The sequence below is a fragment of the Bacteroides xylanisolvens genome (genome assembly GCF_018289135.1).
GTDB lineage: Bacteria > Bacteroidota > Bacteroidia > Bacteroidales > Bacteroidaceae > Bacteroides > Bacteroides xylanisolvens.
This window is the reverse complement of sequence record NZ_CP072216.1, coordinates 2,825,896-3,287,268: the sequence shown is the minus strand read 5'-3', so window position 1 is coordinate 3,287,268 and position 461,373 is coordinate 2,825,896. Positions and strand designations below refer to the sequence as shown.

378 protein-coding genes, 3 tRNA genes, 3 rRNA genes, 16 pseudogenes and 4 riboswitches (2 of these 404 cut by a window edge) are annotated in these 461,373 nt (G+C 43.4%); of the genes and pseudogenes, 213 read left to right on the top strand and 187 right to left on the bottom strand.

Features of this window, described 5'->3' with window-relative positions; translation table 11 throughout:
- From INE92_RS14040 to INE92_RS14025, 4 genes are all read left to right on the top strand, one after another.
- Positions 1-1,004, top strand: partial view of a glycoside hydrolase family 76 protein gene (locus tag INE92_RS14040; protein WP_195436355.1) — the 3' portion only. The gene continues 223 nt to the left of window position 1, outside the view; the window shows 1,004 of its 1,227 coding nt (coding positions 224-1,227); the start codon falls outside the window, past its left edge; the stop codon is at positions 1,002-1,004.
- Positions 1,005-1,007: 3 nt separating this feature from the next.
- Positions 1,008-2,204 carry a glycoside hydrolase family 76 protein gene (locus INE92_RS14035; RefSeq protein ID WP_195436356.1) on the top strand — a complete coding sequence of 399 codons (1,197 nt, stop codon included), beginning with the start codon at positions 1,008-1,010 and terminating at the stop codon, positions 2,202-2,204.
- A complete protein-coding gene (locus INE92_RS14030) occupies positions 2,205-4,580 on the top strand; it encodes a GH92 family glycosyl hydrolase (protein WP_195436357.1) in 2,376 nt (791 codons plus the stop codon). It abuts the gene before it with no gap.
- A gap of 79 nt (positions 4,581-4,659) precedes the next feature.
- Positions 4,660-5,829, top strand: coding sequence for an MFS transporter (locus INE92_RS14025; protein WP_008641094.1), 1,170 nt, complete (start codon positions 4,660-4,662; stop codon positions 5,827-5,829).
- A gap of 103 nt (positions 5,830-5,932) precedes the next feature.
- Here INE92_RS14025 and INE92_RS14020 read toward each other — a convergent pair whose 3' ends face one another.
- From INE92_RS14020 to INE92_RS14010, 3 genes are read right to left on the bottom strand one after another with little or no spacing between them, the layout of a single operon-like run.
- Entirely contained in the window at positions 5,933-6,688 is a 756-nt protein-coding gene (locus INE92_RS14020; RefSeq protein WP_008641095.1) for an ABC transporter ATP-binding protein, read from the bottom strand.
- Positions 6,685-7,701 carry a FecCD family ABC transporter permease gene (locus INE92_RS14015; protein WP_008641096.1) on the bottom strand — a complete coding sequence of 339 codons (1,017 nt, stop codon included), beginning with the start codon at positions 7,699-7,701 and terminating at the stop codon, positions 6,685-6,687. The genes INE92_RS14020 and INE92_RS14015 overlap by 4 nt, the downstream gene beginning before the upstream one ends.
- On the bottom strand, positions 7,698-8,831 hold the full coding sequence (locus tag INE92_RS14010) for an ABC transporter substrate-binding protein (protein ID WP_008641097.1): 1,134 nt from the start codon (positions 8,829-8,831) through the stop codon (positions 7,698-7,700). The genes INE92_RS14015 and INE92_RS14010 overlap by 4 nt, the downstream gene beginning before the upstream one ends.
- A 125-nt stretch (positions 8,832-8,956) precedes the next feature.
- Positions 8,957-9,167, top strand: a riboswitch (cobalamin riboswitch).
- A 211-nt stretch (positions 9,168-9,378) separates the two neighbouring features.
- Between INE92_RS14010 and INE92_RS14005 the strand changes: the two are divergent.
- The 6 genes and pseudogenes from INE92_RS14005 (at position 9,379) to INE92_RS13980 (ending at position 18,907) form a co-directional block, all read left to right on the top strand.
- A pseudogene (locus tag INE92_RS14005) lies at positions 9,379-11,387 on the top strand (TonB-dependent receptor).
- Positions 11,384-12,544 (top strand): DUF5074 domain-containing protein, encoded by a 1,161-nt coding sequence (locus INE92_RS14000; RefSeq protein WP_004313552.1) that lies wholly within the window; start codon positions 11,384-11,386, stop codon positions 12,542-12,544. The pseudogene INE92_RS14005 and the gene INE92_RS14000 overlap by 4 nt, the downstream one beginning before the upstream one ends.
- Positions 12,545-12,564: 20 nt before the next feature.
- Positions 12,565-13,881, top strand: a complete 1,317-nt coding sequence (locus INE92_RS13995; protein WP_008641102.1) for a PKD-like domain-containing protein — start codon at positions 12,565-12,567, stop codon at positions 13,879-13,881.
- A gap of 30 nt (positions 13,882-13,911) precedes the next feature.
- Entirely contained in the window at positions 13,912-15,213 is a 1,302-nt protein-coding gene (locus INE92_RS13990) for a DUF5074 domain-containing protein (RefSeq protein WP_211421163.1), read from the top strand.
- Between the two features lie 252 nt (positions 15,214-15,465).
- The gene (locus tag INE92_RS13985) at positions 15,466-18,222 is read left to right on the top strand and encodes an outer membrane beta-barrel protein (protein WP_134993205.1); all 2,757 of its coding nucleotides are present in this window, start codon (positions 15,466-15,468) and stop codon (positions 18,220-18,222) included.
- Between the two features lie 52 nt (positions 18,223-18,274).
- Positions 18,275-18,907: a cytidylate kinase-like family protein gene (locus INE92_RS13980; RefSeq protein WP_015531416.1), complete on the top strand. Its 633-nt coding sequence runs from the start codon at positions 18,275-18,277 to the stop codon at positions 18,905-18,907.
- Between the two features lie 94 nt (positions 18,908-19,001).
- Here INE92_RS13980 and INE92_RS13975 read toward each other — a convergent pair whose 3' ends face one another.
- Positions 19,002-20,666: a putative transporter gene (locus INE92_RS13975; protein ID WP_015531417.1), complete on the bottom strand. Its 1,665-nt coding sequence runs from the start codon at positions 20,664-20,666 to the stop codon at positions 19,002-19,004.
- 269 nt (positions 20,667-20,935) lie between these two features.
- Here INE92_RS13975 and mutA point away from each other — a divergent pair, with 269 nt between their 5' ends.
- The 11 genes from mutA to INE92_RS13920 all read left to right on the top strand — a co-directional run bounded on the left by mutA (position 20,936) and on the right by INE92_RS13920 (position 38,865).
- A complete protein-coding gene (gene mutA / locus INE92_RS13970; RefSeq protein ID WP_015531418.1) occupies positions 20,936-22,837 on the top strand; it encodes a methylmalonyl-CoA mutase small subunit in 1,902 nt (633 codons plus the stop codon).
- 1 nt (position 22,838) lies between these two features.
- Positions 22,839-24,986, top strand: a complete 2,148-nt coding sequence (gene scpA / locus INE92_RS13965) for a methylmalonyl-CoA mutase (protein ID WP_008641116.1) — start codon at positions 22,839-22,841, stop codon at positions 24,984-24,986.
- Between the two features lie 147 nt (positions 24,987-25,133).
- Positions 25,134-25,685 carry an RNA polymerase sigma-70 factor gene (locus tag INE92_RS13960; protein ID WP_008641117.1) on the top strand — a complete coding sequence of 184 codons (552 nt, stop codon included), beginning with the start codon at positions 25,134-25,136 and terminating at the stop codon, positions 25,683-25,685.
- 63 nt (positions 25,686-25,748) lie between these two features.
- A complete protein-coding gene (locus tag INE92_RS13955; protein ID WP_008641120.1) occupies positions 25,749-26,765 on the top strand; it encodes a FecR family protein in 1,017 nt (338 codons plus the stop codon).
- Positions 26,766-26,942: 177 nt separating this feature from the next.
- Positions 26,943-30,305: a TonB-dependent receptor gene (locus INE92_RS13950; RefSeq protein ID WP_015531419.1), complete on the top strand. Its 3,363-nt coding sequence runs from the start codon at positions 26,943-26,945 to the stop codon at positions 30,303-30,305.
- A gap of 5 nt (positions 30,306-30,310) precedes the next feature.
- Positions 30,311-31,951 carry a SusD/RagB family nutrient-binding outer membrane lipoprotein gene (locus tag INE92_RS13945; protein WP_015531420.1) on the top strand — a complete coding sequence of 547 codons (1,641 nt, stop codon included), beginning with the start codon at positions 30,311-30,313 and terminating at the stop codon, positions 31,949-31,951.
- Between the two features lie 25 nt (positions 31,952-31,976).
- Complete coding sequence (locus tag INE92_RS13940) at positions 31,977-32,879, top strand: glycoside hydrolase family 18 (protein ID WP_015531421.1); 903 nt, start codon at positions 31,977-31,979, stop codon at positions 32,877-32,879.
- 12 nt (positions 32,880-32,891) lie between these two features.
- The gene (locus tag INE92_RS13935; protein ID WP_015531422.1) at positions 32,892-34,187 is read left to right on the top strand and encodes a DUF1735 and LamG domain-containing protein; all 1,296 of its coding nucleotides are present in this window, start codon (positions 32,892-32,894) and stop codon (positions 34,185-34,187) included.
- A 29-nt stretch (positions 34,188-34,216) separates the two neighbouring features.
- Positions 34,217-35,773 carry a glycoside hydrolase family 18 protein gene (locus tag INE92_RS13930; protein ID WP_195436359.1) on the top strand — a complete coding sequence of 519 codons (1,557 nt, stop codon included), beginning with the start codon at positions 34,217-34,219 and terminating at the stop codon, positions 35,771-35,773.
- 248 nt (positions 35,774-36,021) lie between these two features.
- Entirely contained in the window at positions 36,022-36,789 is a 768-nt protein-coding gene (locus INE92_RS13925; protein WP_015531424.1) for a DNA-binding domain-containing protein, read from the top strand.
- Positions 36,790-37,146: 357 nt separating this feature from the next.
- A complete protein-coding gene (locus INE92_RS13920) occupies positions 37,147-38,865 on the top strand; it encodes an ATP-binding protein (RefSeq protein ID WP_008015586.1) in 1,719 nt (572 codons plus the stop codon).
- A 47-nt stretch (positions 38,866-38,912) separates the two neighbouring features.
- Here INE92_RS13920 and INE92_RS13915 read toward each other — a convergent pair whose 3' ends face one another.
- On the bottom strand, positions 38,913-40,475 hold the full coding sequence (locus tag INE92_RS13915; RefSeq protein ID WP_004313570.1) for an ATP-binding protein: 1,563 nt from the start codon (positions 40,473-40,475) through the stop codon (positions 38,913-38,915).
- A 123-nt stretch (positions 40,476-40,598) separates the two neighbouring features.
- On the opposite strand from INE92_RS13915, the gene INE92_RS13910 reads away from it, so the two are divergent.
- Positions 40,599-42,776 carry a DNA topoisomerase 3 gene (locus INE92_RS13910; RefSeq protein WP_004313571.1) on the top strand — a complete coding sequence of 726 codons (2,178 nt, stop codon included), beginning with the start codon at positions 40,599-40,601 and terminating at the stop codon, positions 42,774-42,776.
- A 109-nt stretch (positions 42,777-42,885) separates the two neighbouring features.
- Positions 42,886-44,922 carry a hypothetical protein gene (locus tag INE92_RS13905; RefSeq protein ID WP_004313572.1) on the top strand — a complete coding sequence of 679 codons (2,037 nt, stop codon included), beginning with the start codon at positions 42,886-42,888 and terminating at the stop codon, positions 44,920-44,922.
- A 27-nt stretch (positions 44,923-44,949) separates the two neighbouring features.
- On the opposite strand, the pseudogene INE92_RS27115 reads toward INE92_RS13905, so the two are convergent.
- Positions 44,950-45,093 (bottom strand): annotated as a pseudogene (locus INE92_RS27115) (formylglycine-generating enzyme family protein); the annotation flags it as partial.
- Positions 45,094-45,274: 181 nt separating this feature from the next.
- Here INE92_RS27115 and INE92_RS13895 point away from each other — a divergent pair.
- Positions 45,275-46,333 (top strand): linear amide C-N hydrolase, encoded by a 1,059-nt coding sequence (locus tag INE92_RS13895; protein ID WP_008024815.1) that lies wholly within the window; start codon positions 45,275-45,277, stop codon positions 46,331-46,333.
- A 113-nt stretch (positions 46,334-46,446) separates the two neighbouring features.
- Here INE92_RS13895 and INE92_RS13890 read toward each other — a convergent pair whose 3' ends face one another.
- Positions 46,447-47,811, bottom strand: coding sequence for a dipeptidase (locus INE92_RS13890; RefSeq protein ID WP_004313575.1), 1,365 nt, complete (start codon positions 47,809-47,811; stop codon positions 46,447-46,449).
- Positions 47,811-48,887 (bottom strand): chorismate synthase, encoded by a 1,077-nt coding sequence (aroC, locus tag INE92_RS13885; protein WP_004313576.1) that lies wholly within the window; start codon positions 48,885-48,887, stop codon positions 47,811-47,813. Before aroC ends, INE92_RS13890 begins: the two co-directional genes overlap by 1 nt.
- A 162-nt stretch (positions 48,888-49,049) precedes the next feature.
- On the opposite strand from aroC, the gene INE92_RS13880 reads away from it, so the two are divergent.
- The gene (locus tag INE92_RS13880; protein ID WP_008024812.1) at positions 49,050-49,616 is read left to right on the top strand and encodes a calycin-like domain-containing protein; all 567 of its coding nucleotides are present in this window, start codon (positions 49,050-49,052) and stop codon (positions 49,614-49,616) included.
- A 94-nt stretch (positions 49,617-49,710) separates the two neighbouring features.
- Here INE92_RS13880 and INE92_RS13875 read toward each other — a convergent pair whose 3' ends face one another.
- Together INE92_RS13875 and INE92_RS13870 are read right to left on the bottom strand one after the other, a co-directional pair.
- Positions 49,711-50,499, bottom strand: coding sequence for a porin family protein (locus tag INE92_RS13875; RefSeq protein WP_015531431.1), 789 nt, complete (start codon positions 50,497-50,499; stop codon positions 49,711-49,713).
- A gap of 119 nt (positions 50,500-50,618) precedes the next feature.
- Positions 50,619-51,704: a PCMD domain-containing protein gene (locus tag INE92_RS13870; RefSeq protein ID WP_015531432.1), complete on the bottom strand. Its 1,086-nt coding sequence runs from the start codon at positions 51,702-51,704 to the stop codon at positions 50,619-50,621.
- 133 nt (positions 51,705-51,837) lie between these two features.
- On the opposite strand from INE92_RS13870, the gene INE92_RS13865 reads away from it, so the two are divergent.
- Positions 51,838-53,124 (top strand): L-cysteine desulfidase family protein, encoded by a 1,287-nt coding sequence (locus INE92_RS13865; protein WP_015531433.1) that lies wholly within the window; start codon positions 51,838-51,840, stop codon positions 53,122-53,124.
- A gap of 135 nt (positions 53,125-53,259) precedes the next feature.
- Positions 53,260-54,567, top strand: coding sequence for an IS5 family transposase (locus tag INE92_RS13860; RefSeq protein WP_211421162.1), 1,308 nt, complete (start codon positions 53,260-53,262; stop codon positions 54,565-54,567).
- Between the two features lie 111 nt (positions 54,568-54,678).
- Here the strand turns inward: INE92_RS13860 and INE92_RS13855 are convergent, their stop codons facing one another.
- Complete coding sequence (locus tag INE92_RS13855) at positions 54,679-55,257, bottom strand: FKBP-type peptidyl-prolyl cis-trans isomerase (protein ID WP_004313581.1); 579 nt, start codon at positions 55,255-55,257, stop codon at positions 54,679-54,681.
- A gap of 481 nt (positions 55,258-55,738) precedes the next feature.
- Between INE92_RS13855 and ilvD the strand changes: the two genes are divergently transcribed.
- The 6 genes from ilvD (at position 55,739) to INE92_RS13825 (ending at position 63,974) form a co-directional block, all read left to right on the top strand.
- Positions 55,739-57,538 (top strand): dihydroxy-acid dehydratase, encoded by a 1,800-nt coding sequence (ilvD, locus tag INE92_RS13850; RefSeq protein WP_015531434.1) that lies wholly within the window; start codon positions 55,739-55,741, stop codon positions 57,536-57,538.
- A gap of 114 nt (positions 57,539-57,652) precedes the next feature.
- On the top strand, positions 57,653-59,347 hold the full coding sequence (gene ilvB / locus INE92_RS13845) for a biosynthetic-type acetolactate synthase large subunit (RefSeq protein WP_015531435.1): 1,695 nt from the start codon (positions 57,653-57,655) through the stop codon (positions 59,345-59,347).
- A 57-nt stretch (positions 59,348-59,404) separates the two neighbouring features.
- Positions 59,405-59,962: an acetolactate synthase small subunit gene (gene ilvN, locus INE92_RS13840; RefSeq protein WP_004299476.1), complete on the top strand. Its 558-nt coding sequence runs from the start codon at positions 59,405-59,407 to the stop codon at positions 59,960-59,962.
- A 5-nt stretch (positions 59,963-59,967) separates the two neighbouring features.
- Positions 59,968-60,711: an acyl-[acyl-carrier-protein] thioesterase gene (locus INE92_RS13835; RefSeq protein WP_004299477.1), complete on the top strand. Its 744-nt coding sequence runs from the start codon at positions 59,968-59,970 to the stop codon at positions 60,709-60,711.
- A 67-nt stretch (positions 60,712-60,778) separates the two neighbouring features.
- Complete coding sequence (gene ilvC / locus INE92_RS13830) at positions 60,779-61,822, top strand: ketol-acid reductoisomerase (RefSeq protein ID WP_004321861.1); 1,044 nt, start codon at positions 60,779-60,781, stop codon at positions 61,820-61,822.
- Between the two features lie 190 nt (positions 61,823-62,012).
- Positions 62,013-63,974 (top strand): LruC domain-containing protein, encoded by a 1,962-nt coding sequence (locus INE92_RS13825; RefSeq protein WP_195436760.1) that lies wholly within the window; start codon positions 62,013-62,015, stop codon positions 63,972-63,974.
- 143 nt (positions 63,975-64,117) lie between these two features.
- Here the strand turns inward: INE92_RS13825 and INE92_RS13820 are convergent, their stop codons facing one another.
- Positions 64,118-66,055 (bottom strand): AAA domain-containing protein, encoded by a 1,938-nt coding sequence (locus INE92_RS13820; RefSeq protein ID WP_229097086.1) that lies wholly within the window; start codon positions 66,053-66,055, stop codon positions 64,118-64,120.
- 66 nt (positions 66,056-66,121) lie between these two features.
- Between INE92_RS13820 and INE92_RS13815 the strand changes: the two genes are divergently transcribed.
- The 6 genes from INE92_RS13815 (at position 66,122) to INE92_RS13790 (ending at position 74,007) form a co-directional block, all read left to right on the top strand.
- Positions 66,122-68,365: an aconitate hydratase gene (locus INE92_RS13815; protein WP_015531438.1), complete on the top strand. Its 2,244-nt coding sequence runs from the start codon at positions 66,122-66,124 to the stop codon at positions 68,363-68,365.
- A gap of 3 nt (positions 68,366-68,368) precedes the next feature.
- Complete coding sequence (gene icd, locus INE92_RS13810) at positions 68,369-69,565, top strand: NADP-dependent isocitrate dehydrogenase (RefSeq protein ID WP_008776293.1); 1,197 nt, start codon at positions 68,369-68,371, stop codon at positions 69,563-69,565.
- A 20-nt stretch (positions 69,566-69,585) separates the two neighbouring features.
- Positions 69,586-70,929, top strand: a complete 1,344-nt coding sequence (locus tag INE92_RS13805) for a citrate/2-methylcitrate synthase (protein ID WP_004299485.1) — start codon at positions 69,586-69,588, stop codon at positions 70,927-70,929.
- A 193-nt stretch (positions 70,930-71,122) separates the two neighbouring features.
- Entirely contained in the window at positions 71,123-71,884 is a 762-nt protein-coding gene (locus INE92_RS13800) for a DUF1295 domain-containing protein (RefSeq protein WP_009038754.1), read from the top strand.
- 51 nt (positions 71,885-71,935) lie between these two features.
- Entirely contained in the window at positions 71,936-73,159 is a 1,224-nt protein-coding gene (locus INE92_RS13795; RefSeq protein WP_004315786.1) for an NADH:flavin oxidoreductase, read from the top strand.
- The gene (locus INE92_RS13790) at positions 73,156-74,007 is read left to right on the top strand and encodes an SDR family oxidoreductase (RefSeq protein ID WP_015531439.1); all 852 of its coding nucleotides are present in this window, start codon (positions 73,156-73,158) and stop codon (positions 74,005-74,007) included. Before INE92_RS13795 ends, INE92_RS13790 begins: the two co-directional genes overlap by 4 nt.
- 202 nt (positions 74,008-74,209) lie before the next feature.
- Here INE92_RS13790 and INE92_RS13785 read toward each other — a convergent pair whose 3' ends face one another.
- Entirely contained in the window at positions 74,210-75,865 is a 1,656-nt protein-coding gene (locus tag INE92_RS13785; RefSeq protein ID WP_004312012.1) for an IS1182 family transposase, read from the bottom strand.
- Between the two features lie 140 nt (positions 75,866-76,005).
- Between INE92_RS13785 and INE92_RS13780 the strand changes: the two genes are divergently transcribed.
- The 7 genes from INE92_RS13780 to INE92_RS13750 all read left to right on the top strand — a co-directional run bounded on the left by INE92_RS13780 (position 76,006) and on the right by INE92_RS13750 (position 86,471).
- Complete coding sequence (locus INE92_RS13780; RefSeq protein ID WP_117809990.1) at positions 76,006-78,420, top strand: TonB-dependent receptor; 2,415 nt, start codon at positions 76,006-76,008, stop codon at positions 78,418-78,420.
- A gap of 40 nt (positions 78,421-78,460) precedes the next feature.
- The gene (locus tag INE92_RS13775; protein WP_004315782.1) at positions 78,461-79,849 is read left to right on the top strand and encodes a DUF4374 domain-containing protein; all 1,389 of its coding nucleotides are present in this window, start codon (positions 78,461-78,463) and stop codon (positions 79,847-79,849) included.
- 89 nt (positions 79,850-79,938) lie between these two features.
- Positions 79,939-81,147 (top strand): PepSY-associated TM helix domain-containing protein, encoded by a 1,209-nt coding sequence (locus tag INE92_RS13770; RefSeq protein WP_195436758.1) that lies wholly within the window; start codon positions 79,939-79,941, stop codon positions 81,145-81,147.
- A 162-nt stretch (positions 81,148-81,309) separates the two neighbouring features.
- Positions 81,310-82,977, top strand: coding sequence for an ISL3 family transposase (locus INE92_RS13765; RefSeq protein WP_074911576.1), 1,668 nt, complete (start codon positions 81,310-81,312; stop codon positions 82,975-82,977).
- 301 nt (positions 82,978-83,278) lie between these two features.
- Positions 83,279-83,659 carry a hypothetical protein gene (locus tag INE92_RS13760; protein ID WP_015532999.1) on the top strand — a complete coding sequence of 127 codons (381 nt, stop codon included), beginning with the start codon at positions 83,279-83,281 and terminating at the stop codon, positions 83,657-83,659.
- 35 nt (positions 83,660-83,694) lie between these two features.
- Complete coding sequence (locus INE92_RS13755; RefSeq protein ID WP_015533000.1) at positions 83,695-84,552, top strand: IS3 family transposase; 858 nt, start codon at positions 83,695-83,697, stop codon at positions 84,550-84,552.
- 611 nt (positions 84,553-85,163) lie between these two features.
- Positions 85,164-86,471 (top strand): IS5 family transposase, encoded by a 1,308-nt coding sequence (locus INE92_RS13750; RefSeq protein ID WP_008771523.1) that lies wholly within the window; start codon positions 85,164-85,166, stop codon positions 86,469-86,471.
- Positions 86,472-86,746: 275 nt separating this feature from the next.
- On the opposite strand, the gene pfkA is transcribed toward INE92_RS13750, so the two are convergent.
- The 3 genes from pfkA to cmk form a co-directional block, all read right to left on the bottom strand.
- Entirely contained in the window at positions 86,747-87,727 is a 981-nt protein-coding gene (gene pfkA, locus INE92_RS13745; protein WP_004297914.1) for a 6-phosphofructokinase, read from the bottom strand.
- Between the two features lie 200 nt (positions 87,728-87,927).
- Positions 87,928-88,797 (bottom strand): 4-hydroxy-3-methylbut-2-enyl diphosphate reductase, encoded by an 870-nt coding sequence (locus tag INE92_RS13740; protein WP_004315780.1) that lies wholly within the window; start codon positions 88,795-88,797, stop codon positions 87,928-87,930.
- 8 nt (positions 88,798-88,805) lie between these two features.
- A complete protein-coding gene (gene cmk, locus INE92_RS13735) occupies positions 88,806-89,639 on the bottom strand; it encodes a (d)CMP kinase (protein WP_182425116.1) in 834 nt (277 codons plus the stop codon).
- A gap of 70 nt (positions 89,640-89,709) precedes the next feature.
- Between cmk and INE92_RS13730 the strand changes: the two genes are divergently transcribed.
- The 9 genes from INE92_RS13730 to INE92_RS13690 all read left to right on the top strand — a co-directional run bounded on the left by INE92_RS13730 (position 89,710) and on the right by INE92_RS13690 (position 95,618).
- Entirely contained in the window at positions 89,710-90,393 is a 684-nt protein-coding gene (locus INE92_RS13730) for an energy transducer TonB (RefSeq protein WP_004321840.1), read from the top strand.
- 69 nt (positions 90,394-90,462) lie between these two features.
- Complete coding sequence (locus tag INE92_RS13725; protein WP_055236359.1) at positions 90,463-91,437, top strand: polyprenyl synthetase family protein; 975 nt, start codon at positions 90,463-90,465, stop codon at positions 91,435-91,437.
- A 15-nt stretch (positions 91,438-91,452) separates the two neighbouring features.
- Positions 91,453-92,169 carry a hypothetical protein gene (locus INE92_RS13720; RefSeq protein ID WP_008024785.1) on the top strand — a complete coding sequence of 239 codons (717 nt, stop codon included), beginning with the start codon at positions 91,453-91,455 and terminating at the stop codon, positions 92,167-92,169.
- A complete protein-coding gene (locus tag INE92_RS13715) occupies positions 92,163-92,939 on the top strand; it encodes a TatD family hydrolase (RefSeq protein ID WP_008024783.1) in 777 nt (258 codons plus the stop codon). The genes INE92_RS13720 and INE92_RS13715 overlap by 7 nt, the downstream gene beginning before the upstream one ends.
- A gap of 120 nt (positions 92,940-93,059) precedes the next feature.
- Positions 93,060-93,147, top strand: a tRNA-Ser gene (locus INE92_RS13710).
- A 74-nt stretch (positions 93,148-93,221) separates the two neighbouring features.
- The gene (locus INE92_RS13705) at positions 93,222-94,022 is read left to right on the top strand and encodes a MotA/TolQ/ExbB proton channel family protein (protein WP_004315775.1); all 801 of its coding nucleotides are present in this window, start codon (positions 93,222-93,224) and stop codon (positions 94,020-94,022) included.
- Between the two features lie 6 nt (positions 94,023-94,028).
- Positions 94,029-94,514, top strand: coding sequence for a hypothetical protein (locus INE92_RS13700; RefSeq protein ID WP_008019454.1), 486 nt, complete (start codon positions 94,029-94,031; stop codon positions 94,512-94,514).
- Positions 94,515-94,550: 36 nt separating this feature from the next.
- Positions 94,551-95,144 (top strand): ExbD/TolR family protein, encoded by a 594-nt coding sequence (locus INE92_RS13695; protein WP_212702051.1) that lies wholly within the window; start codon positions 94,551-94,553, stop codon positions 95,142-95,144.
- A gap of 3 nt (positions 95,145-95,147) precedes the next feature.
- Positions 95,148-95,618 carry an ExbD/TolR family protein gene (locus INE92_RS13690; protein ID WP_004315772.1) on the top strand — a complete coding sequence of 157 codons (471 nt, stop codon included), beginning with the start codon at positions 95,148-95,150 and terminating at the stop codon, positions 95,616-95,618.
- Between the two features lie 111 nt (positions 95,619-95,729).
- Here INE92_RS13690 and INE92_RS13685 read toward each other — a convergent pair whose 3' ends face one another.
- Positions 95,730-96,269 carry a GNAT family N-acetyltransferase gene (locus INE92_RS13685; protein ID WP_008024780.1) on the bottom strand — a complete coding sequence of 180 codons (540 nt, stop codon included), beginning with the start codon at positions 96,267-96,269 and terminating at the stop codon, positions 95,730-95,732.
- Between the two features lie 98 nt (positions 96,270-96,367).
- On the bottom strand, positions 96,368-97,645 hold the full coding sequence (locus tag INE92_RS13680) for an IgA Peptidase M64 (RefSeq protein WP_055236358.1): 1,278 nt from the start codon (positions 97,643-97,645) through the stop codon (positions 96,368-96,370).
- A gap of 152 nt (positions 97,646-97,797) precedes the next feature.
- Here INE92_RS13680 and INE92_RS13675 point away from each other — a divergent pair, with 152 nt between their 5' ends.
- On the top strand, positions 97,798-98,277 hold the full coding sequence (locus INE92_RS13675; RefSeq protein WP_004315769.1) for an Lrp/AsnC family transcriptional regulator: 480 nt from the start codon (positions 97,798-97,800) through the stop codon (positions 98,275-98,277).
- Positions 98,278-98,322: 45 nt separating this feature from the next.
- Here INE92_RS13675 and INE92_RS13670 read toward each other — a convergent pair whose 3' ends face one another.
- From INE92_RS13670 to INE92_RS13645, 6 genes are all read right to left on the bottom strand, one after another.
- Positions 98,323-98,817 carry a dihydrofolate reductase gene (locus INE92_RS13670; RefSeq protein ID WP_008024774.1) on the bottom strand — a complete coding sequence of 165 codons (495 nt, stop codon included), beginning with the start codon at positions 98,815-98,817 and terminating at the stop codon, positions 98,323-98,325.
- Between the two features lie 5 nt (positions 98,818-98,822).
- Complete coding sequence (locus INE92_RS13665) at positions 98,823-99,617, bottom strand: thymidylate synthase (RefSeq protein ID WP_055236357.1); 795 nt, start codon at positions 99,615-99,617, stop codon at positions 98,823-98,825.
- Positions 99,618-99,656: 39 nt separating this feature from the next.
- Positions 99,657-100,928 carry a cardiolipin synthase gene (cls, locus tag INE92_RS13660; protein ID WP_004314130.1) on the bottom strand — a complete coding sequence of 424 codons (1,272 nt, stop codon included), beginning with the start codon at positions 100,926-100,928 and terminating at the stop codon, positions 99,657-99,659.
- A 186-nt stretch (positions 100,929-101,114) separates the two neighbouring features.
- Positions 101,115-101,444 carry a DUF5056 domain-containing protein gene (locus INE92_RS13655; RefSeq protein WP_009038740.1) on the bottom strand — a complete coding sequence of 110 codons (330 nt, stop codon included), beginning with the start codon at positions 101,442-101,444 and terminating at the stop codon, positions 101,115-101,117.
- Positions 101,425-101,976 carry an RNA polymerase sigma factor gene (locus INE92_RS13650; RefSeq protein ID WP_004314132.1) on the bottom strand — a complete coding sequence of 184 codons (552 nt, stop codon included), beginning with the start codon at positions 101,974-101,976 and terminating at the stop codon, positions 101,425-101,427. The genes INE92_RS13655 and INE92_RS13650 overlap by 20 nt, the downstream gene beginning before the upstream one ends.
- Positions 101,973-102,758, bottom strand: coding sequence for a DUF6249 domain-containing protein (locus INE92_RS13645; protein WP_008024767.1), 786 nt, complete (start codon positions 102,756-102,758; stop codon positions 101,973-101,975). Before INE92_RS13645 ends, INE92_RS13650 begins: the two co-directional genes overlap by 4 nt.
- Before the next feature lie 108 nt (positions 102,759-102,866).
- On the opposite strand from INE92_RS13645, the gene INE92_RS13640 reads away from it, so the two are divergent.
- Positions 102,867-104,399 carry a methyltransferase RsmF C-terminal domain-like protein gene (locus tag INE92_RS13640; RefSeq protein WP_055236356.1) on the top strand — a complete coding sequence of 511 codons (1,533 nt, stop codon included), beginning with the start codon at positions 102,867-102,869 and terminating at the stop codon, positions 104,397-104,399.
- A gap of 15 nt (positions 104,400-104,414) precedes the next feature.
- On the opposite strand, the gene INE92_RS13635 is transcribed toward INE92_RS13640, so the two are convergent.
- From INE92_RS13635 to INE92_RS13600, 8 genes are all read right to left on the bottom strand, one after another.
- Positions 104,415-105,242, bottom strand: a complete 828-nt coding sequence (locus INE92_RS13635; RefSeq protein ID WP_055236355.1) for a hypothetical protein — start codon at positions 105,240-105,242, stop codon at positions 104,415-104,417.
- Between the two features lie 273 nt (positions 105,243-105,515).
- Positions 105,516-106,700: a TolC family protein gene (locus INE92_RS13630; protein WP_008641181.1), complete on the bottom strand. Its 1,185-nt coding sequence runs from the start codon at positions 106,698-106,700 to the stop codon at positions 105,516-105,518.
- 157 nt (positions 106,701-106,857) lie between these two features.
- Positions 106,858-109,956, bottom strand: coding sequence for an efflux RND transporter permease subunit (locus tag INE92_RS13625; protein WP_044134013.1), 3,099 nt, complete (start codon positions 109,954-109,956; stop codon positions 106,858-106,860).
- Positions 109,957-110,099: 143 nt separating this feature from the next.
- Positions 110,100-111,335 carry an efflux RND transporter periplasmic adaptor subunit gene (locus INE92_RS13620; RefSeq protein ID WP_055236354.1) on the bottom strand — a complete coding sequence of 412 codons (1,236 nt, stop codon included), beginning with the start codon at positions 111,333-111,335 and terminating at the stop codon, positions 110,100-110,102.
- Positions 111,336-111,420: 85 nt separating this feature from the next.
- Positions 111,421-111,831 carry a DUF6769 family protein gene (locus INE92_RS13615; protein ID WP_008024755.1) on the bottom strand — a complete coding sequence of 137 codons (411 nt, stop codon included), beginning with the start codon at positions 111,829-111,831 and terminating at the stop codon, positions 111,421-111,423.
- A gap of 17 nt (positions 111,832-111,848) precedes the next feature.
- Positions 111,849-112,049 carry a hypothetical protein gene (locus tag INE92_RS13610; RefSeq protein ID WP_004314140.1) on the bottom strand — a complete coding sequence of 67 codons (201 nt, stop codon included), beginning with the start codon at positions 112,047-112,049 and terminating at the stop codon, positions 111,849-111,851.
- Positions 112,039-112,620, bottom strand: a complete 582-nt coding sequence (locus INE92_RS13605) for a zeta toxin family protein (RefSeq protein WP_004314141.1) — start codon at positions 112,618-112,620, stop codon at positions 112,039-112,041. The genes INE92_RS13610 and INE92_RS13605 overlap by 11 nt, the downstream gene beginning before the upstream one ends.
- Before the next feature lie 88 nt (positions 112,621-112,708).
- Positions 112,709-114,346, bottom strand: coding sequence for an ABC-F family ATP-binding cassette domain-containing protein (locus tag INE92_RS13600; protein ID WP_015531460.1), 1,638 nt, complete (start codon positions 114,344-114,346; stop codon positions 112,709-112,711).
- Positions 114,347-114,464: 118 nt separating this feature from the next.
- Here INE92_RS13600 and INE92_RS13595 point away from each other — a divergent pair, with 118 nt between their 5' ends.
- On the top strand, positions 114,465-114,863 hold the full coding sequence (locus INE92_RS13595) for a response regulator (RefSeq protein WP_004314143.1): 399 nt from the start codon (positions 114,465-114,467) through the stop codon (positions 114,861-114,863).
- 282 nt (positions 114,864-115,145) lie between these two features.
- Here the strand turns inward: INE92_RS13595 and INE92_RS13590 are convergent, their stop codons facing one another.
- On the bottom strand, positions 115,146-116,762 hold the full coding sequence (locus tag INE92_RS13590) for a SusD/RagB family nutrient-binding outer membrane lipoprotein (protein ID WP_055236353.1): 1,617 nt from the start codon (positions 116,760-116,762) through the stop codon (positions 115,146-115,148).
- Positions 116,763-116,773: 11 nt separating this feature from the next.
- A pseudogene (locus INE92_RS13585) lies at positions 116,774-119,743 on the bottom strand (SusC/RagA family TonB-linked outer membrane protein); the annotation flags it as partial.
- A gap of 342 nt (positions 119,744-120,085) precedes the next feature.
- Here INE92_RS13585 and INE92_RS13580 point away from each other — a divergent pair.
- Positions 120,086-120,307, top strand: a complete 222-nt coding sequence (locus tag INE92_RS13580) for a carboxypeptidase-like regulatory domain-containing protein (protein ID WP_008024747.1) — start codon at positions 120,086-120,088, stop codon at positions 120,305-120,307.
- Positions 120,308-120,851: 544 nt separating this feature from the next.
- Here INE92_RS13580 and rpiA read toward each other — a convergent pair.
- From rpiA to INE92_RS13565, 3 genes are all read right to left on the bottom strand, one after another.
- On the bottom strand, positions 120,852-121,553 hold the full coding sequence (gene rpiA / locus INE92_RS13575) for a ribose 5-phosphate isomerase A (RefSeq protein ID WP_044131081.1): 702 nt from the start codon (positions 121,551-121,553) through the stop codon (positions 120,852-120,854).
- 534 nt (positions 121,554-122,087) lie between these two features.
- On the bottom strand, positions 122,088-122,738 hold the full coding sequence (gene trhA / locus INE92_RS13570) for a PAQR family membrane homeostasis protein TrhA (RefSeq protein ID WP_074707791.1): 651 nt from the start codon (positions 122,736-122,738) through the stop codon (positions 122,088-122,090).
- 299 nt (positions 122,739-123,037) lie between these two features.
- Positions 123,038-123,937, bottom strand: coding sequence for a diaminopimelate dehydrogenase (locus INE92_RS13565; protein WP_055236482.1), 900 nt, complete (start codon positions 123,935-123,937; stop codon positions 123,038-123,040).
- Between the two features lie 218 nt (positions 123,938-124,155).
- On the opposite strand from INE92_RS13565, the gene ruvA reads away from it, so the two are divergent.
- Positions 124,156-124,758: a Holliday junction branch migration protein RuvA gene (ruvA, locus tag INE92_RS13560; protein WP_015531464.1), complete on the top strand. Its 603-nt coding sequence runs from the start codon at positions 124,156-124,158 to the stop codon at positions 124,756-124,758.
- 1 nt (position 124,759) lies between these two features.
- Positions 124,760-125,752 (top strand): DUF3843 family protein, encoded by a 993-nt coding sequence (locus INE92_RS13555; RefSeq protein WP_015531465.1) that lies wholly within the window; start codon positions 124,760-124,762, stop codon positions 125,750-125,752.
- Positions 125,753-126,351: 599 nt separating this feature from the next.
- On the opposite strand, the gene INE92_RS13550 is transcribed toward INE92_RS13555, so the two are convergent.
- A complete protein-coding gene (locus INE92_RS13550) occupies positions 126,352-127,188 on the bottom strand; it encodes an outer membrane protein assembly factor BamD (protein WP_008024733.1) in 837 nt (278 codons plus the stop codon).
- Positions 127,189-127,351: 163 nt separating this feature from the next.
- Here INE92_RS13550 and INE92_RS13545 point away from each other — a divergent pair, with 163 nt between their 5' ends.
- The gene (locus tag INE92_RS13545; RefSeq protein WP_055236484.1) at positions 127,352-128,785 is read left to right on the top strand and encodes a CCA tRNA nucleotidyltransferase; all 1,434 of its coding nucleotides are present in this window, start codon (positions 127,352-127,354) and stop codon (positions 128,783-128,785) included.
- A gap of 467 nt (positions 128,786-129,252) precedes the next feature.
- Entirely contained in the window at positions 129,253-130,920 is a 1,668-nt protein-coding gene (locus tag INE92_RS13540) for an ISL3 family transposase (protein WP_203462761.1), read from the top strand.
- 203 nt (positions 130,921-131,123) lie between these two features.
- On the opposite strand, the gene INE92_RS13535 is transcribed toward INE92_RS13540, so the two are convergent.
- The 5 genes from INE92_RS13535 to INE92_RS13515 all read right to left on the bottom strand — a co-directional run bounded on the left by INE92_RS13535 (position 131,124) and on the right by INE92_RS13515 (position 139,476).
- Positions 131,124-132,482, bottom strand: a complete 1,359-nt coding sequence (locus tag INE92_RS13535; RefSeq protein ID WP_172725346.1) for a transposase — start codon at positions 132,480-132,482, stop codon at positions 131,124-131,126.
- Between the two features lie 302 nt (positions 132,483-132,784).
- Positions 132,785-134,332 (bottom strand): arylsulfatase, encoded by a 1,548-nt coding sequence (locus tag INE92_RS13530; RefSeq protein WP_118196000.1) that lies wholly within the window; start codon positions 134,330-134,332, stop codon positions 132,785-132,787.
- An 82-nt stretch (positions 134,333-134,414) separates the two neighbouring features.
- On the bottom strand, positions 134,415-135,578 hold the full coding sequence (locus INE92_RS13525) for a M24 family metallopeptidase (RefSeq protein WP_015531469.1): 1,164 nt from the start codon (positions 135,576-135,578) through the stop codon (positions 134,415-134,417).
- A 232-nt stretch (positions 135,579-135,810) separates the two neighbouring features.
- Positions 135,811-137,148, bottom strand: coding sequence for an NADP-specific glutamate dehydrogenase (gdhA, locus tag INE92_RS13520; protein WP_004317267.1), 1,338 nt, complete (start codon positions 137,146-137,148; stop codon positions 135,811-135,813).
- Between the two features lie 216 nt (positions 137,149-137,364).
- On the bottom strand, positions 137,365-139,476 hold the full coding sequence (locus INE92_RS13515; RefSeq protein ID WP_032812043.1) for a prolyl oligopeptidase family serine peptidase: 2,112 nt from the start codon (positions 139,474-139,476) through the stop codon (positions 137,365-137,367).
- 146 nt (positions 139,477-139,622) lie between these two features.
- Here INE92_RS13515 and INE92_RS13510 point away from each other — a divergent pair, with 146 nt between their 5' ends.
- The 5 genes from INE92_RS13510 (at position 139,623) to INE92_RS13490 (ending at position 147,291) form a co-directional block, all read left to right on the top strand.
- Positions 139,623-140,858, top strand: coding sequence for an AAA family ATPase (locus INE92_RS13510; protein WP_008641200.1), 1,236 nt, complete (start codon positions 139,623-139,625; stop codon positions 140,856-140,858).
- A gap of 5 nt (positions 140,859-140,863) precedes the next feature.
- The gene (locus tag INE92_RS13505) at positions 140,864-141,505 is read left to right on the top strand and encodes an HNH endonuclease (protein WP_008641201.1); all 642 of its coding nucleotides are present in this window, start codon (positions 140,864-140,866) and stop codon (positions 141,503-141,505) included.
- A gap of 4 nt (positions 141,506-141,509) precedes the next feature.
- Entirely contained in the window at positions 141,510-144,479 is a 2,970-nt protein-coding gene (locus INE92_RS13500) for a PEP/pyruvate-binding domain-containing protein (protein ID WP_015531471.1), read from the top strand.
- A 412-nt stretch (positions 144,480-144,891) separates the two neighbouring features.
- Entirely contained in the window at positions 144,892-145,881 is a 990-nt protein-coding gene (locus tag INE92_RS13495; RefSeq protein ID WP_229096982.1) for a DUF4925 domain-containing protein, read from the top strand.
- Positions 145,882-146,085: 204 nt separating this feature from the next.
- Positions 146,086-147,291 carry a DUF4925 domain-containing protein gene (locus tag INE92_RS13490; RefSeq protein WP_004317271.1) on the top strand — a complete coding sequence of 402 codons (1,206 nt, stop codon included), beginning with the start codon at positions 146,086-146,088 and terminating at the stop codon, positions 147,289-147,291.
- A gap of 108 nt (positions 147,292-147,399) precedes the next feature.
- Here the strand turns inward: INE92_RS13490 and INE92_RS13485 are convergent, their stop codons facing one another.
- Both INE92_RS13485 and INE92_RS13480 read right to left on the bottom strand, forming a co-directional pair.
- Positions 147,400-148,185 (bottom strand): porin family protein, encoded by a 786-nt coding sequence (locus tag INE92_RS13485; RefSeq protein ID WP_004317272.1) that lies wholly within the window; start codon positions 148,183-148,185, stop codon positions 147,400-147,402.
- Positions 148,186-148,202: 17 nt separating this feature from the next.
- The gene (locus INE92_RS13480; RefSeq protein ID WP_004317273.1) at positions 148,203-149,342 is read right to left on the bottom strand and encodes a PCMD domain-containing protein; all 1,140 of its coding nucleotides are present in this window, start codon (positions 149,340-149,342) and stop codon (positions 148,203-148,205) included.
- An 855-nt stretch (positions 149,343-150,197) separates the two neighbouring features.
- Between INE92_RS13480 and INE92_RS13475 the strand changes: the two genes are divergently transcribed.
- The gene (locus tag INE92_RS13475) at positions 150,198-151,505 is read left to right on the top strand and encodes an IS5 family transposase (RefSeq protein WP_008771523.1); all 1,308 of its coding nucleotides are present in this window, start codon (positions 150,198-150,200) and stop codon (positions 151,503-151,505) included.
- A 121-nt stretch (positions 151,506-151,626) separates the two neighbouring features.
- Here the strand turns inward: INE92_RS13475 and INE92_RS13470 are convergent, their stop codons facing one another.
- The 3 genes from INE92_RS13470 to INE92_RS13460 form a co-directional block, all read right to left on the bottom strand.
- A complete protein-coding gene (locus tag INE92_RS13470) occupies positions 151,627-152,961 on the bottom strand; it encodes an NADP-specific glutamate dehydrogenase (RefSeq protein WP_004317274.1) in 1,335 nt (444 codons plus the stop codon).
- A gap of 247 nt (positions 152,962-153,208) precedes the next feature.
- A complete protein-coding gene (locus tag INE92_RS13465) occupies positions 153,209-153,385 on the bottom strand; it encodes a hypothetical protein (protein ID WP_004317275.1) in 177 nt (58 codons plus the stop codon).
- Positions 153,382-155,673, bottom strand: a complete 2,292-nt coding sequence (locus INE92_RS13460) for an NADP-dependent malic enzyme (RefSeq protein WP_004317276.1) — start codon at positions 155,671-155,673, stop codon at positions 153,382-153,384. Before INE92_RS13460 ends, INE92_RS13465 begins: the two co-directional genes overlap by 4 nt.
- 269 nt (positions 155,674-155,942) lie before the next feature.
- Between INE92_RS13460 and INE92_RS13455 the strand changes: the two genes are divergently transcribed.
- The 9 genes from INE92_RS13455 to INE92_RS13415 all read left to right on the top strand — a co-directional run bounded on the left by INE92_RS13455 (position 155,943) and on the right by INE92_RS13415 (position 170,746).
- The gene (locus INE92_RS13455; RefSeq protein ID WP_008997775.1) at positions 155,943-156,509 is read left to right on the top strand and encodes an RNA polymerase sigma factor; all 567 of its coding nucleotides are present in this window, start codon (positions 155,943-155,945) and stop codon (positions 156,507-156,509) included.
- Positions 156,510-156,606: 97 nt separating this feature from the next.
- Positions 156,607-157,602: a FecR family protein gene (locus INE92_RS13450; RefSeq protein WP_004317279.1), complete on the top strand. Its 996-nt coding sequence runs from the start codon at positions 156,607-156,609 to the stop codon at positions 157,600-157,602.
- A 337-nt stretch (positions 157,603-157,939) separates the two neighbouring features.
- Positions 157,940-159,247, top strand: a complete 1,308-nt coding sequence (locus tag INE92_RS13445; RefSeq protein WP_211421162.1) for an IS5 family transposase — start codon at positions 157,940-157,942, stop codon at positions 159,245-159,247.
- Positions 159,248-159,264: 17 nt separating this feature from the next.
- On the top strand, positions 159,265-162,507 hold the full coding sequence (locus INE92_RS13440; protein ID WP_008997776.1) for a TonB-dependent receptor: 3,243 nt from the start codon (positions 159,265-159,267) through the stop codon (positions 162,505-162,507).
- Between the two features lie 11 nt (positions 162,508-162,518).
- On the top strand, positions 162,519-163,994 hold the full coding sequence (locus INE92_RS13435; protein WP_004317283.1) for a RagB/SusD family nutrient uptake outer membrane protein: 1,476 nt from the start codon (positions 162,519-162,521) through the stop codon (positions 163,992-163,994).
- Between the two features lie 33 nt (positions 163,995-164,027).
- Positions 164,028-165,410: a DUF5016 domain-containing protein gene (locus tag INE92_RS13430; protein ID WP_008019510.1), complete on the top strand. Its 1,383-nt coding sequence runs from the start codon at positions 164,028-164,030 to the stop codon at positions 165,408-165,410.
- 38 nt (positions 165,411-165,448) lie between these two features.
- Positions 165,449-167,959 carry a family 20 glycosylhydrolase gene (locus INE92_RS13425; protein WP_004317285.1) on the top strand — a complete coding sequence of 837 codons (2,511 nt, stop codon included), beginning with the start codon at positions 165,449-165,451 and terminating at the stop codon, positions 167,957-167,959.
- A 21-nt stretch (positions 167,960-167,980) separates the two neighbouring features.
- Positions 167,981-169,609 carry a beta-N-acetylhexosaminidase gene (locus tag INE92_RS13420; protein ID WP_004317287.1) on the top strand — a complete coding sequence of 543 codons (1,629 nt, stop codon included), beginning with the start codon at positions 167,981-167,983 and terminating at the stop codon, positions 169,607-169,609.
- Positions 169,610-169,630: 21 nt separating this feature from the next.
- Positions 169,631-170,746, top strand: coding sequence for an acyltransferase family protein (locus tag INE92_RS13415; RefSeq protein WP_008641250.1), 1,116 nt, complete (start codon positions 169,631-169,633; stop codon positions 170,744-170,746).
- Between the two features lie 138 nt (positions 170,747-170,884).
- Here INE92_RS13415 and INE92_RS13410 read toward each other — a convergent pair whose 3' ends face one another.
- The 3 genes and pseudogenes from INE92_RS13410 to INE92_RS13400 all read right to left on the bottom strand — a co-directional run bounded on the left by INE92_RS13410 (position 170,885) and on the right by INE92_RS13400 (position 174,374).
- Positions 170,885-172,321, bottom strand: coding sequence for a calcineurin-like phosphoesterase C-terminal domain-containing protein (locus INE92_RS13410; protein ID WP_009038713.1), 1,437 nt, complete (start codon positions 172,319-172,321; stop codon positions 170,885-170,887).
- Between the two features lie 3 nt (positions 172,322-172,324).
- Positions 172,325-172,507, bottom strand: a pseudogene (locus INE92_RS27160) (hypothetical protein); the annotation flags it as partial.
- 157 nt (positions 172,508-172,664) lie between these two features.
- A complete protein-coding gene (locus INE92_RS13400; RefSeq protein WP_008641252.1) occupies positions 172,665-174,374 on the bottom strand; it encodes a hypothetical protein in 1,710 nt (569 codons plus the stop codon).
- 481 nt (positions 174,375-174,855) lie between these two features.
- Between INE92_RS13400 and INE92_RS13395 the strand changes: the two genes are divergently transcribed.
- On the top strand, positions 174,856-175,938 hold the full coding sequence (locus INE92_RS13395) for a PDDEXK nuclease domain-containing protein (protein ID WP_008641253.1): 1,083 nt from the start codon (positions 174,856-174,858) through the stop codon (positions 175,936-175,938).
- A 66-nt stretch (positions 175,939-176,004) separates the two neighbouring features.
- On the opposite strand, the gene INE92_RS13390 is transcribed toward INE92_RS13395, so the two are convergent.
- Positions 176,005-176,853, bottom strand: a complete 849-nt coding sequence (locus INE92_RS13390; protein WP_009038711.1) for a helix-turn-helix domain-containing protein — start codon at positions 176,851-176,853, stop codon at positions 176,005-176,007.
- A 157-nt stretch (positions 176,854-177,010) separates the two neighbouring features.
- Between INE92_RS13390 and INE92_RS13385 the strand changes: the two genes are divergently transcribed.
- The 3 genes from INE92_RS13385 (at position 177,011) to INE92_RS13375 (ending at position 183,261) form a co-directional block, all read left to right on the top strand.
- Entirely contained in the window at positions 177,011-178,294 is a 1,284-nt protein-coding gene (locus INE92_RS13385) for an efflux RND transporter periplasmic adaptor subunit (protein ID WP_134993518.1), read from the top strand.
- An 18-nt stretch (positions 178,295-178,312) separates the two neighbouring features.
- Positions 178,313-181,510: an efflux RND transporter permease subunit gene (locus tag INE92_RS13380; protein ID WP_134993517.1), complete on the top strand. Its 3,198-nt coding sequence runs from the start codon at positions 178,313-178,315 to the stop codon at positions 181,508-181,510.
- Between the two features lie 386 nt (positions 181,511-181,896).
- Positions 181,897-183,261: a TolC family protein gene (locus INE92_RS13375; protein ID WP_009038708.1), complete on the top strand. Its 1,365-nt coding sequence runs from the start codon at positions 181,897-181,899 to the stop codon at positions 183,259-183,261.
- 126 nt (positions 183,262-183,387) lie between these two features.
- On the opposite strand, the gene INE92_RS13370 is transcribed toward INE92_RS13375, so the two are convergent.
- From INE92_RS13370 to INE92_RS13330, 9 genes and pseudogenes are all read right to left on the bottom strand, one after another.
- Entirely contained in the window at positions 183,388-183,927 is a 540-nt protein-coding gene (locus INE92_RS13370; RefSeq protein ID WP_229096981.1) for a hypothetical protein, read from the bottom strand.
- A gap of 26 nt (positions 183,928-183,953) precedes the next feature.
- Complete coding sequence (locus INE92_RS13365) at positions 183,954-184,148, bottom strand: hypothetical protein (protein ID WP_004317307.1); 195 nt, start codon at positions 184,146-184,148, stop codon at positions 183,954-183,956.
- A 148-nt stretch (positions 184,149-184,296) separates the two neighbouring features.
- Positions 184,297-184,572: pseudogene (locus tag INE92_RS13360) on the bottom strand (hypothetical protein); the annotation flags it as partial.
- Positions 184,573-184,591: 19 nt separating this feature from the next.
- On the bottom strand, positions 184,592-185,215 hold the full coding sequence (locus INE92_RS13355) for an NYN domain-containing protein (RefSeq protein WP_195436416.1): 624 nt from the start codon (positions 185,213-185,215) through the stop codon (positions 184,592-184,594).
- Between the two features lie 317 nt (positions 185,216-185,532).
- Positions 185,533-186,582: a DUF4373 domain-containing protein gene (locus INE92_RS13350; protein ID WP_015531487.1), complete on the bottom strand. Its 1,050-nt coding sequence runs from the start codon at positions 186,580-186,582 to the stop codon at positions 185,533-185,535.
- 47 nt (positions 186,583-186,629) lie between these two features.
- Positions 186,630-187,073 (bottom strand): N-acetylmuramoyl-L-alanine amidase, encoded by a 444-nt coding sequence (locus tag INE92_RS13345; protein WP_009038703.1) that lies wholly within the window; start codon positions 187,071-187,073, stop codon positions 186,630-186,632.
- Positions 187,070-187,825 carry an HNH endonuclease gene (locus INE92_RS13340; protein WP_015531488.1) on the bottom strand — a complete coding sequence of 252 codons (756 nt, stop codon included), beginning with the start codon at positions 187,823-187,825 and terminating at the stop codon, positions 187,070-187,072. Before INE92_RS13340 ends, INE92_RS13345 begins: the two co-directional genes overlap by 4 nt.
- A 108-nt stretch (positions 187,826-187,933) precedes the next feature.
- Complete coding sequence (locus tag INE92_RS13335; protein ID WP_015531489.1) at positions 187,934-188,158, bottom strand: hypothetical protein; 225 nt, start codon at positions 188,156-188,158, stop codon at positions 187,934-187,936.
- Positions 188,155-188,499 carry an SH3 beta-barrel fold-containing protein gene (locus tag INE92_RS13330; RefSeq protein ID WP_008770759.1) on the bottom strand — a complete coding sequence of 115 codons (345 nt, stop codon included), beginning with the start codon at positions 188,497-188,499 and terminating at the stop codon, positions 188,155-188,157. Before INE92_RS13330 ends, INE92_RS13335 begins: the two co-directional genes overlap by 4 nt.
- Positions 188,500-188,794: 295 nt before the next feature.
- Here INE92_RS13330 and INE92_RS13325 point away from each other — a divergent pair, with 295 nt between their 5' ends.
- Positions 188,795-189,262, top strand: coding sequence for a hypothetical protein (locus INE92_RS13325; protein ID WP_008770760.1), 468 nt, complete (start codon positions 188,795-188,797; stop codon positions 189,260-189,262).
- Positions 189,263-189,304: 42 nt separating this feature from the next.
- Here the strand turns inward: INE92_RS13325 and INE92_RS13320 are convergent, their stop codons facing one another.
- Positions 189,305-189,529 (bottom strand): carboxypeptidase-like regulatory domain-containing protein, encoded by a 225-nt coding sequence (locus INE92_RS13320; RefSeq protein WP_134993515.1) that lies wholly within the window; start codon positions 189,527-189,529, stop codon positions 189,305-189,307.
- Between the two features lie 584 nt (positions 189,530-190,113).
- On the opposite strand from INE92_RS13320, the gene INE92_RS13315 reads away from it, so the two are divergent.
- The 8 genes from INE92_RS13315 to INE92_RS13280 all read left to right on the top strand — a co-directional run bounded on the left by INE92_RS13315 (position 190,114) and on the right by INE92_RS13280 (position 202,182).
- Entirely contained in the window at positions 190,114-193,251 is a 3,138-nt protein-coding gene (locus INE92_RS13315; protein WP_195436415.1) for a SusC/RagA family TonB-linked outer membrane protein, read from the top strand.
- A 38-nt stretch (positions 193,252-193,289) separates the two neighbouring features.
- Positions 193,290-194,843: a RagB/SusD family nutrient uptake outer membrane protein gene (locus tag INE92_RS13310; RefSeq protein WP_015531491.1), complete on the top strand. Its 1,554-nt coding sequence runs from the start codon at positions 193,290-193,292 to the stop codon at positions 194,841-194,843.
- Positions 194,844-194,863: 20 nt separating this feature from the next.
- A complete protein-coding gene (locus INE92_RS13305; RefSeq protein WP_015531492.1) occupies positions 194,864-195,775 on the top strand; it encodes a zinc-binding metallopeptidase in 912 nt (303 codons plus the stop codon).
- A 28-nt stretch (positions 195,776-195,803) separates the two neighbouring features.
- A complete protein-coding gene (locus tag INE92_RS13300; protein ID WP_015531493.1) occupies positions 195,804-197,111 on the top strand; it encodes a DUF4302 domain-containing protein in 1,308 nt (435 codons plus the stop codon).
- Between the two features lies 1 nt (position 197,112).
- Positions 197,113-198,288: a BACON domain-containing protein gene (locus INE92_RS13295; protein WP_015531494.1), complete on the top strand. Its 1,176-nt coding sequence runs from the start codon at positions 197,113-197,115 to the stop codon at positions 198,286-198,288.
- Between the two features lie 259 nt (positions 198,289-198,547).
- Positions 198,548-199,744 carry a hypothetical protein gene (locus INE92_RS13290; protein WP_015531495.1) on the top strand — a complete coding sequence of 399 codons (1,197 nt, stop codon included), beginning with the start codon at positions 198,548-198,550 and terminating at the stop codon, positions 199,742-199,744.
- A gap of 99 nt (positions 199,745-199,843) precedes the next feature.
- The gene (locus tag INE92_RS13285) at positions 199,844-201,643 is read left to right on the top strand and encodes a hypothetical protein (RefSeq protein ID WP_117684048.1); all 1,800 of its coding nucleotides are present in this window, start codon (positions 199,844-199,846) and stop codon (positions 201,641-201,643) included.
- A gap of 20 nt (positions 201,644-201,663) precedes the next feature.
- Positions 201,664-202,182, top strand: coding sequence for a hypothetical protein (locus INE92_RS13280; RefSeq protein WP_004314026.1), 519 nt, complete (start codon positions 201,664-201,666; stop codon positions 202,180-202,182).
- Positions 202,183-202,400: 218 nt separating this feature from the next.
- Here the strand turns inward: INE92_RS13280 and INE92_RS13275 are convergent, their stop codons facing one another.
- The gene (locus INE92_RS13275; RefSeq protein WP_015531497.1) at positions 202,401-202,673 is read right to left on the bottom strand and encodes a DUF4248 domain-containing protein; all 273 of its coding nucleotides are present in this window, start codon (positions 202,671-202,673) and stop codon (positions 202,401-202,403) included.
- A gap of 351 nt (positions 202,674-203,024) precedes the next feature.
- On the opposite strand from INE92_RS13275, the gene INE92_RS13270 reads away from it, so the two are divergent.
- From INE92_RS13270 to INE92_RS13245, 6 genes are all read left to right on the top strand, one after another.
- A complete protein-coding gene (locus INE92_RS13270; RefSeq protein WP_008018168.1) occupies positions 203,025-203,537 on the top strand; it encodes an HU family DNA-binding protein in 513 nt (170 codons plus the stop codon).
- Positions 203,538-204,113: 576 nt separating this feature from the next.
- Positions 204,114-204,974 (top strand): Rpn family recombination-promoting nuclease/putative transposase, encoded by an 861-nt coding sequence (locus tag INE92_RS13265; RefSeq protein WP_015531499.1) that lies wholly within the window; start codon positions 204,114-204,116, stop codon positions 204,972-204,974.
- A gap of 308 nt (positions 204,975-205,282) precedes the next feature.
- Positions 205,283-205,471, top strand: a riboswitch (cobalamin riboswitch).
- 32 nt (positions 205,472-205,503) lie between these two features.
- Positions 205,504-207,897, top strand: a complete 2,394-nt coding sequence (locus INE92_RS13260) for an anaerobic ribonucleoside triphosphate reductase (RefSeq protein ID WP_004313429.1) — start codon at positions 205,504-205,506, stop codon at positions 207,895-207,897.
- Positions 207,898-208,091: 194 nt separating this feature from the next.
- Positions 208,092-208,550, top strand: coding sequence for an anaerobic ribonucleoside-triphosphate reductase activating protein (gene nrdG / locus INE92_RS13255; RefSeq protein ID WP_008641262.1), 459 nt, complete (start codon positions 208,092-208,094; stop codon positions 208,548-208,550).
- A 235-nt stretch (positions 208,551-208,785) separates the two neighbouring features.
- On the top strand, positions 208,786-210,189 hold the full coding sequence (locus INE92_RS13250) for an MFS transporter (protein WP_118195984.1): 1,404 nt from the start codon (positions 208,786-208,788) through the stop codon (positions 210,187-210,189).
- Between the two features lie 21 nt (positions 210,190-210,210).
- Positions 210,211-210,381, top strand: coding sequence for a hypothetical protein (locus INE92_RS13245; protein ID WP_153882593.1), 171 nt, complete (start codon positions 210,211-210,213; stop codon positions 210,379-210,381).
- Between the two features lie 108 nt (positions 210,382-210,489).
- On the opposite strand, the gene rseP is transcribed toward INE92_RS13245, so the two are convergent.
- The 7 genes from rseP to tsaB all read right to left on the bottom strand — a co-directional run bounded on the left by rseP (position 210,490) and on the right by tsaB (position 217,503).
- Positions 210,490-211,845: an RIP metalloprotease RseP gene (gene rseP / locus INE92_RS13240; protein ID WP_015531503.1), complete on the bottom strand. Its 1,356-nt coding sequence runs from the start codon at positions 211,843-211,845 to the stop codon at positions 210,490-210,492.
- Between the two features lie 124 nt (positions 211,846-211,969).
- Positions 211,970-213,139 (bottom strand): 1-deoxy-D-xylulose-5-phosphate reductoisomerase, encoded by a 1,170-nt coding sequence (locus INE92_RS13235; RefSeq protein WP_004317002.1) that lies wholly within the window; start codon positions 213,137-213,139, stop codon positions 211,970-211,972.
- A gap of 97 nt (positions 213,140-213,236) precedes the next feature.
- The gene (locus INE92_RS13230; RefSeq protein ID WP_004317001.1) at positions 213,237-214,097 is read right to left on the bottom strand and encodes a M23 family metallopeptidase; all 861 of its coding nucleotides are present in this window, start codon (positions 214,095-214,097) and stop codon (positions 213,237-213,239) included.
- 74 nt (positions 214,098-214,171) lie between these two features.
- Entirely contained in the window at positions 214,172-214,711 is a 540-nt protein-coding gene (gene rimM / locus INE92_RS13225; RefSeq protein ID WP_008641267.1) for a ribosome maturation factor RimM, read from the bottom strand.
- On the bottom strand, positions 214,708-216,012 hold the full coding sequence (gene murA / locus INE92_RS13220) for a UDP-N-acetylglucosamine 1-carboxyvinyltransferase (protein WP_015531504.1): 1,305 nt from the start codon (positions 216,010-216,012) through the stop codon (positions 214,708-214,710). The genes rimM and murA overlap by 4 nt, the downstream gene beginning before the upstream one ends.
- A gap of 160 nt (positions 216,013-216,172) precedes the next feature.
- Entirely contained in the window at positions 216,173-216,784 is a 612-nt protein-coding gene (locus tag INE92_RS13215; RefSeq protein WP_004316998.1) for a DUF4290 domain-containing protein, read from the bottom strand.
- A gap of 29 nt (positions 216,785-216,813) precedes the next feature.
- A complete protein-coding gene (gene tsaB / locus INE92_RS13210; protein ID WP_004316997.1) occupies positions 216,814-217,503 on the bottom strand; it encodes a tRNA (adenosine(37)-N6)-threonylcarbamoyltransferase complex dimerization subunit type 1 TsaB in 690 nt (229 codons plus the stop codon).
- Between the two features lie 89 nt (positions 217,504-217,592).
- On the opposite strand from tsaB, the gene INE92_RS13205 reads away from it, so the two are divergent.
- The 3 genes from INE92_RS13205 to nadD all read left to right on the top strand — a co-directional run bounded on the left by INE92_RS13205 (position 217,593) and on the right by nadD (position 220,012).
- The gene (locus INE92_RS13205) at positions 217,593-218,471 is read left to right on the top strand and encodes a YicC/YloC family endoribonuclease (RefSeq protein ID WP_008641269.1); all 879 of its coding nucleotides are present in this window, start codon (positions 217,593-217,595) and stop codon (positions 218,469-218,471) included.
- 172 nt (positions 218,472-218,643) lie between these two features.
- On the top strand, positions 218,644-219,213 hold the full coding sequence (gmk, locus tag INE92_RS13200; protein WP_008641270.1) for a guanylate kinase: 570 nt from the start codon (positions 218,644-218,646) through the stop codon (positions 219,211-219,213).
- Between the two features lie 208 nt (positions 219,214-219,421).
- Positions 219,422-220,012, top strand: coding sequence for a nicotinate (nicotinamide) nucleotide adenylyltransferase (gene nadD / locus INE92_RS13195; protein ID WP_015531507.1), 591 nt, complete (start codon positions 219,422-219,424; stop codon positions 220,010-220,012).
- 5 nt (positions 220,013-220,017) lie between these two features.
- Here nadD and INE92_RS13190 read toward each other — a convergent pair whose 3' ends face one another.
- Both INE92_RS13190 and INE92_RS13185 read right to left on the bottom strand, forming a co-directional pair.
- Complete coding sequence (locus INE92_RS13190; protein ID WP_004316992.1) at positions 220,018-221,307, bottom strand: ATP-binding protein; 1,290 nt, start codon at positions 221,305-221,307, stop codon at positions 220,018-220,020.
- Positions 221,308-221,504: 197 nt separating this feature from the next.
- Positions 221,505-222,584, bottom strand: coding sequence for a metallophosphoesterase (locus INE92_RS13185; protein WP_134993114.1), 1,080 nt, complete (start codon positions 222,582-222,584; stop codon positions 221,505-221,507).
- A gap of 556 nt (positions 222,585-223,140) precedes the next feature.
- Here INE92_RS13185 and INE92_RS13180 point away from each other — a divergent pair.
- Both INE92_RS13180 and INE92_RS13175 read left to right on the top strand, forming a co-directional pair.
- Complete coding sequence (locus tag INE92_RS13180; protein WP_008777757.1) at positions 223,141-224,364, top strand: site-specific integrase; 1,224 nt, start codon at positions 223,141-223,143, stop codon at positions 224,362-224,364.
- A gap of 22 nt (positions 224,365-224,386) precedes the next feature.
- Positions 224,387-225,688, top strand: coding sequence for a site-specific integrase (locus INE92_RS13175; RefSeq protein ID WP_008777758.1), 1,302 nt, complete (start codon positions 224,387-224,389; stop codon positions 225,686-225,688).
- 68 nt (positions 225,689-225,756) lie between these two features.
- Here INE92_RS13175 and INE92_RS13170 read toward each other — a convergent pair whose 3' ends face one another.
- The 30 genes from INE92_RS13170 to INE92_RS13025 all read right to left on the bottom strand — a co-directional run bounded on the left by INE92_RS13170 (position 225,757) and on the right by INE92_RS13025 (position 255,361).
- On the bottom strand, positions 225,757-226,068 hold the full coding sequence (locus INE92_RS13170; RefSeq protein ID WP_005644200.1) for a helix-turn-helix domain-containing protein: 312 nt from the start codon (positions 226,066-226,068) through the stop codon (positions 225,757-225,759).
- Positions 226,065-226,361 carry a helix-turn-helix domain-containing protein gene (locus INE92_RS13165; protein ID WP_008777759.1) on the bottom strand — a complete coding sequence of 99 codons (297 nt, stop codon included), beginning with the start codon at positions 226,359-226,361 and terminating at the stop codon, positions 226,065-226,067. Before INE92_RS13165 ends, INE92_RS13170 begins: the two co-directional genes overlap by 4 nt.
- Positions 226,362-226,376: 15 nt before the next feature.
- Positions 226,377-226,694: a helix-turn-helix domain-containing protein gene (locus INE92_RS13160; RefSeq protein WP_008777760.1), complete on the bottom strand. Its 318-nt coding sequence runs from the start codon at positions 226,692-226,694 to the stop codon at positions 226,377-226,379.
- Between the two features lie 215 nt (positions 226,695-226,909).
- Positions 226,910-227,503 (bottom strand): hypothetical protein, encoded by a 594-nt coding sequence (locus INE92_RS13155; protein ID WP_034530096.1) that lies wholly within the window; start codon positions 227,501-227,503, stop codon positions 226,910-226,912.
- 129 nt (positions 227,504-227,632) lie between these two features.
- Positions 227,633-228,943, bottom strand: coding sequence for a sigma-54-dependent transcriptional regulator (locus INE92_RS13150; protein ID WP_008777762.1), 1,311 nt, complete (start codon positions 228,941-228,943; stop codon positions 227,633-227,635).
- Positions 228,918-231,230, bottom strand: a complete 2,313-nt coding sequence (locus tag INE92_RS13145) for an ATP-binding response regulator (RefSeq protein WP_077154672.1) — start codon at positions 231,228-231,230, stop codon at positions 228,918-228,920. Before INE92_RS13145 ends, INE92_RS13150 begins: the two co-directional genes overlap by 26 nt.
- A gap of 226 nt (positions 231,231-231,456) precedes the next feature.
- On the bottom strand, positions 231,457-233,730 hold the full coding sequence (locus tag INE92_RS13140; RefSeq protein ID WP_077154671.1) for a Helicase associated domain protein: 2,274 nt from the start codon (positions 233,728-233,730) through the stop codon (positions 231,457-231,459).
- Positions 233,731-234,054: 324 nt separating this feature from the next.
- Positions 234,055-235,401 (bottom strand): sugar phosphate nucleotidyltransferase, encoded by a 1,347-nt coding sequence (locus INE92_RS13135; protein WP_008777765.1) that lies wholly within the window; start codon positions 235,399-235,401, stop codon positions 234,055-234,057.
- 18 nt (positions 235,402-235,419) lie between these two features.
- Positions 235,420-236,364 (bottom strand): GDP-L-fucose synthase family protein, encoded by a 945-nt coding sequence (locus INE92_RS13130; RefSeq protein WP_008777766.1) that lies wholly within the window; start codon positions 236,362-236,364, stop codon positions 235,420-235,422.
- Positions 236,361-237,449, bottom strand: a complete 1,089-nt coding sequence (gene gmd / locus INE92_RS13125; RefSeq protein ID WP_008777767.1) for a GDP-mannose 4,6-dehydratase — start codon at positions 237,447-237,449, stop codon at positions 236,361-236,363. The genes INE92_RS13130 and gmd overlap by 4 nt, the downstream gene beginning before the upstream one ends.
- Positions 237,446-238,216, bottom strand: coding sequence for a glycosyltransferase family 2 protein (locus INE92_RS13120; protein ID WP_008777768.1), 771 nt, complete (start codon positions 238,214-238,216; stop codon positions 237,446-237,448). Before INE92_RS13120 ends, gmd begins: the two co-directional genes overlap by 4 nt.
- A gap of 242 nt (positions 238,217-238,458) precedes the next feature.
- The gene (locus tag INE92_RS13115) at positions 238,459-239,376 is read right to left on the bottom strand and encodes a glycosyltransferase family 2 protein (RefSeq protein ID WP_229035879.1); all 918 of its coding nucleotides are present in this window, start codon (positions 239,374-239,376) and stop codon (positions 238,459-238,461) included.
- A gap of 15 nt (positions 239,377-239,391) precedes the next feature.
- Complete coding sequence (locus INE92_RS13110; RefSeq protein WP_008777770.1) at positions 239,392-240,030, bottom strand: immunoglobulin domain-containing family protein; 639 nt, start codon at positions 240,028-240,030, stop codon at positions 239,392-239,394.
- On the bottom strand, positions 240,023-241,189 hold the full coding sequence (locus tag INE92_RS13105) for a glycosyltransferase family 4 protein (RefSeq protein ID WP_008777771.1): 1,167 nt from the start codon (positions 241,187-241,189) through the stop codon (positions 240,023-240,025). Before INE92_RS13105 ends, INE92_RS13110 begins: the two co-directional genes overlap by 8 nt.
- Positions 241,186-241,686, bottom strand: coding sequence for an acyltransferase (locus INE92_RS13100; RefSeq protein ID WP_008777772.1), 501 nt, complete (start codon positions 241,684-241,686; stop codon positions 241,186-241,188). Before INE92_RS13100 ends, INE92_RS13105 begins: the two co-directional genes overlap by 4 nt.
- Before the next feature lie 27 nt (positions 241,687-241,713).
- On the bottom strand, positions 241,714-242,838 hold the full coding sequence (locus INE92_RS13095) for a glycosyltransferase (RefSeq protein ID WP_008777773.1): 1,125 nt from the start codon (positions 242,836-242,838) through the stop codon (positions 241,714-241,716).
- Positions 242,835-243,506, bottom strand: coding sequence for a hypothetical protein (locus INE92_RS13090; RefSeq protein ID WP_034530101.1), 672 nt, complete (start codon positions 243,504-243,506; stop codon positions 242,835-242,837). Before INE92_RS13090 ends, INE92_RS13095 begins: the two co-directional genes overlap by 4 nt.
- A gap of 16 nt (positions 243,507-243,522) precedes the next feature.
- The gene (locus INE92_RS13085) at positions 243,523-243,759 is read right to left on the bottom strand and encodes a hypothetical protein (RefSeq protein WP_129585816.1); all 237 of its coding nucleotides are present in this window, start codon (positions 243,757-243,759) and stop codon (positions 243,523-243,525) included.
- 103 nt (positions 243,760-243,862) lie between these two features.
- Positions 243,863-244,552, bottom strand: a complete 690-nt coding sequence (locus tag INE92_RS13080; RefSeq protein ID WP_262899025.1) for an acyltransferase family protein — start codon at positions 244,550-244,552, stop codon at positions 243,863-243,865.
- Between the two features lie 12 nt (positions 244,553-244,564).
- Positions 244,565-245,614, bottom strand: coding sequence for a glycosyltransferase family 4 protein (locus INE92_RS13075; protein WP_008777775.1), 1,050 nt, complete (start codon positions 245,612-245,614; stop codon positions 244,565-244,567).
- Positions 245,614-246,573, bottom strand: a complete 960-nt coding sequence (locus tag INE92_RS13070; RefSeq protein WP_008777776.1) for a glycosyltransferase family 2 protein — start codon at positions 246,571-246,573, stop codon at positions 245,614-245,616. Before INE92_RS13070 ends, INE92_RS13075 begins: the two co-directional genes overlap by 1 nt.
- 1 nt (position 246,574) lies before the next feature.
- Positions 246,575-247,483 (bottom strand): hypothetical protein, encoded by a 909-nt coding sequence (locus INE92_RS13065; RefSeq protein ID WP_008777777.1) that lies wholly within the window; start codon positions 247,481-247,483, stop codon positions 246,575-246,577.
- 296 nt (positions 247,484-247,779) lie between these two features.
- Positions 247,780-248,409, bottom strand: coding sequence for an acyltransferase family protein (locus tag INE92_RS13060; protein WP_122334753.1), 630 nt, complete (start codon positions 248,407-248,409; stop codon positions 247,780-247,782).
- Positions 248,409-249,236, bottom strand: a complete 828-nt coding sequence (locus INE92_RS13055) for an acyltransferase family protein (protein WP_077154668.1) — start codon at positions 249,234-249,236, stop codon at positions 248,409-248,411. Before INE92_RS13055 ends, INE92_RS13060 begins: the two co-directional genes overlap by 1 nt.
- A gap of 123 nt (positions 249,237-249,359) precedes the next feature.
- Positions 249,360-250,067, bottom strand: coding sequence for an acyltransferase (locus tag INE92_RS13050; RefSeq protein WP_008777780.1), 708 nt, complete (start codon positions 250,065-250,067; stop codon positions 249,360-249,362).
- A 3-nt stretch (positions 250,068-250,070) separates the two neighbouring features.
- Positions 250,071-251,129 (bottom strand): alpha-1,2-fucosyltransferase, encoded by a 1,059-nt coding sequence (locus tag INE92_RS13045; protein WP_227201772.1) that lies wholly within the window; start codon positions 251,127-251,129, stop codon positions 250,071-250,073.
- 8 nt (positions 251,130-251,137) lie between these two features.
- The gene (locus INE92_RS13040; protein WP_008777782.1) at positions 251,138-252,469 is read right to left on the bottom strand and encodes a hypothetical protein; all 1,332 of its coding nucleotides are present in this window, start codon (positions 252,467-252,469) and stop codon (positions 251,138-251,140) included.
- Between the two features lie 2 nt (positions 252,470-252,471).
- On the bottom strand, positions 252,472-253,908 hold the full coding sequence (locus INE92_RS13035; protein ID WP_008777783.1) for a lipopolysaccharide biosynthesis protein: 1,437 nt from the start codon (positions 253,906-253,908) through the stop codon (positions 252,472-252,474).
- A gap of 22 nt (positions 253,909-253,930) precedes the next feature.
- Positions 253,931-254,704, bottom strand: coding sequence for an LbetaH domain-containing protein (locus INE92_RS13030; RefSeq protein WP_008777784.1), 774 nt, complete (start codon positions 254,702-254,704; stop codon positions 253,931-253,933).
- A 51-nt stretch (positions 254,705-254,755) separates the two neighbouring features.
- A complete protein-coding gene (locus INE92_RS13025; protein ID WP_034530103.1) occupies positions 254,756-255,361 on the bottom strand; it encodes a hypothetical protein in 606 nt (201 codons plus the stop codon).
- 199 nt (positions 255,362-255,560) lie between these two features.
- Between INE92_RS13025 and INE92_RS13020 the strand changes: the two genes are divergently transcribed.
- Positions 255,561-255,713 (top strand): hypothetical protein, encoded by a 153-nt coding sequence (locus INE92_RS13020; protein ID WP_200800551.1) that lies wholly within the window; start codon positions 255,561-255,563, stop codon positions 255,711-255,713.
- Positions 255,714-256,102: 389 nt separating this feature from the next.
- Here INE92_RS13020 and INE92_RS13015 read toward each other — a convergent pair whose 3' ends face one another.
- The 18 genes from INE92_RS13015 to INE92_RS12935 form a co-directional block, all read right to left on the bottom strand.
- On the bottom strand, positions 256,103-256,642 hold the full coding sequence (locus INE92_RS13015; RefSeq protein ID WP_008777786.1) for a hypothetical protein: 540 nt from the start codon (positions 256,640-256,642) through the stop codon (positions 256,103-256,105).
- A 117-nt stretch (positions 256,643-256,759) separates the two neighbouring features.
- A complete protein-coding gene (locus INE92_RS13010; protein ID WP_008777787.1) occupies positions 256,760-257,476 on the bottom strand; it encodes a tyrosine-protein phosphatase in 717 nt (238 codons plus the stop codon).
- 2 nt (positions 257,477-257,478) lie between these two features.
- Positions 257,479-259,875 carry a GumC family protein gene (locus INE92_RS13005; RefSeq protein ID WP_008777788.1) on the bottom strand — a complete coding sequence of 799 codons (2,397 nt, stop codon included), beginning with the start codon at positions 259,873-259,875 and terminating at the stop codon, positions 257,479-257,481.
- Positions 259,876-259,884: 9 nt separating this feature from the next.
- Positions 259,885-260,682 (bottom strand): polysaccharide biosynthesis/export family protein, encoded by a 798-nt coding sequence (locus INE92_RS13000; RefSeq protein ID WP_008777789.1) that lies wholly within the window; start codon positions 260,680-260,682, stop codon positions 259,885-259,887.
- 12 nt (positions 260,683-260,694) lie between these two features.
- A complete protein-coding gene (locus INE92_RS12995; protein ID WP_008777790.1) occupies positions 260,695-261,840 on the bottom strand; it encodes an MraY family glycosyltransferase in 1,146 nt (381 codons plus the stop codon).
- A gap of 10 nt (positions 261,841-261,850) precedes the next feature.
- Positions 261,851-262,387 (bottom strand): UpxY family transcription antiterminator, encoded by a 537-nt coding sequence (locus INE92_RS12990; RefSeq protein WP_008777791.1) that lies wholly within the window; start codon positions 262,385-262,387, stop codon positions 261,851-261,853.
- Positions 262,388-262,846: 459 nt separating this feature from the next.
- A complete protein-coding gene (locus INE92_RS12985; RefSeq protein ID WP_212702047.1) occupies positions 262,847-264,055 on the bottom strand; it encodes a tyrosine-type recombinase/integrase in 1,209 nt (402 codons plus the stop codon).
- A 327-nt stretch (positions 264,056-264,382) separates the two neighbouring features.
- Positions 264,383-265,171, bottom strand: coding sequence for a PRTRC system ThiF family protein (locus tag INE92_RS12980; RefSeq protein WP_008777793.1), 789 nt, complete (start codon positions 265,169-265,171; stop codon positions 264,383-264,385).
- Positions 265,168-265,869: a prokaryotic E2 ligase family D protein gene (locus INE92_RS12975; protein WP_034530108.1), complete on the bottom strand. Its 702-nt coding sequence runs from the start codon at positions 265,867-265,869 to the stop codon at positions 265,168-265,170. Before INE92_RS12975 ends, INE92_RS12980 begins: the two co-directional genes overlap by 4 nt.
- 5 nt (positions 265,870-265,874) lie before the next feature.
- Entirely contained in the window at positions 265,875-266,957 is a 1,083-nt protein-coding gene (locus INE92_RS12970) for a hypothetical protein (RefSeq protein ID WP_008777795.1), read from the bottom strand.
- Positions 266,958-266,994: 37 nt separating this feature from the next.
- Positions 266,995-267,216, bottom strand: a complete 222-nt coding sequence (locus INE92_RS12965) for a PRTRC system protein C (RefSeq protein WP_212702065.1) — start codon at positions 267,214-267,216, stop codon at positions 266,995-266,997.
- A 4-nt stretch (positions 267,217-267,220) separates the two neighbouring features.
- Entirely contained in the window at positions 267,221-268,168 is a 948-nt protein-coding gene (locus INE92_RS12960; protein ID WP_008777803.1) for a PRTRC system protein E, read from the bottom strand.
- Between the two features lie 37 nt (positions 268,169-268,205).
- Positions 268,206-268,424 carry a hypothetical protein gene (locus tag INE92_RS26920; protein ID WP_034530139.1) on the bottom strand — a complete coding sequence of 73 codons (219 nt, stop codon included), beginning with the start codon at positions 268,422-268,424 and terminating at the stop codon, positions 268,206-268,208.
- Complete coding sequence (locus tag INE92_RS12955; protein WP_008777805.1) at positions 268,421-268,783, bottom strand: hypothetical protein; 363 nt, start codon at positions 268,781-268,783, stop codon at positions 268,421-268,423. Before INE92_RS12955 ends, INE92_RS26920 begins: the two co-directional genes overlap by 4 nt.
- A 24-nt stretch (positions 268,784-268,807) precedes the next feature.
- Positions 268,808-269,044 (bottom strand): hypothetical protein, encoded by a 237-nt coding sequence (locus tag INE92_RS12950; RefSeq protein WP_172718843.1) that lies wholly within the window; start codon positions 269,042-269,044, stop codon positions 268,808-268,810.
- 197 nt (positions 269,045-269,241) lie between these two features.
- Positions 269,242-271,338, bottom strand: coding sequence for a type IA DNA topoisomerase (locus INE92_RS12945; protein WP_212702044.1), 2,097 nt, complete (start codon positions 271,336-271,338; stop codon positions 269,242-269,244).
- A 98-nt stretch (positions 271,339-271,436) separates the two neighbouring features.
- Entirely contained in the window at positions 271,437-271,703 is a 267-nt protein-coding gene (locus INE92_RS12940; protein ID WP_008777807.1) for a DUF4099 domain-containing protein, read from the bottom strand.
- A gap of 42 nt (positions 271,704-271,745) precedes the next feature.
- Complete coding sequence (locus tag INE92_RS12935) at positions 271,746-273,506, bottom strand: DUF3945 domain-containing protein (RefSeq protein ID WP_008777808.1); 1,761 nt, start codon at positions 273,504-273,506, stop codon at positions 271,746-271,748.
- 174 nt (positions 273,507-273,680) lie between these two features.
- On the opposite strand from INE92_RS12935, the gene INE92_RS27110 reads away from it, so the two are divergent.
- Together INE92_RS27110 and INE92_RS12925 are read left to right on the top strand one after the other, a co-directional pair.
- On the top strand, positions 273,681-273,806 hold the full coding sequence (locus INE92_RS27110) for a hypothetical protein (RefSeq protein ID WP_256317531.1): 126 nt from the start codon (positions 273,681-273,683) through the stop codon (positions 273,804-273,806).
- Positions 273,807-274,452: 646 nt separating this feature from the next.
- Positions 274,453-275,709 (top strand): ATP-binding protein, encoded by a 1,257-nt coding sequence (locus INE92_RS12925; RefSeq protein WP_005644277.1) that lies wholly within the window; start codon positions 274,453-274,455, stop codon positions 275,707-275,709.
- Positions 275,710-275,895: 186 nt separating this feature from the next.
- On the opposite strand, the gene INE92_RS12920 is transcribed toward INE92_RS12925, so the two are convergent.
- The 8 genes from INE92_RS12920 to mobA form a co-directional block, all read right to left on the bottom strand.
- Positions 275,896-276,186, bottom strand: coding sequence for a DUF4120 family protein (locus tag INE92_RS12920; RefSeq protein ID WP_005644280.1), 291 nt, complete (start codon positions 276,184-276,186; stop codon positions 275,896-275,898).
- An 11-nt stretch (positions 276,187-276,197) separates the two neighbouring features.
- Positions 276,198-276,695 (bottom strand): hypothetical protein, encoded by a 498-nt coding sequence (locus INE92_RS12915; protein WP_008777810.1) that lies wholly within the window; start codon positions 276,693-276,695, stop codon positions 276,198-276,200.
- A gap of 11 nt (positions 276,696-276,706) precedes the next feature.
- Positions 276,707-276,961, bottom strand: a complete 255-nt coding sequence (locus INE92_RS12910; protein ID WP_008777811.1) for a DUF6926 domain-containing protein — start codon at positions 276,959-276,961, stop codon at positions 276,707-276,709.
- 10 nt (positions 276,962-276,971) lie between these two features.
- On the bottom strand, positions 276,972-277,238 hold the full coding sequence (locus tag INE92_RS12905; protein ID WP_008777812.1) for a hypothetical protein: 267 nt from the start codon (positions 277,236-277,238) through the stop codon (positions 276,972-276,974).
- 24 nt (positions 277,239-277,262) lie between these two features.
- Positions 277,263-277,799, bottom strand: a complete 537-nt coding sequence (locus INE92_RS12900; protein ID WP_008777813.1) for a DUF4326 domain-containing protein — start codon at positions 277,797-277,799, stop codon at positions 277,263-277,265.
- A 223-nt stretch (positions 277,800-278,022) separates the two neighbouring features.
- Positions 278,023-280,050: a conjugal transfer protein MobC gene (mobC, locus tag INE92_RS12895; protein WP_008777814.1), complete on the bottom strand. Its 2,028-nt coding sequence runs from the start codon at positions 280,048-280,050 to the stop codon at positions 278,023-278,025.
- Positions 280,051-280,084: 34 nt separating this feature from the next.
- A complete protein-coding gene (gene mobB, locus INE92_RS12890; protein WP_008777815.1) occupies positions 280,085-281,338 on the bottom strand; it encodes a conjugal transfer protein MobB in 1,254 nt (417 codons plus the stop codon).
- Position 281,339: 1 nt separating this feature from the next.
- Entirely contained in the window at positions 281,340-281,798 is a 459-nt protein-coding gene (gene mobA / locus INE92_RS12885; RefSeq protein ID WP_005644301.1) for a conjugal transfer protein MobA, read from the bottom strand.
- Positions 281,799-282,406: 608 nt separating this feature from the next.
- Here mobA and INE92_RS12880 point away from each other — a divergent pair.
- From INE92_RS12880 to INE92_RS12860, 5 genes are all read left to right on the top strand, one after another.
- Positions 282,407-283,159: a ParA family protein gene (locus tag INE92_RS12880; RefSeq protein ID WP_005644302.1), complete on the top strand. Its 753-nt coding sequence runs from the start codon at positions 282,407-282,409 to the stop codon at positions 283,157-283,159.
- A gap of 7 nt (positions 283,160-283,166) precedes the next feature.
- Complete coding sequence (locus INE92_RS12875) at positions 283,167-283,586, top strand: DUF3408 domain-containing protein (protein WP_008777817.1); 420 nt, start codon at positions 283,167-283,169, stop codon at positions 283,584-283,586.
- Positions 283,587-283,588: 2 nt separating this feature from the next.
- The gene (locus INE92_RS12870; protein ID WP_008777818.1) at positions 283,589-284,377 is read left to right on the top strand and encodes a DUF4122 family protein; all 789 of its coding nucleotides are present in this window, start codon (positions 283,589-283,591) and stop codon (positions 284,375-284,377) included.
- Positions 284,378-284,509: 132 nt separating this feature from the next.
- Positions 284,510-284,644 (top strand): hypothetical protein, encoded by a 135-nt coding sequence (locus INE92_RS27105; RefSeq protein WP_256163387.1) that lies wholly within the window; start codon positions 284,510-284,512, stop codon positions 284,642-284,644.
- 229 nt (positions 284,645-284,873) lie between these two features.
- Positions 284,874-285,200, top strand: a complete 327-nt coding sequence (locus INE92_RS12860) for a hypothetical protein (protein WP_008777820.1) — start codon at positions 284,874-284,876, stop codon at positions 285,198-285,200.
- A gap of 116 nt (positions 285,201-285,316) precedes the next feature.
- Here INE92_RS12860 and INE92_RS12855 read toward each other — a convergent pair whose 3' ends face one another.
- Together INE92_RS12855 and INE92_RS12850 are read right to left on the bottom strand one after the other, a co-directional pair.
- Positions 285,317-285,820 carry a hypothetical protein gene (locus tag INE92_RS12855; protein WP_008777821.1) on the bottom strand — a complete coding sequence of 168 codons (504 nt, stop codon included), beginning with the start codon at positions 285,818-285,820 and terminating at the stop codon, positions 285,317-285,319.
- Between the two features lie 253 nt (positions 285,821-286,073).
- A complete protein-coding gene (locus INE92_RS12850; protein ID WP_008777822.1) occupies positions 286,074-286,589 on the bottom strand; it encodes an SLOG family protein in 516 nt (171 codons plus the stop codon).
- A gap of 411 nt (positions 286,590-287,000) precedes the next feature.
- Between INE92_RS12850 and INE92_RS12845 the strand changes: the two are divergent.
- Positions 287,001-287,195, top strand: a pseudogene (locus INE92_RS12845) (DUF4134 family protein); the annotation flags it as partial.
- A gap of 41 nt (positions 287,196-287,236) precedes the next feature.
- Here the strand turns inward: INE92_RS12845 and INE92_RS12840 are convergent.
- Positions 287,237-287,458 (bottom strand): hypothetical protein, encoded by a 222-nt coding sequence (locus tag INE92_RS12840; RefSeq protein ID WP_227201767.1) that lies wholly within the window; start codon positions 287,456-287,458, stop codon positions 287,237-287,239.
- 368 nt (positions 287,459-287,826) lie between these two features.
- Between INE92_RS12840 and ltrA (INE92_RS12835) the strand changes: the two genes are divergently transcribed.
- From ltrA (INE92_RS12835) to INE92_RS12755, 18 genes and pseudogenes are all read left to right on the top strand, one after another.
- On the top strand, positions 287,827-289,494 hold the full coding sequence (ltrA, locus tag INE92_RS12835) for a group II intron reverse transcriptase/maturase (protein ID WP_008777825.1): 1,668 nt from the start codon (positions 287,827-287,829) through the stop codon (positions 289,492-289,494).
- A complete protein-coding gene (locus tag INE92_RS12830) occupies positions 289,491-289,712 on the top strand; it encodes a DUF4134 family protein (RefSeq protein ID WP_050776220.1) in 222 nt (73 codons plus the stop codon). Before ltrA (INE92_RS12835) ends, INE92_RS12830 begins: the two co-directional genes overlap by 4 nt.
- A gap of 1 nt (position 289,713) precedes the next feature.
- Positions 289,714-290,046 (top strand): DUF4133 domain-containing protein, encoded by a 333-nt coding sequence (locus INE92_RS12825; protein WP_008777826.1) that lies wholly within the window; start codon positions 289,714-289,716, stop codon positions 290,044-290,046.
- Positions 290,043-292,067: pseudogene (locus tag INE92_RS12820) on the top strand (TraG family conjugative transposon ATPase); the annotation flags it as partial. The gene INE92_RS12825 and the pseudogene INE92_RS12820, both read left to right, overlap by 4 nt.
- A gap of 417 nt (positions 292,068-292,484) precedes the next feature.
- Entirely contained in the window at positions 292,485-292,610 is a 126-nt protein-coding gene (locus tag INE92_RS27100) for a hypothetical protein (protein WP_262899024.1), read from the top strand.
- An 87-nt stretch (positions 292,611-292,697) separates the two neighbouring features.
- On the top strand, positions 292,698-294,353 hold the full coding sequence (gene ltrA / locus INE92_RS12815; RefSeq protein WP_008777829.1) for a group II intron reverse transcriptase/maturase: 1,656 nt from the start codon (positions 292,698-292,700) through the stop codon (positions 294,351-294,353).
- A gap of 20 nt (positions 294,354-294,373) precedes the next feature.
- Positions 294,374-294,964: pseudogene (locus INE92_RS12810) on the top strand (TraG family conjugative transposon ATPase); the annotation flags it as partial.
- Positions 294,961-296,013 carry a hypothetical protein gene (locus INE92_RS12805; RefSeq protein ID WP_008777831.1) on the top strand — a complete coding sequence of 351 codons (1,053 nt, stop codon included), beginning with the start codon at positions 294,961-294,963 and terminating at the stop codon, positions 296,011-296,013. The pseudogene INE92_RS12810 and the gene INE92_RS12805, both read left to right, overlap by 4 nt.
- 39 nt (positions 296,014-296,052) lie before the next feature.
- Positions 296,053-296,682 (top strand): DUF4141 domain-containing protein, encoded by a 630-nt coding sequence (locus tag INE92_RS12800; protein ID WP_008777832.1) that lies wholly within the window; start codon positions 296,053-296,055, stop codon positions 296,680-296,682.
- Between the two features lie 19 nt (positions 296,683-296,701).
- Positions 296,702-297,706: a conjugative transposon protein TraJ gene (gene traJ, locus INE92_RS12795; RefSeq protein WP_008777833.1), complete on the top strand. Its 1,005-nt coding sequence runs from the start codon at positions 296,702-296,704 to the stop codon at positions 297,704-297,706.
- A gap of 23 nt (positions 297,707-297,729) precedes the next feature.
- Positions 297,730-298,353, top strand: coding sequence for a conjugative transposon protein TraK (traK, locus tag INE92_RS12790; protein ID WP_008777834.1), 624 nt, complete (start codon positions 297,730-297,732; stop codon positions 298,351-298,353).
- A gap of 12 nt (positions 298,354-298,365) precedes the next feature.
- Positions 298,366-298,671 carry a TraL conjugative transposon family protein gene (locus INE92_RS12785; protein ID WP_005644331.1) on the top strand — a complete coding sequence of 102 codons (306 nt, stop codon included), beginning with the start codon at positions 298,366-298,368 and terminating at the stop codon, positions 298,669-298,671.
- The gene (traM, locus tag INE92_RS12780) at positions 298,664-299,932 is read left to right on the top strand and encodes a conjugative transposon protein TraM (RefSeq protein WP_008777835.1); all 1,269 of its coding nucleotides are present in this window, start codon (positions 298,664-298,666) and stop codon (positions 299,930-299,932) included. The genes INE92_RS12785 and traM overlap by 8 nt, the downstream gene beginning before the upstream one ends.
- A 23-nt stretch (positions 299,933-299,955) precedes the next feature.
- Positions 299,956-300,939 carry a conjugative transposon protein TraN gene (gene traN, locus INE92_RS12775; RefSeq protein WP_008777836.1) on the top strand — a complete coding sequence of 328 codons (984 nt, stop codon included), beginning with the start codon at positions 299,956-299,958 and terminating at the stop codon, positions 300,937-300,939.
- A 2-nt stretch (positions 300,940-300,941) separates the two neighbouring features.
- Positions 300,942-301,514, top strand: coding sequence for a conjugal transfer protein TraO (locus INE92_RS12770; protein ID WP_005644336.1), 573 nt, complete (start codon positions 300,942-300,944; stop codon positions 301,512-301,514).
- Between the two features lie 12 nt (positions 301,515-301,526).
- Positions 301,527-302,393 carry a toprim domain-containing protein gene (locus INE92_RS12765; RefSeq protein ID WP_005644340.1) on the top strand — a complete coding sequence of 289 codons (867 nt, stop codon included), beginning with the start codon at positions 301,527-301,529 and terminating at the stop codon, positions 302,391-302,393.
- A gap of 39 nt (positions 302,394-302,432) precedes the next feature.
- Positions 302,433-302,939 carry a DUF3872 domain-containing protein gene (locus tag INE92_RS12760; RefSeq protein ID WP_005644341.1) on the top strand — a complete coding sequence of 169 codons (507 nt, stop codon included), beginning with the start codon at positions 302,433-302,435 and terminating at the stop codon, positions 302,937-302,939.
- 13 nt (positions 302,940-302,952) lie between these two features.
- The gene (locus tag INE92_RS12755; protein ID WP_008779475.1) at positions 302,953-303,468 is read left to right on the top strand and encodes a glycoside hydrolase family protein; all 516 of its coding nucleotides are present in this window, start codon (positions 302,953-302,955) and stop codon (positions 303,466-303,468) included.
- Between the two features lie 76 nt (positions 303,469-303,544).
- Here INE92_RS12755 and INE92_RS12750 read toward each other — a convergent pair whose 3' ends face one another.
- Both INE92_RS12750 and INE92_RS12745 read right to left on the bottom strand, forming a co-directional pair.
- Complete coding sequence (locus tag INE92_RS12750) at positions 303,545-304,471, bottom strand: hypothetical protein (RefSeq protein WP_008777839.1); 927 nt, start codon at positions 304,469-304,471, stop codon at positions 303,545-303,547.
- Positions 304,472-304,515: 44 nt separating this feature from the next.
- Complete coding sequence (locus INE92_RS12745; RefSeq protein ID WP_005647125.1) at positions 304,516-304,806, bottom strand: DUF4120 family protein; 291 nt, start codon at positions 304,804-304,806, stop codon at positions 304,516-304,518.
- A 322-nt stretch (positions 304,807-305,128) separates the two neighbouring features.
- Here INE92_RS12745 and INE92_RS12740 point away from each other — a divergent pair, with 322 nt between their 5' ends.
- Positions 305,129-305,473, top strand: coding sequence for a hypothetical protein (locus INE92_RS12740; protein WP_005647127.1), 345 nt, complete (start codon positions 305,129-305,131; stop codon positions 305,471-305,473).
- A gap of 60 nt (positions 305,474-305,533) precedes the next feature.
- Here the strand turns inward: INE92_RS12740 and INE92_RS12735 are convergent, their stop codons facing one another.
- From INE92_RS12735 to INE92_RS12665, 15 genes are all read right to left on the bottom strand, one after another.
- Positions 305,534-306,244 carry a hypothetical protein gene (locus INE92_RS12735; protein ID WP_005647129.1) on the bottom strand — a complete coding sequence of 237 codons (711 nt, stop codon included), beginning with the start codon at positions 306,242-306,244 and terminating at the stop codon, positions 305,534-305,536.
- A gap of 2 nt (positions 306,245-306,246) precedes the next feature.
- Positions 306,247-306,612, bottom strand: coding sequence for a hypothetical protein (locus INE92_RS12730; protein WP_005647131.1), 366 nt, complete (start codon positions 306,610-306,612; stop codon positions 306,247-306,249).
- 10 nt (positions 306,613-306,622) lie between these two features.
- On the bottom strand, positions 306,623-307,645 hold the full coding sequence (locus INE92_RS12725) for an LPD29 domain-containing protein (RefSeq protein ID WP_005647133.1): 1,023 nt from the start codon (positions 307,643-307,645) through the stop codon (positions 306,623-306,625).
- A gap of 12 nt (positions 307,646-307,657) precedes the next feature.
- Positions 307,658-307,867 (bottom strand): hypothetical protein, encoded by a 210-nt coding sequence (locus INE92_RS12720; RefSeq protein WP_005647134.1) that lies wholly within the window; start codon positions 307,865-307,867, stop codon positions 307,658-307,660.
- Position 307,868: 1 nt separating this feature from the next.
- A complete protein-coding gene (locus tag INE92_RS12715; protein ID WP_005647136.1) occupies positions 307,869-308,501 on the bottom strand; it encodes a hypothetical protein in 633 nt (210 codons plus the stop codon).
- The gene (locus INE92_RS12710; protein ID WP_005647137.1) at positions 308,498-309,085 is read right to left on the bottom strand and encodes a hypothetical protein; all 588 of its coding nucleotides are present in this window, start codon (positions 309,083-309,085) and stop codon (positions 308,498-308,500) included. Before INE92_RS12710 ends, INE92_RS12715 begins: the two co-directional genes overlap by 4 nt.
- A 37-nt stretch (positions 309,086-309,122) precedes the next feature.
- Entirely contained in the window at positions 309,123-310,052 is a 930-nt protein-coding gene (locus INE92_RS12705) for a hypothetical protein (protein WP_005647139.1), read from the bottom strand.
- A 90-nt stretch (positions 310,053-310,142) separates the two neighbouring features.
- Entirely contained in the window at positions 310,143-310,430 is a 288-nt protein-coding gene (locus INE92_RS12700; protein WP_005647140.1) for a hypothetical protein, read from the bottom strand.
- A gap of 20 nt (positions 310,431-310,450) precedes the next feature.
- Positions 310,451-310,819 carry a hypothetical protein gene (locus INE92_RS12695; protein WP_005647142.1) on the bottom strand — a complete coding sequence of 123 codons (369 nt, stop codon included), beginning with the start codon at positions 310,817-310,819 and terminating at the stop codon, positions 310,451-310,453.
- Between the two features lie 12 nt (positions 310,820-310,831).
- On the bottom strand, positions 310,832-311,146 hold the full coding sequence (locus tag INE92_RS12690; RefSeq protein WP_005647143.1) for a hypothetical protein: 315 nt from the start codon (positions 311,144-311,146) through the stop codon (positions 310,832-310,834).
- A 20-nt stretch (positions 311,147-311,166) separates the two neighbouring features.
- The gene (locus INE92_RS12685; protein ID WP_005647144.1) at positions 311,167-311,664 is read right to left on the bottom strand and encodes a hypothetical protein; all 498 of its coding nucleotides are present in this window, start codon (positions 311,662-311,664) and stop codon (positions 311,167-311,169) included.
- 11 nt (positions 311,665-311,675) lie between these two features.
- Positions 311,676-311,876 carry a hypothetical protein gene (locus INE92_RS12680; protein ID WP_034530148.1) on the bottom strand — a complete coding sequence of 67 codons (201 nt, stop codon included), beginning with the start codon at positions 311,874-311,876 and terminating at the stop codon, positions 311,676-311,678.
- A gap of 15 nt (positions 311,877-311,891) precedes the next feature.
- Positions 311,892-314,894: an N-6 DNA methylase gene (locus tag INE92_RS12675; RefSeq protein ID WP_005647147.1), complete on the bottom strand. Its 3,003-nt coding sequence runs from the start codon at positions 314,892-314,894 to the stop codon at positions 311,892-311,894.
- 79 nt (positions 314,895-314,973) lie between these two features.
- Positions 314,974-315,915, bottom strand: a complete 942-nt coding sequence (locus tag INE92_RS12670; RefSeq protein WP_008777842.1) for a hypothetical protein — start codon at positions 315,913-315,915, stop codon at positions 314,974-314,976.
- Positions 315,916-315,933: 18 nt separating this feature from the next.
- Complete coding sequence (locus tag INE92_RS12665) at positions 315,934-316,761, bottom strand: DUF4121 family protein (RefSeq protein WP_005647149.1); 828 nt, start codon at positions 316,759-316,761, stop codon at positions 315,934-315,936.
- Positions 316,762-317,269: 508 nt separating this feature from the next.
- On the opposite strand from INE92_RS12665, the gene INE92_RS12660 reads away from it, so the two are divergent.
- Positions 317,270-318,163 (top strand): 1,4-dihydroxy-2-naphthoate polyprenyltransferase, encoded by an 894-nt coding sequence (locus INE92_RS12660; protein WP_004316990.1) that lies wholly within the window; start codon positions 317,270-317,272, stop codon positions 318,161-318,163.
- A gap of 3 nt (positions 318,164-318,166) precedes the next feature.
- Here the strand turns inward: INE92_RS12660 and rfbB are convergent, their stop codons facing one another.
- The 3 genes from rfbB to INE92_RS12645 all read right to left on the bottom strand — a co-directional run bounded on the left by rfbB (position 318,167) and on the right by INE92_RS12645 (position 320,789).
- Entirely contained in the window at positions 318,167-319,303 is a 1,137-nt protein-coding gene (rfbB, locus tag INE92_RS12655) for a dTDP-glucose 4,6-dehydratase (RefSeq protein ID WP_008641275.1), read from the bottom strand.
- A gap of 22 nt (positions 319,304-319,325) precedes the next feature.
- Complete coding sequence (gene rfbA, locus INE92_RS12650) at positions 319,326-320,195, bottom strand: glucose-1-phosphate thymidylyltransferase RfbA (protein WP_004316988.1); 870 nt, start codon at positions 320,193-320,195, stop codon at positions 319,326-319,328.
- 99 nt (positions 320,196-320,294) lie between these two features.
- Positions 320,295-320,789 (bottom strand): metallophosphoesterase family protein, encoded by a 495-nt coding sequence (locus INE92_RS12645; RefSeq protein ID WP_004316987.1) that lies wholly within the window; start codon positions 320,787-320,789, stop codon positions 320,295-320,297.
- Positions 320,790-320,844: 55 nt separating this feature from the next.
- On the opposite strand from INE92_RS12645, the gene ppk1 reads away from it, so the two are divergent.
- The 17 genes and pseudogenes from ppk1 to INE92_RS12565 all read left to right on the top strand — a co-directional run bounded on the left by ppk1 (position 320,845) and on the right by INE92_RS12565 (position 342,264).
- A complete protein-coding gene (ppk1, locus tag INE92_RS12640; protein WP_015531510.1) occupies positions 320,845-323,028 on the top strand; it encodes a polyphosphate kinase 1 in 2,184 nt (727 codons plus the stop codon).
- A 44-nt stretch (positions 323,029-323,072) separates the two neighbouring features.
- Positions 323,073-323,207 (top strand): pentapeptide repeat-containing protein, encoded by a 135-nt coding sequence (locus INE92_RS27265; RefSeq protein ID WP_134993110.1) that lies wholly within the window; start codon positions 323,073-323,075, stop codon positions 323,205-323,207.
- A gap of 285 nt (positions 323,208-323,492) precedes the next feature.
- The gene (locus tag INE92_RS12630; RefSeq protein ID WP_134993111.1) at positions 323,493-325,742 is read left to right on the top strand and encodes an inorganic phosphate transporter; all 2,250 of its coding nucleotides are present in this window, start codon (positions 323,493-323,495) and stop codon (positions 325,740-325,742) included.
- 235 nt (positions 325,743-325,977) lie between these two features.
- Complete coding sequence (gene imm9, locus INE92_RS12625; protein ID WP_008641277.1) at positions 325,978-326,484, top strand: Imm9 family immunity protein; 507 nt, start codon at positions 325,978-325,980, stop codon at positions 326,482-326,484.
- A gap of 283 nt (positions 326,485-326,767) precedes the next feature.
- A complete protein-coding gene (locus INE92_RS12620) occupies positions 326,768-327,394 on the top strand; it encodes an HU family DNA-binding protein (protein ID WP_004314900.1) in 627 nt (208 codons plus the stop codon).
- A gap of 116 nt (positions 327,395-327,510) precedes the next feature.
- Positions 327,511-328,269, top strand: a pseudogene (locus INE92_RS12615) (tyrosine-type recombinase/integrase); the annotation flags it as partial.
- 447 nt (positions 328,270-328,716) lie between these two features.
- The gene (locus INE92_RS12610; protein ID WP_004289225.1) at positions 328,717-329,610 is read left to right on the top strand and encodes a phage integrase SAM-like domain-containing protein; all 894 of its coding nucleotides are present in this window, start codon (positions 328,717-328,719) and stop codon (positions 329,608-329,610) included.
- A 46-nt stretch (positions 329,611-329,656) separates the two neighbouring features.
- Positions 329,657-329,986: a site-specific integrase gene (locus tag INE92_RS26915; protein WP_004289226.1), complete on the top strand. Its 330-nt coding sequence runs from the start codon at positions 329,657-329,659 to the stop codon at positions 329,984-329,986.
- Positions 329,987-330,372: 386 nt separating this feature from the next.
- Positions 330,373-330,564, top strand: a riboswitch (cobalamin riboswitch).
- 155 nt (positions 330,565-330,719) lie between these two features.
- Positions 330,720-331,637, top strand: coding sequence for a DUF4465 domain-containing protein (locus INE92_RS12605; RefSeq protein WP_004289228.1), 918 nt, complete (start codon positions 330,720-330,722; stop codon positions 331,635-331,637).
- 64 nt (positions 331,638-331,701) lie between these two features.
- Positions 331,702-333,483, top strand: a complete 1,782-nt coding sequence (locus tag INE92_RS12600; RefSeq protein ID WP_004293827.1) for a PKD-like domain-containing protein — start codon at positions 331,702-331,704, stop codon at positions 333,481-333,483.
- 14 nt (positions 333,484-333,497) lie between these two features.
- Entirely contained in the window at positions 333,498-335,588 is a 2,091-nt protein-coding gene (locus INE92_RS12595) for a receptor L domain-containing protein (RefSeq protein WP_004311297.1), read from the top strand.
- A 28-nt stretch (positions 335,589-335,616) separates the two neighbouring features.
- Positions 335,617-336,717, top strand: a complete 1,101-nt coding sequence (locus INE92_RS12590) for a YncE family protein (protein ID WP_004293828.1) — start codon at positions 335,617-335,619, stop codon at positions 336,715-336,717.
- Positions 336,718-336,735: 18 nt separating this feature from the next.
- Positions 336,736-338,814 (top strand): TonB-dependent receptor plug domain-containing protein, encoded by a 2,079-nt coding sequence (locus tag INE92_RS12585; RefSeq protein WP_004289232.1) that lies wholly within the window; start codon positions 336,736-336,738, stop codon positions 338,812-338,814.
- 11 nt (positions 338,815-338,825) lie between these two features.
- Positions 338,826-339,965, top strand: a complete 1,140-nt coding sequence (locus INE92_RS12580; RefSeq protein ID WP_015531516.1) for an ABC transporter substrate-binding protein — start codon at positions 338,826-338,828, stop codon at positions 339,963-339,965.
- Complete coding sequence (locus INE92_RS12575; RefSeq protein ID WP_004289234.1) at positions 339,966-340,946, top strand: FecCD family ABC transporter permease; 981 nt, start codon at positions 339,966-339,968, stop codon at positions 340,944-340,946.
- Positions 340,943-341,701 (top strand): ABC transporter ATP-binding protein, encoded by a 759-nt coding sequence (locus INE92_RS12570; RefSeq protein ID WP_004289235.1) that lies wholly within the window; start codon positions 340,943-340,945, stop codon positions 341,699-341,701. The genes INE92_RS12575 and INE92_RS12570 overlap by 4 nt, the downstream gene beginning before the upstream one ends.
- Complete coding sequence (locus INE92_RS12565) at positions 341,698-342,264, top strand: DUF2284 domain-containing protein (RefSeq protein WP_004289236.1); 567 nt, start codon at positions 341,698-341,700, stop codon at positions 342,262-342,264. The genes INE92_RS12570 and INE92_RS12565 overlap by 4 nt, the downstream gene beginning before the upstream one ends.
- Before the next feature lie 583 nt (positions 342,265-342,847).
- Here INE92_RS12565 and INE92_RS12560 read toward each other — a convergent pair.
- On the bottom strand, positions 342,848-343,102 hold the full coding sequence (locus INE92_RS12560; RefSeq protein WP_008650625.1) for a hypothetical protein: 255 nt from the start codon (positions 343,100-343,102) through the stop codon (positions 342,848-342,850).
- A 76-nt stretch (positions 343,103-343,178) separates the two neighbouring features.
- Here INE92_RS12560 and INE92_RS12555 point away from each other — a divergent pair, with 76 nt between their 5' ends.
- From INE92_RS12555 to INE92_RS12545, 3 genes are all read left to right on the top strand, one after another.
- Positions 343,179-343,595: a DUF3408 domain-containing protein gene (locus INE92_RS12555; protein WP_004327094.1), complete on the top strand. Its 417-nt coding sequence runs from the start codon at positions 343,179-343,181 to the stop codon at positions 343,593-343,595.
- Positions 343,596-343,624: 29 nt separating this feature from the next.
- A complete protein-coding gene (locus INE92_RS12550; RefSeq protein ID WP_004315818.1) occupies positions 343,625-344,029 on the top strand; it encodes a DUF3408 domain-containing protein in 405 nt (134 codons plus the stop codon).
- 75 nt (positions 344,030-344,104) lie between these two features.
- The gene (locus tag INE92_RS12545; protein ID WP_004311277.1) at positions 344,105-344,893 is read left to right on the top strand and encodes a ParA family protein; all 789 of its coding nucleotides are present in this window, start codon (positions 344,105-344,107) and stop codon (positions 344,891-344,893) included.
- Positions 344,894-345,001: 108 nt separating this feature from the next.
- Here INE92_RS12545 and INE92_RS12540 read toward each other — a convergent pair whose 3' ends face one another.
- Positions 345,002-345,163, bottom strand: coding sequence for a hypothetical protein (locus tag INE92_RS12540; RefSeq protein ID WP_153862836.1), 162 nt, complete (start codon positions 345,161-345,163; stop codon positions 345,002-345,004).
- 987 nt (positions 345,164-346,150) lie between these two features.
- On the opposite strand from INE92_RS12540, the gene INE92_RS12535 reads away from it, so the two are divergent.
- The 3 genes and pseudogenes from INE92_RS12535 to INE92_RS12525 all read left to right on the top strand — a co-directional run.
- A complete protein-coding gene (locus INE92_RS12535; RefSeq protein WP_004327093.1) occupies positions 346,151-348,031 on the top strand; it encodes a carboxypeptidase-like regulatory domain-containing protein in 1,881 nt (626 codons plus the stop codon).
- Positions 348,032-348,941: 910 nt separating this feature from the next.
- Complete coding sequence (locus INE92_RS12530; RefSeq protein ID WP_004311273.1) at positions 348,942-351,812, top strand: TonB-dependent receptor; 2,871 nt, start codon at positions 348,942-348,944, stop codon at positions 351,810-351,812.
- A 13-nt stretch (positions 351,813-351,825) separates the two neighbouring features.
- Positions 351,826-352,578, top strand: a pseudogene (locus tag INE92_RS12525) (DUF4876 domain-containing protein); the annotation flags it as partial.
- A 32-nt stretch (positions 352,579-352,610) separates the two neighbouring features.
- Here INE92_RS12525 and INE92_RS12520 read toward each other — a convergent pair.
- Entirely contained in the window at positions 352,611-354,278 is a 1,668-nt protein-coding gene (locus INE92_RS12520; RefSeq protein ID WP_203462761.1) for an ISL3 family transposase, read from the bottom strand.
- A gap of 136 nt (positions 354,279-354,414) precedes the next feature.
- Here INE92_RS12520 and INE92_RS12515 point away from each other — a divergent pair.
- The 5 genes and pseudogenes from INE92_RS12515 to INE92_RS12495 form a co-directional block, all read left to right on the top strand.
- Positions 354,415-354,939: pseudogene (locus INE92_RS12515) on the top strand (DUF4876 domain-containing protein); the annotation flags it as partial.
- Between the two features lie 23 nt (positions 354,940-354,962).
- A complete protein-coding gene (locus INE92_RS12510) occupies positions 354,963-356,525 on the top strand; it encodes a DUF6850 family outer membrane beta-barrel protein (protein ID WP_004327091.1) in 1,563 nt (520 codons plus the stop codon).
- Between the two features lie 30 nt (positions 356,526-356,555).
- On the top strand, positions 356,556-358,730 hold the full coding sequence (locus tag INE92_RS12505; RefSeq protein WP_005651733.1) for a HEAT repeat domain-containing protein: 2,175 nt from the start codon (positions 356,556-356,558) through the stop codon (positions 358,728-358,730).
- A gap of 6 nt (positions 358,731-358,736) precedes the next feature.
- Complete coding sequence (locus tag INE92_RS12500) at positions 358,737-360,938, top strand: HEAT repeat domain-containing protein (protein WP_004311266.1); 2,202 nt, start codon at positions 358,737-358,739, stop codon at positions 360,936-360,938.
- A gap of 2 nt (positions 360,939-360,940) precedes the next feature.
- The gene (locus tag INE92_RS12495) at positions 360,941-363,133 is read left to right on the top strand and encodes a hypothetical protein (RefSeq protein WP_004311265.1); all 2,193 of its coding nucleotides are present in this window, start codon (positions 360,941-360,943) and stop codon (positions 363,131-363,133) included.
- A 3-nt stretch (positions 363,134-363,136) separates the two neighbouring features.
- On the opposite strand, the pseudogene INE92_RS12490 reads toward INE92_RS12495, so the two are convergent.
- Positions 363,137-363,310: pseudogene (locus INE92_RS12490) on the bottom strand (transposase); the annotation flags it as partial.
- 232 nt (positions 363,311-363,542) lie between these two features.
- Here INE92_RS12490 and INE92_RS12485 point away from each other — a divergent pair.
- Positions 363,543-364,229 (top strand): annotated as a pseudogene (locus INE92_RS12485) (transposase); the annotation flags it as partial.
- On the opposite strand, the gene INE92_RS12480 reads toward INE92_RS12485, so the two are convergent.
- Both INE92_RS12480 and INE92_RS12475 read right to left on the bottom strand, forming a co-directional pair.
- Positions 364,201-367,749: a type IIG restriction enzyme/methyltransferase gene (locus INE92_RS12480; RefSeq protein WP_004311263.1), complete on the bottom strand. Its 3,549-nt coding sequence runs from the start codon at positions 367,747-367,749 to the stop codon at positions 364,201-364,203. The pseudogene INE92_RS12485 and the gene INE92_RS12480 sit on opposite strands and share 29 nt — an antisense overlap.
- A 195-nt stretch (positions 367,750-367,944) precedes the next feature.
- Positions 367,945-368,112 carry a hypothetical protein gene (locus tag INE92_RS12475; protein ID WP_004311262.1) on the bottom strand — a complete coding sequence of 56 codons (168 nt, stop codon included), beginning with the start codon at positions 368,110-368,112 and terminating at the stop codon, positions 367,945-367,947.
- A gap of 298 nt (positions 368,113-368,410) precedes the next feature.
- Between INE92_RS12475 and INE92_RS12470 the strand changes: the two genes are divergently transcribed.
- Entirely contained in the window at positions 368,411-368,614 is a 204-nt protein-coding gene (locus tag INE92_RS12470; protein ID WP_032849094.1) for a helix-turn-helix domain-containing protein, read from the top strand.
- 12 nt (positions 368,615-368,626) lie between these two features.
- Positions 368,627-368,920, top strand: a complete 294-nt coding sequence (locus INE92_RS12465; RefSeq protein ID WP_004311261.1) for a helix-turn-helix domain-containing protein — start codon at positions 368,627-368,629, stop codon at positions 368,918-368,920.
- A gap of 64 nt (positions 368,921-368,984) precedes the next feature.
- On the opposite strand, the gene INE92_RS12460 is transcribed toward INE92_RS12465, so the two are convergent.
- Positions 368,985-370,196: a site-specific integrase gene (locus INE92_RS12460; protein ID WP_015531521.1), complete on the bottom strand. Its 1,212-nt coding sequence runs from the start codon at positions 370,194-370,196 to the stop codon at positions 368,985-368,987.
- Between the two features lie 19 nt (positions 370,197-370,215).
- A pseudogene (locus tag INE92_RS12455) lies at positions 370,216-371,446 on the bottom strand (tyrosine-type recombinase/integrase).
- Positions 371,447-371,760: 314 nt separating this feature from the next.
- On the opposite strand from INE92_RS12455, the gene INE92_RS26910 reads away from it, so the two are divergent.
- The 5 genes from INE92_RS26910 (at position 371,761) to INE92_RS12430 (ending at position 377,716) form a co-directional block, all read left to right on the top strand.
- Complete coding sequence (locus INE92_RS26910) at positions 371,761-371,928, top strand: hypothetical protein (RefSeq protein ID WP_275952353.1); 168 nt, start codon at positions 371,761-371,763, stop codon at positions 371,926-371,928.
- A gap of 403 nt (positions 371,929-372,331) precedes the next feature.
- Entirely contained in the window at positions 372,332-374,935 is a 2,604-nt protein-coding gene (locus tag INE92_RS12445) for a hypothetical protein (protein WP_008641279.1), read from the top strand.
- Positions 374,936-374,961: 26 nt separating this feature from the next.
- Positions 374,962-375,828: a BT1926 family outer membrane beta-barrel protein gene (locus INE92_RS12440; protein ID WP_009038683.1), complete on the top strand. Its 867-nt coding sequence runs from the start codon at positions 374,962-374,964 to the stop codon at positions 375,826-375,828.
- An 84-nt stretch (positions 375,829-375,912) separates the two neighbouring features.
- Complete coding sequence (locus tag INE92_RS12435; RefSeq protein ID WP_008641281.1) at positions 375,913-376,455, top strand: DUF4369 domain-containing protein; 543 nt, start codon at positions 375,913-375,915, stop codon at positions 376,453-376,455.
- Positions 376,456-376,795: 340 nt separating this feature from the next.
- Positions 376,796-377,716: a hypothetical protein gene (locus INE92_RS12430; protein WP_149942545.1), complete on the top strand. Its 921-nt coding sequence runs from the start codon at positions 376,796-376,798 to the stop codon at positions 377,714-377,716.
- Between the two features lie 206 nt (positions 377,717-377,922).
- On the opposite strand, the gene INE92_RS12425 is transcribed toward INE92_RS12430, so the two are convergent.
- Positions 377,923-378,819 carry an MBL fold metallo-hydrolase gene (locus tag INE92_RS12425; protein WP_195436709.1) on the bottom strand — a complete coding sequence of 299 codons (897 nt, stop codon included), beginning with the start codon at positions 378,817-378,819 and terminating at the stop codon, positions 377,923-377,925.
- Positions 378,820-378,860: 41 nt separating this feature from the next.
- A complete protein-coding gene (locus INE92_RS12420; RefSeq protein WP_004306892.1) occupies positions 378,861-380,141 on the bottom strand; it encodes an O-acetylhomoserine aminocarboxypropyltransferase/cysteine synthase family protein in 1,281 nt (426 codons plus the stop codon).
- 130 nt (positions 380,142-380,271) lie between these two features.
- Here INE92_RS12420 and INE92_RS12415 point away from each other — a divergent pair, with 130 nt between their 5' ends.
- Positions 380,272-381,366, top strand: a complete 1,095-nt coding sequence (locus INE92_RS12415; protein WP_055235902.1) for an N-acetylmuramoyl-L-alanine amidase family protein — start codon at positions 380,272-380,274, stop codon at positions 381,364-381,366.
- Between the two features lie 607 nt (positions 381,367-381,973).
- Here the strand turns inward: INE92_RS12415 and INE92_RS12410 are convergent.
- From INE92_RS12410 to accC, 3 genes are read right to left on the bottom strand one after another with little or no spacing between them, the layout of a single operon-like run.
- On the bottom strand, positions 381,974-383,509 hold the full coding sequence (locus INE92_RS12410; RefSeq protein ID WP_212702042.1) for an acyl-CoA carboxylase subunit beta: 1,536 nt from the start codon (positions 383,507-383,509) through the stop codon (positions 381,974-381,976).
- A gap of 19 nt (positions 383,510-383,528) precedes the next feature.
- The gene (locus INE92_RS12405) at positions 383,529-384,038 is read right to left on the bottom strand and encodes an acyl-CoA carboxylase biotin carboxyl carrier protein subunit (RefSeq protein WP_004316076.1); all 510 of its coding nucleotides are present in this window, start codon (positions 384,036-384,038) and stop codon (positions 383,529-383,531) included.
- Positions 384,039-384,061: 23 nt separating this feature from the next.
- Positions 384,062-385,576, bottom strand: a complete 1,515-nt coding sequence (gene accC, locus INE92_RS12400; protein ID WP_004308984.1) for an acetyl-CoA carboxylase biotin carboxylase subunit — start codon at positions 385,574-385,576, stop codon at positions 384,062-384,064.
- 132 nt (positions 385,577-385,708) lie between these two features.
- A riboswitch (cobalamin riboswitch) is annotated at positions 385,709-385,912 on the bottom strand.
- Positions 385,913-386,188: 276 nt separating this feature from the next.
- On the opposite strand from accC, the gene INE92_RS12395 reads away from it, so the two are divergent.
- The 3 genes from INE92_RS12395 to INE92_RS12385 all read left to right on the top strand — a co-directional run bounded on the left by INE92_RS12395 (position 386,189) and on the right by INE92_RS12385 (position 387,390).
- A complete protein-coding gene (locus INE92_RS12395; RefSeq protein ID WP_022199079.1) occupies positions 386,189-386,512 on the top strand; it encodes a thioredoxin family protein in 324 nt (107 codons plus the stop codon).
- A 238-nt stretch (positions 386,513-386,750) separates the two neighbouring features.
- Entirely contained in the window at positions 386,751-387,068 is a 318-nt protein-coding gene (locus INE92_RS12390) for a type II toxin-antitoxin system RelE/ParE family toxin (RefSeq protein WP_004308987.1), read from the top strand.
- Positions 387,069-387,075: 7 nt separating this feature from the next.
- Entirely contained in the window at positions 387,076-387,390 is a 315-nt protein-coding gene (locus tag INE92_RS12385) for a HigA family addiction module antitoxin (protein ID WP_004308988.1), read from the top strand.
- 1 nt (position 387,391) lies between these two features.
- On the opposite strand, the gene pncB is transcribed toward INE92_RS12385, so the two are convergent.
- On the bottom strand, positions 387,392-388,558 hold the full coding sequence (gene pncB, locus INE92_RS12380) for a nicotinate phosphoribosyltransferase (RefSeq protein WP_004308989.1): 1,167 nt from the start codon (positions 388,556-388,558) through the stop codon (positions 387,392-387,394).
- Positions 388,559-388,724: 166 nt separating this feature from the next.
- Here pncB and INE92_RS12375 point away from each other — a divergent pair, with 166 nt between their 5' ends.
- Complete coding sequence (locus tag INE92_RS12375) at positions 388,725-390,614, top strand: toxin-antitoxin system YwqK family antitoxin (protein WP_195436707.1); 1,890 nt, start codon at positions 388,725-388,727, stop codon at positions 390,612-390,614.
- Between the two features lie 170 nt (positions 390,615-390,784).
- Here INE92_RS12375 and hdhA read toward each other — a convergent pair whose 3' ends face one another.
- Together hdhA and INE92_RS12365 are read right to left on the bottom strand one after the other, a co-directional pair.
- Positions 390,785-391,564: a 7alpha-hydroxysteroid dehydrogenase gene (gene hdhA / locus INE92_RS12370; RefSeq protein WP_004308991.1), complete on the bottom strand. Its 780-nt coding sequence runs from the start codon at positions 391,562-391,564 to the stop codon at positions 390,785-390,787.
- A 372-nt stretch (positions 391,565-391,936) separates the two neighbouring features.
- Positions 391,937-392,179, bottom strand: a pseudogene (locus INE92_RS12365) (DUF1848 family protein); the annotation flags it as partial.
- A 47-nt stretch (positions 392,180-392,226) separates the two neighbouring features.
- Between INE92_RS12365 and INE92_RS12360 the strand changes: the two are divergent.
- Both INE92_RS12360 and INE92_RS12355 read left to right on the top strand, forming a co-directional pair.
- The gene (locus INE92_RS12360; RefSeq protein ID WP_008640050.1) at positions 392,227-392,598 is read left to right on the top strand and encodes an ISAon1 family transposase N-terminal region protein; all 372 of its coding nucleotides are present in this window, start codon (positions 392,227-392,229) and stop codon (positions 392,596-392,598) included.
- 40 nt (positions 392,599-392,638) lie between these two features.
- A pseudogene (locus INE92_RS12355) lies at positions 392,639-393,511 on the top strand (ISAon1 family transposase); the annotation flags it as partial.
- On the opposite strand, the gene INE92_RS12350 reads toward INE92_RS12355, so the two are convergent.
- Positions 393,424-394,326, bottom strand: a complete 903-nt coding sequence (locus INE92_RS12350; RefSeq protein WP_338022576.1) for a DUF1848 domain-containing protein — start codon at positions 394,324-394,326, stop codon at positions 393,424-393,426. The pseudogene INE92_RS12355 and the gene INE92_RS12350 sit on opposite strands and share 88 nt — an antisense overlap.
- Before the next feature lie 437 nt (positions 394,327-394,763).
- On the opposite strand from INE92_RS12350, the gene INE92_RS12345 reads away from it, so the two are divergent.
- The 3 genes from INE92_RS12345 to INE92_RS12335 all read left to right on the top strand — a co-directional run bounded on the left by INE92_RS12345 (position 394,764) and on the right by INE92_RS12335 (position 397,169).
- Complete coding sequence (locus INE92_RS12345) at positions 394,764-395,633, top strand: DUF6845 domain-containing protein (protein WP_120070936.1); 870 nt, start codon at positions 394,764-394,766, stop codon at positions 395,631-395,633.
- 266 nt (positions 395,634-395,899) lie between these two features.
- Positions 395,900-396,703 carry an AraC family transcriptional regulator gene (locus INE92_RS12340; protein WP_004308994.1) on the top strand — a complete coding sequence of 268 codons (804 nt, stop codon included), beginning with the start codon at positions 395,900-395,902 and terminating at the stop codon, positions 396,701-396,703.
- Positions 396,704-396,797: 94 nt separating this feature from the next.
- Positions 396,798-397,169 (top strand): VOC family protein, encoded by a 372-nt coding sequence (locus INE92_RS12335; protein WP_004317320.1) that lies wholly within the window; start codon positions 396,798-396,800, stop codon positions 397,167-397,169.
- Positions 397,170-397,387: 218 nt separating this feature from the next.
- Here INE92_RS12335 and INE92_RS12330 read toward each other — a convergent pair whose 3' ends face one another.
- Positions 397,388-398,245: an AraC family transcriptional regulator gene (locus INE92_RS12330; RefSeq protein ID WP_195436705.1), complete on the bottom strand. Its 858-nt coding sequence runs from the start codon at positions 398,243-398,245 to the stop codon at positions 397,388-397,390.
- A 311-nt stretch (positions 398,246-398,556) separates the two neighbouring features.
- On the opposite strand from INE92_RS12330, the gene INE92_RS12325 reads away from it, so the two are divergent.
- On the top strand, positions 398,557-398,781 hold the full coding sequence (locus tag INE92_RS12325; RefSeq protein ID WP_004308997.1) for a winged helix-turn-helix domain-containing protein: 225 nt from the start codon (positions 398,557-398,559) through the stop codon (positions 398,779-398,781).
- Between the two features lie 262 nt (positions 398,782-399,043).
- Here INE92_RS12325 and INE92_RS12320 read toward each other — a convergent pair whose 3' ends face one another.
- The 3 genes from INE92_RS12320 to INE92_RS12310 all read right to left on the bottom strand — a co-directional run bounded on the left by INE92_RS12320 (position 399,044) and on the right by INE92_RS12310 (position 404,044).
- On the bottom strand, positions 399,044-400,147 hold the full coding sequence (locus INE92_RS12320) for an AAA family ATPase (RefSeq protein WP_074708867.1): 1,104 nt from the start codon (positions 400,145-400,147) through the stop codon (positions 399,044-399,046).
- 706 nt (positions 400,148-400,853) lie between these two features.
- Positions 400,854-402,005 carry an ISAs1 family transposase gene (locus tag INE92_RS12315; RefSeq protein WP_008018700.1) on the bottom strand — a complete coding sequence of 384 codons (1,152 nt, stop codon included), beginning with the start codon at positions 402,003-402,005 and terminating at the stop codon, positions 400,854-400,856.
- 965 nt (positions 402,006-402,970) lie between these two features.
- A complete protein-coding gene (locus INE92_RS12310) occupies positions 402,971-404,044 on the bottom strand; it encodes an IS110 family RNA-guided transposase (protein WP_008645115.1) in 1,074 nt (357 codons plus the stop codon).
- A 360-nt stretch (positions 404,045-404,404) separates the two neighbouring features.
- On the opposite strand from INE92_RS12310, the gene INE92_RS12305 reads away from it, so the two are divergent.
- Positions 404,405-404,752 (top strand): hypothetical protein, encoded by a 348-nt coding sequence (locus INE92_RS12305; protein WP_008645116.1) that lies wholly within the window; start codon positions 404,405-404,407, stop codon positions 404,750-404,752.
- Between the two features lie 134 nt (positions 404,753-404,886).
- On the opposite strand, the gene INE92_RS12300 is transcribed toward INE92_RS12305, so the two are convergent.
- A complete protein-coding gene (locus INE92_RS12300) occupies positions 404,887-405,153 on the bottom strand; it encodes a hypothetical protein (protein WP_233471848.1) in 267 nt (88 codons plus the stop codon).
- 347 nt (positions 405,154-405,500) lie between these two features.
- Here INE92_RS12300 and INE92_RS12295 point away from each other — a divergent pair.
- The 11 genes from INE92_RS12295 (at position 405,501) to leuB (ending at position 417,746) form a co-directional block, all read left to right on the top strand.
- Positions 405,501-407,029 (top strand): 16S ribosomal RNA (locus INE92_RS12295).
- Positions 407,030-407,236: 207 nt separating this feature from the next.
- A tRNA-Ile gene (locus INE92_RS12290) sits at positions 407,237-407,313 on the top strand.
- A 77-nt stretch (positions 407,314-407,390) separates the two neighbouring features.
- A tRNA-Ala gene (locus INE92_RS12285) sits at positions 407,391-407,464 on the top strand.
- A 160-nt stretch (positions 407,465-407,624) separates the two neighbouring features.
- Positions 407,625-410,504, top strand: a 23S ribosomal RNA gene (locus tag INE92_RS12280).
- Positions 410,505-410,624: 120 nt separating this feature from the next.
- Positions 410,625-410,735 (top strand): 5S ribosomal RNA (gene rrf / locus INE92_RS12275).
- The 16S, 23S and 5S rRNA genes sit together here with 2 tRNA genes alongside, the layout of an rRNA operon.
- 125 nt (positions 410,736-410,860) lie before the next feature.
- Positions 410,861-411,094, top strand: coding sequence for a hypothetical protein (locus tag INE92_RS12270; RefSeq protein ID WP_004311794.1), 234 nt, complete (start codon positions 410,861-410,863; stop codon positions 411,092-411,094).
- Positions 411,095-411,496: 402 nt separating this feature from the next.
- Positions 411,497-412,993: a 2-isopropylmalate synthase gene (locus INE92_RS12265; RefSeq protein ID WP_004315472.1), complete on the top strand. Its 1,497-nt coding sequence runs from the start codon at positions 411,497-411,499 to the stop codon at positions 412,991-412,993.
- Positions 412,994-413,062: 69 nt separating this feature from the next.
- Positions 413,063-414,457 (top strand): 3-isopropylmalate dehydratase large subunit, encoded by a 1,395-nt coding sequence (gene leuC, locus INE92_RS12260; protein ID WP_004311792.1) that lies wholly within the window; start codon positions 413,063-413,065, stop codon positions 414,455-414,457.
- 41 nt (positions 414,458-414,498) lie between these two features.
- Positions 414,499-415,095, top strand: coding sequence for a 3-isopropylmalate dehydratase small subunit (gene leuD / locus INE92_RS12255; RefSeq protein ID WP_004307192.1), 597 nt, complete (start codon positions 414,499-414,501; stop codon positions 415,093-415,095).
- Positions 415,077-416,624 carry an alpha-isopropylmalate synthase regulatory domain-containing protein gene (locus tag INE92_RS12250; RefSeq protein ID WP_167509162.1) on the top strand — a complete coding sequence of 516 codons (1,548 nt, stop codon included), beginning with the start codon at positions 415,077-415,079 and terminating at the stop codon, positions 416,622-416,624. The genes leuD and INE92_RS12250 overlap by 19 nt, the downstream gene beginning before the upstream one ends.
- A gap of 60 nt (positions 416,625-416,684) precedes the next feature.
- Positions 416,685-417,746, top strand: coding sequence for a 3-isopropylmalate dehydrogenase (gene leuB / locus INE92_RS12245; RefSeq protein WP_004311790.1), 1,062 nt, complete (start codon positions 416,685-416,687; stop codon positions 417,744-417,746).
- A 219-nt stretch (positions 417,747-417,965) separates the two neighbouring features.
- On the opposite strand, the gene INE92_RS12240 is transcribed toward leuB, so the two are convergent.
- Positions 417,966-418,655, bottom strand: a complete 690-nt coding sequence (locus INE92_RS12240) for a phosphatase PAP2 family protein (protein ID WP_009039272.1) — start codon at positions 418,653-418,655, stop codon at positions 417,966-417,968.
- 95 nt (positions 418,656-418,750) lie between these two features.
- Positions 418,751-420,586 carry an LTA synthase family protein gene (locus INE92_RS12235; RefSeq protein ID WP_195436372.1) on the bottom strand — a complete coding sequence of 612 codons (1,836 nt, stop codon included), beginning with the start codon at positions 420,584-420,586 and terminating at the stop codon, positions 418,751-418,753.
- 131 nt (positions 420,587-420,717) lie between these two features.
- Here INE92_RS12235 and cysK point away from each other — a divergent pair, with 131 nt between their 5' ends.
- Together cysK and INE92_RS12225 are read left to right on the top strand one after the other, a co-directional pair.
- Positions 420,718-421,668, top strand: coding sequence for a cysteine synthase A (gene cysK / locus INE92_RS12230; RefSeq protein WP_009039274.1), 951 nt, complete (start codon positions 420,718-420,720; stop codon positions 421,666-421,668).
- Between the two features lie 27 nt (positions 421,669-421,695).
- On the top strand, positions 421,696-422,514 hold the full coding sequence (locus INE92_RS12225; protein WP_009039275.1) for a tetratricopeptide repeat protein: 819 nt from the start codon (positions 421,696-421,698) through the stop codon (positions 422,512-422,514).
- 206 nt (positions 422,515-422,720) lie between these two features.
- On the opposite strand, the gene recQ is transcribed toward INE92_RS12225, so the two are convergent.
- Positions 422,721-424,529: a DNA helicase RecQ gene (gene recQ / locus INE92_RS12220; RefSeq protein ID WP_008025863.1), complete on the bottom strand. Its 1,809-nt coding sequence runs from the start codon at positions 424,527-424,529 to the stop codon at positions 422,721-422,723.
- 270 nt (positions 424,530-424,799) lie between these two features.
- Here recQ and INE92_RS12215 point away from each other — a divergent pair, with 270 nt between their 5' ends.
- From INE92_RS12215 to hisS, 8 genes are all read left to right on the top strand, one after another.
- On the top strand, positions 424,800-425,264 hold the full coding sequence (locus INE92_RS12215) for a helix-turn-helix domain-containing protein (protein ID WP_004301101.1): 465 nt from the start codon (positions 424,800-424,802) through the stop codon (positions 425,262-425,264).
- A 95-nt stretch (positions 425,265-425,359) separates the two neighbouring features.
- Positions 425,360-427,408, top strand: coding sequence for a dipeptidyl-peptidase 3 family protein (locus tag INE92_RS12210; protein WP_074705300.1), 2,049 nt, complete (start codon positions 425,360-425,362; stop codon positions 427,406-427,408).
- Between the two features lie 6 nt (positions 427,409-427,414).
- Positions 427,415-428,080: a DNA alkylation repair protein gene (locus INE92_RS12205; RefSeq protein ID WP_004314019.1), complete on the top strand. Its 666-nt coding sequence runs from the start codon at positions 427,415-427,417 to the stop codon at positions 428,078-428,080.
- Between the two features lie 256 nt (positions 428,081-428,336).
- Positions 428,337-428,825 (top strand): Fur family transcriptional regulator, encoded by a 489-nt coding sequence (locus INE92_RS12200; RefSeq protein WP_008025868.1) that lies wholly within the window; start codon positions 428,337-428,339, stop codon positions 428,823-428,825.
- Entirely contained in the window at positions 428,822-430,093 is a 1,272-nt protein-coding gene (locus INE92_RS12195; RefSeq protein ID WP_004301093.1) for an adenylosuccinate synthase, read from the top strand. Before INE92_RS12200 ends, INE92_RS12195 begins: the two co-directional genes overlap by 4 nt.
- A gap of 109 nt (positions 430,094-430,202) precedes the next feature.
- Positions 430,203-431,501 carry an alpha-L-fucosidase gene (locus INE92_RS12190; RefSeq protein ID WP_151936703.1) on the top strand — a complete coding sequence of 433 codons (1,299 nt, stop codon included), beginning with the start codon at positions 430,203-430,205 and terminating at the stop codon, positions 431,499-431,501.
- A 120-nt stretch (positions 431,502-431,621) separates the two neighbouring features.
- The gene (locus INE92_RS12185; protein ID WP_004301089.1) at positions 431,622-432,302 is read left to right on the top strand and encodes a zinc metallopeptidase; all 681 of its coding nucleotides are present in this window, start codon (positions 431,622-431,624) and stop codon (positions 432,300-432,302) included.
- 240 nt (positions 432,303-432,542) lie between these two features.
- Positions 432,543-433,907, top strand: a complete 1,365-nt coding sequence (gene hisS, locus INE92_RS12180; RefSeq protein ID WP_004314016.1) for a histidine--tRNA ligase — start codon at positions 432,543-432,545, stop codon at positions 433,905-433,907.
- Positions 433,908-434,048: 141 nt separating this feature from the next.
- Here the strand turns inward: hisS and hydF are convergent, their stop codons facing one another.
- The 4 genes from hydF to INE92_RS12160 form a co-directional block, all read right to left on the bottom strand.
- The gene (gene hydF / locus INE92_RS12175; protein WP_117810338.1) at positions 434,049-435,239 is read right to left on the bottom strand and encodes a [FeFe] hydrogenase H-cluster maturation GTPase HydF; all 1,191 of its coding nucleotides are present in this window, start codon (positions 435,237-435,239) and stop codon (positions 434,049-434,051) included.
- 76 nt (positions 435,240-435,315) lie between these two features.
- Positions 435,316-436,737 carry a [FeFe] hydrogenase H-cluster radical SAM maturase HydG gene (gene hydG, locus INE92_RS12170; protein ID WP_165861517.1) on the bottom strand — a complete coding sequence of 474 codons (1,422 nt, stop codon included), beginning with the start codon at positions 436,735-436,737 and terminating at the stop codon, positions 435,316-435,318.
- Between the two features lie 52 nt (positions 436,738-436,789).
- Positions 436,790-437,866 (bottom strand): [FeFe] hydrogenase H-cluster radical SAM maturase HydE, encoded by a 1,077-nt coding sequence (gene hydE, locus INE92_RS12165; RefSeq protein WP_151936702.1) that lies wholly within the window; start codon positions 437,864-437,866, stop codon positions 436,790-436,792.
- Positions 437,847-439,316, bottom strand: a complete 1,470-nt coding sequence (locus tag INE92_RS12160; RefSeq protein WP_128859260.1) for a 4Fe-4S dicluster domain-containing protein — start codon at positions 439,314-439,316, stop codon at positions 437,847-437,849. The genes hydE and INE92_RS12160 overlap by 20 nt, the downstream gene beginning before the upstream one ends.
- Positions 439,317-439,463: 147 nt before the next feature.
- Here INE92_RS12160 and INE92_RS12155 point away from each other — a divergent pair, with 147 nt between their 5' ends.
- The 3 genes from INE92_RS12155 to INE92_RS12145 all read left to right on the top strand — a co-directional run bounded on the left by INE92_RS12155 (position 439,464) and on the right by INE92_RS12145 (position 441,023).
- Positions 439,464-439,637: a hypothetical protein gene (locus INE92_RS12155; RefSeq protein WP_008015767.1), complete on the top strand. Its 174-nt coding sequence runs from the start codon at positions 439,464-439,466 to the stop codon at positions 439,635-439,637.
- A gap of 70 nt (positions 439,638-439,707) precedes the next feature.
- Positions 439,708-440,256, top strand: a complete 549-nt coding sequence (locus INE92_RS12150) for an NUDIX hydrolase (RefSeq protein ID WP_004314010.1) — start codon at positions 439,708-439,710, stop codon at positions 440,254-440,256.
- A 59-nt stretch (positions 440,257-440,315) separates the two neighbouring features.
- Positions 440,316-441,023 carry a DUF5039 family protein gene (locus tag INE92_RS12145; RefSeq protein WP_151923804.1) on the top strand — a complete coding sequence of 236 codons (708 nt, stop codon included), beginning with the start codon at positions 440,316-440,318 and terminating at the stop codon, positions 441,021-441,023.
- A gap of 410 nt (positions 441,024-441,433) precedes the next feature.
- Here INE92_RS12145 and INE92_RS12140 read toward each other — a convergent pair whose 3' ends face one another.
- Positions 441,434-442,483: a L,D-transpeptidase gene (locus INE92_RS12140; protein WP_195436370.1), complete on the bottom strand. Its 1,050-nt coding sequence runs from the start codon at positions 442,481-442,483 to the stop codon at positions 441,434-441,436.
- 244 nt (positions 442,484-442,727) lie between these two features.
- Between INE92_RS12140 and INE92_RS12135 the strand changes: the two genes are divergently transcribed.
- From INE92_RS12135 to INE92_RS12120, 4 genes are all read left to right on the top strand, one after another.
- Positions 442,728-443,000: a co-chaperone GroES gene (locus INE92_RS12135; RefSeq protein ID WP_004314007.1), complete on the top strand. Its 273-nt coding sequence runs from the start codon at positions 442,728-442,730 to the stop codon at positions 442,998-443,000.
- Positions 443,001-443,043: 43 nt separating this feature from the next.
- Positions 443,044-444,681 carry a chaperonin GroEL gene (gene groL, locus INE92_RS12130; protein ID WP_015531568.1) on the top strand — a complete coding sequence of 546 codons (1,638 nt, stop codon included), beginning with the start codon at positions 443,044-443,046 and terminating at the stop codon, positions 444,679-444,681.
- A gap of 161 nt (positions 444,682-444,842) precedes the next feature.
- The gene (locus tag INE92_RS12125; RefSeq protein WP_008025888.1) at positions 444,843-445,781 is read left to right on the top strand and encodes a tyrosine-type recombinase/integrase; all 939 of its coding nucleotides are present in this window, start codon (positions 444,843-444,845) and stop codon (positions 445,779-445,781) included.
- 374 nt (positions 445,782-446,155) lie between these two features.
- Positions 446,156-449,008 (top strand): PL29 family lyase N-terminal domain-containing protein, encoded by a 2,853-nt coding sequence (locus INE92_RS12120; protein WP_195436369.1) that lies wholly within the window; start codon positions 446,156-446,158, stop codon positions 449,006-449,008.
- 286 nt (positions 449,009-449,294) lie between these two features.
- On the opposite strand, the gene INE92_RS12115 is transcribed toward INE92_RS12120, so the two are convergent.
- The 4 genes from INE92_RS12115 to INE92_RS27305 form a co-directional block, all read right to left on the bottom strand.
- Positions 449,295-449,792, bottom strand: a complete 498-nt coding sequence (locus tag INE92_RS12115; protein WP_004314003.1) for a GDYXXLXY domain-containing protein — start codon at positions 449,790-449,792, stop codon at positions 449,295-449,297.
- Positions 449,779-450,753 (bottom strand): DUF4401 domain-containing protein, encoded by a 975-nt coding sequence (locus INE92_RS12110; RefSeq protein WP_195436368.1) that lies wholly within the window; start codon positions 450,751-450,753, stop codon positions 449,779-449,781. The genes INE92_RS12115 and INE92_RS12110 overlap by 14 nt, the downstream gene beginning before the upstream one ends.
- The gene (locus INE92_RS12105) at positions 450,737-451,654 is read right to left on the bottom strand and encodes a DUF2157 domain-containing protein (RefSeq protein ID WP_008025892.1); all 918 of its coding nucleotides are present in this window, start codon (positions 451,652-451,654) and stop codon (positions 450,737-450,739) included. Before INE92_RS12105 ends, INE92_RS12110 begins: the two co-directional genes overlap by 17 nt.
- A 155-nt stretch (positions 451,655-451,809) precedes the next feature.
- Positions 451,810-453,549: a thiamine pyrophosphate-dependent enzyme gene (locus INE92_RS27305; RefSeq protein WP_032812123.1), complete on the bottom strand. Its 1,740-nt coding sequence runs from the start codon at positions 453,547-453,549 to the stop codon at positions 451,810-451,812.
- Positions 453,550-453,785: 236 nt separating this feature from the next.
- Between INE92_RS27305 and INE92_RS12095 the strand changes: the two genes are divergently transcribed.
- The 6 genes from INE92_RS12095 to INE92_RS12070 all read left to right on the top strand — a co-directional run bounded on the left by INE92_RS12095 (position 453,786) and on the right by INE92_RS12070 (position 459,557).
- Complete coding sequence (locus tag INE92_RS12095) at positions 453,786-454,004, top strand: winged helix-turn-helix domain-containing protein (RefSeq protein WP_004313999.1); 219 nt, start codon at positions 453,786-453,788, stop codon at positions 454,002-454,004.
- Positions 454,005-454,175: 171 nt separating this feature from the next.
- The gene (locus INE92_RS12090) at positions 454,176-455,189 is read left to right on the top strand and encodes a threonine aldolase family protein (RefSeq protein ID WP_008025896.1); all 1,014 of its coding nucleotides are present in this window, start codon (positions 454,176-454,178) and stop codon (positions 455,187-455,189) included.
- 89 nt (positions 455,190-455,278) lie between these two features.
- Complete coding sequence (locus INE92_RS12085) at positions 455,279-456,478, top strand: BamA/TamA family outer membrane protein (RefSeq protein WP_195436366.1); 1,200 nt, start codon at positions 455,279-455,281, stop codon at positions 456,476-456,478.
- Positions 456,465-458,168, top strand: coding sequence for a phosphoethanolamine transferase (locus INE92_RS12080; protein ID WP_195436365.1), 1,704 nt, complete (start codon positions 456,465-456,467; stop codon positions 458,166-458,168). Before INE92_RS12085 ends, INE92_RS12080 begins: the two co-directional genes overlap by 14 nt.
- Before the next feature lie 94 nt (positions 458,169-458,262).
- Positions 458,263-459,228, top strand: a complete 966-nt coding sequence (locus tag INE92_RS12075; RefSeq protein WP_004327076.1) for a DnaJ C-terminal domain-containing protein — start codon at positions 458,263-458,265, stop codon at positions 459,226-459,228.
- 14 nt (positions 459,229-459,242) lie between these two features.
- Positions 459,243-459,557 carry a chaperone modulator CbpM gene (locus INE92_RS12070; RefSeq protein WP_004307142.1) on the top strand — a complete coding sequence of 105 codons (315 nt, stop codon included), beginning with the start codon at positions 459,243-459,245 and terminating at the stop codon, positions 459,555-459,557.
- 109 nt (positions 459,558-459,666) lie between these two features.
- Here INE92_RS12070 and INE92_RS12065 read toward each other — a convergent pair whose 3' ends face one another.
- Positions 459,667-460,140 carry a GAF domain-containing protein gene (locus tag INE92_RS12065; protein ID WP_004301034.1) on the bottom strand — a complete coding sequence of 158 codons (474 nt, stop codon included), beginning with the start codon at positions 460,138-460,140 and terminating at the stop codon, positions 459,667-459,669.
- A gap of 7 nt (positions 460,141-460,147) precedes the next feature.
- Positions 460,148-461,373, bottom strand: the end of a protein-coding gene (locus INE92_RS12060; RefSeq protein WP_195436364.1) for a DUF4132 domain-containing protein. It continues 3,835 nt past the right edge of the window; the window shows 1,226 of its 5,061 coding nt (coding positions 3,836-5,061); its start codon lies beyond the right edge, outside the window; its stop codon occupies positions 460,148-460,150.

The following is a 461,373-nucleotide window of genomic DNA, read 5'->3' as shown; positions in this document are numbered from 1 at the left end:
AGAAAGACGGGGATAATTCCGCTTCTTTCTTGTGGCCGTATGACGGACTGGTGTCCGGAGCAGCAGCTTTGCATGCCTTAGGTTATGATGTGAATTATGCAGATATGGTAGACCGGTTTGAAGTTTATTATCGTATTCCTAGTGGAACTGTGGGTGGTTATGGTTCTCAAACCAATGGTACTACCGGTAGTGGAACACGTTTTTATGATGATAATTCTATTGTGGGGATTGAACTGGTAGAGGCTTTTAATTTGCTAAATAATCAAGATTATGTGACGAAAGCTAAAAGAATCGTTGAGTTCCTGCAAGCTGGTGAAGATGATACGTTTGGAGGAGGTCTTTGGTGGAATGAAGACCAGAAAGGACAGCAGGGAGTTGGTGATTCGAATAAACCGACATGCGCTAATGGATATGCAACGCTATTCTTGCTTGAATATTATTCTGTATGTCCTCAAGAGGAAAAAGCGGATGTGTTGGCTTTGGCAAAACGTTTATATGCTTGGACATTGACTAACTTGCGTGATCCGGAGGATGGCTGTTACTGGAATGATAAACAAGCAGACGGATCCATTAATAAAACAAAATGGACTTACAATACAGGTGTAATGATTTCTAACGGAGTCCGTCTATATAAAATAACAGGTAAACAGACTTATCTGGATAGTGCCATTGCTTCTTCCGAAGGTGCGTATAATTATTTTGTACGTCCGCTTAATGGGTTGGCGTTGGCTTATCCCGATCATGATCCTTGGTTCACAACAAAACTGATCCGTGCATTTATTGATATTGAGCCTTATTATAAAAATGCAGGTAATTATATCAAAACATTCATCAACTTCCTGGATTATGCATACGAAAATGCCCGTTTATCAAACGGACTGTTCTATGAAGACTGGACAGGAGCAACTCCAAAACGTGCTGAACAGTTGTTGATGCAGGATGCTGCGCTCGAATCTTTGGGAATGATTGCTTTGTACAAAGGAGAAACAGTGACAGAGGAATAGGATATGAATAGTAAAATTAGAAATATAGCTTTATTTGTATCGACGGTATTCGTGCTTCTTTCTTGTGCCGGAGAATCAAAAACGACTCCGAATAAAGATAAGGCAGAAGAAATGTTTCAGCGTGTTTGGGAACTCTACAGGGTTCCCAAATACGGCCTCTTCTCTGAATATTACCCAAGCAGTCATCGTCCTGATCTGACTTATTTTAATGATTCCACCCGGCAAGCGCAGGAAGTTTCTTATCTGTGGCCTATGAGTGGTGTCTTTTCTTCGGCAGTGTTGATGGCTGCCATCGAACCGGAGAAATATACGGTTTATGTCGATTCGATGGTGATGGCGATGGAGTGTTACTATGATACAGCGCGTGTTCCTTTTGGTTATCAGGCTTACCCTGTTCAGTTTGGAAAGGTAGACCGCTATTATGATGACAATGGTTTGGTGGGGATTGATTATATTGATTCTTACCTGGTAACTAAAAATCCTCATTATCTGGAGAAAGCGAAACAGGTATTAACCTTTATTTTAAGTGGCTGGGATGAGAACTTTGAAGGAGCTGTTTCCTGGCTGGAAGGAGTGAAAGATCAGAAACCTGCCTGTTCTAACGGAAAAGCGATGGTGTTGGCTTTAAAACTTTATGAAGCAACTAAAGATGAGTATTATCTGGAGGTGGGAAAGAAGTTCTATCATTGGATTGATAAATATCTGAAAGATCCGGAAAGAGGAGTCGTTTGGAATTCATGGTTAACAACGACTTCGGCAGTATGCCCGGATTTGTATACTTACAATACTGGTACTTTGTTACAAGCAGCTGTAGCTTTATATAATTATACGGGTGAGCAGGCGTATCTGGATAATGCTAAATTTCTGGCAGAAGGAAGCTACAAAGTGTTTTTTAAGTATACGGAAGACGGTATTCCTTATATTGCAGATTTGCCTTGGTTTAATTTGGTTTTGTTTAGAGGTTATCACGATCTGTACAATGTTACGGGGGATTCAAAATATGTGGATACGATGATAAAAGGACTGGATTATGCTTGGGATCATGCGCGTGATCAGGCGGGACTAATGTATCATGACTGGACAGGGCGGACTGATGAAAAACGTAAGCCGAAATGGTTATTGGATGCTTCGTGTGTGCCGGAGTATTATGCACGTGTGGCGATGATTAAAGGAGAAGTTACAAACAGAAAAAATAAATAAATGATGAAATTAAAATGGATAGGCAGCTTGTTGATTTTGGCAGGTGTTGTAGGGTGCAAAACACCTGATCGTCCCAATTTGGTAGAATATGTAAATCCTAATATCGGAACTGTACATAGTCGTTGGTTTTTCTATACTCCGGCTGCGGAGCCTTTCGGCTTGGCTAAGTTAGGTGCATCTACAAACGGTACGTATGGAAACAATCAAGGTTGGGAGGCCGTAGGTTATGAAGACGGTCATACTTCTATTGATGGCTTTCCTTGTCTGCATGAGTTTCAGATAGGTGGCATTGCATTAATGCCTGTAACGGGAGAAGTAAAAACAAACCCCGGAAAACTGGAAGATCCCGATAAAGGTTTCCGTTCCTGTTTTGATAAGAAAGATGAAACGGCTCGTCCGGGATATTACTCTGTATTATTAAAGGATTATCAGGTAAAGGCAGAACTTACCGCTACGGCTCGTGTCGGATTTCAGCGGTATACATTTCCCGAGTCGGAGAATGCCCATATTTTGTTTAATATAGGTAATCGTCAGGGAGAAAGTGGAGCAGTGCGTGATGCGTATATCAAACAGATAGATGAAAATACAATTGAAGGTTACGTGATTACGGAACCGGAATACGTGAAGAAATATCAGGCAGGCGCTTCCGTTGCCATGTATTTTTATGCTAAATTGGATCGTGCGCCGGAATCTGTCGAGGTATTCTATCAGGATAGTGCTTTAACGGCTCGTAACGAAATAAAAGGGCCCGGGGCTATCATGTGTCTGAATTATAAAACAAAGAAAGATGAAGTAGTCAATGTAAAAATAGGTCTGTCGTATACTTCCATCGAAAATGCCAAAGTGAATTTGGAATCAGAAGCGAAAGACCTTACTTTTGATGAGGCTATGAAAGCGACCACAGATAAATGGAATGAGTCTTTGAGCCGCATATTGGTTTCCGGTGGTACGGAAGATAGCAAAATCAAATTTTACACTGGGTTGTATCATGCATTATTAGGTAGAGGACTCGCGAGTGATGTGAACGGGGCTTATCCTAAAAATGACGGTACTATCGGTCAGATACCTTTAAATAAAGATGGCAAACCGGAACATAATCATTATAATACGGATGCGGTTTGGGGAGCTTACTGGAATCTTACTTCTCTTTGGGCATTGGCATATCCGGAATATTATAATGACTTTGTAAACAGTCAGTTGCTGGTGTATAAAGATGCTGGTTGGCTGGGTGATGGTATTGCAACCAGTAAGTATGTTTCCGGGGTAGGAACCAACATGGTGAGTATCACTCTGGCAGGTGCTTATAACAGTGGAATTCGCAATTTTGATGTGGAAACAGCTTATCAGGCAGCATTGAAGAATGAACTGGGCTGGGAAGGACGTATTGAAGGTGCGGGCAAAATGGACGTAAAACAGTTTGTTGAAAAAGGTTATGTGCCTTATGAGAATAGTGTTCATTTCGGCACCCATCCGGAAGGTTCCAGTTTCTCCGTATCTCATACATTGGAATATAGTTTTAGTGCTTATGCGGTGGCTCAATGGGCAAAAGCCTTGGGACGTACGGAGGATTATAAACGTTTGATGGAACTTTCTGCCGGTTGGGAGAAGTTATTCGATGATTCGTTGAAGATGATTCGTCCGAGAGTGCCTAGTGGTGAGTTCATTGATAACTTTAATCCATTGGAATCATGGAGAGGATTTCAGGAAGGAAACGCGATGCAATATACTTTCTTTGTTCCACAAAATCCGGCTCGTTTGATTGAAAAGGTTGGAAAGGATGAATTTAACAACCGGTTGGATTCTATCTTTACGGAAGCTCGTAAGTCGATCTTTGGCGGTGGAAAGGTTGTAAATGCCTTCTCGGGTTTACAGAGCCCTTACAATCATGGTAATCAGCCAAGTCTTCATATTCCTTGGTTGTTCAATTTCTCCGGTAAACCTTACCTGACACAGAAATGGACGCGCTTGATTTGTGATGAGTTTTACGGAACAAACGGAGAGCATGGTTATGGCTACGGTCAGGATGAAGATCAGGGACAGTTGGGAGCCTGGTATGTGATGGCGGCAATGGGATTGTTCGATGTACAGGGCGGTTCTTGTGAACGACCGACTTTCCAGATTGGCAGTCCGTTGTTTGATAAGATTGAAATCAAACTTAGTCCGATGAATGCGACGGGAAAAACGTTTGTGATTGAAACGACTGGTAATACACCGGATGCCTATTATGTACAATCTGCTACGTTGAACGGTAAACCGCTGGAACAATGTTGGATGTACCGGGATGAACTCTATAAAGGTGGAACATTGAAACTCACAATGGGTAATCAACCGAATGAAAAATGGGGAGTGGAAAATCCGCCTCATTGTTCTGAATAAACAGCTTATTTACCTCGGTGCCGATGTCGCTTGACAATGGCACCGGGGATTCTACATTTTATAATATAGTGAGTTAAACATGAAAACACAAAACTCTATTTATGCCGCCCTTCCCGTTCTCTTCGGGTTCTTTGTAATGGGCTTCTGTGATATAGTCGGCATTTCGTCCGATTATGTTCAACGTACTTTCAACTGGTCTCCTGTGATGACGGGATTTGTTCCTTCATTAGTATTTATCTGGTTCCTGTTTTTAGGTATTCCTATTGGAAATCAGATGAACAAATGGGGACGTAAAAATACAGTTCTTCTTAGTATGGGAATAACGGTAGTGGGTATGTTATTACCATTGATCGTTTATAATAGCGCGACTTGTATGATAGCTTATGCTCTCTTGGGAATTGGTAACGCTATTCTGCAAGTTTCACTGAATCCGTTGTTAAGTAATGTGGTAACTAGCCAACGTTTATTGACTAGTAGCTTGACGGCAGGGCAGGTAATCAAAGCTGTATCTTCTCTCGTTGGACCGGAGATTGTATTGTTGGCTGTAGCTCACTTTGGAGACGACAAATGGTATTATTGCTTCCCGATATTAGGTTTTATCACATTATTATCCGCTGTTTGGTTGATGGCTACCCCTGTTAAGCGAGAAGATTCCAGTGCTGCAACCCAGCAACTTTCTATCAGTGATACTTTTTCTTTGTTGAAGGATAAAACGATTCTGTTGTTGTTTTTGGGTATCTTCTTTATTGTGGGGGTAGATGTTGCCACCAACTTTATCAGTTCTAAACTGATGGCAGAACGTTTTGACTGGACGACAGAACAAGTGAAGTTTGCTCCACAAGTTTATTTTTTAAGTCGTACGGTAGGTGCTTTATTGGGTGCTTTCTTGTTGGCCCGTATCGCTGAAATAAAATATTTCCGTGTGAATATTGTTGCCTGTATTTTCTCTTTGCTTATTCTGGCCTTTGTGAAAAACGATATGGTAAATCTGATTTGTATCGGTGCTGTCGGTTTCTTTGCGTCATCCGTATTTTCTATCATTTATTCGATGGCTTTGCAGGCAAGACCGGAAAAAGCAAACCAAATTTCAGGGTTGATGATTACTGCTGTTGCCGGTGGCGGAGTAGTTACTCCAGTTATTGGGTTTGCGATTGGAACAGTAGGTGTTATCGGAGGCGTTTTTGTCACTTTAGCTTGTGTGTTTTATTTGACTTATTGTGCTTTTGGAGTGAAAACAGCCAAAGCATAGTTTTATTGAGAGGAGGAAGCTATCTTTGCCCGAATCCTGCTCAATGACATGGAGGTTCTTAGACGGAGAAGTTGCTTTCTCCGTCTGAAGTAAACTTTTGTTTTTATTTGATGATTATCTTCATAGCTTGTGCATCAAATGTCACAGACTCGTTCCGGAATAGTCTTTCTATATGTCCGCTCGTTATCATCTCATTTGTGGGGAGACTATACAATTGTGGGTTGTCAATCAGCATGATCGTGTCGCAGAGAGACAGGGCAATGTCCAGGTCGTGTGTGGAAAACAGGATACATTTTCCTTCCGTTTGTGCGAGTTTTTTCAGTAGCAGACAGAGTTCGTAGCGATTAGGCAAATCCAGAAAAGCAGTAGGTTCATCAAGAAGAATGATAGGTGTGTCTTGTGCAAGTGCGCGTGCTATCATGATTCGTTGGCACTCTCCGTCGGACATCTTATCCATTGTCTTTTCTGCATAATCGGACATTCCTACCAGATGCATGGCAGTAACCACTCTTTTCTCATCTTCTGCCTGTAACTGTCCGATCCAGTTGGTATAAGGAGCGCGTCCCAATGCGACTACATCTTTACAACGCAGGTTGGAAATGCGTACTTTGTCGGTGGTTACAAAACTAATCTTCCGGGCTAATTTCTCCGGTTTCAGTGAAGCGATGTTTTTCCCATGCAGGATAATTTCTCCGTTTTTAGGTGTTTCCAACCCCATGATGGCGCGGAGAAGCGTGCTTTTTCCTGTACCATTCCGTCCGAGCAGTGCGACAAGCTGCCCGCCCGTGATATGGGTGGAAACTTTCTCCAGCAATATACGTTGTTCGTATCCTAATGTCAGATCTTTTAGTTGAATCATTTGAATATACGCAAGTTTTTACCTATTACCCATAAAATAACCGGAACACCCAATAGCGCAGTGATGCAATTCACCGGTAATAGAAACTTCTTGGCTATGATGTCACAAATCAACATCCCGATCAACCCTGTCAGCATCGTACCCGGCATCAATATCCGGTGATCGGCGTTGTCAAACAGGATCCGTGTGATATGTGGGATAGCCAGCCCGATGAATCCTACCGGACCGCAAAAGGCTGTGACCGTTCCTGTCAGTAACGCTGTAGATATAAAAATAAGCGTTCTTGAGCGCTTGATATTCATTCCCATGGTGCGTGCATAATTTTCACCAAGCAACAACAGATTCAGTGATTTGATGCAGGCGATGGATAGTAGTAATCCTATGCATATTACTGGTATCATAATCGTTAATTGCCCTGTCGTGATGTGGCTAAGTGAGCCCAAAGACCAGAGTGTGAACATTTTCAGTTGTTCTGCAGAACTTAGGTATTGTAATATCTGGATGATAGCTCCCGCCACGTAACCTATCATGACTCCCATAATCAGTACACCTAATATATTTTTTACTTTTCGACTAATGATGGCTACTCCCAGCAGTATGGCGGAAGTCCCTATCCACCCCGAACCTACAATACCGACTGATTGCAGAAAGGGAAAATCTGTCCAACCGAGAAGCGGGGCGCCTAGTATAAACAATGCCACTCCAAGACCCGCCCCGGAGCTCACTCCCAACAGGTAAGGATCTGCCAGAGGATTCTGGAAGACTGTCTGCATTTGCAGACCGCTAACCGAAAGCGCTATACCTATCAATGCAGCCACTATGACGCGGATAAAGCGGATGGAGAGAATTATATTGCGGGTGGTTTCGTCACATTCCCCCCCGGTGAGTACTGTCCATATCTTTGATATAGGGATGAAAGTATCTCCCGTTGCCATATCTATTAATAGTAATAAAATGGCAACTATTCCTAATGCGATGAATAATAGAGCGGTACGTCTGCGGGATTGTTTCATTCCAGGTGTCTGTAATAATAAGGTGAATCGGAAACGAGTTCCGGATGGAAAATATGAATCAGATCACGCAACACCACGTCAGGACGAACAACTGCCGATTCCCAATAATCATTGCCTCCTGTCGATGTCAGTCGCAGGTTATTGTTGTAGACTGTCTTTTCCCGGACGGCTTTAGCATCTGCAAATTTAGGATTGACAGCTTTTAATTCATCTAATGTGGTGACCGAACCTACATTGATCCAATAATCTGCCTTTTGTATCAGTCCGTAGGCTGTTTCCAAGCCGATAGGAGTTGAACTGTTGGAATTGTTCTCTTTGTAAATGTAGTCTGCTCCAGCGTCTGCGATTAATTGTGCCATGTAACTTTGGGTGGAAGGCATTACCCAACTGTCGTTCCACGGAGTGTTGAACATAACGGTAGGGTGTTGGCTGATGGAGTCGGTGAGAGCTTTTAAGGCATGGTAGCGTTTCGGGATTTCCCGGAACACCTCAATCCCTTTCTTCCGGTTGTCAATCAATTCGGAAAGAACAACCATCCACTCGGCTTTTCCTAGTGGAGATTCTTCCAGATATTCTCCCATATATATATAAGGTATAGCTAATTCTTTCAATTTATCTGTAACAGCTGTTTGAGCATCACCAATGCCATATAATAGTACGACGTCCGGCTTTAATCCCAGCAACAACTCATAATTCATTTCCGCTCCCATATCTTTGATTGAATCTTTGTGAGCTAGAATGTAAGGATTAGACACGTAATTGATGCCGGATACTCCGACAATACGTTTGAGTTCTCCCAATGCATCGAGCATGGCGATGTAGGAAGAAGACATACATACGATATTTCTAGCTCCGGCAGGAATGACAGGACCATTAAAACCTGCAGGAGCTTGCTCTCCGTTGCGCGAAATGAAATAGGACATTTTTACGTCCTGTGCTCCTTGCCATGGATTGGAAACTTGAATGAGGGTACTGGCCGCATTGTCTGCCCCCAGGATTTTAAATCCGGAAGCGTATTCGGGAGTATATATATCCTGATTGAATCTCTCCAGAGATGTTTTATTACGTGATATACAGCTTGCCAAAAAGAAGAGGCATAGTAACGCGATAGTTGAGATTGGAGATTTCACTTTTATACAGATTTTAATTAGAAAAAAGATTAGTGGATGCTCTCGAGTGGCAAAGATAGGACTAATTATTAGTTTGTTTTTATTTTCATTAGAATTTTCTTCTGATTTGTTTCTATTTGATGTATCTTTGCCGCAGAAATTTTGGTGTCATTCGTCCGATGCTACGGAAGAATGGTGAAAAGGGAATCAGGTGTAAATCCTGAACAGACCCGCTGCTGTAAGCTCCGCCAGAAGTTTTCCTACAATACTCAAATCCACTGTCTCGCTTTGGAGAGATGGGAAGGGCGTTAGGAAAATGGAGTAAGTCAGAAGACCTGCCAAAATTGAATTCTTGAAACTTTCCGGGATTAGAGTTTGAAGAGTGCAGTTTTTAATTCAAAATACATCTTTAATTGCTGATGTGAAGTTTCAGAAAGGAGAAATATGCCTTTTTGAATGTTCCATTATACGGGGGAGAAGTACGTATATTGGTTTGAGTATGTAGAAAATTGCATCCTTGCTGTAACCCTATGAAAGTTTATTATTTAAATTAATAAACAGGAGGATTATGTTCAGGCAGATTCATTTTAGAGTATTTTGGATAGGATGCTTTTTGAGCATGTTTTTATTACTATCAGCACAAAGTAAACTGGATAGCTTACACCATCTTCATGAAGTAGTAATTACTGCTAAAATTAATAAGGAAGTGATTCCGGTGCAGTCTTTATCTGGTGATAAGTTAGAAAAATTAGCCGTACATTCGGTTGCAGATGCCATACGCTATTTTTCGGGAGTACAAATAAAGGATTACGGTGGAATAGGAGGATTGAAGACCGTAAATATCCGAAGTATGGGGACGAATCATGTCGGAGTGTTCTATGATGGCATTGAATTGGGGAATGCACAGAATGGAGTGATTGATTTGGGACGCTTTTCTTTGGATAATATGGAGGCCGTTACTTTATATAATGGGCAGAAAAGTGCTATTTTCCAGCCGGCGAAAGATTTCGGTTCTGCCGGTTCTATTTATCTTCAGTCGAGAACGCCTGTTTTTCAGGCGAATAAGGCTTATCATGTAAAAGCTGCTTTTAAAACAGGTTCCTTTGGCGTTGTCAATCCATCTCTACTTTGGGAACAGAAACTAAGTGAGAATGTAAGTGCGTCACTTAGTACTGAATATATGTATACCACCGGAAAGTATAAATTTACTTATGCAGTAGCTGGGGGATACGATACTACGGGGCAGTCCGCCGTAATGGCGATGTGAATGCTTTACGCACGGAAGGTGGTTTATATGGTAAAATAAAAGGCGGTTACTGGCGCACAAAAGCTTATTTTTATAATTCAGAACGTGGGTATCCCGGTGCTGTTGTGCGGAATCGTTTTTCACATGAAGATCGCCAATGGGATACCAATTTCTTTCTTCAGTCTTCTTTCAAGAAAGATTTTGGTGAAGCATATAGTCTGTTGTTGAATACCAAATATGCATATGATTATTTACACTATTTGGCAGATCCCAGAAAAGAGGAGGCTACTATGTATGTAAATAATACATATCGTCAACAGGAGGTTTACTTGTCAATGGCTAATAGAGTCACTGTTCTTCCTTTTTGGGATATAAATCTTTCAGTGGACTACCAGTGGAATAAGTTGAATGCCAATCTGACTGATTTCCCTTATCCACGGCGAAATACGACGTTGGTGGCAGCGGCTACCTCTTTGCATTTTGATCGTTTTAAGTTTCAGGCTAGTGTCTTGGGAACTTTCGTGCATGAGAACGTTGCTTCGGATACTACTTCAGCTGGGAATAAAATGGAATTTACTCCTACTGCCATCGCTTCCTATAAACCTTTCAAGAATATTGATTTTAATTTGCGTGCCTTTTATAAGCGGATATTTCGTATGCCGACTTTAAATGATTTGTATTATACATTCATAGGAAATATCAAATTAAAACCAGAATATACAAATCAGTATAATATTGGATTCACTTATCAGAAGTTATTTACCGGAACATGGTTGCAAGCCTTGAATGTTCAGTTGGATGCATATTATAATGAAGTGGAAAATAAAATAATAGCTACTCCTACCAATAATTTCTTTCGTTGGACAATGATTAATTTGGGGCTTGTTGAAATAAAAGGAGTGGATGTTGTTTTACAAGGAGGCTGGAAATTAGGTGATAATTGGACCTTTGACAGCCGCTTATCATATACTTATCAGAAAGCACAGGATTTTACTGATAAGTTGGATGAGGATACATATGGAGGACAAATATCGTATATACCTTGGCATAGTGGCTCGGCTATACTAAATGCTGAATATAAATCATGGGAACTAAACTATAGTTTTATATATATAGGTGAGCGCTATGGTATTTCGGCCAATACTCCGCATAATTATTATCTTCCCTGGTATACAAGTGACGTGTCTCTGGCAAAGAAATTCAATTGGAAAAAGAAGGATTTCAAGTTGGCTTTGGAAGTCAATAATATTTTAAATCAACAATATGAAGTGGTGAGGGCTTATCCGATGCCAGGAACTAACTTTAAATTCATTTTAAACTTAACTATATGATTGTGAATAATATTTTTTCACGCATCTTGTTTGGAATATTAGCAAGTTGCTGTTTGCTGGCTTGTCGGGGGGAGCTTCCGGTTTTACCGTCTGATGAGATAGAAGTCGGTAAGGATCCTTTAGGGGGTGTTCATATTAAAGGAATGTATCTTCTCAATGAAGGAAATATGGGTAGTAATAAGTGTACACTTGATTTTTATGACAGTACTACCGGTAAGTATCATCGTAATATTTATGCTGAACGGAATCCATCTGTAGTGAAGGAGCTGGGAGATGTTGGAAATGATTTGCAGATTTATGGAGACAAGTTGTATGCTGTAATCAATTGTTCCAATTTTATAGAGGTGATGGATGTGGAAACTGCACAACATTTGGGGCAAATAGATGTGGTTAATTGCCGTTATATCACTTTTAGTAATGGAAAGGCGTATGTCAGTTCGTACGCGGGGCCTGTTGGGATAGATCCCAATGCGCGTCCGGGAAAAGTGGTTGAAGTGGATACGACAAATTTAGCTATCACCCGTGAAGTGGTAGTCGGTTATCAACCGGAAGAGATGGTGATAAAGGATGGAAAACTTTATGTTGCCAATTCTGGCGGATATCGTTTCCCTGATTATGACCGGACTGTATCGGTTATTGATTTGAAGACTTTTCAGGTTATTAAAACAATTGATGTAGCTATTAATCTTCACCATATGAAGTTGGATCGTTATGGACGTATATATGTTAGCTCGCGAGGGGATTATTATGGAACCGGATCAAATGTCTTTGTTATAGATACTCAAACGGATTGTGTGACAGGAAGCTTGGGTATTGCCGCGAGTGAAATGTGTTTAAGTGGGGACTCTATTTACATGACTAGTGTAGAATGGAGTTACGTTACAGAAAGTAATACAATTACTTATGCTCTCTATGACGTGAAACAAAATAAAATGGTCTCTCGCAATTTTATAACCGATGGAACAGAGGCGGAAATAGCAATTCCGTATGGGGTGACTGTGAACCCGGAGACGAAAGAAATATTTGTAACAGATGCAAAAAGTTATGTTGTGCCTGGTTATCTCTATTGTTTTAGTCCTGAAGGAAAGAAAAGATGGAAAGTCAGGGCAGGCGATATACCGGCTCATTTTGCTTTTACAACAAAAACATTTCAATAACTAACTGATATTTAATAAAAATGGACAAAAAGATTTTAAGACTAACATTAGTCATTGCAGTTTCTTTATTTTGGGGAACTGCATTTACAGGGTGTAGTGATGAAGAAGATACTCCGGCGGCTTATCAACTAAAGAAGGAGGATATTCGTGTATCACAACCGGAGGGTGGTTTTGCGGTTGTGATAGATCAACTACTAAAAGTGCAGGTTGAAAGTGAATCAGACGAAGGAATCTCTTATGTGTGGTTGTTGGATGGTACTGAAATTGCTCAGACGAAAAGCTTGGAGTATATGTTTGAAGAGGTGGGAGAATACGAATTGACATTACGTGTGTCACAGGGAGAGAGTCGTTTTGATTATCCCTTTACGGTTACTGTAACTTTTGAAAACATAGAACCTGCTCCTGAAGGAGCGACAGCTTATGTTACTAAAGTTTTTGATTTTGTTCCGGCTGTCGGACAATTTACTAATACATTGCCGGTATATAAAGAAGGTGATACACAGGAGGCTATGAATGAAAAAGTATTGGCAGCCATTGGCAATAATAAAAAAGGGATGATTTCGTTAGGGGGATTCGGAGGATATGTTGTAGTCGGTTTTGACCATACGATAACCAATGTTACTGGGAAACGTGATTTTCGGGTACTTGGCAATGCTTTTTATTCTGCGGCTAATCCAGACTCTGGCGCGCCAGAAGGAGGAAGTTGTGAACCGGGAGTTATCATGGTGGCTTATGATAAAAATCAGAATGGGAGACCGGATGATGATGAATGGTATGAAATTGCTGGTAGTGCTCATGAAGATGCTACATTAGAATTATGGTATGATAAGGCTGTTGCTGCCGGGAATGATGTGAAGACTTATCGAAATTATGAAATTACTTACTATCGGCCGGAAAAAGAACCGACAACTGCGGAAGAAAGAGAAATGTATATTCGCTGGGAAGATAACCAGGGAAAATCTGGATATAAAGTGAAGAATACATTTCATAATCAATGCTATTACCCGGAATGGATAAAGGAAGATAAAGTAACATTTAAGGGAACTTGTTTGCCTCAAAATGCTGTTGATGAGAGTGGACAAGGAAGTTATTTTGTTTTGTATAAATTCCGATATGGTTATGCTGATAATGAATTGAATAGTAAGGATGAATCTGCTATTGATATAGATTGGGCAGTAAATTCGAAAGGTCAAAAAGTACACCTGCCAGGAGTCGATTTCATAAAGATATATACTGGTGTCAATCAGGAAAACGGTTGGCTGGGTGAATGTTCTACTGAAATATCAGGGGTTGAGGATTTACATGTTTTAGGAGTTGATATTGATGCTCGCAAATAAGCTAAGAAATAATTGAAAATAAAAGTAAGAATGAGAAAGTTTTTAGTATTGGCAACTGTTGCCTTGGGATTTGTTTTTACAGCGTGTGATGATGAAGATAATTTGAATTCGTCTGTATTAATCGGAAATAAGTCGGGAAGTAATGTGATAGTGCAATTAGATACCTTGTATCTGGATGCCCGGGCTGAAAATCTGTCCGGAACGATGGAGTATTTATGGACAGTAGATGGGAAAGAAGTCTCAACCGCTTCAACATATAAGTTTTCACAACCTAAGACTGGAGAGTATGTTATAGGGTTGACTGTGTCGGATGGCAATGGAGAAACTCTTCAAACGAATATAACTGCCAAGGTAGAAGGTCGGTTTGGAAAAGGAACTTTTATTTTGAATGAAGGAAATATGAGTAATGAAACCGGAACTTTGACCTTTGTGGATTCAAAAGGAACAGCGATGGATAGTGCATACTATCGGGTAAATCAAACTTTACTCGGTAATGTCTGCCAGGATTTGTTCATTAGTGATGGTAAAATTTATGTACTTTCTCAAAATGGAGCAAAGAATGGTGGCGAGGGATTACTGACTATTGCTAATGCGGATAATTTAGAGAAAGAAAGAATTTATGATAATGCTACTTTGTCTTGGCCTACTAATTTAGCGGTAATAAAAGAGGCTCTTTATATTCGTGATAATAAAGGTGTCTATATGCTAAATACTTCTACAGATGCTTTGACTTTTGTCGAGGGTACTGGCGGAGCCTTGAAAAATCGTATGGCTGTGGTTGGAGAAAAAGTTTTTGTGATGGGTAGTAAGAAGCTTTTTGTTATTCAGAATGGAACAGTTATACATACTATTCCTTTTGAAAGTGCCTTGTCTGGTATCGCGAAGGCATATGATGAAAACTTATGGGTATCATGTACAAATCCGGCAAGTATTAATAAAGTTAATCCTCTTGATTATACGGTTGAGTCTCATGCTTTAGATGTTAGTATTGGCGCCGGTTGGGGTGTTGCTCCTGCTTTTTCTGCGAAAGATGATATTGTTTATTTCAGTAATGCAGGCTTTAATCTGTATCGACATATTTTCTCTCAAAATAAGACGGAAAAAGTTGCTAATATCAAAGATTATGTAGAAGATGCCGGAACATATTACAATAGCTTAGGTGTTGATCCGGTAAGTGGAGAGGTTTATTTTGCGACTTTAAAGGGATTTTCAGAGTACAAAATAAATGATATTGCCATATTTGATTTTACTAAAACACCAGCTTTACAGGCTGACATTAAAAATAAGAATAGTTTTCCGGCAGGAGTTTTCTTTACGGAGAATTTTAAGTGATAGATTTAACTCTATAATCTATCATTTTTATTGATGAGGACTTTCTCATTCAATCAAAAAATGTCCTTTTAAAAAGAGTCTGTTTTTTGATTGATGGGAAAGTCTTTTTGGGGATTATACTGTGACCTTATGTGATTGGAATGTAATTAGTTTTAATAAAATAAATAAAGTAGTATATTTTCGAGAAAACTCCTTAATTTTACCTCCACAATTTTGACTCAATTTAGAATATAGACTTATACTGCTATTGACATGAAAACTTGTAGACTATGTGGACTACTTTTGCTGTTACTTTGCATACATACTGTATTATATGCTCAACAAACAAGAACTGTCAAAGGCAGAGTGCAGACGTTGGAGTCTGGGAGTAATAAACGACAGCCTTTACCTTCGGCTAGTGTTATTGTTTTGCAAAAGAATGACTCTACTTTCATAAAAGGAATAACAAGCGATAAAAATGGTCGTTTTACTCTTAGTTACCAGCCGCAGAAGAAAAAACAGTATCTGTTGAAAGTCTCTTTTATGGGAATGCAATCCGTATATCATGTATTGGGGGATTCGGCATTAGTGAATGTTGGTACACTTACATTGAAGGATGATGATATTCAGATTGGGGAAGTGGTAGTGACCGGGAAATTGCAAGAAGTAGTAATGGAAGGAGATACTACCGTTATCAATGCTGCTGCTTATAAAACTCCTGATGGAGCTTATTTGGAGGATTTAGTGAAGCGTGTTCCGGGATTGGTGTATAATAAGAAAGATCAATCGCTGACATATAATGGGCAACCTATCAGTGAAATCAATGTGAATGGCGAAGCTTTTTTCTCCGGAGATAAAAAGACGGCACTCGAAAATTTGCCGGCAGATTTGATTAGTAAGTTGAAAGTGTACGATAAAAAATCAAAAGAAGAAGAATTTACCGGAATTAGTTCAGGAGAAAAGAAATATGTACTTGACTTGCAGACTAAGGATGAATTGAATAAAACCTGGCTGACGAATGCCACTGTGGGATATGGAAACAATCAAAAGAAGGATTTAGAAGGGCAGGTGAATTATTTTAGTAAAGACGGGGAAAATCTTTCTTTCATAGGACGTTCCACCAACCGATATCAGAATAGCACTTACAAGGATAATATTAATAATTCGGTGGGAATGAATATGACTCATAAATTCGGAAAGAAGTTTTCTTTGACCGGAAGCATGAACTATAATCTCAATCGGAACGGAAATATTTCTTCCATGTATCAGGAGCAATATTTAACTGCTGGTAACCAATATTCTGCGTCCACTAATGAAGGTAACTCTAAAAGCCGGTCGTTCAATTCTAATATCATGGGTAGTTGGGAAGTGGATAAACGTACACGCATACATTTTAACGGTGGTTTCAGCTTTTCTCCTAACCGGAATGAAAGTAATAGCCAGAATGCTTCTTTTGACGCTCCTCCTAACGTCAATCATGAAAGCTTGTTCGATGATTTTGAATCGATTTCCCAAGATATCAAAGTAAATCGTAGTGAAAACCGGTCGCGTTCGGAAGGGCAATCGAACCGTTATAATTGGATGATGGGGATTATGAGGCGGCTGAATGAAAAAGGTACAACTTTAGGATTGAACATTCAAAGTTCGGATTCTTGGGGGGATAATGAAAGTTTTTCGCTTTCAAAAACTACTTATTTCCGTCTCAAAGATAAGCAAGGCAACGATTCATTGCTTTATCGTAACCAGTATTTGAAGTCACCCCAGAAAAATAATTCGTGGCGGGTAGGGATTAACTTCACCCAACCTATCGGTAAGAAAATGCATATTCGTGCAGCGTATAACTGGAACACTCATTATGAACGCGATAACCGCGACACTTATGAATTGTCTTCTTTGGCGAAGTCGGATGTTTTTGGTGAGTTGCCTCCTGACTATGAAACGGGGTATGTAGATAGTTTGAGTAATCGAAGTCATAGTCGTACTAATGGACATGATCTGAATGTAGGCTTCAATTACTCTGATGATACATGGATGGTGAATGCATCATTAGGGATTACTCCGCAAAGGCGAACCATTGAACGGAAAATGGGGAAATTGTATGCGGATACCACTGTGCATACTATCGACTTTCAGCCTATGATATGGCTGGCCTGGAAAAAGAAAGAGGCACGAATTACTTTTAATTATGACGGTAGAACCCGGCAACCTTCTTTATCGGACTTAATGCCACTTACAGATAATAGCAATCCATTATATATTACTCGAGGGAATCCGGATTTGAAGCAAATGTTTGCTCATAGTATGCGTATAAGCTTTCAACATTCTAAAAAAGGCATATCTGCGAATCTTGGAGGACAGTTGGAACAGAATAGCGTTACACAGGTAATGATATATGATGCACAGACTGGCGGACGTGAGACATATCCTGTCAATATAAACGGTAACTGGAATGTGTATGGAAGTGCTAACTGGTGGAAACGTTTAGGACATTTCTCTTTACGGTTGGATATGAACGGTAATCATAGTAATAGTGTCAGCATGATTAATGAAGATAGAAGTCTTGAGCCGGTGAAAAGTACAACGCGTGACACCGGCTTGAATTGTGAAGCGAATGTTTCTTATCAGCCTGCCTGGGGAGGTCTTGACTTCTCTACTTCCTGGAATTATCAGTATTCGCTCAACTCTGTGAATGATAACAATACATATACCCGTTATTATAATTTCCGTTTGGAAGGATATGTTGATCTTCCTTTGGGCATACAATTACGGACGGATGGGGCTTATACTTTCCGTAATGGTACGAATATCCGTAAAGGAGAAGATGATGAGATGTTATGGAATGCGAGTGCTACCTGGAGATTCTTGAAAAAGAAAGAAGCAGAACTGTCTGCTTATTGGGTAGACATTTTAGGAAAGAGGAAAAGTTATAACCGTATGGCAACTTCCGACGGCTTTTATGAGTATCGTACGCAGGAAATAAAAGGGTATTTCATCGTTACTTTCAAATATAACTTTCGTTTGATGATGTGATTTTTAGAAAAAAGTCGTATGTTTGCTACAGAACCATAAAACAAAATGTACTATGAGCGGTAATTATGTTATCAACATCGGTCGGCAACTAGGTAGCGGCGGAAAAAAAATAGGAGAGAAGTTGGCAGCCCGTTTGGGGATTGACTTCTACGATAAAGAATTGATTAATCTGGCTTCTGAAGAAAGCGGGTTGTGCAAAGAATTTTTTGAAAAAGCGGATGAGAAAGCTTCGCAAGGTATTATTGGCGGATTGTTCGGCATGCGTTTCCCTTTTATCAGTGAAGGAGCTATGCCATGTAATAACTGTTTGAGTAATGATGCCCTGTTTAAAGTGCAAAGTGATGTGATTCGTCATCTGGCGGCAGAAAAATCTTGCGTCTTTGTCGGACGCTGTGCGGACTATATTCTGCGTGAACATCCCCGTTGTGCGAATGTTTTTATTTCGGCCTCTAAGGAAGATCGTATTGCGCGATTATGCGCCATGCATCATATTGATGCGGAAGCTGCAGAAGAAATGATAGAAAAAGCGGATAAGAGACGTTCGGAGTATTATAATTATTATAGTTATAAAACGTGGGGAGCAGCTGCTACTTATCACTTGTGTGTCGATTCTTCTTCTTTGGGAGTTGAAGAGACAGTTCGGTTTATAGAAGAATTTGTAGTGAAGAAACTACAGCTTATATAATAGGCGTAGAAGAAGTCTATAAGAAAAAGAAATAAAGCCGGTATATTCCATTGAAGGATATGACCGGCTTTATTATTTATAAATAAAACATGATTTACATCATCGTTAATAATATCATCTGCCCCGTCAGAATACGGAGGAACATGGATAATGGGTAAACTGTAGAATACCCTACTGCCGGAGCATCTCCGGATGTTGTTTGATTGGCATAAGCCAATGCGGGCGGGTCGGTATTACTACCGGCTATCAATCCCATCAGGGTGAAGTAGTTTACCTTATAATATAATCTTGCGATAGCACCGATTATAAGCAACGGGATAACGGTGATAAGGAAACCACAACCTACGTATAGTAATCCGTCACCTTCAACTACCGTTTGCACAAAGTTGGCTCCGGCATCTATACCGACACTAGCAAGGAAGAGCACGATACCGATTTCGCGAAGCATCAGGTTAGCGCTCATGGTTGTATAAGTCACTAAATGGAGCTTATGACCGAAACGTCCGATAAGGATAGCTACTACCAGCGGTCCGCCTGCCAAACCTAATTTCAAAGGAGTCGGCATACCGGGGAATGCTATAGGAAGGCTACCCAGGAGAATTCCTAAAAAGATACCAACGAAAATAGTCACAATGTTCGGTGTGTCCAGACGTTTTAACTGATTACCCAAAACACCTGCCACACGTTCAACTGCATCTTGCTGACCTACCACCATTACACGGTCACCTACCTGAAGTACCAGATTTGGATCGGCAAACAAGTCCATACCGGAACGGTTGATGCGGGTAACGTTCACTCCGTACATACTACGAAAATGCATAGATCCTAAAGTCTTTCCGTTGATTTCCGGTTTAGTCACCAGAATACGGCGGGAAACCATGGGAAGGTCTTGTTTCTCCCAGTCGAGTTCCACTTCTTTACCGATAAATACGGTAATTGCAGGAGCATCTTCTTCTGAACAGACAATGAATAATTGATCCCCCATATTGAATATGGTTTCATGGTTGGGGATACTTACATGACCTGCATGACGAATACGGGAACAAACGAACTGGCGGCCTAAAAATTCCTTGATTTCAATCAAAGTTTTTCCGCTGATTGATTCATTGCGTACTTCCAGACTCATCATGTGAGGTTTGTGATGTGCATCTCCACTTTGGATTTTCAGACTTTCTTCCTCTTTAGCCATATTGACACGGAAGATGTAACGGATAGCAATGATTGAACCGATAATACCTACCACGCCCAGCGGATAAGCACACGCATATCCCAGTGCGATTTGTGGACCAGTGTAATTAAGCTGGTTCAATGCTTCATTGGCGGCACCAAGTCCCGGAGTGTTTGTGACAGCTCCATAGAGGATACCTACCATCATCGGCAGTTCTACCCGGCCGTTCCAGAGGTAGTAAAGCCCCAGTGCAACGGCAATATTTAACACTACGATGCCTACAGCCAACAGGTTCAATGTCATTCCTCCTTTTTTGAAAGAAGAGAAGAAAGATGGCCCCACCTGAAGACCGATACAGAATACGAACAAGATCAATCCGAATTCACGGATGAAATGTAGGATGTGTGTATCGGCTGTGAAGCCGAAATGTCCCATTAGGATGCCGGCAAACAAAACAAATGTGACGCCCAAAGATACTCCGAATATCTTTATCTTGCCCAAATACACTCCGGCTGCCACTACAAATGCGTAGAGAAGCACGATGTGAGCTACGGAGCTGGAGTCCCACAATAAACTTTGTAACCAATCCATAATATAGCAGTTTTTATAATGTTTTTCTAAAAACGGGTGCAAAATTACTCATAACATTGGAGCAAATCAAATAAATGGAGAACTAAAAAAATAAAGAATGAAGAATTTCTATGCAGATTCTATGCGAGAGTGAGAGGTGTGCGAATTTTCTATAAAAAGAAGTTTTGTTTTAACTTATTGGTTATATTTGCATGTCGAACAACAGACAATTAGAAAGAGATAGATAAAAATAAAGACAATATTAATCTTGTTTTAATTTTAGATAAACTATGGCAGACAAAAAAGAAAAACTCTTCTCAGACTTTTCTCCTGTCTCCACCGAACAATGGATGGAGAAGGTTACAGCCGACTTGAAAGGTGCTGATTTTGAGAAGAAGCTCGTTTGGAAAACAAACGAAGGGTTTAAAGTGAAACCTTTCTACCGGATGGAAGATCTGGAGGGTTTAAAAACTACTGATGCGCTTCCCGGAGAGTTCCCTTATCTGAGAGGAACTAAAAAAGACAACAATGAGTGGTTGGTTCGCCAGGAAATCAGGGTAGAATGCCCCAAAGAGGCCAATGCAAAAGCACTGGACATCTTAAATAAGGGTGTTGATTCACTATCTTTCCATGTAAAAGCAAAAGAACTCAATGCGGAATATATCGAGACGCTGTTGAATGATATTCAGGCAGAGTGCGTTGAATTAAATTTCTCAACTTGCCAGGGGCATGTTGTGGAGTTGGCCAATTTGCTGGTGGCTTATTTCCAGAAGAAAGACTATGATGTGAAGAAGCTGAAAGGCTCTATCAATTATGATTTCTTCAATAAGATGCTGACTCGCGGTAAGGAAAAAGGGGATATGGTGCAGACAGCGAAAGCGTTGATCGAAGCTATCCAGCCGCTTCCTTTTTATCGTGTATTGAATGTAAATGCAATCTCATTAAACAATGCCGGAGCTTATATCTCTCAAGAGTTGGGTTATGCATTGGCTTGGGGTAATGAATACATGAATCAGTTGACTGATGCCGGTATTCCTGCTGCCGTAGTAGCTAAAAAGATAAAATTCAACTTCGGTATCAGTTCCAATTACTTCCTTGAAATTGCGAAGTTCCGTGCCGCACGTCTGTTGTGGGCAAATATCGTAGCTTCTTATAAACCTGAATGTCTGCGTGATTGCGATAATAAGGGAGCTAACGGCGAATGTCGTTGTGCAGCAAAAATGGCGGTTCATGCCGAAACTTCTACTTTTAATCTTACTTTGTTTGACGCACACGTGAATTTGCTTCGTACACAGACTGAAGCAATGAGTGCCGCTTTGGGTGGGGTAGATTCAATGACAGTCGTTCCGTTTGATAAGACTTATGAGACTCCGGATGAATTATCAGAACGTCTGGCTCGCAATCAACAACTATTGCTGAAAGAAGAATCTCATTTCGATAAAGTAATTGATCCGGCTGCCGGTTCTTATTATATTGAGAACCTGACTGTATCTATTGCTAAACAAGCGTGGGAACTTTTCCTTGCTACCGAAGAAGCAGGTGGTTTCTATGCCGCATTAAAGGCTGGTACAGTTCAGGCAGCAGTAAACGAAAGCAATAAAGCTCGTCATAAAGCAGTGGCACAGCGTCGTGAAATTCTGTTGGGTACTAACCAATTCCCGAATTTCAACGAAAAAGCCGGTGACAAGAAACCTGTGGAAGGAAAATGCTGCTGTGGAGGTGACTCTCATACTTGTGAGAAAGATGTGGATACATTGGTATTCGACCGTGCAGCTAGTGAGTTTGAAGCGTTACGTCTTGAAACGGAAGCATCGGGCAAACGTCCGAAGGCGTTCATGTTGACAATTGGTAATCTGGCGATGCGTCAGGCACGTGCGCAATATTCTTGTAACTTCCTGGCTTGTGCCGGTTATGAAGTAGTCGATAATCTAGGATTTGAAACAGTAGAGGCAGGAGTAGAGGCAGCGATGGCTGCGAAAGCTGATATTGTTGTCATCTGTTCCAGCGATGATGAATATGCTGAATATGCAGTTCCTGCTTTCAAGGCCTTGAATGGTCGCGCTATGTTTATCGTAGCCGGTGCTCCGGCTTGTATGGATGACTTGAAAGCCGCAGGCATCGAAAACTTCATCCATGTTCGTGTCAACGTATTGGATACCTTGAAAGAGTTTAACGCTAAACTATTGAAGTAAGATGAGAAAAGATTTTAAAAACATTGATATATATGCCGCATTTCAGCCTGCTAACGGTGCTGAATGGCAAAAGGCTAACGGTATCTCCGCCGACTGGAAAACACCGGAACACATTGAAGTGAAGCCTGTTTATACAAAAGAAGACCTCGAAGGAATGGAACACCTCGGCTATGCTGCCGGACTTCCTCCGTATTTGCGTGGTCCGTATTCAGTAATGTACACCCTGCGTCCCTGGACCATCCGTCAGTATGCCGGATTCTCTACTGCCGAAGAGTCCAATGCTTTCTATCGCCGTAATCTGGCTTCCGGTCAGAAAGGTTTGTCAGTAGCATTTGACTTGGCTACTCACCGCGGTTATGATCCCGATCACGAACGTGTAGTGGGTGACGTAGGTAAAGCAGGTGTATCTATCTGTTCATTGGAAAACATGAAAGTTTTGTTCGATGGTATTCCTTTGAATAAGATGTCTGTATCCATGACGATGAATGGTGCTGTGCTTCCGATTATGGCATTCTATATCAATGCCGGTTTGGAACAAGGTGCTAAACTCGAAGAAATGGCAGGTACTATCCAGAACGATATTTTGAAAGAATTCATGGTGCGTAATACCTATATTTATCCGCCTGCATTCTCTATGAAGATTATTTCTGATATCTTCGAATACACTTCACAGAAGATGCCGAAGTTCAACTCTATTTCTATCTCCGGTTATCACATGCAGGAAGCAGGTGCTACCGCAGATATTGAGTTGGCTTATACATTGGCTGACGGTTTGGAATATCTCCGTGCCGGAACAGCAGCAGGTATTGATATTGATGCATTTGCTCCGCGTCTTTCTTTCTTCTGGGCAATCGGAACCAATCACTTCATGGAAATTGCCAAGATGCGTGCCGCACGTATGCTGTGGGCGAAGATTGTGAAACAGTTTAATCCGAAGAACCCGAAATCACTGGCCTTGCGTACTCACTCACAGACTTCCGGATGGTCATTGACGGAGCAAGATCCGTTCAACAACGTAGGACGTACCTGTATTGAGGCTATGGCTGCAGCTTTGGGACATACCCAATCTTTGCATACCAATGCATTGGATGAGGCTATTGCTCTTCCGACAGATTTCTCTGCACGTATCGCACGTAACACACAGATTTATATTCAGGAAGAAACTTACATCTGCAAGAACGTTGACCCATGGGGCGGCTCTTACTATGTAGAATCTCTGACGAACGAACTGGCACACAAGGCTTGGGAACATATTCAGGAAATTGAAAAACTGGGTGGTATGGCGAAAGCTATCGAAACAGGTATTCCTAAAATGCGTATCGAGGAAGCGGCTGCACGTACACAGGCTCGTATCGACAGCGGTCAGCAGACCATTGTGGGTGTGAACAAGTATCGTTTGGAAAAAGAAGCTCCGATTGATATCCTTGAAATTGATAATACGGCAGTTCGTCTTGAACAGATTGAAAACCTGAAACGTTTGAAAGAAGGACGTAATCAGGCTGAAGTGGACAAGGCATTAGCAGCTATCACTGAATGTGTGAAGACCGGCAAGGGTAACTTGCTTGAACTGGCAGTTGAAGCAGCTCGTGTTCGTGCTACTTTAGGCGAAATTTCTTATGCGTGCGAACAGGTTGTAGGACGTTATAAAGCAATAATTAGAACTATATCAGGCGTGTATTCATCAGAAAGTAAAAACGATAGCGACTTCAAGCGTGCTTGTGAACTGGCAGAGAAGTTTGCGAAAAAAGAGGGACGTCAACCTCGTATCATGGTTGCAAAGATGGGACAGGACGGTCATGACCGTGGTGCCAAGGTAGTAGCAACGGGTTATGCGGACTGTGGTTTCGACGTGGATATGGGACCGTTGTTCCAGACTCCGGCAGAAGCTGCTCGTGAAGCGGTAGAAAACGATGTTCATGTAGTAGGTGTTTCTTCACTGGCTGCCGGTCATAAGACATTGGTTCCGCAGATTATTGAAGAACTGAAGAAACTGGGACGTGAAGACATTGTGGTGATTGCCGGTGGTGTTATTCCTGCACAGGATTATGACTTCCTGTATAAGGCAGGTGTAGCTGCTATCTTTGGTCCGGGTACTCCGGTGGCGAAGGCTGCTTGTCAGATTTTGGAAATTCTGATGGATGAAGAATAACTTCTGAAATTCTTTAGAATCTTATAATATTCCCACCTTTTAGACTTGTTTTGGTTTAAAAGGTGGGATGTTTTTTTGTTTATATTCTTTGTCTTCTCTTTATTTTGTCTATATTTGTCCGGCTTTCATTGTAAAAAGACTTAATGAATGAATGGAAACAGAGACAATATAGATGTCTGTTTTGAGCAGTTTTATGCCGCTAACTTCCCGAGGGTCAAGAACTTTGCAAGGTTGTTGACTAAATCGGAGGAAGATGCGGAAGATATTGCTCAGAATATATTTCTTAAGTTATGGACACGTCCTGAACTTTGGCAAGAACAGGAAACCATGACTGGTTATCTCTATACTGTGACCCGGAATGAAATTTTCAACTTGTTCAAGCATCAGAAGGTAGAGCAGGAATATGAAGACAAAGTTTTGAAAGCCCAGTTGTTGGGTGAACTTTGTGACGAAGATTCCTCCCTGTTAGAAAATCTATACTATAAAGAAGTATTGATGCTTATCAAAATGACACTCAGTCAGTTGCCTGATCGTCGCAGACAAGTTTTTGAGATGAGCCGTTTTGAAGGACTTTCTCATAAAGAAATAGCAGATAAATTGCAAATCCCATTACGTACGGTAGAAGATCATATCTATAAAACATTGACCGAACTTCGCAAAGTGTTAATGTTTGTTATTCTCTTCCGGATCTTCCCGTAGTTTCTTTTCCTGAATAGTGATATTTATGTAAGTGTTTCTAAATACAATAATAAATACCACTTTATGAAGAATTATATTCGCGACGTAATCGACCGTTATATTAAGCATGACTATCCGGAAGAAGTCGATCAGGATTTTCGCACATGGTTGATTAGTGAGGAGCGTGCTGACGAGAAAGACTGTGAACTCAATAAACTTTGGGAGGCAACCGAAGCTGCTACAACTCCCGGTTATCGTGATTCTTTGGAACGGATGCACGAACTTACGGGGATCGGGGTGAGACGGCGGATTCATTTTCTACATGCGCGTTTGATAGTCTGGCGGATAGCAGCAGCTTTATTGATAGCCATATCTTCTGTTTCGATTTATTTGGCGTTGCAGAACCGTCAGGCACCGGATCTGTTGCAAGCATATATTCCTACTGCCGAAATGCGGAATCTTACTTTGCCGGACGGCACACAGGTATTAATTAATTCTCAAAGCACTTTACTTTACCCCAAAGAATTTACGGGTGATACACGTTCCGTATATTTAGTGGGAGAAGCCGCTTTTAAAGTGAAGCGTGATGAAGAACATCCTTTTATAGTAAAGTCTTCTGATTTTCAGGTGACTGCGTTAGGAACAGAGTTCAACGTGACAGCTTATCCGGATGAAGAAGAAGTGACAGCAACATTGATTTCAGGAAAGGTGCTGGTAGAGTATAACGGACAGAAAAAACAGGAAATATTGAAGCCGAACGAGCAGTTGGCTTACAATAAGCGTAGTCGCTCCGGAAACGTACTTCGTCCTGATATGCAGGATGTCACAGCTTGGCAGCATGGTGAACTTGTCCTTCGTAGTATGACGCTGGAGGAAATATTCACCCGCCTTGAACGTAAATACCCTTACACATTTGTTTATAGTTTCCGTAGTATGAAAGAAGACCGTTTCAATCTTACTTTCGGGCAAAATGCTTCCATAGAAGAAATAATGGATATTGTTGCTCGTGTAGCAGGGAATCTGGACTATCAGATTGTGGGAGACAAGTGCTATATTTCCATTAACGGAAAAAGCAAACTCCGACATCAGGGGACGAAATAGAACCTGTATATTATACTAATATTAACCTTAAAATACATTGAGCCTATGCGGAAAAAATATCCGGGAGAAGCTGCAACCTTCCCCCGGATGTGAAATCGAAATTCTTACTATTAGCGTTAACCAGACGCTACTAAATTCGAGAATCTAACTTTATCTGTATAAACTAATACTAAGAAGATGCAGCAAATTTATGAATTTATAGCCAATAAGCAGGCAATCAGTCGAGTATTTATGCTTTTTTTGTGCTGTCTGCTCCTTTCTGCTCCTACTTTTGCTCAAAGTAGCAATGTCCGGATTACGATCCATAAGAAAAACATATCGGTCATCGAGGCATTGAAAGAGGTGGAAAAACAAACGAAACTGTCCGTTGGTTACAACGAGTCGCAGTTGAAAAACAAACCCTCCATCAATTTGGCGTTAGAAAAAGCCACGCTGGAGAGTTCTCTCAAAGAAATCCTTAGAAATACGGGATATACCTATCAGTTAAAAGGAAAATATGTAATCATCGTTCCACAGGAAAAACAAGAAGCGGAAGCAGCTTCTGTCAAACGTATCACCGGCCGTGTGCTGGATGATAACGGAGAGCCGTTAATTGGTGTCAATGTACATGTAGAGGGAACGAGTGTCGGTTCTATTACGGATATTGACGGTAATTTTATACTCGAAGCTCCTGTTGGAAGTGTGTTGAGTATCAGTTATGTAGGTTACACTCCACAGACGGTAAAAGTAACCGGACAGAATATATATAGCGTGCAACTGGCTTCGGATACAAAACTGTTGAGTGAAGTCGTTGTAACAGCACTTGGCATCAAACGCGAGCAGAAAGCATTGAGCTACAACGTACAGCAAGTAAAGTCCGACGAACTGACCCAGATTAAGGATGCTAATTTTGTAAACAGTCTGAATGGTAAAGTTGCGGGTGTTACTATCAATACGAGCTCTTCTGGTGTCGGTGGGGCAAGTAGAGTGGTGATGCGTGGAACAAAGTCTATTGAACAGAGTAGTAACGCTTTGTACGTGATTGACGGTATTCCGATGTATAATTTCGGTGGCGGAGGAGATACGGAATTTGGTTCAAAGGGAGCTACCGAGGCCATTGCTGATATTAATCCGGAAGATATAGAAAGTATTTCCGTACTGACTGGAGCGGCAGCTGCCGCCCTTTATGGTAGTAATGCGGCAAACGGTGCGATTGTGATTACTACAAAAAAAGGACAGGTAGGTAAGCTGCAAGTAGGTGTATCAAGTGGCATTGAATGGTTGAATGCTTTTAAGATGCCCGAGTTCCAGGGCCGTTATGGTACAGGTAGTAATGGTAAAGCGGGAAATTCCAATATTTATAGCTGGGGACCGAAGTTGAACTCGGCTGCTCAAACAGGATATGAACCCGATGATTTCTTTGATACGGGTGCGGTATATACAAATTCCGTTACGTTGTCTACCGGAACGGATAAAAATCAGACTTTCTTTTCTGCAGCTGCCGTCAACTCGGCAGGGATGGTTCCCAACAATAGGTATAACAGATATAATTTCACTTTCCGCAATACGACCAGTTTTTTGAATGACAAGATGAAACTGGATGTAAGTGCAAGCTATATTCTTCAGAACGACCGTAATATGACCAATCAGGGGCAGTACTCCAATCCGTTGGTTTCTGCTTATCTTTTTCCTCGCGGGGATGATTTCTCTATAGTGAAGAATTTCGAGCGTTGGGATGAAGCCCGGAAAATTAGCGTACAGTTTTGGCCGCAGGGCGAAGGTGACCTTCGTATGCAGAATCCTTATTGGATTGCTTACCGTAATCTCCGTCTTAACAATAAGAAACGCTATATGGCTTCAGCAGGTTTGAGTTACCAGATTCTTGACTGGCTGAATGTGGCAGGGCGTGTCCGCATCGACAATACTCATAGCGAATATGAAGGCAAGCTTTATGCAAGCAGTAGCAACACGCTGACTGACGGTAGTTCACAAGGCCATTATACAGTAAACAACGGACAATATTCGCAGACTTATGCCGATGTGTTGGTGAATATTAATAAACGTATTCAGGATTTTACGATTGTAGCCAATATCGGTGCCAGTTATAGTGGAGTGACTAGTAAGGAATTGGGCTATGCGGGGCCTATACGAGAAACAGGTATTCCTAATCTGTTCAATGTTTACGACCTTGACAACGCAAAAAAACGTGCTACGCAGGTGGGTTGGCGCGAAGCGACCGAATCTATTTTTGCCAGTGCCGAAGTAGGGTGGAAAAGTATGCTTTATCTCACCGTTACAGGACGTAACGACTGGGCTTCGCAGCTGACACATTCTCCGCAGGCTTCATTCTTCTATCCTTCCGTAGGGCTTTCGGCTGTCATCACTGAAATGTTGAAACTGCCTGATTGGGTGGATTATCTTAAAGTACGCGGATCGTTCAGTTCCGTAGGTAATCCTTATCCTCGTTTTCTTACCTATCCTACTTACTCGTATGATGCCAATAAGCAGGACTGGAAATCGCAGACGAATTATCCCATTGGTAAACTATACCCCGAGCGTACTGACTCATGGGAAGTAGGTCTGGATGCAACCCTGTTTAAAGATTTCAAATTGAGCGGATCTTTCTATTACGCCAATACTTATAATCAGACATTCGATCCTCGGCTTCCTGTATCATCGGGATATGACAAACTGTATGTACAGACCGGATATGTACGCAACTATGGTTTCGAGGCTATGTTGTCTTATGGACATCGTTGGGGAGATTTCAGTTGGGACAGCAGCTTTACTTTCTCGGCCAACAAGAATGAAATCGTTGAACTGGTGAAGGATTATGTTCACCCGGAGACGGGAAAAACTTACAACGTCGATAAACTGGAACTCAAAACCGATGAAGGCCGCGGATTCGGAAAGGCGAAATTTATCCTGAAGGAAGGTGGTACGCTGGGCGATCTTTATACCCATGCCGATTTGAAGCGTGATATTAACGGTAATGTCCTGATTGACGATAGCGGCAATGTGACAGCCATCGACAATGCCGGTGACATAAAGTTGGGAAGCGTACTTCCTAAGGCAAATTTAGCCTGGAATAATAGCTTCTCTTATAAAGGTATCAATGCCGGTTTCTTGTTGACAGCCCGTTTGGGCGGAATCGTTTATTCGGCAACACAGGCTTATCTTGATCTTTATGGAGTATCTGAAACATCTGCTGCCGCGCGTGATGCCGGAGGAGTATGGATAAATGGCCGTAGCCGCGTGAATCCGCAAAGCTTCTATGAAGTGGTAGCATCGCAGAGCGGATTGCCTACCTACTATACTTATAGTGCTACCAACCTGCGTCTGCAGGAGGCACATATCGGTTACACCGTTCCGCGCCGCTGGCTGGGCAATGTTTGTGATATCAATGTATCCCTTGTGGGGAGAAATCTCTGGATGATCTACTGTAAAGCTCCTTTCGATCCTGAAGCAGTAGCTACTACGAACAACTATTATCAGGGAATCGACTACTTCATGATGCCGAGTACCCGGAATATAGGATTTAACATAAAGATTAACTTCTAAATACTATGATGGACATGAAACGAATATATAACATTCTTCTGATAATGATCCTTTCATTATTTCTGCTTCCGTTGGGCGGTTGTTTCGACAGCGACATCAACCGGAGTATGTATGAAGCGGACGGAGAAGAAATGCAGCGTGAGAATCATATTGTAGGTGCTACGCTCAAAGGAATGCAGGGATTGGTGATTCCTACACGTGAACACCTTTACCAGTTTATGGATGCCATGGCAGGAGGAGCATACGGTGGTTATCTGGAAGGAATTGTAGACACTTGGGTGATGAAATTCTCTACTTTCAATCCCGAACAGGGATGGCTCAAATCCCCGTTTGCCGATCCGATTAAAGACATGTACCCGCAGTACCGCGATATGATGAACAAGACGGATGACCCTGTGGCATTAGCTTTCGGTAAAATTCTCCGGGTGTGTATCATGCATCGTGTGACGGACATTTACGGTCCGATTCCTTATTCGAAGATGATGGATAATGATAATTCGGGTGAAGACCTGGCTGTCCCTTACGATTCGCAGGAGCAGGTATATACACAGATGCTGAAAGAACTGGAAGAAGCGGATAAAGTGTTGGAGGAAAACAAAGACCTGTCGTCCGAGGCTTTCCGCAAACTGGAAGACTTGTATTACGGAAACATTTCCAAATGGCGTAAGTTTGTACATTCCATGCAACTTCGCATTGCCATGCGTATGAGCTATGTCAATCCTACCGAGGCGCAACGTATTGCGCAGAAGGCTGTGGAAGCGGGAGTGATTGAATCGAATGAGGACAACGCCATGCTTCATGTGGCGGAGAACCGTTCGGAGTTGCTGTTTAATAACTGGAATGACTACCGTATCAGTGCCGATTTAGTTTCTATTATGAAAGGTTATGAAGATCCGCGTTTGGATAAGATGTTTGTCAAAGGTGTGCAGACAGTCGATCAGGATGGCGAGAAAGTCGATGTATACGATTATTACGGTGTACGTATCGGCATATTTACCCAGAAGAAAGACGACATGATTAATCTTTACTCAAAGCAGGTGATTTCCAGCACCGACCCTTATCTCTGGATGAATGCGGCGGAGGTGACTTTCCTTCGTGCCGAGGGCGCGTTGCGTGGTTGGAGTATGGGAGGCGATGCGCAGGCATTGTATGAAAAGGCTATTGCCCTTTCATTCGAAGAGCGTGGCGGAGCCACCGGAGCAGACCAATATGTGAAGGATGCGGAGAAAAAGCCTATAGACTATGTGAACCCGATGGACGGGGCTGATATTAAGTATAGCCATCCGGCGGTAAGTACCATTACGATTGCCTGGGAACCTGGAGCGGAGTATTTCGAACGGAACCTGGAGCGTATCATTACTCAAAAATGGATTGCAATATTTCCGCTGGGGCTGGAAGCATGGGCGGAACATCGTCGTACGGGCTATCCGAAATTGTTGCCTGCCGTGGAGAATAAAGACCCCAATAATAGTGTGAATGTAACAATCGGTCCCCGTCGTTTGCCTTTCCCGGCCGATGAATATACAGGGAATCCGAAATACATTGATCAAGCTGTAGAAATGCTGAATGGTCCCGATGCCGCAGGAACTAAACTTTGGTGGGATAAGAAAGACCATTCCATTGAGAATAGTCAATCCTCAAACTAGAACGAACCTTTAAATCAATGAGATTATGAAATATAAATCAATCTTTAAGTTATGCCTACTGACTACTTTCTTGTCGGTTGCCACCATCAGTTGCGACGACTGGACGGAAATGGAAATACATGATAGTCAGGTGAATGGGTTTAAGGAACAGAATCCGCAAGAATATGCGGTATATACGCAGAATCTTCGTGCATATAAGGCAACGAAACATGCTGTCGTTTATGCCCGGTTGGATAATGCTCCGGAAGTATCTACTAGTGAGAAGGATTTTCTCCGTGCGTTGCCGGATAGTATCGATATAGTGACGATGCGTAATGCCGACCGTCTGTCCGAATATGACCGGGAAGATATGAAGTTGGTGCGTGAGGATTATGGGACGAAAGTGCTTTACTATATAGATTGCACGGCTAAAGATAAATTGAATACCTCTATAACCTCTGCTGTTGAGACAGTGCGTGCGGGGACATTTGACGGGATTGCCCTCGGTTCGGAAGGCTCTGCGGTAGACGTCTCGGCGTTAAAGCCGCTGCTGGATGCTTTGGGACAGACACCGTGTCTGTTAGTTTTTGAGGGTACTCCTTCCTTGTTGCCGGAAGCGCAGCGCAGCCTTTTCAACTATTTCGTACTCGATATTTCCGGTGCATCCGATGAATATGATATAGAAACCTCCGTATTCTATGCCACCGGATATGGCAAGGCCGCTCCGGATCGCCTGCTGTTGGCTGTCACTCCTGACGGTACATTGACCGACTATAACGGAGTGACGCGCAATGCCATCGCCGGAGCTGCTTACGGTGCTCTCAATATGGAAACACCATTGGGAGGTATTGCTATTTACAATATCTCTGCCGATTACTACGATACTGATATTATTTATAAACAGACCCGTGGAGGTATTCAATTCCTGAATCCTGCTTCGGCTCACTAAACGATGTAAGCTATGAGAATACATAAACTTTATCAGTGCTTTGCAACCGCAGTTTTGCTACTTCTGCCGGTTGCCTGTGATAATACGGATTACAGCGAAAAGTCACCGTTTGACAATTCGGCGTATCTGAATATAGCTGCTAGTAAGAATACAGAAACTTTCACTTTTAATCGGAAGGTGACAAGCCAGACAAAACTTTTTACAGTGAAGTTGTCTTATCCTTCGGGGGATGATGTGAAGGTCAGCTTGAAGGTAGACGCTTCGTTGACTAGTGAATATAATGCAAAGAACGACACGCATTATGAAGTGCTGCCTGAAACATATTATCAGCTATTGAAAACAGAAGTGGTAATTCCTGCCGGAAAGACCACTTCTGAAGAAGTAGGCATTAAATTCTCCAAACTCGATGAGTTGGAGATTGACGTTACTTACCTCTGCCCGCTTTCCATTGGAGGAGCCGATGGAGTGGGAGTAATGGACGGTTCGCGCACGATGTATTATTTGGTACGCCGTTCCAGTGCCATTACTACGGCAATGAACTTGAAGAATGTCTATGTCACTGTTCCGGGATTTGATAAAGGAAGTCCGACGTCAGATGTGGTGAATAACTTGAGTGCAGTAACAATGGAAGCTATTATACGGGTGAACAGCTTCCAGCAAGAAATATCCTCTATAATGGGCATTGAACAGTATTTTCTGATGCGTATTGGGGATAAGGATTTTCCGAACCGACAGTTACAAACACAGACTACGTTTGGTAAATTTCCGGAAATCAGTAACCAGAAATTACTATTGGCAGGTGAGTGGTATCATGTGGCATTGACATGGGACATAGCTACTGCTACTATTGCTTTCTATGTAAACGGACAATTACAAAGTATAAGTACCAGCCATGGCAAAAGTGACTTGACTAGCATCAGTTTGGGAGATAAGTTACCTGATGATGAATTTGGGAATGGGGGTGATTTTAACTTCTATTTTGGGCGTTCTTATGGAGAGTCGCACGATATAAGCCGCCAGTTTGATGGTGAAATATGTGAAGCTCGCATTTGGAAGGTAGCCCGTACACAAGAACAGATTTATCAGAATATGTATGAAATCTCTAACCCGACAACCGAACCTGCTTTGTGTGCTTATTGGAAGTTCGACGAAGGGACAGGCACTGTAGTGGAAGACCGAACCGGGCATGGGAACGATGCGAAGGTAGTATCTTACTGGAAAGGTAGTGACCATCTCGAAATGTACAGTAAAACCGATGCGGATTTGTGGCCGAGCGGAATCGAAGTACCGAAAGTGAATCAGGAATAAGTGTGTAGAACTTTTTAAATAATTTATATATGAAACGAATAATACGAAATATATCTTTGTGTGCGTTGCTGGCAGTGGCAATGGGAGCCTGCGAGGAAGAGGCTGCATTGGTGAACCCAAGCGTTGCGCATGACAAATCTACACAGTCACCGGAAGAAGTTGTTGAAGCCGCTTCCTTGCAAAGTGCTTCAGCACCGGGAAGTGGACTTATCTTCCGTGACTTTGTGGTACAGACAGGTGATGAACTATATGTAGAATTGGCGAAACCGGCAGAGCACGACATGACTTTTACCATAGGTTTGGATATTCCCTTTAGTGACGAAGAGAAGAAGGCTTTGGTAGCAAAGTATTATAATATATTTATATTAGGAGCGATAGAAGAACCGGGAGATAAACTAACTATTACCAACGAAGGAAAAGTGACGATAGCTAAAGGCGAACGGAAATCGACACAGATAAGCTTTGCTCTATCAAGAATGACTGTTGATGCTTCAATGGCTGGGTCTCAATATCTGTTACCATTGGTAGCGATGGACGAGGATGGCAATCAATATAAGCTTTTCTATTATATCACGGAACGAGATGAGGAATATCAGGATAGAACTAAAAAGGATTATAAGGTAGTAGCGTATATTGATACGGAAATGATAAATCCTTTGATAGCTGACAAAACTACTACTAAACTGGAGTATCTGAGATCTCGTAGAGACAGAGAAACGATTTATGAAAATGTACCTCTTGTTGATATTGTAAACGTGCGCAAAGCCCTTTTGGGATATGATGCTTCTTCTCGGAGAGTAATTTTGAAGTATACACCGGATATGGAATATGTGCTGAAGCACAATGTTCAGTACATTCAACCGTTGAGGCGGAATGGTCTGAAAGTGTGTCTTTCTATCGAAGGAGGTGGAACGGGAATAGGCTTCGCTAATTTGACAGATCCTCAAATAATTGATTTTGTGGCTCAAGTTAAGGTGGCTGTAGAACTGTTTCAGTTGGATGGTATTCATTTGCGTGATGAGGGAGCCGGATATGACAAGGCCGAAGCACCGGCTATCAATGAAACTTCGTATCCGAAATTAATCAAGGCTCTGCGTGAAGCAATGCCGGATATAATGCTCACTCTTGCAGATGATGGCGGTACTACAGCTACAATGAATAAAGAACAAGAGGGCATTGTAGTGGGCGATTATATTGACTTGGCTTGGAATGTAATCTGGGATTCTCCGGTTAATCCTTGGGCGGATGGTTCGGAACGCAAACCTATAGCGGGGATGACGAAAGAACGTTATGGTGGGATTGCGCTTTATATTAAAAGACGGACAACTCAAGAAGACTATGAATTTATGGAAGAACTGCAGGACAAAGCTAGGATAATTACTCTAGACGAAGGACTTGGAAAAGTTGCAGTCGTAGAAAACATTCCTTATAGGCAGTATGATGTAGAAACGATGGTTGTTGATGGATTTCAGAATCTTTTGATGTGCTTCCATGACAATAATGATGGGAATTATCCTAAATATATTGCAAATGTACAAGAAGCATTGGTTGTGACGCAATATTATGCTTTTCGCAAAGACTGGTAGGGTTGTAAAATAAGGAAGAGGCTGCTCTGCAAGTCTGATAAGCGTATCATTCTGCCATTCAGAATGTAGTGAAGAATCTCTTGTTTGTATATTCGAAAGAGTAGATTCTTCGCTTCGCTCTGAATGGCAGAGCAAAATGATAGCAAGCAGTACCTTTTCGGACTGCCTCAATCCGGTAAACTTTTTATTGATATTCTTTATTTTTTCGTTTAATAATATTCATAAAACCAAGTAGAAACAACATCATTATGAAGAATGTATTGAAAATCTGGTTAGTCGACAACACTGTAACCGTCGACAACAAAGACGATAAGATCGGTCAGCTCGAATCGTCCGGTAATCTCTCGTTGCAGGACATACTCGATGAGATGCACAAGGAAGACACCGGGCTCCGTCCCGAAACCATCGAGCACGTCGTGAAGCTCTACAACCGTGTTGTGAGCGATCTCATCCTTAGCGGATATAGTGTCAACACCGGTCTTTACCACGCCGTAGCGCAACTCCGCGGTGTTATCGATGGCGGAAAATGGAATCCCGAAAAGAACTCCGTCTACGTCTCCTTCACCCAAGACAAAGAACTGCGTGAAGCTATCGCCCAAACCTCTATCAGTATTTTGGGCGAACGCCAAAGCGTGATGTACGTTGCCGGATTCTCACCTGCCACTGCTACTGCAGGCCGTCCGTTCACGGTCAATGGCCGTATGTTGAAAATTGCAGGTACGGATTCTTCCGTCGGCATCACTATCACCAACAGCAAAGAGCAAACCACACCTATCGACCTCAATATGTTGGCCGTCAACAACCCGTCACAACTCACATTCATTGTTCCTGCCGGTCTGGCTGATGGCGAATATACCCTCACCGTCACTACGCAGTATGCAGGAAGCACGCTCCTGAAGACACCCCGAACCGCTATCGCTACTTTCTATGTCGGCACGAAACCCGATGCAGGAGGCGGCTCCGGTTCCGGTGGTGGCGAAGGCGGAGGAGGAGAGGCTCCCGATCCTGCGGCATAAAATGTTCTCTTGGAGGCTGTGTCAAAACTCTTATAAACAAAAAGTCACCCTCGCTACAATTATCTGTGGCGAGGGTGACTTCGTAGAAAGGAGAGTTTTGACACATCCCCTTATGCAGAGAGGCTGCATAGCTCTATACACGCATCATGTATAGAGTTGTGCAGCCTTCGTGTATAGGGTTATACATGATAAGTGCATAACTTTGATCTTTTTCTCTGTTTTGTCCTCTTTTTCATCAAAGACTTATGTATATAGCCATAATTGAGCTTGGTATTTATTTATCTTTTTCGCATTATCTTTTTTATGGTACTAATTTATTAGTACTTTTGTCTTTACCGAAAGAAAAGATCAACGATTATGGCAAGAATAACGATTCCATACGCAGTGGCCGACTTCGCAGAAATGCGTGAACGTGGCTTTTATTATGTTGATAAGACAAATTACATTCCGGGGCTTGAAGACTATAATGCTCCCATCTTTCTCCGTCCCCGTCGTTTCGGGAAAAGTCTGCTCATCTCCATGTTGGCCCACTACTACGACCGTACGAAAGCGAATCGTTTTGAAGAACTTTTTGGCGGCACCTGGATTGGCGAACATCCTACGGAAGAACATAATCAATATTTGGTGATTCGTTATGACTTCTCGGCTATGGTGATGGCGGATGATATGGAAGGGGTGGTACAGAACTTCAATGACCTGAATTGTGGACCCGTGGAAGTTACGGTAGAACATAACCGAGACCTGTTTGGTGATTTTCAGTTTACAACTCGAGGAAATGCTGTGCAGATGTTGGAGGAACTTTTGGGTTATATCAGCTCACATGGATTGCCTAAAGCATATATATTGATTGACGAATACGATAACTTCACCAATCAACTGCTTACTTCCTATAATGACTCACTTTATGAGGAAGTAACCACTAGTGATAGTTTTCTTCTCACCTTTTTTAAAGTTATCAAAGCGGGTATCGGCGAAGGCACGATTCGCACTTGTTTCTGCACAGGCGTATTGCCTGTCATCATGGACGACCTGACCAGCGGGTACAACATTGCGGAAATCCTCACATTCAAACCCGTTTTTTTGAATATGCTCGGCTTCACCTATGAAGAAACGAAAACATACTTGCGCTATGTACTTGATAAATATGCTCCCGGTGCAAGCGAAGAACGCTTCGAGGAAATCTGGCAGCTTATTGTGAACAACTACGACGGTTATCGTTTTAGCCCTGTCGGTGAACGTCTTTTTAACTCCACTATCTTAACTTATTTTTTTAAGAAATTTGCCGCTAATGCCGGAAGTATTCCCTCCGAACTGATCGATGAGAACCTGCGTACGGACATCAACTGGATTCGCCGCCTGACTCTTTCGCAGAACAACGCCAAAGAGATGCTCGATGCCCTGGTGATAGGCGGTGAATTGTCATACAACGTCAGAGATCTGTCCGGCAAATTCAACAAGAAGAAATTTTTTGAGAAAGAATTCTATCCCGTCAGCCTGTTCTACTTAGGTATGACTACCCTGAAGAGTGCATACCGCATGGTGCTCCCCAACATGACCATGCGCAGCATCTACATGGATTATTACAACCAACTGAACAAGATCGAAGGTAACGCCAGTCGTTACGTCCCGGTTTATGAACTTTATGATTCCAATCGTAGTTTTGAACCCCTTGTGCAGAACTATTTCGAGCAATATCTGGGACAATTCCCCGCACAGGTTTTCGATAAGATCAACGAGAACTTTATCCGTTGTTCTTTCTACGAGCTTGTCTCCCGCTATTTGAGCCATTGTTACACTTTTGCCATCGAACAAAATAACTCCGTCGGTCGTTCGGATTTTGAAATGATCGGCATCCCCGGCACGGATTATTACACGGACGATCGCGTGGTGGAATTTAAATACTATCGTTCCAAAGATGCCGACCGTATGCTTGCGCTCACCGAACCGCTGGTAGAACACGTAGAGCAAGTGAAAGGTTATGCCGCAGATACAAAAAGAAAATTCCCCAATTACCATGTTCGTTCGTACATTGTGTATATCTGTGCCAACAAAGGGTGGAAGTGTTGGGAGGTTTAATATGAATCATTTGTAGATAAATATGAGGAAGAAGTAATTATACTCTCTTATTCCTCGGGTAGCCATCGACTGACATTTCGTGTGTCAGTACTGAATTCTACTCCAACCTTTTTGACTTCCCGTTCATCTGCCTGATAAGGGATAAGATATCCTTTATCTTCGATTTGCTGTAATGCTTGCTCGGCTGTGCCATTTAGTTTGAATTCGAATACATAAATATACTTCGGTGTTTTGACAACTGCATCAGCCCGTCCTTTTGCACTGCGTACTTCTGCTTGTGTGAACTGTCCCATGAGTTTGAATATCAGATAGAAAACAGTCTGGTAATGCCGCTCTGTCTGGTCATTCAGTTCGTAAGGTATATCGGCAAAGAAGGCTTGAAGGCGGGTTAGAAAAGCATTGATATTGCCACTTTCCAACTCATGGACAAATTTGCCAATATAGAAATCTTGCTCATTATCGGGAATATTAGAGTAGAATGGCAGAAGGAAATTCATAAAGCCATATCTCACTTCATCATTGGGAAAAGCAAGTTGATAAGTCTTGAAACGAGGGTCGTATTCTTTAATCGTCAGATACCCGCTTTGATAAATCAGCGGAATAGGATTCCTGCTTTCTGCCCGGTACTCGTTGAATGACGCTGCGTTTGCTTCCACTCCGTCAATGAGCGTTCGCAGGTCATAGTTGCTATCCATCAGCATCTTGACAAGGAAAGTAGGAGTGCCTGTCTGAAACCAGTAATTCTCAAATTTATATCCATCGAACACATTTAATACACTGAACGGATTGAACATGCCTTCTGCATATTCACAGAAATGATACCCGTCGTAAAGTGAGGTCATCTTATGGATTGTATCTTCTGGTGTCATCCGGTTGTATGAGGCCAGCTTATCCAATTCCGGAGTGAATGTATCTATCAGTTCCTGCTTGGTGATGCCGCAAATGGTGGCATAAGGCGGTTTCATGCTGATATCATTCAGTTGATTCAAATCACTGAATACACTGACTTGTGAGAATTTGGTAACACCTGTCAGAAATACGAAACGCAGATAGCGGTCAGCACTTTTCAATACTCCATAGAATGCTTTTAGCATTTTGCGGTATTCTTCAAACAAGGGCAGATTATCCAGAGCTTGCAAAAGAGGTTTGTCATATTCGTCTACTAATACGACTACTTGCTTTCCGGTTTGCACACATGCGCGTTCTATAATATAGGCGAATCGTTCTTCCGGTTGTCGATCTTGCTTTTCGGTTCCGTAGATTGCTTCCCATTTTTCCAGATGTTGGTTGAGCATCGCTATCAGATCTGCCGGAGAATCATACTTGCGTGCATTCAAGTCAATATGAAAAACCGGATAGACTTGCCAGTCAACTTCCATTTGTGAGATGGCTAGTCCTTCGAATAAGTCCTTGCGTCCCAAAAAGTAAGCCTCGAAAGTGGAAATCAGCAGGCTTTTTCCGAAACGTCGGGGACGGCTAAGGAAATAGGGGATGCTTGTGGACACCATTTTTCCGACAAGGGCGGTTTTATCTACATACAGATAATTTCCTTTGCGGATTTTCTCGAAAGTTTGTATTCCGATGGGCAATTTGCGGTTTAAATCAATCATACTTGTTCTTTGTTATAAGAATTCTACTCTTGCAAAGGTAACATATTTTGTGGGATATTGTTCTTTTAGACAAATATTCGTGTAACTTTGCAAATTGATAGTTTAAAAACAAGAAGAGAAAAAATGATAGTTTGCATAGCCGAAAAGCCGTCTGTAGCACGTGATATAGCCGAAGTACTCGGCGCTCATACCAGAAAAGAAGGATATATAGAAGGAAACGGATACCAGGTGACCTGGACATTCGGGCATCTTTGTACCCTGAAGGAGCCACATGAATACACCCCTAACTGGAAATCATGGAGCTTGAGCAGTCTGCCGATGATTCCGCCACGTTTCGGTATCAAGCTGATTGGGCATGATCCGGGTATTGAGAAGCAGTTTCATGTGATAGAGTGGCTGATGCAGAATGCGGATGAAATCATCAATTGCGGTGATGCCGGGCAGGAGGGAGAATTGATTCAGCGCTGGGTGATGCAAAAAGCTGGCGCACGCTGTCCGGTGAAGCGCCTGTGGATTTCTTCGTTGACGGAAGAAGCTATTCGTGAAGGATTCTCGAAACTGAAAGACCAAGCTGAATTTCAATCACTTTACGAAGCCGGTCTTTCCCGTGCGATGGGTGATTGGCTGTTGGGAATGAACGCTACCCGTCTTTATACCCTTAAATACGGTCAAAACAAACAGGTGCTCTCTATCGGTCGTGTACAGACACCGACGCTGGCATTGATTGTCAACCGTCAATTGGAGATAGCCAATTTTGAACCCAAACAATATTGGGAACTGAAAACAAACTATCGTAATACCACTTTCTCTGCACTCATTCGCAAAAGTGATGAAGAAATTGCCGCGGAAGAGGAAAAGAACGGCGGAAAAAAGAAAATAGATAACCCGGGCATCGACCCTATTGCCAACCGGGAAGAAGGCGAAGCATTGGTAGAACGTATTAAAGACCTACCTTTTGTAGTCACCAATGTCGGCAAGAAAGACGGGAAGGAATACGCTCCACGTTTGTTCGATTTGACTTCCCTTCAGGTAGAATGTAACAAGAAATTCGCTTATTCGGCCGATGAAACACTGAAACTGATCCAGTCTCTTTATGAGAAGAAAGTGGCTACCTATCCGCGTGTGGATACCACTTTCTTGAGCGATGATATTTATCCGAAATGTCCTGCTATCCTGAAAGGACTCCGTGATTACGAAGTCTTGACAGCTCCGTTAGCTGGCACTACACTTCTTAAATCAAAAAAGGTATTTGACAACTCGAAAGTGACGGATCACCATGCCATTATCCCAACCGGAGTCTATGCTCAAAACTTGACGGATATGGAACGTCGTGTCTACGACTTGATAGCCCGTCGTTTTATAGCCGTGTTCTATCCGGACTGTAAAATTTCTACTACCACCGTAATGGGAGAAGTGGATAAGATAGAGTTTCGGGTAACCGGAAAACAAATTCTGGAACCGGGATGGCGTGTCGTGTTTGCCAAGGAAGTAAAAGACCCTACTGAAGAAAAAGAGGAAGAGGATGAAAATGTACTTCCTGCTTTTGTGAAGGGTGAAAGTGGTCCTCATATTCCGGACCTGAATGAAAAATGGACACAGCCGCCCAGACCTTATACTGAAGCAACCTTGCTTCGTGCAATGGAAACAGCCGGAAAACTGGTGGACAATGATGAACTTCGCGATGCTTTGAAAGAGAATGGTATCGGTCGTCCGTCTACCCGTGCTGCAATCATTGAGACGTTGTTCAAGCGAAATTATATCCGTAAGGAAAGAAAGAACCTGATTGCCACCCCGACAGGAGTGGAGTTGGTGCAGCTTATTCACGAAGAATTATTGAAATCGGCAGAATTGACAGGTATTTGGGAAAAGAAGTTGCGTGAGATTGAAAAGAAAACATACGATGCCCGCCAGTTCCTCGAAGAACTAAAGCAGATGGTTTCAGAGATCGTAATGAGTGTACTTTCTGATAATACGAATCGACGCATAACTATTCAGGACGCAGTTGCTGCAAAAGCCGAAGAGAAAGAGAAGAAAGAACCTAAAAAGCGTGAACGAAAACCGAGTACACCGAAAGAAAAGAAACCAAAAGCGGAAAAAACGACGAATGAAGTGAAGACTGATTCGCCCGGTTCTCCTGCTCCGGTGGCCATGGCAGCTTCAACTCCTTCTACGGCAGGTGAGGTAGATGCGTTTGTAGGTCAACCCTGTCCACTTTGTGGTAAAGGAACCATCATTAAAGGGAAGACTGCTTACGGGTGTTCGGAATGGAGAAATGGATGTACTTTCCGGAAGAATTTCTAATTTTCCGCACAGTAACAAGGTAAAGTGTATGGCTGAAATAGTTTAGTGGAAAACTACTTGATTTATAGAAAAATACACTATATTTGTACATAAATCTATATGGACTACTATGAACCGTTTTGCAAACTACTACAAGAAGATATTCTCGCAAGAGTATATAGATCGCACCATTTCGGGCGGTATCAAGTCACAGCTCACCTTGCTACTCGTTACCATTGCTACGGCGCTGGCTATCTTTTTTATTATCGCGATGCTCTTTTCCATCCAATTGCATGGACACGAGGAATGGGGAGAAAGGCTCTGGGCAGTGTACAACAACTTTGTCGATCCCGGTAACCAAATAGAAGAGACTGCCTGGCCTAACAGGATATTAGTGGGGCTTATCAGCATTTCGGGATCCGTTTTACTGGGCGGTGTGCTCATCTCTACTATCTCTAATATTATAGAGCGGCGTGTGGGAGTGGTATACGCGGGGCGAATGACCTACCGTAATATAAAAAATCATTATGTACTGATCGGATTCAACGAATTGTCTATCAATATGATACGTGAACTGTATGACGAATGTCCTTCGGCACGTATTTTGCTGATGAGCGGTATGGAGTCGGCAACGGTGCGGCATCGTATACAGTCGGCCCTGCCTGTTGAAGTTGAGCGACAAGTGCTTGTTTACTTTGGCAACATTGAGTCGATCGAAGAACTTCAGCGGTTGAACATAGAGAGTGCTATTGAAGTATATGTGCTGGGTGATGAAGAACGTTACGGGCGCGATGCTAAAAATATAGCTATTGTGCACTTGGTAAGTACTCTGCGTGGTAAATGTTATGATGGTAAGATGATGCCTGTGTATGTACAGTTTGATAGCATCCCTTCGTATTCTAACATACAGAAAATGAATCTGCCGCCCGAAGTCTTTTGTATAGAAGGCAAGCCTAATATTTTCTTTCGGCCCTTTAATCTCCATGAAAACTTGGCCCGGCAGCTATGGAGCCTTTATGGAGCTGATTGTGAAAGGCGTTATGATCCGCTGGATTATCGCCCCATAAGCATTACACAACAACCTGATGGAAGTTGGAGTGCTACCAGTCAAGACTATGTGCATCTGGTTATCGTGGGATTCAACCGAGTGGGACGTTCGTTGCTACTCGAAGCATTGCGTATCTGTCATTATGCCAATTATGATGACCGTCTGCCTGCAGATGAACGTATACGTACCCGTATCACTTTAGTGGATCGCGAGATGGAGGCACAGAAAGACTACTTCAAAGCTCAATTCCCCTATATAGAGAGCCAAATAGATGATATTGAGGTGGAATATTGCCATGATGATATTTGCAGTACTGCTATGCGTACCCGCCTGCAGCAGTGGGCACAAAATAAGCATTGTATGCTTACAGTGGCCATTTGTGTGCATGATCCTGATTTGAGTCTTTCATTAGGACTCAACTTACCACATGAAGTTTATCAGTATCAGTGTCGTGTGCTAATCCGTCAGGAGTTTAATAATGATTTGTCGTCGATGGTGGACGACGAGAAGGGACGCTATCGCTATGTCAAGGTGTTTGGTATGGTAGACAGGGGAATAAAGAAAAACATCTTGCAAGATAAACTGGCTTTGTATGTGAACTACTTATACGATTGTTGTTATGCTGATGAAAGCCTCAAACAAAAAGAGGTATTGAAGAAGATGTATGAATCCTATGGTAACCATTCTGCCGACTTTATTTTGATGAACCACCAGGCGCAGTATTTGTGGAATAAACTAAGCGAGCCGTTGCGTTGGGCTAACCGCTATCAGCTGGATGCCTATAGTGTATTTTGTCGCACACTGGGCTACGGCATCAGACGGAGTGACCACTCACCGGCACACATATCCGAATCTATGTTCAATGAAGATCTGCCAGCTCAAGTTTTGTATCTGTTAGTACGCATGGAGAAGTACCGATGGAATGCCGAGCGTACGGTGGCCGGCTGGAGACGTGCTAAGGTGAAGGATAAGGTATTTTTGCAACATCCTCTTATTATGCCTTTCAGCGAATTACTACAAAAGTATCCCGAGGAGGTAGAGAAGGATGCTGATGTAATTTATAATCTGCCCTACATACTGGCATTGGGAGGATATGAGCTTTATAGATTGGCCGATTAATAAGCCGACTTAACATTTATACATAAGTTAGAGAGACACTACTAACCGCAACCCGTAATCAATATCCCACCGTTGTGGGGTCACTCCATAACGGCTGGTGACTTTACAGTATTTCTCGAAGGTGTAATAACTGCCTCCGCGTAATACTTTATGCATATCCTTTTCATTTATTTAATATCTATCGCTAGAAATGAGTTCTGCGATGATAACTATCATGCGTCGAAAACCAAAAACTTCCTCATTCACTGAATAAATTCTTTTTTTTCATTAAAATCATCTTTCTTGTAGGCAATAATCGTGGCATATTTGTTATTTATAAAATGAGAGTATCAATTATTTAAATAGAAAGAATATGAAGAAAAGATTAGTAGGAGTTGCATTGGTGTTGGCTGCCGTCTCTTTGGGGAGTATACAGCCTGTGGAAGCATGTACGCGTGCAGTATACATAGGTCCTGATCAGATGGTGATAACGGGGCGTACCATGGACTGGAAAGAAGATATCATGACGAATATCTATGTGTTTCCACGTGGTATTCAGCGTGCGGGACATAACAAGGATAAAACGGTGAACTGGACTGCCAAATACGGAAGTGTAATTGCCACAGGATATGATATTGGTACTTGCGATGGAATGAACGAGAAAGGATTGGTGGCGAGTCTGCTTTTCTTACCGGAATCTATTTACTCTCTTCCCGGTGATACCCGTCCGGCAATGGGAATCAGTATTTGGACACAGTACGTACTCGATAACTTTGCTACGGTACGCGAAGCCGTGGATGAACTGAAAAAAGAGACTTTCCGGATTGATGCTCCCCGTATGCCGAATGGGGGACCGGAATCTACCTTGCATCTGGCTATAACCGATGAAACTGGGAATACGGCTGTACTGGAATATCTGGATGGAAAATTGAGTATTCACGAAGGGAAAGAATACCGGGTGATGACAAATTCTCCCCGATATGACTATCAATTGGCTATTAATGATTATTGGAAAGAAATTGGTGGCTTACAGATGCTACCGGGAACAAATCGTGCGAGTGACCGCTTTGTCAGGGCTTCTTTCTACATTCATGCCATTCCGCAAACTGCTGATGCAAAAATTGCAGTTCCCAGTGTATTGAGTGTGATGCGTAATGTTTCTGTACCATTTGGTATTAACACGCCGGAGAAGCCTTATATTTCTTCTACCCGTTGGCGTTCCGTTTCCGATCAGAAGAATAAAGTGTATTATTTCGAATCTACTTTGACACCGAATATGTTTTGGCTGGACTTGAAGAAAATAGATTTTAGTCCGAAAGCAGGGATTAAGAAATTGTCTCTGACAAAGGGAGAGATTTATGCAGGTGATGCAGTGAAAGATTTGAAAGACAGTCAATCATTCACTTTCCTTTTCCAGACTCCGGTTATGTAATTTGTTGGTATCTGTAAATATATAAAAAGAGCGGTGGACGGGTTTGTAATCATACACTTGTCCATCGCTCTTTTTTATATACCGTTTGTAATTAGACTTTTTGTCTGTCCGCTTTATCGTCTGGCATACTCCTGATGAAATTCAATGACTGCCTCTATCCCTTTACGGAAAATATCCAGTGAAAAGTTTTCGTTTGGTGAATGGATGGCGTCTGATTCCAAACCGAATCCCATCAATACAGTTTTGATTCCCAAGACTTGTTCAAAAGTAGAAATGATAGGAATACTACCACCACGGCGTACTGCCAGCGGTTTCTTTCCGAAAGCAATTTCAAAGCCTTTTTCGGCAGCCTGATAAGCAGAAAGCGAAATCGGGCATACGTATCCTTGTCCTCCATGCATTGGAGTCACTTTCACCTGAACAGTTTCCGGAGCAATGCTTGAAATATACTCTGCAAACATCTGCGAAATCTTATGATGATCCTGATGCGGAACTAATCGGCAGGAAACTTTGGCATACGCCTTTGAAGGAAGTACGGTTTTAGAACCTTCTCCCGTATATCCGCCCCAAATGCCACATACGTCAAAAGACGGACGACAGCTGTTACGTTCTAATGTGCTGTATCCTTTTTCTCCGAAAAGCTCTTTTACGCCGATTGCTTCTTTGTATTTCTTTTCGTCAAAAGGAATATGCGCAATCATTTCCCGTTCGGCTTGCGGAACTTCTTCCACATCGTCATAGAATCCGGGAACGGTAATCCGTCCGTCAGCATCCGTCACCTTGCTGATAATCTGGCAAAGTGTGTTGATGGGATTAGCCACCGCACCGCCGAAATGTCCGGAGTGTAAATCACGGTTCGGCCCAGTCACTTCTATTTCCCAATAAGCCAGTCCGCGAAGACCGGTTGTTAAAGACGGAAGTTCAGCTCCCAGCATACTCGTATCTGAGACAAGGATGACATCTGCCTTCAGCAACTCTTTGTGCTCTTCGCAGAAAGCTTCCAGGCTGGGTGAGCCTATTTCTTCTTCACCTTCGAAGATGAATTTTACATTATTCTTCAGCAATCCGTTTTTGACGAGATACTCGAACGCTTTCACCTGGATGAATGATTGTCCTTTGTCGTCATCTGCTCCACGCGCCCAGATATATCCGTTCCGTATTTCCGGTTCAAATGGTTGGCTCTTCCAAAGTTCCAGCGGTTCGGCCGGCATTACATCGTAATGAGCATAAACCAATACGGTCTTTGCGTCCGGGTCGACCATCTTTTGAGCGAAAACAATCGGATTGCCCTTTGAGGGCATCACCAATGCTTCGTCTGCTCCAGCTTCAAGTAACAACTGCGCCCAGCGTTCTGCACAAGCCAGCATATCATCGTGATGCTCCGGCAGAGCACTGATACTGGGGATACGGATGAGACTGAACAGGTCATTCATCATTTCCGGTTCGTGCGCTATTATGTATTTCTGAATTTCGTTCATTACAGTTGTGTCGTTTTATCCAGTAAGTAATAATCAAGTATAGTCATGGCGGCCATTGCTTCCACGATAGGCACGGCACGGGGCAGTACACAAGCGTCATGGCGTCCGCGTGCTTTCAGGGTGGTGTCGATACCATCAATGTTGACGGTTTCCTGTTCCATCAGCAACGTTGCAATCGGTTTGAATACTACACGGAAATAAATATCCTGACCATTACTCAATCCTCCCTGGATACCTCCGGAGTGGTTGGTATGTGTCTCGATGCGTCCGTTGTTATTATAGAAAACATCGTTCTGTTCGGAACCTTTCATTTTTAGTCCTTTGAATCCTTCGCCGTATTCGAATGCTTTGGCAGCATTGATGCTTAACATGGCGTTGCCCAAGGCAGCATGGAGTTTGCCGAAAACAGGTTGTCCAAGTCCGATGGGGCATCCCTTGATGACGCAGGTCAGTGTGCCGCCGATGGTGTCACCTTCTCCTTTCACCTTATATATAAGGTCTGCCATTTCTTTTGCTTTTTCCGGGTCTGGACAACGTACATCGTTTGTTTCTATTAAATCGAGGTCGTAATCCGAGTAAGTACCCTCCAGCTTGATAGGACCTACCTGTGAAGTGTAAGCTGTGATGCTGATGCCCAGTTGACGAAGCGCTAACTTAGCCAATGCACCGGCTACCACGCGCGAAATCGTTTCGCGTGCGGAAGAACGTCCGCCGCCACGGTGGTCACGGATTCCGTACTTCACTGTGTACGTGTAATCAGCGTGTGAAGGACGATATACATTTTTCAGATTGTTGTAGTCATTGGAGTGTTGGTTTTCATTCCAAACGATAAAACCAATAGGGCATCCGGTGGATTTCCCTTCAAAAATGCCTGAAAGAAACTCAACTTTATCAGCTTCTTTACGTGCAGTGGTAAGAATGGATTGTCCCGGACGGCGGCGATTAAGTTCTTGTTGTACAAATTCTTCGTCGATGACAATTCCTGCCGGAAATCCGTCAATCACTCCTCCAACTCCTTTTCCATGAGACTCACCGAAACTTGTGAGCCGAAAGATATTGCCAAATGAATTAAACATAGTTGTGGCTTTTTTAAAATTACTATATGCAAATATAACAAAGTTTTCGATAAGAAAGTTGTGAACTCGAAATATCTTCGAAAAAGGAAGCATATTGAACCTTTTTTCTTCTTTTTAGTTTATAAGGGACGAAATTTATTATAATAACTAAACCAAAGACGTATGAAAAAGAATCTATTGTATTTATTGGCATTGGTCTGCTCTCTTACTTTCTTCGCTGCTTGTAGCAGTGACGATGACGACAGTGATAACAAGAATAATGGGAATCCTCCTGAAGAGGAAGCTGCGATAACGGCTCCGGATGTAGTCGGAACGTATTGGGGAAATCTGGATATATCCATGATACCGGATGGTTCTGACCAGGAAATTGTCATAGGAGATGGAATAGAGAAGTTTATCACTCTCTCGCAGGTCAGCAATACGGAGGTGAAGATTGAACTGAAGGAGTTTGAACTGTTTATTAACCAACAGATCCTGAAATTTGGAGATATTGTTGTTGATAAGTGTGAAGTGAAGAAGGGAGAAGGGGTGTCTACGTTCACCGGACAGCAAGACCTTACGTTTGAGGGAAATGCCGCTGCTTTGGGTACCTGTCCTGTAACTGTTACGGGAACGGTAGAAGATGGAAATGCAGACATGACCATTAACGTGAAAGTGCCTACATTGCAACAGACTGTAAAAGTGACCTATTCCGGAGTGAAACAGGTGGCGGAGTCTGGTGGAAATTAATTCCTTATTCACCACAGATTACACAGATTAACACAGATTGATTTATAAGTCATAGACTATCAATATAAATAATCTGTGTAATCTGTGGTGAGACTTAAAATGCGTACCCAAAACCTATATTCAAATAGATGGGATACATTGCAAAAGTGATTGTATTAAAATCGCTTTTAAATATATCGTTCAATCCCCAGGTGAGATCAGCATATACATTGAGGTGTTTGAAAGCTCGCCATCCGGCTCCCGCCTGTAATCCCCACTGGAAATGTCTCAAGTCATCCGAGAAATCGTAGGTTGCAATTTTGTCGTCGGTAAATTCTACTTTCGGACCGGTGGGATCATCTTCCCGCAAATATCCTTCGTACACATGACCTGAAAATTCTCTTGAAAGCAGATACGAGAAATAAGGTCCGGCTTTGATGTTCCATCGGTTACTTAGTTTGTAGGTAGCCATTAGAGGTATAGTCAGTCCGGCGGTATGTACTTTGGTTTTCACTCCGCCCGTCCATACTCCGCTGATTCTTTCACCTCCTTGTCCGAGAATTTCCATATTGTAATTTTTTACGGTGGCTTCGGTGGTCATTGCTTTGTTTTCGAGCCGGAGTCCGACTATGATTCCGAGTTTGTTCTGAACGGCAATCCATTTGGTTACTTCGCCCCCTATGCTGATGGCTAGTGTCGGGTTATATCCGTCAATCGAACGGATTTCTACCGGAAGGGGAAGCGGGGCTGTGCCGCCAATGCTGAAACCTGCTTTAATCTCATATTCCAGTCCGTGAAGGGCGGAACGGATCAGTGTTTCATTTCGGTCTACCTGTGAATAGCCGGGGAGAGCTATTCCTATACAGGCTAGTAAACTGAATATATACGGATAGATTTTTATCATTATGATTGTTATAAAGTTATTTAATTCCGTTTGTTTGATAATGTGTACGTTTTGTATGAGTACATTGTTTGAGCGCATTATCAGCGTATTGCTATGGAAAATTCTTCTTCGAAATTCCGCTAATTTTCCGAGCGATAGATTAACTCTGCCTCGTCGATCAGTAATGTACTTCCGATTGCTCCGTTAAAATGATCTCCTTCCAGGCTTGAGGTGAACACGATGGCTATATTATATTTCCCATCCCTTAGCTTCTCCTTATCTATGAATTTTCCGGGGAGAGTGATGAAAGGAAGTTTAAAGTAAGTCCATTCGTTCGTTTCTTTGGCATTATTAATCCGTGCTGTTGAAATCAGGTTCGGACTGGTGAATGCATTCGTTCCGTCGAGAGTAGGAACAGATTCGCTGGTTTCGTACATGATGGCATATATGTCACAGATATCCCGTTTCCCGTTCACAGGTTTTCCTCCTTCTGTAAACTGATCTCCTGCTTTGTATTTATAATAACCAGCCAGATAAGTGGGTACATGCCGGAAAGGGAGGCCGAATTTAGTTGCTTTCAGAGGATTGCTCATAGCGTTATTCACATCGAAAGAGCCGATAAACAGATTTCCTGCCGCAATAGGCATTCCTGCTAGCTGACCGAAGAATCCGGTACTGCGTGTCACTAAGGAGAGGCATTTGCCGGCTTTTCCGTCTGTTATTTGGAAAGTGGGATAATCATCGGCTGTTTTAGCTACTCCGGTCATGGCATAACCCGCATTTCCGCTGGCCCATTCCATGACGACCTTATCTCCTTCGCGTTCCACAAATATATAGTACTTCTTTCCGCCCAGTGTATCTTCGAAATTATAGTTCGTGGCAAGTTCCGTGTCGATCACTGATACGGTATACATTTTCTTCCAAACACCATCGGCAGCTGTGACAGTATATTCCTGTGGGGTATTGAAGTTTCGTTCCGTGCCGCTAAGCGGACTGATCGCAGCTCCCGGAGTCAGTGTAAATTCAGGCTTGAGTTCTGAAATATCAGTTCCCGGACCAACAAAGATAGTTATGGAATTATTGTTAATAATAGGACTGGTTGTCATGGCTACTCCCGGTAGTATACAACTTAATATGTCTGCTTCTGCATTGAGAGCTTCTTCGCGGATACATGAAGAGGAAACAATAGCTAGTAGCAAATAAACAACTATGTGTTTTGCTTTCATTTTTCTATCAATTCTTTCTGTTAAAGTTTGGTGTATGGGAGGTTTTATAACAATATGAGATTTTATTTGTTCATTATAGAATGTTGGAAAAGAAAGAATTTCCTATTTTTGTGGAACCAAAACTTATAAGTCCATGACTGAATCAGAAAGAAGGCAAATTATAGAATTGATTAAGAAGGAGGTCATTCCGGCTATCGGATGTACGGAACCTATCGCAGTAGCGCTTTGTGTAGCTAAAGCTGCCGAAACACTGGGAGCGAAACCGGAAAAGATAGAAGTCCTGTTAAGTGCTAATATATTAAAGAATGCCATGGGAGTCGGAATACCGGGAACGGGTATGGTCGGGCTTCCCATAGCGGTTGCTTTGGGTGCGTTGATTGGCAAATCAGATTATCAGTTGGAGGTATTGAGGGATTGTACGCCGGAAGCGGTGGAGCAGGGAAAACAATTCATCGCAGAAAAACGGATTTGTATTTCTCTAAAAGAAGATATTACGGAAAAGCTGTATATCGAAGTGATTTGTAAAACGGAAGATAAAACGGCTAAAGCCATCATTGCCGGTGGACATACTACCTTTATATATATAGCCAAAAATGAACAAACGTTGCTCGACAAGCAACAGACAGTCAGCGAGGAAGAGGAAGAGGCTTCGCCCGAACTAAACTTGCGTAAAGTATATGACTTTGCACTGACTGCTCCGCTGGATGAAATCCGTTTCATCCTTGACACAGCCCGTTTGAACAAAGCTGCTGCCGAGCAAGCCTTTAAAGGTAACTACGGACATTCTTTAGGGAAAATGCTTCGGGGAACTTATGAGCATAAAGTGATGGGGGATAGCGTGTTTTCTCATATCCTTTCTTATACGTCGGCTGCCTGTGACGCCCGTATGGCCGGTGCTATGATTCCTGTAATGAGTAATTCCGGCAGTGGTAATCAGGGGATATCCGCTACACTTCCTGTCGTTGTCTTTGCAGAAGAAAACGGAAAAAGTGAAGAAGAACAGATCCGTGCTTTAATGCTAAGCCATCTCACTGTTATATATATCAAACAAAGTTTGGGACGTCTGTCTGCTTTGTGTGGTTGTGTGGTAGCTGCCACAGGTTCCAGTTGTGGAATCACCTGGTTAATGGGAGGAAACTACAATCAAGTTGCCTTCGCTGTTCAAAACATGATTGCCAATTTGACAGGAATGATTTGTGACGGTGCAAAACCGAGTTGTGCCTTGAAGGTAACCACCGGAGTTTCGACAGCCGTACTGTCTGCCATGATGGCAATGGAAGACCGTTGTGTGACTTCCGTAGAAGGAATTATAGATGAAGATGTAGACCAAAGTATCCGTAACCTGACAAGAATCGGCTCGCAAGCCATGAACGAAACGGATAAAATGGTACTTGACATCATGACGCACAAAGGATGCTGATTTTAAGTATTAGGTATTAAGTAGTCGCCCCTTAGAATGTGCTTTTACGCCTAATAATCAACATATTAATATATAAATTGCTTTGATATATCTGCAAGTTTTTGTATCTTTATGGTTGAAAACTTGCAGATTATTATGATAAACAAGCCCCCCCCTCAGCCCTCCTTGTTCAGCTCTTTGACAGACCAGCTGAATCCCAGGCATCCCTTATACCTGCTTGCCAATAAGATAGACTGGCGCCGTTTTGAAGAAGCTTTCTCCCCGCTATACTGTGCCGTCAACGGTCGTCCGGCCAAACCCATCCGCCTGATGTGCGGACTTCTGATTCTTAAGCACGTGCGTAACCTGTCCGATGAATCGGTTGTTGAACAATGGAGCGAGAATGCTTATTACCAGTACTTTTGCGGTATGTTGGAATTCACGCCTTCCTATCCCTGCAATGCAAGCGAACTGGTACACTTCCGTAAGCGTGTCGGAGAAAATGGCATGGAACTGATTCTGTCAGAAAGTATCCGCGTCAATCAGGAGGACGACGGCCCGGACCATCACTGCACGGCCTTCATCGATTCCACGGTACAGGAAAAGAACGTGACTTATCCCACGGATGCGAAGTTGCATAAAAAGATAGTCCGCAAAGTGTTGTCTGTCGTAAAATCCTTAGGGCTTCCTTTGCGCCAGAGCTATACCTTTGTCCTCAAGAAGATCTACCGTGACCAGCGTTTCCGTAACCACCCCAAGAACCGTGGCAAGGCCCTGAAAGCGGACAAGCGGCTGCGCACCATTGCGGGAAGGCTTGTCAGGGAACTGAGGCGCAACCTGAAAGAAAACCACGGCTACGACTCCCTGCTCGACCTCTTTGAGCGGGTGCTTTCACAGAAGCGCAATTCTCCCGGGAAAATCTATTCCCTGCATGAACCGGAGGTGCAGTGTATCAGCAAGGGGAAAGAACATAAGAAATACGAGTTCGGCAACAAGGTTTCAATCGTCCGCTCAATTACCGGTGTCATACTGGGTGCCAAGTCTTTCCGGAATGAATATGACGGGCATACCATTGAAGAATCCCTCAGGCAGGTGGAACGCATTACCGGAAAGAAGATCAGGAAGTTGGCCGGGGACAGGGGGTACAGAGGAAAGAAAGAGGTGGGCGGCACCGGGATACTGATACCCGATGTTCCAAACAGGAAAGACAGTTATTACACACGCAAGAAGAAACATAAGCTATTCTGCAAGCGTGCAGGAATAGAGCCGACTATCGGGCATTTGAAATCAGACTTTCGTTTAGGACGCAACTTTTATAAAGGTGTGTTCGGGGATGTTGTCAATCTGCTCTTAGCCGCAGCAGCGTACAACTTCAAAAGAGCCATGAGGGTTCTTTGGCTACTTGTTGAAAAAATCTGCGGGACACTGTTTTCTTGCAATATCCCGCAGATGAGTACTTTTTAAGGGATGACTAAGTATTAGGTATTAGCCGGAATGACGGCATAAAAAAAGTATTAAGTATTAAAACTCCGGCTATATCCGCACGGAATTAATACTTAATACTTTATACTTCAATTAATGACAGTGTCCGCCTTCGCAACCGCAGTCGTCGCCACAGCCATCACCGCAGCTGTCGCATCCGCAACCGCAACCACCTTCGCCACTCATCATTTTCACCAATTCCTGGATTTCTTCGTTGGTAGCAGGACGGCTTTCCAGTATTTCACCTTCGAAAATCAGGTCGGCACCAGCCAACGGGTGATTGAGGTCAACTACTACAACATCCGGTTTGATTTCTACTACGCTGGCATTTACGCGTTGACCGTCACCAGTCATCAAAGGTACGATGTTACCTTCTTTAATACGTTCGCTGTCAAACTTGCCATCTATTTCAAAAATATTTTTGGGGAGGTCAATAACGTGTTGTTCGTCATATTGTCCGTAAGCCTTATCTGCCGGAATGGTAAAATCAAATTTATCACCTTTAGAAAGAGCAGTTATCTGATTTTCGAAATCTTCGAGTGTTGTTCCTAATCCTGAAATGAATTGAAAGGGATGTTCTGCTTTTGCTTCTTCGAACAACTCTTTTTCACCATCTTCCATTGTATATAGTTTGTATGCAACGGTAATGTACTTGTTTTCTACTGTTTCCATCTGATCTTTTTTGTTTCTGATTAATAATTCCCGTAAATACGGGTCTACAAAGATACGAATTATTTGCTTGTACTCCGGTATAGGGAGGGTAAATTTCAGATTATTAAGTGCTTTTGTCAGAAAAAGAAAGTGAGGTGCGCAGTTAGATAATAGTTGTAAATTCAACCTTTAAGTGATAAAATAGAGAAATAATACCTCTCTTTTCTTACAATTATTCGCTTTTAAGTGATTTTTTTCTTCGATTTGTTTGGATATAATAAAAAAGCCCTTACCTTTGCAGCACGAAAATAAAGAAAAGAAGATATGAATATGTTACATACATCTATTAACCTAGCAGTCCTGCATATTATTCGCGTCGTGGTGGTCCCATCAAGAGCGTGAGAAAGGTTTTTGTGTTGTATGTGTTCGTACCATAAAAGATAGAATTTAGAGCCTTTCTCACTTGTGTGAGGAAGGCTCTTTAATTAAAAGATAGATTGAAATGAAAAAGCAATTACGCAGTTCGTTTAGTACACAAGGCCGTCGGATGGCGGGAGCCCGTGCGTTATGGGCAGCCAACGGCATGAAGAAGAATCAGATGGGTAAACCCATTATTGCTATCGTCAATTCGTTCACCCAGTTTGTTCCGGGACATGTGCATCTGCATGAAATCGGTCAGCTGGTGAAGGCAGAGATTGAGAAGCTGGGATGCTTCGCTGCGGAATTCAATACAATAGCTATCGACGACGGTATAGCAATGGGACATGATGGTATGCTTTACTCGCTTCCTTCACGTGACATCATTGCAGACAGTGTAGAATATATGGTTAATGCGCACAAGGCAGATGCAATGATATGTATCAGCAATTGCGATAAGATTACTCCCGGAATGTTGATGGCGGCTATGCGTTTGAATATTCCTGCCGTATTTGTATCGGGCGGTCCGATGGAAGCCGGAGAATGGAATGGTCAGCACCTGGATTTGATCGACGCGATGATTAAATCGGCTGATGAAAGTGTCAGCGATCAGGAAGTAGCGAATATCGAGCAAAATGCTTGTCCTACTTGCGGATGTTGTTCCGGTATGTTTACCGCCAATTCAATGAACTGCCTGAATGAAGCAATCGGACTGGCTCTTCCCGGAAACGGAACCATCGTAGCTACACACGAGAATCGTACGCAGCTTTTCAAAGATGCAGCAGAACTGATCGTAAAAAATGCAAAGTTATATTATGAAGAAGGAGACGAAAGTGTGCTTCCTCGTAGCATTGCTACCCGTCAGGCTTTCTTGAATGCCATGACGCTGGATATAGCAATGGGTGGTTCTACTAATACAGTTCTTCACCTGTTGGCTATTGCTCATGAAGCAGAGGTAGATTTCAAGATGGATGATATCGATATGCTTTCCCGCAAGGCTCCTTGTCTCTGCAAGGTGGCTCCCAATACACAGAAATATCATATTCAGGATGTAAACCGTGCCGGTGGTATTATTGCTATCATGGATGAACTGGCAAAAGGCGGTCTGATAGATACATCTGTTCGACGGGTAGACGGAATGTCATTGGCGGAAGCTATTAATGAATATTCAATCACCAGCCCGAATGTAAGCGAAAAGGCAATTAAAAAATATTCGAGTGCAGCCGGAAATAGATTCAATCTCGTACTTGGTTCACAGGGCATGTACTATAAGGAATTGGATAAAGACCGTGCAAACGGATGTATCCGTGATTTGGAACATGCTTATAGCAAAGACGGTGGATTGGCCGTATTGAAAGGCAATATTGCCCAAGACGGTTGTGTGGTAAAAACAGCAGGTGTAGACGAAAGTATCTGGAAATTTACCGGACCTGCCAAAGTATTTGATTCGCAAGAAGCAGCCTGTGAAGGCATCCTCGGAGGCCGAGTCGTCAGTGGCGATGTAGTCGTCATTACGCACGAAGGTCCGAAGGGTGGTCCCGGTATGCAGGAAATGCTTTATCCTACCTCTTATATCAAATCTCGTCATCTCGGAAAAGAATGTGCTTTGATTACCGACGGACGTTTCAGTGGTGGAACTTCCGGATTGAGTATCGGACATATTTCTCCTGAAGCGGCAGCTGGAGGCAATATCGGAAAAATTGTAGACGGAGACATTATCGAAATCGATATTCCGGCCCGGAAGATTAACGTGCGACTGACGGATGAAGAACTGGCGGCCCGTCCGATGACTCCTGTCACTCGTGACCGTTATGTACCGAAGAGCCTGAAGGCGTATGCCAGCATGGTAAGCTCTGCCGATAAGGGAGCAGTGAGAATTATATAATATAGTTGATAGGTAATAGTTAGCTGCGCAGCACTTAGCGCAATGATTGTAAACCATTCATTTTCAACTGTCATTTCTCAACTATCATTTATCATTTATCAACTATCAACTAATATGAAAGATTTAATAACAGGTGCAGAGGCTTTGATGCGCTCCTTGGAACATCAGGGAGTGACTACCATCTTTGGTTACCCCGGTGGTTCTATTATGCCGGTATTCGATGCCTTGTACGATCATCAAAATATATTGAACCATATCTTGGTTCGTCACGAGCAGGGAGCCGCCCATGCCGCACAAGGTTATGCCCGTGTATCGGGTGATGTAGGTGTTTGCCTGGTGACGAGTGGTCCCGGAGCAACCAATACGGTAACAGGCATTGCGGATGCGATGATCGATAGTACGCCTATCGTGGTGATTGCCGGACAGGTGGGAACAGGCTTTCTTGGGACGGATGCTTTTCAGGAAGTTGACTTGGTAGGTATCACCCAGCCAATCACTAAATGGAGTTATCAGATTCGCCGTGCGGAAGATGTAGCCTGGGCGGTAGCACGTGCGTTTTACATTGCCCGTAGTGGTCGTCCGGGTCCGGTGGTATTGGACTTTGCCAAAAATGCGCAAGTAGAGAAAACGAAATACGAACCGACGAAAGTCGATTTTATCCGTAGTTATGTTCCTGTTCCCGATACGGACGAGGAGACTGTACAGGCTGCTGCCGAACTGATTAATAACGCTGAACGTCCGCTTGTATTGGTTGGACAAGGTGTTGAACTGGGAAATGCACAGAGCGAATTGCGCGAGTTTATCGAAAAAGCGGATATGCCTGCGGGTTGTACGCTGCTCGGACTTTCGGCTTTGCCGACAGAACATCCGTTGAATAAAGGTATGTTGGGTATGCACGGCAATCTGGGACCGAATATCAATACCAATAAATGCGATGTGCTGATTGCTGTTGGTATGCGTTTTGACGACCGTGTGACCGGTAATTTGGCTACTTATGCCAAACAGGCAAAAGTGATTCATTTTGATATCGATCCTGCGGAAGTTAATAAGAATGTAAAGGTAGATGTAGCTGTATTGGGAGATTGCAAGGAAACACTGGCTTCTGTGACGAAACTTCTGAAAAAGAACACTCATACCGAATGGATTGATAGCTTCAAAGAATATGAGAAAGTGGAGGAGGAAAAAGTAATCCGTCCTGAACTTCATCCTGCCACAAACTCTTTGAGTATGGGGGAAGTGGTACGTGCGGTTAGTGATGCTACTCACCATGAAGCTGTTTTGGTAACAGATGTAGGTCAAAATCAGATGATATCTGCACGCTACTTTAAATATACGAAAGAACGCAGTATCATTACTTCCGGAGGACTTGGAACAATGGGCTTCGGGCTTCCCGCAGCTATCGGGGCAACTTTCGGAGCACCGGAACGTACCGTATGCGTATTTATGGGAGATGGCGGACTGCAAATGAATATTCAGGAACTGGGTACGATTATGGAGCAGAAGGCTCCGGTGAAGATTATCTGCTTGAACAATAATTACCTCGGAAACGTACGTCAGTGGCAAGCTATGTTTTTCAACCGTCGCTATTCGTTTACCCCGATGTTGAATCCGGATTATATGAAAGTGGCCTCGGCTTATGATATTCCTTCCAAGCGTGTTTTCACTCGTGAAGAACTGAAGGAAGCTATTGCTGAAATGCTGGCAACGGACGGTCCGTTCCTGCTCGAAGCTTGCGTGGTGAAAGAAGGCAATGTTTTGCCGATGACTCCTCCGGGTGGTTCGGTAAACCAGATGTTGCTGGAGTGCTAGGAGAAGTTGAGAGTTGAGAATGGAGAGTTGAGAGTTCGCATTTAAAAAATTAGAGTTATGAGTGATAAAACGTTATATACAATCATTGTTCATTCGGAGAATATAGCCGGGTTGCTGAATCAGGTAACTGCTGTATTTACCCGTCGGCAAATAAATATTGAGAGTCTGAATGTATCTGCTTCTTCTATTAAAGGTGTACATAAGTATACAATAACAGCCTGGACTGATAAGGACATCATTGAGAAGGTAGTGAAACAGATCGAAAAGAAGATCGACGTGATTCAGGCACATTATTTCACAGAGGATGAGATTTATTTCCACGAGATTGCATTATATAAGGTGTCTACTCCTGCTTTTCAGGAGAATCCGGAAGCATCCAAGCTGATTCGTAGATACAATGCACGTATAGTGGAAGTCAATCCGGTATTTTCTATTGTCGAGAAAAATGGAATGAGCGAAGATATAACTTCGCTCTATGGTGAACTGAAGGCTTTGAATTGTGTTTTGCAGTTTGTTCGTTCAGGACGTGTAGCGATTACTACCAGCTGTTTTGAACGGGTGAATGAGTTTCTCGATGGACGGGAAGCTATGTATAACCAAAGTAAAAACCAATAAGAATAATGAGTGAAGAAAATAGAATAGGGACTTATCAGTTTGTGGCAGAACCGTTCCATGTTGACTTCAACGGACGTCTGACTATGGGGGTACTGGGAAATCATCTACTGAATTGTGCAGGTTTTCACGCCAATGACCGTGGTTTTGGTATTGCAACGCTGAATGAGGACAATTATACATGGGTGCTTTCACGTCTGGCTATTGAGTTGGATGAAATGCCTTATCAGTATGAGAATTTCTCGGTTCAGACGTGGGTGGAAAATGTCTACCGTTTGTTTACGGACCGTAATTTTGCTATTATTGATAAGGATGGGAAGAAGATTGGCTACGCACGTTCCGTATGGGCAATGATTAATCTTAATACCCGCAAGCCTGCCGACTTGTTGACTTTGCATGGGGGAAGTATCGTAAACTATGTCTGTGATGAGCCTTGCCCGATTGAAAAGCCTTCACGTATCAAAGTGACAAGCGATCAGTCGATAGCTACCCTGACGGCAAAGTACAGTGATATAGATATCAATGGTCATGTAAACAGCATCCGTTACATCGAACATATCCTTGATTTGTTCCCGATTGAATTGTATAAGACCAAACGTATCCGTCGTTTTGAAATGGCGTATGTGGCGGAAAGCTATTTTGGTGATGAACTCTCTTTCTTCTGCGATGAAGTGAATGCAAACGAGTTTCACGTAGAAGTGAAGAAGAATGGCAACGAAGTTGTTTGCCGCTCGAAAGTGATATTTGAATAAATGTGAGAATATAAAATCAATTAATAACAGATGGCGTAAGTCATCAAAAACTAAAAACAAAAAGAAAATGGCACAGTTGAATTTTGGAGGTACTACTGAAACTGTAGTAATCCGTGACGAATTTCCATTGGAAAAAGCTCGTGAAGTATTGAAAAATGAAACAATCGCTGTAATCGGTTATGGCGTACAGGGTCCTGGACAGGCACTGAACTTGCGTGATAACGGTTTCAATGTAATCGTTGGTCAACGTGAAGGAAAAACATACGATAAGGCAGTAGCAGACGGATGGGTTCCGGGTGAAACTTTGTTCGGTATCGAAGAAGCTTGTGAGAGAGGTACTATTGTAATGTGTCTGTTGTCTGACGCAGCAGTAATGTCAGTATGGCCTACTATCAAGCCTTACCTGACTGCCGGAAAAGCTCTTTATTTCTCACACGGTTTTGCTATCACTTGGAACGACCGTACAGGTGTAGTTCCTCCTGCTGATATCGACGTTATCATGGTTGCTCCTAAAGGTTCGGGTACATCTTTGCGTACTATGTTCCTCGAAGGACGCGGCTTGAACTCTTCTTATGCTATCTATCAGGATGCTACAGGCAAGGCTTACGAAAGAACCATCGCACTGGGTATTGGTATCGGTTCCGGTTATCTGTTCGAAACAACTTTCCAACGTGAGGCTACTTCTGACCTGACAGGTGAACGTGGTTCATTGATGGGGGCTATCCAAGGTTTGTTGCTGGCACAGTACGAAGTATTGCGTGAAAACGGTCATAGTCCTTCTGAAGCATTCAATGAAACAGTGGAAGAACTGACACAGTCATTGATGCCGTTGTTCGCAAAGAACGGTATGGACTGGATGTACGCTAACTGCTCTACTACTGCTCAACGTGGTGCTCTCGATTGGATGGGCCCATTCCACGATGCTATCAAACCGGTAGTTGAAAAGTTGTATAACAGTGTGAAGACTGGTAACGAAGCACAGATTTCTATCGACAGTAATTCACAACCTGATTATCGTGAAAAGTTAAACGAGGAGCTCCGTCAATTACGCGAAAGCGAAATGTGGCAGACTGCTGTAACTGTTCGTAAACTTCGTCCGGAGAATAATTAATTAGACCAGATTATACAAGTTTTAAAAGAAGGAGAGGGCTTTTTGCTTTCTCCTTTTTTATTAATAAGATATTTAAAAATGGGTAGGTGAAGCTTGCAGAAACTTTTTTTTGAAAAATATATCAATAATGTGATTAAAATATGCAAGTTTATGTTTATATTTGCACTATCAAATAAAATGAACGAGAAGTATGATGTGTTTTAACTTACCCCAGAGAATGATTAACATTGCTAAATTAGCATGTGTTATCAGTGTTGTTTCTGTTGCTTTCTCAAGCTGTTTACAGAAAGATGTATATGATCCTGCTAATTCAGGAGATAAAGAAGAAGTTACTTTAGATAACTATTTCGACTTTGCCACTACTAAAAATATTCAATTGAATATTGATTATGGAAAGGAATGTCCTAGGGCTTATTTTGAAGTTTATGCTGAAAATCCGCTTTCTTATGTGGCAGAAGGCGGTCAGATTATAAAGAAAGCAGGGGTGTCACACATTGCAACCGGATTTACAGATATACAAGGACGTTATATCAAACCGGCTTCTTTCCCGACAGCAGTTTCAGAAGTTTATATTTATTCTCCGGATTTTGGTGTGCCGACTTTGTATAAAACTAAAGTTGTCGGTTCGGATGTCAGCGCAAAAATAACCTTTGAGAATGCTCTTGATGTTACTCCTGTGGATTCATCAACGAGAAGTGCACAAACAAGGGCTGCGGTGAAATTTATTACAGATGTAATCCCGAACGTATTAGGAACTTGGAATGCAAATTCAGGTAAGCCTGACTATTTGGATGCTTCTAAGAAGATCAACGTGGATGCAACTCTCAAGAGTTATATAACGACATATTTTCCGGAAGGAAAGAATAACGTAGGACCTTTAGTTACTGATAATGCTGATATTCTGATAAAAGAAGATGCAAATGTCGTTATTAACTATTTGGGGGGAGACACAGGGGCGAAAAGTGTATTTGCTTATTATTGCTATCCGAAAGATGCTTCTATTGATGAAATAAGGAAGGCAACAAAGCATGCATGTGTCATATTTCCTAACGCACATGGAAATAGTTTAGGTTATTATAGTGGGGTTGCGGTTAATTTAAAATATATAAATGAGACTGGTAATTTCCCTCAAAAGGACCCGGAACGTATTCCGGCAAATACAAAGATTGGTTTCTTGATATGGAATAATGGCTGGGTAAATGCCAAGGCTAATGGGAATATGTTCTACTCAACCAAATCTTTGAATAGTGACAAAATTTCTCACACTGCAATTTTTGCAGCAAAAAATAAAGCAGGTGATAGAGTGAATGTTATCACTATGGAAGACTGGAAAAACGGTGAAAATGACTATAATGATGTTGCTTTCGTTATCTCTTCTAATCCTATTGCTGCTATTGAAGTTCCGGATGTTCCTAATCCGGGTGATCGACAAGGAACAGAAATGTATTCTGGAGTGCTTGGCTTTGAAGATAACTGGCCGGAACAAGGAGATTATGACTTGAATGATGTAGTCATGAAATATCAGTCAAGCGTTGATTATAATATAGATAATAAGGTTCTTAATATTATTGATAAGTTCACCTTGGCTTGGACGGGAGCTAATTATAAGAACTCGTTTGCTTATGAAGTTCCTTTCGATTTGAGTAAAGCTTCTAAAGTAACGGTTAATGGTAGTGAAGCTTCTTCCTATTCAGGTAATGTGATAACATTATTCAAGGATGCTAAAGCTGAATTGGGAGTATCCAATGTGAATGCGGAGGATATGATTAATCAGAATATTCAAGAGAAGACATATACGGTATCCATACAATTTAATAATCCTACTCTTGATAAACCAGTGGTGGTAGCTCCTTATAATCCTTTTATAAAAGTATTCAACTCTGCCACAGAAGTCCATCTGACAGATCATAAGCCGACGACTGGTGCGAATAATCGTTTCCCTTCCGGAGCTGATATTTCTCGTGGTGATGTAGATGGTACCTATTTCATTTGCAAAGATGGTTTTCCGTTTGCAATTCATGTAGATGCTCGTTTGGACGCTTCTATTTTGAATTTAGATCTTAAAAAGGAGAATCAGCGCATTGATAAAACATATCCTAAATTTGCAGAATGGGCAAAAACGCGCGATCCGCAAATAAAATGGTGGAAATAGTTGGAGTGCATTGGAATAATCGACTATCTTTGAGGGTGAAAAATTAAGAATAGTACTGATGTAAAATATTGTTTGTTTTGTTTGTGTTAAAAAAAGTGTGGTTTCGGGAGAAAGTGTGCTTTGTTAAAAGGAGGATTAAGTATTTAATCCTCCTTTTTAATGAATAACATCAATCTTTTATAGAAAGGATGTTTGGTAAGGGTGGAGGCATCTCCTAATATAACAAGCTTCATTCGTGCCCTTGTAATCGCTACATTCATTCTTCGCAAATCATTCAGGAATCCAATCTGTCCATCCTCGTTGGCACGTACAAGACTGATGAAAATGACATCTCGCTCCTGTCCCTGAAAACCGTCTACCGTGTTTACGGTGATGAGGCTGCGGAAAGGACGTAAAAAGCTGCTCCCTTTGATCTTTCCCCTCAAATATTGCACTTGCGCCTTGTAGGGTGAAATCAGACCGAAATCAATTCTTTCATCCAGTATCCGTTCTTTGCCGATACGTTCGATGTAAGTTTCCAGTTCTTGCAGTAGTAGGTTGGCTTCCTGCTTATTGATGCGTCCGAAACTTTCGCCTACAAAGTCTTCGTGAAAGTCCATCTCTGAAGTGTCGATCCAGTTCATGGGAGTGTCGAAATCAAGAATCCCCCGATAGCGTACTTCCGGAGCAGCTTCCAGTTCTCCATGATAAAACCAGTCAGAGGGAAACTGCATGATGGCTTCATGCATTCTGTACTGTACTTTTAATAGAGAGACCGCGGAAGGTTTTTGCTGAACTACTTTTTCCATTAATGTATGATCCAATCCTCCACAGGAGGCTTCTATACATTTGATAGTCGGCGGAAGTTGACAATGATCTCCTGCAAGGATGACCCGGTCTGCTTTGCGGATAGCAATCCAGCAGGCAGCTTCGAGGGCTTGTGCAGCTTCGTCAATGAATAAAGTCGAAAAACGACGTCCGTTGAGCAGGCGGTGGTTGCTGCTGACTAGGGTAGAAGCAATCACGCGGGCACTGTCGAAAAGATCGGCATTGATTTGTATTTCCAACTCCGTGGCGCGGTCGCGGAGACGACTCATGCGATTACGCATTCCTTCCCGTTCAGAATAACTACCCCGGCGCATCCGGCTACCCATTTCGCGGATAGATTTACGAATTCCCCAAAGCTCCGGATAGGCAGGATGACTTTCAAACCGGCGTTCGTAGGTGGATGAAAGCATTTTGTCGTTGACCCGGGTTGGATTTCCAATGCGGAGCACGGGGACTCCCCGATCTACCAGTTTCTCACAAATCCAGTCGACAGCTGTGTTGCTTTGCGCACAAACAAGCACTTGTGGTTCCCGATGCAATGTTTCGTAAATCGCTTCGACAAGAGTCGTTGTCTTTCCGGTTCCCGGAGGACCGTGAACAATAGATACGTCACACGTACATAGCACCTTGTTGACTGCTGTTTCCTGTGTACTGTTCAGCCATGGGAAGCGGACAGGATATAATTCGCGGAATCCCGGCTTTTGGGTACCCAACAAAATGTCACGCAGTTCCGCCAGGCGGTTGTCCTTGGCACGTATCGTGTCTTCCAGTGCTTCGAACATGGCCCGGTACGATGTTTCGTCAAAATAAAGTTGTACCCCCAGTATACCGTCAGTTTGCAGTTCCGCTAAAGCTCCTGCTCCGGGGAGTACAACGACCATTCGTTCTTCGTCGGCAAAGCTGACGGTAGCGATGAAATCCATATACTTCACTTTTCCTTCGAATGACTGGTGGAAAAAGCAAACAGGGCGGCCGAAGTCAAAGGAATGCTCTATTTCTTTATTTTCGGTCCGTGTAATATCTATTACAAGCTGATTCAGCGAATTGTAGTAACTTCGGCCAAGAGAGACAGGATACCAGCAGAGACCGCGCTTCACTTTACGGGCAACGCCCATTGTTTCGGTCTGCCGCTTAAATTCTTCCTTCTCATATTCATACTCCATCCGCAGGAGGAGTTGCTGCTGCTGAAGGTCTATAATGGGACTTTTCGGATTATTACTCATAATAGGCGCAAAGGTAACAAATCTTCGTTCCGGGTAGAAAAAATATTTCATTTTGTTAAACATTACTCGAACGTCGTTCGTTATTTTAATAGATAGACTAAAAAAACAAAAAGCAATATGGTATATGATGTGACTATGTTAGAAGCTTTCTACGCTGCTTATAAAGGAAAGGTAGAACACGTACGGGCTATACTGAAACGCCCTTTGACATTGGCCGAGAAGATTTTGTATGCTCATCTGTATGATGTAGCCGATTTGAAAGATTACAAACGGGGGGAGGATTATGTGAATTTCCGTCCCGACCGTGTGGCTATGCAGGATGCAACTGCGCAGATGGCTTTGCTTCAATTTATGAATGCAGGTAAGGATCAGGTGGCTGTGCCTTCGACAGTGCATTGCGATCACTTGATACAGGCGTATAAAGGTGCAAAGGCGGATATTGCTACGGCAAGACTGACTAATGAAGAAGTATACGATTTCCTCCGTGATGTATCTTCCCGTTATGGCATTGGCTTCTGGAAACCGGGAGCAGGAATTATCCATCAGGTAGTGCTCGAAAACTATGCTTTCCCCGGTGGTATGATGGTGGGAACAGACTCTCATACGCCTAATGCAGGCGGACTGGGCATGGTGGCTATCGGTGTCGGTGGCGCGGATGCTGTGGATGTGATGACAGGAATGGAATGGGAGCTGAAAATGCCGAAGATTATTGGTGTTCGTCTGACCGGAAAACTGAGCGGTTGGACTTCTCCGAAAGACGTGATTCTGAAGCTGGCCGGCATCCTTACCGTAAAAGGAGGAACGAATGCTATTATCGAATATTTTGGTCCCGGAACCGAATCCCTTTCTGCTACCGGGAAAGCTACCATTTGCAATATGGGTGCCGAAGTTGGAGCTACTACCTCTTTATTCCCCTTTGACGGGCGCATGGCTACTTATTTGAGAGCTACCGGAAGAGATTGTGTAGTCGATTGGGCTGAATCTGTTGATGCAGATCTTCGTGCAGACGACATTGTGACCGACGAACCATCCAACTATTACGATCGTGTAATTGAAATAGACTTGTCAGAACTCGAACCTTATATAAACGGGCCGTTTACACCGGATGCCGCTACTCCTATCTCTGAATTTGCAGAAAAAGTGTTATTGAACGGCTACCCTCGTAAAATGGAGGTGGGCTTGATAGGTTCATGTACCAATTCTTCTTATCAGGATTTGAGCCGTGCAGCTTCTCTGGCAAAGCAGGTGACAGAAAAGAATTTGAGCGTCGCTTCTCCGCTGATCGTCAATCCGGGTTCGGAGCAAATTCGGGCTACTGCCGAAAGAGACGGTATGATTGAAGCTTTTGAACGGCTGGGAGCCACGATTATGGCAAATGCCTGTGGACCTTGTATCGGTCAGTGGAAACGTCAGACGGACGATCCGACACGAAAAAACTCAATCGTCACCTCTTTCAATCGTAATTTTGCCAAACGCGCTGACGGTAATCCCAACACATACGCGTTTGTAGCTTCTCCGGAACTAACGATGGCGTTAACAATAGCCGGTGATCTCTGTTTCAACCCGTTGAAAGACAGACTGGTGAATCATAACGGAGAAAAAGTGAAACTCTCCGAGCCTGTAGGAGATGAACTTCCTTTGAAAGGTTTTGAACAGGGAAATGAGGGATATATTGCCCCGCACGGAGCAAAAACGGAAATCAGGGTAAAACCGGATTCCCAACGTCTCCAGCTTCTGACTCCTTTCCCGGCATGGGACGGACAGGACTTGCTGAACATGCCTTTATTGATTAAAGCACAGGGAAAATGTACTACCGACCATATCTCTATGGCAGGTCCGTGGCTCCGCTTCCGTGGACATTTGGAGAATATTTCCGACAATATGCTGATGGGGGCTGTCAATGCTTTCAATGGTGAAATGAACCGTGTTTGGAATCGTTCGACAAATACTTATGGAACAGTTTCCGGTACGGCAAAGATGTATAAATCCGAAGGTATTCCGTCTATTGTTGTTGCCGAAGAGAATTATGGAGAAGGTTCCAGCCGTGAACATGCAGCCATGGAACCACGCTTCCTCAATGTACGTGTCATTTTGGCTAAGAGTTTTGCCCGTATCCACGAAACAAATCTGAAAAAACAAGGAATGCTTGCTCTTACTTTTGTAGATAAAGCAGACTATGATAAAATTCGGGAACACGATCTTCTGTCCGTATCAGGCTTAGTCCATTTCGCACCGGGGCGCAATTTGACGATTGTTCTTCATCACGAAGACGGAACGAAAGAAAGTTTTGAAGTGCAACATACCTATAATGAACAGCAGATAGCTTGGTTCCGTGCCGGTTCTGCCTTAAATGCAAGATAAAAAATGAGCAAAATAACCATGCAAACAGATGGTACGCTGTTGGTACCCGATGTGCCTACCGTACCTTATATTACCGGCGATGGAGTAGGAGCCGAAGTGACTCCTGCCATGCAAGCCGTAGTGGACGCAGCTATCCGGAAAGCATACGGTGGCAAACGTCGTATCGAATGGAAAGAAGTGTTAGCGGGAGAACGTGCCTTCAACGCGACTGGTTCCTGGTTGCCGGATGAAACAATGGAAACCTTTCAGGAATACCTGGTAGGAATCAAAGGTCCGTTGACAACTCCTGTCGGAGGTGGAATCCGTTCGTTGAACGTAGCACTGCGTCAGACACTTGATTTATACGTCTGTCTTCGTCCGGTTCGTTGGTATCAGGGAGTACAGTCGCCTGTCAAATCACCGGAGAAAGTGAACATGTGTGTGTTCCGTGAAAATACGGAAGATATTTATGCAGGTATCGAATGGGAAGCCGGAACTCCGGAGGCTGAAAAGTTCTATCAATTCTTGAAAGACGAAATGGGCGTGACAAAAGTCCGTTTCCCGGAAACCTCTTCTTTCGGTGTGAAACCTGTATCATGTGAGGGCACGGAGCGTCTTGTGCGTGCTGCCTGCCAGTATGCGCTCGACCATCATTTGCCTTCCGTAACACTGGTGCATAAAGGGAATATCATGAAGTTTACCGAAGGTGGTTTCAAAAAATGGGGCTACGAACTGGCGCAACGTGAATTTGGCGATGCTTTGGCAGATGGCAGACTGGTGATAAAAGATTGCATTGCGGATGCTTTCTTACAAAATACACTCCTGATTCCCGAAGAATATTCCGTGATAGCCACCTTAAACCTCAACGGAGACTATGTTTCTGACCAACTGGCGGCTATGGTAGGCGGTATCGGTATCGCTCCGGGAGCAAATATCAACTACCAGACAGGTCATGCCATCTTTGAAGCGACTCACGGAACAGCCCCCAATATTGCGGGAAAAGATGTGGTGAACCCTTGTTCTATTATCCTTTCGGCAGTAATGATGCTCGAATATTTTGACTGGAAAGAAGCGGCTGCTCTGATAGAGAAAGCCTTGGAACAAAGCTTCCTGGACGCTCGCGCTACACACGATTTAGCCCGTTTTATGCCGAATGGAACCTCCCTCTCTACTTCCGCTTTCACTCGTGAGATCGTGGAAAGAATTGAAAAACAAAAGTAACGAATAAAAAACGAAGAAAGATGAAAAAAGAGTACTTGATTTACAAGCTTTCCGAGGAAATGAAGGAAGCTACCCGGATTGATACAGAATTGTTCTCCAAGTTTGATGTGAAGCGCGGATTACGTAATGAAGATGGCACAGGTGTATTGGTAGGTTTAACCAGAATCGGTAATGTAGTAGGATATGAACGTGTTCCGGGTGGTGGACTGAAACCCATACCGGGAAAACTGTTCTATCGCGGTTATGATGTAGAAGATATTTCTCACGCTATAATCAAAGAGAAACGCTTTGGCTTCGAAGAAGTGGCTTACCTATTGCTTTCCGGACGTCTGCCGGATAAAGAAGAATTGCTTTCTTTCCGTGAGTTGATTAACGACAATATGCCGTTGGAACAGAAAACGAAAATGAACATCATCGAGTTGGAAGGAAACAACATCATGAATATTCTTTCACGCAGTGTATTGGAAATGTATCGTTTTGACGCAAATGCGGATGATACCTCCCGGGATAACCTGATGCGTCAGAGTATTGAACTGATTTCAAAGTTCCCTACTATCATCGCTTATGCTTATAATATGCTTCGTCATGCTACTTTCGGACGTTCTCTGCATATCCGCCATCCGCAGGAAAAGCTATCTATTGCCGAAAATTTCCTGTATATGCTGAAAAAAGACTATACCGAACTGGATGCACGCACCCTCGATTTGTTATTGATTCTTCAGGCAGAGCACGGTGGTGGTAATAACTCCACTTTCACCGTTCGCGTAACTTCTTCTACCGGAACAGATACTTATTCGGCCATCGCCGCTGGTATCGGTTCGCTGAAAGGCCCGCTTCACGGAGGTGCCAATATTCAGGTTGCCGACATGTTCCAGCACCTGAAGGAAAATATCAAAGACTGGACAAGTGTAGATGAGATAGACACTTATTACACCCGAATGTTGAACAAAGAAGTGTATAACAAAACCGGATTGATCTATGGTATCGGACATGCCGTTTATACCATCTCCGACCCTCGTGCTCTTCTATTGAAAGAACTGGCTCGCGACCTTGCCCGTGAAAAAGGCAGAGAAAGCGAATTTGCTTTCCTCGAACTGTTGGAAGAACGTGCCATAGCTACTTTCGGACGGGTTAAAAACAACGGAAAGACAGTGTCCAGCAATATCGATTTCTATTCGGGCTTCGTGTATGAAATGATCGGTTTGCCGCAGGAAATCTTCACTCCACTGTTTGCCATGGCACGTATCGTAGGCTGGTGTGCACACCGCAATGAAGAATTAACCTTCGACGGTAAACGGATTATCCGCCCGGCTTATAAAAATGTACTTGATGATTTGGCTTATATCCCAATTAAGAAACGCTGATAAGAACAAATCCTTTTATTAAATAGATAAGTAATCCCGGATGTGTGCCCGATCATTTCAGACGCGCATCCGGGAAATTTTATATTTTCTCCTTTTTTATGTTCGTAAAAGAATGTACTTCAGATTCTTTCTATTTTTTGTATCGTCGTTTATCTCATTTTTGTTATTTTTGCGTGTTACAAAATAGATCGGTATGAGTATAGATACTTTTAATCTGTTTCTGGGGGTGATGAGCCTGATTGCTTTGTTTGTTTTTATCGCCCTTTACTTTGTGAAAGCCGGATATGGTATTTTCCGCACAGCATCGTGGGGAGTAGCTATCTCCAATAAACTAGCCTGGATATTGATGGAAGCTCCGGTTTTCATGGTGATGTGCGTGATGTGGATCTACTCCGAACGTCGGTTCGAGCCGGTGATTTTCACTTTCTTCCTCTTCTTTCAAATTCACTATTTTCAGCGTGCTTTCATCTTCCCTTTGCTATTGAAAGGAAAAAGTAAGATGCCGCTGGCAATCATGTCGATGGGAGTTCTTTTTAATCTGCTGAATGGTTATATGCAAGGGAAATGGATTTTCTATCTTGCTCCCGAAACGATGTATCAATCCGGCTGGTTCACTTCACCGTGGTTTATTATCGGCACACTGCTCTTTTTCGCAGGTATGCTGTTGAACTGGCAGTCGGATTATATCATCCGTCATTTGCGCAAACCGGGAGACACCCGGCATTATCTGCCTCAAAAAGGAATGTACCGTTATGTCACTTCCGCCAACTATTTCGGTGAAATAGTAGAATGGGCAGGTTGGGCGATACTCACTTGTTCACTTTCCGGCCTAGTCTTCCTTTGGTGGACGATTGCTAACCTTGTTCCCCGTGCCAACGCTATTTGGTGCCGTTACCGCGAAGAATTCGGAGACGCAGTGGGAGAACGGAAACGAGTGTTCCCTTTCCTTTATTAGGGGCGTTTTTCATCATGATTTACGTATGACTTAAATAAAATATCAACTACTATGGAATCTAAACTTTTTAGCCCGGTCACCTTTGGCCCTTTGACGCTGCGGAATCGAACGATCCGTTCGGCAGCTTTTGAGAGCATGTGTCCGGAGAATACTCCCACGCAGATGTTGCTGGATTACCATCGGTCGGTAGCTGCGGGGGGAGTGGGTATGACAACAGTGGCTTATGCTGCCGTGACACAAAGCGGACTTTCTTTCGACCGTCAGTTGTGGTTGCGTCCGTCCATTATTCCCCGTTTACACGAATTGACAAAAGCTGTGCACGATGAAGGTGCCGCAGTAGGTATACAAATCGGGCATTGTGGAAATATGTCCCATAAAAATATATGTGGTGTCACTCCTATATCCGCATCTTCAGGCTTCAACCTCTATTCTCCTACGTTTGTGCGTGGAATGGAAAAAGAGGAGCTTCCGGAAATGGCGAAAGCGTATGGAAATGCAGTCAATCTGGCGAGGAAAGCCGGGTTTGACGCCGTTGAAGTACATGCGGGGCACGGCTATTTGATTAGTCAATTCCTGTCTCCCTACACCAATCATCGGAAAGATGAATATGGCGGTTCGCTCGAAAACCGGATGCGTTTTATGGATATGGTGATGGAAGAAGTGATGAAAGCGGCAGGCAGTGATATGGCAGTTTTCGTAAAAATGAATATGCGCGACGGCTTCAAAGGAGGAATGGAGATAGACGAATCCATACAAGTGGCCAAACGTCTGTTGGAACTTGGTGCTCATGGATTGGTGTTGAGTGGTGGTTTTGTCAGCAAAGCGCCGATGTATGTAATGAGAGGTGCCATGCCGATTCGTTCGATGTCTTACTATATGAATTGTTGGTGGCTGAAATACGGAGTCCGTATGTTTGGCAAATGGATGATACCCTCTGTGCCCTTCAAAGAGGCCTATTTCCTTGAAGATGCATTGAAATTCCGTGCGGCTCTTCCGGATGCGCCGTTGATTTATGTCGGTGGTCTTGTTTCCCGTCAGAAAATAGATGAAGTGCTCGATTCCGGTTTTGATGCCGTGCAGATGGCGAGAGCGTTACTCAACGAACCGGGATTCGTGAACCGGATGAAACAGGAGGAACAAGCACGTTGCAACTGTGGACACAGTAATTATTGCATAGGACGTATGTATACGATAGAAATGGCTTGTCATCAACATTTGAAAGAACAATTACCTTCCTCTTTACAAAAGGAGATTGATAAACTGGAGAAAAAATGAGTGAAATGAAATGGGCAATCATCACCGGTGCGGACGGAGGAATGGGAACAGAAATAACACGTGCCGTAGCCAAAGCCGGTTATCGAATCATTATGGCTTGTTATCATCCGCAGAAAGCGGAGGTTGTTCGTGAACGTTTGAGCAAGGAAACCGGAAACCCGGATTTGGAAGTTATGGCTATCGATTTATCTTCTATGCAATCCGTAGTTGCTTTTGCCAGTCAGATCTTAGAAAGGAATCTTCCCATCTCTTTGTTAATGAACAATGCCGGAACGATGGAGACAGGTTTTCATACTACTTCCGAAGGATTCGAACGAACGGTAAGTGTGAACTACATGGGACCTTATCTGCTTACCCGGAAATTAATTCCGCTGATGGTGCGTGGAGCGCGTATCGTAAATATGGTTTCCTGTACATACGCAATCGGCAAGCTCGACTTCCCGGATTTCTTTCATAGAGGGAAAACGGGAACGTTTTGGAGGATTCCTGTTTACAGTAACACGAAGCTGGCTTTATTATTGTTTACTTTCGAACTTTCCGAGCAACTTCGAGAGAAAGGGATTAGCGTCAATGCTGCGGATCCGGGAATTGTTTCTACTGATATCATCACTATGCACAAGTGGTTCGATCCGTTGACGGATATTTTTTTCCGTCCTTTTATCCGTAAACCCAAGAAAGGGGCTTCTACGGCAATCGGTTTACTGTTGGACGAAAAGGAAGCCGGTGTGACAGGACAACTGTATGTCAATAACCACCGGAAAAACTTGTCTGATAAATACACGAATCATGTGCAGAAAGAGCAGTTGTGGGAGATAACGGAACGTGCGTTGGCGAGTTGGCTGAAGTAGGGTTTCTTTTCTTTTTTTATTTAAATTATCCAGTATTTACTTATATATAGGTATTGTACATATCTATATACCTCATTTTTGTTGTCTTATTTTTACCAATAGATAGGGATTGTTTGGCACTTCTTTTTCTGCTTGGAGGTGTGTCGTAATGCACGATGCACCTCTTTTTTTGTTCATCACTATACAAATCTGTTCACTTTCTTTAAGCTGCGATCTTTTGAAGATTTCTTTGATTTATGTGTTCCCAGCATCTAAAAACAGCAGTTGTAAGCTCATAAAACAGTCTAATCAGCCAGTTCATACCCTTTTTTGTCAGTTTTGCACACATCTTTTTTATATTGAAGGCAATGGCTAGGAAGGCAAAGTCCATGAAGACCTTGTCCTTTCCAAAATGTCGGAAACGTTTGTAGTTCATATTGTTTTTAATTTGTCCGAACACGGCTTCCGGTTCTATGCATCTCTGCCCTCTGTGTTTCAGTCCTTTCTCAGAGCAGAGCAGTTCTTTGGCTCTCCGCTTGTATTGTCTAAGCCTATGATTCAGTTCTATCGTCCTGTTTCCTTTTGCTTTAAAACAGCGGCATCGCAGGGGACAGCCTTCACACCTGACAGCTCTGTACCGTGCATTTTCGTTGACATATCCGGATGCGGTTTTCACATTCCTGGTGCCTATCCTCCGCATCCTTTGCCCCATAGGGCAGATGCAGAAGTCATGTTCTTCATTGTAGTAGAAGTTTTCGGCCTTGAACGGGTCCGGTTTGAATCTCGGCCGCTGCTCCATGTGGAAATAGTTGTACTTTACGTAGGCTTCCATGCCGTTTTCGGACATGAAGCGGTAATTCTCTTCGGAGCCATAGCCGGAATCAGCAACCACCGTATGGGCCATCCGGTCATACCTGTTTGAAAAAGATTGCAGGAAAGGAATCAGGGTCAGTGTATCCGTAGGGTTCGGGAAGAGTGCAAAATCGGTGATGAACTGATTTTCGGTGCCGATTTGAAGGTTGTAACCGGGCTTCGTCTGTCCGTTGCGCATGGCATCCTCCTTCATTCTCATAAAAGTAGCGTCCTTGTCCGTCTTGGAATAGGAATTCCTCTCTTGCAGCGTTTCCAGATGGCAGTCGTATTCCTGCAGTTTGTCCCTGTGTTCTTCCAGTTCCTTCAACTGTTTGCGTTTCTTTTTCAGTTCAGTCTTTTCCTCTTTCGCGGATGGCTCGGAAACCTGTTCCAGTGCATGACGCAATTCTCCTGCCATTTCAGTCAGCATGGCCGGAGTGAACCCAACCTCCTCATTGTTCTCTGATGACTTCTCCCGGGCAATGACATCGTCTATCTGCCCTAACAGGACATGTATCTTCTTCATCAGGCGTTCACGGTTCCGCTCAACCGTTTTTCGCCAGACGAAAGTGTACTTGTTGGCTTTGGATTCGATCTTTGTCCCGTCAATGTATTCCACATTCAGGCTGATGAAGCCTTTGGAAGAGAGAAGAACTACGGTTTGCGTAAACACCTCGTTGATTTCCTTCTTCACCCGGTTGCGGAAACGGTTGATGGTAATGAAATCCGGTTTCTCATATCCGGCCAGCCAGATATAATGGATGTCACGGTGAAGGAGCTTTTCAATTTTCCGGCAGGAGTAGATGTTGTTCATATAGGCATACAGAATGACCTTGAGCATCATCCTGGGGTGGTAAGGGCTGCGCCCGCATTCCTTATACAGCTTTCTGAAACTTTCAAGATTCAAGCCCTCAACCAGGGCGTCAACCATGCGCACCGGATCGTTTTCTGCAATATCCTCATCAATTCTTTGAGGAAAAAGAACGGTTTGGTTGGGATTGTAAGGACGAAAATGTATCTTTGTCATAGTGAAATTCTTATGCCTAAAGATACAAAATCTTTAGGTAATAACAAAGCCCCAGCTTGTGAAAGTCGGGGCTTTGTGCGTAAAAAACAGAAGGTGTGCATTTTGACACACCTTCTATAAAGTAAAAAGGTAAAAAGGAGATGAGCAATAAATGTTTTTTGGTTTTTCTGGCATTCTTGTTTTCCGTATCCGTATATTCACAACAGGGGCGTCACCGTAGTAGTTTAATTTCGGGCAGAGTGATGTCTACAGAGAAAGAAGTGGTGGATTTTGCGACAGTTTATCTGAAAGGAACCAACCAAGGATGCTATACAGATGAAAAAGGTATATATCATTTGAAAACGACAGCAGGTGAATATACACTCGTCGTTTCGGCTATCGGTTATCAAACGGTAGAAAAGAAAGTTAAATTAGCCAAGGGAGAAAGAATAAAAGTAAACGTCACTATCGCACCGGCGGTAAAAGAACTGGGAGAGGTGCTGGTCACGACATCCGGAGTCGGTCGTGTGAATCAATCTGCTTTTAATGCGGTAGCCATTGATGCGAAGAAATTGCATAATAGTACGCAGACTTTGGCGGGTGCACTGACTAAAGTGCCCGGTGTAAAACTCCGCGAATCAGGTGGAGTGGGATCGGATATGCAATTGTATATCGATGGCTTTAGCGGAAAACATGTGAAAATCTTCATTGACGGCATACCACAGGAAGGAGCCGGTGCTGCATTCGATTTGAACAATGTTCCTATTAATTTTGCTGACCGTATAGAAGTCTATAAAGGAGTAGTTCCCGTAGGATTCGGAACCGATGCTATTGGGGGAGTGGTTAATATTGTCACCAACAAACAACCCGGAAAGTGGTTTATGGATGCTTCCTATTCTTACGGTTCGTTTAATACTCATAAATCATACGTGCGCTTCGGACAAACGTTCAAGAATGGTTTCATGTATGAGGTTAATGCTTTTCAAAACTTTTCGGATAATGATTATTATGTAGACACTTACGTACGCGAATTTGAGATTAAAGAAGATGGAAGTGTACGTTTTCCGCCACTTGATAAAAATAAGATTTATCATCTGAAACGTTTTAATGACCAGTATCATAATGAAGCCGTGATTGGAAAAATCGGCCTGGTAGGAAAGAAATGGGCAGACCGTTTAGCGTTGAGTTTCAATTATTCCCATTTCTATAAAGAGATACAAACAGGCGTTTATCAAGATGTCGTGTTCGGTGAAAAATTCCGCAAAGGACATTCGTTGGTCCCTTCTTTAGAATATTACAAAAAGAACTTATTGGTGAAAAACCTGGATCTGCTGTTGACTGCCAATTACAATCATAATATCACCAATAATGTCGATACCGCTTCGCGGGCTTACAACTGGCGTGGAGATTTTTATGAAAAAGGTAGCCGGGGAGAACAGTCTTATCAGAACAGTGAATCTAAAAATAGAAACTGGAATGGGACGCTGAAGATGAATTATCATATCGGACAGGCGCATACGTTTACTTTCAGTCATGTAATCAGTGATTTTGAACGTACGAGCCGCTCTACCATCGGTGCTTCTTCCAAATTCACGGACTTTTCTATTCCTAAAATCACACGTAAAAACGTCAGCGGGCTTTCTTACCGTCTGATGCCGTCGGACAGATGGAATGTGTCGGCATTTGCCAAATATTATCGGCAATACAACAAGGGACCGGTATCGCAGAATACGGATGGAATAGGCAATTATATCAATCTGTCCAATACGGCAAGCGCTCTTGGATATGGAGCGGCAGGTACCTATTTTATATGGAAAGATCTTCAGGTGAAACTTTCGTACGAAAAGGCTTTCCGCCTGCCGACCACGGACGAACTCTTTGGAGATGAAGACCTTGAAGCTGGTAAAATGAATCTGAAACCGGAGAAAAGTGATAATGTCAATTTGAGTTTCAGCTATAATCATCAGTTTGGCAAGCATGGATTGTATGCCGAGGCCGGTTTGATATATCGGGATACGAAAGATTACATAAAAAGAGGACTGGACGTATTGGGAGGAACAAGCTACGGATATTATGAGAACCACGGTCACGTAAGGACCAAAGGGTATAATTTGTCATTGCTTTATAGCTTCTCGCATTGGTTTGATATAGGAGGAACATTCAATAGCATCGATACTCGTGATTACGAAAAGTTTCTGGCGGGTTCTTCTTTGCAGGAAAGCATGCACTATAAGGTGCGTATGCCGAATCTGCCCTATCGTTATGCTAATATCAATGCAAATTTTTATTGGAATGACCTGTTTGTCAAAGGAAATGTGTTGAGCATCGGCTATGATAGCTACTGGCAGCACGATTTTCCTCTTTATTGGGAAAATCTCGGAGATAAAGATTCAAAGAATATGGTGCCGGAACAGTTTTCTCATAATCTGTCTTTGTCCTACACCATGAAGAATGGACGTTATAATGTATCATTTGAATGTAGGAATTTCACCGATGCCCAACTGTTTGACAATTTTAGCCTGCAAAAAGCGGGGCGCGCATTCTATGGAAAGTTCAGAGTGTTTTTCGGTAAATAATAAGAGTAAGTTTTTAGTATCAATCAATAATAAAGAATATATGAAGAAGTTTTTATTACAGGCTTTTGCCGTAGCTTTTTGTTTGAGTAGCGGTGTGTTTGTGGCATCTTGCGACGATGATAATAATCCGGTGGATAACCCGCCGATTGATGGAGAAACGGCTTATGTGGTGGCTGCCACAACTGGTGAAGCAAGTTATTTGGTAGTAGCCAATTCTTTGGATGAAGGAACAGTGTCGACTCAAGGGAATGGAACCGAAGTGATTGGCGGTACCTATTGGGTATATAAAGGACTGGATTATGTGTTTGCTTTAGTTTATAATAAAGGTGGCGCAGGTACAGGAGCTTCCTATTATTTGGGGGCAGATGGTAAAATGAAAGAAAAGTACACATACACTTATAATCGTATCACGTCTTATGGGACCTGGGGGGATAAAGTGGTGACTGTTTCCACCGGGGACTCGAAAATAACGGATGAGGATCAGAATGTGGCTCAAGCATTGTTGTTCAACTATCTGGATGCAACCGACGGCAGTCAGGAAGAGGGTACCTTGCTTGCCGAAAATTACTTGGGTAATGGTGAAAAAGTTTCATGGGCAGGTCTGGTTGAAGCTAACAATAAGATTTATACATCTGTCATCCCAATGGGAATGAGTAAGTACGGTATTAAAAAATGGCCGGAAGCTGTGACAGATCAGGAACTTGTGACTAAGACTGACGGTGGTAGCGGCAGCGGTGCATATACAGCCGGTGTTATTCCTTCTACACAATACCCGGATAATGCTTACGTGGCAATTTATAATGGCACGAACTTTAATGAGACTCCGGTGATTGCCAAGACTGATAAAATAGGCTATGCATGCGGTCGTATGCGTTCACAATATTATCAGACCATTTGGGCCGCTGATAATGGTGACGTCTATGTGTTCTCTCCCGGATATGGACGTACGGCAGTTTCATCTTCAGATTTGAAGAAGGTAACAGGACAGAAGCCTTCGGGCGCAATGCGTATCAAAGCAGGTGCAACAGATTTCGATCCGGATTACTATGTGAACTTTGAAGAGATAGGCACTAAACATCCTATTTTCCGTTGCTGGCACATCTCTGAAGATTACTTCCTGCTTCAATTGTATAAAAAGGGAGCGGAAGATATGATTAATGGCGGTACAAGTGCAGATGTCAGCGAATTAGCTGTTTTCAAGGCGGAAGATCAGACGATTATGCCTGTTACAGGTCTGCCGGCTGACGGAAAGTTTGGTGGCGAGCCTTATGGAGAAAAAGGCTATGCTTATATGGCTGTCACTGTGACTACGGGCGAGAAACCGGCCTTCTATAAAATAGACGCAAAAACAGGCAAGGCAGTCAAAGGTTTGACGGTAGAAGCTGACGCTATCACTACGGTAGGTAAGATGGAATATCTTTCAAAATAATACAGTCGGTTAAATAGAGAATCTTTTGTAGATAAAAGCCTGCCGAGCGGAAAGCTTTGCAGGCTTTTTCAAGAAATAGGATTGAAAACATGAAAAAAATATTCAGAAAGATACATTTGTGGCTTTCCGTCCCTTTCGGACTGATAATAACTCTTGTCTGCTTCTCCGGTGCCATACTGGTATTTGAAAATGAGGTGAATGAGTGGTTTCGACGCGATCTTTACTACGTAGAAACGGTAAAGGAGTCTCCTCTTCCTATGGATAAGCTGCTTGAAAAAGTGGCAACGACATTGCCTGACAGTGTATCGGTGACCGGTGTCAGCATATCTTCTGATCCCGGACGTGCGTATCAGGTTAGTCTTTCCAAACCACGTCGTGCATCTTTGTATGTAGACCAGTATACGGGAGAAGTAAAAGGAAAAAGCGAGCGTAGCGGCTTTTTTATGTTTATGTTTCGAATGCATCGCTGGCTGCTGGATAGTATGAATCCGGGAAATGAAGGGATCTTTTGGGGCAAAATGATTGTAGGTGTCAGTACGCTTTTACTTGTTTTTGTACTGATTTCGGGAATTGTCATTTGGTGGCCGCGTACACGTAAAGCATTGAAGAATAGCCTGAAAATAACAGCAACAAAAGGTTGGAGAAGGTTTTGGTATGACTTGCATGTGGCAGGTGGAATGTATGCTCTGATCTTTCTATTGGCTATGGCACTGACGGGATTGACCTGGTCTTTTCCGTGGTATCGGACAGCTTTCTATAAGGTCTTCGGGGTGGAAGTACAGCAACGTGCCGCCCAAGGACATGAACAGAAAAGTGATGCTCAAAAGAGGGATACCAAACTGGCAGCCCATCGGGAAAAGAAAAGAGAAGGAAATGAGGTTCGAAAGGGTGAAAGAAGCAGACGTCCGGAAAACAATCACAGTGATATGTACTCGGTAACTTCACCATTCGTTTATTGGCAGGAGATTTATGATAAACTAAGACGTCAGAATCCGGAGTATAAGCAAATCAGTATTTCTTCTGGTACGGCAAGCGTGTCTTTCAACCGTTTCGGTAATCAGCGGGCATCTGACCGTTATTCTTTCAATACGGATAATGGTGAATTTACAGAAACAAGTCTTTATCAACATCAAGACAAGTCGGGAAAGATTCGTGGTTGGATTTATTCTGTGCATGTTGGTAACTGGGGAGGAATGTTTACTCGCATACTTACCTTTATTGCTGCCTTATTGGGGGCTGCACTACCACTGACTGGATATTATTTATGGATAAAAAGACTCATAAAGGTACGGAAATGAATGAAATTTTTTCCTACTATAAAGTTGAAAACGGTTCTTCGTCAAATTTGGTGGTAATCTCTTTTTTATTTCAACTGTCTTCTTCTTTCTTAATCCTATTAAAAGTTGTAGATATGTTTGCTTTTTAGTAACTTTAAAGACACCACATCATTAAGAGTTACAATGCAACAAGTCATATCTACAACGTACAAATATACATCAAAAAAAGAAAATACTCCTACAAATAGGGGATTATTCCATGATTTCAGATTCAGTCTTGGCTACGATAATCTGCAACAAGATGGTATCTCTGAAGCTGTTGGCTCATTGACGGTCTTTTTACATACGGCTGGCAAGGGGGCTTCCTGTCCTTATTGCGGACATTTCAGTCACCGATTGCACAGTTACTACTCCCGTCATATTCAGGATCTTGAAGTTTACGGTCATACTTTGGAGTTAGTCATAAAGGTTGGTAAATATTATTGTGACAATGTTTCTTGTCCGCAAAAAATATTCTGCGAACCGTTGTCTTTTCTGGCTCGTCGGTATGGTAGACGGAGCTATCTTGTTGAGGAACGCATCAGATCGATAAGCTTGGAACTTACTTCCCGAAAGGCCTCTTCTCTTTTGCAGCTGTTCCATATAACGGCCAGTAGCTCTTCCTGCTTACGCATCCTACAACAGTGCGGGCAACATAATCCTATGCATAATAAAAGTATTTATGTAGGTATTGATGATTTTGCCTATAAAAAAGGTAAGGATTATATGAGTGTGGTCGTAGACCAGATGACACACATGCCTATTGCTTTGTTAGAGGATAGAAGCGGAGAAGCGCTTGATAACTGGCTCGCCCGGAATCCTCAAATACAATATATAACGAGAGACCGTGGAAGATGTTTCACAGAGGCTATAAACAGAATAATCCCTGGTGTTACACAAATCTGCGACCGGTTCCATCTAACCAAGAATATGACGGACACAATGATACCGGAAATAGAGAAAATGATTCGTCAGACTAAGCAAAAGCTCAAATACGAATATCCTGACAGAGACACGGCTTCTTCGTTAATTCTTCAGGACATATTTAACATGGGAGATGTCCGACACAGAGAAAAATTGAAGATATACAGGGAAAGCCTGAACTTAAAAATGCAGGGGATGACCATTGAGCAGACAGCCGCACATTTAGGCAAGAAAAGTCGCTACATTTATAAGCTCATTCACAACAGGAGAATAGGGGCATACTTGAATGAGCAACAGAAGACAGCTCTTAAATATGTATCCGAACTGGCTACAATCATTAGTGCGGGCTGTATTACCCGAAATATATTGGCACAAAAAATGGGAAGTAAAATCAGTGGCGCACTTATTGGAAGGATAACATCCAGCTTGCGAAAAATGTATCAACAAAAGAGGAAAGAAGTCAAGGAGCATAATGAGAGCATTGAAAACGGAAGTAAAACACAGAGAGTTTCACAGAATCAGATACGCAAATACATTCTAAAGGGAGAATCGGATAATCCTAAACTAGCGGAACTGTATAAGTCCTCACCGCAGATTAAAGAACTTTTAAGCGTGTGTCAGAATTTCAGAGATATGATTAATGGGAACACTTATGATAAGGATATTAGAAAGTGGATTGAAAAAGCGAAGGCAACACGGAATATGGCACTGACGAACTTTGCATATGGTATTGAAAAAGACTGGGAGGCAGTACAGGCAGCTATTGATATCCCCTTCAGTAACGGATTACTGGAGGGGACAGTGAATAAAATTAAAGCGGTAAAAAGACAGATGTACAATAGGGCAGGAATTAAACTACTGAGAGCGAAGATTATTTATTCACAATAGAAGAAGTACCACCAAATTTGACGAAGAACCTTGAAAAACATAAAAACATCTGCCACCTGCAACGAAACGCGTGTAATGCACTAGTTAATAGATAGTTGTAACGTTGCAGATACCTGTGGCAGATAGGTTGCAGATAAAGTATCTGCAACACGTTATATAATCAAAGAAAAAGCCTTGATTCCTTTGTGCAAAGCTATGGGATAATTGGGGTGACTCTATGGAGAAATTGTGGTCTCTACGGGGAAACGACAGTATCTGTAGTGTACTAAATAAGTTGACACTTCTTAAATGCGAAATTCCCATGAAAGAATTAAAAAAGAAGTACACTCCTTACACAGAATCCGAACGAATGTCTTATATTCGTGAGTATTTATCTACTTCGGAAACGAAGTATCAGTTTGCCAAACGTACCGGTATTTGCCGTCGTCTGCTGATTCTTTGGCTTGATAAGTATCATATAAATGATAAAGTTATGAGTACAGACCACCCCTCTTTCAACAAATACTCTGCTGAGTCTCTCAATGAACTGGAGAAAGAACTCGCTGCATTGCGTGCCGAAAATCGCAAACTTCAGCGTGCTCTTCAGGAGGAAAGTCTTCGTCATGAAGCTTGTGAGGAATTAATAAATCTTGCTGAGTCAACCTATCACATCAAGGTTCGAAAAAACTCCGATGCCAAGTAATCGATACCTTGTCACAGGGGAACTCTGCCCGTCATATGCGCGGTAGGCTACAGTTCCTCTGTGATTACTTCGGCATAACCAGACAAGGTTATTATAAGCATGTCAACAGAAAAAAGGAAATAGACATCCTCACATCAAGCATTGTGTTGTATTGTAATGAGTTACGTAAACTTATGCCTAAGGCTGGTATACGTGAACTCTATGCATGCTGTCTCCGCAAGTTTGGTGTCAGGATGGTCATTGGGCGTGATCAATGCTATAATATTTTTCGTGCTAATGGCCTGTGTCAACGTGTCAGACATGTGAGACCAAAGACAACAAATTCTAATCATAATTATTACATTTATCCGGACTTGCTAAATGTTACTCCTAAATTTGTAGCTGACACATTCGGTTCAATGGTTGTAGCGGACATAACCTATGTTGCCACGTACCAGGGATGGGCTTACCTGTCTCTTCTTACCGATGCGGGCAGTCGGGCGATAGTTGGATATGCCCTGTGCAAAACACTTGAAGCGGAAGGTCCCTTAAAGGCACTGAGGATGGCTATAGACTTTTACAACAGATACAATGTTGATTTGAGTAGTCTCATACACCATTCTGACCGGGGAGTGCAATACTGCTCAAACCTGTATGTGGATATGCTCAAGAAACATCATATCAATATTAGTATGACGCAGTGTGGAGATCCGCTACATAATGCCCTGGCTGAACGGATGAATAACACGATCAAGAATGGGTGGTTGTTTGACTGCGAAGATGACAGCTTTGAACAGTTGGATAAACGTATAAGCGACGCCATATATGCATACAATTATGTTCGACCCCATCAAGGTATACAAATGAAAACACCGATGGAACATATTCGTAAGTACGCGGAAAAAGGTAGTTGAAGTCCCGCTCGTCGGGACGGGTGCTCCCGCCCCTTGCCGCGAGGGCGATCCCCGAGCGAAGAGTTTTTGTTGTTTAATGAAGTTTACAGCCCGAAGTCTTGCATTTATAAGAAAAGATACATATGTTTGCAACATCTTTAATATGACAACTTATTAAGGAATTACAAAGGGACAAGTAAACTTATTTAGGTTTTAAAATATATTGAGTTAACTAACTTAGGTATAACAAACGAAGTTGTCAACTAAATCCAGTACAGTACAATCCTTACGTAGAAACTGTAGTGTCCCGCCTTAGAAACTCTCGTTTCCTGCCGTGGAAATTGTAATTTCTAATGCCGGAAACGACAGTTCCCCGCCTGGAAACGGGAAGTTAATGTATACAATAAACTTTTGTACCCATAGAGAATTAGCTTATGTAAGGCTTATACTGTGTGGCAGATACTTTGATCTGCAACCTATCTGCAACAGTATCTGCAACGTTACAACTATCTATTAACTAGTCGCCCCTTAGAATGTGCTTTTACGCCTAATAATCAACATATTAATATATAAATTGCTTTGATATATCTGCAAGTTTTTGTATCTTTATGGTTGAAAACTTGCAGATTATTATGATAAACAAGACCACCCCTCAGCCCTCCTTGTTCAGCTCTTTGACAGACCAGCTGAATCCCAGGCATCCCTTATACCTGCTTGCCAATAAGATAGACTGGCGCCGTTTTGAAGAAGCTTTCTCCCCGCTATACTGTGCCGTCAACGGTCGTCCGGCCAAACCCATCCGCCTGATGTGCGGACTTCTGATTCTTAAGCACGTGCGTAACCTGTCCGATGAATCGGTTGTTGAACAATGGAGCGAGAATGCTTATTACCAGTACTTTTGCGGTATGTTGGAATTCACGCCTTCCTATCCCTGCAATGCAAGCGAACTGGTACACTTCCGTAAGCGTGTCGGAGAAAATGGCATGGAACTGATTCTGTCAGAAAGTATCCGCGTCAATCAGGAGGACGACGGCCCGGACCATCACTGCACGGCCTTCATCGATTCCACGGTACAGGAAAAGAACGTGACTTATCCCACGGATGCGAAGTTGCATAAAAAGATAGTCCGCAAAGTGTTGTCTGTCGTAAAATCCTTAGGGCTTCCTTTGCGCCAGAGCTATACCTTTGTCCTCAAGAAGATCTACCGTGACCAGCGTTTCCGTAACCACCCCAAGAACCGTGGCAAGGCCCTGAAAGCGGACAAGCGGCTGCGCACCATTGCGGGAAGGCTTGTCAGGGAACTGAGGCGCAACCTGAAAGAAAACCACGGCTACGACTCCCTGCTCGACCTCTTTGAGCGGGTGCTTTCACAGAAGCGCAATTCTCCCGGGAAAATCTATTCCCTGCATGAACCGGAGGTGCAGTGTATCAGCAAGGGGAAAGAACATAAGAAATACGAGTTCGGCAACAAGGTTTCAATCGTCCGCTCAATTACCGGTGTCATACTGGGTGCCAAGTCTTTCCGGAATGAATATGACGGGCATACCATTGAAGAATCCCTCAGGCAGGTGGAACGCATTACCGGAAAGAAGATCAGGAAGTTGGCCGGGGACAGGGGGTACAGAGGAAAGAAAGAGGTGGGCGGCACCGGGATACTGATACCCGATGTTCCAAACAGGAAAGACAGTTATTACACACGCAAGAAGAAACATAAGCTATTCTGCAAGCGTGCAGGAATAGAGCCGACTATCGGGCATTTGAAATCAGACTTTCGTTTAGGACGCAACTTTTATAAAGGTGTGTTCGGGGATGTTGTCAATCTGCTCTTAGCCGCAGCAGCGTACAACTTCAAAAGAGCCATGAGGGTTCTTTGGCTACTTGTTGAAAAAATCTGCGGGACACTGTTTTCTTGCAATATCCCGCAGATGAGTACTTTTTAAGGGACGACTAACTAGTGAATTACACGCGTTTCGTTGCAGGTGGCAGATGTTTTTATGTTTTTCAACTTTATAGTAGGAGGATTACGCATCAAAATTAGGGTCGCAATCGTAAGTCATAAAACAAATTCACCTCTGTGTCCGTGTCCTCTGTGGTGAAAAGAAGCATTGAATAAATGAAAGAAGAGCGGTGAATGATAAGGAAATCTCCCGTTCATCCACCGCTCTTTATCTTATCTTATATACTGATATAAGCTGAACTCCTAAAAATAAAAAGATTAGATTGAAAGCTCTTTCAATACAGTGACAAGATCTCTCTTGATTGGTTTGTCATTCTTAATAGCCTTACTGAACGGTACGTAAACGATTTCATCATGTTCGATTCCGATCATTACGTTACGTTGATCTTCCATAATAGCATCGATAGCAGCAGCACCGAGGCGGCTTGCCAGGATACGGTCGTGGGCAGTCGGGCTACCACCACGTTGCAAGTGACCTAAGATCGTCACACGTACATCGTATTGCGGGTATTCGTTTTTCACACGTTCGGCATAATGCATGGCTCCTCCGGTCAGTTCGCTTTCGGCTACCAATACAATACTACTGTTTTTTGATTTACGGAATCCGTTCTTGATAAACTCTTCCAGTTGGTCGACTTCCGTACTGAATTCCGGAATAATAGCAGCTTCCGCTCCCGAAGCGATGGCTCCGTTCAGTGCAAGGAAACCGGCATCACGTCCCATCACTTCAACAAAAAACAAACGTTCGTGTGAAGTGGCCGTGTCGCGGATCTTATCCACAGCGTCCAATATCGTATTTAATGCAGTGTCATATCCGATGGTAGTATCTGTACCGTAAAGGTCATTATCAATAGTTCCCGGCAGTCCGATACATGGAACATCAAATTCCTGTGCAAAGATACGTGCACCTGTCAGTGAACCGTCTCCACCAATGATAACCAAGGCATCAATGCCTTCTTTTTTCATATTATCATAAGCCAACTGGCGACCTTCCGGAGTCGTGAACTCTTTACAACGGGCTGTTTTCAGGATAGTACCACCCAACTGGATGATATTACTCACATTCTGACTCTTAAATTCTTTGATTTCACCCGTGACCAGACCTTTATAGCCTCTGTATATACCTTTGACTTGCAATCCATTGTAGATAGCTGCACGTGTCACTGCACGTATAGCAGCGTTCATTCCCGGAGCATCACCTCCGGAGGTCAAAATTCCGATACACTTAACTGTTCCCATATAACAATCTCTCATTAATTAGTTTGACGCGGCAAATGTACAATAAAAAGTTGAAAGCAGCGGTTATGAAGTTTTTTTTCGTATGAAGAAAACATTAAAAATGTTCAAATAGCCCTTTCTTGCTTTCTTTTTATTCATTCGTGTTACTTTGCCGTTTTTTCTTATGTTGCTTTGCTATTATTCTTTTATGAATAAAGCAGTTATTCTTTGATAAGCGTCCGAATGTGATTGTAAATCTTCTCCATCAACCATTTCGGAGTAGAAGTCGCCCCACATACGCCAATCGATTTTACGTTTTGAAGAAGAGAAGGATCGATTTCTTTCTCGTTATCTATCAAATGCGAATTAGCGTTCACCTTCAAACATTCTTCAAACAACATCTTTCCGTTCGAACTCTTTTTGCCGCTGACGAAGAAGATCAAATCGTGTGTAGCCGCAAACTCCCGGAGCTTAGGCATACGGTTGGCAACCTGACGGCAGATCGTATCATAATATTCGAAAGTCGCCTCCGGTGAAATATGTTGTTTGAAGTATTCTACGATTTCCTGAAATTCGTCCAGTGACTTGGTTGTCTGTGAGAAAAGGCGGATACTTTTATTTAAATCCAGCTTTTTGGCTTCCTCTGCCTTTTCAATCACAATTGCTTTTCCGTCTGTCTGTCCTACCAGTCCCAGCACTTCAGCGTGTCCGCTCTTGCCGTAGATGACAATTTGCTTTTCTTCGTCACTGTCTGCCAGATAGCCTTGCCGGATGCGTTTCTGCAAACGTAATACAACCGGACAGGTCGCATCGATAATCTCGATATTATTTTCACGGGCAATTATATAAGTTTCCGGTGGCTCTCCATGCGCCCGGAGCAATACTTTTGCATTTTTCAATTGCTTGAATTCTTCCCGATTGATGGTGATTAATCCCATCGTTTTCAGCCTGTCCACTTCCCGGCTATTGTGCACAATGTCTCCGAGGCAATAGAGTGTTTCTCCCTTTGCCAACTCTTCTTCTGCCTTATGAATGGCTGTCACCACACCAAAGCAGAAGCCGGAACCTTCGTCTATCTCTACCTTGATCATAAAACAAACTATTTACTTACCTTATTAAATTGTTCGAAAAGCCATTTTTTCTGCTCTTCAATCGATAAGTCGGTATTATCCAGGAGCAGCGCATCTTCTGCTTTGCGCAGCGGGCTTACTGCACGGTTTTGATCGATATAATCCCGTTGTTTCACATTTTCCAGAATCTCGTCGAAGCTGGCTTCCTGTCCCTTTGCTTTCAGCTCGTCATAACGGCGTTGAGCACGGATTTCGGGAGTGGCGGTTACAAATATTTTTAGTTCAGCATCTGGGAAAACAGTGGTACCTATGTCCCGGCCATCCATGACAATCCCCTTCTCATTTCCCATTGCTTGTTGTTGAGCTACCATTGCTTCACGTACGAAGTCGAGCGTACTGATAGGACTCACTTTGGAAGAAACCTCCATCGAACGGATTTTATTCTCTACATTCACACCGTTGAGATAAGTGTCGGGACGTCCGGTTTCCTTATTCAGCCGGAACGATATATGAATGTCCTTAATTTCTTTTTTCAGCCTCTCCGTATCGATAACGTCTCCGTCGAAAATTCCGTTTTCTATACTATATAAGGTGACCGCACGATACATGGCTCCGCTGTCAATGTAAATGTAGCCCACTTCACGAGCCAGATCTTTAGCCATTGTGCTTTTTCCGCAAGAGGAAAAACCATCGATTGCAATTGTTATCTTTTTCATATTCAGTTCATCTGATTTGTCCGCCAAAGATACGGTAAATTTGAAAATCAACCATAAGTTTGCCGTTAAAAGGAGCAAGACAAGTACGAAAGAATTAAAAAAGTTAAAAAGCCGGATAAAAAGAGGCAAAGAGGGGAACGAATACATGAAAATGTACTATATTTGCCCGGAGACACATGAAAGGACACTTTTTTTTAATCATTATATTAATAAATTTATGGAAGTTAAAAAATCACCCAAAGCAGACCTGGAAGGCAAGAAGTCTACATGGTTGCTCGTTGGTTACGTGGTAGTTCTAGCTTTCATGTTCGTGGCGTTCGAATGGACCCAGCGTGACGTGAAGATTGATACAAGCCAGGCAGTAGCTGATGTCGTGTTTGAAGAGGAAATTATTCCTATTACCGAAACCCCTGAACAAGCAGCTCCACCACCACCTGAAGCTCCAAAAGTAGCAGAATTGCTGGAGATTGTGGATGATAAAGCTGATATTGAGGAAACAACAACTATTATCAATGAAGATAACCAAGCTCGTGTAGAAGTAAAATATGTGCCTGTACAAGTTGTTGAAGAAGAACCGGAAGAACAGACTATTTTCGAAGTTGTAGAAAACATGCCGGATTTCCCGGGCGGACAAGCAGCTTTGATGCAGTATCTGGCAAAGAATATTAAATATCCGACTATCGCACAGGAAAACGGAACTCAAGGACGTGTTATCGTACAGTTCGTTGTTAACAAAGACGGTAGTATCGTAGATGCGAAGGTTGTACGTAGCGTTGACCCGTATCTGGATAAAGAAGCCCTCCGTGTGATTAATACCATGCCGAAGTGGAAACCAGGTATGCAGCGCGGAAAACCGGTACGTGTTAAATTTACGGTTCCTGTGATGTTTAGATTGCAGTAATTTGTAATAATATAAATTAGGAGGCTGCTTTCGGCAGCCTCTTTTTATTCATTAATTTTTTTATTCATCATGTTTACAGCTTCTCAATTACTTGATAAGATAAATAATCATATTTCTGAAATTCAGTTTACCCGGACGCCGAAAGGACTTTATGAACCGATTGAATATATCCTTTCTCTGGGTGGGAAGCGGATACGTCCTGTATTAATGTTGATGGGATATAACTTGTATCGGGAGGATGTAGCGTCTATATACGATCCTGCCACTGCAATTGAAGTTTACCACAACCACACCTTGTTGCATGATGATTTGATGGATCGTTCGGATGTGCGCAGAGGCAAACCTACTGTACACAAAGTATGGAACGATAACACTGCTGTTCTTTCGGGAGATGCTATGTTGATTCTGGCATTTCGCTATATGACGGGATGTCCGCAGGAACATCTGAAAGAAGTGATGGATTTATTCAGTTTGACTACACTTGAGATCTGTGAAGGGCAGCAACTGGATATGGAATTTGAGTCCCGCTGTGATGTGACAGAAGACGAATACATTGAAATGATTCGTTTGAAAACGGCAGTGTTGCTTGCTGCTAGTCTTAAAATCGGTGCAATTTTGGCAGGAGCGACTGCTGAAGATTCAGAGAATCTTTATCATTTTGGGATGCATATCGGAGTTGCGTTCCAATTGCAGGATGATTTGTTGGATGTATACGGTGATCCGGAAGTGTTCGGGAAGAAGATAGGCGGAGACATTCTTTGCAATAAAAAAACATATATGCTTATCAAAGCACTGGAGCACGCAGATGAAAAGCAGCAGGAAGAATTGAATCGTTGGTTGAATGCAGAAACTTTTCAACCAGCAGAAAAAATAAAAGCGGTAACTGAAATCTATAATCAGTTGAATATCCGTAATGTCTGCGAAAACAAAATGCGCGAATATTACACCCTTGCTATGGAAAGCCTGGCTGCAGTCGCCGTTGCAGAAGACAGGAAAAAAGAATTGAAGAATCTTGTGAAATTATTAATGTATCGTGAAATGTAGCTAAGTGTCAGAGATATGCCTTACAGACGATTACCAAATACTGATCAAGCAAGAGTTCGGGCGTTGAAAGCGGCAGTCGAAAAGGGGGAGATGTATAACGTACGTGACTTGGCTATTACATTAAAGACATTATTTGAGGCACGTAATTTCTTACATCGGTTCGAGGCTGCGCAAATTTATTATACACAGTGTTACAACAACCAGTCGCGTGCCAGCCGTAAGCATCAGATGAACGTGAAGACCGCCCGGTTGTATATCTCTCATTTTATCCAAGTACTCAATTTGGCAGTACTTCGCGATGAAATCAAAGTGGCGCATAAAGAATTATATGGCCTGCCTGCTTCAAACACAGTGCCGGACCTGTTGAGTGAAGCCGCACTGGTAGAGTGGGGGAAGAAAATAATTGAAGGCGAACAACAAAGAACAACTCAAGGCGGCATACCTATTTATAATCCGACTATTGCACGTGTAAAAGTGCATTATGATATTTTTCTGGAAAGCTACGAACGGCAGAAAAACTATCAGGCATTAACCAGTCGCAGTCTTGATGAACTGGCATCCATGCGTGGGCGTGCAGATGAATTGATTCTGGATATCTGGAACCAGGTAGAAGCTAAATATCAGGATGTCACTCCCAATGATACCAGATTAGAAAAATGTCGCGACTACGGACTGATATATTATTATCGCTCCAGCGAGAAAGTAAAAGAAGAAAAAGAAATATCATGCTGATAGATACTCATTCTCACCTTTTTGTTGAAGAATTTACCGAAGACCTGCCGCAGGTGATGGAACGTGCACGGAAAGCGGGAGTTTCCTATATTTTCATGCCCAACATAGACAGTACCACCATTGATGCTATGTTGTCAGTGTGTAGGGATTATCCGGGTTTTTGCTATCCGATGATCGGGCTGCACCCGACTTCCGTCAATGAATCCTATGAACAGGAATTAGCAGTTGTACGCAAGTACTTGTCGACTTCTAATGAATTTGTGGCTATCGGAGAAATAGGCCTCGACCTTTATTGGGACAAGACTTTTCTGAAAGAACAAATTTTGGCTTTTGAAAAGCAAATAGAGTGGGCATTAGAGTATGACCTTCCGATTGTAATTCATTCAAGAGAAGCATTTGAATATATATATAAGGTAATGGAGCCCTATAAAAAGACGCCATTGACCGGCATTTTTCATAGTTTCACCGGGACATCGGAAGAAGCGGCGAAATTGTTGGAATTCGAAGGATTTATGTTAGGTATTAACGGAGTCGTTACTTTTAAGAAATCGACTTTACCGGAAACACTGACGACAGTTCCTTTAGAACGCATTGTGCTCGAAACCGACTCCCCTTATTTAGCTCCTGTGCCGAACCGGGGGAAGAGAAATGAGAGCGCCAATGTAAAAGACACACTTATGAAGGTGGCGGAGATTTATCAGATAACTCCAGAGCACGTAGCAGAGGTCACTTCTGTTAATGCGCTAAAAGTGTTTGGAATCCGCAAATAAGGTTCGAAAGGTTTTAAATTATATTAATTTGCAGTATTTATTCAAGATAAAAGAGGGAGAATGCTTCAAGAAAAGAAAAAAAAGAATACATTTGTAGCTGAAAATGCAGAAAACATGCAGGGAGAGATGCTCGAGTGGTTGAAGAGGCACGCCTGGAAAGCGTGTATACGCCAAAAGTGTATCCGGGGTTCGAATCCCCGTCTCTCCGCAGACATGAAAAAGAGAAGAGAAGTAAATACAATAATAATAATCAATTAATTAATCTTAAAAATTAGACACACAATGAAAAAGTTATTTGCAATTGTTGCTGTGATTGGGGCCTTCACTTTTGGCTCAATTCAACTTGCTCAGGCTCAAGATGCTCCTGCAGCAGAACAAACTGAACAACAAGCTGCTCCTGCCGCTGAAGCTACTACTGCTGCTGCTCCTGCTGCAGAAGAAGGTGGTATTCACAAGGAAATCAAAGTTAAATTCATCGAAGGTACTGCATCTTTCATGAGTTTGGTAGCTATCGCTTTGGTGATCGGTTTGGCTTTCTGTATCGAACGTATCATTTATTTGAGCTTGGCTGAAATCAACACAAAAAAATTCATGGCATCTATCGAAGCTGCTTTGGAAAAAGGTGATGTTGAAGCTGCTAAAGACATTGCTCGTAACACCAGAGGTCCGGTTGCTTCTATTTACTATCAAGGTCTGATGAGAATTGATCAGGGTATTGATGTAGTTGAGAAGTCAGTTGTATCTTACGGTGGTGTACAGGCTGGTTACCTTGAAAAAGGATGTTCTTGGATCACACTGTTTATCGCAATGGCTCCGTCACTCGGATTCTTGGGTACTGTAATCGGTATGGTGCAGGCATTTGATAAAATCCAGCAGGTAGGTGATATCTCTCCGACGGTTGTTGCAGGTGGTATGAAAGTTGCCTTGATTACAACTATCTTCGGTTTGATCGTAGCATTGATCCTTCAGGTATTCTACAACTATGTACTTGCTAAGATTGAAGCTCTGACTAGCGAAATGGAAGATTCTTCTATCTCTTTGTTAGACATGGTAATCAAATATAACTTGAAATACAAAAAATAATCGAAGATGAGTAAGTTAACATATAGAGCATCGTATTATGCACTTTATGCGATGTTTGCCATCATCCTGATCGTATTGTGCCTTTTCTTCTTGGGAGGAGATGCAACAGGCGATGCAGTGATTGCGGGAGTAGATCCCGAGATGTGGCAGCCGGCTCAAACAGACGCCTTACTTTATTTGATGTATGCTTTGTTTGGCATTGCCATTGCAGCTACTATACTTGGTGCAATATTCCAATTTGGAGCAGCCTTGAAAGATAATCCGGCAAATGCTATCAAATCTTTACTTGGTTTGGTTCTTTTAGTTGTTGTTTTAGTTGTTGCTTGGTCTATGGGTGACGGAACACCAATGCAGATTCAGGGCTATAGCGGTACAGACAACGTTCCTTTTTGGCTGAAAATAACTGATATGTTCCTTTATTCTATTTACATCCTGTTGTTTGTAACAGTTGTTGCAATCATCGTGAGTGGCATAAAGAAGAAATTATCCTAATCAATTGAGTAATTCTCAATTAAATAAGTAATAACAATGGCAAGAGGAAAAAGAAAAGTTCCTGATATTAACTCAAGTTCTACGGCGGATATCGCTTTCTTGTTGCTGATCTTCTTCTTGATTACAACATCAATGGATACGGACCGTGGTTTGGCAAGACTTTTGCCTCCACCGCCCGAAGATCAAGAGCAGGATAATACTGATAAAATCAAAGAACGTAACGTATTGCAGGTATACTTGAATAAAGATGATGCTTTGATGTGCGGTAATGATTATATCGGTGTTGATCAGTTGAGAGAGAAAGCTAAAGAATTTATTGCTAACGTTGCTAACGCAGAACATATGCCTGAAAAAACACAAAAGAATGTAGAATTCTTTGGCACATATCTGGTTAATGACAAGCACGTAATTTCTTTGCAGAATGACCGTGGATCTTCTTATCAGGCTTATATCAGCGTGCAGAACGAATTGGTGGCTGCATACAATGAATTGAGAGACGAGTTGGCTGAACAGAAATTTGGAACTACATATGCGGAATTGAATGACGATCAGCAAAAAGCGATTCGTGAAATTTATCCGCAACGAATTTCTGAAGCAGAACCTAAAAAATACGGAGAAAAAAAGAAGTAAGTAATGGGAAAATTTAATAAGACTGGTAAACGTGAAATGCCGGCATTGAATACTTCTTCGTTGCCTGACCTTATCTTTACCTTGTTGTTCTTCTTTATGATTGTAACAACAATGCGTGAGGTAACGTTAAAGGTACAGTTTACACTTCCGCAAGGTACTGAACTCGAAAAACTGGAGAAGAAATCGCTGGTAACATTCATCTATGTAGGAGAACCTACGCAGGAATATCGCGCAAAAATGGGTACTGAAAGTCGTATTCAGCTCAACGACAGCTATGCTGAAGTTGGTGAAGTACAGGACTTCATTTTCCAGGAACGTGCAAGCATGAATGAAGGTGATGCAGCTAAAATGACTGTATCTCTGAAAGTAGACCAAAAGACAAAGATGGGTATTATTACTGACGTAAAAAATGCTCTTAGAAAATCTTATGCTTTGAAGATTAACTATTCAGCTACTAAACGTGGTGAAAAGTAATTAGTTAATTTGATATATAAAAAGGAAGGGTGTCCAAATCGGTTTGGACACCCTTCCTTTTTATATATTAATATTACACATTTGTACAACTCTTTCTATCGGGATTCTTTTTTAATTGTCTTTTACTCCATATACTTCTTTATGTATTCTCTTTTTGATTGTTTCAAAATCCTTTTCACAATCCAGCTCTCCGTGTACCATTAAATACATGGGAAGAAAATCATCTCCGGGCTTGTAAGGAGGTTGACAGTAGTCTTTTTCCCATAGTGTAAAGCCCTGGCGTTGATAAAAGCTGATACGTCGTTTGGCCATTTCTTCCACCGGACGTTCTACTTCCAATACGATCGGGCGTTTTAAATAATTGCACAAGTATTCCAGTGTACGTTTTCCATAACCTCCATTTCGCAGGGCAGGATTGGTTGCAAAGTGTTCTACATAGTAGAAACTGTCAAAATCCCAATAGGTAATGAAGCCGACTGGCAGGTCATCGTCGAAGATGATGTTATTATGAAAGTTGCCCGTACGGTCAGTGTACTCGCGCAGTTGTTCCAACTGTCGATACTCTTCCGGTGGAAATGCGTCAATTAAGAGCTCTTCCATGAATTTGTAATGTTGCAGGTCCGACGTACTGATTGGTTGAAGTCTAATCATGAGGTTTGGGTTTTAAGTTTGACAATAATATGATTGTATATTGATTTTGTTTTTGGATGAGTATTTACCATTGGTTACCATCGATGATTGTTATTCAATTAAGGAACATAAAACTCAATCATTCGGCGGATGGCACGTTGACAAACCGGGCAAAACTCCGGGTATCCGTTTGTTTTCATGCGACAGTCGTAGGCAGGACGGTAAATACCTTTGGCGGAATAGCCGCCTCCTTCATATACTCCTACCGGATATTTCTTTCTTTCAGCAATAGGAGTAGGGATCGGAGTGTCTGACGGAAGCATATCTTTCCATTTGGAAGCAAAGTTCACCTGTGTTGAAATATTCTGTTCCCACGGTTCGACATCCAGTGGATAAGTATCCGTCATCACATCATCCTCATAAAAATACTCGTCGGCCAATCCACCAAAGCTGTGCCCGAATTCGTGCACTACCACCGGTTTGAACATAGGGTGATGAGCTGTGGTTAGCGTATAAGAATTGTATATTCCTCCTCCGCCGTATACATCTGTGTTAGCGAGGATAATGATATGCTCGTAAGGGATACCAGCCAATGCATTGTGGATAGACTTTACCCGGCTGGTAGTCAGATAGCGATCTGAATAAAAGGTATCGAAATGAGAATGAATCGCCGTTTCTTTCCACAGATTTTCGCGAGGAACACTGACACCACTATCCGTTGAAGGACTGGCTACGGCAACAATATTAAATTTACCCTTCATGGAACGAAACGGCTCGTACGAAAACAAACTTTCGCAGGTACGTTGTGCATCCTGATAGAATATATCCATTTCTTTTTCTGTATATCCCTCTGCCAGGATAGCAACATCTATGCAGTCTTTTTCATTGCCACTTTGCAACATATACCGGTGTGGAGTAACATGTGATACTCCCCGTTTATGAATCAGTATGTCATTCGGACGCACGATATGTTTGTAAGTAGCCATTGTTTTCTTTCGCGGAGAATATAAAGTGACTTCTATTTCCACAGGCTGTTTGGGATAAGGAAGAAGAAAGGTATTTTCAAACCCTTTAGCTGTTTCTTTAGCTTCGTCTGTTGACAGCCATTCTTGAAATAAAGAAGAGAAAGATGTTTTGTAGATACACTGTTTGCTGGCAAGGTCTTTCACAATAATTTGTCCGTTGCCTTCCAAGGGAAGTTCGGAGAGATGGTGTTGACGGCCTGCCCAGGTGGGAAGCTGTGATAGTTCATCCAGATAAATAGCCTGTTGTGTAGCATCCCCGGTAAAGATATAATCCACTCGCAATGTTTTGTTCTGAAAATAATCAGCAAAATTCTGGGCATAACTTCCTATAGAAGTGCAGAAACACAGAATAATACAGCAAATATGTTTCATATAAATGGTATATTTATGTTTTTCGCAAAGGTACGAACTATTGTTGACTTATCCGCTTTCTGCAAATAAAAGTAATAGATTATAGTATTTGTTGTCGAAAAATCGCTAACTTTGCATAAAAGATTCATTGATAAAAACAATTTGATTCAAAAATGGGACATCATCAATTAGATGCTTTAGATGAGCAAATTCTGAGACTGATTGCAGGGAATGCGCGTATTCCTTTTTTGGAAGTGGCAAGAGCATGTAATGTTTCCGGTGCTGCGATCCATCAGCGTATTCAGAAGCTTACTAATCTAGGAATATTAAAAGGTTCGGAGTATGTTATCGACCCCGAGAAAATCGGATATGAGACTTGCGCTTATATTGGTATATATCTAAAAGACCCCGAATCCTTTGACTCGGTAACAAAAGCTTTAGAAGCTATCCCCGAAGTGGTGGAATGCCATTTCACTACCGGAAAATACGATATGTTTATCAAAATTTACGCAAAGAATAACCACCACTTATTGAGTATTATTCACGATAAGTTGCAACCATTGGGCTTGGCGCGTACCGAAACATTAATCTCCTTCCATGAAGCCATTAAGCGGCAGATGCCGATTATGGTCGACATAGAAGATGAAGATTAATCATTAGTCAGTATTCGTGGTTGGATCACAGTAAGAAACAATTTTTTACTTTCTTACGTAATCAACGAAAGCATAAGAGCAGAGATGTTTCTCATCCGCAGGATGGGCTTCTCTGCTTTTTTCCTGCCATACCTTTGAAGATACTTCCGGAAAATAGGCATCAGCTTCGGGGGCCGTACTGTCTATCTCTGTCAGGCAAAGTTCGTCAGCGAAGGAAAGAGCCTGCTGATAAATGCTTGCCCCTCCTATAATATAAATATGTTCGTCCTCCCGGCAACTTTTCAAAGCCGTTTCGAGTGAAGGAAACACTTCCGCACCGGAACATACTGTATCCGGATTGGAAGATAAAACGATATTTCTGCGATTGGGCAATGCGCCTTTCGGCAATGACTCGAAAGTTTTGCGTCCCATAAGTATGGTGTTTCCGGTAGTTAATGCTTTGAAACGTTTCAAATCATTCGGTAACCAGAAAAGAAGCTTATTCTCAAAGCCTATAGCCATGCGGCGGTCTACGGCAGCAATGATGGATACTTTACTCATATTTTTTACACGGCTACTGCTCCTGCAATATGCGGATGCGGATCATAGTTTACTAACTCGAAATCCTCAAATTTAAAATCGAAGATGTTTTTCACGTCCGGATTGATTTTCATTTGTGGCAATGGACGAGGCTCCCGTGATAATTGGAGTTTCACTTGTTCCAGATGGTTCAGGTAGATATGAGCATCACCGAAAGTATGAACGAAATCGCCGGCTTTCAAACCTGTCACTTGTGCCATCATTTGCAGCAATAATGCGTATGAAGCAATGTTGAAGGGAACACCGAGAAATATATCGGCACTGCGTTGATATAGTTGCAGGCTCAACCGCCCGTCTGCTACGTAAAACTGAAAGAATGCATGGCAGGGAGGTAGATTCATATTGTTCAAATCTGCTACGTTCCACGCACTAACGATGATACGGCGTGAATCCGGATTGTGTTTGAGTGTCTCCACTACTTCGCTGATCTGGTCGATGAAGCCACCGTTGTAATCAGGCCATGAACGCCATTGATAACCGTAGACATGACCCAAATCACCGTTCTCGTCCGCCCATTCGTTCCAAATACGTACTCCATGTTCCTGCAGGTATTTCACGTTTGTATCTCCTTGCAGAAACCAAAGCAATTCGTATATGATTGATTTCAGATGCAGTTTTTTGGTTGTCAGACACGGGAAACCGTCATCAAGGTTAAAACGCATCTGATGACCGAAGATACTGATTGTTCCGGTTCCGGTACGATCACCTTTTTCCGTGCCTTCGGTAAGTACACGATTGAGTAAATCCAGGTATTGTTTCATAATGAATAATTTGCAGTGAAAATGATTCTCCGTACAAAATTACAAAAATGGAGTGAATAAATTAGCAAACCAGCCGACGAACTTCTTCCAGGGAGAACGCTTTTTCCAAAACTCCGGTGTCAGCTGGGTGCAATGCTCGATATCGTTTCGGAACATATTATTCAATTCACCCGTTATTCTTTTATCAAAAATAAAGGCATTTGTTTCGTAGTCATATCGTAGGCTGCGGCTGTTCAGGTTGGCGGTACCGACTGTGCAGAACAAGTCGTCCACCATCATAATTTTCGAGTGATGGAATCCCCCGTTGTACATGTAGACAGTAGCTCCTCTTTTCATCAGTTTATGTAACTTATAAAGTGCGGCATCCGGAGTAAAAGGGATATCGGAAGCAGAGGAAACCATGATGGTTACATCTACTCCCCGGTCGATTGTCCGGTTCAACGCCTTTTTGATGGAAGAAGTCGGTACAAAATAAGGATTGACGATATGAACATTCTTTTGTGCCGAATAAATGCTCATGGCATAGGCATGACTCAACATACGGCTATTCTTTTTCGGGGTACGGTCTACAATTGCTACAACGATATTTGTGCTGTCTGTCTGTCCCTCATGTTGGGGGAAATAAGCTTCTCCTCCTACGTTCTGTTTAGTCTCTTTGTTCCAGATCGTCAGGAAAATCTCCTGCAAATCGTTGACTGCATCCCCTTCGATACGCATGTGCATATCACGCCAGGTTCCGATTTTGGGTAGTCCGTTGATATAATAATCGGCGATATTCATTCCGCCTGTATATGCCACTTTTCCGTCGATAACAGCAATTTTGCGATGGTCGCGGTGGGCGGCATGATTGATATAAGGGAAGGTGAACGGGTCAAACTTGACGATTTCGATTCCTTGTTCACGTATTTTCTTGAGGTGTTTCTTTTTAAGGGGCTTGTTGTTCGACCAGTTTCCGAAAGCGTCAAACATAGCTCGTACTTCAACACCTTCTTTCACTTTTTCGGCTAATAAAGTGAACAAAGCATTAGCAATGGAGTCATTTCGGAAGTTGAAATATTCCAGATGAACATGGTGTTTAGCTTCCCGGATGGCTTCAAATAAATCGATAAACTTCTCCCGTCCGCTTTTTAGCAGTTTGACTTTATTATTATCAGATATAGGGATTCCCGACTCTTCCAAGAAATGCAGTACTAGGGAATCGCTTGTTAGTCCGATTGAGTCTCTGGGCTGCGTCATCAGACTGTCGATGACATCTGCCTGAACATGTAATAAAGGCAGGAATAGAAATAAAATAAATATACGTAGTTTCAAAACTCTTCTCTCTATTTTAGTTTACAGAGCAACAAATATACAACATCTATGTTTGGGCTTACTTGGAGTAAAGGGTAGATTTATTATTGTTTAACACTAAAAGAGAGGGATAAAGAGTTCTTTGACTCATAAAGATAAAAATCCGGGAAACTTATGCTTTGGACTTTTAATCTGTATTTATTTTGTTTATGCCATAGAAGCAACCTTTCGTGTAGCCATAAATAATAATACGACAGCCGCGATAATAATTGACTTTGGATCAAGGCCGGTAGTGCCATGATTAATCATGCCGATAAATACTTCTCTTATTGTTCCCCAAGCTGCTTCCAATCCGCCTAACCATACGAAAAGTACGGCAGCCACAGTCATTACGAAGGCACTCCAGATACGAGCCAGATGGTTGCTACGACCGGGTAAATGGTGCATGACACGGCGACTGAATCCGTTGTCTGCTATTTCCTGCTTGTTTTCTGCGAAGAAATCGCGCAAGAGCTTATCATTGTCTATTTCTGTCATAACCGTTTTGTTTTAAATACGTTGCTAATTTTTCTTTTCCACGTGACAGGTGGCTTTTCACCGTTCCTGACGGTACTCCTACAATACCTGCTATTTTGTCGATACTAATGTCCTCCATATAGAACAACATAATGCAGGTTCTTTCCACTTCCTTAAGCATCTTGAGTGACTGATAAACATCCATTTTCTGTCCTACATTCTCTTGTTCGGTACTGTTGATGGCGTCTATTTCTTTTGTATCCAAGTCGGCTGTCTCTTTCCGGCTGCGAATATAATCATAAAAAACATTATAAGCAATACGGTACAGCCACGTAGAGAAACTTGACAAGTTTCGGAAAGAGGCAATGTTTGTATATGCTTTGATAAATGTATCTTGTGCAAGGTCGTCACTCAATTCGCTGTCGCCGCAAGTCAGGTTCAGGAAGAATCGCCGGATGGGCGACTGATACTTCTCCACCAACTGGTCGAAGGCCCTGGTGTTCTTGAACACCACGACCTGCGCGACTAACGATATATCATTGAGTTGGCTCATTTATTCTCGTCGTTCTTTGCTTCGTTTACTCCATTATCTTTCTCTCCGGATTCGGAAGGGATGATTTCGAAGCTATCGTTTTTGACGTTATCCTGATTCTTTTTTTCATCTTTATGGGTAGTATACGTCCGGGGAGCATCTGTACCTTGAGCCTGTTGTTTACTACCGATGATCCATTGTCCGATACCCATAAATGTAACGAGTAAACCGATCGCTCCAATTCCGAATTCACCGGTGATTGCCCAAAGGAAGATGAAAAGACCGATACCTGTAAAGGTGTTTTTGATGCCTTGTGAACGTGAGTCAACCGTTTTGTTTTCACGAATAAATTCTGCTGGCAATGGCTGACCTGCAGCGAGTGCCTGTTCGGCAAGACGATAGCGTGCTTTCCGATTTTTATAACGGAAGAAGAAGATTACAAACAGAATGAATACCGGAAATCCGAAAACGGCAATGATTGATATGATTGCTACGAGAATTCCTCCGTTGATACCAAAGCCGTGGAATGGGAAATCGTCGTCATCCGATTCGAATGTAAAACTGGCCTTACCATGACCAGTACTGACATTACTTGAGTTTGCATCTACTTCTGTGGAATCAGTGTCCGCTGTATCTACACCGATGACTGTGACAGCAGTATTGTTTGTTTTTGCTTTATTGTCTTTGGTCACAGTTACCTTTACTTTTCCGACGGAATCGCGGACAACAGTAGTTTGGTTTTGGGCAATAGCCAGTGTGCAAGTGGTCAGTACAACCATCAATGCTAATAGAAAATTTTTCATATCAATAGTTTTTTTATTTATTTCTTTGTTTGTTAGACGTAGTTAATATCATAGAAAGTTGCAAAGAGACGAAATATTTTTGATATTTGCGGAAATTAATAACGAAAAATGGAATTACCCGCTTCTTTCATAGATTATACCCGTGCCCTGTTGGGCGATGAAGAATACGACAAATTAGCTGTTGCTATCCAACAAGAACCACCTGTCAGCATCCGGTTGAATGATGGGAAATTAAAAATTGAAAATGGAAAATGCAGAATTGTACCGCAAGCAGGCTGTATTACTGATTTTCAACTTTCAGCTTTCAATTTTGAATTTAATCAAGTCCCTTGGTCTTCCGAAGGATTTTACTTGGATGAGCGTCTCACTTTCACGTTTGATCCATTGTTTCATGCAGGTTGTTATTATGTTCAGGAGGCTTCTTCTATGTTTGTGGAGCAGGTGCTCCGGCAGTATGTCACCGGACCGGTAAAGATGCTGGATCTTTGTGCAGCTCCCGGTGGAAAGTCTACTCATGCCCGTAGTGTGCTTCCTGAAGGGAGTTTACTGGTGGCTAATGAAGTCATCCGGAATCGTTCGCAGATTCTTGCGGAGAATTTAACGAAGTGGGGACATCCGGATGTGGTAGTAACCAATAATGATCCGGCAGATTTTGCGGCTTTGCCGTCTTTCTTTGACGTGATTCTTACAGATGTCCCTTGCTCCGGTGAAGGTATGTTCCGTAAAGACCCTGTTGCTGTAGAAGAGTGGAGTTCCGAGAATGTAGAAATCTGTTGGCAGCGGCAGCGGCGGATTATTGGAGATATTTGGGACACGTTGAAGCCTGGGGGAGTTCTTATATATAGTACGTGTACATTTAATACAAAAGAGGACGAAGAGAATGCACGTTGGATTCAACAAGAGTATGGAGCCGAACCGTTAACTGTGCAAGTACAGGAAAACTGGAATATAACAGGAGATCTTTTACCGGATAATTGTGATGGTTCTAAATCTTCTATTCCTGTCTATCATTTTTTCCCTCATAAGACGAAAGGCGAAGGCTTTTTCCTGGTAGCTTTTCGGAAGCCGGAGACAGGAGACGAGATTCCGGTATCTTCTTTCGCCAAGGAGAAGACTTCTAAAAAGAAAGATAAGAAAGGAGGAGCAGCATCTTCTCCTGTTTCGAAAGAACAGCTGAATATTGCAAAAAGCTGGCTGAATGATGAAAATTCGGACAAGTATATATTGTCGGCAGAAGGAACAAGTATTCGGGCTTTTTCAAAGCATTATGCTGATGAATTAATGGCAATGAAACAATGCCTGAAAATCGTATCGGCAGGAGTGGAGATAGGAGAAGTGAAAGGAAAGGATTTGATACCTGACCATGCATTGGCGATGTGTAGTTCACTTTTATGCCGGGAAGCTTTCGCTACGGAAGAAATAAGTTATAAACAGGCTATCACTTATTTACGAAAAGAGGCCATTACCTTGCCGGTAACAGCCCCTCGTGGATATGTTTTGCTTACGTACCGGCATATTCCTCTCGGATTTGTGAAGAACATCGGTAATCGTGCCAATAATCTTTATCCGCAAGACTGGCGTATTCGTAGCGGATACTTGCCGGAAAATATACGCATATTATCGGAAAGTACAGTTGATTAAAGAAGACCCTGCTGATTAAGGCAGTATTCCGGCAGGTATTTCCTGTTCGGAAAGGGTAAAACTAATTTGTTTGCCTGTGCCTGGTTCACCTCCAGCGATTTCTTCCAGCGTGTAGGAAGGAGGTGGTGCAGGTGATGTCCGCGTTTTTCCGATGGGTGGAGTATTCCAATTCAGATTCAAGCTTTTATCCAAGCGGTGAAATACGTATGCATTTCCCCACAAGATGAATTTATGATTGGAAATAGGTGTTGCCACATCTTCCGAAAAGGTGAGAGTCAGTATAGCTTTCTCATTATTTCCTTCTTCTTTTTCCAGTTTGTAACTTCCTCGAGTTATTAAGGTTAGTCCGGATGAAAAAGCTGTTTGTTCTCCCTGTTTGAAAAAATAAGCATCCCGTGCGTGATTGTTAATTAGAAAAATGTCGGAAATGCCGGGCAGAAGATTTGCGTCTCCGTTGGGTAAGTTAGACAAGTAGCTGCGGAGCAACTTTATATCCTCGTAATTGTCGACAACCTTGATTGGCAGGGTGCAGGTTTCTTGTGTGGCGTTGTCCGTTACTGTCAGATAAGTTTGCCCGGTGAGAATACCGGTAACATAAATCATACGTCCGGCAGGTACTCCGGTCCAGCCGGTTTCGGTTCCTGCGCTTGCGATGCGTGTGTCTTTAACTTCAAGTGAGTAATCACCATTTCCGCTTTCCAGTCCAAGGTAACGTCTGCCACCCATGGGCACTTCATATTCACTGTTGTAAAAACGAAGTGGATTTTCTTCATCCTCTTTACATCCACTGAATAGTGTAAGGATGCAACATAACATGAATAGATAGAATTGTTTAGGTCTCATAATCTGTATTTTATGTTCGTTGCAAATGTAACATATTATTTTGAAATATTTAGTTGGAACTTGAAGAAAATGAGAGGGAGAGGGGAGATATATTCAGGCACGGGTTACACGGATTTCACGGCTTTTAGAAATATGATTGTCATAAAGTAACAGCGTAATCCGTGAAATCTGTGTAATCCGTGCCTGAAATTATTATATAAACATACTTACATCACTTAAAATAGAAATTAGTATGTTCAGCGTAATCCATGTCTAAAGGATTTTATGTACTATTTATAGTTTACTCTTGTAAATCCGTGCCATTGCTTTCTGGTACTGATTTTCCAGTTGCAGATAATTTTGATGGCTTTGATAGATGACAGAAACTTCAACGAAATATTCAATCATACTAATCTGTCCACCTGTCAGAGCCTGTTTCAGCAGTGACAGATCTTGTTGCGACTGGAAAGTCTTGCTGTATTCTTCCATCGAAGCATGCAGTGTTTTCGCTTCCCGGTAAAGCTGTGCCAATTCGGACTCCACTTGCAGGGTAGCATTATCCTTTTGCAAGTCAATGTTAAGAGCCTGTGCTTTAGCGATTTTTACCTTATTCCGGTTTTCGAAAAGTGGGAAAGAGAAACCTACCACTACACCGTTGAAAGGTACGCCTGTTTCTGTGTTCCGGCGGTAGCCGAGTTCCAGTTTGGGTAGCCATTGTGATTTATTGACAGCAATCTGTTTACGGGCAACAAGACTTTCGTTGCCGAGTGCCATAAGAGTACGGTCCGTTGCCATGACTTCCGACTTCAATATTTGATAATCAGTAGGGAAAGGTATAGCCGGATATTGGTTTTCCTCGAAAACTACCGGAATATTACCATTCAGCGTATTCAGTTCCTGCTGTTTGTTGCGGAGTGCTGTTTCGTTCAGAGACGCTTCTGTTCTGACATTCAACAGTTCCAGATTGATTTTGTTGGTTTCGAGAGCATTTGCATCTCCCGTTTGAAGACGCTTGGCATACATCTTTGCAAGTTCTTCCGCATTGCGGAGGCGTTCTTCCAGAATATGCTTTTGCTGACGAAGCATGATAATATCCAGGCAAAGTTCTTTCGCCTGTAACAGCTTCTCTTGACGGAAAACATCCGACTGACTGTCAAAAGCTCCGGCTTTCAGACGATTCAACTTGTTGCGTGTAGCATATAAACTAGGGAAATCAAAGCTTTGTGAAACAACCAGTTCGCCGATTGTTTCGCTTTTATCTTTCGCTCCCCATAGATGTGCGTAAGAAAGAGTAGGATCAGGCAAGTTATTATCCGTTTTAGCTTCCAGCTTCTGCGAAGTAATCAGTTGCTCGTTTGCCTGCAACTCCTTATTGTTCGTTTCGATATTCTTCAATACCTGTTCAATTCCGTTTTGGGCTTGCACTTTGCCTATGGTTAAGAAAAGAAGTGCAGCGCTTATGGTCATGATTTGTTTCATTTCTAATTTCTTTATTTATTACAAGCTATTGTTGATAGATACTTTATGATAAGACATCTATTTGTTTGGCACCGAGGAACGACCCGTTTCTCACCGAGAAACACTTGGTTCCTCACCGGGGAACGATGGTTTCCTCACCGAGGAAAAACATCACCTGCTACAGGCTTTCCTGGGCCTTTTTCCGATGCATCATCAGATAAACAATCGGAACGATAAAACCGTTCAAAAAAGTAGACGTTAATAACCCTCCTAAAATCACTTTTGCCATTGGACTTTGAATTTCGTTACCGGGCAAGTCGCCGCCGAGTGCCAATGGAATCAGTGCCAGTGCAGAAGACAATGCCGTCATCAAAATCGGATTCAGCCGGTCGAGAGAACCTCGGATCACACTATCGTATACATTCAAACCTTCTTCCTTTTGCAAATGATTGTAGTGGCTGATGAGCAACATACCGTTACGCGTTGCAATACCGAACAAGGAAATGAAACCGATGATAGCCGGAATACTGACTTCTCCTGTTGTAATCACCAAAGCAAATACACCACCGATCAGTGCCAGCGGAAGATTCAGCAAGATGACGCCCGACTCTTTCACGCTGCGGAACTCATTATACAATAACAAGAAGATTACTACAATGCTGATAAATGAAGTCAACGCCAGTGTCCGGCTGGCAGCCTGCTCACTTTCAAACTGTCCGCCATACTCGATGTGATAGCCTTCGGGTAGTTGCACCGATGTGTCGATGCGCTTCTGAATATCATTGACAACACTACGCAAATCGCGGTCGGCCACATTGGCAGAAATCACAATTTTACGTTTTACATTCTCGCGGTTGATCGTATTCGGTCCCATGGCTGATACCACTTCTGCTACATAGCTCAAAGGAACTTTGCGGCCGTCATTCGTATCTACCATCAAGTTCCGGATTTTTTCTATTTCATCCCGGGCATCATCCTTCACTTTCACGATCAGATCGAAACTCTTGCCTTGCTCATAAACCTGCGAGATTACTTTTCCAGCCAAAGCTACGTTCACATATTCCGAGAACTCCGGCAGAGTAATACCGAACTTAGCCAGCATTTCCCGTTTAGGCTGTATTTTCAGCTGCGGACGCTCAATCTGTTGCTCCACGTTCAGGTCGGCAACACCGGGAATATCACTGATAGCTCCTTTAATTTGATTACCGAGTGAGAACATTTTATTCAGATCGTCTCCGAACAGCTTGATAGCGATATTCGCTTTCGTACCCGATAACATAGCGTCGATACGGTGGCTGATTGGTTGTCCGATTTCTATATTTGCCCCGGTGATAGTACCCAACTTTTCACGTACATCAGCTACCAGTTCACTGCGCGAACGATCTTTCAGTTCAAACGGAGCTTCTATTTCAGAAACGTTTACCCCTAACGCGTGCTCGTCCAGTTCGGCGCGTCCCGTTTTCCGGGCTACGGTTTGTATTTCGGGAATCGTCATCAATAACTCTTCTGCCCGATGTCCCATTTTATTGCTTTCTTCCAGTGAAATACCCGGTAGAGAACTAATATTGATGGTGAACGATCCTTCATTAAAGGAAGGAAGGAAACTGCGTCCGAGTGTAAAGAACACTCCGAGCGCAACCACAAAGAGTGCGATTGTACTTCCAAGTGTCACTCGTTTGTGTGCCAGCACCCAAGTCAGTGCCTTTTCATAACCCCCTTTCATCCAACGGGCAAGGGGAGCTTCTTTCAGTTCCTTGTTTGTCTTATTGCTTCCTAATAGATAAGAACAGAGCACCGGAGTCAGCGTCAGAGCAACTACTGTCGACGCGAACAATGCTACGATAAAGGCAACGCCCAGCGGAACCAACATTCTGCCTTCCATTCCGCTAAGGAAGAACAACGGAACAAAGCTGACAACGATAATCAGCGTAGAATTAAGTATAGGCATCCGCACCTCTTTCGAAGCATTGAATACCACCTCGAGTGTACTTAACCTTTCCGTTTCTGCTTTCTGACGGTTCTCCCGCAGTCGTTTATACACGTTTTCCACATCGACGATGGCGTCGTCTACCAATGATCCGATGGCTATCGCCATACCTCCGAGACTCATGGTGTTGATTGTCAGTCCCATGTAATGCAGCGTCAGAATCGAAACAAGCAGAGAAAGAGGCAGTGTTACCAATGAAATCAATGTAGTGCGCACATTTGCCAGGAACAGGAAGAGTACGATTACTACAAAAACACCTCCTTCAAAGAGTGATTTCTTCACATTGCCGATGGAGCTTTCGATAAAGCGGCTTTGACGGAATATGTCCGTTGAAACTTTTACGTCCGGTGGCAGGTTCTTTTGCAGGTCTTTCAAAGATGCTTCCAATTTATCCGTCAGTTCCAGCGTACTGGTAGCCGGCTGTTTGGTAATAGTCATCAGTACGGCAGATTTTCCACGCTCTGAAGCAGTTCCCAGTTTCGGGGCTTTCGGTCCGATGGTTACGTCCGCAATATCTTCCAGCGTGACAGGGAAGTTGTTCACTGTCTTTACTACCGCTTTGCCAAGTTGCTCTGTTTTAGAAGTTGAAAGTACACCGCGTACAATATATTCATTTCCAAATTCGTAGAGCACACCTCCATTTGCGTTCAGGTTCATATCCTGTGTCACAGCCATCACTTCTCCCATCGAAATGCCGTAATGACGCATCCGTTCGGGAGCCAGCTGAATCTGATATTCTTTGATATCTCCTCCGAGTACGGCAACCTGTGCCACTCCTCCGGTAGACAATAGACGGGGACGGATAGTCCAGTCCGCAATCGTACGAAGATCGAGCATCGAAGTGGAGTCGGCAGTCAGACCGACGATGAGCATTTCGCCCAAGATGGAAGATTGTGGGCCAAGTGTCGGTTTACCAACGTTGACCGGCAGTGATTCACTGACCACTGCTAACTTCTCGCTAACAATCTGGCGAGCGAGATAAATATCGGTTCCCCAATCAAATTCTACCCAGACAACGGAAAATCCGTTGGTAGAAGAAGAGCGGACACGGCGTACACCCGTAGCTCCGTTTACGGCAGTTTCAACAGGAAAAGTGACGAGCTGTTCAACTTCTTCTGCAGCCATACCGTTGGCCTCGGTCATGATGACTACCGTAGGTGCGTTCAGGTCGGGGAATACGTCTACTTCCGTATGCATGGCGGTATACGTTCCCGCAATTAGCAGGAGGATGGCCGCGCAGACTACAACCAACCGGTTGTGTAGGGAGTAATGTATAATTTTATTAAGCATTTCTTTAAGAATTAAGAATTAAGAATTAAGAATGAAGAATTAGAAATGAAGAATTAAGAATGACTATGCAGCACGTGCAATAAACATATACCAATTATTGCGCAGCCAAATTCTTCATTCTTCATTTCTAATTCTTCATTTAATCAATGTTCGTGACTATGTGCCGGGATGGCATTGCTAGCGCTTGCCAGTCTAACCTGATAAGCACCTTCGGTCACTACACGGTCACCAGCCTTCACTCCGGTCAGGATCTGAACACTTTTACCGTTGTCGGCTCCTATCGTTACTTCCTGTTTTTTATAACCCTCTTCGTCCAGTTGCAGGTAGATAAAGAAGATACCTTGTTCTTCTGTCAGTGCCGTGCGTGGAAGAGACAGTACGTTTTCCATCGTTGAAGAAAGCAAGAACACCTCTACGAATGATCCGGGAATCACTTCCCCTTTATTGTCGAACTCAAAAGTGACAGGCACATAAAAAGAGTTGTCTCCGGCAGCTTTTCCAAAAGAGAGAAGTTTGCCGTTCAATGTTTTCAGCTCGTACACCTGATTATTATAAGGAGTCTGGAAATTGGCGGAACTGATTGTACGGAGGTATGGATAATACTTTTCCGACACTTCGGCACGGAGGAAAAGACGACGATTCTGCGTCACGCTCACCAGCGGTTGTCCGATGGTCACGTAGTCGCCTTCTTTCACAAGAATGCTTTTCACATATCCTGCAATAGGAGCTGTAATACTTTGGCCGATAGCCGAATGATTCTTGGAAAGGGCTTCGTAACTAAGGCGGGCATTTTCATAACTTTGCTCTGCCTGTGCAAAATCCTTGTCAGATACAATCTTGTTTTTAACAAGCTCTTTCATACGTTCGTACTCCTTCTTAGATACCTCGTAGGCAATGCGGGCACGTTGTACCGGATCACCGTCGGCGATATTCTTTGAAGAAATCGTGACTAGCGGCGTGCCGCTGCCGACGCTCATTCCTTCCGTTACTTTTCCACGGAAAGATACAACGCCGGCCACTGTAGCTACGGCAACCGATTCATCGCCTTGGGCAGCCAGTACCTGTCCGCTGGTTTTAATCACTTGCTGGAAAGGTGCAGGTTCGATAACGCTCACCTTGACACCGGCTGCTTCAGCTTTTGCCTTCGGAAGGATGATTTCATCACTGTGCGCTTCGGCAGACTCGTTATGTCCATCGGTCGCTTCATGGTTGTGTTCTCCGCTACATTCGCCTTCATGAGAATGATCGGAACCCTCTGCCTCGTGATTATGTCCTTCCGTGGCATGATCGTGTTCATTGTGTGTGTGTGTGACGGTACTATTATTACAGGAACCCAGCACGAATAAGCCTAGGATTCCTACGAAAATAAGTTTTTTCATAATGATATTTTCCTACTAAATTTTACTGTTTTTTTACGCTACAAAGATAAGGTAACGCAAATGCAACTGATTTGCATTTACGCTTTTACGCAAAAACAGAGTAGGGAGGGGCACGAAGAGGAGTGGCACGGTGTATATCCGTGCCATGCAGAGAGTCTCGGTAGACGTAATAGTTCTTAATCCGTCTCTCTTGTGGCCGTAATAGATGTTCGATGATTACATCCGTGAACAGGGTAGCGATGAATACATAATCCGGTCCGCTATCCGTATGTACGGATGGAGTGGGAGAGTAGAAACGAGTCATACATTCGCTGCTGCAACATGAATCGTTTCCCGGGTGATGATGATGCGTGGGACATTGCTGTTCTACAGGCAAGTCCTGCTTCATGCAAATCATTCCGTTGGGGTGATGGTGATGGGGAATAACGGCTGCCACCAACATTATGATGTTGATTAAAAACAGCAGAGTTACTATTATTCGTTTCTTCCCTTTCATCCTTTCTTTTAGAGAATTTATTTTTTTATTGATTCCTTTTCTTTTTCTTGCAAACGTTCCAGCAATTCTGTTGCTGATACATAAATTACTTTTCCATCTGGTGTTCCCTGACTAAGGAGTTTACCATTGCGAGCATTTTTTTCCAGCAATCGCTTTTCTGCCAGCTGAAGACCGCGTCGTAATTTATCGCTCAATTCTTGCATTTCATTATTTGACATAATTCTTGATGCATTTAAAAAGTTCAAGTTCATATATTCGATCCTCGCCATGTTGGTAACCTTCGGCTACAATTACTCGAGGAGAAATACTGTTATCGGCTAACAGCCAATAGTCTACACGCGGCATATAAATCTGAAACAGATTGTTAATGCCTGCCTGATATCGGCGGTAGATAACGTCCATCGGTACATTATGTCCCCCTTCATTGACCCGTTGTAACACACGATTGACGGCAAGTTCCGGAGAATTCAGCCAGAAATAAATCAAGCTGACTTTATATCCGGCATTTTGTGCTCTTTGAATGAGCCGGGTGTATGAACGGGTTGCCAATGTTGTTTCAATAGAGAAACTTACTTTAGCAGCTAATAGTTCATTAATACGTTTCAACATCAGACGGCCGGCTTCTATAGCCATACTTTCCGGATTGAACGGTGATAAACCTTTGGCGATTTCATCCGCATTAACGAACTCTTTACATAATAAAATTTCAGGCAGTACAGTGTAGGAAGCTGTTGTTTTACCAGCTCCGTTACATCCGCTTATAATGTATAACTGCCTTGTTTCATCCATTTTTTTCTAACTGCCTGTTATAAATGATGTTGCAAATATACAAATACTTTTATTCTGCCTGCAGCCGATACCCTCTTTTTATTATTTATTATTTCTTTTCCAGTTCTTGCAACGAATCCATTTTTTTCTTTTCGAGGAACTCGTAAATGCCGCAAAGATGTTCCGTCACCTTTTGATTACCGAACTCATACACCTTGCTCACCAGTCCGTCGAGGAAGTCACGGTCGTGTGAAACAACAATCAGTGTGCCGTCAAAATCCAGCAATGCCTGTTTCAGGATATCTTTCGTTTTCATGTCCAGATGATTCGTCGGCTCATCCAGGATCAGGAGGTTGACAGGTTCCAACAGCAATTTAATCATGGCAAGGCGGGTACGCTCCCCACCCGAAAGTACTTTCACCTTCTTCATCGATTCCTCGGGACCACCAAACATGAAGGCACCCAGTAAATCACGAATCTTGTTCCGGATATCCCCTTTGGCTACATCGTCAATCGTTTGGAAAACCGTCAGGTTTTCATCCATCAACGAAGCCTGATTTTGAGCGAAATATCCGATTTGTACATTATGTCCTAGAGTCAGTGTACCGTCATGTTCGATTTCCTTCATGATACATTTCACGAGTGTAGATTTACCTTCACCGTTTTTACCGACAAAAGCTACTTTATCACCACGCTCAATCGTCAGGTTAGCGTTGCGGAACACCACTTTCTCTCCGTATGCCTTTCCAACACCTTCCATGATAACTGGATAACTGCCCGAACGGGGTGAAGGCGGGAATTTCAGTCGCAATGCAGAAGTATCCTCCTCATCGACTTCGAGCAATTCCAGCTTTTCCAGCATTTTGACGCGGCTCTGTACCTGTAACGTCTTTGAATATGTTCCTTTGAATCGTTCGATGAACTCCTTCGTTTCAGCAATAAACTTCTGCTGCTCGTCGTATGCCTTCTGCTGCTGTTCGCGGCGATCCTTACGCAGTTGCAGATATTGGGAATAGTTCACTTTATAATCATAAATACGTCCCATCGTCACTTCGATGGTGCGTGTTGTAATATTATCCACGAATTTGCGGTCGTGGCTGATTACGATAACTGCTTTCCCGTTATTAATAAGGAAATCTTCCAACCATTGAATAGATTCAATATCCAGATGATTCGTCGGCTCATCGAGCAAGAGTACGTCCGGTTTCTGCAACAGCAACTTAGCGAGCTCGATGCGCATCCGCCATCCACCGCTGAAATCACTCGTCTGGCGTTGAAAATCGCTCCGGGTGAACCCTAATCCGAGCAATGCCTTTTCCACATCCTCTTCATAATTAGTTGCGTCAATCGAATAAAACTTCTCGCTCAAGGCAGACACTTCTTCAATCAGCGCCATGTAACTGTCGCTCTCGTAGTCCGTCCGTGTCTCGAGCTCTTTGTTCAGTTTTTCAATCTGCGCTTCCATTTCATGCAGATGTGAAAAAGCCTGTGCCGTTTCGTCAAACACTGTTCTTCCGTCTTCCGTCATCAGATGTTGAGGCAGATAGGCTACTACGCAATCTTTGGGCGCGGAAACTTTTCCACGTGTCGGTTGTCGTGCGCCTGCCAAAATTTTCAGCAGCGTACTTTTTCCCGCCCCATTTTTACCCATCAGTGCGATGCGGTCTTTTTCATTAATTACGAAAGAAATATCACTAAATAAAGTAGTGCCGCCAAACTCTACGGCTAGTCCGTCAACAGAAATCATACTATTCTTTTAAATTGAGGCGCAAAGATAGCGAAATATATGAATCTTTTTTATAACTTGCGGGCTGAAAAGGGAGATTAATCCCAAAAAACAGATAAAAAAACAATATATAAGCGATATGGAAAGCGAACAAATGAATGAATTCAGACCCTTAATTTTAGTAGCTGAAGACGATGACAGCAACTTTAAATTAATCAAGGCTATCATAGGCAAAAAGTGTGATATCGAGTGGGCTAAAAATGGGCAGGAAATGGTGGAGTTGTTTCAACAGCATCAGGAAAGAACCAAAGCAATGCTGATGGATATCAAGATGCCGGTGATGAACGGGTTGGAGGCAACGAAGATAATTCGTGAGTCTAATACTGAAATTCCTATTATCATGCAGACAGCTTATGCTTTCAGCTCGGATAAGGAAAACGCAATGAACGCAGGAGCAACTGAAGTGTTGGTGAAACCTATTACTTTGAGTATTCTCCGCACTACTTTAAGCAAATATCTACCCGATTTGCAGTGGTGAAATTGATTCGTACGGGAATTTTTTTAATTTATTTAAAAGATGCTTAAACGTTAAATACGGAATAGCGTAGAAAAAGAGTATGATTGGGTAGAAAAATGGTATGTAAAAGATGCCGTTGAATATTCCTTTTTCTCTATTATATTTGAGCATTCATCTGATGAAATTGGATAAAATAAAATAGGCGAACCTCACGGTTGGCCTATTTTTGTTCGCCTCTGTTAATTTGTTAGAGTACAGAAACGACTCTATGTAAAGTCTCTCCTTTGAGAGATTTTAAGTTCATTATTTGTTTCCGCCGGCCCACCAGACAGCTTCGCTATATACATACTGGCCATCACCGAAAGCAGCTTTCACTTCAGGATTTGCCAATACGTCGTCTGCTCCATAACCGAAGCGCAATGGGAACTTATTGTTGTTCAGCGGGTTCTTCAGTACAATGAAGTTTTCTCCTGCACCTTTCAAACGACGGTAGTCGTTATAGGCTTCCAGTGATTCGCCGGATGCACCGAAGAAGGCGAGATACTTCTGTATCATTGTCTCTTGCAGAGGGTTGGCATCGAATAACGGTTCTACTTCATCCGTGAAATAGGTTTCTGCTACATCTGCACCCAAATCACTATCGCCATCAGCTACCCAAGTGTCAGCGGCATCTATAATTGAGTTTTCCAGATTCTCGAATCCGGCAGTGATTGCAGCTTTTAAAGCATTCTTAGCTTCATCCAGTCTGCCTCCCAAGCGGCATAATGCTTCTGCTTCGAGGAATTTCACTTCATGATAACTGATTAAAAGAGTCGGAGCCGACATTGCCCATGATATCATTGACATACCATAATTGTTCTGCAACTCTTGCGGGGTTCCGTTAGGAGCCGCTTTGATACCTGCGATGTCTGTAGCTTGCGTACCACTTGCATAACCAGCAGGGAAGTCTCCGCTGGGGTCGGGTTCCAGAAACGCTTGCGGTGCTCTAGGGTCATTGCGTTCAACAAATTTTTCAATCAGGCTTGCACTAGCTGCCAAACTGTTACGGCTGTAGCTAAATGCCCAAAGCGGATTTAGTTGTGAGTCAGCATCATAAATAGCCAGTTTACATTCTTCACTTGCATTAGCAAATGATTTGCTCACATAAGTGAGAATATTCTGAAGGTCTGTTGTTTTGTTGGCACTTTTATTGAGCAAACGCATTGTATAACGTGCTTTTAATGCATAGGCCGTTTTGAGCCACATACTTGCTTGTGTATTGGTGTTTGAACCATAGATCAAGTCTTTAGAACCGACTGCACCGGACAAGCCTGTATCTTTGGCAGTACCGTTATTCAGTAGAGTGATAGCATCATCCAGATTCTGCATCACTTCCTGGTAAATGCTTTCCTGCGTATCTATTTTAGGCTGCATATACATTGGTGTGCCGTCCGGATTAAGGATACCAGTCTGGCTGTACGGTGTATTCCCGAACACATCGGCTGCCACAGCTCCGTTGTAGGCGAGCAAGATTTTAGCAATTGCTTCCGTCACTACATTTCCTTTTTCCGAGGGATCTTCTTCGCACTTCTTGATAACGATTTTAGCGTTCTTGATATTTGCGTAGACGTTGATCCATGCGTTATTGTAAGTAGTAGCCGTTGTAGGCTCTCCGCTACGTACTTCCGCACGGTAAAGCTGGTTTGATATACCCGTTTCATGTTCTATGTAAACAGAGGAATAGAGTGAAAAATCCCCTCCCACAGTGCTGAATCCAGTGTTTACACCTAAGTCTGTAATCAAAAACTTAGCGGGCGCATCCAGCGGATTGTTAGGGTTTTCATTGATTTTATCCATTGCATCTTCCGTACAAGCAGAAGCAATGGCAGCAGTCAAGAAAGAAACTGCCAGCAATTTTCCTATTGATTTATATTTTTTCATTGTCTTGCAGATTAAAATTTAATGTTGAAACCAAAGCCGAAACTAGCTGTTTGCGGCATTGAATAATCTTCAAATGCTCCTGCCATGTTGTTGTTACCCTGACTGGCTTCCGGATCGAGGTCAGGCAATTGAGCCCAGATTAGGATATTTCTGGCAAATGCGTTTACAGAAAGTTCCATTGAACGTTTTTGAAGAATTTTGTAGTTGACAGCCACTTCACGCAGTTTGATGAAAGAGTTGTCATATACTGAAGATTCGTCAATATCGTTCAGACGGCTGTAATATACCTGTTGTGCGTTTGCGCCAGTGATGGCGATATCATTTTTAGTTCCATCGGTTTTGTATCCGTCGAAGATGATGGTACCTTCGCGGTTTTCCGTTCTCTTGCTGACACCGTAGTAGTCTGCGAGTCCGGTTGTTCTACTGTACATCTGACCACCCTGTTTCCAGTCGAGTACTGCGCTGATTGTACACTTCCATAAGCGTAATGTGGTGTTGAATCCCATCAGGAAGTCCGGAGAAACTTTACCGATTACCTGTGCTTCACCAGCGATAGGAAGGCCGTTTTCGTCTACCAGACGATTGCCGTTTTCATCTCTCTTGTAACCTACACCATAGATTACAGGGAATTTTTCACCTGCTGAAGCGCGTACCTGTGGAGTAACATAACCACCCAGAGAGATATTTTCTACACCCGGTGCCAGTTCATCTACGTAGTTGTCGATTTTCGTCCAGTTGAATGCAAAATCCCAGTTGATATTCTTCGTCCGGATGGGGTTGAATCCGAGAGTGAATTCGTGCGTGTTGGTATGAATCTTACCACCGTTGGTGAGCAGTTTGCTGGCACCGGTAGAAGAAGCCAAAGGCACTTCAAAAATCTGGTCTTTCACATTCTGGCGTGAGTACGTATAACTGAATGTGATTAAGTTATCGAGGAAGTTCACATCAGCACCCACTTCGTACGAACGTGTGTTCTGTGGTTTCAGTTTCGGGTCAAAAATCGTGTAGTACGGAGTATAGGCGGTAGTACCTTTCATCGGATACATGATTGGAGTCAGCATATAGAAACCACCTCCGTATGTCGGAGTTGAGTAGTAGTTTTCGAGGAAATCTCCTGCTTGTCCTACTTCCGCATAAGATACTCTCAATTTAGCGTGATTGACAACATTGTTTTTCAATGCATCCAGTTCCGTCAGGATAAAACCTGCTGAAATAGAAGGATAGAAGAACGAGCGGTTGTTGCGTGGCATGTTAGATACATAGTCCTGACGTCCGGTGAGGGTCAGATAAAGCATATTTTTGTAAGAAGCCGATACGTTACCGAAGAATCCCACTGTGCGGTTTTTCCACGTCTCTTCCTCTGTCTGTTGAGTAGTGGCGTTGTTGATGTGGTTCCATCCCGGGAAGTTGTAGTTCGTACCATATTCATAATACTTCTTTCTGTTGCTTTGGATAATTTCATTACCCAATACGGCGTTCAGTCCCCAGTCCTCATTGATGTGCCAGTCGTAGTTGATGGTCAGCAAAGAGTTGTATGTAGCGTTCGTCCAACCGTAGTTTTCGATTTGTCCGCGACCGCCACCCGTGTTACTACCGTATCCGTAGCTGTCTACATAGTGAGTGGTGTAAGCATCCACGCCGACCATGTATTTTGCGTTCAACTTGTGGTTAGTTGTACCGAAATCAGTCTGATAGCTTGCGTATACATTTCCGAAGAAACGGTTGGTATCTTCTGTGAATTTGTTGTTGTCCATTGCCCAATAAGCGTTGTCAAAGCTACCACGGAAAGAATTCTGTGTGTACTGGTTACCGTCTACGTGACTTGGAATCCCTGCAAGATCATAGCTGGGAGGAGCTGCGTAAACCGTTCTCAACAGACCGTTACCGGAAGTCACTGCCTTGTCGATAGAAGTAGTGATATAGTTAGCTGTAAATCCGGAACTCCAGTTGTTGGTCAGTTTCGTGTCAGCACTAACCTTTACATTATATCTGTCCATACCAGTGCTTGAGATAATACCGTCCTGATGTGTATTTCCCAATGAGATAGAGTAGGAGCTTTTTTCGAGCATCTGTGCAACATTCAGTGAGTTGCTCCAAGTGATTCCTGTGTCGAAGAATTCTTTAGCATTATCATACGCCTGTGGAGTGACCCATGGATCAAGGCCGGCTGACGCACGTTGGGGAACATAATATTTTCCTTGTTGCTTACCATACTGTTGAGTGTATTTGTTGTCCGTGTTACCACCGTATGTTGCATCGTTGGGAAGTTCGGAAATCTTGGGTCCCCAGGAGGTTCCCGATGTGGCACTGAATTTTCCACCCGAACCTTGTGCGTATGTTTTCTGGAACTCCGGCAGACGACCGACTACATCGAAGCTGACATTAGAAGAGAAGCTAACCTGCGGTTTGCCTTTTTCCAGCCCTTTACCACTTTTGGTTGTGATGATAATCACACCATTGGAAGCACGGATGCCATAAAGTGCAGAAGCAGCCTGTCCTTTCAAAATGTTGATACTTTCAATATCATTAGGGTCGATATCTACCGCACGGTTGGCGAAGTCGGCTCCGCTCACACTACCATTGTTCTGTATGTCTGTACTAACGTCCGGCGTACTGGTTACCGGCATTCCGTCGATAACGTAAAGCGGAGTGTTGTCACCCGAGAAGGAACGTGCACCACGGATGGTGATCTGTGAAGAAGCTCCTGGCATACCACTTGAAGGCTTAACGTCCAAACCGGATACTTTACCTTGCAGCGCTCCTGCCAGATTGGAGTTGGCAGCTTGCGTCAGCTGATCTGATTTTACGTCCTGAACGGCGTAACCCAGTGCTTTCTTTTCACGCGAGATACCCATGGCTGTCACTACAACCTCATCCAGAGCCTTCGCGTCACTTTTTAATACGACTTTTATTACTCCCGGTTTGATGGAAACGTCCTGCGAAATCATTCCTACATAAGAAATGCGCAAAGTTTTAGCAGAACTTGGTACATGGTCGTTTCAGTTTTCATCATTGTTAATAGTTCTTTAGTCTTTTGGGAGACGTAAAATGATAAAAAGATACCATTTGGGAGGAAATAATGCTCTTTTTATCTTGAAAATATCTTTTTAGACGCTATCTTTATGATAGAAATTCTATTTTAAAATATATTAAATTGAATATTTCTAGTTATAGTTTGTTGGTTTTTACTGGATGGGAACTTGCAAAATAATACTTTTTAGTTAAATACGTAACACTTTTTTTGGTTTGTCATAATTAGTGTTATCTTTGCAACCTGTTAGAGACAAAAAATCTGTTTATAGGTTAAATTTAAGAGAGAATTTATGAAAAGAAAATTGATGTTCTTAATGACCTTCCTTTTTATAGGTATAGGTCTGATGACAGCGCAGACATCTAGAGTTACCGGTTTGGTTACTTCTGAAGAAGATGGACAACCTGTCGTAGGTGCTTCAATATTGGTGAATGGCACTACCCTTGGTACTATCACTGATATTGACGGTAAGTTTACAATCGCAAATGTACCAAGTTCTGCTAAGACTTATTGATCTTTTTTCTTCCTGTTTTTTCGTGTTTTCTTCTTCTATCTTATTGTTTTTCAGATGTTTTGTTTCTATTTTCGCAAATTGTCCGGTTCTTCCGGTTTCTTTTATTGAAATTTCCTTTATCAGTTCTTGTTTATTTAGTAGTCTCTTTTTCTCATTGATTTTGAGATGGGGGGGTAATATTCTACCCGAATTTTTAATGAATTTCCCAGTATTTTCCCTATTATTTCAACTATCTTCGGCTTTGAATAAAAATATGTTTGATGACGTTTTAATATCTGTGTTTTGTGGGAAATACATTTCTCAACTATACTTATCCCTATGAGAAAAAATACTCATAGGGATGAGAAGAAATGCTCATAGTAATGAGAACTTTTTCTCATTGCAGTGAGAATATACCCTTGTTAGAATAGGCTGAAACAGTGCATAGCGGTATATAAATGAAAAGAATCAAAACCGTACAGGCATGAACAAGATTCACCTCTGGGGCCTCTGTGGTAAATAAATTCATTTCCTTACAAAATGCGATTTTCCAGTTTACGTTGTTTTACTCTGCCATGATAACTTCGACATCATAACCTATGAAAAGGCCGCTCTCTATGACACCGGTAATGGTTTTGAGTTGTTCTTCGAGCGAAGAATCAATATAGTTAAAACGAGTGTCGAGGATGAAATTCCCATTTTCTGTAAAGACAGGCCCGTCTTTGCCGTGGGCTGGACGCAGGACGATTTCTGATGCACCCAGTCGTTGCAGCTCATGCTCTACATAAGTTAGTGAGTCCGGAAAGATCTCTACCGGAATGGGAAATTTATTTCCCAACTGATTGACGCGCTTGCTGGGGTCGATGATGATGAATGTTTTGCGGCTGCTTCTAATGAGCAGTTTTTCTTTGAACATAGCTCCGCCACGTCCTTTAATCAAGTTTTGCTGTGGGTCTACTTCGTCCGCTCCGTCAAATGTCCAGTCGGGTCGCTTGTTCCAAAGGGTAGTTTGTGGGATGCCTAGCTGTATGCAAGTCATCGAGATTTCTTGAGAGGCGGGAATCACTTCAATATGCAAGTGCTCTTCACGAATCCGTCGCGCCAGTTCGAACAGAGTTAGATAGACTGTAGAGCCGGAGCCGGCTCCTATCACATCTCCGTCTTTTGCCGTGGCGGCAATTTCACGGGCTACGTGTTCTTTGGCTTCCCGGTTGATAATGGAGTCCGACCATTGCAGGTGCTTTATAAGATGATTTTCCCAGTCCATAAATTTATGCTTTATAATTGTTTTAAATTACTCTTTTATATATAACGAATTGGCGAATCTGTTTGTTTGTTTCAACTTTAGAGAGAGGCTTTAGAGATAATTCGGATCAGGCAACAATCATTGTTGGTATATGCTATAAGTGGACGTAAGCCCTCCGATTGACGTAGAAAAGATAGTGACGGTATATGCTTGGGATAGTGACGGTATCATTGTCATATAGCGTCGCTATTTGTATCGGATAGCGTCACTATCTTTTAGCAGGGAACTCGCCAACAACAATTTTTACTTGGTCCGATCATTCAATCATTTAAATAGTTAATAAACGATTCGTTAATTTTTAACTTTATTGCGTTAAACGTTAACAAACCTCTGCTTTTTATTAAACCGTGTTATAAGTTAGGCTGCTTTGCCCTGAAAATTTGGAGATAACCGAAAAGTCCGTATCTTTGTACTGTGTTTTTCATAGTATTAGATTTAAGGTTAACAAAGATTGGCTGTCTGGGATAGATAGCCTTTTTTTGTCCCTACTATTCCTTATAGAATCAGCCAGATGGCAATGATATGCCCGATGCTGCCTCCCAGACAAAACAAGTGGAAAGTGGCATGCATATATGGTTTGCGCAACGAATAAAAAACAGCTCCCACGATATACGAAACTCCTCCGCCAATCAGCCACCAGAAAGCGGTAGTGGCTTCCAGTTCTCCCAGATGGTCTAACAAAGGTTTCATGGCTACCAATATACAGGCGCCCATCCCTACGTAACAAGCCGTTTCGAGATTGCTATGTTCTTTCAGTTTTTTGAAGCTAAGAATGAAACCGGCGATAGCCGATAGCCAGACGAAAGCGAAAATTCCCCATCCCCATCCGCCGGCATGCCGCAGAACGAGCAGGGTAAAAGGAGTATAGGTTCCGGCAATGTGCAAATAGATAGCTCCATGATCGAATTTACGGAGCAGCTCTTTCAGCTTTCCCGGACGACTGCCGTGATACCACGTAGAGCTGACATAAGAAGAAAGCATCCCCGCCAAGTAGACAGATACACAAGCAACTGCCCACTGCGGCTCTATATTTTTGGAAGCCTTTTCCAATAACAAATATCCGGCCACGATTCCAAGCAGAATACCTATTCCATGGCTAAGGGTATTTGCCCATTCTTCTATATTATTGTATCGTTTGTTCTTCAATGTTCCTTTTTTTGAATTGTTAAGTCACAAAAAATATTGAGTCGCAAAGATACTTTATTTTCCGTAAAGCGTTTCTTCGCCTTATTCTTTTTTTAAAGAAATATCGGCGTATGATACTCCCTGCGGTTTTAAAAATTTGATGCGTACTCAATGCTCGGTGTCCAGTTGGAAACCGTCGTGGTTGATGGAATGAACAGTTTCCTCATAATTGTGTTTTTTGTAGTATCTTCACAAAGAAAAAAATAGAGAAAGGTGTATCGCCTTTCTCTATTTAATTTTTATTTTATGTATAAAATATATTATACCAAATGTCCGATCCATTCTTCACGGTCGCCGGGGAGAAGGTCGATAACAGGAATTTCTACCATTGTGTAGCATCCCGGCTGTTGCTTCATCGAAGCACGTGCCACACATACTAGCACTTGTGCTGTCAGTGCGGGGTTATTGATGCGCATATTAAATTCGAACAACTGATTCTGTGTTTTGCCGGATACACCTTTGCGAGTGAGATTTACACCGTGACCCATATCCAATAGAGCGTCTACGCTCGGAACGAGTTTCACGTGTGTTTCATCATTCACGAAGTAAGGGTCTGCTTTGATGGCAGCAGCTACTTCTTCAAATTTATATCCGTCTTTCAGTTCGATATACACCATGCGGCGGTGGATTCCCGTGCCGGTAGGAATAGTCATGGAAAGAGCGGCTTTCACCCCGTCGATAGCTTTTACGGCTACTGTGTGTCCCATGCTCATACCCGGACCGAAGTTGGTGTAAGTGATTCCTTTCGGAGCAATCGCTTCGAGCATGGTGCGTACGATGGAGTCGCTTCCCGGATCCCATCCGGCAGAGATGATCGATACGGCTTTATGTTCTTTGGCCGCAGCATCCAGTGTGCGGCGTAAGTCTACGATACCGGTGTGGATATCGAAACTGTCTACCGTATTAATCCCCATTGCCAGATATTCTTTTGCATATTTCTCAACGCTGCGGGTTGGCGTGCAAAGAATAGCTACGTCTACATCCCCCAACTCTTTTATGTCCTTTACTACTGCATAGTTTGCCAACTCTTCCGGTTTGTTCTCTGCTCCTGCACGACGAACGACTCCGGCTATTTCGAAATCAGGTGCCGCCTGAAGCGCTTCCAGTACATAATGTCCGATGTTACCATAACCAACGATGGCAGCTCTTACTTTTTTCATTCTTTTCTTGGTTTTAATGAACAAATTTCTTTCTTTTGCTTGCAAAAGTAAACAATTTACTACTAACTTTGGTTCATTCGCTTTAATATTTTATTTTTTTTCACTAGCAGGCAATACCGGTCCGCATGAAAGCAAATCAGGGTGTGATGTGCTGCATCGAAAAAACTCTGTGGCCTCTGTGTCCTCTGTGGTGAAATTGTTTTATCTTTGTCCCTGTTATGATAGAATATATTAGAGGCGAACTTGCCGAACTAAGTCCGGCAACCGCAGTGATTGACTGTAACGGGGTGGGATATGCCGCCAATATATCCTTGAATACCTATTCGGCTATTCAGGGAAAGAAAAACTGTAAGCTATATATTCACGAGGCGATTCGGGAAGACGCGTATGTGCTTTACGGATTTGCCGAGAAGCAGGAGCGGGAGATTTTCCTATTGTTGATTTCCGTCTCCGGAATCGGGGGAAACACGGCACGTATGATTCTCTCGGCGCTCTCACCTGCCGAATTGGTGAACGTAATCAGCACCGAAAACGCGAATATGCTGAAAACGGTGAAAGGTATTGGGCTGAAGACTGCACAACGGGTGATTGTCGACCTGAAAGATAAGATAAAAACGATGAGTGGGTCTGCCGGCGGAGGTTCTTCCGCAGGTCTGTTGCTGCAACCTGCCAATGCGGAAGTGCAGGAAGAGGCGGTGTCTGCATTAACAATGCTCGGTTTTGCTGCCGCGCCTTCGCAAAAGGTGGTGTTGGCTATCTTGAAGGAAGAACCGGATGCTCCAGTAGAAAAGGTTATCAAACTGGCTTTGAAACGTTTGTAGTATGAAGCAACAGAAAATTTATATGCAGGCATGGCTGGACGCTCACGGTCGTGTAAAGGTGGTGAATACGGATAAATGGTATCTGGATTTCGCTAATCAGCTATTGCCATTGGTGGCTGAATCTTATATATATGGTGGGAAAGACATGGAAGAAGACCAGAAGCAAGTGGCTCTGACGTGTGCCTTATACTTGGAAGATTGCGTGGCAAACGGAGGAAATTGGCGTCAATTTATCCACTGGCATCAGGAAAACTACGGACGTTACCTGCCTTTCTACACGTTGACGGACGAATATCTGCCGGACGAAATCAACCGTGAAGATGTTGTTTTCCTTTTGTGGGCAATCAATTCACCGGTCGGTGATGATTTTGACGGAGTGGAGAACCCGATGGATGCAGATTTGCTGGAGTTTGCAGATGTATTATACAACCGTTTGGATGCTGCGTTCGAATTGGCTCCTATCAGTGATTACCTTGCGACGGATTGGCTGCTGGAAACGGAATTGATGCAAAAGAAGCGAATGCCTCTGCCGATAGCTTTGCCGGGAGAAAAAATGCCTGCCAACGTTGAGCGTTTCCTTGAAGCAAGTAAAGGTGAACCGCTTTTGTACTTCGACTCTTACGATGCGCTGAAATTTTTCTTTGTGCAATCATTGAAGTGGGAGGATGAAGAAGATTCTCTGTTGCCTGATTTAAAAGAGTTTGATAACTTCGTGGTTTTCGCCAATCCGAAAGGTCTGTTGATCGGTCCTGATGTGGCCCCATATTTTGCGGACAAACGCAACCCGCTCTACAATGCTGAACTGGCAGAAGAGGAAGCATACGAACTGTTTTGTGAAGAAGGTTTGTGCCCGTTTGATTTGTTGAAATATGGAATGGAACATGAGCTGTTATCGGAAGCACAGTTCCCGTTTGAGAATGGAAAGGAACTGTTGCAGGAAAACTGGGATTTTGTGGCTCGCTGGTTTTTGGGCGAATATTACGAAGGAGAATAAGAATCAGATATAAGTACTGTTTATATAAGTGTTGTCTATGCCAATCAAAAAAAGTAACAATCCCTTTCGTCGGAAAGACAAAGTCCGCAGCCGGTAAAAAGAAGACAACCGGAAAACGGGTTGGAAAATCAAAACGGGAAAAGGCTAATAATCAATTGAATAGAAGGGTAAAATAAGGATGTGGAGGATACGCCGTTTTTGCTTACCAGGCTACGCCGTTTTATGATGGCAGACTACGCCTTTTCTCCATACCAGGAAACGCCTTTTCTTCCGCGCAGAGAATAAAGAGGCTTATTATACATTTGACGGGAATAGTTGTCGTTTATGAAAAATAACAACTATTCCCGTCAGTTTTATTGTTGACCGATGTTTTTTTCTGCTAAATAGCTTCTCTTTTGACGGTTTTTAGTTAAATGGGAATATAATTCAGACAGAAGAACAAAAGAACAAAAAATAAAATAGCAGTTCAATAAGCAACAAAAATAATTTTCAAAGCGCAGCCTTTATGTTCTTTTGTTCTTATGTCTAAAAATAAAAAAATCATTTATCTCATTTCCGCACAGATCGTTTTCTTTTTGCCAAATGGAGTTTCCTTTTTATTAATCGGTAATTTCCTCCTGTGCTTTCCGTTCTTTTTTCTTATTGATAAATCCGATTTTCAGGTTAGCTTCCTCTTGTTCTTTTTTAATCTGTTCCATTGCAGAGAGGATTTGCGCTAATTCATAAACATTGGCTGCGGCTAGTCGGTCGGTGGGACTCATCGTTGTTTTATAGGTACGGTCGCCCATATATTCCACACGGATATTTTTGTCTTTATTGAGATGTAGGAATTCGATTACATTACCGTCTTCTCCCAGTTTGTAATCAGCTTTTTCTATTTTCTCGTTCATATCGGTCGTTTCGTAGCTGTCTTTGGAGCTTGGAGTCTCGGCAAAACTGCCGTCAGGAGCAATCACTTTCACTTTGTTGTGGTGGATATTGCCGGCACCGCAATAGATAGAGGTCATACTCATGATGCCTTGCTCGTTCACTTGGAAGCGGAGGTACGAACGGTGCATGTTTTTCTCAATGGTTTGTGTAGGCCAGAGGTAGTTGCCTACTTGTTGATATTCGGCATCTTTTTCTAGTGTGAATTTGTCTTTGATGGCGTTGAATTCTTTCGTTTTTGCCTGAAAGGCGCTATCCAGATAAGCAAGCGTTTTTTGCTGTGTCTTTGTTTCAACATCAAGCATCAGTGCCTGTCCCGCCTTACGTGCTTCGAACGCTTTGGGATACAAAATCTTGATACTGTCAATTTGCAACTTAGCTTCTTCATAGTCGCCACGTTCGTAGGCAGCCTTGGCAACCATCAGTTTTTCATTGGCTTTTTTCTCAAGGCCATTTCCGCAGGCAGCTAATGCCAGCGTACCACAAAAGAGGATAATCAGTTTTTTCATCACAAATTCTATTTACTAGTTTTATTATTTACATGAATAAGCAGTGTCCGTTTGTCATTCACTGTTCATCGTTCTGTTCTTCATTCACTTTATTAGCGGCAAAAATACAAATATATCCCTTATTTTTGTAATTTTGTCCCCTCAAAACTTATAACTAAAAAGAATGATAGAGTTGACTCAAGAGGAATTGAAGCAGCATTTTAGCGAACCCATCTTCGGACAGATAGCCGAAACGGCCGATGCGCTCGGCATGGAGTGTTATGTGGTAGGTGGCTACGTTCGTGATATTTTTCTGCAACGTCCCTCTAAAGATATAGATGTAGTAGTTGTAGGAAGTGGAATTGCAATGGCAGAAGCTCTTGGAAAACGGTTGGGACGTGGTGCTCATGTCTCTGTTTTCAAGAATTTCGGGACAGCACAAGTAAAATACAGAGGTACGGAAGTAGAGTTTGTAGGTGCGCGTAAGGAGTCTTATCAACGGGATTCGCGCAAACCGATTGTTGAAGACGGTACGCTGGAAGACGATCAGAACCGTCGTGATTTCACGATCAATGCTCTTGCTGTATGTCTCAATAAGGCACGTTTCGGCGAACTGGTAGACCCGTTCGGAGGCATGGAGGATATGAAGGAAAAGACAATTCGCACTCCGCTCGACCCGGATATCACTTTCAGCGATGATCCTTTACGCATGATGCGTTGCATCCGTTTTGCTACGCAACTGGGCTTTTACATTGACGATGATACTTTCGAATCGCTTTGTCGGAATAAGGAACGGATTGAAATTATCTCCCGTGAACGTATTGCGGACGAACTGAATAAGATTATTCTGTCTCCGATTCCCTCAAAAGGTTTTATTGATTTGGAACGTAGCGGTTTGCTGCCGTTGATTTTCCCGGAATTTGCTGCCTTGCAGGGAGTGGAAACACGGAACGGACGTTCGCATAAGGATAATTTTTATCATACATTGGAAGTGCTGGATAATATCAGCAAGAAGACTGATAATCTTTGGTTACGCTGGGCTGCTTTGCTGCATGACATTGCCAAGCCTGTCACGAAACGTTGGGAACCGAAAGCGGGATGGACGTTCCATAATCATAATTTTATCGGTGAAAAGATGATTCCGCATATCTTCCGCAAGATGAAGTTGCCGATGAATGAGAAGATGAAGTACGTGCAGAAGCTGGTTAGCCTGCACATGCGTCCGATTGTTATCGCGGATGATGTGGTGACAGACTCGGCTGTACGCCGTCTGCTCTTTGAAGCGGGAGATGACATTGACGACTTGATGATGCTCTGTGAAGCGGATATTACTTCCAAGAATATGGAACGTAAGCAGCGTTTCCTGAATAACTTCCAGTTGGTTCGACAAAAACTGAAGGATTTGGAGGAGAAAGACCGTGTCCGTAACTTCCAGCCACCCGTGAGTGGAGAAGAAATTATGGAGATTTTCGGTTTGGAACCTTGTCGTGAAGTCGGTGTTCTGAAAAGTGCTATAAAGGATGCTATCTTGGATGGAGTGATTCCGAACGAATATGAGGCTGCTCATGCTTTCATGCTCGAGCGGGCTAAGAAGATGGGGCTGACGCCGGTGCGCTGATAGAAGGACGGAACAGATATATTATAGTATTCAAACACAGGTTTATACGAATCAGTAGTTGAATTGGAGTAAAACTGTACTGAAATGAACTAAATGATAATTTTGCGGGGTGCCCTGAAAGGGCTTAATTATATAGCGTAGGGCAACGCCCTACGTAAAAACGGCAATCTGAATTTGCGCCCTGAAAGGGCATAATTGTATACGGTTCCGCCCTTTCAGGGCTTGTGGCTGATGTGTTTTTTTCGTAGGGCGTTGCCCTACGCTATATAATTAGGGATATTCAGTAAATGTTCCTCTTTCTAAAAAATCAAGAGAAAAGCTTTGCTTTACGGGTTCTTCGTCAAATTTGGTGGTAATCTCTTTTTTATTTCGATGGTTTTCCTCTTCTTCTTTCTTAATCCTATAAAAAGTTGTAGATATGTTTGCTTTTTAGTAACTTTAAAGACACCACATCATTAAGAGTTACAATGCAACAAGCCATATCTACAACGTACAAATATACATCAAAAAAAGAAAATCCTCCTACAAATAGGGGATTATTCCATGATTTCAGATTCAGTCCTGGCTACGATAATCTGCAACAAGATGGTATCTCTGAAGCTGTTGGTTCATTGACGGTCTTTTTACATACGGCTGGCAAGGGGGCTTCCTGTCCTTATTGCGGACATTTCAGTCACCGATTACACAGTTATTACTCCCGTCATATTCAGGATCTTGAAGTTTACGGTCATACTTTGGAGTTAGTCATAAAGGTTGGCAAATATTATTGCGAAAATGTTTCTTGTCCGCGAAAAATATTCTGCGAACCGTTGTCTTTTCTGGCTCGTCGGTATGGTAGACGGAGCTATCTTGTTGAGGAACGCATCAGATCGATAAGCTTGGAACTTACTTCCCGAAAGGCCTCTTCTCTTTTGCAGCTGTTCCATATAACGGCCAGTAGCTCTTCCTGCTTACGCATCCTACAACAGTGCGGGCAACATAATCCTATGCATAATAAAAGTATTTATGTAGGTATTGATGATTTTGCCTATAAAAAAGGTAAGGATTATATGAGTGTGGTCGTAGACCAGATGACACACATGCCTATTGCTTTGTTAGAGGATAGAAACGGAGAAGCGCTTGATAACTGGCTCACCCGGAATCCTCAAATACAATATATAACGAGAGACCGTGGAAGATGTTTCACAGAGGCTATAAACAGAATAACCCCTGGTGTTACACAAATCTGCGACCGGTTCCATCTAACCAAGAATATGACGGACACGATGATACCGGAAATAGAGAAAATGATTCGTCAGACCAAGCAAAAGCTCAAATACGAATATCCTGACAGAGACACGGCTTCTTCGTTAATTCTTCAGGACATATTTAACATGGGAGATGTCCGACACAGAGAAAAATTGAAGATATACAGGGAAAGCCTGAACTTAAAAATGCAGGGGATGACCATTGAGCAGACAGCCGCGCATTTGGGCAAGAAAAGTCGCTACATTTATAAGCTCATTCACAACAGGAGAATAGGGGCATACTTGAATGAGCAACAGAAGACAGCTCTTAAATATGTATCCGAACTGGCTACAATCATTAGTGCGGGCTGTATTACCCGAAAAATATTGGCACAAAAAATGGGGAGTAAAATCAGTGGCGCACTTATTGGAAGGATAACATCCAGCTTGCGAAAAATGTATCAACAAAAGAGGAAGGAAGTCAAGGAGCATAATGAGAGCATTGAAAACGGAAGTAAAACACAGAGAGTTTCACAGAATCAGATACGCAAATACATTCTAAAGGGAGAATCGGATAATCCTAAACTAGCGGAACTATATAAGTCCTCACCACAGATTAAAGAACTCTTAAGCGTGTGTCAGAATTTCAGAGATATGATTAATGGGAACACTTATGATAAGGATATTAGAAAGTGGATTGAAAAAGCGAAGGCAACACGGAATATGGCACTGACGAACTTTGCATATGGTATTGAAAAAGACTGGGAGGCAGTACAGGCAGCTATTGATATCCCCTTCAGTAACGGATTACTGGAGGGGACAGTGAATAAAATTAAAGCGGTAAAAAGGCAGATGTACAATAGGGCAGGAAGCAAACTACTGAGAGCCAAGATTCTTTATTCACAATAGAAGAAGTACCACCAAATTTGACGAAGAACCGCTTTACGTGAGCTTTTCTCTTGATTTTTTCGTTCAACTCTCCCAGTCTTCTATCTTTTTTGTAGAATATTGTTTACATATTCTTATTTTTTCCTTCCCACCCATGCATTATGTACATGTCTTTTTTAGGGGAAGTTAAAACCTCTCCTGTTTTTCCTGTTATTTTAGTTAGATTATGCTGCCTTTCTTTTTTTCTTTTCGACCTTTTCTATCATACATACCGCATTGGCTGTATGTATCCCAAAGAAAATCCAAAGTACTTCCGTTTTCCTGTTTCTAGCTTTTATCCTGGCCAGTGAGTAATGTTGTTTCTGCGTTCCAAAACTTCCTTCCAGGCGGGTAGCTCTTTCACGGCTGAGTTCCGACCGTAAGATTTTCCGAAGCGGCTCATCTTTGGCAGCTCTGCCCTTACGCTTAAAGGAAGTACTTATATGATATTTTGTACAAAATTTCCGGTTGGCATTATTGGCATAGATTGAATCCGCCGCAAGCGCCTTAACCCTAACCCCGGTCAGTTGTTGTTGCAGATGAATACAGTCTTTCAAACGTACTCCTTCGTTAAAAGCCTTAAAGGAGATATGTTCTATAAAGGAGATTCCGTCTATCTGTATATTGTTGACTTTGGCTCCGAATTCAACGGATTTGGTTTCCTTGCCTCTGATAATGGGGCGAAGGTAATGCCGGTCGATACTCACGATACGGTTGGACACTTTTTTGCCTGCAAATAAATTCTTCCCTTGCTCAAGGACTGTCTGTATGACCGAGAAACGTCTTTGGTAATCAGAGGATAGTGTAAGCCTGTTCCTGTAGGATGAATGAAGCAGCTCCAGCTGGTCAAGTAACTTTTCCAATAACTGAAGTAACCTTCGTGTAAGCATACGAGTCTGTGATTTCCTGCGTTTACGCAGTTTGCTATAAGCAAGATAGGCACGGCGTACATCAAGATACTTGTTACGGGGACGTTGTATGTGCAAGGTCTGGCAATGTTTGCACAGATGACGATGAAGCCATACAATACCTTCCCATAAGAGTTTGGTATCAGTAGGGAAACGCAGATGACTTTCATAACAGGTGGCATCGGTCATACAGACATGAAGGTTCTCAAGATAAGGTGTCCAATGCTCGGCAAGAATGAGCTGGAGGGACTCAACGTCAAGGCGATCCGCTAGTTCCTGACGAATTGCACTAACGATTTTAGGATTGGTTAGTGGATGAAGCGGATCAATCTGAACACCACAAAATAACTGGTAATGAATATTACCGTTTAAATGCTCAATCAGTTGTGCATCGGAAAAGTTGGTATAGGACTTCAAGACCATCAAGGCTATTTTACCTTCGGGAGAAAAATAACTTTTACGCCCAAAAGGAGAGGACTTCAAATGCATTTGTCGGGCCAGTTCCGAGAAAGGGAACAGAGAATGGAGGCGACCTAATTCACTCGTTGCAAAACTTTGACGATATTTTTTAAGCATATCGAACTCGGTAAAACCTAAACAAGGTTCGATTTCTGAGATTTTTTGTATCTTTACCATGTGTTTTTATTTTTAATTACCCCCGTTTTGGCCGTCAAACCGTTTTTTGGGGGGAATGCTTAAAGATACAAAAAAGGCAACTAACTCGCAATGAATTAGTTGCCTTAAATTTTATTATTTTAGGAATATCCCTAATTAAGCCCTTTCAGGGCACCCCAATAAATATATAATTGTAAGGCTTTCAGCCTAACTGCAAAATTCTCATTTAACTGCTAAATTCCCATTTAATTAAGAACTGTACTGAAATGAATGAAACCTTGCTTTCTAACTGCTGATTACTCATTATTTCTTTATCCGTACGTTTACTGTTTGGGTAGCGTCACCGAGAAATATGGATTGGGCGTATGTTGTTCGAAGATGATAGCTTTCATCTTTTCTACAACGTCCGGATGTTGGAGTGCTATATCAGTATCTTCGTGAATGTCCGTTTTTAAGTTGTAGAGGAACGGTGTTCCTTTTTTTACCACCATCTTCCAATCGTCCATGCGTACGGCAATCTGGTCTGTTTCATCAAATTCCCAATACAGGAAATCATGTTTCTTTTGCTTTTTCTTACCCAGCAGTGTGGGAGCAAAAGAAATCCCATCGAAATAATCGACTTCTTTTTCTTTATTGCCATATTTCTTTTCGTAGTCCTTGATGCCGATCACTTCGCAGAATGTAGGCATTAAATCATAAAAAGCACAGATGTGATCGTTCACTTTACCTGCTGGTATGTGCCCCGGCCAACGCGCGATAAACGGAATACGTATTCCTCCTTCATGACACTGGCGTTTTAATCCGCGCAGCTTTCCGTCTCTGCCGAAGAAAGTAGGATCGGCTCCGCCTTCTTCGTGAGGGCCGTTGTCACTGGAGAAAATAACCAATGTGTTTTCGTCCAGCCCTTTCTCTTTCAGCTTTTTCAGGACTTCACCCACGTAATAATCCAGCCGGGTAATCATTCCTGCAAATTGAGCATGAGTGTGCGTAATAGCATTGTATCGTGAGCCTTCGCTTCCTTTAAACTCTTTGTCCGGGTTGAATTTGGCTTTGTATTCATTCAGGATGGAATCTTCCGGTTGAACGAGTTCCGCATGAGGTAAGGTGTAAGTCAATATGCCGAAAAACGGTTGTTGGTCGTCTTGTTGGTCCAGCCACTCCAATGCTTTCTGATGAATCATGTCGGCCGAGTATTGCGGACGTTTCTGGTAGTCGGGACCATACATCGGATATTTGATGTTTTCATCCATCACCACCCGCACCACTCCGGTGTCGCCCAACGCTTTACTATAACGGTTCAGGAAATTGGGATAGTAGAGATGAGCCTGAAATTGACAGATGTAACCGTAGTATTCATCTATTTCCCGTTTGTCGGGAGTAGAACGCGAGCCTTCATATCCTCCCGCCCATTTGCCGAACATACCCGTGGTATAGCCATTGTCTTTCATTATTTCCGGTAAGATTACATGGTCGGAATCATAAGGGTGTTGTCCTACTATCGAATATTCTTGGTTTTGCCCATACAACACGATCGGTACATTTTTCCAGTATTCTTTGTTGCCTCGCACCTCGCAGTGGCCTGAATGTTGCCCTGTCATGAATGAAGCTCTGGAAGGCGCGCTGACGGGACTGCCGGCGTATGCCTGTGTAAAACGCATACCTTCATTCGCCATCGTGTCTATATGAGGGGTGCGGATAAATGGTTGACCGTAACAGCCTAAATCTCCATATCCCATGTCATCGCAGAGAATGAAAAGAATATTGGGTGGAGTATTTGATTGGGGCGGTGTAGTGTTTTCCGGTGCTTTGTTAGTGGCTGTTGCAGCGCAGGTAACAGTGGACATAAGGGTTAGAATGAAAGGTTGTTTCATTGTTTTTGGGGGTTAAGTGTGTTATTATTAGTAGAAAAAGATGTGTCCGGCAAAGAACGGACACATCTTTTTCATCATCTGTTTAACTTAATTCAATGATTTCTTCATTGCAGTTCGTCAGCTTTTCTATTCCTTCATTGGTTACTACCCAAGAGTTTTCAATACCTACGGGGCCTACACCCGGAATAACGATTTTCGGTTCGAGGGCAAAGACCATGCCCGGTTCTAATTGTTGTTTCATGCGGGGAGCCAATACCGGAGCTTCATTAATTTCGAGTCCGATACCGTGGCCGATAAACTTGGCTTGTTGCCCTGTTCCCATAAATTTGTCGGCAAATCCGGCTTCTTTGGCTATTTCGGCAGCTGTGTCGTAAAGCACTTCACAAGCAATGCCCGGTTTGGCGATGGAAGCAATCTTTTCCTGAATATCCAAACAAACCTGATGGGCGGTGTAAGCCTCTTCGGGCAGCTTTCCTATTGAGAATACACGGCTCATATCGTTCATGTAGCCGTTGAAGTTACCTCCCAAGTCCACCATAACGCTCTGACCTTCCTTTAGCGGAGTTTTATTTGCTCCTCCCGGCAAAGCAGGATCAAGTCCCTGTCCACCTAAAGCAAAATCATAGGGCGAGGGGTATCCGGCATTGTCTCCGGTCAGTACGCTACCCATGAATATTTCCATGCTGCGTCCGAATACCCGGAAAATTCCGAGGCAACCTTGCAAGCGCATCAGGCGTTCTATTTCAATGGAAAACTCGATGTCCGTCATACCGGGGCGATATACGCTTGGAATCTGCTCGTATGCCTTGGCGTGGGCAATGCCCGAACGGCGGAACATCTCAATTTCTACAGGTGTTTTTACGCTGCGTGCCTGACGAATCAACGGGGTGCCATTTACAACTTCTGCTTCCGGAAACAGGCTGGCCAGACGGCAATATTCCGTATAAGGGAGCTCGTCACCTTCTAACATCAGTTTGGTTGGCATCGGCAATCCTTGTTCTTTCAACAGGTCAACGATTTGTTCCGGTTTGCGAATCGAGAACGAATGTTCTCCTGTGATATTATTAGGGCGTTTGAAAAACAATAGTGCAGGCGAATGAAGGGGGAGGTAAAGATAGCCACTGACTACACAGCCATACGTGTAAATTAAATTTGCATTACAAGTGATAAGTGCGGCGTCAATGCCCTGTGACACCATCAGACTGCGAATCTTGTCACGGCGAAATTTCAATTCGGGTTGTAGCATTTTTTATTTATTACATGATTATTAATTACAAAACTATCAATGGTAAATTATTAGTTGTGAGTTATTTATCTGATATAACAAATTCACAAACCATTATTTAACCTATCATGCCACAAAGATAATTAATTCCAGCGAAAATATTGTTAATCTCAAAAAAATAGCGCTACCCGCGTCCTGTCACAGGAGGCGAGCAGCGCAAACCACAAATACAAATACAACTAAACAAAGTCTTCTAAATAACGCCTTGTCCCATCATTGCGTGAGCTACTTTCATAAACCCGGCAATGTTGGCACCCTTCACATAATTAATGTATCCGTCGGGTTCCGTGCCGTACTTCACGCATTGTGCATGGATGCCGTGCATGATTGCATGGAGCTTTTCGTCCACTTCGGCAGCACTCCAGCTTAGGTGCATTGCGTTTTGAGACATTTCCAGACCGGAAGTGGCAACACCGCCTGCGTTGACCGCTTTACCCGGAGCATACATTGTCTTATGTTCAATAAAGAGGTCGATTGCTTCGGGAGTACATCCCATGTTGGAAATTTCTCCGACGCAAAGTACGTCATTTTTTATGAGATTTTGAGCATCTTCTCCATTTAATTCATTCTGGGTAGCACAAGGAAGCGCGATGTCTGCTTTCACTTCCCACGGGCGCTTGCCTTCTACAAAGGTAGCATTCGGATACTGTTCTGCATAAGGGGCAACAATGTCATTACCCGACGAACGAAGTTCGAGCATATAGTCTATCTTTTCGCCGCTGATACCATCCGGATCGTAGATATATCCGTCCGGACCGGAAATTGTAATCACTTTGGCACCCAGTTCGGTAGCTTTGGTAGCTGCTCCCCAGGCGACGTTGCCAAAACCGGAAATAGCGACTGTCTTACCTTTTATGTCAATACCTTTTGCTTGTAGCATCTGATTTACAAAATACAGACCACCGAAACCGGTAGCTTCCGGGCGAATCAACGAGCCTCCGAATTCTAATCCCTTGCCGGTGAATGTGCCTGTAAATTCGCGAGTCAGTTTCTTATACATACCGAACATATAACCTACTTCACGTCCGCCTACGCCGATATCACCGGCTGGTACATCCATATCCGGTCCGAGGTGACGCCATAACTCCAACATAAAGGCTTGACAGAAACGCATAATTTCAGCATCACTCTTACCGCGCGGAGAGAAATCGGAACCACCTTTTCCACCACCCATAGGCAGCGTGGTCAGTGCATTTTTGAATGTCTGTTCGAAACCGAGGAACTTCAGAATGGAGAGATTGACGGAAGCATGGAAACGGATACCGCCTTTATAAGGACCGATTGCATTATTGAATTGTACACGATAACCGAGGTTGGTCTGTACCTCGCCTTTATCATCCACCCACGTTACACGGAAAGTGAAGATACGGTCGGGTTCTACCAATCTTTCTATGATTTTAGCTTTTTCAAATTCAGGATGTTGATTGTATATATCTTCGATAGAAAGAAGAACTTCCTTCACTGCTTGAAGATATTCAGATTCACCGGGATGCTTAGCCTCCAAAGAGGACATGATTTTCTGGATGTTCATGATACTATGTTTTAAAAGGTTAATTCTGATAAAATGTCAACTAATTCACTGCAAATATAGGAATTTTTTTCAAAGTTGCTTGTTTTAATGCAGATATTTTGATTAAATAATGATAAAATGTCAATTTCTTCTGCTGAAAAACACAAAGCCCCGCAGCCTGTAATGTAAAATACAGGTTACGGGGCTTCTATGTGTTTATAAATAGGAAGTGTCGCTTTAGAATTTTGGTTTCATTCCTAAATTATACATGATGAATCCGTAAATATCAGCTTGTTCTTCCAGTACTTTAGCCATTGGTTTGCCTGCGCCATGCCCGGCTTTGCTGTCAATACGGATCAGTGTCGGATTGGTACCGTCGTTGTCGGCTTGCAGGGTAGCGGCAAACTTGAATGAGTGGGCAGGGACTACACGGTCGTCATGGTCGGCGGTAGTGACCAGTGTTGCCGGATATTTCGTGCCCGGTTTCAGGTTGTGCAGTGGAGAGTAGCCTTTGAGGTATTCAAACATCTCTTTGCTGTCTTCGCTTGTGCCGTAATCGCTTGCCCAGTTCCAGCCGATAGTGAATTTATGGTAGCGGAGCATATCCATTACACCTACTTGCGGGATCGCTACACGGAACAGGTCAGGACGCTGTGTCATGCAGGCACCTACCAACAGACCACCGTTGGAACCTCCTACAATGGCGATTTTATCTTTATTCGTATATTTCTGGTCGATCAGATATTCGGCAGCAGAGATGAAATCGTCGAATACGTTCTGTTTCTGCATTTTAGTTCCGGCTACGTGCCAATCTTCACCGTATTCACTACCACCGCGCAGGTTTACTTGTGCGTAGATACCTCCATTTTCGAGGAATGGAATGCGCGTGGCGCTGAAGCCCGGGTTGAGGCTGATGCCGAAGCCGCCATATCCGTAGAGGAATACAGGGTTCTTGCCGTCTTTCTTCAAATCTTTCTTATAAGTAAGGAACATCGGAATTTTTACGCCGTCTTTGCTGGCGAAGAATACTTGTTCGGTCACAAAATCATCCGAGTTGAATTGTACTTTCGGGGCACGGTATAGTTCGTAGGTGTTCTGATCCATGTCGTATTTGTAGGTAGCACCCGGTATGGTGAATGAAGTGAATCCGAAGAAACATTCTTTGTCGTCTTTGTTGCCGCTAAAGCCTACGGAACCGAGTGACGGCAGTTGGATTTCCTGAATTTGTTTACCGTCGAGACCGTAAACGTATGCGTGGTTCGAGGCATCTTTGTCATAAGTAAGGAACAGTTTGCCACCGATCACTTCCGCATTTGAAAGAACAGCTTCCGATTCGGGTACGAGCTCTTTCCAGTCTTCCAGCTTCGGACGGTTGATGTCAGCTACCATGATCCGGTTTTTCGGTGCACCGTAGTTGGTATAAATATAAATCTGGTCGCCGATAACTTCGATTGGGTAATATTGGTAGTCGAGGTCTGAAGTCAGCTGGATGAAGGGTGAATTCGGCTTTTTCAAATCCCGTATAAACAGGTTGTTACCTCTTCCGGCGCCGGATTCCGTTAGGAAGAGAATCCGTTCGTCTTCACTGGTGCTCGATGTATAGAAACGTTTCGGATAAGCAGGATTCTGATAAATCAGTTTATCTTTTGACTGTGGCTCACCGATTTTGTGATAATAGATTTTGTGATTCTCGTTCACGTTGGAGAACTCTTTTCCTTTGGACGGTGCATCATAGGCACTGTAATAGAAACCGTCTCCCTGCCAGGCAGCACCGGTGAACTTGGCCCATTCGATGTGGTCTTCCAGTAGTTTTCCGCTTTCGGTATCCATTACATAAATTTCAGACCAGTCCGAACCGCTGCGTGAAATACTGTAAGCGGTGTACTTGCCGTCGTTTGAGAAATAAAGACCGGTCAGTGCCACTGTTCCGTCGTCCGATAGTTTGTTGGGATCGAGGAAAACACGCGGTTCGCCGTCCAATGAGTCCTGCACATAGAATACACTCTGGTTCTGCAGACCGTCATTTTTACTGAAATAATACTTTCCATGTTTCTTGATCGGAGCACTGATTTTCTCGTAATCGGCCAGTGTTGTCAATCGTTTCAGCAGGTTTTCGCGGAACGGGATCTGGCTAAGATACTCATTCGTTACTTTGTTTTGTGCTTCTACCCAGGCAGTAGTGGCTGCGCTGGTGTCATTTTCCAACCATCTGTAAGGGTCGGGAACTTGTGTGCCGAAGTACACATCTACAGTGTCTACCTTTGTCGTCTCGGGGTAAACCAGCTTTTTTTGTTGGGGAGCGCATGACATCACCATGATTCCACTCATTAATAAAGTTACCTTTTTCATGTGAATAAAAAGTCTTTTTGAATAAACTTAAAGTTACAAATCTACAAAATAATAAGAGATAAACAAGTAAACTTTATAAAGAAGATGATGGAAAATGAGATTTAAAGAATTAACTTTGCAAAAGTAATCATCAAGTATAAAGGACTATGGGTAATTTTATTACGAGTATCAAGGTTAATCATATTTTTCATTTGGAGAACTTTTGTATACCAATCTCTGAAAATGAAAAAAAACATCTGATTATTACGGGAAAGAACGGAAGTGGTAAGACTATTCTGTTGAATGCAATTGTGGAGCATTTAAGTAAGGTTTGTAATGATAAGATGTTGAGTTTCTTAGATTTTAAGAAATATTTAGAGTCTAATCAAGCATGGTTGCAGCAAGCTGAGACCACTGGTGATTCGAAAAGTATTGCTTCCGGCCAGAATAACGTTGAATATTATAAAAATAGAATTGAAGAATTTTATGGAAAAGTAGAACTTTCATTCCATGATATATACTCTATACCTAAGGATTTTTTAAGTCAGGACTTTATTATAGCCTACTATGCTGATGAACGTAAGTCTCTTTTTGTAGAACCTAAGAATCCTGTTAAGCCAGATTTGAAGATGAAGACTGATCTGAAACATAATAAAGTAGATCAGTTCTTGAATTTTATGGTTGACTGTAAAGTGCAAGAGGCCTTAGCTCGTAATGAAGGAAAAACAGAGGATGCTGATTATATTCGTCAATGGTTTGTCGGCTTCCGAAATATTCTTCGTCAGATATTTGATGATACAACCTTAGAACTTGATTTCAATTATAAAGATTACTCTTTCCTTATTCAAACACGCGGAAAGTCGTTTAAATTCACCGAACTATCAGCGGGATATTCGGCTGCATTAGACATTGTAGCCGATTTAATTTTAAAAATGCAATCACAGAATAATGTGGTCCGTGCATACGAGAAAGAAGGAATTGTGTTGATTGATGAAATAGAAACGCATCTTCATTTGGAACTACAACGAGTGATTTTGCCGATATTGACTACTATTTTTCCTAATATACAGTTTGTTGTCACTACTCATTCCCCTTTTATTCTTAATTCTTTAGAGAATGCTATTGCTTTTGATTTGGAGCATCGTGAACCAATTGAAGACTTAACGGATTATTCTTATGAAGCATTAGCAGAAGGTTACTTTGGTGTTCGTACAGACTCCAGTGAGATTCAAATGCGTTTACAACGGATGGAAGAATTGATTCGTTCCGATCGGCTTTCTATTTCGGATAAAAGTGAGTTGGAAATGTATCTGCAGGATTTTGATAAGATTCCGGAAGCAGTTGCTCCTGCTGTAAAAGCTAAATATTATGATCTGAAAAGAGAGTGGCAAAATAAGAATTAATTAAGATGATTAGAATTTGTAAAAATGCAGATAAGCCACAAACTTTAGATAAGAGTTATAATACGGACGAGGTCTGCAAACAATTACTGATGGATCAGAATGATAAATGTTATCTATGCGAACGGCGTTTGACAACTGATTATCAAGTAGAGCATTTTAAATCGCAAGCCAATAATGGAGACTTGAAACAAACATGGGAAAACTTATTTGTAGCTTGTGGATACTGTAACAATAAAAAGTCGAATAAGTATGATGATATCTTAGATCCGACTCAATATGATATCGAAACTATAATAGAACATTCAAATGATTTTGTTAATCAGAAAGCAATATTTGATAGTGATAATAGAACTTCTGAAGTACTTTCAACGATAAAGTTATTGAATTTATTATTTAATGGAAAACTATCTTATAGGAATTGTCGTGAGCAACGATTTTATGATGAATTTATTCAAAAAATGAATTTCTTTTCTTATGTTGTTGATGAATATATGTCAGGTGAGAAAGAATATTATTATCCGGTTATAAAAGAACAGTTGGATATTCGTAGTGAATATTTGGGATTTAAATATGCCATTATTCATAGTAACGATTTGCTGAAACATGATTTTGGAGATATGACGATTTGGAATAAGAAAGGAGAATGACTTTATGCTTAGTAAATATAAATTAAACCAGCTTTACTTCAAAGATACACAATTCGCCAACCTGATGACAAGGCGAATTTTTAACGTGTTGTTAATCGCTAATCCTTATGACGCTTTTATGTTGGAAGATGACGGGCGTATTGATGAGAAGATTTTCAATGAATACACCTCTTTATCTTTGCGTTATCCGCCTCGTTTCTCGCAGGTATCCACAGAGGAGGAAGCATTGGCGCAGTTGGAAAATATGTCGTTCGACCTGGTGATTTGTATGCCGAGCACGGGGGATAATGACAGTTTTGATATCGGTCGTCATATAAAAGAGAAATATGAGCATATTCCTATCGTGATCCTGACTCCTTTCAGCCATGGTATTACCAAACGGATTATCAATGAAGATTTGAGTGCGTTTGAATATGTGTTCTGTTGGTTGGGCAATACCGACCTGCTGGTGTCTATTATCAAATTGATAGAAGACAAGATGAATCTGGAACACGATGTGCAGGAAGTCGGTGTGCAGTTGATTCTTTTGGTGGAGGATGGCATTCGTTTCTATTCTTCTATTTTGCCGAATCTGTATAAGTTCGTGTTGAAGCAGAGTCAGGAGTTCTCTACTGAAGCCTTGAATGCGCACCAGCGTACACTTCGTATGCGCGGGCGGCCTAAGATTGTACTGGCACGTACGTATCAGGAGGCAATGGAAATTTATCATAAGTATCAAAATAATATATTAGGAGTAATCACCGACGTCCGTTTCCCGAAAGTGGAGCGGGGGGAGAAAGACGGTCTGGCAGGTATCAAGCTGTGTGCCGAGATACGCAAGAACGATCCGTTTGTTCCGTTGATTATCCAGTCGTCCGAATCGGAAAATTCGTCTTATGCCGCTAAGTACGGCGCTAGCTTTATTGATAAGAACTCAAAAAAGATGGATGTCGATTTGCGTCGTATCGTTTCCGATGATTTTGGTTTTGGTGATTTTATATTCCGTAACCCGGCTACCGGGGAAGAGATTGCCCGTGTCCGGAATCTGAAAGAACTGCAAAACATTCTTTTTGCCGTACCTGCGGAGTCTTTCTTATATCATATCAGCCGGAATCATGTGTCGCGTTGGTTCTATTCTCGTGCCATGTTCCCGGTAGCCGAGTTTTTAAAACCGATTACCTGGAATAGTCTTCAAGATGTGGATGCTCACCGGAAAATCATCTTTGAGGCGATTGTGAAGTATCGTAAGATGAAGAACCAGGGAGTCGTGGCTGTGTTTAAGCGAGACCGTTTCGACCGTTATTCTAACTTTGCCCGTATCGGGGATGGTTCTTTGGGCGGAAAAGGGCGTGGACTGGCGTTTATTGATAATATGGTGAAGCGTCATCCGGAGTTTGAAGAGTTTGAGAACGCACGTATTGCTATTCCTAAAACGGTGGTGCTTTGTACGGATGTGTTTGATGAATTTATGGACACTAATAATCTGTATCAGATTGCGCTGTCAGATGCGGATGATGCTACGATTCTGAAATACTTTCTGAAGGCAAAGTTGCCTGACCGCTTGGTGGAGGACTTCTTTACTTTCTTCGATGTAGTGAAATCTCCGATTGCCATCCGTTCCTCATCTTTGCTTGAAGATTCTCATTATCAGCCGTTTGCAGGAATCTATAACACATACATGATTCCTTATCTGGATGATCGGTATGAAATGTTGCGCATGCTTTCGGATGCCATCAAAGGGGTGTATGCATCAGTCTATTTCCGTGACAGCAAAGCGTATATGCAGGCTACTTCGAATGTGATCGATCAGGAAAAGATGGCTGTTATCTTGCAGGAGGTAGTTGGCAATCAATATGGCGACCGTTATTATCCGTCTATGTCGGGTGTGGCTCGTTCACTGAATTATTATCCTTTAGGAGATGAAAAAGCCGAAGAAGGAACGGTTAATCTGGCTTTGGGATTAGGGAAATATATTGTAGACGGTGGTATGACCCTTCGTTTTTCTCCCTATCATCCCAATCAGGTGTTGCAAACCAGTGAAATGGAAATCGCTCTGAAAGAGACCCAGACCCGTTTCTATGCTTTGGATTTAAAAAATGCCGGACATGATTTTTCTATTGACGATGGTTTCAATTTACTGAAACTCCATGTCAAAGAGGCGGAAAACGATGGTGCCCTGCGTTATATTGCCTCTACGTATGATCCGTACGATCAGATTATCCGAGATGGTCTGTATCCTGGGGGGCGCAAGGTGATTACTTTTGCCAATATCCTGCAACATGATGTTTTCCCGTTGGCTCGTATTCTGCAGTTGGTCTTGAAATATGGTGAACAGGAGATGCGCCGTCCGGTTGAAATTGAATTTGCAGCAACGTTAAGTCGCGAACATGATAAATCCGGAACCTTCTATCTGTTACAGATACGTCCTATCGTAGACAGTAAAGAAATGCTGGACGAAGATTTGAACGAGATACCGGATGAAGATGTGATTCTCCGCTCATATAATTCGTTGGGACACGGTATCATGAATGATATTTATGATGTGGTCTATGTAAAAACCGATAATTATAGTGCCTCTAACAATCAGGCAATTGCTTGGGAGATAGAAAAGATCAACCAACAGTTCTTGAATGAAGGAAAGAATTATGTGCTTGTCGGTCCGGGACGTTGGGGAAGCAGTGATACATGGCTCGGTATTCCTGTGAAGTGGCCTCATATCTCGGCTGCCCGTGTGATTGTGGAAGCCGGACTGACCAACTATCGGGTAGATCCCAGTCAAGGAACACATTTCTTTCAGAATCTGACTTCGTTCGGGGTTGGATATTTCACTATCAATGCCTTTATGAATGATGGTGTGTATAATCAGGACTTCCTCAATGCGCAACCTGCGGTGGAAGAAACGAAATATCTTCGTCATGTCCGCTTTGAGAAACCGATGGTGGTCAAGATGGATGGAAAGAAGAAGCAGGGTGTGGTTTTGATGCCGGAGGCTTAAGGTGGAATAGGGGCCAGTTGTAAATCGTGAGAGAGATTTGGGGTGTAGCAACTGCATTTCCCTTGATAACAATTTTATAATATATGGTGTTAGAATGAAAGTGATATCCTTACATGTTCCTACCTATTAAGAAAAACTAACTATTGCTTACGAATAGACTCTATTGATATATTTATATGTGAAATTTGAATGGTAACTTTCCGCTGATTATTAAAAACAGAATATAATCAGCGGAAAGTTTTGTTTTTCATGGTTGATGTTAGATGTATTTCCTTAAAAATAGAACAGAAACATGAAATATAGACCTTGTGGATATCTGAAAATAATAGTTATTTTGCAACCGTTTAAATATTATTATCTGTGTGATGGGAATATCACACAGATGTGTTTATTAATTAAAAGCAGAATAGAAATGAGAAAGAATTTATTTTATTACTTATTTACCGTATTGTGTACAGCAACTTTGTTTATTTCTTGTAGTGATGATGAGGACACTCCCAATCCTGTAAATCCTTTGGTAGGTGTGTATAGCTTGAGTGATTATGAAACAGCAGATTTTGTGGTGGCAGAAGGAGATGACCCTATTAAAAATTTTCCGAAGGCAGGTCCTTTGTATGCAAAATGGGATGCAAAGAAAGAAGATCCGTTTACAGTAGCAGCAAGTGGAATGTTTCGTATGATGGGGGCGACTATGCTTCCTCAGGTGTTGAATACGATTGAGATGAGTGAGGACGGAAATATTATTGCTTCCTATGTGGATAAACCGACTTTGCAGGGTACAGATAAATTGATGAATTGGGCTATGGCGGGACTAATGGGTGGAATGTTTCCAGAAAAATCTGAGATTACTTCATTGGCTGCCACTTCGGGATTTGTGAATTCACCTGCCGGACTTGCTACATGGTCTGAAAGTAATGGTAAAGTAGTAGTAAAACTAAATATTACTAATATTTTGGGTGCTGCTCTTGGAGGTCAGGATGCAAGCAGTTTGGAAACCATCATCAATCAGGTACTGACAGGAGAACCTGCTGTGTTGAAAGAATTATTGAAAAGTTTGTTTCAGATTGATTTGGCGAATGTAACTGATGCTTCTATTCGTCAGTTGCAGGGATGGGCATTAAATGGTATTCCGATGAATAAGAAAGAAGAAAGTGGAAAAACTTATTTGTATTTGGATAAATCGGCTTTTGATACTTTTATGATACTCCGTGACACAGGAGAAAAAGATGATTATGGAGCCCCAATTATGAAAAATGATTTGCTTTATGTATGGGAGGCGTTGGTTAGTGCTAATTTGATTCCAGCAGAGGCTGCTCAAGCGGTTATACTGATACAAATAATTTCAGGTTACTGGAGTGAGACAAAGACCTTTGATATTGGTTTGGATTTGGTGAAACAATAATAGTAGGATTTATGTGATAATTAAAAAGGTTGGAAACGCCATTAGTCTTCCAACCTTTTTCGTTTTTAGGTATATTATGGAATGTATTGACAACTATTGATAAAAATAAGATTTGTGTAGGTAAATTAAAATTAGTTACTTTGTAAAATGAATGTTTGGTGAGGAAAATTGTTTATTATTAATCCTTTAGTAAGATAGAAATAAATGAAAAAAGAATTATTTTGCTATTTGACTTTTCTTTTATGCGTGGCAATATGTTTTGTATCTTGTAGCGATAAAGACGAAACTATAGTGTGTCCAATAAAGAATTTCACATTTACAGATGTAAGTGGTTTGGCTTTGACTTATAGTGGGAAGCCTATGTTAGGGAAGAAGGTAGAATTTATTCCGGATGCAGCAGATGCAACCAAAGCCCGATTGATATTGTCAGGAGCCTTGGTGGATTTATCTGATATTTTAGGTTCAGTGGCTATGAATAGCAGAGCCGGTATAACAGATCTGTTGAAGTTTGCGAGTCCGGGAGTTATCCCGGGAGAAAAGACAACTGAACTTCATGTTACTCTGAATATAGATGGTGACATGGTGACTTTTTCCGGAGAAGAGGAGCAGAACGGAGGTATTATTCGGTATAACGGTTCAGCGACAAAGAGCTTTTTGAAATTGGACTTGAACGTGGCATTGCCTGAAAATGGCTTTGCTGATACTTCATGGAATCTGGTGCCACAGAAGAGTGTCGAACCTGTATATTATGTTTGGAAGACTTCAGCAAATCCGATATGGGGGAGTATTTTGGTTAGAGCTATTTTTACCGCTAAAGTGGTTGATAATAAATCAATCCCCCAATTGTTATCAGCTATATTGAAGGAAGTACGTTTCCTGCCCGATGGAAATATACAGGCAGTTTATAAAAATGGTATTGCTGATGCGGAATGGAATGATTCAGATTTGAATTTGGCTATGTATAGAATGGGAGAACAGGAGAATCAGATTAAACTCTTTTTAAATCTGTCGCAAATAATGGATACGGCTATGTCAGTTACAACTTTAAGTCGAGCATCGGGAATATCTTCTGTAGACATTAAAGAGTTACTGAAATTGATTCCGATGTTGAGTGAAGGAATTCCTCTTTATTATGAGCAAGATGGAAATGGAGGTATGAAAGTCTATGTTGGAGAAGACGTGTTATTGCCTCTATTGAAAGCTGTAAAACCGTTGTTTGAGGATGAAGAGTTTGTAAACGGACTATTGGAAATGCTAGAGGCTCAAGCTGGTGATATGGCATCTTTAGTTAAAGCTTTGAAGCCAGTATTAAAAAGTCTTCCGAAGGTAATAGATGGTACAACAGAAGTTAAGTTTGGAATAATGTTTACCGCTCTGCAACCATCAGCAGAAACAAATATCTTGAAATAAAGATATAATAATAATTTCTTTTGTACAAAAATAGCATCATAAAAAGGGCAGTCCTCAAAAATGGACTGCCCTTTCTCATGGTGCTATAAAACAGGATGATATTTTTCGTTAGAATGCATACGCAAATCCTATATTCAGATAAATAGGATACATAGCGAAGCTTATCGTTGTGAAGTCTTTTTTGAAAATGTCATTCAATCCCCACGTGAGATCGGCATACACTTTTAGATGCTTGAAAGCCAACCAATCCGCTCCTGCCTGAACTCCCCATTGAAAGTGGCGAAGCTCTTCCGAGAAATCATACTTTGCGCTTTTATCGCCCTCAATTGATACTTTGTCACCAGTGGGATTTTCTTCACGCAGATATCCGTCGTACACATTTCCTGAAAATTCTCTTTCCAATATGTATGATGCATATACACCAGCTTTCATGTGCCAACGGTCGTTTATTTTGTAAGCGGCTAATACTGGCAATGTGAGATATGAATTATTTACATTCGTACTAACTTTTCCTGTCCAATTCCCTTTTAAACGTCCGCCATCGCTAGCAATGATTTCCATATTATAATTCTTTACTGTAGCATCTGTCTTCATCTTGCGGCTTTCCAAGCGAATTCCGGTAACGATACCCCACTTCTTCGTTGGCTCTATCCATTTAGTCATATTTCCTTCCAAACTGATGGCTAATGAAGGATTATAAGAGTTGATAGATCGTATTTCTGCTGGCAAAGGAATAGGAGAAGTTCCGCCGATACTGAATCCGGCTCTAACTTCATACTCCCAACCGTGAAGTGCTGCATTAATTAAGGTTTTGGTCCGGTTGGTCTGTGCAGAGACAGAATACACGCTAATAATTGTAAATATAAAAGCTATATATAGGTTTCTTTGTGTCATATTTTTCTGTTTTTAGGTTATTCTTCACAAACTAATTCTAGGTCATCTACATAAAGAGTGCTCCCTATTGCCCCTTTGAAACGATCTCCGTCTTTACTGGCAGAAAGTACGATGCTTATCTTATACTCTCCGCGTGATAAAGCTTCCATGTCTACTTCTTTTCCATATTTGTTGTAATCGAATGGTATGTTGAACTCGGTCCATTGATCAGTTTCTTTTCTTTCTTTTTCTGGAAGAAGTGCCAATGCTATCATGCGTGGATCTTTGAATTCATTGATGGCTAGATATCCGTCCATGGTACGAAGTGTTTCATCAGTTTTGTAAAAGATGCCATACACAATGAAATTGTCTTTTTGTTCTGGTATTTCGTTTGTACCATCCATATATGTGCTACCTGCCTTGTATTTGTAATATCCTTTTAGACGGAGCGGTTTTTTGTGGAATATTCTTCCGAAAGCGGTTGATTTTAAAGGATCGCTGACAGAAGAATTGAAATTGAATGTTCCGATGAAAAGATTTCCTGCTGCCAAGGGAGCGCCAACAAGGCTTCCTAATCCTCCGGTTGATTTAGTTACCAGTTTGGCACATTTACTGTTCTCAATTCCTCCGTCGGCTTGTGATGTGGGGTATTCTGTAGCAGGACTATTTCCGGATACTAGCATATATCCTTGATTGGCACTTGCCCATTCCATAAATTCACCTTTTGCTTTGTTCTCTTCATAGAAAATGTGGTATTTGCTGCTTTTGGAACTCAGTTTATCAAAATGAAACTGCTCGGGGATAATTTGCAAATCATCTGAAATACTGACGGAATAGGTGCGATGCCATTTACCATCGGCTGAGGTAACGGTATAACGTACGGGATGAGTGAAGTCTTGGATACTTCCACTTGCAGGTTCGATAGTGGCACCTTCTGTTAATACAAATTCTGGAGCCAATTGTGTAAGGGTAGCTTTGCTATTTACACTGATATAAAGGGGATAAGCATTTATGGATTCATCGTAAGGTTCGTAATAGTTTGTATTGTCATATTCGAATATTTCTTTGGGTAGAATACATTTTAAAATGTCTGCTTCGGTATTCGGTTCTTCGTTTTGTATGCATGCAGTACTCAACAAAGATAACAGGGTTGTGGCTAATACATTTGTAAATTTCATCTTATATATTATGAATTAGTAAATTATGAGGAGCAAAGATACGGATTTTGAATGAACTTCAGGTGATTTTTGATAAAAAACTCCCGCACTTCCTTTCGGAAGGAGAGGAAAGGAATGATTAAATATTCAATTAATAGGCTCAAGTTTCGTATCTTTTCATAGTATTTGGCTTGTATTTGGTTTTTTGAAGTAGATGAATCAACTGGGAGAAGTACAAGAGTTGAAGAAAATAGGTACTTGTACTGCTGTAATAAAGTACATGGAACAGATGGAAGAAGTACTTAAAATCTGCTTTTTCAGTACTAAAACGCTCCACTAAATATTTATTGTTTATTTCAAAGACATTCAAACCATAGATAATTCATTTGTAAGAATAGCGAATTTAACTGATATTGTAAATAAAGTTCTTAATTATTTTACTATATAACTGTGAAAAGATAAAGCGCTGTTATACAACAAGATGTGCCACCTGTTTTTTCCTTTAAAACAAATGCCCCGTTTCATTTAAAGGAACGGGGCGTTTCTCGGTGTGCATCGGGGCGTTCCTTTAAAAGGAACGGTGACCCGGTTTTTGCCTATGGACAAAATATAAATATATTTTCTTTTATTCATTCCGAATTTTGCTCATAACGCGGAAGAACACAATGAAGAAATAAGACTCAACTTCAACTAAGTAGCCAAATATGTGTTAAATCCCCAAGAATAATGACTGAGCCCATATTATACCCTTTTGGGTATAAATAGTCGCCCCTTAGAATGTGCTTTTACGCCTAATAATCAACATATTAATATATAAATTGCTTTGATATATCTGCAAGTTTTTGTATCTTTATGGTTGAAAACTTGCAGATTATTATGATAAACAAGACCACCCCTCAGCCCTCCTTGTTCAGCTCTTTGACAGACCAGCTGAATCCCAGGCATCCCTTATACCTGCTTGCCAATAAGATAGACTGGCGCCGTTTTGAAGAAGCTTTCTCCCCGCTATACTGTGCCGTCAACGGTCGTCCGGCCAAACCCATCCGCCTGATGTGCGGACTTCTGATTCTTAAGCACGTGCGTAACCTGTCCGATGAATCGGTTGTTGAACAATGGAGCGAGAATGCTTATTACCAGTACTTTTGCGGTATGTTGGAATTCACGCCTTCCTATCCCTGCAATGCAAGCGAACTGGTACACTTCCGTAAGCGTGTCGGAGAAAATGGCATGGAACTGATTCTGTCAGAAAGTATCCGCGTCAATCAGGAGGACGACGGCCCGGACCATCACTGCACGGCCTTCATCGATTCCACGGTACAGGAAAAGAACGTGACTTATCCCACGGATGCGAAGTTGCATAAAAAGATAGTCCGCAAAGTGTTGTCTGTCGTAAAATCCTTAGGGCTTCCTTTGCGCCAGAGCTATACCTTTGTCCTCAAGAAGATCTACCGTGACCAGCGTTTCCGTAACCACCCCAAGAACCGTGGCAAGGCCCTGAAAGCGGACAAGCGGCTGCGCACCATTGCGGGAAGGCTTGTCAGGGAACTGAGGCGCAACCTGAAAGAAAACCACGGCTACGACTCCCTGCTCGACCTCTTTGAGCGGGTGCTTTCACAGAAGCGCAATTCTCCCGGGAAAATCTATTCCCTGCATGAACCGGAGGTGCAGTGTATCAGCAAGGGGAAAGAACATAAGAAATACGAGTTCGGCAACAAGGTTTCAATCGTCCGCTCAATTACCGGTGTCATACTGGGTGCCAAGTCTTTCCGGAATGAATATGACGGGCATACCATTGAAGAATCCCTCAGGCAGGTGGAACGCATTACCGGAAAGAAGATCAGGAAGTTGGCCGGGGACAGGGGGTACAGAGGAAAGAAAGAGGTGGGCGGCACCGGGATACTGATACCCGATGTTCCAAACAGGAAAGACAGTTATTACACACGCAAGAAGAAACATAAGCTATTCTGCAAGCGTGCAGGAATAGAGCCGACTATCGGGCATTTGAAATCAGACTTTCGTTTAGGACGCAACTTTTATAAAGGTGTGTTCGGGGATGTTGTCAATCTGCTCTTAGCCGCAGCAGCGTACAACTTCAAAAGAGCCATGAGGGTTCTTTGGCTACTTGTTGAAAAAATCTGCGGGACACTGTTTTCTTGCAATATCCCGCAGATGAGTACTTTTTAAGGGACGACTAAATATAATGTAATTTTTCTGTTTTACACCCTTTAGGGTATAAAAACTCCCGCACTTCCTTTCGGAAGGCGGGAGCCTTTAAATAAACTATAGCTTATATATCTTTCGCTGATTATACGATACCTTGTGCCATCATTGCTTTAGCAACCTTCATGAATCCGGCTACGTTAGCACCCTTCACATAGTTTACGTATCCGTCGGCTTCTGTACCGTACTGAACGCAAGCTTCGTGGATATTCTTCATGATGCTCTTCAGTTTTTCGTCTACTTCTTCAGCGCTCCAGCTCAATTTGATAGAGTTTTGAGTCATTTCAAGACCTGATACTGACACACCACCGGCATTAGCAGCTTTACCCGGAGCGTAAAGGATCTTAGCATCCTGGAACACTTTGATAGCTTCCGGAGTAGAAGGCATGTTAGCTCCTTCAGATACGGCGATACAACCGTTTGCTACCAGTTGACGAGCGTGGTCGCCATTCAATTCATTTTGAGTAGCAGAAGGAAGAGCGATATCACATTTTTCACCCCAAGGTTTAGCTCCTTCTACATATTTGCAACCATATTTTTCTGCGTATTCACGGATACGACCACGGTACAGATTCTTCAGTTCCATGATGTAGTCCAGTTTTTCGCGGTCGATACCATCCGGATCGTAGATATAACCGTCAGAGTCAGAGCAAGTAACTACTTTACCACCCAGTTCGATTACTTTTTCGATTGTATATTGAGCAACGTTACCAGAACCGGAAACCAGACAAACTTTACCTTTCAGGTCAGTGCCTTTTGTTTTCAACATTTCCATCAGGAAGTAGATGTTACCATAACCGGTAGCTTCCGGACGAATCAGTGAACCACCGAATTCGCGGCCTTTACCTGTAAATGTTCCGGTAAATTCATGAGCCAGTTTTTTATACATACCGAACATGAAACCTACTTCACGGCCACCAACACCGATGTCACCGGCAGGAACGTCAGTTTCAGGACCGATGTGACGCCACAGTTCCAGCATGAATGCTTGTACGAAGCGCATTACTTCGGCATTTGACTTTCCACGAGGAGAGAAGTCGGAACCACCTTTACCACCACCCATCGGCAGCGTAGTCAGTGAGTTTTTGAATGTTTGTTCAAAGGCAAGGAACTTCAAGATAGAAAGGTTTACAGATGCATGGAAACGGATACCGCCTTTGTAAGGACCGATCGCGTTGTTGTGCTGAACACGGTAACCCATGTTGGTCTGAATATTACCTTTATCATCCATCCAAGTCACGCGGAACTGATATACTCTATCAGGAATACACAAACGTTCGATCAAGTTTACTTTATCAAACTCCGGGTGTTTGTTGTATTCTTCTTCAATAGTAGAAAGTACTTCTTCTACTGCTTGATGATACTCCGGTTCATTGGGAAATCTTCTTTTCAGATCGTCTAATACCTTTGCTGCATTCATAATCTTTTTTTCTTTAATTGGTTGATATAAAAATAATGTGCTAATTTGACAATTTGCTCATGTGCCGCTCGACTATGTGCTTTTCTGCCGTATAGCAATTTGCACACTTGTATATGGGTACATCGGATTTTTATTTCCGGTTGCAAAAGTAAAGATAAAAATTGAACTGGCAAACATTTTATAAAGAAAAATGCGATAAAACATCAAATTTGATATTTTATCGCATTAAAAATAGGAAAAAAGATATTTATTTGTTCTTTTTGATCGACTTATAAACAGGAATAAATACTAATGCTGCCGAAATGACAAGCATTACTATCGTCATCCCGTCAATTCGTTCGGCTTTTGTTAGAACTAAATAGCAAAGCGCCAACCAAAGCAGGCTGATGCAAACTATTTGTGATTTGGATAACGGGCGTTTCATTTCACTCCTCTTTTCTTTTTGTCAACAATGGCGTCGATCACGGCTACGGCTGTGATATTCACAATGTCACGGACAGAACTTTCGAAATCGGTGAAGTGGATAGGTTTGTTCAATCCCATCTGGATAGGGCCGATGAATTCTGTATCCGGGTCCATTGCCTGCAACAGTTTGTAACCGGCGTTTGCTGAACTTAGATTCGGGAAAATCAATGTATTTACGTCTTTACCTTTCAGGCGGGTAAACGGATATTTGGTATCACGCAATTCGCGGTTCATGGCAAAATTAACCTGCATTTCGCCGTCGATAGCCAATTCCGGATATTCTTCCTGCATATGAGCAACTGCTTCGTGCACTTTCACTGGGCTACCTGCGGTATCAGCGCCGAAGTTAGAGTATGACAACATAGAGATAACCGGTGTGTGATTGAAGAAACGAACTGTTTTATCGGACAGTTTGGCGATATCAATCAATGTTTCCGTATCGGGGTGGCGGTTAATCAATGTGTCTGCCAGGAAGTAAGTACCTTTTTTGGAGTTCAGGATATGCATGGTACCGAAGTGTTTGAAGCCCGGTTGGATGCCGATCACTTCTTTTGCCACTTTGATCGTATTGCTATATCTTGTATAAAGTCCGGTGATGAATGCGTCTGCATCTCCTGTTTCCACCATCATCATACCGAAGTAGTTGCGTTCGAACATCTTGTCGTTGGCTTCTTCGTAGGTAAATCCTTCGCGTGCACGTTTTTCTGCAAGGATGCGGGAGTAACGCTCGCGACGATCTGATTCGTCCGGGTGACGAAGATTGACGATTTCAATGCCTTCCAGGCTAAGCTCCATTTCTTCTGCCAGTTTTCCGATAGCTTCGTCGTTTCCTAATAAGATAGGATGACAGATACCTTCGGCTTTTGCTTCAACGGCAGCTTTCAGCATATTCGGGTGGATACCCTCGGCAAATACGACACGTTGCGGTGAGCGGCGGGCAGTATCATACAGTTGGCGGGTCAGTTTGGATTCGTAACCCATCAATTCGCGCAGGTGAACACAGTAAGCGTCCCAGTCTTTGATTTCTGTGCGAGCCACTCCGCTTTCCATAGCAGCTTTTGCCACTGCGCAGGAAACTTCGGTGATGAGGCGTGGATCTACCGGTTTCGGGATAAAGTATTCCGCACCGAAAGAAAGGTTGTTTACGTGGTAGGCTGCGTTGACTACATCAGGTACCGGTTGTTTTGCCAGGTTGGCAATAGCGTGTACGGCCGCAATCTTCATTTCTTCGTTGATTGCTTTAGCTTGAGTGTCCAAAGCACCACGGAAGATATATGGGAAACCGATTACATTATTAATCTGGTTCGGATAGTCGGAACGTCCGGTAGCCATCAGTACGTCAGGACGTGCTGCCATGGCATCTTCGTAAGAGATTTCCGGTGTCGGGTTGGCCAATGCGAATACGATGGGCATCGGAGCCATGCTGCGTACCATATCTTGACTCAACACATTTCCTTTTGACAGGCCGAGGAATACATCCGCGCCCTTGATTGCTTCTTCCAGTGTGTGGATATCTGTGCGGTCAGTTGCAAAATATCTTTTCTGTTCGTTCAGATCGGTACGTGTCTTGCTGATAACGCCTTTACTATCCAGCATGACAATATTTTCGAGGCGAGCGCCCAAAGATACATATAATTTAGTACAAGATACTGCGGATGCACCGGCACCGTTCACGACGATTTTCACATCCTCGATTTTCTTTCCTGCCACCTGCAAGGCATTTACCAAACCGGCGCTGGAGATAATAGCAGTACCGTGCTGGTCGTCGTGCATTACAGGAATGTCTAATTCTTCTTTCAGGCGACGTTCGATTTCAAAACATTCGGGCGCCTTGATGTCTTCCAGATTGATACCTCCAAAGGTAGGAGCGATTGCTTTCACTGCCGCAATGAATTTCTCCGGATCTTTCTCGTCTACTTCGATGTCGAAAACGTCGATACCGGCATAGATTTTGAAAAGCAGCCCTTTACCTTCCATTACAGGTTTGCCGCTTAATGCGCCTATATCGCCCAGTCCGAGTACGGCTGTACCGTTAGAAATAACAGCTACAAGATTTCCTTTAGCTGTATACTTGTATGCATCCTGCGGGTTCTTCTCAATTTCGAGACAAGGTTCTGCTACACCGGGGGAATATGCGAGTGATAAGTCGGTTTGTGTACTATAAGGTTTGGTAGGCACTACCTCAATCTTGCCGGGTTTGCCCTGGGAGTGATAGAGCAAAGCGGCTTCTTTCGTTATTTTAGCCATGGTATATATGTAATTTGTTAATAAGTTATCAATTGGCTGCAAATGTAGGAATAAAAGTTAGAAATTGTTGCTGTTGATTGGTAATTTCTATTAATTTTATAGCAAAATGGCTGAATTTATGATATGAGATACATAGGATATGCATTTATATCCTATTCTTTTTTAAAAGCTTAGATATTGATTTATTGAAATTTTAACAAGCGCTTTGGTTGTCGGCTTTAGTTATTTCGTTATTTTTGAGTCCATATATGATTTAACCTTATTTGATGATGATTACCACCCAACAACTTCAATTATTGAAGGAAGGAAATAAAAATGCTTTTGAAGCGTTGTATCGTGCATACAATGCTCGCATTTACAGTTTTGTCCTTTCTATGATAGGCGATGCCGGGGTGGCAAAGGATATTACACAGGATATCTTTCTCCAAATCTGGGAGAAACGGCTCAATATTGATTTGGAAGGTAATTTTGACGGTTATCTTTTTAAGATATCCCAAAATATGGTATACCATTACGTAAGGCGCGAACTCCTGCTTCAAAATTATGTGGATAAACTATCCAATGAATCGGCTGACGAATCCGTAGAGATAGATGAAGAGTTGGATTATTTATTTTTAGAAGAATATATCCTGAAACTTTTGGAAGAACTGCCTCCTGCCCGTCGGGAAGTTTTTATGCTCTACTGGAAATCCGGGCTGAACTATCGTGAGATAGCTGAACAGTTGGATATATCCGAAAAGACTGTTGCTACACAGGTACATCGTTCTTTGGATTTCCTGCGTGACAAACTGGGGACGATTGCCTTTTCTGTTTCTCTCTTCCTACACCATATTTAATGCTTAATGTTTAATAAAAGTTAATATCTAACTTGTCTTTATTTTCTTGTAGTCCTTTTCTGTCTCTCAAGGCTAGTATATATAGAACAGGAAAATTATGGAGCAACACGATTACATAGTACTATTGGAAAAATTCTTCAAGAAGGAGGCCTCTTCTGAAGAAAGAAGGATACTCATTGAATGGATTCGCAAACCGGGGATTCGTGATGAGTTTAATTCGCTTTGCGAGCAGATGTGGAAAGAAGCAGCTGTCGAAATAGATAAGACAGTGGAAGAAGAAATGTGGAATCATCTGCAGCGGAATTTGGATGAACCCAAAATTCTGTATCCGAAGAAGCGGCGTTGGCAACCTATTATATATAAGGTGGCGGCCACTATATTATTACCGGTTTGTTTGGGGCTGGCCACTTATTTCGGAGTAGGACATATAAATAAGGTATCGCAGGATCCTTTCATGGTTGCAGTAGATTACGGGCAGAAAGCGAACCTGACTTTACCTGATGGAACGAAAGTCTGGTTGAATTCGGCTACTCATCTTTCTTATGATGCGGAGTATAACAAATCCGACCGAAAGATTTATTTAGACGGAGAAGCCTATTTTGAGGTGGCAAAGAACAAAGACAAGCGCTTTATCGTCTGTTGCAATGATTTGGAGATAGAAGCGTTGGGAACAACCTTTGATGTGAAGGGATATGGCGACGATCTTTCCGTCACGACACTGCTGGCGGAAGGAAGTGTCAGGGTTTCTAATAAAACGAATACCACATTGTTGAAACCCGGAGAAAAGGTAGAGTATCATAAGAATAAGCAGACATTTACTAAATCGCCCATCTCGGATCTGCGTGAAATCGACTTTTGGCGGAACAATATGTTGATTTTTAATTCAGCGTCTTTGGCAGAGATCGCGACCACGTTGGAGCGGATGTACGGGGTGAAAGTCGTGTTTGACTCGGAGAAGCTGAAGAATGTGCCGTTTTCCGGAACCATCCGGAACAGCAGTTTGCATAATGTATTTTACATTATAAGCCTTACTTATCCTTTGACTTATAAGTTAGAAGGAGATACGGTGAAAATAGGAAGTAGTATTAACTAAAAAAGGACGATTTATGGAAGACACCTCATAATAAAACAAAGAGGGTAGAATTATGTAGCAGCATAATTCCACCCTGAAATTAAATACGGTTTATACATGATAGTAAAAAAGAAATTTTTCCTTATGCGGATAAGGGAAAGGGAATCCTTTTTGCATCACGATTTCACAAAGATAATAAAAAGTCTGATTTTCAGACTTATATTTTAAAGAATTTAAAGCTAATTAGTCGCCCCTTAGAATGTGCTTTTACGCCTAATAATCAACATATTAATATATAAATTGCTTTGATATATCTGCAAGTTTTTGTATCTTTATGGTTGAAAACTTGCAGATTATTATGATAAACAAGCCCCCCCCTCAGCCCTCCTTGTTCAGCTCTTTGACAGACCAGCTGAATCCCAGGCATCCCTTATACCTGCTTGCCAATAAGATAGACTGGCGCCGTTTTGAAGAAGCTTTCTCCCCGCTATACTGTGCCGTCAACGGTCGTCCGGCCAAACCCATCCGCCTGATGTGCGGACTTCTGATTCTTAAGCACGTGCGTAACCTGTCCGATGAATCGGTTGTTGAACAATGGAGCGAGAATGCTTATTACCAGTACTTTTGCGGTATGTTGGAATTCACGCCTTCCTATCCCTGCAATGCAAGCGAACTGGTACACTTCCGTAAGCGTGTCGGAGAAAATGGCATGGAACTGATTCTGTCAGAAAGTATCCGCGTCAATCAGGAGGACGACGGCCCGGACCATCACTGCACGGCCTTCATCGATTCCACGGTACAGGAAAAGAACGTGACTTATCCCACGGATGCGAAGTTGCATAAAAAGATAGTCCGCAAAGTGTTGTCTGTCGTAAAATCCTTAGGGCTTCCTTTGCGCCAGAGCTATACCTTTGTCCTCAAGAAGATCTACCGTGACCAGCGTTTCCGTAACCACCCCAAGAACCGTGGCAAGGCCCTGAAAGCGGACAAGCGGCTGCGCACCATTGCGGGAAGGCTTGTCAGGGAACTGAGGCGCAACCTGAAAGAAAACCACGGCTACGACTCCCTGCTCGACCTCTTTGAGCGGGTGCTTTCACAGAAGCGCAATTCTCCCGGGAAAATCTATTCCCTGCATGAACCGGAGGTGCAGTGTATCAGCAAGGGGAAAGAACATAAGAAATACGAGTTCGGCAACAAGGTTTCAATCGTCCGCTCAATTACCGGTGTCATACTGGGTGCCAAGTCTTTCCGGAATGAATATGACGGGCATACCATTGAAGAATCCCTCAGGCAGGTGGAACGCATTACCGGAAAGAAGATCAGGAAGTTGGCCGGGGACAGGGGGTACAGAGGAAAGAAAGAGGTGGGCGGCACCGGGATACTGATACCCGATGTTCCAAACAGGAAAGACAGTTATTACACACGCAAGAAGAAACATAAGCTATTCTGCAAGCGTGCAGGAATAGAGCCGACTATCGGGCATTTGAAATCAGACTTTCGTTTAGGACGCAACTTTTATAAAGGTGTGTTCGGGGATGTTGTCAATCTGCTCTTAGCCGCAGCAGCGTACAACTTCAAAAGAGCCATGAGGGTTCTTTGGCTACTTGTTGAAAAAATCTGCGGGACACTGTTTTCTTGCAATATCCCGCAGATGAGTACTTTTTAAGGGACGACTAATTACTAATGAGAAAACAATTACATATCATATTAAGGCTTGTTATGTTCTGTTATATCTTGTTGTTTGTGTCTCAAGAGGTAAGTGCGCAGATCACTTTCTCTGTAAAGAATCAGACAATACGCCAGACGATACGAGTAATTGAGAAGAAGGCTGATTACAGCTTCTTTTATACGGATAAGCTTCCCGGATTGGATCAAAAGATTTCATTGAAAGTGGACAATGAAAGTATCGATTCGGTTTTAGAAAAAGTTTTCAAAGGGTCACCTATTAGTTATAAGATAGAATCGGGCAAGCAAGTAGTGCTTACCCTGAAAACCGAACAAAACGCCTCCCAGAAAGGAGATAAGAAAACAATAACCGGTGTTGTAGCCGATCGGAGGGGGGAACCTTTGATTGGTGTTACCGTGAGAGTGGAAGGAGAGAATATTGGGACCGCTACTGACATCGACGGACGTTTCTCTTTGGAAGCTCCCATAGGGGCAAAAATCAGTTTCTCCTATATCGGTTACGTTTCCCAGTCTCATACGGTCAATAAACAGAACATCTATAATGTGTCTTTGAGCGAAGATTCGCAAGTGCTGGAAGAAGTTGTCGTGGTGGGATACGGTTCTATGAAACGGAAAGATATTACGACGGCAGTATCTGTGGTTTCTACGGCAGATATTGAAGAACGTCCGATCATGACAGCCGCACAAGCCATTCAGGGAAAAGCAGCCGGTATTCAAGTTGTGCAGCCATCGGGTATGCCGGGTTCCGGGGTGACCATCCGGGTGAGAGGTGCTACTTCCGTGCAGGCATCCAATGAGCCGTTGTATGTGGTAGATGGTTTGCCGTCGGATGATATTTCGAATATCAGTCCGAACGATATTGAAAGTATGCAAATCCTGAAAGATGCTTCATCAGCAGCTATTTATGGAGCACGTGCGGCAAACGGAGTGGTGTTGATTACGACCAAGAGGGGAAAGATCGGTGCACCGCAGGTGAAAATGAGTGCTTATGTGGGTTTTTCTAAATTAGGGAAGAAGATAGACGCCTTGAATACAGAGCAATATAAAGACTTGATGAAAGACTTGAAAGCAGTTTCGGATGTTGCTCCCAATATTCCTGAAAATGAAACACGCTATGTGGACTGGACTGATTTATTCTTCGGTACGGGTGTTAATCAGAACTATCAATTATCCGTGGCAAATGGAACCGAGAAATTACAATATTTTGTATCCGGAGGTTATTCCGATGAACAAGGTATTGTGGAGAAAGCACATTTCAACCGGTATAATTTCCGTGCGAATTTGGATAGTGAGCAGACAAAATGGTTAAAGATGGCACTCAACTTTGCGTATTCGCATACAGGAGGACAATGGGTGAACGAAAGCCGCAGTTCTTTGCGTGCCGGTTCCATCTTGTCCGTAGTGAATACTCCTCCGTTTATGCAGAAGTGGAACCCGTATGATCCGAACGAATACGACGAACAGGCTTATGGTGCACGTATTCTGAATCCGCTGGCTGCCAATGCTGCGGACAGCAACACGAATACAGATCATATTAATGGTTCGCTCGGCTTTACGGTTGATATATACAAAGGTCTGAAATTCAAAACAACTTTTGGCATTGAACTGACTAATGAACACTGGGATTATTATCTGGACCCGATTTCAACTTCGGACGGACGCGGTACAAAAGGACGTGTGGAAGAGAGTTTCTCACGAAACTTCGAATGGCTGTTTGAGAATTTGCTAACCTATGATTGTTCCTTCAACAAACATAACCTTTCCATCTTGGGAGGAGCCACCCAACAGCGTGCACAATATAACGCATCCTGGATGGCTGGTTTCGATCTGGCGGAGTCTTATCCTGATATTCATTCCATCAGTGCCGCCAATCAGTTGGATAAAGACGCTTGTGGTTCTTCCGCCTCCGCATGGACGCTGGCCTCTTTTTTAGGTCGCATAGCGTACAATTATGACAGCCGTTATTTGCTGACGGTCAACTTCCGTGCCGACGGTTCTTCCCGTTTTGCTCCGGGACACCGTTGGGGTACTTTTCCTTCTGTTTCGGCAGGTTGGAGAATTTCAAGCGAAAAGTTTATGCAACCTTTGCAAAACATCGTAACCGATTTGAAGCTACGTGCCGGATGGGGTATGAACGGTAACCAGGGCGGTTTTGGAAACTACGCTTACATGGCTTCCATGAGTGCTAGTAAACTGCCGGTTTCAGAAGGTAACTTATATCCAGGACTTGCCATCAGACCCGGTTCGGCAGCCAATAAAGAACTGACTTGGGAAAAAACAAGCCAGTGGAATCTGGGTCTCGACCTGACAATGTTTGATTCCCGTTTATCCTTCTCGGTGGACGCTTACTACAAAAAAACAACCGACTTACTACTGACAGTCAGCCTGCCGGAGAATGTAGTGCCAAGCAGTGTGACAAGAAACGATGGTGAAATGGTGAATAAAGGTATGGAGTTCACTGTCTCTTCCCAGAATTTGAAAGGCAACTTCCAGTGGAATACCGATTTCAATATCTCTTTCAACCGGAATAAGTTGACGAAGCTCGGCTTGAATAAAGTCTATTATTATGCTGAAATGTATGAATCCAAGGAGAAAGCTGTCATCCTGAAAGAAGGTCTTCCATTGGGAACATTCTTTGGATATATATCAGAAGGCGTCGATCCGGAAACTGGAAATATCATCTATCGTGACCTGAATGGTAACGGCTTTATCGATCCGGAAGATCGCACTACCTTGGGAAATGCCCAGCCTAAGTTCATATATGGTATGACGAATACATTCTCGTATGCCGGCTTCGACCTGTCTGTTTTCTTGCAGGGAAGTCAGGGCAATAAAATTTTTAATGCGTCACGCATCGATATGGAAGGTATGACCGACTTTAGAAACCAGTCGGTTCGTGTATTGGATCGTTGGAAACGACCGGGTATGATTACCAATGTCCCCCGCGTTGGTAATACAGAGAACAATCACAACTCCTCCCGTTTTGTAGAAGACGGATCTTATTTGCGCTTGAAAACAGTCACTTTGTCCTATAATTTCCCTAAGAAATGGTTGAATAAAATACATCTGTCCAGATTGCAGGCTTACGTCACCGGACAGAATCTTTTCACGTTGACAAAATACAAGGGATACGATCCTGAAGTAAATGCTTTTGGCGGCGACTCCGTTGCCCAAGGAGTGGACTATGGTACTTATCCTCAATCGAGGGCGGTAATTTTTGGTTTGAATGTTGAATTTTAATAGGTGCGAAAATGAAAAACATAATAAAGTTAGCTTATGTCGTACTCTGCGTCTTAGTCGTTTCATGCAGTAATTTTCTGGATGAGAAACCGCAATCGGATTTTATGCAGGAGGGTACCGGAACGGAAGATCAGGAGTCTAAATACGGAAGTCTGGCAGATGCGCAAGCCGAGTTGCAAGGTGCGTATGAAAGCTTTAAGGCAGATATATTCCAGTCGGAAAATTACACCATTGGAGATGTACAATCCGATAATTGCTATATTGGTGGAGACGGCGTGGCCGAACAAGAATTTGATTTGTTGAAGCTGACTTCTACCAATTATAAGGTAGAATTGGTCTGGTCACAGTATTATTCAATGGCTGGCACTGCAACCAGTGTGATTGAAAATACGAAAATGATGGATCCTGCCTCTACCGTAGCAGAAGAGCGTAATCGGGTCATCGCAGAAGCAAAATTCTTGCGGGCATGGGCCTATTTCGATATCGTCCGTTTATGGGGAGACGCTCCGATGGTGTTGGATTTGATTCCGACCATTACAGCCGAGAATCTGGATAAATGGTATCCGGTGATGTATCCTGAACGTTCTGTCGCAGATAAAATCTACGACCAGATACTGGATGATCTGAACGAAGAAAATACCATTCGTTACCTGGTAAGCAAAAATAAAGGAGTTTTCCAGGCCACCAAAGGCGCCGCTTATGCTTTGCGTGCCAAGGTGTTGGCAACCAGAGGAGAGAAATCAACACGCGACTATGCCAAAGTGGTTGAAGCTTGCGACAAAGTGATAGCAGAGGGTTATACGCTGGTCGGCAACTTTGATGAGTTGTGGCAACCTGACAAGAAATTCTCTTCCGAAAGTATCTTTGAAGTCTATTACACCTCTGATGCTCCCAACTGGGCTTATTGGGTGTTGCTGAAAGAAGACGACGGTTCGGTGACCTGGAGACGTTATTGTACGCCTACTCATGACTTGGTTGCTAAATTCGACAAGGAGAAAGATACCCGTTATGCATCCAGTATCCTTTGGAAATCGGTTCCTTATGACACCTATTGGCCGGCGGACAGTTATCCGTTGTCTTATAAAATTCGCGAGAAGACTTCCAACATTATTCTGATGCGATTGGCGGATATACTCCTGTTGAAAGCCGAAGCACTGGTAGAGTTAGACCGCACTCCGGAAGCGATTCGAATCGTGAACGGCATTAGAGAACGTGCGGGCTTTGCTCCCTCTTCTCTGGATGAGAATATGGGACAGGCTAGGGGCCGCTTGGCGGTAGAGAATGAACGTCAATTGGAGTTGTATATGGAAGGTCAGCGTTGGTTTGACCTGGTACGTAATAACCGTTTGCTGGAAGTGATGCAGAAACATAAAGACAAAGATGGCAGATTGCTGTTTGCAGGTTTGCAGGCTTTCCGGCAGTTGTGGCCGATTCCTCAAGGAGAGAAAGATAAAAACACCAATCTGACTCAAAATGAAGGTTATTAATGAAAAGAGGAACGTAAAATTTTAAAAGAAAAAATGATGAAACACAATAATCTGTTTTTATGGTTGCTGGGGCTAACCGTTTGCTGGCTGGCTTCATGTAGCGAAGAAGATGGTCGGGTGAAGTATCCATATTCATGTCCTGAACTATCAGGACTACAATTCTCGACTACCGATCAGACTCCTGCTGCCGATTCTCTTTATTTCTCTGTAAAAATCCACGATCCGGAGACTCCTTTGTCTACGCTGGAAGTGAAATTGATGGTGGGTGAAACCTTGGTAAGTTCGCAGTCGATTCGTACGAAAGGCACTGATGTGTCGATTGTTGAGAAAGGAATTTATATCCCGTTTGAGGCTGACTTGGAAGAGAATCAGGAGGCTAAAGTAGTATTGACTGCCATCAATGTGGAAGGTAGTGAAGTCACTCAAACGTTTGATTTCCATATCGTCCGTCCACAGATTCCGGAAGTGCTCTATCTTCACTATAACGGTGAGGTGGTAGAAATGACCCGGAGCGCAGAGAATCCTTATCTGTATCTGACGGAAGTTTCCGGCTCGGAAGAGGGCTATCCGATGGAGCTAACCGGAAAAATTTCCACTACGGAATCATTGGACGATGCGGAATTGATTTGGGGAGCTGCTGAAAAGAGTAATACAGCTGTCCTTATTGAAGCGTCGGGACCCAGCTTTGCCTTTGATTACCGGGATTGGTTTGTTGAACAGATCACTTTCGACGTGATGACTTTTAAACTGGGTGTCGTCGGTTTCCAGAAGAACCTGAAAATTAAAGAAACCGAGTTGATAGCCAGTGAAGGATTTTTCCGTGCCCAGATTAGTTTTACTCAAGGTGAAGAATTTGAAATGAGTGGATTTGAAGATGTGGAACATGCTTACAACCGCGACTTCTTTAGTTATAATCCGGACAATGGTAAGTTTACCTTCCTGCGCAAATCGGGAACTTGGGAAATATACTATTCTTCTAAATTCAATTATATTTGGGTTGCACGGATGAGTGATACCGCACCTACTTGTTTCTGGTTGGTAGGACACGGATTCACTTGTGCTCCTGTCTGGAACGAGGCTTACAATAGCGGAGGCTGGAATTTGGAAGATATATCACAGTTGGGATATATTGTGCCGATTGGTGAACAAAAATATCAAACTACTGTGTATTTGAGTAACACTCATGAATGGGAGTCTTTCGAAATCGAAATTTACAGCGATTTGCAATGGAATAAAGATAAAGGTATGGAGTTGCAAGCAGGTTCGTTGTCCGGTGATACGGATGGAATTGAAATATCGGCTTCCAATGGAATAACGAGTGGCGACGGCTTCGTACCTGGCTATTACCGTCTGACTTTCGATACTTCGCAGGGAGTAGGCAAAGAAACATTGCACATCGAACGATTGAGTGATTAATGTCTGAAAGAGTGATATATAGAAAAATAGGAAAGCCTATGAGAAATATACTATATATGATAGGGGGAAGTCTGTGTCTCCTGCTGTTCATGACTGGCTGTAAATCGGCTGACGGGGCGAAAGCCCCCGTGTCATTGACTTGGGAGATGGGAGCTGCCGAAGTGCAGCCCGGTTACTATGAGAACTCATTTATCCTGAAGAATATATCAGATGTTCCTTTGGGAAAGGACTGGATCATCTATTATTCGCAGTTGCCTCGTGAGATTCTTCAAGACGAATCTGCATCGGTCAAGGTAGAGGTCGTAAATGCGAACTTCTTCCGGATGTATCCGGCGGAAAACTTCCAGCCATTGGCACCGGGAGATTCGCTGATTGTGACGTTCTGTTGTACCAACGGACTGAAAAAACTGTCATATGCTCCCGAAGGTACTTACTGGGTGAGTCAGGCAGGCGGCAAGCAAGGTACTCCCTTGCCTGTCGAACTGACCATACAGCCGCTACAAGGAATGGAGACGGAAGACTGGTATCCCGCACCTGATAAGATATATGCTTCAAACTTGGCGTTAGAAACTACTGCCAAGTTGCAACAAACTGATATTTTCCCGTCAGTAAAGGAAGCGTTTCCGGCTATCGGTAAAGAAAACGTTATCATAGAAAATAAGGTGAGACTGACTTTTCATCCCGATTTTGCCAACGAAGCAGGATTGTTGAAAGAAAAATTGGAAACACTTTATGGGTTGGAAGTCATTTCCGAAGCACCGGTAACGGTTCATCTGGATTATTTGCCGCAACAGGAGACGGCTACGAATGACGAATACTACCGGATGGACACAGGAAATAGTCTGATAAATATTTCAGCTCCTACGTCACACGGCATTTTCAATGGCACGCAAACCTTGCTCTCTCTCTTGAAAGGACAAGAGAAACCGTTCCGTTTGGAAGCTGTATCTATCCGTGACTATCCCGACTTGCCGTATCGCGGACAAATGCTGGATATTGCCAGAAACTTCACGACGGCAGACCAATTAAAGAAGCTGATAGACGCCATCTCTTCTTATAAACTGAACGTGCTGCATTTCCACTTTTCGGATGATGAAGGTTGGCGTCTTCAGATTCCCGGTTTGGAAGAACTAACCTCGGTCGGTGCACGTCGGGGACACACCACGGATGAACTGGAATGTTTGTATCCGGGCTACGATGGCAACTATGATCCGTCTGCGCCTACCTCCGGTAACGGATATTATACTCGTGAAGAGTTTATAGATTTATTGCGTTATGCAGCTCAAAGACATGTGCGTGTGATCCCGGAAATAGAGTCTCCAGGGCATGCACGGGCGGCAATTGTGTCCATGAAAGCACGTTATCATAAATATATAAACACCGATCCTGAAAAGGCTGTCGAATATTTGTTGAGTGACGCTCAAGATACTTCCCGCTATGTTTCCGCACAGTCTTATACGGATAACGTGATGAATGTGGCATTACCCTCCACCTATCGGTTTATGGAAAAAGTGATTCGTGAGCTGATGGTTATGTATGAAGAAGCGGAGGTACCTTTGACTACCATTCACTTGGGAGGCGATGAAGTGCCTGATGGAGCTTGGATGGGTTCGCCTGTCTGCCGGGCGTTTATGGATGAACATGGAATGACGAGTGCGCATGAACTGTCCGAATACTACATCACGAAGATGGCAGACTATCTGCAACAATATCATGTGCAGTTCAGTGGCTGGCAGGAAGCAGCGTTGGGACATTCGGAGGCTACCGACCTCCATTTGAACAGGCTTGCGGCAGGAGTATATTGCTGGAATACAGTTCCCGAATGGGAAGCGGACGAAATACCTTATCAGGTAGCCAACAAAGGGTATCCGGTGATCCTCTGCAACGTGAACAACTTCTATCTGGATTTGGCCTATGATGCTCATCCCGATGAAAGAGGGCTCTCGTGGGCCGGATATGTGGATGAATCTAAAGGCTTTTCCATGCTTCCATATCACATCTATCGCTCTTCGCGTACTGATATGGCTGGCAATCCGGTCGATTTAGGTATTGCGGAAAGAGGAAAAACAGTTTTGACCGCATCCGGCAAGGAGCGTATCCAAGGAGTACAAGCGCAATTGTTTGCAGAAACGATCCGTGATTTCAAGTGGGTGGAATATTATACCTTCCCTAAAATCCTCGGACTGGTAGAACGCGGGTGGAATGCTTTTCCCGCTTGGAGTATGCTGGCAAGAGAGAAAGAACAGCAGGCTTTCAACAAAGCGCTGGCTTTGTTCTATTCGAAAGCGAGTGAGAAGGAAATGCCCCATTGGGCGTCCCGAAACATTAACTTCCGTTTGCCTCACCCCGGACTTTGCCTCAAAGAAGGCAAGCTCTATGCCAACACTCCCATCCGGGGAGGGGAGATACGCTATACGACCGATGGAGCGGAACCAACTCTTGATTCAGCGCTTTGGGAAGCTCCCATAGCCTGTGATGCTTCGGTTGTGAAAGCTAAACTGTTTTATTTAAACAAAGAAAGTGTGACAAGCACTCTCAAAGTAAATTAATCCACAAAAAGTAGACAAGTTATGAACTATGATAAGATAAAAAGAAGCGGTATATTATTCCTGTTGGGAATAGGTGCGATCACATCGTTGTCGTGCAATGACAATGATAATGGAGGGTATCCGGAACGGGTACCGACCCGCCTGTCGGTAATGCCTTTGCCGGAAAGAGTTGATTATAAAGAATCGGTGGTCACTCTTCCGCAGAATGTGACTGTTAGCCAGAATATTCCGGCTTCTACGTCACAACTGTTGAAATCCACACTGGAAGAGAAACTGTCTCTTTCCGCGAGTGACGCTTCCAACGATCATGCCTTTATCCGGGTGAAACAAGAATCTGATCTGGCCAAAGAAGCCTATCGTCTGACCGTAACCAAAGAGGGAGCCTGCATCTATTATTCAACGGAAACCGGACTTCTTTGGGGAATCCAGACGTTGAGGCAAGCACTCGAACAAGCTAATTTCTTCACTTCGGGAAACTCGAAATATCTTCCGATGGTAGATATAAAGGATGCTCCCAAATACGACTGGCGCGGATTCCATATCGATGTGGTACGGCACATGTTTACAGTTGACTATCTGAAAAAGGTGATAGACTGTTTGTCTTTCTACAAGATAAACAAGCTCCACTTGCATTTGACCGACGATCAGGGCTGGCGCATCGAAGTGAAAAAATATCCTTTACTGACGCAGGAGGGAAGCTGGCGTGACTTCGACGAGTATGACAAGAGATGCGTAGAGCTTTCCCAACAAGATTATAACTACGAGATAGATCCTCGTTTTGTGAGAAATGGTTCGCAATATGGTGGTCATTATACACAAGAAGAGATGAAAGGCTTGGTGAGTTACGCATTGGAAAGAGGTATTGATATTGTTCCCGAAATAGATATGCCAGGGCATTTCTCGGCGGCTATCAAAGTGTATCCCGAACTGTCGTGTACGGGAGAAGCTGGTTGGGGAGAAGAATTTTCTTATCCTATTTGCCCTTCCCGGCCGGAAAACTATCAGTTTGTGCAATCTATCATTGATGAAATGGTTGAAATCTTCCCTTCGGAGTATTTTCATATAGGAGCTGACGAGGTGGAAAAGGATAATTGGGAGCAGTGTGAAGTCTGTCAGCAGTTGATGCAACAGGAAGGTTATCAGAAAGTGGATGAATTGCAAAACCGCTTTGTGAAGATAATGACGAACTATGTGAAGGGTAAAGGTAAGAAAGTGATGGGATGGGACGATGCTTTTCTTGAGAAAGATCCACAAGACCTGATCTATACCTATTGGCGTGACTGGCTGCCCGACCAGCCGGGAAAGATTACCCAGAAAGGTTATCCGATTGTATTTATGGAGTGGTCTCGTTTCTATTTGAGCGCAACGCCTTCGGACGAAGGGTTAAGTTCTTTGTATAACTTCGAGTTCGAACCCCAGTTTCCTAGTATTGTGAAGCAGAATGTATTAGGCTTCCAAGCCTGTGTCTGGACGGAAATGATTCCCAATGAGCGGAAGTTCGGTCAGCATGTTTTCCCTTCTCTTCAGGCCTTTTCAGAATTGGCGTGGGGAAGTGACCGCAACTGGATTGATTTCACCAATCGCCTGAAATGGCATGTTAAATGGTTGAATGAGAATGGATTTTACTTCACCAAACCGGGATTTATTTAATCCCGGTGTCATCAGAACGATATGAAATCAGAACGTTTACTTTCATTAGACGTGCTTCGGGGAATCACCATTGTCGGAATGATTTTGGTGAACAACCCCGGGACGTGGGAATCTGTTTATGCGCCCTTGCGGCATGCAGAATGGAACGGACTGACACCGACAGACCTGGTCTTCCCATTCTTTATGTTTATCATGGGTGTTTCTATGAGCTTTGCCTTATCCAGGTTCGACCATCACTTCAGCCGTAGCTTTATCACCAAACTGGTGCGGCGCACAGTGATTTTGTTCTTGTTGGGACTTTTCCTTTCCTGGTTTTCGTTGGTGTGTGCGGGGGTGGAACAGCCTTTCTCACAGATACGTATTCTAGGTGTGTTGCAACGACTGGCGTTAGCTTACTTCTTTGGTTCCTTGTTGATTATGAGTGTCCGGCGTCCGGCAAATCTGGCATGGATCTCCGCGATTATTCTGATAGGCTATATTGTCTTGTTGGCTTTGGGGAACGGCTTTGAACTATCCGAGCAGAATATTATTGCCGTTACAGACCGAACATTGTTCGGAGAAACTCATCTGTATCGGGAGTGGTTGCCGGACGGCGGACGTATCTTTTTCGATCCGGAAGGGCTGTTAAGTACCTTGCCGTGTATTGCGCAAGTGATAATAGGTTATTTCTGCGGAAATATCTTGCGGGAGAAGACAGAAATTCATCACCGGTTGTTACAGATATCCATACTTGGTATTGTTCTTTTATTTGCCGGATGGTTGCTTAGTTACGGTTGCCCGTTGAATAAAAAAGTATGGAGTCCGACTTTTGTCTTGGTAACCTGTGGTTTTGCTTCTTTATTTCTTGTGCTTCTCACCTGGCTTATTGATATTCGTAAAAAACAGAAATGGGCGTATCCTTTCCATGTTTTTGGCACGAATCCGTTGTTCATCTATGTGGTGGCCGGCGTGTTGGCTACTCTACTCGAGGTTATCACAGTTAGTGGAATTAGTCTGCAAGGGAAGGTTTATACCTCCATCCTGCTTATTCTTCCCGACGCTTATTTGGCCTCTCTGATTTACGGTCTTCTGTTTATCGGATTCAATTATTTGATTGTGTGGGGCTTGTACAAAAAACGGATCTTTATAAAGATATAAAAAGACAGGTCTGAAAAAAGGATAGTTTACACCGATTCTTTTCGAAAGTTGGTTTTCGTAATGAATCGGTATAAACTCTATTCATACTACTGAATTTTCACAAATTATTCGGGGGAACCATAAATAGACTGGAAGAACCTACAATTTCACCTCTTTCGTGAATATTTCTCCGAAACGATTCTTAACCACCACTTTGACAGACTTCGTACCTTTCGCAGGCTGTGCCCGGAAAAGATGCCGTGTATGATAGCCGGTTTTCTTTCCTTTCACCATGTTGATATAATCCTGATCTTCATCATCAAAAGCCTGCATGGCACCTTTCAATACTCCGTCTTCGTACCAGTTTATTGTATACGTTCTGTCCCAATCCCAGATGTTGGCTACCACATAGTCTTTCTGGCTTTCAAATTCTCCCGGCTTGTGGAGCCGGAACTGATAATCGGGAGAACAGCCTGTCGCTTTGTAACGCCATTTCACATCGTCACCTTTCACTTCTACCACCAGATAACCGTTCGGCGCTCCGCAACGGTTCACGTGTCCTGCCCACCATGCACCGCAGGCAGCTCCGATATTATGTTCATAAATAGTAGGCGCAGGTTGCTGATTCTCATAGAAATGTGTGTGTCCCGAGAAAATATGAACCTGATACGGTCTTAATAGTTGGAAAAGCGCGTTGGCGTTGCGTGCATTTCCACCGGCCGATACCGTGTTGTTGGCTACCGGAGCGTGTACGTTCAGGAATATGGTGCTTCCTTCGGGCACATAACTTAAATCTTTTCTCAACCAGTCCAGATCTTCCGGTGTGAATCGTTCCGTGTATTTCTTATTACCATCGTAGTCGATGTCTTTCATTGCGATTACATGGATTTTTCCAATGTTGAATGAATAGTTGGCCGGACCGAACGACTGGTAATAATTCTGTTCCCCATATCCGTCTGCCGGATGATCCGTCTGTGTCATGGATTTGTAGAGCAGGTTGAAATCATGGTTTCCCATTAGTTGGAACATTGTGATACCTAAATTAGAGACGGCTTGCCGGTAAGGAGCATATAAGTTCATGGCATCCCACACAAGGTCGCCCAGTCCCATACCAACGATTTCGAAGTTCTTTAGCGAGTCGGCAGTCTGTTTCAGGTCGGGCACTGTTTCTGTGCGGAAGCGGTTCAGTTGTTTCTCGTTCCTCACTTGCGGATCGGAAATGGCGATATATACAAATTCATCCGCCGGCTTCTGCCGTTTGGTCAGAACGAAGTTGCACTGATTCTCGCTTTTCTTCGCATCCAAATATTGATAGAAGCCGTCGGCTACACCCTCTTTGGAAGGAAGCTCATAGTCTGCCGGAGTAGAGATGTAAACCATCGGATAACGTGCCGGATCGGTGTTCAAAACATAGTTTCCTTGCGCGTCGGTTGTTTTAAAATGCGCACCGTCAGTTACTACTACACCGCTGACAGGCTTACCTGTGTTATCTTTCACACTGCCTTTCACAACAGTCTGACCAAAAGCGGCAACAACATTTAGCTGGAGACATAAGATTGCCGCAAACAGCATATTTCTATTACATACTTTTTTCATTGCTTATAACTTTCTTAGAGTGACTTGATTGAATAATGCGATAATCTCTTCCGGTTCGTCTGCCGACTTTACAGCCTCTTCGAAAGACTTGCTGTTATCGTCGAAACACATCACATTGGCACAATCCAGAATGTGTGCCATGTTGGATGTAGCAACTTCCCGGCTCACTTCTTCCTTTTTCAGTGCTGATGTAGTCGTTGAAGTGTTCTTTGATAACCGCTGGGTAGACCGATGTAATTTTCGTCCTGTTGTGTAGGGTGACTTGCAACATATACACTAGGAAGCAAAACGTGTTTCATCCTTTCAACAAGTGGGCAAAGAACTCGGAACTTATTTCATGTTTTTATTTTTTAGGTTTTAAAATTAGATGATAATCTTTTTCTAAATTATAATCGTTGTAATTAGGCTTTAAATAATTAGGCATTGACTCCAACTCTTCAGAAGTGCGATTTTCCTTTAATTTGAATGTTTTTATTATATGAGAAACTGGCGCACCATTTTTAGGTTGTATTTTGATGGAAAAACGTACACAAACATCTCCGGCATATTTATTAAAATTAGCCCAATCTGTATTCCAGTGATCTGTATAAACTCCCTCTTCCCAATAAGTATATTTTTCATTATTATACGATGTCTTTAAAGATCTACATAAAACCTCTTTGTTATAATATAAAACGATTTCTTGATTTGTTACATGTATATCGGCAATGGCCTTTACTTCTGGATTAAATTCTAAGTAAGGTGAATAATCTTTACTTGTATCAAAGACAATGCGATGAACTTCATTGATATAATCACCATATTCTGGATCAACTCCTTGATATTCATAGTATTGTTCGTGAGATTTTATTTCTGGCTTTCCTTTAAAATTCACGACTCCCAGTATTTTATTATATAATGGAACATAACCTGTTGCATTTATAACATTTTCTGTTCCTGGTAACCAAAATGAAATTGGCATTGAAGGAAATGCTCCGCTATTTGTGCTTGTACCTGACAAGGAAATTGTAGTCATCAATTGATAATTTACCGGAGGATTTATTCCTTTATTGCTGCTTCCACCCACAATTCCACTAACAAATCCAACTATAAGTCCTGGCAGACCAGACGTAGATCCCTTTAATGCAGAACTCACTCCATTATATAACGCATTAAAAATCCCATTTTTTAGCCCTAACTTATTATTTGATTGTCCATCTTTAGCATCGGATATTTTGTTCCTCTCTAAAGAATTTAGTCCAATTCCAGCCAAAATTCCAGTCCCTATTGATTTTAATTCATCAGATTGTAATATGTTTCCCATTTTATTTGAATGATCTACTGCTCCTTGACCTAGAATGGCATCAAGCTTTCCTTCCATTTTTCCATCTAAGTATATTTTAGAAACACTATAGTAATTCAAAAACCAATTAAATCGTATTTCATTATAAGGAATAGAAGAAAGATTTTGATCATATGCCAATTCATATTCCATCATATACCATCTGTTAGTAGCTAATGGCATTGAACCATCAATAGGGGCGGGCTGTAGTTGTACGTAGCTTTTCTGATCTTTTGCCACTGCATCTAGGACTGGCTGTCCTAAAAAATTTAAAATAGATGTTTCCTTGGCAGAAATAACAGAAATACCATTTTGTATATACGAAGAAGTTGCTACGAAAGGTGTTGTTATATATAAATATATTCTCATTGTACCTCGATACTTATTATACAATACAAAGAAAGGATTATTTACTATACTAGAAGCCTCTGAACTGAAAGCGTTGTAAAGCATCTCCCACCCATCAAAAGATTTGTAATCATTAAGTATATCTGTTTCATAAAATGAAGACAAACTCCCTGCTCCAATCCAAGGAACCGGTATTCGTGCATATCCTGCAGGAGTTGGCATCCAATCGGCATTTTCCCAATCGAAGTCAGGCGTTACCACTGAACGAGTTATTAATGAAGGGGCCAGATTCCAGTCAGTTTTACTGTCATCAGAACATGAAGTCATCGTCAGGCAATATCCTAACACTAAGAATAATAATCGAAATAATTTTTTCGTGTCCATAATTTTGATATTTTAATGATACATAAATAGTATTATCCTCTATTAGATAATATGAAATTAAAACAATTGCTCTTTTTGTCTTTTAATCATGCTACAAAGTAAGATTTTTTTTATTTCAATAGGATTACATCCTCATTAAAACAATAGTTCGTTAAGTATTCATTTAATCTTTATGTGGTAATAATTACAAACTTTTGTTTTTTATTCTTAGACCAAGCGAGAATGGTGTTCCTGCGGAAATCTTTCGTGACTACTGGAGTAACGTCCAACTGGATAAATATAAGTTTGCATTCGTGACAAAGTGGTGGTATGACGGAAAAGGCAGGCAAATTTATCGGATAGTGCATCCGTAATGCTTCAATTATCATTATATTTGCCACTCTATTATCAAGGAAGGTCTCTTTGCTTTGGGGCAATCGGCTGAATGATGCTTGGATAGGAATAACCTATAGTGTCTTTAATCTAAAACGAAAAATAATAAATGGAAATTCAAAATAGTATATTTAACTACGCTACTTTGCTTAAACAAGTCAAAGCACGGGTGGCACTCGCACAGAAAAAAGCGATTTATTCCGCTAATGAAGAAATGCTTTCTATGTATTGGGACATCGGCAAACTTCTTTGTGAAAGCCAGAAACAGATAGGATGGGGGAACAATGCACTTGAACAGCTTGCCAATGACCTGAAGAATGATTATCCGAAAGTGAAGGGCTTTTCCCCACGAAATTGCAGGTGTATGATTCAGTTTCATAAAGAATATAATCAAGAGCTTACAATTTGGCAACCAGTGGTTGCCAAATTAGAAATGTCAAATTGTGTTCTTCCGATAAAACAGTTAAGCTGGTCACACAACATCACTTTAATACAACGGGTAAAAGACCTGAAAGCCCGCTATTGGTACATGATTCAATGTTTGAAGAGTGGATGGAGTCGTAATTTCTTAATTGAAGCTATCAATCAGGACTACTACCATACTTACGGAGCATTGGCAAACAACTTCGATTCCACTCTCCCGGAAATACAAGCCAAGCAGGTAAAAGAAACCTTAAAAGACCCCTATATTTTTGATATGCTGACTTTCACTGACGAATATAACGAAAGAGATGTAGAGTTAGGGTTGGTTAAGCATATTGAAAAGTTCCTTCTCGAAATGGGAGCAGGCTTCGCCTTCATGGGCAGACAGTATCATATTGAAGTGTCCGGCAATGATTTCTATATTGACATCTTGATGTATAATGTGTTTATGCACAGGTATTTAGTCGTGGAGTTGAAAAAGGGTGACTTCCAACCCGAATATATCGGTAAACTGAATTTCTATTGTTCTGCAGTAGATGATATTCTTTGCCGGGAAGGTGATAATCAGACGATTGGTTTGCTTCTTTGTCAGAACAAAGATCGCATCATGGCTGAATATGCTTTACGTGATGTGCACAAACCAATAGGTATTTCCGATTATGAGTTAGGTAAATCAATCCCTCACGATATAAAATCCGGACTGCCTTCCATCGAAGAACTGGAAAGCAAACTTTATCAGGGATTACAGGACAATGAAAGTGCAGAATAATTTAGGCGGAGTGGTGTATAGGTGGAAAAAATACACCATGCTCGCCCGTCTGTGCTATTTTGGTTATTAGATAGAATATTTGCTCTGATACTCCTTCGGCGACATCCCTTCATGCCGTTTGAAATACCTGCCTAGATACGACTGGTCGGGAAAACCGAGCCGGTCGGCTATTTCCTGAATCGTCAGTTCGGTGGATTGAAGCAGCACTTTTATCTCCAGGATGGAGAAGTCATCAATAAGCTTTTTGGCAGCTTCACCCGTCACGCTTTTGCAGATACCTGTCAGGTATTTGGTGGAGATACAGAGCTTGTTGGCGTAGAAGGTTACTTCCCTTTCAGCGATGCAGTTTTCGTGCACCAGTGCGATGAATTTCTTGAAGATTTCATCCTGCCGACTTCCTCCTTCTATTTCCTGCCGGTCGAAGTAGCGGTAACACTTGTCATAGATATCCAACATAAACGACTGGAGGTGATTTTTAGCAATTTGGTTGCGGAAACGATTTTCGCGGTCGTTGTATATAGCGGTCGTGGCACGTATTAACCCATTGATAGCTCCGGTATTTTCTTCCGGAAGTACGTAACACGGCTTTTCTTTGATAAACCGGAAGAAGATCGGCTCGAAACGCAGGCAGGCTTCACGAAACATTTCTTTGGGGAATCCGAAGAAAGAAGCTGTGAAATCACTGCTGCTGCCGTTGACGCGGATAATCGTTCCCGGCAAGAGCACGATTTGAGTATTTTCGACAATTTCATAGTCTTTCAAGTCGATCGTGACGTGTGCCCATCCGCTACGGCAAAAATAGATGGCACCCCCTTCCAGTTTCCATAGGCGTTGCATAATTGGAGACAGGTTTTCGTCCATTCCGGCTACGAACGGTTCACGAAATATGGCTAGGCTAGAGTTTTTTGATTCCATTGTTATTCTTATTTTGGGTACAAAAATAGCACTTTTTCACTAAATATCGGTTTTGATGTTCCTAAAATGAACAAAACTGAAGATACTAAGTCCAGTTTTCAATGAAGAAAACAGTCTACCTTTGCCGCGTTTAAAAATATTTAATAGGTAACAGAAAATGAGTAGAAAGGTATGTAAAATGAAGCAGGGATTATTGTTGCTCTGCTGTATGATTGCTGCGACAGGCTGTAAACAGGCTTCCCCGGCACAAATGGAAACAGAATACGAAGTGATGACCGTTGTTCCGGCCGACCGGATGATTTCAAGCGCCTACTCGGCAACCATCCGCGGACGCCAAGATATTGATATTTATCCCCAGGTGAGTGGTACGCTGACTAAAGTCTGTGTGACGGAAGGTCAACGCGTGAAGAACGGACAGACGTTGTTCATCATCGATCAGGTGCCGTATGAAGCTGCTTTGCAAACGGCAGTGGCAAACGTTGAATCGGCAAAAGCCTCTCTGGCTACGGCACAACTGACGTATGACAGTAAAGAGGAACTGTATAAAGCGAACGTAGTTTCCTCTTTCGATTTGAGTACCGCGAAAAACTCCCTACTGGCTGCCAAGGCACAGTTGGCGCAGGCAAAAGCGCAGGAAGTGAGTGCCCGCAACAATCTTTCTTATACGGTTGTGAAAAGTCCGGCAGACGGTGTGGTGGGTACATTGCCTTACCGCGTAGGCGCTTTGGTGAGTTCCGCTCTTGCCCAACCGCTGACAACGGTTTCCGACAATTCGGATATGTATGTTTACTTCTCCATGACGGAAAACCAGTTGCTGGGACTCATCCGCCAATACGGTTCCAAAGAAGAGGCGCTGAAAAATATGCCTGCCATCAATCTGCAACTGAACGATAAATCGGCTTATTCCGAACAAGGACAGATCGAGTCGATTAGTGGAGTGATCGATCGTTCGACGGGTACGGTCAGTCTGCGTGCTGTTTTTCCGAATAAGGAAGGATTGTTGCATAGCGGTGGTGCGGGCAACGTGATTGTTCCTGTGCAGAAAACGGGAGCATTGACCATTCCACAGGCTGCCACTTTCGAAATACAGGATAAGAGATATGTATATAAAGTAGTGGACGGTAAAGCTCAATCAAACCCGGTACAGGTGACTCGCGTCAACGGCGGTCGGGAATTTATTGTAGATGAAGGGCTGGTACCGGGAGATGTGATTGTGGCCGAAGGCGTAGGATTGCTTCGTGAAGGTACTCCGGTCAAGGCGAAGGCTGCTCAAACTCCAGTGGCAGGAGTGACAAAGGCTAATCAATCTTCATCAGCAGAGACAATAAATCAATCCTCATTAGCAGAGGCAATCAACCAATCCTCATTAGCGGAGACGACCGCTCAATCTCTGTTGGCAGAGACAGCCACAGCGTCTCCGGCCACAACTACTGAAAATTAAACCAAGGAGGAATCATTCATGAATTTAAGAACCTTTATAGAACGCCCCGTATTATCGGCAGTCATTTCTATTACGATTGTTGTAGTGGGTATCATCGGGCTGTTCAGTCTGCCTGTTGAGCAGTACCCCGATATTGCTCCGCCTACCATTATGGTGAGTACCACCTATTATGGTGCCAGTGCGGAAACGTTGCAGAAGAGTGTAATCGCGCCTTTGGAAGAGGCGATCAATGGGGTGGAGGACATGACCTACATGACATCTTCCGCCACCAATGCCGGTTCGGTGAGCATCACCGTCTATTTTAAGCAGGGCACCGATCCTGATATGGCGGCTGTCAACGTGCAAAACCGTGTGTCGCGTGCTACGGGACAGCTTCCGGCGGAAGTAACCCAAGTCGGTGTGACCACTTCCAAGCGGCAGACGAGTATCTTGCAGATGTTCTCCTTGTCCAGTCCGGACGAGAGTTATGACGAGAACTTCCTGTCCAACTATATCAGCATCAACCTGAAACCACAGATTCTCCGCATCTCCGGTGTGGGCGATATGATGATTATGGGTGGTGAATATAGTATGCGTGTATGGATGAAGCCGGATGTGATGGCACAGTACAAACTGATTCCGTCCGACATCACCGGCGTGCTTGCCGAGCAGAATATCGAATCGGCAACCGGTTCGTTTGGCGAGAACTCGAATGAAACGTACCAATATACGATGAAGTACAAGGGACGTCTGATTACTCCCGAAGAATTTGGCGACATCGTCATCCGTTCTAGCGATACTGGCGAGGTGTTGAAACTGAAAGATATTGCCGACGTACAACTGGGACAGGACAGCTACGCTTACCACGGTGGTATGGACGGCCATCCGGGTGTGTCTTGTATGGTGTTCCAGACGGCAGGTTCCAATGCGACGGAAGTAAACCAGAACATCGACAAATTTCTCGATGAGGCACGCAAGGATCTTCCGAAAGGAGTGGAGCTGACACAGATGATGAGCTCCAACGACTTCCTGTTCGCTTCCATTCATGAGGTGGTGAAGACGTTGATCGAGGCAATTATCCTCGTGATCCTTGTGGTGTACGTTTTCTTGCAGGACTTCCGTTCCACATTGATTCCTTTGGTCGGAATCGTTGTGTCTCTGGTAGGTACGTTCGCTTTCATGGCGATAGCTGGATTCAGTATCAACCTGCTGACACTGTTTGCGCTCGTGCTGGTGATCGGTACGGTGGTGGATGATGCCATTATTGTCGTCGAGGCGGTGCAGGCGCGGTTCGATGTGGGGTACAGGTCGTCCTATATGGCAAGTATCGACGCGATGAAAGGTATCAGTAATGCTGTTATCACTTCTTCACTGGTGTTTATGGCGGTATTTATTCCGGTGTCCTTTATGGGCGGCACTTCCGGTACGTTTTATACACAGTTCGGGTTGACGATGGCGGTGGCAGTAGGTATTTCGGCTATCAATGCGTTGACCTTGAGTCCGGCTTTGTGCGCATTGCTGCTCAAGCCTTACATCAATGAAGACGGAACGCAGAAGAACAACTTTGCGGCACGTTTCCGTAAGTCTTTCAATTCGGCTTTCGATGTGATGGTGGATAAATATAAGACGATTGTATTGCTCTTTATCAAGCGCAGATGGCTCACATGGTCGCTGCTGGCTTGTTCCGTAGTGTTGCTTGTGTTCCTGATGAATACGACAAAGACCAGTCTGGTGCCCGACGAGGATCAGGGGGTGATTTTCGTCAATGTAAGTACGGCGGCAGGCAGTTCGCTCACAACGACGGATGAGGTGATGGAACGCATCGAAAAACGCCTGATGGCGATTCCCCAACTGAAGCACGTGCAGAAAGTGGCCGGTTACGGTTTGCTGGCCGGACAAGGAAGTTCGTTCGGAATGTTGATTCTTAAGTTGAAGCCGTGGGACGAACGACCGGATGACGCGGATAATGTGCAGTCGGTGATCGGACAGGTGTATGCCCTTACGGCCGATATTAAAGATGCCAGTGTGTTCGCCATCTCACCGGGTATGATTCCGGGCTACGGTATGGGTAATGCGCTCGAGCTCCACATGCAGGACAAGATGGGCGGTGATATCAATGAGTTCTTTACCACTACCCAGCAATATTTGGGCGCGTTGAACCAACGGCCTGAAATAGCAATGGCTTATTCGACGTTCGACGTGCGCTATCCGCAATGGACGGTAGAGGTGGATGCGGCTAAATGCAAGCGTGCAGGTATCACGCCCGACGCTGTGTTGAGTACGCTGTCCGGCTACTACGGTGGTCAGTATGTGTCCAACTTCAACCGTTTCTCTAAAGTGTACCGCGTTATGATTCAGGCCGATCCGATGTTCCGTCTGGACGAGACTTCGCTCGACAACGCTTTTGTGCGTATGTCCAATGGTGAGATGGCTCCGTTGAGCCAGTTCGTTACACTGACCCGCAGCTATGGTGCCGAGTCGTTGAGCCGTTTCAATATGTATAACTCCATTGCGGTGAACGCGATGCCGGCTGATGGATACAGTACGGGAGATGCGATCAAGGCTGTGCAGGAAACGGCGGAACAGTCTCTTCCGAAAGGTTACGGCTATGACTACGGAGGTATCACCCGTGAGGAAAACCAGCAAAGCGGCACGACGATGATTATTTTCGGTATCTGCTTTCTGATGATTTACCTCATTCTAAGCGCGCTCTACGAGAGCTTCATTATTCCGTTCGCCGTTCTTTTGAGTGTGCCTTGCGGATTGATGGGTAGCTTCCTTTTCGCCCGGATGTTCGGACTGGAGAATAATATTTACCTGCAAACGGGTCTGATTATGTTGATCGGCTTGCTGGCAAAAACGGCTATCTTGCTGACGGAATATGCTGCCGAACGCCGTAAGGCCGGTATGGGACTGATTGCTTCTGCTGTCAGTGCAGCCAAAGCCCGTCTGCGCCCGATTCTGATGACGGCTTTGACGATGATTTTCGGTCTGTTCCCGCTGATGATGTCTAGTGGAGTAGGAGCTAACGGTAACCGTTCATTGGGTACGGGAGTAGTTGGCGGTATGACTATCGGTACGCTGGCACTGCTTTTCATCGTGCCGACTTTGTTCATTGCTTTCCAATGGTTGCAGGAACGTCTCCGTCCCGTACAGAGTGCCCCTACGCATGATTGGCAGATTGAAGAGGAAATCAAAGTGAGCGAGGAAGAAAAGTCCAGGGCTGGAAAAGAGTAATTCTGATTTTTAGACAGAAGAACATAAGTACAAAAGATAAAGTCGGTGTAGTCATATAATTAATGTAATCATATAATCGATGTAATTAATATAAGTATATCACCATCATTAGTTTATATCATAAATTCAGGTACAGATTAGAAAGTTGCTTAATAACAGCCATCATTCGAGGAACCATGTAATCCGCGTAATCCGTGCCTGATAATATAAGATGAGTATGCAAAAATACTTAGTTGATATAATGAATACAATCATTGTAATAGAACGTTGACAATGACTTCAATATTTGTTCTTTTGTTCTTCTGTCTGAAAGATAAAATAAGCATTTAATTAGGATACAGTGAATCTGTCCTCCTCATTAGTTTATATCATAAATTTATAGTTGAATGAGAAAAATAATAATTCTGTCCGCAGCAACACTCGTTTTGAGCAGTTGCGGTATCTATAATAAATACAAACCGGTATCGGAAGTCCCCGAAGGACTTTACGGTAGCGAATCAGTTGCCGCCGCCGATACGGCAAACTTCGGCAACCTCTCGTGGCAGGAGGTCTTTACCGATCCGTCTTTGCAAAACCTGATTGATTCGGCACTCGTGCGCAACACGGATATGCAGACTGCCCACTTGCGTGTGAAAGAAGCGGAAGCTACCTTGCTGACGTCCAAACTGTCTTATCTGCCTTCTTTATTCCTTGCGCCGGAAGGAGCTGCCAGCAGCTTCGACCGTGGAAAGGCGACGCAGACTTACTCTCTGCCCGTGACCGCTTCGTGGGAACTGGATATTTTCGGAAAAGTGACCACCGCAAAACGTCGTGCGAAAGCTGCTTACGAGCAGAGCAAGGAATATGAACAAGCCGTAAAGACACAATTGGTGGCATCCGTTGCCAACACCTATTACACTTTGTTGATGCTCGATTCGCAATATGAGATAGCCGTTGCCACCGAAGCTGCGTGGAAGGAAAGCGTGAACGCCACCCGTGCCATGAAAAAAGCCGGTATGGTGAACGAGGCGGGACTGGCGCAGACGGAGGCTACTTATTATAATATATGTACCACCGTGCTCGACCTGAAAGAACAAATCAATCAGGCGGAAAATTCACTGGCGTTGTTGCTGGCTGAAACTCCCCATGAGATACAGCGTGGCAAACTGGGAAACCAGCAGTTGCCGGAAAACTTCTCCGTAGGTGTTCCCTTGCAGATGCTTTCCAACCGTCCCGATGTGCGTAGCGCAGAATTCTCGTTGGCGCAGGCTTTCTACACCACAAATGCCGCCCGTGCCGCTTTCTATCCTTCCATCACGTTGAGTGGCAGCGCAGGCTGGACCAACAGTGCGGGTAGCATGATTGTCAATCCGGGTAAGTTTCTGGCTTCCGCCGTAGCTTCTCTGACGCAGCCTCTATTTAATAAAGGCGCCAACATCGCCCAACTGAAAATAGCGAAAGCCCAACAGGAGGAAGCCCGCCTTAGCTTTGAGCAAACCTTGCTGAATGCAGGTGTGGAAGTGAACGAGGCACTGGTACAGTATCAGACTGCTCGCGAGAAAGCCGACTACTATGACAAGCAGGTAGCCTCTTTGCAAACAGCCGCCAAGAGCACAAGCCTGTTGATGAAGCATGGCAACACCACTTATCTGGAAGTGCTGACGGCACAACAGACGTTGCTCAACGCGCAACTGTCACAAGTGGCGAACCGCTTTACCGAAATTCAGGGTGTGATTACGTTGTATCAGGCTTTGGGTGGCGGCCGTATGTAGGGAGGTATGTTTAAAATGGATGGCATCCGTTACATTGACTAACATCTGGTACCTGATCATTTGAATGTTTGTGTATGAAGAGAAAGAGGTGGGCTACCCTGTGAAGGGGAACTCACCTCTTTTGTTTTAGCTGTCTATGTCATATAGGTTAAGAAGGGTTTCTTTAATTCTGTCTTTTTTTCTCTCTATATCAGAACACTCTTTTTTGTTTACCATCAGGTAAGAACTGATTTCTATAAATTCGTAATGTTCAAAACGTTTTTTACCAAATAATTGGGTAGCCATGTTTTTGTATAATCTGAACCTTTGATTGTTGGCTCTTCCTTCTATTTTGTTAGATTCTAAATCTAAACTTTGAGCACCATTTATCACAAATGAAGCTAGTGGGAATTCTTGTAAAATGAGAGGGACAATGCTGGCACAAGTCATAAATATACGTAGAGTTTCTGTATAGTTGTGCATTTTGAGAATTCGGTTATATTTATTATCGAGCTTTTTGTCTCTGGCAGCATAAAACTTGATGGCAAAAATATCATTGGTAACTTCAACCCTGACAATGTATTTTAGTCTTTGACAGATATCTTTTCTGTTTGAGTAGAATTTATAAATATATGCAAAATCAAAAGCGTCACCAACATTTGGTGACGCTTTTTGAATAAATATCATCTTATAAGGCCTTATATTATCCAGCATTACGGTACAAGTCTTATACTTGTATTTACAGGAATATTTGTTTCGTTTACACGATTCCCGTTTCCGACAATTTTTTTGAGAGACACAGTTTTATATTCGCTTATTGATTTCCATCCAAGTCTCTCACCTTTGCTCTTTTTGGTGTTGTTAGCAGCCAATGAAGCTTCTTTCTGTTTTTTTAAACTGTTTCCCATAATTAATGTCTCCTTTAGAGCTATGCCCCAAATATCTGTTTTGGAACGTAATAATGTTATTACTCCGCAAAAATAACAAATATATTTGCAAGAGAGGGTGGCTGATTGTGGATTGATGAGTGCTTTTAACTTCTTTTGTCTAATTACTCTATAACTCTTCGATCATGCTTAAAGGTAAATCAGTACATTCGGCAATAGATTGGTTGTCTATCCCTTTGGCTTTCATGTTCCGGGCTATTTGTAGTTGGGCTTTTTGGGCGCCTTCTTTCATCCCTTTTTGTTCAGCTGCATCCATTGTCACCAAATAATCGCGGTACACCTTGACGCTATTGTCGTATCGCTCCCTGTCTTCCGGAGACATAGAAGCTACATCGGCGATATCTTCCAATTTCTCGAAGACAGCTTTTCGTGCCTTGAACGGCAAGATAGGTCGAACTAAAATCTTATTTCCACTCATCCGGGCGTTCTATTACATATCCGTTTGGTAGCTGCACTTTTTGGGGCAATATATGTTTCTTGAATATATTAAAAGCGCCATCAAGTTTACGTGTGCCATCACTTAGGTTCGATAAATTAGATGAATATCTGTTAGGAGGAAAATATACATAGACCTTTTGTAACGGGTTAAATTCTCTTATCAGCTCTACAGGTGGTATTAAATCGCTGTCTGCTGATACAATGATAGCAATGTCACAGCGCTTTTTATAGGCGTCCGACAGAATCTTTGTAGCTATTCGTACATCTGTCTCTTTTTCTTCAAAAGAATGAATGATACCACCACAATAACGGCATTTAATCTCTTTTTTGAGGTATTTACCCAATATCAAGTTAAATTTAGGGTTACATTTGTTTGCTTGAAATAGTTTATCTTGCCTATCGGGTTTGCCTGCATCTGTTGGACGAGCTGAAAAATAATTGACTTCTACCAATTCTTGATAGGACTTTAGAAAACTATTAAAGAAGCTGACTAAATCCAGCCAATAACACATTTTCCATTTTTTAGACTTCAGCCCGTAATAGAAATTAAAACCGTCTACATAGACTATTACTTTCTTTTTGTCTTCCATAGCGTTATATATAAAAAAAACCCATCTTTAATTGATGGGTCAGCCTTAGTATTTCTCAACTAAGGGGGGTAATTTGTACCACAAAGGTACAAATCTTTTTTAGAATAACAAATTGATAGGTTCTTTTTCTTCCTTTTTTATGATTTACTTTATTCTTTGGTTTCTCGAGTTACAAATACTGGCTCTACAAGTCGAGGCCTTTTCCTTGTATGATAAGAAGCGATAGTTCTTGGTTTTCTATCTTTCTTTGCCTGAATTTATGATATAAACGAATGATGATGGCATGTTTCGTTTTTATATTCAGACTTTTTCCCGGTTTATCTTCCCCTGATTAGCTTTTTCAGTGTCCCGTTGTATGTGTTTTCAAATTCCGTCGGATGATTGAGCGCCCAAAGAATGTAATCACCCGGTTCGTTCTTTTTGAGTAGGGTAGGGCGGTATTGGGAACTAAGGATTTTCCATAAAATCCCGCCGGGACCTCCCAGTTCTTTACGTCGGGCAAGGGCGGCAATCGCTTTCACTGTCTGTTCGTTCCGGATACCGATTGTTTGCATATTTAGTAGAAGTATAGCTTCCGATCCCCCTCCCGTTTGCATCCCTTCCGAAATCGTTTTCGGAGCTGTTTCTAAGACTGTTCCCGGAGCTGTTCCCGGAGCTGTTTCAGAAATTGTTTCAGAAACCGTCTCCGCAGTAGATTCCGTTTTTTCTCTTCCAATCGATTTATCCAAAGACAAACCCTCTACAACGACAGGCGAAGCCTGAAAAACGCTGTTTGACGGAACGGGCGGCATTATCCTCTCATTCTTTTTTTCGCATTTTCCTTGTCTCTCTGTCTCTTTGTCTTTTTTGATTTCAGATTTGCTCTCATTTTCCATATCCATTTCCTGTTTACCTTTGATATCTGTATCCGTTTCCTCTTTTGTTTGTGGCATTGTTGTAGCAAAATCATGGGATTCTGTTACATCTTTAAAATCTTCCTCGATAAGCCAGAAATGTTCCAGAGGTAATTTGTATTTTCTCCGGCTGTCGGTGATGATTTTATGATATTGTTCCTGAATGGCCTGTGAGGTCAATACACCGTACTCCTTATATATAAGATTGTCGAACAGCCCCACCGCCAGGCAATCATCAATGATGGCCTGCATTTCCTCCTCCTCGCAACACGCTTCCTGGGCGATGTCGAAGAGCGTGTCTTTGTTCCACGAAATATAATAACCTTTCTCTTTATAAATGAGGCAAAGCAGTGAAGTGAGCGCAGCAATCCCTGCCGCATGGTGGCGACAGGAGATGCGGCGTACTTTTCTGTCCTGCAGAAAATTGACATCGAGGGGAAAATAATCTAATCCGGGTTTGGAAATGCGGGCCATGATGATAAATTACTGATTGTAAATAATTGATAATAAATAACTGATAATTATTGAATAAACTCCGCTTTTACATCGAAGCAGGGGCAGGATTTTATATACTCGTTCGGTGAGATAATACCGTCTCCATTAAGGTCGGGACTGGTGTCTCGATGTCCTATCACCTGTTGCAGAGAAGGGAAGACAAGGCGCAAATCTTCTACCAGCCGGACAAGTGCTTCACGCTGCGCTTCCGTTCGTGTGTCGGCAGGCCGACCGTTCCTGTCCAGTCCGCCAATGTAGCAGATACCGATAGACCGATGATTCCATCCCGTGCAATGTGCTCCGTCGAGGGCAACATCCCTTCCCGGTTCAACCGTGCCGTCGAGACGGACGACGAAGTGATAACCGATAGAACGGAAGCCGCGTTGACGATGCCAGCGGTCGATGTCGGCAGCGGTAAAATCCTGTCCCGCACGAGTGGCGGAACAATGGATGATGATGGTGTCTCTCATTGTGAAATCCTCCTTTCTTGTTTGCGTATAGTAGGGGAGGTGAATCCGAAGGCGGCAGCCTCCTCTGCAGACAGTTGACGGTAATATTGCTTTGTCACCGAGTGGTGCACCGGAGTGAAGGGAGCGTGAATCGGTGGTACAGCCGTATCCGTTATTGCCAATGAGTTTAAAAAGACAGGCAGTTGTGATAAAGCCGATGAATTGGCAAAGGGAACTTTCATGAAATCGTTTCCCCGATGTTGCCTTGCACGTAGGTTATGTAGCCATACACGATCCGGATGTTTCAGTTGCAGGATGAGCCAGTGTTGGTGTGACGGTTTCAGGCGTTCCTCTCTGCCCATTTCTTTCATAGACGGGTAGGCACGTAAAATGATTCCTTTCGCATCCGTTACGGCGCAGGGAGCTTTACGGGAACCTGTTCCGGTGGGGCGTAATCCTGTGCGGATGGCGTGCATCGTGTTGGTGTATGCATCGCACCATTCAAGGTTTGACACGTGGTTGTTCATTGTGTTTCCGTCAAGGTGGTTTATTTGCGGCAGATGTTTCGGGTTCGGAATAAATGCTTTGGCAATTAAGCGGTGGACGTTGTAATCGGTACAAATTCCTTTATTCAGGAGTGATACCGTTTCATAACCGGTTCCGATGATTTTAGTGCAAAGAATTAACTTCGATTTGCCCTTGAAACTCAATACCCGCCCATGATCTGAAATCATATAGTCGGGGTTTTCTTCAATAAATCTCCAATTTTCCATACTTGATACTGATAAATGTTAATAAAATTATACTCTGTTAAAAAATAGTCGCTTCTCTGAATTTGGCAAGGAGAAACGGCGTTTCCTGCATCTGTTAAACGGCGCTTCCTAGTGTGGAAAAGCGGCGTTTCTTGTATGTGTTAAACGGCGTTTCTTGCTGTCTTCATCTTGCTCTGTAGGAGGTTCGAGCCGTTCGGCACAGTGAATGAGAAATTCTAATTCTTCTCGGCAACCTTGAATCGCTTCTTGCAGGGAGTCTACATTATACTGTCTGCAAAGAGCTTCCCACTCTTTTCGTTCTTGCAGGTTCATCCTTTTTTCCTGTAGATTCATTCCACTTCGATATCCAGAAAATTTTCAGCATGAAAGGTGCGCCAGCCTTTGGCATCGATGTCGTAATAGACGACAAATGTGTTCTCCGGTTTCGGTGTGTACGGGCGGCGGAAACTATGTTCGTAGCCGATGAGTGTGCCGGTGGCACGACGGATGGTTCCATCCTGCTTGGTATATCGGAAACAGACGTTTCCGTGATGCATTTGTCGGATAAGCTTTCCTATCCGGTGAGCCGTGACGAGTGCATCGTGTCGGCTCATGCCATTACTTTGCCGGATGACAGCGGCCTGCTTCATAAGCCGTATCCGTTGAAGTGAATGATTCTTTTTGATTTCAGTCATTTTTTTATTCGGTTTATTTTTGATTACGGTGGCAAAGGTAGAAGATGAGTTGCGTAAAGGTTGTCCAAGCTTGACGCATAAAAAAAGAATGGATACGAATGTGTCATGCTTGAATGAGTCGATGCATTAAAAGATTCGACCTGTTTTTTTTGATTATGTCAGTTGGGTAGAAAATGGGTACCTCCAAATCTATCCATATTTAAATTTATTCATGGAATAAGAACGAATGTGTCATGCTTGAACACAAATGTTAAAAGAAATATCGGACTTTTGTGGAATAATATAAAAATAAATTATGAAAAAGGAAAGCAAGAAATTTAAAGTAAAAAGTAGAGATAAACAGAGTAAAACAACCGGTGTCCGTCATAGTGACGACGATGTGAAGAAAGCGGTGGTGGATCGTATTTTTAAGATAGAACAGTTGAATAATATTCCGGAAAGATATGTGGCGAACCATTCGAATTGTTCGCGCTCTTCAATAGGACGTATGTGTAAATGTAAATTTGACGGTCAGAGTCCTATCCCCGATTGGACAACTATTCATAATTATTCTGCTTGTATCATTGGAAAGTCTGAATTTATTCCCGGATTTCCCGAAGTGTTGTGTCATGTTTTAAATCTAATTGTTGACGATTCAGCAGATATAGACTGCACGGTGGATAATGACTGCCATATAGATATTGAAATTCGATTTCATACCTCCAAAAAACTGGTTAAGGATCCTATGGAAAAGGAAGGAGATAGGGAGAAAGAGGAACAATAAAAAGTAGAATTAAAGACGAAAATAGAAGGAATGGACTAATGATTACCAAGTTCTTGATGAACTTGGTACATTACTAATCACGAACTTTCCATCAAGGTCAGTGGTAGTTCCGATAGATGTACCTTTAATTACAACAGATGCCCCTATGACAGGTTGATTGTCTTCCTCGGAGAAGACAATGCCTGTTACCTTTTTAGAGGTTTGGGCAATTGTCAGGCTAATGCTTGCTAATAAGCAAGTTAATAACAGCGTTAGTTTTCTTTTCATATAGTTTTTATATAGTAGAATAGTCTGTTTTGTTATTTAATTATTTGCAAAAGTAAGCACATTTTTAGAAAAACAAAGAAAAATATGAAAAAAAATGCGAAATTGAACTGTATAGACAAAATACTATTGATGAAAAAGAAATGCAGATGAAACGAGTGTGTAAAAGTGAATTTCTATGCCTTTGTGATGGTTGATAATTCAAAAGAAGTTCCTTTTTGATATTTAAATGTGATAAAATAGCCTGATAAGATGTTTAATAACACATGAAAAATCATTAATTAGCATCTATCGGTAGAAAAAGGATAGTTTTCGGGAAGATTATGAATTTCGTGACCGTTATCTTTTATATTGTCACTTGGAGTTCAGGATAAAAGCTATTTGGGAACTGGAAAGGTCATTATATAAAAGATATTTTCTACCTCTTCAGTAAACCGGTAAAAGACGAAAAAAGTAGATTAAAGGCAAAAAAGGAAGATTATTTTTATCTTATAGTTCCGCATTTGTTTGCTTGTATTCTCTTTAGGTATCTTCTTTTTTATGTTTATTAAAGACTTTATATTTAGATATTTGCGGAGGAATGGGCTATGAAACGTATAAGTTCATCAAGAACTTTGCGAATCACCTATGTCGGCATGAAGCCGCAGGATGTTCCTATTAAGCCGGGGACAATCAAGGTGATGATGAAATCCGACTCCGAAGTATTGCAGGAAGTGGTGGTGACCGGTATGCAAAAGATGGACAAACGCCTGTTTACGGGAGCCACCAAACAATTGGATGCCGATAATGTGAAACTGGACGGTCTGCCCGACATCAGTCGCGGCTTGGAAGGTCGTGCGGCAGGAGTTTCCGTTCAGAACGTTTCGGGTACTTTCGGTACCGCTCCTAAGATTCGTGTGCGCGGTGCTACTTCCATTTACGGAAGTTCCAAGCCCCTTTGGGTAGTAGACGGAGTGATTCTTGAAGATGCCATCGACGTAGGTCCCGACGATCTTTCCTCCGGTGATGCGGAGACATTAATCAGTTCCGCCATAGCCGGGTTGAATTCCGACGACATCGAGAGCTTTCAGATATTGAAAGACGGATCGGCGACTTCCATTTACGGTGCACGTGCGATGGCAGGCGTGATTGTGGTCACCACCAAAAAAGGCCGTGCCGGAGTCAGCAAAATCAGTTATACCGGTGAGTTTACCACCCGTGCCATACCCAGTTACAAAGAATTCAATATCATGAATTCGCAGGAACAGATGGGTATCTATAAAGAGATGGAGCAGAAAGGCTGGCTGAACAGTGCCGACCTTTTCCGTGCCAAAGACACGGGAGTGTACGGTCGTATGTATCGTCTCATCGACGAGTATAATAACAGCAACGGCCAGCGCGGACTTCTCAACACCCCCGAATCCCGCAATGCTTATCTCCGTGAAGCGGAAATGCGTAACACCGACTGGTTCGACGTGCTTTTCACCAATGCCATTTCGCAGAATCATTCCGTCAGCGTCACCGCCGGAACGGAAAAATCATCCTTCTATGCCTCGTTGAGCGCTATGCTCGATCCGGGCTGGTACAAGCAGAGCAAAGTGAAGCGTTACACAGCCAACGTAAACACCACCTATAATCTTTATAAAAACCTGTCGATCAACCTGATTTCTAACGCTTCCTACCGTCAACAAAACGCACCGGGAACGATGAGCTCTAGCCTCGACATCGCTTCCGGAAAGATGTCACGCGGATTCGATATCAACCCTTATTCTTACGCGCTCAATACGAGCCGTACGCTCGACCCGTCTGCGGATTATATCAGCAACTACGCTCCATTCAACATTCTTCACGAACTGGATAATAACTACATCGAAATCAACATGGTAGATGTGAAATTTCAAGGCGAGCTGAAATGGAAAGTGATTCAAGGACTTGAATTGAGTGCCCTCGGAGCTGTGAGATACCAGACCTCGTCGCAGGAACACAACGTGCTCGACGATGCCAACCAAGCCGTTGCCTACCGTACCGGTATGGACGACGCCACCATCCGCGAACAAAACGGATTGCTTTATAAAGACCCCGACAATCCATACGCCCTGCCTATCACCCTGCTGCCCGAGGGGGGAATCTACCAGCGTCAGGACCGCCGTATGTTGGGGCTCGATTTCCGCGGAACCCTCTCATGGAATCACCTTTTTGCCGAAAAACACATCACTAACTTCTTTGCCGGTATGGAAGTGAACAGCCTTAAAAAGGCATATTCTTCCTTTCAGGGCTGGGGAATGCAATATTCGATGGGGGAAATTCCTTCCTACGTCTATCAGTTTTTCAAGAACGGAATAGAGTCCGGTTCGCGTTATTACAGTCTGGGGCACTCCGAAACCCGTAGCATTGCGAGCTTTCTCAACGCCACCTATTCTTATGACGGCCGTTACACGCTCAACGGAACGTTTCGTTACGAAGGAACCAACCGCATGGGCCGCAGCCGTTCGTCACGCTGGCTGCCCACGTGGAACTTGTCCGGTGCGTGGAACGTGCACGAGGAAGCTTTTTTTAAAGCGCTCCAACCCACTCTTTCCAACCTGACTCTGAAAGCTTCTTACTCTCTTACTGCCGATCGCGGTCCGGCGGAAGTAACCAATTCGCAAGCCATCATCCGCAGTTTCTCTCCCTATCGTCCTTTTACCGATATTCAGGAAACGGGACTTTACATCGAGGACATCGAGAACAGCGAACTCACCTACGAGAAAAAGCATGAACTGAACATCGGCATCGACCTCAGTTTGCTCGAAAACCGGATCAATTTCTCTGCCGACTGGTATCAGCGCAACAACTATGACCTGATCGGTGTAGTTCCCACGCAGGGAGTGGGCGGTTTCATCAACAAATATGCCAACGTAGCCACGATGAAATCCCACGGTGTGGAGTTCACCCTTTCCACCCGCAACATTCGCACGAAAGATTTTTCGTGGAATACGGACTTTATCTTCTCCTACGCCAAAAATGAAGTGACCCAACTGAAAGGACTCACCAGCATGATGGAACTGGTATCCGGCAACGGTTTCGCCCGTGAAGGCTATCCCGTGCGCGGACTGTTTTCCATCCCTTTTGCAGGGCTCGACGCGGACGGTATTCCACAGTATCTGATTGACGGAAAACTGACCACTACCGGTGTCAACTTTCAGGAACGGGAGAAACTTGATTATCTGAAATATGAAGGTCCTACCGACCCTACTGTCACAGGAAGTTTCGGTAACGTATTCACTTACAAAGGCTTCAAACTGAATGTCTTTATGACCTATTCTTTCGGCAACGTAGTTCGACTGGACCCTGTGTTCAACTATAAATACTCCGACCTCACCGCCATGCCGCGTGAGTTTAAGAATCGTTGGACGGTCTCCGGCGATGAGGCGAAAACCAATATACCAGTGATAATAAGCGACCCGCAATATCAGGCGAATACCTCGCTCTATCTTGCTTACAATGCTTACAACTACTCCACGGAGCGTATTGCCAAAGGCGATTTTATCCGTATGAAGGAAATATCACTGATGTATGAGTTCCCGAAAAGCTGGATTGCCCCTGCCAAAATTTCCAACTTGTCGCTTAAGTTGCAGGCCACTAACCTCTTCCTGATTTATGCCGGCAAGAAACTGAACGGGCAGGATCCGGAATTTGTGAATACCGGCGGTGTAGCATCGCCCGTACCCCGCCAGTTCACCCTCACCCTGCGCCTGGGACTGTAAGTAAAGAATAGAGAATCAACCTAAAAAACATACGAGAGATGAAGAAAAAGATAAACCATATACTCCCTGCACTGGTACTGACCGCAAGTTTAGGTCTGACCACCGTCTCCTGCAACGGCTTTCTGGACGAAATGCCGGACAACCGTACGGAGTTGAACACCGACCAGAAAATAGCCAAACTGCTTGTATCGGCGTATGCCGACGTGTCGCCCAACGAACTGTTCGAGCTTTACAGCGATAACTCTGATGATAGTGGCCCTACCTACGGTTACTACAAGCTTTCCGAACAAGAGTGCTACCACTGGCAAGACACCAAGGAAGAATATCAGGACACGCCCAATTCTCTTTGGGGAGGTTACTACAGCGCAATAGCCGCCGCCAATATGGCGCTCGATGCCATCGAAGAAAAAGGAAATCCGGCGTCACTCGACCCACAGAGAGGTGAAGCGCTCGTGTGCCGTGCCTACTGTCATTTCATGTTGGCGAATATCTTCTGCAACGCCTACGACACTCATGCCTCCCAATCTTTAGGAGTGCCTTATATGGAAGAGGTAGAAACCACCGTATCTCCCCGTTACGAACGAGGTACGTTGGAAGAAGTGTACCGAAAAGTGGAGCGTGACCTCCTCGAAGGGATCGACTTGATTTCGGACGACAGCTACTCTGTACCCAAATATCACTTTACCCGTAAAGCCGCTTATGCCTTTGCCGCCCGTTTCTACCTTTATTATATGAAGCCCGATTTTTCCAATTGCGACCGTGTGATTGATTTTGCCACCCGTGTATTGGGGACTAATCCTGCCGATCTGCTGCGCAACTGGGAAGCGTTGGGTAATCTTTCCGTGAACGGAAACGTGCAGGCAGATGCCTATATCGCCTCTTCCAATGAAGCCAACCTGTTGATAAGCAGCACCGTTTCCAACTGGGGAGCAATCGGGAGTGACTATCTGATAGGTCCGCGTTACTTCCACAACCAGACGCTCGCTACCAGCGAAACCTGTCTGTCTTCAGGATTGTGGGGCAGTTCGGATTATTTCTATCTGAAACCTTTCTCCACCAACGGGTTTGTTGCCAGTATCCTGCGCAAGAGCGGGCTTTATGAGGGCACATACCTTTATTATATGCCGGTTTTGTTTTCTACGGACGAAACCTTGCTTTGTCGTGCCGAAGCATACGCGCTGAAGAAAATGTATGCCCAGTCGGCAGCCGACATCACGAGTTGGCAACGTGCCTATACCCGCAACAAATCGGTGCTGACACCCGAACAGATCAACACCTATTATGATAGGATGAGTTTTTATACTCCCTTCACGCAACAAACACCGAAAAAGAAACTGGCCCCCGACTTTACGATTGAAGAGGGAATGCAGGAAAACTTCATCCATTGTATTCTGCATATCCGTCGTATCACCACCCTGCACGAAGGGATGCGCTGGCCCGACATCAAGCGATATGGCATCCTGATTTATCGCCGTGACATGGCCAACCAGCGTGTCACCGACGAAATGCCTCCGAACGACTTGCGTTATGCAATCCAAATTCCGAGGAGTGTGATCGTGGCGGGTATACAACCCAACCCGAGAAGAAATTAACAAAGAAAAAAGTGGAAGTTATGAAAAAACAGCTCATTTATTTTTTGCTTGCCCTTACCGCAGTCTGCCTGGGAGCTTGCAACAATGACGACGAAATAGATACTGCGCACAGCATTTTCTCCACCGAGCCGGTGGAGAGGAACGCTTTCGACGATTGGTTGCTCGACAACTACACATATCCCTACAACATCGATTTCATGTATCGCATGAAGGACATCGAAAGCGACCATAAATACAATCTTGTACCTGCCGATTATGATAAAGCGGTGGCACTGTCCAAAATCATCAAGCACGTCTGGATGGACGCTTATGTAGAACTGGCTGGAATCGATTTTCTCCGCGTATATGTGCCTAAAACCTTTCATCTCATCGGATCGCCTGCTTACGAAAGTAGCGGGAATATGGTACTCGGTACGGCAGAAGGCGGAAAGAAAATCACGCTTTACAACGTGAACGACCTCAACGTGAAGAAAATCAATATCGAAAAACTGAACAACTATTACTTTGAAACGATGCACCATGAGTTCGCTCATATCCTTCACCAGAAACGGAACTTCGACCCTTCTTTCAACCGGATCTCGGAGGGGAAATATGTGGGAGCCGACTGGTACTACTACATGACTGCAGAGGGAGCCATGCCCCGTACAAACGATATAGCGTGGCCCGACGGCTTCGTGACCGCCTATGCCATGAATCAGGCGAACGAGGATTTCGTGGAAAACATAGCCATGTACGTCACCCACACGCAGACCTACTGGGATAATATGTTGAGGGCTGCCGGAGAAACGGGTGCAGCCACTATCAATAAAAAGTTTGCTATTGTTTACAACTATATGCGGGATACTTGGGGAATCGACCTCAACGAACTGCGCAAAATCGTACTGCGTCGTCAGCAGGAAATTACCGAAATTGACTTGAGTACGATTCAATGAGTATGAATTTTAATTATACATTATCACTATGAAGAAGAATATAACAATATACCTCTTGTTAGCTCTTGCCTGCCTGGGCTTGCAGTCATGTCTCTTTCAGGAGGAGAACTACTTTGACGATTCGTCTGCCAACCGTGCCACAGCCGATGTGAACCGGTGCAGCGAACTTTTGAAAGCGGCTCCGAATGGCTGGGTGATGGAATATTACATCGGCAAGGATTATTCGCTTGGAGGCATCACCCTGCTTTGCAGGTTTGATGGTCAGCGGGTGACAATGGCTTCGCAGATGTCGGAAGCAGATGAGACGGTCAGTTCGCTCTATAGCGTTAAGTCGGAACAGGCGACGATGTTGTCATTCGATACCTATAATTATCTGGTGCATTATTTCGGGCAGCCGCAGGGAAGTATGTCTGACGACCCGAACGGGACGCTCGGAGGCGACTACGAATTTATTATTTCGAGTGCTTCTGCCGAGCGTATCGAACTGAAAGGCAAAAAATACGGCAACCGGATTGTGATGAAGGCACTTACCGAAGACCAGACGTGGAAGCAATATCTCACCAAAATTAAGAAGGTGGAGGACGATGCTTTCTTTTATGAATATGATTTACTGATGGACGGACTCTACACGGGGCAAATGCTGCGCAGCAACTATACGTTTATCGTGACTTATTACGACGAAATAGGAAAAGTGCATCAGAAAACCGTGCCTTTTATGTTTACCGCCGACGGACTACGTTTCCATGAACCGGTAACGATAGACGGGCAGACGATGCAGAATTTTGTCTGGAAGAACGAGCTTATCAGCTTTGTCTGTACCGACGAAGGGGCTACGGGAGTCAAACTGGCGGGTGTCTACACTGCCGGGTATCAAAGCTATGATTATTATCCGGGCACTTATCAGATGGATTTTTACCGCCTGAACGATGAAACGGGACAACTGGAAGTGGCCTCGCAGGAAGTCCGGCTATTGAAGAACGAAGACGGGAAGAGTTACTGGCTCAAAGGGTTGGAATATGATATTCTGGTGATGTATGACAAGCCGCGTGGCGGACTTTCCGTCTCTCCGCAACTTCTCGAAAAGGTACAGGGCGGATATGTTTATCTGGCTATGTGGGACGTAATGAACGATTATGTGCTCCGCAATAAGTCTATCGGACTGATTAGCTATGCTACCACTAACGGCATTTACCTGGTGGACAATGGAGTCTGGATGGGGGAAGTTTCCGGATTCATCTTCGGAGTGTACAACTCGCAGGAGGAGGACGCAGCTTTCATCGGATACACGGATGCAGTTGCGTCAATCAGATTGGTAAAAAAAACAATAGAAGAATAGTATGATGAACAAGTTATTTATGATAGTAGTATCCGTATGCTGCCTGCTGATGACAGCGTGCGGCACGGAAAACGATGAAACGCCGCAGGGCTTCCGCATTGTGGACACGGATGTCGATCTGGTTGCCGGCGGTGGAACGGTGGAAGTGGTTTTGCAGGCTGCCGGAGAACTGACGGCTGTTTCCGGTGCGGACTGGTGCAGGGTGATCGAAGTGACAAACGAGAAAATCACATTACTCGCCAGGGCTAATTATGAATATGTGTCACGTGCCACGCAAGTGACCGTAAGCGATGGTAGCAACGAACAGAAGATTGTGGTGACACAGGCTGGTAATATTTTTGCGCCCGATACCGACCAACAGGTGTTGCGGCTCGGAAATGCTCCTTCACAGACTGTGGTGCGGGTCAACAGTTCGTTTGATTTCAAGGTGAGTATACAGAAAGGAGTCGATTGGGTGGAAGTCCCTACAGCCTCGAAAGAGGAAGGCTTCCTGCTCGTACTGAAAGAGAACAAAACCGGAAATCCGCGTGCCTGCCAACTGATGGTCAGTACGAATGAGGGACGGAAGTTTTTCTATTATGTCTACCAGTATGAAGCGAGTGACTTGCTCGGAGCATGGAGGGACAGCCAGATTTATGTGAAATGGGATACGAAAAAGATAGATAAGGCATATCGTCTCTCGGCTACGGAGGTGACGAAAGATGCGGAAGGTGATGGTTATACGATCAATATGTCGTTAGTCGGTACTCCGGTGGCACCGTATCTGAAAGATCCCTCGAAGGCCACGATTTCATTGCAGGCAACCTACGAGGATGGAGCTTTTGTGGTTCCTATCGGCGCAGCGCAGAAAGATTTTGTCCTGACGCAGGAGGTGGATGGAACGGCCAATAATGCAATGAACCGGACAGCTGATGACACAGCACTGGAAGAGGATGTCGTTTTACAAACATTATACGGCTTTTCCGTAGCAGCTTCCTCCAACATTTATGCGAAAGGTAATTTCGGATTTGCTCCTGTGCTTTATCAGGATGGTTCTATCGGGATGAGTTATCAGGATGTAGCCGGTGCGCCGGAGAGCGGGTGTTATCTTGCGATAGCATTGTTCGACGGACAGCAGTTTTCTACGGCAGCATTGAAAGACTATATTCTTTTCCCTGACATTGCGCTCTTTAAATAGTTGGAAACTTGCAACTTATGAATCAACCGGATATAACGTTTCCGGAATAGATGTATGAAGAAAAGAACTACCGTTGTGAAACGGAATGAGAGGTTAATAACTCTCTCTTAATTTTAACTTTACATATATGACAGGCGGGGAGGACTACCCGTGTGGAAAACGGGAGTTTTTTTCCCGGGATTACCCCGCCTTTTTTATTGCCTCCAGGGGGACTACGGAAGTTCTTTTTAATGTTGTAACGATATAAAATAACTCTTATATGGATAAAAAATTAATGAATTTATTAGGTGTCTGGCTGTTCGCTGTTGCGTCTGTATGTGCGTTGACCGCTTGCAGCGACAATGACACAGAAAATCCGGAGGGCGAAAAAACCGGCGGAGAAAATGGAAAACCGACTCCTGAAACCGTAGAGTTTATCAACTCCAACCTGGTGTACTGGGGAGATGAAGACGGAGTGGGGACGGATCACTTTGTACTCACTCTTTATACGGATATGGAAGTGGATGCTGCCGGTAATCCGATAGGGCCGGGCAAGATAATGGCGTTCAGCCTGAACGTTCCTCCGTTTGCTTCCGGAACCACGGAGTTTCCGCTTCCCGAAAGAACCTTTGATGCGGCACCGAACGGATACACGTTTAATGAATGGACATTCAACCTTGGCTACATGAACCAAATGGATCTGCCAACCGGGAAAGTGGAGGTGCCTGCCGGTTCTTTCTACGGTGATGTGAAAGCACACTCCACCAGTGTCGATGCCGACTTGCTTTCCGGAGGTAAAATGACCGTGAAACGGAGTGCCGACGGCGAATATACAATCAGTGGCGTTTTGGTAGGTGACTTGTCGCTCAAACGTTATTTCACTTATACGGGAAAATTGACTACTATCGACCGTCATGGAAGTACGGAAGAAATTCCGAACTCTACGCTGAACGCCGATCTCACTCTGAACGAATGGGCGCAGGCCCGTCTGCAAGATAAGGCCGATTTTTATTATTTGCAAGACGAATCGTGCCGGGTACTCGAACTCTACTTGGCAGAAGAGGGGGTAGGACTTGCCGAAACATGGCCGACGGGCAACGGAAGAGTGCTGAAGGTGGAATTTTTTGTAGAATGGGCTACGGATGTGACACAAGGTATTCCGGCTGGTACGTATAAAGTAGTGGCACGTGACGAAGAATCGAAGGGGATTCCGCGAGAATTCCTGAAACCGGGAGGCATTGCTTCGGGTTATCCCAATGTATTTACGTATCCGGCAGGAACCTGGTACGAGAAAATATCCAACGGAACCATGAAGGAATATGCACGTATAGACGCCGGAACGATGACCGTGGTGCGTGACGGTGACAAACATACGCTGACCATAGACTTTATCGATTGTGATAAAGCACACCCGCATCATGTGCGTAGCACCTTTTCGCAGGATACTCCCATCAATGTGTTCGGCTATCATCCGTAAATCAGAACGGAGCGCCTCATTTGGGTGATGGCGTTATCTGTCCGATAGCATTGTTTTTTCAATTATACGATTTTATAATTAACCCCAAAAACGAAAGATATGAAAATTAGATTTATTTCCTTTTTCTTATTCATGTTGGCCATGAGTTGTTTTATGGCATGTAGTAGCGATGATCCGGCACCCGATCCTGAACCGGAGCCTGAACCGGAACCGGTGGAAACGGTTAATACGTATACGTACAAAGATAAGACGGTACAAGCGAAATCGGTATCTTGCTTTGAACAGGAAGGTATTGTATACGTATGTATGAGTCCGTTGCAAAGTTTGGAAACGATGGAAGACTTTATGAACAGCGGTAAGGAATATATAATGTTGGGAGTGGATAAAAAACTGGTAGGCACTCCGGTCACGGTAGGTAATTCTGATAACGACAATTATGCGTTTTACTACATGGATGCCGACGGAGAGGCGATTGTCGCCGTTAGCCCTGATGGATGGGAAGACGTGTTGACGCAGGGAAAGATCACCGTGACAATGGTACCGGGAGAAAATGAAACATCGGCCGTGAAAGCTGTTTTCGACTTTACACTGAAAAGTGGCGGCAAATTTACGGGTGAGGCGGATTGCGTTTACAAAGCTCCGGAAAAGCTTCCGAGTGAATATTCTTTTGGGGACGAGGTGCGCCCGTTGAAGTCGGTTGTCGCTACCACGCTGGGAGGTTTCCAGTATGTTTATTTAAGCCCGGAGACCGGGTTGACTACGGTAGAGGATATATCTGATGCCGAATATCTGATGCTGGCCATTACTCCCGAAATGATCGGACAAGAAATTGATATAACCTCTAGTGGAGACGCGGAGTATGCTTTCTATAATATGACAAACTTGGGAGCCGATGATATTGATGCAGTAGATCCTTACGGATGGTCTGAACTATGTTCGGCTGGTAAGCTCAAAGTAGAAAAGACAGATGAAAGCGTGAAAATAACCTTCAGCTTTACGTTGCTTTCGGGTGACAAGTTCAAAGGCTCTTATGAAGGTAGTTACACTGATATAAAGCAAAGTACTACCAATATTTTGACTTTGAATGGAGAAAGTACGCGTGACATCAAGGCTACCTTTTATGAAAAGACCAATGAAGGAGTTGCCTTGTATCTCACTCCGTCAGGGATTTCATCTGCTGCAGATCTGAATAATGTAAATACATATTACGTACGTCTTTTTGTTCCGAATACAGGGCTGGACGGACAGGAAGTAGATATAACAACTACGAATCTGGCTTTTGAGTTTACTTATTATAATCCGTATGATGAAGAAAGAATCGAAGTTTCTAAAGGACATCTGGAAGACGCGGCAGGTACATTCAGCGTGTCGAAATCGGCAGATAATGAATACTCGTTGACGCTCGACCTCAAATATTTGGGAGATAATAGTCTTAAAATATCGGGCAACTACAACGGTACTTTCAAAGTATATGATACGACGATCCCGAATCAATATCAGTTGGGGGCGGGCGGCACTCCGGTGACTATCCAGTCGGTAGTGGTAGATAAGACGGATGTGGATATTTGCGTTATTTATATTTCCCGGCAGGCAGGTATCACTACCGTAGCCGGAATGTCGGCAGCGGATGCGGTGGTACGTGTGCCGAAGAGCATGATGGAGGGAGCTGTTCACGGATTTTCCGGTAGCGCGGAAAATGCGAAGATATCGATCGCCTACGAAGGAGTCACTTATAATCAGGCTAATACGACGAACGGTCATTTGGCTGCAGGCGGCAATGCTTCTGTGGCTCTTCAAGGGAGTGAAATTGAAATGACATTCAATATTTTCTCTATTGTGCAGTACGATAATAGCAGCTTGTCCGGTTACTATAAGGGGGCGACGACCGTAATAGAATAATGATTAAATGAAGTATATTCATGAAGAAAATTTTACTGAAATATTTGAACCTGTTTGCTTTGTCGGGGCTACTGTTGGCTTTCGTCGGATGCAGCGACGATAATGATTCGGTAACTCCCGGACCGGGCGTGGAGGAAGTGCCTTCCATCGGTACTTATTCTTTTCGGGGAGTGGCGAATAATATTGTGTCCGGTGTGGCTTCTGTGGATGGGGACTATTTAACTTGTGTTCTTTCGCCGGAAAAGATGGAGGAAGGAAAGGCTGATACTTATTTTGTTTTTTCTCTTCATTTGTATTGGGAAGGGCAGGTGGTGGATGCTTCTTCGCTCTATCACAACGACCAGTATGTTTTTATCTACGAAGATCCAATTTATTATTACTCGCAGTATAAAAAGGTCACAGGGACGTTTTATGTGCAGCGTAACAGCGAAACGAATGTAACTGTCAAACTGAATCTGCGGCTTCATGACGGTGTCCGTTTTAAAGCGGAGGTCACTGCCGATTTAATGAAACCGTCGGGAGAAGAACCCTCGGAATAAGGCGGCTTCGGGTGATATTCTTGCCCGGTTATGAATTTATCTTTTAGACGCGGATAACGGACGCGGATTTTTAAATAGCTGTGCAGCTTTAAAAATCCGCGTCATCCGTGTCTAAAAAATTACTTGTAGGCTGAAGGGAAATCCTGCTCGGACACTACGATGGCAAATATCCATTTAAATCACTCTATTTTCATTCCTTTCCGTGCCGTATTTGTTTTTTAGGGTTCTCCCAAAAACTTGAAGAATAGTCCAACTTGAGCCGGAGTAAGTAAGATTGCCTTTTCACTGTAGCCGGTTTGGGCGAGTGCGGCTTGTAATGCTGTATTTTGGGTAATCCAACTGCGGAGGGTGCGGCGTGCCGAGGCAGGCTGTATGTGAGGTAGATAAAGTGTGGCCAGCTGACTTTTGCTGTAAGTCTGTATGCGGGTAGAGTTTGCCGTCTCCGGCATTTCTTTTGGGCTGACGGAGGTTACTGTTGTTTCTGTTTTCATTGTCGGTACTTTCTATTATTAGTAGGTGTTCATAATTAGTTTATATCATAATTTAGGCACGGATTACTCCTAAAAAAAATAGCCATTAATCAGTGACAGGAACTTATCTGTTTCTTTTAAGTTTATCCTGTGTGAATGCGAAGATACGCTTTTTTATGCCAAGTGGTTCTGCTTTGTACAGAAGCCTCTGTTGGCATAGCTTGTGTAGAAATTGTGCCTTTGAGTTGTCTCTTGTGACGAGTTGTCACATTGTGTTCCTCTGCTTTTTTCCTTTCCTATACTTTTGCCTTCGTAATCGGTTACAGATAGAATTTATTCATTAATCATTAAAAAGAAGAAAGGAAAAAAAGTATGCCATTAATTTACAAACCGTATCAGGCAACGCTTGCCAACAAGGAAGGACAGAAACTTTATTATCCCCGTCTGGTGAAATTCGGGAAAATGGTCAATACGCAGAAAATGGCGGAATTGATTGCAGAAAAAGCCTCGCTGACGGCGGGTGATGTTCATAACGTCATTCGTAACCTGATGTCGGTGATGCGTGAACAGTTGCTCAATAGCCGCACGGTGCGCCTCGAAGGCTTGGGGACGTTTACTATGATTGCCAAGGCAAACGGGAAAGGGGTAGAGTTGGAAAATAAGGTCAGCAGTTCGCAGATCACTTCATTGCGTTGCCAGTTTACGCCCGAATACACTCGTGCCGCCAACGGAAGTGCTACCCGTGCGTTGACCACCGGAGTGGAGTTTGTGCACATCAAGGATGTAGCGGGTTCGTTTGTGGCCGACGATGCCATTGACAAAGACCCGGATGACGATAATAAACCTGGTGGTGGAAGCGGAGAAGCGCCGGACCCGGCAGCTTAACCGGTAACTTGACTGTCAGCCGGACACGACCGACGGTTGACAGTCAAATCCCAACGGATATATAAACGGATCCCAACGGACATAAAACGGATTATTAACTTTTAAAAAGAAAACGGATGAGACTATTATTGGAGAAGTTGCTGGATATTCTTGAAGCAGTTCTGCGTTTCCGCCACCGGAGAAACGGCAAGGCAGAAAAGGATTAGCTAGCTGGAAAAGGCTTGGCATACCTGAAAAAAAAGGTATGAAACGGAATGACGTAAAAACATAGAACGTGCCGTCTGCACGTAGCTCGCGGAACAAGTAAAAATAAACGTGTAGCAACTCATAGAGTAAACATAAGTAAGGAGCAAGTAAAGAAGCTGTCTCGAATGGACGAGGCAGCTTTTCTTTTTTCGTATTCCGAAAATACTTTTTCGGAAACATGGCGGAAATGAGAATTTTGATGATAATTTTTTTAAGACAGAAATATTTCTGAATGAGGCAGCTTTTTTGTATCCATTTATTTTCTTCTATTCTTGACCGTATTCAACAAAAAAACTCTATCTTTGTTTTATAATTGAGACACAGCATATAATGGGAAGATTTATCAATCCCTTTACCGATTTTGGCTTTAAGTTTTTATTCGGCAGAGAGGTAGAAAAGGAGTTGTTAATCGACTTCTTGAACGATTTGCTCGTAGGTGAGCACGTAATCACCGACATCAGGTTCCTTAACAACGAACAGCCGCCGGAAGTAAAAACAGAACGAGGTCTTATCTACGACATCTATTGCGTAACCGATACCGGTGAACGTATTATCGTAGAAATGCAGAACCGGGAACAGCCTTATTTTAAAGATCGTGCCCTCTTCTATCTTTCTAGGGCCATTACGCAGCAAGCGAAAAGGGGAGTTTGGAACTTCCAGTTGGATGCCGTGTACGGAGTGTTCTTCATGAATTTCGTGATGGATAAGGATATGCCCTCTAAAATCAGAACGGACATCGTTCTTTCTGACAGGGATACGGGGAAGCTCTTCAACAACAAGTTCCGGCAGATTTTTATCGAACTGCCGAACTTCAACAAAGAAGAGGATGAATGTGAAAATGATTTTGAACGCTGGATTTATATACTAAAGCATATGGATACACTTGACCGGATGCCTTTCAAGGCTCGCAAGGCCGTCTTCGAGCGACTTGAAAAGTTGGCTTCCAAAGCAAATATGACCCAGGAGGAAAGAGCCCAGTATGAAGAAGAATGGAAAGTTTATAACGATTATTTTAATACGTTGGACTTTGCTGAACAGAAAGGCTTACAGAAAGGCTTACAAAAAGGATTACAGAAAGGCTTGCAAAAAGGTAAAGAAGAAACAGCTCGTAATTTGAAAGAATTAGGTGTGGCTGACGATATTATTATGAAATCTACCGGGCTTTCGAAAGAAGAAATAGAAAAATTATAATTTCTTTCATTCTATTGGAAAGAAAGGTTTTGTCGAAAGTGAAAAAATAGTCTATAACTTATGAAGCAAACGATAGTTGTGGAGACTTTTAACACATCCTTTTTTCGCTTAACATATCCTTTTTTCGCTAAGGGTAAAGTATCTAAAAACTATATATGTCTTTGGGGTGAAATAAACGAATTTGGAATATTATCCACGTTAAAATCAGAAAAAAGTTTTCCGTTTTGGAAAACTTTCTGTATCAGCGAGAAAGAATAGTTTCCCGAAATTTAATGTTAAAAGCTAACCAAGCTATGATATAATCTCCTATCTTTGTATCCGGTTTCGGAACTAAAAAGAGGTTTAGTCAATGAGGGAACGCTGTGCAAATCGGCGACAGTACCCGCTGCTGTAATTCTCTAAGAATCCGCACAATAGGCCACTGCATCGATGCCGGTGTGGGAAGGTGTTGCGGGGGAGGGATAAGTCAGAAGACCTGCCGAAGAGATTTTCTATTTTTAATTTATTAATGCTTTCGGGAGTTAAAGTTATGAACTACGCGGAAATTTGTATCATCAAACGTGATGGTAAAAGAGAAGATTTCTCTATCAGTAAGATTAAGAATGCAATCAGTAAAGCATTCAGTGCAAGTGGAATTCAGGATGAGCAGCAGTTGGTTGCTGACATCACCATGAATGTTATCAGTCAGTTTGCTACCCCCACGATCACCGTAGAAGAGATTCAGGACTTGGTAGAAAAGTCGTTGATGAAAGTGCGGCCGGAAGTAGCGAAGAAATACATCATCTATCGCGAATGGCGGAATACGGAGCGTGATAAGAAAACCCAGATGAAACAGGTGATGGACGGCATTGTGGCTATCGACAAGAACGATGTCAATTTGAGCAACGCCAACATGAGCAGTCACACGCCTGCCGGGCAGATGATGACGTTCGCTTCCGAAGTAACTAAAGATTATACCTATAAATACTTGTTGCCGAAACGTTTTGCCGAAGCGCACCAGTTGGGAGACATTCACATCCACGACCTGGATTATTATCCGACAAAGACGACAACCTGCATCCAATATGATATGGATGACCTCTTTGAACGCGGTTTCCGCACAAAGAACGGTAGTATCCGCACCCCGCAAAGCATCCAAAGCTATGCTACGCTGGCTACCATCATCTTTCAGACCAACCAAAATGAGCAGCATGGCGGACAGGCGATTCCGGCTTTCGATTTCTTCATGGCAAAAGGAGTGGCCAAATCTTTCCGCAAGCATCTGGCATCGTTCATTAACTTCTATGTGGCTATGGAAAACGGAAATCAGGCCGATGAGAAATCCATCCGCACGTTGATTAAAGAATACCTTCCGTCTATCAAGTCCACCGAGGCCGAACGCGAAACATTGCGCATCGCTCTGGTCGCTTTACAGATCATTATAGATAAGGAACACCTTGCCCGCATCGTCGAAAAAGCCTACCAGCAGACCCGTAAAGATACACATCAGGCAATGGAAGGATTCATCCACAACCTGAATACGATGCATTCTCGTGGCGGTAACCAAGTGGTATTCAGTTCCATCAACTACGGAACGGACACTTCTGCCGAAGGCCGCATGGTGATCGAAGAACTGCTGAAAGCTACCATTGAAGGCCTCGGCACCAGAGGAGAAGTGCCCGTATTCCCCATCCAGATATTCAAGGTGAAAGACGGCGTTTCTTACTCGGAGAAAGACTTTGAGAAAGCAATGAAAGCGGAGAACATCGAAGAGGCAATGACCGACAGTTACGAGGCTCCCAACTTCGACTTGTTATTAAAGGCTTGCCAGACTACTGCGAAAGCGTTGTTCCCGAACTTCATGTTCCTCGACACACCTTTCAACAAGAACGAGAAATGGAAAGCCGACGATCCGCAGCGTTACATTTACGAACTGGCAACGATGGGCTGCCGTACCCGTGTTTTTGAAAATGTGGCCGGAGAAAAATCTTCTTTAGGACGTGGCAATCTTTCGTTCACCACACTGAATATGCCAAGACTGGCTATCGAAGCCCGTATCAAAGCGGAAAATCTGGTAGAAGATGAACGCAACAAGGACGCCATCGAACAAAAAGCAAAAGAAATTTTCATCGAATCTGTACACCAAATGTCTGCGCTCGTGGCCGACCAGCTTTACGAACGTTATCAGTATCAGCGTACGGCCCTGGCACGCCAGTTCCCGTTCATGATGGGAAATAATGTGTGGAAAGGCGGTGGCGAACTGAATCCGAATGAACAGGTAGGAGACGCCTTGCGCAGCGGTACACTGGGGATCGGATTTATCGGCGGGCATAACGCGATGGTGGCTCTCTACGGACAAGGTCACGGACACAGCCAGAAAGCATGGGACACGCTGTATGAAGCGGTGATGGAAATGAATAAAGTGGTAGACGAATATAAAGAGAAATATAACCTGAACTACTCCGTTCTGGCTACTCCTGCCGAAGGACTTTCGGGACGTTTCACGAAAATGGACCGCCGGAAATATGGAAAAATCCCCGGAGTGACAGATCGCGACTATTATGTCAACTCTTTCCACGTAGACGTGAAAGAACCGATCAGCATCGTTGAGAAAATCAAGCGTGAAGCTCCGTTCCACGCTATTACGCGCGGCGGACACATCACGTATGTGGAGCTGGACGGTGAAGCGCAGAAGAATGTGCGTGCCATCGCCAAGATTGTGAAAGTGATGCACGACGAAGGAATTGGATACGGCTCTATCAATCACCCGGTAGACACTTGCCATAACTGTGGTTACAAGGGAGTTATCTTCGATAAATGCCCTGTATGCCAGAGTGAAAGTATTCTCCGTATGCGCCGTATCACCGGTTATCTGACGGGCGATTTAAGCTCTTGGAACTCTGCCAAGCGGGCAGAAGAGAAGGACCGTGTAAAACATTTGTAGAATAAATGTTTGATAATTGATGAATGGATAATGAACGGTGCTTGATGAAAGCGTTACGGTTCATTATCCATTATTCGGTTATTGCTTGCAGCACGTTACTCTCATCTTGTACTGTTCTGTAACGAGTATTTATTCCACATTTATATGGTTATCATCCATTCTCAAATCTTCATTTTTCATTAGCTATTAAAGAAGTGAATTTACTAGGAACTTATTCTGAAACGATCGTTGACGGTGAAGGTATCAGGTTTTCTATTTATCTTGCCGGCTGCTCCCATCATTGTCCCGGTTGCCACAACCCGGAGAGTTGGAATCCGGGAGCAGGAGAAGAACTGACGGAGGAGAAAATACAGTCCATCATCCGTGAAATCAAAGCGAATCCTTTGTTGGACGGCGTTACTTTTTCCGGCGGTGATCCGTTTTTTCATCCGGAAGCGTTCCTGCTTTTGCTGAAACGGGTGAAAGAGGAAACAGGGATGAACGTGTGGTGCTACACCGGATACACATACGAAGAAATTAAGGCGCAGTCTCGTTTGAGTGCCGCTCTTGATTATATTGATGTATTGGTGGACGGACGCTTCGAACAGGCTCTTTTCTCTCCATATCTGGAGTTCAGGGGAAGCAGTAATCAGCGGATTTTGAAGCTGAAGTAAATGTAATTCGACATTTGGAGTAAGTTGAATCCAGTAGTTGAGCACTAAAAAAACTTATTTTTCAAAGGAAACAAAAACACCTGTACCGTTGTTTTGTTTACCTTTACGAAACCAAGTGAATCATTTTTCATCACAGAGTAACGCGGCGCTTTTTTGTAGCCGGTGGGGCTTGCGTCTGTGTTTGTGTCTGCTTGATGGTGAAGAAATAAACGACTACTTACAAGAATAAGTTTTTATGGTACAATCAATAAATCCAACTCAAAAAAACGATGAGACCGATGGCTTGCCAATGCCTAAACGTATTTGGGCGGTGGTGTCTGTCGGCTTTGCTCTTTGTATGTCAGTACTGGATATTAACATCGTCAATATCGTACTACCTACACTTTCACATGATTTTGGGACTTCTCCCGCTGTAACCACCTGGATTATCAACGGCTATCAGCTGGCCATCGTTATATCGCTACTGTCTTTTTCCGCTTTGGGTGAAATCATCGGTTACCGGAAAGTCTTTCTTTCGGGCATCGGACTGTTTTGCATCACTTCATTGATCTGTGCCTTGTCCGATTCGTTTTGGACTTTGACGGTTGCCCGTATCTTTCAAGGGTTCAGCGCTTCCGCCATCACTAGTGTGAATACGGCACAGCTGCGTTACATCTATCCGAAGAGCCAGATCGGGCGGGGGATGGGGATCAATGCAATGGTAGTTGCCATATCGGCTGCCGCCGGACCATCTGTGGCGAGTGGTATTCTTTCCATTGCCAGTTGGCACTGGTTGTTTGCCATCAATGTGCCGTTGGGACTCACTGCATTGCTTCTCGGCATCAAACACCTGCCACGACAGGAGGAGCGTACGAAACGTAAATTCGATTATATCAGTGCCATCGCGAATGCGGTCACTTTCGGTCTGCTCATTTACACGCTGGACGGATTTGCCCACCATGAGAAAATGGACTTCCTTTTCATTCAACTGATTGTGTTGGCAGTGGTCGGTACCTACTATGTGCGCCGGCAACTGACGCAGACCACTCCGCTGCTCCCTCTTGATCTGCTGCGGATTCCGATTTTCCGGCTGTCCATCCTGACTTCCATCTGTTCTTTCATAGCACAAATGACAGCGATGGTTTCTTTGCCTTTTTTCCTCCAGAACACTTTGGGACACAGCGAAGTCATGACCGGACTTCTACTCACACCGTGGCCGTTGGCTACGCTTGTCACGGCTCCGTTGGCAGGATATCTTGTCGAGCGCATCCACCCCGGTATCTTGGGAAGTGTCGGGATGGCTCTGTTTGCCGTCGGACTTTTCTCGCTTTCCAGTCTGACTGCGGAGTCGTCCGATATTAGTATCATTCTGCGTTTGATGCTGTGTGGGGCAGGATTCGGATTGTTCCAGACACCGAACAACAGTACGATTATCTCTTCCGCTCCTACGCAACGTTCGGGCGGAGCCAGTGGTATGTTGGGAATGGCCCGCCTGTTGGGACAGACCACCGGGACAACATTGGTCGCATTGCTTTTCAGCTTTGTCGCTCATGACCGGAGTACAGCTGTCTGCCTTATGGTAGGAAGTGGATTTGCTGTTGTGGCGGCTATCGTCAGCAGCTTGAGACTATCGCAGCCTTCCACTCTGAAAAGAAAATAAGAACTGATAAAGTCAGGCTAATTGAAAATAAATAAACTGAGGTTGGTGCCGAAAGCGGAGCTCACTCCGGAACTGGAGGTGTACTACAATTATACCTGTCAGGAGGGCGATTATATCAAAACGTGCACAGTGCCTTCACCCAAGTTGGATGAAACGGATTTGGAAAGAGAAAAAAAGATGTTGAAGATTTAGAAGATTTAAAGGCAAGCAACTATAAAAAACAATCCCGGATGAGAGAGGAGTGAATACCTGTTCTCATCCGGGATTGTTTTTTATGTCTTTCTTCTGTCGTTTGGTCTGTTAGAAGAAAAACCTTAGAATATCGTTGAAGTTAGCCCATATCAACAGACCGAAGAGTAGAATCATACCGGTCATTTGAGCGTATTCCATAAATTTGTCGCTCGGTTTGCGGCGAGCTATCATCTCGTAGAAGAGGAAGAGCACGTGGCCGCCGTCCAATGCGGGGATAGGGAGGATATTCATGAAAGCTAGAATGATGGAAAGGAAGGCTGTCATATACCAGAACTGGTGCCAATCCCATGTAGCAGGGAAGATGCTGCCGATCGTTCCGAAGCCACCTAGCTGTTTGGCTCCTTCTTTCGAGAAGAGGTATTTCATGTTTCCTACATATCCTTTCAGGGTCTTTACGCCGAGGGAGACACCTGCCGGGAAGGATTCGAAGAAAGTATATTCTTTTTTCACCATAGGGAGCAGGCGGTCTGTGACGAGACAGGTGGTTACACCCATCAGGTAGGCGGAGTCTACACGCATATTCAATGTGTCGGTTACGCCGCCACGCACATAGGTCAGTGTAATCAGGCGCGGATCTATGCTGTCTTTGAGCAGGGTTTCCGCGTTTTTCTTACGTTCTGCCATCGCTTCTTTGAAGTCGGAGAAAGAAATCGGTGTTCCGTTCAGGGCGATAATGCTGTCACCCGGTTGGATGCCTGCTTGTGCGGCAGGAGAATTCACCATCACACTGTCTATCACATACGGGAAACGGTAGGAGGCAAAACGGATGCTGTCTGCCAGAAGACGTTGCATCAAGTCTTCAGGGATATAAACGGAGGCTTTCGCGCCGTTGCGGATAACGCTTACTTCGCGGGCGTCGGCAATCTGGCTCAACATATCGCCGTCATAACGTTCAAAAGGAACGCCGTCAGCAGAAAGAAGGATGTCGCCGTCCTGAAAACCTACGGATTTGGCTGTTTCGTTGAAATCCATACCGAGAGGAGCTTCCTGCACCTTTATATATTGGTCGCCCCACGCAAATAGAATCATCGAGTAGATGAACAGGGCCAACAGGAAGTTGAACAGTACGCCACCCACCATGATTAGCAGACGTTGCCACGCCGGTTTGGAACGGAACTCCCACGGTTGTTCGGGTTGTTTCATCTGCTCGGTATCCATCGACTCGTCAATCATACCGGCTATCTTGACATAACCGCCCAATGGCAGCCAACCTACTGCATATTCTGTGTCACTTTTCTTGGGCTTGAATTTAAACAGGGTGAACCAGGGGTCAAAAAATAAGCAGAATTTTTCTACACGCACCTTAAACAAACGGGCAAAAAGAAAATGCCCGCCTTCATGAATGATAACGAGCAAAGATAAGCTCATAATCAATTGCAGGGCACGAATCAAAAATGTTTCCATATAGTCTATTTACAATTTAAAGCCTTCACTGGATTCTCTGCCAAAGAGAAGATATAAAGGCTATTTTCAATTTATATTAATACTAATCAATTTCTCTATTTTCTTTATTCCTCTACGAAATGAATTATATCAGACTTGCTGCTATCTTTCTTGCTTCCGCATCGGTAGCCACATAATCATCGTAGGTCGGGTTGGCAATGAAGGTGGCCCGTTCCATTGTTTTTTCTATCACGTCGCTCATGCCGAGGAAGCTGATGCCGTCTTTCAGGAAAGAGGCTACCACTACTTCATTGGCGGCATTAACGATGCAAGGCATGTTCCCTCCGCGATACATCGCTTCGTAAGCGAGTGCCAGATTGCGGAAACGTTTCGTGTCGGGTTGCTCAAACGTCAGGTTCGTGCATTTGGAGAAATCGAGCCTGTCGAAAGAAGAACTGATACGGTCGGGATAGGAGAATGCATACTGGATGGGCAGGCGCATATCGGGCATGCCCAACTGTGCTTTTACAGCTCCGTCTTCAAACTGCACCATCGAGTGAATGACTGATTGCGGATGCACAACCACCTCAATCTGACTGGGTTGAACACCGAACAACCATTTGGCTTCGATCACTTCAAAACCTTTATTCATCATAGAAGCAGAATCAATCGTGATTTTTGCTCCCATTTCCCAATTGGGATGTTTCAAGGCCTGTGTCTTAGTCACAGACTTCAATTGTTCCAAAGTGTAAGTGCGGAACGGACCTCCAGAGGCAGTCAATATCACTTTCTCAATCGGATTGCCCACTTCTCCCGCTAAACACTGAAAAACGGCGGAGTGTTCAGAGTCTACCGGCAGAATCGGAGTGCGATATTGTTGTGCCAGCTGGTTAATCAGTTCACCTGCTACTACCAATGTTTCTTTATTTGCCAATGCAATCGCTTTCTTGGCGCGGATCGCGTTGATTGTCGGCTTCAGTCCGGCATAACCGACCATGGCTGTCAATACCATATCAATAGGACCCGCTTCCACAATCTGACAGATAGCGTCGGTCCCTGCATACACCTTGATAGGCAGGTCGCTCAATGCTTCTTTCAGTTCGGAATACTTTTCTTCGTTGGCTATCACTACCACTTCCGGCTGGAACTTCCGTGCCTGGGCAATCAGTAGTTCCACACGATTGTTGGCTGTCAGTGCGTATGCTTCGTACAGGTCGGGATGCTCTTCGATGACTTGCAAAGCCTGCGTCCCGATAGAACCTGTGGAGCCTAGAATAGCTATTTGTTTTTTCTTTTTATTAGTCTCTATATTCATTTTATCTATTTCTTCCTATTTTGTTGACAAACATATCATCGCTGATTATCACTTATATCTCATCACTCGCCATATCTTATCATTCATCATTGATAACCTAAAAAACAATGTATTTTTCCGGATTCACCGGGTGACCTTTATACCAAAGTTCGAAGTGCAGGTGCGGTCCTGTACTAAGTGTTCCGCTATTTCCTACCAGGGCGATGGCTTCGCCTCCTTTCACCCGTTCACCTTCCTTTTTCAGGAGAGAGCCGCAGTGTTTGTAGATCGAAATTAAATCCTGGTTGTGTTGCACGCCAATCAGATAACCGGTTTCAGCCGTGTATGTACTAAGGATGACGGTTCCGTCCATGGTTGCCAGTACGCTTTCGTTGGGATTGGCGGCAATGTCAGTGCCGTAATGTTTCTTTTCGGCATTGAAGTGGTCGGACACCATGCCTCGTGTCGGACGGTATAATATCAATCCGGTCACGTCCGGTTGGGAAGTGATGGAGGTCAGATTATATTTTTCATTCTCCTCATATTGGCGGCGGAATTCTTCTTCCCGCTTGGTTCGTTCCATCAACGTGTCTTCACGGGCAGCAGTCAGCGAATCAAGCGTTTGCACGCTGTCGATAGGCACTTTCCCGCTGAAAATGTCCTGAATATTCATGATGTAGAGGTTCTGCTTGTTGAGCACTTGTTGCAAAGAGTCTACACGCAGCGCATTGTCTACAATCTGTGTACGGACTTCACTGTTCATATATCCCGGAAGATAATTGCGTAACGGGGTGAAAGTAATGATGCAGGAAGCAATCAGGAAAAGCACTGCCAGCACGCAAAGTAAAACGGATAGTCCATTGAGCTTGGATACACGAAGTCCGACAATTTCTTCAAGTGTATTTTCATTAACGATCGTTAGTTTATACTTGAACTTGAAATTTTTCCAGAAAGCTTTACTTCGTCTTCTCTTTGGCATCTCGGATATTTACTATTTTACGATTTACTATTTACTATTTTTAGTTGATGAGTGACTCATCGTTTTATTTGTTCTCATCGGTCATCTTCCAACTCTTCCAGATTGAGTAACCCTTCGGGAAGTTCCACGGTGATGAGTTTCTGTTTCTGATCTATTCCTACGATAAATTCCTCTTGGGCGGGAACGAGTAGTTCCTCTTCTTCTCTTTCAACCACAAAAAGGGTGTTTACCGTAGTGTTATCTACATCTATCACTTCTCCTAGAGGTCCGTGATGAATGTCTTCCATTTGGAAACCGATAAAGAAGTTCCAGGACAATTCGCCGTCTTCCGCTTCTTCCGCATGCTTTACGGGGAAGTAAACTTCAATGTTGGTGAACATTCGGGCACGTTCGGCGGTGTCTATTCCTTCCAGTTTTACCAAAGCGGTGGAGTCGGAACGGAAACGGTATTCTTCAATGAAGAAGGGCACGAAAATACCGTCGAGCAGGCATATCAGATAATCGCAGTCCACACGGTCGAAAATGTCGTCGGTAAACGTAAACTGCAATTCGCCGTGAATGCCATGCGGCTTATTGAATAATCCTATCTTATATACTTCTTCTTTCTTTATCATATTCGGGTGATTCTGGCTCCGATAGCGTTCAGACGTCCTTCGATGTTCTGATAACCACGGTCTATCTGTTCGATGTTACTAATGGTACTGGTTCCTTCGGCACTCATGGCGGCAATCAGAAGGGCGATACCGGCACGTATATCCGGTGAAGTCAGGCGGGCACCACGCAACTTGAAGCCATGATTGTGTCCGATGACTACGGCACGGTGAGGGTCGCAGAGGATGATCTGTGCACCCATATCGATTAGCTTGTCCACAAAGAACAGGCGGCTTTCGAACATCTTCTGATGGATCAGTACGCTGCCTTTGGCTTGTGTGGCTACAACGAGCATCACACTAAGCAAGTCGGGAGTCAGTCCCGGCCAGGTGGCGTCGGCTATCGTCATGATGGAGCCGTCGATGAATGATTCTATCTGGTAGGTTTCCTGTGCGGGAACATAAATGTCATCTCCTCTCTGTTCGAGCTTGATGCCCAGGCGGCGGAAGCTCTCGGGGATGATTCCAAGGTTCTCGTAAGAAACGTTCTTGATGGTAATTTCGCTTTTTGTCATGGCTGCCATACCGATAAAACTGCCGACTTCAATCATATCGGGCAGTACGGTGTGGTGCGCGCCATGCAATTCTTCCACGCCTTCAATAGTAAGCAGGTTGGAGGCAATTCCGCTGATTTTCGCTCCCATCCGGTTGAGCAACCGGCAGAGTTGTTGCACGTAAGGTTCGCAGGCAGCGTTGTAGATGGTAGTAGTGCCTTTGGCAAGCACGGCAGCCATTACGATATTGGCTGTTCCGGTGACGGATGCTTCGTCCAGCAGCATATAGCTTCCTTGAAGTCTGTCGGCTGTTATTTCATAAATGCCCCGTCCTTCATCATAACGGAAGTCCGCTCCTAAATTCTGAATACCTACAAAGTGAGTATCCAAACGGCGGCGACCGATTTTATCTCCTCCCGGCTTGGATATCAACGCTTTGCCGAAACGTGCCACCATAGGGCCAATCAGCATGACAGAGCCTCGCAGACTGGAGCATTTCTTTAAAAACTCATCGCTTTCCAAATAAGCCAAGTCTACATTCTCTGCTTTAAAACTATAAGAATCAATGCCTTTCTTTGCAACCGTCACTCCCATCTCGCGCAAGAGCTGAATCAAGTTGTTGACATCAAGAATGTCAGGTATATTGTTCACCGTTACTTCCTCTGCGGTTAGCAATGTGGCACAGATTATCTGCAAAACTTCGTTTTTAGCTCCTTGCGGGTGAATCTCTCCGCAAAGCCGATGTCCTCCTTCGATTACAAATGAAGCCATTAATTTTTTAAGTATTAAGTGTGATTAAAGTATTAAGTATCAGGTATTAAGTATTAACCGTACGGTATCGCACGCTAAGTAAATAAGTAAAAGAAATCCGACCAGTGCCAACAAATGGCTGCGATTAATACTTTATACTTAATACTTATTTCCTATTTTCTTAGTATCTTCTCTTGTTGTTCTGACGATTGTTGGTATAGTTCGTCTTCGGACGATAGTTCTGGTTCAGGCGTTCTGCCATTAGCCGGACGATATCGTCAGTCATTTGGAGTTCCCCGTTGGAGAGTTCGTACAGGTCTTCGGCGATCTTTTTGTCGTCCACTGTATCTTTGTTCCATGCCAGGTAGTCCTTCTTCATGTGGTTGCAGATGAGGGCAATCAGGTTTCTCTTTTCGTTTCCTTCGGGGAATTCGATTGCTTTCTTTATCAGCACTTCCAGTGTGCGTCCGTAGTGGCGATAACGCATACGGGCAGTGGAGTAGGGGATCGGATCCGGACGGGTCACCAGGTTGTCCTTACGGATGATTTCATACGGGTAGTCAATATCCAGCTCAAAACCGGACATGATAGCCAGATGATCCCAGAGCTTGTGCTTGAAGTCGGGCACATCACGCAAATGGGGGAACATATTTCCCATAATGTTGATGATGGTGTTGGCACAACGCTGACGTTCTGCACGATCCTGAATGGTCAACGCATAATCTACCATGTTCTGGATGCTACGCCCGTATTCGGGAAGCGGCATTCTTTTCTGTTGAGTATTGTATTGCATTTATTTAATTGAAAGTTTAAAATTAAAAATTAAAGAAGTTTTTTTGGCATGGAAGCAACGAATTCTTTCAGGTAGAAAGGTTCGAAGTAAGCCACGTCTTTATAATCTTCGTCGGCTATTGCTTTTTCTGCCAGCGGGAACATCATTTTAGCCAACGGGTGAATATTGTCGATAAAATGTGCGTTCGGATGCGTGATCTGTTCGCGGCATTTGTCGGCCCCGTTTCCAAAGAAATAAACCGGCTGCTCGTTCAGAAACTCCAAGTAAGAGTTTTCGTCTACAATATCGGCAGCTACTGCACGTTTCACCTGAAGTCTGCGGTCATAAACGGCTGCGTATACTTCCATGCGGCGGGCGTCGATCATCGGACAAAGCAAAGCGTCCTCGGGCAAGTCGTGATACAACAACACCGGAACAGTCAATACTTCCAGCGTCGGAATACCGATCAATGGGACGTTACGTCCGTAACAAACTCCTTTCGCCATAGAAACCCCGATTCGAAGTCCGGTATAAGAACCCGGCCCACAGCTCACTGCGACTGCATCCAAAGGGATGGCATGACTGTCTATGAAAGACAACGCTTCATCTACAAAAACTCCTAAAGACACGGCGTGTGAAGGGCCTTTCAAATCTTCTTTCACAAAAATCGTCTGTCCGTCTTGACTGGCCGCTACCGAGCAAACAGAGGTAGAGGTTTCAATATTCAGTATACACGACATAAAAATCAGCTTATTAAATTGTCGCAAATTTACATGATTATTTCCAATTCTTAAAATATTCGTGTACTTTTGCACAAAACTTTAAGGTTATGATACAGTCTATGACAGGATACGGCAAAGCTACGGCCGAACTTCCTGATAAAAAAATAAATGTAGAAATCAAGTCGCTCAACAGCAAGGCAATGGATTTATCCACTCGCATCGCTCCGGCGTATCGTGAAAAAGAGATTGAAATCCGTAATGAGATTTCTAAAGTGCTGGAACGTGGAAAGGTCGATTTCAGCCTGTGGATCGAGAAGAAAGAAGCGGCAGAAAATGCGACTCCTATCAATCAAGTATTGGTGGAAGGTTACTACAAACAGATTTTGGCAATCTCGCAGAATCTTGGTATTCCTGTTCCTGCTGACTGGTTTCAGACATTGCTCCGTATGCCGGATGTGATGACTAAAACGGAAATCCAGGAACTGACCGAAGAGGAATGGAAAATGGTGCATGCCACTGTGCTCGATGCTATCAGTCATCTAGTAGATTTCCGCAAACAGGAAGGTGCTGCACTGGAAAAGAAGTTCCGTGAAAAGATCGCCAATATCTCAAGCCTGCTCGAAAAGATCGCTCCTTACGAAAAAGAACGTGTGGAAAAAGTGAAAGAACGCATCACGGATGCTCTCGAAAAGACATTAAGTGTGGATTACGACAAGAACCGCTTGGAGCAGGAATTGATCTATTACATTGAGAAACTGGATGTTAATGAAGAAAAACAACGCCTTAGCAACCATCTGAAATATTTCATCAGTACAATGGAAAGCGGTAACGGACAAGGTAAGAAACTTGGTTTTATCGCCCAGGAAATGGGTCGGGAAATCAATACGTTAGGTAGCAAGTCCAATCATGCCGAAATGCAGAAAATCGTTGTTCAGATGAAAGATGAGTTGGAGCAGATTAAGGAGCAGGTGTTGAACGTGATGTAATTTACTCACAATAAATTCATTTACGATTAGACGATTTACGATGTACGATTGAAGTTAGTATTGCGAAATAATAGTGTACACATTTGGATATTTATAAATTCAAAAAATAATATCAATCGTGCATCGTAAATCGTCTAATCGTAAATAACTTAATGTCAAATAAACTTTAATAATGACCGGTAAACTAATTATTTTCTCTGCCCCGTCAGGTTCGGGCAAATCTACTATTATCAATTATCTGCTGACGCAGAATTTGAATCTTGCATTTTCTATTTCTGCTACCAGCCGTCCTCCGCGTGGGACGGAGCAGCACGGAGTGGAATATTTCTTTCTTACGCCGGAGGAATTCCGTTGTCGCATTGAGAACAACGAATTTTTGGAGTATGAGGAAGTATATAAGGACCGTTATTACGGAACGTTGAAGGCACAAGTGGAAAAGCAACTGGAAGCAGGTCAGAATGTTGTGTTTGACGTTGATGTGGTAGGTGGATGTAATATCAAGAAGTTTTATGGTGACCGTGCGTTGTCAGTGTTCATTCAACCGCCTTCGGTGGAAGAATTACGTTGCCGGTTGGAAGGGCGCGGAACGGATGCCCCGGAAATTATTGAAAGCCGGATTGCTAAGGCGGAATATGAGTTGGGATTTGCTCCGCAATTCGATTGTGTGATTGTCAATGACGATTTGGAAGCTGCGAAGGCAGAAGCGTTGAAAGTAATCAAAGAGTTTTTAGCCGAAGAATAAGACTTGAGAATGTACAAGAAGAATTGTAACACCCGAAAATGGATGTATCTGTGTGCCGTCACCGGTGTGATGAATCTTCTTGCTTTTATTGTATGCCTTTATTTTCAACAATGGTTCATAAGCGGCATTGCGCTACTTCTCACAATCAGACAAGCTATTGTTTTACCGAAGTGGAGAAAGAAAATAAAGCAAGAAAGAATAGCGGAAAATGAATCAAGTTAAAACAAGAAAAACCGGAATCTTCAGCGGGTCATTCAATCCGATTCATATCGGGCATCTCGCTTTAGCTAATTACCTTTGTGAGTATGAAGGGTTGGATGAAATATGGTTTATGGTAAGTCCGCAGAATCCTTTGAAAACGAAGGCTGAATTATGGAGTGACGAGCTTCGTCTTCAATTAGTGGAGTTATCCATCAGTGATTATCCTCGTTTTCGAGCTTCAGACTTTGAATTTCATTTGCCCCGTCCTTCGTATAGCGTATATACACTGGAGAAACTTCGTGAAGCGTATCCCGACCGGGAATTTTATTTCATTATCGGTTCCGATAATTGGGAACGTTTTGGACGCTGGTATCAGTCCGAACGCATCATTAAAGAGAATCAACTCCTCATTTATCCTCGTCCCGGCTTTCCTGTAAAAGAAGAGGAATTGCCGGAAACCGTGCGTCTTGTTCATTCCCCTGTTTTTGAAATCAGTTCCACTTTTATTCGGGAAGCCTTGAGTGAAGGGAAAGATATTCGCTACTTTCTACATCCAAGAGTTTGGGAGGCTATCAAGAAAGATAATATACGCCTTTGAATATATTATAATATGTGTCCGGCAGAATATAACGGATAATTTGTCAGCCACTCTTGTTCCCGATAATCTGACATGGAAAAACGGATGCCATGTAGTTCTGGATTCTTTTCAACAAAAGAGCGCAGACTTTTCGACTGTAAATTTTCTTCAGCTTTCACTTCGACCGGAATAATACAGATTTCTTTTTGCAAAAGGAAATCCAATTCTCCTTTGGAAGTATCTGAAGACCAGTAATAGATATTCAAGCCTTTCACTGATTTCAGTTGTTGTAACACATATTGTTCGGTAATTGCTCCTTTATAATCGGTAAATAAAACATTGCCTTCCAATAATGCTTGTGGGGGGAGTCCGCTCATTGCTCCCATTAATCCGGTGTCTAGCATAAACAGTTTGAATGCGGAAAAATCTTCGTAGGCCGATAAAGGTATTCCACCTTTCTTTACCCGGTTTACTTTATAAATAAGACCGGCATCTATCAGCCATTCTATGGCCAGTTCAAAATCCTTGGCTCTTGCTCCTTCTTTTATAACTCCATAAATGAATTTGCGATTTTCTTTAGCCAGTTGTGCAGGAACCGAACGCCACACCATACGAATCCTAGGGACTTCGGCAATAGGAGCGTGTTTGGAAAAATCACGGTCATAAGAATCCAGTATGTTTTGTTGCAACTGGCGGACTTCGGTATAGTCTTTATGCTCAATAAATGCATTGACTACTTCGGGCATTCCTCCTACGAAATAATACTGTTTAAGGAAGTCGGTGAATTTAGAACGGAAGGTAGAAATGAGGTTCCAATCTTGCTTTGCAAGCAAGCTGACAAAAGACTCTTGTCCGATAGCTTCTAAAAACTCGGAAAAAGAAAGTGGATATAGGTCTATAAAATCGACTTTTCCCACCGGGAAAGAGTCATTTTGATGCATAGCGATGCCCAGTAAAGAACCAGCTGCAATAACATGATACTGTGGCGCTTTCTCCAGGAAATATTTCATGGCTGTCAAGCCGCGTGGGGCTTCCTGAAGTTCGTCAAAAAGAATTAAGGTATCTGTATCTACTACTTTTCCGGTTACTAACTGGATAGCCATCAAAATACGTTCGATATCAAAATCTTTTTGAAAAACCTCTTTCATCACTTCATTGTCTTCGAAGTTGATGTAGGCAAACTGTTTGTAAGCAGTAGCCGCAAACTCTTTCATAAGCCATGTCTTTCCTACCTGACGGGCTCCGCGAATAATCAAAGGCTTTCGTGTAGACTTTTCTTTCCAATCGTACAATTGTTGCATTGCATTTCTTCTCATACTTCTTTCTTTTATTGTCAGCTACTTATAGGTACAAATGTAAGCACTAAAAAGGATAATAACAAAAAGTCGTATCCTAAAAGTGTGGTATTTAACAAAAAGTTATACCCTAAAAGTGTGGTATGTTACAGAAAGTCGTATCAGAAAAGTGTATGATGCTGCTATTTCTGTTTGTTATTGTACCAAGTTACGATACCTTACTCCGTCAATCGATGAAGAGTAATGACGATGATTTCTGCCGGAGCACCGACACGGATTGGTAACTTTGAAGTTCCTATTCCGTTTGTTATAATCAAAGGTATTTTTGCTGTATTATATGCCAGTCCGGTGATAAAACGATTGCCGTAGTGTGAGTTCAGTGCCGGGGCGACTCCGAATACACGGACTTGTCCGCCGTGTGTATGTCCTGCGAGAGCGAGGTCTGTATTGACTACTGAAACGTCTTCTATGTAATCCGGCGTATGAACCAGTAAGATGACAAAATCCTTGGGAGAGAGTGCCAAAGTGGGTGATACTCCGTTGCGCCCCAGATCGAAAGGATTGCGCACTCCGGCGATAATAATCTGCTGGCCGTCTTTACGCAGCGTGTCCACTTCGTGTTCTAACGGATGCATTCCGTAATGTTTCATTGTGTTCACAATATCGTCGTGGCAACGTTCGTAATCATTATTACCCATCACTCCATAGGTTCCCATTGGTGTCTTTACACGTGCCAGTGCGGAAAACAAAGGTTCTACATATTCGCAACCTTCCTGATAATCACCACCCATCAAAAGAACATCTGCTTTTTGGGCAATCAATAGACGGACAAGATCGTTCAATCCTTTCTCTTTCAGCAGGCTTTTGTAATGTAAATCGGAAATAAAAGCGATGCGGAAACCTTCAAAAGCTTCAGGGACATCGCGGTGGGTGAAGTCGTATTTTACTACACGATCCACTCCTGTATAAACAGATGACACATCTACGCTGGAAGAGGTTATTTGGGTTCCACGGAGCATCCGGTCGGATTCGTACGCGTCGGTATCAGTCTCCTTTTTCTTTGTATGTTGCTTTTTGTTTTTAGAAACAGCCAGTGCTTTGAGTATCGAGTGGTCGGGAGCGAACAGTCCGGCAATGGCGTTAGTCGTATCCGGATAAATGGAATCAGTATGTAAGACAGGGCGTGGCAAGCTAGCCACCATATTCTTTTTCGACTTGCAGGAAACAAGCAAAAGCAATGCCAACAGGATAACAGGGTAGATTGTTTTCTTCGTCAGTGGATAAATCGTTTTCTTCATCAATGGGATATTTATTTTCTTCATCAATGGGGTATTTATTCTTTTCATCAATAGGGTATTTATTCTTTTCATCAATAGGGTATTTATTTTCTCCATCACAGGAGCATTTATTTTCTTCATCTTCTCTTAGTTTGAAGTTTTCTGGGGTGCAAAGATACGAAAACTCGCTCACATACGGATAACTTTGGAGAAAATAATGTAAAGTGTTTGATAGCAAAAGGGATATGTCGTTTTGTACCACATTCTTCCGCAGGAGGCTTTTAGCAAGTTTTAGGTGGAGTTAGGAGGACAAATCACTACTTATCCGTTGCCTTTTCGGGATAAAAAAAGAGGCTTGAAAAACAAGCTTTCGTCTTTCATTGATAACCCCGTTTACCACCGCAAAGAACGCTGTTTTTTCCATGTCTGCTGACGCAAACTTAGTCATATTTTTCCGTATCAGAAAAAAATACAGGCTTTGTTTGCAGGCCGAGGGGTCTTATTCTACGTTCCGCTACATTTTTCATGCCGTTCATTTACTCTGCATATAATAATTTTGCAAACAAAGGAATTGGTTATGAACCAGGCAAATGTAAAGGTGTCGTTCTACCTGAAAAAGAGCGAGGTGGATGCCGACGGGAATTGCCCCGTAATGGCAAAGTTGAATGTCGGAAAATATTCCGAAGCGGCATTCAGTGTGAAGATAAAAGTCCCGCAATCCCGCTGGTCTTCGGGACGCGCTTCCGGAAAAAGCGTGGCGGCAAAGGAAATCAACAACCGGCTGGATGAGATACGTGCGATGGCATTGAATATCTATATGGAACAGTCGGCTGTCCGTGACGGTGTGACGGCCGAAGAGGTGAAAGGCATACTGCTTGGAATGGCAAGCGGGCAGGAAACGCTTCTGGGATATTTCAGGCGGTTCATCCGCAACTTTGAAAAGCGTGTGGGGATAAACCGTACGGTAGGAAGCCTGAGAGCCTATAGCAATGCCTATAGCCATATCGAAAGATTCTTGCAGGCGCAATACAAGCTCTCCGATATTCCGTTTTCTGCGTTGGACCGTTCTTTCATTGACAAGTATGATTTGTATCTCCGGACGGAACGTAACCTCGCTCCCGGAACAATCATCAACCTGACCGTCCAACTGAAAACCATTGTCGGAGAGGCCATTGCTGACGGTATTATTACCGCCAGCCCGTTCATGGGCTACGAGCCGGTGCGCCCGAAGCACGTGCAGAAATATCTCACGGCAGAAGAGTTGCACAGGATTATGACCACCCCGCTTCACAGGCAGACCCTCTATCATGTCCGTGACATGTTCCTTTTTTCCTGTTTTACCGGCATTCCATACGGAGATATGCGCCTGCTGACAAAGGACAACCTATGCCTTGCGGAAGATGGAATATGGTGGATCAAGAGTGCCAGGCAGAAAACCAAGATAGAATTTGAGATTCCTCTTTTGGATTTACCGTTGCAGATTCTGAAGAAATATAGCGGTACAGCTCCCGGTGACAAGCTGCTGCCGATGTATTGCAATTCCACGCTGAACCTCTACTTGAAAGAGATTGCCCGAATCTGCCACATTGACCGTCCGTTGGTCTTCCATGCAGGACGGCATACATACGCAACGGAAATCACACTCTCTCATGGGGTCCCCCTTGAAACGGTCAGCAGGATGCTCGGCCATAGTCAGATAGAGACCACACAAATCTACGCGAAAGTGACCGATGAGAAGATAGACGCCGACACCAAGGCATTGAACCGAAAAATCTCGGAGCGTTTTTCTGTCGTCATTTAATAACCTTTTAAATGGAAAGAATATGGAAAAGAATACTGAAAAACAGAATGTCAAACGACGCAGCACTTTTGCCGTGCTGTTTTATATTAACCGCACGAAAGTGCGAAAGGACGGAATGTGCCAGCTATTGTGCAAGGTGAGCATTGATGCCGAATGGGCACAGATAGGAACCAAAGTCTCTGTCAATCCGGGTATCTGGAATCCGGAGAAAGGCCGTGCCAACGGAAGGAGCGAGAATGCCGTTACCGTGAACCGTGCCATAGATGACCTGACACGTGAGATTGCCGGACATTATGAGCGGATAAGAAACAGCCTGGGGTTCATCACGGCTGAACTGGTCAAAAACGCAGTCAAGGGTATCGGACAGAAACCGCTTACCCTGCTGGCTCTTTTCAGGGAGCATAACGAGGAGTTCAGGAAACGGGTCGGGATAGACCGCATACAGGAAACATACGACTCCTATCAGCGTTCCTACAAGCATCTTTCCGCTTTTGTCCGGGAAAAGAAAGGCGTGGAAGATGTGACGCTGCGAAGCCTTGACCGGACGTTTTATGACGATTTCGAGGTATTCCTGCGGACTGACCGCAACCTGAAACCCAAAAGCGTGCATGAACACCTGTACCGTTTGAAAAAGCTCACGATGCGGGCTGTGAGCCAGGGCACGTTGCGACGCGACCCTTATTGCCGCCTGCATCCCGAACTGCCCAAAAGGAAGAGCCGCCACATGAAACTGGAAGACCTTAAAACACTCATGACCACTCCGGTGGAGAAACCGCAACTGCAATTCGTGCGGGATATGTTCATCTTTTCAACCTTTACCGGACTGGCGTATGCGGATCTGAAACGGCTTTCGGACAAGGACATCACGCAGGCCGGCGACGGCACATGGTGGATTCATATCCACCGGAAAAAGAGCGATACGCTCTCTTCTGTCCGTCTGCTGGATATTCCTCTTCAAATCATAGAGAAATACCGCGGCCAAAGAAGCGGAGACAAGGTGTTCAATATTTATGCCCGCGGGTATTTTATCCTGTTGACTAGGGAATTGGGGCAGGTATATGGTTTTGATTTGACCTTTCACCAGGCCCGGCATAATTTCGGTACCCACATCACCCTTTCGCTCGGCGTTCCGATAGAGACGGTAAGCCGGATGATGGGACATACCTCTATTTCCACCACGCAGATTTACGCGCAGGTTACGGACACGAAAGTGGACGAGGACATGAAACGGTTGAGGTCCACAGGTTTCGGAAACAGGATAGACCTTTGCGAGGAGGATTTCACCGTCAGGAAAAAGCGGAAAATAAAATCACCGGCTGTATGAAATGGAAAACGGAGAAACTGCCCGGCTGACAGCAGGCAGTTTCTCCGTGCTTGATTAAAGAAGCAGTACTATACCCAGCGCTGTTCCTCCCGGCACCGTTTGTAGGCATCGTCCAGTATTTTCATGATATCGGACTCTTTATAGAGTGCCTTCCCTTGCACCAGATAGTAAGGGATTACACCGAATGTACGGTATTCCTGCAATGTACGCCTGCTTACCCGCAGGACTTTGGAAAGTTCCTCGTCCGTAAGGAAACGTTCACCGTTGAAGAGTGATCTCGGTACATCCTCCATTACTGAAAGCATCCTCTCCATTTTCTCCAGTCCCTGGAACATCACGTCAATGCGTGGGTCTTTCTTGTCTATAAAATGATAGCTCATAATTTGCTCTTTATTAAAGGGTGGTAACTCAATTCCAATAATCTCCGTATATCTTCCGGTTTGTAGAAAAGCTTGTTCTTGATGCGACTGAAAGGAAGGAGACCTTTGGCACGATACGCCTGAAGGGTCTTTTTGTTGATGCGGAGTACGTCGCACACCTCCTGGTTGTCCAGCCAGTTTTTCAGGCCGAGATCCTCGACCGGACGGCACAGGCGTGTCACCCGGTCCTCAAATTCGCAAAAACGGACACGCAGTTCTTCAAAAGTCTGTTTGTCAATACATACAAGTTCCATATTCTTTCATTTATATTAATTTTCCATCTGTTTTTTCAGTCTCGCCGGCAAACGCCTGCCCTTTTGGTTGAGGAACGCCTCGACCTCGGAGGACTTGTAATAGGTACGCCCGTCTATCATGTAATAGGTCACGAGTTTCTTCTGGCGGTACCGCGCGAGAGTGCGTTTGGTAATGCCGAGCAGCTCGCACATGTCCTGGTTGTCCAGCAGCTTGTCTCCGTCAAGCGCGGAGGTCTGGCGGTTCATACGGCTCAGCCTGTCTTCAATCCTGTCGAACCTTTCCATAATCTGATGAAGCATCATCTGGAAGGTCTCACGGTCTGTCTGTATCATAATACGGTCTGTCTTTAAAGTGTAAATAATTGACTGGTTACACCTTGTCGCGCAACAGGTTATATTATGATATAGGGCTAACGGCGTGCCAATGGCTCTGTATTTCACGAAATGACATAGCTATTCCGTTGAAATACAGTATAATAAAAAATAAAGGAGAAATATTTGATGGGAAATTAACCTTGCAGGATGCAAGGATTCTCGCAATCTGCAAGTTACATCCTGCAAGGATTACGATAAATCAGACGGCAGATGCCACCAGGCAGGACAACGGCCTTGTGTAACTGCCATTGCCGGACGGGAAAGATGGCCTGTATGGAATTCCCTTTGCCGGCGGAATAAGGAAAAAGGTAGATAATAAGTTCTTCCACAAGATTGTAATGGAAGAGGCCACGCAGGAGATCCAATGTTTCTGCATCAGAAACTTCTGCTAGGTAGATAAAGGAATCGCCTTTAGTGTCTTTTTCACAAAGAAGGTCTAGTATGTAATAGGGTAAAATCCGGGCATCACAACGCTCCCGCCAACGGGCAAAACCTTTCCTGTGGTTCATTACCCATCGCATCAGCACGTTGTCGGTTTCCGGCAGGAAGCCGTCCAGTGTCATCGCCGTTACAGCTTGGACTTTTGGCATAAATTCTGTTTTGATACCGGACCGTAAGCCGTCAAAAAAAGAAGCGTGCAAACACGCTACTTCTAATGGAGGCTCTGGAATGCCTTTGAAAGGAATAGGTGAATGCACGCTATGCGTAGGCATAGCATAAGCAATCACGCAATAGTTCCTTTCAATGTTAATTTTCCAGATTCCCATTAGAAACACCTTGCGGTCTTATGTCATATACAGTCAGCAATTGTCTTAGAGACAATATGTCGATTTTTCTCTATTTGTTTGCAAATGTACACATATTCAGTGAGATTTGCACTAACGGCAGGCTCATTTTTATTTCACCCCGTATTTCTTCATCTTCCGGTACAGTGTTGCTGGGTTGATGTTCAGCAGTGCGGCAGCCTGTTCCCGGTGTCCGTTGCAAGTTTTAAGAGCATTGATAATATTTATTTTCTCCAATGACTCATCCTTCAACGGCTGAATTGCCGGGGAGTGCGTATCTCCACTTTGGCGGATCTCAATATCCAATCCTTCCATATCCAGCATCGGAGTCTCCGCAATCAATACAGCACGTTTGATCCGGTTCTGTAAGTCCCGGACATTGCCCGGCCATGAATAGGTAAGCATCCTGCGCTTGGCATCTTCCGTAAAGCCTTGTGTTTCCCTTTTCAGTTCTTTCGAATGGCGTTCACGGAAAAACTCAGCCAAAGGGATGATGTCTTCCGGACATTCCGCCAATGAAGGCTGACGTATCTCGAATTCGCAAAGGCGGTGGTAAAGGTCTTCCCTGAACCGCCCTTCCTTGATGGCCAGTTGCAAATTCTCATTTGTGGCGGTAACGATACGCACGTCCGCTACCCGTTCCTTGTCACTGCCTATCGGAGTATAGGTATTCTCCTGTAACACGCGCAGCAGCATGGACTGAATCTCATAGGACATTGTACCTATCTCGTCCAGAAACAGAGTTCCGCCTTTCGCCATGTCGAAATATCCGGTCTTGGCGGTGTCGGCACCGGTAAATGCCCCTTTCTCGTGACCGAAGAACAACGAGGCGGCCAGTTCACGTGGCAGTGCCCCGCAGTTCACCGCCACGAAAGGCATCTCCCGGCGTTCGCTGCCCAGATGGATGCTCTGTGCCACCGACTCCTTCCCTGTACCGTTGGCACCAAGTACCATCACCGACATTTCCGATGGAGCTACCAGTCTGGCAAGTTTCTCCACTTGTAGGATCTTCGGACTTGTACGGTGAAACAGTACCTTTTCCTGTTTCCGTACCGTAACCATGGGGCGGAACACATCTTCTGCCAGTTCCAGCAGATGTTCCTTGCGTACCGGCTTGGGAAGGTAGTCTATCGCTCCCAACTTAATAGTGCGCACCACATCGGGAACCGACACATACTCGGTCGTGATGATGAAAGGAATATCCTTTCTTTCCTTGCGCAGCCATTCCAGTAGAGATATTCCGTCCCCTTCGGGTAGACGTACGTCCGATAGAATCAGATCAAATTGTATTTTGCGTATCAGTGAACGGGCTATCGGTTCGTTCATAGCTGTCACGACATCATAACCAGCTTGTGCAAACCAGTCCTTCTGCATCTGAGACAGACTGATATTGTCTTCAACTATCAGTATTTTCCGTTTCATTTGTCTGTCTTTTTATTTCATTTTTTGCTGCTGCCATCAACATATCGGTATGATTTATTATCCGTTGAGTATATTCTTTTAAAGCAGTGTCACTGGCCCTTTCATCTTTTAAAAGGGAACGATAAGCGAACAACATTTCTTCATTATGTAATAATTCCCACATCGGCAGCATACGGTGAACCGTTTCACGCAATTTCTTCCTATTACAATTTTCTATGGCCGAATTGAGTTCTTCAACATCTTTTTTCGACTGGTCAATAAAGGAACATAATAATTTTATCTTATCGCTCACCTCACACAACATCATGCTGAAATCTACATCATGCTTTTTGTCAGGGCAACCCCTTTCTATAGTTGACAACAGACCGATCAACTCTGTAGATGAGAACGGCTTATAAATACAGGCTGTAAATCCGGCATTCAAAAAAGCATCTTTCTCCTTCTCTCCACGTGCAGTCATAGCGACAATGGGTATAGTCTTTGAATTGCCAATACTTGAGTTACGTAACAAAGTCAACAATTCAAACCCGTTGGTGTAAGGCATCAGGATATCTGTAAGCAACAGGTTATAATCTTTTTCCCGCATGGCTTTTACTACCTCTTTGACTGTGGTACAAGTTGTACAGGCCATGCCATTACGCTCTAACATTTCTTTAATGACAGCTTGCAACATACTGTCGTCATCAATAACAAGTACATTGTGATGCAGGTGTGTGGAATGCGTCGGGACATGTTTTTCGCTTTCCAACGGTTCATCCGTTTCCGGCATGGGAAGGGTCACACGAAATGTGCTTCCACAATTAATCAAACTTGTTACTTCTATTGTCCCATCAAGAAGATTGACAAGTCCTTGCGTGATCGGAAGCCCCAATCCGAATCCGTCCGCATTGGTTGCAGAGGTATGGCGTTCAAAAGGACGAAAGATACGGGAAAGTGTCTCCTCACTCATACCAACACCGGTATCCACTATTTCCATGACCAGCAGTCCATTGAGATAGTGCACATTGAAATTGATTGTGCCGGTCTCCGTGAACTTAACTGCATTGGTAAGCAGATTGTCTATAATCTGTTCTATGCGGTCTGCATCACCATATAACTTGACTTCCGTATCCTTAAAATCACAATTGAACAGGATACCCTTATTATTGATTATATGAGAAAAACCGGCAGCGGTACGTTCCAATAATTCATGCAGGTCGAATGGGACATCGTTCCGTATTTCTTTCGCCTCGTTTAACCGGTACACATCCAACAGGTTGTTAAGCAGATGTACCACATGCTTGCACACCCTCCTTATGTTATTCAGATGGATATTCCTCCGTTTCTTTTCACGTGTATCCATTGCCAGATCGGCACTGCCGTCAATGACATTCAAAGGGGCACGTATGTCATGCGATATGGTCAGGATAATATTCTTGCGCATTTCCAACAGCGCAGTGTTTTGTTGTATCGTATCTTCCAAACGCTTCCTTGTTCTTGCCTTTTCCCGTAAATCTTTTTGAATAATCAGATAGGATATGACAAGCAGAATAATGGCGGAGATAATCAGCCAGGAGATGACACATATGGAACGGTTGTAAGATTCTCTAAGATGACATTCCTTCGCTTCAAGTACACGTTCTGTCTGGTTGTTCATCGTGGTTATCAGATGGCGAAGCTTTCGGTTGAGTTCCTTGTTGTGGTTGCGGAGGCTATCGGTATAAGCATTGATACTTTTCTGCCGTTCTTCCTGCATGGATAGCAATTCCTTGTTCAATGTCTTGAGAATTGTAGATGCGGAAGGAACTATCTCCAGAGTTTCTTTTGCCCCTAAAAATCCTGTAAAACCTTTCTTTTTACGAATAACAGTACGCGGTTGAGCTTCCGCTGGTAAATGAGAGAATTGCATACCTTCCTGACTGTTCTGACTATGGAAAAGTTGCATAATTTGGTATAAATGCTCTTCTTTACTGGATAATAGATAGCGCAGCGAGTCTATTTGACTTTGGCTGACAAATTCCTCATACCCCTTGTGCATGGCCTGCAACATGGAATCGATATGCAGACGAAGAGAATGATAGTTCGCAAAATCCTCCTCTTCCCAAGAAAGGGCTGTTTCACCATAAGTTGAGAGAATCGTGATGTGATGCTGGACTATATTTCCATTGTGTTGAACCCGATGAATTGTTTGTGCCTCAGTTTCAATCACCAAAACCCTATTCCGCTCACGTACCATGATTATAATCATACCGATTATAGCCACAATCAACACCATATATCCAAAGATGATTTTATATTGAATACTCATTTATCAATATTTGCTGTTTATTTAGACACTATATGTATGTGGAAAGCAACCAGTCCTTCTATCCGAAATTTAAGGGTGGCTTGTATAAACGGTAATATGCCTATTAGTACGAAAAGCGATTGGGTATATTGTATTCTAAAATCATAGTGTACTTTGAACTGCGATAATAAGGCTGCGGAAACTCTATTGTTTCGTATGAAATGAGAGTATTTCCATTTCTTCTGTATTACTTGTCTCCTTTCAAGGGTATAAATCCTATTTGTTCCAATTGGGCGATTTTTTGATCCGACAAGCTTCCTCTTCGATAATTCCGTCTTTGAACCGTACACCAACGCCCCAACGCCCCTTCACGACATCCAGGCCACCGTCCATTTTGGACATGAAACTGGTGCAACTGTTCCAAGTAGCTTCGCCAGACCTGCTCCACCGACCAGACAAATCCTATTCGATCTAATAGTGTTTGACGATTAGGGGAAAGTTTCCCTTGCTTGCGCATTTTCCGCTGTCTACTGCACCACTCGCCCAAATAACCTTCGGCTGATTTGGGAAAGCGCTGCTGTTTGTCAAGAAAGATTTTCAACGCTTCATAATTTTTCATCCATTCACCGTTCAAGTCCTGACTCCACACAAATCCGATCTCATCCAACACACGAATACGTTCTTTGCTCAAACGTCCTTTCTTGCGTCTTTCCCGTTGAGTATAACACCAGGTAGCCAAAGCTCCATCCTCCCGTTTGGGCCAGCGGCCTTGAGTCGCAAAGAAGACTTTCAATGATTGGAATTCCTTCATCCAGTTTGAATCCAGCAAGTTCCATTCAAAGCCGACAGACTCCAGCAGTTTGTAACGCTCCTCCGAGAGTCTTCCCCGTTTGTAAGCCATGCGCTGCGTATTGCACCACAAGCCCAGCTTCCCCTCTGTAACCGAAGGCCAGTCATTTTCTTTCTTACGGAACTCAATAAGCCTCTCATACATGATCTGCCAAGGTTCCAACTCTGTCAATATCTCCTCAATACGAAGCCGTATGTCTGATAGGAAACCTGTGGTCAGAAAAGAGGTCACCCCTTCAAATCCCTTGGGTGAAGGCTGACAGGCAAGGCGTTCCATGTGCAAGGCCATCATGTCATATACAGATTTGCCCGATAGGTTGTTCACAAAATCCAATACGACAGGCTGTTTCCCGCTTCCGGCATCCAAGCAACGGCCCAGCTGTTGCAGGGTAACAATATAGGATTCTGTCCGCCGTAGAAACAAGACGGCATCTATGCCCTCCACATGCAGTCCTTCTATCAGCATATTGACAGAGAACAATACATGCAATTTCCCAGATTCTTTTTGGAAAGCCTTTAGTATTTGATTATTAGTCCGTTCGCTTTGAGTGTGATGGATCTCAAATGGTATGATTACCCGTCCGGCTTGTGTCAGCCAGCCACACACCTCAGGAACCATCTGTTTCAGATCGGTAAGATCACGGCAAAAAACCAGCAGTTTACATACATCTTTGGGCAAGAACTTTCGGATTACCTCAGGAGCTCCTAACGCCCCTTTAAAATCAACGCGAGCCACATCCAGTTTCTTTTGGACTTGTTCTTTTCGTCGAATTGAACATCCGCTTCGATCCAATCGCTTTTGTAAACGATTCAGTTCACCGTCTAATCCATAGGCACTTTGTACCAGGATTGGGACTGGTAAAATACGGTAATACCAAGCCTGAGGTAAGGTAAGTTCATAAAACAGATTTCCCTCGAAATAAAGATCCACCGTATCAATCATTCCCTCCGGGCGAATAGGAGTCGCCGATGTTCCTAATATATAGGCCTGCGGATTGGATTCAATTACCTCCTGCAAAGCAGCCCCCCATATTTCTGCACCGAAATGATGAAACTCATCAATCAAAATATGATCTGCTTTGAGTTGTTTATCATTTTTTCGATAATATATCAATGACTGAAACGTTCGATAGCAGATATAAGGAGAGGTAAAGCCTACCGCTTTTTTGATCTCCTCCAGGATTGTGACATTTGGAGCAAATACGCAAATTCGTTCTGTGGCATGGTCTGATATATAACGAGCCAGCAGATATGACTTTCCCGTCCCGGTCGCTTGCACAACGGTACCGATACGATGCTGTTCAAAGCCTTTTATAATAGCACGATAAGCTTTCTCGTTATGTGGGTAAAGTTCTACATGTCTGCCGGAATTAAGGCTTCTGAGGTAGTTGTCGTCAGAAACAGTCAAACCATGCAACTCATAAGCCAACGCCTCTTTCAGAAATCCACCATGAGCTACAATCCGAAAATAAAGACTCCCTTTACCTTGGGTTAATACTGTAAACTCCTCATAATATCTCTCAACGTCCGTTCGGGTCAAGGGGCGAATATTCCAAACCTCTTTAGCAATAAAATGTACCATTCCCGGCTTGAATCCGACCCATAGGAAGCCGTCCGATTCTATTACGTGATAAGCAAGTTTTCGATAATAAACCGATAACGAAGAAACCATGTTATACAATCAATGTTTTCAAGATATCAAAAGAACAAAAAGTGATGTACAAGACGCAGTTTGTTCCAACACTTCTTGTTCTTTCTTCATTCCCATACGAAATAGCATAAGATAAATTCTTAATGGATTAACACCGGAATATTTTGATACTATCCACTGAACATTTGCATTTTTGGAATGCAATATAAATTTTGATTCTCCCATAAACTCGATTTTCATAATCAATGGAAGAATCACAAAAGCCCTTACCTTTTATAATTCTGAATTTTGTGTAAGATATTTAATCGGATTTGATTATCTGGAAGTTCTCGCCAAACTTTGTATCTACTTTTGCCAATTCCAATCAAACAATTCCACATCATCTTCAAGAAGATCGCTTCCGGTTTGCGTTTCTATCAGGGTCAAGTCATTTATGGCTTTTAGACCGTGGCGCATATCTTCAAGGATACAAACAGTATCTCCCCGTTTAACTGGGGTAATTTTTCCTTCTATAGCCAACAGTCCCTCTCCATCAACAACCGTCCATACCTCTTTCCGTAGATGATGAGCTTGATATGTGAGACTTTTTCCTGCCTTTATAATCAATTGCTTCGTCAACGACTGAAAGCCATCTGAATATTGAACATTATGAATAATCTTGTATTCTCCCCAATGTCTTTCCTCATACATTGGACAACACTGTAGCCGGTCTGCATATTTTTTTATGTTCTCGCTCTTGTTCTTTTCGGAAATTAAAATACCGTCATTCGATGCTGCAATCACCAAATCTTTGGTTCCTATACACATAATCGGAAGATCCAATTCATTAATGATATGTGTATTTTCCGCCTCTCCATCTGTGATAACATTACCTATTACATGGTCTTCCAACTCATCTGTAAGTGTATTCCAAGTCCCTAAATCTTTCCATTTGCCAGAGAAAGGAACTACTGCTACCAATTTGGCCTTTTCTGCCACCTCATAATCGAAACTGATTTTGGGGAATTCACTATATCTGTTACGGATTTCCGAAAAAGAAACAGTCCGGATATATTGCTCCACAATATTCATCATATATCCCAACTTAAAAGCAAATACGCCACCGTTCCAAAATGCATTTTCTTTTATAAGATATTCCGCTGTAGCTACATTTGGTTTTTCCGTAAACCGTTTGACCGAAAAGATTCCACCTTTCAGTTTCGATTCATCAGGCACTACATATCCATATTTAACAGATGGATAGGTTGGAGTAATCCCCATAAGAACCAGCTCAGCTACATTGTCATCCACCGCATGCACCATCTGCTCAATAACTTTGAAATATCCTGCTTCCGTAAAAGGGTCACAAGGCATAACAACAACTACTTCTTCATCGGCACATGATTTCTCATATTTCAGATATGAAGCTGCCAAAGCAATGGCTGGAAATGTATCACGTCTTTCTGGCTCCACCACTACATCGATGTATTCACCCAGCTGATTGTAAATAACATCAGCCTGAGACAAGCTGGTAGCCACGGTTACATGACCTTTTAAATCGGATTCTCCCAATTGACGAATAACCCGTTGTACCATCGACTCTTTTTGACCATCGGGAGAATTGAGTAATTTTATAAACTGTTTGGAACGACTGTTATTTGACAGAGGCCAAAGACGTTTCCCAGAGCCTCCGGATAATAAAAGAATTTGCATAAATAATGTTTTAAATCGTTACCTTTCTGCACGCATGGGATTATGCAGGAAATCATCATAAGCCAATCGGATACCATCTTCCAATTCAGTTTGGTAAGACCACCCCAAAGCCGTTGCTTTCGATACATCCAAAAGCTTTCGGGGTGTGCCATTCGGACGTGAGGTATCCCATTTGATTTCGCCTGTAAATCCTACAACCTTAGCCACCAATTCTGTAAGATCTTTAATGGTCAATTCTTTACCGGTTCCTGCATTCACAGTTTCATTCCCCGAATAGTTGTTCATCAAGAACACGCACAGATTAGCCAAATCATCTACATATAGAAACTCCCGGAGCGGGCTGCCGTCACCCCAGCAAGTCACTTCATCCAGACCCGCCTCTTTCGCCTCATGGAAACGGCGGATCAAAGCAGGAAGTACATGACTATGTTCAAGATGATAATTATCATTGGGTCCATACAGATTTGTTGGCATCACACTAATGAAATCCGTACCATACTGCCGATTCAAAAATTCGCAATATTTCAAACCCGATATTTTGGCCAAGGCATACGCTTCATTCGTTTTCTCCAATTCTGATGTTAGCAAACAAGATTCAGGCATAGGCTGAGGGGCCAAACGTGGGTAAATACATGAAGAACCTAAGAACTCCAATTTTTTACAGCCGTTCTTCCAAGCTGCGTGAATCACGTTCATCTCCAGTATCATGTTGTCATACATGAAATCAGCCAATGCAGATTGGTTGGCAATGATACCACCTACTTTGGCAGCAGCCAAAAAGACATATTCCGGTTTTTCTTCCGCAAAAAACTTTTCCACAGCTTCTTGCCGTGTCAAATCCAATTCTGCATGAGTACGAGTGGTAATATTCATATACCCTTGCCGATGTAACTCACGGACAATGGCAGAACCCACCATCCCACGGTGTCCTGCTACATATATTTTTGCGTTCTTATCCATCATTTTACAATTCCTTTCTCCAGATATTCGGCCAAGTTGGTACGCATTACGTTGGCCACATGTTCCGCAGCCACTTTTTGCATATCATGAGACACCATAATTTTCACCAACTCTTCAAAGGAGGTGGATTGCGGATTCCATCCCAATTCATTCTTAGCTTTCGTAGGATCACCCCATAGGTTGACAACATCCGTAGGACGATAGAAATCCTCACTGACAGCTACCAGTACCTTTCCGGTCTTTGCATCAATACCTTTCTCATCTATACCTTCACCTTCCCAACGCAGTTCAATGCCGGCATAGTGGAATGCCAATGTAGCAAATTCGCGAACAGTGTGCTGTACACCTGTTGCAATGACGAAATCCTGCGGTTTGTCCTGTTGAAGAATCAACCACATACATTCCACATAATCTTTAGCATATCCCCAATCACGTAAGGAATCCAAATTACCCAGATACAGACAATCCTGCTTCCCTTGAGCAATACGGGCAGCAGCCAATGTAATCTTGCGCGTTACAAAGGTTTCGCCTCTGCGTTCCGATTCGTGGTTGAACAGGATACCCGAACAACAGAACATATTATAAGCCTCGCGGTACTCTTTCACAATCCAATAGCCGTAGAGTTTGGCTACGGCATAAGGGCTGTAAGGATGAAACGGTGTATTTTCATTTTGAGGAACTTCTTCTACCTTGCCATAAAGTTCGGAAGTTGAAGCCTGATAAATCTTACAGGTTTTCTCCAGATGATTGGTACGAACCGCCTCCAATATGCGGAGTACTCCTACAGCGTCCACATCAGCTGTAAATTCAGGTGCATCAAACGACACCTGTACATGGCTTTGAGCAGCCAAATTGTAAATCTCAGTAGGCTGTACTTTACCTACTAATTTCACTAAAGACATAGAGTCCCCCATATCCGCATAGTGCAAGTGAAAATGAGGTTTCCCCTCTAAATGAGCAATACGCTCCCGATAATCAACTGATGAACGACGGATGATACCATGAACATCATATCCTTTGTCCAATAGAAATTCTGCAAGAAACGAACCGTCTTGCCCGGTAATTCCGGTGATTAAAGCTGTTTTCATCTTGTTATTTTTGTTAGTAATACTTCATGAATTTTATAAATATACCTCAATGATTCCAAAAAGGCATTACTGTATATGCCATTACGTTTGAATGCTTTTTGATGATCGGATATAATTTGTTTATGGCTGGCAAAGCCACTGGTGGAAGTCCCTCCTGTGCGCATGGTTACAAAATCCATTGGGATATATGTTGTCTGTATTTTATGTACGAAAATAAACCGTAAAAGACATTCAAAGTCGGAAGCAATCTTATAAGACAAATCAAAGCCACCATACTTATCATATATAATTTTGCGGCAGTAGAAACTTGGGTGTGCAGGCATAAAGCCAAGTCGCATCCAGCTACGGTGGAAAAGTCTTGACGAATAATAACGGACACATTTACCCAAGTCATTGCCATCCACGAAATGAATATCTCCATATACTGCATCCACTCGGTTGGTAGCAAGCTCTTTCTCTAATTTTTCCACTACATCCGAAGAAGTATAAAAATCATCCGAATTCAAGATACCAACCACCTCCCCCGTGGACATCCGAATCCCCTTGTTCATAGCATCATAAAGACCTTTGTCCGGTTCACTTATAAACCGCAATCGTCCATTATAACGAGGTTCATACTCCCGGACTATTTCCATCGTATTGTCTGTACTTCCCCCGTCCACAATGATATGCTCTATGTCGGGATAACTTTGGCTGAGTACACTATCCAAGGTCGTGCAAAGTGTTTTACCGCTGTTCCATGTAGCGGTAATAACTGATACTTTCATGTAAGTTATAATGTAATGTTATGTTTTGGGCTTCTATGCGTTCTCTCTTCTATATTGTTAAGTATAACTAACAATGTCGGTATATTTGCCATAATTTATAAATCATACTTAATAATAGAATACATGAAACTGCCCCAAATATGTCGTCAGCCTTGATGAATGGACGATAGGCAGCAATTACGAAGGAATCCACCACATTCATTTGCTCGATTTCCTGCAACGGCAGGAGTTATAAATCTATATTACTCCAAAGATATGCCATAATGATCTTTCAAATATTGGCATATCTTTTTCTTGTCATTTCCACAAGCTCTTTTTATTTCAAAGATCTTAGCATCCACCAAAGTACGGTACCACCAACCTTGCAAGAAGTCCCAGAGGAATCCTTCCTTGCCATCTAAGAACCCCAACTTTATGATATAACGATAAACAAAGTAGCCGAAAGCCCTCCAAAATAAAGGCATCTTCGCATATCGGTTTTTCTGTGCCCGCTTTCGTTCAACCTCTTTCCCATGATCTTGTGATACGATTTGAGAACCCGTCAAATGAAACTCTGCATCCAGCAACAAAGCCGCTTCCCGCGAAGCATAATTATTATGCTTATCTGTAAACTGCCCGAAAGTCATTCGGTTGTCATCCACAAATTGATGTTTCAATTCTGCCGTCTCGCCGTCCAATATCTCCAAATGCTCATCCATCAACCGCTGCTCATAACGAGCCATTCCTTTCCGGAAAACACGCACGATCTTGACATTATTTACAATGCCATGATGTAAGATCTTACCACAATAAGCGCGCGCGCGAGAGAGAGAGAGGGCTGAAACGCCCTCCGGCATTACAGGTAATCTCTCTTTTAATTCTTCAACCAATTCGGGTAACAAATACTCATCCGCATCCAGACGAAGAATCCATTCGGTCTCTATCTGCAATGTATCCAACGCCCAGTTGAACTGTTCGGCTTGATTACCCGGATACTTATGTACCACTACCTCCACATTCTCAAACTCCCGGCAAATCTCTACTGTCCTGTCAGTTGAAGGCGAGTCAACCACAAATACCTTCTTGGCAAAAGGTGTTACATTCTCCAAGCACCTACGGATATGTATTTCCTCATTATAGGTGAGGATAATTACCGTAATATCCAATGTCTTATTCAACATAACTACATTTACATGTTACAATTTTTCTTTTGTTCTTATGGATTCTATAACCAGGGAAACGCTTTTTTCGATACTTCCTGTATTATCTATTTTTATGACTTCTGGCTTTTGAGCTATCTTTTGATATAACCTAAACCGATAATCAAAAGCCTCATTAAAGGTGTTTTCAATTCTGCAATTCAAAACATCTTCTCGATTACGGCTTATCACAAACTGAAAGCTATCATTAGGCAAAAGCCGTTGGTATAATTTATACCATTTGCCGTCAAGTATGTCGAGGTTATGAGTTTCACTTCCCATATCAATGATTATGTCATTTACCCATCTGTCACAGATTACATAATCAGTTCTTAACTTAGTTGGTTTTTTGCGAGCTAACCAACTATCTATATAAGAACTATATAAGTAGAACCAGCAAAACAAAGGGCTTTTATAGAAATAGTGCAACCACATTTCTCCCATTGCGGTATTCTCCTTTTTACTTAATCCTGTAAGTTTAGCTATGGCATGCATTATTTTTATCAATTTATGATGATAACGCATCCAAATATATCCAACAGTCTTACCTTCTGCTTCCAATTGGGCACGCACACCTTCGATGACTGTAGTTTTTCCACTGCCATCCACGCCTGATATGATGATGTATTTAGTCATTTTGTTTCAATAAGTTAATCCATTCCATCCCCACTTGACTCCATGTAGGATGCGCATTCATTATTATTTTACCCTTATCAGACCTTGAATTTCTCAAAGCAACATCGCTCCAAGCCTTTTCGATTGTAATGGCCAATCCTTTGATTGACTTATCAGCAGTCAGCAGTCCATACTTAAGATATTCCGTAGTACCTCCATTGACAAAGGTGATTACAGGTGTACCGCAACTCAGCAACTCAAAATATGTCAAAGGCACCTCACTTGGAATCACGATGAAAGGCAGAATTGCATACCAAGCAGAGCCAAAAAAAGCCCTAAGCTGTTCTCTCGTCAGTCTATCCTTGATAATCTTTACTCGTTCCGGATGTTTCAGTCCGGACAATGTCTTTTCAAACCGCTTATATTGGGAACCCACATCCGTACGCATCAACATGACAAGCCGGACACCATCATCCTTCACGCTGTCTAAAGCCTCCAGCAACACCTCTGCCCCACGAGTAGGTGCAGGAGCGCCACTAAATAGTAGCCATTTTCTTCCCTTCAAATCATATTTATCCAAGACACTGTTGTCTGGTACAATTTCATCAAACGAATCCTTGCCAGGGTATATGGTTGTCACATTTTTAAAGCCGCCTCTCTTCACTGCTTTGGCACTCACATCGGTCAAACCAATCACATGGCTCACACCAATATTTTTCAATGTATGAGCAAAAATGCACTTGGACGTTATAGCCTCCATCAGGTAAGGCTTTGCAGCGGCTAAACCACCGTTCTTCTTCAGCAGCATTCCACTCTTCAGGTCATACACCCCTCCTGTCATGTAACCAATCTTCTTGCAGTTGATTTGAGCAATCCACTTGGCTGGTGTCAGCCCATCACGAAAAGTAAAAGGGATGAAAAGTATCTCCGGTTTTAGTTCCGTGCATTGGACAAAGATTGCCTCATTATTCTTTATCACGGAACACACATGGACAGGTTTCGACGAATCGCTTCCTGCCCAATCATAATCAATGACATCCTCACTGTTGCTGCAAGCATTCAAAATGCTTGCCTCATAGCCGTATTCCACCATCACCTTGGCAACCTCCAATATTGTTCGCCAAGGCATGAGATGTTCCCTTCCCTTAAAACAGTCAATCGTAAAGAATATAATTTTCATTTTCTCATTCTGATTACATTTGCAGGATTACCTCCTACAATGGCGTAATCGGGAACATCATGCGTTACAACGGCACCGGCAGCCAAAATAGATCCAGTACCAATGTGCCTACGTTTCGAAATGATGACATTTGCTCCAATCCACACATCGTCTCCTATGACGATGTTCGAGTCCTTGGTTTTTTCCACGTGACCTTGGAAGCACATCGGGGTTGATGTATCAGACACCTCATGTCCAAAAGTAATGCAATACAGGAACGGCCCCATCATTACATATTTACCTATATGGATGTCATTGGGAATGCTACAATTGGCACCAATACCACTATAATCACCTATCACGATATCCTTTCCGTTCCCAAAATAAATATTTCTGTTTATTGTTGATACTTTCCCGCACTCCTTAAATATGCGCTTGCACAGGAAAATACGGATTCGATTACTTACCCCCCCCCAATACAGGAGTGTACGAATCTGGCAAATGGTTTGCGAAACCATAAAACAAGACCAGCCAAAACTTTCTCATCATATTTTGTTTTGATTTATTGTTGCATTCTTTAATACCTCACACAACTTCTTTTTCATTATATCCTCCGTAAAGTTTCTGAGGAATCTTTCACGTGCATCATGTCCCATCTTCTTTCGTAGGGATTCCGATTCGATAAGTTTCACAAGAGCATCAGCAATAGCTTCCGAATTCCTCGCCGGCACAACAAGAGCTTCCTTCCCATCCTCGACCGTTTCAGGGTTGCCACCTACAGAGGTACATACAATAGCCTTTCCTGCCCGCATTGCTTCCAGTAATGCAATGGAATGATTTTCTTGAAGAGAAGGCAGACAGAATATGTCCCATGCTTTTAACCAAGCAGGTACATTATCCTGATACCCCTCGAAACAGATTAACTCCTCAACTCCAAGTTCTCTTGCCAAATTGCGCAAAGCCTCCTCCTCTGGACCGTCACCAATGATATAGATGTGGAATTTTTCATCCACACGCTTCCTGACTTCCGGAATAGCTTTTATTAAGAAATTCAATCCCTTGATAGCGTCCAGTCGTCCGGCCATTCCGATGCTGACCCCATCGGATTTTAGCACAACAGGTTCTAGGGCAGGCTCGTTTTCCACAATACCATTATACACCACTTCCAGTTTGCTTTTGGGCACTTTGCGCTCCAACAGGTACAGTCCGCTATATTCCGCCACCAGAACCACCGTTCGTGCAAATCTTTTATACATCCAGGCTTGCAATTTATTAATGGCGTCTGCAATATACCGCCTGCCCTCAGTCGGAGGATTGTACAGACCATGGTAAGTACATACCATCGGCACCCGAAGAGACCGCTCCAAACATGCTACCAGCTTGATGATCACAGGCCCGTTAAAACCATGACAGAACACAACATCAGGCTTTACTTCGCGGGCAATGCCGCCCAAACGTTTCACCCAACTCATATCTTTTCTGTTTTTTATGGCGATTACCCGTATTCCGGCCTCAGTCAGAGGTTTTCGGTCATACTCACAATTCTGTAGGTCAATGCACACAGAAGAAATCTGCAATTCGAGGTCATATTCTCCCAGTGCAGCATAGGTCAGAAACAACTTGCCTATACCACCCGTACCAAATGCCCAAATGACGTTTAAAACTTTCATCCTTTATAATCTTTTCTATATGTTAAAGGATTTGCTTTCAAGGCTTCGTATGAATCACCTTTCATATCATAAAAACTGTCATACTTATTATATGCTATTATTGGATGCTCATCCTCGCGCATCTCCTTACGCAGATAATCCTGGCTGTCAACAATCTTCAAATCCATTGGAATTTTGTACTTCCAGATACCGACAGCCCTCAATTTGATACCTATTAAATACGTTTTCAAGCTTGAATAATCCTGTACAATGCGCAGGTCAAAATCACTACGGTCATGGTACATGTGTCGGCAGATACTTCCGTATATAGTAACAGCACCGATGTTATCACAATCTTTCAGTTCCTCAACAGCCCAATCTACATAATCTATTACTGACTGTATGCCCTTACCTTTGAAACCGGTATAGACTTCACGGAACCCTACCAGCCATGTAGAATCAAACAGCCAGAATAACGTATGTAGCACTACAAATAGAGCCAAGGCCACCCACCACGAATAAATACAAACTGAAGCCAATGTCACTATTACTGCAACGGGTATCAGCTCCAATCCTATACGAAAAGCTCTTTCTTTCCTGTCCAGGACATGTACCGCCTGCAATGTCCAGCTAACGGGGAACCATCTGAAAAACAGAAATTTGCCCCAATTAATTGAATAACTACGCATATCTTGAATTATTTCATTAAACCAGTCTAAAGATTTCCTTCCATCTGAAATCTTCTTTTTCAAATAGTTGCTTAAATGTTCTACCTAATGTCCTCACGGCGTATGCCAATAGAATAACCTCAACAACCAAGATGATAATATTCAACGGGAACAGGTAATTTATTTTATCTGTAAACAATACATACTGAACAATGTATGATTCCAAACACAATGCAGCAATAGCCTGAATACCATACCCAACATTAGACTTCATCAGTAGTTTAAATATATCCGCCTGAAACAGATTGTACAAATAGATACATGTGCCCATTAAGGGCACTAACGATAACATCTGGTAAGGGCAGAGATTTTCTTTTTTAGTACACGCCAACAAGGCCCAAGTGTAACCCGGTACACACTAAAGTCATAATAGCATCGCGCCAAACCTTCTGTTTCAGAATTACATTCTTCGAACCTATGTATGCTCCCATCAGCATAAATGGAAACCAATAAAAGAATCTAAAGGTATGGTTTCTATACATGTGATAACTGCCTATGTCTTCATACATTACAAACCTCACTATCGGTATTATGCAAGCCACAACAAATACCCACCACTTAAAACGCATCAGATATTTACGAACAAAGTACAGCAGTACATAATACATCATAATGCAAGGGATAAACCATCTACTGGCACCTCCAACAATTTGTCCAATGTTCATGTCATCTGCAAAACAATAGAACGAGAATATCGCCCAAGCAAATACACTGGGGTATATTCTATTAATACGCCTCTTATACCAATTGTCGAATCGGTCTATTCTGCCAAGAAACAATGTGTATCCAGAACAAAACATGAATAGTGCATCACCAATCGTACCGCCAGTAGCAAACATTTCGTATTTGGGTGGATACATCATGTAACTATGCACATTTATAATCAATATCATAGCCACGAACTTTAACAGTTCAAGTGACAAGTCTTTACCCTTAGCTTGACTGTGATGGGGGGTAACCAAAACAGGGGAAAGAATGCCTGTTTGAATGGCATGCTCAAAAGTCATATACTCCATGGCTTATCTTCTCTTGTATTTATCAAGATAAGTTTTTACGGTAACTTTGATATCATACAGGTCCAGCACTCGCTTGTAAGCAGCTTCTACCTGCTGCTGATCGTTTTCATGTTTCAGAAATACCTCCAGTTTATCTGCACAATCAATAGGATTGCCATTCTTGAACACATAGCCGTACTTACCATAATCAATAACCTCTTCAGGGCCTTGGCCGGAAGATACCACCACAGCCACTTTTGCAGCCATTGCTTCGGCTACAGTATTTCCGAACCCCTCACGTATGCTTGGCTGAACGAATACATCATAATCACATACATGCTCAAAGATATACGATTGGGATTTCATGCCATGGAAGGTTACATTCTGTCCTAAGCCAGACTTTTGCACCATACCTTCAAGATATGGGCGTGAAGATCCATCGCCTATAAAATTGATCATAAAGTTATGGTAACCACGTTTCAAAAGTTCTGCACCAGCCTGTATCAAGATATGTTGTCCTTTGTCATCATGGTCAAGACGTCCAACCTGTACTATCTGCAACATATCTTTCCAATCACCCGATTGCCGTTGTTTGATAAGTTCCGGACGAATACCATTGGGATTACAGATACTCTCCGTTCCATTATATGCAAGAAGGGCTCGTCGAACGGAATCAGAGATAGCAAACACACGAGGTACAAGATCTATACTTTGGGTATTCTTCGGTTTGGGGAGTGCATGTAATGTAGCATTAGTAATCTTCTTATGCCAGGGTGCAAGTATTAACTTATACATAGACGAACTATGAATATGAATTACATTGGGATGCAACTCGTACAGGAGATAATTCAGTCGCAACATCGGCAATAAAAGGTTAGCACCATTCTTGCGATGGCCATAATGGAGCTTTATTCGCTTGTCAAGACTGTCATAGAGCGTGCTCTCAACCGTAGAGTCCTCCATAACAATCAGATGCACATCATGCCCCAACTTTATCTGTTCATTACAGATGTTTACCAACATGGTCTCAATACCTCCGAATGTAAACATCCAAGTAACATGTACGATTTTCATTATTTTATATTTGATCTTAATAAATAATATCTGACATACACATAAATACAACCGGCATAAAAATACAAACCACCCAAATTGAATGTATATACGAATCTCAAATGTGTAGGAACCTTACCTCCAATAGATACTAGTTTTTGTTTACATACCATTGCATCTTTATAATTACCAATCAGAAGATTGCAATCCAGCATAACTTTATAAGCATTTCTAAGAATCGATACTCCTTTGGGCTTTTGCGAGAGTTCCTCACCATACCACTCAACAAGCAGTTGTTTAGAAAGAAGCCCCTTTGCAATCTGTTTTCTATCATTTCGAAGAACGTTTCTGGTTACGCTATCAGTACGATTTCTTTCGCGAATTGTAACAATTCTATTTGTATAAAGAATCTTCTGAGCCTCACGATAGAAACGCTTGAAGAACACTCCTTCGTATATTCTCAAATCTTCATCAAAAGGGTATTTCTGTAAAGTTTCCGTCTTGATGCAATGAACAAAGTCTCCAGTAACCTCCTCAAATAGAAAGTTCTCGAAAGTTAGCTCAGCCTTTTGCTTACCCATCAGCAACGAACAACTCTGGTAGTATTCAACCATATCATCTGCGGCAAAGCAATAGTGCATATACTTTTGATTGCTAGCAATAGAATTTATAAAATTGATTGCCTCATCCACAAAATAGTCATCACTATCCAAGATGATACAATACTCACCAGTAGCCGCTGCAATAGCTGCATTACGGGCCGCATTGGTACCTCGATTCTGTGAAAATGGGATGAACTTAATATGTGGGTGTTTATCAGCATAGTTTTGCACAATCTTCGGAGTCTCATCATGAGAACCATCATCCACAACAATATGCTCCAGTTCCACACCCCATTGGAGGTTGCGAATCACGCTATCTAAGCATCTCGCGACACAATCAGCTCGATTATAGACAGGGGTTATTATTGAATATTTCATACTATTTCAATTTTAGCAGTTCCTTCTGACCATTCTTGCATAGATAAACAGTCTCGGGATATTGTTGGAATTCGAGGATCTCATCAGGCACGATATATTCCAATCGTTTGCCTTCGAGATAATAATTGTTTAAGTCCTCTATAGATATGCCCATGGATTCATTGTCGGCAATCTCCTGTACCATATTGATTGGGAAACTTAGAATGAAAGGATACTCGTATGTCAAGCCATGATCCATCAGGTTTCGAGGCATGACATAATGAACTATATTTGCTTCAAGTGTAGTGGGGTTGGCATAGATGATTTTTGACTGCAACTTCAAGCACAGCTTGGTGCTATAGATATGTGCGTCAACAGAGAAGTTATAACCCCAACTGCGAGCATCGCGGTGATTATGAAAATCCCATTCAAGCTTACCGTTATTAACAGGGATACTTGCTGGACGTTCTGTAATGTTCTTGCCTAAACGAAGTGAAATCTGATTTATATCCGGATTCTGTTCAATGAATGCAAGGTCATTCTTTGACAGTTCAACGTCACGGATGAATGCAGAATCATCGGTCAGGTACATGGTGTATTCACAACTGGAAGTAGCCAACATGTTATTAAGCAAATCGCGAAAGTTGGATTTTTGCTTACGTATGTGGTGATACTTCAATAGTTTTTTCAGATTGTATGGGGTCATGTAATCCGAGACGTGATAGCCAGAAGTCTTACGTGTTTCCTTAATAAACTCATATGCTGGATATTCCTTTTGAAGGATATCATAACCCTTCTGGAAATCATCACCACTGGTATTGTAAAGCACGGAGAGCTTATAGTTCGTCTTCTGCCAATGGCATTGGATACTTGATAGTAATGCCTCAAGCTGCAAAGCGCGATTGAACGAGAAAATAATAATATGAATCATACTATGATAGTTTTATCAATGGTTTGAAGCCACATATCTGTGGCAAATATTTAAATAAAAGAAACGAAACAAGGATGGTTGTTAGTGTGACGATTCCGTATGATAACCATATATTTAAATGCAATGGCGAAATTGCCAAAACAATATAAGGGTGTATTAGTAATATCAAAAGCGAAAATTTTCCGATGATTGCCAACTGTTTAGGAAGATAAGAACAAAACTGGATCAAAGCCAAACTTTCTATTGCACCAACTAATAACAGTTTCAACCAATTATCTTCATAATGATTCCAGTAGTTATCTTGAATACCAGACGGAATTATTACGACAATACATAAACCGGTAATTATCAGCAAGATAGAATCCCCCCCTATATAGGAAATACTTCCTAACAAACTCACCTATTGCTAGATAACCCATGGCTGTTAATGCTGTACTACAAAATAGAGGAAGTACAAGTTTGTGGCCATGAAAAGAATACGTACTGGTGATATAATAGCTCACAGCGGACAAAACTATCATTGCAAGGAACAACAGTTTGCTATTATGTATGTATTTATGTAGAATATAGTTGATGACATAACACCACAATGTGCATATAAAGAACCACGAAACGCCATGAATCATACTATATGGATTTGCAACTTTCAACAATGTGGTCATAAAGCCTTTCTCAAATATGCTTATGATAAACATCGGAACTGAGAAAAAAGCCATTGGGATCACAATGGTGTTGAGTTTCTTTATAGCCATCACCTTGAAAGAAGACTCCTGCTTGTAGAATACGCCCATAATGATAAAGAAGATGGGCATTACCCAACCATCTGTCCATGTTGTATGCATGCCCACAACATGCCACTGAATGATGACAAGCATTGCTAATCCACGAGCAACGTCAATGTTATCGTATCTTACTTTTTCAGACATTATTTTGAAATGAGTATTTTGAATCTTTGATTGATAACTTTGATTACAGGTATCTCAACAAAAAGTAAAATGAAAAATCCAATGATGATGGATAATGAATTTATATGCAAGACCTTATTAACAAACACAGGTATATTAACAAACAACATGTGAGTACAGAGAACGATTAATGAGTTTGCTCCATAATGGCAGAATGCATTAGATGTAAACTTCGTATATTTGGCAATGTCACCGGAAAGAAGCACAATACCGATAGTGGCTAAAGAGGAAACCAAAGCAAACTGAAACATTGAGCATGAAATATAGCATTGACTGACATTACATGACGGTGTATTGGGTAAATAAAGAAACCACGATATCAGCAGTAACCCAATACCCACAAAAGGATATTTTTGCTTTTTCAAGAGAAAGTCCTTAAAAAAGGATCCTCCAAGGAAAAAGGGTATACACATTAATGATACATTCACGTAATATGGCTGTAACACATTATACTTTCCACAATAGTATCCTACTATTCCTAATACCATACTTACGACAAATGCAAATAGGTTAGGAAGATACCGCAACAGCACATAGCCTATTAATGAGATTTCTGCTAATGAAAGCAAGAACCATACAGGTGTATTTGCATACCCATGTGTTGCTCCTAAAAGGGGGTCAAAGAAATCCATTAAATCAAGCTGTCCGTGTTTGGTAATGGTCTTGGCTGCCTCAAAAGCATACCCGATTATGTAGAATGAGATGTATGGAACCATTAACCTCTTTATACGCTTCAGTGGTTTATCGGCTTTAAAGAACAATCCACTCAGGGTAAAGAATAGTGGCATATAAAAGGTTGTAATCCACCCCCCAATTGTTAAAATATATTAATCTGTTAACACCTGGTAGGTGAAAGAATACGACTAGTAGGATACCTATACCCTTAGAAATGTCAATATGCTCGTAACGTTTCATTTTTCAATAAATTGGATGTCTCCATTAGTTGACTTTATTACATTATGTTTCTTTTCAATAGCAGGAGTACCTGCTAACAACGTATTGGGGGTGTTATACTTTTTATTTGCAGTTGAATTAGCAGCAAGAATACAACCATTTGGTATCAATGTATTCTTGAGAACTAAACTACGAGTTCCTATCCAACAATAGTCACCAATATAGACCTCGCCAGCGGCTTGATATAATTCTCCTGTTTCTGTATTCATAACGGAATGCCAGTCTGTATCCATTACCATTGCACTCCAGCCAATAGCCGTACCAACACCCATGTGCATTTTGTTGACACATACAAATGTGCTTTCCGCAGTACTTGAAAAACCTGCTCCAAGCGATAATGTTCCTGTTTTGCCTACACTAAGTCTTGTGCCTTGTCCAAAACATACAGGTCCTTCGAGTTCTATTAAACCAGCTATCTCTAATATTGTTCGAGAATACTTCTTGTCAAATATACCAGTTGATGAAAAGCCTATGCTCAACATTTTGGGTGTGATTGGAGTTTTCTTAACTATCACCTTTCCATCAAGACAATTAAGTACACAGTTATATCTTACGAATATAGGAAGTTTGAGAGCATATTTTACCCCCCCCCAGCCCAATAGTTTGACAGAAACGTAAATTGATTTAGGGATGGATAACAATTTCACGAAGCGAGAATCAGCCATATCTTAACAATGATTTGTGGTGTTAATTGTAATAGAAGGAGAAATAGTGATCTTATTTGGATTGGTGTTGAAGAAAGTACCCCACCACCCAAAAGAACTTGGAACTATAATATTATGCTTGCACATGGCCATAAGCTGCATATCACGGAAACTGTCTTCGCCCTTATTCCAGTCAACAAACTTGATGGTGTCCTTACGTATGTCAAGGCCGAATAACTTAGCGTTATCTCTGCACCATTCCACGCTACCTGGATTGGTGAAGAATACAAATTCCGGATTATCTACATGCTTTCGGATGTATTTTACAGCACGCTTGAAATAACCATACTTATAACACCATGCAAGCCCGCCAAGTGCATCACCTCTACGAGCATGAATAGCTACAGAATTGACGGTTTTGAGGTATTCAACCATCTGTAGGTTCTGTTCATCTACTATCTCGGGAAACCTGAATGACTCTCGTATCTGAGCCTCAATCAAATGGATATCATTTCCACGATTGCTAAATTTTAACCACTGGCCAGTGAAAATATCGCTATCTGTATGACAGAACAGTTTGTCACGAGAATCGTTTGCATAAGCGTATTTCTCTTCGTTGAGAGACTGAAGTACGCGCTTTACTGTATTTCCAATATATGACTCTCTGAGTCTGTCCTTCCACGTTTTATGCTGGTCTTCCGTACCTGTAATAATATTATGGTTAGGATCAAAGTCGCCACGAACATTTTCAAGTTGAAGACCATGACGATTCAGAACCTCCGTGAATACAACGGGATAATTCCAGTTGTGAATCCAGAATTTTGTTGCACGAATTTCTGATATTATCTGAGTCCACTCGTCGTCCGAAAAGAGAGACTTGATGTTCTTTGGTTCTTTGATACCAAAAATCTTCTCAAGTTCATAACCGTTCCATTGGCAAATGACCTCGTTACACTCAGGAATTTCAAAAACTATCGTTTCTGCAAAAAACTCCTGATTCGGATTGGCATATTTCAGTGAAAGATATTCACAATAGGAAAGCATCTGGTTGCCCAGACCAGATTCTATGTGGATTATTATCATAGCTGCTACTAATAATTTTTGATAGATTTTTCATTTGTCGATGGCATTAGTGCCAAATTAGAGGATAAAAATGGTAGTATAAGCATATCTTGATATGATATTCCTGGTCCAGAGATACTCAATGCGAATAGAGTCAATAGATATAAATACATGCAAAATGTGATTGGGTGATATTCTCTATTTTCAAAATGAATTTTTACGAGCCTAACCCAAAGAGAGATAAAAAAGAATGCACCCAGAAAACCATATTGCGCAATGATATTACCATATCCTATGTCCGGTGTAAATGTTGGACTAATAATCTTGTTCTGGTCAACAAGACCTATTTTGAAATTATATAGCCGTTTTGCGACTTCCGGTTCTGATGGAGGCAGGAAACCCAATCCAAAAACCGATTCAACAATACCGTTTGTCAACATATATTCTGCCCTCTCATAAACCCAAGCAAAACGATATGTTAATGTCCCAACATCATCATGCGCTTTACCCGTGTGTGCATAATCTATAAACCGCCCATGAATAAATGCAAAAATATCACCTTTTGTACCAGCTTTTTCACCAAATCTTGATAGCAATGCATCTGACAATGGGATAAAAAGAATAGCACCAATTATTGAAAACTTTAGTATTGTAGATTTTTTACCACTTAAAAATATTCCAAGAAATGTAAATAAGACAACAAACACCATAATGGTTCTTGTCATTGTAATAAAGACTGCGGCAGCAAATACTATTGCTGAAAACTTGGAGATTTGTTTTCCTATGTAGTTGGGAAATAATAAAGACAGATAGAAAAACAAGGTCATGTAAACAGGATGATTGTTATATCTAAGCGTATGAGTGATTCGATCATACTCCGGTGTTGCCACTCCTAATACAGGCAAACCTGTTGAACACTGTATTATGTATAACAATGCATGAATAAGAGTAATATAATATAATGCCTTAAAAAGCCAAATGATATCATCTTTTGGTACGTCTCTTAGAAAAAAATATGCCGGAAACAGCCACAATTGGCGGCATCCCATAAAGGATTGAAAAGGAGTAAGACCATAATATATCATTCCCACTGCAAAAGATATAATTAGGAAAAGGGAGAGTCGGCTGATACAGAATAACAATTTAGAATCTTCTGTAAAAGCAAGCGTTTGGATACGTTGACTTACAGTTACTATTATCATATAGACAATAGCTAAATCAATACCATTTACGGCCATAACTGCCATTGGTACAATTTTCATGTAACGCAAAGCCATGAATACAAACAGCAATAGGCTATATCTTCTATAACCGGTAAAATGCAGAAGGAGCGCAATTAATAATACAACCAATCCCAGCATAATTACTTACGTTTTATTGGAAGCAGCTTTATACCCATTTTAAAATAAGGGTCTCTCACAAAAAGTAATAATAGAAGTGAACAGCCCAAAAGCAATGTAACGACTACTCTAAAATAGATATTTATATCCTCCATAAAATTTGAAACGACAAGGCAAAGCAGAGTTACAAAAATCTGTTTCAATAAAGTAGGAGAAACATCCCTTAACTGACTCCATATACCATAACCGATGGGCTTTCCACATACCGAAAGGTTGAGGAAAAGAAGTAGAAAAGAATATATAGATAAACCTGCGGCAAATAGATAGACGTTGAAATGTATTGTAATGAATACGATAATCAACATAATGCATCTCCTGCTGATTTCCAGATAAAGTATTTTTTTTGACTCTCCTTTTACAAGTAAAATATTTTGATTAACACTATGCAGTGGAAAGAGCAATCCACTTATACCTAACAACAAAAAATACACGCCGGCCTCACGCCATTGAGAACCCATCAATATTCCAAACAAATCTGAGGATATACCCATTAATAGCGACATTACAGAACCGACAAAAAGGATTGTTATCATTATTACTTTTTTATATGCTCCTTTTAAATCTCCTCCATCATTGTAGACTTTTGCTAATGTTGGATATGTTACATTTTGTATAACCCCTGTAGTTGATGTAGAGGCTATGGTTTTTATTCTGTCAGCTTGAGAGTAAAACCCTAAATCTGAAGCAGAATAATATTTCCCTATTAAAATGGACTGTATATTACCAATAATATTTCCTATAAGTCCAGAGATAAGAATATCCTTAGAAAAAGCAAAATATTTAGCAAAACTGACCTTTGAGAATTTTAATATAGGTACAAAATCTGTTGATATCCACAGAAACAACGATCGCAGGAACTGACTCAATACCATTTGGATTGCTAAAGCCCACACATTCTCATAAATATATGCAAAAATAATAGCAACAATTGCAGAAATTATAGATGATGATATAGAGATAATACATAGTTTTTTGAATTTTAGCTCTTTTTGCAATATAGTATTCTGAACAAGTCCTACAGCCTGAAACGGTAACATTAGGAACACTACCTTACTCAGATCAACAAGGATTGGTTGATTATAAAAATCCGCGATTAACCCCGAACATAAGTATAGTGCTATGTAAAAAAACATAGACAATACAACATTAAAATAAAGTATTGTAGAATAATCCTCTCGAGATACCATTTTTTCTCTGATTAGAGAAAGACCAAAGCCTGAATCTATAAAGCTATTTGCAACGGCATTAAATACTGCAAGCATACCAATTATACCATAGTCAGAAGGTGTGAGATATCTTGCCAAAATAAAGGTACACAATAGTTGAATACCCATATTAGAGAAGCGCTCTACACTATTCCAAATAGTATTTTTGGCTAGATCTTTCTTGATGCTGCTCATTGTGAATGGATTATTTGAATCATTATTCGTTTAACATTTGAGCGACTATTTCTTCCTTTTCCGGATAAAAGCTATTACTACCCATTATTAAATTGTTTTTCACGAACACAGCAGGATTCCCTTTAATGAGAATGTTATCACCATTTATAGAAAAGTCACCTGAAACATTTGAGTTACATGACACAATCGAACCATTTGGTAAGATCGTTCCTTTACCGATTGTAGAACGATTACCCACAAATACATCGTTTCCGATAATAACAGGTTTTAACCGGGGATAATACTTGTTTTTTTCTGTATTATAGACAAAATGAAAATCGGTGTCAAATATCTGGCACTCCCAAGACATTCTAAAATCATTTCCTATGGATATTTTCTTGTGACATACGACTTTACTTAGATGGCCAAATTTCACTTTATCAGCTACCGAAAAAACAGCACCTTCTCTAATTAATATTTTTACCCCCGTTTGGCATATAAAAAGACCACCTATTTCGATTGTTCCGCTATTTTTGACAACTAATCTTGAAAATCCATCCTCAATTACAGGGATAGGCTGTGTTCCCAATCGGACAAGAGAAGGTTTTATAGGGCAGTTAAACTTTATTGACCCCAGTTTAATATCCGTGTTCTTGCCAATCACAATAGGAAATTTTAAAGCATCAGAAATAGGGAAATACTTAAAATTAGTATATATTGTTTTCAGGAAATCAACATGCTTTCTGTATCTAAAAAGATAATGGATTCCTTTAGCCTTGTCTTCATCTAAAAGAATTGACAGAATTTTTTCAATCATAACCAATATGGAAGTTAAAATTAATCTACTTATTTTTTTACATTAGTTATTTTACAGCCAACCAGACTCGCTCAATATGTCATGGAAAAGTTTTCCAGTACCATTCAAGCAGCAACTTTTATGATTAGTCCATTCACCGCCGAGAAAATTATCTATAAGCCCAAGATTAATGATTGATTGGGCTTCTATAGAAATGTTTGTATTCTCCTCCAAGTAGTCAGGAAGACTTTTGAGGTCAGGCAAGAATGCTCTGGCTACGACAGAACAGAGCCTGAGCATCTCGTTATTATTGATTCTATTCATTAATCTTGCCTTGTAGATGCTGCCCATAATCATCGCCTTGTTTTCTTCTGTGCTAAGCAGGTGAATCAAATATGCAGAGATGTGTTTATAATTTTCTTGACTCAGGCTAGAATAGAACTGATTCTTGATTTTATCGTCAATGTCTTCTGACACTATGAGAAATTTGGCCAGTTTCTTCGTAAAACACCAGTCTTTGACGTTGATAAAAACCTTCCCAAATTTAAGGAGAGAACCAACATACGGGACATCTTTGTATGTCTCGATAATGTCGGCTGCAACTTCCAACTCCAGTTCCCCATTCTGCTTTATAAAGTCGGCGTCTCTTTTACTTCTTTCTATTTCAAAAATATTCATGAGAATCACTAGTGTCTCTTAATAATTGTAAAGAGATACGTTAATTATTTGAATTACAATATTTATTTTCAAAAAATGCTTGTCGCACATTTGAATCAGCTATCTTAGGGACTGAGCCAAATTGCAATAGCTATGAATATTAAGAAATATGTTTTCAATCAAATGACTTCATTCCTTCTAAAACGCTATTTTGAGCGATATGCTAAGAGATTATCTTCTTTTTGAAGCTTTTGCCTATCACATGGTAAACATGGCTCAACAAAAGCGAATTGACAAGGAGTTCGATTTGAACGGAACTTTTTATGCTTTTGATTCAACAGCAATAGACTTGTGCCTGTCATTGTATGATTGAACCCGATTCAGGAGCACAAAGTCTGGTATCAAAGTCCATACCCAGTTGGATAGCAGCATCTTCGAGTAAAATCCTTTTGGGGAAACTCTGAGAATACAGTCAGAATACAAATATATGTGGCTATCATTATTTATTGTTTGGTAGCCATTATTGAGAGTGTATTAAAACTCAATAGGGACATTTATGAAGTAATGAGGACCTTGGTAGTTCTATACTTGTGAAAGACAATATCAAGGATTTATTTAGCTATGCTGAATACGACATTCTTTATAAAAATGACGGTCAGTTGGAATTGGATTTTACATCATAATGAGCCATATTGAGATGTTTTGCATTTTTTTAAGAGACACTAGTGATATTATCTACTAATTTTGAAGCATACGTATGCATCAAGCAATTTTAATATTCCACATCTTTTTCGCCAATGCCTTGATAGCCTTTTCCATGATTTTTTCTTGACCAGATTTGATTCTTGCCCCCAAACCATTTTTGATAAGCATACAATTGGCAAAGGCATTAGCGTCTATTTCAACCTGTTGGTTTGTATTCTTGTCCATACTATCTTCATCGCCCTCGTTTCTGATATAGTGCAGAAATTCATATTCCCATTGATTGATGACAGCAGGAAGTTCGCTTGATTTTCCTCTTTGCTTGAAATCTGCTATCACTTGATGTTGGTAAAGATGACGAGCTTCATGGCTGAGGATGTATCTCAAATCAAACTCGCAATCACTTCGCAAGCATAGTTCTACCCATTCTTCATTAATATACAAGGTGTTTCCACCCCATTCTGCAGAGTTAAATGCAGAAGGGAATCTGCCGTCATCTATGCAAAAACGTAAGGTGTACAAAGAACTGTCAATATGAAGTTCCTTACACGCTTCGTCAAAGTATTTTTGTATGCGTGTTTTAGTTTCTTGATTTATCATAATCTTCTACATAAAAAATTATCTTCCCACAGTGCCATAGTCCGAACCATCGCCGAGAATCTTCTTGAAACTGGGTAAATCATGGGAATCGATATAATTAGGAATTCTTTTCATGAATTATAATGTATTAGCATTCACCCCGTCCAAGAGCTTTGTCTGGTTATGTTTTATTGAAGAGAAAAGCATTTGCTGATAACGATGACAAGAATGTGTATCTCCCCCCATCCTATCATACATTCCGGCTTTTAACAAATCTTCCGCCTTTTTCTGTACATGCTTTCCATACATACCTGCCAGTGACGGCAGATTCAACTGAAACGAAATATGTTCCTCTTTCAAAGTATTATAGTCTTCCTTCTGCATATATTCATACCGTTCCGGATGTGCCAGCAAAGGATAATAACCTTTCTTTTGAATGCGTTGCAGAACGGACAAAAGATCCATCGGAGGGTTGAAGTAGGAGGTCTCCACCAACAAAAAACGTTTTCCTTCTTCCAAAAGAAGCAAATCCTCTTTCTCCAATCGCTCTTCAAAAAGATTATCAAGCATATATTCCGCAGCAAGCTTCAGCTCCACCGCGCCACGGTACTGCTGCAACAGTTCCCGGAACTTACGCTGCAGCGCAAGGGTCTCGTTGGGGATGTCTTCCATGATGTGGGGTGTGAGCCATACTCTACGAATCCCTTGTTGCTCCATTTCCCGCAAAATTTGCAGAGACTCTTCCATAGATTGTACACCGTCGTCTACTCCGGGAAGCAGGTGACTATGGCAATCCACCATACCTTTGAGTAAGCCACTTCGAGAAAGGACTGTTGTTTTATGAAACAACCACATGATTACTTGGACCTGTCATTGTTTCCATAATAAGAACCGCTTCCATAACCATACTGATAGCCGTAACGATAACCATAACGTCCGCCAGAGCCTTCCGTCCCATTGAGGATTACAGACATATTCTTGTATTTCTTTTCTCGATAGATGTTTTCCAACTCCGGAAGCATGCTGCGTTCCAGCAAGCCTGCACGTACCACAAAAACGGTACGGTCGGCCAGTTTCTCTATGATTTGCGTATCGGCCACCAATTCAACTGGCGGGCAGTCTATCAATACAACATCATATTGCTGCTTTAAGGTATGGATTGCTTTCTGTAGACGGTCATCGAACAACAGTTCGGTCGGGTTGGGGGGGATAGTGCCGACGGGGATGAAACTGAATGAAGGGTGCTGCTCGTTCGTAACAATAATATCCGAAAGTTTGTCGATCTGTCCTCCTAAATAATTACTCAAACCAATTTTGGGCGAATGGATATAAGCTGAAGCAGAGGCATGGCGAAGGTCGCCGTCAATAACCAATACTTTTTTATTTTTGATGGCAAGACTTATGGCTATGTTCATGGTCAAGAACGATTTTCCACTGCCCGGATTGAACGAGGTAACTACAATCACATTGGAGGATTGATCTTTGCCAATCATGAATTCCAGATTGGTACGCAAGACACGAAAAGCCTCATTCATAATATCACGGCTTCCTTCTTTAACCACAATGGTATGTGCCTCATATGATTTTACTCTTTTCTTACCACGTATAGACAAAGGAATCTCTCCGATAAAGGGAACACTTAGGCCATCCAAGTCCTTTCTTCCACGAACACGGGTATTCATGTTCTCACGAATGAAGATGATGACTACCGGTATCAATATACCCAAGGCAAAAGCCACCAGGAAAATGTTCTTCTTTACGGGAGCGGTAGGAATCATGCTTCCTCCAGGTTTTGTTATAATACGGGTATTGTAGGCCGTAAATGCCTGAGAAAGCTCGTTCTCCTCACGTTTTTGTAACAGATATAGGTAAAGTGACTCCTTCACCTTTTGTTGGCGTTCCACGCTAAGCAGGTATTTGGACTGCTTCGGGTTGGAGGCAATCTGCGAAGTTGCCTGTCCCCCAATGGCCTCCAAACTTCTGATTTGTGCACGCAAAGCTACCATTTGGTTGTCAATGGAAGTGATCAAAGCGCTTCGCATATCATCCAACGACTTGTCCATTTCCCTGACTAAGGGGTTCTTGGCACTACTGTGAGACACCAAGCTATTGCGCTCCAATAACTTGGTATTATATTCATTCAGTTGTGTGGCAAGGCTTGCATTTTCAATGCCGGAATTGGCAGGGAGTAACTGATGTTTATTGTTTTCATTGGTCAAATAGTTCTTTATGTATCGGGCCATATATGCCTGGTTGTTCAATTCACGAATTGCGGCATTGGCTTCATTGGCTTGAGTCATATACATATTTGCCGCCGCCTGTACATCCGGCAGCAAATGCTCACTTTTGAAAGAAGATATATCATCATCCACATTGCCAAGCTCACCCTCTATCACACCCAAACGCTCATTGATGAACATGGAGGTACTGACCGCTATCTGATTCTTGTCCCTTACCCAGTTCTCATTGTAAACGGATATAAGGGTATTGAGCACATCTTCCGCCCGTTGGGTGGACACATCCTGAAAAGACAACGTGATGATATTGGACTTCTCATCGTTCTGGGATATATTCAAGCGAGCTGAACAGCCAGCTGATGCCGCAGACAAAGACTGGCGGGTTACATAAATTGTGCTTACCGTTTTATCTGAATAAGCAGCCGATGGAATAACGACAATAGGGCCTAGGGGGCTTTGAATACTGTCATTCAAATTGCCTTTCACAAAACCATCATTTTCTATTTCTGTTCCATTCCGTGTAAAAGAGGATAATTCCACTGCACCATCCTTTGCCAGATGCAGTTCGAAAGTTGCGGATTCATTCTCGGAAAGATTAGGAATCACCACCTGGACAGGAAGTTGGTTTCCATACACAGTCTGTTTATGAAAACGTCCGTCTGTCTGATAATTCATTTCCAAATGCAATCGAGACACCACTTCACGCATGATGTCGGGAGACTTCAAAGTTCCCATCTCGTTATAGACATTGGTGTTGGTCGTAAACAGTCCCAGATCGGAAAAAGACTCCATATCCGTAGAAGAAGATTTCCCTTTGGAATCGTCCTTAATCAAAATAGAGGCAGTTCTGACATATACCGATGGGGTTCTCAACAGATAAAAGGTCGCAACCCCCAAACATAAGGCCAATGAAATGGCAAACCAGTGCCATTTGTCGAGACAGAGGTAAAACAAATCCTGTATGGTAATGAAATCCTGCGTATTTTGTACTGTTGATTTATTCTGAATAGTAGCCATTTCTCTTTTTTATTTAGCGATAAGTACAGCGATGGAGGTCAATAAAGAAGCCAGGGAAATCCAGAAAGAGGTGCTGCGCACATTGTTCCCGTTTACGGTAGACTGACGGGCTTTGGTGGCATTAGGCTCCACATATACCACATCATTCTGTTGCAGATAATAGGCAGGTGAAGTATAAAGATGCTCAGCCGAACAGAGATTGACACCATAAACCCGCTGTTTTCCTTCTTCTTTACGTAATACTAATACCTTTTCTCTCTTTCCGTAAATAGTGAGGTCTCCCGCTTGGCTTAAGGCATCCAGGATTGTAAGGTTATCCTTGTCGATACTAAAACGGCCGGGATTGTTCACTTCACCCATTACGGCTACGCTGAGATTCATATATTCCACCGTAACGACAGGGTCTTTAATCAAATCATGCGACTGTAGCTCTTTCTTAATATAGGCAGCCACCTCTTCACGGGTCATACCGGCTATGTGAATTTCTCCCAATACGGGAAAGTCAATGTTCCCTTTGGAATCTACCGTATAACCGGACACACCACGATTAGAACCGGAAGAGCCCTCCATGCCGATCTGTTGAGAAACAATCGGCAAGTTAAACAGGTTGGTCAGGCGCAAATCCTGGCTGTTGACTAAAATAGACAATTTGTCTTTCGGTTGAATCTTAATCTCTACCGGAGCGGTAAGCGCCAATTCGCTTTCGCCCGGACGTAAATCTTGAAAATAAGTGACTTCTTTTGAAGTTGAGCAAGCTCCTAAAAACAGGAGTAATATTGCCCCAATTAAATTTTTGCAAAAATTCATATTGATATAAAACTATAGTTTCGAATGAGCTATATGGATTCTACGGGTTAACCATAGATTACCCAAGATCCATATAAAGATGTCCAGTATTAAAAGCAAGGTTACATTTATATAACGTGAAAGCAGAATATTGCACAGTGTAAAACAGACAGATACCAGTACAATGGCAATCATAACTGTACGCTGTCTCATGCCAACAGCAAGCATTTTGTGATGGATATGGTTCTTATCTGGCAAAAAGGGATTCTTTCCGTTTCGCACACGGTGCAAATAAACCCGTACCACATCAAAACAGGGAATGATAAGCGGTGAATAGGCTAAAAAGAAAGCATTAGGCTGTTGCATAGAGTGATTTACCGGAAACCCGTCAAGCAGTTTCAGACTTAAAATGCAAGTCATCATACCAATCGTCAAGCTGCCGGTATCACCCATGAATATTTTGTTCTTTTTGGCAGGATCTCCAAATACGTTATAATAGAAAAAGGGGACGAGCACTCCAAGTGTCGCAAAAGCGAGCAGGGCATAAATGTATTCACCTATTATAAAAAACACCAAACCATAAAAAAGCATAGCTACTCCACACAATCCGGAAGCCAATCCGTCTATCCCATCTATCAGATTGATGGCATTGATAATAAATACCACGGCGAATAAGGTAATGGGGTATCCAATCCATTCAGGAAGAGCGTGAATAAACAGCAAACCGTGCAGGTTATTGATCCACAGCCCGCCTGCAATGACCAGTAATCCGCAAATAATCTGTATGGCGAACTTGGCACGGTAACGGATACCAATCAGGTCATCAGCCATCCCAACCAGATAAAGCATTATAATGGTACAGAAGCCGAATGCCAACGGGCGGCTTTCACTGCCGATATTACCAAGAAGCTGACCGTACCCCAACAACATATTGAGTCCCAAAGCAAGTGCCACCGAGAAAAAGACAACCGGTTTGAAGGCTATCCCTCCTAAACGGGGTACTACCCCCTGATGGATCTTCCGTTCATCAGGCACATCAAACAGACGCTTACGAAATGATATCAACAAGATTTGTGGAATCAAGACGCCGGCACAAAATACGCTCAAGGCGAATACAAATAAGGAATTGACAACCCAAAAGGCACTGGGATTGTCCATTACATTCGAAACAACAGTCATAAATATCGTATCAGACAAATTGAATATATTCAGGAAGAACCTCCACCGCAACAGCGAGATAACCCTTTAATTCGACAAGCAAGCGTTTTATCTTGCTGCCTCGTATTTTAAGCAAACAGCCCTCATATCCATTGAGAGAGCCTCCGATAATCCGAATTTTACGTCCGCACATCTGAGGGGTTATCTCTTCCGGCAAATAATATTTGGGTGAATCGGAACTGCTGACGGCTTGTATGAATCTGTCCATTTCCAAATCAGACACAGTCATAGGTTCCCGGAACGTATTCCGCAACCAACGGTATTGAAGCGTTTTGGTTCTTTCCACAATGGAGTCCAAATGCCGACGGGAATCATAAACAAAGAGCAAATCTTGAATGACCGGAACTTTCTCACGTACCTTTTTATCCTTTTGCAAAATGATTTGCCACTTCAAGGGGACAAATACCTTTACACCCGCTTCTTGCAATTGTTTGTATGCCGGCTTTTTAGCATTGCACCGTTTCAAATCACGCATGACATACCATTGTGCGTATTCAGTATTTTCCATCGAAATGCTTTAGTTTAGGCAAATATTACCAATCCTGCTTGATCGATCTATTTACTAATAATCAAGCAGTTATATAATACTTTCCAAAAGTAGGAATCTTTTGTTCCTTTAATCATCCCTTGCATCGCTATTCTAGAAGGCAAGTATTCACTTATACTAAAACATACTACTCTTCTTAAGAGAAGTACATCTATATAATGAACTTGAAAGAGTAGCGATAGTCACTTTATCTTCTTAAGAGAAGTACATCTTTTAGTTATAAAGCGATAATAACTTGATAAACAAAGTCATGTTAGAGGATATATGGGGATGATTGTTTTTCATTTTACGCATTATGTTGAAGATTCTTAAAAATAAGTAGTAAAAAAAAGTTCACTTTATGCCTTGATTTTTAGATTTTTTCGTACTTTTGCAAACGAAATATACTTCTCTTAAGAAGATATGTACCTTTTTCGGTATTTATATAGACATCAAAATGAGACTATTCGCCTTGTCTACAATAGATGTGTCTAAAGAGGCAAGATAAATTCGGGTGGTTTGCTCCGAATCATGTCCCAGTGCCTCACTGATAACAGGCAAAGAAACATTTTTACTTTGAGCGATGCTGGCCCAAGCATGGCGCGCAACATAGGTGGTAAGTGGAATACCTAAACCTATTTGTTTGCCAATGTGTTTCAAATTTCTGTTGATACGGTGCGCTTCATTTTGGTATTGATGCCATTCGTCCACACCATTGTTCTGAATAATTGGTAGCAGGTAGGAAGTTTCAGAGGTATTGTATTTATCAATAAGTTCCTGTATTGGCTTTTCCCATTTGATAAACAATTGCTGATCGGTTTTTTTTCTCCGATAGGTCAGGATTCCATTCTGGAGGTCTTTCTTTTTCAGGAATGCCATATCCACAAAGGACATTCCACGTGTATAAAAACTGAACATAAAGATGTCCCTGGCAAAAATGAGAGACTTTTTATTAAGATCTAAATCCCGTATTCTTCGAATCACGCTGAGGGAAACCGCCCGTTTCTTTGTTTTGTCTATGCCGGTATAGACATGCTTGAAGGGATTTCGTTGAACAACAAGCCCTTCACTCACGGCCCGGTTATAAATGGCCCTGAGGTTACGCATATAATACGAACTGGTATTCGGACAGACACCGGTTCCTTTGAGCCAGCTTTCATAGGTTATCATCTGATTGGAATCCAGTTCATCCAATGGGATATCGCCCCGGTGTCCCCGAAACCGCTCAAAACTGTTCAAGGCATTCTGATAGGTGCCGGCTGTGCGTACCTTACCTATCTGCCTCAATTCTACCAGCAGTTCTTTTCCATATAAAAGGAAAGTGCAATTCCCTTCAGGAGCAGTGTAAAGTTCTATTATACGGTCCACAGTGAAAGGAGTGTCTTCCTGATTCAATCGGTTGATGCATTTCTTTATTCGGAAAAGGTCTTTATCAATTTGATTTTTTAATGCGGCAAGATAGCTTTTTCGGCCTTCTCCACTTCCTGCCGAGACATTGATTTCACCGGAAGCAGAAATCCACTCACTTGGAAACAGTTTGTAACCGGTGCGGATATGCCGTACTTTACAATGATGAATTATTTGATAATGAACCGTTCCCTCTTTAAGGATAACGGATGAAGGACTGAATTTTACTTTTACACTAGTCATAAACAATCAATTATTAGTTTAACATATGGAATAAAAACAGGAAGTAATTCAAAAAACTTCAAGCTGTTATGTATATCTCCAGCTAAACTATTCTTGATTGATAAAAGACGCTTTAATTATTTTTATCTAAAGCATTGTATTGAGTAATATGACATAATATGATAAAGTAAAAGACCGCGTTCTGTATATTGCGTGAAGACTTGAAACGGAGTGTCAGAGCCAATGCAAAGAATATCTTGCCATATAGAAAATGGAAAACTCAAAATGGAGAGGCTGTTTCCTGAACTCTTTCCATTCAAGCGAAAGAATTTATAACTGCTGACCTGTCTATATGATTATCGGGTTCACTTTCATCGTGTCCAGGTTCAGGTACAATCCGTTATGCTCGATCACTCCGTTTCGGAACATCTTCCATAGGATGCCGCATCCGAGTTGTGCCAGTGTGGAGTTAATAAACAGGTCCTGTCTTTCCAACGCTTCAGCCAGCGAACAACTCGGGCCGGAATCGGTTTCCTTCACTCTCGCGTATTTCACCATGCGGGTGATGACTTTTAGCGAATTGACGGTTTCATAAAGTTTGGACGTCGGCTGTTTGATTTTCTTCGGTACGGTACCCAGCACGACTTGCCCCGTGGTCTGCGTGTTTCCGAAATCCATCCAGTACAAGGGGGTCTCGTAAGTGCAGTATGTCGGTTGCGGCAAAGCCCTCAACAGATTCCACAAGTCGATCCGTGACTTGATGTTATCGGTACAGGTAATCGTGATATTGGCCAGGTTGTCCCGTCTGGTATCCTTCAATACTGCCGGATAGATGTCCGCTTGCGCCTTCCAGTCATTCCCGAAAAAGTTGTTTATCCGGGTGACGAGGCATTGTGCCTTGTTCTGTCCCAGGTCGGACGGTCCGAAAAGCTGGCGACCGATGTTGGCTTCCGTCACGGTGTCGGGGTCATACAGTGTAACGAACAGTCCCGGGTGTCCGAGTCCCCTCAGAGCTGTGTCAAGACGTGCCAGGCAGGTGAGTACCTGCGACCCGGTTCCTCCCGCTCCGATCAGGTTTACCGTTACCGGATGCTGCGGACTCATCAGGTAACTGTCGGTATAATGTACTCTTTTCATGTCAGTATGTCTTTAAGTTTCATATTGTTCAACGGTTTCAACTCTTTGAGGTCGAATGGTTTGTTCCTGGCCGCTTTCGTTACTAGCACAAGGTTCGACCGGGTCGGATTTCCGTTGCCTCCCAAGTGCGAAAACTCCGTCAGCCAGAATTTCTTTTCCCAGTATTGCAGCAGGCTTTCGTATGTCAGGTCCTTTGGCAAGTCTATATTGGCAGAGCCCAGGCATACGCTGGAGCCGGTCACGTTGAAGAACGGCGCGACATATAGCATCGTATCCTTGCCGGGCATGTCATCCTTGTAAGCATATATCCTCATCCCATGTTCCCCCGCCTCGTAAATCACTCCCGGCAGGTTGTATTCCGCATTTTCTATTTTGAGGTCGGAGCTGAAGAACATCATCCGCTTATGCGGGGGATTGTACCATACATACCGCTCGCGGCCCTTGCGTGAATCGCAATAGATCAGGCTGGACGGTACTTTTCCGTAAGGCGTGCTGCTATGCCTTTCCGAATATCCCTTTACAAGCCCGTTCATGAATTCCAGGGTCACAGGCCTGCCTTCCGCCATATTCCCCCGATCATCTATGTCCCGTATCTCCAAAAAAAAGTTCTTGTTATCCTCCGAGGCGTAGGCAATCAGTGCCGCCTTGGGGATAAGCAGGTTCTTCAAAGTCCTTGTAAGTTCGTTTGTTTCCATCATAGTGTTCAAATTATTATGTTGATGAATTTGTCCGCCCATTTGAAGAAGCGTTCCGGATAGTCATCCATGCGGAACAGCTTTTCCGTTTCGGGAGACAGGTCGAGTGTCGTAACCGGTATGATGTCGTAAGTCTCCCTACTGTGGGAATTGTAACAATCCACGAGGTAATCCGTCACCATATCGTAACTGTCATAGATCACACGTATCTGTTGGTAGAGGTACATGGGGTGGAACTCCGGTTCTTTCTCATAAAAGGGATCGTAGCTGTATTCCATGATGCCACGTTCCGGTGACAGGAATTGCAGCCCCTCCTTCATGGCGGAGACCAGTGACCGTTCGTAGTCGTTCCGGGCTTTATACCTGTCAAGTGCCTTCGGCAGGTTCTTGTAGTAACACTTGCATTCCACCCTTTGGAGCAGCCTCTTTATTCTGCCGTTCTCGTAGGAGCGCAGGAGTCTCAGTCGTTTTTTCCTTTCCTCCGGAGTCTCTTCCGGTACTTCCTCTGAAATCCAGGTCAGGACATATTCCGTGTCGTCCTCATCCAGAACGGTCTGTATTCCGTTTGCCTTCATCAATTCATGGATGAACGTGATGGAGATACGTCTCAATTCCGATCCGAGAGCCTCCACGAACTTCATCGGGAAATAATACAGTGTCAGTTTTCCCCAATGATGGGCTTTCCAGAGCTTGAACAGCAACCGTCCGTCTTGCTCTTCGATATTGACGTTCAGCCCCTCACCGACAAGGGCATCCATCTCCTCGTGCAGCCTTGCGATCCCTTCCCCGAACGTCCGGCCCGGGGTATGTACCGCCTCCTTCTCCATCAGATAGGCATATCTGAAGAAGGAGTCACGCAGGAACCCGTAGTTGTCCCGCGTGATGAGATTGTGCCTTTTCCCGTCGGAATCTTCCACGACAAGACTCGGCAAAGGTTTTGGCTGAAACGTGGTGTTCAGAAAAGAGGAACGGCACCCCTCGGTGCCGTAATCCTTTCTTTCCTGTCCGTACCGTAACGGATATTGCGTACGGTCTGTCCGATGATGAGCCTTGCAAGCCGTTCCACCTGCTGTTCGTCCAATGGTACACATGATTTCTTCTGTTTTTTATTGTCCTTTCCCATTGCTTTTATCCTTTTGTCCCGATGGTAGTTTTGAATTCATACACCGCCTTGTCTTCCTTGATGACCGACCCGTGCACCGTCGCCGTGGTCAGTTCCGGATAGAAGTTCGAGTAGTAGTTCATGACCATTTCGGGGCTGTCCGACGTGTTCGGGTCATCGAGTGTGACCATCCCGTTGCCTTTCTTGAATGTGAATGAACGTGTCATTCCCTTGATTTCTAATGCCATAATATTAAATGCTTTGATAATGTGAGACATTGGGTTCTAACATAGATTGCGGGAAATCGGGATATTCCTCATAATCTTCCGGGCGGTAGGTAGGGACTTCCTGTCCCCTCTGATAGTACGGATAGAGGTCTTCGGGATTTTGCTCCCGTTCCTGCCGGTATGAAATCTGTTGTTCCGCGTATGCATGCTGTGGAGGGAGCTGGTGGCTCATCGGCCGTTGCCCGGCATATTGCGGCTGTGGGGGAGCCTGATGCGGTGCAGGCCTTTGCGCAGGCTGCTGTGGCGGCCACATTGTCTGCTGCTTGTTAGGAATTTGTCCGCCCGCTGGTCCTGATGCCTGGGATTGCGGCGGACAGTGCGGTGCAGGCTGCGGCTGTTGTGCCGTTGCTGCCGGTGGTTGTGACCGGAGCTGTTGCGGTGCAGGCAGTTCTTCCATCAGCTCGAACAGGCTTCCCCGGTTCATGGCCTTTTTCTGCTGCTCCAGCATCTCGTCAATCTTCTTCTGGTCCTGCGGCTTGGCATAAAGTCGGGCCTGTCCGAGAGCCGTCACTGCATCCTTATGGTTTCCCGCGGCAATCAGTTCCTCAGCTTTCTTGAGATGCTTCTCGTACTTCTCCCGTTTCTCTTTCTCCTCTTTCGTCTCCTTGGCCTTTGCATCCTTCGCCACCTTGCTCTCGGAAGCGGCCTTTTCCGTCTGTGCCTCGAACTGCGCCATGTTGGTGATCAGTCCCGTGGCTTTCTGCACCGGCCGGGCGACGGCTTGCAGGAATCCGGTATCCAGTTCCTGCGGAACTCCCTTGAGGGTCAACGGGATAATGTGGTTCTGGGCTTCGTCTTTCAGCCCGTTTGACTTCGGCAGTACGGATACCGCCATTTGTCCGTTCGCTTTACGGATGACGAGTGTCAGGTCGACTCCTTCTGTCATCATCTGGTTGATTGCTGTAAAAAACATAATTATATGGATTAAAGTGTGAATAACCGTATTCTTTCTATCTGTTGAAGAACTCCACCAGCAGCCTGTTCCGGTCAGGATGACTGCTTATCTCCAGTATCGGGTCCAGCAGTGTGGAGATGTGTACGGGTCCGCCCTTTTCCCGTGGAGGGAATTTGACGGTCGGTTCCGGGGTATGGTACTTTCTTCTTGCCGGTATCGGCATTGGTATCTGTACCGGTGCCGTCGGCGGTCTTGAGATGATTGCTTGATTCATAGCTTTATCATTTTAATTGTGGATACTCGGGCTTTGGCAGCCCGTTGAACTACAAGGGCTTTACGGCAGACGCTTCCGGAAAGGCAAGGCTTTCGGGAAAAATACCGCAAGCCCTCCGGGCGAGGATGATTTTTCCGCGAAACCCGAAGGGTCCCGGCCTTGCCGTCCGAAAAGAAGCGTTTGCCAACTTTGCCCTGTAGTTCCCGGTCTGCCAATGGCTGTATATGCCCTCTTTCCTTTCCGTCCCTGTTCCCGTTACCCTTGTCCTCATAAAGTGTGGAATACAAAACAGGGCCGTTCGTGGGGACAGCCCTGTTCTGCAAGGTATTACAGTGGTTTATATGCAGCATTTGTTTCATTTCCCGATATTGTTGCCGGTGGAATCAGAATACCAGGCAACTGAGGATGCAGAAAAGTATCGCCGCCGCTACCAGAAGGCAGGCGATTTTATAGAGGAACCTGAAGAATCCCCTGAAACAGACGATGGCGACTGCCGTCCATACCGGCGAAATTCCTCTTGAATAGAGATAACTGAACACTATGAAGGCTGCGGCGGCCAGTGCCATTCTTTTTATCCATTTGCCGGTTCTCGGTTTTTCGATACATTCCTTTGCTTTCATGATCATTTGCTATTAAAAGGTGAAACATGCCATTTCCAATTTCAGGGGCCAGTATGCGGACCGCCTCCACAGGCAAGGTTTTCGGGGAAAATACCGGAGCATGGCGAGGATGATTTTCCCCGAAACCTGCAAGGCCCGACCTTGCAGGTGGCAACGGGCGGTTCCGCTACCTTTGCCCCGGAATTGGGATGACGGTATCATTTACCTTTCCCGCCCTTGGATTTTGGGAAAGAAAGTTTCAGGTTAAAACTTTCGTCAAAGATGACCGTCGCGTCGAAAGGCACCCCTTTCTTGCCCTTGAAGCCCTTGATCAGCCGGGTGGAGCCGGAAGAGAAAAGCTGTTCGAGATGCTGGTCCGTCAGTTCCTTGTTCAGAAAACGGCGGAACACCAGCAGTCCGCATCCTTCACGGTCGCATTTTGCGACTTTGGACTTCACCACCACGTTGCCGGTCTTGCACTTGGGGCAGGCAAGGACGCATGATGACGGCTCCGGAAATTTGAGACGCAGTATCTCGCCGGTAACTTTTCCCGTGTATTCCCTGATGGAGAGCATGAAGCTTTCCGGATCGAGGGTACGCCACTCTATCTGTTCCAGCGCCTTTTCCCATATGCCGGTCAGCTCCGCGTCAGCCACCATCATGTCCTTTACCGATTCATAGAGGTAAAGCCCCTTTTCCGTCGGACGGATGTTCTTGCCGGAACGCTCGATGTAGTCACGTTTGAGCAGGGTCGTGATGATGGCGGCACGGGTGGCAGGCGTACCGATACCCGTATCCTTCACCGCTTCGCGTGCCTGTCCGTTAGTGATTTCCTTGCCGCAGTTCTCCATGGCCGTGAGCAGGGTGGCTTCCGTATAGAGAGGTTTGGGCAATGTTTTTTTCTGTGACAGTCCATGTCCCATGACCGGTATTTCCTCACCCTCTGTAAAAGATGCTGTGCCTTCGTCTCTTTCCGGCTCGTCCTTTTCCCGGTCCTCCTTTCGGGAGAACACCGCCCGCCAGCCCGGATTGGCGATGACAGTGGAACGGGAGCGGAAGTCCAGTCCCCCGCATACGCACTCCATGAGCAGCAGTTCTTTCTCGCAAGGGGGAGAGAAGGCTTCCAGCATTCTGCCGGCTATCAGAGTATAAACCGTGGATTCCGCCTCGGACAATCCCTCAGGGACGATACCGGTGATAATCAGCGCATGGTGGTCGGTCACTTTTGCGGCATCCACGCTTCGTGTATTCAGGGCGGAAAGGTCTAAGCTCCTTCTGTACTCACGGAACTCCGGCATGGCTGTTATCTTTTCCAACAATACCGGAATGTGCGCCATGACATCCTGCGGAATATACCTGCTGCCTGTCCTCGGATATGAAACCAGTTTTTTCTCGTACAGGGACTGTGTGATGGCAAGGGTCTTGTCCACCGGAAGATCGTAATGAATATTACAGTCCTTCTGGAGGGCTGTCAAATCGTACAGGAGCGGAGCCTGCTGGAATACCTTCCCTCGCTTCACTTTAGTGATTGTTACCACCGATCTGGGGGTAATACTCTTGTATGCCGCTTCCGCCATATTCTTGTCCTTGAACTCCTTCGTGTGGATGAACTGCCGGTGCCCGTTGTCCCTTTTCAGCACTATATGCAACTGCCAGTATGGTGTGGAGACGAAGTTACGGTTCTCCTTGAAGCGTGCGCATATCATGGCAAGGGTCGGTGTCTGTACCCGTCCGATGGAGTTGTTCACCGAACCGGAGGCTGCCGCCAATGCGCGGCTGGCATTCATGCCCACCAGCCAATCCGCCTTCGCCCTGCTGTCCGCGGCTGCATACAGGCTGTCATATCCAGTTCCTTCCTTGAGGCTTGCCATTCCCTCACGGATGGCCTCGTCGGTAAGCGAGGAGATCCACAACCGTTTGAACGGCTTGGTACAGCCCAAATAAGAATATATCCACCGGAAGATGAGTTCCCCCTCACGTCCGGCATCGGTCGCCACGATGATGCTCTCGCATCCGGTGAGCACTTCGCTGATGACCTTGAGCTGCCTGCCGGTTGCGATGTCCGTCACCATCCCCCTGTCAGTGCGTACCTGCCGCACGACAAGACGGAACGGATCGGGAATCATCGGAAGGTCTTCGGCGGCGGTTCTCGTGTAGCCGTATGCATCCGGTAAGGCCAGTGACACCAGATGTCCCAGTGCCCATGTCACCATGTAACCGTTTCCCACTATGTAGCCGTCCTTTTTTTCTGTAGCCCCGACCACACGGGCTATGTCCTGACCGACACTCGGTTTTTCTGCTATGATTGCTATCATGATTCGGATAAAGTCAAGCCGTTTCCCGCTTGCCGGTGTGTGGTGGAACGGAAAACGGCGGTTATACATTCAGTTTACATATTATATATAAGGAGGGGCTACTGTTGTCCGATGGGTTTGATGCCGAGGATTTCGAGCAGCGGTCCGCCGTCCTTGCGCACCAGCTGTAGCGTGGCGTCCATCACCACGTCCACACCAAGCAGCACCAGGCTGAGCCGTATCACATTCGTTTTCTCCCCCTTGAGCAACGTGTCGAGTTCTCCCGACATTTCCAGCTCGTCTTTCAATATGCCGATACCTGCCAGTTCCTCCCAGTTTACGTCCTCTACCTTGAAAGGCGTGTTGTTTTCCTTGTTCATTTCCATATTTCTTTTCTTTTAGGATTCCACATTCATTTGATTCATGCATCATGCTATACTTGCGCCTTTGGATTTCCGGCTGCCCTGTTCCTGTCTCTGTGTTTCAGCCACGACATTTCGTTGCGAGGCGTCACGCTTGCGGTCGGGGTTCTCGTTGTAGAAGTCCAGCCTGCCCTGGTTGAAGTTCGCCTTGACATACTGGGAGATGGTCTTGCCGTCATATCCCTTGATACCCTCCACCAAAACAGCCTTGCCACTCTGCAGGTCGGAACGCTGCTTGCGGGTAAGCTCCACATCCCACACCTTATCCGGAATCTTGAATTCCGCACGCTGCTCGAAACCGTCCGGAGTGCGTGAATAACTGAGCCGTCCGGTTTCCAGGTCCGCCTTGATGAACGAGGAGAACTCCTCGCCCTTGCGGTTCACCATGTCATTGAGGAAGATGGTCCTGCCCTCCCGTAGTTGTTGCTGCTCCTCGGCGGTGATTTTCACGCCATTGATCTCGTTCGGGATATAAATTTCCCGTGCGCCCTCCGGGGAGTCGGGATTGTAGCGGGTATAGGCGGGCCTGCCCGTCACCTCGTCCAGCTTGACATAGGAGGAGAATCTCTCCCCGTCCTTACGCTCCATTCCCTCCACGAAAATGGCCTTTCCGGCATTCAGGTCTTCAACCTGCTGTTTGGTCAGTTCCACGCCACCCAATGACTGGCGGTTGAAGAGCTTGTCGTTATCGAAGATATATTCGATGCCCCTGCGCTCGGCGTTGATCTGGATGTGGGCGTCGAACTCCTTTCCGTTGTTGGAAATCATACCCTCGATGAACACCTTCTTGCCTTCGCGCAGGTCGTTCTGCTCCTGCTCGGTAAGCTTTACGCCTTTAATCTCCTTCGGGATGAAGACATTTTCCGCACGCATGGCGACCACCTCATTGGTGAGCTTGTCAATGCTGACAAAAGAGGGGATGTATTCACCGCCCCGTCCTTTCAGTTCCACGACACGTCCCATATTGCCTGTTTCAAGCAGGTTCTTCTTGTCCTCCTCGGAGAAGATATGCCCGAAGTACGGGCGGTCGAGTTCGGGTTTCTGCCGGATACCGTGGATGCCCAGCACGATGGGACCTCCCACGGACTGCTGGAGTGACAGCCGTGCGTCGGTACGCAATACGGCAGAACCGAAATTCATGCTGATGGGCACGACCTGGTTGGTCTTGTAGCCCCTGAGCATCTGGTCAAGGAGTCCGCGTTCCTGAAGATACTCGCGGGACAGCCCGTATTTCTTCAGTTCCTCCCAGTTGATCATGGATTCATTGTAGCGGTATTTCGGCTGCTGCGCGGTTTCCGGAGCGGCCTGTTGCTGTGTCTCAGTTTTTTTTGCCATTTCTTCTTGATTTTGATGGTTTATACTTTGGTTTTCTTTGGAGCGGGGAACAATCTCGTATTTCTTTAGAAATTCCTCCACCGCGTCTGATTTTCTGCCTGCGGCAAGATCCTCAATTGCCTGTCTGACTTCCGGGTTGTCCAGCGCATTCTCCTTGACGGAAAGGATGCCGAAACGAGTCGGGTCTTTCAACTGGCTCCAAAAGTTCTTCAGAAAATTCTCGAACATGCTGGCATATCGGTCAATTTTCAGGAAAGAGTTCCGGTGTTTTTTGTCTGCCGGAACCGTCTTGTACCTGCCGTTCTTGTCGATGTCGGATATTGCCTGTAGAAGCAGTTCCATCTTGTCGAGGATAAACACGATGTCGCTCAGCTGGGCGTTCTCGGTGACTTGCGTTTTTGGGGGTTCGTCCCTTACATTTTTCTTTGCCATAACTGTAATTTTTAGGGTTTATAACTGTTGTTGTCACCGCAAATATATAGTCATAAATTTGATAAATCACTATGTCTCAATGCGTTGTACTATCTGTTTCATCGGATGTCATCACGTTTCACCGCAGAGGGAGAAAACGCAAGGCGGAAAAACGGAAGAATCAAGGATAAAAGTGTGAGAAACGTACCGGGTCCGATAAAAGAAGAGAGAGAAATACGCGAAGGGAAAGCCAAAAACAAAAAAGGCGGAACGGGAAAATGGGAAAGGGTGGAAAAGCCGCAAACGACACGAAGCCGATAAAGAGAAACTGTATTATGCAGAGTGGAGAGCGAGCTGTCTTTAGTCCCCGCTTCCTTCTGTTACTCCATAGGACTGGATGAGAATTTACGTGCGGTTGATGTTGACAGCATAATCCATTAGGACATCAGGTGTCGGCAAAATACCGCCGCCGGATTGTATCTTGGTTTTGTCCTATGCGTCGTAGGTCGCTTCGCTTGCTAAGTCCCGGAACGTTTCTCCAACTCGGACGGCGATACCGGAACGTTTTTTCGGGTGAAAAATTACCGAAGGGAATTTTTTGCCCGAAAACCGCAGGCCTGAACGTAGAAGGTATCGTCCCTCCGAGTTATCTTCTTAAAGGGACTTGACAAGTGAAGCGTGGCTTATGATGGATTTTTATAGAGGAATATGGAAAAATGTACCTTTAGCCCAAGAAAATTGCAATCATTTCGCAGAAGTAATCAGAAAATGATTACTCTTGCAGAACGATAATACATGAAAAAATGTTTTTGTTCACTCATCTATGGATGTTCATTTTTAATGAATGCGAGCAAATAATGAACATGGATTCGCTTATATCCGCCTTCTATTGGAGAAAATTGGTCTTTTACCCATTTTTCTCCAATAGAATAACCGTAATACTGATAATTTTCACTACTTTTGCAACATGATTATACCAAGGGATAAATATTTGCAAGAGCTAAGAAGTGTAATGCACAACGGAATGATTAAGATTATTACCGGTGTACGCCGTTGTGGAAAATCTTATCTTCTATTTGAATTATTCAAACAATCATTACTTGAAAACGGTGTGAATGAAGAGCACATTATTCAAGTTGATTTGGAAGACCGACGTAATAAACACCTCAGAGAGCCGGACAGATTATTGGATCACATCGATGGACATATCACAGATAACGATATGTATTACATACTATTGGATGAAATACAACTTGTTCCTGAGTTTGAAGATGTACTCAACAGCTATCTGAAAATTAAAAATACAGACGTATATGTGACAGGAAGCAATAGCCGAATGTTGTCCAGTGATGTAAAAACAGAATTTCGTGGTCGAGGGTATGAAATCAGAGTCCATCCACTGAGTTTTTCGGAATTTCTCAAGGCAGGACAGTACACAAATGAACTTTCTGCCCTACAGGATTATATGATTTATGGAGGAATGCCACAAGTCGTATCTTTTTCAAAGAAAACAGAAAAAGAAAATTATCTAAAATCCTTGTTTCAAGGAACTTATATACGCGATATAAAAGAGCGTTACAATATTAGAAACGATGATGATTTGAGTGAACTTATAGATATTATTGCTTCCAATATAGGCTGCCTGACCAATCCGACAAACCTTGAAAATACATTCAAGTCCGTAAAAGGTCATAGTATTTCAGATACAACCATACAGAGTTATCTTGGAATGTTACAAGATGCCTTTATGTTGGAAAAAGCCATTCGATATGACATCAAAGGAAAGCATTACATCAACACGCCTTCAAAATATTATTTTGAAGATGTCGGACTACGTAATGCCCGTCTGAATTACCGTCAAATTGATGGGGGTCATCTTATGGAAAATATCATATATAACGAACTGCGTATCAGAGGGTATTCGATTGATGTAGGGCAAGTGGAAGTGAGAATAACAAATGATGATGGAAAGAAAATGCGAAAACTACTGGAAGTTGATTTCATTTGCAATAGTGGGGATAAACGTGTGTACATACAATCAGCACTTGATATGCCCACTCAAGAAAAAATTGACCAGGAAACCAATTCCCTTCGTCATATCAAAGATGGATTCCCTAAAATAGTCATTGTGGGAGGTTTGACCCCTTCTCATGTGAATACAGATGGCATATCAATCATTAATATAATAGATTTCCTTAAAGATACAGAAGGAAATCTATTATGAATCCACCATAATATGTAGCATAATAGTGTGTAAAAATAGTAAGGACAATGTGCATAATGCACCCAAAATATAAATCTACCCCTGCTACAAATAGCTGTAACAGGGGTGGTTTTATCAGAAAGGGAGTTTTGACTTTACCTGCACCGTTTTTCACGCAATTGCAGATTAACTTGTGGTATAAAAATTTTATGTATGTATGCTCCAGCCGTGAAATGGTTCCATCATTACGGCAAAAGACTCATCCGGTCTGCCGTGGTAGAGCAATCCACCCACAATGCCGTTTCTTCCATCCGGTGTCCTTTCCGCAAATCCGAATGAATACGGAGCGAAATCGTAATATAGTTCAATTTCATACCTGCCGCCAGAGTTCTTCTCCCATTGTTTGAGGCGTTCAATGCAATTCTGAAAGGTTGTGTCACCAATACTTTTGGCGTATTCCGCCACCTTGTCGTAGTGTTCCTGACATTTGATTTTCATATCCGGTAATTTTAAGTTGTTTGTAGCAATTCTTCGTATATTCCGAAATCGAGGCATCCGGCAACAGTAAAATCCTCCCCATCTTTGTCCGTCAATGATTTCAAGTCTTCCAGACTATTGCAGTAGAAGAATATCTCGTCATCCTTTTCCGTGTCGGAATCCATAGCCAAAGCGATCCTTACTTCTACTGTTTCCAGTGTGTCACACCATCTGATGACACAGTCCGCATAATGAGGTTCACATCCTTGCTCACTGTAGAACTTCAGATAAAGACCTCCTATTTCCTGTCTGACTTCATCGGGCTTTTTCCATGTACTGTCATCCACAATTTCAAAGCCTATTCCTTCAACCAACAGACACGTGCCATTGTCATTGACCATCATGGTGCGCTTGCCGATATATTTTTCTCGTATTTCCGCCCAATCCGGCAAGTCCCAACGTTCTACAGTCCAGATTCCACGGTAATTTTCCGGGATGGCATTGTATTCACTCAATATTATCTTTTTCATTTCAAATCGGTTTATGCTGTTATAAAAGTCACTTCATACGTTTTACATGGTTTCCCAAAGGCCGGGTAAGCATCAAACTCTCTGTATGCTTCCCAATCCACCGACATGGTATATCCGTTCGGAAAATTTTCACCGATGAATCGGGTTATCAGATTCTTGTCTTCATCGGTAAGGAACAATTCTTCTTCAATGCCGTACTCCAATGCAAAAATCGCCCATTCGGGAATGTTGTTCCAAACGAGCGGCATATTATTGTTTTCCTTCATACTTTCAAGTTTATTGCGGTGATACCAGCAGTCTTTGGATGATGCCGTCAAGTTCCGTTTCCCATTTGTCCGTACCGTTAAGGAAAGACGGGTAAGTCAATTGTTGCCATTGCCGGTAGTCGAAGAGTTTCATCCGGAGCGGATAATAATCAAAAAGTTTCCGTCCTTCGGAGAATATTCTCAGGTGATTGACACCTACTTCCATCAGTTTCAGACCGTAATGGTCGATAATCTCATGGAATCTATTCATCGGTGTGAAATTGCTTCTTTTCCTCATAATTCATTTGTCATTATAATTCGTTCAACAATACATTTTATACAAATCGGTATCTGACAGCGTACACAACTCTTCATCCGTACAGTAACCGTCAATCTCTTCGCTGGCTTCCATTGCCTCATATATACTGTTACGCATATCGTTTGCCAGTTCATTCCGCAGGCTCTCCACTGACACCCTGAATATATGGTTGCCGGCATCTATTTCCCTGACGGGATAGACACATCCTTTCCAATGGATTTGCCCGATGACGATTGCTTCATTCGCATTTTCAGCCATCCAGTCCAGGTATTCTTTAATGATGTCCCCATGACAAGGATCCGGTTTGCAGAAACATCCCAATGTCTTGCCCTGCAAATTCCCGATCCGCTTGCGGAACTCTTTATCCGTACTCAGGCGATGATAAAAGTATTTCCTGTATCGGCCAAGCGTACTGCCTTTTGCCATCGTTGCTTCCAGTCTGAACGGATTCCCGAAATAACCGTCCTTGCCATATCCAGCCCTGCCAATGTACACGTCACAGGTTTCCTTGCGGATATTGACCACTCTTGTTCTGCCCATAGCCATATTTCTTTTATTCAGTTAAACATTCACCGGCTCGTGAGCCGATATTTTATTTCTTGCCTGCATCACTGTCCCGTGCCGGATTGTGCAAGGCTTTCCGGAAAAATACCGCAAGCGGAGCGCGGAAGATTTTTCCGGAAACCCGTAAGGGCTTGGCCTTGCTCAATCCAGGCGGGCACGGGACTACCTTTGCAGGCTGAAATAAAAAAGCGGACTTGTTCTATTCGTTTTTTTTATCATCTTTCTTCTGCGGAATCAGGTGTTTCAGATCCGGATCATTGGCTATCCTTGCCATCTCTTCCTCAATGATCTGCAGTACGTCAGCCTTGATGCGTGAATAGTTGCGGTCTATCTGTTGCTGCATGATGTCGTTGCCGTCCTCGTCCTTGAACTCGTTGATGACGGGTATCTTCTTGTAGGCTTTTGTTTCCGCCGCCACTTTTTCACTGTCGACAATAATCCGCGCATGGAAAATCTTCTGTTCTATCTCTTCTCCGAAATTGTCCGCCACGCTGCCCACGAATGTTCCCTGCGAAAGATTGGCTATTTTGGATGCCGGTATCAGAGAATCCAACTGCGTGTTGATGGAGGTGGATGTATCCTGCCGGTTGATGGAGATGGATTGCCTTTGTTGCAGGATTTTACCGAACCGCTCGGAAAGGCTCTTTGCGGTTTCACCTACCACCTGGCCGCTGAATATATTGCCGACCGTATTTTGGATTACCTTCGCCTCTTTTTCACCGTAGTCACGGGTCAGCTGGGAGAAATCCTGGAAGCCGAGACAGACTGTCACCTTGTTGCTTCGGGCGGTGGCTATCAGATTGTCAATACCCCGAAAATATATCGTGGGTAGCTCATCTATGATGATGGAGGATTTCAACTGTCCTTTCTTGTTTACCAGTTTCACTATACGGGAATTATACAGACCGAGAGCCGCCGAGTAGATATTCTGCCTGTCCGGATTATTTCCCACACATAGGATTTTCGGATGTTCAGGATTATTCAAATCCAACGTGAAGTCATCGCCTGTCATGACCCAATAAAGCTGCGGTGAAATCATCCTCGAAAGCGGGATTTTAGCACTCGCTATCTGGCCCTGCAACTGATCTTGTGCTCCGCCCTGCCAGGCATCCATAAAGGGGGAAAGATAGTTTTCGAGGGACGGGTAAGAGGTGAGAATCGTGAAAATATCAGCATACGGCTTGTTAAGGAATTCTATCGTGTGAGGGAAGGTGCAATACTTGCCGTCCTTGTAAATTCGCAGATACCAGATGATTGCCGCGAGCAGGATAATCGGTGATTCCACGAAAAAATCACCCTGCTTCTGTATCCAGGTCTTGTTCAAATTGAGCATTATCGTGTAGGCACTTTCATAAGCATCGGAAATATCCGCCATGAACTTGGGATTGATAGGATTACAGCGGTGGCTGCGCCTCGGATCGTCAAAATTAATGACATAGAACTCCGGTCTTACCTTGTAATGCTCCTTGTGCTTAAGCAAATGGTTGTATGCAATCTCGGACAAATCCGGAAATTTGTAATCATAAATATACATGGCAAAGGATTTCTCAATCTGCTGTTTTATGTAATTGTTTACCACTGCATAGCTTTTCCCCGAACCGGGCGTTCCCAGTACGATGGACGCACGAAAAACGTTTACAACGTTGATCCATCCGTCCCATTCCTTGCCCTGATAGACAAACTTCGTGGGCAAGTTGACGGAATACTCGTTCTCCATAAGCCTTGTTTCCTGCATGAAACTCTCGTTGGCAGTATTGAAGACATCTTCCATAAGGTTGTGTTTCAGCATACGACTGATCCACATACCCGACATCAAGAGAAGGATATATCCTGCGGTAAGTGTTACCGTATATATGACAGCGTTGGCCGTCGGGCAGAATGGCAGGTCAAGCATCCACCAGTTCATGAAAAACAGCACCAATCCCGAAAGGAAAGCGGCGTATATCCTGCCCCATGTCATCTCCTGATTTTTCACTCCTTGGGTACCCAGGCATGAGAGGGCAAGGAATATGACGGCAAATACTTTCGTTATAAGCAAGTTGCTGAACAGTCCTGCCGTCCGTTGGAAATTGAGCAGTATCCTGTCGACCACACCTATATTTATACCCATATCCACAAATGACCGGTAGCAGAACCAGTACACGTGAATGACAATAAACACAATGGAGATAGCTCTCATGAATTCCATGACTTTGGCCAGTCCTCTCAAATCATCTTCCTGTTGCATAATGAACTAATTTTAATATTAGAAAAATCGGTAATTAGGAAATTCCGCGTGAGCGGCGTTTCTTCTTCTTTTTACGTTGCAGTCTTCGGGCAAGAGCCTCTTCCTGTGGGTCGGGACCGTTCTGCTCCATGGCGAATATACCGAAAGCCTGTTCGATGGCGCTTTCCATATCGGAGGAGAATCCGCTTTGCAGACCGATGTCCGGCATGTGGGCATCCACATTGGGGATGTTGTCAGGATTATTGAAGAGCCGTTCAAAGGCATTCGCCGAGAACTCCTTGCCAAGTCGGGAGCCGTTATAGACCTCGCGGTTCTTGTGGTCGATGAAGGTCGCTCCATAGATGCGTCCTTCATCGTTTTCACGGAACACCGCGTCTATGCCTTTGTTGGCAAGCAGACGGACAAATTCCTCTCTGTTGCCACGGCAGCCGTGCATGGCAAGGGCAATCTCGTTCCGTATCTTCGGTTGCCATTTTTTTGCTTTATACTCGCGGGCGTTGTAACCGATACGTTTTTCCAACCCTTCGTAACCGTAGCGTTTACCGATAAGGGAAGACTTGATGGGTGTGCATACCGGTTTTCCCGTATCATCTGTCATGGTATAGACGATACCGTTATAGGGTACTTCACCAAATTCGCCTTTCACTTGCTTCGCCTCGATATTGAAACAGGAAAGCAACGCGCTGTATTCTCCGAAAGACTGGTAACGGTAGGTACCGAATACGCTCTTGACGATATTGGATACTTGTTTCTTCACGTCACCGCTTTGGTAGTCCGCTTTTTTGAGATACGGTTCCAGCAGTTCCTTCCGCTTGTCTTCCACCTGTTTCAGGCCGAACTTCCGTTCCAGTTCCCGGCAGGCTTTCATCGAGCGGTTCCACTCGTAGGCATCGTCAATCTTTTCCCCTTTCTCGTTCACGCAGGTGGATACGATATGGATGTGCCGGCGGCCGATGTCCTCGTGTACATATACGATGTAGGGCTGGTCGCCATATCCCATCTTCTGCATATACTCTTTGGCGAGGTCGGCAAATTGGCTGTCTGTCAGCCGGTCATCCAATGAGGGGTTTAACGAGATGTGCAGTACGGGCTTCTCCGTGTTCTTGTTGGCAAGCAGGTAATTCTCGAACGCCCATATCGTCTGCCGCATGACCTGTTCAGGATTGCCCGTGACATCGGTAATCATGCGGTTCCCGTAAATGATACGTGCCGTGGCATCATCCACTTTCTGCTGGTTATAGACGATTGCCCCGTAAAGGGAAACGCCTCTGTTGATTTTCGCCACCATATCATCCTTCCTCCCTTTTCCTTTTGATAAGGTAGGCTTCTTCAAACTCGTGGGTAAGCATAATAATCCGCTTGCTCAGCACTACCAGGTCTATGGTCGCCTTTTCTAGATTTCGGAGCAGGGCATATGCCCGTTTTTCCCCGAAATTGGTCTTGACCGCCTTGACCGTCTGGTTGTAATTGTTGCCGATACCCTGGAACTGGTGGTAGAAATTGGTCAGGCGGATGTAGTAGTCCATCGTTGCCTTGTCGATTTTAACCACCTTGATTTCGTGTCCGAAAAGCATCGCCTTGATAAATTTTGAATGCTCTTTCAATCCGGATTTCTGGAACTGGATGTTGAAACGCCCGTTCTCTTCCGAGTTCAACCGTACGACATAACGGTGCACGGCAGGGTCGGATTTTGGCTTCCGCCCCACACCTTTTGTCGATTTTTTCTTTCTGTTTTCTTCCATACGCATTGATGTTTCCTGTTTCTGATTTTCCGTCCCGGATTCACGACTTTGGAGTGAATCCCTCCCGAGCCGTCGGGCGAGCGGCAAGTTGTTTTGAGTGCCCGAATTTATTTCGGGTGCCTCAAAACACAACTTGCTATGTTCGCTTGAACATGAATTTTCCTTCGTCAAATTAAGTTTTGACCTTCAGCCTCATTCTTCGGCTTCGGGAAACCTCCGCAGCGGTATCCGTTCCGTTGCCGGTGCAAAGTTATGGCGGTTTATCCTATTGTAAAATAGCGGGTTATATGTAACGTGATGACAAATGATGACACAGGTCGTCACCTCCCTTAAAACATAGTGCAGGTATGAAAAAATACCCTTTTATTTGCAGCGTGAACGGTAAAACAAACCAATAATCAAGTGGCTGTCCGTTGTATTGTCGGTTAGCGAAAACACTTGTTGCAACAGGTGGGCAGTGATTGTTTACTTGCTTTGTTGGGGCAGATAACTATCGGTTGGTCGGTTTGCCGGTTGGTGAGCACAAAGTAACCATATCACTAACAAACCTTGTCACAAAGCAAACAACAGACAAGTAAAACAATAGTGTAATAAACCATTAAAAAAGTTCAGTTATGAAGAAGAATCCGTTATTCGTTGCGGTCAGCAACCAGAAAGGTGGGGTCGGCAAAAGTACAATGTTGGTAACACTTGCCAGTCTCCTGAATTATTCGATGGGCAAGAATGTGGCTATCGTTGATTGTGACGCCACCCAGCGCAGCCTGTTCAATCTGAGGGAACGGGACATGGAGATGGTGGAGATAAACAAGAAGTACATGGTGTTGCTGGAGGAACAGAGGCTCAGGGGATGCAGGATTTATCCTATCAGGCAGGCAAAGCCGGAGAATGCACGCCAGGTGGCCGGAGAGTTGGCGGCAAAAGCAGATTTTGATATCGTTTTCATAGATTTGCCGGGGTCTATGGACATATCCGGCGTTTTGCAGACCATTTTCAATGTGGATTATGTATTGACCCCCATTGCCGCTGACAATTTCGTTATGGACAGCAGTTTTGTCTTTGCCAAAAGTGTTATGAAATGTGCGGAAAACCGGAAGAACATTCCCTTGAAAGACGTGTTCCTGTTCTGGACCAAGGTAAAGAAAAGAAGCAATACCGAAGTGCTTGACAATTATATGGCACTGATGAAGAAACAGGGGTTGAAAATTCTGGATTCAATGATTCCCGATCTCTGTCGCTATGACAAGGAACTCTCATCGCGGACACGTACCTATTTCCGCTGCTCGCTCCTTCCACCGCCGGCAGGACAGCTTAAAGGCAGCGGATTGCAGGAATTGGCAAACGAACTGATTGTAAAATTTAACCTGTAATTGAGATATGGCAAAGAAAATTGTAAAAGTGAATGAAGAAAAAATCAGGGGGTATATGGTCGGTGACATTCCTGATGCCATCGAGAACGAGGATATCATAGTGGTTGAGGTTCCGGAAGAGGAAAACAATGAAAGGCAGGATACGGAAAAAGGAACTGCCCGGAAAAATCCCAAACCTTGCAATATGCCCGAATGTGACAGTAACTTTCGTCAGAAGTATCTGGTGAATACCCCCATGCCAGGACGCATCCAGGTGTACCTGAACCGCAAGCTGTACGACGAGATAAAGAATTATCTCCATGTGATAGCTCCCGAAGTAAGTATTGCGAGCTATATCAGTAACATCATCGCTGAGCATATAGAACTCAACATCGAGGAAATCACCCGAATGTATAAAGACCGTTTTTCACCCCCTAAAATTCAATAGTCATGGAAACAACATTAATTTATTTTTCAGTAAAAGCCATGTCGGCAACCTACATATTATATAAGGTATGGATGTTCATTTTCAGTCCGAGAGTTTATAATTTTTGGGATAGTCAGCTTCGTCATATGCGTATTGCACGTATCCGGTTATGGAAATCACGCAAAAAGCGGATGGCGGAAAAAGCAAGGAAAGCCCGGTATAGGGCAAGACTGGACAAGGCTGAAGCGTGGATTGCACAAGCGGAGAAGGATATCCTTAAAGTCGGGCATGAAGAGAAAACCGAAACGCAGCCGAATCCACTGGACGAGTACAATGAAGTAATCGGAAAGACAAAAATAGTCTATCTTGAAGACCCGGACATGGCGAGAAAAACTCCCACACGTTCTGAACCTATGAAGAAAGAGCCTATAGAGGAAGATGAGGATATAGATCCGGATGATGTGATAGATGGTTTCTCTTCACAAAAGGGACTGACAGAATCGGAAAAACGGGAACTTATGTCAAATGACGGGTGTGTTCCTGACCCGGATTTTTCAAGGGCACTGACTTTTGAAGAATTGAACAATGTCGCTGATGTACTTATTTTGGGGACGGATGACAGAAAGAAAATCCGAAATGCAGCCGAAACCCTGTACCAACTTCAGGATACAGACCTGTTCAGGTTCTTTGCAACCGAATTGAGTACTCAAAGCCAATTGGAAAAACTGCTTAAGGAAAATATGCCAAATGGAAAAGAGGCGCCAAAACAATCTTTGGAACAGATTAGAATTGATTGGAATAAATACATGTAAATATGGAATCGAATGTGAAAAACAAAAAACAACAAGCAATGCCGAAGTCAGAAGCAGAATCTTTTGGCATAAAAAGAAATCCTGCAATTCGTGCCCCACATCTATCTATCTGAAGAAGAAATCATCAGAATTATGCGGAAAGAAACCGCTATTAAAAAGAAGATAGGAAATCTTATTGATAGTATGCTTTGTGATGACTCACAAATTTCAGAAATGGATAATACAAAAAATGAGACAGGGGCATTCGATATAAATGAATTTGTTTAATTGCTTCTTTGTTGTCATATTTTTCAGAAGGCATGTCGATGTGATATCGGTGTGCCTTTTCCTGTTTTTGGAAATTTATATATATCCCAACTGTCTCTTTTTATTTCCATCGTCATATTAAATTTCTGCCAATATTGGCACTTATATATTATGGACTATAAGGTAATGCTGACAAACAAGTATTTAAGAGAAATCAATGCAAAATTCTATCTTTGCAAAAAAATGAACGATGGCAGTGACAAAAGCGATATTAGAAAAATGGCTGGTGGCGCAGAAGCGTCACCGCCTTTCAGACAGGCAGGTGCAGATGGCCCGTGAATTGGGTCTGAATCCCGACAAGCTCGGCAAGATAGACAACCACAGGCAAGAGGTCTGGAAAGCTCCGCTTCCACAGTTTATCGAAAGTATCTATTTCAAGCGGTTCAAACGTGAGGAACCGGAAACGGTCAAGCCTCTGAAACAGATCATGGCGGAAATGGAGGCTAAGAAAAAGCTGCAAAAAGAGAAAAAGAAGGAGCGTAAGATGCAGCAGGAAACGGGTTCTGATATAATTTAAAATTCTGTTTATATCAAAAGCCATTTTTATTATCTTCCATTGAATAAAAATGGCTTTTGGTATGGGGAATGAAGCGGGAGCATTAATGCACAAGTGCCGGTATAAAGTTTTTCTTATTACCCATGTATGGCATCCATTACAAAACCGTTCATCTTTTCCGGACTGAAGTTCTCATAAAGAAGCAGGTCGCAAATCGCACTTCCGTTCATGTCATCTTTCTGAAAGTCCGCCACAAATGCGCAGACCGGTTCATCCTTACAACCGGGAGTCTGATAATACAACCGGATATTTTTTCCTATATATAATCCGATATCAAGCTTTAACTGCCGCATTGACAACGCCAGCCGTCCGGACGGTTCACTGTCAGGCAACTCTACTACAACAGGAAGAACCGGCAGACAAGTGCCGTCCTTCTCTTTTTTACAGAGCAGTATATCGGGATGTCCGGAGTCATCCCCACCTGAATGCCACATGTCCCGGAACACCATTGTCCCGTTGGTCTTTTTCCATCCGAGATATCTCAGGCAATACCCTACATCCCGCAGATAATCTCCTTTTATCGCTCCCGGTCTAAGACAAGGTGACAAATCCTCCACAATTTCAGGCCAGTTTTCATTCATGGTTCATAGTTTTTTTCAATATTATTATTCAAGATACGGGCTGTACACATCATCAGGAGCCGCTTCCGGATATCGGATACTGCCTCGCGATACATAAAGCCGGGCTACCGGATTGATTCATAAAGACAAAGATACCGGTTTTGTCCGGACATTCAAGTTATAGTTTCTTAATATATCCTGTTTGTCCATTCCGGCTTGTTCCCGGTTCATGTGGATTTGCATAAGTTATGTAAATGTCACAACCCGGTTCCCACTATCTCAGCCTTTCGTGGATGTTGATGACCGGCTTGCCGCATTCCAACGCCTTGCTTACCGTGTAGAATGTTCCCCCTTTCGGTACGAGGTCCCAATAGGCAACGATAACATCCGCCTTACGTACCATGTATTCATCCCTGCGCAGGTAACAGCCCTTGTGGTAATTCTCGGAAACCATGACCACCCGGTCCATCCTTTCCAACAGACGGGCATACAACAGCCGGTCTTCCGCTTCAAACCACAAGGGCTGTTTCCGAAAAGGTACTGCCGCTATGAGCTTGATACCTTCGTATCTCTCCCTGACCTGCAAGACCGCCTCCGCAGCAGTCATATCAAATCCGCTGGCCATCCCGGTGTAGTATTCCTTGTATCCCTGCCCGTACAGTTCTGTTACCATTCCAGCCACAGCTTCCCTGATTTGTGCAAGTATCCGGGGATCGTTTCCGAACCCTTGCAGAATACGTTCCTTACGGTGTCCCGTGAAAGCCACTGTCTGATTGTTTCTTGTTTCCATGTTATCTTCTGTTTTTTGTTTTACATATATCCATTCAAACCGAACGGTATTTTATTTCCTGAAGGCTTTTCCGCCCCGGTCCGGAATCCCGCAAGGCTTGCCGTGAAAAAATACCGCAAGCGCAGCGAGGATGATTATTTCACGGCAACCAGCCCGCAGGGCCGCCTTGCCGGGCTTCTCAGGACACGGGGCTACCTTTGCCGGAAGAAATGAAATGCCGCTTTCTCCTTATCCTGTTTTTACTGTTTCATATTGCCGGGAAAACCCTTTTTGAATGGTTGAAAATTCCCTGCCGATGTAACGTGATGTCATACGGTGTCACATATCGTACAGTTTGTAAATCAATAAATTAAGCACTATATATTCGCAGTCGAAATCATTTTTTGTCTCACTAATTAAAAGTTTCGACACATGAAAAAAAGATTCTTTTTGGCAGCCATGACGCTGCTGGTTTCAATGGGGGCATTTGCCCAGGGCAACGGTATCGGTGGAATTACGGAAGCTACCAATATGGTCACTTCGTATTTCGATCCCGGCACCAAGCTGATTTACGCCATCGGTGCCGTTATCGGCCTTATCGGAGGCGTGAAGGTCTATTCCAAGTTCGTGCGACGTGAAGTTGCGTAAGTGATTGTGTAACATTCTGATTACACCTCCAGTTCCGTCTGGAGTAGCCTACGGACACGTGCATAGGGAGTAATTCCTTTGTACGAAGCTGTCCCGACAAGGTAGCCTTTCCGAAAGGAGGAGACTGAACCGCGAGGGGAGGTCAACGGCTGATAATACCATTCAGCACGAGGAGCTTGGCTTAGCGGTATGGTCAACGAAAGTGAACTGTCCGATAAACATCGTAAAGTACAACGAGCCAAAGGTATTGACAGGCTCGAACCAAAAAGGTAAGCAGTCGGCTGTTCCCTTGAATTTTGGGGACACACGGACATGAAGCACTGCCGGTGGAATAGACAGGACCTAACCCGCTTATTTGTCACTTATGTAAAACAACGGTAAGCCCGTATCTCTCCCATCTTAATGGGTAAGCAAACCGTAAGGTGAGCCTACATGGGGTGCGGGTATAGGAAAGCGGAAAAAGCGAATGCCGTTCTGTAATGGAACGGATACGGATTGAGCCTCGGTCACGTGTGGCAAGGGCGACATCATCCGACACGAAAGTGGGCAGACTTCTGTATGGTAACACTTTACAAAATAGTTTACAGAACTTTTAAAGCAAGGAATGCAAATGAACAAGACGAAAGAATTGTGTGCGCCTGAAAACAGAAACCTCCACACACTCTGGTCGGAAATCGACTGGACACGGGCGGAGATGTATGTTCAAAAGCTGCAAGCACGTATTGTAAAGGCTCAGAGGGAAGGCAGACATAACAAGGTGAAAGCCTTGCAATGGACGCTTACCCACTCGTTCTACGCCAAGGCATTGGCTGTAAAGCGAGTTACTACCAACAAAGGTAAAGACACCGCAGGCGTTGACAAGGCTGTATGGTCATCACCGCTTGCGAAAGCCAAAGCCATCGGTTCACTCAAACGCCGTGGTTACCAACCGCAACCACTACGCAGGGTGAACATCGAGAAGAAAAACGGCAAACTACGCCCCTTGGGCATACCGACAATGAAAGACAGGGCTATGCAGGCTCTCTATCTCATGGCACTCGACCCGATTGCAGAGACCACGGGTGACACCCACTCATACGGTTTCCGCAAGCACAGATGCACTCATGATGCCATAGAGCAATGCTTCATCCTGCTCTCTCGGACGTGTGCGCCCGAATGGATACTCGAGGGAGACATCAAAGGCTGCTTCGACCACATCAGCCACGAGTGGCTTCTCAATAATGTCCCAACGGACAAGGAGATACTGCGAAAATGGCTCAAATGCGGGTTCGTATTCAATGGTGAACTTTTCCCCACGGAAGAGGGTACGCCACAAGGAGGCATCATTTCACCGACCCTCGCAAACATGGTTCTTGACGGCTTACAATCGCTTTTGGAAAATTGTGTCAGAAAATATCAGGTGAACTACAAGAAAATCGTTCCCAAAATACATCTGATACGCTATGCAGACGACTTCATCGTAACGGCAAAGGACAGAGAGACCATTGAAACGGTCATCCTGCCACTTGTGCGCAATTTCATGGCGGAGCGTGGATTGACACTGTCGGAAGAAAAGACGAAAATCACACATATCAGTGAGGGTTTTGACTTCCTCGGTTTCAATATCCGCAAGTTCCCCAACAACACACTGCTCACACAGCCGTCAAGCGATGCCAAGAAACGCTTCTGCGACAAAATCCGCAAGGTGATAGAAAGCAACAAGACTGCCAAACAGCATTCACTCATCAAAATGTTGAACCCGATTATAACGGGCTGGGGCAACTACTATAAATATGGTACGTCCGCAGAGACATTTCATCGGGTGGATTGGGAAATTCATCGAAAACTATGGCAATGGGCAAGACGCAGACATTCAAACAAGAGTAAGGGTTGGATTAAGGATAAGTATTTCAAGACCGTAAACGGACGGAAATGGCGTTTTATGGCAGATATGGAGGAACGCTCGAAGATGCGTCAAATCACATTAGCATATCTTCCTGACATTCATCATGAAAAGTTCGCCAAGGTCAGACACTACGCAAATCCCTATGACCCTGCCGATAAATCCTACTACGAATGGCGTGAGACCTATCGTATGAAGCAAACGCTCAAGGGCAGAGAAAGCCTCGTGAGGATTTGGACAAGGCAGAACAGAACATGCCCTTTCTGTGGTGAACGTATAGACAGGGAGAGACCTTGGAGCATAACCGAAAGTATCATCGGGGGCAAAAAGGATTACAAACTTGTCCATACATCTTGCAAAACAAAAATGTCTAAACTAAAAATTGGTAGGAAATGAGACACTTGAATGAATATCAACATCATTTACGTGTGTTGCTTGAGCCGTATGATGCGAAAGTATCACGTACGGTTCTTAGAGGGGAAAGCCCCAGCAATGGGGCTGACCTACTCGACTCGTCAGGCGACCCGGATACCTCAAAGACTGCCGCCAGCTGGTTCGGTGCGTGTATCTTCCTGATTGTCGCCGCCACCATCTTACGCTCATTCTTCCTGTAATATGGCGGAATTCAATGTCAACAAGGGGATTGGGCGCAGCCCGGAGTTCAAGGGACTCAAGAGCCAGTACCTGTTCATCTTTGCGGGAGGATTGCTCGCGTTGTTCGTAATCTTCGTCGTCATGTACATGGCAGGTATCGACCAGTGGGTCTGCATCGGTTTCGGGGTCGTTTCCGCATCGGTGCTGGTCTGGGTCACTTTCAGGATGAATTCGAAATACGGTGAATGGGGCCTTATGAAACTCCATGCGCTGCGCAGCCATCCCCGCTACATCATCAGCCGGAGAAAGTTCCTCCGGTTGTTTTCTCCAACCATTAAAAACAGAAAAGCATGAAAAACGTAATGAAAACAGCCACGCTGGAAAGCAAGTTCCCACTGTTGGCCGTGGAGAACGGCTGCATCATCAGCAAGGATGCGGACATCACCGTAGCATACCGGGTGGAACTGCCGGAACTGTTCACGCTGACACGTGCCGAGTACGAGTCCATGCACTCCACCTGGGCAAAAGCGGTAAAGGTCTTGCCGAACTACAGCATCGTACACAAGCAGGACTTCTTCATCGAAGAGGGATATAAACCGGATATTTGCAAGGAAGACCTGAGCTTTCTGAGCCGCAGTTTCGAACGCCATTTCAACGAGCGGCCGTATTTGCAGCATACCTGTTACCTGTTCCTTACGAAAACCACGAAGGAGCACAGCCGGACAACCAGCAGTTTCAATGCACTTACAAGGGGATTCATTATCCCCAAGGAAATGCAGGACAAGGAAACCGTCACCCGGTTCATGGAGTGTTGCGGACAATTCGAACGCATCGTGAACGACAGCGGCCTGCTACGTATCATCCGCCTGACGGATGAGGAAATCATCGGGAGCAAAAATTCCGCCGGCATCATCGAGAAGTATTTTTCCATGTCGCAGGAAGATGCTACCTGCTTGCAGGATCTGTCACTCGGTGCCGGGGAAATGAAGGTGGGCGACAACTACCTGTGCCTTCATACGCTTTCCGATCCGGAAGACCTGCCGTCGAACGTGTCAACCGACTGCCGGTATGAAAGGCTCTCGACAGACCGGAGCGACTGTCGGCTGTCCTTTGCCGCACCGATAGGCATTCTGCTTACCTGCAACCATGTGGTGAACCAGTACCTCTTCATTGATGATTCGGCGGAAATTCTCAGGAAATTCGAGCAGACTGCACGGAACATGCATTCGCTTTCCCGTTACAGCCGTTCCAACCAGATCAACCGCGAATGGATTGAAGAGTACCTGAACGAGGCGCACAGCAAGGGGCTGACCTCCATCCGCGCACACTGCAATGTCATGGCCTGGAGCGATGACCGGGAAAAGTTGAAGCGCATCAAGAACGATGTAGGTAGCCAGCTGGCGTTGATGGAAGCGAAACCGCGTCACAACACGGTGGATGTGCCGACTCTGTTCTGGGCGGCAATACCCGGCAATGCCGGAGATTTCCCGTCCGAGGAGAGTTTCCACACCTTTATTGAGCAGGCCCTATGCCTGTTCATCGGGGAAACCTCCTATAAGGATTCGCTCTCTCCGTTCGGCATCCGTATGGTGGACCGCCTGACCGGAAAGCCGGTCCATCTGGACATTTCCGACCTGCCGATGAAGAACGGCACCATCACGAACAGGAACAAATTTATCCTCGGCCCGTCCGGCTCGGGCAAGTCCTTCTTTACCAACCATATGGTGAGGCAATATTACGAGCAAGGGACACACGTGCTATTGGTGGATACGGGCAACTCCTACCAGGGGCTGTGCAACCTGATCCACGCGAGGACACACGGCGAGGACGGGATTTATTTCACCTACGAGGAGGATAATCCCATCGCCTTCAATCCTTTCTATGTGGAAGACGGAATTTTCGACATCGAGAAGAAAGAGTCCATCAAGACGCTTATCCTTACCCTGTGGAAGCGTGACGACGAGCCGCCGACACGTGCCGAGGAGGTGGCACTATCTAATGCGGTCAATCTTTTTCTGGAGAAAATCCGCAGGGACAGCAGCATAAAACCCTCCTTCGATACCTTCTATGAGTTTATCCGTGACGAGTATCAGGATATCCTGAAAGAGAAGCGAACCCGTGAGAAGGATTTTGACGTGTGGGGATTCCTGAATGTGCTGGAACCTTATTACAAGGGTGGCGAGTATGACTTCCTGTTGAATTCCGACAGACAGCTTGATTTGCTTGGCAAACGGTTTATTGTCTTCGAGCTGGACAATATCCGTGACAACAAGGTGCTACTTCCGATTGTCACCATCATCATCATGGAGACTTTTATCAGCAAGATGCGCAAGTTGAAAGGTATCCGGAAAATAATCCTTATCGAAGAGTGCTGGCTGTGACATGTAAGTTTTGTATATGATTGTTTGACGTTCAATTCCACGAGTTGGAAATAGAATGATTAAACCTGTTGTTCCGTCAACAGTAGCCTATGGGAACGTGCGACATTAAGTAATGAACTCGTGCGTCAACAGAACCAACAACGTAGCCCTTCCTAAAGGAGAAGTCTGAACCGCGAGGGGATGACAACTGCCGTTAGTATCGAATGGCATGGGAGCTAGGCTGAATGGTATGAATAATGTAATGTGAACCGTTGATAAACGTCGTAACTTCGAATGAGCCGCCAATGATACTGGGCTCTAACCCAAAAGGGACGCAGTCAGATAATTCCCTCCAGCATGGAATTACACGGATATAAAGACTGTCGGCGGATAGACGGATTCTAACCCATTCATTTGTCATATACAAGAAACATGGTAAACCCGTACTTCTCCTGTGTAACAGCAGGTAAGCAGACCGTAAGTGAAGCCGAATGGAGTGCGGGCAGAGGAATGTGGAAAAAGCGAACGCCATCCTGTAACGGGACGGATAGAGGTTGAAACATCACCTCACACGAAAGTGGGCAGACTTCCGCATGGTGGTTGTTTTACAAGAAACTTATGGAACTTATGAAAGGAGAAAAGCAAATGAACGAAATTCAAACATCGTGTGCATCTACTGACCGGAAATGGAACACTTGGGAAAGCATAGACTGGAACAAGTGTGAAATGGCGGTTAATAAGCTACAAGCGCGTATTGTAAAAGCTCAAAAGGCTGGCAAACACGGCAGAGTAAAAGCTTTGCAGTGGGTGCTAACGCACTCGTTTTACGCTAAGGCTTTAGCCGTAAAACGTGTTACATCAAACAGAGGCAGTGACACCGCAGGCGTTGACAAGGTAAAATGGTCAACTCCCAAAGCCAGATTCAAGGCAATCGGCGAACTGAAAAGAGGAGGCTACAAACCCCAGCCATTAAAGAGGGTCAATATCAAAAAGAGCAATGGTAAGTTACGCCCTTTAGGTATTCCAACGATGAAAGACAGGGCAATGCAGGCTTTGTATCTGCTTGCGCTGGAACCAGTATCGGAAACAACTGCGGACAGTAATTCCTACGGTTTCCGTAAAGAGAGAAGTACTGGAGATGCAAGGGAACAATGTTTTTGTGTCCTTGCAAAGAAAGCTTCTCCCGAATGGATTATGGAGGGTGACATCAAAGGTTGTTTCGACCACATCAGCCATGAATGGCTACTGAACAATATCCCTATGGATAAAGTGATGCTGCGGAAATGGCTCAAATGCGGTTTCGTCTTCAACAAGGAGCTATTCCCCACGGAAGAGGGTACTCCACAGGGCGGTATCATTTCACCAACTCTTGCGAATATAACACTGGACGGACTGCAAACTATGCTTGCAGAGAAGTATCACAAGAAATTTGTAAACAGGAAAACGATCTACTATCCCAAAGTACATCTTGTACGCTATGCGGATGATTTTATCATCACGGGTAGAAGCAAGGAAGCTTTGGAAGAAATCAAACCGTTAGTAGTGGACTTTCTCAAAGAAAGGGGATTAACCCTGTCGGAAGAGAAAACAAAGATTACACACATTGATGACGGATTTGACTTTCTTGGGTACAATATCCGAAAATACAAAGGAGTACTTCTAATTAAACCATCCAAAAAGAGCCTGAAGAAATTCATGCAGAAAATCCGGGGAATCATTGATTCCAATAAAGGAAGCAAGCAGGAATCACTTATAAGGCTCTTGAATCCTGTGATAACAGGCTGGGTAAACTACTATAAGAATTGTGTGGCTTCTGACACATTCAGAAAAGCTGACTACCTGATATTTGAAAAGTTATGGCAATGGGCCAAGAGACGACACCCCAAGAAAGGCAAATATTGGATTGCCGACCGATACTTCACACGGGTAAAAAACCGTAACTGGTGCTTCGTGGCAAACTTCAAGAAAGGCAAGACTGATGACAGGATTGCATTGAAAAGGCTGTATGACACAAAGATTACCCGATATGTCAAGGTAAAAGGTGAAGCAAATCCCTTTGACCCCGAATGGACAGAGTATTTTGAAAAGCGCAAGACTTACAAGATGCTACAGTCACTCAACGGTAGAAAATCGTTGCTGTACATGTGGGAAAGACAGAACCATTTATGTCCCGTATGTGGTAAACCCATAGACAAGAAACATCCTTGGGGAACTTCCCAACAAATAGTCAACGGCAAGAAAGTAAATTTCCTGCTGCATGACAGTTGTAGAAGAAAAGTCATTCAAACTAAAAAGATGTAACTATGAGCTGGTTTCTATTGAATAGAAATTTAACACCGCTTGAGCCGTATGATTGGAAACTTTCACGTACGGTTCTGAGGGGGGAAAGGGGCAGTAATGCCCCTGACCTACCCGGCAAGGCATTGGCATCCGCCAATATGAGCAACTATATCCGCTACCTTTTCAAGACCGTCCGAAAGTTTTTCGGCGAGGCCGTGGTCGTGACCCAGGAAGTAGAGGACATCATTTCTTCTCCGATTGTCAAGGGCACCATCATTAATAATAGTGACTGTAAGATTCTCCTTGACCAGCGCAAGTATATGAACAAGTTCGATGAGATCCAGACCTTGCTCGGTCTGACCGACAAGGAGCGGGCGCAGATACTTTCCATCAACATGGCAAACAATCCTTCCCGAAAGTACAAGGAAGTGTGGATTGGTCTCGGAGGCTCACAGTCAGCAGTCTATGCTACGGAGGTTTCACTTGAGGAGTACGTCTGCTACACCACAGAAGAGACCGAAAAACTTGAGCTGATGCGGCTTACGGAGAAACTCGGAGGCAATATAGAGCTTGCCATCAGGCAGTTGGCCGATAGCAAGCGAAGCCAGGTGAAAGGGATTGGAATCACATGAAAACCGAAAAACAATCACGAATCATGGAAATGAAAGAATGGATAAAAGAACAGCAGCGCCGCTATCTGGACGAGCCGCGCCTCAAGGAGTTGACGGAAGTGATGAAACAGACAAGGGTACTTGTCCGGAAAAAGGAGTACCGGAAGCTGTCGGAACTGGTCAGGCGGTACAGGAAGTCGGAGGATGTGATTACCCAAGTCTCCTGCCTGTTGTCAGCCTCGTACCTGTTCCCGACACCGGAAAAAACGGCGGAAACGGACAGGTCGGAACTGATGGAGGCATTGAAAGATACTTATTTCATGGAGAAGAACGGTTCCCGGCTTATGGATATCAGACCTGAAGAAGCCGTCCCTGTCCACCGAATGCTTGCCATGTACACATTCATGCAGGATGTTTACTCGAAGGAAAATCCGGAAAGCAAGCAGGAACGTCCGTCACCGCAAGAAGTGCGGTCATCTGTCCGGATTCTGGACTTCCATCGGAAAGAGAGCGACATGTGGGAACTCTGCAACCTGGCCGTGCATCTTATGCCACCTTCACGGTATGTGGCACTCAGGTACGGGCTTGCGGATGATTATGACAGGCTTGACAGGCTGAACCGTTCCGGGCCGGAACCAGCATATGATGAGGGGGTGATATTGGAAAGCCGTCTGTGCAGGAATGCGGAAAAGGCTGCGGAAAGCATCAAGGATGTCCGTCTGCCGGATTTCTATTTGGAAAGACTGGATGGAGAACTGGAGATTTTGGGACGGATTGCGGCCTCACCGGATGTGGTTCACGACATCCTGCAAATCAGTCCTGATTTTCTCGCCAAGTACGGCATAGACAAGAACGTTTCCGCGACGGAACGCTCGTGTCAGGCAGAGAAAGCCTACCGGGAGCTGGATGCCCGTTTCGTCAGAATGACCGGACGCAGGCCGTATGCAGACGAACTCTTCGCCTCCATCAGACGCAAGAGGGAGAATTCCGGAATAGAGAACCGACCGAGACAGGCGCAACGGACCATCCTCCGGAACCCGCCGTCCAAAGGGCGGAAAATGGGAATCTGACTTTTAACAGAATTATTCACAATTAAAAATAGAAACATCATGAAAAAGAAAATTCTTATGCTGTGCATGGGCTGCTTCCTTGTCAGCCTCACAGCGAAAGCCCAATGGGTAGTGAGCGACCCGGGCAATCTGGCGCAGGGAATCATCAATGCTGCCAAGAACATCGTTCACACATCCTCCACTGCCACCAATATGGCGAATAGTTTTCAGGAAACCGTGAAAATCTACCAGCAGGGCAAGGAGTATTACGACGGGCTTCGCAAGGTCAAGAACCTTGTCCGTGATGCCCGCAAAGTCCAGCAGACCATCCTGATGGTGGGCGATATCACGGACATCTATGTCACCAGCTTCGAGCGTATGCTCAGCGACCCGTATTTTACGCCGGAAGAACTGAGCGCGATTGCTTTGGGATACACCAAACTGCTGGAAGAAAGTGCCCATTTGCTGAACGATTTGAAGACGGTGGTCAACGAGAACGGGCTTTCCATGAACGACAAGGAAAGGATGGATATCATCGACCGCTGCTACAACGACATGTTGCAAAACCGCAGTCTGGTACAGTATTACACCAACAAGAACATCGGGGTGTCCTACCTGCGCGCCAAGAAACAGAACGACCTAGACCGCGTGATGGCACTCTACGGCTCACCGAACGAACGTTATTGGTAATTCCTAATCCGCTTTCATTATGTTATTGTTGGCTATAGATTTTGACAACCTGCATCAGATTTTACAGAATCTGTATGTGGAAATGATGCCGCTCTGCTCAAAGATGACCGGTGTGGCAAGAGGCCTTGCCGGTCTGGGAGCGCTTTTCTATGTGGCGTATCGTGTATGGCAGGCTCTGGCACGTGCCGAGCCTGTGGATGTCTTTCCGCTTTTGCGTCCGTTCGCTTTGGGGCTTTGTATCATGTTCTTTCCGACACTCGTTCTGGGTACGCTGAACAGCATCCTCTCGCCCGTCGTGAAAGGGACCCATACCATATTGGAGTCGCAGACCTTTGACATGAACGAGTACCGGGCACAGAAGGACAAGCTGGAGATTGAGGCGATGAAACGGAATCCCGAGACAGCCTATCTGGTCGACAAGGAGACTTTTGACAACAGGCTGGACGAGCTGGGTGCGTTTGACGCTATAGAAGCCTGCGGGATGTATGTGGACCGCGCGATGTACAACATGAAAAGGGCCGTACAGAATTTCTTCCGGGAACTGCTGGAACTTCTGTTCAATGCGGCGGCGCTGGTCATCGACACGCTGAGGACATTCTTCCTGATAGTCCTTTCGATACTCGGTCCGGTTTCTTTCGCCATCTCCTGCTGGGACGGTTTCCAAGCTTCTCTCAGCCAGTGGTTCGTCCGCTATATCAGCATCTACCTTTGGCTTCCTGTCAGCGACCTGTTCAGCAGTGTGCTGGCGAGAATCCAGGTGCTGATGCTACAGAGGGATATCGAGCGGCTTTCCGATCCGGATTTCATCCCCGACAGTTCAAACGCGGTTTACATCACTTTCCTCATTATCGGCATCATCGGGTATTTCACCATACCGACCGTATCAAACTGGATTGTGCAGGCCGGAGGCGGTGCAGGCAACTACCTCAAGAATGTGAACCAAAGGGCATCCCAGGCCGGTTCCCTGGTGGCTGGTACGGCAGGAGCAGCGGTGGGAAACATTGCCGGAAGGCTTATCAAATAATAACAGTATAAAACATTTACAGAATGGAATTCAAATCATTGAAGAATATCGAGACCAGCTTCCGACAGCTGCGTCTGTTCGGGATTGTCTATCTGTGTGTATGCACGCTACTTGTGTTTTTTTCCGTATGGAAGGCTTACACTTTTGCGGAAGCGCAACGGGAGAAGATCTATGTTCTGGATGAAGGAAAGTCGTTGATGCTGGCCCTTTCACAGGACTTGGAGCAGAACCGTCCGGTGGAGGCAAGGGAGCATGTCAGGAGGTTCCATGAACTGTTCTTTACGTTATCCCCTGACAAGAGTGCGATTGAGGGTAATATCCAACGGGCCATGTTCCTCAGTGACCGTTCTGCCTATGCCCATTATGTGGATTTGGCAGAGCAGGGATATTACAACCGGATCATTTCGGGAAACATGAGCCAGCGGATTGGGATTGACAGTGTCAGGTGCGATTTCAATACCTATCCGTATGAGGTCGTGACCTATGCGAAACTCTCCATTATCAGGGAGAAGAGTGTGACCGAACGCAGCCTTGTCACACGTGGCAGGCTGCTGAACTCCACCCGCAGCGACAATAATCCGCACGGTTTCATCCTTGAAGCCTTCCGTGTGGTGGAGAACAGGGATATCAAAGTGTATGACCGTTAAAATTTTGAATGTATGAAACAAATGTTTGTAAGAATCAAGGAAACCGTTGCAGAAAAGCTTCGGGGTTTGTGTGCCGGGCTTTCTCCGGAAAAGAGAATGTTGACAGTCATCGTGCTGGCTGTCCTGTTTGCTCTCGGAAATTTCTATCTGATTTTCCGCGCCATCTATGACATCGGGCGGGAAGATGTACAGCGGGACATCATTGAGATAGCCCCGTTGGACATTCCGGATATCGTTCCTGCCGATACACTCCCGGATAAAAGGGTGCAGGAGATGGAAGAGTTTTTTAACCGATTCAATCAGAAAGAAAATGAGTAATGATATTAATAAATTAAAACAGAGGCTGGAAATCAGGAAATACCTGGTTTTTGCCGGGATGTTCCTTCTCTTCCTCGGTGCGATGTGGTTCATTTTCGCACCGTCCGAAGAGGACAAACAAAAGGAGGAGAAAAATGCGGGCTTCAACACCGAACTGCCTGACCCGAGAGGAGCCGACATAGAGGAAGACAAGATTGCCGCCTACGAGCAGGCTGACATAAAGCGCAAACAGGCGGAAAAAATGCGTACACTGGGAGACTTCTCAGGTGTTGCGGATGAAAACTCCGGAGCTGTCGTGGCATTGTCATCGGATGCGGATACCAAGGATGGCAGTCCACGTGCAAGTGACAGTAGGAATGAAGCCCGCTCTTCATCCGTCTCCACCTACAATGACATCAACAGGACTCTCGGCAACTTTTACGAGTCACCGCAGGAAGACCCGGAAAAGGAGGCCTTGAAAGCCGAGGTGGAACAACTGAAGCAGACGGTTGCCGCACAGAATGCACAGCCGGGTTATGAGGAACAGGTGGCACTTTTGGAAAAGTCCTACGAGCTCGCAGCCAAATACATGCCGGGTAATGGCGGCAAAAGGATGGACAGCCGCCCGGAGGATGAAGAAGCCGGACGGGATGGAAACATGAAGGCCGTTCCCGTCGGGCTGGTCTCCACTCCCGTGGTTTCATCGTTGCCGCAACCGGTCCGGGATTCCGTGTCATTAACGGGAAGGACATTGGCGGAAAGATTCCATACCCCGATTGGTCACAGGAATGAAAAAGACGTGAGGAATACCATATGTGCCTGCATCCACGGGAACCAGACTGTAATCAGCGGTCAGGGTGTGAGGATGAGACTGCTGGAAGCGATGCGTGTAGGAAAGCATGTCCTTCCCAAAAACTCCTTGCTCATCGGAGAAGGGCGCATACAGGGAGAAAGGCTTCACGTCAACATCCTTCAGGTGGAATATGGCGGTACCATCATCCCCGTGAAACTTGCCGTGTATGACAATGACGGACAGGAAGGCATCTTCATTCCGGGATCCATGGAAGCAAACGCTGTCAAGGAGGTTGCCGCCAATCTGGGGCAGAATCTCGGCACGAGCATCTCCATCACCAACCAGTCGGCAGGCGACCAGCTACTTTCCGAACTCGGGAAGGGTGCCATACAGGGTGTTTCACAGTACATCTCCCGGAAGATGCGTGAAGAGAAGGTGCATCTCAAATCCGGTTACACCCTGATGCTTTATCAGAATGACAATCAATGACAACCCATTAAAATTCAATCAACATGAAAAAGTTATTTGTAATGCTTGCCCTTGCATGGGGCACCATGGGCGCCTTTGCCCAGACTGAAACCGACAGCGCAGCGGTAGTAAACAAAGGAATCACACCGGTCAAGGAAGTGTATCCCCAAAAAGAGGAAGACGGGGACCTCTATCACGGGCTGACCCGAAAACTCACTTTCGACCGGATGATACCGCCGTACGGTCTGGAAGTGACTTACGACAAGACCACGCATATCATCTTCCCGTCTTCGGTGCGTTATGTGGACCTCGGATCGCTGAACCTCATTGCAGGCAAGGCGGACGGTGCGGAAAATGTCATTCGTGTAAAGGCTACCGTAAAGAATTTCCGTGAGGAGACCAACATGTCCGTGATAACCGAAAGCGGAAGTTTCTATACATTCAATGTAAAGTATGCGGAAGAACCGTTGTTGCTGAACATCGAGATGAAGGATTTCATCCATGACGGAAGCGAAGTGAACCGTCCCAACAACGCCCTTGACATTTACCTGAAGGAACTCGGCAGCGAGTCTCCGAAACTGGTATATCTCATCTCGAAGTCCGTCCACAAGAACAACAAAAGGCACATCAAGCATATCGGGAGCAAGGCGTTCGGCATCCAGTACCTGCTGCGCGGTCTTTACACCCATAACGGGCTGCTGTACTTTCATACACAAATCAGGAACCGGTCCAACGTACCTTATGAAGTGGATTTCGTGACATTCAAGATTGTGGACAAGAAGGTGATGAAACGTACCGCCATCCAGGAACAGGTGATATTTCCTTTGCGTGCTTACGACTATGTAACAACTGTCGCAGGGAAAAAGGACGGGCGCACCGTCTTCGTCCTGGACAAATTCACCATTCCCTCGGACAAGGTGCTGGTGGTGGAAATGCATGAGAAAAGCGGTGGAAGGCACCAGACCTTCACCGTGGAAAGTGAAGATATCGTGAGAGCCAGAGTTATAAACGGACTTAAAGTAAAGTAGTCATGAAGAAGTATCTGTTCCTATTCGTTACAGCCGTGTCGCTTGCCCTGTTCCCGGGGCGGGCACATGCCCAGCGGTACCTGCCCGGGATGAAGGGCGTGGAACTGCGCGGAGGATTTGCGAACGGCTCGAAATCCCCCTTGAATCATTATGCCGGATTTGCCGTTTCAGGATATACCAAAAGAGCCGACCGTTGGGTCATAGGTACCGAGTATCTGATGAAGAATTACGGGTACCGGAACGTGAATGTGCCCTGCGCACAGTTCACGGCAGAAGGCGGCTATTACCTGAAATTCCTGTCGGACCCGACCAGGACGGTCTTTCTCTCCATCGGCGGTTCCGCACTGGCCGGCTATGAAACCGTGAATTGGGGAGACAGGATGCTGTATGACGGCTCAACGCTGCTCGCCAAGGATGCGTTTGTCTATGGCGGTGCGATAACCCTGGAACTTGAGACTTACCTGACAGACCGCATTGTCCTGCTTGCCAATATCCGGGAACGTGCCTTGTGGGGAAGTTCCCTGGATCTGTTTACAACCCAATTCGGATTGGGAATCAAATTCATTATCCATTAAAACTGTACATCTATGACTATAGAAGAGATAAAAGCTATCCCTATCGCCGCTTTTCTGGCAAGGATGGGATATGAACCGGCAAGAAGACGGGGTGACGAATACTGGTATCTGGCCCCGTACCGGGAGGAACGCACCGCCTCGTTCCAGGTGAATGTACGAAAGGAAATCTGGCATGACTTCGGCACCGGGCAGGGAGGTGACATATTCAATCTTGCCGGGGAGTTTATCGGCAGCGGGGATTTCAAGGCGCAGGCCAGGTTCATCACAGAGACATGGGGCGGCCTCGCCCCCGAGCACAAGACCGTTTCCCGCACTGATGGGAATAACAGGGAGGATCTCCTCAAGAAGGAGAGTTTCACGGATGTACGCTTCGGGCCTCTATACAACAGAGTCCTGCTCCGATATCTGGCGGAACGCGGCATTAGCAGCGATGTGGCTGTACCGAACTGTCGGGAAGTCAGATATACCTTGCACGGGAAACGGTATTTCGCCATCGGATTCAGGAATGTCAGCGATGGATACGAGTTGCGCAACCGGTTTTTCAAGGCCAGCCTGTCACCTAAGGACATTTCACTGATGGATAACGGTTCGGACACATGCAACCTCTTCGAGGGGTTTATCGACTGCCTTTCGTGGCTGGAACTCGGTCTGGGATATGGAGACGACTATCTTGTGTTGAACTCGGTGTCATTGCTGGAACGCTCGTTCCCTATTCTTGACAGGTACGAGAGGGTCAACTGTTATCTGGATCGGGATGAAGCCGGACGGCGCACGCTGGAGGCACTCCGCAAACGCTATGCGGATAAACTGGTGGATTGTTCCTCTTTGTATAAAGGCTACAAGGACCTGAATGAATACCTGCAACATAAGTTCCTGTAAGTGTCGAATAAAGTATAACGTATTAAAATCTGATAGAATATGAATGCAATGAATAAAAAAAGAGGATTGGCCGGAATGGTGGCAGTCCTGTTCCTGGGTCTGGCGGTTTTGCTGTTGTCCGCCTGTTCTGATGAAATGGAAGTACAGCAGTCTTATCCGTTCAAGGTGGAGAACATGCCTGTTCCCACACGTATAATAAAAGGCGAGACGGTGGAAATACGCTGTGAACTCAAACGTGAAGGACATTTTTCCGATGCCCGCTACACCATCCGCTATTTCCAGCCGGACGGCAAGGGTACGCTCCGCATGGATGACGGGATGGTGCTGCTGCCCAATGACCGCTATCCCCTTGACAGGGAGGTGTTCAGGTTATACTACACTTCTGAATGCGAAGATCAGCAGACAATTGACATCTATTTTGAGGACAACAGCGAACCGGCACAGCTTTACCAATTGACTTTTGACTTCAACAACGAGACGGAGGACGAGGATTCCGTCGTGACTGCGGATAGTAAGGAATTGCCGGTCACAATTGTCGGACACTAAGCCGGTCCTGCCTATGATGAAGTTAAAAGCAATATGGTTTGCGGTACTTTCCGCCACGGTCTTTTTTCCGGGTATGCCTTCAAGGGCGGAGAATCCGGTAAAGGCAAGTCCGGACAGGTTCAGTCTTGCGGTCGAGTGTGTCAAGCGATTCGAGGGCTGGCATGGAGAGAAAAAGCATTGGCCTTATGTCGGGTGGGGTCACAAGGTTCTTCCCGGGGAGAGGTTTACCAACAGCATCTCCAAAGCGCAGGGAGACTCCATTCTGAGGGAAGACCTCCGTAAGCTGTGCCGCATGTTCAGTTATCTGGGGCGTGATTCTTTATTGGCAGCAGTCCTTTCATATAATGTGGGACCCTACAGATTAAAAGGATATGGAAAAAGACCGAAAAGCCGTCTGTTAAAGAAGCTGGAGTCGGGAGACCGCAATATTTACAAGGAATATGTCTCTTTCAGGTGCTATAAAGGAAAAGTGGTTCCGAGCATCGAACGGAGAAGGAAGGTGGAATTCATGCTGCTTTTTGAAGAGTAAATGAAAAAGGGAGAATCTTTCAGTTGTTATCACTGTCAGGTTCTCCCTTATTTCTTTGGCTTGAGAAGCTTGCATGTCAGTTTATCGGAACGGCATCCTGTACTTCCACCTCTTCAGAGAGACGGGAAAGCAGGAGTTCCGCCATGGCTCCGTTCTGTGGAATAAGGGCCGGGAAGTCTGTCTTTCCAGGCTTATATATTTCAGTGGCCACGTTGTACAAATCCCATGCGGTAATCTGTCCCTTGCTCATGGCCAGTTTCAGCACCTCTTCCGTGAAGATGGAAATCTGGCTCTGGTTCAACGGGTAGGTTTCTACAGTGGATGACAGGTTTCTGTCCGAACTGTCATGGGAAACGCGCAAGGCTGTCAGCAAGCCGATGTACAGGTAGATTTCCTCCATCGGGATAATCCGGCGTTTCAACCGCTGAATCCTTGCAATGTCCTCGTTCATGTTCACCTCGAAATTGGCCAGCCAGCCGTCCACGGTTTCGAAGAGCTCATCGGTTGTCACCTTCTTTTTCCCGTAATTGCTGATGCTCCGCTGCGGTGAGAGGATGCACTGGTTATGGCATATCTTCACGCAGGGGCCTATGGCTGCCTGTATGCCGTCCTGGTGGTAGGCGACGACCAGTGTGGTTGTCAGCTCGTCCGTCTCCCAATCCCTGATCCGGATAGTAGCGAAAATACGGCGCAGGATATGGGCTTCCACGGCTTTTTCGCCATGTGTCTGTTCCACCTGCGGGAGGATGCTCACTCCCGGCTGTGTCTTGTTTCTGTTCTGGGCAGCGAAGATTTCTTCCACCTCATAATCGAGATTGTATTTCTCGCAGATGTCCATCATGCGCCGGATGACCTGGTAATGGTAGATGCCCTGCACCGGATTGTTGTAGATGTCATTTTCTTTATAGGTGCGTTGAAGTGTCTCGAAGTTCATCACTTCAATTCCGTTTTTCTGGAAGTCAAACTGCTGTTGTCTTTCCATTACTGTCAATGTCGTTTCCATATTGAATTGAATTTTATAAAGTTAATACTGTCGTTTGCCTCTCATCAGGTGTGTATCTGCCATCCATGGAACGGCTGTAGTGTCACGGCGAAAGAACGGTCCGGTATTCCGTGATAGAGCAGACCGCCCACGATGCCTGTCCTTCCGTCGGGATAGTGTTGGGTGAAGCCGAACGAGTATGGGGCATGGTCATAGTAGAGTGAAATTTCGCTGGGACAGTCAGGATTTTCCTCCCAGCTCTTCAACCGTTCCAGGCATTTCCGGAGTGAGGTGTCACCGATGGATTCGGCATAACGCTTAACATTCTCGAAATGTTCTTCATTCAGGATTTTCATGATTCATTGTATTTTATCTGTTAAACACGTCCGGCTCCGGGAGCCGGTATTTTTATTTCTCACCTGCCTGACTGTCCCGTGGCAGTACCCGCAAGGTTTGGCGAAAGAAAATACCGCAGCCGTCAGGCGAGGATGATTTTCTTTCAGCCAACCCCGCAAGGGGCCTGACCTTGACAGGGTACACCGGACACGGGACTACCTTTGCAGGGTGGGAAATAAAATACACGGTAGTGTGCTTTGCATGGTCTGTGGCGATTCTCTTCCTGATTTGTTCGCCATTGCCGGACAAAAGATGTATTTTTGCAATTCTAATTTCAGTTTTATGGAAAACTATATAAAGAAAGCGGCGGATGCTTTCCTTGTGGAGCGTCCGTACGGTATGCGTGTGGATTACAGGAAGAAAGGATTCGTGCTGTTTAACCGTAACCTCAATGTGTTGGGAAATGCGGAACAGACCCGTCTGGAAGAACTGCCTCTGGAGCGGTTCAATGTGGAGGAGATTCCGTTGGAGGGTGAAGTCGTGGAGGAACACGCAGGATTTACCGATGTATTCTTCTATACCGATCTGACCAATCCCTATGCCGGATATGTGCTGAATTTGCAAAAGCTTAAAGCCTATAACCGGTTGATGTTTCCGCTGGCAATGGCGCTGAACCGTGAATTGTGAGGCCGGAAGCCGGTAGCGGTAACAGCTGCATGGAGCAGACCTTTACCGCCCCGGATTTAATTATTTGCCCTCTTTTTCTGTAATGAACGCCAGATAGGCGGACACGGCCTTATGGCATCCGGTAAAGTCCGGAGTCCGGCAGCCCTTGATTTTCCGGAAACTGACGGTGCCGTTCCTGTCAATGCCCCTCACATGCCTGTTGAATGTCCCTTTGGTTCTGATATGGATGTCAAAACCGTCCCTTCCGGTGATTTCAAGGAACATTTCTCCCGTAATCCGTTCCCCGTCCAGGAATTTCCGTTTCTGTTCATTGAGTAGCCACTGATGTTGCTCTTCCTGCACTCTGCGCTCTTCCGCCTCTTTCTCCTTCTGCTCCCTGCGTTTCTGCTCCTGTATTCTTTTATACTCCTCACGGGCTTGCACCAGGGAAGTGGTGTCAAGTCCGAGAGCCTCGAACACGCGGACGGAGATCAAATTGACGAAGGCTCCTCTTTCCGCACTTTGAAGCGTATCCGCAATCCAGTTCCTGCAATAGGTGGCGGCTTCCTCTCTGCAACCTTCTCCCTTGAGAAACCGGCGTGAATACTGCCCGCTGGAAAAATAAACGTTTTCAATCCGGCAGACCACATGGAAACAGTCATCGTCTTCATTCCCGTCTTCGTTCTTTCTTGACAGGGAGAGATATACATTCTTCGCATACGGCTCCAGTTCCATATAAGAAGCCACGACGGTATTCCCGTCAGACTTGTACTTGAACACTTTTGCTTTCATTGTTACATTTTTTTTGATTGTCCGTTCATATAATCCGTAATTCTCATTTCCAGTTCATCGTATATCCGGTTGAACAGTTCCTGGTACTCTTCCAGAAAAGCCCCGTCCGTATCGCACATGTCTTCGAGTGTCTTTCCATTTGCACGGCACAGCTCCGTATCGGCCAGCTCACAGACAATCTCGCTGAGCATCGAGCGGTCCTTGTCTTCGGGAAGCAGCCCTCCTTTTTTCAGGAGGCAGTAGTTACGGATATTGATTCGCAAATACAGGTCCGCCTCTTTCCACCGTCCATCGGGAAAAAGAGAGAATGCCTGTTTCAGTCCGTCGGGCTGTCCGCCCCACCATTCGTTCAAATTGTTCGGTTCCATATTGATAAGTTTAATTGATTACTGTCTGTTTGGTTTGCCATTGCCGATGGGCGGTGATGTATTCCTGGCGTTCCTTCTCCAGTAACGCTTCTGCTTCGGGAGTGTAGCCGATAAAACGAATGTAACCGCCGTTATATCCGGTAAGCTTGCACCGAATACCGGCTTTCTCCAATTTGTCGATCCGTTTCTGAGCCAGTTTCGCGCTTGAATAATCCTTCGGCCAGAAATAATGCTCTCCGTGTGAGCCGTAATGGTCTTCTCCGAGTATCATTTCGCCGGAATGCCTCCTGTGTTCGATGAAATCAAAGCGGGCTGTGCCCAACGCCTGCCTGATGGCCTTATGTGCCGGACCTTCGGGATGCTTGAACACTTCCGGCTTGTCCTTCCCCTTGCAGTCAAGTTTCGGCAGTTCCACCTTGTAAGGCTTCCGGTAACTCCCTATAGCCAATGTCAGGTAGAAATTGGTATGAAAATAATCCGTCATCGCATCGCTGTCATCGAAGTTGTATGACATGACAAAGTCACAGACATTCAGCATCACCTCCTTGGCACGGTCTGTAAGATCGGGGTTCCGCTCTATGTTGTAGTGGTTGATATGATCCTGTACTTTGCCGGATTCCCTGGTGAACGCCTCAAAGTCCGCACTCATCAGTTTGATGTAAATGGAATTGTAGTTCTCCCGTCTGACGGAGAACTTATATCTCGGATAGGTTTCCTTTAGCCAGATTCTCACAAGTTCTACGATTTCAGGGGCATGTTGCCCTTTGTAGTTGCGACCTTTCCAACGGTATTCATTATACACGTACTCGGTATATTCCTTTGCCGTGGCACCCGGATAGTCATGTTCATACCCGGTTGATGCGGCAGAGACATCCGGTTTGTCTTTCCAGACTTCAAAGAGCCTTTCAAACTCGGTGTTCACCTGTTGCATGATGGCAGTGTCACCACCCTTGTCCGGGTGGTGCTGCAATGCCAGACGGCGGTATTCCTTCTTCAGGTCCGCCAATGAATGTATGTTATGAAAATAAGCCATAGCTATAGGTATTTATGCCCCTGCGAGGCGGTTGATAAAATATTCCTGGTTGTCAAGGTCAAGTCCGAGGTTGCTGCACGCCATTTCGATGTCATCTTCCCTCAGGTCGTCCGCCTCCTGCAACTCGCGCAGGTACCGGATTTCAGAATCCAAGTATTCCTGCGCTTCCATATGGCTGCAACTGCATGAGTTGCTAATCTGTTCAATGATGTTAATCTGCATATTATTCGTTTTTAGAATTATACCTGTTGTAAATTTCCCGTTTATGTTCGTAGTCCCGGCTGTTCCACCATTGGTCTGCCGCATCAATGAATGTCTGCGTGTTTTCGGAAGGCGGAGAGTCACAGACTTTCAACCCTGTGATTTGTTCCTTTGTTTCAAAACCGCACGACTCCCACCAGCCCTGCATCTTTTGTGTGAACTCCGCCTTAGTACAGAAAAAGACCTGAACGCCACATTCTTCGCACCATTTCCCATCGCACCACAGCCCGTTATTGTCATCATGCACATAGCTGATACGTTCATCCGTATTGGCGTTTATCCATGCTTGGATTTCCAACTGCCGTGAACCGCATTCTTTACAGACAAGGATGTCGGAATCGTCCGGCTCTTTTCTGAAAGCCCTGCCGTCATAGAGTGTAACGGCACGTTCCACGAGTAGTTTCTGGTTGTTTTCCGATAACTCGGCAAAGAACCGTTCCGCCGCGCCGAATATGGACTTGTCCGCCAATGCGGACCATTTATCCCAGAAGTGCCGGTACATATCTCCAAATACGACCTTGCATTCTTCCTTGCTCCAGGCGTTCCACATATAGTAGAAGAAGCTGGAGACAGCATTTTCCGCTTGATATTTCATTGTTCTTCAGCTTGTGGTTCTACTTTTTTGCTCTCTTCCAGTTGCTGCCATACAGCCTCATACATTCCGGAAAGCCAGTCGATGTTGCTGGCTCCGAGTTCGAACGGGCTGTAACATTCCACTTCATCACCGCTTTCTTTCTCTTCGGCAAGGACGGTCAGGCTGCTGTCCGTTACCCGGAGTCCTGTCACCCTGCATTCGTAGGGGTCTCCGTTCTTGCCAAACCATATCACCCAGACCGGGTCATAATCCTCTTCCGGAAACCGTATCGCGTTCATGGCATGGTCATGGAGCAACTGCCGTATCGCTTCGATGATGTCTTTTCGCAGTTCTTCGATCCTGTCTCCGAACACCGACATGGGGGATTTCCCGCCTCGCTGCCTTACGGAGAGAACCTGCAAGTCCGGATGACAACCGAACTTCCAGTCCGTCACTTCATCGTCATCCCGCGTTGTGTGGATGTTGCCGCCCAATACCAGACCGCAGTCTTCCGCCACCATGCTTTCCGCTTCTTCACGGTCTTCCGCCACCACTGTGTAAGTACCCTCGAAGATGTACCTTACTTTTACATCATATTTTCCCATAATCTTCTATGATTTGATTGTTGATCAGTTGATTTTATCAGGATACAATGCGAACCGCATCCCCGAAAAAGGAGTCGTCCACCCCATATACATGCCGGACCGAACAGTCATATTTGGAACGTTCGTCATCCAGCCGGAAGCGGAAACCATGATAGTCCTTGACTTCCAATTTCAGCTTTACGTCCCGTTTCAGTTCCATTTCAAGCAGGCTTCCACCACCATACGTCGAACTGAAAAGTCCGCAACAGTTGCCTTTGGGGATAATGACCTCTTTCAATGAAAAGTCGGCTTCATACAGCTCTTTCAGGCTTACCCTGCCGATGTAAGTCAGCAGGTTCGCCCCGCAGCAGGAATTGATAAGTTCCTCGTAGAATTGTTCGTAGGAAACCTGCTCCTTGCCGTTCCGGTTCTTACGGTTCGGGAAACGCCCGTAAGCCCTGTAGCCGTGTTCTGTCAGAATTTTCTTTACCCTCGCCGGATTGAGGTTAAGGCTGTCCACCATGTCCCCGAAGTAGGATTCCTCGTACCTGTAACCGCCTTGCGATTCAAACCGGTTGGAATTGATGCAGTCATAGTTGGAAAGCATTTCCACACGGATGGGGATGTCATCCGTATGCCTTACCAATTCCTTCACCACGTCCGAATCGTTGCGGCTGTAAATCTCGTCACGGATTTCATCTTCGTATTCATCGAAGAAGTCATCGACCGCTTCCCCGTCAAAGTCATGGAATACGGCACATTCCTCTTTCAGTTTCGCAATAATCTCACGGACAGCTTCCCATTCGGCATCGCTGTACCACTCGTCTGCCTTTTCCCACAAATGTTCGCGGCTCTTGCTGTCAAGGCATTTTTGAATCAGTCCGCAATGATTGTCAAGGTTGTCATTGTAGTCCGTCCATATTAGTGTATAGGCCGGTTCCATCAGGGATTTGATGAAATCCAATGTCAATGTTTTCTGTTCATCCATTTCTGTTACCTGTGTACGGCAGGATTCCTTTTCCCGTACATACCGTTATAAATGACGGAAGCGGCCTTCAAGCCGCCTCCGTGTTGTTTCCTAACCATACAGTTCCTTCACGATCTTGTCATATATTTCCTTTGCCATTTCCGTATTCCGGTTGAAGTGGAAATAAGCCGTGTATCTGTATCCTGTTCTTGGCACTCCTCCGCACTGCTGTATTGCCCTGTCTATCTCCCAGTCGATATCACCTATGCCAAGAGATATGCTTGTGCCATGCAGCATACACCGTGCGAGTTTCAATGCGGAATCTGTCTTGTCTTCCTTGCGCAACCGGTCGAAAGCCATCAGCGCGATTTGTCTGTTTGAAATCTTTATCTCTTCCATATATTTTGCATCTGTTTGGGTCAGACAATCCCGGTAAGTTGCCTGAATCGCGCAACTATTTCATTGCATTTGCTTTGGGCAAGTTCCTCATATTTTTTGCAAATGGCACAGTATGCCTTCCAAGGTTGGCCTCTAAGCTCGTGCTCGTATGAGGACCTGACCAATTCCGGATATTCTTCAAAAAGTGTCTTGAATGCTTTACGCCATTTGCGCCCTTGCCACAATCCGTTTGCTATCAATGTTATGAATTCAAACATCTGTTCGTCTGTTTTCACATCCAATGCATAAAAATGGTCTGTTGTCGGCCACACGTTGTTGGAATGCTGCCAAGTTTCTATCTGCTTGGTTTTGGCATTGTATGCCATTCTTGTAATTACCTGGTGACTCATATTGATATGTTTTTAGTTCATTACCGTATTGTCTCTTTTCCTGTCACGGCTTGCCAGCATCCCGAAATGGATGCTGAATATGCGCCGGCTGAAGCAGAGCGGCGAGTTGTATTCCACCCGTTGCCACAGGGTAAAGTGGTTGTCGGAGAATGACCATCTGAAATATCCTGACAACGAGCCGAATAGCGGATTGGCATTCCTGTTTATCAGGAACCTGTTCACATCCACGATGTGCCCTGCCGTCAGGAGAATGTTCAGTATCTCCACAAACGCCATTTGCGAATAGGGGTCAACCGGCATTACCGGTCCTTTGAAGTTGATTTCCATCTTGTATATGTTTATATGCTTTAATCGTAATTGTCATCGAATACCTCGAAACGGGGAATACCCGTGTCGAAATAGTTGCTTGATATGCCCGGACAGTACAGCAGGCTGTCATCCCCGCTGTCCGGGCAAGGCTCATCGTCGATATAGGCCGCATTTCCATAAAGTTCGATATAGTGCGCCACCAGCAGGTGCGGGTCTTCCGTACTGATGTCATGCCCGTAACGGTCACACCAGTCGAAGAAGCAATCCTTGTCGGGTTCCTCCAGCTGTTCCATCGCCTCCCTTATCTCGAAGAAGTTGGGACACAGCCATTCCCGGTTGATGAGCAGGTCCGGGATTTCCTCCCATTTCGTGTACCTGTATTCCGGAGTTTCCTCTTCGGGGAACAGTTCGGAGCAGGTGCACAGGAATTCCCCCATGTCGCCGAAGTCGGACATTTGCAGCAGGTTGTCTTTTTCCTGCCCCATGTCTATGAGATGCTGCGTGGTCACTGCCACTTCTGCCTGATTCAAGTCCATGATATTCTTCATTATAGTTTATGATTCGGAACCGGGGATTTCATTCCACAGGCTCCAAAAGGTCCGCACCCCGGCAGTGCAGGGTTTTTCGGGAAAATACCGGAGCCTCCGGCGAGGATGATTTTCCCGAAAACCGCTTGCGGCATGACCTTGCCCTGCCGGTAAGGGGGCGGGCTACCTTTGCCTGTGGAATGGAATCTGCGGTTTCTCATTTGTTTTTCCATTTTTCAGTTCATGATGCGCTGGCTTCCCCAGCTGATATGTATTTTCCCTTCGCTGTCACGCTCCCTGACCAGCAGGCTCTCGATGACGGACATGGTGACGTCGAACTCCTCGAAGATTTCCGACTGTTCCTTTACTTCGCCCGTCTTGATGAACTCGTTCAGCCGCTCTTTGGTAAGCACCAGCGCCATCAGGTTCTGCTCCACGGAGTCCTTGTAGGTGACATAATGCACGTCCTTCAGCTCTTTGGAGTCGAGACGGATGAAACGGAAGTAGAACTGCTCCATCTTCGGGATGTTCCATTGCAGGGATTCAAGTATCACGTCGTTGCAGGTGGGTATGTTCACCGAACTGCTCAGGCTCTGCTGCGTGCATACCAGTATGCCGTTGATGGTGGAATCGAACTCCGTCACGATGCTTTGCCGTTTCTTGAACGCCACGTCGCCCTTGACCACAAATACGGGACGGTCAGGAAAACATTCGCGGAGACGGCTCTCGTAAAGGTCGAATGCGGCTATGGACGTGCAGCCGACAGCCACTTTGCCGGGTATCTTCCGTACCAGCCTTTCGATGTACCTTGTCTTGTTCGGAATCCCGTCTCCGGAATAGCCCTCTATCAGGTGTGGGACGGAGCAGGCCTTGATGAGCAGCTTGATCTGGCGCATAAGCCGGAGTCCGGCATCCTTCTTTGCATCCCCCGTGCTGTTGTAATACAGTTCGCAGATGCGGCAGAACTCCTCGATGATGACACGGTAAACCTCACGCTCGCCGTCGGACGGGCTGACGGTATGTGTCCGTATCTTGTATTTTTCTCCTGCAAAGTCCCTGAACTTGCGTGTAATGACGGTCTTCCCGATAAGGCCGGCCAGCTCCTCCTTGTTATAGACATCCTGGTTCTGCTTCTCAATGCCGAACACGGTGGATTTCCCCGGACAGTGGCAGGCACGGAAAAGCACATGCCCCCTGAAAGCGGGGAACGGCTCACCATAGTGCGGATTGTTATCTTCCTCTATCTCCTTGTCCCTGTTCTCGTGGTACACCCGACTGCTCCAACAGACCATGTTTATGGAATTGTTATACAACAGCTCAAACTGGCTGTACAGTTCGGCGATGTTGTTGCGTGTGGTCGTACCGGTGTCGAGTATCTTGTATTTGAGGCGGCGGAAGAGACCGAGGATATGCCTTGTACGTTGTGACGACGGGTTGGTTATCTCGTCCGACTCGTCGAAAACAAGGCACAGTTTTCTTGAACTGCGTTTGACGAACCTTGCCATGCCCCGTTTCAGCTTGCCGAGCATGGAGGTGGATAGGACGATGAACACGCCTTCCGGCACAGTTTCCAGGTCGGCATTGTTCCTTGCCACCCGGAACTGTTCCCTGTTTATCGAGAGGAAGGGTATCCATGTCATATTGGTGGCGATGGCAGGAGCCAGTATGATGACATTCCGTACTTTGCGGAATTTGAGCAGGTATTTGGCACGATGGTACACGGCGGCAGTCTTGCCAGAGCCTTGCTGCCAGTTCAGCAGCGCGTGGCGTTTCTGCAAGACAAGGTTCAGGTCGTGTTTCTGGAGCGTGGTAAACTCGCAGGTCTCGCCGTCCTTGTTGATGAATGCACACCGGTCCAGGTATTCTTTCAGCCTGTCATCTTCTTCCATTTCCGGGAACAGCCGGTTCTGCATTTCGTACTCTCTCCGCTTGCGTCGGATCAGTTTCTCCGCCGCACGGATTTGACGCATGTTCTTTTCTGTCGGCACTTCCGGTATGGGCAGTTCAGTACGTTCCAGCACGAGGTCGTTGATACTTGCCGCCTTGTGCGGAACTTTGTCAAGGAGTCGCGGAGCATATTGTTTCAGTTTGAAGCCGTATGAGGTCTTCACCAATGCCACTTCCTTGCGAGGTACGGTATTTTGCGAGGTGATGTACCTGCGGATGACGGCAAGCACTTTCTTCGGGGTCAGTTTGTTCTTCTCCCATTGCTCCACCTGCTCCCGCGTGGCGTTCTCAGGCGGTTTCTGGTTACGGAACTTCGTGACCAACGCTTCCGCCTTGTCTATATGTTTGTTCAACTTGGCGTGCGCCTTCAGCTCGTACATGTACTTGGCAAGTTTGTACTCGAACAGCTCAAGTTCTTCCTTGTCGATCCGGTTGGTTTCGCGCATCAGGTCGAAACGCAACCGGTGTTTCATCGCCCTGGCCTCGCCGATGCGCTTTTTCAGCTCGTCCGCCGTTATGAATTCTTCCGCGTTGTAAGCCTGCATCTTGATGTGGCCCGATTTACGGAGAAATACCATGATTTTCGTATTGAAGTCATGGACTCCGACTGCGGCAAAGGCTGACGGGCCCAACTTCGTCTGACCGACAAATGAGAATCTGCCGTTTATACCGGCTATCCGTGTCTTCTCCCAGAACCCGCTCTGCATGAAGGAACAGGGCACGATGACCATCAGGATTCCTGCCGGATTGAGCACATCGTAAGCCTTGTCCATATAGTATTCCTGCGACAGTTTGTAGTCGAACTTCAAGTTAAAAGGAGGATTGCCGATGATAACATCGAAACGTTGTTCCGGATAGTATTGCCGGATATCGCATTTCTCGATATGGGCTTCCGGGTAGAGGTATCGTGCGACAGACACGGCCTTGCCGTCTATGTCGAAGCCGTAGGCATTATGCGGGTTGGGCAGATGGTTGAAGAAATTGCCCATACCGCAACACATGTCAAGAACCATTTCGGATGAGACAGGACACAGCATATCCACCATGTCCCGGCATATTTCATGCGGGGTGAAGAACTGTCCCATCTCGAACTCCTTCTTCGCTTCGGCATACTCGTGGTAGCTGGCAAAGTCGGACTGTTTGAGGTTGTGCAGCCCTCCGATACCGGTATAGCAGTTGTAGATGCTCTCCGCCGGAATGAGGTCCTTGCCGGAGTCTATGGCGAAAAGTATCTTCTCGTTGACTTCGGCACGCATACCTTGCGGTATCTGTTGGGGGATGATGGCATACATGACTTTATCTGTTTATCGTTAAAAATGAAAACACCCCGCAAGGATTGCCTTACGGGGTGCTGTGTAAATCTTATCATGGTCAGTTTTCTCTTAGGGTGATTTCATCCAGATGCAGACGCTTGAAACAACTTTCGGCTGCCGCACTGTCCTTGAACCGGACATCGATACGTCCGTTCTTGTAGAATCGGATTTGCTCGGCATTGGTGGTCGTAAGGTCGTACCAGTCTGTGACAGAAATGTCGTTGTCATCAAAACGGATAATCATCTTTGAATTTCCATTCAGTATGTCATCCGCACCGTAGGCAATGCCGGCACACAGGGTTTCCAGTTCTCCGCCGTAGTTGTAGGAGATTCTGTTCCTTTGGTTGTATTGCATGGAAAAATCGTCGAAACGGATGATTTCGGGAAAGATTATCTTGTCCTTCTTCAACTCCGTCTTGACTTTGCTCCAGTATGCCGGTCTGACAACTTTGCTCAGGCGTGCGAGCAGTTCTTCCACGGCCGTTTCCCGGAAACTCTTGCCGCCCAAGTGTTCGATGACTACATCTACATATGTGTCATAAACAGGACGGAAGCCCATCGGAAGTTTTTTTTCGTCTATTTTATACTCAGGAACCGACACTTTGTAAGTCCTGTTGAAATAAGAAATGATGCGGTTCGCAAAATTCGCGTTGGCGTTTCGGTTCTTATCCACCAGATCGTTAATCAGATCAAACGGTTTGAACTCGTTGTGTGAATAGTCTTCCCTGTCGTTATGGTAAGTGTAGAAATCACGCATGGAAACCTTGCCGTTTTCTTCGTAATGGAACTTACGTTCGGCTTGGTATTGTTCGGCTTCTTCCTTGAAGACGGCGTACCAGCGGTCAATCTGGTCGAGTGTCTTGTAAAGCAGGTTTTGCTGCGTCTGGCAATAGACACGGTCCTGTTCCGTAATCTTGTCCTCGTTTCTCACTTGTACGCTCAGAATGCCTTGAAGCAGGTCGGGAGCGTTGCCGGCCTTGGGTGCTGTTGTCGTTTGCATATCTGTTAGGGTTAAATGTTAAAAATTATCCGGTTTAATCCGGTAGAAATAAGTGATGTGCTTTTCCATGTCCTTGACTATCTTGACCTGCTCGGGATGGAAGTTGAGCCTCCTCGTTTCGATCGGGGCATTAAACGTTTCCCATTCGGCGGAAGGTAAGAACACATATTCCCGACGGAAACACCATAACACGATTTGATTATCCCAATTTCCCTTGAACACCGTTCCTTCGTAGTCCTTCAGGAACTGCCGGAACTCGGCTTCGTCCCGAAAAGCGATGTCAAAGCCTTGATAGAGATTGCCGTTTTCCGATTCCTCCCTTTTGTGTAGGTAGAACTTCCGGTAGGTCTCGGTCGTGAAATCTCCATACCTGGGATTGGGTTCGGCATAAAACCATAACGGTACCTTAGCCAGAAATGACACCGAACCGTTGGCGCAAGCACCGCAATGCCCCCAGTCCTTGAACACCCCTTCCGTCCATTTCAGGAATTTCAGTTCCTCCGGATTCACGGAATGGAATGCGCCTCCGCTGACACTCAGACGGATATTGCCGTCCTCTTCCCACACGAAAGGCACATACGGCTGTTCGCATACGGAAAGATATCCTTCTTTTGCACTCCTGCTGTCAATAAGGGCGTTTCCGTAATAATCCCCGTGTTCGGTTACATATACCAGCCTGTCGCCGATTTGAGGTGTAATTTCGGAGCGTGTCCGCTCAATGAGTTCAACATAATTGTTGGCCATATCCACATCTTTCTGTGTCAGCCAATGCTGGTGGTCGTATGAAACATTCCGCTCTCTGAGTGTTTCGATACTGTACTTTTCTTTTGTTACCTGCTGTGACATAACAATTTATTTTTAGTGATCCGGCTTTTCGGGGCCGGAGTTCCCGTAACTACAGGCCATAAAAGGTCGTGTCCCGTACATGCAAGGTTGGCGGGAAAAATACCGCAAGCCCTCCGGGCGAGGATGATTTTTCCACGACACCCGGAGGGCTTGACCTTGCTTGTACGAGCAGGACACGGGTTACCTTTGCCTGTGAGTTACGGGGATTCGGCTACGGTATGGCTGTCATGTCCGCTGTATATGTTTCTTGAAATGACCGTGATATTTTATGCCCGAAAATTACCGGCAATCACGAAAAAATGCTACCTTTGCATCAAGAAAAAAGAGTTATTTGAAAGCATGAGGAATATAGTGATTCTAAACAGCTTGGAATTTTCTTATCCGTTGCCCGTTCTCATGCGAGTTTTCTACAAAGCGTTGATAATCAAATAAGATACTTCAGATTACAACAAATATACGAAAAATCATGTATCTTTGTCCGTCAAAACTCTTTATAATATATTAAAGTATGGAAGAAGTAAAGCGTAACTCGCTACAAGCATGGATATTAGCTGCACGTCCCAAAACTCTTACAGGAGCCGTTACCCCTGTTCTGATAGGTACAGCTCTCGCTGCGATGGACGGGCATTTTCACTGGTTGCCGGCACTGATCTGCTGTCTGTTCGCAAGTCTGATGCAAATTGCCGCTAATTTCATCAATGACCTTTTCGACTTCCTCAAAGGGACAGATCGGGAAGATCGCCTGGGACCCGAACGTGCTTGTGCACAGGGATGGATTTCTCCGCAAGCGATGAAAACCGGGATTATTATTACGGTTGCTCTTGCCTGTCTTATCGGTTGCACATTACTTTTCTTTGCCGGATGGGAACTGATTGTCGTAGGAGTGCTTTGTGTATTATTCGCTTTTCTTTATACCACCGGCCCTTATCCTCTTTCTTACAACGGCTGGGGAGATGTACTGGTGATTGTCTTCTTTGGATTTGTGCCTGTTGGCGGAACATATTACGTGCAAGCGCTAACATGGACGCCGGATGTCACTATCGCCTCTCTGATTTGTGGACTATTGATTGATACGCTACTGGTAGTCAATAACTACCGTGACCGGGAAGCGGATGCGCGCAGTGGAAAAAGAACAGTGATCGTTCGTTTCGGTGAGAAGTTCGGCCGCTATTTTTATTTGATGCTGGGTGTTACAGCTTCTCTTCTCTGTCTGTGTTTCCTTCGTGAAGGTCATTTTTTAGCCGCTCTTCTTCCGCAACTCTATTTGATTCCTCATTTCCTCACCTGGAAACGGATGGTGAAAATATATAGTGGTAAAAAATTAAACAGCATATTAGGCGAGACTTCGCGTAATATGCTGTTTATGGGTGTTCTTATTGCAATAGGAATGTTGGTAAGTTGAGAATCATTTCCCATACATCTTTTCGTAGTAACCCTGATAATCTCCGCTGGTAACTTCTTCCACCCAAGCTTGGTTGGCCAAGTACCATTCGATTGTCTTTACGATACCGACTTCGAATTTTGTTTCGGGATACCATCCTAAAGCATTTGTAATCTTTGTAGGATCGATGGCGTAACGTTGGTCATGTCCCAGACGGTCTTTAACGAACGTAATCAGATCTTCATTGATCCAGTCGATCGAAATATTTCCGTTTTCGTCTTTCACCTTCTTTTTGAGAACCTGGCGATATTCGGGCTTCTCTGCCATCAGACGGTGGATAGTTGAAATAGTCAGTTTTACGATTTCGAGGTTTGTTTTCTCGTTATGTCCGCCAACGTTGTACACTTCTCCGTCTTTACCTTCACGTACAACGAGATCAATCGCTTTGCAGTGATCTTCTACATAAAGCCAGTCGCGTACATTACTGCCGTCACCGTAGACGGGGAGATGTTTTCCTTCGAGGATATTCTTGATAATCAACGGAATCAATTTCTCCGGGAAATGGTACGGACCATAGTTGTTTGAGCAGCGGGTAATTGTTACCGGCATTTTATAAGTATCATGGTAAGCCATCACTACCATGTCTGCGCTAGTCTTAGAGGCACTGTACGGGCTATGAGGACAAAGCGGGGTTGTTTCTGTGAAATACCCTTCGGCTCCCAGTGAACCATACACTTCGTCGGTGGATACCTGATGATAGCGTACACCTTTTCTCCAGGTAGGGTATCCTTGTTCATCTTTTCCCATTACCCATGCGCGGCGTGCACAATCCAATAAGTTCTGTGTTCCGAGAATGTTGGTAATCAGAAACAGTTGCGGATTTTCAATGCTGCGGTCAACGTGACTTTCGGCAGCGAAATTCACCACATAATCAAAACGATACTCAGCAAAAAGACCGTCTACCACATCACGGCTGCAAATGTCTCCTTTGATAAAGACACAGCGTTCGTTGTCGATGTCTTTGGCAATCGTTCCTAAGTTACCTGCATACGTCAAAGCATCCAATATCACGACTTTGATGTCGTTATGTTTGGCCAAGATGTATTTGATGTAATTTGCCCCGATAAATCCTGCGGCACCGGTCACTAGATAAGTTTTCATATTTTATTCTATTATGTTGATTTTAGGATTGTTTTGCCAATTCGATAAGATACTTTCCGTACTCGGTCTTTTCGAGTTGTTGACCTAACAGAAGCAATTGTTCCGTCGGAATCCATCCCTGACGCCAGGCGATTTCTTCAATACAGCTAACGTAGAAACCTTGCCGGTTCTGAATAGTAGCCACGAAGTTGGATGCTTCCAGCAGACTGTCGCAGTTACCCGTATCCAGCCATGCGAATCCGCGGCCGAAGAGTTCCACTTTCAATGTGCCTTCTTCCAGATACAGGCGATTCAGGTCTGTAATCTCATATTCTCCACGTGCTGAAGGACGAAGAGCTGCTGCTTTTTCCGTCACACTGGCATCATAGAAATAGAGTCCGGGAACGGCATAATTACTTTTCGGCACTTCCGGTTTTTCTTCCAGTGAAATAACTTTCCCTTGTTCGTTAAATTCCACTACACCGTATGCGCGCGGGTCTTTTACATAGTAGCCGAAGATGCAGGCGCCTTTTTCTATATTGGCAGCCCGGCGGAGCATGGCAGAAAAGCCTTGTCCGTAAAACATATTATCCCCAAGAATCAGACAGCCCGGTTCGCCGTTCAGGAAATCGGCTCCCAATACGAAAGCCTGTGCCAGTCCGTTAGGTTGTTCCTGTATTTTATAGGAGAAAGACATACCCAATTCCTCACCCGTTCCCAGCAAATCCCGGAACATAGGCAAGTCACGTGGAGTCGAAATAATCAACACTTCGCGTATTCCTGCCAACATCAGTGTCGACAATGGATAGTAAATCATCGGCTTGTCATACACAGGCATGATTTGTTTGGAAATCGCTTTGGAAAGCGGATAAAGTCGGGTGGCACTACCACCGGCCAGAATAATTCCTTTCATGTTCGTCTGAGTTATTCATTAACAGTGTGCAAAGGTCGGAAAGAATTCCGACGTGGCAAAATTTTAAAATAATTTTTCAGTCAGGCGGGGACATTTATTTTATTTGTCCGCCAGTTCGATAACTTCCAAGTCTTGAAACGCCCCTTGATTGATAACAAAACGCACCAAAGTCCGCACCTTATGGAAACCAGACATACCTGCAGCTCCCGGATTGATATGTAACATATCCAGCGTTTTATCATACTTCACCTTTAATATATGCGAATGTCCGCTGATAAAAAGCTTGGGCGGTCGCGTCATCAGGCTACCAATGATGGAAGGATCGTACTTTCCCGGATAACCGCCGATATGTTTTATCAGTACTTCCGCACCATCCACCGTGAAACGATTTATTTGAGGATACAGTTTTCTGATTTCCTGTCCGTCAATGTTTCCGTACACCGCCCGGAATGGACGGAATGCGGCTAACTTTTCCGCTACTTCCAGTGAACCGATGTCTCCGGCGTGCCAGATTTCGTCGCACGATTCGAAATATTCCAGGTATTTCTCGTCCCAGTAAGCGTGAGTATCAGATAATAATCCAATTCTTGTCATAAAATTCTTTGTTTAATCCCACAAAGATACTATATTTGGAAAAATCTTAAAGCACATGGAAAGCAAATATAATTATTTCAAGCGAGATATAAGTTGGCTCTCATTCAATTACCGCGTATTGTTGGAGGCTCTGGACGAGCGTCTGCCGCTTTACGAACGTATCAACTTCATCTCTATCTACTCTTCCAACCTCGAAGAGTTTTACAAAATCCGTGTAGCCGACCATAAAGCTGTTGCTTCCGGCGCTACGGAAAGCGATGAAGAAACCGTACAGTCAGCCCGCGAACTGGTAGAGGAAATAAATAAAGAAGTCACCCGCCAGCTGGATGACCGTGTACGCATCTATGAACAAAAAATACTGCCTGCCCTGCGCAAAAATCATATCATCTTTTATCAAGACAACCATGTAGAACCGTTCCACCAACAGTTTATCAAAGACTTTTTCCGGGAGGAAATCTTTCCCTACCTGCAACCTGTGCCTGTATCCAAAGATAAAATTGTCTCCTTCCTGCGGGATAACCGCCTTTACCTGGCAATACGAGTCTGTCCGAAGAAAGAAGAAAAAAACAAAGGAGAAGAAACTAAAGAAAATATAGAAAAATATACCGGAGAGTGCATAAATGAAAGAAATGACGGAGAAGGTATAAAAGTAGGTATGGAAGCAGCAAGGCCAAATGTAACAGACCTCCGACAACCCCTTTACTTTGTGATGAAACAACCCTACGCCAAAGTGCCCCGCTTCATCGAACTTCCGTCTCGCGAGAAAAATCATTATTTGATGTTTACCGAAGACATCATCAAGGCAAACCTCAACCTGATCTTCCCCGGCTACGATGTCGACTCCAGCTACTGTATCAAAATTTCCCGTGATGCTGATATATTGATTGACGACACCGCCAGCAGTGCCGACCTCGTCGCTCAACTCAAGAAGAAAGTGAAGAAACGCAAGATCGGTGACGTCTGCCGTTTCGTCTACGACCGTGCTATGCCTTCTGAATTCCTGGACTTCCTTGTGGATGCCTTCCGTATTCAGCGTGACGAACTTGTCCCCGGTGATAAGCATTTGAACCTCGAAGACCTGCGTCATCTTCCCAACCCGAACAAATCCCTTCATAGCCTCGAAAAACCGAAGCCGATGAAGCTGACCGTCCTCGATGAGAAAGAATCCATTTTCAATTACGTCGCCAAAAAGGACCTGTTATTATATTATCCTTATCACTCTTTCGAGCACTTTATCCACTTCCTATATGAAGCCGTGCACAACCCGGAAACCCGTGAAATCATGGTAACTCAATACCGCGTAGCGGAAAACTCCGCCGTCATCAACACCCTGATAGCCGCCGCCCAAAACGGCAAGAAAGTCACCGTATTTGTGGAACTGAAAGCCCGCTTTGATGAAGAAAACAACCTTGCCACCGCCGAAATGATGCAAGCCGCCGGTATCAAGATAATCTACAGCATCCCTGGTTTGAAAGTGCACGCCAAAGTAGCCCTGATCCGTCGTCGCGGATTAAACGGTGAGAAAATCCCCAGCTACGCCTACATCAGCACCGGCAACTTTAACGAAAAAACCGCCACCCTTTACGCCGATTGCGGCCTTTTCACCTGTCGCAAAGAAATAGTGGCCGACCTCTATAACCTCTTCCGTACCCTGCAAGGAAAAGAAGACCCGAAGTTCACCACCCTTTTGGTAGCCCGTTTCAACCTCATTCCCGAATTGAACCGCCTGATCGACCGCGAAATATCCCTCGCAGACGAAGGCAAGCAAGGACGCATCATCCTAAAAATGAACGCCCTCCAAGACCCTACCATGATAGACCGCCTCTACGAAGCCTCCGAACACGGTGTACAAATCGACCTTATCGTCCGTGGTATCTGTTGTCTTATCCCCGGACAGTCATACAGTCGTAATATCCGTGTCACCCGTATTGTGGATAGCTTCCTCGAACACGCCCGCATCTGGTACTTCGGCAACGACGGCACCCCCAAAGTATTCATGGGCTCTCCCGACTGGATGCGCCGTAACCTCTACCGCCGCATCGAAGCCATCACCCCCGTTCTTGCCCCCGACCTGCGTGACAACCTGATCGAAATGCTCGACATCCAACTCGCCGACAACCAAAAAGCCTGCTGGGTAGATGATAAGCTGCAAAACATATTCAAAAAAAGAACACCCGGCACCCCTGCCGTCCGAGCCCAATACACCTTCTACGACTGGCTAAACAAAACTAACAGCTAACATCAAATCCTTTCCGCAGCAACTATGCTGCGGAAAACACATCATTGCAAAACACATCATTGCAAAACACATCATTGCAAAACACATCATTGCAAAACACATCATTGCAAAACACATCATTGCAAAACACATCATTACAACCATACCCCAGCCCCCCATCGTACATACGATCACAATGACCTGCACCCCGCATGGTTTCCCGGCCTACTTTTTTCTCCGTCAAGCGAGCGCCCGTAACGTAGCGTCAAGAAGGGCAGACTGTTTGAGCGTAGCGAGTTTCTGCCCTTTAGCGAAGTGAAGGAAGCGAGTAGGAGAAAAAAGTCAGCCTTGAATTTTTCTTTGCTTCTTTCTTTTGTTTCAAGACAAAAGAAAGATGATTGTAATACAATTGTAACATGTATGACACCTCCCTGCAACGTCAAATCCCGTCCTTTGCAACTGGAAACAACATACACATATTATTTATGGAGACTATTTATTTATGCATTATCATTTTCCTCTTCGTCCTTGCCGTCTTCGATCTGATAGTCGGAGTCAGCAATGACGCAGTCAACTTCTTAAACTCCGCGGTAGGTGCCAAAGCCGCTTCGTTTAAAACCATCCTTTTCATAGCCGGCGTCGGCATATTTATTGGCGCCTCCCTATCCAATGGCATGATGGACATAGCCCGGCACGGCATCTACCAGCCCGAGCACTTCTACTTTGCCGAAATCATGTGCATCCTGTTAGCCGTCATGCTGACCGACGTAGTACTGCTGGACGTATTTAACTCCATGGGTATGCCCACCTCCACCACCGTTTCATTAGTCTTTGAACTACTCGGAGGAACCTTCGCCCTCTCACTTATCAAAGTACATAATAGCGACACCCTCGGTTTGGGCGACCTCATAAACACCGACAAAGCCCTTTCCGTCATCATGGCCATTTTCGTATCCGTCGCCATCGCCTTCTTCTTCGGAATGATCGTACAATGGCTGGCCCGTGTGGTATTCACCTTCAACTATACGAAAAAGATGAAATACAGCATTGCACTCTTCGGAGGTGTAGCCGCTACCGCCATCATCTATTTCATGCTTATCAAAGGACTGAAAGACAGCTCCTTCATGACCCCCGAAAACAAACACTGGATACAAGACAACACATTGATGTTAATCGCCGTCTTCTTCGTGTTCTTCACCGTACTGATGCAAATCCTTCACTGGATGAAAATCAACGTTTTCAAAGTAATTGTATTGATGGGCACCTTCGCCCTCGCTCTCGCTTTTGCCGGCAACGACCTTGTCAACTTCATCGGTGTTCCCCTCGCAGGCTTCTCCTCTTTTATGGACTATACCGCCAACGGAGGAGGAAATCCGAACGGCTTCCTGATGACCTCCCTGCTGGGACCCGCCAAAACCCCGTGGTATTTCCTTATCGGAGCCGGAGCCGTTATGGTCTACGCCCTTTGTACTTCTAAAAAGGCACATGCCGTAATTAAAACATCCGTCGACCTTTCCCGTCAAGATGAAGGAGAAGAAACATTCGGAAGTACCCCGATTGCCCGTACAGTAGTCCGCATCAGTATGACACTTGCCAACGGAATCTCCCGCATTATGCCAAGTGGCAGCAAAGAATGGTTTGACTCCCGCTTCCGCAAAGACGAAGCCATCATTGCCGACGGAGCAGCTTTCGACCTTGTCCGCGCTTCTGTCAACCTAGTATTAGCGGGTCTGCTCATCGCCTTGGGAACTTCCCTGAAACTTCCTCTTTCTACCACCTACGTAACCTTCATGGTAGCTATGGGTACCTCCTTGGCCGACCGTGCCTGGGGACGTGATTCTGCCGTTTATCGTATTACTGGCGTATTAAGCGTCATCGGTGGCTGGTTCATCACTGCCGGAGCTGCCTTCACCATCTGTTTCTTCGTAGCCCTCGTACTTCATTATGGAGGAAATATCTCTATCATCGCACTCATCGGTATAGCTGTATTCATTCTGATCCGTAGCCAAGTGATGTACAAAAAACGCAAAGCGAAAGAACAAGGTAACGAAACTCTGAAGCAACTTATGCAAGCCACAGACAGCACAGAAGCCCTGCAACTGATGCGTAAGCACACCCGTGAAGAACTTTCCAAAGTGCTGGAATATGCAGAAACTAACTTCGAACTGACCGTCACTTCTTTCCTCCACGAAAATCTTCGAGGACTGCGTCGTGCTATGGGTTCCACAAAATTTGAAAAACAGCTCATCAAACAGATGAAACGTTCCGGCACCGTAGCCATGTGCCGCCTCGACAACAACACCGTACTCGAAAAGGGACTTTATTACTATCAAGGCAACGACTTTGCCAGCGAACTCGTTTACAGTATTTCTCGTCTCTGCGAACCTTGCCTGGAACATACCGACAATAACTTCAACCCATTGGATGCCATTCAGAAAGGTGAATTCAGCGATGTTGCCGAAGATATTACATATCTGATTCAGCAATGCCGTAAGAAAATGGAAAACAACGAGTACAACAATCTGGAAGAAGAAATCCGTCGTGCCAACGACCTCAACGGACAGCTTTCGCTATTGAAACGTAAGGAACTGCAACGCATCCAAAGCCAATCAGGAAGTATCCGGGTTAGCATGGTATATCTCACGATGGTTCAGGAAGCACAGAACGTAGTCACTTACACCATCAACTTAATGAAAGTAAGCCGTAAATTCCAAGTGGAGACTGAAATGCCGTAAAGGCTGGAAACGATAACGTTCTTCACTGGAAAAAACGAATGATAACTCGAAAGGAAAGGACTGTTTGATAAACCCTATTTATATAAGTGAGGGTATGTCAAACAGTCTTTTCTTTTTAGTAGGTGGTTGGATAAAAAAGCTCTGTTCTTTAGCATTTGATTTGATAAAATTGTATATTTATAGTCGGTAAGATATTTGAGACGATTTAAAATGCAATGGTATAAAAATGAAATGAATGAAATATCAATTAGAAATAACCACTTTACTGGTTCCTGTCAATGTGCATCAGTTGTTTGAGAAATGTGAATGGCCCGAACTAAACAGTTTTGACAAAGAAATGGTTGAGGACTATTTCTCTGATTTGGTAAATGGCATTCAAACCGATGAGGCTTTGGACGATTGGAAGCTGACAATTGTCCTGTATATCGGTACTTATTTGGGAGCCAATCATATCAGTATCCGGAAACATGGAATCACCGATACGGCAACAAAAGAAAAAGTGTTGACGATCGGTATACCTCTCCCTTGCAGTAAAACCGTTCGTTGGGGAGTGAAGAAGAAAGAACGGTTTACTGGTAAAATACCGGATGAAAACTATAGGAGAAATAACAGGTTGCTTCCCGTCAACTTTGCGAAATATGATACTATGGGAACCTATATTGAAGATAACATCCGGATAGCCCTTTTGAATTTGTTTGAAGTAGGTTTTACCTTGAAAGGATATAAAGTAAAGAAACGGTGATAGTAACTGAATTGTAATCAAACTTTCTTTTCATAGGGATTAAACTTGCTTATCCCGGCAGGAAAACGTATCTTTGTTGGTAAGAAAACTATAACCGCAAGTTCTGATTATAAAACCGGAACTTTTGATTATGTAATCAGAAGTTTCAGTTATAAAACCAGAACTTGCGGTTTTAGTTTGCCCTAAGGGAAAAAGAACTTTTCTTCTAGGGGAGAACAAGTTTTCTACCTATAGCAAGGATGTTTTCTATTAGTAATCAATATTTCAAATAAACTTTAGTACTATGGCAATGTATGTAATGGAAGAAATGCCCGATATTCATGGAACGGGCGAACAAGTACTTTATCCTCGGTTTGCAATGATGGATCAGGTTTCTACCGAGGAGCTGATACGTCAGATAGCATCCAGCAGTGGTTTTAATGTCGGAGATGTGGAAGGCGTAATTACACAAATAGGTATTGAGATGGCACATCAGATGGCAGAAGGCAAGTCTGTGAAGCTGGATGGCATTGGAACATTCTCTCCTTCGTTGGCGTTATGCAAAGATAAAGAGCGTGAAAAGGCCGGAGAAGGCGAAACCCATCGTAACGCACGAAGCATTGTGGTGGGAAACGTGAACTTTCGTGTAGACAGGAAGATGATAAGGCGTATCAATGGAAGATGTCTGCTGGAAAGAGCTCCGTGGAAGTCGCAACGTTCTTCACAGAAGTATACTCCGGCGCAACGGCTTGCATTGGCTGTCAGATATTTGGAGGAACATCCTTTTTTGACAGTCTACGAATACCGGAAGCTGACAGGTCTGCTGCGCACAGCGGCTACCAATGAATTGCGCCAATGGGCGTATACGCCCGGTTCCGGTATCGGGATTGATGGCAGAGGAACACATCGGGTGTATATAAAGAAAACATAATTCATCATATTTGTATGATGATACTTTGAGATTTTGAATTAAGAGCATTGGGGGGAATTGCGGTGAGGGCGCTTTTCTTCAGGGACGTGCTTGAGTGATAACTAAAATTAATAAAAATGGGGAATTTGATTTCATTTATGAAGGAAGTAGCTGAAGGGCTTCGAAAAAGTGGGAATTATGGAACTGCTCATGTTTACAGGAGTAGCATGAATGCTATCATTGCATTTAACGGGAGCAGGAATCTGTCATTCAAGAAAGTGAATCAGGAGTTTCTTAAAAGTTTTGAAACGTATTTGCGGGAAAAGGATTGTAGTTGGAACACGGTTTCAACCTATATGCGTACATTGAGGGCGGTGTACAACCGCGCGGTTGACCGTCGTATGGCATCTTATATACCGCATCATTTCCGGTATGTTTATACAGGAACGCGTGCTGACAGAAAGCGTGCACTGGAAAAGGAGGATATGGAACGATTGATGAAAGAGCTTCCCAAACAAATTCATCAGGGAAGGGAAGAATTACAACGTACGCGCGCGTATTTTTTCTTAATGTTCATGCTTCGTGGTATGCCGTTTGTAGATCTTGCCTATCTTAAAAAGCAGGATATGGTGGGGAATGTGCTTACTTATCGTCGTAGAAAAACCGGGCGGCTTCTAACTGTGACGCTTCTGCCGGAAACTATGAAACTAATAAAAAAGTATATGAACACCGATTCTGCTTCTCCTTATCTTTTTCCCATACTGACTGGCGGAGAGAGTACCGAAGCTACCTACAGGGAATATCAGATAGCTTTGCGTAATTTTAACTATCAGCTTCTGTTGCTGAAACAAGTACTTGCATTGACTTCTGATTTAAGCTCGTATGCGGCGAAACATCATACAATCTCTATCTAATTGAAAATTAAACAGTTATTTCTGTTTAATTAATATCAGGTAACGATTTAGAAACGAGCGAATTACAATATTCTGTTTTCTTTTGCCTCTGTCAAAGAACGATTCTTTCAATGCAAATATACACTTTACTTGTGACAAAAGCAATCTTTTTCTACATTTAATCGACTTACAGTCAGCCTTAAAGAGGGTATCTGGTCTCATTCCATCTTCTTCCTCAAAAATAACATAGCAGTCTAAATTGGTTTATGTATGGGATAGGTCTTGTTCATTCGATCCGGTAGACTACTATACATAAAAGTATAAAGGCGAGATACGACAAGGAGATGCCATGCTTTTGTGTAAGGGGAATCTCTCTTAGCTTATCGCAGACCATGTATAGCTAAGTGTTTTGAGAATAAACAGTCTGTAAAAAACGGAAAGACACCGATTATGGGCCGTATCACCATCAATGGAACCCAAGCCGGTTTCAGTTGTAAGAAAGAAGTGTCCCTCGCTTTGTGGGACGTCAAAACCAACCGGGCCAAAGGCAAGTCCGAGGAGGCCCGTACACTCAATCAGGAGCTTGACAATATCAAGGCGCAAATCACCAGGCACTACCAGTACATCTGCGACCACGACAGTTTTGTTACAGCCAAGAAAGTCTATAACCGCTATGTCGGCTTCTCAGAGGAATGCCACACCCTTATGAACCTTTTCAGGGAACAGCTGGAACCGTATAAAAAGAAAATCGGCATAGAGAAAGCCGAAAGCACCTACTGCGGTCTGGTTGCCGATTACAAGAGTCTCCTGCTTTTCATGAAAAGCAAGAAGAATGCAGAGGATATTGTCATCGAAGAACTTGAGAAATCATTCATCGAGGATTACTACAACTGGATGCTCGGTACATGCGCTTTGGCAAACTCCACTGTCTTCGGGCGTGTCAATACCTTGAAGTGGCTGATGTATATCGCGCAGGAAAAAGGCTGGATACGGGTTCATCCGTTCGCATCATTCGAGTGTATGCCCGAATACAAGAGGCGTTCTTTCCTTTCCGAAGAGGAACTGCAAAGGATAATCCATATAGAACCGAGATACAAACGCCAGCGTGCCATGCGCGACATGTTCCTGTTCATGTGCTTCACCGGTCTTTCCTATGTGGACTTGAAAGCCATAACATACGATAATATCCATACCGACTCCGACGGCGGTACATGGCTGATGGGCAACCGTATAAAAACGGGAGTGGCGTATGTCGTAAAATTATTGCCCATTGCTATCGAACTGATTGAAAAATATAGGGGTACGGATGAAAAGAAAGACTCCCCGAATGTGTCTTTCCGGTAGGTGAATACAATGCCATGCGGCTCAGTCTTGGAATCATAGGCAGGAAATGCAACTCCGGGGCGAGGTCACCCCGCACATCGGACGCCACGCATTTGCCGTTCTGGCCATACTCAAGGGGATGCTGCTGGAAACTCTTCAGAAAGTGTTTGGGCATAAGTCCATCACATACGTCCTGCGCATCCATTCACTTGTCCGGCGCAGGCGGGGCAATCTTTTTCTGGAAGTCGCCCATCTGTACGACCAGCGTGCTGACCAGCTTTCTCAACTCCTAATACGCGCTTGTTTCAATAATTGTCAGTTCCATACTAAAATTCTTTTTAAGATTCTGAATATGCGACAAAGTAACGCACATCCTATATCCTTTCCAAACAGATAATATCAGAGTCTTCCGTTGGCGTGCATTGGCGTATCCAACGTTAAAAGAGAAGGTCCTTCACCTGCATCCATGCGGCAACGGAACTTCCATTCCCTTACTTGTTTTCCATAAATTTATAGGATTAATTTCTGGTGCATGATATTAATAGTCATTATTCTGTCTGCTTTTTTTGCTTGCATAATTGCAGCTAACAGTTATCTATTCCAGAACGCATTGTTATGGAAAATGGCAAGCTGTTTTGTTGGTTTATGGATATTGTGTATGATAATTACCGTCTTCGTTTGTCGTAAACTTGAATGCTCTAATTAAAACAGTACGGTTGTCATGCTTTGTGTGTTTTATTATAAATATTATGAATTATTTGGAATTGATATGTAATATAGATAATTTTGCAGTCGGGAAATGGTTTCGGGAGGTTTACGCCTTCCGAATGAAAAGGGAACCCGGTGAAAATCCGGGACAGTACCCGCTGCTGTGAGTCCACAAAAACGGACATCGAACTTTTGCCACTGGTGTAATACCGGGAAGGCACGATGACCGGGACGAGTCAGAAGACCTGCCATGACCGGAATGAGATTTACACCTGCGGGATATACGGGTCGTAATCAAATAAGGAATAGCTCATCGGCCATTCAATATTTGAAGACAGACATATTCCCGTTCGTGTAAGTCCGCACGAACGGGAATTTTTTGTGTTTGTTAATAATATGTTTTACATTAAAATGAGTGACCTATGAAAAGAAAATTACGCTTTCTGGCAGGTGCCTGTCTATTTACCGCAACCGCCTTGTTCTCTGGCTGTAGCTCGGACGATGACTTTTTGATGGACCCGGTTGATTCCGGAACTTCGCAAACCCGTGCTGTGACAAATTCGGACGGTACTTTAACTATCACTTTCGATGATTTCGATCCCGGCATGTTAGCAGGACCTACCTCGGCCGGAGAAAATCTTTATTCGTACCAAGGGTATCCTCAAGTAACCACCATTTACGACAATACTCCGGAAGAATATCTCTTCCTTTCAATGTTTAATACTGTAGGTGGAAGCACAGAGTATTCCAGCGGCGGCATCGCACTTTCCAACTGGAACATCCGCTCCAATCAGTCGGGAAATACCGGAGACTGGTGGTATTCTTATCTAAACCAATGTTCTGTCTATAACACTGCGGTGGAAGCGGAAGGACAGAATAAGGAAGCCGGGCACAGCGGTTCCAATTTCGGTGTCGTTTACGGATATGTGGATGCTTACAATCAGGCATGGATGGCTAAACCAGAATTTTATTTCAATGTTCCCCGGAAATTGGTCGGCCTGTGGATCTGCAACACCTCATACACTTATGGTGTCATTACTTATGGTAATCAGTTCGGTTCTACGGGGGTAGCGACTCCTCTGAAAGAGATGAAAGGGTATTTCCAAGTGAATCTGGAATGTTATGATGCGAATGGCGGTCTGATCCGCACTTACAAACGTCTTTTAGCCGATTATCGTAACGGCCAACAACAGGTTGATCCTATCACGACATGGGATTATTGGGAAATCAATGCCGAAGGGGTGCAAAGTGTGAAATTCAACTTCGAGGGTTCGGATTCGGGAGCATACGGTTTGAATACTCCGGCTTATATCTGTATTGATGATATCACCATACAATAAAAAGAATACAAGGATATCCCTTCTGTCGGGGGTATCCCTGTTATTTTTCTAAAATCCACACATCATGCATCGTTTTCACTATTTTATTATTTCTGCCTGTATGCTGTTCACCTCCTGCAACAAGGATGAAGTCATTACCGAAGAAGTAGGAGGACAACCTATAATAGAACTTGACAGCGAGACCGGTATTTACACGGTCAAGGTCGATCACGAATTGACTATCGCCCCGACATACCAGAATGTTGAAGATGCTCTTTTTGCTTGGACGATAGACGGTACGCTGGTTTCTTCGGGTCCGTCTCTTCAACGTACATGGAATGAATGCGGGGATTTTTATGTCAAACTAAGAGTAGACAATGCGGAAGGCTATGCCGAAGAGGAACTGAAAGTAGAAGTGAAAGAACTCACCCCTCCGGTCATCTCACTGGCACTACCTTCGCAGGGGCTAAAAGTCGTCCGGAATACCGATTACACATTTACTCCCGATATTCAGCATTCGGATGTCGAAGGGTTCAAAATCGAATGGGTACGGGAAGGAAAAATCGTTTCCACCGAGAATACTTATACTTTCAATGAAAAAGAACTCGGTGTTTATACGGTGACAATCAACGCTTCCAATATAGATGGGACAACAACGAAAGACGTAAGCGTAGAGGTCGTGGAAACGATGCCCTACGTTGTCAAATTCCCGACCCCGTCTTACCTGCAAACATCCACGGACAGGTACACTTTTGCCGACCGTCCTGTTTTCCTGCGTCCGTTGTTGGAGTATTTCGACAATCCCCGTTTTGAGTGGAGTGTGGACGGTCAGGTCATGGAAGGAGAAGTGGAACGCATGTTCAAGTTCACGCCGTCCGCACCCGGAGAATACACCGTCTCCTGTACTGTGTCGGAAGACACACCGACGGAAAAAATAAGCAGGAATATCGACAAAGGGAAAACGGCTGTCACTGCCACCGTAAAAGTCGTTTGTGTGGACAAAAAGGAACAAGACGGCTTCCGGGCTTCGGGAAGTTCCAAGCTCTGGAATAAAGTCTATGAATATACCCCAGCTCCCGGCCAATTTATCAACGAGACGAGCACGATAGGCGGTATGACCGGCAACGAAACATCCCCTGAAGCGGCTGTCGCATGGGCAACACAGCGTTTGAAAGACAAACTGCACGTCTCTTTAGGTTCTTTCGGGGGTTATATCATCGTCGGCTTCGACCACAGTATTCCCAATTCGGGTAACCAATATGATTTCTGTGTTCAGGGGAACGCCTTTGACGGCAGTTCCGAACCGGGTATCGTATGGGTCATGCAAGATATAAACGGAAACGGATTGCCGGATGACGAGTGGTACGAACTGAAAGGATCTGAAGCAGGCAAGGAAGAAACAATACAGAATTTTGAAGTGACCTATTACCGTCCGGAAGGCAAAAAAATGGATGTCCAATGGATCAGTTCCGACGGTAGAAACGGCTGGGTAGACTATCTGTCCGCTTATCATACACAAGACTATTATTATCCGGCTTGGATTTCGGAAAACAGTTATACCCTGACAGGCACTTGTCTGGCAGCCCGCAACACCCAAGATTCTCAAACCGGTTATTGGGATAATCAGAGTTATGACTGGGGGTACGTGGATAATTTCGGAAACGACCAGATAGAAGGCGGCAGTACGGTGGATGGAAGCGGACAAAGGAACGGTTTCAAAATTTCCAATGCCATCCATGCCGATGGAACGGAAGCCAATCTGCAATATATTGACTTTATCAAAATACAATGCGGTGTTCTGGCCAAAAGCGGCTGGCTGGGCGAAGTTTCTACGGAGGTATTTTCTTTTGAGGATCTAACCAAATAATAAAAATTACAAGTATGAAAATTTATTTTCTTCCCATGCTCCTATCCTTGTTCTTTTTGGGAGCGTGTGACAAAAACGATGAAATTATACCTGAAGATGCAGATGAAAATTTCATCACATCGGTCGTGATGACCGTGGACGGGAAATCGTACACGGCCGACATTACGGACAATACAGTAACAATAACCGTTCCCTATACGGTATCGCTGAACAACGCCGAAGTGGAATTCAAGTACACAACTTCTGCAACAATCATACCTGATCCTGAAACGGTAACGGACTGGGATAACGAACGAACCTTCCGGGTGACATCCTATAACGGAGATGCCCGCGAATATACCTATAAGGTCGTGAAAAGCGAGATAGAATCTGACGGAGATGTGGAGTTGAAGACCACCGAGGAGGTAGCTTCTTTTGCCGCAACCAAAACAACCGTTGTCAAAGGGAACCTGATTATCGGCTCTGATGCGGAAGAGGCAGAAAAAATCACTGACATATCTGCATTGGCATCTTTGAAAGAGGTTACTGGCAACATTGTCATTCGTAACAGTTACAACGGTGCAGACTTGACAGGGTTGGATAATATCGTTTCTGCCGGAGGTTTACAGGTAGGTTCGACCGATGTCGCCTCGAAAGCTACGGAACTTCACATGATTTCCATGAAAGCATTGGAAACGCTCTCCGGAGACATATCGGTATATAACGACCAAGTGACGTATGTCCTATTCGAGAAACTGGCAACTATTGAAGGAAGCGTGATGTTCAATGCGTCGTCGTTACAGAGTTTTGAGTTTCCGGTTCTGACTACTGTAGGTCAGGATCTGAATCTTCAAGGACTCAATGAAGAGAACACAGCAGCCGGTTCGATTGCGTCTTTGGAAATACCGGAACTGACAAGTGTCGGAGGGGTCTTGTCCGTAAACAATCTTGCCAAGCTGACTTCCATGAGCTTCCTTAAGCTGAAAGAGACCGGTGGCCTTGATTTCCATACCGTCCCCGTGATGTTGGAAACCATCAACCTTCCGGAAATCGAAACAGTAAACGGAAGTATTATTATGGAAGCCAATATGGAAGCTCCTCCTACCGGTAGTTTTGTTCCCCAACGAAATGACGTGCTTCAGGCTTTCGGTGGAATGGACAAACTGACAACGATAAAGGGACAGATAAAGATAAAGAATTTCACGGCACTCAAACAACTTCCCGACTGGAGCAAGATCACCACACTTGGAAGCATCACGCTGGATTATCTTGAAGATGTGAGCGGAACACTGCTGTTGCCGAACGCCCGATTTGAAACCTTCGGAGAAACAGCGCCCCAGATTGAAATTATAAACAAGGTGCAGCTCTCCAAAATTGAAACAGCCGAAGATTTGTCAAATGTAAATTTTGTCATCACCAGTCTCACGAATAATAAGTTCCCTGAAATCACGTTCAAGAATATCAAAGACTTCACTTGTAAGCCAACCACCAACAATACCGATTATACCATATCGACAATTCAACATGTATATGGAAATCTAAATGTGACAGGCCAAATGCGAAGCAATGCCAAATTTCCCGACTTGGAAATCATAGATGGATATGGATATATCCAAATACCCATGTTTGCTTCAATCACAATGCCAGTCTTGAAAGAAGTGGGAGGACAGTTCTATTTATCTGGAAATTTTACCAGTTGTAACTTGCCCTTACTATCCAAAGTTTGTTGTTCAGCTTCTCCTGTATATTATAAAGAGGGAGAGGGTTCGTTAGCAATATCTTTACAAAGTAAATCGCTGGATATTCCGGAATTGCTTCACGTAGGAGGTGAAGGGTTGTTCGTTAATAAAGCAACAGGCATTACTTGTGATAAATTACAGACTATAGATGGTACGCTACAGATAAAAAGTGCGACTTCTCTTTCTCAGGAAACACTTTCCATGGAGAAGTTGGAGACCTTGCATGGGGTTGTTTTTGACGGTTTGACGAAATTTACCGACTACACTTTCTTCGGCAAGTTTATAGAAAACGGAATGATTACGGGGGAAAGTTGGAGCGTGACGAAATGTGGGTATAACCCAACCTTCCAAAATATGAAGGACAAACAATATACGCAGCAGGATTAAACCTTATACCTTAACCAGAGTACCCGTAATGATTCGGGTACTCTTTTTTATCCGAATGACAATGAGCAGAACAATACAACGGATTTGCCTTTTTCTTTTCTGCCTGCCAGTTTTCGGCAGTTGCATGAAATGGGATTACGGAGAGATGGAAGATTTCTCTGTATCGGCCTCTGGTCTTTTCATTACCAACGAGGGGAATTTCCAGTACAGCAATGCCACGCTTTCCTACTACGATCCCGCCACGTGCGAAGTGGAGAATGAAGTGTTTTACCGTGCCAACGGGTTCAAGTTGGGCGATGTGGCCCAGTCTATGGTTATCCGGGACGGTATAGGCTGGATCGTGGTGAACAACTCGCATGTGATTTTCGCCATCGACATCAATACTTTCAAGGAAGTGGGCCGTATCACAGGTTTCACCTCACCCCGGTATATCCATTTTCTGTCGGATGAGAAAGCCTATGTGACGCAGATATGGGACTACCGTATCTTCATCATCAACCCCAAGACATACGAGATTACCGGCTATATCGAATGTCCAGACATGGACATGGAATCGGGTTCCACCGAACAAATGGTACAATACGGCAAGTACGTCTATGTGAACTGCTGGTCGTACCAGAACCGCATCCTGAAAATCGACACGGAGACGGACAAGGTCGTGGACGAACTGACCATCGGCATACAACCTACTTCGCTGGTCATGGACAAATACAACAAGATGTGGACCATCACGGATGGCGGTTACGAGGGCAGCCCATACGGTTACGAGGCACCGTCTCTCTATCGTATAGACGCCGAGACTTTCACCGTAGAGAAACAGTTCAAGTTTAAGCTGGGCGACTGGCCTTCGGAAGTCCAGCTCAACGGTACACGGGATACACTTTACTGGATCAACAACGATATTTGGCGAATGCCGGTGGAAGCCGACCGTGTTCCCGTCCGGCCTTTTCTGGAGTTTCGGGACACCAAATACTACGGCCTTACGGTCAATCCCAACAACGGGGAGGTATATGTGGCCGACGCTATTGATTACCAGCAACAAGGTATCGTGTATCGCTATTCGCCGCAAGGCAAGCTGATCGATGAATTTTACGTGGGAATCATTCCGGGAGCTTTCTGCTGGAAATAACGAGGAAGGAGGACAAAAATGAAAAGACATCTTATTCTATTGTTCGTGGGGGTAAGCCTGCCCTTTCTGCTTGCCGCCCAGCAGAAAAATTCCGTCAGCATTACCAAAAGGGTACTACGTATTCCGGAGGTTACGGTGGTGGGCAAACGACCTATGAAGGATATAGGCGTGCAACGAACCCGTTTCGATTCCATCGCCATGAAAGAGAACATCGCCTTGTCTATGGCCGATGTGCTGACATTCAACTCATCCGTTTTTGTCAAGAACTACGGACGCGCCACGTTATCCACCGTGGCTTTCCGGGGTACCTCTCCCTCGCATACCCAAGTGACGTGGAATGGTATGCGCATTAACAACCCGATGCTGGGCATGACGGATTTTTCCACCATCCCTTCTTACTTTATCGATGATGCCTCGCTGCTGCACGGAACGTCATCGGTAAACGAAACGGGCGGCGGCTTGGGTGGTCTGGTCAGGCTCTCCACTTCTCCGGCCAACCATGAAGGGTTCGGGTTGCAGTACGTGCAGGGAGTGGGGTCGTTCAGCACGTTCGACGAGTTTCTCCGCCTGACCTACGGTGACAAACACTGGCAGTCCTCCACCCGTGTGGTGTATTCCTCTTCCCCCAACGACTACAAATACCGAAACCGGGACAAGAAGGAAAACATCTATGACGAGGACAAGAACATCATCGGTTCCTATTACCCGACGGAACGCAACCGCAGCGGGGCTTATAAGGATCTGCACGTCTTGCAGGAAATTTATTATAACACGGGCGAAGGCGACAAGTTCGGGCTAAACGCCTGGTATATCAATTCCAACCGGGAACTGGCGATGCTCAGCACGGATTACGGGAACGACATGGACTTCGAGAACCGCCAAAGGGAGCAGACGTTTCGCGGCGTCCTCTCGTGGGATCGCGTGCGGGAGAAATGGAAGGTCGGTGTAAAAGGCGGCTATATACACACATGGATGGCCTATGATTACAAGCGGGACAAGGGAAACGGCGAAATGGCTTCGATGACCCGCTCACGCAGTAAGATTAACACGTTCTACGGAAGTGCGGACGGGGATTATGCTCCTTCAGAGAAATGGCTGTTCACGGCCGGTGTTTCCGTACACCAGCATTTGGTGGAAAGCGCGGACAAAAATATCATCTCGCAGGAAGGTAACAAGGCTGTTGTCGGGTATGACAAGGGACGTGTCGAGTTTTCCGGTTCCGTTTCTGCGAAATGGCGGCCTGTCGATCATTTTGCCGCCTCGCTTGTCCTTCGCGAGGATATGTTCGGTACGGAATGGGCCCCGGTTATCCCGGCTTTCTTCATCGACGGGGTACTGTCGAAAAAAGGCAATATCGTGGCGAAAGCATCCATCTCCCGGAACTACCGTTTTCCCACGCTGAACGACCTCTATTTTCTGCCGGGCGGTAATCCCGACCTGAAAAGCGAGCACGGCTTCACATACGACGTGGGGTTGTCGTTCTCGGTGGGGAAAGAAAATGTATATGCTTTGAGCGGTGGTATCAACTGGTTCGATTCGCACATCGACGACTGGATCATCTGGCTACCCACAACCAAGGGATTCTTCTCCCCCAGAAACCTCAAAAAGGTACATGCTTACGGGGCAGAGACCAACGCCCACCTTGATATAATGCTCGGAAAGGACTGGAAACTGGATATGAACGGAACTTTCTCGTGGACTCCCTCGATCAACGAGAGCGAACCGATGAGTCCGGCAGACCAATCCGTCGGCAAACAGTTGCCATACGTGCCGGAGTTTTCCGCAACGGTGACCGGACGTCTGTCATGGCGGACATGGAGCCTGCTTTACAAATGGTGTTATTACAGCCAGCGTTATACCATGTCGAGTAATGACTATACCCTGACGGGCTATCTGCCCCCTTACTTCATGAATAACGTGACACTGGAAAAACAGCTCTCTTTCCGATGGGCCGATCTGTCGCTAAAGGGCAGCATCAACAACCTGTTCGATGAAGAATACCTTTCCGTATTGTCCCGTCCCATGCCGGGCATCAATTTCGAGATATTCATCGGCATAACACCCAAGTTCGGAAAAAACAAAAATAGTAAACGATAATCTGCATCAATATGAACGCATTAAAGAATTTAAGCCTGATTTTGTTGCTTTCTCTGGCATTTACAGGCTGCCACAACAAAAGCTCAAAAATCAATGATTTCAACCTGCTGCTTTATGCTCCCGAATATGCCTCCGGCTTCGACATCAAAGGGGCGGGCGGGAAGGAAAGCGTACTGATAACCGTCAGGAATCCCTGGCAGGGAGCGGACAGTGTAACCACATGGCTGTTTATCGTCCGCAACGGTGAAGAGGTTCCCGAAGGGTTTGCAGGACAGGTACTCAAAGGAGACGCCAAACGTATCGTGGCGATGTCTTCCACTCATATCGCCATGCTTGACGCAATCGGTGAAGTCCGGTGTATAACCGGCGTTTCGGGAATCGACTACATTTCCAACCCAGACATCCAAGCCCGCCGCGACAGTATTGGCGATGTCGGCTATGAAGGGAACATCAACTACGAGTTGCTGCTCTCGCTCGATCCCGACCTCGTTCTGCTCTATGGGGTGAACGGCGCAAGCGCAATGGAAAGCAAACTCGAAGAACTCGACATACCGTTCATGTATGTCGGCGATTATCTTGAAGAGTCGCCTCTCGGCAAGGCCGAATGGATGGTAGTGCTTTCAGAAGTCACAGGAAAACGTGAGAAGGGTGAAAAAGCCTTTGCCACAATCCCGGTCAGATACAACGCCTTGAAAAAGAAAGTGGCCGACAGTACCCTCGGCACTCCTTCGGTTATGCTTAATGTTCCCTATGGCGACTCGTGGTTCATGCCTTCAACCCAAAGTTATGTAGCCCGCTTGATTACTGATGCGGGAGGCCGCTATATCTACCAGAAGAACACGGGAAACGCTTCTATCCCCATTGACTTAGAAGAAGCATATCTGCTCGCGTCGGATGCGGACATGTGGTTGAACGTGGGAATGGCGAACTCCCTTGACGACTTGAAGGCATCATGTCCGAAATTCACCGATACCCGATGTTTCAAAAATGGAGAGGTGTATAACAACAACGCCCGTACCAACACAGCCGGGGGTAACGACTATTACGAGTCTGCCGTCGTGAATCCTGACATCGTGCTCCGCGACCTCGTGAAGATATTCCATCCTGAACTGGTGCAGGAAGAGTGTGTGTATTACAAGCAACTGAAATAGATGCGTTCCCGTTCGACTATATTATTCTCCATATTGATTACGCTCACGGTCGGTCTTTTTTTACTGGACTTGGCCGTGGGAGTTGTCAACATTCCGATCCGCGATGTATGGGCAGCACTGACCGGGGGAAATTGTTCCCGTGCCACGGAAAAAATCGTACTCAACATACGCCTCATAAAAGCTATAGTGGCACTGTTGGCCGGGGCTGCCTTATCGGTCAGCGGTCTTCAGATGCAGACCCTCTTCCGTAATCCTCTTGCCGGTCCCTATGTCCTTGGCATCAGTTCCGGTGCAAGTCTCGGTGTGGCACTTGTGGTACTTGCCGGGATCGGTTCATCAATAGGCATTGCCGGAGCAGCGTGGGTGGGTGCGGCTGTCGTGTTGCTCGTGATAACTGCCGTCGGACAGCGAATAAAAGACATCATGGTAATCCTGATTCTGGGCATGATGTTCTCATCGGGCGTAGGTGCTGTCGTGCAGATATTGCAGTACCTCAGCAAAGAGGAATCGCTGAAAGCCTTTGTCATTTGGACGATGGGGGCTTTGGGTGACGTCACCTCCGGACAACTTCTGATTCTTGTTCCATCGGTGTTTGCCGGACTGCTGTTGGCTGTACTGACCATCAAACCGCTTAACCTCCTGCTGTTCGGAGAGGAATATGCCGTAACAATGGGACTGAATATTCGGCGTTCACGCAGCCTGTTGTTTCTCTCGACAACGCTGCTCGCCGGAACGATAACCGCTTTTTGCGGTCCGATAGGTTTCATAGGTCTCGCTATGCCTCATGTCACAAGAATGCTTTTCCAAAATAGCGATCATCATGTCCTTCTGCCCGGAACAATTCTTTCGGGAGCATCGATATTGCTTCTTTGCGACATCATTTCTAAAATATTCACCTTGCCGATCAACGCCATTACAGCTCTATTGGGAATCCCAATCGTCGTATGGGTGGTTTTACGCAACAAATCCATCACCGCATGATAGAATTACAGCATTTTTCCATAGGTTACAAAGAAAACTCGTTGCTCCACGAGGTAAATGCCACGATAAAAAAAGGTCAACTGACAGCCCTTATCGGAAGAAACGGGACAGGAAAATCGACGTTGCTCCGCGCCATAGCCGGTCTGAACCGGTGTTATTCCGGAAAAATCATTCTCGACGGGCACGACATCGCCTGCATGAAAACCGAAGATATGGCAAAAACGCTGGCTGTCGTCACGACCGAGCGCACGCGCATCGCCAACCTGCGGTGCAAGGATGTCGTAGCCATAGGCCGTGCTCCTTATACCAACTGGATAGGTAGGATGCAAGAAACAGATAAGGAGATAGTCATGCAATCGCTCATTTCGGTGGGAATGGAGGCTTATGCAAACCGCACGATGGATAAAATGTCGGATGGCGAATGCCAGCGTGTGATGATTGCTCGTGCATTGGCACAGGATACTCCTATCATTCTCCTTGATGAACCGACTTCCTTTCTTGACATGCCTAATCGCTACGAACTTGTGGCGTTGCTTCGTAGGCTTGTCCACGACGAGAAAAAATGTATCATGTTCTCGACACATGAACTTGACATCGCGTTGTCCATGTGCGATTCGATAGCATTGTTAGATACCCCGAATTTAAGTTGCTTGACCGCGTCTGAAATGCAGAAAAGCGGATACATTGACAGACTTTTCCAAAATGAAAACATCCGTTTCGACTCCTTATGCGGTACAATGATTTTGAAACAATGAGTATATACACTGTAGAAAATTTTACTTCAGACATCACTGTTGAAGGATACATCGCCGAATTCCGTGACGAACCACATTTTCTTGAACTTTGCAAACAATGTACCAATTACGGTAAAAGTTGGGGGTGTCCTCCATTTGATTTTGATACGGAATCGTTTCTCCGACAATACAAGTATGCACATCTTATGGCAACGAAGATAATCCCTGAAGACAAAGATATTCCGATTGAATATACACAAAAACTCATTTTACCGGAACGGATACGAATCGAGAGCGAATTATTGGATATGGAACGGAAATATGGAGGGCGTTCATTTGCCTATATAGGTAAATGTCTTCACTGCTCAGATAACGAGTGTACGCGTAACTGCGGCACACCATGCCGACACCCGGAAAAAGTGCGTCCGTCACTCGAAGCCTTCGGATTTGACATAGCCAAAACGCTTTCTGAACTTTTTAACATCGAACTTCTTTGGGGAAAGGATGGCAAATTACCTGAATATCTTGTTCTCGTAAGCGGATTTTTTCATAATGAATACGAACTTTGCAACATAGCATACTAATGATTCGGACATGAAATAAACAGACAAACTAACCACATTCGGTTCAATCTGTTTTGTGATTTCAAATGAATTATAGTTAGATATGTAAAAAGCGACGCTGGAGCTTGAAATAAGTAACGGTTTATCGGTGTATTCTCCGTTAAACCGTCCTGTTTTCGTTAAACGAAAACACAACTTGCTGTCCGCAGGAGCGGACCACATTTATCCAATAATTATTGTGTATTAGCCCATTGTATGGCTATTCTCCTGTGATTTACGAGGCATTTCCATCAGGTGTTTGCCGGCTGCTCTCCCCATAAAAGGGTGGATATCTCTCCATAATCATATGACTTACGTCCATAATTCGGGAATAAGGAGGCGAATATACGGGAAATCTGCCCTTTACATGCCCTATTGTCCATTAATGGATTGTTACTTCTACACATCTACAAATGGAGAGCGGCAGTGAGCCGTATATGGTTTATGGTTTTTCTGCATTATCTTCATTAATGGATTACTACTTCTACACTTCTGCAAATGGAGAATGTAGCCGTGTACACCTTATGGTCTTCCTTCATAATTCTCCATTAACGGATTAATACTTTTACACTCCCATAGACCGATAATTTAAGAATCCGTATCCGGACGGATGCGCGCTCTCACGCCTGCCCATAAGGATTAAAAAGGAACGGTGGACAAGGAAACGGAATCCCGCTCGCTTTTCCACACCACTACGGGCCTCTGATGTCGCCTCCGCATAGGAAGAACCGTCCGAACGGAACGGCATCTCCGTCCCCCCCGTCATGTGTATCATGACAATAACTGACTTTGGATGACTATAAGTGACAGGTGGTTTCATCCTGTTCTCTTCTTCCTTTATTTTGTATTCCGAGACAATACCAGTTGTGTAATTTAATAATTTAAGATTTTAAAATATGGATTCAGAAAAGGAAAAGAACCGGCTTTCCGATATCGTTCTCGAGAGGGTCGGACTCACGGGGAACCTTCTGTCAGCTCCCGTTTCCCCATCCCTGGAACCAGTGGTGGAGATACCAAGTCATGGAAGTCAGGTCCGGGCAGGGAAAGTGACAGGTCCGGAGGAATACAAGAGGAGGTTTCTGGTTCCCGCTCCCAGAGCCGCTGAGTGGAAGACCGCCTACATTGATGGGAGACTGCACCGCCGGATCGCCATGCTGGTCAGGGCCGCCGGCTGCGGCAGCATCTCCGGTTTTATCATCCGGTTGTTGGAACTCCATATGGAGGAACACAGGGAGGACATCGCCTCCCTGCTCGGTGAGGTCTACCGTCCCTGGGATGAGGACGGACAGCCGGGAGGAACACCTCGCCGATAAAACGTTGTCATTGTCCAAGAAGGCATATCATGACAGGAAAGAACGTAAAAGAGCGGATTGGTCTTGGCGGGATGGACGCGGACCGCATCCGTGAGATCATGGGGGAAGCGCCTGCCTGTCCCCGGAAGAGACGTGGAACGTCCGGTAACGACATTATACGTCCCGCAAGGAAAAATGGCCCCATGCAACCGTCCGTCTACGGGGAGGAATACCTGCATGGCATTGCGGGCGTGCAGCGTCGGTCGCTGCATATTCCCGCCGCCCTGCACCGGAAACTGTCCATCCTGGCGGGAGCCTCGAGAAACGGAAAGGTCACTCTGGAGGGGTTCATCAACCACCTTGTCTCGCGGCATCTGGAAGAATACAGGGAAACGACGGACATGATTCTGGAGGAGTCCCTGCCCGGCCCGGTCATAAAGGCTCGTCCCCCATGACAGGGGATCTCCCCCGATGGGAGCATTATTTTTGTTTCTGAAACAATAGTGTTTAACTTTTAATGAAAAAGAAGTATGATGAAAAAAGAAAAAGAGTTGTTGGTTGCCATCGCCAGCCAGAAGGGTGGCGTGGGAAAATCCGTCTTTACGGTACTGCTGGCCAGTGTCCTGCATTACCGCAAAGACGTGCGTGTGGCGGTTGTGGACTGTGACTCCCCGCAGCACAGCATCGCCCTGATGCGTGAGAGGGACATGGAGAATGTCATGAAAAATGACGACCTGAAGGTGAACCTGTACCGGCAGTACGAAAGAATCCGTAAGCCTGCCTATCCGGTCATCAAAAGCGACCCGGAAAAGGGGGTGGAAGACCTGCGGCGTTATATGGACGAAAAAGGGGAGACTTTCGATATCGTGCTCTTCGACCTTCCCGGAACGCTCCGCAGCGAGGGGGTGGTTCATACCGTTGCCGCGATGGACTATATCTTTGTCCCGCTCAAGGCGGACAATATCGTCATGCAGAGTTCCCTGCAGTTTACCAAGGTGCTGGAAGAGGAGCTGATCGCCAAGGGGAACTGCAACTTGAAAGGAATCCGGCTGTTCTGGAACATGGTGGATAGAAGGGGACGGAAGAATTTGTATGATGCCTGGAACCGGGTCATCCACAGGATGGGGCTGCGGCTGCTGTCCTCACACATTCCGAACACCCTCCGCTACAACAAGGAGGCGGACCCTGTCTGTAAGGGTGTCTTTCGTTCCACGCTGTTTCCACCCGATCCCCGTCAGGAGAAAGACTCCGGCCTTCCTGAACTGGTGGAGGAGATATGCCATGCCATCGGTCTGGAGGAATCCGATACCGAGCGGTAGCGGATGATAGGATACAGACACCTTGAATAAGGGCTTTTAGCCTAAGATAAAGTAAGATAATTGCATGATAATAAGTTTTTTACAGATGTGACTTCTCCTATAAAAGCATTACCTTAGTAGTGTAATGTGCGCCAAGAGGTCACACAAGTAATTGTTCAGCATCGTGTCTGAACCTATTGTTCCATCAATAGTAGCCTGAAGAGGCGTACGTGACTGGCAACGGTCGGGTGCGAAGCCCTCTTGACAACGACGTTCCAACCTAAGCATCATAGGCGAAGAATGTCAAAGCTGACTGATATGAGTAACCTAAGTGAATCGCCGTACCATCGTGACTATGAATTAGCTCACGGATATTTATGGGCCATTCCAAAAGGCAAGCAGTCAGGATAGTACGCTGTTACATCGTGCTACACGGATGTCGCACTGCTGGTGGATAGGCGGAGTCTAAGTCGGTCGTCAGTTATTTGTGCGAAACTTGGTAAGCCCGTATCTCTCCCGTCAGCCAATAACCGATGGGTGGCCAATTGTAAGAGCGGCCGAATGAGGTGCGGGTAAAGGATTGTGGAGAAAGCGAATGCCATGGTGTAATGCCCTGGATAAAGGTTTCAACGTCACCCTACGCGAAAGCGGGCAGACTTCCACAGGGTAATTCTTTGTGAAACGAATTGTAGAACTTCAAGTATAAAGAAACAGCAAAGGAACAAGGCGCAAGCCGAGTGTGCATCTTCAGCCGGACGCAAAACCGTGTGGAAAGGAATAGACTTCGCACGATGCGAACGTAAGGTATCAATCGTTCACTGACTGCTATGTTCGGTATTAATGCAGACTGAATCCTTAATCATTTATCCAAACTCTTGAAATATCAAAGCCTGATTTAAGTGCAGATAACTGATAGAGTTTGGATAAATGGAAAGTTTGAATAAAATACATTATTATCAATTTCTACAGATATTTTTCCTTGCGCTCACACCCCACTGCATATTTGAGAAAACAGAATGATTTAACATACTATTTTTCATATCCAATCTTTTTTAATACTCCCCATGATAATACTCACTATAAAAAGTCCAATCGAATAATTTTACGCGGTGATAAATGAAATTAATAGAAAGCGATTACCTTTGAAGAAAAAGTCTGTAATTTGGTCAAGAGAAAAGTACAATAGGTCAAAACATGGATATTATAATTCGCTTTATTTGCACTACCATTTTAAATCTAATTGTATTAATCCTTATTATAAACTTTAATATCTGCACTATGAAGAGAAAAGTACTATTAAGCACATTGTTTCTAATACTACATTTCACTGTAGCATTAGCACAGCAAGTAACTATTTCAGGGCAAGTGTTGGATGAGAAGAGTGAACCTCTTATCGGTGCCACGATAAATATCGAAGGTACCACCAATGCAGTAATCACCGATTTAGAAGGAAAGTTCACGATAAAAGTACTTCCTTCTGAAAAACTGGTCATCAGTTATCTGGGATATAAGCCCAAAACTATCACTATCGGAAAGAACCGAAGATTTGATATCATTCTAGACCCTTCAGTCACAGAGATGGATGAGGTGGTTGTTGTAGGCTATGGTAGCCAGCGAAAAAGTGATATTGCAACCGCCGTTGCTTCTGTGAATATAAAAGATATTGTAAACAGTAGTTCTACGCAGACGTTGCAAGCACTACAAGGCAAAATCAGCGGAGTACAGATTATCCCCACAGACGGTTCATTGTCAAGCGGAATGACTTTCAGAATCAGAGGTGTCAACTCCGTCACAGGAGGAACCCAGCCTCTCTTCGTCATTGATGGTGTACCAATGCCTACTCAACAGATCACCAATGAAGATACCGAAACGGTAAACAATCCTCTGCTGGGACTGAATCCAAATGATATTGAATCCAATTTGAATTATTGGAATCCTCGTCCTATCAAAAAGGATAATCCATATTTGACCGTCCAAAGGAAGCTCTCTCCACAGACTGTGGAGGATTTCGCCAATAGACTGTTCATCTACCAGGTAGGAAAAAACAATCATATCGGCTTTCCATTCCGCAAACCCTCCCAGATGGAAATCCTTAACTTTGAAATGAGGAACTATTTTGCAGAGACCAATACCAATTATAAAGCCTTTGCCACGGGTGGTGACAAGGCACAAAGCTGTTGGATGGCCAATTTTGTTCCTTTTGACAAGGTTACAGACATATATCTCTTTGAATCCGCTATTGACGCAATGAGTTTCTACGAAATAAACCATTATACTAAAGAAACCACATGCGCATTCATAAGCACGGGGGGATATGTCACCAAATCCCAAATAGAGAATATAAGCCGTATATTCCCATCTGATAAGGTAAAGTGGAATTGTTGCTATGACAATGATGCCAGCGGTAATGGTTTTGACATCACCACAGCATATTATCTCAAAGGTGAGGAATGTAAAGCTTTTGCAAGGACCAACACTGGAGACACATATAAGACCATCTATTTAAGTTTCCCGGATGGAAACACACAGACCTTCAAAGAAGATGCATTTTCCTCCGGCGAGTATCTTAAACAACATGGTATAGACAATGTAAATATCATCAAACCTTCACGGTACAAAGATTGGAATGAGCTTCTTGTCTATTACAAAAGATTTGATTTGAACCTGGGTCCAGGAATGAAATTCATCCCGGCTATCGAAAAGACCATATCCCAACTGAATCTAAGAGGATATGAACAATTGGCCAATAGTATCAGTTCTTCCACAAAAGAACTGGTGGATTCTCTGCTTGAGCAAGCCAATTACTGCATTTCCGCACCTCTTGCCGAGAGCGGCGCTTATACTCTTATGGTAGACTGTAATATCTTCATGGGGCTGGACACGATGGTACCGGTACCAAGCAACTTATATGTTATAGAAAAGTGCACGCAAAAAAAGATATCGGCACATGCCATAAATGAATTTCTTAAAAAAGAATATATAAACATTTTTAGAGACATGAGTTCATCTGATTTCAAAAATTTTCTAGAGAAAGACATCCTAACTTATACAAAGGGTGCTGTAGAAAAGAATTTTGAGAAAGTGATATTGACTTTCGGATGGAGCCTTAAACCTTCAATTCTAAAAAAAAAGAGTTTTGACTTAGAACATGGTATATAGCATAACAATACAGCATGATACCATAATAGTAGCTGTTTCAAGCAGACATGTTGTCACAATTCCTGCCAGGTTTAATGGAATGATTCTCGGGCTTTGGAACTTGATACAGATTTTCGTTGCCTACTGTAATGAGAATCCGAATTGGGTGAGTAATGTCCGGTCACTGTGGGGTGACCGATTCAAATAGGGACAGGTATGGAACGGATGCCTATTCATGCCCCTATTATAGCTGACACATGGACTTTTATACATTCTTGCACTTTTTAAGTGGGTAAAAAAGTACTATTTGTATTTTATACAAAAAATTGTTTGCTTAATGAAATGGAACATACATTGCCAATGATATTTAATACCTATATATAGGTATTAGATGCGTTTTTATACCCAAAAAATGGTATTTTTATAATCTTTTGTAATATCTAATTTTGCGTCCTAAAATAGATCTTTTATCGAAGAGAGATACAGTTTCCTTATATTTGAACTGGGGCTTCTGTAAAGTGCGATAAATATGAGGCTGGAACGGAGCTATCAGAAGAATTTTGGAGAAAATCCGTTTTTTAACTTAGTTAGATCTATCAATGAAAATATAAGTATTTATCTGCGTTGTATTAAGATATAGCATATCAGAACTACAACCATCCCGTTTTTTATTTAGATTTGCAGTTTGCTTTTAATCACTCAAGATCCGTATTACTATGTATGGAACTTAAATAAAGTACTAATATATATTGGATTTTCCTAAATATAATGCAGTTGCTATATTGTTAGACAACAGACGGTTGAGGTCTGTGAGATTATGCAACGGCACCAACAAAAACAACATGTATTTTTAATAATTTTAGTTTTGTTACACACAATGGTTTGTTTTAATTTAAAATTTACATATAATTTTGCATTATTAATAAATATGATGTTACTTATGAAAAAAGGTATTTTGGGGTGTAATATTATATACTTGTTTATACTTATTTGCATAGGAATTGCCCTCCCTATCAAATCGCAAAACAATTACAAAGTAAAACTTACAGGCACTGTTTATGAGTACGACCACAACAACAAGCGTTTGCCTTTAGAATTTGCAGCTGTGTCTATTCCTGAAATTGCACTAGGGACAACCTCTGATGAAAATGGTAGATACATACTGGAAAACGTACCTACTGGTAAAATTCGTATGCAAATTCAATATTTGGGCAAAGTCTCCATTGACACCTTAATAAATGTAAATAAGGATTTGGTTCTTAATTTTACAATGAGGAATGAGGATTTTAAGTTGAAAGAAGTTACAGTAACTGCAACCAACAGCCGTTCAGGCAAATCCACATCTTCTCACATTTCCCGCTCTGCTATGGACCATATGCAAGCGACCAGTTTATATGATGTAATGTCATTGATGCCAGGTGGAATTTCACAGAATCAAGATATGAGTTCGGCACAACAGATTAACATCCGTCAAGTTTCCAGTTCCAGTGGTCCGGAAGCTCCGATGAATGCTATGGGCACCGCAATAATTCGTGATGGTGCCCCCATCTCAAATAATGCTAATCTATCTGCGATGAGCCCTACGGTATTAAGTGGTACGGAAACACCCGCTTCATTGGCCGGAGGTGCCTCGCCGGCTGGTGGAACCGATGTTCGTAGTATTTCTACTGAAAATATAGAGTCTATACAAATCGTTCGTGGTATCCCTTCTGTTGAATATGGTGATCTGACCTCAGGAGCAGTAATTATTAATACAAAAGCTGGTCGTGAGCCGCTACGTGTCAAAGCAAAAGCCAATCCCAATATCTATCAGGTGTCTATGGGAACCGGTTTTGAACTTGGAAAAAAGAAAGGCGCTTTAAATGTAAGTGCAGATTATGCTTATAATACGAATAATCCAATATCCAGTTACCAGCACTATCAGCGTGCCACAACAAAGTTGCTCTATTCAAATACTTTCTTTAATAATAAGTTACGTACCAATTCCAGCTTTGATTTTATTTATGGTAAGGATCAACGTGAACGTAATCCTGATGATGAACAAACTAAAACAGCTTCGGAAGGCCGCGATATAGGTTTTACTTTGAATACCAATGGTACATGGAATATAAATAAGGGCTGGTTAAAAACACTACGCTATGTATTGTCAGGTACGTATATGGATAAAGACAGTTATTATGAAACCGTATACAGTTCTGCTACATCTCCTTATTCCATGACCACTACAAACGGTGCGGTACTTAGTAACTTTGCAGGTCAGCATATCTATGATGCCAATGGTAATCAAATTACTAATTTTGGACCGGAAGACATAAATCATTATGCTGTTTATCTACCAAGCAGCTATTTGGGACACTATGAGATCGATAGTCGTGAAGTTAATTTGTTTGCTAAAGTGACGAGTTCTCTATTCAAGGCGAGCGGTCATGTAAACAACCGCATCTTGATTGGTGCGGATTTCCGGAGTGACGGTAACGTTGGTAAAGGAAAAACTTATGACCCAAGTACTCCTCCTTATCGTAGTCAATACGGTCATAATTCATCTTTCCGTCCACGTAACTATAAGGATATTCCTTTCATTAACCAATTTGGTGCATATGTGGAAGATAATTTCAAATGGTCCATAAGCGGTACGCATGATTTGAACATTCAGGCTGGTGTGCGTTATGATCATACCTCAGTAGTAGGAGGCATTTTCTCGCCACGTGTAAATGCATCCATTGATTTGATTCCGAATCTATTAAGTCTTCAGGGAGGTTACGGTATTGCTGCAAAGATGCCTTCTCTTCTCTATTTATATCCAGAAAATGCATATTTTGAATATATCAATATAAATGAGCTTACCAATGAAAATATTCCGGAAAGCCAGCGCTTGTTTATGACTACCACAGAAGTTCGGCAAGTAGATAACTCAGATTTGAAGATTGCCCAAAATCATAAAGCAGAAGTCGGTTTTAATTTACGAGTGGGTAAAACCAATCTGAATGTAATAGCTTATAAGGAGCGTCTGAAGGATGGTTATGTAATGAGCCAAACCTTCAACACCTTCAATACATTTATCTACAATGAATACCAGCGCACAGAAAACGGGATAGAGCTTAGTAGTAGCCTACCGGTATTGTCTACTTATGCAAAACCAACTAATAATTTAAATATAGAAACTAAAGGTTTAGAATTTGATTTGAATATCGGACGTATTGATGCTATCCGTACGGCCTTCCAAATAAATGGCTCATGGATGCGTACTAAGAGTTGGCGTCAGGGTTATAGCTTCTATGACAATAGCGAAGATGCTGCTTCAGCCCGTAAACCGGTGGCCATTTATTCTCAAGAAGGCAATGCAAGTTACAAACAACAATTTGTAACGACTTTACGTGCCACTCACAATATCCCGCGTATCGGTTTTGTTGTTACGATGACAGCACAAGCTATTTGGCAGCAGTCTAATTGGAATACATTTGGAAACGATTCTATACCTGTGGGCTATTTAGCATTGGAAGATGCGTCTGTAAATATGTTTCCCAAGGGGAAATATACCACTACCCAGCAAGTAAAGGATGCAGGATATGGATATATGTTGAATAATGTAAGTCATAATAATGCTATAAAAGAATCATACAGTCCTTATTTTTGTTTTAACTTGAATGTAACTAAAGAAATTAGCAATATGCTACGTGTTTCTTTCTTTGCCAACAATATGTTCAGAAGTTATCCGCGCAGAGAATCCAAACGTAATCCGGGTTCATATATTCAATTGAATAACCGATTTTTCTTTGGGCTGGAATTATCACTCACTTTATAATGTTTAGGAAGTTATGAAAAAATATTTAATATATTTGTTTACATTGGCAAGTACCCTTTTGATAGGATGCGATTCGTTCAGGGACATGTCTGGCACAGCAGAAGTGAATCCTATCACAGTGGATGTATATTTGGATATTACCGTTGAAAATATATCCACACTGAAAGATCTGACTGTAAAGTTCGACAATTACGATGAAGATTTACATTATGTAAAAGAAGTAACTGATAATAGTGTGAAAGTTGACGGAATTATCCCCGGAATTTATTCGGTAACAGTATCCGGTACAGCGATCGATACAGAAAACAATGAATACTACATCAATGGCAATTCTGTAAATGCGGCATTATTTAAGCATGGTAGCGCATTGAATATTGAAGTACAAGGGCTTAAAGTGAGCCCATTAATATTCAAGGAGATTTATTATTGCGGTAGCCGTCCGGAAAAAGGAGGAGTCTATTTCCGAGACCAGTTCTATGAGATATACAATAACTCTGCTGACATTTTGTATTTGGACGGTATTTATTTCGCAAATTTAACTCCGGGTACAGCTACCACTAAATTACCTATTTGGCCGGAAGCGGACGGTAATAATTATGCATATGGAGAACGTGTGTGGAAATTTCCAGGAAATGGAACCGAATATCCGTTAGCGCCAGGTGAATCTTGCATCATTTCTCAATTTGCCGCTAACCATCAGTTGGACATCTATAACCCTCAAAGTCCTATAGACGGCAGTAGTTCTGAGTTTGAGTTTAATATGAATAAGGTTCTTCGTCAAATTTGGTGGTACTTCTTCTATTGTGAATAAAGAATCTTGGCTCTCAGTAGTTTGCTTCCTGCCCTATTGTACATCTGCCTTTTTACCGCTTTAATTTTATTCACTGTCCCCTCCAGTAATCCGTTACTGAAGGGGATATCAATAGCTGCCTGTACTGCCTCCCAGTCTTTTTCAATACCATATGCAAAGTTCGTCAGTGCCATATTCCGTGTTGCCTTCGCTTTTTCAATCCACTTTCTAATATCCTTATCATAAGTGTTCCCATTAATCATATCTCTGAAATTCTGACACACGCTTAAGAGTTCTTTAATCTGTGGTGAGGACTTATATAGTTCCGCTAGTTTAGGATTATCCGATTCTCCCTTTAGAATGTATTTGCGTATCTGATTCTGTGAAACTCTCTGTGTTTTACTTCCGTTTTCAATGCTCTCATTATGCTCCTTGACTTCCTTCCTCTTTTGTTGATACATTTTTCGCAAGCTGGATGTTATCCTTCCAATAAGTGCGCCACTGATTTTACTCCCCATTTTTTGTGCCAATATTTTTCGGGTAATACAGCCCGCACTAATGATTGTAGCCAGTTCGGATACATATTTAAGAGCTGTCTTCTGTTGCTCATTCAAGTATGCCCCTATTCTCCTGTTGTGAATGAGCTTATAAATGTAGCGACTTTTCTTGCCCAAATGCGCGGCTGTCTGCTCAATGGTCATCCCCTGCATTTTTAAGTTCAGGCTTTCCCTGTATATCTTCAATTTTTCTCTGTGTCGGACATCTCCCATGTTAAATATGTCCTGAAGAATTAACGAAGAAGCCGTGTCTCTGTCAGGATATTCGTATTTGAGCTTTTGCTTGGTCTGACGAATCATTTTCTCTATTTCCGGTATCATCGTGTCCGTCATATTCTTGGTTAGATGGAACCGGTCGCAGATTTGTGTAACACCAGGGGTTATTCTGTTTATAGCCTCTGTGAAACATCTTCCACGGTCTCTCGTTATATATTGTATTTGAGGATTCCGGGTGAGCCAGTTATCAAGCGCTTCTCCGTTTCTATCCTCTAACAAAGCAATAGGCATGTGTGTCATCTGGTCTACGACCACACTCATATAATCCTTACCTTTTTTATAGGCAAAATCATCAATACCTACATAAATACTTTTATTATGCATAGGATTATGTTGCCCGCACTGTTGTAGGATGCGTAAGCAGGAAGAGCTACTGGCCGTTATATGGAACAGCTGCAAAAGAGAAGAGGCCTTTCGGGAAGTAAGTTCCAAGCTTATCGATCTGATGCGTTCCTCAACAAGATAGCTCCGTCTACCATACCGACGAGCCAGAAAAGACAACGGTTCGCAGAATATTTTTCGCGGACAAGAAACATTTTCGCAATAATATTTGCCAACCTTTATGACTAACTCCAAAGTATGACCGTAAACTTCAAGATCCTGAATATGACGGGAGTAATAACTGTGTAATCGGTGACTGAAATGTCCGCAATAAGGACAGGAAGCCCCCTTGCCAGCCGTATGTAAAAAGACCGTCAATGAACCAACAGCTTCAGAGATACCATCTTGTTGCAGATTATCGTAGCCAGGACTGAATCTGAAATCATGGAATAATCCCCTATTTGTAGGAGGATTTTCTTTTTTTGATGTATATTTGTACGTTGTAGATATGGCTTGTTGCATTGTAACTCTTAATGATGTGGTGTCTTTAAAGTTACTAAAAAGCAAACATATCTACAACTTTTTATAGGATTAAGAAAGAAGAAGAGGAAAACCATCGAAATAAAAAAGAGATTACCACCAAATTTGACGAAGAACCATGAATAATCCAAACTTCCCTGACCAGGCAGCTTATGATATGCAACATGTTTTCTACCAAGGAAAAGCAGAGATGGGAAGTATACCACAATATTTGACATCCGTATTCGGAGGTGCTTATGTGATTTTTCGTGTTCCTGAAGGAGAAGCTTGGGATCCGGTCAACGATGAAAATATGAAGACAACAGATCTTAGCAAACCGAACAGCAATGTTTATTATGCAAAAATACCTATTAAATATGTATTGGATGCTGTTGAAGCAGTAAACAATGAGTCAAAGATGAATGCAAAACGTGTCCCCGGTGTACTTGATGCAGGTATTACTTGGGTAGGAGCTACTTATTGCGGTTTAGGTATTGCTCGCAAATTGTCCACAGACGAAGAAGGTAATCCTATTATTCGCGAAGAAACAGGTACATATATATATCAGGATACAAACAACAGTACGGATGACTTTGAACGTGGCGTTGTTCCTGTAATGCGTCGTAATGGAGCAAAAATGCCTTCATGGAATCACACATTGTAATAATTAACTAAAAAGACAGAACAATGAAAAAACAATATATGAACTATATGAAAAGCTGCCTGCTGGTAATGATAGCCTGCCTTGTAAGTATGGTGGGAGCGGCACAGGGCTTCTCTCCCGCCGCTATGGAACAATTGAAAACAAGACGACTATGGTCTCATTCACAGAATGCTGCCGGTATGCCATTCGATGATATTCAGAATTATTCGAATGTTATATTGGGATATGACTTACAGGACGGAAACTATTGCCGTCCGCAAGAGGGGCAGAAAGAGGCTATCGTAGGTGTATCCAGTGAAGGCTTTATCAATCTGAAAAATGCATATGTGTGGGGAGCATTTAATTTTGCACAAAAAAATCTGACAGATGCCGGATATAACGCCTCCATTGCCGATCCATTCAGGGGAATGCCTTACTATGTCGCAGACCAGCACTTAAGCAAATGGAGAAATCAATATTACGATCTGAAGTTTCGTGCAGCTACTCCTTTACTTGGTAATCATTGGGCATTGGGGTTGGAAGGTAATTATGTAGCTACATTAGCTGCCAAACAGCGCGACCCGCGTGTGGATACCCGTTTTTATACGCTGGGACTGACGCCGGGGATTACTTACAAGTTGAATAATTCACACAAGTTTGGTGCAAGTTTCAAGTATAGTTCTATCAAGGAAGACTCAAGAATGAGTAATGTCAACTCTTATGTGGATCAGGACTATTATATATTATACGGTTTGGGAACAGCCATAAAAGGAATAGGCAGCGGTGTAACCAGCAATTATATTGGAGACCGTTTCGGTGGAGCTCTCCAGTACAACTTCAGTATGCCCTCTTTCAATTTACTGCTTGAGGGCAGTTACGATGTAAAAGCGGAAACTGTTCAGCAGAGCTATACGACTCCTAAAAAAATAGCCGGTGTAAAAGATAAAACTGCTCATGTTTCTTTAACGATGATTCAGGAAGGAAAGGACTATACCAATTATATGAGAACCACATATACAAATCGTAACATCGATGGTATTCAGTATATTTCTCAACGCGATAACTCTGAATCACAAAGTGGCTGGGTGGAATTATATAATAACATCCGTTCTACGTACAAGGCACAAACCGCTTCTCTTAATTATGCATTAAGCAGAAACCGCGGGAATGAATATAGTTGGAAAGCAGAATTAAATGTGAATTATACCAAGCAAGACGATGAATATTTAATGCCTAATTCTGTACAGAATGCAGAAAATTTATCTTTAGGCTTAGGTGGCAAAAAAAATTTTGTTTTAGGCAATAGTTTGAATCGCAGGCTTTTAATAGATGTTCATGTTGCGTATAACAATAATCTGGGAGGTGAATATGTATATGGTGGCAGCCATGCAGACTATCCAACTGTAACCGAATTACAACAAGGGCTGACTAATTATTATACCTGTGATTACTATCGTATTGGCGGGTCGATAACGTATTCGCAACAAGTCAGAGAAAACAGACGTATGAACTTATTTGCAAAAGTTGTATTCGATCGTGTAAATACCTCTGACTATGATTATGATGGGCGTACTCATTTATCGATAAGTTTAGGATGTAATTTTTAATGCTACATAACGAAATCTATATTACAAAACATGCGTAAATTAATAACTGGAAGTTTGATGCTCTGCAGCATATTATCTCTGCGGGCACAGACATTTGTTAAACCGGCTGTGAAAGTAAAGGACACCTCTTTTGCTGTAATTACAGATAAAGGGACATTTCAGGCTTGTGAAGCCGAGCTTAAAGCCTATCAGGAGATTCTAGGAATGGAAGGGTTGCCTACGTTCATCGTATACAATGAATGGAATAAACCGGAAGATGTAAAGAAAGTTATTGTTAAGCTCTACAAAAAGGATAAATTGGAAGGAGTGGTATTTGTCGGTGATATCCCTATTCCAATGCTCCGCAAAGCCCAGCATATGACTTCCGCTTTTAAAATGGATGAGAAAAACAATGACTGGAGAGATTCTTCAGTGCCCAGCGACCGTTTCTACGATGATTTCGACCTACAATTCGATTTTTTGAAACAGGACAGTGTCGAAAATAATTTCTTCTATTATAATTTGGCTATAAAATCTCCACAGCAAATTCGGTGTGACATATATTCTGCACGTGTCAAAGCTGTTGATAACGGCGAAGAACCGCATGCGCAAATCAGCCGCTATTTTAAAAAAGTGGTGGCTGAGCACCAGATAAACAATAAATTAGACCAATTCTTCTCCTATACAGGTGATGGCTCTTACTCTAACTCATTGACTGCATGGACACCGGAAACCTTTACTATTCGCGAACAAATGCCGGGCGTATTCGATAAAGAGGGACGGGCCCGTTTCATCCGTTATAATTTCAGCGATTATCCCAAGGACGATGTCATTAATATGCTGAAACGCACAGATCTGGACTTGTCTATTTTTCATGAGCATGGTATGCCCGAACGTCAATATCTTTCCGGTAGTCCCGCTACTAATAGGTGGAATGCTCATGTAGATGCAATGAAGTACTATTATCGTGGTTTAGCGCGTAGAAAGCAAAACAACAAAAAGTCTTTCGACGAAATGCTGGATATGATGAAAAACACATACGGTTTGGACACTACTTGGATTGCAGGCTATGATGATCCCAAAGTAATTGCAGAAGATTCTTTACTAGACCTGCGCACCGGTATTATCCTGTCGGAAGTTACAGAGTTTAAGCCTAATAGCCGTATGGTAATTTTCGATGCATGCTATAATGGTGATTTCCGGGAAAAAGATTACATTGCCGGACGTTATATCATGTCGGAAGGAAAATGCGTAACTACTTTTGCCAATTCAGTCAATGTACTGCAAGATAAAATGGCAAACGAGATGCTCGGCCTGTTAGGTATGGGAGCACGAGTGGGGCAATGGGCTAAATTGACGAATATTCTCGAATCGCACATTACCGGTGACCCTACTCTACGTTTTCAATCTATCAATGAGGTAGATGCCAATGCTTTGTTCAAAGAACCATATAGCGAGTCCCGCATGTTGGAGTTATTACAGTCGCCCTATGCCGACATACAGAATTTTGCTTTGCACAACCTTTATCGCAATGACTATCCGGGTATTTCTGATTTATTAAGAAAAACTTTTGAAACTTCCTCGTTCATGATGGTACGTTTCACCTGCTTGGCATTGCTTGAGAAGATTAGTGACAAAAACTTCCGGGAAGTCTTACACTTGGCCATTACGGATTCCTATGAATTTATTCGTCGCACCTCTGTTCGTATGATGCAACATGTGGGACTGAACGAGTATGTTTATCCGCAAATCAAAGCCTATGTAGAAGACAACCTATCCGAGCGTGTGGCATTTAATGTGAGTTTGGGGCTTCAAGTCTTTGATCAGGCAGCCGTACAGGCGGCAATTGATAAAGTAATGGCTGAGACCTATGTGTTGCAAGACAAGGAGGAGATGCGTAAGGTTTTGGAGAATGCCAATAATAGTCGTAGCATGCAAAAAGAGTTATTAAGCAAAGAAACTTCCGAACGTTGGCGCATCCTTTATTGCAATTCTCTGAAAAATCATATGGCACATGCCTGTGTAGACGGCCTCTTGGCTTTACTTACCGACTCCAGTGAAAGTGAAAAGCTAAAAACCTGTTTATTGGAGGCTTTTGCTTGGTTCACTCATTCTTATCGGAAGCCTGACATCCTTCGGGTATGCGATCAACTGAGAAAAGATAAGAGCTTATCCGAGAACCTTCGTGAAGAAGCCGACCGTACATATTACAGACTTAAAAATTAATTGGCCATGATTAAAAAAATAATATATCTGGCATTTCTTTTGCCATTGGCAGGAAATGCACAAACAACAGTCATAAAGCCATTGGTCAAACAACCTACCGCTTTTGCTATCATAACAGATAACCAAACTTATGCAAATACCAAAGATGCCATGCATCAGTACAAAACTGCGGTTGAAGATGATGGTTTGGCAACTTATCTGATCAGCGGTGACTGGCAAAATCCAGATCAAGTCAAACAGATAATCATCAAAACATATCAAGAATGCCCTTCATTGGAAGGTCTGGTTTTAATCGGCGATGTGCCTGTCGCATTGGTACGTAATGCGCAACACATGACTACTGCATTCAAAATGAATGAGAAAGCCTTTCCTTGGGATCAGTCTTCCGTACCTACCGACCGCTTTTATGATGATCTGAACTTAAAGTTTGAGTTCATCAGGCAAGACTCAGTAAATCATCAGCATTTCTACTACAAATTGACAGAAGACAGTCCCCAGCGGCTAAATCCTACTTTCTATTCAGCTCGTATCAAGTATCCGGAAAAAAAGGAAGGGGATAAATATGCGGCCATTGCCTCATATCTGAAGAAAGCTGCTGCTGCCAAGGCAGATAAGCATAATCAATTAGATCGGGTATTCTCATTCAATGGTGCTTCTTACAATTCCGATTGCCTGATTGTATGGATGGATGACGAAAAAGCTTATATGGAGAACTTTCCATTAGCTTTTGGTCGTCAAATGGGATTCAAACATTGGAACTTCCGAATGAAACACCCTATGAAATATAAGTTATTCAGCGAATTGCAACGAAAGGACCTTGACTTATTTATGTTTCATGAACATGGAATGCCAACAGGGCAGCTTATTAATGATGAATTGGCATGCACTGATTTCAATAATCGTTATAAAATGTTGAAGAGTACACTTTATAATGCAGTCATGTCCCATGTTGGAAAACGTGACAAAGACACCTTACGTATTCAGATGCAGGAAAAACGACAAGTGAATGAGGTGTTTTTTAAAGACCTGGACAATCCTAAGTTCTGGGAAGCAGACTCTCTTCACTACGCTGATGAACGTATCGTAACGGAAGATTTAATGAAGAGAAATCTTTCCACTAATCCGAAGATGATAATGTTTGATGCGTGCTACAACGGTTCTTTTCACGAAAACGACTATATAGCAGGACAATATATCTTTAATGACGGTCAGACATTAGTAGCACAAGGAAATACCCGTAACGTATTGCAAGACCGCTGGACTATTGAAATGATTGGTTTGTTGTCCCATGGTGTACGAGCCGGGCAATACAATAAGCTAATCGTATCACTTGAAGGTCATTTGTTTGGTGATCCCACTTTCCGTTTTGCTCCTATCGAAGCCAATACTTTAAGTACCGATATAACAATACACAAAGATGACAAAGCCTATTGGAAGAATTTGTTAAACAGCCCATACGCTGATGTACAAAGTTTGGCCATGCGTATGCTGGCTGACGCCGATACCCAAAAGGAATTATCTCCGTTGCTCCTGAAGAAGTACCGGGAAAGTGGCTTCAATACGGTTCGTATGGAAGCTATCAAGTTGTTGAGCCGTTATCAGGACGACAACTTCATCGAAGCATTACGCGAAGGTTTGAACGATACTTATGAAATGGTAGCTCGCCAAAGTGCCATTTATGCTGGATTTGTAGGTGACGATTCCTTATTGCCCGCTATTGTGGAAGCATTGGTCGAACATAATGAACGCTTACGCGTACAAATGAGTGCCAACAAGGCTTTAAGCCTTTATCCGAAAGAGAAAGTAGAAAAGACAATAGAAGACTTTTATGCAAAAGTTGACCGTTTGAATGAAAACGAAGAGAAAAAACGATTACTAAGAAGCCTGGAAAGAATGTTTGTACAAGAGGCAAAAGTCCATCAGACCTTGATGGATGTAGCTGCACCGGAAGCAAAACGTATCAGTGCAATCCGCAATGTGCGTAACTATACATTCCATTTCCACGTGGATGATTATTTGAATGTAATTCGTGATGCCGGTAATCCACAGGAAGTACGTGTAGTAATGGCCGAAGCATTAGGTTGGTTTACTAATTCTGTACAACGGCCACACATTCTTGAAGAAATAAAGAAGATGCAACAAACAGCCAATCTTCCGGAAGATTTAAAAGCAGAGCTTGAACAGACAATCAAAAGATTAAGTTTATAAATATGAATAAATACATCCTTTTGGCAATTACCGCTTTGTGCTTACAGGATATGCAGGCGCAAACAGTTGTACATCCTAGTATAAAAACAAAGACTACTTTTGCAATTGTAGTCGATCAGAAAAGTTATGATGAAGCGAAAAGTGAAATTGATGCTTATCGTACCAGTATAGAAAAAGAAGGTTTAGGTACTTACTTGCTAATTGATGATTGGAAAAGGCCCGAACCTATTCGTGAGCAACTTGTCAAATTGCATGAGAATGAGAAAACGCCTTTGGAGGGTTGCGTATTTATAGGTGACATCCCTATTCCAATGATTCGTGATGCACATCATCTATCTTCGGCTTTCAAAAGGTCTCCCAAAGCCAATTGGCAGAAATCAAGCGTTCCTTCCGACCGTTATTATGATGACTTCGGATTAAAATTTGATTATATTAAACAAGACAGTTTGATACCTGACTATCATTATATGACATTGCGTGCTGATTCTAAACAGTATATTTCACCGGATATTTATTCGGCCCGTATCCGTCCATTACATTTAGAAGGTGAGAACCGTTATCAGATGCTACGCGATTACTTAAAAAAGGCAGTTGCCGAAAAAGCAAAGCAAAATGCATTTGACCAACTGACTATGGCCCGTGGCCATGGTTACAATTCTGAAGATCCTTTGGCATGGAGCGGTGAGCAAATAGCCTTACGTGAGCAATTGCCGCAAATATTCAAATCGGGTAATACAGTGAAGTTCTATGATTTTAACATGCGCTATCCGATGAAACCATTATACTTGAACGAGATTCAGCGCGAAGGATTAGATGTCATGCTATTCCATCACCACGGTGGCCCCACCATGCAGTATATCAATGGCTATGAAAATGGTTCCGGTATTAATTTGAGTATTGAGAATGCCAAAATATTCTTGCGAAGCAAAGTGCCTTCATACGCCAAGAAACATGGGCGTGAAGCTGCTATCAAAGAATATGCCAAGCAGTATGGGGTGCCTGAAAGTTGGTGTGCGGAAGCTTTCGATGAGGAGAAAATAAAATCGGATTCCATTGTAAACCGTAATATGGATATCTATACTGAAGATATTCGTCTTTTGACTCCTAATGCGCGTTTTATATTGTTCGATGCTTGTTTCAACGGTTCTTTCCATTTGGATGACAACATTGTAGGCTCTTATATATTCAATAAGGGTAAGACCATTGCTACTATGGGATGTACGGTTAACACCATTCAAGATAAATGGCCGGATGAATTTCTCGGCTTGTTAGCTGCCGGTATGCGCATCGGGCAGTTCACTCGTTTTACCTGCTTCTTGGAAAATCATCTGATCGGTGACCCGACTTTTCACTTCACCAATAATGCCGGGCTGGATATGGACATCAACCAAGCTTTAGTTGCGCAGGAAGGAAATGTTACATTCTGGAAAAAACAGCTGAATTCCCCTATGGCTGACATGCAGGCAATGGCGCTCCGTCAATTGTCAATGGCAAATTATAGTGGTCTCGTTGAGTTGCTGAAGAAAAGTTACCACGAATCGAACTATTTCGTTGTGCGGTTGGAAGCATTACGCCTATTAGCTTTGAACTATCCGACAGAGGTTGCCGATGTATTGCAGACAGCCATGAACGACAGTTATGAACTGATCCGTCGTTATGCGGTGGAATACGTTGAAAAGAATTGCAATCCGGAATTGTTGCCGGCATGGATAGAAAGCTATTTATTACGCGGACATGAAAACCGCCATCGTTTCAGAATTTTTAGTGCTATCAACACGTTCGACCATGATATGGCTTTGAATGAATTGAAGAAACAGGCTGCCGATTGGTCTTTCTACGATTCTTCCTATGTGAATGAATTGTTAGAATACCTTCCTCGCCAAAAGAAAGGACTTGAAAGAGATTTTGCACTTATTGACAGTCCGGAAAGTACTACCAAACAGATACAAAGCGAAATAAGTAGGTTCCGAAATAAACCTATTGCTAAAGCTATTGAGCCATTACTGAACATTATAAAAAATGAAAGCCAAGAAGAAGAACTTCGCATATTGGCTGCTGAAACATTAGGCTGGTATAATTTATACTATAATAAAGCAGATATAATCAAAGAACTTAACACATTTAGAACTTCCAATCAAAAGCTAATGAACGAAGTTACCAAAACAATTAATAGGCTGAAAAGTCAAAATAGGTAGAATCATCCAAACGATGAGATAGACCGGATCCAAAGGGCGGTTCTGCCATTCCTGAGCAGCCTGGTTGACTTTGTTCGTGATGATGGAAATAGCTGATGTGGACAGTTCTATCTCATAGATTTCACGCATCTCCTCTTCTATGTCTGACACGCTCATTCCTTTGGCATATAGGGAGATAACAAGTTTTTCTTTAATATTATCGACACTATACAGGGACATTCAGTAAATGTCTATAGTATAACTCCTCAACCAGTTCCAGACACCAATCATTAAAACAGGGATATTCCTAAAATAATAAAATTTAAGGCAACTAATTCATTGCGAGTTAGTTGCCTTTTTTGTATCTTTAAGCATTCCCCCCAAAAAACGGTTTGACGGCCAAAACGGGGGTAATCTAAAATAAAAACACATGGTAAAGATACAAAAAATCTCAGAAATCGAACCTCGTTTAGGTTTTACCGAGTTCGATATGCTAAAAAAATATCGTCAAAGTTTTGCAACGAGTGAATTAGGTCGCCTCCATGCTCTGTTTCCTTTCTCGGAACTGGCCCGACAAATGCATTTGAAGTCCTCTGCTTTGGGTCGTAAAAGTTATTTTTCTCCCGAAGGTAAAATAGCCTTGATGGTCTTGAAGTCCTATACCAACTTTTCCGATGCACAACTGATTGAGCATTTAAACGGTAATATTCATTACCAGTTGTTTTGTGGTGTTCAGATTGATCCGCTTCATCCACTAACCAATCCTAAAATCGTTAGTGCAATTCGTCAGGAACTAGCGCATCGCCTTGACGTTGAGCCCCTCCAGCTCATTCTTGCCGAGCATTGGAAACCTTATCTTGAGAACCTTCATGTCTGTATGACCGATGCCACCTGTTATGAAAGTCATCTGCGTTTTCCTACTGATACCAAACTCTTATGGGAAGGTATTGTATGGCTTCATCGTCATCTGTGCAAACATTGCCAGACCTTGCACATACAACGTCCCCGTAACAAGTATCTTGATGTACGCCGTGCCTATCTTGCTTATAGCAAACTGCGTAAACGCAGGAAATCACAGACTCGTATGATTACACGAAGGTTACTTCAGTTATTGGAAAATTCAATACTGCCAACAGATAATCCAAATGATCGCCTGTCATAATATAACAGGCATTGTTCATTACATAATTGTTGGCATCATATGCAAAAGCCATTTGGTTTCCGATTATTTTCCATACAATTTTTGGCTTAGAAAAATCCTCCCAATAACTGATGCTATCTTGTGTTTCAAACCACTCGTTACTAGTTTTCTTTCGGGCTTTTATTTTTTTGCCATTAACAATATGAGTTTCTCCTGTTTGTTCTAAACGCTCTATGCCAATTGACAGAAGATAATTTTTCACCGCAGGATAACTTTCTATATCATAATGCCGCGAAGGAAATGTGGCTATAATCCACAAGTCCGCCCATTCATATTCATATCTCTTGATATCCCTGCCACGAAGAATCGGTCGTATAAGTTCAGCCGTCCGAACACGTTCATCTTCTGTTTGACAATTCGCTAGTATCTCATCACGCTTTTCGGTAGAAATGATAAAAGCATCATTGAAACCAGTTTTTATCCCATAGTTGATTTGGATGTTCCAATCCTTCAAGGGTATTCCCACAGACTCAATCTTCTGCTTGATGCTCTGTTCAATGGGAGACAATATCACCCATGGGATAGAATCTGCAAAGTTACACTTCACGCCTTGTTGCTGCACGAAATCGCTCAAATTATTCAAGCCATTCGAATCTTGTACCAAACAAGCTTGTGTGTTAAAAATATTTGCTGCTTTTTGAGATAAAAGAATATTTGCTTCTACCGTTATTGCATCGAATATTTTTATACCTGCAAAATCTACCAACATAATAGGATTGGTCTTGCTTGCGAAATAACCTCGCAAGGCTTCACCATACCCTGCACGCATCCATTTATTAGACGTGATATAGCAAAGAAAACCATTGGGAGTAAGCAGGTTCATACCCAACTCATAGAAGAGGCAGTAAATATCACCAGTGCGTGCATAAGTTATGTAACCCATGCATTCTAATACATCGGCACTCTTACCCATAGATTGTAACTGAATGTAAGGTGGATTGCCAATGATACAGTCAAATCCCAAGAAGTTGCCTTCGGCATCGAGTACTTCTGGAAACTCTATACGCCATTCGAATGCACCAAGATAAATTTTGTTGGAGCGTATTTCCTCAAATATATTTTCTAAAGTCGCAATTTCTTTCTTTAAATCGGCAATGCGCTTGTCCGACGCTTTCTTTTCCTTTTTTGTCGGTTCAAACAGTTGAGGCGCTTGTAAGTTTGCCAACTCAGAGCGGCGTTTGTTCAATCTAACCAATCGTGCATCCCGGCGGTTGATCTCTGTTTTCAGTTTCGACTTGATTTCTGTTATAAACGTTTCCAAATCCTGCTTTTCGCTTTTACTTTGGGCATTTTTATATTTAGCTACAGCCTCCTTATATTGGCTGATGCTGATACTAGACTCTCGCAGTACGGTCTGAATACTGTCTGTCAAAGCGAATCGGTGAAGCAAAGAATTTCCACATTTGATGTTAATGTCGATATTTGGTAAGGTTTCTAAATAAGTGTAATTACTTTCAGCCGTATAGTAAGCATTCTTCAACAATTCAATCCACAGTCGTAGGCGGCAAATCTTCACAGAGTTGGGGTTAATATCAACGCCAAATAAACAGTTCTCAATGATTTGACGCTTCTCCTTGAAAAGAGTTTCCTGCATGCGGCGACTTTCCGCATTGAGTGGGTTGTAAGCAAATAAATTACCTTCGGTATCGGTAACAATCAGCTCGTCATTTTCAATGGCAAGTTGATAGTCCGCTTTGCGGATACGCTTACCGGTAGCATCTACCAAAATACCTAATTCGTATTTCAAGAGTATCAGTTCATTGAGAGCAGACACAAGAAAGTGACCCGAACCAACAGCTGGATCACACAGTCGCAAACTGTTAATTAGTTCATTAGCTTCGACTATATTGTCAATATGGTTGTATAGTTCTATACGGGTGGTACAATTCCAGCCATAATAACCATTAAACTTTTGCAACACGGTCTTGGTGATTGCTTCACGGCACATGAACATAGTGATAAAGCCTGGAGTGAATACTGAACCATCCTTGTGACCATTTATTTTCTCGAATATAAGCCCTAAAACAGAAGCATTGATGAGTGTTTTAGCCTCTTCTTGCACTTCTTCACTGCCTTCGCTCGCAAAGTTATAAGCGTCGAGAAAAGCAAACAAATATTGCAGGGTGGGTAATGCGTTGACTTGTAGATTGCGTTTTTTATTTCGTAATACGCTACTCGCCAAGACAGGAAGTACCGTACGTTGTGAAAGGCTGTTTATCTTAATTGTTTTACTTTCCAAATCTGTCACCTCGAAAAGAGAACTGTTAAGATAGGGAACGTAAGCAAAATCACGCATAATGGAGTGTGTGCGGCTGCCCATGTCACGTGCAAGCACTTGGAAAAAGAGTGTGTTGAGATCATCATAGTCATGAATCTTAGTTATTGAAAGAAATTTATAGATTGCATCTCCATTGTGGTATTTCAACATCTGAGCCTCCAACAGTTTCAAGAAAAGGATACGATTCATCCAAGTAATACACAATTCCATTGCAACATTGAATAACCGTTCCTCATAATCATTCCCATACAAACGACCATTTATGTGACGCAAACAATCTTCTGCATCCAGTTGGTTAATAGTATTCTCTAGTAATGAAGCCTCGTCACGCCGTTCCACAGCTTTGCGTACAATCACGGTTTTATTATTCTCTTTGCGTTCCTCAATACCAATAATGTGTAGCAGCTCAGTGTAGAATCCACGGTTGAGCGAATTGCTGTCATTTTGGAACGATAGCTTCAAAAGATGTGTATCGCTGAATATCTTATAAAGTTCGATAAGTTTGCGTGAAGCGCTACTGTCTGTTCTATCAAGCAGGTGTTGATAGTCTTGTAAGTTGAAGTAAGTGTATTCAAGGCTATCTTTCACCTCCTCAATATAGGTTGTTGCAATTTCAGTATAGAAGAAATCGGTTTTGTTACTGGTTTTGCGTCCATCCACAAAGTCTTGAAACTCACGACGTAATTGTTTGTTCTGATAGAATTTGCGTTCAAACTCATGGGCATCAAAAATAAAGAATTCATGAATATTAGTAGCGATGAGATATTTAATATCATTGTTCTTCTTATTGACACGTTCTTTAAGATAGTATAGCAATAATTCCTGCAAAGCCTTACGATTAAGATTGTCATTAGAAATCATCTCACCTTTGTTGGTGGTACTCTTTACTTCAATCAATAACCCTATATTGGACTTGATAGTTTTATCCAATCGGATAGCCAAATCAATATCTTCTTCGGGAGCCATGTAGTATGGCTTGTAGAACGTTTCACTCAGAAAATTACGTAAATGTTCTTTTTGCGTGTGTTCTCTTTGCCCATCCACAATATTGTCTCTCAATGTGCGAAGGGCATTTTTGAATAAGTCAAAATCTGTTGTTTCAATCGCAACCTGTCTATATGCTTTGTTCAAAACTTGATTCGGTTTGAGTAGTCCCATAATGTTTGGTAAATGAGTTAATAAAATACAAAGGTAGTCTAAAAACTTGATAATAAAGAATGAACGTATTGGTTTAACGAAAGTTTGTTCTACTGCCAGCCATTATCAACAAACAATAGCAGCAGTAGATTTGACATGATTCTACTTATTATATTGTAATAGCCAGCCAAAGTAATCTTTTCACATCCGGATCTATCACAGGTTGGATAAGTTGTTAACCTGAAGGTAACCGACCTGATGGTATAGGAACAGGAAGAAGTCTGTAATCATGGCATTTACCCGGATAGAGAAGCCACATTTTTTATTGCCGGACTTCCGGCATTGCCTCATCCATGTGTGAAAAGGAGTTTTTTCTTTCACCACAACGTTCCTTTCACATACCCAAAGGGGGTAGTGGATCCAGACCTGCTTCGGCTTTCTTTTTCCTTCCCATATGACAAAAACCGACTATCCATGACTATTCCTGCCAGTGTGCCGGTCGTGCTTGCCTCTCATGGTTTCTTCCCTTATATTCGCACTGATATTTAAACGAGTTGAAAATATGGAAATATGCTACATCGAGGCCGGTGTCCTTGAGAGGATGCTGGCGCGCGCCGAGAACCTGTCCGCACGTGTGGACAGATTGTATGAGAGAAACCGCTGTAAGGAACCCGGAGAGTGACTGGACGGCCAGGATGTCTGCCTGCGCCTTGACATCTCGCCGCGTACCCTGCAGACTCTCCGCGATACCGGACGGCTGGCGTTCACCCGCCTCCAGCGCAAGTTCTATTACAAGCCCGGGGATGTGGAGAAGTTGATGGTCTACGTCGGCATCAGACGCAAGGAGAAGGAGGTGAGAGAAAGAAGGAAGAACGGAAACCTTTAAAGAGCGGAAGAGATGGAAGGCATTATCGACAAGGAGAACGAACGTGTCCGCAGGTTCTTTGCCCTGCTGGACGACATGGAGAAAAAAGTGGAACGTCTTGCCCGTGACAACCGTCCTCCCTTCAACGGGGAACGGTTCCTGACCGACAGGGAGCTTTCCGGGATGTTGAAGATCAGCCGCAGGTGCCTGCAGGATTACAGGGACCAAGGACGGATTCCCTATATCCAGCTTGGCGGGAAGATCCTGTACAGGCAGTCGGACATCGAGAGGCTGCTGGAGGAGAACTATCACCCTGCATTGGTATAATATCGTATTTAAGTTTAAGGATTGTCGCCGGAATTGCATTTACGATTCCGGCGGCAGTTTTTATTTAGCCTGCGGCTTCCTTGCCGGCCGCGGGCTTTCTTCTTTCCATCAGCCGGTTCATGTCCGAGGATATCTTCCGGTCGGTGACCTGGGCGTAGACCTGCGTGCTGTCGATGTTCGTGTGGCCCATCATCCTGGCGATGCTCTCTATCGGAATACCTGCGGTCAGTGTCAGGGTCCCGAACGAATGCCGGGCCATGTGGTAGGACAGGTTCTCTTTCATGCCTAATGCCACGCCCATTCCATGTACCTCATACCAGAGGACGTCGCGGACCGGCAGCGGGAATACCGGCCTGTCGTCATCCGTGGTGTTGTAAAGCTCCAGTATCTGTCCGGCTATGGGATGCAGCGGGATGAACGCCTCCACATCCGTTTTGGCGCGGCGGATGCGGATATACCTTCTTCCTTCCGAAGTCGTTCCGATGTGACGGGGATGGAGAGCCCTCGTATCCGCGTAGGCCAGACCGGTCAGCGAGGAGAAGATGAACGTCCTGCGTGCCAGCTCCATCATCGGGTCGGGCAGCGGGGTTTCCATCATCCGCTTCAGTTCACTGCGGCTGATATGCCTTAGTTTAGGTGTTTCTTTCCTCTCGTATGCCACGTCCTCTATCGGATTGGCTCTTAGTATTTCCCGGTCCACGGCGATGTAGATGAGCCGGTTGAGCCAGCACAGGCAGTGGTTCACGTGTCCGTTCCTGTGTCCCAGCTCCTTCTTGAGAAAGACCTTGAACGATTCGGCGAACTCCTCGGTGATGTCCGAAAAGGCGATGTCCTTCATCCCGCGGGATTCGATGAACTGCCTGAGGTTGAGCTGGGTGGTCTTCGACTGGCGGTAGGTGGAAGTGGAGTTGATCTCCTTGGAGCGGACCCTGAGCCGTTCGCGTTCCACCTCTCCGGCCTGCAGGAGGTATTCCGGTACGGAATTGGCGCCTGACACGGTGGTCTTGAGCAGTTCGGCCGTGACCACTCCCTGGTTCCTCAGCAGGTTCCCGTACGCCTCTTCCAACCGGCTGCGGAGGGCGGCAAGGCGGTTGTTCTCCCTGGCTGTTTTGATTTCACACTTCTTGCTGTCCCAGTCCCCGGGTTTGCAATAGACGCCTGTCGTGACTGCCGATTTCTTTCCGTCGATGCTGATCCGGCAGAGGACGGCGGTCGTGCCGTCCGATTTCACCTTGTTACGGTTGATGTAGAATAAGAGCTTGAATGTACTGCGCATGATAATGATTGTTTAGGGATTAAAGGATAAGTTTCAAATCGCGGGTTGCCTCGACGAACCTGTCCATGTCCTCGAACAGCTTCTTCGGGGTTACGCGCGCGTATATCTGGGTGGTCTTTATGTTGGAGTGTCCCAGCATTTTGCAGATGGTCTCTATCGGCACTCCCTCCTCGAGCGTGACCAGCGAGGCGAAAGAATGCCGTCCCATGTGGTAGACAAGGTCCTGGCTCAGCCCTGCCATCAGGCGCAGGGATTTCATATTGGCCCTGAGCGTGTGGTAGTCCTGCGGCGGGAAAAGAGTCTCGCGGGTATCGTCCCGGTATTTCTCAATCAACGCGACGGCTTCCGGAAGCAGCTTGACACGTCCGAGGTAGTCGGTTTTCTTTCGCTGGTATTTCAGCCAGAGGCTGCCCTCGTCATCCCGGAAGAGGTTCTTCCGGGTGATGCTTACCGCATCGGCATAGGCGGTGCCGGTGTAACAGGCGAAGAGGAAGAGGTCCCGGGTGATGACATGTGACCTGCGTTTTTCCGGTATCTCCAGATCACGCAGCTTCTCGAAATTCTCACGGCTGAGTGCTTTCGGTGTTGTCTCCTTCTGCTTGGGCAGCTTGAAGTGGCAGAAATGGTATTTCTCCGAGTGGCCCTCCTTGTAGGCGATGCGGCAGATCTTTTTCAAGATGGCCAGGTAGCCGCGAAGCGTGTCCACGGCATATCCCTTTTTCCAGAAGGATGAAATCCTGATAGTCGCGGATGAACTGCTCGTTGAGCTGCCCGAAGACAAGGTCCGGAACCTTGAATTTCGCCTTGATGAATTCGGAAAGCGTGCGGTAGGTGAAGAGGTAGGTCGAGAGTGTGGTGGGCGCACGGTCCACACCGACACGGGCCTTCATTTCCCCGTTATGCCGGTCGAGAAGTTTGAGCAGGGTCATCTGCATGCCCGCATTGCCCTGGAACATGTCCCTGACCGCGGCGGCATCGAAATCCCTTTTTCTTTCCATGAGGGAATTGAAGGCCGAGTGTACGGCAAGCAGCAGTCTTTCTATTTTTTCATTGGTCTCCACCGCTTCCCGGCTCTTGCCGTTCAGCCGGCTCTCACGCGCGTTCCACAGCCCGGGGGTGCAGGAGAGCTTGCAGCTGAACTGCGCCATCGTGCGGTTGAGGGTGATCCGTCCCATGATCGGGGCTTTGCCGGTCTTGTCCGGCTCGCTCTTTTTCAGGTAGAGCAGCACCTTGAATTTTTCCACTTTCATAACGCTCTTTTTTAGGTTGTAAAAATACTCCTTTGAAAAGCGTCCTTTGGCATGCAAAACATTGAGAAACAGTGAATACAAATCCGCTTTGTTCTTATCGGTAAAAATTCGGTTACCTGCCGTCGTTTCCGAAACAGGCGGCTAACAGTCTGGTAACTGAAACGTCGCAATATTTTGTTTTCTTTTGCAGGTCTGTCTGTTCTGCAATTCTCGCAAAATGCTTAATTATAAACGTTTTACGTTTAATTATCGTCATTCTGTTTTTTATTGCATTTCTAAATATTACTTATACGGCTCGGCATACTTGGGCTACAATGGCATATTATTGCGAGATACATCCAGGCATTATTTCAGAGGCGATGGGACATTCATCCATTATCGTCACAGAGACTTATCTAAAACCTTTTAAGAATAAGAAAATAGATGAAGCGAATGTGACGATTCTATCTTCGCTGAAGAGGAGCTATGTTTGTGGCAAGTAGTTGATTGATAGTGCTGTTACTTTGTAGGTAACGGGAAGAAAAGACGCTGCAAATATGAGCATATTTCTTAAAACATCCAAACAAAATCGTACATTTTTTCTAATAAACTACTCAAAATAGGAATAAACACAGAAGAACACGTGGATTCTTTGTCTTAGAGCTTTGTTAACGTCTAAATTTTGCAATAGATTTCCCGCCCCTCTACTTTTTCTCATAAGCAGGGGTAAGAAGATTCGTCATATATCGTATTATTTTCTAGTATAGACTACTCTAAAAGAGCAGGCACAAGGGTTTTCCCGTTACCTACAAAGTAACGGGAAGAGGGGGAGTGAAGCGAAATAAATCATGAATTAGTACAAACAAATTTTTTATTTATTAATTGTATAACATTTAATTTACTTTTATGAGAAAATGGACGTATTTAGTCGCAACCTTGCTCATGGCAGGTACGACAGCGACATTCACGGGATGTATTGATACCGATGAACCGGAAGGCATTGCAGAACTTAGGGGAGCAAAGTCTGATTTTATCAAAGCTCAAGCTGCAGTTGAGCTTGTAGAGGCTGAATTGAGAAAAGCACAGGTTGCAGAGCAAGAGTTAGTTAATGCAGGTTTGGCACTTCAGAATAAATCTGCAGAAATTGATTTGCAGTTGCATGAACTGGATATTCAGTTGAAGCAACTCCTGATTGAAAAGGAAGAAGCTGCTACTGCACAAGCAAAAGCAGAAGCGGAAGCTGCCATTGCAAAAGCGGAAGCTGACAAAACTAAGTGGGAAAATGAAAAGGCATTGATTGTTGAGCAGTATAAGGAAAAAATGCTTCTTGCCGAAACTGCCACTGCTAAAGCACAGGAAGCTTACAAACAAGCTATGGAACAGATTGAAGCTTCCAAGTTGTTGCTGACAGATGAAGAACAATTACGTTTAAATGTTGTAGAGGCAAAAGTTGCTTATGCTAAGATAGCTATGGATAAGGCTATGTATGGATATTCAACGACAGAAGTTGAGACTGAACAAAGACTTGTATCTAAATCAACAAGTTCACAGACAAGTGTTGGCGAAGGAGCTGGAACAACAACTACTACTGGTACTGATGAAAAGTATATTACATATTATGTAATTACACAAAATCCGGATAATGCAAATAACGGATATACAGAAGGCAGCTTGAAGAAACTTCAGGAACAGTTGGCGGACTATCCTAATTGGGTAGCTGATGGAAACATCGAGGCTAAATTGAAGAATGCTGTGGAAATCGCTGAATCCAATTTGAATATAGCACAAAAAACAGCTGATGGATATAAGGCTATTTTGGATAATGAATATACTACATTAGCTGATTGGGAAACAGAGGTTAAAAAGCTGAAGGATGAAATGGCAACATTGGATGTTCAGAAACGACAATATGAACTTAAAAAAGAAGAATTAAAAGTTGCTAATCCTAACTTAGAAAAGAACAAAACTACTGCAGAGAAAAAATTAGCCGATGCTAAGGATGCTCTTGCTAAAGTTAATACTACTACTAATGTAGCTTCTGCTTATTCTAAGAAAGCAGATCAGAGCATTCTTAAAGGCCTGAATGATGCTTTTGATGGTATTTCTGGTGGAGTAGCTGGCTATAATAAATCAACAGGTGAATTCAGCTATGCAAGAACTGTACTAGTTACTAAGGCGCAAGAACAGATTGATGGCTGGAATAAGCTTATTGATGCAGCTACTCAAGGGATTGATTTAGAAGATCTTGCATGGTCTAAACTTGAAGTCGTGAAAGCAGATGCTGAAGCAACAAAAGCGAATGAAACTTACGATGCTGACTATAAGGCATGGGAGAAAGCTCGCGATAAATATATTGAAGTTGAAGCTATTGATATAAATGCTTCAAAAAAAGCTGCCGAAACTGCAATAGCTGCTTATAATAAACTGGGCGATGCTGCTAGAACACAGGATGCTAATATCAGTAAATTAGCTACTGCCTTGGCTGAATACTATCAGGATGCTTTGGATAAAGAGCTTAAAAGTACAAAAGCAGAAGCAACAGAGGCTTCTACCAATACTAAAAAAGCAATTTCTGCTTGGATAATAGCTAATCCTTTGGCAAACTTCAAGTCAATTGTAGGGCTAGAATTAAATTTAATAGAATGGACAGCCGGTGCTGTGACAAAAGCTAATAAAATAGAACAAGCTAATGCAAACAAGCTTCTTGAACTTGGAGCATCTGCTGGTGATGTTCCATATGACTCATGGAAAAAAGCTTCAACAAAAGTGTTTGGTGATAACTTTAATCGTGATAATGAACCTAGAAGGGTTGCTGTGTCAGCTGATATGGTTCTTAAGGAAGTTGATGGCAATAGACTGGCAACAGAATTGCAAAATGGTGACTATGGAACTCTTGGTATCTCTATTTATGCTACGGCAGAAGCTGCACGTCTGACAGCTGTGATAAATCAGGCTGATACCTATAAAGCTTTGAAAGCAGAGTTTACTGCTCAAAAAGCTAAAGAACAAACTACGCTGGATAAGAAAAAAACAGAATTGGCTGCAAATGTAACGAAAGCAGAGACTGCTTTGGCTGATGCTAAAACTGCTTATGATAAAGTATTTAAGGAAGTAGAGGCAAATATTAAGAAAGTTAGTGAGGATTATGACTATAAAGATGCTATAAAAGATAAGATTGAGTCTACAATTTCTGAATATATTGCTAGCCTTGATGAGTTGGGCGATGATTATAAAGATATGACTTTGGAGGAAATCAAAGAAGCTATTAATGCTGAATATTTAAAAGCTGTTACTGGCCTTCTTGATAAAAAAGCAGCTTTGGCTACTGCTGAAAGAAATTTAGAAAAGTTGGCCGAAGGTACTTATACTGATAATGATTATATCAAGGATACATTTGCAAATATCCAGGAAAAGATCAAAGTAAAACAGGCTGAATATGATGCTGCCAAGGCAGACTATGATGCTGCAAGCGCTCAATTGAAAGCACTTCTTGCTATCTTCTTGAAATAATTCCCTAACTACGTAAAAGTAACAAGATGATAAAAAAACTATGCACATTACTTTTGCTGACCTGTATGACAGCTGCGCCTTCAATGGCGCAGCGTTACAGCAGCAGTGATGATGCGTCGTTTGCCCCGAAGAAAGGACAGTGGCAGGTTTCAGTCCTGCTTGGTAGCGGAAAGTTCTTTAACGAGAACACCTCTTATCTGCTTCCTAAGTTCTCCAATGACGGAGGAGTAGTCGGACTTCCCAATGGAGGGAAGGATAACTCCGGCGATCTGAACCGCTATCTGAACATCGGGAGTCTGAATAATAATAGTCTGGTCAATATAGCCGGAATTGAAGGTAAGTATTTCGTGTCTGACAATTGGAATGTAAATTTCCAGTTCAGCATGAACGTTAGCCTCACTCCTAAGAAAGACTATGTAGAAGGAGACAACAGTGTACCTGACATGATTATCCCTGCGCAAAGTTATATCAATGCGCAGATGACCAACAACTGGTATGTATCTGTCGGTTCCAACTACTATTTCAAGACTCGCAACGAACGTATTCATCCATATCTCGGAGGCGCACTCGGCTTCCAGATGGCACGCATTGAAACGACCGAACCATACACCGGAGACACCTACAAGGATAGTGACGACTCGGAAGAACTTCCGTCACAGGTCTATGTTTCCGGAAGTAAAGCCGGTCAGATGTACGGTTTCAAAGTAGCTGCCGTAGCAGGTATTGAGTATAGCATTGCCAAAGGTTTTGTTTTCGGTTTCGAAATGCACCCTCTGGCTTATCGCTATGACTTGATACAGATTTGCCCGAAAGGATTTGATAAATATAACGCCAGTCACCACAATATCAAAATATTTGAAATGCCTGTGGTGAAACTGGGATTCAGATTCTAAGGATGAATGATTATACAAATGTATGAATGAAAAGAGAAAGCCGTTCAGCTGATAGTGCGGACGGCTTTTCTTTTTTAAAGAAGAATGAAGAGCTTAATGAACAGATATGTGAAACTTTTATCTTTTCTTCCGGGAATATGTCTGATAGTGGCTTGCACCGGGCATCAGATAAAAGGTTACGAGATTAACGGCAGTGCACCTTTGCCCGAATTCGAAGGAAAAATGGTTTATATGAAAGATGTTTCGAACGGGCAGCCGGTAGATAGTGCAGAAATAATCCACGGAAAGTTTGATTTTTCCGATACGGTGACTATTGTGTCGCCCGTAGTAAAAGTGCTTTCTATTCGTGCCAACAAATCGGGACTGGAATACCGCCTCCCTGTTGTCATAGAAAATGGTAGTATCCAAGCCTATATTTCCGATGTGGTTTGTACAGGAGGAACAATGCTGAATGAACGAATGCAGGATTTTCTCATGGCTGTTGATGAATATTCTACAGCCTGCGAGAACAAGCAAACGGAACAAATAAAATTCGGATTTGCGGATTTATTGAAAAAATACATAGAAATCAATGATGACAATGCAGTAGGAGAATATATTCGGACTGCCTATCGTTCATCACTTTGATGCAATCAGATTGCTTTTAAGACTATAAACTAAATTTCCCACATAATGATATCCTCTCCAGATATTTCCTCCATATTTTTATAGAAGGGAATGTTGCATAAGAGAGACAGAAATGCGCCCTTGTGAAAGTCCATATTTCTGTATTGTTATGTTTTGAGGACGTTCCCGTATTTCCCATTCCCTTTTTCCCCCGGGAACGTCCTTTTCAATGACCTTTTGTTGTATATCTCATATAACTTACACTGTATGGAAGAATCTAGTGGATCTGTACTATTGGTAACTTTTCATACAAAGATAGTGTTTTTTACAAATACTTTATATCTTTGCAAAACAATGGCATATGCCGGGATTTAACCATACCACTGAAAATATGAAAACAAAAACTTTATTAGGCTTCTTTCTTCTTTCTGTTATGGCTTTTTGTGTATCAGCCTGTCAAGATGATGCAGAGATTATCTTATTTAGTGGTTCCGAACTGGTTGACGAAACAGGAACTTGTACAAACACTGTTTCTTCTACAGTCTTGTATCTTAACGGATGGGAAGCGGAGAATATCGGGATAGCCAATGGAAAAGGTGGCTACTCTGCACAAAGCTCCGATGAAACAATTGTGACAGCAACAGTCATCGACAACCGATTATGGCTTAGTTCGCATGGTAAAAAAGGGAAAGTAACGGTTACCGTTACTGATAAGGATGGTAATTATGTCACCCTGCCTGTGACTGTTTCTTATGGCGTATTGACATTTATGTGCGTCGACCAACCTGAATTTCAGGTTTCCAGACCCAGTGAAGATATGTTGTCATTGGATTCGGAAAGCGAGTTGCAGGAAAAAGTAAATGTGGCAATGGCTCCTTATTCTTTTATAAATAAAGGAGATATCTGTATTTTGCGGCCGGATGATGTATATCATTTATCTGAAGAAGGAACAGGAGGGAAATTCATTTATAAGACAGAGGATGAGCAAATTCTTGTTGAAGGAACATACCGGATAGAGTGGGCTTCATTGGGTGGAAAACAGAAAAAGGCTTTTGTCTTTACATATATAGATAAAAATAATGTAGAGCAACAACACACGTTTTTTAATTTTAGTCCGTATTTAGGAACTCAAAGTTCTACAAGAGAAAGAGGACCGATTACTACGGCATGGTTGGAGGAGGTATCCGATTCACCTTATCTGGAAGGAGTTTTGCCGGCGGATAGAACAGTTGTATATTGGGTGGATACAGTGATTTCCAGTTTGTCTGCCGAGGCTGTGTGATTGGAAGTAACTGATTAAAAAAGGAAAAGCTCTTTATAAGGGACTGAATGTTTGGAAAGCCCTTGAAGCGAAAATCATTCTTATTGAGATATTAAAGTGCACCCCAGAAGTTTTAGATCTAACTTTTGGGGTGCACTTTATTCAAGGTCCTTTCGGATATTCAGGTGAGTATATTTTCAGCCACTTTCTGATTATTTACGTATATCTTATTGCAAAGCCCGGATACGTACTTCTGTGCCTGTCTCATTTTTCAATCCGTCTTTTATTTTATGGATATCTGTTTCTCCGTAATGATAAGGGTACAAAACACGTGGCTTGATGATTTTGGCTGCCCGTATCGCTTGTTCCGGTGTCATGGTATATGGTTGGTTAACCGGCAGAAAAGCGATATCAATATCTTTCACCTGGTTTAGTTCCGGAATATCCTCCGTATCTCCGGCAATATAAATACGAGTTCCTCCTAAAGTCAGAATATATCCGTTGTCACGTCCTTTGGGATGAAATTTATCCCTGCCGGGAGTCGTATTATAGGCGGGTACGGCTTCCAGTTTGATATCTTTGGCGAGTTGAAGCACATCACCGTTCTTCATCTCTTGTCCTCTATTCAGCATTTTCCGGCAATTAGGATTAGCTATAATTTTGGTCTGGTTTGTTTCGATAGCTGCTATTGCTTTGGTATCGAAATGGTCGCCATGTTCATGCGTAATCAGAATGAAATCCGCCTTCGGCTGTTGTGTATAGTCGGCATAATCGGAAACAGGATCAATGAATATTTTTTGTCCTGCATAATCCAGTAATAAGCTGGCATGTTTGAAGAAAGTGATCTTCAAGCTTTTACCATTCTTGGTGGTAAACGAATCCATTTCAAAGTTTGACATCTTTGCTGTCTGATTAATTGGTTTATCAAACGAATGGGAATAAGAAAATCCGTAAGAAAGGCATAATACGAATGCTACTAATAGATTCTTTTTCATATCTCTGCAGAATTTGGTTCCCTGCAAAGATAAACATCCGGGAGGATTTATCGGTTCACATTTGAAATGATTCTCTTCGAAATTAACTTTCTTTTTGTGGTAAATAAAAAGGCACGGAAAATCTTTCATTCCCGTGCCTTCTCTTTGTATTTGATACCTTTACGGTATTGTTATGCGTTCAAAGCCTGTTCGATATCAGCAATGATATCATCCGCATTTTCGATACCTACCGATAGGCGGATCAGGTCCGGACGTACACCGGCTTCCATCAGTTGCTCATCCGTCAACTGGCGGTGAGTATGGCTTGCCGGATGGAGCACGCAACTGCGTGCATCGGCTACGTGAGTAACGATAGCGATGAATTCCAGTGAGTCCATAAACTTGATAGACACGTCACGTCCGCCTTTCAGACCAAAGGAGATGACTCCGCAAGAACCGTTCGGCATATATTTCTGTGCCAGGCTGTAATATTTGTTGTCCGGCAGACCACAGTAGTTTACCCAAGCTACTTTCTCATTTTTAGAAAGATATTCGGCCACTTTCTGTGCGTTACGGCAGTGTTGAGGCATACGTAAGTGCAGTGTCTCAAGTCCCAGATTCAATAAGAAAGAGTTTTGCGGACTTTGGATACTGCCGAGGTCACGCATCAGTTGCGCGGTTGCTTTGGTGATATAGGCGCCTTTGCCAAATGCTTTCGTGTAAGTCAGCCCGTGGTAAGACTCGTCCGGAGTACAAAGTCCCGGGAATTTTTCTGCGTGAGCATCCCAGTCAAAATTACCGCTATCTACGATACAGCCACCTACGCTTGTAGCGTGTCCGTCCATATATTTGGTAGTAGAATGAACTACGATGTCAGCTCCCCATTCAAACGGGCGACAGTTGATAGGAGTAGGGAAGGTGTTGTCAACAATCAAGGGGACCCCGTGACTGTGTGCGATACGTGCGAATTTTTCAATATCCAGCACTTCCAAAGAAGGATTGGAAATTGTTTCGCCAAACAAAGCCTTTGTGTTCGGTTTGAAAGCTGCAGAAATTTCTTCTTCACTGGCATCCGGATTTACGAAAGTCACATCGATGCCTAGTTTCTTCATCGTCACTCCGAACAGGTTGAACGTGCCTCCATAAATAGCGGAAGAACAAACGAAGTGATCTCCTGCCTGGCAGATATTAAAAATGGCATAGAAGTTGGCAGCCTGACCGCTGGAAGTCAGCATAGCGGCTACACCACCTTCAAGAGCGGCGATTTTGGCGGCAACGGCGTCATTCGTTGGATTTTGCAGGCGGGTATAAAAGTAACCACTGTCTTCCAAATCGAACAGGCGGGCCATTTGCTCGCTGGTATCGTATTTGAAAGTTGTACTTTGATAGATGGGCAATACGCGTGGTTCGCCTTTTTTAGGCGTCCATCCAGCCTGTACACACAGGGTTTCCGGTTTGAATTGTTTTGCCATAATGTTATCGGGTTTTAATGTTTTATTTCAAAAAATGTTTTAATGCTGCAAAAGTAGGGAAAATAATTGTATTTTTGCCCTGTTTATGAGTGAAATGATAACTCTTGCGAAGGAGATAGTTAATGTAGTTATGAAAAATAAACTCTATATTCTTTTATTCTTAGCTTTTCTTTTTTCGGGCACAACTCTTTGGGCGCAGCAGAAGGCAACTCCGAAGGCGGGTGAGGGCATCTCTTCTTTTCTGTTGAGGCACAACCGTTCTCCGAAGAAGTATTACGACGATTTTATAGAGTTGAATAAGCAGAAGCTGGGAAAGAATAATGTGCTTAAAGTAGGCGTGACTTATGTTATTCCTCCGGTAAAGAAATCGACAACTACTTCTGCTAAGACTACTCCTGCCAAAAATACGGGTGCCAAGAACACAACTTCCGAAGGTGCCGGGACAAAGCAAACATCTTCAAAAGCTAAATCGACAAAAATAGGAACCACCATCAATGAGCCTCTGTTTGGAAAGCAACTGGCTAATGTGAAAGTCACTTCCAACCGTCTTGCCGGTGCTTGTTTCTATGTGGTCAGCGGACACGGAGGTCCCGATCCGGGAGCTATTGGAAAAGTGGGTAGATACGAACTGCATGAAGATGAATACGCTTATGATATTGCACTCCGTCTGGCACGTAACCTGATGCAGGAAGGAGCCGAAGTGCATATCATCATTCAAGATGCCAAAGATGGTATTCGTGATGATTCGTATCTGTCGAACAGTAAACGTGAGACTTGTATGGGGGATGCAATTCCTTTAAATCAAGTGCAACGCCTTCAGCAACGTTGTGATAAAATAAATGCCCTTTACCGGAAAGACCGTAAGAATCACTCTTATTGCAGGGCGATTTTTATTCATATCGATAGTCGTAGTAAGGGAAAACAAACGGATGTATTTTTCTATTATTCGAATAAAAAAGGAGACAGCAAACGATTGGCGAATAATATGAAAGATACGTTTGAGTCAAAATATGATAAGCATCAGCCTAATCGGGGTTTTTCCGGCACAGTGAGCGGGCGCAACTTATATGTGCTTTCCCATACCACTCCCGCTTCCGTTTTTGTGGAGTTGGGCAATATCCAGAATACGTTCGATCAGCGTCGGTTGGTGATAAATTCCAATCGTCAGGCACTCGCAAAATGGCTGATGGAAGGCTTCCTGAAAGATTACAAGGAGAAGAAATAACATTTTTACTTCTCCTTTCGTGAACAAAATAAAAATCTGAATGTTTTATATATGCAAATCGCCTGATGGCTACTTGTAGGTATGCGAATATATATAGGCTAGTGAATATGCCTCCCCGGCATAACAGGAAGATTGCATAGTAGTTTTGTCGTGTTTTATTTTGTGTTTGTGTTGTGACGGTGCTGCGATGTGAATCGGGGTGCCGTTTTTTTTTCGTTTCTCTTGAATTCGTTAAAGAGCACATTATTTCATTTTCTTATCATATTATTGAATAAAATCTTATCAATCCTGTGAACAAAATCCGGAAGTGTATGTTATTTATTGTGCAAATCGCCTGATAAAGCTTCTTGTGTGTATGCGAATATAGATAAGTCAAGCAAGGTATGCCTCCCCGGCATGACAGGAAGATTGCATAGTAGTTTTGTCGTGTTTTATTTTGTGTTTGTGTTGTGACGGTGCTGCGATGTGAATCGAGGTGCCGTTTTTTTTGTGTATATAAAAAGACTTACTCATAAAAAGAGGGCTTACAAAGATTCTAAAGTATATCGTAGAATCTATGTAAGCCCGTCTTTATGGGAGGGTGCTTTATGCACACCTTATCTAGTTGTTATAAAGGCATATTACCGTGCTTCTTGGGCGGATTTGTCTGCATCTTGTTTTCCGTCATTTCTAGTGCCTGAATCAGACGTTTGCGAGTCTGTCTCGGATAAATGATTTCGTCAATATATCCCAGTTCGGCAGCTTGATACGGAGTAGCAAACTTTTCTTTGTAGGCTTCCAGTTCCTTAGCCTTTGTTGCTTCGTCAGCTTTGCGGAACAGGATATTGATTGCACCGTCTGCACCCATCACTGCAATTTCTGCGCTGGGATATGCGAAGTTCACATCAGCTCCTGTCTGCTTGGAGTTCATTACGATATAAGCGCCGCCGTAAGCTTTGCGGGTAATAACAGTCAGTTTGGGAACAGTAGCTTCTGCGAACGCATAAACTATTTTTGCGCCGTGACGGATGATACCGTTGTTTTCCTGCGTATATCCCGGAAGGAATCCCGGAACATCTTCGAATGTAATCAACGGAATATTGAAACAGTCGCAAAAACGGATAAAACGACTTGCTTTGTCGCTGGCGTCGATATCAAGAACGCCGGCAAGATAAGCCGGCTGATTGGCTACGATACCTACCGAACGACCTGCCATGCGGGCAAAGCCGATGATGATATTCTTTGCAAAGTTCGGCATGACTTCGAGGAAATAACCGTTGTCTATCACGCGTTCGATAATGTCTTTCATATCATACGGTACGTTCGGATCTGCCGGAACGATTGTATCCAGAGAAGCGTCTTCGCGGTTGGTTTCGTCGGCGCAAGGTTGTTTCCTGGCTTCATCCATATTATTCTGCGGTAAGAAAGACAACAGTTCGCGGATACTCATCAACAGTTCTTCTTCGGAGTTGCACATAAAATGCGTCACACCGCTCTTGCTGCTATGTGTCATTGCGCCACCCAGCTCTTCTTTGCTTACTTCTTCATGAATCACGGTTTTTACTACATCCGGACCAGTCACGAACATGTGACTTTTTTCTTTCACCATAAAGATGAAATCGGTAAGGGCAGGAGAGTAGCAAGCGCCTCCGGCACAAGGACCCAGGATGGCCGAAATCTGTGGAATCACACCGCTGGCCATTGTGTTCTGATAGAAAATATCCGCATAACCGGAAAGGCTTTCGATGCCTTCCTGAATACGTGCGCCACCCGAATCATTCAGAGCGATAATCGGGGCACCGTTCTTCAACGCAAGTTGTTGTACTTTCACAATCTTTTTGGCATTGGAAGCAGACAGTGAGCCGCCATATACGGTAAAGTCATAAGCGTAAACAAATACCTGGCGACCGTCTACCTTTCCGTAACCTGAAACAATGCCGTCTCCCGGAATTTTGTTTTTATCCATGCCATAGTTCGTACAACGGTGAACCATCAACTTATCCAGTTCAACGAAAGTACCTTTATCGAGCAACATCTCAATACGCTCGCGAGCAGTCATTTTGCCGCTTTCGTGTTGCTTCTCTATTTTATCAACGCCTCCACCAAGAGAAGCGATGCGGTCACGTTCTTCGAACGTGGCGTATGCTTTATTCATTTCTTCCATAATGCAATCCGTTCTTATATTATGCAATCGGTTCTAATGTTATTAATGTCTGGTCGCCGGTTATGTTATCACCTTCCTGAACCAGAATTTCTTTAATGCGGCAGTCTGAAGTCACTTTGTAGTTACTCTGCATCTTCATGGCTTCGATAACGATAGCGGTGTCTCCCGCCTTCATTTCCTGGCCGACTGCAACAGGTATTTTCACTACTTTGCCCGGCATCGGAGAAATGATACAGTCATTCTGTTCTTCTTCCCCTTTCTTGCGCATACGCAGATATTTTGCCTGGCTGTCCACTATTTCTACATTGAAACTGCTATAATGCGTATTCACTTTATAGCTTTTTCCGTTATCACGGCGAATCAGCTGTGCGTTCGAACTGCGTCCGTCCATCAAGATGTTGCAAGTACCGTTTTCTGCCATCACTACGTCTGCTTCAAACGTTTTTCCATCAATGGTGAGCACTACCTTGTTATCTTCCTTGCTGACCAGTTCTACTTCGGCCACGCGGTTTCCTATATGAATTTCCATAATTGAATTCTCTTTGTTAAAATTTAGATTCTCAACACACCCTTATGCAATCCGAACTCTTTCCACTTGCTGATAGGGCGGTTGTCGGCAGCCATACCGCTGTTGTTCTCTTCGAGATTCATCAAATAGTCTATATAAGCAGCGATCAGGGCAATATTTTCGGAATATTCGCTGGTGCGCGTAATCCGTTGTTGCAGAAACTCGCTGTTCTTGGCGATGAATCCTGTGTCATAATGACCTTCTACAAAATCAGGAGTATCCATGATGGCACGCAGATAACTGATGTTGTTTTTCACTCCGGTCAATTTATATTCGTGGAGAACACGACGCATCCGCTCAATCGCATATTCGCGATTGGTAGCCCACACAATCAGTTTACCGATCATCGGGTCATAGTAGATCGGAATTTCATATCCTTCGTATACATAACTGTCAATACGCACACCGATACTGTTCGGCTCTGTAATCTGTTTGATGATACCCGGACTTGGCATGAAATTCATTTCAGTGTCTTCGGCACAGATACGACATTCGATAGCGTGCCCGCGTTGCTGGATATTCTCTTGTTTCAGTTGAAGCACTTGTCCGTCGGCAACTTTAATTTGCTCTTTCACCAAATCTACTCCGATCACTTCTTCCGTAATTGGATGTTCCACCTGCAAGCGGGTGTTCATCTCAAGGAAATAATAGTTGCGGTGTTTATCAACAAGGAATTCGATAGTACCCGCACCGATGTAGTTCACAGCTTTAGCCGCCGCTACCGCTTTTTCACCCATGTCTTTTCGCAGTTCGGGAGTGACGAAAACCGAAGGAGTCTCTTCCACGATTTTCTGGTTACGGCGTTGCACGGAACATTCGCGTTCGCACAGATGAATGACATTTCCATGCTTGTCACCAAGAATCTGGAACTCGATGTGATGAGGCTCTTCAACGAACTTCTCCAGGTAAACCGTGTCGTCGCCAAAGGAAGACAATGATTCGCTCTTGGCAGTGGTATAAGCTTCTTCCACTTCTTCGGCACTGTGGATGAGGCGCATACCTTTTCCACCACCGCCCATAGAGGCCTTCAGCATCACCGGATAGCCGATTTTATTGCAAAGCTCTATGGCTTCTTCCACGCTTTTCAGGTTGTCTTGTGTGCCGGGAACTACGGGTACTCCCGCTTCAATCATTTTGATACGGGCAGCAATTTTATCTCCCATAGCTTCCATTGTTTCCGGATTGGGTCCGATAAAGATGATTCCTTCTTCCTGACATCGACGGGCGAAGGTGGCATTCTCGGACAAGAAGCCGTAACCCGGATGAATGGCGTCTGCATGAGCTGCTTTTGCCACTTCGATGATTTTTTCTATATTCAGATAACTCTCTTTGGATGCTGCCGGCCCTACGCAATAAGCTTCGTCTGCATAAAGCACGTGCTTCGCGGTCCGGTCTGCTTCGGAGAAGATAGCGATACTCGTTATCTCCATTTCCCGGCAGGAACGCATCACCCTTACGGCAATTTCACCGCGATTGGCTACTAAGATTTTTTTTATCATACTTTTTTCAATTAAGTACATACTTATTAATGTCTTCCCGTCTAATGGACATACTCCACCCGACGAAAAACAGTATTTTTTTGATTTGGGGCTTAACAAGTGATACTCTTTCTCCTAATCCACGAGGAGAGGGGCGTCTTACACAAAATGGCAGGTCTTCTGACTGACTCTTGTCTTATTTGCCTTCCCGAATAACATCAGTGGCGTTAAATTAGTTCAATTATAAGACATTGAACAGAGTTTCACAGCAGCGGGACTGTCCGGGATTTACACCCGGTTCCCTATTAATCATCGTCCGTTGGATACGGATTCTGAACCATTTTGGGGGGCAAAGATAAATAAATATTGAATAGGATGTTCCTTTTTTGCACGAAAGTTTCAATTTTGTGCAATGCTTGTCCTTAGTCCGGAAGATAAAGTGATAGGAGCAAAGTATGATGCGGAGAAGTCTTTTCATCGTACGGAGATGATTTGCTTGGATATTAATAGCTGGTCGGGTAAATGCAAACGGGTTTGATTCTTTAATTTGTGTGTAACCTTGCTTCTTTTCTAAACCATCTTTCTCCTGATATTGTTAGGTTGATAGTTATTAATTAAAAGGAGATATTCATTATGAAAGAAAAGAAAATAGCTCGTGAAGAAAGAAACCAGGAGAAGCTAGCTAACGGTGATTGGCTAATGGCAGAGTTTTACGCAACGTGGTGTCCTCACTGCCAGCGCATGAAACCGGTTGTTGAAGAGTTCAAGAAACTGATGGTAGGAACATTGGAAGTGGTGGAAGTGGACATCGACCAGGAGCCTGCCCTTACTGATTTTTATACGGTGGAGTCGACTCCTACCTTTATTCTTTTTAGAAAAGGGCAACAGCTTTGGCGGCAATCCGGCGAATTACCTTTGGAAAGATTGGAAAAAGCAGTGAAAGGATTCAAATTCTGAAAAAGATTTTAATCTAACTCCACGGATATGGATTTTGTCACTTTTGTCACAGATAGTATAAAGAAAGCACATGTATACTGTGCTGCTTGGATACAGTTATTTTAATAAGGTGATAGCAGTTTTTATCTAATACTTCTTGGTTTTAACTAAGTTTGATAGAACTGCTATCATTATATCCACTTTTTTAGTGTATTCTTGGAAAAACTACTATCTTTGTACTGTCGTAATAATTAGAGAAATGGTTATTGAGTTTGAAAAGGAGTATCTTTCAGAACTTTATTATGAAGGTAAATGTAACGATAAGAAGCATCGTTTTCAACCTCAAGTAATAAGGAATTATGTGAAGCGAATTGTCACTTTGGCTGAAGCATTGAATGTAGAAGCGCTTTATCCTTTAAATTCGTTGAATTATGAAGTATTGACAGGGAGTAAAAAAGATATTTCCTCTATTCGGATTGATAAACAATATCGACTGGAATTTAAAATATCGACTACGGACTCTGAACCAATCATAACTATTTGTTCTATTATTGACATAACAAATCATTATAAATAAGAATAGTATGTCTAACTTAGGGTATTCTTTTATTCCGGTGCATCCGGGAGAGATTATAAAAGAAGAATTACAATCTCGTGGTATATCGCAGAAACGATTTGCGGAAGTGGTAGGCGTGTCTTATACGATGTTGAATGATATATTGAATGGGCGTCGTCCTGTATCTACGGATTTTGCCTTATTGATTGAAGCTGCTACCAATATAAATGCGGAAATGCTGATGAATATGCAGACAAGATATAATATGCAGATTGCCCGAAAAGATAAGAATGTTATAGCGCATTTGGAGAACTTACGGAAAATATGTGCCACATTGTTATAATTTAGTTCAACCTCAACTCATGCAGGCATGCCTGCACTTCTTCAAGACTGCCGGTATGTTTTCCTTCATCATCCGACAGTTTGATACATTCCCTCCACTCCTGATTGACATTCATCTTGCATTGCGTCAGTTTCATCACGATGTTCGAAGGTTCGAACCCGGTATCGTTGGTGAGATTGGTGCCGATTCCGAAAGAGCAGCGGATTTTGTTTTTGCAGTATTCTTGAATGTCTAATGCTTTTGTAAAGTCGAGGGCATTGCTGAATACGATGGTTTTGGTTGTCGCGTCGATTCCCAACTCTTTGTAGCGGGCAACCAGTCGGTCGATAAACTCAAATTCATTACCGGAATCGCAGCGCACACCGTCGAAAAGTTTAGCTTGTTTACGGCTAAGGTTACTAAGGAAGATGCCGGAAGTATAGGTATCGGAAAGTGCGATACCCAAATCACCGTCATAAACATTCACCCAGTTTTCGAGTGCCATATAATTGGCATGTTTATATCCGAACTGTGCTCCATGAAACATAAACCATTCGTGAGGGTGAGTCCCCATCATTTTCATTCCATATTTCATTGCGAAGTTGCAGTTGGAAGTCCCGGTGCAATATTGCGCTGTCTCGTTCAGTCTTTTGATAACAGTTTCCTGCACATCAATAGAGAATCTTCTCCGTGTACCAAATTCTGAAAAGCGGAGCTGATGTTGGTTCGATAACTCTATTTTCTCCGACAGTTTGCAAAGAATCCCGTTCATGTCTGCTACATGGCCGAAGAACCGGTTTTTGATTTCAGAAACAATAGCGAGCAAAGGCACTTCATATAAAGTCACTTTATAAAGCAAGTCAGTCACTTCGATGTGGAGATGACAGGCTTCATCCAGATGAATATCAATCTTATTCGGGTCGAAACGAAAAGAAGACAACCACTCCCAGTAGACTCTCGGGAGAAATCTGCAATTCTTCGTCATGTATTCCAACTCCTCTTCCGTGAATCTCAACTGACTAAGATTCTTGATCTCTGCCTTGAGTGTTTCCAGAAAAGCTTCGGTATACTTTGTTTCGTTCCGGTCATTGAAACTAAAAGTACCCATTGCATAGGGGAACAGTTTGATATAAGCGTACGAGGTGGTAAACTTATAGAGGTCTGTATCTAGTAGTGTTTTAACAATCATGACGTTCGTTCTTTTCTATTAATAACGTTGTAAAGTTAGTATTTGTTGAACGAAATAATAGCCTGCTGACAGATAATTATTCCATTTTTGGGATCGATTTATACCTGATTATCTGATATTATCATTAATTTTGCCGTAATTATGTATTAAATAAAAGATATTTGGTATGAAAAACGCTTTGGTATATAGCTGCGTATTACTGTTGTTATCATGTGGCGGAAAAACCGGAGGAACTTCGCAATCTTCTTCCACGAATCAGGAAACACAGGAAAACGCTTTAAGCGAAAAAACTACTGCTATTTCCGAAGCTTTCTCTATGGATTTTTATAAAGGAAGTGATTGGATTATTCCTGATACGCTTTCCGAATCATTGCTAAAAGAACCGGAAGTATCTTCTTTGAAGGTCTATGACTCCGACAGTATTTGCCGGAAACAAGTAGATGGCGTGGAACGTTGTTTTTACAAGGACTCATTGATGAACGGTGCTTATAAGCACTTTTATTTTCGCTCGACTGATTCTTTTGTGTCGGAACCCTATTATTCGGTAGTTGTTTATAAAGACGGAATAAAGAACGATACGGTGCGTCATTACAGTATCTCTTCCCATTGTATGACAAGTCGTATAATCACTCTTGACAGTATTTGTGAACTTTATCAATCTTATTATTCCAACGGATATCCCCATATCTTTTACCAGGCTACACGAGGTAAACTTAATGGAGTACGTCAGAGATGGTATTATGATGGAAAGCCGGACTGGTTTGAACACTATAAAGATGGGAAGCTAAACGGAGAGGAAATGAGATGGCATGCCAACGGACATCTATGGCAGGTTAATCATTATATTGACGATCAGGAAGTGTTACCGACCGAATGTTGGTATTATAGCCATTCGGAATACGCTTATAATGACCCTGACGGGGTAGCGGAGGCTCCCGACTGGTATGAGTATAAATATCAGGCATCAGAAGGGACTCCCTTTTATTACATTCAAGAAATTTATGCATTGGAGAACGGCAAAAAGTATCTTCTGAAACGAAAATATTTTGAAAAGGATTCCGATGAGCCGATATACTTCATGGATGATAAGTGTGATTCTGTAAAACGAAGCATTGTGACGGTCGGAACTCAAAAGCGGCTGGATATAAGGAATTATTCTGGCGGGCGGCTACGTCGTTTCGAGAGTTATCCGTACTCGGAGAAAGGCGTGCCGGGTGTCATGACTGAAATTTATTCTGAAGAAGGCAACCGGATTGAAAAGAGTATGTATGACTATCATAGTGGAAGAATGATCTCCTTGCGTATGTATAGCAATACAGGGGCAGACGTGAAAAAACTTGAATTTGCTGAATATACGAATATGAAGGCGGATAGTTGTAATAAACAGCTTGATTCTGGTAAAGGGCGTTATACAGACAATCAGAATAAACTGTCCGTGCGCTGGAAAAAGGGGGAACTCGCACTGCTGAATTCTCCGGCGAAAGAAGATGAAGATGGATTTATAAAATGGTACTATGATGGGTATCAGTCTGATTACGGTCTGCATTTTTTTCACTATTCAGGGTTTGAGAGCTGGGGCTATTTTGTGATGAGTGATGTTACAGGAGAAGTTTACGAATATCGTAGTATAGATACCCCTTTATTCTGTGGAAAATCCGGTCTTTTCCTTGTCGTAGATGAAAATCCGTATAAGGAAGAATGTTATGTCCGCGTTTACAAGATGCTTCCCGAAGGACGTTTGGCGGAAGTTGCCGCACTCAATCGGGGAGGAGGGGATTATTTTGAGGTTGATTTGGACGATTTTGTCTGGGTGGGTGAAAGTTCATTCATTGCCAATAAAAAAACGTCGGAAGATGAACTTCAATGTGACTTTTATGGAGGATGCTCTGACAGTTGCCTGGAAGAGTACAGGAAGTGTGGCTATCTGCAAATCGACGAAGACGGCTGGGGGTATGTGCGCGTCGATCTTCGTCCTGATGCTTTGCAGACTAAGCAGGAGCTTCCGTCTTCACTAGAAGCTATTAACGAAATGAATGCATGGGTAAAGTCATTGTGAAACCCAGAAACAATGGAAAATCATGCATCCACTCTTCCCCCTTTTTGATAGATATTTTAAGATCATTACTGTCTATTCTACTAATTCCCGGTTGCATCCGCTATTGATAAATAGCGAAAGAAGCCATATTCTCATTATTGTCATTTTATTCATTGTATTAAAGTTATGTTCTATGATAACGCTACTGTCGGGTTATGAGCAGTCAGGCCACCATCTACGACGATTGTTTGTCCGGTGATGTACCTTGCATCGTTCGAAGCCAGAAAAGCGATGGCAGCTGCGACGTCTTCCGGTTCTCCTAAATAAGGAGTGGCACATTGGCCGAGAAAGATGTTGCGTACATCTTCATTCAGGTTATCCAATGCCGCGGGGGTAAGTACCAATCCCGGGGCTACGGCATTGCAGCGGATATTTTTCTTTCCCATTTGGGTAGCGATGTATTTCGTCAGGTTGATGACGCCCGCTTTGCTGGCACCATATAATGTACCGTTAGCATCAGCAGTAAGTCCGCTTATGGAAGCTACGTTGACAATGTTTCCGCCGCCATTGGTAGTCATGATAGGGATGACCTGTTGAGAAAGGTACATAGTGCAGCAGAGATTCAGGTGGAATGCCTCGTCAAAGTAATTGATATCCAGCTTCTCGATGTTAAGGTCACGTTTGGGATCGGTTCCTCCTACATTATTAATCAGTACATCTATTCGTTGATATTCATTCATAGAAAAATCAATCAGCTCTTTGCAACTCTGGAGTTCGGTGGCGGAGAAATAGACATGGCGCACGTCGGCCCCTGCATGAGTAAGTTCGTTGGCAAGCTGTTCCGCCTTTTTTTCAGAATGGTCAGCGATGACTACTTTGCCCCCTTCGGAGACAATGCGGCGTGTGGTTGCTTCGCCGATACCACCGGCAGCACCGGTGATGACAACTACTTTATTTTCGAATCTGTTCATATATTGTGAATTTGATGGTTACCTTTTATTAGAAACAGCTGGCAGAGGAATTTGTTAGACCTCATAAACGCTCTTTAATAAGATAAGGTGTCCGATTGGAAAACATTTGCATCTCCTCCAGTTTTATGCCCTGATTATTTAAGAAAACTGTTAAATGTTAATGCTTAACCGCTTATTTGTTAATACGGTTCAGATTCTATTAAACCATGTTATAAGATACGCTGCATTGGGCCGAAAATTTGGAGATAACCGAAAAGTCCGTATCTTTGTACTGTGTTTTTCATAGTATTAGATTTAAGGTTAACAAAAGATTGGCTGTCTGGGATAGATAGCCTTTTTTTATGCCTGTAAGTCAGATACGGATCAGGAAGACTAAAACAACGAATATTGGTTATCCCGCAGACTCTTCATCTCCCGTTCCTTTACTATATCATCTTCGGATAAATGACCGATGAGCAACGGCGAGTTTTTATCATGTTTCTTCATATTATATGCTGCTGTATTATAATTACCTTTGATGGCATAGCAATAAACACATCCGTTCAGACAACTTTCATAAGTCCCGATATCAATACTTTCGATACAGTTGCAGATATTACGCTGGTTTTTATGCCTCAGTCTGAAACCTTGGGGGATTGCGTTAAAATTCTTATTTTTGCATCATGAAAACATCCTCTTCCCAAACGATTGATCCTGTTGCTTCTTTAAGCTTGTTCTTGCCTTCAGGAATCCTTGATTACTTTACCCTAGTCAATCATGTTTCTCAGGATACTTGCTTTATTCTTTATTTAGAGGAGAAAGCCACTATTCCTGCTGAGTACTCTGATCTCCATCTTCACTCAAAAGGTTTCCTCCCTGAGATTGAAGTTCAGGACTTCCCTATCCGTGGTAAAGCCGTTTATTTACGTATCAAGCGTCGTCGCTGGGAAGATCCATCCACTGGGCAGACATATAGTCGTGACTGGAGTTTGGTAGCCACCGGTACTCGCATAACCGCTGAGTTCGGTGCTTTTTTAAAAGAATTACTTAGATAATCACGCCGTTAGCTGCCAAAGTGTAGCTGAGCATTACTGTATGGATGGCAAACAGCTTCAAAGCCAATATAAAGACCACCTGAGTGACTTCCAGAATTGGGATCAGAGAGCACATGCCCAAGAGTATATCCTTTATCCAAAGAATATGGGTTATCACCTATGTATTGACGAAACGGCTTTAAGTAAGGGAGATCTTTATACCATCTTAATAAATAGAGATAAGCGAGGTAGGAAAGGTTCTATTATAGCTGTAATTCAGGGCACTAAAACCGATGATATCATTGCGGTACTTACAAAGATGCCACAGGAGCTGCGTAATCAGGTCAAAGAAATTACACTGGATATGGCCGGGAGCATGCAAAAGATTGCCAAAACGTGCTTTCCACGTGCCATGCAGGTGATTGATAGGTTTCATGTACAAAAACTTGTATACGAAGCTGTACAAGAGTTGCGCATTACATATAGATGGCAAGTGATAAAAGAGGAGAATAAAGCTATGAAAGCGGCAAAAGAGAAGGGGGAAGTATATAAAGCAGAAGAACTCGAAAACGGAGATACACTCAGGCAATTATTGGCCAGAAGCAGATATTTATTATTTAAATCACCTGATAAATGGACCAAGAGTCAGAAAATCAGGGCAGAATTACTTTTCAAGCAGTTTGAAGATATTAAGCACGTATATTACTACTCATTGGAGTTGGGAAAGATCTTTTCCACAAACTATGACAAGGATGTAGCAAGAGCAAAGCTGGCACTATGGTATAATAAGATTGAAGAATATGGATACGATACATTCACAACAGTAGCAAACTCTATTGAGAATCATTATGAAAGGATTCTGAACTTCTTTGTGAACAGGAGTACAAATGCAGCAGCGGAAGCATTTAATGCTAAAATCAAAGCATTTAGGGCATCATTTAGAGGAGTAGTGGATATGAGCTTCTTCCTTTTTAGGCTAGCAAAGGTATATGCATGAAGGGAATTGACTAAACTTAATCCCCCAAGAATTACAACTGAGCCATTTTTATCCTTTTGAGCAAGGATAGGATAACCGGTGATCTTTTCAATCAGCCCTTTATCAATGCACAAGCCGCTGGGAATACCCAAATGTCTTAAATCTACCTTGACGGTACAAGTGTCCAGCTGTATACCGGGATAAATATCTATTGTCTTTTTAAAGGAGACGGCCATTTCTTCTATTTCCTCTTTGGTCAGCGGATTGATGTTGAATGGTTGTATCGAGTTTCGGATATGGGGGTAATGATCTATAAATCCCAACATACATTTCGAGGTATGGTCTTTGAGTTCATGGGCAATCCGGGCGAATGCTTCCTGGTGGAAAGAAACGTTGTATTCCTCATTCGTCAGTATCGGATCATATCTCCAAATCATTTTTTCTCTGCCAATTTTGTCTGCCAGCTTTTTAAAGGTATCAATTCGTTTATCGATAGATGGCAAACGATTCTCCAATTTTTCTCCGTAAGGGTTGAGTGTAAATTGGAAGTAATAGTTGTAATCCTGTAATTTATCCAGCTGGTTAAGCATCGGGGCCGGGTTCTTGGTCCAGAATACGAAACAATCAACCACAGCAGGAGATAAGGAAATCCTGCTAATCATTTTCGGATGATAAGGATTGGGCACTAATACATATCCTTCTTTTATCCGGTTGAAAAACCATTGAGAATAGAATGCCGGAATATCTGTCCGGCGGCTGGCACTGATTATCATAGTTCAAAGTTACGAAAAAAAACAATGTCGTTTCCATGATTAGCCTTTTTTTCTATTCTTACTTATCCGGGGAGCAACTTATGTGAATGAATATGTTAAATGTTAACGGATGAAGTCTGAAATGTTAATGCGATTCTCGGAGTATTAAACCCTGTTACAATATCGTCTGTTTAGGCGCTGAAATTTGCTATTTATCTGAAATATGGTACCTTTGTACTGTGTTTTTTTCATAAGTATTAGATTTAAGGTTAACAAAAGATTGGTTGCTCGTGATGAGTAGCCATTTTTTGTTTTTATACACGTTGGTTGCTTATTCCTTAATCATCGTTAGCAGCATTTTAAATTTCTCCACTACACTTCTCGAATATGCATTGTTTGTCTATAACAAAAAACGATTTTTATTGTTATAGTACGAAAGACTTAATAAACGAACCATTATGAAGAAGAATATTTTATTTTTCGGAGCACTTGTAGGTGCTCTCTTGTTGGTTTCTTGTTCGGGAGGAAACAAGAAACAGGCTGCGTCCTCTGTCGCTTCGGAGGAATTGGACAATGCCAGTAAGGTGATAAACTATTATCATACATCGCTTATCGTGTTGAGGCATGTAGCCAATGCGAAAGACATAAATGCAGTTTTGGGATATATGGAACAGACAGGAAAAGTTCCTGAAGTATCTCCGATTGCACCACCTGAAGTATCTGCCAGAGATACAGCGGAATTGATGGATCCGGGAGATTATTTTAATATAGAAGTCCGTCAGAATCTGAAGCAGAGTTATCGAGGACTTTTCAGTGCAAGGACGCAATTCTATGATAATTTTAATAAATTCCTCTCTTACAAGCAGGCAAAAGAGACTGCAAAGATCGGCAAGCTCCTCGACGAGAACTATCGGCTTAGTGTAGAAATGTCGGAATATAAACAAGTGATCTTTGATATTCTAAGCCCTCTGACAGAACAAGCTGAAAAAGAACTGCTTGCCGATGAACCGTTGAAAGATCAAATCATGGCCATGCGTAAGATGTCCGGCACCGTGCAAAGCATCATGAATCTCTATTCACGCAAACATGCGCTGGACGGTATGCGTATTGATATGAAGATGGCCGAACTGAAGAAAGAACTCGAAGCTGCAAAGAAACTTCCTGCTGTCACAGGTTATGATGAAGAACAGAAGAATTATTATAGCTTCCTGACTTCCGTAGAATCATTTATGAAAGATATGCAGAAAGCCAGAGATAAAGGTAGCTATTCCGACGAGGACTATAATGCGATGTCGGAGGCCTACGAATACGGACTTTCCGTTATCTAAAGAATCTTCCTCTGTTTGAATGTGAGCTACAATCATGCTCTTTCAAACAGAGGATGTTTTTTTATTAAGAAAAGGTTTGCCGTCTTTTCAATTGTACCTTATTCTCAAATAAGGATCCTGCCTTAAATCCTTATCTGTTTATCATTCCGGCATATCTGTTCTTAATAGGACGACTCCCTAATTTATAAAAAGTCTTTTTTTTACTATACCTCTTTAAACAGGAGCTTTACTTTTGCATTTGAATTAAGAAATAATATCTTTGCTCTATGCAATCATTTCAACTCATAAAACCCTGTTTGGCGCTTGCTCCTTATATACGGCATTACTGGATATTGCAAGACGATTCAGTGACTCCGGTTTCCGAACGGACTCTGCCCATTGGCTGTATGCAACTGGTATTTCATAAAGGGAAACAACTCCTTTTGTCGGGCGAGTCGGAACTACAACCTCAATCCTTTATTTCCGGACAATCGGTCGGCTTTTCGGATGTACAGTCGACGGGTAGGATAGAAATGATTACTGTTGTTTTCCAGCCTTATGCAGTTAAAGCATTGTTTCATATTCCCAGCCATCTGTTTCACGGACAAAATGTAGATACCGATGCGATGGAAGATGTAGAACTGTCGGATTTGGTGAAACAGGTCACTGACACTTCTGATAATGCCGTTTCTATTCGTTTGATAGAGCAGTTTTTCCTTCGTCGTTTATACACCCTTCCGGAGTATAACCTCAAGCGGATGTCTGCTGTGTTTCATGAAATAAACCTCCAGCCACAAATCAACATTGCTCATCTGTCGGAAACAGCCTGTTTGAGCAGTAAGCAGTTTGGACGTATCTTTGCCGATTATGTCGGCACTACTCCCAAAGAATTTATTCGCATTGTCCGTATGCAGCGGGCATTGTCAATGTTGCAGCAGGATGCCACTATCCCTTTTGTACAAGTAGCTTACGAATGTGGCTTCTCCGATCAGTCTCACATGATAAAGGAATTCAAACTCTTTTCCGGTTACACCCCTGCAGAGTATCTTTCTGTCTGCGCTCCTTATTCCGATTATTTTTCCGAACTTTAAAGATGTCCCTTTTTTCCTATCAGGCTTCCTCGTGTTGCCCTACTTTTGCAGTGTCTTTGCAAAGGCTTAGTAGTAACGATAAAAAAGAAACGAAATGAAAAAACTAATTGCATTTTTTGAGATTCCTGCTTCCGATTTCCATCGGGCTGTCGATTTTTACGAAACAGTATTGGGTATGCAACTTCCGACTTTTGAATGTGAAACAGAAAAAATGGCTTGTTTCACAGAAGAAGGTGAAACCGTCGGTGCTATCTCTTATGCTTCAAATTTCGACTTTCTTCCTTCCACGCATGGAGTGCTTATCCATTTCAACTGTGAGGATATAGAACAGACCTTGGAAAAAGTACTTCTGAAAGGAGGGAAAGTAGTCATTCCCAGAACAAAGATTGAGGCGGACGGCAAAGGATGGTTTGCCGTATTCACTGATAGTGAAGGAAATCGGATTGGCATTTATGCTGAAAAATAACAGGTAGGAGAGAGGAAGGTAGCCTGTTATAGCATAATATGCTTTTAGATGCGGATAACGCAAAATGACACGGATAAGAAGATTATAAATCTGCTAAATCCGTGTCATCCGCGTCTAAAAGATAGACTTATCAGGGTTTTGCACTGTCCCCCCAAAAAAGTCAGACGTTAAATCACATCTTTATTCATTCTCTTTATTCCGCCATTTGTCTGTCCGCATTATTCTACCGGAATATAAATTTCCGTCAACAACTCTTCGGGAGCAGTGTCGCATGGATTGTTCAGATAACGTTCCGCGCTGGCTTCATCACGCAGCGTACATTCCATTTCAGGCAGACACTTTCCGTAAATCGTATCATACACAGCTTGCAAATTGTCATACGGACCTTTATACAAGAAGATAGCATAACGTCCGGCCGGGATCACCTTAAATCCGACATCACTTTTGGGGGCTACCTTTACAGGCATTACCATACATACGTCTGTACGCAGTTTTTCTGCCGGTGTCACTTTCGGATCATCGTGATAGATGCAAAGCGGGCTGAAATCTCCCATCGGCAACTGTTGTTCTTTGATGAATTGGAATAAACGGCCCCAGGTGCCACCGTAATCATTCAGTTTGTAATCGCCGGTGAGGCGGATATAAATCACATTCCGTTCGGAAACGTTTCTGATCTCTCTTTTTAGTTCCAGGTCTGGCCTGATAATCGCTGGTTTCATAATTACAAAGTTTTTATTGTTTCTATACTCTAAAGGTGAAATGCTATAAAATTGCTTGAACACTTTCGACAACGAAGAAGGAGAAGAGTAACCAATCCGATAGGCTATGTCGGCAATCGGAACATCCGAGTAGCGGAGTAGACGTGCGGCAGCTTCTGTCCGCGTCCGGACAATAAACGTACCAATCGGTTCACCGAGAAAAGCTTTCATGATCCGGTGAAAGTAAAAAGGAGAAAAGTTTGAAATTCTGGCCAGAGATTTTAAATCAATGTCTTCTCCCAAATGTTGGTTGATGTATTCCACTACAACATTTACGCACTTTTGATATTCTTCTTTCGTTGTTTTTTTCTGTTGCATAACTTATTCTGGTATTTCACTCCGCAAAGGTATTGGTAAAAAAGCGAAATGACTTGTCCGATATTGCGGAAATGTCAATTTCCTATTTTCTTTCTGTGATTGCCCGATTCCTGTTTTGAGAATTTATTTTGATATATAATGTTCCTTTTAGTGGTGTTATGGTACGAATTATTACCAAGTTTTTAATCACTAGACGCGAAATTGATTTCTTTGTTTTAAATAATGTCAAAAACTAAAACAAAAAACTTGGTTTTGTTATAAACAATTATTAAAATGACTATATTGTAACCAAATTATTAATAAAAATAGCCATGGATAAAACAATTGTAGGGAACAATGCCGGAAAAGTTTGGTGTGCCCTGAAAGAAATTGGTGAAATTTCAATACCTGAATTGGCAAGAAGATTAAACCTAAGCGTAGAAAGTACAGCATTGGCGGCCGGTTGGCTGGCAAGAGAAAACAAAATTTGTATCCAGCGAAAGAACGGATTAATTGCTTTATCTGATGAAAGCACTTTCCCTTTTAGCTTTGGATAATTACAGATTTTGCGAGTGAGTATCTTTGGATTTCCGTTAACTTGTAAGTAAGAAAATGTCGATATAAGGTATCACATGCAAAGTTTGAACTTAAGAAGTTTAATATTTAAAAGAGTTGCTCCGTAATAGGGCAACTCTTTTAACGTATAATAAACGTATAAAAATATCAAATCGTTCTTGTTGATAGGTAAAATATAGATACTTATATTTCGCAATAATAATAGTCGATTTTTCTTTAAAAGTTCTACTTTGGAGGATTTGTTCAGAATCCTACCCGCTTCCTTCCTAAAGAGAAATCCATGCCTTCGTAATTATAGATTTCAGCCAGTGTCATAGGTTGTGTCTGTTGGGGGATATCCAGTCCTTCTTCCTTTATTAGTTGGTTTACTTTGTCGGTTGTCAGGTCTTTAAATTCGTACCGGGCAGCCAGACGTCCTTTTCTAAGCAAGGCTTCGTCGATATCTTTTAGTGGAGCGTTGAATGTGCAGATAAATTTGATACATAATTCATCGCTTAATAGTCCGTCGCTGATATTCAGTATGTTGACTAGTCCGGCATTCATGCGGTTGCTTCCGTTGCGGCTTGACAATAACTCTTCGCAATCTTCTACGATAAAGATAGAATTTTTTTGTTGACGGATAAAAGTGATAAAGCTAGGGTCCGAAAGTTTGTCTACCAGGTCGCCGCTCATATAAATCATTCTCTTTTTTCCGAGATTGATAAGATGACGGATATAAGTTGTTTTCCCCGTACCTTGTTTCCCGTGCAGAATGATTAAACCGCTTTTATTCTCCTCTAATAGGAAGTTTTCGATTTCAGCGGCTACGGGAGCAAAATCATTGTTATAGTGGCGGTCAATCTGAATGCCCGGCTTATTGATTTGCGATTGTTTCAGGCTGAAGTAGTTATGAGCGTATGTTACTATAAATAGGTTGTTCAGTTTCTCATTCTCCTTTTTGTGGTTTTCGCAAATCTGATTGATACGATCGATTTCTTCCTTATCAATATTGGAATAGGCTATTTTTGTGCAATTATCAAAATAGCCAATCATTAAATTCTTCTTGCAGATAACGATGCAATCATATAACTCTTTTGTAGATGTATCTTCTTCTTCCTCCTCTTCCTCTTTTTCATTCTCAAAATGATTGCAATATATATGCTCGAATATATCGAACGCATCGTCTTGCTGATAAAGTTCTTTGATTTCTTTCAGGAAATCCTGGTTTACTTTATATTTCACCATTTTCATAGAAGGGAATCGTTTGAATATCTGATAGAATAGACTACAAATGCTACTGTCGCTGAACCAGCCTGTGGAGTAATCGAAAATATCTGTGAAATCTGCGAGTGTGTATTCTTTACTCATTTTTTCTTTTTATATAAATAGGACGGCAAAGGTACTAAATAAATCTATGATATGGACTTATCCGATTTCTCATTTTCTTGAAAAACATTGGTATGATAGTTTCCTGCATTTATATCAGCGCGCCCCCTGCAAACGATTTGGTTCTTCTTCAAATTCCGTGCTAGTAAAGCTCATTGAAAGGTTGATGGATAAAGGGATATCGGCATATTAGAAATAGCAAATAAATTATCCAAGCTATATGCATCTTAAAGTACCCCGGAATAGCCATGAATAAGGTTATTGAACATAAATAAGTAGCACGGAATTTGATTAAGAACCAACGATTTTTCATTTTCATTTCTCATATTCTCATAAATAATACGGTAATTATATGTAAATCAATAATATAATAGTATGAGAAATAAAATATAAAATGGTATTTCTCATACTATTTCTATCATTTAGCCTTAAAAATGATGCATTTCTCATAGGTTTTAAATCGTTTCTCATCTTATTCTCATACTCCTTTTATCTATTTTACTCCTTTCTCATGCATTATGGCTGTATCTTTTCCCAGACTCTCGTCGGACTTTATGATTATTCCTTCTTCTTATGTTGTTTATTAAGCAACTTCCCGTTGTTTACTGCTTTCCTGTGTATCATGCACCTTATATCCTTATGCTTTTCCTTAATCATTGCCATTTTTTCCTACTACAGGGCAGACGCATTAAAAATTATTGTTCTGTAAAAGTTGTGACAAATATTTTTCATCCCATCCGGCTTTTAGTCTTTTCAGATTCATACTTCCTTTTGTTGTTTTATCCTTCTTTAGTATGGTAAGTGCCATCTTTGTTGCCACCGAAAAGTTTCTGGCTGCATTTTTCACCTTTTTACTGTAGTCTTCTCGAAAGGTAACATCCAATTGCCAATGAAGATTATTCTCAATAGACCAATGCTGTCTGATGGCAGATGCAATCTCCTCCGGTTTGGTATTATCAAGTGAAGTTACATAGTATCTGACCTCTTGAGTATATTCTCCTGTTGCTACTATTGTTCTCTCCGACTTTATCCCTACAATAGACTTCAACCCCACAAGTTTCTTCTTAAACATTTTCTCCATTATAGAACCATAACTGACTACAGTACAGGTTCTTTTCTCAACTCTTCCATGTCCGGTATTTTCCGACACATGCCTGGTGACTCTATTGATTATTTCATCTCTATCCTGATAATCGTCAATAATTTGTTTAGCTAGTTGATAATTTTTTTTCTTATTCTCCTTTATAGCTATAATATAATTTGCATCACGCTCAATAATGGTCTGGGTTATATCTTTCTGGCATCCCATCGCGTCAATTGTAACAATACAACCACTTAGTTCCAAAGAGTTAATCAACAATGGAATAGCTGTGATTTCATTGCTTTTATCATCTACTTTTACCTGACCTAAAGAAATTCCATTAACGGCAGACCAGGCGGAAACCATCCATAATTTGAATCCTTCTTTTCCCGTAGTATGCTCTCCATCACATTGGCTTGGACCACGCATGAGCTTGCCATCTATAGCTACAACGCCTTTCACCTCCTGACAAACTTGTTTTACCCAATTACGAAAGATCAACTCAAAATACTCGGGCTTTATTATACTGAAGAATCTATTAAAAGTATCATGACTAGGGATGAACTCCAGGTCAGGTATGCGACTTTTGAAAAAAGCAATTTTCGCATTGCCAAATTCCTCAATCTCATTCCAAGACTGGGCGCCACAGATTACAGCAGCAATGGATATATAGATAATAGTTTCCATTTTATGTACTTTTTTGCGGTTCATCCTAGGATCTTCTATTTGTTTACAAAGGTCAATTATGCCAATTTTCATGTTAGTTTATGTTTTATAATATCTTATAAAGATAAGGAAAATAATCGACATATACAATAGATAATACACTAATAGTCAATAATATAAAAATAAAATACAAGTTGTAAGATAGTAAAAAATATAATGCGTCGACCCTGTTTCCTACTACTATCTGTATCGTTGCACTCCAGTGAACAGATCGTTGCACTCGAGTAGACGATTCTTTCTACTCTAGTGCACAGGCCTGTTCACTGGAGTGCAACGATGCAGATGCAGGTAGGAAAATATGCGAATGTCTGCTCTATATACTTTCAATAAGCACTGATAATGTATTGTAAAGCAGTGTCTAGTCTGGTATTCAATTTGGTCTTTAGTTTAGGATCTAGCTTGAGAATTTATAGGATAAATAGTCAAAATACTATGAGAAATACCTTGAAAAGGTATGAGAAATACGTTGTTTTATGGATGAAACGCTGGTAATACTATGAGAAATGCCGTTTTGAATAGTATTTCTCATAGTGTTATGCATTTGATTTATATATAGTTATTGTATTTACTATGAGAATATGAGAAATGAAAGTGAAAAATCATTTTCAGGAAACGTCGGGTTAATGTTTTTTTATATGATATAAACTGGATTAATAGACAAAGCATGTTTTTTTCTGTCAAAATTGTTTGTTTAATAGATATTTATTTCTACTTTTGTCATAGCTTACTTTCGAGCGAAGGAAGTAGCTTTTTAATATTTTTATTGAGAACGGTTATTTATTATATATCTCTCCAAAAGAATCCGCTAAATTTTTCCCGGAGATTGTAGTAAGTGACATGTCTCACGCATCTTTTGTAAATATAACCTTGTTATATATTCAATTGAGCGTGGGGCTATCACTTGTGCATCTGGGACGGGTCTTAGCGGATACCATTTGGAGAGCGTAGGTAGATAGTTTCCACGTATTCTATGCTAATATCCTAATCTCTTATTCCGTTTAACAATAAATTAACTTCTCGTTCTTTTTCCTTTCTATAACTTCTCGTTCTTCATAATATTTGTATGTATTTTGATCATATGGTACTTTCTTCCTGACTAATGCCACTATGATTCTTATGAGTTTGTTCTTGACATTATTTAAAGCCACTTGAGGCTTCTTTCCCTTACTAATCAGTCTTTGATAGTAATCTCTAATTTCGGGATTATATATTTTGGCTATATGAGCTGCTTGTCCTAATAATGATTTAATAAGTTTATTGGCGAAATGGCTTGTATGAGCAGGTGTATTTACACTCGTTCCGGATTGTTTACCAAAGGGGGCAACTCCATAATAGCATGCAATCTTTCTTGGGTCATATCCGAATTTTTTGAAGTTGTTTGTGTAGACCAACATACAGGTTGCGTTTTGCCTGGCTACGCCTTTTATTGAGGTTATAATAGCATAATTTTCTTTCAGTTCCTCATCCGCCTCTATTATGCTATCAATGGCCTTATCGCATTCGGCAATTGTTTTGTTTATCTCCGCAATAAGGTGTTTGCTCTTGCGGTTGATGAAGGATATTGCTTTTGACTTGTTTGATTGTGATTTGTCCTCTTTTCGTAATTCCATTGCCACTCTTTGCCCAACTAGCTTATGCCTATAGAGGAAAATCTCCCTTAGTTGCGCAAGGGATTCATTCAATGGTTCAAAGGGTACAACCTTGTCCTGTTGCCTCCATGCGTATTCAGCAATGATTGCTGAGTCCGCCTTATCGTTTTTCACACGCTGGATACCACTGCTATGTTTTATGGCGTAAGCGTTCTCAATCCATATGTCATAGCCTTTTCCGTAAAGCCATTTGCTCAGTCCTATACTACATGAACCTGTGTCTTCTCCACAGAATAGCCATTCCTCAGCAATTGTATTCCAAGCGTTTGTTTTAACCCAATTACATAACTTGCGGTAGCCCGTAGTGTTATTTGGGAAACACCCATACTCACGGGAGCCTATTTCGTTCATTCCACATGCGAGAATTATCGTCGCGTCAAGTTTCTCCTTTGAAAAATCAATTCCAATAAATAATTTTTTCATATTTTTGCTGTACTTTTCTAAGACTGGTAAAAGCTGTTTGAACTCTAAACTCTAAATAGGCTCGCAACCTTGATATTCTATCGGAGCTTTGCAGCTTGGCGGAGAGAGGCCGTTACGTGGGCTAGCCTCAAGTGCTTTCTCTTTTATGGTGTCCTCTTCCCGCCTATCAGTCTTTATCTTAATACAACAAAGATAATAAGACTGATATTTTCCTGATAAGATGCGGAGGTAATTATTCGTCTCGCTTGACTTTTTTAAAATAAATTTCCGACCTCTTATCTATTAACTGCAAACTTAGAGCTCTTTCTTTTTTATAAACCCTCGCACCATCGGGAACTGATGCGGTAAATAACGCAACCTATGTACGGAGACTTTAATCGCATTGTTGTCCAGCTGGTTCAGCATCCTGTCATGCACAAACCTCTCTCGGATTTAACCTATACGGAATGTGAACTGGCCTATGCTTTGATAAGAGAATTGATTGATTTGTCGACTGAAGGTGATTATACTTTATTGGACTATATCCAAATGGCTCGTCTGGAGTATTATCTGGGTGAGTTGTCTTGTAAGATCAACTGTAGTAGGGAGGAAACTGCCCTTCATTATGCGGGCGCCCTTCATCTATTAGAAAAAGGCGGCTTTGATTTGGGCATAAAGAAGTGGGTTGAACTTGTCAGCCTGCGGATCGAGAATCCTAAAAAAGAATGATATTCTGATTTTGTATATAGAATCTGATCTGTATCCACTCAGTATTTATCCGGCATATCCATATGGAATAGTCAACCGTTAGACTACTTAGAACAAGTATTCTAGCGGTTGACAATAAATCCTCTTGCTTTTTTCTAATATCTTTTTTCTTGTAGCTTTCTTTTTCTTAGCTGTAATTCGACTGTAATTTTGTTATTTCTTTCTTCTGCATCTTTTTCTCTCTTGCGTGCGCCTACGCGCCCGCGTGTGATATAATAATGTATCCCATGTGTACCGTTTCCGCCCGCAATCCACTCATGATAAAAAATATGTTCTACAACATCATTATCCTTCAGCACTTTAGCAGATTCTTTCAAAAAAACTTCGAAAAAAGATTTTAATATATTTGGATTGTATACCAAAAGGGCGTACTTTTGCACCCGCTTTCCAAGAGAAGAAAGCCTTGCAGAATTGACATAGTGAAAAAGCGAGATTGCGCTTAAAGAAAAGAACAAAAAAACTTCCGAAAAAGTTTGGTAGTTAAAAATAAAGCCTTTACCTTTGCACCCGCTTTTAAAACGAAAGCAGCAAGTTCTTTGAAATATTGATAAACAATACAAGTAGTACAAGTAAAAAAATAGAACCGTCAATACTTGTCCGAGAGAGTAGTGATACGATTGAAGATAATAGGTATTTGAATAAGGTCAATAAATTTACGGCATCCTGAACAGAGCAAAAAAATCATCTTAACAGATGAAAAGATACTTTTACAATGAAGAGTTTGATCCTGGCTCAGGATGAACGCTAGCTACAGGCTTAACACATGCAAGTCGAGGGGCAGCATTTTAGTTTGCTTGCAAACTAAAGATGGCGACCGGCGCACGGGTGAGTAACACGTATCCAACCTGCCGATAACTCGGGGATAGCCTTTCGAAAGAAAGATTAATATCCGATAGTATATTAAAACCGCATGGTTTTACTATTAAAGAATTTCGGTTATCGATGGGGATGCGTTCCATTAGTTTGTTGGCGGGGTAACGGCCCACCAAGACTACGATGGATAGGGGTTCTGAGAGGAAGGTCCCCCACATTGGAACTGAGACACGGTCCAAACTCCTACGGGAGGCAGCAGTGAGGAATATTGGTCAATGGACGAGAGTCTGAACCAGCCAAGTAGCGTGAAGGATGACTGCCCTATGGGTTGTAAACTTCTTTTATATGGGAATAAAGTATTCCACGTGTGGGATTTTGTATGTACCATATGAATAAGGATCGGCTAACTCCGTGCCAGCAGCCGCGGTAATACGGAGGATCCGAGCGTTATCCGGATTTATTGGGTTTAAAGGGAGCGTAGGTGGATTGTTAAGTCAGTTGTGAAAGTTTGCGGCTCAACCGTAAAATTGCAGTTGAAACTGGCAGTCTTGAGTACAGTAGAGGTGGGCGGAATTCGTGGTGTAGCGGTGAAATGCTTAGATATCACGAAGAACTCCGATTGCGAAGGCAGCTCACTAGACTGCAACTGACACTGATGCTCGAAAGTGTGGGTATCAAACAGGATTAGATACCCTGGTAGTCCACACAGTAAACGATGAATACTCGCTGTTTGCGATATACAGTAAGCGGCCAAGCGAAAGCATTAAGTATTCCACCTGGGGAGTACGCCGGCAACGGTGAAACTCAAAGGAATTGACGGGGGCCCGCACAAGCGGAGGAACATGTGGTTTAATTCGATGATACGCGAGGAACCTTACCCGGGCTTAAATTGCATTTGAATAATCTGGAAACAGGTTAGCCGCAAGGCAAATGTGAAGGTGCTGCATGGTTGTCGTCAGCTCGTGCCGTGAGGTGTCGGCTTAAGTGCCATAACGAGCGCAACCCTTATCTTTAGTTACTAACAGGTCATGCTGAGGACTCTAGAGAGACTGCCGTCGTAAGATGTGAGGAAGGTGGGGATGACGTCAAATCAGCACGGCCCTTACGTCCGGGGCTACACACGTGTTACAATGGGGGGTACAGAAGGCAGCTACCTGGCGACAGGATGCTAATCCCAAAAACCTCTCTCAGTTCGGATCGAAGTCTGCAACCCGACTTCGTGAAGCTGGATTCGCTAGTAATCGCGCATCAGCCATGGCGCGGTGAATACGTTCCCGGGCCTTGTACACACCGCCCGTCAAGCCATGAAAGCCGGGGGTACCTGAAGTACGTAACCGCAAGGAGCGTCCTAGGGTAAAACTGGTAATTGGGGCTAAGTCGTAACAAGGTAGCCGTACCGGAAGGTGCGGCTGGAACACCTCCTTTCTGGAGCGATGTCGTAAGACGATGCAATTGTACATGAATAATGTAAAACGCCCATCGTTAAAAATAGTGACTTTAAAGGTTCTGTTTTTTGTACTACTGGTATTTGTTTATTTATAATATATAGATCAACCATCTATAGAAGTATAGATAGAGATAAACAAGAGAAAAAAGAAGCCGAGTCTAACATCAGGTAGACAAGGTTGAACTAGTCCTATAGCTCAGTTGGTTAGAGCGCTACACTGATAATGTAGAGGTCGGCAGTTCAACTCTGCCTGGGACTACCAAGCTCAAGAACGAGGAACAGCGAAAGCTGAAAGCTAAAAGCTAAAAGCTAAAAAACGATATTCTTGAACAACCTCTTGGGGGATTAGCTCAGCTGGCTAGAGCATCTGCCTTGCACGCAGAGGGTCAACGGTTCGAATCCGTTATTCTCCACTCTCTCTGAAAAGAGAAACGATCTTTGACATGATGTACAAAAAGTAAAATTAAAAGTAAGAGCTAAAAGTATATATCAAACCGTACGTGTTCGAATATGCAATATTGACAGCCGGAAGCAATTCCATGGTCAATACCATTATGAGAATAAAACGTTTGAAAGAAAGTAAGCAAGGGCGCATGGCGGATGCCTTGGCTCTCGGAGGCGATGAAGGACGTGATAAGCTGCGATAAGCTTCGGGTAGGTGCAAATAACCTTTGATCCGAAGATTTCCGAATGGGACAACCCGTCATTCTGAAGGAATGACATCTTGCATAGCAAGAGGCTAACGCAGGGAACTGAAACATCTTAGTACCTGCAGGAAAAGAAAATAATAATGATTCCCCAAGTAGTGGCGAGCGAACGGGGATTAGCCCAAACCAATGTTGTTACGGCAATATTGGGGTTGTAGGACCACGATGTCGCAAGACCTTTAGTGAGAAGAATTCTTTGGAAAATGAAACCATAGACGGTGATAGTCCGGTATTCGAAGCTAAACGAAGCGTAGTGGTATCCTGAGTAGCGCGGGACACGAGGAATCTTGCGTGAATCTGCCGGGACCATCCGGTAAGGCTAAATACTCCCGAGAGACCGATAGCGAACCAGTACTGTGAAGGAAAGGTGAAAAGCACTTCGAATAGAAGAGTGAAATAGTCCCTGAAACCGTGCGCCTACAAGCGGTCGGAGCAGCGTAAGTTGTGACGGCGTGCCTTTTGCATAATGAACCTACGAGTTACTTTTTCCGGCAAGGTTAAGCATTTCAAAATGTGTAGCCGAAGCGAAAGCGAGTCTGAACAGGGCGATTAGTCGGAAGGAGTAGACGCGAAACCAAGTGATCTACCCTTGGTCAGGTTGAAGGTTAGGTAACACTAACTGGAGGACCGAACCGATAAGCGTTGAAAAGCTTCCGGATGAACTGAGGGTGGGGGTGAAAGGCTAATCAAACTTGGAGATAGCTCGTACTCCCCGAAATGCATTTAGGTGCAGCCTTGGGAATTACTACTGTGAGGTAGAGCGACTGATAAGATGCGAGGGCTTCACCGCCTATCAAGTCTTGATAAACTCCGAATGCGCAGTAGTTCGATCCCAGGAGTGAGGGCATGGGTGCTAAGGTCCATGTCCTAAAGGAGAAGAATCCGGACCATCAGCTAAGGTCCCGAAATAATTGCTAAGTTGAACTAACGAAGTCAGATTGCTAAGACAGCTAGGATGTTGGCTTGGAAGCAGCCATTCATTTAAAGAGTGCGTAACAGCTCACTAGTCGAGGAGTTTGGCGTGGATAATAATCGGGCATTAAGCAATTTACCGAAGCTATGGGATCAGTAATGATCGGTAGGGGAGCATTCCACTCTGCGTCGAAGGTGAAGCGTGAGCTTTGCTGGAGCGTGTGGAAAAGCAAATGTAGGTATAAGTAACGATAAAGGGGGTGAGAAACCCCCTCGCCGAAAGACTAAGGTTTCCTGATCAACGCTAATCGGATCAGGGTTAGTCGGGTCCTAAGGCTCAGCCGAACGGTGAGGCCGATGGCAGAACAGGTTAATATTCCTGTACTACCTTAAGGAGTGACGTGGAGACGGAGGCGTGATAGCGCCGCGGACTGACGGAATAGTCCGTTGAAGGGTGTAGATGTTGATCTTTGCAGGCAAATCCACAAAGAGAGTCGAACCTGATAGTATACCAAATTCTTCGGAATAAGGTAATAGTGCGTGTAAACATACTCCCAAGAAAATCCGCTAAACTTAATCTTTAAGGTACCCGTACCGCAAACGGACACACGTAGTCGGGTTGAATATACTAAGGCGCTTGAGTGATTCACGGTTAAGGAACTAGGCAAATTGACCCTGTAACTTCGGGATAAAGGGTCCCAACGAGAGTTGGGCGCAGAGAATAGGTCCAGGCAACTGTTTAACAAAAACACAGGGCTGTGCTAAATTGAAAGATTACGTATACAGCCTGACACCTGCCCGGTGCTGGAAGGTTAAGAGGAGATGTCATCGCAAGAGAAGCATTGAATTGAAGCCCCAGTAAACGGCGGCCGTAACTATAACGGTCCTAAGGTAGCGAAATTCCTTGTCGGGTAAGTTCCGACCTGCACGAATGGTGTAATGATCTGGACACTGTCTCAACCGTGAGCTCAGTGAAATTGTAGTATCGGTGAAGATGCCGATTACCCGCGATGGGACGAAAAGACCCCGTGAACCTTTACTATAGCTTAACATTGAATTTGGGTAATTGATGTGTAGGATAGGCCGGAGACTTCGAAGCAGGTACGCCAGTATTTGTGGAGTCGCTGTTGAAATACGGCCCTTTGATTATTTGAGTTCTAACTCGTAGATGCGAGGACACTGTTTGGTGGGTAGTTTGACTGGGGTGGTCGCCTCCAAAAGTGTAACGGAGGCTTCTAAAGGTGCCCTCAGGACGATTGGTAACCGTCCGTAGAGTGTAATGGCATAAGGGCGCTTGACTGGGAGACAGACAAGTCGATCAGGTAGGAAACTAGAGCATAGTGATCCGGTGTTTCCGCATGGAAGGGACATCGCTCAAAGGATAAAAGGTACTCCGGGGATAACAGGCTGATCCCTCCCAAGAGCTCATATCGACGGAGGGGTTTGGCACCTCGATGTCGGCTCGTCACATCCTGGGGCTGGAGAAGGTCCCAAGGGTTGGGCTGTTCGCCCATTAAAGTGGCACGCGAGCTGGGTTCAGAACGTCGTGAGACAGTTCGGTCTCTATCTATCGTGGGCGTATGAAATTTGCGTGGCTCTGACACTAGTACGAGAGGACCGTGTTGGACTGACCGCTGGTTTACCAGTTGTGCCGCCAGGTGCATCGCTGGGTATCTAAGTCGGGATTGGATAAGTGCTGAAAGCATCTAAGTACGAAGCCAGCCACAAGATTAGATTTCTTAGGGTCGTTAAAGACGATGACGTTGATAGGATGCAGGTGTAAAGGTGGTAACATCAAAGCCGAGCATTACTAATTGCCCGTTCACTTTCTTTCAAATATGTATCGGTTGGGTATATACGTTTAGCGGATTACTGATACAGAAACTGGAAACAGGAAACAGAAACATACTAGTAATAACTTGAGATTTTACTTTTCATCATGTCATAACCTTATTCAGGTGGTTATAGCACGAGGGTTCCACCTCTTCCCATTCCGAACAGAGAAGTTAAGCCTCGTCACGCCGATGGTACTGCGTAACAGTGGGAGAGTAGGTAGCCGCCGTTTTTAGAGAAGCCCCTTGATTCAGCAACGAATCAAGGGGCTTTCTGTTGTTTGGTACTTTGCAAAAAAAGTGTTATATTTGCGACCGACAATTATTTTATTAAACGTTTAAAGCAAATTTGAAAGGTATGAAAACTAAATTATTTTTGGCTGCTGTAGCAGTAACATTTTCTTTTGCAATGATGTCTTGTGCTGGTAACAAAACTACTAACGCTGCTTCTGAAGGTGAAGAAACAACCGTAGAAACTGTAGAAGCTGTTGTTGAATCTGATTCTTGCTGCCAGGCTAAAGATTCTTGTGCTACTGCTTGCGACAAAAAAGCAGATTGCGCAGAAAAGAAAGAATGTTGCGATAAGAAGTAATCTATTGATTTAGAACAATAAAGAAGAAGAGGGAGAGAATGCTGAAAAACATTCTGCTCCCTCTTTTCTTTTAATGAAATATAGACCTTTATTTGTGATACATTTTTGGTAAAAATCGGCTTTAACTTATGAAATGATATTTTTTTCTATAAAAAAGTAACGTATTATTTGGTGGTAAAGAAATAATCCATACCTTTGCACCGTCAAACTATAAAAGAGACAAGAAATGAACCAGATGTTTATACATATTCTACTATGCGGTATTATTATTCTACTATCAAAGGTTAGTGGAAGTGAGTGCTGCGCGTAAATGTGTATAAATGAAAATATACGAAAGCCTTTCTCACTTCCAAGTGTGAAAGGCTTTTTTTAATGCTAATAATTATATAATATACATTGAATATGGACAATAGGTTATTTATTTTTGATACCACTCTTAGAGATGGTGAACAGGTTCCGGGATGCCAGTTGAATACAGTAGAGAAGATTCAGGTAGCAAAGGCATTGGAAGCGTTGGGAGTAGACGTGATTGAAGCCGGATTCCCCATTTCGAGCCCGGGAGATTTTAATTCAGTGATTGAGATTTCAAAAGCGGTGACTTGGCCTACTATCTGTGCTTTGACACGTGCAGTTCAAAAAGATATTGATGTTGCTGTAGATGCACTGAAATTTGCTAAACATAAACGTATTCATACCGGTATCGGTACTTCTGATTCGCACATTAAATATAAATTCAATTCGAATCGTGAGGAGATTATCGAACGTGCGGTAGCTGCCGTGAAATACGCCCGCCGTTTTGTGGACGATGTAGAGTTTTATGCAGAAGACGCAGGCCGTACGGATAACGAATATCTGGCACGTGTGGTGGAAGCCGTTATCAAAGCGGGAGCTACCGTAGTGAATATTCCTGATACAACGGGTTATTGCTTGCCTTCAGAATATGGTGCTAAAATAAAATACCTGATCGACCATGTAGACGGCATCGATAATGCCATACTTTCTACTCACTGTCACAACGACTTGGGTATGGCTACTGCCAATACGATAGCCGGTGTTTTGAACGGCGCACGTCAGGTGGAAGTTACCATCAACGGTATCGGCGAACGTGCAGGAAATACTGCCCTCGAAGAAATCGCCATGATTATCAAGAGTCACCACGAAATAGATATTCAGACCAATATCAATACACAGAAGATTTATCCGACCAGCCGCATGGTATCCAGCCTGATGAATATGCCGGTACAGCCGAATAAAGCGATCGTTGGACGTAATGCTTTCGCACATTCTTCAGGTATCCATCAGGACGGTGTGTTGAAGAATGTACAGACGTATGAGATTATTGATCCACATGATGTGGGTATTGATGATAACTCTATCGTATTGACAGCCCGTAGCGGACGTGCCGCATTGAAAAATCGTCTTTCTATTTTGGGAGTTGACCTGGAGCAGGAAAAGCTGGATAAGGTATATGATGAGTTCTTGAAGTTGGCTGATAAGAAAAAAGATATTAATGATGACGATATTTTAGTATTGGCAGGCGCAGACCGTAGCCAGAATCATCGCATCAAACTGGATTATTTGCAGGTGACGAGTGGTGTCGGTGTTCGTTCGGTAGCTAGTTTGGGATTGAACATTGCCGGTGAGAAGTTTGAGGCTTGTGCCAGCGGTAACGGTCCGGTAGATGCAGCTATCAAAGCATTGAAGAAGATTGTAGAACGCCACATGACTTTGAAAGAGTTTACTATTCAGGCTATCAGCAAGGGAAGTGATGATGTAGGTAAAGTACACATGCAGGTAGAATACGATAACCAGATTTATTATGGTTTTGGAGCTAATACAGATATTATTGCCGCTTCCGTAGAAGCTTATATTGACTGTATTAACAAATTCAAATCATAAAAAAGAGACTGACAGTCGTATCGGCATTTAAAATAGTAAATAGTAATTAGTAAAATAGTAAATAAACAGATGAATACATTATTTGATAAGATATGGGATGCCCACGTGGTGACTACTGTGGAAGATGGTCCTACACAGCTTTATATTGATCGCTTATATTGTCACGAAGTGACTAGTCCGCAAGCTTTTGCCGGATTGCGTGAACGTGGAATCGGAGTGTTGCGTCCGGAAAAGGTATTTTGTATGCCCGACCATAACACACCGACACACGATCAGGATAAGGAGATTGAAGATCCGATTTCTAAAACGCAGGTCGACACATTGACTAAGAATGCGAAGGATTTTGGTTTGACACACTACGGTATGATGCATCCGAAGAATGGAATTATCCATGTGGTAGGTCCCGAACGTGGTTTGACTTTGCCGGGAATGACGATTGTCTGCGGTGACTCTCACACTTCTACTCATGGTGCGATGGGAGCAATCGCTTTCGGTATCGGAACAAGCGAAGTGGAAATGGTGTTGGCTTCGCAATGTATTCTTCAATCAAGACCGAAAACAATGCGTATCACGGTAGACGGTGAACTGGGTAAAGGGGTGACTGCAAAAGATGTAGCTCTGTATATGATGTCTAAGATGACTACCAGCGGTGCTACCGGTTACTTCGTAGAATATGCAGGTTCGGCCATCCGCAATCTGACAATGGAGGGACGTCTTACCCTTTGTAACCTTTCTATCGAAATGGGTGCACGTGGTGGCATGGTTGCTCCAGATGAAGTGACTTTTGAATATATCAAGGGACGTGAAAGTGCTCCGCAAGGCGAAGCATGGGACAAGGCTTTGGCATATTGGAAGACATTGAAGAGTGATGACGATGCCGTATTCGACAAGGAAGTCCGTTTTGAAGCTGCTGATATTGAGCCGATGATTACTTACGGAACGAATCCGGGTATGGGTATGGGCATCACACAGCACATTCCTACGATGGAAGGAATGAGCGAAGCTGCACAGGTTTCATTCAAGAAATCAATGGACTACATGGGATTCCAACCGGGAGAATCTTTGTTGGGCAAAAAGATTGATTATGTATTCCTTGGAGCTTGTACAAACGGTCGTATCGAAGATTTCCGTGCATTTGCTTCCATCGTGAAAGGTCGCAAGAAAGCGGAAAATGTAATTGCATGGCTGGTTCCGGGTTCATGGATGGTAGACGCACAGATCCGTAAGGAAGGAATCGACAAGATTTTGACGGAAGCCGGATTTGCTATTCGTCAGCCGGGATGTTCTGCTTGTCTGGCGATGAACGATGATAAGATTCCTGCCGGAAAATATTCGGTATCTACCAGCAACCGTAACTTCGAAGGACGTCAGGGACCTGGTGCACGCACCTTGTTAGCTAGTCCTCTGGTGGCTGCTGCTGCTGCGGTGACAGGTGTGATTACCGATCCGAGAGAACTGATGTAATTTCAATCATAAATCATAATTTATAATTCATAAATAAGGCGATGGCTAAGACAAAATTTAATATAATCACAAGTACTTGTGTACCTCTTCCTTTAGAAAACGTAGATACCGACCAGATTATTCCGGCACGTTTCTTGAAAGCAACCACTCGTGAAGAGAAATTCTTCGGTGATAACCTTTTCCGTGACTGGCGTTACAATGCAGATGGTTCCCTGAACAAGGATTTTGTGTTGAACAACCCTACTTACAGCGGACAGATATTGGTGGCAGGTAAGAACTTCGGTTCGGGTTCCAGCCGTGAACACGCAGCCTGGGCAATTGCCGGCTATGGTTTCCGTGTGGTGGTATCCAGTTTTTTTGCCGATATTCATAAGAATAATGAGTTGAACAACTTTGTGCTTCCGGTGGTTGTAACCGAAGAGTTTCTGCAAGAATTATTCGATTCGATAGAAGCAGACCCGAAGATGGAAGTGGAAGTGAATCTTCCCGAACAGACCATCACCAACAAGGCGACAGGTAAAAGTGAACATTTTGAAATCAATGCTTACAAGAAACTTTGTTTGATGAACGGATTGGACGATATCGATTTCTTGTTAAGCAATAAAGATAAAATAGAAGAATGGGAAAAGAAGGCGTGAAAATAGAAATCATGGACACAACGCTCCGTGATGGTGAACAAACCAGCGGAGTATCTTTCGTGCCTCATGAGAAACTAATGATCGCCCGTTTGCTGTTAGAAGATTTAAAGGTAGACCGGGTGGAGGTTGCTTCGGCGCGTGTGTCGGACGGTGAGTTTGAAGCTGTGAAGATGATTTGCGACTGGGCGGCCCGTCGCAATCTGCTCCATAAAGTGGAAGTGCTCGGCTTTGTTGACGGGCATACTTCTGTCGATTGGATTCAGCGTACCGGTTGCCGTGTGATTAACCTCCTTTGCAAAGGTTCACTGAAGCATTGTACGCAACAACTGAAAAAGACACCGGAAGAACATCTGGCAGATATCATTAATGTGGTGCATTATGCCGACGAACAGGATATAACCGTCAATGTTTATCTGGAAGATTGGAGTAACGGTATCAAGGATTCTCCCGAATATGTATTTCAGTTGATGGATGGATTGCAAGAGACGAGTGTCAAGCGTTATATGTTGCCTGACACGCTGGGTATCTTAAATCCCTTGCAAGTGATAGAGTATATGCGGAAGATGAAGAAACGTTATCCGAATACTCATCTCGATTTCCATGCGCACAATGACTATGATTTGGCAGTGAGCAACGTTCTTGCAGCTGTATTAAGCGGTGTCAAAGGACTGCATACTACCATCAACGGACTGGGCGAGCGGGCAGGAAATGCTCCTCTTGCAAGTGTGCAAGCCATCCTGAAAGATCATTTCAATGCGGCGACCAATATCGACGAGAGCCGTTTGAATGATGTCAGCCGGGTAGTGGAGTCTTATTCGGGTATTATGATACCTGCCAATAAACCGATTGTAGGTGAGAATGTCTTTACACAAGTGGCAGGTGTGCATGCCGACGGCGATAACAAAAATAATCTTTACTGTAATGATTTGCTTCCCGAACGTTTTGGCCGCAAACGTGAATATGCGTTGGGCAAGACAAGCGGCAAAGCCAATATCCGCAAAAATCTCGAAGACCTCGGACTGGAGTTGGATGAAGATGCTATGCGCAAAGTGACGGAACGTATCATCGAACTGGGCGACAAGAAAGAATTGGTGACACAGGAAGATTTGCCGTACATTGTTTCTGATGTGTTGAAGCATGGATCAATAGGTGAGAAGGTCAAACTGAAGAGCTATTTTGTGAATCTGGCTCATGGCTTGAAACCGATGGCTACGTTGAAGATAGAAATCAACGGGAAAGAGTATGAAGAGAGTTCAAGTGGAGATGGTCAATATGATGCTTTTGTTCGTGCATTGCGTAAGATATATAAGGTGACATTGGGACGCAAATTCCCGATGCTGACCAATTATGCGGTGACAATCCCTCCCGGTGGGCGTACGGATGCATTTGTGCAGACAGTAATCACATGGAGTTATGACGAGCAGGTGTTCCGTACCCGTGGACTTGATGCCGATCAGACGGAAGCTGCCATCAAAGCTACTATGAAGATGTTGAACCTCATCGAAGATGAATACGAGAAGAGCAAGTGAGAGATAACTTGCCCAAAGAATGTTTTTTATAAGAATATATAAATAGAAGAATAAACGATTATGGATTTTAAAATTGCTGTATTAGCAGGCGACGGCATCGGACCGGAGATCTCTGTGCAAGGTGTAGATGTGATGAGTGCCGTTTGCGAGAAGTTTGGCCACAAAGTAAGTTACGAATATGCAATCTGTGGAGCTGATGCGATTGATAAAGTAGGCGATCCGTTTCCGGAAGCAACCTATCAGGTTTGTAAAGATGCGGATGCTGTTTTATTCTCTGCCGTAGGCGATCCGAAATTTGATAACGACCCTACTGCTAAAGTACGTCCGGAACAAGGTTTGTTGGCGATGCGTAAGAAATTGGGACTTTTCGCTAATATCCGTCCGGTGCAGACATTCAAATGCCTGATTCACAAATCTCCGTTGCGTGCGGAACTGGTAGAGAACGCAGATTTTATCTGTATCCGTGAGTTGACCGGAGGTATGTATTTCGGTGAAAAGTATCAGGATAATGACAAAGCGTATGATACCAACTATTATACTCGCCCGGAAATCGAACGTATCTTGAAAGTGGCTTTTGAATATGCGATGAAGCGCAGAAAACATCTGACGGTGGTAGATAAGGCAAACGTGTTGGCTTCTTCCCGTCTATGGCGTCAGATTGCACAGGAAATGGCTCCGAACTATCCGGAAGTGACAACAGATTATATGTTTGTGGACAATGCTGCAATGAAAATGATTCAGGAACCTGCTTTCTTCGATGTGATGGTAACGGAAAACACCTTCGGTGATATTCTGACTGACGAAGGTTCTGTAATCAGTGGTTCTATGGGCTTGCTTCCTTCTGCTTCCACAGGCGAGAGTACTCCGGTGTTTGAACCGATTCACGGTTCATGGCCGCAGGCTAAAGGATTGAATATTGCTAATCCGTTGGCACAAATTCTTTCCGTAGCTATGTTGTTTGAGTATTTCGATTGCAAAGAAGAGGGTGCGCTGATTCGTAAAGCAGTAGACGCTTCTTTGGATGAGAATGTACGTACACCGGAAATTCAGGTGGCTGACGGTGCTAAATACGGAACGAAAGAAGTAGGACAGTGGATTGTTGATTATATCAAGAAAGCTTGATATTCTACACCACAGATTACACCGATTCACACAGATTGCTGATGGAGCTGTATAACAGCCCTTTATAAATAATTTCACCCACGTTATAGCTATCTATAACGTGGGTGATTTTTAATATTCAGATTTTGTTTGATAACTCCACTTACTCTTCATTCTTTTTATGGAATATCTTTTTTATCATTTGAAATCTGTGTGAATCTGTGTAATCTGTGGTGAACCTTACCAGCTTTTAATTATGGAATATATAATGATACCGAGCATTGTCAGCAATCCTACATAAATAGTGACTGGCCATTGTTTTATATCTTTTCTCTTCGTACGGGTGGAAGGTTCCAAATAAATGGCTATTTTGTGAGCGATAGTACAGAATAGCCAACCGCCGAATCCTCCGATAATACCTCCTACGAGTAAATCACCGGGATAATGTACACCCAAGTATATACGTGTATAGCAGTTAAGAATTGCCCAAGTTACGATGAAAATACTTAGCCAACGTTTACGGAACAGAAATACTACAAACATGGCAAGACCCAATGAATTGGCCGCATGGCACGATGGGAAACCATAACTTCCTCCACGATACCCGTTTACGATATATACCATATCCACAATAGGGTTGTCCGGATTGGCGGGACGCAGGCGTGCCACTACCGGGCGGATGATACTGCTGCACATTTGGTCGGCAAAGGTTATCGTGAGCGCGATAGCTGCCACATAACATACGACTACTTTCCAGTGGAAATTTCTTAATAATATGTATAATATGGTGGCATACATGGGAACCCAGATTATTTTACCCGTGAAGGAACTCATGAAATAATCCCAGAAAGGGGAGTGTATACCATTGAAAGATAAGAAGATATTTGTATCTATCTCCGAAAGGAATTGCACGATTTCGCTATGTATCATCCGGCTTTATTGATCTATTTTTAACGTCGCAAATATACAATAAAGAATAGTAAATGTCCTATATTACCTTATAAATATTCCATATTTCTTAATAATTAGCGTTTGGCAAGATCATCGTAGAGCTTCTGTAAGAACGCTTTTCCTTTTTCCAGATTAGCTCCTTTGGCGGTGCCTTCGTCCAGTTGTACGGTATTGGCGTCAAGATTATACACCAATTGGTTGTCGGCAGTAATCATTCCGAAATAATCCGGCCGGGTAAAGTATGCGAAATGAGGAGAACCCGGATTCAGGATATTCTTGCTGAAAGTAAATTCATCGTGCGGCAATCCTAATTGAGCGAGCAAAGTGGCGGCAATGTCAATTTGCGAAGCATAGGTATCTATTACGAGAGGTTGTTTAATTGCACCTCCGATTAAAATCAGCGGAATGGTTTGTCCGTCCAGCGGATTTTCTATCGGGTATGGGTATGCACCCTGATGATCGGGAACGAGTACAAACAGTGTGTTTTTCCATAACGGTGTTTCCTGATACTGTTTCACGAAATCTCCCACACAACTGTCGGCATACGCAAAGGAGTTGAGGACTTTATCATCCAGCCTGTGGAACGGAACTTCGAATGGTTCGTGGCTGCTTGATGTCTGAACCAGTTTCAGGAATGGCTCTTCTTGTTTTTCTTCTTTCAGGTCTTTCATCAGGCGTTGGAACAAAACGTGATCTTGTGCTCCCCATTTTCCGGTACGTTCGGACAGAGGGAAATCTTTATCGGAAATAATCTTCTCGATACCGGAAGATACCAGGTAAGAGCGCATATTGGTGAAATCGGCATCTCCTCCATAGTAATATTCGAGGCTGTATCCTGCATTTTTCAAGCTGCGGGGGATGGAAGGAAGTTTGTCTGTCTTTTCGGGATATTTCATGATGCTGGTACTCGGCTGTCCGGGATATCCGCTGATGATAGATGCCAGTCCGCGGTCTGTGCGGAAACTGCTGCCGTAGAAGTTGCTGAATAATACACCTTCTTTTGCGAATTTATCCATGTTGACAGCCACATTGGGTTGTCCTCCGAAAGTTTCCATCAAGTGTGTGGAGAAACTCTCAAGGATAATGAAAATAATGTTCGGGCGTTGTGTATTCAATAATTGGGGGATGCTGTCCGTTGCTGCGACGGGTTTGTCTACCATTTCTGCAAATAATTCGTCGGCTATTTTCGGATCCATGAAACGATACTGCTTATCGAAATTATTCTGATGGGTGGCAGAATACATGAAGCTGAATGCCGGATTAATGGCTGCATGATTCATGCGTTGGTCCTGACTGAAATACACCTTGCTTAAATTCATGGTGGATACGCTGAATCCGCCCCGGATAGGGATGAAGAGTGCCGCTGTCAGCAAAAGCAGTGCAAGCGAGACATTCTGGCGTCGATAAGGTATTTTCAGAGGCTTTTTCTCCCGGATAAGGACACAATAGAAAATACAGTATAGAATTGCTGCATAGATCAATATAGCCAGAATTCCAAGTAGAACAAACCAAAAACTGACACTTGCCATGGCATCTTTGGGAGAAGAGAAGAAATAGAAAATAGGAGTGGCGTCCAGACGGAATCCCCAAAATCCGTACAATCCCAAGTCGATGATAAAAATGCAGGCCATGACAAAGGCTATTACTCCGAAATATCCTTGCCGGATGCGGCGGAGTATGGATGAATTTGTCCAGGCGGAAGCAATGAGCAGGATGCCGGGGATAGCGGTCAGATAGCCTGCAAGAGATAAATCCAGTGGTAATCCGTGCCACATGACGCGGAAATAGTCACCCAAAGATGCATTAGTATATAAGTCATGGTAGTAAACCATGAAGATTGGTTTCTGAAGAACGAATAAAAGAACAAATAAAAAATAGGTCGTGAGAAATTGTATAATTCTCTTTTTCATATATGTAAACTTAAAAAGATTGAACGGATACAAAGTTACTATACTTTTCCTTATCTTTCTCATGATGTGATGTAAAACATACCTTTTTTTCCATATCTTTGTCGTGTCTGTGACAAAAATGAAGTAATAAGATGGCAAAGATTGCAAAGAAACTAACAGATTTAGTGGGGAATACCCCTTTGATGGAACTTTCCGGTTATAGTGGAAAGTATGGTCTGGAACAAAATATTATTGCCAAACTGGAGGCTTTTAATCCGGCGGGAAGTGTAAAAGACAGAGTCGCTCTTTCGATGATTGAAGATGCGGAAGCTCGTGGAGCATTGAAACCCGGTGCAACGATTATTGAGCCGACAAGCGGAAATACAGGTGTAGGGTTGGCAATGGTGGCTACTATTAAAGGGTATCACCTAATATTGACCATGCCCGAAACGATGAGTCTGGAACGGCGGAATCTGTTGAAAGCGTTGGGTGCGCAGATTGTATTGACAGATGGGCTGGGAGGGATGGCAGCTTCCATTGCCAAAGCGCAGGAGTTGCGTGATAGTATCCCCGGTTCGGTGATTTTGCAACAATTTGAGAATCCGGCCAATGCTGCTGTTCATGAACGGGCAACGGGTGAAGAAATTTGGAGGGATACAGATGGTGAAGTGGCCGTTTTTGTAGCCGGAGTTGGTACCGGAGGAACAGTCTGCGGGGTAGCCCGTGCTTTGAAGAAACATAATCCGAATATTTATATTGTTGCTGTGGAACCGGCATCATCTCCTGTGTTGGCAGGCGGAGAGGCGGCTTCGCATCGTATTCAAGGTATTGGAGCGAATTTTATCCCGAAGCTTTATGATGCTTCGGTGGTGGATGAAGTAATAGGCGTGCCAGATGATGACGCGATTCGTGCAGGACGTGAGTTAGCGGCAACAGAAGGTCTGTTGGCGGGTATTTCTTCGGGAGCAGCTGTGTATGCCGCCCGTCAACTGTCACAACGCCCGGAATTTAAGAACAAAAAAATAGTAGCGTTGTTACCTGATACGGGAGAGCGTTATTTGTCGACCGAACTGTTTGCTTTTGACGCATATCCATTGGATTAATTCATTCACTATAAAAAGACCTGAACCATGGTAAGAATAATTATAGTTTTGCTTTTTTGTTTTCCGGCTGTTACCTTTGCGCAAACCTATCAGCAATTGTCCGAGAGAGCCATTGAGTGTATCGAAAAAGACAGTCTTCCCCAGGCAGAGGAACTTTTGCTTCAGGCTTTGAAGTTGGAACCGAAAAACGCAAAGAATGCACTGCTCTTTTCTAACTTGGGATTGGTTCAGCGCCGTTTGGGCGAGTTTGATAAGGCATTGGAATCTTATTCTTTTGCACTGAACTTTGCTCCTTTGGCAGTCCCTATTTTGCTCGACCGTGCCGCCATTTATATGGAAATGGGAAAAACAGACCGTGCTTATACGGATTATTGCCAGGTGTTGGACGAGGACAAACAGAACAAAGAAGCTCTGTTGATGCGTGCTTATATTTATGTGCTCCGCCGCGATTATCCGGCTGCGAGAATAGATTATAATCGTTTATTGGAACTCGATCCGCAGAGCTATAGCGGACGGCTGGGACTGGCTACTTTGGAGCAGAAAGAAGGAAAATTCCGGGAAGCTCTTGAGATATTGAATAAGATGCTTGCGGCCACTCCTGAAGATGCGACGCTCTATATTGCCCGTGCCGATGTGGAACGTGAGATGAAACATGAAGATTTGGCATTGGTCGATTTGGAGGAAGCCATCCGGTTGGATGCTGCCTCGGCTGATGCTTATCTGTTGCGTGGAAATATCTACCTGGCACAGAAGAAGAAAGGACTGGCAAAAGCTGACTTTGAAAAAGCTATTTCATTGGGAGTGCCTCCGGCTGATTTGCACGAGCAATTGCGGCAATGCAAGTGAAGTTATTAATAAGCCAACTATATCTTTCCGGTTTACATAAGTGAGCGCCTTTTGCTATAGGCATTAGTTCGTTCCACAGTTGTTTCCCTTTAGTTCTACCTATGTGGAACTAAAGGGAAACAACTGTGGAACGGAAAGATAACCTTAGTGGAACGAATAATCATTAGTCAGGTGACTCGTTAATATATACTATTCAAGAATTTCTTTTATTCTACGAACTGTCTAATCAGATTTACGAAATCCTTTCCATATTTCTTTTTCTTGTGTTCGCCGATACCACTGATTTCTCCAAACTCTTCGATGGTGGTGGGACGTGAGATGCAAAGCAGATGCAACACTTTGTCTGACAAGACGATATAGGCGGGCAAAGCTTCCTGATCGGCAAGTTGTTTTCTTAATCCTCGCAATGCTTCGAACAAATCTTGGCTTTCGCCGCCTGCCGCGCCGAAGGGGAGTTCTTTGGCGATAACCACTTTTTTCTTTTTTCCTTTTCGGGTAACTGCTTCCTCATGCTGGATAACTACCAATGCCGCTTGTGTCCTTCCGAAGAGAACATCACTTCCGCTTGACGTTATTTTGAGATGATTATTCTCATTATAAGCTATTTCAAAGTAGCCGAGTTGCAGCATTTGAAGCAGATAGTCTTGCCAGTCACGAGGAGGAATGTCGCGTCCGGCACCGAACGTTTTAAGTTCCTGATACCCTTTTCCGGTTACTTCCGCAGAATAGTTTCCACGAAGAATATCAATCAACACTCCTGTGCTGATTTGCTGTTCCGTACGTGCGATGGCACTTAATGCTTTTTGCACGATGACTGTACCGTCGAATCGTTGAGGGGGATTTTTACAAACATCGCAGTTGCCGCAATCCTCTGTTGTTGTTTCTCCGAAGTAGCTTAATAAGATTCTTCGTCGGCAAATGTCGGCCTCTGCGTATTGCTGCATACGTTGGAGCTTTTCCAGATTGATATTTTGCTGATTACTTTCCGAAGCGAATTTAGTTAGTAATATTAAGTCGCCTAATGAATAAAACAGGACAGTATTGCTGGGTAACCCATCACGTCCGGCACGTCCTATTTCCTGATAAAAGCTTTCTATACTTTTAGGCAGGTTATAATGTATCACCCAGCGGACATTTGATTTATCAATCCCCATTCCAAAAGCAATGGTGGCACATACCACCTGTATGCGGTCGTTAATAAAATCATTCTGTGTTTCGTCCCGGTGTTGAGTGGATAACCCCGCGTGATAAACCCCGCAACGGATACCCTGCTTTTGTAACATCTGTGCGACGGTTTCCGTCTTACTTCGACTCATGCAGTAAATAATCCCGCTTTCTTCCCCGTGGCGGTGGATAAATTCTAAGATAGCCTTGTTCTTTTCCTTCGCTTGAAATCCACGTTTCACAGTCAGGCTGATGTTGGGACGGTCGAACGAGGAAATGAAGGTACGCGGATGGTTCAGATGCAATTGCCGTACGATGTCTTCACGCGTGATTTTATCCGCGGTGGCAGTTAGTGCGACAATTGGTATTTGCGGAAATTGTTGGTGGAGCACTCCCATTTGTGTGTATTCCGGACGGAAATCATGTCCCCATTGCGAAATACAATGAGCTTCATCAATAGCAAACAGAGAGATGTTCATATCCCGCAACAAATAGTCCTTTTCAGCTAAAAGTTTTTCCGGTGAAATGTAAAGCAGCTTCAGGCGACCTTCAATGCATGCGCGGCGCAGATTAGCGTTTTCTGTTTCGTCATTACTGCTGTTCAGCGCTCCGGCAGCGATGCCGTTTGCCAGCAATGCTTCTACCTGATCTTTCATCAATGAGATGAGGGGAGAAACGACAACGGCAGTACCTTCGCAAAGCAGTGCGGGAAGTTGGTAACAGATTGATTTCCCCCCACCAGTGGGCATTAATACCAATGCATCCTGTTTGTTCAGGATGTGTCGGATGATTTCTTCTTGCAGAGGACGGAAATTATCGTACCCGAAATATGTCTTTAAAGTCTCTCTCATTGATGCTGATTTATCCATGCTGCAAAGGTACATTTTTCTTTGGCAATTTTTCATCATGTGTAGATTTCTGTTTCTGATATGAATTATAAATAAGTTAAAGTTTCTTATTATTCGGACTCATTCCTTCTTTTTCAAGGTTTTTGATTGTTTATTTAGAAAAAAAATGCACAAAATAATTGTGTGTTTAAAAAAAAAGTAAGACATTTGTAACATGTTACGTTGCAAATGAGCAATTATTAACAAATGAACAAACCCTAACCAGTTAATTCAATGAGCGATTTAGAGAACAAAAAAACGGAAGAAACTCCGAAAAAACGTCCCTACAATTTGAGGGAAAAGAAAGAAAAGAAGGCTGCATACAGGTCTTTGATTAGACCGGAATTGGCAGACGAGTTGTATGACAAGATCCTGAATATCATCGTTGTACAGAAGAAGTACAAGGATCCTGACTATTCAGCTAAGGACTTGGCGAAAGAATTGAAGACGAATACTCGTTACCTTTCTGCAGTAGTAAACTCACGCTTTGGCATGAACTATTCTTGCCTGTTGAATGAATACAGAGTAAAAGATGCTTTGCATTTATTGACTGACAAACGTTATGCCGACAAAAATGTGGAAGAAATTAGTGCCATGGTTGGCTTTGCAAATCGTCAATCTTTTTACGCTGCATTTTACAAAAACGTAGGTGAGACTCCTAATGGATATCGCAAAAAACATCTCGAAAATAAGAAATAATTGCGCGTTCCGAAATTAGTCAAAAGGAATTACCTCTAAATGAAAGATTTTGGAGATAATTCCTTTTCTCATTTTAATTAATCAATGCTAGCATTATGAAAAAACATCTGATTTTAATGACAGTGGCCGCTACGCTTTTAACATCGTGCGGAGGAAGTAAAACAACAACTGCTGAAGCAGACAAATTTGATTATACAGTGGAACAATTTGCTGATTTACAGATATTGCGTTATAAAGTTCCCGGATTTGAGGAACTGACGCTGAAACAGAAGGAACTGATTTATTACCTGACAGAGGCTGCTCTGGAAGGAAGGGATATTCTGTTTGACCAGAATGGAAAATATAATTTGAGAATCCGTCGGATGCTCGAAGCAGTATATACAAACTATCAGGGAGATAAAACAACGCCTGATTTTAAAAATATGGAGGTGTATCTGAAAAGGGTATGGTTCTCCAATGGTATTCATCACCACTATGGTACGGAGAAATTCGTGCCCAACTTCTCGCAGGAGTTCTTGAAACAGGCTGTACTCGGTATAGATGCCAAGTTGCTGCCGTTGGCGAAAGGACAGACTGCCGAACAACTTTGTGCCGAACTGTTTCCGGTGATTTTCGATCCGACTGTTATGCCGAAACGGGTAAACCAGGCAGATGGCGAAGATCTTGTGTTGACTTCTGCTTGTAACTATTATGACGGAGTGACGCAGAAAGAGGCAGAGAGTTTTTATAGCGCCCTGAAAGACCCGAAAGACGAAACACCGGTTTCTTACGGGCTGAACAGTCGGCTGGTCAAAGAAAACGGAAAGTTGGAGGAGAAAGTTTGGAAAGTAGGCGGACTCTATACACAGGCAATAGAGAAGATTGTTTATTGGCTGAAGAAAGCGGAAGGTGTAGCAGAGAATGAGGCACAAAAGGCCGTCATCACCAAACTGATTCAATTCTATGAAACAGGCAATCTGAAAGATTTCGATGAATATGCCATTCTTTGGGTGAAAGACCTTGATTCACGAATCGACTTTGTGAATGGATTTACTGAAAGTTACGGTGACCCGTTGGGTATGAAAGCGAGCTGGGAGTCTTTGGTGAATTTCAAAGATTTGGAATCAACGCACCGCACAGAGATAATCAGTAGCAATGCGCAGTGGTTTGAAGATCATTCTCCGGTAGATAAATCTTTCAAGAAAGAAAAGGTAAAAGGGGTATCGGCTAAAGTGATTACTGCCGCTATCCTTGCAGGTGATCTTTACCCGGCAACGGCTATCGGTATCAATCTGCCGAATGCAAACTGGATTCGTGCTCACCACGGCTCTAAATCGGTGACAATCGGAAATATAACAGATGCTTATAATAAAGCCGCTCACGGAAACGGATTCAACGAAGAATTTGTTTATAGCGATGCGGAAATACAACTGATCGATGCGTATTCTGATTTAACGGATGAGCTGCATACGGACTTGCACGAATGTTTAGGACACGGTTCCGGTAAGTTACTTCCGGGGGTAGATCCTGATGCTTTGAAAGCATACGGCTCTACCATCGAAGAGGCGCGTGCCGATTTGTTCGGATTGTATTATGTGGCTGACCCTAAGCTGGTGGAACTGGGACTTCTCTCTTCTCCCGATGCTTATAAAGCTCAATATTATACTTATCTGATGAACGGTCTGATGACGCAATTGGTACGTATCGAACCGGGAAATACTGTGGAAGAAGCTCACATGCGTAACCGCCAGTTGATAGCCCGTTGGGTATTTGAGAAGGGGGCTGCCGATAAAGTGGTGGAATTGGTGAAGAAAGACGGAAAGACTTATGTGGTTATCAATGACTATCAGAAAGTACGCGAGCTTTTCGGCGAATTGTTGGCTGAAATCCAGCGAATCAAATCGACAGGCGACTTTGAAGGTGCCCGTTCATTGGTAGAAAACTATGCCGTAAAAGTAGATCCGGCTTTACATGCAGAAGTTCTGGAACGTTATAAGAAGTTGAATCTGGCTCCTTATAAAGGTTTTGTGAATCCGAAATACGAACTGGTGACAGATGAAAACGGAAACGTTACGGATGTCACAGTTTCTTATGATGAAGGTTATGTAGAACAAATGTTGCGTTACAGCACTGATTATTCTCCGCTGCCTTCCATAAACAACTGATCTGAAATGGATATTAAAGAACAATTGAAAGATATCAAGACACAGCTCCGTCTCTCTATGAACGGGGCTGTGTCCCAAAGTATGCGCGAGAAAGGGCTGGTTTATAAACTCAATTTCGGAGTGGAACTGCCTCGTATCAAGATGATTGCCGAAGGTTACGAAAAGAATCATGACCTGGCGCAGGCTTTATGGAAAGAGGAAATTCGTGAGTGTAAGATTCTGGCGGGAATGCTTCAGCCGATCGAAACGTTTTATCCCGAGATAGCCGATATTTGGGTGGAAAACATCCGGAATATCGAAATAGCAGAACTGACTTGTATGAATCTCTTCCAGCATTTACCGTATGCTCCGGCCAAATCTTTTCACTGGATTGCCGACGAACAGGAGTACGTGCAGACTTGTGGTTTCCTGACTGCCGCCCGTCTTCTGATGAAGAAAGGGGATATGACCGAACGTGCCTCCGGCGAATTGCTCGACCAGGCGATTTGTGCGGTACATTCCGACAGCTATCATATTCGTAACGCAGCTTTGCTGGTTATCCGCAAATATATGCAGCATAGCGAGGAACATGCTTTTCAAGTATGCCGCCTGGTGGAAGGTATGGCAGATTCTACCTTGGAAGGAGAGCAAATGCTCTACAATATGGTGAAAGAGGAGCTTGCTGTAGACTAATCTTATTTTCATGGAGTAAGTCCTTTTATTAAATAACGGTTTAATTTTTTAGACGCGGATAACACGGATGACGCGTCTAAAAAATAAACCGTCTTGTTATTCGTTTATTATATAAGCCAATCTACAAAACGAATGATAGTCTCCATTTAATTTATAAAAAAACTGTCTAACTCTGTGATGAACTAAAAAAACTTCTCTTTATCATTTGCTTTCCGCAAAAAAGGCTTAACTTTGTTCGCGCTAATTTTGGCTGATGATGGAAACTCAAAACGTGAAAGATACAGTAAGGCAGATATTCACGGAATATCTCACGGCGAACGGGCATCGAAAGACTCCTGAACGCTACGCCATACTCGATACTATTTATTCTATCGACGGTCATTTCGATATTGACATGCTTTATTCACGGATGATGGACCAGGAGAATTTCCGGGTGAGCCGGGCGACTCTCTACAACACCATTATTCTTCTTATCAATGCACGGCTGGTCATTAAGCATCAGTTCGGTACTTCCTCCCAATACGAAAAATCATATAATCGCGAGACACATCATCATCAGATATGTACTCAATGTGGTAAAGTGACCGAGTTTCAGAACGAGGAACTGCAGCAAGCCATTGAAAATACGAAATTGAGCCGCTTCCAGCTTTCGCATTACTCCTTATATATATATGGAGTATGTAGTAAGTGCGACAGAGCTAACAAACGGAAAAAAGTAAATAACAACAATAAAAAAGAAAAATGAAAGTAGATGTTCTATTAGGATTACAATGGGGCGACGAAGGTAAAGGAAAAGTAGTCGACGTTTTAACACCTAAGTATGATGTGGTTGCTCGTTTTCAGGGCGGCCCGAATGCCGGTCACACGCTTGAGTTTGAAGGACAGAAATATGTGCTTCGCTCTATTCCTTCCGGTATTTTTCAAGGAAACAAGGTAAACATCATCGGTAACGGTGTGGTACTTGATCCGGCATTGTTTAAAGCAGAGGCAGAAGCACTTGAAGCATCGGGTCATCCGCTGAAAGAACGTTTGCACATTTCAAAGAAAGCTCATCTTATTCTTCCGACACACCGTATTCTGGATGCTGCATACGAAGCAGCCAAAGGTGATGCTAAAGTAGGAACTACCGGTAAGGGTATCGGCCCTACTTACACGGATAAAGTGAGCCGTAACGGTGTTCGTGTAGGTGATATTCTTCATAATTTCGATCAGAAGTATGCTGCCGCAAAAGCTCGTCACGAACAAATTCTGAAGAGCTTGAATTATGAATACGATCTTACTGAACTGGAAAAAGCATGGTTGGAAGGTATCGAATACCTGAAACAATTCCATTTCGTAGATAGCGAACATGAAGTGAATAACCTGTTGAAGGATGGTAAGAGCGTGCTTTGTGAAGGAGCGCAGGGTACTATGCTTGATATTGATTTCGGTTCATATCCGTTTGTGACTTCTTCCAATACCGTATGTGCGGGAGCCTGCACCGGACTTGGAGTGGCACCTAACCGTATCGGTGAAGTATATGGTATCTTCAAGGCATACTGTACTCGTGTAGGAGCAGGTCCGTTCCCATCAGAACTGTTTGACGAAACAGGCGACAAGATGTGTACGTTGGGACATGAATTCGGTTCTGTAACCGGTCGTAAACGTCGTTGCGGATGGATTGACCTGGTAGCGTTGAAGTATTCCGTTATGATAAACGGAGTTACCAAATTGATTATGATGAAGAGCGATGTACTCGATACTTTCGAAACAATCAAAGCGTGCGTTGCTTACAAAGTGAACGGTGAAGAGATCGACTACTTCCCGTATGACATCACAGAAGGCGTAGAACCTGTATATGCAGAGCTTCCGGGCTGGCAGACAGATATGACCAAGATGCAGAGCGAAGATGAATTCCCGGAAGAATTCAATGCTTACCTGACTTTCCTGGAAGAACAGCTTGGTGTAGAAATCAAGATTGTATCTGTAGGACCGGACAGAGCACAGACCATCGAACGTTATACTGAAGAATAACAATTGATTTATTATATGGAGGAAAGGCGGAGATTGAAGAAAAACTCCGCCTTTCTTGTTCAATCCTTTGTATAGTCTATCCTAAACACACAAAAATAATGTATGCCTTATGAAAACACGTTTTATAGCTTTCCTTTTGTTGTTCGTAATGAACTTGGGAGTATTTGCGCAATCTTCCTATCAGCCTACCGAAGAGAATTTGAAAGCACGGCAGGAATTTCAGGACAATAAGTTTGGTATTTTTCTTCATTGGGGGCTATACGCTATGCTCGCTACCGGTGAGTGGACTATGACAAACAATAATCTGAATTATAAAGAGTATGCCAAACTGGCAGGCGGATTTTATCCTTCCAAGTTTGATGCGGACAAATGGGTGGCAGCTATTAAAGCTTCAGGAGCGAAATATATCTGTTTCACTACCCGTCATCACGAAGGTTTTTCTATGTTTGACACTAAGTATTCGGATTATAACGTAGTCAAAGCTACTCCTTTTAAAAGAGATATTGTGAAAGAATTGGCAGCAGCCTGTGCCAAGCAGGGCATCAAGCTCCATTTTTATTATTCACATCTTGACTGGGCGCGTGAGGACTATCCTTGGGGACGTACAGGACAGGGCACAGGTCGCTTGAACTCGAAAGGAGATTGGAAAAGTTATTATCAATTCATGAATAACCAGTTGACAGAATTGCTGACGAATTACGGTCCGATAGGGGCTATTTGGTTTGACGGATGGTGGGATCAGCCCAAAACTTTTAACTGGGAATTACCGGAGCAGTATGCTTTGATTCACAAACTCCAACCGGACTGCCTGGTGGGTAACAATCATCATCAGACGCCTTTTGATGGAGAAGATATTCAGATTTTCGAACGCGATCTGCCGGGTGAGAATGCTTCGGGACTTTCTGGACAGGAGGTGAGTCGCCTGCCGTTGGAAACTTGCGAAACAATGAATGGTATGTGGGGATATAAGATTACCGACCAGAATTATAAATCTACAAAGACATTGATTCACTATCTGGTGAAGGCAGCCGGTAAGAATGCCAATCTTTTGATGAATATCGGCCCTCAACCTGATGGGGAACTTCCTGCGGTAGCTGTGCAACGCTTGGCAGAGATGGGAGAGTGGATGAAACAATATGGCGAAACGATCTATGGAACACGAAGCGGCATAGTTGCTCCGCATGATTGGGGAGTGACCACACAAAAAGGAAATAAACTCTATGTACATATCCTCGACCTGAAAGATGCAGCTTTGTTCCTGCCATTGACAGGCAAGAAGGTTAAGAAAGCAGTCTTGTTTAAAGATCAGTCTCCGGTTCGTTTCATAAAGACGAAAGCCGGTGTTTTGCTCGAATTCGCCGAGGTTCCGAAAGATATTGACTATGTGGTAGAACTGACAATTGACTAATTTTTAGCTAATTCTTCATAAAAGCAAGGGGAAACTATTCTGACATTGAACGTTTCCCCTTATTTTTGGCAAACAATTTGTTTATAAAGATATAGAGTAATAATTAAAATTGAAAAGTATATGATGTCTTATTGGGTATTATTTATAGGAATCGCTGTTGTAAGTTGGTTGGTACAGATGAATTTGCAAAACAAATTCAAGAAGTACTCTAAGATTCCTACAGGAAATGGAATGACAGGACGCGACGTTGCTTTAAAAATGTTGCATGACAATGGAATTTATGACGTACAGGTTACACATACGCCGGGACGGTTGACCGACCACTACAATCCTACTAACAAAACGGTGAATTTGAGTGAAGGGGTGTATGAAAGTAACAGTATAATGGCAGCTGCCGTAGCAGCCCATGAATGTGGACACGCTGTACAACATGCACGCATGTATGCTCCGTTGAAAATGCGTAGTGCGCTGGTTCCGGTGGTAAACTTTGCCTCTTCCATTATGACGTGGGTATTGTTGGGTGGTATCTTGTTGATAAACTCTTTCCCGCAGTTATTGCTGGCAGGTATTATCCTGTTTGCTATGACTACATTGTTCAGCTTTATCACGCTGCCGGTGGAAATCAATGCAAGTAAACGTGCGTTGGTCTGGTTGAGTTCATCCGGCATTACTAATTCGTACAATCATGCACAGGCTGAAGATGCTCTTCGTTCTGCTGCTTATACGTATGTAGTTGCTGCATTAGGCTCACTGGCTACATTGGTATACTACATCATGATCTTCATGGGTAGAAGAGACTAAGAAATGAAAAAGGGAGAAAAGTACGTTTATTAACTTCTCTCCATAGAATATAAAAAGATTCTCCGCAGTCTTTCCGAAGACTATGGAGGATTTTTTGTATTGTTTAGGGTCTTACTTGAGTGTTTCTTTACGATATTGATAGGGGATGGACACAATACGGGTGATTTTTTCAAATATATGTAAGTATTGCTCGGAAATTTGCAGTAAATTTGCGCAATTAAAATTATAAACAGTAATATTATGGCAGCAAAACCAAGTATTCCTAAAGGAACTCGTGACTTTTCGCCGGTAGAAATGGCGAAGCGTAATTATATATTCAATACGATTCGTGACGTATATCATTTGTATGGATTCCAGCAGATAGAGACTCCTTCGATGGAGATGCTTTCTACATTGATGGGAAAGTACGGCGATGAGGGAGATAAACTACTCTTTAAGATTCAGAACTCTGGAGATTACTTCTCCGGGATTACTGACGAAGAATTGTTAAGCCGTAATGCTGCCAAACTGGCAAGCAAATTCTGTGAGAAAGGTTTGCGTTACGACTTGACAGTGCCTTTTGCCCGTTATGTAGTGATGCATCGTGATGAGATCACTTTCCCGTTCAAACGCTATCAGATTCAACCGGTATGGCGTGCCGACCGCCCGCAGAAAGGACGTTATCGCGAATTTTATCAATGTGATGCCGATGTTGTAGGAAGCGATTCGTTATTGAACGAAGTGGAATTGATGCAGATTGTCGATACCGTTTTTAGTCGTTTCAATATTCGTGTATGTATTAAGATTAACAACCGCAAGATTCTTTCCGGTATTGCTGAAATTATAGGCGAATCGGATAAGATTGTAGATATTACCGTGGCAATTGACAAACTGGATAAAATTGGTCTGGATAATGTAAATGCCGAACTGAAAGAGAAGGGAATCAGTGATGAGGCTATTGCCAAGTTGCAACCGATCATTCTTCTTAGTGGTACGAATGCAGAGAAATTGGCAACACTGAAGAATGTGTTATCAGCCAGTGAAGTAGGGCTGAAGGGAGTGGAAGAGAGTGAATTTATTCTGAATACATTGGAAACAATGGGCTTGAAGAATGAAATAGAGCTTGATCTTACTTTAGCTCGTGGACTGAACTATTATACAGGAGCTATCTTTGAAGTGAAAGCACTGGATGTACAGATTGGCAGTATCACTGGTGGTGGCCGTTATGATAATCTGACCGGAGTATTCGGTATGGCAGGAGTGTCCGGAGTGGGTATCTCTTTTGGTGCAGACCGTATCTTTGATGTCCTGAACCAGCTCGAACTTTACCCGAAAGAAGCTGTAAACGGAACAGAACTTCTGTTTATCAACTTCGGTGAAAAGGAAGCTGCATACTCAATGGGAATTCTGGCTAAGGTACGTGCTGCCAATATTCGTGCCGAGATCTTCCCGGATGCAGCCAAGATGAAGAAACAAATGAGTTATGCCAATGCGAAGAATATTCCGTTTGTAGCTATTGTCGGTGAGAATGAAATGAACGAAGGCAAAGTGATGTTGAAGAATATGGAGACTGGAGAACAGAACCTTGTTTCAGCAGACGAACTGATTGCTATTGTGAAGAAATAAGCGGAGATATTAGAACTAAGTATGTCATCATAATTAGTTAATATAAAGAGTTCGTCTTAACATAAAAATGAAGTGCCCCCCAAAAGTTAGATAAAGGACTTTTTGGGGGGCGCTTCAAAATAAAAAAGAGAAGATTTCTTTTTAGTATTTTATTTGATCTAGTATTCCATTGAGGAAAGCAATTGCTACTCCATAGTTCGTCATAGGAATGTGCTGCTCCCGCGCACGTTCGATGCGACTAAGTACGTATTTACGGTTAAACATACATGCTCCGCAATGGATAACTAAAGAGTAAGGAGTCAGATCTTGTGGAAGGTCGGTTCCTGCTACCATATCAATTTGCAGATTCTCTCCAATCCGTTTCCGTAACAAACGAGGAAGTTTCACTCTTCCTATATCTTCTGAAAGGGGAGCGTGCGTACAAGCTTCCGCTATCAGTACACGTGACGATTCCGTCAGTCTTTCAATGACAGCTGCACTTTCTACATAATAGTGAATATCACCTTTATATCCTGCGAAAAGCACCGAGAAAGAAGTCAGCTCACTTTCCGCCGGTTTCTGTTCATAAATCGCTTTGAAAACTTGTGAATCGGTGATGATTAACTTCGGAGGACGGGCAAGGGCTTGTAGGGTTGCAGAAAACTTATCAGTGGTGCAAGTCATTACGAGGCATTTTTTATCCAGCAATTCACGGATAGTCTGCACTTGCGGTAAGATCAGTCTACCTTTGGGAGCTTGGATATCCTGTGGCATTACTAAAAGTACAAGGTCATTTTCTGTAACAAGTTTCCCGGTAATATTTTGTTGACCGAAGTCCGAAGGTAATTTTTCAAGAATAGCTTGCCGGATCAGTTCGATTCCTATCTTTTCTTTGGCACTGATAAGCAAGGGGTGTATTTTACATTGTTCCTCGATATATGTAGCTAAATGATCGCTATTCTCTCGTATATCTATTTTATTCAATACCGGAATGACAGGGATATTCTTCTCTTTCAATAGTGCCAGTATCTCTTTTTCATGAAAAAAGGTAGTGTCTTCACATAATAACAATGCAATATCCGTTTTCTCAATAGCCTTTAAAGTCCGGCTGATACGCAGTTCTCCAAGCTCTCCTTCGTCATCGAATCCCGGAGTATCTATAAAAAGACAAGGACCAATACCTTGAATCTCCATTGCTTTAGACACAAGGTCGGTAGTCGTTCCGGGAGTATTTGAAACGAGCGCGATGTCCTGTCCTGTCAACGCATTGATAAGAGAAGACTTACCACTGTTCCGTCTACCGAAAAGGGTGATATGAAGTCTGTTAGCATTTGGAGTATCTGTTAAGCTCATAATTGATAATTTTTCAACTTGTTAATTCGTGCGTAGCTAATTGGCAGATTGATATGTTAGCACATCAATGTATTATTTAAAATCTAAAGTCTCTTTGTCCTGCAGCTATTGCTTTGAGATTCCGGATAGCTATTTCCCTGATTTTGGGATTGGGGATTCGTTCCGTTTCTTTTAGAACCAGTTCCAATCCTTTCTGTCGCGTATCTTCTGAAGCATAATCTTCCAGATACTCTTTCAGAGTCATCAGGGCATTCGGTCCGCAACAGTTTGCTATCTGACCGGATTTCACTAATGACATGAAACGGTCTCCCGTCCTTCCTTCCCGGTAACAGGCTGTACAGAAGCTGGGGATATATCCGAGTTCGAGCAACCAGTTGACCACCTCGTCCAATGTCCGGGTGTCGCTCACATCAAATTGGGCAGAATTATGATCGGGTAATTCCGTTTCAGCATATCCGCCTACACTGGTACGCGAACCGCCACTGATTTGTGAAATACCCAATTCGAGCACTTTCTTGCGTGATTCTTGCGATTCACGTGTAGAAATAATCATTCCCGTATAAGGAACGGCAATTCGGATAACAGCTACAATCTTGCTGAATATCTCATCCGAAATAGCGTTCGGGAAATCTTCCGCATCGATGTCATCTGCCGAACAGATGCGCGGCACACTGATTGTATGCGGCCCTACACCGAATTTGGCTTCCAAATGTTCGGCATGCATTAATAATCCGATAAAATCATACCGATAAGTATTCAAACCGAAAAGGACGCCAATGCCTACATCATCGATTCCTCCTTCCATCGCGCGGTCCATCGCTTCGGTGTGATAAGCGTAATTGCTTTTAGGTCCGGTGGGATGGAGAGCTTCGTAGTTATCTTTGTGATAAGTCTCTTGGAATAAGATATACGTGCCGATACCCGCTTCTTTCAATCGGCGATAATTTTCTATCGTAGTGGCTGCGATATTTACGTTTACCCGGCGGATAGCTCCATTTTTATGCTTGATACTATAAATCGTCTGAATAGATTCCAGAATATATTCTATCGGGTTCAGTGACGGATGCTCACCGGCTTCAAGAGCCAGTCGCTTATGTCCCATATCCTGCAAAGCAATTACCTCCCGGCGGATTTCTTCCTGTGTCAGTTTCTTGCGTGCAATAGTCTTGTTTTTGGCATGATACGGACAATATACGCAACCGTTTACGCAATGATTAGATAAATAAAGCGGTGCGAACATGACGATACGGTTGCCGTAAAACTTCTGTTTGATTTCTTTAGCGAGATGAAAGATACGTTCTATCAGGTCAGGTTGGTTACACTCCAGCAGAATGGCCGCTTCCCGGTGTGTCAGTCCCTTGCACAACGCTGCCTTTTCAATTAGTTGTTCAATCAGGACACGATTATCCTTATTGTTCTGTGCATATTCCAGCGTATCCAAAATTTCTTCGTGATGGATAAACTCTTCTGCTTTGGATGAATCTTTTTGGTATATCATAATATTCTTTGTTTTTTCACCACAGATTACACGGATTCACACAGATTAAAATTTAATTCGAAATAAATCTGTGTGAATCCGTGTAATCTGTGGTGCACTTAAAGTCGCCTCTTTCGGTAGATATCTCATAACCGATGGTATTCAACTGCTTTTGTAAGGTAGTCAGTCCTTCGGCGGATTCCGCTCCGAGTGAAGCTTTGTCATTGTATAATTCATATTTTCTCCGTTCCTCCCGGGGAGACAGGTTGGGCATAACCACATTTGCACCTGCCAATATACCCCGCTCTCTACCATCAGGAACAAGAGTGGCGAGAGCCGTTGTTGCCGGAATCAATGCGGATGGATGCATCAAACGGAAGATCGATAATAGAAGAATCGTCCGTTCCACCGTTCCGCTGGGATATTGGGCAAAAGGCGTATCATGATGGGGTAGGAAAGGACCGATGCCGATCATTTCCGGCTGTAGCTTTTCAATGAACAAGATATCCTCGATGATATGTTCTACTGTTTGCCCTGGGCTGCCGACCATAATTCCGGTTCCTGTCTGATAGCCGATGTCTTTTAAATCCGCTAAACATTGTAGGCGCTGTTTGCCGGACATTTCTGCCGGATGCAGTTGCCAGTAATGCGACTCATTATATGTTTCGTGACGTAACAGATAACGGTTGGCTCCGGCACGGAAGAAACGCTCGTATGCATCACGCGACTTTTCTCCGAGCGACAGTGTAATGGCACAATCCGGATAATCCTGCCTGATACGGGCAACAGTCATTTCTATCCGATCGTCTGTCAGTGCGGGATCTTCTCCTCCTTGCAGCACGAAAGTGCGGAAACCTAATTTATATCCTTGCCGGCAACAATCCAGTATACTTTCCAGGTTCAATCGGTAACGTTCGATATTGGGATTTCCTTTTCGGATGCCACAGTAATAACAGTTGTTCCGGCAGCAATTGCTGACTTCAATTAGTCCACGGATATAAATCTTATTTCCGAAGTGGCGGAGAGCGACTTCCTGCGCCTGTTTATTGATGTAACGCAGGGTTTCTGCGTCACATCCGGTCAACAGTTGCCGGAGCTCTTCCGGGCTAAGTGTTCTTTCCTGCCGTAGTTTATCGATCCATTGTTTCATAGCTCTCTTTTCGTTTGAGCAGCTCTTGTGCCAATTGGCGACGTCCCGAAACAATATCATTATGCGTACTTGGCCCGGTGATGCATCCACCCTCACACGCCATCACTTCAATAAACTGTCCCGCAGCCTTTCCTGTCTTGGCGCAGGCACGCAACAGAGCGATATTCTTTTTATTGATGTCCGACACTTGTATTGCATTGATTTTATCCGCTTCTTCTTTCAGATAAGCTTTGACAGCTCCCATCACACCACCTGCCTGTGCAAATCCATGTGCTTCGCGAACAGACGTATGTAATACAGAGAACTCCTGTACCTGTTCCAGTTCAATACCCAGTCCGTCGAGAATCGAACCGATTTCTTCAAACGTCAGAATATAATCCACTGCTTTGTCACGACGTACTTCTTTGCGTTTAGCCACACAAGGGCCGACAAACACAACCTTAGCATCCGGATGCTTCTCTTTGGCAATCCGTGCGGCGTAGTACATCGGTGATCCGGTGGTAGAAACGTATGGTTTCATATCCGGAATATGTTTCTCAACCAGTTCGATATAAGAAGGGCAACAGGAAGTAGTCATAAATTTCTGTCCCTCTTCCAATTTCTCCAGTAATTCGTGTGCTTCATTGCTGGTGGTTGCCATAGCACCTTCGGCCACTTCGATCACATCCGTAAATCCTATTTCTTTGAAAGCACCGTACACTTGTCCGATAGAAGTCTTAAACTGTCCCAGAATAGACGGAGCAACGATGGCAACCATCTTTTCTCCTTTACGGATGCGTTGCAATACATCGAATGTTTGCGAGATTTCGAAGATAGCACCGAACGGACAAGCATTCATGCATTTTCCGCAGTAGATACACTTGCTTTCATCAATATGTTCTATGCCGTGTTCATCTTTGCTGATAGCTTTTACCGGGCAAGCCTCTTCACAAGGCACGGGAATATATACGATAGCGTGATAAGGACAACTCTTGTGACAAATACCGCAACTGACACATGTGTCATGGTCAATCATTGCCTGACCGTTTTTCTTGAAACGTATCGCATCTTTGGGGCAATTCATGTAACAGCTACGTGCCACGCATCCGCGACAAAGGTTGGTTATTTCATAATTGATCTGTACACAGGAAGAACAGGCCTCGTCGATGACGCACATGATATTTTCCTTGTCCGGTTCGGGGCGGCTCAATGCCAATCGCGCATATTCGGAAAGCGGGGTAACTTCGTCGTGTTCGTCTGTCATATCCAATCCCATCAGAGGAAAAGTCTTGTACCTCCACACTGCGCGTTCTTTATGTACGCAACACCGTCCTAGGGGTTTTGATTTTCGTGGACTCAATTCAATCGGGAGCCGGTCTATCTTTTCCACTAATTCGTCGTTTTTCCAGAGTTTAACGAGGTCTGCCAGCAATTTATGCCGGACAATCATAATATTATTCGTAAATGCCATATTGCAATAAAAAGGTTGTTAGTTAGTTGGTGCAAAGATACGAACAGAATTTCAATATTTAAGTTTTTTGAAACATTCTTGTAACTTTTTTGTAGCCCTCGCGTGTTATCTTTGGGGTGGACAAAAAAACTTAGAGGAGGCAGAGTTATGAATAGCAGTATTTTCGAGCAACGTAGTCGTTTTGCCATGATTGGCGCATTGATGGTTATTATCAGCCTGCTGTTTTTATTCTACATGGGAAGTTCTTTGGTAAGCTCTACCAAAAAATATCTGGAGCAGATACAAGGGATAGAGATCACTTGTATCGACACAGACGAATAAAAACAAGCAACCGAAAGGTAGGATAACCCGGGGGAAATTTGTATTTTTGCCGGAAGAAAAAACAGACCTTATGGAAGAAAAGAATAGAGCCTGGAAAACGGTGAGTAGTAAATATCTATTTCGCCGTCCGTGGCTGACTGTGCGTTGCGAAGATATGTTGCTTCCCAACGGTAACCATATCCCCGAATATTATATTCTTGAGTATCCCGACTGGGTAAATACGATTGCCATTACAAAAGATGGTAAATTTGTTTTTGTCCGCCAGTACCGTCCGGGAATTGAACGAACTTGTTATGAACTTTGTGCCGGTGTCTGTGAGAAGGAAGACGCTTCACCGTTAGTGTCCGCCCAACGTGAATTGTGGGAGGAAACAGGCTACGGAAAAGGAAACTGGCAGGAATATATGGTGATTTCCGCTAATCCGAGCACTCATACCAATCTGACTTATTGCTTTCTTGCTACAGACGTAGAACTGATAGACCATCAGCATCTGGAAGCTACTGAAGATATCAGCGTACATCTGCTTACATTGGAAGAGGTGAGAAGCCTGCTTGATAAGAACGAAATTATGCAAGCGCTGAATGCTGCTCCATTGTGGAAATATATAGCAAATCTGTAATATCGTTTGGAATTCTGTAGAGAAATAATAACTTTGGAGAAAATTTAAATTATCTAATTATGAAAACTATATTATGGAGTATTCTTTGTTTGTTTCTCTCCGGATGGGGAAGTATGCAAACAGTGTCAGCGCAGGATTTGCAAGAGATGGAAAAGAACTTGTCCGCTATCAATGAGGATTTGAATCAAAAGACAAAAGAATATAGTTGGCAGCTTGCGGCGGCTTATGCAGATTATTGTGAAGCAAATAATAAATATATAAGCTGGAACGACTTGCCTTATCTACAAACAGTTGTCGAATATGAACGGCCTGCTTCTTTGGAAACTTACCGACTGGCGCACAAAGCCAGCAAAGATGAATTGGATAAGTTTCTAAATACATATAAGGAATATAAGGATCTGACAAAGAAGCAGAAAGAAGCAGTAACCAAAGAAGAGAAGGATGCTGTATCGACTGCTTTTTCTGCATTCTGGAAGAAATTGAGAAGTGAAGAAAATCCTTATAAAGATTTGTATTATGCCGAACGGAAAGCGATCAGCAAATATCGGGCGGAAGCTTTGCGGTATGTGATTGCCCATTATAAAGAAAAGAAGCAGGAGGTTCCGACTTCTTATATAAAATATGCTGAACGGTCTTATTTATTGCAGAAAGGTTCTGCTTTGGAGTTGTTGCAGAAAGAAATAAACGCATTGGAAAGTGTGCAGAGAGAACTTGTTCAGAATATAACAAGAGCAAGGTATGGGTTGGGTAAGACTGAAGATAAATAAAAGAGAGTTTCACACATAATTGATTAAGGTAATACGGGATGGAGAAATCCTTTTCTATACTGGGAGGTCTGGACTGAAAAGTTCAGACCTCTTTATCTTTCCCCTCAAGTACGTATAGAAAAGTTCTTTCCCCTCCTATGCAAACTTCTTTTGCATAGGGAGAAAACTAGTTTAGGGCATAAGGTAAACTATAACCGAAGGTTCTGATTATATAACTGGAAGTTTTGATTACATAACTGAAGCTTTCAGTTTTATAACCGGAACTTGCGGTTATAGTTTGAGGTAAGGGGAAAGTAACTTTTCCCCAAGAGAAAAGCAAGTTCTCACCTTATAGAAAAGAACTTTTCTAGTTATACTTTGGACGATAGGTAGTAGCGATTCGGGAATAGTGGTGTATGTTTGTTCAACGTTTATTCCAATACAAAAATAATAGTTTCATTTACAGGCGCCCAATCATAAATGAATTTGGCATGGGAAGTTGCATTTCGTACGCACATGTGCGAACGCGGTGTCGTTCCTAACGACGGACTATATTCTATCTGTGTCTTGCGGGGAGCATTGACCGGTACTCCGTGAATATAGGCTCCATCCGTGAAACGACTCGCATAAGGAGCATAACCTCCTGTCTCTTTCGAACCGTCTTTTAGAAATACCATCTTCGCTTTCTTTTCCTGTAATACAAACATTCCTAAAGGAGTTTCCTGTGCATACGGCGGCAGGTGGCGTCCCGTAGTGGAAGGATTCATGCTGCGAACCATCCATTGCCCTTCTCCGCTACGTTCGAGAGCAGCGATATTCTGATTGTGGCGGTCTACGAAAACAGCTTTGTTAAAAACAATCGTATCTCCAATTACTTTGACATACTTTTTAGGAATCATCCATTCATCTCCGGTAAACATTGGCTCTGCTTTTATGAATTTTTCCCCGTCTTCGATAAAACGGGTTAGTTCTCCATCCTGGCCGTAACGTTCGGGCACTAATGTGTCGGTCAACAAGTAAAGCGGAACGGATTGGTAACGTTCTATGCCGAGAGTATCCGCCACCCGTCCGTAAGCGTTTCTTTTGAAATTCTTCACAAGCGGTGCTTCTCCATTTCTATTTTTGTAATTCTGGAGAATTGCCCAAGTGGAAGGCTGCAACTGTATATTTTCAAGCAAAGCCAGCCGTTCTTTGATTTTGTCCCATTGAAATTGCCGGGTAGTGTCTTTATAAGGATAGGTGTCTTCCAATGTATATTGGTCATACAATAAATCTTTGGTGATTTGTATCTGTTCTGCTGTGAGTTTCTTTTCAACAGGTTTAATCTCGGGTTGAGTTATTGTATCTTGCGACAGCGAATCTGTCTGTTGTTGTTCATGTACAGGAGAAATCCCCCCTGTACGCGAAGTGCAGGAGTAGAAAACGCAAGAGGCAATGATGAGGCCGGATGCTATTCTATTCATATTATTTATACAGTGCATTTGATGGTTCGTTTACGAATATACATCATTATAAGGAATAATCCTTTTGTTTTGTTTAAAAAGTAGGTGACAAATATACTTTTTTGCCATACAGTGCAAGTTGTCAGTCATTTTGTCAGTCTATTTCTGACAAAGAATCATTTATTTACTTTGGCACGCTTTTCGCAATAACTTTAGCGTTCCGCCTGAAAGACGGTGGATAACATCTACAATTAAATGTATAACTAAAATATAACAAGTAACTATGAACATTAAACCATTAGCAGACAGAGTGCTTATCCTCCCTGCACCTGCAGAAGAAAAAACAATTGGTGGTATCATTATTCCTGATACAGCAAAAGAAAAACCTTTGAAGGGTGAAGTTGTGGCAGTAGGTCACGGTACGAAAGATGAAGAGATGGTATTGAAAGTAGGCGATACAGTTCTTTATGGTAAATATGCCGGAACAGAACTTGACGTTGAAGGTACTAAATATCTTATCATGCGTCAGAGCGATGTTCTCGCTGTTTTGGGTTAATTAATAATAGTAAATAGTAAATCTTTAAATAGTAAATAAAGAGATGGCAAAAGAAATATTATTCAATATCGATGCCCGTGACCAATTGAAAAAAGGTGTCGATGCTTTGGCAAATGCAGTAAAAGTAACTCTGGGCCCGAAAGGACGTAACGTTATCATTGAGAAGAAATTCGGTGCTCCGCACATCACAAAAGACGGTGTGACAGTAGCAAAAGAAATCGAATTGGCAGATGCTTACCAGAATACTGGTGCACAGCTGGTAAAAGAAGTTGCTTCTAAGACAGGTGACGATGCCGGTGACGGTACAACTACTGCAACCGTTCTTGCACAAGCTATCGTAGCTGAAGGTTTGAAGAACGTAACTGCCGGTGCTAGCCCGATGGATATCAAACGTGGTATCGACAAGGCTGTTGCCAAAGTGGTAGAATCAATCAAGGATCAGGCTGAAACTGTAGGTGACAACTATGACAAGATCGAACAAGTTGCTACCGTATCTGCAAACAACGACCCGGTAATCGGTAAATTGATTGCTGACGCTATGCGTAAAGTTTCTAAAGACGGTGTAATCACTATCGAAGAAGCAAAAGGTACAGACACTACTATCGGTGTAGTAGAAGGTATGCAGTTCGATCGTGGTTATTTGTCAGCTTACTTCGTGACAAATACAGAAAAAATGGAATGTGAGATGGAGAAACCTTACATCCTGATCTATGACAAGAAGATTTCTAACCTGAAAGATTTCTTGCCTATCCTCGAACCGGCTGTACAAACAGGTCGTCCTCTGTTAGTAATTGCAGAAGATGTAGATAGCGAAGCGTTGACTACATTGGTAGTAAACCGTCTGCGTTCTCAATTGAAGATCTGTGCTGTGAAGGCTCCGGGCTTCGGCGATCGTCGTAAAGAAATGTTGGAAGATATCGCTATCCTGACAGGTGGTGTTGTTATCAGCGAAGAAAAAGGTTTGAAACTGGAACAAGCTACTATCGAAATGTTGGGTACTGCTGACAAAGTTACAGTTACTAAAGACTATACAACTGTTGTAAACGGTGCAGGTAACAAAGATAGCATCAAAGAACGTTGCGAACAGATCAAAGCACAAATCGTGGCAACTAAGTCTGACTATGACCGCGAGAAATTGCAGGAACGTCTGGCTAAATTGTCAGGTGGTGTAGCTGTTCTCTATGTAGGTGCTGCTTCAGAAGTGGAAATGAAAGAAAAGAAAGACCGTGTAGATGATGCTTTGCGTGCAACTCGTGCTGCAATTGAAGAAGGTATCATCCCGGGTGGTGGCGTAGCTTATATCCGTGCAATTGATGTTATTGACGGCATGAAGGGTGACAATGCTGACGAAACAACCGGTGTTGAAATCATCAAACGTGCTATCGAAGAACCACTTCGTCAGATCGTTGCTAACGCTGGTAAAGAAGGTGCGGTAGTTGTTCAGAAAGTACGTGAAGGCAAGGGTGACTTTGGTTACAACGCTCGTCTGGACATTTACGAAAACTTGCATGCTGCCGGTGTAGTAGACCCTGCTAAGGTTGCTCGTGTAGCTTTGGAAAATGCAGCTTCTATCGCTGGTATGTTCCTGACTACTGAATGTGTAATTGTAGAAAAGAAGGAAGATAAGCCCGAAATGCCGATGGGCGCTCCCGGAATGGGAGGCATGGGCGGAATGATGTAATTCCAGCTTTCGCTTAAGAATATATAAAGAAGATAAGAACCACTTTCCCTAATAAGGGAAGGTGGTTCTTTTTTTGCATTCCTGCAACATCTCTGCCTTCAATTTGTTCGATTGTTGGAATACCCTTATATTTATTGTCTAATTTATTAATAAATCGAGAGATGTTGAAAGTAGTAACATTTATGAAGCAAGTAGCCCGTGGGCTACAGATGGAGGGAAACTTTGGTACTGCCCATGTATACCGTAGCAGTCTCAATGCCATCATTGCTTATTGTGGGAAAGAGGATTTCACCTTCTATGAGGTGAGTCCGGAGTGGTTAAAAGGGTTCGAAGTGCATCTTCGTAGTCGTGGATGTAGTTGGAATACCGTCTCCACTTATTTGCGCACGTTTCGTGCAGTTTATAATCGTGCTGTCGATCTTCGTAAGGCACCTTATGTTCCTCACTTGTTCCGTTCTGTTTATACAGGTACTCGTGCCGATCATAAACGTGCGTTAGGTGAGGAGGATATAAAGAAAGTATTTGCCAGGTTATCACAGGCTTTTGTCGGTTCTCCGTCATTACGCAAGGCACAGGAATTATTTATCCTTATGTTTTTATTGCGCGGTTTGCCTTTTGTCGATCTCGCCTATTTGCGTAAAAGTGATTTACGTGACAATGTGATTACATATCGCAGACGTAAGACAGGCCGCACCTTGTCGGTGACTCTAACTGCAGAAGCGATGATTCTGGTAAAGAGATATATGAACCGTGACAGTTCTTCTCCTTATCTGTTTTCTTTGTTAAAGAGTCGTGAAGGGACTCCGGAGGCTTATCGTGAATATCAGTTGGCATTGCGCACATTCAATCGTCAGTTGATGTTGCTGGGCGAATTACTGGGATTGGGTGATAGATTGAGCTCTTATACTGCACGTCACACTTGGGCTACGACAGCCTATTATTGTGAGATTCATCCGGGTATTATTTCCGAAGCAATGGGACACTCTTCCATCACTGTGACTGAAACGTATCTGAAGCCTTTCAGGAATAAGAAAATAGATGAAGCTAATAGACAGGTCGTTGAGTTTGTGAAGCGTACTATTAGTGGATTAATCGCTTGATAAATAGTCTGTTACTTTGTAGGTAACGGGAATAAATACCGGTGCAAATATGAGCATATTTCTTAAAACAACCAAACGAAATCATACATTTTTTCTAATAAACCACTCAAAAAAGGAATAGGACAGATAAAACACGCGGATTCTTTGTATTAGGGCTTTGTTAACTTCTAAATTTTGCACAAGATTTCCCCTCCCCGCTACTTGCTTTCAAAAGCAGGGGTAAAAAAGTTTCGTAGCATATCGTATCGTTTTTCAGTATTGACTACTCCCGAAGAGCAGGACAAAGGTTCTTCCGTTACCTACAAAGTAACGGGCATGCTATTATTGAAACTTAGTGTTTAATCATATATTATTAATGTAATTTTTAAGTAGTTATGAAAAGAAAATTTGTAAAAGTGATGTTCTTCGGGGCGCTGGCACTTTCTACTGTCACCTATGTAGGCTGTAAAGACTACGATGATGACATTGACAATCTGCAAACACAGATTGATGCTAATAAGGCTAGCATCGCTGATCTGCAGAAATTTGTAGATGCTGGTAATTGGGTGAAGAGTGTAGAACCTGTTACTGGTGGATTCAAGGTAACATTTAACGATGGAAAATCTTATAGTATCATAAATGGTGCTAAAGGTGATAAGGGTGACAAGGGTGATACAGGTGCTCCGGGAGTAGCTGGTGGACAGGGAACTCCGGGATCGAAAGTGACTATTGATCCGGAGACCGGAGAATGGTTGATTGATAAAAAAGGTACCGGATGGTATGCAAAAGCCACAGACGGACATTCACCTTACATCGCGGATGGAACTAATGGTGATAAAGGCTATTGGTATTTTTGGGATGATAAGGCTAATGATGGAAAGGGCGGTTTCGTAAAAGGAGATAAAGCACAAGGCGACCGCGGCGAAGTCACGGAAGGAACAAATGGCAAGTCTCCTTATATTGAAGATGGATACTGGTATTATTATGATGATGCCGCCGGCAAATTTGTAAAAGGTTCTCAGGCTGCAGGTACAGACGGAGTATCTCCTTTCATTGACGAAGATGGTTATTGGTGTTATTGGGATATCAATGCTGTAAATGAAGATGGAACTAAGGGCAAATTAGTACGTGGAGATTATGCCCAAACAAGTGTATATGTTGTTGAAGCAGCGGACAGACCAGCATGGGAACTTCATGTCGGTGCACTCAATGAAGATGGAACTTATACTGATAAAACTATTATATTGCCAACAGCTGATAAATTGTCAAGCATGACTGTTGTGTCAATTGCTGATGGAAAAATTAGTGAAGGTATGAGTGAGGTAACAATGTATTATGGTATATTGGCTAAAGGTACTACTGTTAAGTTCCATAATGTAACTTATGGTTCTACAGAAAAAGCTACTACTTTAGTTGGTGCAAATAGCTCTGTAATGCATGCATTAATCAATCCGGTTAGTGTTGACTTCTCTGAATATCCTGTTGAATTGATTAATTCTCATGGGGAGGTTTGTTATACAGTTCTATCAAAAGAAAAGAATCTTTCTGAAAATCCTTTAACCACCCGTGCGGATGGCGAAAAGAAATGGAATCAGGGAATTTATGATCTTACAGTTTCTTTGATTGCTGATAAAGCAGCCGATAATAACTTGAATAATAAAGCGATAGCTTATGCTTTACGTGCTAAAGATGCTTGGGGAAATAACATCATATCAAATTATGATGTGAAGGTTATTGCTAAAAATGAGGCTTTGGATATTACTAATAAAGAAGTAGATGTGGTTTATACATCATCTGCAAAACTTGATGAATTGTTTGCTGCTGAATTGTCCAAAGTTGCAGCTCATTATTATTCTATTGAAAAAGCTGATTTGGAAGCTATTGGTGCTGTATTTGACGAAGCTACAAATACTATTTCCTCACCTACAAAACAAGGTACTATTGAAGTGAAAGTTAATTACTTGAAAACAGACGGTACAAAAGTTGAAGGAGGTAATGCTAAAACCTTTACAGTGAACTTTACTTATGACACGGGTGCTGATATTACTATCGCTGATGCTGTTGTTTGGAATCTGACTAAGGGTGCAGATGCCACAGATCCTTCAAATAATACCTCTGATCTTGTTGTTAACTCAACCGATGATTTATTCGCTATTCTGAACAAAGAGTTTACTGGCAAGAAGAAACCTACTGTAAGATTGAAGAGCATTGGATTTGCTGCTGGAGATAAGATTTCTGTTAATGGCAATGAGTATGCTTATGAAAGTGGTTCTATTGATCTTGTTGGTGCGCAACCTGTTACTATAACAGATAATAAAGGTAAAGTTACAGGATATAAGATTGCCTTCCAATTTAATCCGACTATGGTTGCAGCTGTAATGCATAATGCTGTTTTGGAAATTATTAATCCGGACTATCAACCAACATTGGGAGATGAAGTAATTAAGAAGGTAAATGTGAAAGTGGAAGTTAAGAATGCAGGTATATTTGCATTTACACCGTTAAGTGCTTATTTCACAAGTTCTGAAACTGCTATTGCTTATGGTACCCCTGATAAATCTAATGCAGTTGTAAATCAAGACTTGTATGCACTCTTTGATGAAATGAGCGCTGAAGATAAGGGACATATATCTTTTGATGAGAAAGCTCCTAACTTTGGTACTGATGATAATCCGGAAATGGGTGCAAATTGGTTAGTTAACAAAACAAACTTTGTAATTGCAGTTCCGTTGTACAAATCAACTAAGAATGATGGTGTATATTCAACGCGTCGTATGACCATTGCATACCAGCCGTTTGGAAATAAACGTTTGGCTACAATTTCTAAAGAGTTTAACTTAACTGTAAGATCTGCAATCAAAGAAGGTTCACATCCTGATATTGCTGCTAGTAAAGCTAAAGTATTGTCAATAAAGGAATCTGAAAAATTATTCAAGATTAAACCTGCTGATTTTACTGTTAAAGATGTAAAAGACGTTGCCGTAACAATTGCTAAGACAAGTAGAGATAGTAGAGTTACAGATGTTACTATAGAACTAAGTTCAGAGATTGCCAAATATGCTGAAATAGCCGGGGCAACTTCTACTCCCGTTGCGTTTGAAGGTGAATTAACTGTACAATTGAAAGCTACTACCCTATCCATTGCATCTAAAGTTGAAGGTTATGCCTTAGTGAAGATTACAGATACATGGGGAGCTGTTACAGAAGTTAAATGTCCGATAGTAATGAAAGCTGATGGAGCTAACTAAGTAACTATAAAAAGAAAACCCTTCTTCACCTTGTGTGAAGAATACGCCGAGAAGAAACAGAGTGAAGGATTTGGCTTGTGAAAGTCAATCCTTCCAATTCTGTTCTTCTTATAGAAAGGGATACCTCCCTTATTTCCCACAGGTATCCCTTTTCTTTATTTCATAATGTCTCCTTATTTGCACTAGAAACCAATTTGCTAGTCCCTTATTTCCCTATAGATTAAGGAGACGTTTTGAGAATATAGAAAACCCGGGCTTGCGAAAGTCCGGGTTTTCTTATTAGTCTTTATTTATCGGATTGAATAAGATGAAAGTCCTCATCATACAATCCCACGAGTAAGCTTTGCCCTTTATCATCTACTTTCAGTCCGCCATATACGGCTTTTTGATAAAGAGTATCCTGTCCTTCTTCAAAGAAGAAAGATTCGGCGCCGAGGAAGAGGCGTCTATTTATTATTTTATATCTGATGACTAGCTCATTGTCGTTTACAGGTTCCAACGTGTTTTGTAATCGTACAATTTCTCCTACCTGATTACTGTCCGTTCGGAGTATGGCATAACCGCGTGTGTCGGTTTGCTCATCTGGCAGATTTGATGAGGCTTCCTTGTAGTTAAGTCTCATATAGTCTCCTTGCATAAGAGAGCGGGGATCGACGGGGGCTAGCTGCAACAAAACCAACTGTCCGTCTTTCAAGGTTTGCTCTTTCTGATAAACCGACCAGTTGAAATACCCCAATAGCAGTATCAGGTTTACGATAATCAATATTCGGCTATACTTTTTCATGTCTTGTTCTTTTTTGAGTGAAGAAATACCAGGCTGTAATACATGCAATTCCGATGAAGAAAAGCGTTATGGATTTGGTAAGCAGGCTCAAATTCAAATCATAATAATATTTGGAAACAGCATAGATAAAGAGAAGGAGCGAGGCAGCACACTCCGCTTTGTAACCATAATGGAAACATATTAAAATCAGTAACAAACTACCGGATAAATAAGGAGCAAACACGGTAGGCAGACAGATAACAATACAAAGAATGTAGATACCAACCTGATTCACCGGATGATCCACTTTCATGACCTGCATGATTCGTTGAACCATGATAAGAATTCCGATCCATATACAAACAGACAGTATGCAGGACACAAGCCAACTATTTGTTTCTGATATCATGTAATTGATTGATAATCCTCCCAGTGAGACGATACCGGATACGAATAATCCGAAATGAAATGATTTGTATTTGGAAAGGTAATTCTCTGTTCCTATACACTCAAACAACTTGTTTTCAAAGATGTTGGTAAATAGAAACACTCCAAGGATAGGGACTACGGCTATTTGCAAGGGATAAAACGAAGAAAAGACATGGGCGGCTTCTCCGAAGAAAGATATATTAAACAGAATGACTGAAAGAAAGGGGAGAATAAATCCTCTTGATAATAAGAATGTGAGAATACTGATTCCCATAAGTGTAATGAAGAGGAGATTAATGCTGGTATTTATACCGAAGCCAATCAATACACATCCGGCTATGTATAAAGTGATGTTCATTGCATCCAGAAAAGACCGGATCACCATGCGGCTGATTGTTAGCGTAGTGAGAATTAATATACTTCCGGCAATCAGGCAAGAAATATCGGAGCGGAGGATTCTGGCAAGTGCCAGAAATCCCAAAAAGAAAATAGCCGTCAGGATTCCTCCGATAATGGATACGACTTGAATAGTGAGGTTATGCTTCTGTGCCATACCATTGCTTTTTTAGATGAAGAATGATGTAAATGAGCAAAGTTGTTCCGGTGATGACAATAACTCCTCCGTAGAAGAATATCTGAACATCCCTAAGATTGCTTTGTGATATGAATGTAGTCAATAGAATCATTAATGCGGCAAACGGAATGATAGCCAGATAGAACAGGCTTTTTACTTTCCACCCATACCAAAGTCCCGCAGAGAATAGAAGGACGGTGCTTATGAGGGGAACAGACAATATGGCGTTCTCTTCGCAGATTGCCATCATTAACAGAAAACTGGTGTGTATAATGGTAGCCAGTGAAAGAAGACTGACGAACCAACGATTGTTTCTGTCCAAATGACCTTTTGCGCTCATCCATTCCGTGATGAGCGTTGTCAAGGCACATATCCAGGTTACTGCATTAGCCAACAAAGTCATTTCCCAAGAGTTGGTACTGGCTATCTGTATATTGTACAACCATATCGTAGTGCAAAGTAATCCGATGAACGTCAGCCATAACGGAGCGAAACGGATAGCAACCGCCCAGAGAATGGTGAAAAGAGTCCATCCCAGGAAAAGATCGTAAGCATCGGCTCCCGTTTGGTAGATTTGTCCGAAGACGGCGAAAAGCGTACCTATCAGGAACGTAGCTCCAGTCAGGAGAATCTGTTTGACGAGCTTATTCCAACGGGTGAATGTAGCGAGCAGGACAGAAGCTATTAATAACACCTCTACTATTCCTAACTTTGCAAATTTAGGTAATTCATCCCAGTTGTAGGCAAAAAAGAAGATAATGCCTGCCACTGTAAAACCAACGCCCACTGCCAATAAAAAAACAGAAAGAAATTGATTCCATTGTTTTTTATCAGCGTACAGTGCTTGTCGGGATAAAGGCGAAGAGTCGGTCTTTTCCATGTGTTTTTACTTTTTGATGATTACAAACATAAGAAAATAAAATGATTATCACCTCAAGATAGACTATAAAAAGGTATGACTTACCTTATTGCAATAGACAATAATAGCAAGTCATACTTTGAGAGAGGTAATGAAAATATTAAAAATAGAATAACTTAAAATACCTCCCGTATATGTTTAAAGTTAGAATTGATCGTATCAATCACTTCTTGTGAACGGCCGTTGATTAACAACTTATACATTGACTGCGCAAAGCCCACCATTTGCCCGAATTCAATTTTAGGAGGCATGGCTAGTGCGTTCGGATCGGTCATGATATTAACAAGTACCGGACCATCCAACTCGAATGCATTCAATAAAGTAGTCAACACTTCTTCCGGATCGCTGACATTAAATCCGGTCATTCCCATTGCTTCGGCCACTTGGGCGAAGTCAGGATTCAACATATTCGTTTGCCAGTCCGGCAGTCCGTCTACTTCCATTTCCAACTTCACCATTCCCAATGAACGGTTGTTGAATACGATGATTTTAATCGGCAACTTATATTGTACAACGGTTTCCAAGTCTCCTAAAGTCATCGATAATCCGCCATCTCCGCAAAGCGCAACCACCTGACGATCCGGATAAGCCAACGCGGCACCGATAGCTTGCGGCAACGCATTTGCCATCGAACCATGATTGAAGGAACCCAGCATGTGGCGTTTGCCCGTTGCTTGCAGATAACGTGCTCCCCATACACAAGTCATTCCCGTATCTACCGTAAACACAGCATCGTCCGAACTTAGTTTGTCTATTTCAGACATCACATATTCGGGATGAATCTTATTTACGCCCCCTTTATCTTCTGTGTAAGCGGCCAAATCCTTCTTTACTCCCTCGTATCTTTTGAGTTGTTTCAGTAAGAAAGAATCATCCGTTTTCGGATTCAGCATACGCAATAAAGACTGGATGCTAAGTTTGACGTCTCCGCAAAGTCCGATATCCACCTTTGCACGACGTCCCAGACGTTCGGGCTTTATGTCAATCTGGGCTATCTTGATGTCATCCGGCAGGAAAGCAGAATACGGAAAGTCAGTGCCGAGCATGAGAAGTACTTCAGCTTCATGCATACTGTAATATCCCGAAGGCATTCCCAACAATCCCGTCATACCCACTTCATACGGATTCTCATATTGCACCTCCATCTTTCCTTTGAAAGTATATACCACCGGAGCATTCAGCTTCTCGGAAAGCGCGATTACTTCCTCGTGAGCTCCCCGGCAACCGATGCCGCAGAAAAGAGTGATACGCGTATGTTTGTTTAGCAAGTCGGCCAATTGAGCCAAATCTTCTTCCGACGGGCAAACTTCCGGTGGGGCAGGATAGTTCCGGACTGACGAGTCGACAGCAACGGCAGAAGCCTTTGCCAAGTCTCCCGGTAGCCCGATGACGGACACCCCTTTACGGGTGACAGCCGTTTGTATGGCCGATTGGAGCATACGTGGAAATTGCCTGGTAGTAGTGGCTACTTCATTATAATAACTGCAATCGTTAAAAAGTTTGATTGTATTCGTCTCCTGAAAATATTCCGTACCGAATTCTCCGGTAGGAATCGTAGAAGCGATGGCGATTACCGGTGCCCCGGAACGGTGCGCGTCATACAAACCGTTGATAAGATGAACGTGTCCCGGTCCGCTACTTCCTGCGCAGCATCCCGGACGGCCGGTCAGTTGTGCTTCTGCAGCAGCGGCATACGCTCCTGTTTCTTCATGGCGCACATGTATCCATTTTATTTGATCGTTTTTTCTGACTGCTTCGTTTACCTCATTCAGACTGTCGCCTGTTACGGCGTAAATGCGTTCAACTCCGGATTTAACCAAAGTATCTATCAGTTGTTCTGCTATTTTTTTTGCCATAGCTGTAATTGGTTTAGGATTGATTTTTATGTAATAACAGCTGTCTGCAAGGAAAAGTTCTAATTTAACATATGCTAATAACGCCTTTGTGTCGGGACACATCACCGCTTTTATGTTAAAAATAATTCTGTAACAACTTTTTAGTAAAGACGTATAAACAAATGCAATATCCTTTTGTTATCTTTATAGGCGAAATCTTAACCTAATGTATTAAACCTCTTAATTACTCTAGAAAAATGAATAGAAATGAAATCGGTGTAAATGCCGGTAAGGTTTGGCAACTGCTTAGCAATAACGAAAAGTGGAGCTACGGACTTCTGAAGAGAAAATCCGGGTTGAAAGATAAAGAGCTGGGTGCCGCTTTAGGGTGGTTGTCAAGAGAGAACAAGATTGAGTTCGATCAGTGTGATGAAGAACTCTATGTATATCTCTGTGTGAATGTTTATATTGGCTAAAAGAATTTGGCACTTTAACGAAAACAGCAGAATCTCCGGAGGGATGACAGCCCGATCAGTCCTTCGGAGATTCTCGTTTTTTATCCTTTTTCCTTTTAATGTATCTTCCTTTCAATTGATTTCCGGAAATAATTCTGTTACTTTGCACCACGAATTAAAATGCAAGAAACAATGAGAAGTTTTGCCTCTGACAATAATTCCGGTGTGCATCCGTTGGTAATGGAAGCCTTGAACCGGGCCAATATAGACCATTCTTTAGGATATGGCGATGACAAATGGACAGAAGAAGCCGTAGCGAAGATTAAAGAAACCTTCACCCCGAACTGTGTCCCTTTGTTTGTATTCAACGGAACAGGCAGCAATGTGGTAGCATTGCAACTGATGACCCGCCCGTATCATTCTATCTTTTGTGCGGAAACTGCTCATATCTATGTCGATGAGTGTGGCTCTCCTGTGAAAATGACAGGTTGTCAGATTCGCCCGATTGCTACTCCTGACGGTAAACTTACCCCGGAATTGATGCAACCTTACCTGCACGGTTTCGGCGACCAACACCATTCGCAACCTAGAGCTCTCTACATCTCCCAATGTACGGAACTTGGCACCATCTACACTCCCGAAGAGTTGAAACGCCTGACTGACTTTGCCCATCTGAATGGTATGTATGTACACATGGACGGAGCCAGAATAGCCAATGCCTGTGCCGCCCTGAATCTTTCCCTTAAAGAACTGACGGTGGATTGCGGAGTCGATATTCTTAGTTTCGGCGGAACGAAGAACGGACTGATGATGGGAGAGTGCGTGATTGTATTTAATAAAGACCTGCAACCGGAAGCCCGTTTCATCCGTAAGCAATCCGCCCAGCTCGCTTCGAAGATGCGTTACCTCTCTTGCCAGTTTACGGCATACCTCACTGACGACCTTTGGCTGAAGAATGCCAGCCACGCCAATGCGATGGCTGCCAAACTTCGTGTGGAATTAGAGAAACTGCCCGAAGTCACTTTTACTCAAAAAGCCGAGAGCAACCAACTATTCCTCATCCTGCCCCGCCCGGTTATCGACCGGATGCTGGAGTCTTATTTCTTTTATTTCTGGAACGAAGAGAAGGATGAAATCCGCTTGGTAACTTCTTTTGATACAACAGAAGAAGATGTGGACGAGTTTATAGGACTTTTGAAACGTTAAAAAGGAAATTCAGGACAACAAAAGCCTCTGAAACTCTGTTGTAATAAGAAGTTTGAAACTAACTTTGTCCGCAAAGTTTTCTACTTCTTATGATTATGAATACTAGACAGAACAGGCTAATCATATTCGCGCTTTTGTTGTTGACACAAACCCCGTTGGGCGCACAGCTGCATTCTACTAAAATTGAACTGCCGGAGGATTCTATATCTGTAACCATGAAAGATTCTGTTCCGGCAAAGCGCAGCTTCTTTAAAAAGTTTCTTGATTACTTCAATGACGCCAATAAGGAAAAAAAGAATAAAAAGTTTGATTTCAGTGTGATAGGCGGTCCCCACTATTCCAGTGACACAAAGTTCGGACTCGGACTGGTGGCAGCCGGACTATATCGCACCGATCGGAACGATTCGCTTCTTCCTCCCTCCAATGTCTCTCTTTACGGAGATGTGTCGACGGTCGGCTTCTACCTGTTGGGAGTCCGTGGGAACCATCTGTTTCCACAAGACAAATACCGCTTGAATTACAATCTCTATTTCTATTCTTTCCCCAGCCTGTATTGGGGACGGGGATATGACAATGGAGCCAACTCTGATAATGAAAGCGACTATAAACGTTTTCAAGCACAGGTGAAAGTCGATTTTATGTTCCGGCTGGCAAAGAACTTCTACATCGGCCCGATGACCATATTCGATTATATCAACGGACGGGACTTTGATAAACCGGAACTATGGGAAGGAATGGCGGCCCGGACCACCAATACCAGCCTGGGGCTTTCCCTCCTTTACGATTCACGTGATTTCCTGACAAATGCATTTCACGGCTATTACTTGCGGATAGACCAGCGATTCAGCCCGGCTTTTCTCGGCAATAAATATGCGTTTAGCAGCACCGAACTGATTACCAGCTATTATCAGCCCGTATGGAAAGGCGGAGTGTTGGCAGGACAATTCCATACATTGCTTACCTATGGCGATACCCCGTGGGGATTGATGGCAACGCTGGGAAGCTCTTACTCCATGCGCGGATATTACGAAGGACGCTATCGGGACAAGGGAGCAATGGATGCGCAAATAGAACTCCGGCAACACGTCTGGAAGCGAAATGGAGTGGCTGTATGGGCAGGAGCGGGAACGATTTTTCCACGACTTTCCGAGTTCACCCCGAAACACATTCTGCCTAATTATGGCTTCGGGTATCGTTGGGAATTTAAGAAGAGAGTAAATGTACGTTTGGATTTAGGGTTTGGCAAACACCAGACCGGATTTATTTTTAACATCAATGAAGCTTTTTAAAAATATAAAGAATTGGTTGGAAAATCAGGAACATCTGTTTTATCTGTTCCTGTTTATCTTGATAGTACCTAATATGGTACTCTGTTTTACAGAACCTTTACCATTTATGGCAAAAGTCGCCAATGTGTTGTTACCTTTCGGTTGCTATTACCTGTTGATGACTTTGTCGAGGAATTGCGGCAAGATGCTGTGGATTTTATTCCTGTTCCTGTTCTTCGGAGCCTTTCAGATCGTGTTGCTTTATTTATTCGGCCAGTCCATTATCGCTGTCGATATGTTTTTGAATCTGGTCACCACCAATTCGAGTGAGGCATTGGAACTGCTCGATAATCTCACACCTGCCATTATTGCTGTAATCATACTCTATGTACCTGCCCTGATATTAGGGATGATTTCAATTATACGTAAACGGAAACTTACGGTAGAGTTCATTCGCAGGGAACGGAAGAGAGCCTTCCTGGTCTTTGGAATCTCCCTCCTTAGTCTTGTCGGAGCCTATGTGCAGGATTCGGGATATGAGTTGAAATCTGATTTATACCCGCTAAACGTATGCTACAACGTAGGTCTTGCCTTTCAAAGAACAGCTCTGACACGGGATTACCACCGTACATCCAAAGACTTTACTTTCCATGCCCGGCCTACTCATCCGGAGGGAAAACGGGAAGTATATGTAATGGTCATAGGAGAAACCTCTCGTGCCCTAAACTGGCAATTGTATGGTTACGAACGTGAAACGAACCCGCTCTTATCCCGGCAAACGGGTCTGATTGCTTTCCCAAAAGTGTTGACAGAGTCGAATACGACACATAAAAGTGTCCCCATGCTGATGTCGGATGCTACTGCCTGCAACTACGACTCTATCTACCATCAAAAAGGAATCATCACCGCTTTCAAAGAGGCAGGATTCCGGACGGCTTTTTTCTCCAACCAACGTTACAACCATTCATTTATCGACTTCTTCGGAATGGAAGCCGATACGTATGATTTTATAAAAGAAGATTCGGTCAGTTCTACCTATAATCCTTCTGACGACGAACTTCTGAAATTGGTGGAGGAGGAACTGGCGAAAGGTGCAACGAAACAATTCATCGTACTTCACACCTACGGTTCCCACTTTAACTATCGCGAACGTTACCCGTCGGAAGATGCTTTCTTTACGCCCGATTATCCGATGGAAGCAGAGAGAAAATACCGGGATAACCTGGTGAATGCCTATGACAACTCTATTCGTTACACGGATGATTTTCTGTCACGACTTATCCGTATGTTGGAAAAACAGCAGGTAGATGCCGCCATGCTCTACACTTCCGATCATGGAGAGGACATTTTCGACGATTCCCGTCATCTGTTCCTCCACGCTTCTCCCGTACCTTCTTATTATCAGCTTCATGTGCCATTCCTGATTTGGATGTCCGATGACTACCGCGAAACGTATCCCGAACGTTGGAATACTGCTATTGAAAATAAGGATAAGAATGTTTCTTCCAGCAGCTCTTTCTTCCCGACCATGCTGTCTTTAGGCGGAATAGAAACTCCTTACCGGGATGATTCGCAGGCTGTGACGGCTTCGCACTACGTCCTGAAACCGAGGGTTTATCTGAACGATCACAATGATCCCCGTCCGTTGGATGATTTGGGCATGAAGAAGCAAGACTTCCAGATGCTGGAAAAGAGGAATATCAAGTATTAAGTATTAGGTATTAATCCTTGTTAATTTTTGCATCCAAAAATGGGATTGGCGTGTTATTTGCCGTATGATGTATGAACGATTAAATTCATAAAACATGGCCTATATAGATTATTACAAGATTCTTGGAGTAGACAAAAGTGCTTCTCAGGATGATATCAAAAAGGCTTTTCGTAAGTTGGCCCGGAAATATCACCCTGATTTGAATCCTAATGACCCTAGTGCAAAGGATAAATTTCAGGAAATCAACGAAGCCAATGAAGTACTGAGTGACCCCGAGAAACGTAAAAAGTATGATGAGTACGGAGAACATTGGAAGCATGCCGATGAATTCGAAGCGCAGAAACGTGCACAGCAACAAGCCGGAGGCTTTGGCGGTGCAGGAGGTTTCGGCGGATTCGGCGGTGCGGGTCAGGGTTTCTCCGACGGTAACGGAACCTATTGGTATAGTTCCGATGGAGAAGGATTTTCCGGTGGCAACGCTAGTGGATTTTCCGATTTCTTCGAATCAATGTTCGGACATCGGGGAGGAAGAGGACAAGGTTCTGCGGGATTCCGCGGACAGGACTTTAATGCCGAACTTCATCTTTCCCTTCGTGATGCTGCTCAAACGCATAAGCAGATATTGACTGTAAATGGTAAACAGGTACGTATCACTATCCCTGCCGGTGTAGCCGACGGACAGGTTATTAAACTGAAAGGCTACGGAGCCGAAGGTGTCAACGGAGGACCTGCGGGCGACTTATACATTACGTTCGTTATAGCCGAAGACCCGGTGTTCAAACGCCTGGGCGACGATCTGTACGTAGATGTGGAGGTAGATCTTTACTCTGCCGTATTGGGAGGCGAGAAAGTAGTCGACACGCTGGACGGTAAAGTGAAACTGAAGATAAAACCGGAAACGCAGAACGGTACGAAAGTCCGTCTGAAAGGTAAAGGATTCCCGGTTTATAAGAAGGAAGGACAATTCGGTGACTTGATTGTGACCTATTCTGTCAAGATTCCTACGAACTTGACCGACAAACAGAAAGAGTTGTTCCGTCAATTACAGAGTATGAACTAAAATGAATGAGTACTATGCAGACCGAATTAATAATTGTCAGTGAATACTGTCACAAATGTCATATTGAGCCTTCATTCATCGAAATGTTGGAAGAGGGCGGTTTGATTAACGTGCATACCGAAGGCGGTGAACATTATCTGCTTTTGTCGGAACTCCCGAACGTGGAACGTTATAGCAGAATGTACTATGACTTATCCATCAACATGGAAGGTATCGATGCCATTCATCATTTGCTGGAAAGGATGGAAGATATGAGGCACGAAATGCGTTCGCTTCGCAAACAACTTTTGCTGTACCGGGAACGGGAAATAGAAGATATGGACTGGTAAAAAAATAGAGCCTCTGTTTGATTCGAACAGAGGCTCTATTTATAGTAAACGGAGGCTCTGATTCATTCAATCAGAGCCTCCGTTTTTTCAGGATGTTTATGCCGTTATTTTATAATACAATATACGTGCAAATCTCTTCCAGATAGCGTGCGTCGATAGTGTCGAAGCTATCCAATGTATCACTGTCGATATCCAGCACCCCGACAACTTTCCCCTGCTTGAGGATTGGTACTACTATTTCCGATTTCGAGTCCGAACTACAGGCTATGTGTCCGGGAAACTGCTCTACATCAGGAACAATCAGTGTACGGGCTTCTTTCCAAGCGGTTCCGCAAACTCCTCTGCCAAAGCGGATGCGAGTGCAGGCAATGGGGCCTTGAAACGGACCCAGTACGAGTTCTTCCTCTTTCACAAGGTAAAAGCCTACCCAGAAGAAACCGAAAGTCTGCTTTAAGGCTGCTACCATGTTGGCAAGATTGGCAATGAGATCTGCTTCCGTACTTACCAAAGCATGCAGTTGCGGAAGTAACTCCCGATACTTTTCTTCCTTGCTTCCTGTGTGGATGATTAAATTTTCTGCCATCTCTTTACTATTTGATTTGGTTCAGGATGCTCGGATCTTTTATCTTATCGTCTTCTGCAAAGAAGATAATCTTAGTCAGTATCTCGGCAGTCTTCGGATCTTCATCTACGAAAGGCAGGAACAGGCGTCCGCGATTTTGCGAATGTACCGGAAGAACGGCTATCTGTGCACCACCTTCCTGATGGATCACACCGCTGCCCAGATGAATATTGTACTTACCCAGTTTACCTTCGATGTGAGCGAAACTTCCTTTTATCGTCACGTTCTTGAAATGGAACAACGGCATTGTCAGTTCCACCAGCACGCTGCGTATCTCGATGGTAGAGTGGCTGGTTTCCGGATCGACGCTTCCGGCATGAGCTACACTTACTGCCAAGTCTACGTCCCTCATCACTTCCGAGAAGATGACAGGAGGAATCTCCGAGATTTTCATCAGCTTGTAGTCCTTGCGGTTGTGGAAGCAGACATATTCTAATGTCGGAGCTTCGATGTCGGCAGGAGAGAACCAGTCTGCCATCGCATAGATGGTGGCGATGATGTTCTCTTTGTAATAGATCTTTTGGAGACCGTCTTCATAGTCGGCTACCCAGCGACGGCCTTTCAGTACGGCAACCGTTTTCTGCGGTTGGATCTGGTTGCCGGCATAGCGGCGGGATTGAGTGGCTTCTATTTCTTCCGGAGTCGGAACGTAAAGTTCGCGGAATACCTGTTTGAAAGGTTGGCGGATTGATTTATCGAACAGGAATTTTTGATAAGCATGCCAGTCTCCGCTTGTATACAGGTCTGTGGGGTGCGCGATGCGTAACTCGTCTTTCGGTTTTAACGGGAGGCAAACGGCATTCACTGTAATCAGCAATCCATCGGTGTAGAAGCCCGTCTGTCCGTTGCAGATGAAGACGAGATGTTTCAGTAATGGCCAGATAACAGGATTCTGCATCAGCTTGCGCAATTCGTTTTCTTCAAAATGAGTGCAGTCTTCCATCGCCTGTTCCAGCATGATGCGCGAACGGGTGTACTGGTCTTTCAGCTTTTTGTGTACTGCTTTCAGTTCTTCTATATACGGATGCTTTTTCAGCTTGGCAGGCATGCTGTTGAGCTCTTTGCCGTCTTTGATTTGCTTAATCTCCGATTTACCTTCCTCGTTGATTTGTACATACACTTCTACGCCGTCTATCTCTTTGGGGGACAGGTAGGGAAGAAGTTCTTTAATCAGTTCGGTTTCCATGCTCCAGG

Coding starts and splice junctions, on each gene's coding strand:
- INE92_RS14035 (WP_195436356.1), top strand. CDS start 1,008: ATGAATAGTAAAATTAGAAATATAGCTTTATTTGTATCGACGGTATTC.
- INE92_RS14030 (WP_195436357.1), top strand. CDS start 2,205: ATGATGAAATTAAAATGGATAGGCAGCTTGTTGATTTTGGCAGGTGTT.
- INE92_RS14025 (WP_008641094.1), top strand. CDS start 4,660: ATGAAAACACAAAACTCTATTTATGCCGCCCTTCCCGTTCTCTTCGGG.
- INE92_RS14020 (WP_008641095.1), bottom strand. CDS start 6,688: ATGATTCAACTAAAAGATCTGACATTAGGATACGAACAACGTATATTG.
- INE92_RS14015 (WP_008641096.1), bottom strand. CDS start 7,701: ATGAAACAATCCCGCAGACGTACCGCTCTATTATTCATCGCATTAGGA.
- INE92_RS14000 (WP_004313552.1), top strand. CDS start 11,384: ATGATTGTGAATAATATTTTTTCACGCATCTTGTTTGGAATATTAGCA.
- INE92_RS13995 (WP_008641102.1), top strand. CDS start 12,565: ATGGACAAAAAGATTTTAAGACTAACATTAGTCATTGCAGTTTCTTTA.
- INE92_RS13990 (WP_211421163.1), top strand. CDS start 13,912: ATGAGAAAGTTTTTAGTATTGGCAACTGTTGCCTTGGGATTTGTTTTT.
- INE92_RS13985 (WP_134993205.1), top strand. CDS start 15,466: ATGAAAACTTGTAGACTATGTGGACTACTTTTGCTGTTACTTTGCATA.
- INE92_RS13980 (WP_015531416.1), top strand. CDS start 18,275: ATGAGCGGTAATTATGTTATCAACATCGGTCGGCAACTAGGTAGCGGC.
- INE92_RS13975 (WP_015531417.1), bottom strand. CDS start 20,666: ATGGATTGGTTACAAAGTTTATTGTGGGACTCCAGCTCCGTAGCTCAC.
- mutA (WP_015531418.1), top strand. CDS start 20,936: ATGGCAGACAAAAAAGAAAAACTCTTCTCAGACTTTTCTCCTGTCTCC.
- scpA (WP_008641116.1), top strand. CDS start 22,839: ATGAGAAAAGATTTTAAAAACATTGATATATATGCCGCATTTCAGCCT.
- INE92_RS13960 (WP_008641117.1), top strand. CDS start 25,134: ATGAATGGAAACAGAGACAATATAGATGTCTGTTTTGAGCAGTTTTAT.
- INE92_RS13955 (WP_008641120.1), top strand. CDS start 25,749: ATGAAGAATTATATTCGCGACGTAATCGACCGTTATATTAAGCATGAC.
- INE92_RS13950 (WP_015531419.1), top strand. CDS start 26,943: ATGCAGCAAATTTATGAATTTATAGCCAATAAGCAGGCAATCAGTCGA.
- INE92_RS13945 (WP_015531420.1), top strand. CDS start 30,311: ATGATGGACATGAAACGAATATATAACATTCTTCTGATAATGATCCTT.
- INE92_RS13940 (WP_015531421.1), top strand. CDS start 31,977: ATGAAATATAAATCAATCTTTAAGTTATGCCTACTGACTACTTTCTTG.
- INE92_RS13935 (WP_015531422.1), top strand. CDS start 32,892: ATGAGAATACATAAACTTTATCAGTGCTTTGCAACCGCAGTTTTGCTA.
- INE92_RS13930 (WP_195436359.1), top strand. CDS start 34,217: ATGAAACGAATAATACGAAATATATCTTTGTGTGCGTTGCTGGCAGTG.
- INE92_RS13925 (WP_015531424.1), top strand. CDS start 36,022: ATGAAGAATGTATTGAAAATCTGGTTAGTCGACAACACTGTAACCGTC.
- INE92_RS13920 (WP_008015586.1), top strand. CDS start 37,147: ATGGCAAGAATAACGATTCCATACGCAGTGGCCGACTTCGCAGAAATG.
- INE92_RS13915 (WP_004313570.1), bottom strand. CDS start 40,475: ATGATTGATTTAAACCGCAAATTGCCCATCGGAATACAAACTTTCGAG.
- INE92_RS13910 (WP_004313571.1), top strand. CDS start 40,599: ATGATAGTTTGCATAGCCGAAAAGCCGTCTGTAGCACGTGATATAGCC.
- INE92_RS13905 (WP_004313572.1), top strand. CDS start 42,886: ATGAACCGTTTTGCAAACTACTACAAGAAGATATTCTCGCAAGAGTAT.
- INE92_RS13895 (WP_008024815.1), top strand. CDS start 45,275: ATGAAGAAAAGATTAGTAGGAGTTGCATTGGTGTTGGCTGCCGTCTCT.
- INE92_RS13890 (WP_004313575.1), bottom strand. CDS start 47,811: ATGAACGAAATTCAGAAATACATAATAGCGCACGAACCGGAAATGATG.
- aroC (WP_004313576.1), bottom strand. CDS start 48,887: ATGTTTAATTCATTTGGCAATATCTTTCGGCTCACAAGTTTCGGTGAG.
- INE92_RS13880 (WP_008024812.1), top strand. CDS start 49,050: ATGAAAAAGAATCTATTGTATTTATTGGCATTGGTCTGCTCTCTTACT.
- INE92_RS13875 (WP_015531431.1), bottom strand. CDS start 50,499: ATGATAAAAATCTATCCGTATATATTCAGTTTACTAGCCTGTATAGGA.
- INE92_RS13870 (WP_015531432.1), bottom strand. CDS start 51,704: ATGAAAGCAAAACACATAGTTGTTTATTTGCTACTAGCTATTGTTTCC.
- INE92_RS13865 (WP_015531433.1), top strand. CDS start 51,838: ATGACTGAATCAGAAAGAAGGCAAATTATAGAATTGATTAAGAAGGAG.
- INE92_RS13860 (WP_211421162.1), top strand. CDS start 53,260: ATGATAAACAAGCCCCCCCCTCAGCCCTCCTTGTTCAGCTCTTTGACA.
- INE92_RS13855 (WP_004313581.1), bottom strand. CDS start 55,257: ATGGAAACAGTAGAAAACAAGTACATTACCGTTGCATACAAACTATAT.
- ilvD (WP_015531434.1), top strand. CDS start 55,739: ATGAAAAAGCAATTACGCAGTTCGTTTAGTACACAAGGCCGTCGGATG.
- ilvB (WP_015531435.1), top strand. CDS start 57,653: ATGAAAGATTTAATAACAGGTGCAGAGGCTTTGATGCGCTCCTTGGAA.
- ilvN (WP_004299476.1), top strand. CDS start 59,405: ATGAGTGATAAAACGTTATATACAATCATTGTTCATTCGGAGAATATA.
- INE92_RS13835 (WP_004299477.1), top strand. CDS start 59,968: ATGAGTGAAGAAAATAGAATAGGGACTTATCAGTTTGTGGCAGAACCG.
- ilvC (WP_004321861.1), top strand. CDS start 60,779: ATGGCACAGTTGAATTTTGGAGGTACTACTGAAACTGTAGTAATCCGT.
- INE92_RS13825 (WP_195436760.1), top strand. CDS start 62,013: ATGATGTGTTTTAACTTACCCCAGAGAATGATTAACATTGCTAAATTA.
- INE92_RS13820 (WP_229097086.1), bottom strand. CDS start 66,055: ATGAAATATTTTTTCTACCCGGAACGAAGATTTGTTACCTTTGCGCCT.
- INE92_RS13815 (WP_015531438.1), top strand. CDS start 66,122: ATGGTATATGATGTGACTATGTTAGAAGCTTTCTACGCTGCTTATAAA.
- icd (WP_008776293.1), top strand. CDS start 68,369: ATGAGCAAAATAACCATGCAAACAGATGGTACGCTGTTGGTACCCGAT.
- INE92_RS13805 (WP_004299485.1), top strand. CDS start 69,586: ATGAAAAAAGAGTACTTGATTTACAAGCTTTCCGAGGAAATGAAGGAA.
- INE92_RS13800 (WP_009038754.1), top strand. CDS start 71,123: ATGAGTATAGATACTTTTAATCTGTTTCTGGGGGTGATGAGCCTGATT.
- INE92_RS13795 (WP_004315786.1), top strand. CDS start 71,936: ATGGAATCTAAACTTTTTAGCCCGGTCACCTTTGGCCCTTTGACGCTG.
- INE92_RS13790 (WP_015531439.1), top strand. CDS start 73,156: ATGAGTGAAATGAAATGGGCAATCATCACCGGTGCGGACGGAGGAATG.
- INE92_RS13785 (WP_004312012.1), bottom strand. CDS start 75,865: ATGACAAAGATACATTTTCGTCCTTACAATCCCAACCAAACCGTTCTT.
- INE92_RS13780 (WP_117809990.1), top strand. CDS start 76,006: ATGAGCAATAAATGTTTTTTGGTTTTTCTGGCATTCTTGTTTTCCGTA.
- INE92_RS13775 (WP_004315782.1), top strand. CDS start 78,461: ATGAAGAAGTTTTTATTACAGGCTTTTGCCGTAGCTTTTTGTTTGAGT.
- INE92_RS13770 (WP_195436758.1), top strand. CDS start 79,939: ATGAAAAAAATATTCAGAAAGATACATTTGTGGCTTTCCGTCCCTTTC.
- INE92_RS13765 (WP_074911576.1), top strand. CDS start 81,310: ATGCAACAAGTCATATCTACAACGTACAAATATACATCAAAAAAAGAA.
- INE92_RS13760 (WP_015532999.1), top strand. CDS start 83,279: ATGAAAGAATTAAAAAAGAAGTACACTCCTTACACAGAATCCGAACGA.
- INE92_RS13755 (WP_015533000.1), top strand. CDS start 83,695: ATGCGCGGTAGGCTACAGTTCCTCTGTGATTACTTCGGCATAACCAGA.
- INE92_RS13750 (WP_008771523.1), top strand. CDS start 85,164: ATGATAAACAAGACCACCCCTCAGCCCTCCTTGTTCAGCTCTTTGACA.
- pfkA (WP_004297914.1), bottom strand. CDS start 87,727: ATGGGAACAGTTAAGTGTATCGGAATTTTGACCTCCGGAGGTGATGCT.
- INE92_RS13740 (WP_004315780.1), bottom strand. CDS start 88,797: ATGATCAAGGTAGAGATAGACGAAGGTTCCGGCTTCTGCTTTGGTGTG.
- cmk (WP_182425116.1), bottom strand. CDS start 89,639: ATGTATTCGTTCCCCTCTTTGCCTCTTTTTATCCGGCTTTTTAACTTT.
- INE92_RS13730 (WP_004321840.1), top strand. CDS start 89,710: ATGGAAGTTAAAAAATCACCCAAAGCAGACCTGGAAGGCAAGAAGTCT.
- INE92_RS13725 (WP_055236359.1), top strand. CDS start 90,463: ATGTTTACAGCTTCTCAATTACTTGATAAGATAAATAATCATATTTCT.
- INE92_RS13720 (WP_008024785.1), top strand. CDS start 91,453: ATGCCTTACAGACGATTACCAAATACTGATCAAGCAAGAGTTCGGGCG.
- INE92_RS13715 (WP_008024783.1), top strand. CDS start 92,163: ATGCTGATAGATACTCATTCTCACCTTTTTGTTGAAGAATTTACCGAA.
- INE92_RS13705 (WP_004315775.1), top strand. CDS start 93,222: ATGAAAAAGTTATTTGCAATTGTTGCTGTGATTGGGGCCTTCACTTTT.
- INE92_RS13700 (WP_008019454.1), top strand. CDS start 94,029: ATGAGTAAGTTAACATATAGAGCATCGTATTATGCACTTTATGCGATG.
- INE92_RS13695 (WP_212702051.1), top strand. CDS start 94,551: ATGGCAAGAGGAAAAAGAAAAGTTCCTGATATTAACTCAAGTTCTACG.
- INE92_RS13690 (WP_004315772.1), top strand. CDS start 95,148: ATGGGAAAATTTAATAAGACTGGTAAACGTGAAATGCCGGCATTGAAT.
- INE92_RS13685 (WP_008024780.1), bottom strand. CDS start 96,269: ATGATTAGACTTCAACCAATCAGTACGTCGGACCTGCAACATTACAAA.
- INE92_RS13680 (WP_055236358.1), bottom strand. CDS start 97,645: ATGAAACATATTTGCTGTATTATTCTGTGTTTCTGCACTTCTATAGGA.
- INE92_RS13675 (WP_004315769.1), top strand. CDS start 97,798: ATGGGACATCATCAATTAGATGCTTTAGATGAGCAAATTCTGAGACTG.
- INE92_RS13670 (WP_008024774.1), bottom strand. CDS start 98,817: ATGAGTAAAGTATCCATCATTGCTGCCGTAGACCGCCGCATGGCTATA.
- INE92_RS13665 (WP_055236357.1), bottom strand. CDS start 99,617: ATGAAACAATACCTGGATTTACTCAATCGTGTACTTACCGAAGGCACG.
- INE92_RS13655 (WP_009038740.1), bottom strand. CDS start 101,444: ATGACAGAAATAGACAATGATAAGCTCTTGCGCGATTTCTTCGCAGAA.
- INE92_RS13650 (WP_004314132.1), bottom strand. CDS start 101,976: ATGAGCCAACTCAATGATATATCGTTAGTCGCGCAGGTCGTGGTGTTC.
- INE92_RS13645 (WP_008024767.1), bottom strand. CDS start 102,758: ATGAAAAATTTTCTATTAGCATTGATGGTTGTACTGACCACTTGCACA.
- INE92_RS13640 (WP_055236356.1), top strand. CDS start 102,867: ATGGAATTACCCGCTTCTTTCATAGATTATACCCGTGCCCTGTTGGGC.
- INE92_RS13635 (WP_055236355.1), bottom strand. CDS start 105,242: ATGAGACCTAAACAATTCTATCTATTCATGTTATGTTGCATCCTTACA.
- INE92_RS13630 (WP_008641181.1), bottom strand. CDS start 106,700: ATGAAACAAATCATGACCATAAGCGCTGCACTTCTTTTCTTAACCATA.
- INE92_RS13625 (WP_044134013.1), bottom strand. CDS start 109,956: ATGCTTAATAAAATTATACATTACTCCCTACACAACCGGTTGGTTGTA.
- INE92_RS13620 (WP_055236354.1), bottom strand. CDS start 111,335: ATGAAAAAACTTATTTTCGTAGGAATCCTAGGCTTATTCGTGCTGGGT.
- INE92_RS13615 (WP_008024755.1), bottom strand. CDS start 111,831: ATGAAAGGGAAGAAACGAATAATAGTAACTCTGCTGTTTTTAATCAAC.
- INE92_RS13610 (WP_004314140.1), bottom strand. CDS start 112,049: ATGTCAAATAATGAAATGCAAGAATTGAGCGATAAATTACGACGCGGT.
- INE92_RS13605 (WP_004314141.1), bottom strand. CDS start 112,620: ATGGATGAAACAAGGCAGTTATACATTATAAGCGGATGTAACGGAGCT.
- INE92_RS13600 (WP_015531460.1), bottom strand. CDS start 114,346: ATGATTTCTGTTGACGGACTAGCCGTAGAGTTTGGCGGCACTACTTTA.
- INE92_RS13595 (WP_004314143.1), top strand. CDS start 114,465: ATGGAAAGCGAACAAATGAATGAATTCAGACCCTTAATTTTAGTAGCT.
- INE92_RS13590 (WP_055236353.1), bottom strand. CDS start 116,762: ATGAAAAAATATAAATCAATAGGAAAATTGCTGGCAGTTTCTTTCTTG.
- INE92_RS13580 (WP_008024747.1), top strand. CDS start 120,086: ATGAAAAGAAAATTGATGTTCTTAATGACCTTCCTTTTTATAGGTATA.
- rpiA (WP_044131081.1), bottom strand. CDS start 121,553: ATGGACTGGGAAAATCATCTTATAAAGCACCTGCAATGGTCGGACTCC.
- INE92_RS13565 (WP_055236482.1), bottom strand. CDS start 123,937: ATGAAAAAAGTAAGAGCTGCCATCGTTGGTTATGGTAACATCGGACAT.
- ruvA (WP_015531464.1), top strand. CDS start 124,156: ATGATAGAATATATTAGAGGCGAACTTGCCGAACTAAGTCCGGCAACC.
- INE92_RS13555 (WP_015531465.1), top strand. CDS start 124,760: ATGAAGCAACAGAAAATTTATATGCAGGCATGGCTGGACGCTCACGGT.
- INE92_RS13550 (WP_008024733.1), bottom strand. CDS start 127,188: ATGAAAAAACTGATTATCCTCTTTTGTGGTACGCTGGCATTAGCTGCC.
- INE92_RS13545 (WP_055236484.1), top strand. CDS start 127,352: ATGATAGAGTTGACTCAAGAGGAATTGAAGCAGCATTTTAGCGAACCC.
- INE92_RS13540 (WP_203462761.1), top strand. CDS start 129,253: ATGCAACAAGCCATATCTACAACGTACAAATATACATCAAAAAAAGAA.
- INE92_RS13535 (WP_172725346.1), bottom strand. CDS start 132,482: ATGGTAAAGATACAAAAAATCTCAGAAATCGAACCTTGTTTAGGTTTT.
- INE92_RS13530 (WP_118196000.1), bottom strand. CDS start 134,332: ATGAAACAACCTTTCATTCTAACCCTTATGTCCACTGTTACCTGCGCT.
- INE92_RS13525 (WP_015531469.1), bottom strand. CDS start 135,578: ATGCTACAACCCGAATTGAAATTTCGCCGTGACAAGATTCGCAGTCTG.
- gdhA (WP_004317267.1), bottom strand. CDS start 137,148: ATGAACATCCAGAAAATCATGTCCTCTTTGGAGGCTAAGCATCCCGGT.
- INE92_RS13515 (WP_032812043.1), bottom strand. CDS start 139,476: ATGAAAAAGGTAACTTTATTAATGAGTGGAATCATGGTGATGTCATGC.
- INE92_RS13510 (WP_008641200.1), top strand. CDS start 139,623: ATGGGTAATTTTATTACGAGTATCAAGGTTAATCATATTTTTCATTTG.
- INE92_RS13505 (WP_008641201.1), top strand. CDS start 140,864: ATGATTAGAATTTGTAAAAATGCAGATAAGCCACAAACTTTAGATAAG.
- INE92_RS13500 (WP_015531471.1), top strand. CDS start 141,510: ATGCTTAGTAAATATAAATTAAACCAGCTTTACTTCAAAGATACACAA.
- INE92_RS13495 (WP_229096982.1), top strand. CDS start 144,892: ATGAGAAAGAATTTATTTTATTACTTATTTACCGTATTGTGTACAGCA.
- INE92_RS13490 (WP_004317271.1), top strand. CDS start 146,086: ATGAAAAAAGAATTATTTTGCTATTTGACTTTTCTTTTATGCGTGGCA.
- INE92_RS13485 (WP_004317272.1), bottom strand. CDS start 148,185: ATGACACAAAGAAACCTATATATAGCTTTTATATTTACAATTATTAGC.
- INE92_RS13480 (WP_004317273.1), bottom strand. CDS start 149,342: ATGAAATTTACAAATGTATTAGCCACAACCCTGTTATCTTTGTTGAGT.
- INE92_RS13475 (WP_008771523.1), top strand. CDS start 150,198: ATGATAAACAAGACCACCCCTCAGCCCTCCTTGTTCAGCTCTTTGACA.
- INE92_RS13470 (WP_004317274.1), bottom strand. CDS start 152,961: ATGAATGCAGCAAAGGTATTAGACGATCTGAAAAGAAGATTTCCCAAT.
- INE92_RS13465 (WP_004317275.1), bottom strand. CDS start 153,385: ATGAAACGCCCGTTATCCAAATCACAAATAGTTTGCATCAGCCTGCTT.
- INE92_RS13460 (WP_004317276.1), bottom strand. CDS start 155,673: ATGGCTAAAATAACGAAAGAAGCCGCTTTGCTCTATCACTCCCAGGGC.
- INE92_RS13455 (WP_008997775.1), top strand. CDS start 155,943: ATGATTACCACCCAACAACTTCAATTATTGAAGGAAGGAAATAAAAAT.
- INE92_RS13450 (WP_004317279.1), top strand. CDS start 156,607: ATGGAGCAACACGATTACATAGTACTATTGGAAAAATTCTTCAAGAAG.
- INE92_RS13445 (WP_211421162.1), top strand. CDS start 157,940: ATGATAAACAAGCCCCCCCCTCAGCCCTCCTTGTTCAGCTCTTTGACA.
- INE92_RS13440 (WP_008997776.1), top strand. CDS start 159,265: ATGAGAAAACAATTACATATCATATTAAGGCTTGTTATGTTCTGTTAT.
- INE92_RS13435 (WP_004317283.1), top strand. CDS start 162,519: ATGAAAAACATAATAAAGTTAGCTTATGTCGTACTCTGCGTCTTAGTC.
- INE92_RS13430 (WP_008019510.1), top strand. CDS start 164,028: ATGATGAAACACAATAATCTGTTTTTATGGTTGCTGGGGCTAACCGTT.
- INE92_RS13425 (WP_004317285.1), top strand. CDS start 165,449: ATGAGAAATATACTATATATGATAGGGGGAAGTCTGTGTCTCCTGCTG.
- INE92_RS13420 (WP_004317287.1), top strand. CDS start 167,981: ATGAACTATGATAAGATAAAAAGAAGCGGTATATTATTCCTGTTGGGA.
- INE92_RS13415 (WP_008641250.1), top strand. CDS start 169,631: ATGAAATCAGAACGTTTACTTTCATTAGACGTGCTTCGGGGAATCACC.
- INE92_RS13410 (WP_009038713.1), bottom strand. CDS start 172,321: ATGAAAAAAGTATGTAATAGAAATATGCTGTTTGCGGCAATCTTATGT.
- INE92_RS13400 (WP_008641252.1), bottom strand. CDS start 174,374: ATGGACACGAAAAAATTATTTCGATTATTATTCTTAGTGTTAGGATAT.
- INE92_RS13395 (WP_008641253.1), top strand. CDS start 174,856: ATGGAAATTCAAAATAGTATATTTAACTACGCTACTTTGCTTAAACAA.
- INE92_RS13390 (WP_009038711.1), bottom strand. CDS start 176,853: ATGGAATCAAAAAACTCTAGCCTAGCCATATTTCGTGAACCGTTCGTA.
- INE92_RS13385 (WP_134993518.1), top strand. CDS start 177,011: ATGAGTAGAAAGGTATGTAAAATGAAGCAGGGATTATTGTTGCTCTGC.
- INE92_RS13380 (WP_134993517.1), top strand. CDS start 178,313: ATGAATTTAAGAACCTTTATAGAACGCCCCGTATTATCGGCAGTCATT.
- INE92_RS13375 (WP_009038708.1), top strand. CDS start 181,897: ATGAGAAAAATAATAATTCTGTCCGCAGCAACACTCGTTTTGAGCAGT.
- INE92_RS13370 (WP_229096981.1), bottom strand. CDS start 183,927: ATGATATTTATTCAAAAAGCGTCACCAAATGTTGGTGACGCTTTTGAT.
- INE92_RS13365 (WP_004317307.1), bottom strand. CDS start 184,148: ATGGGAAACAGTTTAAAAAAACAGAAAGAAGCTTCATTGGCTGCTAAC.
- INE92_RS13355 (WP_195436416.1), bottom strand. CDS start 185,215: ATGGAAGACAAAAAGAAAGTAATAGTCTATGTAGACGGTTTTAATTTC.
- INE92_RS13350 (WP_015531487.1), bottom strand. CDS start 186,582: ATGGCCCGCATTTCCAAACCCGGATTAGATTATTTTCCCCTCGATGTC.
- INE92_RS13345 (WP_009038703.1), bottom strand. CDS start 187,073: ATGAGAGACACCATCATCATCCATTGTTCCGCCACTCGTGCGGGACAG.
- INE92_RS13340 (WP_015531488.1), bottom strand. CDS start 187,825: ATGGAAAATTGGAGATTTATTGAAGAAAACCCCGACTATATGATTTCA.
- INE92_RS13335 (WP_015531489.1), bottom strand. CDS start 188,158: ATGAATCTACAGGAAAAAAGGATGAACCTGCAAGAACGAAAAGAGTGG.
- INE92_RS13330 (WP_008770759.1), bottom strand. CDS start 188,499: ATGACTGAAATCAAAAAGAATCATTCACTTCAACGGATACGGCTTATG.
- INE92_RS13325 (WP_008770760.1), top strand. CDS start 188,795: ATGAAAAAGGAAAGCAAGAAATTTAAAGTAAAAAGTAGAGATAAACAG.
- INE92_RS13320 (WP_134993515.1), bottom strand. CDS start 189,529: ATGAAAAGAAAACTAACGCTGTTATTAACTTGCTTATTAGCAAGCATT.
- INE92_RS13315 (WP_195436415.1), top strand. CDS start 190,114: ATGAAACGTATAAGTTCATCAAGAACTTTGCGAATCACCTATGTCGGC.
- INE92_RS13310 (WP_015531491.1), top strand. CDS start 193,290: ATGAAGAAAAAGATAAACCATATACTCCCTGCACTGGTACTGACCGCA.
- INE92_RS13305 (WP_015531492.1), top strand. CDS start 194,864: ATGAAAAAACAGCTCATTTATTTTTTGCTTGCCCTTACCGCAGTCTGC.
- INE92_RS13300 (WP_015531493.1), top strand. CDS start 195,804: ATGAAGAAGAATATAACAATATACCTCTTGTTAGCTCTTGCCTGCCTG.
- INE92_RS13295 (WP_015531494.1), top strand. CDS start 197,113: ATGATGAACAAGTTATTTATGATAGTAGTATCCGTATGCTGCCTGCTG.
- INE92_RS13290 (WP_015531495.1), top strand. CDS start 198,548: ATGGATAAAAAATTAATGAATTTATTAGGTGTCTGGCTGTTCGCTGTT.
- INE92_RS13285 (WP_117684048.1), top strand. CDS start 199,844: ATGAAAATTAGATTTATTTCCTTTTTCTTATTCATGTTGGCCATGAGT.
- INE92_RS13280 (WP_004314026.1), top strand. CDS start 201,664: ATGAAGAAAATTTTACTGAAATATTTGAACCTGTTTGCTTTGTCGGGG.
- INE92_RS13275 (WP_015531497.1), bottom strand. CDS start 202,673: ATGAAAACAGAAACAACAGTAACCTCCGTCAGCCCAAAAGAAATGCCG.
- INE92_RS13270 (WP_008018168.1), top strand. CDS start 203,025: ATGCCATTAATTTACAAACCGTATCAGGCAACGCTTGCCAACAAGGAA.
- INE92_RS13265 (WP_015531499.1), top strand. CDS start 204,114: ATGGGAAGATTTATCAATCCCTTTACCGATTTTGGCTTTAAGTTTTTA.
- INE92_RS13260 (WP_004313429.1), top strand. CDS start 205,504: ATGAACTACGCGGAAATTTGTATCATCAAACGTGATGGTAAAAGAGAA.
- INE92_RS13250 (WP_118195984.1), top strand. CDS start 208,786: ATGGTACAATCAATAAATCCAACTCAAAAAAACGATGAGACCGATGGC.
- rseP (WP_015531503.1), bottom strand. CDS start 211,845: ATGGAAACATTTTTGATTCGTGCCCTGCAATTGATTATGAGCTTATCT.
- INE92_RS13235 (WP_004317002.1), bottom strand. CDS start 213,139: ATGAATATAGAGACTAATAAAAAGAAAAAACAAATAGCTATTCTAGGC.
- INE92_RS13230 (WP_004317001.1), bottom strand. CDS start 214,097: ATGCCAAAGAGAAGACGAAGTAAAGCTTTCTGGAAAAATTTCAAGTTC.
- rimM (WP_008641267.1), bottom strand. CDS start 214,711: ATGATAAAGAAAGAAGAAGTATATAAGATAGGATTATTCAATAAGCCG.
- murA (WP_015531504.1), bottom strand. CDS start 216,012: ATGGCTTCATTTGTAATCGAAGGAGGACATCGGCTTTGCGGAGAGATT.
- INE92_RS13215 (WP_004316998.1), bottom strand. CDS start 216,784: ATGCAATACAATACTCAACAGAAAAGAATGCCGCTTCCCGAATACGGG.
- tsaB (WP_004316997.1), bottom strand. CDS start 217,503: ATGTCGTGTATACTGAATATTGAAACCTCTACCTCTGTTTGCTCGGTA.
- INE92_RS13205 (WP_008641269.1), top strand. CDS start 217,593: ATGATACAGTCTATGACAGGATACGGCAAAGCTACGGCCGAACTTCCT.
- gmk (WP_008641270.1), top strand. CDS start 218,644: ATGACCGGTAAACTAATTATTTTCTCTGCCCCGTCAGGTTCGGGCAAA.
- nadD (WP_015531507.1), top strand. CDS start 219,422: ATGAATCAAGTTAAAACAAGAAAAACCGGAATCTTCAGCGGGTCATTC.
- INE92_RS13190 (WP_004316992.1), bottom strand. CDS start 221,307: ATGAGAAGAAATGCAATGCAACAATTGTACGATTGGAAAGAAAAGTCT.
- INE92_RS13185 (WP_134993114.1), bottom strand. CDS start 222,584: ATGAAGAAAACGATTTATCCACTGACGAAGAAAACAATCTACCCTGTT.
- INE92_RS13180 (WP_008777757.1), top strand. CDS start 223,141: ATGAACCAGGCAAATGTAAAGGTGTCGTTCTACCTGAAAAAGAGCGAG.
- INE92_RS13175 (WP_008777758.1), top strand. CDS start 224,387: ATGGAAAAGAATACTGAAAAACAGAATGTCAAACGACGCAGCACTTTT.
- INE92_RS13170 (WP_005644200.1), bottom strand. CDS start 226,068: ATGAGCTATCATTTTATAGACAAGAAAGACCCACGCATTGACGTGATG.
- INE92_RS13165 (WP_008777759.1), bottom strand. CDS start 226,361: ATGGAACTTGTATGTATTGACAAACAGACTTTTGAAGAACTGCGTGTC.
- INE92_RS13160 (WP_008777760.1), bottom strand. CDS start 226,694: ATGATACAGACAGACCGTGAGACCTTCCAGATGATGCTTCATCAGATT.
- INE92_RS13155 (WP_034530096.1), bottom strand. CDS start 227,503: ATGGGAATCTGGAAAATTAACATTGAAAGGAACTATTGCGTGATTGCT.
- INE92_RS13150 (WP_008777762.1), bottom strand. CDS start 228,943: ATGAAACGGAAAATACTGATAGTTGAAGACAATATCAGTCTGTCTCAG.
- INE92_RS13145 (WP_077154672.1), bottom strand. CDS start 231,230: ATGAGTATTCAATATAAAATCATCTTTGGATATATGGTGTTGATTGTG.
- INE92_RS13140 (WP_077154671.1), bottom strand. CDS start 233,730: ATGGTTTCTTCGTTATCGGTTTATTATCGAAAACTTGCTTATCACGTA.
- INE92_RS13135 (WP_008777765.1), bottom strand. CDS start 235,401: ATGCAAATTCTTTTATTATCCGGAGGCTCTGGGAAACGTCTTTGGCCT.
- INE92_RS13130 (WP_008777766.1), bottom strand. CDS start 236,364: ATGATGGATAAGAACGCAAAAATATATGTAGCAGGACACCGTGGGATG.
- gmd (WP_008777767.1), bottom strand. CDS start 237,449: ATGAAAACAGCTTTAATCACCGGAATTACCGGGCAAGACGGTTCGTTT.
- INE92_RS13120 (WP_008777768.1), bottom strand. CDS start 238,216: ATGAAAGTATCAGTTATTACCGCTACATGGAACAGCGGTAAAACACTT.
- INE92_RS13115 (WP_229035879.1), bottom strand. CDS start 239,376: ATGTTGAATAAGACATTGGATATTACGGTAATTATCCTCACCTATAAT.
- INE92_RS13110 (WP_008777770.1), bottom strand. CDS start 240,030: ATGACTAAATACATCATCATATCAGGCGTGGATGGCAGTGGAAAAACT.
- INE92_RS13105 (WP_008777771.1), bottom strand. CDS start 241,189: ATGAAAATTATATTCTTTACGATTGACTGTTTTAAGGGAAGGGAACAT.
- INE92_RS13100 (WP_008777772.1), bottom strand. CDS start 241,686: ATGGTTTCGCAAACCATTTGCCAGATTCGTACACTCCTGTATTGGGGG.
- INE92_RS13095 (WP_008777773.1), bottom strand. CDS start 242,838: ATGAAAGTTTTAAACGTCATTTGGGCATTTGGTACGGGTGGTATAGGC.
- INE92_RS13090 (WP_034530101.1), bottom strand. CDS start 243,506: ATGCGTAGTTATTCAATTAATTGGGGCAAATTTCTGTTTTTCAGATGG.
- INE92_RS13085 (WP_129585816.1), bottom strand. CDS start 243,759: ATGAAGTCTAATGTTGGGTATGGTATTCAGGCTATTGCTGCATTGTGT.
- INE92_RS13080 (WP_262899025.1), bottom strand. CDS start 244,552: ATGACTTTTGAGCATGCCATTCAAACAGGCATTCTTTCCCCTGTTTTG.
- INE92_RS13075 (WP_008777775.1), bottom strand. CDS start 245,614: ATGAAAATCGTACATGTTACTTGGATGTTTACATTCGGAGGTATTGAG.
- INE92_RS13070 (WP_008777776.1), bottom strand. CDS start 246,573: ATGAAATATTCAATAATAACCCCTGTCTATAATCGAGCTGATTGTGTC.
- INE92_RS13065 (WP_008777777.1), bottom strand. CDS start 247,483: ATGATTCATATTATTATTTTCTCGTTCAATCGCGCTTTGCAGCTTGAG.
- INE92_RS13060 (WP_122334753.1), bottom strand. CDS start 248,409: ATGTCTGAAAAAGTAAGATACGATAACATTGACGTTGCTCGTGGATTA.
- INE92_RS13055 (WP_077154668.1), bottom strand. CDS start 249,236: ATGCCACTATTCTTTACCCTGAGTGGATTGTTCTTTAAAGCCGATAAA.
- INE92_RS13050 (WP_008777780.1), bottom strand. CDS start 250,067: ATGGCTGATTCTCGCTTCGTGAAATTGTTATCCATCCCTAAATCAATT.
- INE92_RS13045 (WP_227201772.1), bottom strand. CDS start 251,129: ATGATAATAATCCACATAGAATCTGGTCTGGGCAACCAGATGCTTTCC.
- INE92_RS13040 (WP_008777782.1), bottom strand. CDS start 252,469: ATGCTGGGATTGGTTGTATTATTAATTGCGCTCCTTCTGCATTTTACC.
- INE92_RS13035 (WP_008777783.1), bottom strand. CDS start 253,908: ATGAGCAGCATCAAGAAAGATCTAGCCAAAAATACTATTTGGAATAGT.
- INE92_RS13030 (WP_008777784.1), bottom strand. CDS start 254,704: ATGATTGAAAAAATTCTGTCAATTCTTTTAGATGAAGACAAGGCTAAA.
- INE92_RS13025 (WP_034530103.1), bottom strand. CDS start 255,361: ATGAATATTTTTGAAATAGAAAGAAGTAAAAGAGACGCCGACTTTATA.
- INE92_RS13020 (WP_200800551.1), top strand. CDS start 255,561: ATGCTAAGAGATTATCTTCTTTTTGAAGCTTTTGCCTATCACATGGTA.
- INE92_RS13015 (WP_008777786.1), bottom strand. CDS start 256,642: ATGATAAATCAAGAAACTAAAACACGCATACAAAAATACTTTGACGAA.
- INE92_RS13010 (WP_008777787.1), bottom strand. CDS start 257,476: ATGTGGTTGTTTCATAAAACAACAGTCCTTTCTCGAAGTGGCTTACTC.
- INE92_RS13005 (WP_008777788.1), bottom strand. CDS start 259,875: ATGGCTACTATTCAGAATAAATCAACAGTACAAAATACGCAGGATTTC.
- INE92_RS13000 (WP_008777789.1), bottom strand. CDS start 260,682: ATGAATTTTTGCAAAAATTTAATTGGGGCAATATTACTCCTGTTTTTA.
- INE92_RS12995 (WP_008777790.1), bottom strand. CDS start 261,840: ATGACTGTTGTTTCGAATGTAATGGACAATCCCAGTGCCTTTTGGGTT.
- INE92_RS12990 (WP_008777791.1), bottom strand. CDS start 262,387: ATGGAAAATACTGAATACGCACAATGGTATGTCATGCGTGATTTGAAA.
- INE92_RS12985 (WP_212702047.1), bottom strand. CDS start 264,055: ATGACTAGTGTAAAAGTAAAATTCAGTCCTTCATCCGTTATCCTTAAA.
- INE92_RS12980 (WP_008777793.1), bottom strand. CDS start 265,171: ATGAAAAGAGTACATTATACCGACAGTTACCTGATGAGTCCGCAGCAT.
- INE92_RS12975 (WP_034530108.1), bottom strand. CDS start 265,869: ATGATGGAAACAAACGAACTTACAAGGACTTTGAAGAACCTGCTTATC.
- INE92_RS12970 (WP_008777795.1), bottom strand. CDS start 266,957: ATGTGTACCATTGGACGAACAGCAGGTGGAACGGCTTGCAAGGCTCAT.
- INE92_RS12965 (WP_212702065.1), bottom strand. CDS start 267,216: ATGGCATTAGAAATCAAGGGAATGACACGTTCATTCACATTCAAGAAA.
- INE92_RS12960 (WP_008777803.1), bottom strand. CDS start 268,168: ATGTTTTTTACAGCAATCAACCAGATGATGACAGAAGGAGTCGACCTG.
- INE92_RS26920 (WP_034530139.1), bottom strand. CDS start 268,424: ATGAATCAAGCAATCATCTCAAGACCGCCGACGGCACCGGTACAGATA.
- INE92_RS12955 (WP_008777805.1), bottom strand. CDS start 268,783: ATGAAACAAATGCTGCATATAAACCACTGTAATACCTTGCAGAACAGG.
- INE92_RS12950 (WP_172718843.1), bottom strand. CDS start 269,044: ATGAAAGCAAAGGAATGTATCGAAAAACCGAGAACCGGCAAATGGATA.
- INE92_RS12945 (WP_212702044.1), bottom strand. CDS start 271,338: ATGATAGCAATCATAGCAGAAAAACCGAGTGTCGGTCAGGACATAGCC.
- INE92_RS12940 (WP_008777807.1), bottom strand. CDS start 271,703: ATGGAAATGAACAAGGAAAACAACACGCCTTTCAAGGTAGAGGACGTA.
- INE92_RS12935 (WP_008777808.1), bottom strand. CDS start 273,506: ATGGCAAAGAAAAATGTAAGGGACGAACCCCCAAAAACGCAAGTCACC.
- INE92_RS12925 (WP_005644277.1), top strand. CDS start 274,453: ATGATTATACCAAGGGATAAATATTTGCAAGAGCTAAGAAGTGTAATG.
- INE92_RS12920 (WP_005644280.1), bottom strand. CDS start 276,186: ATGAAAATCAAATGTCAGGAACACTACGACAAGGTGGCGGAATACGCC.
- INE92_RS12915 (WP_008777810.1), bottom strand. CDS start 276,695: ATGAAAAAGATAATATTGAGTGAATACAATGCCATCCCGGAAAATTAC.
- INE92_RS12910 (WP_008777811.1), bottom strand. CDS start 276,961: ATGAAGGAAAACAATAATATGCCGCTCGTTTGGAACAACATTCCCGAA.
- INE92_RS12905 (WP_008777812.1), bottom strand. CDS start 277,238: ATGAGGAAAAGAAGCAATTTCACACCGATGAATAGATTCCATGAGATT.
- INE92_RS12900 (WP_008777813.1), bottom strand. CDS start 277,799: ATGGGCAGAACAAGAGTGGTCAATATCCGCAAGGAAACCTGTGACGTG.
- mobC (WP_008777814.1), bottom strand. CDS start 280,050: ATGCAACAGGAAGATGATTTGAGAGGACTGGCCAAAGTCATGGAATTC.
- mobB (WP_008777815.1), bottom strand. CDS start 281,338: ATGGTGGCGAAAATCAACAGAGGCGTTTCCCTTTACGGGGCAATCGTC.
- mobA (WP_005644301.1), bottom strand. CDS start 281,798: ATGCGTATGGAAGAAAACAGAAAGAAAAAATCGACAAAAGGTGTGGGG.
- INE92_RS12880 (WP_005644302.1), top strand. CDS start 282,407: ATGAAGAAGAATCCGTTATTCGTTGCGGTCAGCAACCAGAAAGGTGGG.
- INE92_RS12875 (WP_008777817.1), top strand. CDS start 283,167: ATGGCAAAGAAAATTGTAAAAGTGAATGAAGAAAAAATCAGGGGGTAT.
- INE92_RS12870 (WP_008777818.1), top strand. CDS start 283,589: ATGGAAACAACATTAATTTATTTTTCAGTAAAAGCCATGTCGGCAACC.
- INE92_RS27105 (WP_256163387.1), top strand. CDS start 284,510: ATGCGGAAAGAAACCGCTATTAAAAAGAAGATAGGAAATCTTATTGAT.
- INE92_RS12860 (WP_008777820.1), top strand. CDS start 284,874: ATGGCAGTGACAAAAGCGATATTAGAAAAATGGCTGGTGGCGCAGAAG.
- INE92_RS12855 (WP_008777821.1), bottom strand. CDS start 285,820: ATGAATGAAAACTGGCCTGAAATTGTGGAGGATTTGTCACCTTGTCTT.
- INE92_RS12850 (WP_008777822.1), bottom strand. CDS start 286,589: ATGGAAACAAGAAACAATCAGACAGTGGCTTTCACGGGACACCGTAAG.
- ltrA (WP_008777825.1), top strand. CDS start 287,827: ATGAACAAGACGAAAGAATTGTGTGCGCCTGAAAACAGAAACCTCCAC.
- INE92_RS12830 (WP_050776220.1), top strand. CDS start 289,491: ATGAGACACTTGAATGAATATCAACATCATTTACGTGTGTTGCTTGAG.
- INE92_RS12825 (WP_008777826.1), top strand. CDS start 289,714: ATGGCGGAATTCAATGTCAACAAGGGGATTGGGCGCAGCCCGGAGTTC.
- INE92_RS27100 (WP_262899024.1), top strand. CDS start 292,485: ATGGTAAACCCGTACTTCTCCTGTGTAACAGCAGGTAAGCAGACCGTA.
- ltrA (WP_008777829.1), top strand. CDS start 292,698: ATGAACGAAATTCAAACATCGTGTGCATCTACTGACCGGAAATGGAAC.
- INE92_RS12805 (WP_008777831.1), top strand. CDS start 294,961: ATGAAAACCGAAAAACAATCACGAATCATGGAAATGAAAGAATGGATA.
- INE92_RS12800 (WP_008777832.1), top strand. CDS start 296,053: ATGAAAAAGAAAATTCTTATGCTGTGCATGGGCTGCTTCCTTGTCAGC.
- traJ (WP_008777833.1), top strand. CDS start 296,702: ATGTTATTGTTGGCTATAGATTTTGACAACCTGCATCAGATTTTACAG.
- traK (WP_008777834.1), top strand. CDS start 297,730: ATGGAATTCAAATCATTGAAGAATATCGAGACCAGCTTCCGACAGCTG.
- INE92_RS12785 (WP_005644331.1), top strand. CDS start 298,366: ATGAAACAAATGTTTGTAAGAATCAAGGAAACCGTTGCAGAAAAGCTT.
- traM (WP_008777835.1), top strand. CDS start 298,664: ATGAGTAATGATATTAATAAATTAAAACAGAGGCTGGAAATCAGGAAA.
- traN (WP_008777836.1), top strand. CDS start 299,956: ATGAAAAAGTTATTTGTAATGCTTGCCCTTGCATGGGGCACCATGGGC.
- INE92_RS12770 (WP_005644336.1), top strand. CDS start 300,942: ATGAAGAAGTATCTGTTCCTATTCGTTACAGCCGTGTCGCTTGCCCTG.
- INE92_RS12765 (WP_005644340.1), top strand. CDS start 301,527: ATGACTATAGAAGAGATAAAAGCTATCCCTATCGCCGCTTTTCTGGCA.
- INE92_RS12760 (WP_005644341.1), top strand. CDS start 302,433: ATGAATGCAATGAATAAAAAAAGAGGATTGGCCGGAATGGTGGCAGTC.
- INE92_RS12755 (WP_008779475.1), top strand. CDS start 302,953: ATGATGAAGTTAAAAGCAATATGGTTTGCGGTACTTTCCGCCACGGTC.
- INE92_RS12750 (WP_008777839.1), bottom strand. CDS start 304,471: ATGGAAACGACATTGACAGTAATGGAAAGACAACAGCAGTTTGACTTC.
- INE92_RS12745 (WP_005647125.1), bottom strand. CDS start 304,806: ATGAAAATCCTGAATGAAGAACATTTCGAGAATGTTAAGCGTTATGCC.
- INE92_RS12740 (WP_005647127.1), top strand. CDS start 305,129: ATGGAAAACTATATAAAGAAAGCGGCGGATGCTTTCCTTGTGGAGCGT.
- INE92_RS12735 (WP_005647129.1), bottom strand. CDS start 306,244: ATGAAAGCAAAAGTGTTCAAGTACAAGTCTGACGGGAATACCGTCGTG.
- INE92_RS12730 (WP_005647131.1), bottom strand. CDS start 306,612: ATGGAACCGAACAATTTGAACGAATGGTGGGGCGGACAGCCCGACGGA.
- INE92_RS12725 (WP_005647133.1), bottom strand. CDS start 307,645: ATGGCTTATTTTCATAACATACATTCATTGGCGGACCTGAAGAAGGAA.
- INE92_RS12720 (WP_005647134.1), bottom strand. CDS start 307,867: ATGCAGATTAACATCATTGAACAGATTAGCAACTCATGCAGTTGCAGC.
- INE92_RS12715 (WP_005647136.1), bottom strand. CDS start 308,501: ATGAAATATCAAGCGGAAAATGCTGTCTCCAGCTTCTTCTACTATATG.
- INE92_RS12710 (WP_005647137.1), bottom strand. CDS start 309,085: ATGGGAAAATATGATGTAAAAGTAAGGTACATCTTCGAGGGTACTTAC.
- INE92_RS12705 (WP_005647139.1), bottom strand. CDS start 310,052: ATGGATGAACAGAAAACATTGACATTGGATTTCATCAAATCCCTGATG.
- INE92_RS12700 (WP_005647140.1), bottom strand. CDS start 310,430: ATGGAAGAGATAAAGATTTCAAACAGACAAATCGCGCTGATGGCTTTC.
- INE92_RS12695 (WP_005647142.1), bottom strand. CDS start 310,819: ATGAGTCACCAGGTAATTACAAGAATGGCATACAATGCCAAAACCAAG.
- INE92_RS12690 (WP_005647143.1), bottom strand. CDS start 311,146: ATGGAAATCAACTTCAAAGGACCGGTAATGCCGGTTGACCCCTATTCG.
- INE92_RS12685 (WP_005647144.1), bottom strand. CDS start 311,664: ATGGACTTGAATCAGGCAGAAGTGGCAGTGACCACGCAGCATCTCATA.
- INE92_RS12680 (WP_034530148.1), bottom strand. CDS start 311,876: ATGAGAAACCGCAGATTCCATTCCACAGGCAAAGGTAGCCCGCCCCCT.
- INE92_RS12675 (WP_005647147.1), bottom strand. CDS start 314,894: ATGTATGCCATCATCCCCCAACAGATACCGCAAGGTATGCGTGCCGAA.
- INE92_RS12670 (WP_008777842.1), bottom strand. CDS start 315,915: ATGCAAACGACAACAGCACCCAAGGCCGGCAACGCTCCCGACCTGCTT.
- INE92_RS12665 (WP_005647149.1), bottom strand. CDS start 316,761: ATGTCACAGCAGGTAACAAAAGAAAAGTACAGTATCGAAACACTCAGA.
- INE92_RS12660 (WP_004316990.1), top strand. CDS start 317,270: ATGGAAGAAGTAAAGCGTAACTCGCTACAAGCATGGATATTAGCTGCA.
- rfbB (WP_008641275.1), bottom strand. CDS start 319,303: ATGAAAACTTATCTAGTGACCGGTGCCGCAGGATTTATCGGGGCAAAT.
- rfbA (WP_004316988.1), bottom strand. CDS start 320,195: ATGAAAGGAATTATTCTGGCCGGTGGTAGTGCCACCCGACTTTATCCG.
- INE92_RS12645 (WP_004316987.1), bottom strand. CDS start 320,789: ATGACAAGAATTGGATTATTATCTGATACTCACGCTTACTGGGACGAG.
- ppk1 (WP_015531510.1), top strand. CDS start 320,845: ATGGAAAGCAAATATAATTATTTCAAGCGAGATATAAGTTGGCTCTCA.
- INE92_RS12630 (WP_134993111.1), top strand. CDS start 323,493: ATGGAGACTATTTATTTATGCATTATCATTTTCCTCTTCGTCCTTGCC.
- imm9 (WP_008641277.1), top strand. CDS start 325,978: ATGAAATATCAATTAGAAATAACCACTTTACTGGTTCCTGTCAATGTG.
- INE92_RS12620 (WP_004314900.1), top strand. CDS start 326,768: ATGGCAATGTATGTAATGGAAGAAATGCCCGATATTCATGGAACGGGC.
- INE92_RS12610 (WP_004289225.1), top strand. CDS start 328,717: ATGGGCCGTATCACCATCAATGGAACCCAAGCCGGTTTCAGTTGTAAG.
- INE92_RS26915 (WP_004289226.1), top strand. CDS start 329,657: ATGCAACTCCGGGGCGAGGTCACCCCGCACATCGGACGCCACGCATTT.
- INE92_RS12605 (WP_004289228.1), top strand. CDS start 330,720: ATGAAAAGAAAATTACGCTTTCTGGCAGGTGCCTGTCTATTTACCGCA.
- INE92_RS12600 (WP_004293827.1), top strand. CDS start 331,702: ATGCATCGTTTTCACTATTTTATTATTTCTGCCTGTATGCTGTTCACC.
- INE92_RS12595 (WP_004311297.1), top strand. CDS start 333,498: ATGAAAATTTATTTTCTTCCCATGCTCCTATCCTTGTTCTTTTTGGGA.
- INE92_RS12590 (WP_004293828.1), top strand. CDS start 335,617: ATGATTCGGGTACTCTTTTTTATCCGAATGACAATGAGCAGAACAATA.
- INE92_RS12585 (WP_004289232.1), top strand. CDS start 336,736: ATGAAAAGACATCTTATTCTATTGTTCGTGGGGGTAAGCCTGCCCTTT.
- INE92_RS12580 (WP_015531516.1), top strand. CDS start 338,826: ATGAACGCATTAAAGAATTTAAGCCTGATTTTGTTGCTTTCTCTGGCA.
- INE92_RS12575 (WP_004289234.1), top strand. CDS start 339,966: ATGCGTTCCCGTTCGACTATATTATTCTCCATATTGATTACGCTCACG.
- INE92_RS12570 (WP_004289235.1), top strand. CDS start 340,943: ATGATAGAATTACAGCATTTTTCCATAGGTTACAAAGAAAACTCGTTG.
- INE92_RS12565 (WP_004289236.1), top strand. CDS start 341,698: ATGAGTATATACACTGTAGAAAATTTTACTTCAGACATCACTGTTGAA.
- INE92_RS12560 (WP_008650625.1), bottom strand. CDS start 343,102: ATGAAACCACCTGTCACTTATAGTCATCCAAAGTCAGTTATTGTCATG.
- INE92_RS12555 (WP_004327094.1), top strand. CDS start 343,179: ATGGATTCAGAAAAGGAAAAGAACCGGCTTTCCGATATCGTTCTCGAG.
- INE92_RS12550 (WP_004315818.1), top strand. CDS start 343,625: ATGACAGGAAAGAACGTAAAAGAGCGGATTGGTCTTGGCGGGATGGAC.
- INE92_RS12545 (WP_004311277.1), top strand. CDS start 344,105: ATGATGAAAAAAGAAAAAGAGTTGTTGGTTGCCATCGCCAGCCAGAAG.
- INE92_RS12540 (WP_153862836.1), bottom strand. CDS start 345,163: ATGATGCTTAGGTTGGAACGTCGTTGTCAAGAGGGCTTCGCACCCGAC.
- INE92_RS12535 (WP_004327093.1), top strand. CDS start 346,151: ATGAAGAGAAAAGTACTATTAAGCACATTGTTTCTAATACTACATTTC.
- INE92_RS12530 (WP_004311273.1), top strand. CDS start 348,942: ATGTTACTTATGAAAAAAGGTATTTTGGGGTGTAATATTATATACTTG.
- INE92_RS12520 (WP_203462761.1), bottom strand. CDS start 354,278: ATGCAACAAGCCATATCTACAACGTACAAATATACATCAAAAAAAGAA.
- INE92_RS12510 (WP_004327091.1), top strand. CDS start 354,963: ATGAAAAAACAATATATGAACTATATGAAAAGCTGCCTGCTGGTAATG.
- INE92_RS12505 (WP_005651733.1), top strand. CDS start 356,556: ATGCGTAAATTAATAACTGGAAGTTTGATGCTCTGCAGCATATTATCT.
- INE92_RS12500 (WP_004311266.1), top strand. CDS start 358,737: ATGATTAAAAAAATAATATATCTGGCATTTCTTTTGCCATTGGCAGGA.
- INE92_RS12495 (WP_004311265.1), top strand. CDS start 360,941: ATGAATAAATACATCCTTTTGGCAATTACCGCTTTGTGCTTACAGGAT.
- INE92_RS12480 (WP_004311263.1), bottom strand. CDS start 367,749: ATGGGACTACTCAAACCGAATCAAGTTTTGAACAAAGCATATAGACAG.
- INE92_RS12465 (WP_004311261.1), top strand. CDS start 368,627: ATGGAAGGCATTATCGACAAGGAGAACGAACGTGTCCGCAGGTTCTTT.
- INE92_RS12460 (WP_015531521.1), bottom strand. CDS start 370,196: ATGCGCAGTACATTCAAGCTCTTATTCTACATCAACCGTAACAAGGTG.
- INE92_RS26910 (WP_275952353.1), top strand. CDS start 371,761: ATGGCATATTATTGCGAGATACATCCAGGCATTATTTCAGAGGCGATG.
- INE92_RS12445 (WP_008641279.1), top strand. CDS start 372,332: ATGAGAAAATGGACGTATTTAGTCGCAACCTTGCTCATGGCAGGTACG.
- INE92_RS12440 (WP_009038683.1), top strand. CDS start 374,962: ATGATAAAAAAACTATGCACATTACTTTTGCTGACCTGTATGACAGCT.
- INE92_RS12435 (WP_008641281.1), top strand. CDS start 375,913: ATGAAGAGCTTAATGAACAGATATGTGAAACTTTTATCTTTTCTTCCG.
- INE92_RS12430 (WP_149942545.1), top strand. CDS start 376,796: ATGCCGGGATTTAACCATACCACTGAAAATATGAAAACAAAAACTTTA.
- INE92_RS12425 (WP_195436709.1), bottom strand. CDS start 378,819: ATGAAAGATTTTCCGTGCCTTTTTATTTACCACAAAAAGAAAGTTAAT.
- INE92_RS12420 (WP_004306892.1), bottom strand. CDS start 380,141: ATGGCAAAACAATTCAAACCGGAAACCCTGTGTGTACAGGCTGGATGG.
- INE92_RS12415 (WP_055235902.1), top strand. CDS start 380,272: ATGAAAAATAAACTCTATATTCTTTTATTCTTAGCTTTTCTTTTTTCG.
- INE92_RS12410 (WP_212702042.1), bottom strand. CDS start 383,509: ATGGAAGAAATGAATAAAGCATACGCCACGTTCGAAGAACGTGACCGC.
- INE92_RS12405 (WP_004316076.1), bottom strand. CDS start 384,038: ATGGAAATTCATATAGGAAACCGCGTGGCCGAAGTAGAACTGGTCAGC.
- accC (WP_004308984.1), bottom strand. CDS start 385,576: ATGATAAAAAAAATCTTAGTAGCCAATCGCGGTGAAATTGCCGTAAGG.
- INE92_RS12395 (WP_022199079.1), top strand. CDS start 386,189: ATGAAAGAAAAGAAAATAGCTCGTGAAGAAAGAAACCAGGAGAAGCTA.
- INE92_RS12390 (WP_004308987.1), top strand. CDS start 386,751: ATGGTTATTGAGTTTGAAAAGGAGTATCTTTCAGAACTTTATTATGAA.
- INE92_RS12385 (WP_004308988.1), top strand. CDS start 387,076: ATGTCTAACTTAGGGTATTCTTTTATTCCGGTGCATCCGGGAGAGATT.
- pncB (WP_004308989.1), bottom strand. CDS start 388,558: ATGATTGTTAAAACACTACTAGATACAGACCTCTATAAGTTTACCACC.
- INE92_RS12375 (WP_195436707.1), top strand. CDS start 388,725: ATGAAAAACGCTTTGGTATATAGCTGCGTATTACTGTTGTTATCATGT.
- hdhA (WP_004308991.1), bottom strand. CDS start 391,564: ATGAACAGATTCGAAAATAAAGTAGTTGTCATCACCGGTGCTGCCGGT.
- INE92_RS12360 (WP_008640050.1), top strand. CDS start 392,227: ATGAAAACATCCTCTTCCCAAACGATTGATCCTGTTGCTTCTTTAAGC.
- INE92_RS12350 (WP_338022576.1), bottom strand. CDS start 394,326: ATGATAATCAGTGCCAGCCGCCGGACAGATATTCCGGCATTCTATTCT.
- INE92_RS12345 (WP_120070936.1), top strand. CDS start 394,764: ATGAAGAAGAATATTTTATTTTTCGGAGCACTTGTAGGTGCTCTCTTG.
- INE92_RS12340 (WP_004308994.1), top strand. CDS start 395,900: ATGCAATCATTTCAACTCATAAAACCCTGTTTGGCGCTTGCTCCTTAT.
- INE92_RS12335 (WP_004317320.1), top strand. CDS start 396,798: ATGAAAAAACTAATTGCATTTTTTGAGATTCCTGCTTCCGATTTCCAT.
- INE92_RS12330 (WP_195436705.1), bottom strand. CDS start 398,245: ATGCAACAGAAAAAAACAACGAAAGAAGAATATCAAAAGTGCGTAAAT.
- INE92_RS12325 (WP_004308997.1), top strand. CDS start 398,557: ATGGATAAAACAATTGTAGGGAACAATGCCGGAAAAGTTTGGTGTGCC.
- INE92_RS12320 (WP_074708867.1), bottom strand. CDS start 400,147: ATGAGTAAAGAATACACACTCGCAGATTTCACAGATATTTTCGATTAC.
- INE92_RS12315 (WP_008018700.1), bottom strand. CDS start 402,005: ATGAAAATTGGCATAATTGACCTTTGTAAACAAATAGAAGATCCTAGG.
- INE92_RS12310 (WP_008645115.1), bottom strand. CDS start 404,044: ATGAAAAAATTATTTATTGGAATTGATTTTTCAAAGGAGAAACTTGAC.
- INE92_RS12305 (WP_008645116.1), top strand. CDS start 404,405: ATGTACGGAGACTTTAATCGCATTGTTGTCCAGCTGGTTCAGCATCCT.
- INE92_RS12270 (WP_004311794.1), top strand. CDS start 410,861: ATGAAAACTAAATTATTTTTGGCTGCTGTAGCAGTAACATTTTCTTTT.
- INE92_RS12265 (WP_004315472.1), top strand. CDS start 411,497: ATGGACAATAGGTTATTTATTTTTGATACCACTCTTAGAGATGGTGAA.
- leuC (WP_004311792.1), top strand. CDS start 413,063: ATGAATACATTATTTGATAAGATATGGGATGCCCACGTGGTGACTACT.
- leuD (WP_004307192.1), top strand. CDS start 414,499: ATGGCTAAGACAAAATTTAATATAATCACAAGTACTTGTGTACCTCTT.
- INE92_RS12250 (WP_167509162.1), top strand. CDS start 415,077: ATGGGAAAAGAAGGCGTGAAAATAGAAATCATGGACACAACGCTCCGT.
- leuB (WP_004311790.1), top strand. CDS start 416,685: ATGGATTTTAAAATTGCTGTATTAGCAGGCGACGGCATCGGACCGGAG.
- INE92_RS12240 (WP_009039272.1), bottom strand. CDS start 418,655: ATGATACATAGCGAAATCGTGCAATTCCTTTCGGAGATAGATACAAAT.
- INE92_RS12235 (WP_195436372.1), bottom strand. CDS start 420,586: ATGAAAAAGAGAATTATACAATTTCTCACGACCTATTTTTTATTTGTT.
- cysK (WP_009039274.1), top strand. CDS start 420,718: ATGGCAAAGATTGCAAAGAAACTAACAGATTTAGTGGGGAATACCCCT.
- INE92_RS12225 (WP_009039275.1), top strand. CDS start 421,696: ATGGTAAGAATAATTATAGTTTTGCTTTTTTGTTTTCCGGCTGTTACC.
- recQ (WP_008025863.1), bottom strand. CDS start 424,529: ATGAGAGAGACTTTAAAGACATATTTCGGGTACGATAATTTCCGTCCT.
- INE92_RS12215 (WP_004301101.1), top strand. CDS start 424,800: ATGAGCGATTTAGAGAACAAAAAAACGGAAGAAACTCCGAAAAAACGT.
- INE92_RS12210 (WP_074705300.1), top strand. CDS start 425,360: ATGAAAAAACATCTGATTTTAATGACAGTGGCCGCTACGCTTTTAACA.
- INE92_RS12205 (WP_004314019.1), top strand. CDS start 427,415: ATGGATATTAAAGAACAATTGAAAGATATCAAGACACAGCTCCGTCTC.
- INE92_RS12200 (WP_008025868.1), top strand. CDS start 428,337: ATGGAAACTCAAAACGTGAAAGATACAGTAAGGCAGATATTCACGGAA.
- INE92_RS12195 (WP_004301093.1), top strand. CDS start 428,822: ATGAAAGTAGATGTTCTATTAGGATTACAATGGGGCGACGAAGGTAAA.
- INE92_RS12190 (WP_151936703.1), top strand. CDS start 430,203: ATGAAAACACGTTTTATAGCTTTCCTTTTGTTGTTCGTAATGAACTTG.
- INE92_RS12185 (WP_004301089.1), top strand. CDS start 431,622: ATGATGTCTTATTGGGTATTATTTATAGGAATCGCTGTTGTAAGTTGG.
- hisS (WP_004314016.1), top strand. CDS start 432,543: ATGGCAGCAAAACCAAGTATTCCTAAAGGAACTCGTGACTTTTCGCCG.
- hydF (WP_117810338.1), bottom strand. CDS start 435,239: ATGAGCTTAACAGATACTCCAAATGCTAACAGACTTCATATCACCCTT.
- hydG (WP_165861517.1), bottom strand. CDS start 436,737: ATGATATACCAAAAAGATTCATCCAAAGCAGAAGAGTTTATCCATCAC.
- hydE (WP_151936702.1), bottom strand. CDS start 437,866: ATGAAACAATGGATCGATAAACTACGGCAGGAAAGAACACTTAGCCCG.
- INE92_RS12160 (WP_128859260.1), bottom strand. CDS start 439,316: ATGGCATTTACGAATAATATTATGATTGTCCGGCATAAATTGCTGGCA.
- INE92_RS12155 (WP_008015767.1), top strand. CDS start 439,464: ATGAATAGCAGTATTTTCGAGCAACGTAGTCGTTTTGCCATGATTGGC.
- INE92_RS12150 (WP_004314010.1), top strand. CDS start 439,708: ATGGAAGAAAAGAATAGAGCCTGGAAAACGGTGAGTAGTAAATATCTA.
- INE92_RS12145 (WP_151923804.1), top strand. CDS start 440,316: ATGAAAACTATATTATGGAGTATTCTTTGTTTGTTTCTCTCCGGATGG.
- INE92_RS12140 (WP_195436370.1), bottom strand. CDS start 442,483: ATGCACTGTATAAATAATATGAATAGAATAGCATCCGGCCTCATCATT.
- INE92_RS12135 (WP_004314007.1), top strand. CDS start 442,728: ATGAACATTAAACCATTAGCAGACAGAGTGCTTATCCTCCCTGCACCT.
- groL (WP_015531568.1), top strand. CDS start 443,044: ATGGCAAAAGAAATATTATTCAATATCGATGCCCGTGACCAATTGAAA.
- INE92_RS12125 (WP_008025888.1), top strand. CDS start 444,843: ATGTTGAAAGTAGTAACATTTATGAAGCAAGTAGCCCGTGGGCTACAG.
- INE92_RS12120 (WP_195436369.1), top strand. CDS start 446,156: ATGAAAAGAAAATTTGTAAAAGTGATGTTCTTCGGGGCGCTGGCACTT.
- INE92_RS12115 (WP_004314003.1), bottom strand. CDS start 449,792: ATGAAAAAGTATAGCCGAATATTGATTATCGTAAACCTGATACTGCTA.
- INE92_RS12110 (WP_195436368.1), bottom strand. CDS start 450,753: ATGGCACAGAAGCATAACCTCACTATTCAAGTCGTATCCATTATCGGA.
- INE92_RS12105 (WP_008025892.1), bottom strand. CDS start 451,654: ATGGAAAAGACCGACTCTTCGCCTTTATCCCGACAAGCACTGTACGCT.
- INE92_RS27305 (WP_032812123.1), bottom strand. CDS start 453,549: ATGGCAAAAAAAATAGCAGAACAACTGATAGATACTTTGGTTAAATCC.
- INE92_RS12095 (WP_004313999.1), top strand. CDS start 453,786: ATGAATAGAAATGAAATCGGTGTAAATGCCGGTAAGGTTTGGCAACTG.
- INE92_RS12090 (WP_008025896.1), top strand. CDS start 454,176: ATGAGAAGTTTTGCCTCTGACAATAATTCCGGTGTGCATCCGTTGGTA.
- INE92_RS12085 (WP_195436366.1), top strand. CDS start 455,279: ATGATTATGAATACTAGACAGAACAGGCTAATCATATTCGCGCTTTTG.
- INE92_RS12080 (WP_195436365.1), top strand. CDS start 456,465: ATGAAGCTTTTTAAAAATATAAAGAATTGGTTGGAAAATCAGGAACAT.
- INE92_RS12075 (WP_004327076.1), top strand. CDS start 458,263: ATGGCCTATATAGATTATTACAAGATTCTTGGAGTAGACAAAAGTGCT.
- INE92_RS12070 (WP_004307142.1), top strand. CDS start 459,243: ATGCAGACCGAATTAATAATTGTCAGTGAATACTGTCACAAATGTCAT.
- INE92_RS12065 (WP_004301034.1), bottom strand. CDS start 460,140: ATGGCAGAAAATTTAATCATCCACACAGGAAGCAAGGAAGAAAAGTAT.